406 protein-coding genes, 10 tRNA genes and 6 pseudogenes (1 of these 422 cut by a window edge) are annotated in these 456516 nt (G+C 72.5%); 223 read left to right on the top strand and 199 right to left on the bottom strand.

The annotated features are described in order from the left end of the window. On the bottom strand, positions 1-523 hold the 5' portion of the coding sequence (locus tag DVA86_RS07180) for a DUF7064 domain-containing protein (protein WP_208876706.1). It extends 473 nt beyond the left edge of the window; the window shows 523 of its 996 coding nt (coding positions 1-523); it begins with the start codon at positions 521-523; its stop codon lies off the left edge, out of view. 188 nt (positions 524-711) lie between these two features. On the opposite strand from DVA86_RS07180, the gene DVA86_RS07175 reads away from it, so the two are divergent. Genes DVA86_RS07175 through DVA86_RS07165 form a run of 3 tightly spaced genes read left to right on the top strand, consistent with a single transcriptional unit; the run spans position 712 to position 3049 of the window. Beyond that, the gene (locus tag DVA86_RS07175; RefSeq protein WP_208876705.1) at positions 712-1227 is read left to right on the top strand and encodes a hypothetical protein; all 516 of its coding nucleotides are present in this window, start codon (positions 712-714) and stop codon (positions 1225-1227) included. After that, positions 1224-2246, top strand: coding sequence for a phosphotransferase family protein (locus DVA86_RS07170; RefSeq protein WP_208876703.1), 1023 nt, complete (start codon positions 1224-1226; stop codon positions 2244-2246). The genes DVA86_RS07175 and DVA86_RS07170 overlap by 4 nt, the downstream gene beginning before the upstream one ends. Positions 2247-2269: 23 nt before the next feature. Then, positions 2270-3049, top strand: coding sequence for an enoyl-CoA hydratase/isomerase family protein (locus tag DVA86_RS07165; RefSeq protein ID WP_208876701.1), 780 nt, complete (start codon positions 2270-2272; stop codon positions 3047-3049). Between the two features lie 89 nt (positions 3050-3138). Here DVA86_RS07165 and DVA86_RS07160 read toward each other — a convergent pair whose 3' ends face one another. Beyond that, the gene (locus DVA86_RS07160) at positions 3139-4650 is read right to left on the bottom strand and encodes an AMP-binding protein (protein ID WP_208876699.1); all 1512 of its coding nucleotides are present in this window, start codon (positions 4648-4650) and stop codon (positions 3139-3141) included. A gap of 108 nt (positions 4651-4758) precedes the next feature. Here DVA86_RS07160 and DVA86_RS07155 point away from each other — a divergent pair, with 108 nt between their 5' ends. From DVA86_RS07155 to DVA86_RS07140, 4 genes are read left to right on the top strand one after another with little or no spacing between them, the layout of a single operon-like run. After that, the gene (locus DVA86_RS07155) at positions 4759-6336 is read left to right on the top strand and encodes an AMP-binding protein (RefSeq protein ID WP_208876697.1); all 1578 of its coding nucleotides are present in this window, start codon (positions 4759-4761) and stop codon (positions 6334-6336) included. 41 nt (positions 6337-6377) lie between these two features. After that, complete coding sequence (locus tag DVA86_RS07150) at positions 6378-7529, top strand: acyl-CoA dehydrogenase family protein (RefSeq protein WP_208876696.1); 1152 nt, start codon at positions 6378-6380, stop codon at positions 7527-7529. Continuing rightward, positions 7526-8053 (top strand): VOC family protein, encoded by a 528-nt coding sequence (locus DVA86_RS07145; RefSeq protein ID WP_208876694.1) that lies wholly within the window; start codon positions 7526-7528, stop codon positions 8051-8053. Before DVA86_RS07150 ends, DVA86_RS07145 begins: the two co-directional genes overlap by 4 nt. 59 nt (positions 8054-8112) lie before the next feature. Continuing rightward, positions 8113-8568 carry a nuclear transport factor 2 family protein gene (locus DVA86_RS07140; protein ID WP_208876692.1) on the top strand — a complete coding sequence of 152 codons (456 nt, stop codon included), beginning with the start codon at positions 8113-8115 and terminating at the stop codon, positions 8566-8568. Positions 8569-8662: 94 nt separating this feature from the next. On the opposite strand, the gene DVA86_RS07135 is transcribed toward DVA86_RS07140, so the two are convergent. From DVA86_RS07135 to meaB, 4 genes are read right to left on the bottom strand one after another with little or no spacing between them, the layout of a single operon-like run. Next, on the bottom strand, positions 8663-9475 hold the full coding sequence (locus DVA86_RS07135; protein WP_222623294.1) for an SDR family oxidoreductase: 813 nt from the start codon (positions 9473-9475) through the stop codon (positions 8663-8665). Positions 9476-9533: 58 nt separating this feature from the next. Then, a complete protein-coding gene (locus tag DVA86_RS07130; RefSeq protein ID WP_208876690.1) occupies positions 9534-9941 on the bottom strand; it encodes a cobalamin B12-binding domain-containing protein in 408 nt (135 codons plus the stop codon). Between the two features lie 46 nt (positions 9942-9987). Next, positions 9988-11655: an acyl-CoA mutase large subunit family protein gene (locus DVA86_RS07125; protein ID WP_208876689.1), complete on the bottom strand. Its 1668-nt coding sequence runs from the start codon at positions 11653-11655 to the stop codon at positions 9988-9990. Beyond that, positions 11652-12662: a methylmalonyl Co-A mutase-associated GTPase MeaB gene (gene meaB, locus DVA86_RS07120; protein ID WP_208876688.1), complete on the bottom strand. Its 1011-nt coding sequence runs from the start codon at positions 12660-12662 to the stop codon at positions 11652-11654. Before meaB ends, DVA86_RS07125 begins: the two co-directional genes overlap by 4 nt. A 184-nt stretch (positions 12663-12846) precedes the next feature. Here meaB and DVA86_RS07115 point away from each other — a divergent pair, with 184 nt between their 5' ends. The 8 genes from DVA86_RS07115 (at position 12847) to DVA86_RS07080 (ending at position 20228) form a co-directional block, all read left to right on the top strand. After that, positions 12847-13653: an enoyl-CoA hydratase/isomerase family protein gene (locus tag DVA86_RS07115; RefSeq protein WP_208876686.1), complete on the top strand. Its 807-nt coding sequence runs from the start codon at positions 12847-12849 to the stop codon at positions 13651-13653. A gap of 130 nt (positions 13654-13783) precedes the next feature. After that, on the top strand, positions 13784-14698 hold the full coding sequence (locus DVA86_RS07110) for a CoA transferase subunit A (protein WP_208876685.1): 915 nt from the start codon (positions 13784-13786) through the stop codon (positions 14696-14698). Further along, a complete protein-coding gene (locus DVA86_RS07105; RefSeq protein WP_208876683.1) occupies positions 14695-15546 on the top strand; it encodes a CoA-transferase in 852 nt (283 codons plus the stop codon). Before DVA86_RS07110 ends, DVA86_RS07105 begins: the two co-directional genes overlap by 4 nt. Further along, positions 15543-16319: an SDR family NAD(P)-dependent oxidoreductase gene (locus DVA86_RS07100; protein WP_208876682.1), complete on the top strand. Its 777-nt coding sequence runs from the start codon at positions 15543-15545 to the stop codon at positions 16317-16319. The genes DVA86_RS07105 and DVA86_RS07100 overlap by 4 nt, the downstream gene beginning before the upstream one ends. Next, positions 16319-17524 carry an acyl-CoA dehydrogenase family protein gene (locus tag DVA86_RS07095; protein WP_208876681.1) on the top strand — a complete coding sequence of 402 codons (1206 nt, stop codon included), beginning with the start codon at positions 16319-16321 and terminating at the stop codon, positions 17522-17524. Before DVA86_RS07100 ends, DVA86_RS07095 begins: the two co-directional genes overlap by 1 nt. A gap of 44 nt (positions 17525-17568) precedes the next feature. After that, positions 17569-18387 carry a 3-hydroxyacyl-CoA dehydrogenase family protein gene (locus tag DVA86_RS07090; RefSeq protein ID WP_208884462.1) on the top strand — a complete coding sequence of 273 codons (819 nt, stop codon included), beginning with the start codon at positions 17569-17571 and terminating at the stop codon, positions 18385-18387. Beyond that, on the top strand, positions 18380-19165 hold the full coding sequence (locus DVA86_RS07085) for an enoyl-CoA hydratase/isomerase family protein (RefSeq protein ID WP_208876679.1): 786 nt from the start codon (positions 18380-18382) through the stop codon (positions 19163-19165). The genes DVA86_RS07090 and DVA86_RS07085 overlap by 8 nt, the downstream gene beginning before the upstream one ends. After that, positions 19155-20228, top strand: coding sequence for a phosphotransferase family protein (locus DVA86_RS07080; protein WP_208876678.1), 1074 nt, complete (start codon positions 19155-19157; stop codon positions 20226-20228). The genes DVA86_RS07085 and DVA86_RS07080 overlap by 11 nt, the downstream gene beginning before the upstream one ends. Before the next feature lie 37 nt (positions 20229-20265). Here DVA86_RS07080 and DVA86_RS07075 read toward each other — a convergent pair whose 3' ends face one another. Continuing rightward, entirely contained in the window at positions 20266-21897 is a 1632-nt protein-coding gene (locus DVA86_RS07075; protein ID WP_208876676.1) for an FAD-dependent oxidoreductase, read from the bottom strand. 106 nt (positions 21898-22003) lie between these two features. Here DVA86_RS07075 and DVA86_RS07070 point away from each other — a divergent pair, with 106 nt between their 5' ends. The 3 genes from DVA86_RS07070 to DVA86_RS07060 all read left to right on the top strand — a co-directional run bounded on the left by DVA86_RS07070 (position 22004) and on the right by DVA86_RS07060 (position 27306). Continuing rightward, complete coding sequence (locus tag DVA86_RS07070) at positions 22004-23626, top strand: thiamine pyrophosphate-binding protein (RefSeq protein ID WP_208876675.1); 1623 nt, start codon at positions 22004-22006, stop codon at positions 23624-23626. A 76-nt stretch (positions 23627-23702) separates the two neighbouring features. Beyond that, positions 23703-25337, top strand: a complete 1635-nt coding sequence (locus DVA86_RS07065; RefSeq protein WP_208876674.1) for an FAD-dependent oxidoreductase — start codon at positions 23703-23705, stop codon at positions 25335-25337. Positions 25338-25347: 10 nt separating this feature from the next. Then, positions 25348-27306 carry an oxidoreductase gene (locus DVA86_RS07060; RefSeq protein WP_208876672.1) on the top strand — a complete coding sequence of 653 codons (1959 nt, stop codon included), beginning with the start codon at positions 25348-25350 and terminating at the stop codon, positions 27304-27306. A 46-nt stretch (positions 27307-27352) separates the two neighbouring features. Here the strand turns inward: DVA86_RS07060 and DVA86_RS07055 are convergent, their stop codons facing one another. From DVA86_RS07055 to DVA86_RS07045, 3 genes are all read right to left on the bottom strand, one after another. Continuing rightward, complete coding sequence (locus tag DVA86_RS07055; RefSeq protein ID WP_208876670.1) at positions 27353-28501, bottom strand: acyl-CoA dehydrogenase family protein; 1149 nt, start codon at positions 28499-28501, stop codon at positions 27353-27355. A 28-nt stretch (positions 28502-28529) separates the two neighbouring features. After that, the gene (locus tag DVA86_RS07050; protein ID WP_208876668.1) at positions 28530-29072 is read right to left on the bottom strand and encodes a MerR family DNA-binding transcriptional regulator; all 543 of its coding nucleotides are present in this window, start codon (positions 29070-29072) and stop codon (positions 28530-28532) included. A gap of 113 nt (positions 29073-29185) precedes the next feature. After that, positions 29186-29635, bottom strand: a complete 450-nt coding sequence (locus tag DVA86_RS07045) for a MaoC/PaaZ C-terminal domain-containing protein (protein ID WP_208876666.1) — start codon at positions 29633-29635, stop codon at positions 29186-29188. A gap of 158 nt (positions 29636-29793) precedes the next feature. Here DVA86_RS07045 and DVA86_RS07040 point away from each other — a divergent pair, with 158 nt between their 5' ends. Further along, positions 29794-31290, top strand: a complete 1497-nt coding sequence (locus DVA86_RS07040; RefSeq protein ID WP_208876664.1) for an aldehyde dehydrogenase family protein — start codon at positions 29794-29796, stop codon at positions 31288-31290. Between the two features lie 126 nt (positions 31291-31416). On the opposite strand, the gene DVA86_RS07035 is transcribed toward DVA86_RS07040, so the two are convergent. The 3 genes from DVA86_RS07035 to DVA86_RS07025 are packed head-to-tail and all read right to left on the bottom strand — an operon-like array spanning position 31417 to position 37225. Then, a complete protein-coding gene (locus DVA86_RS07035; RefSeq protein WP_208876663.1) occupies positions 31417-32874 on the bottom strand; it encodes a short-chain fatty acid transporter in 1458 nt (485 codons plus the stop codon). Next, positions 32874-33821 carry a bifunctional Delta(1)-pyrroline-2-carboxylate/Delta(1)-piperideine-2-carboxylate reductase gene (gene lhpI, locus DVA86_RS07030; RefSeq protein WP_208876661.1) on the bottom strand — a complete coding sequence of 316 codons (948 nt, stop codon included), beginning with the start codon at positions 33819-33821 and terminating at the stop codon, positions 32874-32876. The genes DVA86_RS07035 and lhpI overlap by 1 nt, the downstream gene beginning before the upstream one ends. 32 nt (positions 33822-33853) lie before the next feature. Beyond that, positions 33854-37225 carry a molybdopterin-dependent oxidoreductase gene (locus DVA86_RS07025; RefSeq protein WP_208876659.1) on the bottom strand — a complete coding sequence of 1124 codons (3372 nt, stop codon included), beginning with the start codon at positions 37223-37225 and terminating at the stop codon, positions 33854-33856. A 170-nt stretch (positions 37226-37395) separates the two neighbouring features. On the opposite strand from DVA86_RS07025, the gene DVA86_RS07020 reads away from it, so the two are divergent. Continuing rightward, on the top strand, positions 37396-38073 hold the full coding sequence (locus DVA86_RS07020; RefSeq protein ID WP_208884461.1) for a GntR family transcriptional regulator: 678 nt from the start codon (positions 37396-37398) through the stop codon (positions 38071-38073). Between the two features lie 149 nt (positions 38074-38222). Here the strand turns inward: DVA86_RS07020 and DVA86_RS07015 are convergent, their stop codons facing one another. Next, positions 38223-38459 carry a hypothetical protein gene (locus DVA86_RS07015; protein WP_208876658.1) on the bottom strand — a complete coding sequence of 79 codons (237 nt, stop codon included), beginning with the start codon at positions 38457-38459 and terminating at the stop codon, positions 38223-38225. 133 nt (positions 38460-38592) lie between these two features. Then, entirely contained in the window at positions 38593-39498 is a 906-nt protein-coding gene (locus DVA86_RS07010) for an NADP-dependent oxidoreductase (RefSeq protein WP_208876656.1), read from the bottom strand. 227 nt (positions 39499-39725) lie between these two features. Between DVA86_RS07010 and DVA86_RS07005 the strand changes: the two genes are divergently transcribed. Continuing rightward, positions 39726-40115 carry a VOC family protein gene (locus DVA86_RS07005; RefSeq protein WP_208876654.1) on the top strand — a complete coding sequence of 130 codons (390 nt, stop codon included), beginning with the start codon at positions 39726-39728 and terminating at the stop codon, positions 40113-40115. Positions 40116-40148: 33 nt separating this feature from the next. Here the strand turns inward: DVA86_RS07005 and DVA86_RS07000 are convergent, their stop codons facing one another. Then, entirely contained in the window at positions 40149-40460 is a 312-nt protein-coding gene (locus DVA86_RS07000; protein WP_208876652.1) for a hypothetical protein, read from the bottom strand. A 502-nt stretch (positions 40461-40962) separates the two neighbouring features. Here DVA86_RS07000 and DVA86_RS06995 point away from each other — a divergent pair. Further along, positions 40963-41604, top strand: coding sequence for a hypothetical protein (locus tag DVA86_RS06995; RefSeq protein WP_245996379.1), 642 nt, complete (start codon positions 40963-40965; stop codon positions 41602-41604). Positions 41605-41658: 54 nt separating this feature from the next. Here the strand turns inward: DVA86_RS06995 and DVA86_RS06990 are convergent, their stop codons facing one another. From DVA86_RS06990 to DVA86_RS06980, 3 genes are all read right to left on the bottom strand, one after another. Next, positions 41659-42333 (bottom strand): Rv1733c family protein, encoded by a 675-nt coding sequence (locus DVA86_RS06990; RefSeq protein WP_245996378.1) that lies wholly within the window; start codon positions 42331-42333, stop codon positions 41659-41661. Then, on the bottom strand, positions 42330-43112 hold the full coding sequence (locus tag DVA86_RS06985; protein WP_245997552.1) for a rod shape-determining protein: 783 nt from the start codon (positions 43110-43112) through the stop codon (positions 42330-42332). The genes DVA86_RS06990 and DVA86_RS06985 overlap by 4 nt, the downstream gene beginning before the upstream one ends. A gap of 198 nt (positions 43113-43310) precedes the next feature. Beyond that, a complete protein-coding gene (locus DVA86_RS06980) occupies positions 43311-43637 on the bottom strand; it encodes a TraR/DksA family transcriptional regulator (protein ID WP_208876649.1) in 327 nt (108 codons plus the stop codon). 217 nt (positions 43638-43854) lie between these two features. On the opposite strand from DVA86_RS06980, the gene DVA86_RS06975 reads away from it, so the two are divergent. Beyond that, positions 43855-44808 carry a HAMP domain-containing sensor histidine kinase gene (locus DVA86_RS06975; RefSeq protein ID WP_208876648.1) on the top strand — a complete coding sequence of 318 codons (954 nt, stop codon included), beginning with the start codon at positions 43855-43857 and terminating at the stop codon, positions 44806-44808. Continuing rightward, positions 44805-45479, top strand: a complete 675-nt coding sequence (locus tag DVA86_RS06970; RefSeq protein ID WP_208876646.1) for a response regulator — start codon at positions 44805-44807, stop codon at positions 45477-45479. Before DVA86_RS06975 ends, DVA86_RS06970 begins: the two co-directional genes overlap by 4 nt. A gap of 75 nt (positions 45480-45554) precedes the next feature. On the opposite strand, the gene aztD is transcribed toward DVA86_RS06970, so the two are convergent. The 4 genes from aztD to aztB are packed head-to-tail and all read right to left on the bottom strand — an operon-like array spanning position 45555 to position 49813. Then, entirely contained in the window at positions 45555-46736 is a 1182-nt protein-coding gene (gene aztD, locus DVA86_RS06965) for a zinc metallochaperone AztD (RefSeq protein ID WP_208876645.1), read from the bottom strand. 58 nt (positions 46737-46794) lie between these two features. Then, positions 46795-47721 (bottom strand): zinc ABC transporter substrate-binding protein AztC, encoded by a 927-nt coding sequence (aztC, locus tag DVA86_RS06960; RefSeq protein WP_208876643.1) that lies wholly within the window; start codon positions 47719-47721, stop codon positions 46795-46797. Continuing rightward, a complete protein-coding gene (locus DVA86_RS06955; protein ID WP_208876641.1) occupies positions 47718-48938 on the bottom strand; it encodes a hypothetical protein in 1221 nt (406 codons plus the stop codon). The genes aztC and DVA86_RS06955 overlap by 4 nt, the downstream gene beginning before the upstream one ends. After that, a complete protein-coding gene (gene aztB / locus DVA86_RS06950; protein ID WP_208876639.1) occupies positions 48935-49813 on the bottom strand; it encodes a zinc ABC transporter permease AztB in 879 nt (292 codons plus the stop codon). The genes DVA86_RS06955 and aztB overlap by 4 nt, the downstream gene beginning before the upstream one ends. A 49-nt stretch (positions 49814-49862) precedes the next feature. Between aztB and aztA the strand changes: the two genes are divergently transcribed. Beyond that, positions 49863-50582, top strand: coding sequence for a zinc ABC transporter ATP-binding protein AztA (gene aztA, locus DVA86_RS06945; RefSeq protein ID WP_208876638.1), 720 nt, complete (start codon positions 49863-49865; stop codon positions 50580-50582). Between the two features lie 29 nt (positions 50583-50611). Here aztA and DVA86_RS06940 read toward each other — a convergent pair whose 3' ends face one another. Next, the gene (locus DVA86_RS06940) at positions 50612-51103 is read right to left on the bottom strand and encodes a Fur family transcriptional regulator (RefSeq protein ID WP_208876636.1); all 492 of its coding nucleotides are present in this window, start codon (positions 51101-51103) and stop codon (positions 50612-50614) included. A gap of 44 nt (positions 51104-51147) precedes the next feature. Then, a complete protein-coding gene (gene rpmB, locus DVA86_RS06935; protein ID WP_208876634.1) occupies positions 51148-51384 on the bottom strand; it encodes a 50S ribosomal protein L28 in 237 nt (78 codons plus the stop codon). Between the two features lie 46 nt (positions 51385-51430). Between rpmB and rpmG (DVA86_RS06930) the strand changes: the two genes are divergently transcribed. Further along, positions 51431-51595 (top strand): 50S ribosomal protein L33, encoded by a 165-nt coding sequence (gene rpmG, locus DVA86_RS06930; protein ID WP_208876633.1) that lies wholly within the window; start codon positions 51431-51433, stop codon positions 51593-51595. Here rpmG (DVA86_RS06930) and DVA86_RS35190 read toward each other — a convergent pair. Next, positions 51592-51717: pseudogene (locus DVA86_RS35190) on the bottom strand (IS630 family transposase); the annotation flags it as partial. The gene rpmG (DVA86_RS06930) and the pseudogene DVA86_RS35190 sit on opposite strands and share 4 nt — an antisense overlap. Positions 51718-51765: 48 nt before the next feature. On the opposite strand from DVA86_RS35190, the pseudogene DVA86_RS36255 reads away from it, so the two are divergent. From DVA86_RS36255 to DVA86_RS06890, 8 genes and pseudogenes are all read left to right on the top strand, one after another. Beyond that, positions 51766-51921: pseudogene (locus DVA86_RS36255) on the top strand (hypothetical protein); the annotation flags it as partial. Between the two features lie 153 nt (positions 51922-52074). Then, on the top strand, positions 52075-54702 hold the full coding sequence (locus DVA86_RS36075; RefSeq protein WP_208876629.1) for an SDR family NAD(P)-dependent oxidoreductase: 2628 nt from the start codon (positions 52075-52077) through the stop codon (positions 54700-54702). Between the two features lie 6 nt (positions 54703-54708). After that, positions 54709-59631, top strand: coding sequence for a type I polyketide synthase (locus tag DVA86_RS35925; protein ID WP_208876622.1), 4923 nt, complete (start codon positions 54709-54711; stop codon positions 59629-59631). Between the two features lie 138 nt (positions 59632-59769). Beyond that, entirely contained in the window at positions 59770-61401 is a 1632-nt protein-coding gene (locus DVA86_RS06910) for an FAD-dependent monooxygenase (protein WP_342776410.1), read from the top strand. Positions 61402-61527: 126 nt separating this feature from the next. Beyond that, positions 61528-62559: a 3-oxoacyl-ACP synthase III family protein gene (locus tag DVA86_RS06905; protein WP_208876618.1), complete on the top strand. Its 1032-nt coding sequence runs from the start codon at positions 61528-61530 to the stop codon at positions 62557-62559. A 125-nt stretch (positions 62560-62684) separates the two neighbouring features. Beyond that, on the top strand, positions 62685-62912 hold the full coding sequence (locus tag DVA86_RS06900; RefSeq protein WP_208876616.1) for an acyl carrier protein: 228 nt from the start codon (positions 62685-62687) through the stop codon (positions 62910-62912). 192 nt (positions 62913-63104) lie between these two features. Beyond that, the gene (locus DVA86_RS06895; RefSeq protein WP_208876614.1) at positions 63105-63827 is read left to right on the top strand and encodes a 2-oxo acid dehydrogenase subunit E2; all 723 of its coding nucleotides are present in this window, start codon (positions 63105-63107) and stop codon (positions 63825-63827) included. Next, positions 63824-64924 (top strand): alpha/beta fold hydrolase, encoded by a 1101-nt coding sequence (locus DVA86_RS06890; protein WP_208876609.1) that lies wholly within the window; start codon positions 63824-63826, stop codon positions 64922-64924. The genes DVA86_RS06895 and DVA86_RS06890 overlap by 4 nt, the downstream gene beginning before the upstream one ends. 21 nt (positions 64925-64945) lie before the next feature. Here the strand turns inward: DVA86_RS06890 and DVA86_RS06885 are convergent, their stop codons facing one another. Next, the gene (locus DVA86_RS06885; RefSeq protein ID WP_222623293.1) at positions 64946-65941 is read right to left on the bottom strand and encodes an SGNH/GDSL hydrolase family protein; all 996 of its coding nucleotides are present in this window, start codon (positions 65939-65941) and stop codon (positions 64946-64948) included. 645 nt (positions 65942-66586) lie between these two features. On the opposite strand from DVA86_RS06885, the gene DVA86_RS06880 reads away from it, so the two are divergent. The 4 genes from DVA86_RS06880 to DVA86_RS06865 are packed head-to-tail and all read left to right on the top strand — an operon-like array spanning position 66587 to position 69672. Further along, positions 66587-67384 (top strand): thioesterase II family protein, encoded by a 798-nt coding sequence (locus tag DVA86_RS06880; protein ID WP_245996377.1) that lies wholly within the window; start codon positions 66587-66589, stop codon positions 67382-67384. Next, on the top strand, positions 67381-68151 hold the full coding sequence (locus DVA86_RS06875) for an AfsR/SARP family transcriptional regulator (RefSeq protein WP_208876606.1): 771 nt from the start codon (positions 67381-67383) through the stop codon (positions 68149-68151). Before DVA86_RS06880 ends, DVA86_RS06875 begins: the two co-directional genes overlap by 4 nt. Positions 68152-68164: 13 nt before the next feature. Continuing rightward, complete coding sequence (locus DVA86_RS06870) at positions 68165-69415, top strand: cytochrome P450 (RefSeq protein WP_208876605.1); 1251 nt, start codon at positions 68165-68167, stop codon at positions 69413-69415. Continuing rightward, a complete protein-coding gene (locus DVA86_RS06865; protein WP_245996376.1) occupies positions 69412-69672 on the top strand; it encodes a ferredoxin in 261 nt (86 codons plus the stop codon). Before DVA86_RS06870 ends, DVA86_RS06865 begins: the two co-directional genes overlap by 4 nt. Positions 69673-69880: 208 nt before the next feature. Here the strand turns inward: DVA86_RS06865 and DVA86_RS06860 are convergent, their stop codons facing one another. After that, complete coding sequence (locus DVA86_RS06860) at positions 69881-71842, bottom strand: HAD-IIIC family phosphatase (protein ID WP_208876604.1); 1962 nt, start codon at positions 71840-71842, stop codon at positions 69881-69883. Positions 71843-72316: 474 nt separating this feature from the next. On the opposite strand from DVA86_RS06860, the gene DVA86_RS06855 reads away from it, so the two are divergent. Next, positions 72317-72982 carry a response regulator gene (locus DVA86_RS06855; protein WP_222623292.1) on the top strand — a complete coding sequence of 222 codons (666 nt, stop codon included), beginning with the start codon at positions 72317-72319 and terminating at the stop codon, positions 72980-72982. Between the two features lie 181 nt (positions 72983-73163). On the opposite strand, the gene DVA86_RS06850 is transcribed toward DVA86_RS06855, so the two are convergent. After that, positions 73164-73976, bottom strand: a complete 813-nt coding sequence (locus tag DVA86_RS06850) for a 4'-phosphopantetheinyl transferase family protein (RefSeq protein WP_208876603.1) — start codon at positions 73974-73976, stop codon at positions 73164-73166. A 289-nt stretch (positions 73977-74265) separates the two neighbouring features. Between DVA86_RS06850 and DVA86_RS06845 the strand changes: the two genes are divergently transcribed. Beyond that, the gene (locus tag DVA86_RS06845; protein ID WP_208876598.1) at positions 74266-74481 is read left to right on the top strand and encodes a DUF5988 family protein; all 216 of its coding nucleotides are present in this window, start codon (positions 74266-74268) and stop codon (positions 74479-74481) included. A gap of 31 nt (positions 74482-74512) precedes the next feature. Here the strand turns inward: DVA86_RS06845 and DVA86_RS06840 are convergent, their stop codons facing one another. Next, positions 74513-76678 carry a primosomal protein N' gene (locus DVA86_RS06840; protein WP_208876597.1) on the bottom strand — a complete coding sequence of 722 codons (2166 nt, stop codon included), beginning with the start codon at positions 76676-76678 and terminating at the stop codon, positions 74513-74515. Positions 76679-76862: 184 nt separating this feature from the next. Next, entirely contained in the window at positions 76863-77315 is a 453-nt protein-coding gene (locus tag DVA86_RS06835) for an SPW repeat protein (protein WP_208876596.1), read from the bottom strand. A gap of 287 nt (positions 77316-77602) precedes the next feature. On the opposite strand from DVA86_RS06835, the gene DVA86_RS06830 reads away from it, so the two are divergent. Genes DVA86_RS06830 through DVA86_RS06815 form a run of 4 tightly spaced genes read left to right on the top strand, consistent with a single transcriptional unit; the run spans position 77603 to position 82910 of the window. After that, the gene (locus DVA86_RS06830; protein WP_208876595.1) at positions 77603-78922 is read left to right on the top strand and encodes a helix-turn-helix domain-containing protein; all 1320 of its coding nucleotides are present in this window, start codon (positions 77603-77605) and stop codon (positions 78920-78922) included. Positions 78923-78976: 54 nt separating this feature from the next. After that, positions 78977-79792, top strand: a complete 816-nt coding sequence (locus DVA86_RS06825) for a toll/interleukin-1 receptor domain-containing protein (protein WP_208876594.1) — start codon at positions 78977-78979, stop codon at positions 79790-79792. A 47-nt stretch (positions 79793-79839) separates the two neighbouring features. Beyond that, on the top strand, positions 79840-81786 hold the full coding sequence (locus DVA86_RS06820) for an nSTAND3 domain-containing NTPase (RefSeq protein ID WP_342776409.1): 1947 nt from the start codon (positions 79840-79842) through the stop codon (positions 81784-81786). Beyond that, on the top strand, positions 81783-82910 hold the full coding sequence (locus DVA86_RS06815; RefSeq protein ID WP_208876591.1) for a hypothetical protein: 1128 nt from the start codon (positions 81783-81785) through the stop codon (positions 82908-82910). The genes DVA86_RS06820 and DVA86_RS06815 overlap by 4 nt, the downstream gene beginning before the upstream one ends. 90 nt (positions 82911-83000) lie before the next feature. Here DVA86_RS06815 and metK read toward each other — a convergent pair whose 3' ends face one another. From metK to pyrR, 13 genes are all read right to left on the bottom strand, one after another. Continuing rightward, the gene (gene metK / locus DVA86_RS06810; RefSeq protein ID WP_208876590.1) at positions 83001-84209 is read right to left on the bottom strand and encodes a methionine adenosyltransferase; all 1209 of its coding nucleotides are present in this window, start codon (positions 84207-84209) and stop codon (positions 83001-83003) included. 274 nt (positions 84210-84483) lie between these two features. Then, on the bottom strand, positions 84484-85707 hold the full coding sequence (gene coaBC, locus DVA86_RS06805) for a bifunctional phosphopantothenoylcysteine decarboxylase/phosphopantothenate--cysteine ligase CoaBC (protein WP_208876588.1): 1224 nt from the start codon (positions 85705-85707) through the stop codon (positions 84484-84486). A 229-nt stretch (positions 85708-85936) separates the two neighbouring features. Beyond that, positions 85937-86209 (bottom strand): DNA-directed RNA polymerase subunit omega, encoded by a 273-nt coding sequence (gene rpoZ / locus DVA86_RS06800; RefSeq protein ID WP_027751092.1) that lies wholly within the window; start codon positions 86207-86209, stop codon positions 85937-85939. 28 nt (positions 86210-86237) lie between these two features. Beyond that, complete coding sequence (gmk, locus tag DVA86_RS06795) at positions 86238-86834, bottom strand: guanylate kinase (RefSeq protein ID WP_208876587.1); 597 nt, start codon at positions 86832-86834, stop codon at positions 86238-86240. Between the two features lie 50 nt (positions 86835-86884). Beyond that, the gene (mihF, locus tag DVA86_RS06790; protein ID WP_028431629.1) at positions 86885-87208 is read right to left on the bottom strand and encodes an integration host factor, actinobacterial type; all 324 of its coding nucleotides are present in this window, start codon (positions 87206-87208) and stop codon (positions 86885-86887) included. Positions 87209-87559: 351 nt separating this feature from the next. After that, on the bottom strand, positions 87560-88417 hold the full coding sequence (gene pyrF, locus DVA86_RS06785; RefSeq protein ID WP_208876586.1) for an orotidine-5'-phosphate decarboxylase: 858 nt from the start codon (positions 88415-88417) through the stop codon (positions 87560-87562). Further along, positions 88414-89535 (bottom strand): quinone-dependent dihydroorotate dehydrogenase, encoded by a 1122-nt coding sequence (locus DVA86_RS06780; protein WP_208876584.1) that lies wholly within the window; start codon positions 89533-89535, stop codon positions 88414-88416. The genes pyrF and DVA86_RS06780 overlap by 4 nt, the downstream gene beginning before the upstream one ends. A gap of 5 nt (positions 89536-89540) precedes the next feature. After that, positions 89541-92861, bottom strand: a complete 3321-nt coding sequence (carB, locus tag DVA86_RS06775) for a carbamoyl-phosphate synthase large subunit (RefSeq protein ID WP_208876582.1) — start codon at positions 92859-92861, stop codon at positions 89541-89543. After that, the gene (gene carA, locus DVA86_RS06770) at positions 92854-94053 is read right to left on the bottom strand and encodes a glutamine-hydrolyzing carbamoyl-phosphate synthase small subunit (protein WP_208876577.1); all 1200 of its coding nucleotides are present in this window, start codon (positions 94051-94053) and stop codon (positions 92854-92856) included. The genes carB and carA overlap by 8 nt, the downstream gene beginning before the upstream one ends. Further along, positions 94050-94709, bottom strand: a complete 660-nt coding sequence (locus DVA86_RS06765) for a PH-like domain-containing protein (RefSeq protein ID WP_245996375.1) — start codon at positions 94707-94709, stop codon at positions 94050-94052. Before DVA86_RS06765 ends, carA begins: the two co-directional genes overlap by 4 nt. Then, the gene (locus DVA86_RS06760; RefSeq protein ID WP_208876572.1) at positions 94706-95998 is read right to left on the bottom strand and encodes a dihydroorotase; all 1293 of its coding nucleotides are present in this window, start codon (positions 95996-95998) and stop codon (positions 94706-94708) included. Before DVA86_RS06760 ends, DVA86_RS06765 begins: the two co-directional genes overlap by 4 nt. Next, positions 95995-96981, bottom strand: coding sequence for an aspartate carbamoyltransferase catalytic subunit (locus tag DVA86_RS06755; RefSeq protein WP_208876570.1), 987 nt, complete (start codon positions 96979-96981; stop codon positions 95995-95997). The genes DVA86_RS06760 and DVA86_RS06755 overlap by 4 nt, the downstream gene beginning before the upstream one ends. A gap of 139 nt (positions 96982-97120) precedes the next feature. Then, positions 97121-97702, bottom strand: a complete 582-nt coding sequence (gene pyrR / locus DVA86_RS06750) for a bifunctional pyr operon transcriptional regulator/uracil phosphoribosyltransferase PyrR (RefSeq protein WP_208876569.1) — start codon at positions 97700-97702, stop codon at positions 97121-97123. Positions 97703-97909: 207 nt separating this feature from the next. On the opposite strand from pyrR, the gene bldD reads away from it, so the two are divergent. Beyond that, complete coding sequence (gene bldD / locus DVA86_RS06745) at positions 97910-98410, top strand: transcriptional regulator BldD (protein ID WP_070197848.1); 501 nt, start codon at positions 97910-97912, stop codon at positions 98408-98410. Positions 98411-98765: 355 nt separating this feature from the next. Here the strand turns inward: bldD and nusB are convergent, their stop codons facing one another. From nusB to DVA86_RS06675, 14 genes are all read right to left on the bottom strand, one after another. Beyond that, the gene (gene nusB, locus DVA86_RS06740) at positions 98766-99191 is read right to left on the bottom strand and encodes a transcription antitermination factor NusB (protein ID WP_208876568.1); all 426 of its coding nucleotides are present in this window, start codon (positions 99189-99191) and stop codon (positions 98766-98768) included. A 2-nt stretch (positions 99192-99193) separates the two neighbouring features. Further along, entirely contained in the window at positions 99194-99760 is a 567-nt protein-coding gene (gene efp, locus DVA86_RS06735; RefSeq protein WP_208876567.1) for an elongation factor P, read from the bottom strand. A gap of 56 nt (positions 99761-99816) precedes the next feature. Further along, positions 99817-100923 (bottom strand): M24 family metallopeptidase, encoded by a 1107-nt coding sequence (locus DVA86_RS06730; protein ID WP_208876566.1) that lies wholly within the window; start codon positions 100921-100923, stop codon positions 99817-99819. 64 nt (positions 100924-100987) lie between these two features. Then, positions 100988-101848: an AAA family ATPase gene (locus DVA86_RS06725; RefSeq protein WP_208884452.1), complete on the bottom strand. Its 861-nt coding sequence runs from the start codon at positions 101846-101848 to the stop codon at positions 100988-100990. A 266-nt stretch (positions 101849-102114) separates the two neighbouring features. Then, on the bottom strand, positions 102115-102558 hold the full coding sequence (gene aroQ / locus DVA86_RS06720) for a type II 3-dehydroquinate dehydratase (RefSeq protein ID WP_208876565.1): 444 nt from the start codon (positions 102556-102558) through the stop codon (positions 102115-102117). Next, on the bottom strand, positions 102555-103649 hold the full coding sequence (gene aroB, locus DVA86_RS06715; protein WP_208876563.1) for a 3-dehydroquinate synthase: 1095 nt from the start codon (positions 103647-103649) through the stop codon (positions 102555-102557). The genes aroQ and aroB overlap by 4 nt, the downstream gene beginning before the upstream one ends. Then, on the bottom strand, positions 103646-104167 hold the full coding sequence (locus tag DVA86_RS06710) for a shikimate kinase (protein ID WP_208876561.1): 522 nt from the start codon (positions 104165-104167) through the stop codon (positions 103646-103648). Before DVA86_RS06710 ends, aroB begins: the two co-directional genes overlap by 4 nt. Continuing rightward, positions 104164-105348 (bottom strand): chorismate synthase, encoded by a 1185-nt coding sequence (gene aroC, locus DVA86_RS06705; protein ID WP_208876559.1) that lies wholly within the window; start codon positions 105346-105348, stop codon positions 104164-104166. The genes DVA86_RS06710 and aroC overlap by 4 nt, the downstream gene beginning before the upstream one ends. Positions 105349-105429: 81 nt before the next feature. Then, the gene (locus DVA86_RS06700; protein WP_208876556.1) at positions 105430-106296 is read right to left on the bottom strand and encodes a shikimate dehydrogenase; all 867 of its coding nucleotides are present in this window, start codon (positions 106294-106296) and stop codon (positions 105430-105432) included. Further along, the gene (gene mltG / locus DVA86_RS06695; protein WP_208876555.1) at positions 106296-108035 is read right to left on the bottom strand and encodes an endolytic transglycosylase MltG; all 1740 of its coding nucleotides are present in this window, start codon (positions 108033-108035) and stop codon (positions 106296-106298) included. Before mltG ends, DVA86_RS06700 begins: the two co-directional genes overlap by 1 nt. 126 nt (positions 108036-108161) lie before the next feature. Then, on the bottom strand, positions 108162-108626 hold the full coding sequence (gene ruvX, locus DVA86_RS06690; protein ID WP_208876554.1) for a Holliday junction resolvase RuvX: 465 nt from the start codon (positions 108624-108626) through the stop codon (positions 108162-108164). Next, a complete protein-coding gene (alaS, locus tag DVA86_RS06685; RefSeq protein WP_208876552.1) occupies positions 108626-111289 on the bottom strand; it encodes an alanine--tRNA ligase in 2664 nt (887 codons plus the stop codon). The genes ruvX and alaS overlap by 1 nt, the downstream gene beginning before the upstream one ends. Then, the gene (locus DVA86_RS06680) at positions 111289-111660 is read right to left on the bottom strand and encodes a DUF6167 family protein (RefSeq protein WP_208876551.1); all 372 of its coding nucleotides are present in this window, start codon (positions 111658-111660) and stop codon (positions 111289-111291) included. Before DVA86_RS06680 ends, alaS begins: the two co-directional genes overlap by 1 nt. Positions 111661-111669: 9 nt before the next feature. Then, entirely contained in the window at positions 111670-112110 is a 441-nt protein-coding gene (locus tag DVA86_RS06675; protein WP_208876549.1) for a DUF948 domain-containing protein, read from the bottom strand. A gap of 212 nt (positions 112111-112322) precedes the next feature. Between DVA86_RS06675 and DVA86_RS06670 the strand changes: the two genes are divergently transcribed. Further along, on the top strand, positions 112323-114710 hold the full coding sequence (locus DVA86_RS06670) for an ATP-binding protein (RefSeq protein ID WP_208876548.1): 2388 nt from the start codon (positions 112323-112325) through the stop codon (positions 114708-114710). A gap of 139 nt (positions 114711-114849) precedes the next feature. Here DVA86_RS06670 and rpsD read toward each other — a convergent pair whose 3' ends face one another. Next, positions 114850-115461 carry a 30S ribosomal protein S4 gene (rpsD, locus tag DVA86_RS06665; protein WP_208876546.1) on the bottom strand — a complete coding sequence of 204 codons (612 nt, stop codon included), beginning with the start codon at positions 115459-115461 and terminating at the stop codon, positions 114850-114852. 55 nt (positions 115462-115516) lie between these two features. Here rpsD and DVA86_RS06660 point away from each other — a divergent pair, with 55 nt between their 5' ends. Next, the gene (locus tag DVA86_RS06660; protein WP_425470772.1) at positions 115517-116362 is read left to right on the top strand and encodes a DUF2470 domain-containing protein; all 846 of its coding nucleotides are present in this window, start codon (positions 115517-115519) and stop codon (positions 116360-116362) included. Between the two features lie 62 nt (positions 116363-116424). Here the strand turns inward: DVA86_RS06660 and DVA86_RS06655 are convergent, their stop codons facing one another. From DVA86_RS06655 to DVA86_RS06640, 4 genes are all read right to left on the bottom strand, one after another. Further along, on the bottom strand, positions 116425-117837 hold the full coding sequence (locus tag DVA86_RS06655) for a replication-associated recombination protein A (RefSeq protein ID WP_208876538.1): 1413 nt from the start codon (positions 117835-117837) through the stop codon (positions 116425-116427). Between the two features lie 96 nt (positions 117838-117933). Then, positions 117934-118581, bottom strand: coding sequence for a vitamin K epoxide reductase family protein (locus DVA86_RS06650; RefSeq protein WP_208876536.1), 648 nt, complete (start codon positions 118579-118581; stop codon positions 117934-117936). 65 nt (positions 118582-118646) lie between these two features. Then, positions 118647-119906 carry a histidine--tRNA ligase gene (gene hisS, locus DVA86_RS06645; protein WP_208876535.1) on the bottom strand — a complete coding sequence of 420 codons (1260 nt, stop codon included), beginning with the start codon at positions 119904-119906 and terminating at the stop codon, positions 118647-118649. Between the two features lie 11 nt (positions 119907-119917). Then, a complete protein-coding gene (locus DVA86_RS06640; protein WP_208876533.1) occupies positions 119918-120634 on the bottom strand; it encodes an MBL fold metallo-hydrolase in 717 nt (238 codons plus the stop codon). 159 nt (positions 120635-120793) lie between these two features. On the opposite strand from DVA86_RS06640, the gene DVA86_RS06635 reads away from it, so the two are divergent. After that, positions 120794-121606 carry a peptidylprolyl isomerase gene (locus DVA86_RS06635; RefSeq protein ID WP_208876532.1) on the top strand — a complete coding sequence of 271 codons (813 nt, stop codon included), beginning with the start codon at positions 120794-120796 and terminating at the stop codon, positions 121604-121606. Between the two features lie 169 nt (positions 121607-121775). After that, positions 121776-123005: a DUF349 domain-containing protein gene (locus DVA86_RS06630; RefSeq protein WP_208876530.1), complete on the top strand. Its 1230-nt coding sequence runs from the start codon at positions 121776-121778 to the stop codon at positions 123003-123005. 69 nt (positions 123006-123074) lie between these two features. Here the strand turns inward: DVA86_RS06630 and DVA86_RS06625 are convergent, their stop codons facing one another. The 15 genes from DVA86_RS06625 to pgsA form a co-directional block, all read right to left on the bottom strand. Continuing rightward, positions 123075-125642 carry a RelA/SpoT family protein gene (locus tag DVA86_RS06625; protein ID WP_208876528.1) on the bottom strand — a complete coding sequence of 856 codons (2568 nt, stop codon included), beginning with the start codon at positions 125640-125642 and terminating at the stop codon, positions 123075-123077. A gap of 185 nt (positions 125643-125827) precedes the next feature. Beyond that, entirely contained in the window at positions 125828-126370 is a 543-nt protein-coding gene (locus tag DVA86_RS06620; RefSeq protein ID WP_208884450.1) for an adenine phosphoribosyltransferase, read from the bottom strand. A gap of 22 nt (positions 126371-126392) precedes the next feature. After that, on the bottom strand, positions 126393-127562 hold the full coding sequence (gene secF / locus DVA86_RS06615; RefSeq protein WP_208876526.1) for a protein translocase subunit SecF: 1170 nt from the start codon (positions 127560-127562) through the stop codon (positions 126393-126395). A gap of 1 nt (position 127563) precedes the next feature. Further along, positions 127564-129333 (bottom strand): protein translocase subunit SecD, encoded by a 1770-nt coding sequence (gene secD, locus DVA86_RS06610; RefSeq protein ID WP_208876525.1) that lies wholly within the window; start codon positions 129331-129333, stop codon positions 127564-127566. Positions 129334-129463: 130 nt separating this feature from the next. Further along, positions 129464-130051, bottom strand: coding sequence for a preprotein translocase subunit YajC (gene yajC / locus DVA86_RS06605; RefSeq protein ID WP_208876524.1), 588 nt, complete (start codon positions 130049-130051; stop codon positions 129464-129466). A gap of 160 nt (positions 130052-130211) precedes the next feature. Beyond that, positions 130212-131297, bottom strand: coding sequence for a Holliday junction branch migration DNA helicase RuvB (gene ruvB, locus DVA86_RS06600; RefSeq protein ID WP_208876523.1), 1086 nt, complete (start codon positions 131295-131297; stop codon positions 130212-130214). Positions 131298-131391: 94 nt separating this feature from the next. Beyond that, positions 131392-132024 (bottom strand): Holliday junction branch migration protein RuvA, encoded by a 633-nt coding sequence (gene ruvA, locus DVA86_RS06595; protein ID WP_208876522.1) that lies wholly within the window; start codon positions 132022-132024, stop codon positions 131392-131394. Further along, positions 132021-132650 (bottom strand): crossover junction endodeoxyribonuclease RuvC, encoded by a 630-nt coding sequence (gene ruvC, locus DVA86_RS06590; protein ID WP_208876521.1) that lies wholly within the window; start codon positions 132648-132650, stop codon positions 132021-132023. Before ruvC ends, ruvA begins: the two co-directional genes overlap by 4 nt. 126 nt (positions 132651-132776) lie before the next feature. Beyond that, positions 132777-133529: a YebC/PmpR family DNA-binding transcriptional regulator gene (locus tag DVA86_RS06585; protein ID WP_208876520.1), complete on the bottom strand. Its 753-nt coding sequence runs from the start codon at positions 133527-133529 to the stop codon at positions 132777-132779. Positions 133530-133598: 69 nt separating this feature from the next. Beyond that, positions 133599-134189, bottom strand: a complete 591-nt coding sequence (pdxT, locus tag DVA86_RS06580; RefSeq protein ID WP_208876519.1) for a pyridoxal 5'-phosphate synthase glutaminase subunit PdxT — start codon at positions 134187-134189, stop codon at positions 133599-133601. A 64-nt stretch (positions 134190-134253) separates the two neighbouring features. Continuing rightward, on the bottom strand, positions 134254-135183 hold the full coding sequence (gene pdxS / locus DVA86_RS06575) for a pyridoxal 5'-phosphate synthase lyase subunit PdxS (RefSeq protein WP_208876518.1): 930 nt from the start codon (positions 135181-135183) through the stop codon (positions 134254-134256). A gap of 189 nt (positions 135184-135372) precedes the next feature. After that, positions 135373-135924, bottom strand: a complete 552-nt coding sequence (locus tag DVA86_RS06570; RefSeq protein ID WP_208876517.1) for a hypothetical protein — start codon at positions 135922-135924, stop codon at positions 135373-135375. 85 nt (positions 135925-136009) lie between these two features. Beyond that, positions 136010-137173 (bottom strand): glycosyltransferase family 4 protein, encoded by a 1164-nt coding sequence (locus DVA86_RS06565; protein ID WP_208876516.1) that lies wholly within the window; start codon positions 137171-137173, stop codon positions 136010-136012. After that, a complete protein-coding gene (locus tag DVA86_RS06560; protein ID WP_208876515.1) occupies positions 137170-138120 on the bottom strand; it encodes a phosphatidylinositol mannoside acyltransferase in 951 nt (316 codons plus the stop codon). The genes DVA86_RS06565 and DVA86_RS06560 overlap by 4 nt, the downstream gene beginning before the upstream one ends. Next, the gene (pgsA, locus tag DVA86_RS06555; protein WP_208876513.1) at positions 138120-138911 is read right to left on the bottom strand and encodes a phosphatidylinositol phosphate synthase; all 792 of its coding nucleotides are present in this window, start codon (positions 138909-138911) and stop codon (positions 138120-138122) included. Before pgsA ends, DVA86_RS06560 begins: the two co-directional genes overlap by 1 nt. A gap of 205 nt (positions 138912-139116) precedes the next feature. On the opposite strand from pgsA, the gene DVA86_RS06550 reads away from it, so the two are divergent. Together DVA86_RS06550 and DVA86_RS06545 are read left to right on the top strand one after the other, a co-directional pair. Then, positions 139117-141315: an elongation factor G-like protein EF-G2 gene (locus tag DVA86_RS06550; protein ID WP_208876512.1), complete on the top strand. Its 2199-nt coding sequence runs from the start codon at positions 139117-139119 to the stop codon at positions 141313-141315. A gap of 214 nt (positions 141316-141529) precedes the next feature. After that, positions 141530-143200, top strand: a complete 1671-nt coding sequence (locus DVA86_RS06545; RefSeq protein ID WP_208876511.1) for a hypothetical protein — start codon at positions 141530-141532, stop codon at positions 143198-143200. A gap of 92 nt (positions 143201-143292) precedes the next feature. Here the strand turns inward: DVA86_RS06545 and DVA86_RS06540 are convergent, their stop codons facing one another. Both DVA86_RS06540 and thrS read right to left on the bottom strand, forming a co-directional pair. Continuing rightward, positions 143293-143856 (bottom strand): HIT family protein, encoded by a 564-nt coding sequence (locus tag DVA86_RS06540; protein ID WP_208876509.1) that lies wholly within the window; start codon positions 143854-143856, stop codon positions 143293-143295. A gap of 65 nt (positions 143857-143921) precedes the next feature. After that, positions 143922-145901, bottom strand: a complete 1980-nt coding sequence (gene thrS / locus DVA86_RS06535) for a threonine--tRNA ligase (RefSeq protein WP_208876504.1) — start codon at positions 145899-145901, stop codon at positions 143922-143924. A 200-nt stretch (positions 145902-146101) separates the two neighbouring features. Here thrS and DVA86_RS06530 point away from each other — a divergent pair, with 200 nt between their 5' ends. Then, complete coding sequence (locus DVA86_RS06530) at positions 146102-146827, top strand: exonuclease domain-containing protein (RefSeq protein ID WP_208876502.1); 726 nt, start codon at positions 146102-146104, stop codon at positions 146825-146827. Positions 146828-146897: 70 nt separating this feature from the next. On the opposite strand, the gene DVA86_RS06525 is transcribed toward DVA86_RS06530, so the two are convergent. Then, the gene (locus tag DVA86_RS06525) at positions 146898-147074 is read right to left on the bottom strand and encodes a hypothetical protein (protein ID WP_208876500.1); all 177 of its coding nucleotides are present in this window, start codon (positions 147072-147074) and stop codon (positions 146898-146900) included. Positions 147075-147245: 171 nt separating this feature from the next. Between DVA86_RS06525 and DVA86_RS06520 the strand changes: the two genes are divergently transcribed. Together DVA86_RS06520 and DVA86_RS06515 are read left to right on the top strand one after the other, a co-directional pair. Further along, positions 147246-148406, top strand: coding sequence for a sensor histidine kinase (locus DVA86_RS06520; protein ID WP_208876499.1), 1161 nt, complete (start codon positions 147246-147248; stop codon positions 148404-148406). Then, complete coding sequence (locus DVA86_RS06515; RefSeq protein WP_208876497.1) at positions 148394-149056, top strand: LuxR C-terminal-related transcriptional regulator; 663 nt, start codon at positions 148394-148396, stop codon at positions 149054-149056. Before DVA86_RS06520 ends, DVA86_RS06515 begins: the two co-directional genes overlap by 13 nt. A 175-nt stretch (positions 149057-149231) precedes the next feature. Here the strand turns inward: DVA86_RS06515 and DVA86_RS06510 are convergent. The 4 genes from DVA86_RS06510 to DVA86_RS06495 form a co-directional block, all read right to left on the bottom strand. After that, a tRNA-Val gene (locus tag DVA86_RS06510) sits at positions 149232-149303 on the bottom strand. A 42-nt stretch (positions 149304-149345) separates the two neighbouring features. After that, positions 149346-149870, bottom strand: coding sequence for an SRPBCC family protein (locus DVA86_RS06505; RefSeq protein WP_208876496.1), 525 nt, complete (start codon positions 149868-149870; stop codon positions 149346-149348). 77 nt (positions 149871-149947) lie between these two features. Next, a tRNA-Val gene (locus DVA86_RS06500) sits at positions 149948-150019 on the bottom strand. A 37-nt stretch (positions 150020-150056) separates the two neighbouring features. Then, positions 150057-150377, bottom strand: coding sequence for a TIGR02611 family protein (locus DVA86_RS06495; RefSeq protein ID WP_208876495.1), 321 nt, complete (start codon positions 150375-150377; stop codon positions 150057-150059). A 191-nt stretch (positions 150378-150568) separates the two neighbouring features. Between DVA86_RS06495 and DVA86_RS06490 the strand changes: the two genes are divergently transcribed. Beyond that, positions 150569-150982, top strand: coding sequence for an SsgA family sporulation/cell division regulator (locus DVA86_RS06490; RefSeq protein WP_003959770.1), 414 nt, complete (start codon positions 150569-150571; stop codon positions 150980-150982). A gap of 169 nt (positions 150983-151151) precedes the next feature. Next, positions 151152-151718, top strand: a complete 567-nt coding sequence (locus DVA86_RS06485; RefSeq protein ID WP_208876494.1) for a CGNR zinc finger domain-containing protein — start codon at positions 151152-151154, stop codon at positions 151716-151718. Between the two features lie 6 nt (positions 151719-151724). Here the strand turns inward: DVA86_RS06485 and DVA86_RS06480 are convergent, their stop codons facing one another. Next, the gene (locus DVA86_RS06480) at positions 151725-151904 is read right to left on the bottom strand and encodes a hypothetical protein (RefSeq protein WP_208876493.1); all 180 of its coding nucleotides are present in this window, start codon (positions 151902-151904) and stop codon (positions 151725-151727) included. Positions 151905-152114: 210 nt separating this feature from the next. Here DVA86_RS06480 and DVA86_RS06475 point away from each other — a divergent pair, with 210 nt between their 5' ends. Together DVA86_RS06475 and DVA86_RS06470 are read left to right on the top strand one after the other, a co-directional pair. Then, complete coding sequence (locus DVA86_RS06475; protein ID WP_208876492.1) at positions 152115-155129, top strand: AfsR/SARP family transcriptional regulator; 3015 nt, start codon at positions 152115-152117, stop codon at positions 155127-155129. Positions 155130-155365: 236 nt separating this feature from the next. After that, complete coding sequence (locus tag DVA86_RS06470; protein ID WP_208884449.1) at positions 155366-155974, top strand: hypothetical protein; 609 nt, start codon at positions 155366-155368, stop codon at positions 155972-155974. Positions 155975-156088: 114 nt separating this feature from the next. On the opposite strand, the gene DVA86_RS06465 is transcribed toward DVA86_RS06470, so the two are convergent. Continuing rightward, positions 156089-156598: a hypothetical protein gene (locus DVA86_RS06465; protein WP_208876490.1), complete on the bottom strand. Its 510-nt coding sequence runs from the start codon at positions 156596-156598 to the stop codon at positions 156089-156091. Positions 156599-156695: 97 nt separating this feature from the next. On the opposite strand from DVA86_RS06465, the gene DVA86_RS06460 reads away from it, so the two are divergent. After that, entirely contained in the window at positions 156696-157202 is a 507-nt protein-coding gene (locus DVA86_RS06460; RefSeq protein WP_208876488.1) for a DsbA family protein, read from the top strand. Positions 157203-157305: 103 nt separating this feature from the next. Here DVA86_RS06460 and DVA86_RS06455 read toward each other — a convergent pair whose 3' ends face one another. The 3 genes from DVA86_RS06455 to DVA86_RS06445 are packed head-to-tail and all read right to left on the bottom strand — an operon-like array spanning position 157306 to position 160086. Continuing rightward, positions 157306-158142 (bottom strand): GNAT family N-acetyltransferase, encoded by an 837-nt coding sequence (locus DVA86_RS06455; protein WP_208876487.1) that lies wholly within the window; start codon positions 158140-158142, stop codon positions 157306-157308. A gap of 4 nt (positions 158143-158146) precedes the next feature. Further along, the gene (locus tag DVA86_RS06450) at positions 158147-158968 is read right to left on the bottom strand and encodes an aminotransferase class IV (protein WP_208876486.1); all 822 of its coding nucleotides are present in this window, start codon (positions 158966-158968) and stop codon (positions 158147-158149) included. Beyond that, positions 158965-160086: a chorismate-binding protein gene (locus DVA86_RS06445; protein ID WP_208876484.1), complete on the bottom strand. Its 1122-nt coding sequence runs from the start codon at positions 160084-160086 to the stop codon at positions 158965-158967. Before DVA86_RS06445 ends, DVA86_RS06450 begins: the two co-directional genes overlap by 4 nt. 118 nt (positions 160087-160204) lie before the next feature. On the opposite strand from DVA86_RS06445, the gene DVA86_RS06440 reads away from it, so the two are divergent. The 4 genes from DVA86_RS06440 (at position 160205) to DVA86_RS06425 (ending at position 160546) form a co-directional block, all read left to right on the top strand. Next, positions 160205-160277, top strand: a tRNA-Gly gene (locus DVA86_RS06440). 28 nt (positions 160278-160305) lie between these two features. Next, a tRNA-Cys gene (locus tag DVA86_RS06435) sits at positions 160306-160376 on the top strand. Position 160377: 1 nt separating this feature from the next. Beyond that, positions 160378-160449, top strand: a tRNA-Val gene (locus DVA86_RS06430). A 25-nt stretch (positions 160450-160474) separates the two neighbouring features. Further along, positions 160475-160546: transfer RNA gene (locus DVA86_RS06425), tRNA-Val, on the top strand. Between the two features lie 94 nt (positions 160547-160640). On the opposite strand, the gene DVA86_RS06420 is transcribed toward DVA86_RS06425, so the two are convergent. The 4 genes and pseudogenes from DVA86_RS06420 to DVA86_RS06405 form a co-directional block, all read right to left on the bottom strand. Beyond that, complete coding sequence (locus DVA86_RS06420; RefSeq protein ID WP_208876483.1) at positions 160641-160943, bottom strand: TFIIB-type zinc ribbon-containing protein; 303 nt, start codon at positions 160941-160943, stop codon at positions 160641-160643. Between the two features lie 8 nt (positions 160944-160951). Next, positions 160952-162037 (bottom strand): phosphotransferase family protein, encoded by a 1086-nt coding sequence (locus DVA86_RS06415; protein WP_208876482.1) that lies wholly within the window; start codon positions 162035-162037, stop codon positions 160952-160954. 333 nt (positions 162038-162370) lie between these two features. Beyond that, positions 162371-162580 (bottom strand): hypothetical protein, encoded by a 210-nt coding sequence (locus DVA86_RS06410; protein ID WP_208876481.1) that lies wholly within the window; start codon positions 162578-162580, stop codon positions 162371-162373. A gap of 249 nt (positions 162581-162829) precedes the next feature. Beyond that, positions 162830-163101, bottom strand: a pseudogene (locus tag DVA86_RS06405) (hypothetical protein). Between the two features lie 279 nt (positions 163102-163380). Between DVA86_RS06405 and DVA86_RS06400 the strand changes: the two are divergent. Next, the gene (locus DVA86_RS06400; RefSeq protein WP_208876480.1) at positions 163381-164835 is read left to right on the top strand and encodes a serine/threonine protein kinase; all 1455 of its coding nucleotides are present in this window, start codon (positions 163381-163383) and stop codon (positions 164833-164835) included. Positions 164836-164940: 105 nt separating this feature from the next. Here DVA86_RS06400 and DVA86_RS06395 read toward each other — a convergent pair whose 3' ends face one another. The 9 genes from DVA86_RS06395 to DVA86_RS06355 all read right to left on the bottom strand — a co-directional run bounded on the left by DVA86_RS06395 (position 164941) and on the right by DVA86_RS06355 (position 176937). Continuing rightward, positions 164941-165780, bottom strand: a complete 840-nt coding sequence (locus DVA86_RS06395) for a TrmH family RNA methyltransferase (RefSeq protein ID WP_208876479.1) — start codon at positions 165778-165780, stop codon at positions 164941-164943. A 115-nt stretch (positions 165781-165895) separates the two neighbouring features. Next, complete coding sequence (gene cobA / locus DVA86_RS06390; protein WP_208876478.1) at positions 165896-167116, bottom strand: uroporphyrinogen-III C-methyltransferase; 1221 nt, start codon at positions 167114-167116, stop codon at positions 165896-165898. A gap of 317 nt (positions 167117-167433) precedes the next feature. Continuing rightward, positions 167434-171150 carry a nicotinate-nucleotide--dimethylbenzimidazole phosphoribosyltransferase gene (gene cobT, locus DVA86_RS06385; protein WP_208876477.1) on the bottom strand — a complete coding sequence of 1239 codons (3717 nt, stop codon included), beginning with the start codon at positions 171148-171150 and terminating at the stop codon, positions 167434-167436. A gap of 265 nt (positions 171151-171415) precedes the next feature. Continuing rightward, complete coding sequence (gene cbiE, locus DVA86_RS06380) at positions 171416-172666, bottom strand: precorrin-6y C5,15-methyltransferase (decarboxylating) subunit CbiE (protein WP_208876476.1); 1251 nt, start codon at positions 172664-172666, stop codon at positions 171416-171418. 212 nt (positions 172667-172878) lie between these two features. Beyond that, positions 172879-173517 (bottom strand): GNAT family N-acetyltransferase, encoded by a 639-nt coding sequence (locus tag DVA86_RS06375; RefSeq protein WP_208876475.1) that lies wholly within the window; start codon positions 173515-173517, stop codon positions 172879-172881. A gap of 147 nt (positions 173518-173664) precedes the next feature. After that, the gene (locus DVA86_RS06370; RefSeq protein ID WP_208876474.1) at positions 173665-174522 is read right to left on the bottom strand and encodes a MetQ/NlpA family ABC transporter substrate-binding protein; all 858 of its coding nucleotides are present in this window, start codon (positions 174520-174522) and stop codon (positions 173665-173667) included. Between the two features lie 93 nt (positions 174523-174615). Beyond that, complete coding sequence (locus DVA86_RS06365; protein ID WP_208876472.1) at positions 174616-175287, bottom strand: methionine ABC transporter permease; 672 nt, start codon at positions 175285-175287, stop codon at positions 174616-174618. Beyond that, positions 175284-176360, bottom strand: a complete 1077-nt coding sequence (locus tag DVA86_RS06360) for a methionine ABC transporter ATP-binding protein (RefSeq protein ID WP_208876471.1) — start codon at positions 176358-176360, stop codon at positions 175284-175286. The genes DVA86_RS06365 and DVA86_RS06360 overlap by 4 nt, the downstream gene beginning before the upstream one ends. Positions 176361-176463: 103 nt before the next feature. Beyond that, on the bottom strand, positions 176464-176937 hold the full coding sequence (locus DVA86_RS06355; RefSeq protein ID WP_208876470.1) for a GtrA family protein: 474 nt from the start codon (positions 176935-176937) through the stop codon (positions 176464-176466). Positions 176938-177268: 331 nt separating this feature from the next. Here DVA86_RS06355 and DVA86_RS06350 point away from each other — a divergent pair, with 331 nt between their 5' ends. From DVA86_RS06350 to amaB, 3 genes are all read left to right on the top strand, one after another. Then, complete coding sequence (locus tag DVA86_RS06350; RefSeq protein ID WP_208876469.1) at positions 177269-178540, top strand: NAD(P)/FAD-dependent oxidoreductase; 1272 nt, start codon at positions 177269-177271, stop codon at positions 178538-178540. A 177-nt stretch (positions 178541-178717) separates the two neighbouring features. Then, positions 178718-180205: a 2-oxoadipate dioxygenase/decarboxylase gene (hglS, locus tag DVA86_RS06345; RefSeq protein WP_208876467.1), complete on the top strand. Its 1488-nt coding sequence runs from the start codon at positions 178718-178720 to the stop codon at positions 180203-180205. A 66-nt stretch (positions 180206-180271) separates the two neighbouring features. After that, complete coding sequence (gene amaB / locus DVA86_RS06340) at positions 180272-181825, top strand: L-piperidine-6-carboxylate dehydrogenase (protein WP_208876465.1); 1554 nt, start codon at positions 180272-180274, stop codon at positions 181823-181825. Between the two features lie 65 nt (positions 181826-181890). Here the strand turns inward: amaB and DVA86_RS06335 are convergent, their stop codons facing one another. Beyond that, positions 181891-182727: a DUF4097 family beta strand repeat-containing protein gene (locus DVA86_RS06335; protein ID WP_208876463.1), complete on the bottom strand. Its 837-nt coding sequence runs from the start codon at positions 182725-182727 to the stop codon at positions 181891-181893. 240 nt (positions 182728-182967) lie between these two features. Between DVA86_RS06335 and DVA86_RS06330 the strand changes: the two genes are divergently transcribed. Then, complete coding sequence (locus DVA86_RS06330; protein WP_245996374.1) at positions 182968-183759, top strand: hypothetical protein; 792 nt, start codon at positions 182968-182970, stop codon at positions 183757-183759. A gap of 105 nt (positions 183760-183864) precedes the next feature. Here DVA86_RS06330 and DVA86_RS06325 read toward each other — a convergent pair whose 3' ends face one another. Continuing rightward, positions 183865-186042 (bottom strand): HelD family protein, encoded by a 2178-nt coding sequence (locus tag DVA86_RS06325; protein ID WP_245996373.1) that lies wholly within the window; start codon positions 186040-186042, stop codon positions 183865-183867. Between the two features lie 726 nt (positions 186043-186768). Here DVA86_RS06325 and DVA86_RS06320 point away from each other — a divergent pair. Next, positions 186769-187008, top strand: coding sequence for a hypothetical protein (locus DVA86_RS06320; RefSeq protein ID WP_208876456.1), 240 nt, complete (start codon positions 186769-186771; stop codon positions 187006-187008). 243 nt (positions 187009-187251) lie between these two features. Beyond that, positions 187252-188418, top strand: a complete 1167-nt coding sequence (locus DVA86_RS06315; protein ID WP_208884445.1) for a glycosyltransferase 87 family protein — start codon at positions 187252-187254, stop codon at positions 188416-188418. 257 nt (positions 188419-188675) lie between these two features. On the opposite strand, the gene DVA86_RS06310 is transcribed toward DVA86_RS06315, so the two are convergent. The 3 genes from DVA86_RS06310 to DVA86_RS06300 form a co-directional block, all read right to left on the bottom strand. Then, complete coding sequence (locus DVA86_RS06310) at positions 188676-190322, bottom strand: DNA repair helicase XPB (RefSeq protein ID WP_208876454.1); 1647 nt, start codon at positions 190320-190322, stop codon at positions 188676-188678. A 359-nt stretch (positions 190323-190681) separates the two neighbouring features. After that, positions 190682-191476, bottom strand: a complete 795-nt coding sequence (locus DVA86_RS06305; protein WP_208876452.1) for a class I SAM-dependent methyltransferase — start codon at positions 191474-191476, stop codon at positions 190682-190684. A 122-nt stretch (positions 191477-191598) separates the two neighbouring features. Further along, positions 191599-194259, bottom strand: coding sequence for a helicase-associated domain-containing protein (locus DVA86_RS06300; RefSeq protein WP_208876451.1), 2661 nt, complete (start codon positions 194257-194259; stop codon positions 191599-191601). Between the two features lie 183 nt (positions 194260-194442). Between DVA86_RS06300 and DVA86_RS06295 the strand changes: the two are divergent. Continuing rightward, positions 194443-194724: pseudogene (locus DVA86_RS06295) on the top strand (hypothetical protein); the annotation flags it as partial. A gap of 80 nt (positions 194725-194804) precedes the next feature. Here the strand turns inward: DVA86_RS06295 and DVA86_RS06290 are convergent. Together DVA86_RS06290 and DVA86_RS06285 are read right to left on the bottom strand one after the other, a co-directional pair. Next, positions 194805-195023 (bottom strand): DUF397 domain-containing protein, encoded by a 219-nt coding sequence (locus DVA86_RS06290; RefSeq protein WP_208876450.1) that lies wholly within the window; start codon positions 195021-195023, stop codon positions 194805-194807. Then, a complete protein-coding gene (locus DVA86_RS06285; protein ID WP_208876445.1) occupies positions 195020-195862 on the bottom strand; it encodes a helix-turn-helix domain-containing protein in 843 nt (280 codons plus the stop codon). The genes DVA86_RS06290 and DVA86_RS06285 overlap by 4 nt, the downstream gene beginning before the upstream one ends. A gap of 134 nt (positions 195863-195996) precedes the next feature. On the opposite strand from DVA86_RS06285, the gene DVA86_RS06280 reads away from it, so the two are divergent. Both DVA86_RS06280 and DVA86_RS06275 read left to right on the top strand, forming a co-directional pair. Beyond that, entirely contained in the window at positions 195997-196233 is a 237-nt protein-coding gene (locus DVA86_RS06280; RefSeq protein ID WP_208876444.1) for a hypothetical protein, read from the top strand. Then, positions 196230-196397, top strand: a complete 168-nt coding sequence (locus DVA86_RS06275) for a hypothetical protein (RefSeq protein ID WP_208876443.1) — start codon at positions 196230-196232, stop codon at positions 196395-196397. Before DVA86_RS06280 ends, DVA86_RS06275 begins: the two co-directional genes overlap by 4 nt. A gap of 33 nt (positions 196398-196430) precedes the next feature. On the opposite strand, the gene DVA86_RS06270 is transcribed toward DVA86_RS06275, so the two are convergent. The 5 genes from DVA86_RS06270 to DVA86_RS06250 all read right to left on the bottom strand — a co-directional run bounded on the left by DVA86_RS06270 (position 196431) and on the right by DVA86_RS06250 (position 202903). After that, positions 196431-197075: a response regulator gene (locus tag DVA86_RS06270; RefSeq protein ID WP_208876441.1), complete on the bottom strand. Its 645-nt coding sequence runs from the start codon at positions 197073-197075 to the stop codon at positions 196431-196433. Positions 197076-197079: 4 nt separating this feature from the next. Then, positions 197080-198540 carry a sensor histidine kinase gene (locus DVA86_RS06265; RefSeq protein WP_208876440.1) on the bottom strand — a complete coding sequence of 487 codons (1461 nt, stop codon included), beginning with the start codon at positions 198538-198540 and terminating at the stop codon, positions 197080-197082. Positions 198541-198661: 121 nt separating this feature from the next. Next, a complete protein-coding gene (locus DVA86_RS06260; protein WP_208876438.1) occupies positions 198662-199891 on the bottom strand; it encodes a hypothetical protein in 1230 nt (409 codons plus the stop codon). A gap of 301 nt (positions 199892-200192) precedes the next feature. Next, positions 200193-202268 (bottom strand): serine/threonine-protein kinase, encoded by a 2076-nt coding sequence (locus tag DVA86_RS06255; RefSeq protein WP_208876437.1) that lies wholly within the window; start codon positions 202266-202268, stop codon positions 200193-200195. A gap of 92 nt (positions 202269-202360) precedes the next feature. Beyond that, positions 202361-202903 carry an anthrone oxygenase family protein gene (locus tag DVA86_RS06250; protein WP_208876435.1) on the bottom strand — a complete coding sequence of 181 codons (543 nt, stop codon included), beginning with the start codon at positions 202901-202903 and terminating at the stop codon, positions 202361-202363. Positions 202904-203117: 214 nt separating this feature from the next. On the opposite strand from DVA86_RS06250, the gene DVA86_RS06245 reads away from it, so the two are divergent. Beyond that, positions 203118-204356 (top strand): hypothetical protein, encoded by a 1239-nt coding sequence (locus DVA86_RS06245; protein WP_208876433.1) that lies wholly within the window; start codon positions 203118-203120, stop codon positions 204354-204356. 170 nt (positions 204357-204526) lie between these two features. Here the strand turns inward: DVA86_RS06245 and DVA86_RS06240 are convergent, their stop codons facing one another. The 4 genes from DVA86_RS06240 to DVA86_RS06225 are packed head-to-tail and all read right to left on the bottom strand — an operon-like array spanning position 204527 to position 208858. Continuing rightward, the gene (locus DVA86_RS06240) at positions 204527-205504 is read right to left on the bottom strand and encodes an ABC transporter substrate-binding protein (RefSeq protein WP_208876432.1); all 978 of its coding nucleotides are present in this window, start codon (positions 205502-205504) and stop codon (positions 204527-204529) included. Continuing rightward, positions 205501-206607, bottom strand: coding sequence for an ABC transporter ATP-binding protein (locus DVA86_RS06235; RefSeq protein WP_208876430.1), 1107 nt, complete (start codon positions 206605-206607; stop codon positions 205501-205503). The genes DVA86_RS06240 and DVA86_RS06235 overlap by 4 nt, the downstream gene beginning before the upstream one ends. Further along, positions 206604-207713, bottom strand: a complete 1110-nt coding sequence (locus DVA86_RS06230; protein WP_208876429.1) for a FecCD family ABC transporter permease — start codon at positions 207711-207713, stop codon at positions 206604-206606. Before DVA86_RS06230 ends, DVA86_RS06235 begins: the two co-directional genes overlap by 4 nt. Then, complete coding sequence (locus tag DVA86_RS06225) at positions 207710-208858, bottom strand: FecCD family ABC transporter permease (RefSeq protein ID WP_208876428.1); 1149 nt, start codon at positions 208856-208858, stop codon at positions 207710-207712. The genes DVA86_RS06230 and DVA86_RS06225 overlap by 4 nt, the downstream gene beginning before the upstream one ends. Positions 208859-208920: 62 nt before the next feature. On the opposite strand from DVA86_RS06225, the gene DVA86_RS06220 reads away from it, so the two are divergent. Further along, positions 208921-209571 carry an HAD family hydrolase gene (locus tag DVA86_RS06220; protein ID WP_425470770.1) on the top strand — a complete coding sequence of 217 codons (651 nt, stop codon included), beginning with the start codon at positions 208921-208923 and terminating at the stop codon, positions 209569-209571. 40 nt (positions 209572-209611) lie between these two features. Here DVA86_RS06220 and DVA86_RS06215 read toward each other — a convergent pair whose 3' ends face one another. Next, positions 209612-209866: a hypothetical protein gene (locus DVA86_RS06215; RefSeq protein WP_208876427.1), complete on the bottom strand. Its 255-nt coding sequence runs from the start codon at positions 209864-209866 to the stop codon at positions 209612-209614. A 212-nt stretch (positions 209867-210078) separates the two neighbouring features. Between DVA86_RS06215 and DVA86_RS35920 the strand changes: the two genes are divergently transcribed. Beyond that, positions 210079-210462, top strand: coding sequence for a cold-shock protein (locus tag DVA86_RS35920; RefSeq protein ID WP_208876426.1), 384 nt, complete (start codon positions 210079-210081; stop codon positions 210460-210462). An 88-nt stretch (positions 210463-210550) separates the two neighbouring features. Here DVA86_RS35920 and DVA86_RS06205 read toward each other — a convergent pair whose 3' ends face one another. The 4 genes from DVA86_RS06205 to DVA86_RS06190 form a co-directional block, all read right to left on the bottom strand. Continuing rightward, a complete protein-coding gene (locus DVA86_RS06205) occupies positions 210551-211453 on the bottom strand; it encodes a 1,4-dihydroxy-6-naphtoate synthase (RefSeq protein WP_208876424.1) in 903 nt (300 codons plus the stop codon). Further along, the gene (gene mqnB, locus DVA86_RS06200) at positions 211450-212373 is read right to left on the bottom strand and encodes a futalosine hydrolase (RefSeq protein WP_208876422.1); all 924 of its coding nucleotides are present in this window, start codon (positions 212371-212373) and stop codon (positions 211450-211452) included. Before mqnB ends, DVA86_RS06205 begins: the two co-directional genes overlap by 4 nt. Positions 212374-212389: 16 nt before the next feature. Beyond that, positions 212390-212890: a DUF2771 domain-containing protein gene (locus DVA86_RS06195; RefSeq protein WP_208876420.1), complete on the bottom strand. Its 501-nt coding sequence runs from the start codon at positions 212888-212890 to the stop codon at positions 212390-212392. Positions 212891-213168: 278 nt separating this feature from the next. After that, a complete protein-coding gene (locus DVA86_RS06190) occupies positions 213169-214566 on the bottom strand; it encodes an MFS transporter (protein ID WP_425470969.1) in 1398 nt (465 codons plus the stop codon). A 381-nt stretch (positions 214567-214947) separates the two neighbouring features. On the opposite strand from DVA86_RS06190, the gene DVA86_RS06185 reads away from it, so the two are divergent. Next, positions 214948-215952 (top strand): DUF3027 domain-containing protein, encoded by a 1005-nt coding sequence (locus DVA86_RS06185; protein ID WP_208876418.1) that lies wholly within the window; start codon positions 214948-214950, stop codon positions 215950-215952. Between the two features lie 54 nt (positions 215953-216006). On the opposite strand, the gene DVA86_RS06180 is transcribed toward DVA86_RS06185, so the two are convergent. Together DVA86_RS06180 and DVA86_RS06175 are read right to left on the bottom strand one after the other, a co-directional pair. Further along, positions 216007-216987, bottom strand: a complete 981-nt coding sequence (locus DVA86_RS06180) for an aldo/keto reductase (RefSeq protein WP_208876416.1) — start codon at positions 216985-216987, stop codon at positions 216007-216009. 127 nt (positions 216988-217114) lie between these two features. Beyond that, positions 217115-218029, bottom strand: coding sequence for an EamA family transporter (locus DVA86_RS06175; RefSeq protein ID WP_208876415.1), 915 nt, complete (start codon positions 218027-218029; stop codon positions 217115-217117). An 84-nt stretch (positions 218030-218113) separates the two neighbouring features. Between DVA86_RS06175 and DVA86_RS06170 the strand changes: the two genes are divergently transcribed. Beyond that, positions 218114-218644 (top strand): Lrp/AsnC family transcriptional regulator, encoded by a 531-nt coding sequence (locus tag DVA86_RS06170; RefSeq protein WP_208876413.1) that lies wholly within the window; start codon positions 218114-218116, stop codon positions 218642-218644. A 31-nt stretch (positions 218645-218675) separates the two neighbouring features. On the opposite strand, the gene DVA86_RS06165 is transcribed toward DVA86_RS06170, so the two are convergent. Beyond that, positions 218676-219524: a sulfite exporter TauE/SafE family protein gene (locus DVA86_RS06165; protein WP_208876409.1), complete on the bottom strand. Its 849-nt coding sequence runs from the start codon at positions 219522-219524 to the stop codon at positions 218676-218678. A gap of 162 nt (positions 219525-219686) precedes the next feature. Here DVA86_RS06165 and DVA86_RS06160 point away from each other — a divergent pair, with 162 nt between their 5' ends. After that, a complete protein-coding gene (locus tag DVA86_RS06160) occupies positions 219687-223163 on the top strand; it encodes a molecular chaperone Hsp90 (RefSeq protein WP_208884438.1) in 3477 nt (1158 codons plus the stop codon). A gap of 582 nt (positions 223164-223745) precedes the next feature. On the opposite strand, the gene DVA86_RS06155 is transcribed toward DVA86_RS06160, so the two are convergent. Next, a complete protein-coding gene (locus DVA86_RS06155) occupies positions 223746-224411 on the bottom strand; it encodes a peroxiredoxin-like family protein (RefSeq protein ID WP_245996369.1) in 666 nt (221 codons plus the stop codon). A gap of 141 nt (positions 224412-224552) precedes the next feature. On the opposite strand from DVA86_RS06155, the gene DVA86_RS06150 reads away from it, so the two are divergent. Then, positions 224553-225158, top strand: a complete 606-nt coding sequence (locus DVA86_RS06150) for a TetR/AcrR family transcriptional regulator (protein ID WP_208876408.1) — start codon at positions 224553-224555, stop codon at positions 225156-225158. Positions 225159-225192: 34 nt separating this feature from the next. On the opposite strand, the gene DVA86_RS06145 is transcribed toward DVA86_RS06150, so the two are convergent. After that, entirely contained in the window at positions 225193-225576 is a 384-nt protein-coding gene (locus DVA86_RS06145; protein WP_425470769.1) for a DUF2530 domain-containing protein, read from the bottom strand. A 343-nt stretch (positions 225577-225919) separates the two neighbouring features. Here DVA86_RS06145 and DVA86_RS06140 point away from each other — a divergent pair, with 343 nt between their 5' ends. After that, positions 225920-227407, top strand: a complete 1488-nt coding sequence (locus DVA86_RS06140) for an NCS2 family permease (protein WP_208876407.1) — start codon at positions 225920-225922, stop codon at positions 227405-227407. Positions 227408-227489: 82 nt separating this feature from the next. On the opposite strand, the gene DVA86_RS06135 is transcribed toward DVA86_RS06140, so the two are convergent. Beyond that, positions 227490-227672, bottom strand: a complete 183-nt coding sequence (locus DVA86_RS06135; RefSeq protein WP_208876405.1) for a ribbon-helix-helix protein, CopG family — start codon at positions 227670-227672, stop codon at positions 227490-227492. Between the two features lie 157 nt (positions 227673-227829). Here DVA86_RS06135 and DVA86_RS06130 point away from each other — a divergent pair, with 157 nt between their 5' ends. The 3 genes from DVA86_RS06130 to thpR all read left to right on the top strand — a co-directional run bounded on the left by DVA86_RS06130 (position 227830) and on the right by thpR (position 230612). Continuing rightward, complete coding sequence (locus tag DVA86_RS06130; RefSeq protein WP_208876403.1) at positions 227830-228267, top strand: MarR family winged helix-turn-helix transcriptional regulator; 438 nt, start codon at positions 227830-227832, stop codon at positions 228265-228267. Positions 228268-228349: 82 nt separating this feature from the next. Then, the gene (locus tag DVA86_RS06125) at positions 228350-229897 is read left to right on the top strand and encodes an MFS transporter (protein WP_245996368.1); all 1548 of its coding nucleotides are present in this window, start codon (positions 228350-228352) and stop codon (positions 229895-229897) included. Between the two features lie 43 nt (positions 229898-229940). Continuing rightward, complete coding sequence (gene thpR / locus DVA86_RS06120; RefSeq protein WP_208876402.1) at positions 229941-230612, top strand: RNA 2',3'-cyclic phosphodiesterase; 672 nt, start codon at positions 229941-229943, stop codon at positions 230610-230612. A 279-nt stretch (positions 230613-230891) separates the two neighbouring features. Here the strand turns inward: thpR and DVA86_RS06115 are convergent, their stop codons facing one another. The 3 genes and pseudogenes from DVA86_RS06115 to DVA86_RS06105 form a co-directional block, all read right to left on the bottom strand. After that, positions 230892-231890, bottom strand: a complete 999-nt coding sequence (locus DVA86_RS06115; protein WP_208876400.1) for an aldo/keto reductase — start codon at positions 231888-231890, stop codon at positions 230892-230894. 208 nt (positions 231891-232098) lie between these two features. Next, complete coding sequence (locus tag DVA86_RS06110) at positions 232099-232566, bottom strand: hypothetical protein (RefSeq protein WP_208876398.1); 468 nt, start codon at positions 232564-232566, stop codon at positions 232099-232101. Between the two features lie 447 nt (positions 232567-233013). Further along, positions 233014-233676, bottom strand: a pseudogene (locus DVA86_RS06105) (GDSL-type esterase/lipase family protein); the annotation flags it as partial. Positions 233677-234041: 365 nt separating this feature from the next. Here DVA86_RS06105 and DVA86_RS06100 point away from each other — a divergent pair. Next, positions 234042-235004: an SdiA-regulated/phytase-like domain-containing protein gene (locus DVA86_RS06100; RefSeq protein ID WP_208884434.1), complete on the top strand. Its 963-nt coding sequence runs from the start codon at positions 234042-234044 to the stop codon at positions 235002-235004. 55 nt (positions 235005-235059) lie between these two features. On the opposite strand, the gene DVA86_RS06095 is transcribed toward DVA86_RS06100, so the two are convergent. After that, the gene (locus tag DVA86_RS06095) at positions 235060-235878 is read right to left on the bottom strand and encodes a TetR/AcrR family transcriptional regulator (protein ID WP_208876394.1); all 819 of its coding nucleotides are present in this window, start codon (positions 235876-235878) and stop codon (positions 235060-235062) included. Between the two features lie 107 nt (positions 235879-235985). Here DVA86_RS06095 and DVA86_RS06090 point away from each other — a divergent pair, with 107 nt between their 5' ends. From DVA86_RS06090 to DVA86_RS06075, 4 genes are all read left to right on the top strand, one after another. Continuing rightward, positions 235986-236978 carry an ATP-binding cassette domain-containing protein gene (locus tag DVA86_RS06090; RefSeq protein WP_208876393.1) on the top strand — a complete coding sequence of 331 codons (993 nt, stop codon included), beginning with the start codon at positions 235986-235988 and terminating at the stop codon, positions 236976-236978. Continuing rightward, a complete protein-coding gene (locus tag DVA86_RS06085; protein WP_208876391.1) occupies positions 236975-237874 on the top strand; it encodes an ABC transporter permease in 900 nt (299 codons plus the stop codon). The genes DVA86_RS06090 and DVA86_RS06085 overlap by 4 nt, the downstream gene beginning before the upstream one ends. 77 nt (positions 237875-237951) lie before the next feature. Continuing rightward, a complete protein-coding gene (locus tag DVA86_RS06080) occupies positions 237952-238191 on the top strand; it encodes a ribbon-helix-helix protein, CopG family (RefSeq protein ID WP_208876389.1) in 240 nt (79 codons plus the stop codon). Next, positions 238181-238495, top strand: a complete 315-nt coding sequence (locus DVA86_RS06075; protein ID WP_208876388.1) for a type II toxin-antitoxin system PemK/MazF family toxin — start codon at positions 238181-238183, stop codon at positions 238493-238495. The genes DVA86_RS06080 and DVA86_RS06075 overlap by 11 nt, the downstream gene beginning before the upstream one ends. 14 nt (positions 238496-238509) lie before the next feature. On the opposite strand, the gene DVA86_RS06070 is transcribed toward DVA86_RS06075, so the two are convergent. The 3 genes from DVA86_RS06070 to DVA86_RS06060 form a co-directional block, all read right to left on the bottom strand. Continuing rightward, positions 238510-238902 (bottom strand): PPOX class F420-dependent oxidoreductase, encoded by a 393-nt coding sequence (locus DVA86_RS06070; RefSeq protein WP_208876387.1) that lies wholly within the window; start codon positions 238900-238902, stop codon positions 238510-238512. A gap of 159 nt (positions 238903-239061) precedes the next feature. Then, positions 239062-240180: a phosphoserine transaminase gene (gene serC / locus DVA86_RS06065; protein WP_208876386.1), complete on the bottom strand. Its 1119-nt coding sequence runs from the start codon at positions 240178-240180 to the stop codon at positions 239062-239064. 114 nt (positions 240181-240294) lie between these two features. Further along, positions 240295-240879, bottom strand: a complete 585-nt coding sequence (locus tag DVA86_RS06060) for a GNAT family N-acetyltransferase (RefSeq protein ID WP_208876385.1) — start codon at positions 240877-240879, stop codon at positions 240295-240297. Positions 240880-241065: 186 nt separating this feature from the next. Between DVA86_RS06060 and DVA86_RS06055 the strand changes: the two genes are divergently transcribed. The 5 genes from DVA86_RS06055 to DVA86_RS06035 all read left to right on the top strand — a co-directional run bounded on the left by DVA86_RS06055 (position 241066) and on the right by DVA86_RS06035 (position 244988). Continuing rightward, positions 241066-242001 (top strand): alpha/beta fold hydrolase, encoded by a 936-nt coding sequence (locus DVA86_RS06055; RefSeq protein WP_245996367.1) that lies wholly within the window; start codon positions 241066-241068, stop codon positions 241999-242001. Positions 242002-242188: 187 nt separating this feature from the next. Next, positions 242189-243103, top strand: coding sequence for a class I SAM-dependent methyltransferase (locus DVA86_RS06050; protein ID WP_245996366.1), 915 nt, complete (start codon positions 242189-242191; stop codon positions 243101-243103). Further along, the gene (locus tag DVA86_RS06045) at positions 243100-243939 is read left to right on the top strand and encodes a GNAT family N-acetyltransferase (protein ID WP_208876384.1); all 840 of its coding nucleotides are present in this window, start codon (positions 243100-243102) and stop codon (positions 243937-243939) included. The genes DVA86_RS06050 and DVA86_RS06045 overlap by 4 nt, the downstream gene beginning before the upstream one ends. 34 nt (positions 243940-243973) lie before the next feature. After that, a complete protein-coding gene (locus tag DVA86_RS06040) occupies positions 243974-244372 on the top strand; it encodes a MarR family winged helix-turn-helix transcriptional regulator (RefSeq protein ID WP_245996365.1) in 399 nt (132 codons plus the stop codon). Positions 244373-244625: 253 nt separating this feature from the next. Continuing rightward, a complete protein-coding gene (locus tag DVA86_RS06035) occupies positions 244626-244988 on the top strand; it encodes an SEL1-like repeat protein (RefSeq protein WP_208876383.1) in 363 nt (120 codons plus the stop codon). A 74-nt stretch (positions 244989-245062) separates the two neighbouring features. Here the strand turns inward: DVA86_RS06035 and DVA86_RS06030 are convergent, their stop codons facing one another. Both DVA86_RS06030 and DVA86_RS06025 read right to left on the bottom strand, forming a co-directional pair. Beyond that, positions 245063-245512, bottom strand: a complete 450-nt coding sequence (locus tag DVA86_RS06030) for a hypothetical protein (RefSeq protein ID WP_208876382.1) — start codon at positions 245510-245512, stop codon at positions 245063-245065. Between the two features lie 174 nt (positions 245513-245686). Then, positions 245687-246622, bottom strand: a complete 936-nt coding sequence (locus tag DVA86_RS06025) for an SMP-30/gluconolactonase/LRE family protein (RefSeq protein ID WP_208876381.1) — start codon at positions 246620-246622, stop codon at positions 245687-245689. A gap of 433 nt (positions 246623-247055) precedes the next feature. Between DVA86_RS06025 and DVA86_RS06020 the strand changes: the two genes are divergently transcribed. The 3 genes from DVA86_RS06020 to DVA86_RS06010 all read left to right on the top strand — a co-directional run bounded on the left by DVA86_RS06020 (position 247056) and on the right by DVA86_RS06010 (position 253799). Continuing rightward, the gene (locus DVA86_RS06020) at positions 247056-249887 is read left to right on the top strand and encodes an FAD-binding and (Fe-S)-binding domain-containing protein (RefSeq protein WP_208876379.1); all 2832 of its coding nucleotides are present in this window, start codon (positions 247056-247058) and stop codon (positions 249885-249887) included. 130 nt (positions 249888-250017) lie between these two features. Further along, positions 250018-250605, top strand: coding sequence for a hypothetical protein (locus DVA86_RS06015; protein ID WP_208876378.1), 588 nt, complete (start codon positions 250018-250020; stop codon positions 250603-250605). Next, the gene (locus tag DVA86_RS06010) at positions 250602-253799 is read left to right on the top strand and encodes a tetratricopeptide repeat protein (protein WP_208876377.1); all 3198 of its coding nucleotides are present in this window, start codon (positions 250602-250604) and stop codon (positions 253797-253799) included. The genes DVA86_RS06015 and DVA86_RS06010 overlap by 4 nt, the downstream gene beginning before the upstream one ends. A 96-nt stretch (positions 253800-253895) precedes the next feature. On the opposite strand, the gene DVA86_RS06005 is transcribed toward DVA86_RS06010, so the two are convergent. Then, complete coding sequence (locus DVA86_RS06005; protein ID WP_208876376.1) at positions 253896-254264, bottom strand: thiol-disulfide oxidoreductase DCC family protein; 369 nt, start codon at positions 254262-254264, stop codon at positions 253896-253898. Between the two features lie 114 nt (positions 254265-254378). Between DVA86_RS06005 and DVA86_RS06000 the strand changes: the two genes are divergently transcribed. The 9 genes from DVA86_RS06000 to DVA86_RS05960 all read left to right on the top strand — a co-directional run bounded on the left by DVA86_RS06000 (position 254379) and on the right by DVA86_RS05960 (position 267361). Next, positions 254379-255221, top strand: a complete 843-nt coding sequence (locus tag DVA86_RS06000) for a TIGR03084 family metal-binding protein (RefSeq protein WP_245996364.1) — start codon at positions 254379-254381, stop codon at positions 255219-255221. After that, entirely contained in the window at positions 255218-257029 is a 1812-nt protein-coding gene (locus DVA86_RS05995) for an acyclic terpene utilization AtuA family protein (RefSeq protein ID WP_208876374.1), read from the top strand. Before DVA86_RS06000 ends, DVA86_RS05995 begins: the two co-directional genes overlap by 4 nt. A gap of 53 nt (positions 257030-257082) precedes the next feature. Then, positions 257083-258675, top strand: a complete 1593-nt coding sequence (locus DVA86_RS05990; protein ID WP_208884427.1) for an acyl-CoA carboxylase subunit beta — start codon at positions 257083-257085, stop codon at positions 258673-258675. 88 nt (positions 258676-258763) lie between these two features. After that, positions 258764-260989, top strand: coding sequence for an acetyl/propionyl/methylcrotonyl-CoA carboxylase subunit alpha (locus DVA86_RS05985; protein WP_208876373.1), 2226 nt, complete (start codon positions 258764-258766; stop codon positions 260987-260989). A gap of 103 nt (positions 260990-261092) precedes the next feature. Then, positions 261093-262292, top strand: a complete 1200-nt coding sequence (locus tag DVA86_RS05980) for an acyl-CoA dehydrogenase family protein (protein ID WP_208876372.1) — start codon at positions 261093-261095, stop codon at positions 262290-262292. A gap of 230 nt (positions 262293-262522) precedes the next feature. After that, positions 262523-264145 (top strand): 4-coumarate--CoA ligase family protein, encoded by a 1623-nt coding sequence (locus DVA86_RS05975; protein WP_208876371.1) that lies wholly within the window; start codon positions 262523-262525, stop codon positions 264143-264145. 149 nt (positions 264146-264294) lie between these two features. Further along, on the top strand, positions 264295-265020 hold the full coding sequence (locus DVA86_RS05970) for an enoyl-CoA hydratase family protein (RefSeq protein WP_245997545.1): 726 nt from the start codon (positions 264295-264297) through the stop codon (positions 265018-265020). Continuing rightward, positions 265008-265604 (top strand): TetR/AcrR family transcriptional regulator, encoded by a 597-nt coding sequence (locus DVA86_RS05965; protein WP_208876368.1) that lies wholly within the window; start codon positions 265008-265010, stop codon positions 265602-265604. The genes DVA86_RS05970 and DVA86_RS05965 overlap by 13 nt, the downstream gene beginning before the upstream one ends. A 200-nt stretch (positions 265605-265804) precedes the next feature. Continuing rightward, positions 265805-267361: a sodium:solute symporter family protein gene (locus DVA86_RS05960; protein WP_208876366.1), complete on the top strand. Its 1557-nt coding sequence runs from the start codon at positions 265805-265807 to the stop codon at positions 267359-267361. Between the two features lie 103 nt (positions 267362-267464). On the opposite strand, the gene DVA86_RS05955 is transcribed toward DVA86_RS05960, so the two are convergent. Then, entirely contained in the window at positions 267465-268565 is a 1101-nt protein-coding gene (locus DVA86_RS05955; RefSeq protein WP_208876365.1) for a citrate synthase 2, read from the bottom strand. Positions 268566-269017: 452 nt separating this feature from the next. Here DVA86_RS05955 and pdxH point away from each other — a divergent pair, with 452 nt between their 5' ends. Together pdxH and DVA86_RS05945 are read left to right on the top strand one after the other, a co-directional pair. Next, on the top strand, positions 269018-269641 hold the full coding sequence (pdxH, locus tag DVA86_RS05950) for a pyridoxamine 5'-phosphate oxidase (RefSeq protein ID WP_208884425.1): 624 nt from the start codon (positions 269018-269020) through the stop codon (positions 269639-269641). Between the two features lie 469 nt (positions 269642-270110). After that, positions 270111-271853, top strand: coding sequence for a PAS domain-containing protein (locus tag DVA86_RS05945; protein ID WP_425470767.1), 1743 nt, complete (start codon positions 270111-270113; stop codon positions 271851-271853). Positions 271854-271904: 51 nt separating this feature from the next. Here DVA86_RS05945 and DVA86_RS05940 read toward each other — a convergent pair whose 3' ends face one another. Then, on the bottom strand, positions 271905-272582 hold the full coding sequence (locus DVA86_RS05940; protein WP_208876364.1) for a hypothetical protein: 678 nt from the start codon (positions 272580-272582) through the stop codon (positions 271905-271907). Positions 272583-272738: 156 nt separating this feature from the next. Next, on the bottom strand, positions 272739-273611 hold the full coding sequence (locus DVA86_RS05935; RefSeq protein ID WP_208876363.1) for an NmrA family NAD(P)-binding protein: 873 nt from the start codon (positions 273609-273611) through the stop codon (positions 272739-272741). Positions 273612-273738: 127 nt separating this feature from the next. Between DVA86_RS05935 and DVA86_RS05930 the strand changes: the two genes are divergently transcribed. After that, positions 273739-274767, top strand: coding sequence for a helix-turn-helix transcriptional regulator (locus tag DVA86_RS05930; protein ID WP_208876362.1), 1029 nt, complete (start codon positions 273739-273741; stop codon positions 274765-274767). A gap of 65 nt (positions 274768-274832) precedes the next feature. Here the strand turns inward: DVA86_RS05930 and DVA86_RS05925 are convergent, their stop codons facing one another. Then, positions 274833-275588 carry an SIS domain-containing protein gene (locus DVA86_RS05925; protein WP_208876361.1) on the bottom strand — a complete coding sequence of 252 codons (756 nt, stop codon included), beginning with the start codon at positions 275586-275588 and terminating at the stop codon, positions 274833-274835. A 186-nt stretch (positions 275589-275774) separates the two neighbouring features. On the opposite strand from DVA86_RS05925, the gene DVA86_RS05920 reads away from it, so the two are divergent. From DVA86_RS05920 to DVA86_RS05905, 4 genes are all read left to right on the top strand, one after another. After that, the gene (locus DVA86_RS05920; RefSeq protein WP_208876360.1) at positions 275775-276470 is read left to right on the top strand and encodes an iron-dependent transcriptional repressor DtxR; all 696 of its coding nucleotides are present in this window, start codon (positions 275775-275777) and stop codon (positions 276468-276470) included. Positions 276471-277065: 595 nt separating this feature from the next. Then, complete coding sequence (locus DVA86_RS05915) at positions 277066-277989, top strand: alpha/beta fold hydrolase (protein WP_208876359.1); 924 nt, start codon at positions 277066-277068, stop codon at positions 277987-277989. A 482-nt stretch (positions 277990-278471) separates the two neighbouring features. Continuing rightward, positions 278472-279251 carry an ABC transporter ATP-binding protein gene (locus DVA86_RS05910; RefSeq protein ID WP_208884423.1) on the top strand — a complete coding sequence of 260 codons (780 nt, stop codon included), beginning with the start codon at positions 278472-278474 and terminating at the stop codon, positions 279249-279251. A gap of 131 nt (positions 279252-279382) precedes the next feature. Beyond that, positions 279383-280999 (top strand): transporter, encoded by a 1617-nt coding sequence (locus tag DVA86_RS05905; RefSeq protein WP_208884421.1) that lies wholly within the window; start codon positions 279383-279385, stop codon positions 280997-280999. Between the two features lie 327 nt (positions 281000-281326). On the opposite strand, the gene DVA86_RS05900 is transcribed toward DVA86_RS05905, so the two are convergent. Next, positions 281327-282172 carry a bifunctional DNA primase/polymerase gene (locus tag DVA86_RS05900; protein ID WP_245996362.1) on the bottom strand — a complete coding sequence of 282 codons (846 nt, stop codon included), beginning with the start codon at positions 282170-282172 and terminating at the stop codon, positions 281327-281329. Positions 282173-282413: 241 nt separating this feature from the next. Here DVA86_RS05900 and DVA86_RS05895 point away from each other — a divergent pair, with 241 nt between their 5' ends. Both DVA86_RS05895 and DVA86_RS05890 read left to right on the top strand, forming a co-directional pair. Then, the gene (locus DVA86_RS05895; protein WP_208876358.1) at positions 282414-283805 is read left to right on the top strand and encodes an NsdA family TPR-like regulatory protein; all 1392 of its coding nucleotides are present in this window, start codon (positions 282414-282416) and stop codon (positions 283803-283805) included. Between the two features lie 209 nt (positions 283806-284014). Further along, positions 284015-286288 carry a hypothetical protein gene (locus DVA86_RS05890; RefSeq protein WP_208876357.1) on the top strand — a complete coding sequence of 758 codons (2274 nt, stop codon included), beginning with the start codon at positions 284015-284017 and terminating at the stop codon, positions 286286-286288. A gap of 181 nt (positions 286289-286469) precedes the next feature. On the opposite strand, the gene DVA86_RS05885 is transcribed toward DVA86_RS05890, so the two are convergent. Further along, a complete protein-coding gene (locus DVA86_RS05885) occupies positions 286470-287780 on the bottom strand; it encodes an ABC transporter substrate-binding protein (RefSeq protein WP_208876356.1) in 1311 nt (436 codons plus the stop codon). 123 nt (positions 287781-287903) lie between these two features. Between DVA86_RS05885 and DVA86_RS05880 the strand changes: the two genes are divergently transcribed. Together DVA86_RS05880 and purU are read left to right on the top strand one after the other, a co-directional pair. Then, positions 287904-288401, top strand: a complete 498-nt coding sequence (locus DVA86_RS05880) for an SCO4402 family protein (protein ID WP_208876354.1) — start codon at positions 287904-287906, stop codon at positions 288399-288401. A gap of 130 nt (positions 288402-288531) precedes the next feature. Then, positions 288532-289431 (top strand): formyltetrahydrofolate deformylase, encoded by a 900-nt coding sequence (gene purU, locus DVA86_RS05875; protein ID WP_208876353.1) that lies wholly within the window; start codon positions 288532-288534, stop codon positions 289429-289431. On the opposite strand, the gene DVA86_RS05870 is transcribed toward purU, so the two are convergent. Continuing rightward, the gene (locus DVA86_RS05870) at positions 289424-290353 is read right to left on the bottom strand and encodes a hypothetical protein (RefSeq protein WP_208876351.1); all 930 of its coding nucleotides are present in this window, start codon (positions 290351-290353) and stop codon (positions 289424-289426) included. The genes purU and DVA86_RS05870 overlap by 8 nt on opposite strands. A gap of 143 nt (positions 290354-290496) precedes the next feature. Here DVA86_RS05870 and DVA86_RS05865 point away from each other — a divergent pair, with 143 nt between their 5' ends. Further along, positions 290497-291762: a sensor histidine kinase gene (locus DVA86_RS05865; RefSeq protein WP_208876350.1), complete on the top strand. Its 1266-nt coding sequence runs from the start codon at positions 290497-290499 to the stop codon at positions 291760-291762. Then, positions 291759-292442 carry a response regulator gene (locus tag DVA86_RS05860; RefSeq protein WP_281279269.1) on the top strand — a complete coding sequence of 228 codons (684 nt, stop codon included), beginning with the start codon at positions 291759-291761 and terminating at the stop codon, positions 292440-292442. The genes DVA86_RS05865 and DVA86_RS05860 overlap by 4 nt, the downstream gene beginning before the upstream one ends. A gap of 36 nt (positions 292443-292478) precedes the next feature. Here the strand turns inward: DVA86_RS05860 and DVA86_RS05855 are convergent, their stop codons facing one another. Both DVA86_RS05855 and DVA86_RS05850 read right to left on the bottom strand, forming a co-directional pair. Next, a complete protein-coding gene (locus DVA86_RS05855) occupies positions 292479-294047 on the bottom strand; it encodes a hypothetical protein (RefSeq protein WP_245996361.1) in 1569 nt (522 codons plus the stop codon). Further along, positions 294044-294622 (bottom strand): sigma-70 family RNA polymerase sigma factor, encoded by a 579-nt coding sequence (locus DVA86_RS05850; RefSeq protein WP_208876349.1) that lies wholly within the window; start codon positions 294620-294622, stop codon positions 294044-294046. The genes DVA86_RS05855 and DVA86_RS05850 overlap by 4 nt, the downstream gene beginning before the upstream one ends. Positions 294623-294998: 376 nt before the next feature. Here DVA86_RS05850 and DVA86_RS05845 point away from each other — a divergent pair, with 376 nt between their 5' ends. Both DVA86_RS05845 and DVA86_RS05840 read left to right on the top strand, forming a co-directional pair. Next, positions 294999-295385, top strand: coding sequence for an STAS domain-containing protein (locus DVA86_RS05845; protein ID WP_208876347.1), 387 nt, complete (start codon positions 294999-295001; stop codon positions 295383-295385). 469 nt (positions 295386-295854) lie between these two features. After that, a complete protein-coding gene (locus DVA86_RS05840; RefSeq protein ID WP_208876345.1) occupies positions 295855-296265 on the top strand; it encodes an ATP-binding protein in 411 nt (136 codons plus the stop codon). A gap of 429 nt (positions 296266-296694) precedes the next feature. On the opposite strand, the gene DVA86_RS05835 is transcribed toward DVA86_RS05840, so the two are convergent. Further along, entirely contained in the window at positions 296695-297741 is a 1047-nt protein-coding gene (locus DVA86_RS05835) for a GlxA family transcriptional regulator (RefSeq protein ID WP_245996360.1), read from the bottom strand. Between the two features lie 19 nt (positions 297742-297760). Here DVA86_RS05835 and DVA86_RS05830 point away from each other — a divergent pair, with 19 nt between their 5' ends. Continuing rightward, complete coding sequence (locus tag DVA86_RS05830) at positions 297761-299128, top strand: MFS transporter (RefSeq protein ID WP_208884416.1); 1368 nt, start codon at positions 297761-297763, stop codon at positions 299126-299128. On the opposite strand, the gene DVA86_RS05825 is transcribed toward DVA86_RS05830, so the two are convergent. Continuing rightward, positions 299112-300167 (bottom strand): GlxA family transcriptional regulator, encoded by a 1056-nt coding sequence (locus tag DVA86_RS05825; RefSeq protein WP_425470765.1) that lies wholly within the window; start codon positions 300165-300167, stop codon positions 299112-299114. The genes DVA86_RS05830 and DVA86_RS05825 overlap by 17 nt on opposite strands. A 71-nt stretch (positions 300168-300238) precedes the next feature. Between DVA86_RS05825 and DVA86_RS05820 the strand changes: the two genes are divergently transcribed. Further along, positions 300239-301069 carry an NAD(P)H-dependent oxidoreductase gene (locus DVA86_RS05820; RefSeq protein ID WP_208876336.1) on the top strand — a complete coding sequence of 277 codons (831 nt, stop codon included), beginning with the start codon at positions 300239-300241 and terminating at the stop codon, positions 301067-301069. Positions 301070-301292: 223 nt separating this feature from the next. Here the strand turns inward: DVA86_RS05820 and DVA86_RS05815 are convergent, their stop codons facing one another. Then, positions 301293-302576 carry a flavin-containing monooxygenase gene (locus tag DVA86_RS05815; protein WP_208876334.1) on the bottom strand — a complete coding sequence of 428 codons (1284 nt, stop codon included), beginning with the start codon at positions 302574-302576 and terminating at the stop codon, positions 301293-301295. Between the two features lie 424 nt (positions 302577-303000). Here DVA86_RS05815 and DVA86_RS05810 point away from each other — a divergent pair, with 424 nt between their 5' ends. The 5 genes and pseudogenes from DVA86_RS05810 (at position 303001) to DVA86_RS05790 (ending at position 310681) form a co-directional block, all read left to right on the top strand. Beyond that, entirely contained in the window at positions 303001-304272 is a 1272-nt protein-coding gene (locus DVA86_RS05810; RefSeq protein ID WP_245996359.1) for a S8 family peptidase, read from the top strand. Positions 304273-304562: 290 nt separating this feature from the next. Further along, complete coding sequence (locus DVA86_RS05805) at positions 304563-305459, top strand: LamG domain-containing protein (RefSeq protein WP_208876331.1); 897 nt, start codon at positions 304563-304565, stop codon at positions 305457-305459. 415 nt (positions 305460-305874) lie between these two features. Then, positions 305875-309648: a glycoside hydrolase domain-containing protein gene (locus tag DVA86_RS05800; protein ID WP_208876330.1), complete on the top strand. Its 3774-nt coding sequence runs from the start codon at positions 305875-305877 to the stop codon at positions 309646-309648. 91 nt (positions 309649-309739) lie between these two features. Next, positions 309740-309844: pseudogene (locus DVA86_RS36250) on the top strand (TetR/AcrR family transcriptional regulator C-terminal domain-containing protein); the annotation flags it as partial. A gap of 288 nt (positions 309845-310132) precedes the next feature. Then, the gene (locus DVA86_RS05790; RefSeq protein ID WP_208876329.1) at positions 310133-310681 is read left to right on the top strand and encodes a hypothetical protein; all 549 of its coding nucleotides are present in this window, start codon (positions 310133-310135) and stop codon (positions 310679-310681) included. A 172-nt stretch (positions 310682-310853) separates the two neighbouring features. Here the strand turns inward: DVA86_RS05790 and DVA86_RS05785 are convergent, their stop codons facing one another. From DVA86_RS05785 to DVA86_RS05770, 4 genes are all read right to left on the bottom strand, one after another. Further along, positions 310854-311156 (bottom strand): hypothetical protein, encoded by a 303-nt coding sequence (locus DVA86_RS05785; protein ID WP_208876328.1) that lies wholly within the window; start codon positions 311154-311156, stop codon positions 310854-310856. A gap of 272 nt (positions 311157-311428) precedes the next feature. Continuing rightward, positions 311429-311590, bottom strand: a complete 162-nt coding sequence (locus DVA86_RS05780) for a trypsin-like serine protease (protein ID WP_208876327.1) — start codon at positions 311588-311590, stop codon at positions 311429-311431. Then, positions 311587-311865 carry a CU044_2847 family protein gene (locus tag DVA86_RS05775; RefSeq protein WP_208876326.1) on the bottom strand — a complete coding sequence of 93 codons (279 nt, stop codon included), beginning with the start codon at positions 311863-311865 and terminating at the stop codon, positions 311587-311589. Before DVA86_RS05775 ends, DVA86_RS05780 begins: the two co-directional genes overlap by 4 nt. A 452-nt stretch (positions 311866-312317) precedes the next feature. Continuing rightward, positions 312318-312402, bottom strand: a tRNA-Leu gene (locus DVA86_RS05770). 148 nt (positions 312403-312550) lie between these two features. Here DVA86_RS05770 and DVA86_RS05765 point away from each other — a divergent pair. The 3 genes from DVA86_RS05765 to DVA86_RS05755 all read left to right on the top strand — a co-directional run bounded on the left by DVA86_RS05765 (position 312551) and on the right by DVA86_RS05755 (position 314999). Further along, positions 312551-313882, top strand: coding sequence for a M20/M25/M40 family metallo-hydrolase (locus DVA86_RS05765; protein ID WP_208876325.1), 1332 nt, complete (start codon positions 312551-312553; stop codon positions 313880-313882). Positions 313883-314066: 184 nt separating this feature from the next. Next, a complete protein-coding gene (chpH, locus tag DVA86_RS05760) occupies positions 314067-314300 on the top strand; it encodes a chaplin ChpH (RefSeq protein WP_208876324.1) in 234 nt (77 codons plus the stop codon). A gap of 153 nt (positions 314301-314453) precedes the next feature. Next, positions 314454-314999, top strand: a complete 546-nt coding sequence (locus DVA86_RS05755; RefSeq protein ID WP_208876322.1) for a chaplin — start codon at positions 314454-314456, stop codon at positions 314997-314999. Positions 315000-315217: 218 nt separating this feature from the next. On the opposite strand, the gene DVA86_RS05750 is transcribed toward DVA86_RS05755, so the two are convergent. Then, positions 315218-315406 (bottom strand): DUF5703 family protein, encoded by a 189-nt coding sequence (locus DVA86_RS05750; protein ID WP_208876321.1) that lies wholly within the window; start codon positions 315404-315406, stop codon positions 315218-315220. A gap of 47 nt (positions 315407-315453) precedes the next feature. On the opposite strand from DVA86_RS05750, the gene DVA86_RS05745 reads away from it, so the two are divergent. Further along, positions 315454-316164, top strand: coding sequence for a hypothetical protein (locus DVA86_RS05745; protein ID WP_208876319.1), 711 nt, complete (start codon positions 315454-315456; stop codon positions 316162-316164). Between the two features lie 69 nt (positions 316165-316233). On the opposite strand, the gene DVA86_RS05740 is transcribed toward DVA86_RS05745, so the two are convergent. Beyond that, positions 316234-318366 carry a helix-hairpin-helix domain-containing protein gene (locus DVA86_RS05740; RefSeq protein ID WP_425470968.1) on the bottom strand — a complete coding sequence of 711 codons (2133 nt, stop codon included), beginning with the start codon at positions 318364-318366 and terminating at the stop codon, positions 316234-316236. Then, the gene (locus DVA86_RS05735; RefSeq protein WP_208876318.1) at positions 318351-319334 is read right to left on the bottom strand and encodes an aldo/keto reductase; all 984 of its coding nucleotides are present in this window, start codon (positions 319332-319334) and stop codon (positions 318351-318353) included. The genes DVA86_RS05740 and DVA86_RS05735 overlap by 16 nt, the downstream gene beginning before the upstream one ends. A 74-nt stretch (positions 319335-319408) precedes the next feature. On the opposite strand from DVA86_RS05735, the gene DVA86_RS05730 reads away from it, so the two are divergent. After that, positions 319409-320458 (top strand): LLM class F420-dependent oxidoreductase, encoded by a 1050-nt coding sequence (locus DVA86_RS05730; RefSeq protein WP_208876317.1) that lies wholly within the window; start codon positions 319409-319411, stop codon positions 320456-320458. 298 nt (positions 320459-320756) lie between these two features. Further along, positions 320757-321545 carry a ferritin-like domain-containing protein gene (locus DVA86_RS05725; protein WP_208876316.1) on the top strand — a complete coding sequence of 263 codons (789 nt, stop codon included), beginning with the start codon at positions 320757-320759 and terminating at the stop codon, positions 321543-321545. A gap of 127 nt (positions 321546-321672) precedes the next feature. On the opposite strand, the gene corA is transcribed toward DVA86_RS05725, so the two are convergent. After that, positions 321673-322671: a magnesium/cobalt transporter CorA gene (corA, locus tag DVA86_RS05720; RefSeq protein ID WP_208876314.1), complete on the bottom strand. Its 999-nt coding sequence runs from the start codon at positions 322669-322671 to the stop codon at positions 321673-321675. A gap of 107 nt (positions 322672-322778) precedes the next feature. Between corA and DVA86_RS05715 the strand changes: the two genes are divergently transcribed. The 4 genes from DVA86_RS05715 to mshC all read left to right on the top strand — a co-directional run bounded on the left by DVA86_RS05715 (position 322779) and on the right by mshC (position 326529). Continuing rightward, positions 322779-323540 carry a histidine phosphatase family protein gene (locus tag DVA86_RS05715; RefSeq protein ID WP_208876312.1) on the top strand — a complete coding sequence of 254 codons (762 nt, stop codon included), beginning with the start codon at positions 322779-322781 and terminating at the stop codon, positions 323538-323540. A gap of 64 nt (positions 323541-323604) precedes the next feature. Continuing rightward, positions 323605-324195, top strand: coding sequence for a DUF3090 domain-containing protein (locus DVA86_RS05710; protein ID WP_208876310.1), 591 nt, complete (start codon positions 323605-323607; stop codon positions 324193-324195). Continuing rightward, the gene (locus DVA86_RS05705) at positions 324159-325130 is read left to right on the top strand and encodes an SCO1664 family protein (protein ID WP_425470763.1); all 972 of its coding nucleotides are present in this window, start codon (positions 324159-324161) and stop codon (positions 325128-325130) included. The genes DVA86_RS05710 and DVA86_RS05705 overlap by 37 nt, the downstream gene beginning before the upstream one ends. Before the next feature lie 169 nt (positions 325131-325299). Continuing rightward, complete coding sequence (gene mshC / locus DVA86_RS05700; RefSeq protein WP_208876306.1) at positions 325300-326529, top strand: cysteine--1-D-myo-inosityl 2-amino-2-deoxy-alpha-D-glucopyranoside ligase; 1230 nt, start codon at positions 325300-325302, stop codon at positions 326527-326529. A gap of 74 nt (positions 326530-326603) precedes the next feature. On the opposite strand, the gene DVA86_RS05695 is transcribed toward mshC, so the two are convergent. The 5 genes from DVA86_RS05695 to DVA86_RS05675 all read right to left on the bottom strand — a co-directional run bounded on the left by DVA86_RS05695 (position 326604) and on the right by DVA86_RS05675 (position 333056). Beyond that, positions 326604-327779, bottom strand: a complete 1176-nt coding sequence (locus DVA86_RS05695) for a PAC2 family protein (RefSeq protein WP_208876304.1) — start codon at positions 327777-327779, stop codon at positions 326604-326606. Between the two features lie 292 nt (positions 327780-328071). Further along, entirely contained in the window at positions 328072-329691 is a 1620-nt protein-coding gene (locus tag DVA86_RS05690; protein WP_208876302.1) for a glycerol-3-phosphate dehydrogenase/oxidase, read from the bottom strand. 5 nt (positions 329692-329696) lie between these two features. Then, positions 329697-331220, bottom strand: coding sequence for a glycerol kinase GlpK (gene glpK / locus DVA86_RS05685; RefSeq protein WP_208876300.1), 1524 nt, complete (start codon positions 331218-331220; stop codon positions 329697-329699). 114 nt (positions 331221-331334) lie between these two features. Beyond that, complete coding sequence (locus tag DVA86_RS05680) at positions 331335-332129, bottom strand: MIP/aquaporin family protein (protein WP_208876298.1); 795 nt, start codon at positions 332127-332129, stop codon at positions 331335-331337. A 159-nt stretch (positions 332130-332288) separates the two neighbouring features. Further along, positions 332289-333056 carry an IclR family transcriptional regulator gene (locus DVA86_RS05675; RefSeq protein WP_208876297.1) on the bottom strand — a complete coding sequence of 256 codons (768 nt, stop codon included), beginning with the start codon at positions 333054-333056 and terminating at the stop codon, positions 332289-332291. Positions 333057-333272: 216 nt separating this feature from the next. On the opposite strand from DVA86_RS05675, the gene metH reads away from it, so the two are divergent. The 3 genes from metH to DVA86_RS05660 all read left to right on the top strand — a co-directional run bounded on the left by metH (position 333273) and on the right by DVA86_RS05660 (position 339710). Then, positions 333273-336785, top strand: coding sequence for a methionine synthase (metH, locus tag DVA86_RS05670; RefSeq protein ID WP_208876296.1), 3513 nt, complete (start codon positions 333273-333275; stop codon positions 336783-336785). Between the two features lie 180 nt (positions 336786-336965). Beyond that, the gene (locus DVA86_RS05665) at positions 336966-337667 is read left to right on the top strand and encodes an HAD family hydrolase (protein ID WP_208876294.1); all 702 of its coding nucleotides are present in this window, start codon (positions 336966-336968) and stop codon (positions 337665-337667) included. 444 nt (positions 337668-338111) lie between these two features. Next, entirely contained in the window at positions 338112-339710 is a 1599-nt protein-coding gene (locus DVA86_RS05660) for an ABC transporter substrate-binding protein (RefSeq protein WP_208876292.1), read from the top strand. 127 nt (positions 339711-339837) lie between these two features. Here DVA86_RS05660 and DVA86_RS05655 read toward each other — a convergent pair whose 3' ends face one another. Both DVA86_RS05655 and DVA86_RS05650 read right to left on the bottom strand, forming a co-directional pair. Beyond that, positions 339838-340509 carry a response regulator gene (locus DVA86_RS05655; protein WP_208876290.1) on the bottom strand — a complete coding sequence of 224 codons (672 nt, stop codon included), beginning with the start codon at positions 340507-340509 and terminating at the stop codon, positions 339838-339840. 47 nt (positions 340510-340556) lie between these two features. Further along, positions 340557-341513 (bottom strand): RecB family exonuclease, encoded by a 957-nt coding sequence (locus DVA86_RS05650; protein ID WP_208876289.1) that lies wholly within the window; start codon positions 341511-341513, stop codon positions 340557-340559. A 123-nt stretch (positions 341514-341636) separates the two neighbouring features. Here DVA86_RS05650 and DVA86_RS05645 point away from each other — a divergent pair, with 123 nt between their 5' ends. The 3 genes from DVA86_RS05645 to DVA86_RS05635 all read left to right on the top strand — a co-directional run bounded on the left by DVA86_RS05645 (position 341637) and on the right by DVA86_RS05635 (position 344621). Continuing rightward, positions 341637-342884, top strand: a complete 1248-nt coding sequence (locus DVA86_RS05645) for a site-2 protease family protein (RefSeq protein ID WP_425470967.1) — start codon at positions 341637-341639, stop codon at positions 342882-342884. Positions 342885-343010: 126 nt separating this feature from the next. Further along, positions 343011-343904, top strand: coding sequence for a tRNA (adenine-N1)-methyltransferase (locus tag DVA86_RS05640; RefSeq protein WP_208876285.1), 894 nt, complete (start codon positions 343011-343013; stop codon positions 343902-343904). Positions 343905-344096: 192 nt separating this feature from the next. Beyond that, on the top strand, positions 344097-344621 hold the full coding sequence (locus DVA86_RS05635) for a hypothetical protein (protein WP_245996356.1): 525 nt from the start codon (positions 344097-344099) through the stop codon (positions 344619-344621). A 25-nt stretch (positions 344622-344646) separates the two neighbouring features. Here the strand turns inward: DVA86_RS05635 and DVA86_RS05630 are convergent, their stop codons facing one another. Beyond that, complete coding sequence (locus DVA86_RS05630) at positions 344647-344934, bottom strand: ferredoxin (protein ID WP_208876282.1); 288 nt, start codon at positions 344932-344934, stop codon at positions 344647-344649. 244 nt (positions 344935-345178) lie between these two features. On the opposite strand from DVA86_RS05630, the gene arc reads away from it, so the two are divergent. The 5 genes from arc (at position 345179) to prcA (ending at position 350941) form a co-directional block, all read left to right on the top strand. Then, complete coding sequence (arc, locus tag DVA86_RS05625; RefSeq protein WP_208876278.1) at positions 345179-346945, top strand: proteasome ATPase; 1767 nt, start codon at positions 345179-345181, stop codon at positions 346943-346945. Positions 346946-347176: 231 nt separating this feature from the next. Then, positions 347177-348688 carry a depupylase/deamidase Dop gene (dop, locus tag DVA86_RS05620; RefSeq protein WP_342776322.1) on the top strand — a complete coding sequence of 504 codons (1512 nt, stop codon included), beginning with the start codon at positions 347177-347179 and terminating at the stop codon, positions 348686-348688. Positions 348689-348830: 142 nt separating this feature from the next. Beyond that, positions 348831-349049, top strand: a complete 219-nt coding sequence (locus tag DVA86_RS05615) for a ubiquitin-like protein Pup (protein ID WP_208876277.1) — start codon at positions 348831-348833, stop codon at positions 349047-349049. 124 nt (positions 349050-349173) lie between these two features. Beyond that, positions 349174-350019: a proteasome subunit beta gene (gene prcB / locus DVA86_RS05610; RefSeq protein WP_208876275.1), complete on the top strand. Its 846-nt coding sequence runs from the start codon at positions 349174-349176 to the stop codon at positions 350017-350019. A 34-nt stretch (positions 350020-350053) separates the two neighbouring features. After that, on the top strand, positions 350054-350941 hold the full coding sequence (gene prcA, locus DVA86_RS05605) for a proteasome subunit alpha (RefSeq protein ID WP_208876273.1): 888 nt from the start codon (positions 350054-350056) through the stop codon (positions 350939-350941). Positions 350942-351104: 163 nt separating this feature from the next. On the opposite strand, the gene DVA86_RS05600 is transcribed toward prcA, so the two are convergent. Continuing rightward, complete coding sequence (locus tag DVA86_RS05600) at positions 351105-352139, bottom strand: LacI family DNA-binding transcriptional regulator (protein ID WP_425470966.1); 1035 nt, start codon at positions 352137-352139, stop codon at positions 351105-351107. A 112-nt stretch (positions 352140-352251) separates the two neighbouring features. On the opposite strand from DVA86_RS05600, the gene DVA86_RS05595 reads away from it, so the two are divergent. The 12 genes from DVA86_RS05595 to DVA86_RS05540 all read left to right on the top strand — a co-directional run bounded on the left by DVA86_RS05595 (position 352252) and on the right by DVA86_RS05540 (position 365434). Next, entirely contained in the window at positions 352252-353523 is a 1272-nt protein-coding gene (locus DVA86_RS05595; RefSeq protein ID WP_208876270.1) for an MFS transporter, read from the top strand. 9 nt (positions 353524-353532) lie between these two features. Next, on the top strand, positions 353533-354894 hold the full coding sequence (pafA, locus tag DVA86_RS05590) for a Pup--protein ligase (protein WP_208876269.1): 1362 nt from the start codon (positions 353533-353535) through the stop codon (positions 354892-354894). 131 nt (positions 354895-355025) lie between these two features. After that, positions 355026-355949: an FKBP-type peptidyl-prolyl cis-trans isomerase gene (locus tag DVA86_RS05585; RefSeq protein WP_208876268.1), complete on the top strand. Its 924-nt coding sequence runs from the start codon at positions 355026-355028 to the stop codon at positions 355947-355949. A gap of 97 nt (positions 355950-356046) precedes the next feature. Continuing rightward, a complete protein-coding gene (locus DVA86_RS05580) occupies positions 356047-356421 on the top strand; it encodes an FKBP-type peptidyl-prolyl cis-trans isomerase (protein ID WP_208876267.1) in 375 nt (124 codons plus the stop codon). A 152-nt stretch (positions 356422-356573) separates the two neighbouring features. After that, positions 356574-357545: a helix-turn-helix transcriptional regulator gene (locus DVA86_RS05575; RefSeq protein WP_208876266.1), complete on the top strand. Its 972-nt coding sequence runs from the start codon at positions 356574-356576 to the stop codon at positions 357543-357545. Between the two features lie 11 nt (positions 357546-357556). Further along, entirely contained in the window at positions 357557-358507 is a 951-nt protein-coding gene (locus DVA86_RS05570; protein ID WP_208876265.1) for a helix-turn-helix transcriptional regulator, read from the top strand. 117 nt (positions 358508-358624) lie between these two features. Then, on the top strand, positions 358625-358816 hold the full coding sequence (locus DVA86_RS05565) for a hypothetical protein (RefSeq protein ID WP_208876264.1): 192 nt from the start codon (positions 358625-358627) through the stop codon (positions 358814-358816). A 167-nt stretch (positions 358817-358983) separates the two neighbouring features. Continuing rightward, positions 358984-359277 carry a Sec-independent protein translocase subunit TatA gene (gene tatA / locus DVA86_RS05560; RefSeq protein WP_208876262.1) on the top strand — a complete coding sequence of 98 codons (294 nt, stop codon included), beginning with the start codon at positions 358984-358986 and terminating at the stop codon, positions 359275-359277. A gap of 98 nt (positions 359278-359375) precedes the next feature. Then, positions 359376-360269: a twin-arginine translocase subunit TatC gene (tatC, locus tag DVA86_RS05555; protein ID WP_245996354.1), complete on the top strand. Its 894-nt coding sequence runs from the start codon at positions 359376-359378 to the stop codon at positions 360267-360269. 17 nt (positions 360270-360286) lie between these two features. Continuing rightward, positions 360287-361228: a diacylglycerol kinase gene (locus DVA86_RS05550; protein ID WP_208876259.1), complete on the top strand. Its 942-nt coding sequence runs from the start codon at positions 360287-360289 to the stop codon at positions 361226-361228. Positions 361229-361271: 43 nt separating this feature from the next. Then, positions 361272-364079, top strand: coding sequence for a DEAD/DEAH box helicase (locus DVA86_RS05545; protein WP_208876258.1), 2808 nt, complete (start codon positions 361272-361274; stop codon positions 364077-364079). A 176-nt stretch (positions 364080-364255) separates the two neighbouring features. Further along, positions 364256-365434, top strand: a complete 1179-nt coding sequence (locus tag DVA86_RS05540) for a phosphatidylinositol-specific phospholipase C1-like protein (RefSeq protein ID WP_208876257.1) — start codon at positions 364256-364258, stop codon at positions 365432-365434. A gap of 21 nt (positions 365435-365455) precedes the next feature. Here DVA86_RS05540 and DVA86_RS05535 read toward each other — a convergent pair whose 3' ends face one another. Beyond that, positions 365456-366322, bottom strand: a complete 867-nt coding sequence (locus DVA86_RS05535) for a siderophore-interacting protein (RefSeq protein WP_208876255.1) — start codon at positions 366320-366322, stop codon at positions 365456-365458. A gap of 60 nt (positions 366323-366382) precedes the next feature. Continuing rightward, positions 366383-367288: a 5'-3' exonuclease gene (locus DVA86_RS05530; protein ID WP_208884412.1), complete on the bottom strand. Its 906-nt coding sequence runs from the start codon at positions 367286-367288 to the stop codon at positions 366383-366385. Positions 367289-367436: 148 nt separating this feature from the next. On the opposite strand from DVA86_RS05530, the gene DVA86_RS05525 reads away from it, so the two are divergent. Continuing rightward, entirely contained in the window at positions 367437-367937 is a 501-nt protein-coding gene (locus DVA86_RS05525; protein ID WP_208876253.1) for an OsmC family protein, read from the top strand. A 161-nt stretch (positions 367938-368098) separates the two neighbouring features. Further along, positions 368099-368866: a helical backbone metal receptor gene (locus tag DVA86_RS05520; protein WP_208876252.1), complete on the top strand. Its 768-nt coding sequence runs from the start codon at positions 368099-368101 to the stop codon at positions 368864-368866. Here DVA86_RS05520 and DVA86_RS05515 read toward each other — a convergent pair. Next, a complete protein-coding gene (locus DVA86_RS05515) occupies positions 368835-369938 on the bottom strand; it encodes an SLAC1 family transporter (protein ID WP_208876250.1) in 1104 nt (367 codons plus the stop codon). The two genes, DVA86_RS05520 and DVA86_RS05515, sit on opposite strands and share 32 nt — an antisense overlap. A 72-nt stretch (positions 369939-370010) precedes the next feature. On the opposite strand from DVA86_RS05515, the gene DVA86_RS05510 reads away from it, so the two are divergent. Further along, positions 370011-371021 (top strand): LysR family transcriptional regulator, encoded by a 1011-nt coding sequence (locus DVA86_RS05510; protein WP_208876249.1) that lies wholly within the window; start codon positions 370011-370013, stop codon positions 371019-371021. A 155-nt stretch (positions 371022-371176) separates the two neighbouring features. Here the strand turns inward: DVA86_RS05510 and DVA86_RS05505 are convergent, their stop codons facing one another. The 3 genes from DVA86_RS05505 to DVA86_RS05495 form a co-directional block, all read right to left on the bottom strand. Continuing rightward, complete coding sequence (locus tag DVA86_RS05505) at positions 371177-371887, bottom strand: gamma-glutamyl-gamma-aminobutyrate hydrolase family protein (RefSeq protein ID WP_208876247.1); 711 nt, start codon at positions 371885-371887, stop codon at positions 371177-371179. A 35-nt stretch (positions 371888-371922) separates the two neighbouring features. Then, a complete protein-coding gene (eat, locus tag DVA86_RS05500) occupies positions 371923-373416 on the bottom strand; it encodes an ethanolamine permease (RefSeq protein ID WP_208876246.1) in 1494 nt (497 codons plus the stop codon). Between the two features lie 221 nt (positions 373417-373637). Further along, complete coding sequence (locus DVA86_RS05495; RefSeq protein ID WP_208876245.1) at positions 373638-374387, bottom strand: FadR/GntR family transcriptional regulator; 750 nt, start codon at positions 374385-374387, stop codon at positions 373638-373640. 74 nt (positions 374388-374461) lie between these two features. On the opposite strand from DVA86_RS05495, the gene DVA86_RS05490 reads away from it, so the two are divergent. From DVA86_RS05490 to DVA86_RS05475, 4 genes are all read left to right on the top strand, one after another. Further along, a complete protein-coding gene (locus DVA86_RS05490; protein ID WP_208876244.1) occupies positions 374462-375829 on the top strand; it encodes a glutamine synthetase family protein in 1368 nt (455 codons plus the stop codon). Positions 375830-375903: 74 nt separating this feature from the next. After that, on the top strand, positions 375904-377289 hold the full coding sequence (locus DVA86_RS05485; protein WP_208876242.1) for an aldehyde dehydrogenase family protein: 1386 nt from the start codon (positions 375904-375906) through the stop codon (positions 377287-377289). Then, positions 377286-378110, top strand: a complete 825-nt coding sequence (locus tag DVA86_RS05480) for a 3-oxoacyl-ACP reductase (protein ID WP_208876241.1) — start codon at positions 377286-377288, stop codon at positions 378108-378110. Before DVA86_RS05485 ends, DVA86_RS05480 begins: the two co-directional genes overlap by 4 nt. A 129-nt stretch (positions 378111-378239) precedes the next feature. Next, positions 378240-379151: a DUF2510 domain-containing protein gene (locus DVA86_RS05475; RefSeq protein ID WP_208884411.1), complete on the top strand. Its 912-nt coding sequence runs from the start codon at positions 378240-378242 to the stop codon at positions 379149-379151. A 33-nt stretch (positions 379152-379184) separates the two neighbouring features. Here the strand turns inward: DVA86_RS05475 and DVA86_RS05470 are convergent, their stop codons facing one another. Further along, positions 379185-380399, bottom strand: a complete 1215-nt coding sequence (locus DVA86_RS05470) for an amino acid deaminase/aldolase (RefSeq protein ID WP_208876239.1) — start codon at positions 380397-380399, stop codon at positions 379185-379187. 527 nt (positions 380400-380926) lie between these two features. Between DVA86_RS05470 and DVA86_RS05465 the strand changes: the two genes are divergently transcribed. The 4 genes from DVA86_RS05465 (at position 380927) to DVA86_RS05450 (ending at position 385075) form a co-directional block, all read left to right on the top strand. Then, on the top strand, positions 380927-382099 hold the full coding sequence (locus DVA86_RS05465; RefSeq protein WP_245996353.1) for a hypothetical protein: 1173 nt from the start codon (positions 380927-380929) through the stop codon (positions 382097-382099). Continuing rightward, a complete protein-coding gene (gene mycP / locus DVA86_RS05460) occupies positions 382096-383343 on the top strand; it encodes a type VII secretion-associated serine protease mycosin (RefSeq protein WP_208876237.1) in 1248 nt (415 codons plus the stop codon). Before DVA86_RS05465 ends, mycP begins: the two co-directional genes overlap by 4 nt. Positions 383344-383393: 50 nt before the next feature. Further along, positions 383394-384161: an SseB family protein gene (locus tag DVA86_RS05455; protein WP_208876235.1), complete on the top strand. Its 768-nt coding sequence runs from the start codon at positions 383394-383396 to the stop codon at positions 384159-384161. Positions 384162-384283: 122 nt separating this feature from the next. After that, a complete protein-coding gene (locus DVA86_RS05450; RefSeq protein ID WP_208876233.1) occupies positions 384284-385075 on the top strand; it encodes an MIP family channel protein in 792 nt (263 codons plus the stop codon). Positions 385076-385143: 68 nt separating this feature from the next. Here the strand turns inward: DVA86_RS05450 and DVA86_RS05445 are convergent, their stop codons facing one another. Then, positions 385144-385530, bottom strand: a complete 387-nt coding sequence (locus DVA86_RS05445; RefSeq protein ID WP_208876231.1) for a DUF1844 domain-containing protein — start codon at positions 385528-385530, stop codon at positions 385144-385146. Between the two features lie 400 nt (positions 385531-385930). Between DVA86_RS05445 and infC the strand changes: the two genes are divergently transcribed. The 8 genes from infC to DVA86_RS05405 all read left to right on the top strand — a co-directional run bounded on the left by infC (position 385931) and on the right by DVA86_RS05405 (position 394870). Continuing rightward, a complete protein-coding gene (gene infC / locus DVA86_RS05440; RefSeq protein ID WP_222623291.1) occupies positions 385931-386575 on the top strand; it encodes a translation initiation factor IF-3 in 645 nt (214 codons plus the stop codon). A 112-nt stretch (positions 386576-386687) separates the two neighbouring features. Next, positions 386688-386882: a 50S ribosomal protein L35 gene (gene rpmI, locus DVA86_RS05435; protein ID WP_121515912.1), complete on the top strand. Its 195-nt coding sequence runs from the start codon at positions 386688-386690 to the stop codon at positions 386880-386882. 72 nt (positions 386883-386954) lie between these two features. Continuing rightward, positions 386955-387338 carry a 50S ribosomal protein L20 gene (gene rplT, locus DVA86_RS05430; protein ID WP_208876227.1) on the top strand — a complete coding sequence of 128 codons (384 nt, stop codon included), beginning with the start codon at positions 386955-386957 and terminating at the stop codon, positions 387336-387338. A 110-nt stretch (positions 387339-387448) separates the two neighbouring features. Beyond that, complete coding sequence (locus DVA86_RS05425; RefSeq protein WP_208876226.1) at positions 387449-388288, top strand: TrmH family RNA methyltransferase; 840 nt, start codon at positions 387449-387451, stop codon at positions 388286-388288. Between the two features lie 101 nt (positions 388289-388389). Then, the gene (locus tag DVA86_RS05420; RefSeq protein WP_245997543.1) at positions 388390-389445 is read left to right on the top strand and encodes a sensor histidine kinase; all 1056 of its coding nucleotides are present in this window, start codon (positions 388390-388392) and stop codon (positions 389443-389445) included. Between the two features lie 170 nt (positions 389446-389615). Next, positions 389616-390764 carry a phenylalanine--tRNA ligase subunit alpha gene (pheS, locus tag DVA86_RS05415; RefSeq protein ID WP_208876223.1) on the top strand — a complete coding sequence of 383 codons (1149 nt, stop codon included), beginning with the start codon at positions 389616-389618 and terminating at the stop codon, positions 390762-390764. Next, positions 390764-393289, top strand: coding sequence for a phenylalanine--tRNA ligase subunit beta (pheT, locus tag DVA86_RS05410; protein WP_208876222.1), 2526 nt, complete (start codon positions 390764-390766; stop codon positions 393287-393289). The genes pheS and pheT overlap by 1 nt, the downstream gene beginning before the upstream one ends. A 261-nt stretch (positions 393290-393550) precedes the next feature. Further along, a complete protein-coding gene (locus DVA86_RS05405; protein ID WP_245996352.1) occupies positions 393551-394870 on the top strand; it encodes a PP2C family protein-serine/threonine phosphatase in 1320 nt (439 codons plus the stop codon). A gap of 83 nt (positions 394871-394953) precedes the next feature. Here DVA86_RS05405 and DVA86_RS05400 read toward each other — a convergent pair whose 3' ends face one another. After that, positions 394954-396678 carry a helix-turn-helix domain-containing protein gene (locus DVA86_RS05400; RefSeq protein WP_208876218.1) on the bottom strand — a complete coding sequence of 575 codons (1725 nt, stop codon included), beginning with the start codon at positions 396676-396678 and terminating at the stop codon, positions 394954-394956. Between the two features lie 204 nt (positions 396679-396882). Here DVA86_RS05400 and DVA86_RS05395 point away from each other — a divergent pair, with 204 nt between their 5' ends. Next, complete coding sequence (locus DVA86_RS05395; protein WP_208876216.1) at positions 396883-397893, top strand: ArsR/SmtB family transcription factor; 1011 nt, start codon at positions 396883-396885, stop codon at positions 397891-397893. 24 nt (positions 397894-397917) lie between these two features. Here the strand turns inward: DVA86_RS05395 and DVA86_RS05390 are convergent, their stop codons facing one another. Continuing rightward, positions 397918-398778, bottom strand: coding sequence for a 3-hydroxybutyryl-CoA dehydrogenase (locus tag DVA86_RS05390; RefSeq protein ID WP_208876215.1), 861 nt, complete (start codon positions 398776-398778; stop codon positions 397918-397920). A 173-nt stretch (positions 398779-398951) separates the two neighbouring features. Here DVA86_RS05390 and DVA86_RS05385 point away from each other — a divergent pair, with 173 nt between their 5' ends. Next, complete coding sequence (locus tag DVA86_RS05385) at positions 398952-400325, top strand: glycoside hydrolase family 10-like protein (RefSeq protein ID WP_208876214.1); 1374 nt, start codon at positions 398952-398954, stop codon at positions 400323-400325. Here DVA86_RS05385 and DVA86_RS05380 read toward each other — a convergent pair. Both DVA86_RS05380 and DVA86_RS05375 read right to left on the bottom strand, forming a co-directional pair. Further along, complete coding sequence (locus tag DVA86_RS05380) at positions 400298-400501, bottom strand: DUF1918 domain-containing protein (RefSeq protein WP_208876212.1); 204 nt, start codon at positions 400499-400501, stop codon at positions 400298-400300. The two genes, DVA86_RS05385 and DVA86_RS05380, sit on opposite strands and share 28 nt — an antisense overlap. Before the next feature lie 157 nt (positions 400502-400658). Continuing rightward, positions 400659-401684 (bottom strand): DMT family transporter, encoded by a 1026-nt coding sequence (locus DVA86_RS05375; RefSeq protein WP_208876211.1) that lies wholly within the window; start codon positions 401682-401684, stop codon positions 400659-400661. Here DVA86_RS05375 and DVA86_RS05370 point away from each other — a divergent pair. The 3 genes from DVA86_RS05370 (at position 401683) to DVA86_RS05360 (ending at position 404616) form a co-directional block, all read left to right on the top strand. After that, a complete protein-coding gene (locus DVA86_RS05370) occupies positions 401683-403128 on the top strand; it encodes an aminotransferase-like domain-containing protein (protein ID WP_208876209.1) in 1446 nt (481 codons plus the stop codon). The two genes, DVA86_RS05375 and DVA86_RS05370, sit on opposite strands and share 2 nt — an antisense overlap. Before the next feature lie 184 nt (positions 403129-403312). After that, positions 403313-403882, top strand: a complete 570-nt coding sequence (locus DVA86_RS05365; protein WP_208876207.1) for a histidine phosphatase family protein — start codon at positions 403313-403315, stop codon at positions 403880-403882. 149 nt (positions 403883-404031) lie between these two features. Then, positions 404032-404616 (top strand): dihydrofolate reductase family protein, encoded by a 585-nt coding sequence (locus tag DVA86_RS05360; protein WP_208876206.1) that lies wholly within the window; start codon positions 404032-404034, stop codon positions 404614-404616. Here DVA86_RS05360 and DVA86_RS05355 read toward each other — a convergent pair. The 4 genes from DVA86_RS05355 to DVA86_RS05340 form a co-directional block, all read right to left on the bottom strand. Then, positions 404606-405328 carry a hypothetical protein gene (locus DVA86_RS05355; RefSeq protein ID WP_208876204.1) on the bottom strand — a complete coding sequence of 241 codons (723 nt, stop codon included), beginning with the start codon at positions 405326-405328 and terminating at the stop codon, positions 404606-404608. The two genes, DVA86_RS05360 and DVA86_RS05355, sit on opposite strands and share 11 nt — an antisense overlap. A gap of 43 nt (positions 405329-405371) precedes the next feature. Further along, positions 405372-406205 (bottom strand): MerR family transcriptional regulator, encoded by an 834-nt coding sequence (locus tag DVA86_RS05350; protein ID WP_245996351.1) that lies wholly within the window; start codon positions 406203-406205, stop codon positions 405372-405374. A 54-nt stretch (positions 406206-406259) separates the two neighbouring features. Next, complete coding sequence (locus tag DVA86_RS05345; RefSeq protein WP_208876202.1) at positions 406260-407534, bottom strand: RNA polymerase sigma factor; 1275 nt, start codon at positions 407532-407534, stop codon at positions 406260-406262. Positions 407535-407626: 92 nt separating this feature from the next. Further along, complete coding sequence (locus DVA86_RS05340) at positions 407627-407983, bottom strand: YciI family protein (RefSeq protein ID WP_208876200.1); 357 nt, start codon at positions 407981-407983, stop codon at positions 407627-407629. A gap of 142 nt (positions 407984-408125) precedes the next feature. Here DVA86_RS05340 and DVA86_RS05335 point away from each other — a divergent pair, with 142 nt between their 5' ends. Both DVA86_RS05335 and DVA86_RS05330 read left to right on the top strand, forming a co-directional pair. Continuing rightward, positions 408126-409766 (top strand): hypothetical protein, encoded by a 1641-nt coding sequence (locus DVA86_RS05335; RefSeq protein WP_245996350.1) that lies wholly within the window; start codon positions 408126-408128, stop codon positions 409764-409766. 41 nt (positions 409767-409807) lie between these two features. After that, complete coding sequence (locus DVA86_RS05330; protein ID WP_208876197.1) at positions 409808-410644, top strand: SDR family NAD(P)-dependent oxidoreductase; 837 nt, start codon at positions 409808-409810, stop codon at positions 410642-410644. A 50-nt stretch (positions 410645-410694) separates the two neighbouring features. On the opposite strand, the gene DVA86_RS05325 is transcribed toward DVA86_RS05330, so the two are convergent. Beyond that, a complete protein-coding gene (locus DVA86_RS05325; RefSeq protein WP_208876195.1) occupies positions 410695-411456 on the bottom strand; it encodes a hypothetical protein in 762 nt (253 codons plus the stop codon). A 90-nt stretch (positions 411457-411546) separates the two neighbouring features. After that, the gene (locus DVA86_RS05320) at positions 411547-412302 is read right to left on the bottom strand and encodes a 2-phosphosulfolactate phosphatase (protein ID WP_208876193.1); all 756 of its coding nucleotides are present in this window, start codon (positions 412300-412302) and stop codon (positions 411547-411549) included. Between the two features lie 150 nt (positions 412303-412452). Between DVA86_RS05320 and DVA86_RS05315 the strand changes: the two genes are divergently transcribed. Then, positions 412453-412830, top strand: a complete 378-nt coding sequence (locus DVA86_RS05315; protein ID WP_208876191.1) for a nuclear transport factor 2 family protein — start codon at positions 412453-412455, stop codon at positions 412828-412830. A 258-nt stretch (positions 412831-413088) separates the two neighbouring features. Here DVA86_RS05315 and DVA86_RS05310 read toward each other — a convergent pair whose 3' ends face one another. Further along, positions 413089-414153: an aldo/keto reductase gene (locus tag DVA86_RS05310; RefSeq protein WP_208884407.1), complete on the bottom strand. Its 1065-nt coding sequence runs from the start codon at positions 414151-414153 to the stop codon at positions 413089-413091. On the opposite strand from DVA86_RS05310, the gene DVA86_RS05305 reads away from it, so the two are divergent. The 6 genes from DVA86_RS05305 to DVA86_RS05280 all read left to right on the top strand — a co-directional run bounded on the left by DVA86_RS05305 (position 414134) and on the right by DVA86_RS05280 (position 419342). Beyond that, the gene (locus DVA86_RS05305; protein ID WP_245997836.1) at positions 414134-414292 is read left to right on the top strand and encodes a hypothetical protein; all 159 of its coding nucleotides are present in this window, start codon (positions 414134-414136) and stop codon (positions 414290-414292) included. The two genes, DVA86_RS05310 and DVA86_RS05305, sit on opposite strands and share 20 nt — an antisense overlap. A gap of 135 nt (positions 414293-414427) precedes the next feature. Beyond that, complete coding sequence (argC, locus tag DVA86_RS05300; RefSeq protein WP_208876190.1) at positions 414428-415456, top strand: N-acetyl-gamma-glutamyl-phosphate reductase; 1029 nt, start codon at positions 414428-414430, stop codon at positions 415454-415456. Then, positions 415453-416604, top strand: coding sequence for a bifunctional glutamate N-acetyltransferase/amino-acid acetyltransferase ArgJ (gene argJ / locus DVA86_RS05295; RefSeq protein WP_208876189.1), 1152 nt, complete (start codon positions 415453-415455; stop codon positions 416602-416604). The genes argC and argJ overlap by 4 nt, the downstream gene beginning before the upstream one ends. Next, positions 416601-417596, top strand: a complete 996-nt coding sequence (gene argB / locus DVA86_RS05290) for an acetylglutamate kinase (RefSeq protein ID WP_208876187.1) — start codon at positions 416601-416603, stop codon at positions 417594-417596. The genes argJ and argB overlap by 4 nt, the downstream gene beginning before the upstream one ends. Further along, positions 417593-418798 carry an acetylornithine transaminase gene (locus tag DVA86_RS05285; RefSeq protein ID WP_208876186.1) on the top strand — a complete coding sequence of 402 codons (1206 nt, stop codon included), beginning with the start codon at positions 417593-417595 and terminating at the stop codon, positions 418796-418798. The genes argB and DVA86_RS05285 overlap by 4 nt, the downstream gene beginning before the upstream one ends. Before the next feature lie 16 nt (positions 418799-418814). Further along, positions 418815-419342 (top strand): arginine repressor, encoded by a 528-nt coding sequence (locus DVA86_RS05280; RefSeq protein ID WP_208876185.1) that lies wholly within the window; start codon positions 418815-418817, stop codon positions 419340-419342. Positions 419343-419490: 148 nt separating this feature from the next. Here the strand turns inward: DVA86_RS05280 and DVA86_RS05275 are convergent, their stop codons facing one another. Beyond that, positions 419491-420378: an SCO6745 family protein gene (locus DVA86_RS05275; protein WP_208876183.1), complete on the bottom strand. Its 888-nt coding sequence runs from the start codon at positions 420376-420378 to the stop codon at positions 419491-419493. A gap of 92 nt (positions 420379-420470) precedes the next feature. Here DVA86_RS05275 and DVA86_RS05270 point away from each other — a divergent pair, with 92 nt between their 5' ends. From DVA86_RS05270 to DVA86_RS05230, 9 genes are all read left to right on the top strand, one after another. Further along, positions 420471-420893 (top strand): DUF488 domain-containing protein, encoded by a 423-nt coding sequence (locus DVA86_RS05270; protein ID WP_208876181.1) that lies wholly within the window; start codon positions 420471-420473, stop codon positions 420891-420893. 211 nt (positions 420894-421104) lie between these two features. Further along, positions 421105-422301, top strand: coding sequence for an argininosuccinate synthase (locus DVA86_RS05265; protein WP_208876179.1), 1197 nt, complete (start codon positions 421105-421107; stop codon positions 422299-422301). Between the two features lie 101 nt (positions 422302-422402). After that, positions 422403-423890, top strand: a complete 1488-nt coding sequence (gene argH, locus DVA86_RS05260; RefSeq protein WP_245996349.1) for an argininosuccinate lyase — start codon at positions 422403-422405, stop codon at positions 423888-423890. Positions 423891-423976: 86 nt separating this feature from the next. Beyond that, on the top strand, positions 423977-424525 hold the full coding sequence (locus DVA86_RS05255) for a TetR/AcrR family transcriptional regulator (RefSeq protein WP_208876177.1): 549 nt from the start codon (positions 423977-423979) through the stop codon (positions 424523-424525). Beyond that, positions 424522-426129, top strand: a complete 1608-nt coding sequence (locus tag DVA86_RS05250) for an MFS transporter (protein WP_208876176.1) — start codon at positions 424522-424524, stop codon at positions 426127-426129. Before DVA86_RS05255 ends, DVA86_RS05250 begins: the two co-directional genes overlap by 4 nt. A gap of 125 nt (positions 426130-426254) precedes the next feature. Next, positions 426255-426659: a phage holin family protein gene (locus DVA86_RS05245; RefSeq protein WP_208884405.1), complete on the top strand. Its 405-nt coding sequence runs from the start codon at positions 426255-426257 to the stop codon at positions 426657-426659. Further along, positions 426656-427432 (top strand): DUF3618 domain-containing protein, encoded by a 777-nt coding sequence (locus DVA86_RS35915; RefSeq protein ID WP_208876175.1) that lies wholly within the window; start codon positions 426656-426658, stop codon positions 427430-427432. The genes DVA86_RS05245 and DVA86_RS35915 overlap by 4 nt, the downstream gene beginning before the upstream one ends. Positions 427433-427437: 5 nt before the next feature. Continuing rightward, positions 427438-427701: a DUF4235 domain-containing protein gene (locus DVA86_RS05235; RefSeq protein ID WP_208876173.1), complete on the top strand. Its 264-nt coding sequence runs from the start codon at positions 427438-427440 to the stop codon at positions 427699-427701. Positions 427702-427793: 92 nt separating this feature from the next. Then, positions 427794-427988, top strand: coding sequence for a hypothetical protein (locus DVA86_RS05230; RefSeq protein ID WP_208876172.1), 195 nt, complete (start codon positions 427794-427796; stop codon positions 427986-427988). A gap of 26 nt (positions 427989-428014) precedes the next feature. Here the strand turns inward: DVA86_RS05230 and DVA86_RS05225 are convergent, their stop codons facing one another. Further along, a complete protein-coding gene (locus DVA86_RS05225; protein ID WP_208876171.1) occupies positions 428015-428695 on the bottom strand; it encodes a lysophospholipid acyltransferase family protein in 681 nt (226 codons plus the stop codon). A 271-nt stretch (positions 428696-428966) separates the two neighbouring features. Between DVA86_RS05225 and DVA86_RS05220 the strand changes: the two genes are divergently transcribed. Together DVA86_RS05220 and DVA86_RS05215 are read left to right on the top strand one after the other, a co-directional pair. Further along, positions 428967-430133: a glycerophosphodiester phosphodiesterase gene (locus DVA86_RS05220; protein ID WP_208876169.1), complete on the top strand. Its 1167-nt coding sequence runs from the start codon at positions 428967-428969 to the stop codon at positions 430131-430133. 393 nt (positions 430134-430526) lie between these two features. Continuing rightward, positions 430527-431033, top strand: coding sequence for a GNAT family N-acetyltransferase (locus DVA86_RS05215; protein WP_208876167.1), 507 nt, complete (start codon positions 430527-430529; stop codon positions 431031-431033). Between the two features lie 36 nt (positions 431034-431069). Here DVA86_RS05215 and DVA86_RS05210 read toward each other — a convergent pair whose 3' ends face one another. Further along, entirely contained in the window at positions 431070-431468 is a 399-nt protein-coding gene (locus tag DVA86_RS05210) for a hypothetical protein (protein WP_245997542.1), read from the bottom strand. A gap of 55 nt (positions 431469-431523) precedes the next feature. Continuing rightward, positions 431524-431895 (bottom strand): hypothetical protein, encoded by a 372-nt coding sequence (locus tag DVA86_RS05205; protein WP_208876164.1) that lies wholly within the window; start codon positions 431893-431895, stop codon positions 431524-431526. A 79-nt stretch (positions 431896-431974) separates the two neighbouring features. On the opposite strand from DVA86_RS05205, the gene DVA86_RS05200 reads away from it, so the two are divergent. Then, a complete protein-coding gene (locus DVA86_RS05200) occupies positions 431975-432628 on the top strand; it encodes an HAD-IA family hydrolase (protein ID WP_208876162.1) in 654 nt (217 codons plus the stop codon). A gap of 394 nt (positions 432629-433022) precedes the next feature. On the opposite strand, the gene DVA86_RS05195 is transcribed toward DVA86_RS05200, so the two are convergent. Then, on the bottom strand, positions 433023-433760 hold the full coding sequence (locus tag DVA86_RS05195) for an NAD(P)H-binding protein (RefSeq protein WP_208876161.1): 738 nt from the start codon (positions 433758-433760) through the stop codon (positions 433023-433025). A gap of 30 nt (positions 433761-433790) precedes the next feature. Next, complete coding sequence (locus DVA86_RS05190; RefSeq protein ID WP_208876159.1) at positions 433791-435068, bottom strand: amidohydrolase family protein; 1278 nt, start codon at positions 435066-435068, stop codon at positions 433791-433793. A gap of 203 nt (positions 435069-435271) precedes the next feature. On the opposite strand from DVA86_RS05190, the gene DVA86_RS05185 reads away from it, so the two are divergent. The 6 genes from DVA86_RS05185 (at position 435272) to DVA86_RS05160 (ending at position 437847) form a co-directional block, all read left to right on the top strand. Then, a tRNA-Thr gene (locus DVA86_RS05185) sits at positions 435272-435344 on the top strand. 46 nt (positions 435345-435390) lie between these two features. After that, positions 435391-435463: transfer RNA gene (locus tag DVA86_RS05180), tRNA-Met, on the top strand. Between the two features lie 92 nt (positions 435464-435555). Continuing rightward, positions 435556-435720, top strand: coding sequence for a 50S ribosomal protein L33 (gene rpmG / locus DVA86_RS05175; protein WP_003956487.1), 165 nt, complete (start codon positions 435556-435558; stop codon positions 435718-435720). Positions 435721-435809: 89 nt separating this feature from the next. Next, positions 435810-436262, top strand: a complete 453-nt coding sequence (locus tag DVA86_RS05170; RefSeq protein ID WP_208876157.1) for a MaoC family dehydratase N-terminal domain-containing protein — start codon at positions 435810-435812, stop codon at positions 436260-436262. Positions 436263-436266: 4 nt separating this feature from the next. Further along, positions 436267-436701: a MaoC family dehydratase gene (locus DVA86_RS05165; RefSeq protein ID WP_208876155.1), complete on the top strand. Its 435-nt coding sequence runs from the start codon at positions 436267-436269 to the stop codon at positions 436699-436701. Positions 436702-436791: 90 nt separating this feature from the next. Continuing rightward, positions 436792-437847, top strand: coding sequence for a UDP-N-acetylmuramate dehydrogenase (locus DVA86_RS05160; RefSeq protein ID WP_208876153.1), 1056 nt, complete (start codon positions 436792-436794; stop codon positions 437845-437847). On the opposite strand, the gene DVA86_RS05155 is transcribed toward DVA86_RS05160, so the two are convergent. The 5 genes from DVA86_RS05155 to DVA86_RS05135 form a co-directional block, all read right to left on the bottom strand. Beyond that, on the bottom strand, positions 437813-438088 hold the full coding sequence (locus tag DVA86_RS05155; protein ID WP_208876152.1) for a hypothetical protein: 276 nt from the start codon (positions 438086-438088) through the stop codon (positions 437813-437815). The two genes, DVA86_RS05160 and DVA86_RS05155, sit on opposite strands and share 35 nt — an antisense overlap. Before the next feature lie 202 nt (positions 438089-438290). After that, positions 438291-439028, bottom strand: a complete 738-nt coding sequence (locus DVA86_RS05150) for a pyridoxal phosphate-dependent decarboxylase family protein (protein WP_208876150.1) — start codon at positions 439026-439028, stop codon at positions 438291-438293. Between the two features lie 33 nt (positions 439029-439061). Continuing rightward, the gene (locus DVA86_RS05145; protein ID WP_222623290.1) at positions 439062-439763 is read right to left on the bottom strand and encodes a class I SAM-dependent methyltransferase; all 702 of its coding nucleotides are present in this window, start codon (positions 439761-439763) and stop codon (positions 439062-439064) included. Positions 439764-439834: 71 nt separating this feature from the next. Continuing rightward, positions 439835-440860 carry an adenosine deaminase gene (locus tag DVA86_RS05140; protein ID WP_208876148.1) on the bottom strand — a complete coding sequence of 342 codons (1026 nt, stop codon included), beginning with the start codon at positions 440858-440860 and terminating at the stop codon, positions 439835-439837. Between the two features lie 52 nt (positions 440861-440912). Then, positions 440913-442151 carry a pyridoxal phosphate-dependent aminotransferase gene (locus DVA86_RS05135; protein WP_208876146.1) on the bottom strand — a complete coding sequence of 413 codons (1239 nt, stop codon included), beginning with the start codon at positions 442149-442151 and terminating at the stop codon, positions 440913-440915. Between the two features lie 178 nt (positions 442152-442329). Between DVA86_RS05135 and DVA86_RS05130 the strand changes: the two genes are divergently transcribed. The 11 genes from DVA86_RS05130 (at position 442330) to DVA86_RS05080 (ending at position 456441) form a co-directional block, all read left to right on the top strand. Beyond that, a tRNA-Trp gene (locus DVA86_RS05130) sits at positions 442330-442402 on the top strand. A 111-nt stretch (positions 442403-442513) separates the two neighbouring features. Next, positions 442514-442795 (top strand): preprotein translocase subunit SecE, encoded by a 282-nt coding sequence (secE, locus tag DVA86_RS05125; protein ID WP_208876144.1) that lies wholly within the window; start codon positions 442514-442516, stop codon positions 442793-442795. Positions 442796-442888: 93 nt separating this feature from the next. Continuing rightward, entirely contained in the window at positions 442889-443803 is a 915-nt protein-coding gene (nusG, locus tag DVA86_RS05120) for a transcription termination/antitermination protein NusG (RefSeq protein ID WP_208876142.1), read from the top strand. A 186-nt stretch (positions 443804-443989) separates the two neighbouring features. Continuing rightward, positions 443990-444424 carry a 50S ribosomal protein L11 gene (gene rplK, locus DVA86_RS05115; protein ID WP_208876141.1) on the top strand — a complete coding sequence of 145 codons (435 nt, stop codon included), beginning with the start codon at positions 443990-443992 and terminating at the stop codon, positions 444422-444424. A 250-nt stretch (positions 444425-444674) separates the two neighbouring features. After that, entirely contained in the window at positions 444675-445397 is a 723-nt protein-coding gene (gene rplA, locus DVA86_RS05110; RefSeq protein WP_208876140.1) for a 50S ribosomal protein L1, read from the top strand. Between the two features lie 156 nt (positions 445398-445553). Then, entirely contained in the window at positions 445554-446450 is an 897-nt protein-coding gene (locus DVA86_RS05105) for an SCO4651 family lipoprotein (RefSeq protein ID WP_484421912.1), read from the top strand. Between the two features lie 353 nt (positions 446451-446803). Then, positions 446804-447367: a 50S ribosomal protein L10 gene (gene rplJ / locus DVA86_RS05100; protein WP_208876138.1), complete on the top strand. Its 564-nt coding sequence runs from the start codon at positions 446804-446806 to the stop codon at positions 447365-447367. 105 nt (positions 447368-447472) lie between these two features. Further along, positions 447473-447862 (top strand): 50S ribosomal protein L7/L12, encoded by a 390-nt coding sequence (gene rplL / locus DVA86_RS05095; protein ID WP_208876136.1) that lies wholly within the window; start codon positions 447473-447475, stop codon positions 447860-447862. A 478-nt stretch (positions 447863-448340) separates the two neighbouring features. Beyond that, the gene (gene rpoB, locus DVA86_RS05090) at positions 448341-451826 is read left to right on the top strand and encodes a DNA-directed RNA polymerase subunit beta (RefSeq protein ID WP_208876134.1); all 3486 of its coding nucleotides are present in this window, start codon (positions 448341-448343) and stop codon (positions 451824-451826) included. A 120-nt stretch (positions 451827-451946) separates the two neighbouring features. After that, complete coding sequence (locus tag DVA86_RS05085) at positions 451947-455846, top strand: DNA-directed RNA polymerase subunit beta' (RefSeq protein ID WP_208884401.1); 3900 nt, start codon at positions 451947-451949, stop codon at positions 455844-455846. A 106-nt stretch (positions 455847-455952) separates the two neighbouring features. Next, complete coding sequence (locus tag DVA86_RS05080; protein WP_208876133.1) at positions 455953-456441, top strand: DUF1707 and DUF4190 domain-containing protein; 489 nt, start codon at positions 455953-455955, stop codon at positions 456439-456441. Positions 456442-456516: the final 75 nt, after the last annotated feature.

Below are 456516 nucleotides of genomic sequence, written 5' to 3'. Positions count from 1 at the left end.
CTCCCACCTCGACCCAGCCCTTGACGCTGCACGGGCCCTGGTAGTGGCCCACCGCGATGCTGTCCTCGGCGCCCTCGATGCCCGAGCCGCCGCCCAGCCCGTAGACGGGAACGACGTTGTCGTAGTGCAGTTCGAGTCTGACCGGGACGACGGGGCTGTCGGCAAAGGCCCTCTTGGGGTCCTCCAGGGCGGTGCCCCGCTCCAGCAGATAGCCCGTGCCGTCGAAGGTGACCTTGATCTTCCGCAGCGGCTCGACGACCTCGAACCGCAGCCCGGCCGCCTCGAACGCGTCGTTGCTGTCGATCTGCGCGCGATCGAAGCGGATGGCCGCCCTCCCGCCCGGCAGATAGAGCAGGACGGTGACCTCGGCGTGCCCTTCGTTGACACGGTTGCCCATCCGGATGAGCACGGCGAAGCCGGAGTCGCCGTCCACGAAGTTGTAGTAGGCCGACTCGTTGAACTGAGGGTGGCCGGTCGGCTCGTGCATGTACTCGTCGTCGGCGAGGATCGGTGTGATGCCCATGACGTCATTTGACCCTTCACGTTAGATGTCATGCAATAGCCTGGGCGAGATTTTCTTACGCGGCACGTCACATTTACTCGACACGGCAGACCGGCGACCCGATCACCCACCGGGTCAGCGCTTGTTTGATTTAACGCTTCACGTTAGATTCACAACCGTCGGACTTTCCCGAGGCCGAAGGGGTCCCCATGCGACCGTCCCCGTCCGAACTGCTGGCCAGCATCCGCCTGTCCCTCAACGGCACCCTCCTCCCCCACGTCGAGGACCGCTGGGCCCGCTACACCGGCAACGCGATGGACCTCGTCCTGCGGCACCTGGAACTCCGGCTCGCCGGAGAACCGGACGCGCTGGCCGAGGACAGCGCGGACATGGCCGTGGTGCTCGCCTCCATCGGCAGCCGCGCCGCCGCGCTGGGTGCGGAGTCGGCCGCCGACGACGGCCCCGACTGGGCCGCCCTGGCCGGTCTGCTGCCCGACGCCGGCGGCGGGGCCGACGGCACCGGCGGCGCCACCGCCCGCAACGAGGAGCTGCGCGCCGGCGTCGTCGCCGTACTGCGCACGCTCGACGAGCTGGACCCGGAGGACGCGATCCCCGCCGTGCGGGAGATGAAGGACGAGGTGCACCGGCTGATACGCCGCCAGGTCGACCGTATGCGGCCCATGGTCGAGCCGTTGTTCATGTCCTTCGGACCGGTGCGGTCATGAGCGCCGGCCAGCACGCGGCACCGGATCTCGACAGCCGTGAGGTCGGCGCCTACCTGCGCGACCGGCTCGGGGCGGACTCGCTCGAGGTCACCTCGCTCAAGCGCAACGTCGGCGGGATGTCGCGTCAGACCTGGTTCGCCGACGTCACCGGAGTACGCGGCGGCGAACCGTTCACCGACGCGCTCACGCTCCGGGTGGACCACCCGGAGGGCTCCGTCGTCCCGGTCACCCTCGAGCGCGAGTACCGCACCTTCGCCGCCCTGACCCCGACACACGTCCCGGTCGCCGAGACCCTCTGGTACGAGACGGACCCCTCGCTGATCGGCCGCGCACCCTTCTACATCCGCCGCACCGTGCCGGGCTCCGCGTCCGCGGGGAAGCTGTTCGCGCCGGGCAACGAGGAGATGCGCCGGCGGATCGGCGCCCATCTCGCCGAACGGCTCGCCGGCGTGCACACCCTCGACTGGGAGGGTGCGGGCTTCGGGGACTTCATGTCCGTACCCCGGCGGCCGGAGGACTGCGCCCTGCTCGAACTGGCCCACTACGAGGCGGCCTACCGCGTGGCGGACCCCGAACCCATGCCCGTGGTGGAGGCGCTGTTCTCCTGGCTGAAGCGGAACGCCCCGGCCGAGGTCCAGCGCACCTCCCTGGTGTGGGGTGATGTCGGCGTCGGCAACTTCATCTACAGCGGGGACCGGGTGGTGGCCCTCACGGACTGGGAGCAGGCTCACCTCGGCGACCCCATGAAGGACTGGGCGTCGGCCCTGTGGCGGGGCGCGGACGCGCTGCTGCCGCGTGACGAGATGTTCGAGATCTACGAGCGGGCCAGTGGCCTGCGCGTCGACGAGGAACGGATCAGGTACTACTCGGTCTTCATCGACGCCGAGTACGTCTGCACCTCGTTCCCGCTGCTGAGCGAGTTCGGCCCGGACGGCGTGCGAGACGCCACGTTCGTCCGCCTCGGCATGGGCGTCCCCTACATGTGCATGGACCACGGCCTGCGCACCATCGGTTACTGAGCCCTTCGCGGGAGGAGACACGCATGTCCCTGGACACCTCACTCGCAGACCGCGTCGGCACCATCGCGCTGAACCGGCCCGAGCAGCTCAACGCCCTGACCGTCGAGCTCGTACGGTCGCTCGGAGAAGCGGCCGCGTCCCTGGTCGGGGAGGGCGCCCGGGCCCTGGTGCTGACCGGCCGTGGCACGGCCTTCTGCGCGGGGGCCGACCTGTCCCTGGTCGACCGCGCCCTGGCCGGCGACCCGCACACCGCCCTCACCCCGCTGGTGGAAGGGCTGCACGGCACCGTCAAGCGGCTGCGGCAGCTGCCGGTTCCGCTGGTGGCGGCGGTCGAGGGGCCCGCGGTCGGCGCCGGCCTCGGGCTGGCGCTCGCGGCCGATCTGCGGGTGCTCGGCCGGAGCGCCCGGCTGGTCCCCGGCTACACGGCCATCGGGGCGTCCCCGGACGGCGGTGTGTCGTACTTCCTGACCCGGATGCTCGGCACGGCACGGGCGGCCTCGCTGCTACTGCGCAACCGGCCCGTCGGGGCCGAGGCCGCGGTGGCCCTGGGGCTCGCCGAGGAGGCGGTGGCCGACGGCGCGGCGACGGCGGCCGCACAGGAGCTGGCCGCGACGCTGACGGGCACGGCCCCGCTGGCGCTCGTACGGATCCGGGAGCTGCTCGACCGGGCGACGACGCTGGGCCTCGCGGAACAGCTGGACCTGGAGCAGCGGCGGGTCACCGAGCTGTGGGACACCCACGACTTCACCGAAGGCGTCCGTTCCTTCCTCGAACGGCGTCCGGCCGACTTCCTCGGTGAGTGACCCGCCGGCTCGCCGGCCCGTCGGTCCGCCGGTCCGCCTGCCCGCTGAGCCTCTGCATCGCTGACCCCCGCGACCCTCGCCCGTACGCGTCAGTCCTCGGTTCGGGACAGGTCGCTGCGCAGCCGGTGCTTGAGCACCTTGCCGGTGACGTTGCGGGGCAGCGTGTCCACGCGCACCCAGCGGCGCGGCACCTTGAAGCCCGCCAGCCGTTCCCGGGCCCAGTCGCTCAGTTCCCCGTCCGGGGGCGCCGGACCGACGAGGACGGCGGTGACCACCTGGCCCCACCTGGGGTCGGGCGTCCCGACGACCGCCAGCTCGGAGATGCCGGGGTGGTCGGCGAGCGCGGCCTCCACCTCGCGCGGGTACACGTTCTCGCCACCCGTGATGATCATGTCGTTGCGCCGGTCGGTGATGTGGAGGCAGCCGCGGTCGTCGCGGTAGCCGAGGTCGCCGGTGTGCATCCAGCCGCCGCGCAGGGCCTCCGCCGTCGCCTCGGGACGGTTCCAGTAGCCCACCATGACCGACGGCCCGCGGCAGACGATCTCACCGACCTCGCCCCGCGGGACCGGCACGTCGTCCCCGTCCACGATGCCGACCTCCAGGCCGACCGCCTCGGTTCCGGCGGAGGCGAGCCTTTCGGCGTCCCCGGGGTCGTGATCTGCCGGACGGAGGATGGTCTGGCCGCCGGTCTCGGTCATGCCGTACTGCTGGTGGAAATCGCAGCCCAGCCGCTCCATGGCGCGCCGCAGCGGGCCCGGTTCGATGGCTGAGCCGCCGTAGATCATCAGGCGCAGCGCGGAGAGGTCGGCGCCGGCGGCGGCCGGGCTGTCCAGCAGCATCGCGATGGTCGTCGGCACCAGGACCGTCGAGGTGACGCGCTCCCGCTCCATCGTGCGCAGCGCGAGGGCGGGCTTGAACTCCGGCAGCATCACCACCGTCCCGCCGACCGCGGTGTACGCGTACGAGAGGAACGCCGCGATGTGGAACATCGGCAGGCTGGCCTGGTGCACATCGTCCGGACGCGCGCCGAGCTCCACCGCGTTGACGAGCACGCGGGCGGTGAACCCCAGGCGGTCGATGACCGCTCCCTTCGGCGAGCCCGTCGTACCGGAGGTGTACAGGATGGTCGCGGGCAGGCCGGGGTCGCCGGGTCCGCCGCCCTCGTCGGGGGCCGCGGCCGCCAGGGCGGTGTCGTAGGAGGGGATGGCGCCGGGATCGCCCAGTCCCAGCATCCGTGGGATCCCCGTCTCGGCGGCGAGCGGAGCCGCGCGTTCCTCTTCGTCGCGTCCCACCACTAGCAAAGTCGGCGTGCAGTCGGAAAGGATGAAGCGCAGCTCGTGCTCGGTGAGGCGTACGTTCACCGGCACGAGAGCGAATCCGAAGCGCAGGCAGGCGGCCTGGATCTCCAGGTATTCCAGCTCGTTCGCGGCGAGCAGCGCCACCCGGTCACCGGGCTTCACCCCCAGTCCGCGCAGGACCGTGCCGAGCCGGCCCACCCGGTCGTGCAGCTCGGCGAAGGAGAGCCGCCGGCCGTTCCCCACCACCGCGGACTTGTCGCGGAACCTGGCCGCCGGGCCCCGGACAAGATCGAGATACCTCATGTCACCGCCCCCTGAGAAAGCTGCGATCTACATCTTACGTACAGCGTTAAGTCAAGTTACATTGGCGTCACCGGGAGCGCCAGGGCTCGACAGGCAAGGAGCGCGTAGATGCTGGTCAGCGACATCGTCCGCCACAACGCACGGTTCTTCGGCGAGCAGGACGCGGTAGTGGTCCCCGGCGGGACCACCCACTCGTGGTCCGAACTGGACGTCCGCACGAACAGGTTCGCCCACGCGCTGCTGGGGCTGGGACTGGTGAAGGGGGACCGGATCGCGGTCTTCGCTCCGAACTGCGGGGAGTACGTCGAGTTCTTCTTCGCGACAGCCAAGTCCGGCATCATCGGCGCCGCGACGAACATCCGCCTCGCGCCGTACGAGATCTCCTCGTATCTCGCCTACGTCGAGCCGCAGGCCGTCCTCGTACACGCCGAGCTGGCGCGGGCCGCCCGCGCCTGGCTGCCGGACGTCCCGACGGTCCGGCACGTGATCGGGTTCGGCGGCGACCACGGCTTCGACCTGGACCTGGAGGACCTGCTGGGCCGGGCGCGCGCGGACGATCCGGCGGTGCCCGTGCACGAGGAGGACACCTACCAGCTCGGCGCCACCAGCGGCACCACGGGCATACCCAAGGCCGCCGTCCTCACCCACCGCAACGCGCTCGCGGCGATGCTCAACTGGCTCGCCGAGCTGCCCATCCCCGAACGGGGCACGGGGCTCCAGTGCATCCCGTACTTCTTCAACCCGGGAGGCCCGGCGGGGCTGCACCCGGTGCTGATGAAGGGCGGCCGCACGGTGGTGCCCCCGGCCTTCGACCCGGCGGAGTTCCCGCGGCTGGTCCAGGAGTACGGCGTCACCAACACCATCATCGTGCCCACGATGGTGCAGATGGTCGTCGGGCAGCCCGGTATCGAGCGGTACGACATGTCCAGCCTGCGCGGGATCATCTCCGGCGGCTCCCCGTACGTACTCGATGTGCTGAGACGCGCCCGCGAGATGATCGGCGACGTGTTCTTCCCGCTCTACGGCATGGCCGAGAGCTACTCGTGCGGCGCCGTGCTGCGCCCCGAGAACCAGTTCACCGAGGGCACCGAGGAACAGGTGCGGCGGCTCTCCACGGTCGGCAAGCCCAACGTGCTGATCAGGCTGCGCGTGGTCGGCCCCGCCGGTGACGACGTGCCGCACGACGGCAGGACCTCCGGCGAGATCTGGCTGAGCGGTGACTCCATCTCCCCCGGCTACTTCCGGATGGACGAGGAGACCCGCAGTAGCCGCGAAGGCGAGTGGTTCAAGACCGGTGATGTCGCGGTCGTCGACACCGAGGGCTTCATCACCATCGTGGACCGGCTCAAGGACATGATCATCACCGGTGGCATCAACGTGTTCAGCGTGGAGGTCGAACGCGTCCTCCAGGGGCACCCGGACGTGGAACAGGCAGCCGTGATCGGTGTCCCGCACGAGACCTGGGGCGAGGCCATACACGCGGTGGTGCGCCGCAGACCCGGGTCCGCCGTGACCGAGGACGAGCTGATGGCCTTCGCGGCCGAGCGGCTGTCCGGCTACAAGAAGCCCCGCTCCGTGGAGTTCCTCGAGCAGCTGCCGATGAGCGCCACCGGAAAGATCCTCAAGAAGGACCTCCGCGGGCGGCATGACGGCCTGCCCGGACAGACCGAGCATGCCGGAGCCTGACCGGCGCCGGCAGACGACCCAGGAGCCGGACGGGAGACGGAATGGACTTCACGATCAGTACGGAGCATCAGCAGCTGCGGGAGACCCTGCGGGCCTTCTTCGAGGCGGAGGCACCGGTCGAGGAGGTGGCGCGGTACGACCGGGAGGAGGAGTTCAACACCGAGCTGTACCGGAAGGCCGCCGGACTCGGCCTGTGCGGCATGGCGTTCGGCGAGGAGTACGGCGGCTCCGCGGCCGATCAGATCTCCCTGTGCATCGCCGTCGAGGAGGTCGCCCGCGCGAGCGCAGCACTCGCGTACGCCTGGCTGCCCACGGCCACGTTCTGCGCCAAGGGCATCGCCCGGTTCGGGACGGAGGAGCAGCGGAAGGAGCTGCTGCCGCAGATCGCCGCCGGGACCATGCGGATGGCCATGGGCCTGAGCGAGCCGGAGGCCGGCTCGGATCTCACGCACCTGTCCACGAGGGCGACACGCGACGGCGACGACTTCGTCGTGAACGGCCAGAAGGTGTTCACCACCGGCGCGGACACGGCCGACTACCTCTTCGCATTCGTCCGTACCGAGCCCGGCGCCTCGGCCTCCAAGGGCCTGTCCGTCCTGCTGATTCCCAGGGAGGCACCCGGGGTCTCGATCGGAACGCTGCGCAAACTCGCCGGCCAGTCCACCCACACCTGCGAGGTCTTCCTCAGCGACGTCCGGGTGCCGAAGGAGAACCTCGTCGGCGAACTCGGCGACGGCGTGGCGATCATCTTCGGCCTGCTCGACGCCGAACGGATCTACGTCGGTGCCGAGGGCACCGGCCTGGGGCAGGGCGCGCTCGACATGGCGCTGAAGTACGCCAAGGAGCGCGTCCAGTTCGGCAAGCCGATCATCGAGCACCAGGCGGTCGGGCACATGCTCGCCGACATGGCGATGGACGTGCAGACCGCACGCCTGCTCACCTGGCAGGCCGCGTGGCGGCTCGACCGGGGTCTGGACTGCACGATGGAGGCGTCGATGGCGAAGGTGCACGGCTCCGAGGCCGGCACCCGGTGCGCCAACCGCGGCATGCAGATCCTCGGCGGCTACAGCTACATGATCGAGTACGGCATGGAACGGTACTGGCGCGAGACCAAGTTGTACGAGATCGCCGGCGGGACGAACCAGATCATGCGCAACACGATCGCCAAGCAGCTCGGCCGGCGCGGCCTGTGACCGCGCCCCACGCCCCGCTCCCGGCCGGGCTTCCGCTGGACGCCGAGTTCGACCACGCCGCGGTGGCCGCCCGCCGTATCCGGGACCTGCTGCCGCTCTACCGGGACACGCTCGGCGGCGAGTTCCACCTCGGCGGCGACAACGTACGGGTCGGCTACCGCGGTCTCCAGCTGAGCTTCCGCGGCGGCGGCAGGATCGAACTCCTCGAGCCGCTGCCGGGTTCGGCGTTCCTGGACAGCTTCTTCCGGCGCAGCCCGCTGGGCGGCCTGCACCATGTCACCTTCCTCGTACGGCAGGACATGGACCGGACCATCACGTCGCTGGAAGGGCTCGGCTACCGCGTGCACGGAGCCTCCGAAGCCGACCCCGAGTGGCACGAGGTCTTCCTCCACCCCCGCGAAGCCCACGGCACGCTGCTCCAGATCGCGCGCCCGGGGCCGGACCACGGTCCGGCCGCGGGCTACACGCTCGACGACGTACTCGCGGGCACGGCGCCCAACGGCTGCGGCATCCCGAGCCGCTGAGCCGCGCCGGTCCCCGCGTTGTCCCTCCGCCTGTCCGTGCTCACCCGAGGAGTGTTCCCTTGATTTCCGACGACCCCGCCGGCCGGCTCGAGATCCGCGAACTGACCGCGCGCTTCACCGACGCCGTCAACCGGCGCGCGCCGGAGGACCTGGCCGGCCTGTTCGCCGAGGACGGCGAGTGGCACGTGCCCGGCGTGCCGGTGGCGGCCGGCCGGGAAGCGATCGCCGCCCTCCTGCGCAAGCTGCTGGGGAACTTCGCGCACCTCGTCCAGCTCACCCACAGCGGCCATGCCGACGTCAGCGGCGACACGGCGACCGCCACCTGGTACCTCACCGAGAACGCGGTGGACGCCGACGGCAACGCCTTCGCGTTCACCGGCGTCTACACCGACGAGCTGGTACGGACCCCGGAGGGCTGGAGGTTCGCCCGGCGGACCTTCGCTTTCCTCCAGCGCGGCACCCCTGGCGGCACCAGCCGCCACTACGCCCATCCGAGGTCGGCGGCGGACGGCTGAGCGCACCGCCGCCACAACACGACGCGGCCACGACGAGCGGCGGGAGCCCCCGGGCCTCGGGGTTCCCGCCGCTCCTCGCTGCCGGGCCACGGCGCTACGAGCGCCCGGGAAGCTCGTCCGTGAACTCGTAGAGACCCTTGGACAGATGGTGCCCGCCGTCGATGGTCAGCACCTCGCCGACCACGTAGGACGCGTCGTCGGACAGGAGGTACGCCACGGCGCGCGCCGTCTCCTCGGGCTTCAGCAGGCGCCCGGCCGGGATCGCGTCGATCAGCCGCTGACGTACGGCGGGGTCGCCCGCCAGGAAGTCCGTGCCGCCGACCGGCATCCAGCCGGGGGCGACGGCGTTGACGCGCACCCCGTGCCCGGACCACTCGGCGCCCAGCGTGCGGGTCATGGCCAGGACGCCGCCCTTCGCGGAGGCGTTGTGCACGATGCCGGGCGCGCCCGTCCACGCGTACGGGGTGAGGAGGTTGACCACCGCTCCCCCGCGGCCGGCCGCCAGCCAGCGGCGCGCGACCTCGGAGGTGCAGTGCCAGGTCCCGTTGAGGACGATTCTGACGACGGCGTCGAAGCCGTTGGGGGTCAGCTCCTCGGCCTTGACCGGGAAGAGTCCGGAGGCGTTGTTGACCAGGCCGTCGACCGCGCCGAGCAGCTCCGTCGCCCGGCCGGCCATGGCCTCGACCGACGCCGGGTCGCGGACGTCCGCGGTGACCGCGAACGCCCGGCCCGGGCCCAGCTCGGCGTCGACGGCCTCGACGGTCGCGTCCAGCGTGTCCTTCGTACGTCCGCTGACCACCACCCGCGCCCCCAGCCGGCACAGCTCGGCGGCCATGGCCGAGCCGAGCCCGCCGCCGCCTCCGGTGACGATGATTCCCTTGCCGTCCACTCCCGACAGCGCTGCCACGATGACCCCTTTCAGGGGAAGTACCACTGACGTTCTCGTCCTGGGCCTGGGCCTGGAGCTAGACGAGGGTGACCGTACCTGCGTTCTCCCGGATGTAGTCGGCGACCACACCGCCCGGCAGGCCGGGCGGGAAGCTCCGGTGGACGCCGAGCTCCCGCAGCGGCTCGAAGTCGACCTCGGGAATGATGCCGCCCATGATCACCAGGACCTGGTCCATCCCACGCTTCTTGAGTGCCGGGACGAGTTCACGGGCGATCTGCATCTGACCGCTCGTCATGATGCTGACCGCCACCACGTCGACGTCCTCCTGGAGGGCCGCCTCGGCGATCTCCTCCGCCACTCCGAACCGGAAGTAGACGACCTCCATACCGGCGTCACGGAGCTCCCGGGCGATCAGCTTGGAGCCGCGCCCGTGGACGTCGATCTTCTTCTTGGCCAGCAGGACCTTGATGTGCTCCTCGGACACGGTGCACTCCTTGTGTCTTGTGTGATGTACGAGGCCCGGCGCGGGCTCACTCGCTGACGTACCAGCCGAACGCTTCGCGCATCGGCACCATCATCTCCCCGTTGGTGGCACCCCTCCGGGCGGCCTCCACCAGGGCGGGCATCAGCGGGCCGGTACCGTCCTTCAGCGCCTGGCAGGCCCGCCGGACGTCCACGAGGGCCGCGTCCACCGCGGCCTGGTCGCGCTTGGCGCGGTAGTTCTCCAGCCGCGTCCTGGCCTTGTCCTCGATGGACTCGTCGATACGGAACGGCTCGTAGTTCTCCTGCTCGTCCGAGACGTAGCGGTTGACGCCGACTATCGGTGTCTCGCCACTGTTGATCTTCTTCTTCATCTCGTACGAGGCGTTGTCGATGCTCCGCTTGACCTCACCGGTCTCGATGCCCCTGCGGTAGCCGCCGGCCGCCTCGAGATCGTCGAAGATCTTCCAGGCCTCGGCCTCCATGTCGTCGGTCAGCTTCTCGAGGAAGTACGAACCGCCCAGCGGGTCGGCCACGTCGCGCAGCCCGCTCTCCCACATCAGGATCTGCTGGGTGCGCAGCGCCGTACGGTGCGACTCCTCGGTGGGCACTCCCACGGCCTCGTCGTACGAACAGGTGTGGATCGACTGGACGCCGCCCAGCACGGCGGCCAGGGTCTGGAGGGTGATGCGGGCGTTGTTGTTCATCAGCTGCTGCTGGGTGAGCACGTAACCACTGGTGTGTACGTGCACCCGGGCGTGCATGTGGGACGGCTTGGTGACACCCGCGTCCTTGCACAGCTTGGCCCACATCCGGCGGTGCGCCCGGAACTTGGCGGCCTCCTCGAAGACGTTGACCGTGCAGCCGATCTGGAAGGACAGCCGGCCGATGAAGTCGTCCGGTGCCAGGCCCGCCTCCAGGCCGGCGTCGATGACCGACTTGCCCCAGGACAGGCCGTACGCGAGCTCCTGCACCGGGGTGGCGCCGGCCTCGGACAGGCCGTACATGAAGATGTTGACCGGGTTCCAGTCGGGCGCGTTCTCCTTGGCCCACTTGATCAGGTCGATCATCAGGGCGTAGCCCCACTGGGGCTCCCAGGACGGCACGTCCTGCACGGCGATGCGCGGGTACCAGTTCATGGAATTGCCGTGCATCTTCGCCGTCGGCTCGCCGCGGCGCTCGACGGCGGCCGCGAGCAGCGCCAGCGCGGGCAGGCAGTTGTCTCCGGTGATCATGGAGAAGTTGGTCGAGTCCAGTTCCCAGTCGCGCACCAGCTCGTCGTAGTCGTCACCGGTGCTCATGTGCACCCCGCACTGGCCGATGTTGCCCACGGCCTCGGGGTGGTCGGCGTCGATGCCGTACATGCACGGGACGTCGTAGACGGTGTTGAAGACCTTGTGGCCGAAGTAGCCCTCCATGCCCTCCGCGACCATCTTCTCCATCTTCTGCCGGGTCTCCTCGATGGTCCCGTAGCCGAAGACCATCTGCTGCATCCACGGCGTCAGGGCGTACCCGTCCGGATGCAGGCCGCGGGTGAACGGGTAGACGCCGGGCATCACGTCCAGGTCGGAGCCGGTCACGTCCTCTCGGGTGTAGACCGTCTTCAGCGGCAGGCCGGAGACGGTTGAGGCGGGGCGCAGTCTGCTCGCGTAGCGGGCCCGGCGTGCGGCCCACGCTTCCTTGGCCGCCTCGAACTTGCTGCTCAGGAGGGATGTCACGGCTTCTCCGTTTCTGGCTTGGCCTCGGGGCGAGGGCGGTCGACGAGCCGCCCGTGCACGTGGAGCAGTTCCTGTACGTACCTCTCGGCGGTCCCGTACGGGTCGGTCAGCCGCTCCGCGCCGAACACGGCTCCGGCGTCGGCGAGCAGCTCCGTGCGCAGCCGGTCGCCGACGAAGGCGGCGAACTGGGCGTGGCGGCGGGCGCGTTCCGCCTCCGCCCGCCACCGGGTGGCGCCGGTGAACGCGTGGTGCCCGTCCACCGCGGCGACCACTTCGGCGACGCCCTCGTGCCGCAGGGCGGACACCTTGCGGACCGGGACCGGCCAGGGCTCGCCGCCGGCGGGGCTCCGTCGTTCGAACCCCTGGGCCGCCAGGTCCTTGTGGGTCTGCTCGGCGCCGGGCGTATCGCCCTTGTTGACGGCGAGCACGTCCGCGATCTCGGTGATGCCGGCCTTCATCGCCTGGAGGGCGTCGCCGTAGCCGGGGACCAGTACGAGGACGACGGTGTGCGCGATCCTGGCGATGTCGAACTCGCCCTGCCCGACACCGACGGTCTCCACGATGACGACGTCCTTGCCCATGGCGTCCAGCACGTCGACCGCGTCGTTGACCGCGGCGGCGAGACCGCCCGACGCACCCCGCGAGGCGAGTGACCGGATGAAGACCTCCGGGTCGCCGCCGGCGGCCTCCAGCATCCGGTCGCGGTCGCCGAGCAGAGCGCCGCCGCTGAACGGGCTGGAGGGATCGACGGCGATCACGCCGACGGTCCGCCGCTGGTTCCGCAGCTCGCGGATGAGCGCCGCCACGAGCGTGCTCTTGCCCGCCCCCGGCGGTCCGGTCACGCCGATCAGCTGCGCGTTCCCGCAGTGTGGCACCAGGTGGCGCAGCGTCGTACGGGCCTCGGCGCGCCCGTTCTCGATCCCGGTGATCAACCGTCCCACGTGCCGCACGCTTCCGGCGGCCACTTCGGCAGCGGCTTCCGCGGACGGGTCGGTCACAGCTTTCACGGGTCATCCCTGCCAGGGGTTAATTGTTTACGTTGAACGTCAGTCTTACATAACGGCCGCCGCCACGCCAGGGCCCGCCGGATGGGACGAGTCCGCGCGGAAATATTTTACGTTGCACGTTACATAACGTATCCTGGCGCCGCCCGTCCCCGGGCCGCGGCACGACCGGCTTTGAGGAGACACCATGACGGACCCGACATTCACGACCCTGGCGGTCACCGACTCCGGAAGCCGCCTGTCCATCACCCTCGACAGGCCGGAGGAGCGGAACGCGCTGACGTTCGCCGCCTGGGACGAGCTCGATCAGGTCATGGCCCCCGCGGAGGTCCGCGACGACCTGCGCGTGGTGACCCTCACGGGGAACGGCCCGGCGTTCTGCGCCGGCGTCGACTTCGGGGCCATCGGCGCCTCACTGGAGGCGGAGAGGGGCAGCTACCCCTCGTTCATCCGGCGCTGGGCGAACATCGTCGAACGCTTCGAGCGCGTCCCCCAGCCCACTGTCGTCGCCGTCAACGGCCCCGTGGTGGGCGCCGGACTGGAGCTGGCGCTGGCGTGCGACCTCCGGATCGCCAGCGACCGGGCGGTGTTCGCCATGCCGCAGATGCGCATGGGCATCGTCCCCGACGTCGGCGGCACCAGCCGACTGGCGCGGGCGACCGGCGAGGCCTTCGCCAAGGACATGATCCTCACGTCCCGGCTCGTCGGCGCCGAGGAGGCGCTCCGCGCCGGAATCGTCAGCCGGGTGGTGCCGCACGGCGAACTCGCCGCGGAACTGGAGGAGATCGCCACCGTCGTCGAGAACCTCCCCTGGCCGTCGGCGTACTTCGCCTCCGTCGCCGTTGACTGCGGCCCCCGCCTGGACTCCCGGCGCGCCGCCGACCTCGAGGCCATCGCGGACCAGGTGATGCTCCGCCAGGACGAAGTGTGGACCCGGATCTCGGAGTTCATGGCGGCGAAGGGCCTGCGCGGCGTCACCCGCGACAGCGGATGACCGTACGGGCACCCACGGCGGAGCGACCCGCGCCGAGCACCATTTACACCTTTGACGTTCAACGGTAGATTATTGCTCCGCGGCCCCGCGGAGGGGGAATCGCGTCCGACCAGAGAGCTGTGGTGGAGCCATGAGCGAAAGCAAGATGCCCGACAAGGTCGCCCCCCTGGAGATCCTGGGAGAACTCGTCCACGACGGCGACTCCGTGGCCTTCGGCGGCGGCTGGTTCGCGAACCATCCCATGGCGGCGGTCCGCGAGCTGATCCGCGCCGGGCGCAGGGACATCCATGCGATCACCGTCGTCGGCTCGGTCGACATGGATCTGCTGGCGGCCGCCGGCGCCCTGGGCCATCTCTCCTTCTCCATGGTCACCATGGAGGCCTTCGGCCTGGCCCCGAACGTACGCAAGGCGGTCGAGTCGGGCACGCTGCCGTTCACCGAGTACACCGGGCTGGGCCTGCTGATCGGCCTGGAGGCGCAGGGCCGCGGCGTCCCGTACCTGCCCTACCGCGGCCCGTTCGGCTCCGACATCCCGGCCCGCTATCCCGGGATCTACGCCACCAGCACCTGCCCGTTCACCGGTGAGGAGCTGACCGCGGTCCGCGCTCTCCAGCCCGACGTGGCGATCGTGCACGCCCTGCGCGCCGACGCGGAGGGGAACGCGCAGTGGGACGGCACCTCCGGTCCGGACGTCGAGATGGCCAAGGCCGCCCGCAAGGTCATCGTCACCTGCGAGGAGGTGGTCGACCGCGATGTGATCGTGCGGAACGCGCACATGACCAAGCTCCCCGGCTACTACGTGGAGGCGGTCATCGAGGCGCCGTTCGGCGCCCACCCCACCTCGCACATACCGCGCTACGCGATGGACGCCTGGGAACTCATGGACTACGCCGGCGCCGCGGCCGGCCCCTCGTTCGCCGAGTACGTGGAGCAGGTACGCGGCGAGAGCGAAGAGGGTTACCGGGCCCGGGTGCTCAAGGGACGCGACTCCGTGCTCACCAGCCTGGTGGACGCCGCCGAAGTGATCGAAGGAGCAGAGGCATGACCGACTACGAGATCCACGAGCTGATGACCTGCCGTGTGGCGGCGGAGGTCGACGAGCAGGGCGTGACCGTGATGGGTTCGTTCACCCCGCTCGCGTACGCGGCGTACATGCTGGCCAAGCTGACCCACGCCAAGGGCGCCTACCTCGCCGGATTCGACGCGGTGGGCATGGCCCCGGTCCAGCTGTCCTTCACCGGCGCCGAGGCCGCCGCTTACAAGGGCGCCGCCTGCCGCTGGGGCATGCTGACCGAGGTCAACTCCATCCACCTGGCCAACCACGGCGGTGTCGAGGCCGTGTCGTCCGCCCAGTTCGACGGCAGCGGCGCCATCAACCTCTCGGCGATCGGCCCCTTCGACAAGCCGAAGGTCCGGCTGCCCGGCGGCGCCGGTGCCGCCGAAGTGATCAAGATGTACCGCAAGATGGTCGCCTACTTCGGCAACCACAACTCGCGGACGCTGGTCGAGAAGGTCCAGTTCACCACCGGCACCCGGTGGAAGGTCGGCGCCGCCGCCCGTACGGAGGCGGGCCTCCAGCCCGGTCCCGTCGTGGTCGTCACCAACCTGGCCGTGCTGGTGAAGGACGAAGACGACGAGCCGTTCCGGATCGAGTCCGTACACCCCGGGGTCGACCCGCAGACCGTCGTGGAGAACACCGGCTTCGAGGTACGGGTGCCGGACGACGTGCCGACCACGGCCGAGCCGACCGCCCGCCAGCTCGACCTGCTGCGCAACAGGATCGACCCCTTCGGCACGGTCAAGTTCGACTTCGTGTCCGGCAAGGACCGCCTCGCTTATCTGAAGGGCGTCCTCGACGCCGAGTGGGAGCGGGCGACGGCGGTGGCGTCGTGAGCGTATTCGACCGCTTCAGACTGGACGGCAAGGTCGCCATCGTGACGGGCGCCTCGTCCGGACTGGGAATCACCTTCGCGCTGGCCCTGGCCGAGGCGGGTGCGGACATCGCGCTCGGCGCCCGCCGTACGGAGCTGCTCGAGGAGACGCGGCGGAAGGTCGAGGCGCTGGGCCGCCGCTGCGTCGCGGTGGCCACCGACGTGGCCGAACCCGCCGACTGCGCCGCGCTCGTGGCCGCGGCACGGGACGGACTCGGCGACGTGGACATCCTGGTGAACAACGCCGGGATGGCCCGGGTGGTGCCGACGCACAGAGACGACCCCGCCGAGTTCGCCCGGGTCCTCCAGGTCAACCTCACCGGCGCGTACCAGATGGCGCAGGCGTTCGGGCGGGCGTGCATCGACGCCGGCCACGGCGGCTCGGTCATCAACATGTCGTCCGTCCTCGGGATGGTGTCCACCGACGCTCCCCAGCCGGCGTACAGCGCCTCCAAGGCGGGGCTGCTGGGCATGACCCGCGACCTGGCGATGCAGTGGACCCGGCGGCGCGGCATCCGGGTCAACGCCCTCGTACCCGGACTGGTCGTCTCCGGCATGACCGAGGCGATCCAGGCGGACGAGCAGGCGTCGGCGAGCGCGCTCGCCAGCATCCCCATGCGCCGCCTGGGCGACCCCGACGAGCTGGTCGGAGCTCTGCTGCTGCTCGCGTCCGACGCCGGCAGCTACATCACCGGCTCGTCCCTGGTCGTCGACGGCGGCTGGACGGCCCAGTGATGGCGGTCGATTTCACGCCCGACCCGGCGACGCTGGAGCTGCGGGAGCGGGTACGCGTCTTCGTACGCGACGAGGTCGTCCCGGCCGAACAGGAAATGCTGCCGGACACCGGGACCGGCCCCACCGACGCGCTGCGCCAACGCCTCCAGCGGGCCGCCAAGGAGCACGGGCTGCTCGCCCCCACCGCACCGGTGCGCTTCGGCGGTCTCGGTCTCACACTCACCGCGCAGGCGGAGATCCTGCGGGAGGCGGGCCACAGCCTGCTCGGCCCGCTGGCGCTCAACTGCGCGGCGCCCGACGAGGGCAACATGCACCTGATGCACCGGGTGGCAACGCCCGAGCAGCAGGAGAAGTACCTCGTGCCCCTGGTGAGCGGGGCGGTACGGTCCTGCTTCGCGATGACCGAGCCCAGCCCCGGCGCCGGCTCCGATCCGTCCATGCTGCGCACCACGGCCCGCTGGGACGGCGACGCCTGGGCCATCGACGGGCGGAAGTGGTACATCACCGGAGCCGACGGCGCGGCCTGGACGATCTGCATGGCGTCCACCCCGGAGCACGGGGGCGCTCCGGCCGGGGCGACGATGTTCCTGGTCGACGCCGGCAACACCGGGATGCGGATCACCCGGCACATCGGCAGCCTCGACACCGGCTTCACGGGCGGACACTGCGAGGTGGTCTTCGACGACTGCCGGGTCTCCCCCGACGCCGTACTCGGCGAAGTCGGCCGTGGGTTCGCGTACGCGCAGGTGCGGCTGGCGCCCGCCCGCCTCACCCACTGCATGCGCTGGCTCGGCATCGCCCAGCGGGCCCAGGACATGGCCCTCGACAGGGCCGGCGAGCGCGAGGCGTTCGGGCAGCCGCTCGCCGGTCTCGGCATGGTCCAGCAGATGCTCGCCGACAGCGAGATCGATCTCGCGGCCTGCCGGCACCTGATCGCCCACGCCGCGTGGCTGCTCGACCAGGGCGGCCGCGCCCGCTCCGAGACGGCCGTCGCCAAGACGTTCGTCGCCGAGGCGGTCGGCCGGGTCGTCGACCGGGCCGTGCAGGTCCACGGCGCCCTCGGCATCTCGTACGACGTGCCGCTGTCGCTGTTCCTCCGCGAGGTCCGCCCGTTCCGCATCTACGACGGCGCCTCCGAGGTCCACCGGATGTCCATCGCCAAGCGGGCCGTACGCCGCCGCGCCGCCGCCCGCTCCCCCCAGTGAAGGGAACTCCCGTGCCCACTCTCGCAGTTGTCGGAGCAGGTCTGATGGGCTCCGGCATCGCCCAGTGCGCCGCGCTCGCCGAGTACGACGTCGCCCTCCACGACGTACGCGGTGAACAGCTCGGCCAGGCGCTCCACTCGGTCGAGGAGTCGCTGGAGCGGCTCACCAGGAAAGAGAAGATCAGCGCCGGACAGGCGGCGGCGGCTCTCGCGCGCATCACCACGACGACCACGCTGGAGAAAGCGGCCGCGGACGCCGACTTCGTCGTCGAGGCCGTCGTCGAGGACCTCGGCATCAAGCAGGTGCTCTTCCGGCAGCTGGACGGAATGTGCCGGCCCGACACCGTACTCGCCAGCAACACCAGCGCCCTGCCGATCACCGGGATCGCCTCGGCGACGACACGGCCCGACCGGGTCGTCGGCACCCACTTCTTCTCGCCCGTCCCCATGATGCGGCTGTGCGAGGTCGTGCGCGGCGTCAAGACCACCGACGGAACCCTCAAGAAGGCCCAGGCGTTCGCCGCGGACCTGGGCAAGACCTGTGTGGTCGTCAACCGCGACCTCGCGGGCTTCGTCACCACCCGGCTGATCGTCGCGCTCAGTGTCGAGGCCGTGAAGCTGGTGGAGAACGGTGTGGCCACCGCCGAGGACGTCGACACCGCGTGCCGGCTCGGCTTCGGCCATGCCATGGGCCCGCTGGAGACGATGGATCTCACCGGTGTCGACGTGTTCGTCAACGCGGCGCGCAACATCTACACCGATACGGCCGACCCGAAGTTCTACCCCCCGGAGCTCTCCGTACGGATGGCCGGCGCCGGCGACCACGGCAGGAAGACGGGCAAGGGCTGGTACGACCATGGGTGACCGGACCCGGGTCACGCTGAGCATCACCGGCGGGCTGGCCGCCGTCACCCTCGCCCAGCCGCCCGTCAACGCCCTGGACGGGCCGCTCGTCCGCGAACTCACCGATGTGGTCGCGGACATACGGCGGTCCGAGGAGGCCCGGGCGGTCATCGTCACGGGCGGACCGAAGGTGTTCGCGGCCGGCGGCGACGTCAAGGAGATGCTGGACTGGGACTACCCGAAGGCGGTCCGGGACTCCAGTGCCCTCGGCGACGTGTGCACCGCCCTGGCACGGCTGCCGATGCCGGTCGTCGCCGCAATCAGCGGCTACGCCCTCGGCGGCGGCCTGGAGCTCGCGCTCGCCGCCGACCTGCGGGTCTGCGCCACGGATGCCACGCTGGGCTTCCCGGAGATACACCTCGGAGTGATCCCCGGCGCCGGCGGAACGCAGCGCCTCCCGCGGCTCGTGGGCGCGGCCAGGGCCAAGGACCTGATCTTCTCCGGCCGTACGGTCGACGGCCGCGAGGCCGCCGCCCTCGGACTCGCCGATTACGCGGTGGAGCCGGCGGACGTGCCGGACAGGGCACGGCAGCTGGTGGAGCCGTACCTCAACGGCCCCGCCCTGGCGCTGCGTGCCGCCAAGGAGGCGGTCGACCGGGGTCTGGAGTCCTCGCTGGAGACCGGACTGGACCTCGAACGCTCCCTGTTCACGGGGCTGTTCGCGACCGAGGACCGGGCGGCGGGGATGGCGAGCTTCGTGGCGGACGGCGCCGGGAAGGCGGTGTTCCATGGCCGCTGACCCGGACTCCGCCGAGACCGCCGAACAGGACCCGGTCGGCGTCGACCTGGACCGGCTCACGCCGTACCTCGACGGGGCCGTCGGCCTCGCCGGGCCGCTCCGGGCGTCGCTCATCACCGGCGGCCGCTCCAACCTCACCTACCGGCTCACCGACGGCCGTTCGGACTGGGTGCTCCGGCGGCCGCCGGTCGGGGACGTACTGCCCACCGCGCACGACATGGCCCGCGAGTACCGCGTCATCGAGGCGCTTCACGGCAGCGCCGTCCCGGTCCCCGAACCGGTGGTGCTGTGCCGGGACCAGGACGTCCTGGGCGCCGGCTTCTACGTGATGGAGCGGGTCGACGGCCCGGTGCTGCGCGATGCCGCGGACGCCGAGGGCCTTCCGCCGGACACGGCCGCCCGGTACGCGCGGAGCCTGGTGGAGGTGCTGGCCACGCTGCACTCCACCGACCCGGGACTCCTGGCGGGCTTCGGCCGCCCGGAGGGGTTCGTGGCGCGCCAGGTGTCCCGTTGGGCCCGCCAGTGGTCGCTGTCGGCGACCCGCGAACTGCCGGGGTTCGACGAACTGGTACGCCGCCTGAAGCGGGCGGTGCCCCCGCCGCAGCGGGCGAGCATCGTCCATGGCGACTACCGCCTCGACAACGTCATCTTCGCCCCCGCCCGTACGGACGGGGCTCCCGGGCCGGGCGGCATCGCCGCGGTGATCGACTGGGAGATGTCGACGCTCGGCGACCCGCTGACCGACCTCGGCCTCATGCTCGTGTACTGGGACGCCCTCACCGCGGAGGTGACCGGCACCCGGCACGCGGTGACCGCCAACCCCGGGTTCCCGGGCAGAGCGGCGCTCGCACGGGCGTACGCCGACGCCTCGGGTCTCGACCTGGACCGGCTCGACTTCTACGTCGCCTTCGGCTACTTCAAGCTGGCGGTGATCGCCGAGGGCATCCACGCCCGCTACCTGGCCGGCCAGACCGTTGGGGAGGGCTTCGAGAAGGCGGGCCCCGCCGTCCCGGCCCTCGTGGAGTCGGGACTCGCCGTCCTGATCTCCGGCGACCCGGACTGACCGGCTCCGGTGCCCTGTTCCGCGGTGCCCCGGCCCTTCAGGAGCCGGACTGGCCGGTGACGTGCAGCGCCGCGAGGTAGCCGAAGACCATTGCCGGGCCGAGCGTGCCGCCCGCGCCGCCGTACGTCATGCCGAAGGGCGACGCCATCACGTTGCCCGCCGCGTACAGCCCCTCGACCGGTTCGCCGTCCACGTCGAGCACCCGGGCGTCGGGGTCGGTCCGGGGGCCGCCCTTGGTGCCGAGCGCGCCGCTCTTGACGGGGATCGCGTAGTACGGCGGTTCGTCGAGCGGTCCGAGTGTGCCGCGCACGTCGCCCTTGTAGGCCGGATCGCCCCACCAGCGGTCGTGGGCGCTCTCGCCGCGGTGGAAGTCGGGGTCCGCGCCCTTCTCCGAGTGCGCGTTCCAGCGCCGCACGGTGGCGTTCAACTCCTCGGCGGGGACGACCAGATGCGCCGCGAGCGCGTCCAGCGTCGCGAAGCCCGGCAGCCAGGCCGGGGGCTCCTCGCCCGCCGGGTGGGGGCCGATGGTGCCGTACGCCCGCAGGTAGCCCTGGTCGAAGACGAGCCAGCAGGGCAGGTTGGCGTAGTCGAAGGAGGCGACGTCCTCGACATGGAAGGCGCCGCCGAACGCGTTGTAGTTCGCGGCCTCGTTGGTGAAGCGGCGGCCCTGCCGGTTGATCATGATCGAACGGGGCCGGGTGCGGTCGGCGCTGATCATCGCGCGGTTCATGGCGTTGATGCCCTCGGGCAGTTCGGCGGCCGGAACCCACCACGCCTCCCGCATGTTTCCGAGCATCGCGCCGGTCTTCATGGCCATGCGGAGGCCGTCACCCGTGTTGGTCCTCATCGAGACCGGGTGGGTCAGCGGCCCGCGCAGGAACGCCCGCTTGAACTCGTCGTTCCACTCGAAGCCCCCGGTCGCCAGCACGACGCCGCGGGACGCGCGCACCTCGCGCTGCCCGGCGGGCGTGTCGAACCGTACTCCGGCGACGCGCCCGTCCTCCACGACCAGTTCGCGGGCCCGGTGCCCGGCCCGCGGCTCCACACCGGCATCGAGGCAGGCCTTGAGCAGCCTTCCCACGAGGGCCTGGCCCCGGCCGCGCTCGTCGCGGACGGCGCGGCGGGCGAACTCCTCCTCGGACGGGAGCTCCGGCACGACGGCGCCCAGGGACGTCTCGCTCATCGTCAGGTGCTGGTTGGAGTAGTACGGGCTCTTCGTGACCTTGTGCTGCCAGGTCCCCAGCGTGTCGAACGGGAACAGCGGGCACTCGACCGTACGGCCGCCCCGCGGCTTGCCGCCCGGCCGTTCGGGGTGGTAGTCGGGGAAGTCGGCGACGGCGTGGAACTCGGTGCCCGCCGACTCGTCGAGGAAGCGGACCATGCGGGGCCCGGCCCGCAGATAGGAGCGGATCAGGCGTCCCTCGATCATGTCGCGGGAGAGGGACATGATGTAGGTGAACGCCTCCTCCTCACTGTCCTCCACGCCGATGTCCGCCTGGTGCGGATTCCCGGGGATCCAGACGTGGCCGCCGGACCACGCGGTGGTTCCGCCCACCTCGTCGGCCTTCTCGAACAGGCCCACCCGCGCTCCGCCCGCCGCGGCGGTCACGGCAGCGGTGAGGCCGGCGGCTCCCGTACCCAGCACGATGACATCGAACGGCTCCGACATGTCCCGCCCCTTCTCTCCCTGCGCCCGGTCGGCCACACAACATGACTATTGACGTACAAGGAGAGATTTGCAAGGGTTCCGGCAACCTTGGAGAGGCGGAGCTTCCATGCTGTTCCACGAAGCAGTTGCGCGCGCACTGGCCGACCACGGAGTGGACACCGTCTTCGGAGTCCTGGGAGACGCGAACCTGTTCATGATGGACAGCTTCCAGCGGGTGGCGGGCGGCACGTACCTCTCCTGCTCCCACGAGGCGGGCGCCGTGCTCGCCGCGAACGGGTACGCCCGTACCTCGGGCGGCCTGGGAGTCGCCACCGTGACCCACGGCCCCGCGCTGACCAACACCCTCACCGCACTGGTGGAAAGCGTGAAGGACCGCACCCCGCTCCTCGTCGTCGCCGGCGACACGGCCGTGGCGGACCGGGAGAACCTCCAGAACGTCCCGCAGCGCGACGTCGTCCTGCCGACCGGCGCGGGCTTCGAACAGGTCCGCACACCCGGGACCGTCGCGGAGGACGTGGCCGTGGCGATCGGCAGGGCCCACGTGGAGCAGCGGCCGGTCGTGCTCAACGTCCCCGTCGAGTTCCAGTGGGAGGAGGCCGGTTACGAGAAGACGGCGCCGCGGTTCAGCGCACCCCAGGCCGTCGCCCCCGACCCGGCCGCGCTCGACGCGGCGGTCGGCATCATCGCCAGCGCCCGCCGGCCCGTCGTGCTCGCGGGCCGCGGCGCGGCCACGCCCACGGCAAGGGCGGCCCTGCTGCGGCTGGCCGGGCGCATCGGCGCCCCGGTGGCGACCACGCTGCGCGGCAAGGACCTCTTCCGCGGCGAGCGGTTCGACCTCGGCATCTGCGGCACGCTGTCCCACGAGGTCGCGCTCGACACACTCCTGCGCAGCGACTGCGTCATCGCCTTCGGCGCCGGACTCAACAAGTGGACCACCGCCGAGGGTGCCGTACTGGAGAGGAAGCAGGTCGTCCACGTCGACACCGACCGCGGCGCCCTCAACCGGTTCGCGCCGGCCGACGCCGGTGTCGTGGGTGACGCCGCGACGGTGGCGGACACGTTCGTCGAGTGGCTGGAAGAGGCCGGGACCAGGCCCACCGGCTTCGCCTCCGACGCCCTCGCCGAGCGCCTGGCCGCGTACGCCGGAACGGAGTTCACGGATCTCGGCACGGACGGGACTGTCGACATCCGCACCGCGCTGAACAGGATCGAGGAGGCGTTCCCGGACGACCGCAATCTCGTCTTGGACGGCGGGCGGTTCCTCTTCGAGGCGTTCACGAGGCTGCACTGCCCGGAGCCCGGCGCGTACGTGCACACCGTCAACTTCGGCTCGATCGGCCTGGGCATGGGCAACGCGGTCGGCGCCTCGTTCGGCGCGCCCGGCCGTCCGACCCTGCTGGTCACCGGCGACGGCGGGTTCATGCTCGGCGGCCTCGCCGAGTTCAGCACGGCGGTACGGCACCGGGTCGACCTGGTCGTCGTCGTCCTCAACGACGCGGCCTACGGAGCCGAGCACGTCCAGTTCCGCGACAGGAACATGGACCCGGCGCTCTCCACCTTCGACTGGCCCGACTTCGGCCCCGTCGCCACCGCGCTCGGCGGCCGGGGCCACACCGTCCGGAACCTGGCCGAACTCGACGCGGCGCTCGGTGCGCTCGGGTCCCGGGACCGACCGGTGCTGATCGACATCAGGATCGACCCGGAGAAGGTGTCCGCGCCGGGGCACTGACCGCCAAGAAATCTAACCTTACACGTAAAACGTATAGTGATGCAGGTTCTCGACGGGACCCTGCCGAGGAGGAGCTGTGGCGGACGCGTACGACGTGGTGGTGCTCGGCACGGGGGCGTCCGGCCTGACCGCCGCCCTGGCGGCGGCGAGCGCCGGAGCCTCCGTGGGACTGTTCGAGAAGGCCGATCGGATCGGCGGAACGACGGCACTGTCCGGGGGCGTCGTGTGGCTCCCCGACAACGGGCGCGCCGGTGAGGACGTCACCGACAGCCGCGACCTGGCCCTCGCGTACCTGGACTCCCTCTCCAACGGGAGCATGCGGCCGGAGATGACGGCGGCCTTCGTGGACGGCGTACGCCCCACCCTCCGCTGGCTGGACGACGAGACCCCGCTCCGGCTCAGGCCCGTCCCCGGATACCCCGACTACCACCCCGAGCACCCCGGCGGCCTGCCTGGCGGGGGCCGTTCGATGGAGCCGGAGCTCTTCGGCACGGACGTACTGGGCGCGTGGCGGGACCGGATCGAGGGCGCCCCCCGGCGGCTGTACATCGGCGAGATACCCAGCGGGGGCGGTACGGGCGTCATCGCCCCCGAACTCATGCGGCGCCGCACGGCGGCCGCCCAGGAGGGACTGGGCCGCGGCCTGGTGGCCGCCCTGCTGAAGGGCTGTCTGGAGCGCGGCATCGAGCCGGTCACGGGAGCGCGCGCCACCGGGCTGCTGACCGGTGGCGGTGCCTCCGGGGGCATGTCGGAGGCCGGGCCCGTGCGCGTGTCGGGGGTCCGCTTCGAGACCGCCGCGGGGCACCGCGAGGTGCGCGCCGGCGCGGCGGTCTTCATCGCCACGGGCGGCTTCGAGCACGACCCGGAGCTCGTACGGGACTTCATCCGCGGCCCCGTCGCCCACCCGCCGGGCGCCGCCGCCAACACCGGTGACGGGCTGCGTCTGGCCATGAGTGCGGGCGCGCGGCTCGGCGCCATGGGCGAGGCATGGTGGGTGCCCGTCGTGCTGGTGCCGGGAACGGACGGCACGGCGGCCCCGGTCCTCCTGCTGCGCGAACGGACCCTGCCGGGGACGCTCATGGTCAACGGGCGCGGCGACCGGTTCACCAACGAGGCCGCGAACTACAACGCGCTCGGCGCGGCCTTCCACGCCTTCGACGTGACCGAGTTCCGCTACGCCAACCTCCCTGCCTGGCTCGTCCTCGACGACGCCTGCGTACGCAAGTACGGCGTCTTCGGCACCACTCCGGGCTCCGCCGCCCCGGAGTGGCTGACCAGCGACGCGACCCTCGACGGCCTCGCCGGGCGGATCGGGGTCCCGGCCGGGCGGCTGTCGGCGACGGTGGCCCGCTTCAACGCCGGCGCCGCCGCCGGGCACGACCCCGACTGCCGCCGCGGCGAGAGCGTGTACGACGGCTGGTGCGGGGACCGCGCCCACTACGGCACGCCGCAGGCGACGCTGGGTCCGCTGACCACGGGCCCGTTCCACGCCGTCCCCGTCCACCCCAGCACGCTCGGCACCAAGGGCGGCCCGCGGACGACGCCCGACGGGCAGGTCGTACGGGCCGACGGCATGCTGGTGGACGGCCTGTACGCGGCCGGGAACGCCATGGCCGCGGCGACCGGCATGGCATACGGCGGGGCCGGGGGAACCCTCGGCCCCGCCATGGTCTTCGCACGCCGCGCCGGCCTGCACGCGGCGCAGTCCTAGGAGGAGCGAGATGCCGGAATCCGTACGGGACAGCCTGCTGTTCCAGCCGATCCGTGTCGGCGCGATGGAGCTGCGCAACCGGATCATGCTGCCGCCCCACGGAAGGCTGACGGGCGACCCGTTCGGCAGCGAACGGCAGGCGCGGGCCAGCACGGCGTACTGGCGCCGCCGGGCCGAGAGCGGCGCGGCCTGGATCTGCGGCATGAACGCGTTCGTCGGCAACACGCTCATCCCCGGTTTCGAGCCAACCGGCCTCGGCGCGACCACCCGTGGCGTCTTCCGGCTGCCGCAGTTCCGCGAGCGTGCCGCGCAGTACGCCGAGGCGATCCACTCCGCGGGGGCGTACGCCTCGGCCCAGCTGATCGTGCAGGGCGGCATGCCGCACTCGCCGTCGGGCGTGCTGGCCAACCACACCAACAACCAGGTCCCCCATGTGCTGACCCGCGACGAGATCGCCTGGTTCACCGGGGAGTACGCGTACTCCGCCGCGGAGGCGCAGGCCGCGGGCCTCGACGGCGTCGAACTGCACGCCAATCACGAGGACCTGCTCCAGTTGTTCCTCTCCCCCGCCACCAACCTGCGCGCCGACGAGTACGGAGGAGACGAGGCACGGCGGCTGCGGCTGCTCCTCGATGTCCTGCGCGCCATCCGCCGGGAGGTCGGTCCCGGCTTCACCGTCGGCGTACGGCTCAACATGGACGAGCTGTTCGAGGGGGGCTACGGTCTCGACGGAGGGCTGGCCCTCGCCGCGGCCCTGGAGGCCGCCGGCACCGTTGACTACCTGCACTGCGTGATGGGCAACAACTGGGGCGCGCCCAGCTACATCCAGCCGCATCACTACGGCGTGGCGCAGTGGTCCGGCCTCGCCCGCCGGTTCAAGGACGCGCTGGACCTGCCGGTGATCTACACCGGGCGGGTCGCGACGGCCGACGCCGCCGCCCGCGTGGTGGACGAGGGCGACGCCGATGTCGTCGGGCTGGCGCGGGCGATGTTCGCCGACGGCGACTTCGTCGCCAAGGCCCGCACCGGCCGCGCGCGGGACATCAGGCCGTGCATCGGCACCAACGACTGCCTGCACCGCGTGACCGTGGAGGGGCTGCGCTTCGGCTGCTCGGTGAACCCGGAGACCGGCCGCGAAAGCGAGCCCGGCCCTGTCCGCGCGGCGCCCGCCAGGCACGTACTCGTGGCGGGCGCCGGCCCGGCCGGCCTCGAACTGGCCGCGCTGCTGGCGGAACGGGGCCATCACGTCGCCCTGTGGGAACGGGAGCACGAGATCGGCGGCCAGCTGCGGATCGCGGCGAGGGCGGCCGAGAACGCCGCGTACGCCGACTTCCTGGCGTTCCAGGAACGACGGCTCACCGGCCTCGGGGTCCGTGCCGAGACCGGCCGGGAGGCGAGCGCCGACGCCGTCGCGGACGCCGGTTTCGACGTCGTCGCCGTGGCCACCGGGGCACGCGCGCGCCGCCCCGCGATCCCCGGCGCGGACCTCCCGTTCGTGGTCGACGGGCGCGAGGTGCTGCTCGGCAGCGCCGAGGCCGGCCGGAGGGTGCTCGTGGTCGCGATGGAGGACCACATGCAGCCGCTCACGATCGCGGGCCATCTCACCGATCTCGGCAGCGAGGTGACCGTGCTCTACCCGACGCCCGCCATCGCCCCCCTCGTGGGGAAGTATTCGATCGGCGCGCCGCTCGCCAAGCTCTCGGCGGCGGGCGCCCGGGTCGAGGTGATGGAGCGGGTGGCGGCCATCGAGCCGGACCGCGTCGTGTCCCGCAACGTCTACTCCGGCGCGGCCCGTGAGCACAGCGGCTACGACTCGGTGGTGCTGGCGTGCGGAGGAGAGCCGGAGTCCGCGCTGTACGAGGCGCTGCACGGCCGGGTGCCCGAGCTGCACATCCTGGGTGACGCGTACGCGCCGCGCCGGATGTCGTTCGCGACGCGGCAGTCGTACGAACTCGCGCTGCGCCTCTGAGCGGCGTACGGGGAGTGCGGGGGCCGACGGCCCGGCGGAAGACCCGTCAGAAGCCGAGGTCCCGGCCGATGATCTCTTTCATGATCTCCGTGGTGCCCCCGAAGATGGTGTGAATCCTCGCGTCCCGCCAGGCCCGCGAGATCGGGTACTCGTCCATGTAGCCGTAACCGCCGTGCAGTTGCAGGCAGGTGTCCGCGGTGCGCTTCATCAGCTCGGTCGTCCACCACTTGGTCTTCGCCGCGTCGACGGCGCTGAGCGTACCGGCGTTGAGCTCCAGGATCGCCCGGTCCAGATAGACCTGCGCCATCTCGATCTCGGTCGCCATCTCCGCCAGCTTGAACCGGCTGTTCTGGAACGTGCCGATCTCCTGCCCGAACGCCTTGCGGTCGTGGCAGTACCGCACGGTCCAGTCGAACGCGGCCTGTGCCACCGCGACGGCGACCGCGGAGATCGACAGCCGCTCCTGCGGCAGATTGGCCATCAGATAGGAGAAGCCCCGGCCCTCCTCGCCCAGCAGGTTCGCGGCGGGCACCCGTACGTCGTTGAACACGAGTTCGGCGGTGTCCTGCGCGTGCATGCCCGCCTTGGCCAGCTTGCGGCCGCGCTCGAAGCCGGGCATGCCGCGTTCGACGACGAGCAGGCTGACGCCGCGCGCACCGGCCGAGGGATCGGTCTTCGCCACGACGATCACCAGGTCCGCGTGGATGCCGTTGGTGATGAACGTCTTGGTGCCGTTGAGGAGGTACGCGTCGCCCTCGCGGACTGCGGTGGTACGCACCGCCTTGAGGTCGCTGCCGGTGCCGGGTTCCGTCATGGCGATCGCCGTGACGGAGCCGCCGGAGCAGAAGCCGGGCAGCCAGCGGGACTTCTGCTCCTCGGTGCCGAGTTCCAGGAGGTACGGCGCCACGACGTCGTTGTGCAGCCCGAACCCGGAGCTGAGGGACGCGGCGCCGCTGCGCGCGAACTCCTCGACGAGCACCGCGTTGTAGCGGAAGTCCGGTTCGTCACCGCCGCCGTACCGCGCGGGAACCGCGGTACCGAGGAAGCCCGCCTCCCCCGCGAGGTGCCACAGCTTCCTGTCCACCAGCCCCTCGGCCTCCCAGCGGTCGTACTCGGGAGTGACGTGACGCTTGATGAACTGGCCTACGGCGTCCCGGAAGGCGTGGTGATCGGCCTCGAACAGTGTGCGTTCCATCAACGGCTCCGTCGGGTGAGTGTGTCGGTCAGCTCCCCGTCCGCTCCATTTCCTCGCCCTCGCTCACCCAGCGCAGCAGCCCGTGCACCGGAGACCCCTTGGACTTGGGCGCCGCGGCTGCTTCGTTGACGAGCTCGTACAGGCGGTTGAGCACCCGGATGCGGTGCTCGAGCTCCGAGAGCCTCTCCTGGAGGATCGCCTTCGTACGGGCGGAAGCGGACGTCCCGGTCAGCGCGAACTGGCCGAGTTCGGCGATCTCTTCGAGACCGAAGCCGAGCTGCTTGAGGATGCGTGCACCTTCCACGTAGAAGATGTAGTCACGCGGGTAACGGCGCGTCCCTCCCGCGGTCCGCTCGGGCGGCGGGAGGATGCCGAGCTCTTCGTAGTAACGGATGGTGCGGGTGGAGACGTTGGCCTGCTTGGCGAGCTCTCCGATGCTGAGCAGATCGCCCCTCGCGCCGCCCTTGGCGGCGCCGCCGGAGTTCGCGCGCCCGGCAGCCGGGCGAGCGGGTTGCTTCGGGCCTGTGGCCGCGCCTCGCGTGCGCGCCGCCGACCCCCGACGTTCTGCCATGGCATTCCCCTTCGAACCTGTGGCCCGCACATTTACCTCTTGACGGAACCCGTTAAGGGTATCAATCCTAGTCGCGCCCGTACGCCGGATTCCGAGAGGGCCGCGCCAGGTGGTCAGCCGGGGCCACCGGCGGCCGGCCGTGCGCCGACCCAGATGTTGATCCGCGCCGAGACGACGAGTTCGTCGCGCTGGTTGAGTATCTCCTCGTTGAGCGTCACGACACCCCCCGGCTCCTTGTCCTTCTTCTCCAGGACCTCCATGACGGGACGGATGGTGTCGCCGAAGAAGCAGGGGGCCCGGAACGCCACATCCGCCATGCCCATGAAGGCCAGGACGCGGCCGGGCAGCAGGGGGATGAGGCCGGCGCCGCAGGAGAGGACGAGCAGCCCGTGGGCGACGCGCTGCTTGAACGGCGTGGTCTTCGCGTACTCGGCGTCCATGTGCAGTCCGAAGTGGTCGCCGGTCACTCCGGCGAAGTTGACCACATGGGTCTCGGTGATGGTCACCCCCGTGAACTCGCGGCTGTCGCCGACGGCGAGTTCGTCGTAGTACCGGTCGAACATGCGGACTCCTCACTGGCGCCTTCCCGGCTCCCGAGCCGCGGCACGAAAGCAAGACTTGACGTTCAACGTTATATCTCATCATGATGCTCTCGTCCACCACCGGCGCTCCCCCGCCGTCCGGTGCGCAGCGGACCCGCCCACGCCACGGAGAGGCCGAAATGACGAAGACAGGCGAGACACGCACCGCCACGGCGAGCAGATACCGGGTCGCCGGCCGGTGGCAGGAAGTCGACGACGCCAGGACCCTGCCGGTGGTCTCACCGGTCGACGGGTCGGTCACGGGCAGCGTCCGCGAGTTCACGCACGCCGAGATCGACGAGGTCTTCGCTTCCGCAGGCGCGGCCCAACGGGCCTGGGCCGCGCGGCCGCTGACCGAGCGGGCGGACCTGCTCCACCGCTTCGCCGACCGCCTCGCGGAGAGCGCCGGCGAGATCGGCGACGTACTCATGATGGAGATCGCCAAGCCGGCCAAGGACGCGCGGGACGAGGTCGTACGGTCCGCGGACTACCTGCGGCACACCGCCGAGGACGCCAAGCGGATCATCGGCGAGTCGCAGTTCTCCGACTCGTTCCCCGGGCAGGCACGCAACAAGCTGGCCGTCGCCCACCGCGTTCCGCTGGGCACGGTGCTGGCGATCCCGCCGTTCAACTACCCCGTGAACCTGGCCGTCTCCAAGATCGCACCGGCCCTGGCGACCGGCAACGCCGTCGTGCTCAAGCCGCCGTCGCAGGGCGCCCTGAGCGCGCTGATGATGTGCGAACTGGCCTACGACGCCGGCGTCCCCCCGGAGGTCCTCCAGGTGGTCACCGGCCGCGGGTCCCGGATCGGGGACTATCTGGTCCGGCACAGCGGTGTCGGCCTGATCTCCTTCACCGGATCTTCGGAGACCGGCGCCGACCTGGCCCGCAAGGCGGGGATGGTCCCGCTCCTGCTCGAGCTGGGCGGCAAGGACCCGGCGATCGTGCTCGACGACGCCGACCTCGACGACGCCGCCGCGGACATCGTGGCCGGCGCCTTCTCGTACAGCGGGCAGCGGTGCACGGCCGTCAAGCGAGTGCTGGTGATCGACAGCGTCGCGGACGAACTGGTCGCGAAGATCACGGAACGGACCGCGAAGCTCACCGTCGGCGACCCGCGGGACAACGCCCAGATCACCCCGCTCGTCGACGCGGACGCCGCGGCCGGTGCGGAGCGGCTGGTCCACGACGCGGTCGCCGGCGGTGCCGTGCTGGCCCTCGGCGGGACGCGTACGGGCAGGCTCGTGCGGCCCACCGTGGTGGACCACGTCACCGAGGACATGGAGCTCGCCTGGGTGGAACCGTTCGCCCCGGTGCTGCCGGTCCTGCGCGTGGGCAGCGCGGCGGAGGCCGTCCGGCTCGGCAACAGGTCGGAGTACGGGCTCCAGGCGGCCGTCTTCACCCGTGACATCGACGCCGCCATCCAGATCGCCGCCCGGCTCGACGTGGGCACCGTGCAGGTGAACGGCCGCACGGCCCGCGGCCCGGACCACTTCCCCTTCGTCGGGACCAAGGCGTCGGGCATGGGCACGCAGGGTGTGAAGCCGTCGATCGAAGCGATGACGCGGGTGAAGTCCCTGGTGGTGAACCTCAGCGGGAAGGACCTCGACGGTACGGCCGCGTCCTCGCGGCCCTGACCCCGTGCGCCGTACGGGCGGGGGGCCGCGCACGGCGAAGGGGCCTGCCCGGCCGGGGTGTCGGTGGATCCTCCGGCGGGGCAGGCCCCCGTTCGCGTACGCCGTGAGCGCTTGGGCGGTGGGCGGTCAGGGCATGACGGGCGGGGTGTAGCCGAGGGTGTAGGAGAACGCCGTCAGGAACCCCAGCGCGACCGGTGCGACGAACAGCAGCTGCAGGAACGTGAAGCCCACGAGGTGGCGTGCGCGCAGCGACAGGATGCCGAGCAGCGGGAGCATCCAGAACGGGTTGATGAGGTTCGGCAGCGACTCGGCGACGTTGTAGACCTGCACGGTCCAGCCGAGGTTGGCCTCCACCTCGTTCGCGGAGTCCATCACGTAAGGCGCTTCGATGAGCCATTTCCCGCCTCCGGAGGGGATGAACAGGCCGAGCACCGCCGAGTAGACGGAGACGACCAGGGCGAAGGGCACGACGGAGGAGAGCGAGGTGAAGCCGTCGGTGATGTAGTCGGCGACGGAGTGGCCCGACGCGTTGGTGGCGCGGGTCATGACGGCCGCGATCGCCGCGTAGATGGGGAACTGGATGAGCACACCGCTGGTGGCGGGCACGGCCTTGCCGACGGCGGTGAGGAAGCTGCGGGGCCGCCAGTGCAGCAGCATGCCGAGCATGATGAACAGCAGGTTGTAGGTGTTCAGGCCGGAGATGGTCACGATCGGGTCGGACCCGGCGAACGTCTGCACCGCCCATCCCCCGCCCATCGCCACGACCAGCACGGTCAGCAGCGGGCTGTACTCGAGCCACTCGCCGGGCCGCGTACGGGGCGGCAGCTTCTCCTCCGGGGTGTCGAGGTCGACGCCGAGGTCGGCGGCCTTGCGTACGTGCCGCCCCCGGGGTGCGGAGAAGTAGGCGACCGCGACGACCACGGCGATGAGGACCACGGCGAGCAGCATGGACTGCCAGAGGAAGATGGTGTCGCGGAACGGGATGACGCCGGTGATGGGCATCAGGCCCTTGGGAATGCTGTCGGGGTTGGCCTGCAGCTGCGCGGCGGAGGAGCTGAGCCCCAGCGCCCACACGCTGCCCATGCCCATGAAGGCGGCGGCGCCGGCCGCGCGGTAGTCGAGGTTCAGTTCGTCCCGGCGTGCCGCCTGGCGGGCGAGGAGGCCGGAGAAGATGAGGCTGAAGCCCCAGTTGAACAGCGAGCTGACGGTGCTCACGGTGGCGACGAGCGCGACGGCTCCCGGGCCGGTCGCGGGCAGCGACGCGATCCGTACGATCAGCGCGCGGGCCACGGGCGCGGTGGCCACCACGTAGCCGCCGATCGCGACGAACGCCATCTGCATGGCGAAGGGGATCAGGTCCCAGAACCCGTCGCCGAACTCCTGCGTGACGGTGGCCGGGGAAGCACCGATCGACAGCGCGCCGGCCGTGACGACGACGAGGGCGATCAGCGCGAAGATGAACGCCTCGGGGAACCACCGTTCGGAGAAGTTCGACATCCGGACCGCGAGGCGGGACAGCGCGCCCGCGTCGTCCCCTCCGGAGTGGTCCGTACCCGGGTCGGGTTGAGCTTTCGTGGCCGGCATCAGCACTCCAGGAGAGGGTCGGTACTCGTGTACACGGTGACGGCGGCGACGAGATCGGCCAGGCCGGTGCCCACCGTCTTGAAGACGGTGATCTCGTCGTCCGCGCGGGGGCGCGGCGTGGTGCGAGGGCACAGTTCGGACAGGGTCGCGGCGATGTCCTCCCCGGTCAGCACCCCTTCCGCGAATCCGGTGACGATCTCGCCCGCTTCGGTGCGTGCGGCGTCGTGGTCGATGAAGACGGTGGCGCGGCCCAGCAGCGAGGAGTCGACCTCGTGCATCTCCGGGCGGAAGCTGCCGATCAGGTCCAGGTGCGTGCCCGGCGCTATCCACTCGTCGCGGAGGACCGGTTCGCGGGCGAGTGTGCACGTGGTGATGATGTCCGCGCGGGCCGCCGCCGCCGGGAGGTCGCCGACCGCGGCGGCGTCCACGCCCCGTTCGGCGAGCGCTCCGGCGAGCGCCTCGGCGCCCGCCGGGTTGTACGGGTCGGCGACGAGCGTCGTCTTGATCCCGGGGCGTACGGCGGCGTACGCGTCGTACACCGCACTGCCGATGTGCCCCGTGCCGACGATGAGATGGACGCGCGAGTCCTCCCGCGACAGCAGGGACGCGCCCAGGGCCGCCGTTCCGACCGTACGCCTGCGGGTCAGCTCGCCGCCGTCGACCAGTGCGAGGTGCTGCCCCGTGCCGCCGTCGGCCAGCACGTAGACCGAGGACAGCGCGGGCAGCCCCTGTTCGGCGTTGCGCGGGAAGACGTCCACGAGTTTCACCCCGAGGAACTCGCGGTTCCAGGCGGGCATCACCAGCAGCGTGGCCTCGTGTCCTGCGCCGAGCGAGTAGTGCTTGCGGGGCGGCACTTCGGCGTCCTGGGTCATCCCGGACCGCAGGGCGGGGATGAGGACGTCGTAGTCCAGCCGTGCCGCCGTACGGGCGGCATCGAAGTAGTGCACGTGGGTCTCTCCTCGGGTTTCGTGAGGTCCGGTCAGGCGTCGAGGACGACGTCGGTCGCCGGAACGGCCTGGCAGGTCAGGCAGGCGTCGCCGGTGTCGGGCGGGTCGGTGAGATGGGCGACGGAGCCGGAGAGCACCCGTACGGCGCAGCTCTCGCACTGGCCGACCCGGCAGCCGCTGGGCAGGCGCAGGCCGTTGCGCTGGGCCAGGTCGAGCAGCGGGCCGTCCTGCGGGCGCCACGTCAGGCTCGTGCCCGAGGCGCGGAAGGTGACCGTGTGCCGCGCGTCGCCCGTGGGCACGGGCCGGGGCGGCGGCGCGAAGCGCTCGGAGAAGATCTCGAAGCGCGGTACGCCGCGGGCCACGAGCCCCTCCGTCACGTCGCGGATCATCGTGTCCGGGCCGCAGAGGTAGAAGCGGGCCCGCTCGTCGATGTCCGCCTGCGCGACGGCCCCGGCCGACACGCGTCCGGCGTGTTCGTAGTCGCGTCCCGGCCGGTCCTCGGGCCCGGGGCTGCTGAGGTGCCGTACGAGGCGCAGCCGCGGGATCTCGTCGGCGTAGCGCCGCAGCCGCGGCCCGAAGCACGTGTCGGCGCCGCTGCGGTCGCCCTTGTGCACGGTGATCCGTGCGCCGTCGCCGCCCCTGCGGGCGATCTCGGCGAGCTGGCTGAGGAACGGGGTGATGCCGACTCCGGCCGCCATGATCACGACGGGGAACGGCGGGTCGACGGGCAGGGTGAAGCCGCCCGCGGGCGGGCTCACGGCCACGGTGTCGCCGACGCGCAGCGCCGTGTGGACGTACGTGGAGGCGGCGCCGTCGGGCAACAGGCGTACGGCGACGGAGTGTTCACCGCCCGGCGCTCCGGTGAGGGAGTACGACCGGGTGACCTCGGCCGCGTCCTGTACGCCGCTGAGCGCCAGCCCGACGTACTGGCCGGGCCGGTGCGGCGCGGCGGAGCCGCCGTCGGCGGGGCGCAGCCGCACCTCGAGCACGTCCCTGCCGCGCTCGTTCAGCTCCACGACGGTGAACGGGCGGGTGGCGCCCGGCTCCTGGGCGGGCGCGCCTTCGTCCGGCGCCCGTACGTCGCAGGGCACGCCGCGCATCCGGAGCGATCCGCTCACGGGGTCGGCGGGCGTGCCGGAGACGGCCGCGTTGAAGTTGACGTCCCCCAGGACCGGGTCGGAACCGGGCAGTCCGAGGTCCGGCGCCGCCTCCCACCAGCCGTACTCGGCCACCACCACCCGCGGGTCGAGATCCGGATCGAGCACCGCGCGCATCCGGAGCCCGCCGTGGGCGGTCGCCACCCGCACCGTGTCGCCCTCGCCGAAACCGCGCTGCCGGGCGAGTTCGGGCGCGACCTCGACGGTGGGCTCCGGGTGCTTGCGCCGGAGCGAGGACAGGGCGCGGTGCTGGCTGTGGCAGAAGTACCCGCTCTTCGCGCTGGTCAGCAGGAACGGCAGCGACTCCGCCTCCACCGGGCCCGCGTCGGGTACGCCGGGGTGACCGGCCCGTACGAGGCGCGCGGAGTAGAACTCGACGCGGCGGGTGGGGGTGTTGAACCCCGTGACGGTGCCGTCGGCGGCCCGCTCCCGGTACTTGCGGTACACGGTCCGCAGCGGGATCCGGATGCCGCCCGGCTCGCGGCGCAGCTCCTGGGTGGTCAGCCCGGTGGGCTCCAGGACGTGGTTCCAGGCGGCCTCGATGTCGCCGTCGAAGAAGTCCGCGCCCATGCCGAGCCGGCAGGCCAGCTCGAAGACGATCTCCGTGTCCGAACGCGACGCGCCGACCGGCTCGACCATCCGCTGCCGCAGCTGCACCAGCTCCTGGGCACGCTCGTTGATCTCGAATCCGGCCTTCAGGGCTTCCCGTTCCCACGGGCTGTTCACCGGCAGGACGATGTCCGCCAGCTCGGCCGTGGGGTTCATGAACAGGTCGCAGTGCACGTGGAAGTCGAGGGCGCGCAGGGCTTCGCGGCCGCGTTCCGGGTCGGGCTGGGAGACCAGCAGGTTGGCGCCGAACCCCAGCAGCGCCCGTACGCGGTACGGGTCGTGGTCCAGCATCGCCGTGTACAGGTCGTGCGCGGTGACCCAGCCGGTGGCCGGCGGGCCGAGCGGGCGTTCGCGCAGCCCCAGGGTCTTGGCCCGCTGGCCGGGCTCCAGCTGGTCGGGCGCGGTGACGGCGTTGACGGGGACCCGGGGCAGGACGACGTTGCCGCCGGGGGCGTCGTAGCAGCCCTTGAGCGCGTAGAGCGTGGCGATGGCCCGTTCCGTCTGGGTGGCGTTGCCGTGCTGGCCCACGCCCGTCCACGAGTGGTACGCCACGCTGCGGGCTGCGGCGAACTCCTCGGCGAAGGCGCGGAGTTCCGCCTCCGGGATCCAGGTGTGGCGGGCGGTCCGCTCCAGGGTCCACGGCTCGCAGGCCCGGGCGTACAGCGCGAACGCGGGCCGTACGCGTACGGTCTGCCCGCCGCGGACCGTCACCGTGAACTCCCCGTGCAGCGCGAAGTCGCCGGGGCGCTCGGCGTGCGCGCGGGTGTCGTAGGGGCGGGGGCCGTCCGTGGCGAGGTCCCAGACGACGAAGCAGCCGTCGGGGGCGCCGGGGTCCAGCTCGCGCGCGGTCAGCTGCTCGCCGGTGTCGTCCCGTACGAGCAGCGGGCCGTTGGTCCACGACCGTACGAAGGCCGCGTCGTAGCGCTCGCCGTGCAGCAGGTACCGGGCCACGCCCAGCGCGAGCGCGGCGTCCGCGCCGGGGCGGATGCGCAGCCAGTGGTCGGCGTCCCGGGCGCTGGTCGACCGCCGCGGGTCGACGACCGCGAGGCGGGCGCCCCGCTCCTGCCCGTCGCGCAGCGCGACGGCCTGGGCGAGCCAGGTCTTCGCGGGGTTGTGCCCCCACAGCACGGCGAGGTCGGTGGCGGCGTAGTCGGCGGTGGGGAGCGCGCTGCCGAAGGTGAAGGCGTGGGCGAAGTCCTTGTGCCAGTTGCAGATCTCTGTGGCGTAGCAGATGTTCGAGGCGCCGAGGCGGCGGATGAAGCGCTCGACCCACTCGATGGAGTCCGACATCGGCGTCGCGCTGGGCGAGGTGACGGCGAACCCGATGGCCTCCGCCCCGTCCTCCGCGCGGATCGCGGAGAACCGCTCGGCGATCTCGGCCATGGCCTCGTCCCAGCTGATCTCCTCCCAGCCGGGGTCGTCGGCGTGCTTGGGGCGCGTACGGCGCAGCGGGCTCGTCAGCCTGCGGGTGCTGTGCGCGATCTCCGGGGCGGCACGGCCCTTGGGGCACAGCGCGGTGCCCGTCGGATGGCCGGGGTCCGGCGCGACCTGGGTGATCCGCCCGGACTCGACGGTGTAGACCGCACCGCAACGTGATCGGCACAGCGTGCAGTATCCGCGCTTTGTCTCAGCTGGCACGACCGGGTCCTTTGCGTGCGGAGGAGAAGGGGAGGAAGCTCGAGGTGAGACGATTGGTGGTGGGTAATCGATTACCGCTCAGCGGTGCCCGGTAGTATGCGAACCGCCGGATCAGGGTGTCAAGAGGGCAGAGGACTAGGGAGGCAGCCGCAGTGGAGCGACTACAGCGGGTGAGTCTTGGCGAGCAGGCGCTGGTGATCGTGCGGCAGGCCATCGTCTCCGGGGAGATCGGGCCGAACGAGATCTACTCCGCCTCTGCGCTGGCGACCCGCCTGGGCGTGTCCAACAGCCCCGTACGGGAAGCCATGCTCACCCTCGTCAACCAGGGCATCCTGGAGCCCGTACGCAACCGCGGCTTCCGCATCGTGCCCATCAGCGAGCACGACCTGGACGAGATCGGCGAGATGCGCCGCATGCTGGAGGTCCCGGGCGTCGTCGCGCTGATCGACCGGGCGAGCGACGAGGACATCGAGGCGCTCCGGCCGATCGCCGAGGAGATCGAATGCGCCGCGCGCTCCGGTGACGTCGCCGTCTTCCTCGATGCCGACCGCCGGTTCCATCTGAGCCTGCTGGAGCTGGGCGGCAACAGCCGGCTGGTCAAGACCGTCGCCCAACTCCGCGACCAGACCCGCCTCTACGGCGTCAGCGCCCTCGCCGAACAGGGAACCCTGCAGCAGACCGCGCCCGAGCACTTCGAGATCCTCGACGCCCTGCTCGCGCGTGACGCGGCGGCGGTCGAGCAGGTGATGGCCCGTCACCTCGACCACATCAGGGGCGAATGGGCGGGAGAGGCTCCCGGCCCGGCCCCCGGCGCAACCGCGGACCGCTCGGCGGTCGGCACGCGCTGACCCGTACTCCTTGGCCGGCCCCGGCCCCGGCCCCGGCCGCCGTCCCGCGCCCCGGTGCACCGCCGTGGCGCGGCCGGGTGCACCGCCGTGGCGCGGCCGGGGCCGTCCTCAAGCGCCGGACCGGCCGGGGTGGCGGGCGGCTCCGCGCGTCAGGTGAGGCGCTGCACCAGGTCCATGGCGACCGTGACCGCCCCGCCGGTGAAGAGCACGAGAAGGCAGCCGCCTCCCCCGCCCCCCTTCCCGGAGCGCTTCTGCTCGGCCACCCTCTCGACCTCGGGAATTCCTCCCCGGTGGTAGGCACTGCCCAGCTCCTGCCCCGCGCAGTACCCGCAGTCCCACCCGCCGAACTCGGCTTTCTCCCGACCGCACTTCGAACACGTGGCCATGAACTCCCCCTGTCGGCCCACCACTTGTCCGCCGAGGTTAGCCAGACCGGCACCTCTCCAAGGAGTCGTGAACAAGACGTAGCAGGGTAAACACCAGGCCATCGCCGGGCTCATCACTGGCGGTGGGCGGGGTTCAGACGCGGATCGCGAGCTTTCCCCGCGTGTGGCCGCGTTCGGCGTACGCGTGTGCTTCCGCGGTGCGTTCGAGCGGGTAGGTCCGCTCGATGCGCGGTGTGTAGCGGCCTTGCCGGCCGAGGTCGGCCGCTTCGGCGAGGAGTGCGGAGCCGTTCTCCGCGTTGGCCACGTGCACACCCAGGCGGTGCGCGTTGGCGTGGTCGGCGACCGTCGCCACGCGGGCGGGGTCGCCCGCGATCGCGACGAGATCGGCCAGGGACCCGGAGGCGGCAGTGTCGAGCACGAGGTCCACGCCGCCCGGAGCCAGGGCGGCGAGGCGCTCCGCGAGGCCGCTGCCGTAGGTGGTGGGAACGGCTCCGAGAGAGGTGAGAAACCCGTGGTTGCGCTCACTGGCCGTCCCGATCACGGTGGCGCCCTGAGCCGCCGCGATCTCGACGGCGGCGCTGCCCACGCCTCCGGAGGCGCCCTCGACGAGCAGGGTGCGTCCCCGCAGCGGGCCGAGCGCCTTGAGCCCGCCCATCGCGGTCACGGATGCCAGACCGGCGCCGGCGGCCTCCTCGTCGGTCCACGTGGCGGGCGTGTGGGCCCAGGCCGAGAGCACGGCCAACTCCGCTGTCGCGCCGGTGACTCCGCCCAGCCCGAAGACACGGTCGCCGGCGTTCACCCCCTGCACGCCGTCGCCGGTCTCGTCGACCACGCCGGCGGCGTCACGCCCGGGAATCGCGGGCAGGTCCACGGGGAGCACCTCGCGCACCGCACCGGAACGCACCTTCCAGTCGACGGGGTTGACGCCGGCCGCCGCGACGCGGACGCGGATTTCTCCGGGCCCGGGAGGCGGGTCCGGTGCCTGCTCGACCACGAGGGTCTCCACACCGCCGTACTGGTGGTATCGGACTGCGCGCATGACGTTCTGCCTTTCCATCCGGCCGGAACCGGCCGTTCGCCGATGTCCGCCACGCTAGAAGCTGACACTGGTGTCAGGTGCAAGTCGGGCGGGCCGCCCGGACCCGCGAGCCCGGGTGGGTGGCCTGGCAGCGAGCCTCACATCCACGTCACAATGCGGAAGTTGCCGACGCACGACGCATGACGACGCATGACGAAGCACGACAACGCACAACAAGGAGGCCCCCGGTGTCCGGAGAAGGCTCGCTTCCCTGTGAGTTCGAGGGCCTGCATCACATTCAGCTCGCCATTCCGCCGGGCGCCGAGGAGGAGTGCCGCCGCTTCTGGGGTGGGATCCTCGGCATGACGGAGCTGGACAAGCCGCCGGTCCTCGCCGCCCGTGGCGGCTGCTGGTTCCGCGGCGGCGGCCTGGAGGTCCATCTGGGCGTGGAGAAGGACTTCGCCCCGGCCCGCAAGGCCCATCCGGGAATCCTCGTGAGGGACCTCCGCGCTCTCGCCGCCCGCCTCGAGGAGGCGGAGGTGGAGGTGGTCTGGGACGGTGAGTTCCCCGGCTACGAGAGGTTCCACACGCACGATCTCCTGGGCAATCGCCTCGAGTTCATGGAGCCGCTCCGGTAGTCGCGCCGATTGCCGCAGCGCGTACGGGCCGGCTCAGCGCGGGTCCGACGTGTCGCGCCAGACCGACAGGGTGAACGTGGCGTGGTCCACCGGGGCGGGCTTGCGGAGCGTGACCAGGGCCGTGTGGCCGTCGCGCGTGAACACGCAGATCTGGCGTTCCGGACCGGCCTGGTCCACGTCGACGTTCTGGGTGAAGGCCACCTGCTTGCGGCAGATCTCCAGCGAGCCCTCGCGGTGCGCCGCGAGCAGGGCGAGGCGGTTGCCGTCGCGGGTACGGAACCGGCCGGTGTGGTAGCGGAAGTCGATCTCGTCCTTGTTCCGGGTGCCGGAGCGGGCCGGTTTCAACGGGTCGGCGTCGAGGTTGACGTGCCAGCCCTCGGGGAGCCGTACGGTGCCGTGGTCGGTGGGTTCGCGGTCCGGCTCCCGGTCGGGGGCCCGCGCAGCTCGGTGCCGTCCGACGCCTCGCGGCAGGCCGCCAGGACCTCGGTGAGCGTGGGGCGTTCGGCCCGGTCCTTTGGGCGGGATCGTCCTCCGTGAGCGGCTGGAGACTCGCCGGCCCCGCGCCGGACTCGTTCATGGACTTGCCGTACCTCGCCCCCGTGCACCACCGATGAACTGACTGCACGTTAGCGAACGCCCCACCCGTACGCGAACGCCGCCGGTCAGCCCGGCTGACACCGCCCCGGGGGGAGCAAGTCGGGACACATGGACGCTCTTGCGGAGAACTTTTTCGCCGCCGGCCCCGTCTCCGTGGTCGAATGCAGCACTCCGACGGGAGATGCCCGGGGCTGCCCCGGGGCATTCGGACGTCCACTGGAAGGGTTTTGCCGGGATGGTGTCAGAGAGCTTGGGGAAGAGGACCGTCGGCTGGGTCGCGGGGGTCGCGCTGACGGCCGTGGTCGCGGGGGTGACGGGGTGCTCGAACGACTCGGGCTCGGACTCGGACTCCGACGCGGACTCCGCCGCGAACGAGAAGCCGGAGACGAAGAGTTCGGCCCCCGCCGACCCGGAGCAGCCGCCGGGCGAGGACGGTGCGACGGCGGATCCCTCGGCTCCGCGCCAGTCCTCCGGCCAGGAGGCGATCGCCTCGTGGGTCACCGCGATCATCAAGAACCAGCCGCGGAAGGCGTGTCTGGTGATGGCGGAACCGGCCAAGGGCTCGACCCCCGCGCAGGTCGGCTCCCCGGAGATGTGCAACGGCAAGGGGACCGAGGGGAAGCAGATGAAGGAGGGGCTGGGGAGGTTCCGCGAGTCGTTCACGCCGAAGCCGCCCACCGACAACCCGAAGGTGGAGGTCGCCCAGGTCCCGGCCACGGGCGGGAAGATGGACGTCCCGGCCGACAAGGTCACCGTCGACGGCCAGACCCTCCACGAGATCATCCTGTCCCACTCCACCGGGATGAAGCCCGGGCAGCTGGACGTCAGGTTCGAGGCCTCCGAGATCAAGGGCGCCTGGTACGTGACCAACCTCGATTTCAACATCGGCTAGACGCGCGCCCGCCCGGCCCCCCGGCGTGGCGGGCCCGTACGCCCCGGTCCACCGTCAGGACGAGGCCGTCCAGCGCGTGGCGGTCTCCGACCAGTCGTGCTCCCACGCGGCCATGCGGTGGCGGTCCAGTACGCGGCCGGCGATCCCGTACGCGGCCGCGCCCGCCACGGCCACCACCGCGCTCGCCGCGAGCGACCAGCCGAGTGCGCGGTTGCGGATCTCCTCGGCGGAGGGCGGGGCGCCGGTGAGGTCGCCGCGGTCGTCGGTCCACACCCGTACGGTGCTCCCCGCGGGGAGGCCCGGCCGTACGTCGGCGGAACCGGTCCGGGTGGAGGCGTCGGGGGCGGTGAAGCGCACCCGGGCCGGGTAGCGGGTGTGCGCCGCCTCTTGCGAGTCGGGCTCGGGATGCTGCGGGACGTCGTCCAGCACCTCCGCCGTGGTGCGGTGCTTGGCGCGCGCCTCCTGCGTCGCGTCGTCATGCAGGACGCGGTGTACGGCGCCGTACGTCAGCACGGCGGTCAGCGGTACGGCCGCCAGCACCGCCGCCGTCAGCGCCAGGCCGAGCCAGGCCTGCAGCAGGTCGGAGGGGCGGCGCAGGGGGTTCCGGCGCCACCGCCACAGCCGTACGGGTCCCGGCGGGACCGCTGCCGAAGGCGCGGGCGCGGACTCCGGCGGGGGCTCCGGCACGGACTCCGGCGGCGGCTGGGATCGCGGGTCCGGGTCCGTCACATCGGCACCGCAAGGCCGGTGCCGTGCCCGCGGGCCGACCGCAGGAGGGCCGCCGCCCCGCGCAGGGCCGCGGTATGCGGCGCGGGCGCCGGAGTGACCGGGGTGCGGAGCTGCCGGGAGAGGCAGTGGACGACGTCCGGCCGCAGGGCGCCGCCGCCGACCAGCAGCACTCCGTGCTGCAGGGCGTCCAGGCTCTGTCCCGTACGGTCCGCGCGGACCATGTCCGTCACCATCCGCGTCACGGCACGGGACAGCTCGTACGGGGTGGCCGCGTCGCCGAGGTCGCCGGTGCCGAGCGCCGTGGCGTACGCGTCGCTGACCGCGCCGTCCGTCAGCAGGCAGATCTCGGTGAGGTGCGCGCCGATGTCCGCGACGAGCAGCGGCCGGGACAGGTCCGCGTGGGCGCCCAGCGCCGCGGCCTTCATCGCTGGCACGGTCAGCACGCCACGCGGCCGCAGCACTTCGAGGGCGGCGAGCGCGGCCGTACGGTACGCCGGGCCGCCCAGCACGGGCGTGGTCAGCACGATCAGCGGGCGGCCGCGGCGCGGAAGGCGGTGGCCGAGCAGCCGGTCGAGCATCCGCGCGGTGCCGTCGGTGTCGACGATGGCGCCGCGCTGCACCGGGTACGAGGCCCCGGTGCCGGGGAACGTGACCGTGGGCACGTCGAGGACGGCCCCGCGTACGGTCGACCAGGCCCGGGTACGGGCGCTCCCCAGATCGAGGGCGAGCCCGGGGCGGCGCGCGCCTGCGGCCCGGCCGGCGCCCCGGCGGCCGGGCAGCGGGACGACGGCGGTCACCGTTCCGCCTCGCGGGCACGGTGGCGGTGTCCGCTGCGGCGGGTGCGCGGTACGGCCCGGAGGCGGGCCGGGCTGCCGGGAGCGGCGGTCTGGTGGTTCACGACGTCACCTCGTGGCCTGGCGGGAGGAGTGCGGGCGGGCACGCGGACCGGACGGGGAGGGGGCCCGTACGGCCGCCGCTCAGGTCGTCTGCCGCTGGCAGGGGACGCAGTGGCGCGCGTAAGGGAGGATCTCCAGCCGTTCGGCGGGGATGGGCTTGCGGCAGTCCTGGCACGTGCCGTACGAGCCGTCCGCCAGCCGCGCGAACGCGGCCTCGATCTCCTTCAGCACCCGCTGCGTGGACGCCTTCTGCGCGGCCAGGAGCTCGTCGGTGCCGTCCTGCCCGGCTTCTTCGATCACGCGGAGCTGCGTGAGCCGGGCGTTGCGCTCGTGCTCCAGGTGCTGTCCGGCCTCGTGAGCGGTCAGGCGTCCAGCGGCGGGACGGGACGGGCTCGTGTCGGGGGTCATGGGAGGGTGCGGTCCTTCCTGGGAAAGCGCGGTTGATCTCCAGCCTGGCCGGTCCCAAGGCGCCGGGCCATGGGGCGCGGCACCCATTTCCGCAGGTGCGGAGGGTGCAGATGCGCCGGTACGCGGCCGCGGGCGGACAACCCGTTGGCCTCGTCGTCCAGGAGTGGCGGATAGTGGGGGCCACCGTGACGAACCCGTGAGGAGGTTCCCGCTCGCCGTGTCCCTGTTCTGGCGGATCTTCGGACTCAACGCTCTCGTGCTCGGTGTCGCCACGGGGCTGCTGCTGTGGGCACCGGTCACGGTGTCGGTCCCGGTGCTGCTGACCGAGGCCGTCATTCTGGTCGGCGGGCTCGCCGTCATGCTGGTCGCCAACGCCGCGCTGCTGCGCGTCGGGCTGGCCCCGCTGGACCGGCTCACGCGGGAGATGCCCGAGGTGGACCTGCTGCGTCCCGGGCAGCGGCTGCCGGTGCCCGGACGCGGCGAGGTCGCCGAACTGATCCGTACGTTCAACGGCATGCTCGACCGGCTGGAGGCCGAACGCGTCACCAGCAGCGCCCGTACGCTGTCCGGACAGGAGAGCGAGCAGCGCCGTATCGCGCAGGAACTGCACGACGAGGTCGGGCAGAGCATGACGGCGGTGCTGCTGGGGCTGAAGCGTACGGCGGACCGCGCGCCCGAGTCCCTGCGGGCCGAGCTGCTGCACATGCAGGACACCACCCGCGAAAGCCTCGACGAGGTACGGCGCCTCGCCCGCCGGCTGCGTCCCGGCGTACTGGAGGACCTCGGCCTGACCAGCGCGCTGGCCTCCCTCGCCGACGACTTCGCGACCCACACCGGGCTGCGCATCACGCGCCGCTTCACGGCCGGCCTGGCACCGCTGGACTGGGAGACCGAACTGGCCCTCTACCGCGTCGCCCAGGAAGGGCTGACCAACGCCGCGCGGCACGCCGAGGCCACACACGTGGAGCTGGCCCTGTCCGGCACCGCCGACGGCGTACTGCTCTCCGTCACCGACGACGGCCGGGGCATCGGCGTCGCCCGCGAGGGCGCCGGCATCCGCGGCATGCGCGAGCGCGCCCTGCTCGCGGGCGCCACCCTCAACCTCGGCCCGGGCCCGCACGGCGGCACCAGGCTGGCCCTGTCCGCACCCGTCCCGGGGAAGTACGCATGAACGCGCCCGCACCGGCCGCACCGCCCGCCATCCGCATCCTGCTCGCCGACGACCACACGCTCGTACGCCGCGGGGTACGGCTCATCCTGGACGGCGAGCCCGGCATGCGGGTCGTCGCCGAGGCAGGCGACGGCGCCGAGGCCATCGCGATGACGCGCAGCCACACCGTCGACCTGGCGGTGCTGGACGTTGCAATGCCGCGCATGACCGGCCTCCAGGCCGCGCGGGAACTGGCCGCGCTCCACCCGGGGATGCGCATCCTGATGCTGACCATGTACGACAACGAGCAGTACTTCTTCCAGGCCCTCCGGGCGGGAGCCTGCGGATACGTGCTCAAGTCCGTGGCCGACCGGGATCTCGTGGCGGCGTGCCGGGCCGCGATGCGCGGCGAGTCGTTCCTCTACCCGGGCGCCGTCACGGCGCTGATCCGCAACTACCTCGACCGCGCCCGCCAGGGCGAGGAGACCCCGGACCACATCCTCACCGCGCGGGAAGAGGAAGTCCTGAAGCTCATCGCGGAGGGCCATTCGTCCAAGGACATCGCCGACCTGCTCGTCATCAGCGTCAAGACGGTGCAGCGGCACCGCGCGAACCTGCTGCACAAACTCGGCCTGCACGACCGGCTGGAGCTGACCCGCTACGCGATCCGGGCCGGCCTGATCGAACCCTGACCGTGCCCTGGACGGCAGCGGCCGATGGCGCGCGTACGGCTGCCCGCCGGGGCCGGCGGCGGGCAGCCGTGCGCGTTATGACGCGTCCACGCCGCTGAGTTCGTTGGGCTTGCGCGGCAGCGTGCCCGTGGCCTTCTTCTTCCCGGTCGCCGCGTCCAGCGCGTAGACCCGCTTCTTCTCGGGGTCGGTGACGTACGCCGTGTCGCCCCGTACGAAGAGTTCGGGCCGCGGCTGCTGCCAATCCATCGGCTCGGTCCACTTGCCGAGAACCGGGAAGGTGTCGACAACCTTTCCGGAATTCGGGTCGATGACGTGGATGTTGCCGTCCGTGCCGAGGACGAGCGCTTCACCCTCGGGGCCGCGTGCCAGGGACTTGAAGGTGTAACTGGTGCCGAGGTCGACCAGCTTCAGCTTCTTCGTCTCGGTGTCGATCAGCGAGATCTGCTGCGGGCGTTCGAGCTCGGCGTCGGCGTCCTTCTTGTAGTCGCCGAGCACGACCGGTGACTTCTCGGAGCCCCGCTGGTTGCCGATGCGCCCGTACTCGGTCGGGCTGTCGACCTTGGTGATCTTCCCGTCCTTGTAGACGAGCACGCCGTCCTCGCAGCCGATGACGACCGCCTCGTCCTTGGCCGTTGCCTCCCCGTGCACCTCGGGGCACTTCTCGCTGCGGGTGATCTCCTTGTGCTTGCCGTCGAGGACCATGATCCCGGTGCGCTTCTCGGCGGTGCCGAGCGTGGTGACCAGCTCGCCGTTCTTCAGCTTGATGGCGACACCGTGATGGGGCTCCGCGGACTTGTACGTCTCGGCCTCGGGCTGTCCGCCGCCGAGGTCCGCGGGGTCGAATACGGTGACCTCGCCGGTGCCGTCGGTGAACAGAACGGTCTTGCCGTGGTGCCGTACGACATGTCCGGGCTCGGCGCCCTTGAACTCGATTCCGGTCATCTTCTGGCCCGCCGCGTCCAGTACGCGGAAGCCTTCCGCCGTGGACACCATGACGTGGCTGTCGTCGCCGGCCGGATTGAGCCTGTTGTAACCGCCGAGTTTGACGTCCTTCGCCACCTTGAGGGTTTCCCCGTCCAGGACGTAGATGCCGCCGTCGTAGGTGAGGGCGAGCGGGTTCGCCACCTCGGGCGCGGAATTCTTCGCCTGCTGCTCGTCCGATTCGCCGTCCTCGCCGCCGCATGCGGCGAGTGCCAGGGAGGACGCCAGGAGCATGGCGGCCCATGCCGTTTTTCTCGACCGTGAGACCGTGTTCATGTACACCGTGATTCCTTTCCGTACGCGTTGACTTGCCCGGATGATTCGCGTGCCGGGCTCACTTCTTGAGCAGTCCCCGGGAGATGGCCGCCGTGTTGGCCCGCATCATCTCCAGGTAGGTCGCCGCTCCCTTGCCCTTCGGCGTCAGCGACTCGGAGAACAGCGGTATGACGGCGACGTCCAGGCTGCTCTCCTTCTTCAGCACCCGTGCCAGCCGCTCCGGTTGGGAGGAGTCGGCGAAGATGGCCCGCACGTCCGCCTTTTCGATGGCTTTCCGCAACGAGTCCAGGTCCGCGGCGCTGGGAGAGGCGAGCGTGGTGCCGCTGGGAATGACGGCTCCGATGACCTTGAAGTGGAATCGCTGCGCCAGGTAGCCGAACACGTGATGGTTCGTCACGAGATTCCGCCGCTGTTCGGGAATTCCGGTGAAGCGCTCCGTCATCCAGGCGCCGAGCCCGTCGATCTTCCGCCCGTACGCGGCCGCGTTCGCCTTCACCGCGTCCGCGTCGGCGCCGTCGACTTCCTCGCCGACCTTCTTGCCGATCAGGTCCACGGCCTGGCGGACCCGGTGCGGGTCCGTCCAGAAGTGCGGATCCTGCTGGCCTTTCATGGCGTCCGACGCGTAGCTGATCGGATCGACGCTCTCGCCGACCCCGAGCGTCGGCACCCCGGATCCCCGGGCGGCCTCCACATGGCGCAGGACGTTCTCCTCCAGGCCGAGTCCGTTGTAGACCACCAGGTCCGCGCCTTCGATCTCGGCCGCCTCCCGGGCCGAGACGCCGAAGGAGTGGGGGTCGGCATTGGGCTTCATCAGGACCCGTACGTCGGCCTCTTCGCCGACGACGTTCCGGGTGATGTCGCCGAGGATGTTCGTGGTGACGACGACCGTCGGCCTGTCGTCTCCCGCCGACGAGCATCCGGTGAGCCCGGCGAGAACGGCGAGGACCGCGCAGACGACGACGGCGAGCGGGATTCTCCTGTTCACCGTCCGGTCTCCACCATGTGCGCCGGGGTGAAGTCCAGGGAGAACGAACGGGCTGTCCGCAGGCCGTCGTTGTAGTCGATCTCGTAGACCTTCTTGGCCGCCGGGTCGTTGACGTAGGCGCGGCTGCCGTCCACCTCGATGACCGGCGCCGGTGCGTGCTCGCCGTCGGGCGGGCTCGCGATGAGCTTCCTGCTCGCGGTCTCCTTTCCGGTCTCCGCGTCGTACGCCTTGAGGAATCCCGCCGTGGTGAGGGCGAGTACGGGGGCGCCTTCGCCCGCGGTGTTCACCGCGGTCACCTTTCCGGAGTCGATCCACTGCCACTTCCGTTCGCTCACGTCGAGCACCCGGATTCCCTTCTCCCCCGCTTTGGCGGTGAGCGTGGCGCTCTGCGAACGGTGCCGGAAGGAATCGGGCCGGTCGGACGCGGCGACAGGCTCCGCGTACTCGATCTTCTCGGCGGAGAGTTTCCCGCTCTTCTCGGTGACGAGCAGCGCGCCGTCGGCGCACCCGTACACGACACCGGACCGGGTGACGGCCGCGCCGCGCAGTTCAGCGCATTTCTCCGGCAGGGTGTGCACGCGGCCGCCCTTGCGGTCGCGCACTTCCACGGTCGTTTTCCCCGCCGTCGGCACGAGGACGTACGTCTCGTACGGCACGACCGGCCCCCGTACGCCGTCGATTTCGGCGGCGCGGCGGAGCTTTCCGTCTTCGAGTTCGCCCCGGTCCAGCAGAACGGCCTTCCCGTCGGCGGACGTGACGGCCGTCAGGGCCTTTCCGCTGTGTACGTGTTCCGGTTCGGCTCCCGGCAGCGTTCCGGTGTCACGGGGCTTGGCGCGGTAGTAGTGGATGTGGTCGCCGTGATCGACCATCCAGGAACCGCTGTCGAATATCCGGGTGCCGGTGGCGGAACGGGCGTAGCCGAAACGGCCGTCCGTGATGAGTTCTTCGGTGTCCTTCGCGGCGCCGAGCTTGGTCGTCTTCCCGCTGATGAGGTCGAGCATTCTCACGGCGCCGGTCGTGTCGTCCGCCATGACGAGACGTGACTGCTGTTCCGCCGCCTCTTCGGCGCCTTCGACATATCCGTGGGGAGGGGAGGAGGAAGCTCCGGTGGCTCCTTTCTTCTCGGCGTCGTCGCCGTCGCCGCATGCGGCGAGGAGCGCGCCCAGCGCCAGAAGGACAGTTGCCGCAGCCGCCGGCTGCCTGGTGTTCCGCGTCATGAGGTGTGCCCGTATCCCATTCGTGCCTCGGCCGGAGGCGAGGACGGTGAATTCTTCGCGCTGCCGTCCCGCAGGGCGGAGGCGAGTACCGAGAGGAAGAAGAGAAGGACCGCGACGGCGGCGATGGTCGCGCCGGCGGCGGTTTCCAGATGCCAGGAGAGAAGGAGTCCGGCGAAGGTCGCGAGGACGCCGCAGACGGCGGCCCCGGCCATGATCGCCGGGACGCGGTGGACCCAGGGCAGCACGGTGGCCGGCGGTGCGATCAGCAGGCCGAACACCAGCAGGGTGCCCACCACGTGGAACGACGTGACGATGGCGAGCGTGACGAGACCGAGCAGCACCGCGTGCGCCAGCCGCGGCCGCAGCCCGAGGGTCTGCGCCTTGCGCTCGTCGAAGACCAGCGCGAGGAACGACCGGTAGCCGAGGAAGGAGACGGCGGCGGCCACCACGAGGGCGACGGAGAGATGCGCGATGTCCCGCTCCCGTACCGCCAGCACGTCGCCGAACAGGAAGCCCGTCAGGTCCACCGCGAAGGACTCGGACCGGGAGACGATGATCACCCCGAGCGACAGCATCCCGACGAACAGCAGGCCGATCCCCGTGTCCTGGGAGAGCCGGCGCGCACGCCCGAGGAGCGTCACTCCGCACGCCATCACCGCCGCGCTCACTGCGGCGCCCACCAGCAGGCTGCCGCCCAGCATGGAGGCGACCGCCACGCCGGGCAGCATGCCGTGCGACATCGCGTCGCCGAGGAACGCCATCCCGCGCAGCACCACCCAGGTCCCGACGGTCGCGCAGATCAACGACACGAGCACCCCGCTCAGCAGCGCCCGCTGCACAAAGGCCACTTCAAACGGGCCGGTCAGCCACTCCATGACCGTCACCCTATAATGAAAACGATTATCAGTACACCTTGGAGGTGTCATGCCACAGCACATCCGGGCGGACGAGGTCGCGCTCCGCGACGTCTCCGCGGGCTATCCGCGCCGCCCCGTCCTGCACCAACTCACCGCGCACATACCGCAGTCGGCGACCACGGCCGTCGTCGGCCCCAACGGCTCCGGCAAGTCCACGCTGCTGAGCGTGCTGGCCGAAGTGCTGCCCCTCACATCCGGCACAGTCGAACGCGCCGGCACCGGCCGCCCCGGGCTCGTCGTCCAGCGCAGCGCGGTCGCCGACACGCTGCCGCTCACCGTCCGGGACACGGTGGCCATGGGCCGGTGGGCACTTCGTGGCAGCTGGAGGCGGCTCACCGCGCACGACTGGTCGGTGGTCGGCGACAGCATGGAGCGGCTGGGCGTACGGAGCCTCGCCGGACGGCAGCTCGGCGAGCTCTCCGGGGGCCAGCGCCAACGCGTCCTCGTCGCCCAGGGCCTGGCCCAGGAGGCCGGGCTGCTGCTCCTCGACGAGCCCACGACGGGTCTGGACGCGGCGGCGCGGCAGGGCATCGCGGCCGTACTCCACGAGATTTCGGCCGACGGCGTCACCGTGGTCCAGGCGACCCACGACGTGGCCGCCGCCTTGGACTCCGACCACTGCCTGCTGCTCCGGGACGGCAGGCTCGTCGCCGAGGGCACCCCGGCGGACGTCCTGACGGACGAGGAACTCAAGCGGGCGTGGCACTTCCCCCAGCCCGCGGGCTGACACCCCGGGGCACGGTCCTCGGCCGGATCTCAGCCCGTCCTCGGCCGACCCTCGGCCGGTCCTCCGGCGGCGGCCGTGCCCCGGGGGTGTCCGCTCTCGCGGCGGGCGGCGGCGCAGTCGCGGCACTCGCCGCTGAGCTCCAGCGTGTGCCGGACGTCCTCGAACCCGGTGACCTCGTCGAGCCGTTCGGCCCACCGCTCGACCACGTCGGCGTCGACGGGCTCGCTGCACCCGCACCCGCGGCACACCACGTAGTGCCGGTGACCGGCGTCGGCCCGCTTGCGGTAGAGGCGTTCGCCGGTCGTCTCGTCCCGTACGACGTCGACGAGCCCGGCGTCCTCGAGGTCCCGCAGGCCCCGGTAGACGGTGCTGAGCCCCGCGAGGCGCCCCGCGTCCGCCAGCCGCGCGTGCAGGCGCTGGGCCGAGATGAAGTCGGGGCAGCCGGCGAGGCTTCGCAGGAGGGTCAGGCGCCGGCGGGCACGGCGCTGCCCGTGGCCGCCGGCTGTGTGCGTCTCAACCACGGCGGATCGGCGTCAGACGCGGACGCTCTTGCCCCGCCGGGCCATCAGACGCGCTCCCCCCGGGCCCGGATGCGGGCGACCGCCGCCTCGATGCCGAGCGTGTCCACGGACTTCAGGCCCTTGGTGCTCAACGTGAGGCGTACGTAGCGGCGTTCGCTCGGCAGCCAGAACCGCCTGGTCTGGATGTTCGGGTCGAACCGCCGCTTCGTGCGGCAGTGGGAGTGCGAGATGCGGTTGCCGAACGCGGGCCGGCGCCCTGTCAGCTGGCAGTGGGCGGACACGCTACCTCCTGATGAAAATGGAAACCGTTTCTGTATGGTAGCACCCATGCCCCGTAACGACCTGCGTCCCGTGATCAAGCTCCGCTCCACAGCCGGCACCGGCTACACGTACGTGACCCGCAAGAACCGGCGGAACAACCCCGACCGGCTGCGGCTGCGCAAGTTCGACCCCGTCGCCAACCGCCATGTGACCTTCCGAGAAGAGCGCTAGTCTTCTGAGTCGGGAATTCTGTTCAGATAGCTGGCGAGGCGTTCGAGGATCTCGTCTGCGGTCTTGGTCCACACGTAGGGCTTGGGGTCGGTGTTCCATGCGGTGATCCAGGCACGGATGTCTTCTTCACCGGACGGCTCGCCCTCGACACCCACCCCTGGCTCGCCGACCACGCCGTACTCGACACCGTCATCCTCCCCGGCACCGCCTACGTCGAACTCGCCCTCCACGCCGCCCACCACACCGGCTGTACTCATCTGGAGGAGCTCACGCTGCACGCGCCGCTCGTCCTCCCAGCCCGGGGCGGGGTGCAGATCCACGTACGTGTCGACGCGCCCGAGGACGGCGACGGCACCGGCCGGCGTTCGCTCACCGTCCACTCCCGGCCCGCCGACGGCGAGCGCGAGGAACGGCACGCAGGCGCTCACCCCTGGACGCGGCATGCCGAAGGTTTCCTGCGGGAATTTGCTCCGGCGGATGTGCCCGCTCCATCGCGGGTGCCGGACGGTGCCTGGCCGCCCGCACAGGCGGAAGGGGTCCCGACCGGGGACCTGTACACGAGGCTGGCCACCGGCGGTCTCGACTACGGCCCGGTGTTCCAGGGCCTGCACACCGCCTGGCAGCAGCAGGGCGTGACGTACGCCGAGGTGTCGCTGCCGGAGGAACACCACGGCCACGCCGACCGGTTCGGCATCCACCCCGCGCTGCTGGACGCCGCGCTCCATGCCATGACGCTCGGCGACGCGCGACGCCCCGGCAACGAGCCCGAACCGGCCGGAGCCGATCCCGCAGCCGATCCCGCACCCGGTCCTTCAGTCGATCCCGCGGCCGGGCCCGGCGTGTGGCTGCCGTTCTCGTGGAGCGGCGTGACGCTGCACGCGCGGGGTGCGACGGGGCTGCGCGTACGGATGGACCGTACGGAGTCCGGGAGCGTGTCCCTCTCCCTCACCGACGGTTCCGGCGCGCCCGTGGCCTCCGTGGAGTCGCTGGCCGTACGGCGGATCGACCCCGGCCGGCTGGGCGGGGCGGCGGACGCGCTCGGCGACGCGCTGTTCGAGGTGGACTGGACCGCGCTGCCCCGTGCGGCGGGCGGCACGGCGGAGGGGCCGCTCGCCGTACTCGCGCCCCTGCGCACCGGATCCGCCGACGGCCTGCACGCCCGGCTGGTGGATGCGCTGGAACGTACGGGCGTCCCCGTGGCCTCGCACCCCGGCCTGCCCGATCTGGTCAAGGCCGCCGAAGCGGAGGCGGATACGGAGGCCGAAGCGGAAGCGGCCTCCGTGCCGGGGTTCGTCCTCCTGCCCTGTTCCGCGGCGGACGGCACGGCCCCCGTCGCGGCAGCGCACGCGGCGACGGCCGAAGTGCTGGGCCTCGTACAGGATTTCCTGGCCGAGGACCGGCTGTCCGCCTCCCGCCTGGTCGTGCTCACGCGCGGCGCGGTCGCCGCGTCCGCGGAGGGGGACGTACGGGATCTGGCGGCCGCCGCCGTGTGGGGTCTGATCCGCAGCGCCCAGAACGAGAACCCCGACCGGCTGCTCCTGGTCGACGTGGACGAGGCCGACGCGTCGTGGGACGCGCTGCCCGCCGCCCTGGCAACGGCAGTTGCCCACGGCGAACCGCAGCTCGCCCTCCGCGAGGGCGCGGCTCACGCGCCCCGTCTCGTACGCGCGAGCCCAGAGCAGCAGTCAGGGCACCAGACGGAGCAGCGGACGGAGCGGCAAGCGGAGCCGGTGCGGCTCGACCCGGACGGCACCGTGCTGATCACCGGCGGCACGGGCACCCTGGGCACGCTCCTCGCCCGTCACCTCGTACGGCGGTACGGCGCCCGGCACCTGCTCCTCACCAGCCGCAGCGGCCCGGACGCGCCCGGGGCCGCCGAACTCCGCGCCGAACTCGAAGAGTCGGGCGCCCGCGCCACCATCACCGCCTGCGACACGGCCGACCGCGACGCCCTCGCCCGCGTACTGGACGCGATACCCGGCGGCCGCCCCCTCACCGCCGTCTTCCACACCGCCGGAGTCCTCGACGACGCCACCCTCACCTCCCTCACCCCCGAACGCCTGCACCCCGTCCTGCGTCCGAAGGTCGACGCGGCCTGGCACCTCCACGACCTCACCCGGGACAAGGACCTCAGCGCGTTCGTGCTGTTCTCCTCCGTCACCGCCACGGTCGGCAGCGCCGGCCAGGCCAACTACGCCGCCGCCAACACCTTCCTCGACGCCCTCGCCCACCACCGCCACGCACAGGGCCGGGCCGCCACGTCGCTCGCCTGGGGCCTCTGGGCCGACACCAGCGCGCTCACCGCCACCCTCGACGAGGGCAACCGCAGCCGGATGTCCCGCAACGGCGTCGTCCCGATGACGGCCGACGAGGGCCTGGCCCTGCTCGACGCGTCCCTCGCCAGGACCGGCGGCCCGCTGCTCGTGCCGGCGCGGATGGACCAGGTGGCGCTGCGGGCCATGGCGGGCAAGGGGCTGCTGCCGGTGCTGTTCCGGGGGCTGGTACGGATGCCCGCGCGGCGCGCGGCCGCCGGGGTGCCCCTGGGGCAGCGGCTGGCAGGGCTGGACGAGGCGGCGCAGACGGAGCTGCTGCTGCAGACCGTACGTACGCAGATCGCCGCCGTCCTCGGGCACGCCTCGCCCGAGGCGGTCGATCCGGACCGGGCGTTCCAGGACCTGGGGTTCGACTCGCTCACGGCCGTCGAGCTGCGCAATCTGCTCAACTCCACGACCGGGCTCCGGCTGCCCGCGACGCTCGTCTTCGACCATCCGACGCCGGCCGCGCTGGCCGCGTATCTGCGCGGCCGTGTGGCTCCGGACGGCGGGCCGCGTACGGCGTCGGACACGCTGCTCGCCGAGCTGGACCGGCTGGAGGAGCGGCTGCTCGGCCTCGTACCGGACGACGCGGACCACGCGCGGGCGGCGGCGCGGCTGCAGAGCCTCGCGGCGAAGCTGAACGGTTCGCCGGACGCGGCGGCGGGCGAGCCGTCGTCCGTGACGGACCGGATCGAGTCGGCGACGGCCGACGAGATCTTCGAATTCATCGACAAGGGACTGGGGCGGGCCTGTGACATGGCCGCCGACTCCCCACTCGCAGAACGGGGTTGATGCTGGATGCCGAGCGCAGACGCAGCGGGCACGGACGCACCGGACACACCGGACGCACCGCGTACGACGGGCGGGCCGAAGCCGAACGAGGAGAAGCTGCTCGACTATCTGAAGTGGGTCACCGCGGACCTTCACCGCACCCGGCAGCGGGTGCTGGAGCTGGAGTCGGGCCGCCCGGAGCCCGTCGCGATCGTCTCGATGGCCTGCCGCTATCCGGGCGGTGTCGGCTCCCCGGAGGAGCTGTGGCAGCTGGTCGTGGACGGCGTTGACGCCGTGTCGGACTTCCCGGCGGGCCGCGGCTGGGACGTGGACGCGCTGTACGACCCGGATCCGGAGCGTACGGGCACGACGTACGCGCGTGAGGGCGGCTTCCTCTACGACGCCGACCGGTTCGACGCGGCGTTCTTCGGCATCAGCCCGCGCGAGGCGCTGGCGATCGATCCGCAGCAGCGGCTGCTGCTGGAGACCTCGTGGGAGGCGATCGAGCGGGCGGGCATCGACCCGGGTTCGCTGCGCGGCAGCCGTACGGGTGTCTTCGCGGGTGTCATGTACGGGGACTACGGCGCGCGGCTGTTCCACGACGTGCCGGACGGCTTCGAGGGGCTGCTGGGGAACGGCAGCGCGGGCAGTGTGGCGTCCGGCCGGGTGGCGTACACGTTCGGGCTCGAAGGGCCCGCGGTCACGCTGGACACGGCCTGCTCGTCGTCGCTGGCGGCGCTGCACCAGGCGGCGCACGCGCTGCGGGCCGGTGACTGCGACCTGGCGCTCGCGGGCGGGGTGACGGTCATGGCGACGCCCGGCGTGTTCCTGGAGTTCAGCCGCCAGCGGGGGCTGTCGCCGGAGGGCCGCTGCAAGTCGTTCGCGGCGGCCGCGGACGGGGCCGGGTGGGCCGAGGGCGCCGGCGTGGTCCTGCTCGAACGGCTGTCGGCGGCGCGGGAGAAGGGCCATCCCGTACTGGCCGTCATCCGCGGCAGCGCCGTCAACCAGGACGGCGCCAGCAACGGCCTCACCGCGCCGAACGGGCCTTCCCAGGAGCGGCTGATCCGGCAGGCGCTGTCCGGTGCGCAGTTGACCGCGGCGGACGTGGACGTGGTGGAGGCGCACGGGACCGGTACGACACTGGGTGACCCGATCGAGGCACAGGCGCTGCTGGCGACGTACGGACAGGACCGGCCCGCGGACCGGCCGCTCTGGCTCGGGTCGGTCAAGTCCAACATCGGGCACAGCCAGGCCGCCGCGGGCGTCGCGGGCGTCATCAAGATGGTCGAGGCCCTGCGGCACGGCGAACTGCCCAGGACCCTGCACGTGGACGAGCCGACACCGCACGTCGACTGGGACGCGGGCGCCGTACGACTGCTGACCGACCCGCAGCCGTGGCCCGAGACGGACCGGCCGCGGCGCGCCGCCGTGTCCTCGTTCGGGATCAGCGGCACGAACGCGCATCTCATCCTGGAGGCGCCGCCCGCCGAAGCCGAAGGCGAGCCGGGGAACGAGACCGACCCGGAAGAGACGGCGGAGCCCGGCGGCCCCCTCCCCTGGCTGCTCTCCGCGAAGACCCCGCAGGCACTCCGCGACCAGGCCGTACGCCTCCGGGCCCGGGTCGAGGCCGAACCCGGCCTGCGGCCCGCCGACGTCGGCTGGACGCTGGCCACCGGCCGCGCCCAGCACACCCACCGTGCCGCCGTCCTGGCCGACGACCGCGGCGGGTTCCTCGCCGGGCTCGGCGCGCTCGCCACGGGCGAGCCGCATCCGGCGGTGCTGCGGGGCGAGGCGGCGCGGGGCGGGAAGCTGGCGTTCCTCTTCACCGGCCAGGGCAGCCAACGGCTGGGGACGGGCGAGCAGCTGTACGCGGCGTTCCCCGCGTTCGCGGGCGCCTTCGACGAGGTGTGCCGCGCCCTGGACCCGGAGCTGGAACGGCCGCTGCGCGAGGTGGTGTTCGCGCCCGAGGGCAGCCCGGAGGCCGGGCTGCTGGACCGGACCACGTACGCGCAGGCCGCGCTGTTCGCGGTCGGGACCGCGCTGTTCCGGCTGGCCGAGTCGTGGGGCCTGCGCCCGGACTTCCTGGCCGGGCACTCCATCGGCGAGGTCACGGCGGCGCACGTCGCGGGCGTGCTGTCGCTGGAGGATGCGTGCGCGCTCGTCGGCGCCCGGGGGCGGCTGATGGAGAGCGCCGACGACAGCGGCGCGATGGTGTCGGTACGCGCGCCCGAGGCGGACGTACGGGACTCGCTGGCCGGGCGGAAGGACGCGGTGGCTGTCGCCGCTGTCAACGGCCCGGCCGCCACCGTCCTTTCGGGCGACCGGGACGCGGTGCTCGCCGTGGCCGCCGAGTGGCGGGAGCGCGGGCACCGTACGCGGCAGCTCAAGGTCAGCCACGCGTTCCACTCACCGCACATGGACGGAATCCTGGACGAGTTCCGCGCGGTCGTCGGGAAACTGACGCTCCACCCGCCGCGCATCCCCGTCGTGTCGAACGTGACCGGGCGGCTCGCCACGCCCGAGGAGCTGTGCTCGCCCGCGTACTGGGCGGAGCACGTCCGCGGCACCGTCCGCTTCGCCGACGGCGTACGGGCGCTGCACGAGCAGCGCGTCACCCGTTACGTGGAACTCGGCCCCGACGCCGTGCTCACCGCCATGGCGCAGGAGTGCCTCAACGCGGAGCCCGGCGGGGCGCGTTCGGCCCTCGTACCGCTGCTGCGCGCGCGCCGCCCCGAGCTCCGTACGGTGCTCGCCGGGCTCGCACAGCTGCATCTGTCGGGGCACGCCCCGGACTGGCAGGCGTGGTTCGCGGACCGGCGGCCACGGCGCGTCGACCTGCCCACCTACCCGTTCCAGCGGGCCCGTTACTGGCTCGACACGCCCGCCACGGGCCGTACGGACGAGGGCGCGGGCGGCACCGGCGAGTCGCGCTTCTGGGGCGCGGTCGAACGCGCCGACCTGGACGGGCTCGCGGACGCGCTCGGAGTAGGCGGCGCGGGCGGCGCGGGCGGCGAGCTGCGTACGGCCCTGGCGGCGGTGCTGCCTTCGCTCTCCGCCTGGCGGCGGCAGCGCCGCTGGGGACACCGCACCGAATGGCGGCCGGTCACGGACATCCAGCCCGCGGGGCCGCTGTCCGGCACCTGGCTGGCGCTGCTGCCGGCGGAAGACGCGGACGGCGGCGCGGTGACGGACGTACTGGACGCGCTGGCCGAACGCGGCGCCCGCATCGAGCCGGTACCGCTGGGCGCCGACGACGCGGCCGACCCGGCGCGGCTCGCCGAACGGCTGCGGAAGGCCGCCGCCTCGGGCCCGGTGGCGGGCGTGCTGTCTATGCCGGTCCTCAGCGGGGCCGGGGAACGTACCGGCGCACTCCCGGACGGGGACGACAGCGCCCCGCCCCCGCTCGCGCTCACCGCCGCGCTGCCCGAGGCGCTCGACGCGGCGGAACTCCGCTTTCCCGTCTGGACCGTGACGCGCGGCGCGGCCCGCGTGCACCGCGCCGACCCGGCGCCGTCGGCACCCGACGCCGTACGGGCCGCGCTGTGGGGCCTGGTGCCGGTACTGGCCGCCGAACGGCCCCAGCGCTGGGCCGGGCTGGTCGACCTGCCGGAGGTGCTGGAGCCGCGTACGGCCGACCGGCTGGCCGCGGTCCTCTCCGGCGGCGGCACGGGAGCGGGCGGCGAGGACCAGCTGGCGGTGCGCGCGTCGGGCACGTACGCGCGCCGGCTGGTCTCCGCGCCGCTCACCCCCGACGACGGTGACGACGCATACGCCGGCTGGCAGCCGTACGGGACGGTGCTGGTGACCGGCGGCACCTCGGGCCTCGGCGCGCACGCCGCCCGCTGGCTCGCCGCCCACGGCGCCGCACACCTGCTGCTGACGACGGCCTCGGGCGACATGTCCGGGCCGCACATCGACGCGCTGACACGGGAGTTGGCGGAGCGCGGCGCCCAGGTCACCGTCGCCGCCTGCGACCCCGCCGGTCCGGACGGGCGCGCCGCACTGGCCGCGCTGCTCGCCGCCGTCCCCGGCGACCGCCCGCTGACCGGCGTCGTCCACGCCGCCGTACCGGACGGCCCCGCCGGGCCCGCCGAGACCGCGGCGCTGGGCCGCCGGCTGGCGGACACCGTACGGGCCGTACGGCACCTGGAGGAGGTCACCGCGGACCGCGACCTGGCCGCGTTCGTACTGTTCTCCTCCGCCGACAGCGTGTTCGGCCTGCCCGGCTGCGGGAACAGCGCGCCCGCACGAGCGTATCTGGACGCGGTCGCCGAACGGCGCCGCGCCGGCGGCCTCCCCGCGCTCTCGGTCGCCTGGGGGCCGCTGGAGGACGAAGTCCCGGAGCGGGCCGCACCGGACGGCACGCCGGGCGCCGGACCGGACGACGCGCCCGACGCCGCACCGTTCGCCGGACCGGGCCCCGCGCCCGACGAGGACTCGGCGGCCGGACTGATGCACCTGCTGGGCCTGGGCACCGTACGGGCCGGGCAGGCCATGGCCGTCCTGCGCCACGCGACCGGCTCCGGCGGCACGGGGGCGCTGGCCGTCACCGACCCCGACTGGCCGCGGCTCATCCCCCTCGCGGCCGCGGAGCGCGCCGCCGCGCTGTTCCGGGACGTACCGGAGGCCCGCGACGTCCTCGGCGCGGCGGGCGGCGGCGCGCCGGACACGTCCGTACTGGCGGGCCTGGCGGAGGCGTCCGAGGCCGAACAGCTGGAGATCCTCCTGGAGTTGGTCAGCGGGCACACCGCCGCCGTACTCGGCCTCGCCGCGCCCGCAGAGCTGTCGCCCGACAGCGACCTGCTGGAGCTGGGCCTGTCCTCGTTCACCGCGCTGGAACTCAGCAGCCGGCTGGGCACGGCCGGCATCGAGATGACGCCCGCCGCGGTCTACGACCACCCGACCCCGGCGGCCCTCGCGCACCACCTGCGTACGGCGATCCGCCGATGACACCCAGGCCGGACGGCCCGGCTGACGGCCGCCTGACCGCGTGGCCGCCTGACCGCCTGACCGCGTGGCCGCCTGACCGCCTGACCGCCTGACCGCGTGGCCGCGTGACCGCGTGGCCGCGTGGCCGCCTGACGACCGATAAGAAGCCACACCCGAACCACAACACCACCGAAGGAGCCCACCATGAGTGCTGAGGTCGCCGTCGTCGGCCGCGGCCCGGTCGGTCTGATGCTCGCGTGCGAGCTGCGCCTGGCCGGAGTCGAGGTCGTCGTACTGGAACGCCTTCCCGAGCCCCGTACGGAATCGCTCGGCATGGCCATCAACCCGACCGTCGTCGAACTCCTCACCGCCCGCGGCATCATGGAGTCGCTGCGCGGCGACGGCCTGGAGTGGCCGCAGGCGCAGTTCGCGCACCTGCCGCTGGACCCGACGCGGCTGTCCGAGCGCCGCGAATACAACTTCGCCGTCCCGCAGTCGATGCTCGAACAGCGGCTGGAGGAGCACGCGGTCAAGCTCGGCGCCCGCGTACTCCGCGGCCGCGAGGTCACCGGGCTCACGCAGGACGGCGACGGCGTGGACGTACGCGTCCGTACGAGCGGAGCAGCCGGCGCGGGCGAGGAGTCGCTGCGCTTCCCCTACGTCGTGGGCTGCGACGGCACCGACAGCACGGTGCGCCGCCTCGCGGGCATCGCCTTCCCCGGGACGGACGCGCCGTTCTACGGGCTCACCGGCGACCTGGTGGCCACCGACGCGCTGTTCCAGCACCTCGGCACGAACCAGTACCCGGGCGGGCTGTTCACGGTCGCGCCGTCCGGTCCCGGCACCGTACGGGTGTCCACGGGCGCGTTCGGCGTGGAGGCGCCGGACCGCGAGGCGCCGGTCACCGTGGAGGAGCTGGCCGCGAACATCAAGCAGCTGAGCGGCCTGGAGTTCGCGCAGCTGGAGCCGCACTGGCTGGCGCGCTGGTTCAACGTGACGCGGCAGGCGGAGCGTTACCGCAAGGGCCGGGTGTTCCTGGCGGGCGACGCTGCGCACGTGCAGTTCCCGCTCGGCGGCCAGGCCCTCAGCACAGGCCTGGAGGACGCCGTCAACCTCGGCTGGAAACTGGCCGCCGCCGTACGCGGCCGGGCACCGGACGGCCTGCTCGACAGCTACCACACCGAGCGGCACCCGGTGGGCGAGCGCGCCTGCCGTTCGACGCGGGCGCAGACGGCGCTCATGCACCCGATGGAGGACGTCGCCCCGCTGCGCGAGTTGATGACGGAGCTGATCGGCATCCCGGAGGTCAACGAGCGGCTGGTGAAGCTGGTCGGCGCGCTCGACGTGCGCTACCCGCTGGAGGCCCTCGGGAGGGAGGCCGCCGCGGACGCGTCCGCCGACGCCGCCGACGCGCCGCCCCACCCGCTGACCGGCCACCGGATCGGCGGCGTGCCGCTGGAGACGGCGGACGGCAGCGGGAGCGGCAGCGGCAGCGGCAGCACGACGGAGGCACTCCGCACGGGCCGCGGCGTGCTGATCGACCTGTCAGGCCGCGGCCTCCGTACGGCGGCCTGCGCGGGGTGGGCGGACCGCGTCGACGTGATCACCGCCGGACCCACATCCCGTATCGGCGCGTCGGCGCTCCTGCTGCGCCCCGACGGGCGAGTGGCGTGGGCCACGGACGGCAGCGGCGACGCGGGCCTGCGGGCGGCCCTGACCAGGTGGTTCGGGCCGGAGCAGACGGACGGGGCCGCCGCGGGGGACGCGCACGCGCAGGTGGGACGGGGATGAGCTAGGGGTGGGCTAGGGCCACTTTAGAGGCGCGGCTGACGATGAAGGCGAGGCACCGGCGCGGACGTCCGTGCCGGTCCTCGACCTGTCCTGGGCCCGCACGGGCCCGTACCGGGAGGGATCAGCATGAACGGCCCCGAGGTCCATATCCGCTCTGTCGGCACGGCCCTTCCGGGCCCGCCGGTGGACAACGCCGCTCTGACCCACCGGTTCCACATGTCCCCCGTCTGGGAGCAGTGGATCGACACCTTCATCGGCACCCGCACCCGGCACTTCTCCCTCGACCTGGAGACCGGCGAACTCCGCTACACCCTCACCGACCTGGGCGAGGCCGCGAGCAGGCGCGCCCTGACGAACGCGGGGCTCGCGGCCGGGGAGGTGGACCTGATGGTCATGGGCACCTCGACGCCGGACCGGCTGATGCCCGCCACCATCAACATGATCGCGGAACGGCTCGGCATCGACGGAGTGCCCACGTACCAGCTCCAGTCGGGCTGCAGCGGCGCCGTGCAGGCGCTCGACGTGGCGCACCAGATGCTGCGGTCCGGCCGGTACCGTACGGCGCTCGTGCTGGGCGCGGACAGCTGCGCCAAGCACACGGACCTCAACGTCAACCCGAACGACCTGCCCACCGCCGAGCAGGTCAACGGCGTGCTGTTCGGTGACGGGGCGGGCGCGCTGGTGCTGAGCACGGAGCCGGCGCCGGGCTCGGTCGTCGTACGGCACGTGTTCCACCGGCTGGTGGGGCTGAACCGGGCGCCCGGGCAGATCGTGGAGTGGTTCGGGCGCGGCGACCGCGACAGCGGACGGCAGCCGCTCAGCGAGGACTACAAGGCGATCGAGGAGTCCGTGCCGAAGATGGCCGTGCACATCCTCAACGAGCTGCTCGACGAACTGGACTGGAGCGAGGGCGACATCGACTACCTGCTGCCGCCGCAGCTGTCCGGCCGGATGACCGCGCACATCGCGGAGATCCTGGACCTGCCCGGCGCGCGGGAGATCACGTGCGTCGTGGAGACCGGCAACACGGGCAACGCCCTGCCGTTCTTCCAGCTCGAGGCCGCCCTGCCGCAACTGACCGAGGGCGACCGGGCGCTGGGCATCGCCGTCGAGTCCAGCAAGTGGATCAAGGCCGGATTCGCGCTGGAGAAGTCCTGACACGGCGTCCCCCGCCTTCGCTCCGCGCCCGGAATCGGTGCGCCCGCAATCGGTGCGCCCGCAATGGTTCCGGCCGAAGACGTTCCGACCGCCCGACCGACCACCGCCCGCGGAGGTACCGCTTCGTGAACACGCTCGACGACTTCATCACGCTGCTGCAGGACGAGTTCGGCCTGCCGGTGACGATCGAGGACGCCTCCCGGCACCTGGACGAGGTGTCCGCCTGGGACTCGATGCACATGCTGGCGCTGCTGTCCGCGCTCGAACAGCGCACCGGGCAGCGCATCTCCCTGCCGGACGCCCTGGAGGCGTCCAGCCTCGAGGACATCTACGCGCTGGCGGCCTCCGCGTGAGCGCCGGCACCGGCCCCCGCGCGGCCACCGGCACCGGCCCCCGCGCGGCCACCGGCACCGGCCCCCGCGCGGCCACCGGCACCGGCCCTCGCGTGGCCGCCCCGCCCGCTCGCCCGGCAGCGCCGCCACACGCTCCACTTCCTCGCGGAGATACGGCCGTTCGCGCCCGTCTTCCTCGACACCGACGTCGACATGACGCGCGTACAGCGGCACCGGGACGCGATGCGCCCGCACGGCCGCCCGTACTCCCTGGTCGCCTACGTGCTGCACGCCGCCGCCCGTACCCTCGCCGAGCACCCGGAGGCCAACGCGGCGGTCCGCGGCCGGCTGCGGCCCCGCGTGGCCCGCTACCCCGGCGTCAGCGGCAAGCTCGCCCTCGACAAGACACTCGACGGGCAACGGGTGGTGCTGGCGGCCGTACTCCCCGGCCTGGAGCGGTCCACGCTGGCCGGAATCCAGCGTCGTATCGACCACTTCCGGGACGGCGACCCGGCCGTCATGCCGGAGTTCGCGGGCGCCCGCGCGCTGCACCGGTTGCCGGCGCCGCTGGGCGCGCTCTTGTACCGGCTGGGCGTACGGCCGCTGCGGCGGCGGGCCGAGGTGTTCGGCACGTTCGCGGTGAGCTCGCTGGGGCACCGGCCGGTCGACGGGTTCCACTCGGTAGGCGGTACGACCGTCACGCTCGGCCTCGGACAGGTCGCGGAGCGGCCCGCCGTACGGGACGGGCGGCTGACCACGGCGCCGCTGATGCGGCTCAGCCTGACCTTCGACCACCGGGTGATCGACGGAGCGGAGGCCGCCGACGTACTCACCGGGGTCAAGGAACGTCTGGAGGAGTTCACGCCGGAGCCGGACGACGGTCCGGACGACGATCCTTCCGGCCTGTCCGCTGCCCGGGAAGCGGTGACACCGTGAACGACCTGGCCGAACTCAAGCAGTTCGTGATCGTCCACGCCCGCAGCCAGAAGATCAAGGGCTACCGGGAGCTGCTCGCCCGTATCCGCACCGACGCCGGCGACGGCACCGGCTCCTGGGCCGGCGAGTGGACGCGCGCGGGCGACGCGCTGCGCGACGGCGGCCGCCACCTGGAGGCGTGCCGGCACTACGCCATGGCCCGCTTTCCGTACGTCGACGGACCCGGGCGGCAGCGCGCGCAGGACAGCTGCGCCGAGGCGTTCGACGTGTGGCGGGCCGCGCACCCCGGTGTCGAACGGCTGGATCTGGACCTGCCGGACGGCCGCGTCCGCTGCTGGACGAGCGGGCTGTCCGCGGCCGAACCGCGGCCGCTGCTCGTCGTCATGGGCGGCATCGTGTCCGTGAAGGAGCAGTGGGGTCCGGTGCTGGCGCGGATCGGGCGGCTCGGCATGGCGGGCGTCGTCACCGAGCTGCCCGGCGTCGGCGAGAACACCCTGCGCTACGGCGGCAAGAGCTGGCAGATGCTGTCCTCGGTGCTGGACGCGGTCGGCGAACGGGCCGACGTGTCACAGACGTACGCGATGACGCTCAGCTTCAGCGGGCACATGGCGCTGCGCTGTGCCGTGGACGACAGCAGGATACGGGGCGTCGTCACCACGGGGGCACCGGTCTCGGAGTTCTTCACGGACGCGGCCTGGCAGGACCGGATTCCGCGCGTCACCGTCGACACGCTGGCGCACATGAGCGGCCGGGAGCCGGCGGACGTACGCGGCGGGCTGGCCGAACTCGCGCTCACCGACGGCCAGCTGGCGGCGCTGGACATCCCGCTGCGGTACGTGGCCAGCTCGCGGGACGAGATCATTCCGGCGGCGGAGGCCGCGACCCTGCCGCGCCGGGTGAAGGACGTACGGCTGCTGGTGCACGACGACGTGCACGGCTCGCCGCGGCACGTCGCGGAGACGCAGCTGTGGTGCCTGCGCTCGCTGTTCGAGATACGGGGCGTGCGCGGGCCGCAGAGCGCCGCGCTGGGCCTGCTGCTGGGGGCCAGACGGCTCCAGCGGCGGCTGGCCGCTCCGGGGGCGCGGGCACGGGGCTGAAGGGCCCGACGGGCCGCGGGCTCACGACTTCACGACGAACGGCCTGCCCGGCCCTTCCTTGATCTGCTTGGTGACCAGCCTGGCCAGCGCCCGGTGGCCTTTCTCGGTGGGGTGGAAACTCCGCGATTCGGCGGACAGGGCGCGCAGATTGAACTTCAACCCGTTGACATACGGTTGTGAAGTCCCGGTTTCGTGTCCGTCAAATGCGTTGTAGGCGTCAATGAACTCGACGCTCCCCCGCTTTCCCGCCTTGACGAGCTTCCGGTCGGCATTGCGGGCGCTTTGCTTGATGACGTTATCGACTTCGCGAGTGCGTTCGTTGAGCCATCGCTGATCGTCCTCGCTGATGGTCGCCACGCCGTCTTTGGGATCGTCCGAGAACATGCGCGGATAACCCACCACGAGCACGCGGGCGTTCGGCGCGCGGGCGGTGATACGTCCGATCACCTCGGGCAGCGACTTCGCCAGCTCGTCCAGCCGTTCGGCAATCTCGTCGCCTTGGCCGCGGCAGCTGCCCATCAGCACCTCCGCCAGGCAGCGGGTGAGCACCTTGGTGAATCCGGCGTCGTTTCCGCCGATGCTCAGCGTCACCAGACTGGTCTTGGCGCTGACCCGGTCCGTCTGCGGGAGCCGCCCGTCCTTCCCCTTCAGCACTTCGGTGGTCGTGGCGCCGCTGCAGGCCCAGAACGAGGAGCCGCCGGGGAACCTGAACGCCCTTGTGACGTCGTGGTAGAACGCCGCGGCGTGCCGCAGGCACTCCTCGTCCGCGCCCTTCCCGTCGTCGTCTCCGTCGCCGTCGGTCTGCACGCCCACGCCGGCGGAGTACGAATCGCCCAGGGCGACGTAACCGCCCCTGGTGGCGGCGGCCTGGGGGCTGATGGTCCGGGTGGCGGGCCCGCTCGGGCGCTCCTTGGAACGGCTGGGCTTCTCACAGCCCGTCAGCTCGCAGCGCCAGGAAGGCACCGCGAAGACGCCCGCGACCAGCAGGCCCAGGGCGGCCAACAGCACGACGCCCACGGTGACCTGACGCCTCGCCACCCGTCCGCTTGCCCCGCCTCCGCCGTCGCTCAACGACGCTCCCCTCCCCGTAACGCACGTGTGCCGCAGACCAGTTGATCACAACCGGCACGGGCGCCGGTAGCACCCAAAGCGGTCACCCCGGCCCGACGAAGGTCGGTGTCGCGCGATCGGATGACCAACTTTCGTCGTATGGTCTTCCGGCCGGGAATGGTTCAGAACCGCGCGGGGCAGTGTCACAGCGCGGAGAATTAACGCGGCTGACATATCCGCCGCACACCCGAAAGCGCCGGGGAACTTATCCCGAACTCACGAGTACGGGCTCTGACGAGCGACGACGCGGCGCACGGGCGGCAATGCGGACCCATCGGGAATGAAACTGGAATTCCCGATTCCCCTCCGCGTACGGACATCCCGCGAAGGAAAGACGGGTTACTTTCGCGTAACCCCTGCGGGGAACCGGATTCGACGCCGACCCCAGCACAAGATCGCGGACACTAGGGGTTGTCCGGTCCCGGTTAGGGGTGTTGCGCGGCCCTAGCGGCTCTCTAGTCTCGCACCATCCGATTGGCATCCGAAAAATGCCGAGAGCATTCATGATGACGCTTTGCGAATGCAGAGCATTCCGATCGAAGGAACGGGACAGTGACATCATCATCGGGGGCAGAAGAAATATGGATCAGGCGATTCCACCATGGCTTACCGGGTGGCAATCGCCTGGTCTGCTTTCCGCATGCGGGGGGTTCCGCGAGTTACTACTACCCCTTCTCGCAGGCGCTGGCACCACGGACGGAAGTGCTGGCAGTGCAGTACCCGGGCCGGCAGGACCGGCGGCGGGAACCGCTCGTCGACAGCATCCCGCGGCTGGCCGACCACATCGCCGACGCCCTTGAACGCCAGGGCGCGGACAGCGCGGCGTACTTCGGCCACAGCATGGGCGCCGTCCTCGCGTACGAGGTGGCGCAGCGACTCAGGGAACGGGCGGCACAGGGACCGGCCAGGCTGTTCGTGTCGGGTCGGCGCGCCCCCTCGCGCCGGCGGCCCGGCGGCCCCGGCAGGGTCCATCTTCGCGACGACGACGGGCTCGTGGCCGAGCTCCGCAAGGTAGGGGGCACCGACCCCAGCTTCCTGAACGACCGGGAGCTGCTGGCCGAGATCCTCCCCGTCACCCGTAACGACTACAAGGCCATCGAGACGTACGTCTGGGCAGACCGGCCGCCACTGGACTGCCCGATCACCGCACTCGTCGGCGACCACGACCCGCAGACCACCAGCGACGAGGCGGCCGCTTGGGCCGAGCACACCACCGGGGCGTTCGATCTGCGGGTCTTCCCGGGCGGCCACTTCTATCTGGACGCCCGGCGCGACGACGTGACCGACGTCGTCACCGCCGCCCTGGACCCGACGCCGGCGGTCAACACACTCGAGGGGAACACAGCATGAAGTACGAGGTTCTCGGGCCGCTGAGGGTGACCGAGCGCGACAGCCACTCCTCCATCAGCGCACGCAAGATCGAGACGGTGCTCGCCGTCCTGCTCATCCGTTCGGACCAGGTGGTGGGGCGCGACCAGCTCACGGCCGAGATCTGGGGAGACCAGCCGCCGCGGCGGGCGACCGCCGGGCTGCACGTCTACATATCGCAGCTCCGGAAATTCCTGCAACGCAGATGCCAGCTCGACAACCCCATCGTCACCCAGCCGCCGGGCTACCAACTGCGCAAGGGCGCCGACGAGATCGACTTCCACATCTTCCTGCAGCTCATGAACCAGGGCCGCGCGGACATGCGGGAGCGCCGCTTCGAACAGGCCGCGGAGCGCTTCGAGAGCGCCCTGAGCCTGTGGCGCGGGCCGGTCCTGGGCGACCTGCGGGCCGGCGCGATCGTCGAGGGCTTCGTGACCTGGCTGACCGAAGCCCGCCTCGAGTGCCTGGAGATGCTCGCCGACGCGCAGCTCGAGATCGGCCGGCACCGCGAGTTCGTCGGCCGGCTGTACTCGCTGACCGCCGAGAACCCGCTGCGCGAGACGTTCTACCGCCAGCTGATGCTCGCGCTCTACCGCTCCGAGCGGCAGGCCGACGCCCTGAAGGTCTACCAGGCCGCGCGCCGCACCCTGCACGAGGAGCTCGGCCTCGAGCCGTGCCGCGCCCTCCAGGAGCTCCAGCACGCCATTCTCACCGCCGATGACCAGCTCGACTTCGCAGCCGCCGTCTAACGACAGGATCATCATGGATGACACCGTCGCGACCAGCACCGCGACCACCACTCCCCCGGACTTCCCGATGCAGCGCAGCTGCCCGATGCACCCCGCACCGGGCCAGGTCGCGCTCGCCGAGGAGAAGCCCGTCTCCAGGGTCACGCTGCCGACAGGCAAGACCGCGTGGCTCATCCAGGGCCACGACCATGTGCGGACGATCCTCAACGACCCCAGAGTGAGCGTGGACCGGATGCAGCCGGGCTACCCCATGCTCGCCGAGATGGATCCCAAGACACTCGCCCTCCTGGGGAAGATCAACAACTCGCTGATCGGCCTCGACCCGCCGCAGCACACCGTGCACCGGCGCATGCTGATCAACGAGTTCACGGTGAAGCGTTTCCGCTCCATGCGTCCCCTGCTCCAGCAGATCGTCGACGACTGCATCGACGACATGCTCGCCGTCGGATCACCCGTGGACCTCGTGCAGCTGCTCTCGCTGCCCGTGCCGTCCCGGATGATCTGCGGCCTGCTCGGAGTCCCGTACGAGGACCACGACTTCTTCGAGAAGCGCACACACGTGATCCTCGACCGGAAGTACGACATGCCGGAACGGGTCACCGCCTTCCTGGACCTGATGGGCTACATCGACAAGCTGGTCACCCGCAAGGAAGAGAACCCGCCGGACGACGACATGATCGGCCGGCTGGTCGTGAAGTACCGCGAGGCGGGCATCTACGACCACGAGCACATGCTCGGACTGTCCATGCTGATGCTCATGGCCGGGCACGAGACCAGCGCCAGCATGATCTCGCTCGGCACCCTCGGCCTGCTCCAGCACCCCGAGCAGCTCGAACTCCTCAAGAGCGACCCCTCCATGGCCCCGCGCGCCATCGAGGAACTGCTGCGCTACTGGAGCATCGCCGACATCGTCAGCGGCTCCCGGGTCGCCACCGAGGACATCGAGATCGGCGGCGAGACCATCAGGAAGGGCGAGGGCGTCATCGCGCTCCTCAGCGGCGGCAACCGCGACGGGGCGATGTTCCCCGACCCCGAAAGCCTCGACCTCGCACGCGGCGGCCGGCACCACGTCGCTTTCGGCTTCGGCATCCACCAGTGCCTCGGCCAGAACCTCGTACGGCTGGAGCTCGAGATCGTGTTCAACACGCTCTTCCGCCGCCTCCCGGACCTGCGGCTCGCGGTCACGCTGGAGGAGCTGGAGTTCAAGAACACGGCCAGCATCTACGGCGTCCACGAACTGCCCGTCGCCTGGGGCGACGCGTGACGGCCGGGGAGCGCACGAGCCGTACGGGCGACACGGGCCGTACGGGCCGCACCGCCGGCCTCCGGATCACCGCGGACCGGGAACGGTGCGTCGGCTCGGGCATGTGCGTCCTCAACGAGGACAGCGTGTTCGACCAGAGCGAGGAGGACGGCCGCGTAGTGCTCCTGACGGACACTCCCGGCCCGGAGGTCGAGGCCACGGTCCGCTACGCCATCCAGTGGTGCCCGGCCCGCGCCCTGTCCCTGACCGAGGACTGACACCGACCGGCACCAGGCAAACGCTACGCGCGTCGCGAAGGGGCCCTTCGGAGGAGACCGCCAGATCTCCCCGAAGGGCCCTGCCCGCGAGCCCGTCCGGCGCGCTTGAGGACGGCCGTGCACCACAACGGCCCCCGCAGCCCGGTGAACTCCGGCCCTCAAGTGCCGGACGGGCCGGGGCGGTTGGGGCCGATCGCCAAGGCGGCCACTAGAGCAGGCCGCCGTTCAGGGCGAGGGTCAGGGAGACGTGGTCCGGGGGTGCCGGGACGTCCGCCAGGTCGTGGCGGAAGGCCAGTTCCGCGCCGCCACCCGCGTCGGCGCCACCCCCGTCCGCCCGCCCAAACCCGCACTCCGGATAGAACTCCCGCACCCCGCCGTTCTTCGCCGTCTCCCGGTACCGCCCCTCCACGGCCCGGAACCCGGCCTTGCGGGCTCGGCGAAGCACCGTCGCCATGCACGTCTGCTCGATGCCGCGGGCGAACACGCGGCAGCTCAGCAGCATGTTCTCCACCCGGCAGACGTCCCCGTCGCGGCGCAGCAGCAGCGCGCCCACGAGCCCGTTGTCGCCGAAGCGGTCGCCGCTGCGCACCGTGAGCACCAGGGCGTCCGGGTCGTCGGCCAGTGCCTCCACCTCGGCCGGCTGCAGCCGTACGGTGGTGAGGTTGAACTGGTTGGTGCGCAGTGTCAGTTGTGCGACCCGGCCCACGTCCGCGCGCTCCATACGGGCCAGCCGCACGTGTACGCCGAGCTCCCGCAGGTAGTCGTCGAGGGAGTCGAAGGAGCGCAGGAAGTCGCCGCGGGCACTCTCGTCGCGGTAGCGGCTCGGCCGCGAGCGGTCCTCCGCCGTCACCTCGCGGACGCCGAACCAGCTGTCCCGCAGCAGCCGTTCCAGATGCTCGGCGGGCTCCTCGTCGAGCCGTACGGTGGCCACTTCGGGCAGCTCGCGGCGTACGAGCCCGCACTCGTAGGGGCTGTCGTCCAGGAAGACGAAGCTGTCCGTGCCGAGATTGAGCACTTCGGCGGTCTCCCGTATGTTGTCGGGCTTCGGCCGCCAGTTCGCCGTGACCCGTACGAAGTCCTCCTCGCGCAGGACCATTCCGGGGTGGTCGGCGAGCACCTTGCGTACGGGCTCGAGGTCGTTCTTGCTGACCGCGGTCAGCAGGACGCCCTGTGAGCCGAGTTGCCGTACGGTGCGCTGGAATTCCTGGAACGCCTCGCCGCGGTAGCCGTCCCCCACCTCGATGCCCTCCGGCCCGTCCTCGCCGAGCACGCCGCCCCACAGGGTGCCGTCCAGGTCCAGGGCGAGCGCCTTCTTCGTACGTCCGGCCAGGTGGCGGGCCAGATGGCCGATCTCGCGGGCGTACGCGGCCAGCAGGCCGGCCGACAGGTGGCTCTTCGCGTACAGGCTGAGCCGCGTCTCGGACGCCGGGCCGCCGTCCGCGATCAGCGGGTCGAGGTCCAGTACGACGAGGGAGGGGTGCGCCTCGGCGAGCCGCAGCAGCCGGGCGTTGGCCTCGCGCCACGCGGCGCCGAGGACCGCGCGGGAGCGGTGGTCGACGAGCTGCGCGGTGAAACGGCGGGGCAGCGGCAGCGTGTTGAGCACGAGCGTCGCCGGGCTCTCCGCGCGGAACCGGCCGACCAGCCCGTCCCAGAGTCGTACCTTCTCCTCCAGCGTCCGTTCCACGTCCGCCACCTGCCACGGTGTCGGCAGCTCGTCGAGGACCGCCATCGGGTCGAGCACGCACAGGACGAGGTCCGCGCCGGCGGCGTGCAGGGGACGGGAGGGGTCCGAGAGGTCGAAGACGTAGCCGCCGAAGTCGGCCACGTACGGGCGCAGCAGCATGCCGTGCCGCGCCGTCTCGGCCGTCAGCGCGGGCACGAGCGGGGCGAGGGTGCCGTGCCCGGTGACGGCCACGCCGACCACGGGCGTACGCGGATGGTGGCGCAGCACCTCGTCCGCGTCCACGCGCGACAGCAACTGGCCGGCCTGCGGCAGCCGTTCGGCGGGCAGGTCGGCCAGCAGGGCCTCGACCTCGGGGTAACGCTCGGCGAGCTGCCCGGCGCGGTGCAGCGCGCGCAGCCGGTCCTGCGCCCGCGCGTCCGCCGAAGCGGTCACCGGAGGGGCGGCGGGGGCGGCCGGGGCGGCGGAGGGCGTGTCGGACGTTGTCATCAGCAGACCTTCCCCAGGGCGGAATCGAGGCTCTTGCACCTGCTCGATACGGATTCGGGACAATGATCCGCGCCGTCCCTAAGCCTCAACTTGCCTCGCTCTTTCGCCGCGCGACGGCGCGACGCGGCCACGCGGAGAGGCCCGCACAACCCGGCCCGTCCGGCGATTGAGGACGGTCCCCGGCCACGATGGCGGTGTGCTGGGCCACAGGTAGCCGGACCACTGACAGGCCGGGCCGCCCCCGGCCGCCCTCAAACGCCGGACTGGCTTGGGTGGGTGGCTGTCCAGGGGCCAAAGTCACGGATCGTGGGACTACCAGCGGTCACGGTCACGCGCGGGGCCGTAGGACAGTGCGCCGCGGCTGCCGGGAGCGCGGGGCGGTGTCTGTCGTACGGCGGGGGTAGTCTGCTGCGAGAACTACTCTCTGCTGCTTGTCGATCGCGCTGAATGCTGGTGAAGGGCGGACCTGGCACGATGGGTTCAGAGTTGATCCGGGTGCTCGTGGTTGACGATGAGCCGATGGTGTGCGCGCATCTGCGTACGATCCTCGGCGCGGCCGAACGGCTGGAAGTGGTCGGTGAGGCACACGACGGCGCGGAGGCCGTCGAGTCGGTGCTGCGGCTGAACCCGCACGTGGTGCTGATGGACCTGCGGATGCCGGGCGTGGACGGGCTGACCGCCATCGAGCACATCGCGGCCCTGCCCAAACCGCCGGTGGTGGTGGCCCTCACGACGTTCGACGCGGACAGCTACGTGCTGCGGGCCATGCGCGCCGGGGCGTCCGGTTTCCTGGTGAAGTCGACGCCGCCGGAGGACCTGGTCGGGCTCGTGCAGGTCGCCGCCGACGGGCACACGGTCATGTCCCCGGCCGCCACGCAGCGGCTGCTGGTCGCCGCTGGCGAGCGGCAGCGCGCCGAGAAGCGCCGGGACGGGCTGGTCGAGGATCTGACGGACCGGGAGACCGAGGTCCTCAAGTGCCTGGGCGAGGGGCTGTCGAACGCCCGTATCGCCCAGCGCCTGCACCTGACGGAGGCCACCGTGAAGGGGTACGTGTCCCGGCTGCTGGTCAAGCTGGACTGCGCGAACCGCACGCAGGCGGGACTGCTCGCCTTCGAGGCGGGCCTGTGCGACGACACGTGAACCGGGGGCAGGTGGCGGGCGGCGTACGGCCACCACGTGACGCGGCACGCCCGCACGTACGCGGATGTGAGCGTACGGCGCGCCCGTACGCCGTGGCGTGCGGCGGCCGCGCCCGTACGCCGGGTCGTGAGGAGGCCCCGCCCGTACGCGTGGCACGGCGCCGGCCCAGCGCCCCGGGCCCTCAGCGGTCGATGACTCCGGCCCGCGCCCGTACGGCGCTCCCCCTCACCGCGTCCCCGCCCGCGACCGGACCGCGGCCCGGCACGGCCACCGCCCCCGTCGCCGCGGTGCTCGCCGCCGTGCTCGCCGCGGTGTTCGCCCCCTCGGCCGCCCCCACCGCCGCCGGCGCGATCGCCGTCAGCAGCAGGCCGCCGCGTACCAGCCAGCGCCCGTGGAAGGCCGCGACCCGGCGGCCGTTCACCACCACGGCGGCGGCCGCCAGCCGCGCCGTGAACGTGCCCGCCCACGGGTCGAACGTGATCTCGGCGTCGGCGAAGTCCAGTGGCCGCCCGGTCAGCGGATACCACGCCTTGTAGACGCTCTCCTTCGCGCTGAACACCAGCCGGTCCCAGCACACTCCGGGCCTGCACGCACGCAACTCCGTAAGCCAGACCCGTTCCTGAGGGAGCGTCACCAGCTCGCGCGCCTGGCGTCCGGGCAGCGGCAGGTTCGGTTCGGCGTCCACGCCGACCGCCATGACCTCGTCCGCACGGGCCACCACGGCCGCCCGGTAGCCCGCGCAGTGCGTCATGCTGCCGACCACGCCCGCGGGCCAGACCGGCGCCCCGCGCCGCCCCGGCAGGATGGGCGCGGGTGCGACGCCCAGCCCGGCCAGCGCCGTACGGGCGCACGCCCGCGTCGTGCCGAACTCCCGGCGCCGCTCGGGCACCGCCCGCGCCACCACGGCCTCCTCCGCGGCGAACAGAGGTGCCGGTGCCGCGTCGTCGTACCTCTCCGCCACCTCCGCCGCGGCGGGCAGCAACTCCTCGATCACGTCGTACGGCCCCCTCCCCGTACGGCCGCCGCGTTCCGCACGGCCATCCGCACGGCATCGTCGCGGCAGCGGCTGAAGCGCGGCTAAACGCCGTCCGCCGCGAGCGACGGCCCGGTGCGCGCCCCGGCCCCGCCCGGCCTCGTAACCGACCCGCGTACCCGACCCCTCCGTACCGGGCTAGAAACGCCCAAGGTCCGCGTAAGGCCCCGGCGGCAGAATCCCCGTAACTAACCAGCGGGTCTCCGCGGGGATCCGGTGCTCCCACCCACCCGGTCGAGGAGAGGTCAAGATGGACACACGTCATCCCAACGCACTGCTCACAGGCGGACCGAGCGCACTGGAGCGGGCACAGCGGCTGCTGCACGTCGCCGACCTGAACGACCGCGTCAAGATCCTCATGGGCAACCGCTACGAGCACTTCGCCCCCACCGGCAAGACCGTCGACACGGAGCAGGGGAAGGTGCACGTCTTCGAGTGGTCGTACCGGACGCGCATCGCCGAGTAGCCCAACGCGGGCCCCGTACCCACACGGACCCTCAGCCGATGTCCGGCGGGTCGACGCGGAGCTGCACCGCGGGCCCCTCCCGGCGGGCCAGCCGCCGGGACTGCGCCTCCTTCAGCGCGGTGGCCAACGCCGCGCCCCGGCCGGGCGGCACCCGTACGAGCGCGCGGTCGCGCCGCTCCTCCGGCACGTCGCGCGCCTCCCGTATCCGCGCGGTGCCGGGCGCCCCCGACGGACGGCTCCGCGGAGGCGCGGGCAGCGGCACGGGGCCCAGGACCTCGGCCTCCGGCGGCAGTTCGGCGGCGGCCAGGAAGCCCGCGACGGCCTCCGGCGCGCCGCTGACCGCCGCCATCCGGGACACCGGCGGGAAGCCCAGCTCGGACCGGTCGGCCAGCTCCCGTACGGCGTGCCCGGCGGGGTCCCAGCGCAGCAGCGCCTGAACGGGCCGCAGCGACGGCTCCGCCATGATGACCACGCTGCCGCCCTCGCGCTGCCCCCGCACCAGCGCGGCCGCCGCCATCCAGCGGCGCAGCGCCTCCTCGTCGGCCCGCAGGTCCGGGCGCCCGAGCAGCGCCCAGCCGTCCAGCAGCAGCGCTGCGGCGTAACCCGGCCCGGCGGCGGGCGGTTCGGCGCCCGGCGTGGACACCACCAGGGCGGGGCCGTCCGGCACGGCGTCCAGGATGTGGTCGCGCCCGGAGGTGCGGACGGGCACCGCCGGGAAGGCGCGGCCCAGCTCCTCGGCCGTACGCCGCGTGCCGAACGCCCGTGCCCGCAGCCGCGAGCCGCCGCAGTCCAGGCACCGCCAGCCCGGCTCCGTACTCGCGCACCACGTGCAGCGCAGCGGCTCGTCCGCGCCCGTCGCCTCCAGCGGGCCGTGGCAGTGCACGCAGCGGGCGGGGGCGCGGCAGCGCTCGCACGCCAGCCGCGGTACGTAGCCCCGGCGCGGCACTTGGACCAGCACCGGGCCCCGCTCCAGCGCGTCCCGTACGGTCTGCCAGGCGACGCTGGGCAGCCGCGCCGAACGCGCCCCGGGGTCGCGCGACTCGTCCCCGTCCCCGACCGTACGTATGAGGGGCGCGGTGGCCCGTACGGTCTCCCGGTCCGCCGCCAGCGGCCGCGCCCAGCCCGACTCGACGAGCTGAGCCGCCTCGACCGTGCAGGCGTGCGCGCCCAGCAGGAACGCCGTCTTCCCGTGCGCGGCGCGCAGCAGCAGCACCTCGCGAGCGTGCGGCTGGGGGGCGTGGTCGTCGCTGTGCGCGGTCTCGCCGTCGTCCCAGATGGCGACCAGGCCCAGGTCCCGTACGGGCGCGAACATCGCGGCACGGGTGCCGATCACGGCCCGCACGGAGCCGCGGTTGACCGCGAGCCAGCGGCGGTAACGCGCCTCCGGGCCCGCGTCGGCCGTCAGCAGCACGTGCCGGCCGGTGCCGAGCAGCGCGGTGAGCGCGGCGTCGGCGCGGGCGGCGGCGCGGCCGTCGGGCAGCACGGCGAGGGCGCCGCGGCCGGAGGCGAGCGCGGCGGCCATGGCGCGGGCCAGCTCGTCCGGCCAGCCGGGGCCGGGCAGCGCGGTCCACACGGCACGCGGCGACTCCCCCTGGGCGAGGGCGCGGAGGAACCCCGGACCCTGCGGATACCGCGCCCAGCCGCCGGGCGCGGGCACGGCGGGCGGCGCGGGCGGCGGCACCGGCTCGGCCTTCTCCGCGCGGGCCATGCGGGGCGGCACGGCGAGCTGCACGACGTCGGCGAGGGAGCCGGCGTACCGGTCGGCGACCGCCCGGCACAGCTGCAACAGCCCCGGCGTGAGCACCCGTTCCGGAGAGAGCACCTGGGCGATCGGGGCCAGCGCACCGGGGAAGTCGCTCTCCTCGACGCGCTCCACGACGAAGCCGTTGATCAGCCTGCCGCCCTCGCGCCGACCCTCCCGCTCCCCCGCCCCGAACCGCACCCGGACCCGAACTCCTGGCTGCGCCTCGGCGTCCATCGCGGCGGGCACGGCGTAGTCGAAATACCGGTCGAGATGGACCAGGCCCTTGTCCACGAGCACCCGCGCGACGGGCCGCTCCGCGGCCGTCTCCGCCCCCCGCCACGTGCGCGGCTTCGCCTTCGGCGGCTTCCGCTTCCGCACGGTCTCCCGGAGCAGCGCGAGCTGCTCCGGCGGCTCGGCCGCGGAGCGCTCATTCCGCTCGTTCTCGCTGCTCACAGGTCCAGTCTTAGCAGACGGCACTGACAGCGAAGCGGCCCGTACGAGACGTACGGGCCGCGGCACTGGTGCGCCCGGCGACCGCTGTCCGGGCAGCGGGGTCGCCGGGCGCGGCTTGCCTCAGCATTCAGACTGTCAGGCCGCGGGCCTCAGACCGTAGGCCGCGGGCCTCAGACCATGGGCCTCAGGCCGCGGGCCGGCTTTCACGTCCGGTCCTCGCCGCTGTCACGGCGCAGATGGCGCCCAGCAGGAAGGTGACGCCGCCGACGATGATGTTGTTCCAGATGACGCCCGTGTCAGGGCTGTCACCGACGATCCAGGACGACACCACCAGCCAAGCGCCCATCGCGCACATGGCCCAGCTCAGCCCGTACATCCTGGCCGGCGCCATGGTGAAGCCGAGCGCCAGCAGGCCGATCGCGATGCCCACGATGAGGTGGTGCGTCGCGAGCGCGGGCTGCGAGCCGGAGAAGTGGACCGTCCAGGGGGAGATGGCACAGTACAGACCGACCAGGAACACCGGCCCGTCCACGAGGGCCACGTCGCGCCCGTGGAGCATGCGGGCGTACCGGGCTTGCATTTCAGACGCATCGGGGTGACCAGTTAGATCATCTCGGGTGCGAGAGACGTCAGCCACGGGACTCGCCTCCTTCTTTCCGCACGTTTCCGATCACGCCGTACGGCGTCAACCGCTTGTGGTCCCATTGTGCGCGCGCCGGGTCATTATCGGTAGATACCGCCCTATCTCTTCCGCAATCGCCCATTCCGTCCAAGGCCGGGCCATCTCGACGCCCCCGCCGCTCTCCGGTTGCCTTTCGAGAGGAAACGGGAAACGGTCCCGTTCGCCTTGTTCCTCCGAACCGCCTGCCGCACGCTGACATCCGGTGACCGGCGGCTGCTCGGACGGAGTTGACGGAGGTCGATGTGCCTGATCAGCCGCCCCGATTCGGACCGGAACTCCGCAGACTGCGCCTCGCGGCGGGGCTGTCCCTCACCCGCCTCGGCCAGCTCGTGCACTACAGCAAGGGCCAGCTCAGCAAGGTGGAGCGCGGCCTCAAACCGCCCGGCCTTCAGCTGGCGCGACTCTGCGACGCGGCGCTGAGCGCGGACGGCCGGCTGGCCGGTCTGGTGCCCGAGCAGTCACCGGAAGCAGAGCTTCCCGAGACGAGCGACGACGGTGAGGTGTGGCTCATGCAGCTGTCCACGGACGGCTCCAGCTGGTTCCAGCCGGTCAGCCGGCGACAGGTGGTGGCGGTGGGCGCGGCGTCAGCCGTCGCGCTGGGCATCGGGGCGGCGGCCGCGTCTGCCTCTGCCTCCGCCGACTCCGTATCCGCTTCCGCCGCCGCGGACGGGACGACGCTACTGGACGGCGCACGCTCCTTATTCGACCAGTACCGGCGGCTCGGCCAGACCGCCAGCCCCGAGATCGTCCTCCCCGCCCTCATCGCGCAGACGCACACCCTCCGGGAACTGTCCGCCCGTACGGGAGCCCGCACTCGTCGTGGCCTGCTCACCCTGGCGTCGCGGTACGCGGAGTACGTCGGCTGGCTGACCCAGGAGACGGGCAACGACCAAGCGGCGCTCTGGTGGACCGACCGTGCCGTGGAGCTGGCAGCCGCGGGCGGCGACCACGACCTCGCCGCGTACGCACTGGTGCGCCGCGCCCTCGTCACCTTCTACCGCGGCGACGCCACCCAGACCGTCGAGCTGGCCGAACGGGCCCAGGCAGCCGAGCCCCCTCCCAGGATCTGGGGACTGGCCGCACAGCAAGAGGCCCAGGGCCACGCGCTCGCGGGCCGATACGACGCTTGCATGCGCGGCCTTGATCGAGCGCGCGTATCCCTGGCAGCGAGTGGGCCCGACCCTGACTCACCCGTCATTGGCACCACTCATCTCTCCGACCCTGTCTCCATGATCACCGGCTGGTGCCTGCACGATCTTGGCCGACCAAGGGAGGCGGCCGAGGTACTGGACCGTGAAATCGCCCAAATTCCCGGCCACGCGCTCCGAACCCACGTCCGCTACGGCGTGCGCCGCGCACTCGCTCATGCGACGGCCGGCGAGATCGACCATGCCTGCGAGCTGGTACGTCCCCTATTTGCCGCCTCGGAAGCCGTGACCTCCGCGACCACCAACGTGGACACACGGCGGCTAGCACGCACTCTGAACCGATTTCCCGATCATCCGGCCGTACGGGAGCTGAGTCCGTACCTCACCGCAGCCCTGCATGGGGCAGCTACCTAAGCCGCACAGAGGCCGGTGCGCCGAACATCCAAGTCCCAGCAGAAGGGAACCGCCATGTCCCCCTCGGAAATCTTCGTCAACTACCGCACAACTGACGAGGCAAGCAGTGCCGTGCTAATCGAGGACAAACTGTCCCAACGGTTCGGCTCAGACAGTGTCTTCCGGGACCACAAGTCCATCAAAGCCGGAGAGAAGTATCCCGAGAAGCTCCTCAGCGGTGTCCGCCGGTGCAGCGTTCTGATTGCAGTGATCGGCCCGGAGTGGACCTCTGCCCGCAATGAGCGAGGACAACGGTCCCTGGACAACGTTGATGACTGGACTCGCCGGGAAATCGTGGAAGCACTGCACTGCGGCGTACATGTCATCCCCGTGCTCGTCACCCCACGTACTGCACCACTCACCGAAGCTGAGCTTCCTGCAGCGCTCGCCGACCTGGCTCACCGCCAGTACCGGCAGTTCAATGCCCGCACCTTCAACACCGACATCACGCAACTGGGTGACGACATCGCCGAACTGGTCCCTCGGCTCGGTCGGCTGGACCGTGACTTCGCAACGAGGGCTCCCCAACACCCCTCCGGTTCGGTGCGCAACTCCGTCGCCGACGTACATGGCTCGGTGACACAAACCGGCGACTACACGAACCAGCAAACCGGGGGCATAGGAAGTCTCACAGGTGACGTGGGCACCTTCCTCGACCGTCCGCAAGGTCCAGTCAACACCGGTTCGGGCCCTCAGTACTACGGCTCCGTGCACCAAACCGGCGACGGCGCGAACCAGGTCTCAGGTAGCAACGACGGTGGCATTCGTCAGGAGTTCGGCAAGTCCCAGGCCCGCCGTGACAAAAACGCCCGGGAGGGCGGTGGCGAGTGAACAGGTGGCTCGATTCCCTGGTCCTAGGTAGCCAAGGGCCTGTCAACATGGGCCCGGGCCCTCAGCTCATCTTCAACACGCCCGTACCCTTTCCGCCGAGCGGTCAAAGAGACCGTCGCCGAGCGGTCGCCCGCGAACACGTCGGCCGGCTCAGGCAGCTCTTCATCGAACCGCACGGTTTCCGCCAGGCGCACTCCACTCTGAGCCGGATGGGCGCGGTCCTGCTCACCGGTCCGCCGGGAAGTGGCAGGCGTACGGCAGCCATGATGCTGCTCAGCAAGCTCTTCCATGATTCCGACGACTTCCACGAGATAACCCTGGACGAAGGAGACCCCTCGCTCGACCCCGACCTCATCGGGGACAACGACCGGCTGCTACTGGATCTTTCGCTCTGTGAAGAGTCGCGGTACCCCAAGGCGCAGGCCAAAGTAGCCGCCTTCCTTCCGCTTCTCCGTGCCCGGGGGTCGGTCCTGGTCGTCGTGCTGCCGCACCATCTCGAGCAGCGGCCACATGACGATTTCTCCCTGTACACGGTGGAGATCGAACGCCCTCGGGGGGCCGCACTGCTATGGCGCTGCTTGCGACTGGCGGAGATTTACCCGGCTCCCGAGGAGCTGAGGGAACCGAAACTGGCGGAGTTCCTTGACTCCTCACCTGGCATGGAAACCATCACCTCTTTCGCCGATCTCGTGGTACGCGCACGGAGGAGAAGCAGGCAACACGAGGGCTTCCCGGCGTGGCGGGACGAGGCGATCCGTGCACTCCTCAACCGTAGTCGGAATGCGGCAGCGGACATCGTCCTCCACGACGGCCAGCGGCGTGCCCTGTGCCTCTCTACGGCAATGCTGCATGAAGCCCCGCCGGATGAGATCTTCAGCGCGAACGAAGAACTGCTCTGTGTGCTCCGCCAACCCGTGGATGAACGACCGCGACTGGACCACACGGATCTCACGCGACGGTTCTCAGACATCAAAGCACAGCCGGATGGGTACGGTCGGGTCCAGTTTGACTTACTCGCTTATGATGCGGCGGTACGTACACACTTCTGGACTTACTACCCTGATCTGCGGCCTCAGTTCCGGACGTGGGTGGGACGCTGCGTGCAGCGGCCCACGCTGGGGCGTCAGGCACGGAGCAGTCTCATTTACCGCTTCGCCGAGCAGTGTCTTCGCGTAGACCGTCCCGACGACCTGACCGGGCTCGTCTGTCAGTGGACAGCTGCGGGCAAGTCGGATCATCTCCTTGAAGCCGGATACCTCGCCCTGATGCACGGCCTCGAGCATGAACGGTACGGGGCGCGGTTCCGTCATGAGCTCTGGGAGTGGTCTCGTGAGCCGAACCTATCCGAGAGCCTCGCCCGAGTGCTGACCAGCGTGTGCTCCGAGGTGGTGGCGACTCGGCACCCGGACCAGGCCCTTGTGCGTCTCCACCATCTGTCCCGGCATCGGTGCAATTCCGCCGCCGACAACGCGCGGAACGCCCTCCTGCAACTCGTCCGCCCAGACAACCGCCTGTGGCGGCGACTCCTGCACCGCCTCTGTCGTGATCTGCCCCGCATCGCCCAAGAGCGTGACGCCGCGGTGTTCTTGGAGCTCGCGACCCCATCACGGCTCACCGACTCGGGGTCCCGCACACGGCCGCTCATCACGAACGCGGAGATCCGCACGCAACTCCTCACCTGCTGGACAGCCGTGGTCCACCAGCAACCACGCACGTTCTGGGAGCCGTACGCACAACGCTGGCTGACAGCGGCCAGCGAGGACATCCTCAACCGTGAACGGTTGCTGGACATCCTTGTAGATGCCTGCGCACACGAAAGCCGGGCTCTGAGTCAGCTCTACGTCGTCGCCCGTGATTGGGCCGCCCGCTCCCAATCGGACAGCCGGGCAAGTCACACAGAGGTCTCCAGCAGGCTCAGCACGAAGCTCCGGGCAGTGCTCGGCGTCAAGCTCCCCTCCCCCCATCCACGTGACCCCCAGGAGACAGCGCCATGAGTTCTGGCCACAAGACGCTGACGGTCTTCCTCACCGTGATCGTCGGGCTGCTGCTCACCATCCTCAACCTCTGCCTCCACTGGCCTCTGTGGACGTGGCCGGTCATGGCGACCCTGCTGCCTGTCACTGCGCTGACGGCTGCGAAGGTCTCCGCACCGAGCGAGGAATTCATACCCCGCGAATGCCGCCTGGCGCCGGACATACCTGTTGCGGAGCCAGAACGGCGTGAACAACGAGTGACGGCCGTCAGCCTGCCGAGTTCCGAGGCCGACTACGACTTCCTGTTGTCCGCCACAGTCCTCTGGCGTCCCTTGGAAGCTGCTCCGGACGCACCGCCGGTCAGCCACAGCGGCTTGGCCGTCAGCGCGATCCTCCATCGTGCCGGGCAGATCACGGCCAATCAGCCGCCGCGTAGAAGCGCACTCGCACAACACCAGTTAAACGGCGTGCTGGGCGTGATGAAGGCAGACGCGACTGGGCGTGTTCTCGCCATGGCGGAAGATGTGACGCTCACCCTCTCCGACGCCGACGCCGCGCGGCTCAAGAAGCTCTCGACTGTCCGCAAAGACACTGTGCTCTGGGAGCACGAGCGGAAGTACGAGTGCGACAGGCGCACATACCTCGGTCAGGACGTGCTCAAGGACACAGGCAGCGCCGTCGTCTGGTGGCTCACCAAGAACGAAGATGAGGTCAAGAAGACCGTCGATGACATCGGCCTTCTCGCGCAACTGTCCTCTGCTGCCAACAACAGGGAGATCCCAGACCTGTTCGAGCACATGGTGCCCTACCCGGTTCCGACTTCGGTACGCGAACAGGGCCCGCCGTACGACTCTCCGCCGGATCAGTACGGGAACGGCCATGAACCGATGGAATCGCCGGAGGCCATGGGAGCAGAACGCTTCGGCGCCATGCTCGCTTCCCTGGGAATTGCCCCAGACGACGCCGAGTCAGCCTTTCTCGCCCAGCAGTGGGCGCAACTGTTGGGCGCACTTGGCCACGGCACAGCGGCCGACGCCATCCGGACCAGATTCGACATACCCGCCCCGTCCGGGATGAGCCCTGACGCAACCGATGACGCTGAGGATGCCGGTGACGCGGGCAAAGACGCCGCCGGGTGCGGCTGAGGCCCGGCCGGCCTCCGCGGTGCGGAGGGCGGCCGGGCCCCGGTGTCGTGCTTCAGCGCTTCGGTGCCTCCGTGGAGGGACCGGTGCGGGTCAGAGGCCCGCGGCCTTGCGGAGCGCGTCGACGCGGTCCGTGCGCTCCCAGGTGAAGTCCGGGAGGTTGCGGCCGAAGTGGCCGTACGCCGCGGTCTGGGCGTAGATCGGGCGCAGCAGGTCGAGGTCGCGGATGATCGCGGCCGGGCGGAGGTCGAAGACCTCCGAGATGGCCTGCTCGATCTTCTCGACGTCGATGGCCGCGGTGCCGAAGGTCTCCACGAAGAGGCCCACCGGCTCGGCCTTGCCGATCGCGTACGCGACCTGCACCTCGCAGCGGCTGGCGAGGCCCGCGGCGACGACGTTCTTCGCGACCCAGCGCATCGCGTACGCCGCTGAACGGTCCACCTTGGACGGGTCCTTGCCGGAGAAGGCGCCGCCGCCGTGGCGGGCCATGCCGCCGTAGGTGTCGATGATGATCTTGCGGCCGGTCAGGCCCGCGTCGCCCATCGGGCCGCCGATCTCGAACCGGCCCGTCGGGTTGACCAGCAGCCGGTACCCCTCGGTGTCCAGCTTGATGCCGTCGTCCACCAGGGCCTGCAGCTCCGGCTCGACGACGAACTCGCGGATGTCCGGGGCGAGCAGCGAGTCCAGGTCGATGTCGGCCGCGTGCTGCGACGAGACGACGACGGTGTCGAGGCGTACGGCCTTGTCGCCGTTGTACTCGATGGTGACCTGGGTCTTGCCGTCAGGGCGCAGGTACGGGATGGTCCCGTTCTTGCGTACGGCGGAGAGCCGCTCGGAGAGCCGGTGCGCCAGCGTGATGGGCAGCGGCATGAGCTCGGCGGTCTCGTCACAGGCGTAGCCGAACATCAGGCCCTGGTCGCCGGCGCCCTGCTTGTCGAGCTCGTCCTCATCGCCTTCGACGCGCTTCTCGTACGCAGTGTCGACGCCCTGCGCGATGTCGGGGGACTGTGCCCCGATCGACTCCGAGACACCGCAGGAGGCGCCGTCGAAGCCCTTCTTGGACGAGTCGTAACCGATGTCCAGGATCTTGTTGCGCACGAGCGAGGAGATCGGCGCGTAGGCCTTGGTGGTCACCTCGCCGGCGACGTGCACCAGACCGGTGGTGATCAGTGTCTCGACGGCGACCCGCGAGTGCGGGTCCTCCTTCAGGAGTGCGTCGAGGATGGTGTCGCTGACCTGGTCAGCGATCTTGTCAGGGTGACCCTCGGTCACAGATTCCGAGGTGAACAGGCGGCGGGACACATCGCTCCCTGGGGTTGCAGCGGCTGCTGGCTGAACATGGCGGACCGGTCGGAGGCTGCGCCCGACGTACGGTCGCCGCCAGTTTATCCATCTCCACCCGCATCCAATCATGTGCGTCTCGAACTGCGACACGACGTTGACCTGCGTGACCGGTTCGGGCCGAGTTTTCCACAGCCGGACAAGAGGGGAGATGTCGCATTCTGTCCTGCTGTTCCTTCGGGCTCTCGCGGGACCTCCGCGCGGCCGCGCCGCGGGGCCCGCGCGGCGCCCCGCCTCAGCCCTTCGGAATTCGGCGTACGACCAGGTCCCACAGCGTGTCGGCGAGCGCTTCCTTGGGTCCGTACGGCACCGGGGTCTCGCCGCCGTCGGCGGCGAGGATGACCGCTTCGTTCTCCGCCGAGCCGAATGTCTTCCGCTCCCCCACCTCGTTCACCACAAGAAGGTCGCAACCCTTGCGCGCGAGCTTCGCACGACCGTTGGCCAAGACGTTGTGGGTCTCGGCGGCGAAGCCGACGACGAGCTGTCCGGGGCGGGCGCGGGTGCCGGCGAGCTCCGCCAGAATGTCTGGGTTACGGGTGAGTGCGACCGGTTCCGGTTCCCTGTCCCCCTCTTTTTTGATCTTGCCTTCGGCGTAGACGGCAGGGCGGAAATCAGCCACCGCCGCCGCCATCACCACCGCGTCGGCGTCGGCCGCCGCCTTCAGGACGGCCTCCCGCAGCTGCACCGCCGTACCGGCGTGGACCACGTCCACGCCCGCCGGGTCCGGCAGGACGCTGTTCGCGGCGACCAGGGTGACGCGGGCACCGCGGGCGGCGGCGGTACGGGCGAGGGCGTAGCCCTGCTTGCCGGACGAGCGGTTGCCCAGGTAGCGCACCGGGTCCAAGGGCTCGCGGGTGCCGCCGGCGCTGACCACGACGTGGCGGCCGGCGAGGTCGGGCTCGGCCGCCTCGGGGCCGCGGGCCAGGACGCGGCGGCAGAGCTCGTAGATCTCGCCCGGTTCGGGCAGGCGGCCCTTGCCGGTGTCCACGCCGGTGAGCCGGCCGACGGCCGGTTCGATGACGACGGCGCCGCGGCGCCGCAGCGTGGCGACGTTCTCCCTGGTCGCGGGGTGCTCCCACATCTCGGTGTGCATGGCGGGCGCGAACACGACCGGGCAGCGCGCGGTGAGCAGCGTGTTCGTCAGCAGGTCGTCCGCGAGCCCGTGGGCCGCCTTCGCGAGCAGGTCGGCGGTCGCCGGGGCGACGACGACCAGATCGGCGGTCTGCCCGATGCGTACGTGCGGCACGTCCTCGACGTGCTCCCAGACTTCCGTCGTCGCGGGCCGGCCCGAGAGCGCCGACCACGTGGCCTCGCCGACGAAGTGCAGCGCGGAATCGGTCGGCACGGCCCGCACCTCGTGTCCGGACTCCACGAAACGGCGCAGCAGCTCACACGCCTTGTACGCGGCGATGCCGCCGCCCACCCCCAGGACGACCCTGGGCCTGGCCCGCTCTTCCATCGGCTGTCTCTCCCCACGCACGGTGACGGCCACGGTGACACCCGTGTCCGGCGGTTACGGCGGTCTGTCCGGCGGTTACGGCGGTCGCGCACGCCACAGCGGTCGAAGACCGCCCGTTACGACGGCCCGCCCGGCCCTCGTACTCCCCCATGACACACCACGGGCCCGGCGCTCGCGCTGCCGGGCCCGTGGGACGTGAAGCTCGTACGGGACGCTCTCGTACGGGACGTTACTGCGGCGGGGCCTCGATGGCCTCGGACGTCAGCAGGCCCGCGTTGATCTCGCGGAGCGAGATGGAGAGCGGCTTCTCGTGGACGTGGGTGTCCACCAGCGGGCCGACGTACTCGAGCAGGCCCTCACCGAGCTGCGAGTAGTACGCGTTGATCTGACGCGCACGCTTCGCGGCGTAGATCACCAGGCTGTACTTCGAGTCGGTGGCCTCGAGCAGCTCATCAATCGGAGGGTTGATGATGCCCTCGGGCGTGGTGATGGAAGAGGACACGCGCTGCCTTCCAGAAGGTGGATCGGAGTCATTCGACGTTCATCAAGGCTAGCAGCTCCGCGCTGACCTCCTCGACGGAGGTGTTGACCAGCGTCGCGTCGAACTCCGGCTCGGCCGCCAGCTCCTCGCGGGCGGCCGCCAGCCGGCGTTCGATGACCTCCGGTGACTCGGTACCGCGGCCGGTCAGGCGGCGTACGAGCTCGTCCCAGCTGGGCGGCGCGAGAAAGACGAGCTGCGCCTCCGGCATGGACTCGCGGACCAGCCGGGCACCCTGGAGATCGATCTCGAGGAGCACCGGCGACCCGGCCTCCAGCCGGTCCAGCACGGCCCTGCGCGGCGTGCCGTAGCGGTTGCCCGCGAACTCGGCCCACTCCAGCAGCTCGCCGTTGGCGATCAGCTTGTCGAACTCCTCGCCGTCCATGAAGAAGTACTCGACGCCGTGCCGCTCGCCGGGGCGCGGTCTGCGGGTGGTGGCCGAGACCGACAGCCACACCTCGGGGTGTTCCTTGCGCAGATGAGCGACGACCGTGCTCTTGCCGACCCCTGAGGGGCCGGAGAGCACGGTCAGCCGCGTGCGTGCTTCCGGGGGTGCGGGGGTCGCCCCCCGGGAGACAGCAGTAGTCATGGAGCGATTATCCAGGTTTCCAGAGGTCGCTGGAAACGTCAGGTCAAGGCTCAGGCCGACGCCCCGCCGAACTCGCGCTCCAGTGCGGCGATCTGGTTGGAGCCGAGCCCGCGCACCCGGCGGCTCTCGGAGATCCCGAGACGCTCCATGATCTGCTTGGCGCGGACCTTGCCCACGCCGGGCAGCGACTCGAGGAGGGCGGAGACCTTCATCTTGCCGATGACGTCGTTCTCCTGGCCCTGCTTGATCACGTCGTGCAGGGTCGCGCCGGAATGCTTGAGCCGATTCTTGACCTCGGCGCGCTCCCGGCGAGCCGCGGCGGCCTTCTCGAGCGCGGCTGCGCGCTGTTCAGGGGTAAGGGGCGGAAGAGCCACGCCTACGTCACCTCGGATGTCGAACTGTCGGATATGGATGATCGGTGAGGAACCTAGTGGCCCCGCACCTGCGGAGCAACGAGCAACACGTCCCCTCGGTCCTTCGGACCTGGGGAGACCCCATGCCTCGGTCCTTCGGGCCCAGGGAGGCCCCCTGGACCCTTCGGGCCTGGGGAGACCCCACGCCGCAGTCTCCGGACCTGGGATGTCCCCCCGGGTTCGCGGTGCTCTCGTCGGAGACTAGCGGTCGAAGGCCGCTGAGTCAGCGAGAACAGCGGAAAAGTCCTGGTCAGCCTCAACTGACCAGGACATTCCAGGGCAAATTACCGCGACTTTATGGGCGGTCCAAGCTCAGCCGATGGCTTCTGCGAGCTGTTCCGCCTCGATCCGGGCGGCTTTCCGCAGTGCTTCCGGGTCCGGACCGTGCCGCAGTACGCCCCTGCTGACGCTCGGCAGCACGTTCCCCGCGGCGCTTCCGAAGACCCGCCGCAGATCCCCGGCGGTCGCCCCCTGGGCCCCGATTCCGGGTGCGAGGAGCGGGCCGTTGATGCCGAGATCGGCGTCCGCCTCGGCCAGCGTCGCGCCGACCACCGCGCCGAACGAGCCGAGCGGCTCCGCGCCCTCGTTCTCGGCCGCCAGCCGGTCCAGTACGGCCTGGGCGACCGTACGGCCGTCCGCGCCGCGGGCGCGCTGCACGTCGGCGCCCTCGGGATTGGAGGTGAGGGCCAGTACGAAGACGCCGGAGCCGGACTCGCGTGCCGCGTCCAGCGCGGGCCGCAGCGAGCCGAAGCCGAGGAACGGGCTGAGGGTGACGGCGTCCGCGTGCAGCGGGGCGTCCGCGCGGAGGTACGCGTCGGCGTACGCGGCCATGGTCGAGCCGATGTCGCCGCGCTTGGCGTCCATCAGCACCAGGGCGCCGGCCTCGCGGGCCCGTGCCACGGCCGCTTCCAGCACGGCGACGCCCGCGGAGCCGAAGCGCTCGAAGAACGCGGACTGCGGCTTCAGCACCGCGACCCGGTCGGCGAGCGCGTCCACCACGGTGTGCGTGAAGTTGCGCAGCCCCTCCACGTCGTCGTCCAGCCCCCAGTCCGCGAGCAGCGACGGGTGCGGGTCGATGCCCACGCACAGCGGCCCGCGGGTGTCCATGGCGTGCCGCAGCCGGGCGCCGAAGGGGGCGCGGGGGTCCGTTCCGGGCGAGTGCGTGCTCATGCGTCCGCCTTACGGGTCCGTGCGTCGGCGCCGACCGCCTCCGCGAGCGTGGCGTACGGGCTAACCCGCAGGCGCGCGGCCAGGCCCTTGTGCAGGGTGCGGGACCACAGCGGGCCCTCGTAGACGAAAGCGGTGTAGCCCTGTACGAGGCCGGCGCCGGCCAGGATGCGCTGCCAGGCGTCCTCCGCGTCGGTGATGCCGCCGGCGCCCACCAGCGTGAGCCGGTCGCCGACCCGCGCGTACAGGCGGCGCAGGACCTCCAGGGAGCGCTCCCTGAGGGGTGCGCCGGAGAGGCCGCCGGTCTCGGCCGTGAGCGCCGGGTCCGAGGTCAGGCCCAGTCCGTCGCGGGCGATGGTGGTGTTGGTGGCGATGATCCCGTCAAGGCCGAGGTCGGCGGCGAGGTCGGCGACGGCGTCGACGTCCTCGTCGGCGAGGTCAGGCGCGATCTTCACCAGCAGCGGCACGCGGCGCCCGGTGACGGCGCGGTCGGCGGCCTCGCGTACGGCCGTGAGCAGGGGCCGCAGCCGGTCTGCCGCCTGGAGGTCGCGCAGGCCGGGGGTGTTGGGCGACGACACGTTGACGACCAGGTAGTCGGCGTACGGGGCGAGCCGTTCCGCCGAGGTGACGTAGTCCGCGACGGCACCCGATTCGGGGACGGCCTTGGTCTTGCCGATGTTGACGCCGACCACCGTACGGAACGCGGGCCTGCGGGCCGCGAGCCGGGCGGCGACGGCGGCGGAGCCGTCGTTGTTGAAGCCCATGCGGTTGATCAGGGCGCGGTCCGCGGTCAGCCGGAATAGCCGCGTCCGCTCGTTGCCGGGCTGTGGCTGCCCGGTCACGGTGCCGATCTCCACGTGGTCGAAGCCGAGCATGCTCAGGCCGTCGATGCCGGTGGCGTTCTTGTCGAAGCCGGCCGCCAGCCCGAACGGCCCGTGCATCCGCAGCCCCAGCGCCTCCGTACGCAGCTCGCGGTGCCGCGGCGCGAGATACGCCGCGGCGAAGGTGCGCAGCACCGGCACCCGGGCGACCGCCCGGATCAGCGCGAACGCCGCCCGGTGCGCGTCCTCCGGGTCCAGCCGCCGCAGTACGAGCCGGAACAGCAGTCCGTACGCGCTCACCGGCCTCACGCCTCCCGCGCCGCGGTCAGGTGCTCGGCGTGCTCCTGCAGGGAGCGCACGCCCACCTCGCCGCGCCCCAGCGCCTCGATGCCCTGCACGGCCGCGGCCAGCGCCTGGACGGTGGTCAGGCAGGGCACGGAGCGGGCGACGGCGGCCGTACGGATGTCGTAGCCGTCGAGGCGCCCGCCGGTGCCGTAGGGGGTGTTGATGATGAGGTCGACCATGCCGTCGTGGATGAGCTGCACGATGGTCTTTTCGCCGTGCGCGCCCTCGCCCTCGCTCTGCTTGCGTACGACCTTGGCCTCTATGCCGTTCCGCCTGAGCACCTCGGCGGTGCCGGAGGTGGCGAGCAGCTCGAAGCCCAGCCCCACGAGTTCGCGGGCCGGGAAGATCATGGAGCGCTTGTCGCGGTTGGCGACGGAGACGAAGGCGCGGCCCTTGGTCGGCAGCGCGCCGTACGCGGCGGCCTGCGACTTCGCGTACGCCGTGCCGAAGACCGAGTCGATGCCCATGACCTCGCCGGTGGAACGCATCTCCGGGCCCAGGATCGTGTCCACGCCGCGGCCCTGGACGTCGCGGAAGCGGGTCCACGGCAGGACGGCCTCCTTGACCGAGATCGGCGCGTCCATCGGCAGCGTGCCGCCGTCGCCCGCGGCCGGGAGCATGCCCTCGGCGCGCAGTTCGGCGACGGTCGCGCCGAGGGAGATCCGGGCGGCGGCCTTGGCCAACGGTACGGCGGTGGCCTTGGAGGTGAAGGGGACGGTGCGGGAGGCGCGCGGGTTGGCCTCCAGGACGTAGAGGATGTCCCCGGACAGCGCGAACTGGATGTTGATCAGCCCGCGTACGCCGACGCCCTTGGCGATGGCCTCCGTCGACTTCCGCAGCCGCTTGACGTCGAAGCCGCCGAGGGTGATCGGGGGCAGCGCGCAGGCGGAGTCGCCGGAGTGGATGCCGGCCTCCTCGATGTGTTCCATGACGCCGCCGAGGTAGAGCTCGTGGCCGTCGTAGAGGGCGTCGACGTCGATCTCGATGGCGTCGTCGAGGAAGCGGTCGATCAGCACCGGGTGCTCGGACATGAGTCCGGCGTGCCGGGTGAGGTACTCCCCCAGCGACGGCTCGTCGTACACGATCTCCATGCCGCGCCCGCCGAGCACGTACGAGGGCCGGACCATGACCGGGAAGCCGATCTCGGCGGCGATGTGCCGGGCCTGCTCGAAGGAGTACGCGGTGCCGTACTTGGGCGCGGGCAGCCCGGCGTCGGTCAGCACGCGGCCGAAGGCGCCGCGCTCCTCGGCGAGGTTGATGGCCTCGGGCGAGGTGCCGACGACGGGTACGCCGTTGTCCTTGAGGCCCTGCGCCAGGCCGAGCGGTGTCTGCCCGCCGAGCTGGACGATGACGCCCGCGACGGGGCCGGCCTGCCGTTCGGCGTGCACGATCTCCAGTACGTCCTCGAGGGTGAGCGGCTCGAAGTAGAGCCGGTCGGAGGTGTCGTAGTCGGTGGAGACGGTCTCCGGGTTGCAGTTGACCATGACGGTCTCGTAGCCGGCGGCGCTCAGCGCGAACGAGGCGTGGACGCAGGAGTAGTCGAACTCGATGCCCTGGCCGATGCGGTTGGGCCCGGAGCCGAGGATGATCACGGCGGGCTTCTCGCGGGGCGCCACCTCGGTCTCCTCGTCGTAGGAGGAGTAGAAGTACGGCGTGCGGGCGGCGAATTCGGCGGCGCAGGTGTCGACCGTCTTGTAGACCGGCCGTACGCCCAGGGCGTGGCGCACCTCGCGTACGACGTCCTCGCGCAGCTCGCGTACGGCGGCGATCTGCGCGTCGGAGAAGCCGTGCCGCTTGGCCTCGGCGAGGAGTTCGGTGTCGAGGCGCTCGGCGGCGGCGAGTTCGTCCGCGATCTCCTTGATCAGGAACAGCTGGTCGGTGAACCACGGGTCGATCTTCGTGGCGTCGAACACCTCCTCCTGGGTCGCACCGGCGCGGATGGCGGCCATCACGGTGTTGATGCGGCCGTCGGTGGGGCGGGCGGCGTCGGCCAGCAGGGCGTCCTTGCCGGGGAGTTCGGCGAGCGGGGTCGCGAAGTCGAACTGCGAGCCCTTCTTCTCCAGCGAACGGAGCGCCTTGTTCAGCGCCTCGGGGAAGTTGCGGCCGATGGCCATGGCCTCGCCGACCGACTTCATGGTGGTCGTGAGGGTGGCGTCCGCCGCCGGGAACTTCTCGAACGCGAACCGCGGCGCCTTCACCACCACGTAGTCCAGGGTGGGTTCGAACGAGGCGGGGGTCTGCTCGGTGATGTCGTTCGGGATCTCGTCCAGCGTGTAGCCGACGGCCAGCCGCGCGGCGATCTTCGCGATCGGGAAGCCGGTCGCCTTGGACGCGAGCGCGGAGGAACGGGACACGCGCGGGTTCATCTCGATGACGACGATCCGGCCGTCCTCCGGGTTGACCGCGAACTGGATGTTGCAGCCGCCGGTGTCCACGCCGACCTCGCGGATGACCGCGATGCCGATGTCCCGGAGGGTCTGGTACTCGCGGTCGGTCAGCGTCATCGCCGGGGCGACGGTGATCGAGTCGCCGGTGTGGACGCCCATCGGGTCGAAGTTCTCGATGGAGCAGACGACGACCACGTTGTCGTTGCGGTCGCGCATCAGCTCCAGCTCGTACTCCTTCCAGCCGAGGATCGACTCCTCCAGCAGCACCTCGGTGGTCGGCGACAGCGTCAGCCCCTGCCCGGCGATGCGGCGCAGCTCGTCCTCGTCGTGCGCGAAGCCGGAGCCCGCGCCGCCCATGGTGAAGGAGGGGCGTACGACGACGGGGAAGCCGCCCAGGCCCTCGACACCCGCCAGCACCTCCTCCATGGAGTGGCAGACGACCGAACGCGCGGAGTCGCCGTGGCCCGTACGGGCCTTCACGGCGGCCACGACGTCCTTGAACTGGTCGCGGTCCTCGCCCTTGTTGATCGCCTCGACGCTGGCGCCGATCAGCTCGACGTCGTACGCCCGCAGCGCGCCGGACTCGTGCAGGGAGATCGCGGCGTTCAGCGCGGTCTGGCCGCCCAGGGTGGGCAGGAGCGCGTCGGGGCGCTCGCGTTCGATGATGCGCTCCACGAACTCCGGGGTGATCGGCTCGACGTACGTGGCGTCGGCGATCTCCGGGTCGGTCATGATCGTGGCGGGGTTGGAGTTGACCAGGATCACGCGCAGGCCCTCGGACTTGAGCACACGGCACGCCTGGGTGCCGGAGTAGTCGAACTCGGCTGCCTGGCCGATGACGATCGGACCCGAGCCGATGACGAGCACGGACTGGATATCGGTGCGCTTAGGCACGCTGGCCCTCCATCGGGGATGTGCTGTCCGGCGCGCCGTCCCGCATGAGGTCGGCGAACCGGTCGAACAGGTAGGCGGCGTCGTGCGGTCCGGCCGCCGCCTCGGGGTGGTACTGGACGCTGAACGCGGGCCGGTCGAGCAGCCGCAGGCCCTCGACCACTCCGTCGTTCAGGCAGACGTGCGAGACCTCGGCCCGGCCGTACGGGGTGTCGCTGACCGTGTCGAGCGGCGCGTCGACGGCGAAGCCGTGGTTGTGCGCGGTGACCTCGACCTTGCCGGTGCCCCGGTCCTGTACGGGCTGGTTGATGCCGCGGTGCCCGTACTTCAGCTTGAAGGTGCCGAAGCCGAGCGCGCGGCCCAGGATCTGGTTGCCGAAGCAGATGCCGAACAGCGGGGTGCCGCGCTCCAGTACGCCCCGCATGAGGGCAACGGGGTGCTCGGCGGTGGCGGGGTCGCCGGGGCCGTTGGAGAAGAACACCCCGTCGGGGTTGACCGCGTACACGTCGTCGAGCGACGCGGACGCGGACAGCACGTGCACCTCGATGCCGCGCTCGGCCATCCGCCGCGGCGTCATGCCCTTGATGCCGAGGTCGACGGCGGCGACGGTGAAACGCTTCTCCCCGACCGCGGGCACGACGTACGGCTCCGTGGTGGCGACCTCGCCGCACAGGTCCGCGCCGGCCATCTGCGGCGCCGAGCGCACCCGTGCGAGCAGTTCGCCCTCGTCCGCGGGCTCGCCCTGCGGTCCCCGCGGGCGCAGCGCGTCGCCGGAGAAGATGCCGACGCGCATGGCGCCGCGCTCGCGCAGATGGCGGGTGAGGGCGCGGGTGTCGATGCCGCTGATGCCGACGACGCCCTGCGCCTCCAGCTCCTCGCCGAGGCCGCGTACGGAGCGCCAGTTGGACGGGACGCGTGCGGGGTCGCGTACGACATAGCCGGCCACCCAGATCCGCCGGGACTCCGGGTCCTCGTCGTTGACGCCGGTGTTGCCGATGTGCGGCGCGGTCATCACGACCACCTGGCGGTGGTACGAGGGGTCGGTCAGGGTCTCCTGGTAGCCGGTCATGCCGGTGCTGAAGACGGCCTCGCCGACGGTCTCGCCGACGGCGCCGTAGGCCCGCCCGCGGAAGGTGCGCCCGTCCTCCAGTACGAGGACGGCGGGGGTCTTCGGGGCTCTCGTGGACGTCGTCATGGTGCGTCTCCCTGGGTGCGCCGGGCCGGTTGCCGCCCGGCGGCCTGGTCGTGAAGTTCGGGGGCCCCGGCGTCCTCGGCGGGGCCGTCGCCGGCGGGGCCGCTCTCCCCCGCGAGGGCGCGTACGGCCTCGGCCCACTCCGGGTGCGCGGCCGCATGGTCGGAGCGGAAACCGGAGTCGAGCTCGCGGCCGCCGTGCTCCCAGGTGACGACCAGCAGGCCGCCCTCGGTGAGCACCTTGCCCGCGATGCCCTTGTCGAGCCGGGCGCCGCGCAGCTGCCGGGCGGGGACGAAGAAGTCCTGCGCACCGGGCCGTACGACGTCCAGCCCCGCGTCCGTCAGCGTGAGCTCCACCCTGCTGCGGGTGCCCAGGCCGCGGGCGACGACCCGGTCGAGCCACTGCCCGGCCGTCGTCGAGCCGTGGTACCGCCCGGACATGCGGAGCCGTACGGACTCGGAGTCGGCGGGCGCGGCGGGCGCGGCGGGCAGCTCGGGCAGGTCGCTCTGCAGCGTGCCGCGCCACTTCCAGCCCTGCCGCATCAGCCAGTACATCAGCACCACGAACAGCAGCAGCCCGACGGTCCAGCCGATGCGTTCCGCCCAGTCGGTGACCTCCTGGGACTTCTGCTCGGCGGCCAGTTCGATGAGGTGGTTCACGCCAGTTTCCCGTCCAAGACCGTGGCCGACCCCCGCAGGAACGTGTGCGTGACGCGCCCCGGCAGCTCGCGGCCCGCGTACGGGGTGTTGCGGCTGCGGGAGGCGAAGCCCGCGGGGTTCACCGGGCCACGGTATGCGGGATCGACGAGCGTCAGGTTGGCGGGCTCACCAGGCGAGACGGGCCGGCCGTGGCCCTCGAGGCGGCCGATGGCCGCGGGCCGTACGGACATCCGGTCGGCGACCCGCTCCCAGTCGAGCAGCCCGGTGTCGACCATCGTCTGCTGTACGACGGACAGCGCCGTCTCCAGGCCCACCATGCCCATGGCCGCGGCGCCCCACTCGCAGTCCTTGTCCTCGTGCGGGTGCGGCGCGTGGTCGGTGGCGACGCAGTCGATGGTGCCGTCGGCCAGCGCCTCGCGCAGGGCCAGCACGTCGGCCTCGGTGCGCAGTGGCGGGTTCACCTTGAAGACCGGGTCGTACGAGCGCACCAGCTCGTCGGTGAGCAGCAGGTGGTGCGGGGTGACCTCGGCGGTGACCGCCCAGCCCTTCGACTTGGCCCAGCGGATGATCTCCACCGAACCGGCCGTCGAGACATGGCAGATGTGCACCCGGGAGCCGACGTGTGCGGCGAGCAGCACGTCGCGGGCGATGATCGACTCCTCGGCGACAGCGGGCCAGCCGCCGAGGCCGAGCTCGGCGGAGACGATGCCCTCGTTCATCTGCGCGCCCTCGGTGAGCCGCGGCTCCTGGGCGTGCTGGGCGACGACGCCGTCGAAGGCCTTCACGTACTCCAGCGCGCGCCGCATGATCACCGCGTCGTCCACGCACTTGCCGTCGTCGGAGAACACCCGGACGCCGGCCGCCGAGTCGTACATCGCGCCCAGCTCCGCGAGCTGCTTGCCCTCCAGCCCGACGGTGACGGCGCCGACCGGCTGCACATCGCAGTAGCCGGACTCCCGGCCGAGCCGCCAGACCTGTTCGACGACGCCCGCGGTGTCGGCGACGGGGAAGGTGTTGGCCATCGCGTGCACGGCGGTGAACCCGCCCTGCGCGGCGGCCCTGGTGCCGGTGAGCACCGTCTCGGAGTCCTCGCGGCCGGGCTCGCGCAGATGCGTGTGCAGGTCGACGAGGCCGGGCAGCAGCACGTTCCCGGCGGCCTCGATGATCCGCGCGTCCGCGGCCTCCAGCGAGGCGCCGACCTCCGCGATGACGCCGCCGTCGAGCAGCACGTCCCGCGGTTCGCCGCCGAGGATCTTCGCGCCGCGGATCAGGGTCCTGGTTTCGCTCATGACGGGTTGCTCTCCTCGGTACGGGCGGCGGGGACGGTCGTGACGGCGGGCTCGCTGCCGCCGAGCAGCAGGTACAACACGGCCATCCGGATGCTGACGCCGTTGGTGACCTGCTCGACGGCGGTGCAGCGGGGCGAGTCGGCGACCTCGGCGGTGATCTCCATGCCGCGGTTCATCGGGCCGGGGTGCATGACCAGCGCGTGCTCGGGCATCCGGGCCATGCGTTCGCCGTCGAGGCCGTAGCGACGGGCGTACTCGCGCTCGGTCGGGAAGAAGGCGTCCTTCATCCGCTCGCGCTGCACGCGGAGCATCATCACGGCGTCGGACTTGGTGAGCACCGGGTCCAGGGCGTAGCTCACCTCGCAGGGCCAGCTGCCGATGCCGACCGGTACGAGTGTGGGCGGGGCGACCAGCGTGACGCGGGCGCCGAGGGTGCTCAGCAGGTGCACGTTGGACCGGGCGACGCGGCTGTGCAGGACGTCCCCGACGATCGTGATGTGCCGCCCGGACAGGTCGTGGCCCTCGCCGCCGGTCAGCCGGCGGCGCATGGTGAACGCGTCGAGCAGCGCCTGCGTCGGGTGCTCGTGGGTGCCGTCGCCGGCGTTGACGACCGAGCCGCCGATCCAGCCGGAGGTGGCCAGCCGGTGCGGGGCGCCGGAGTCGTGGTGCCGGATGACGACGGCGTCGGCGCCCATCGCCTCCAGGGTGAGCGCGGTGTCCTTGAGCGACTCGCCCTTTGAGACGGACGAGCCCTTGGCGGAGAAGTTGATGACGTCGGCGGACAGCCGCTTGGCCGCGGCCTCGAAGGAGATCCGGGTGCGCGTGGAGTCCTCGAAGAACAGGTTGACGACGGTGCGTCCGCGCAGGGTCGGCAGTTTCTTGATCGGCCGGTCCGCCACGCGTGCCATCTCCTCGGCGGTGTCGAGGATGAGGACGGCGTCGTCGCGGGTGAGGTCTGCGGCCGAGATGAGGTGACGCTTCATCTGATGCCTTACGTGGGTGAGGAGGTGTGCTGGCGTGCGTATGCCCGGGCGCCGGGTCCGCCGGCCCGTCGTACGGCCGGAGTTCGCCTGTCCCTGGGCGGTCGCTGTCGCGGGCGCGAGTGCGCGCGCGGGGCTCGCGCTAGCGCTCGCCCGCCGGGGCGGTCCCGCGGGCGCCCAGAAGCACGCCGTCACGGCCGTCCTCCTCGGTGAGCTGGACCTTGACCGTCTCCCGCAGCGAGGTGGGGAGGTTCTTGCCGACGTAGTCGGCGCGGATCGGCAGCTCGCGGTGGCCGCGGTCGACGAGGACCGCGAGCTGTACGGCGCGGGGCCGCCCGATGTCGCCCAGCGCGTCGAGGGCGGCGCGGATGGTGCGTCCGGAGAAGAGCACGTCGTCGACGAGGACGACCAGCCGGCCATCGACGCCGTCCGCCGGGATGTCCGTGCGCGCCAGCGCGCGGGCGGGCTTCATGCGCAGGTCGTCGCGGTACATGGTGATGTCGAGGGAGCCGACCGGGACCGGGCGCGAGGTGATCTCGTCGAGCTTGGCCGCCAGCCGCCGGGCGAGGAACACGCCGCGGGTGGGAATGCCCAGGAGCACCACGTCGTCGGCGCCCTTGGCGCGTTCGACGATCTCGTGGGCTATGCGGGTCAGCACCCGCGCGATGTCGGGTGCCTCCAGCACGGGACGCCCCGTGCCTGAACGTGCGCTGCCGTTGTCCATGGGAGAACGGACCTCCTTCTCCGCCTCACGGGACGGTATTAAAGGACGTCGGATAGGTGCGCCGACAACGGTAGCAGGGCGCCCCCGGCGCTCCGCATTCGCCCGTATTCGACCTGATCGGGCGCAGGAGAACTCGTTCGGCTTGACGGCACACATTACGCTGCGTAATCTCACAGTGAGTTACCACGACGTCTTCCGGGGAGCCTTATGTCCAGCGAATACGCCAAGCAGCTCGGAGCGAAGCTCCGGGCCATCCGCACCCAGCAGGGACTCTCGCTCCATGGTGTCGAGGAGAAGTCCCAGGGCCGTTGGAAGGCCGTGGTGGTCGGCTCGTACGAGCGCGGCGACCGAGCGGTGACCGTGCAGCGCCTCGCCGAGCTGGCGGATTTCTACGGCGTTCCGGTGCAGGAGCTGCTGCCGGGCACCACGCCCGGCGGCGCGGCGGAGCCGCCGCCGAAGCTCGTGCTCGACCTGGAGCGGCTGGCACACGTGCCGCCGGAGAAGGCCGGGCCGCTCCAGCGGTATGCGGCGACCATCCAGAGCCAGCGCGGTGACTACAACGGCAAGGTGCTCTCGATCCGCCAGGACGACCTGCGCACCCTCGCCGTGATCTACGACCAGTCGCCGTCGGTGCTGACCGAGCAGCTGATCAGCTGGGGCGTGCTGGACGCGGACGCGCGCCGCGCGGTGGCGCACGAGGACGCCTGAGACCCGCACGCGGCGCCGCCTGCGCCCCTGCGCGCGGCACCCGCTGTGTGCCGCGGCGCTGGTGAGCGCGTAAGCGCGTGAGCGCTCCCGAGGCGGCACGCCTCACGCGTACGGCGTGTGCGTACGCGGCGGGGCTCGTGCGGCAGGTCTCGTGCCGCAGGACCCTTGCCACAGGGCCCGCGCAGCAGAGCCCGTGCAGCAGGGCCGGCCAGCGCAGCAGGTCTGACACCGGTGCCTGACACGCCGGACCGCCGCCGCCGACACGTGCGGCCCCGGAATCGCTCAGAATCCCGGCGGCGGACGACGAGGGCCCGGGACGCCATGTGCGTCCCGGGCCCCGCGCGTCTCCGGCTTGTCAGCGCCGCAGGCTCGGCTTCAGGTCCTTCAGGCGGCCGAGCAGCCCGTTGACGAAGGCGGGCGAGTCGTCGGTGGAGAACCGTCTCGCCAGCTGCACCGCCTCGTCTATCACCACGGCGTCGGGTGTCTCGTCGGCCCAGATCAGTTCGTACGCCCCGAGCCGCAGCACGCTGCGGTCCACGACCGGCATCCGGTCGAGCGTCCAGCCCACCGCGTAGGTGGCGAGCAGCTCGTCGATGCGGTCCGCGTGCTCGGCGTACCCCTCGACCAGCTCCATGGTGTATTCCCCGACGGGCGGCTGGCGGTCGTCTGTCCGCGCGAGACGTATCCAGTCCGCGAGGACCGCCGTCACGGCGCTGCCGCGCTGGTCGGCCTCGAAGAGGATCTGGAAGGCGCGCATGCGCGCCTTGTTGCGGGCAGCCACGGTTAGCTGTTCACCCGGCCGAGGTACTCGCCGGAGCGGGTGTCGACCTTGATCTTCTCACCGGTCGTGATGAAGAGGGGGACGCCGATCTCGTAACCGGTCTCCAGGCGCGCGGGCTTGGAGCCGCCGGTGGAGCGGTCGCCCTGGACGCCGGGCTCGGTGTGCTCGATGGTCAGCTCGACGGCGGCGGGCAGCTCGACGGAGAGCGGGTTGCCCTGGTACATCGCCACTGTGGCCTCGAAGCCCTCGACGAGGTAGTTGGCGGTGTCGCCGACGACCTCGCGCGGGATGTGGATCTGGTCGTAGGTGTCCATGTCCATGAAGACGAAATGGTCGCCGTCCATGTACGAGAACTGCATGCCGCGTCGGTCCACTGTGGCCGTCTCGACCTTGGTGCCGGCGTTGAACGTCTTGTCCACGGTCTTGCCGGAGAGCACGTTCTTCAGCTTGGTGCGGACGAATGCGGGGCCCTTGCCGGGCTTGACGTGCTGGAACTCGACGACGGACCAGAGCTGGTCGCCGTCGAGCTTGAGCACCATGCCGTTCTTGAGGTCGTTCGTGGAAGCCACGGTTGCGGAATCTCCTGAGACTGCTGCTGCGGGGACCAGGATCCGCAGCCCCTTGGTCAGAGCGCGAGCAGCTCCTTGGTCGTGATGGTGAGTAGCTCGGGTCCGCCGTCCGCCTGCGGGCGGACGACGAGCGTGTCGTCGATCCGGACGCCGCCCCGGCCCGGGAGGTGGACCCCCGGCTCGACGGTGACCGGCACACAAGCGTCCAGTTTACCCATGGCATCGGGGCACAGCCGAGGGTCCTCACGGAATTCCAGTCCGACTCCGTGCCCGGTGCTGGGGTCGAGCGCGTCCGAGTACCCCGCCGCGTCCAGCACGTGCCGGGTCGCGCGGTCCACCGCACGGTACTCGGTGCCGGGCGTCAGCGCCTCCCGGCCGGCCCGCTGAGCGGCGAAGACGAGGTCGTACAGCTCGATCTGCCAGGTCGCGGGTGCGGTGCCGATCACGAATGTTCGGCCGATCTGGCAGCGGTAGCCGCGGTAGCGGGCGCCGAGGCACACCGACAGGAAGTCCCCCTCCTCCACCCGGCGGTCCGTCGGCCGGTGGCCCGGGATGCCGGCGTGGCTGCCCGTGGCGACGGATGTGGGGAACGCCGGGCCCTCCGCGCCGTGGTCGATCAGGCGGCGCTCCAGCTCGAGGGCGAGATGCCGTTCGGTGCGGCCGACGAGGATCGACTCGAGGAGTTCGCCGAGTGCGTGGTCGGTCATCTCGGCGGAGACGCGCAGCGCGGAGATCTCCTCCTCGTCCTTGACCAGCCGCTGCTGCTCGACGGCGCACGCGAGGCCGGTCAGCCGGAGCCGGGGCGCGGCGTCGGCCAGCGCGCGGTGCCGGGCGACGGTCAGATGGTGCTCCTCGACGGCGAGGGTGTCCACGCCGGCCCCCGCCGCCAGCTCCCCCGCGGCGGCCGCCGGGTCGCCGCGGGTGACGGGGAGGACGCTGCCGCGCAGGCTCTCGTCGGTCACGGCCGCCGTGGTGTCGGGCGAGCCGAGCAGCACGTCGCGGGGCTCGGGGGTGAGCAGCAGCGCGGCGGGCCCGGCCGGGGCGCAGCCCGTCAGATAACGGATGTTGGCGGGGAGTGTGATCAGCGCCGCGCCCGCCGGGCCGCCCTGTGCCTCGCAGCGCTCGCGCAACCGCGCGCGGCGTGTGACGTGCACCTCGGACATACGGCGAGCGTACGGTCGACCGCCGCGGTCGGCCTCTCGAGAACGGCCGTGCGGGCGACCGTGGCTACCAGTTCGGAGGGCTCGTCAGGCTGCGGGCCACTACCTCGTCGAGCATGCGGGCCGTGGTGGCGACGTCCTGGCGGGAGTTGTCGATGATCGGCAGCCCGGAGCCGTACCAGCCCGCCATCCTGCCGTGGATGCGCGCCACCTCCTCGTCGGAGAGGCGGCGGTTGCCGGAGCGTGCGGCGTTCCGCTCCAGGACGACCTCCAGGCCCGGCAGCAGCACCACGGGGATCAGGCCGGGGCCGACGTGCCGCTTCCAGCCGCCGAGGCCGATCACGGGGCGGTCGGGGAAGACGGCGTCGTCGAGGATGCAGGAGATGCCGTTCGCGAGGAAGTTGCGGGCGGCGAAGCCGCAGGTGCGGCGGGCCAGCCGGTACTGCGCCTCGGAGTGGTCGTTCCAGCCCGCCTGCGGGTCGGCGAAACCGGAGCGCACCCACTCGCGTACGTCGTCCAGGCTGATGTGCGCGGTGGGCACGGGCCGCCGGGCGGCCCAGTACTGGGCGACGGTCGTCTTGCCCGCGCCCGCCGCGCCGATCAGCAGGACGGCGACGGCGGCGTGGGTGGCGTCCGGCTGGGCGGGGTCGGCGCCGGGCGCGGGTATCTCGACGGGGGCGCCGGTCGGCAGCTGGATGTGCCCGGTGGTGTCGACGGGCGCGTGCCGCGGCGCCGAACCGGCGGGCGGCCGGGGCGCGGGCCCCGGCGGCTGCTGCGGTGCGGGCGAGTGCGGTACGGGCGGCTGCTGTGCTGGTGCCTGCGGGGGATGCTGGGCCGGCGGCTGCGGCACGGGCGCCTGCGGGGGATGCGGCGCGGGCCCCGCCGGCGGCTGCTGCGGTGCGGGACCTGTCGGTGGTGCGGGCGGCATGTGGCCGCCCTGGCCGCCGTGCGTCCAGCCCGCGGCCGGTGGCGGCGGCCACGGGCTGGACGCACGGCCGCCCGGAAGCGGAACCTGGTGCCCCTGGGCGGCGCGCCCGGGGGCGGGGCCTGGCGGCGGGACGGGCGGCTGCGCCCCGAACTGCTGCATCCGCTCCCCACTCCGTGTGATGTCTTGTGGTCGGTACCGAACCGTACCTTCCCCGGCTACCGCAATGTGAACGGCCGGAGAAGGCACCGAGTGCCCCGGAAAAGCGCTCAGTCCGGGAGTTCCTCCGCGAGCGCCCGCAGCGCGAGCGCGTACGAGCCGATGCCGAAGCCCGCGATCGTACCGCTGGCGACGGCGGCGACGACCGACGTGTGCCGGAACTGCTCGCGTGTGTACGGGTTCGAGATGTGCACCTCGATCAACGGTGCCGTGCGCTGCGACGCGGCGTCCCGCATCGCGTACGAATAGTGCGTGAACGCACCGGGGTTGAGCACGACCGGGATCGATCCGTCGGCGGCCTCGTGCAGCCAGCGGACCATCTCGCCCTCGTCGTTGGTCTCGCGCACCTCGACGTCGAAGCCCAGCTCCTTGCCGAGCTCCGTGCACCGCTGGACGAGCCCGGTGTACGACGTGGAGCCGTAGACATCGGGCTCGCGGGAGCCGAGCCGGCCGAGGTTGGGCCCGTTCAGCACGTGGACGCGGCGGGCGCTCATGCGGCGATCTCCGCGTGCGCGGCGAGCAGCATGGCCGGGTCGGGGCCCTCCAGGACCGCGGGCTTGGCGAGGCCGTCGAGGACGATGAAGCGGAGCAGGTCGCCGCGGGACTTCTTGTCGACCTTCATCGTCTCCAGCAGCTTGGGCCACTGGTCGCCGCGGTACGTGACGGGGAGCCCGACGGACTCCAGCACCGCGCGGTGCCGGTCGGCGGTGGCGTCGTCCAACCGTCCCGCGATCCGGCCCAGTTCGGCGGCGAAGACCATGCCGACGGAGACGGCGGCGCCGTGCCGCCAGTTGTAGCGCTCGTTCTTCTCGATGGCGTGCGCGAGGGTGTGGCCGTAGTTGAGGATCTCGCGCAGGCCCGACTCCTTCAGGTCGGAGGCGACGACCTGCGCCTTGACCCGGATGGAGCGCTCGAGCAGCTCGGCCGTGTGCGGGCCCTCGGGCGTACGGGCGGCCTGCGGGTCCTTCTCGACCAGGTCCAGGATCACCGGGTCGGAGATGAACCCCGCCTTGATGATCTCCGCGAGGCCGCTGACGTAGTCGTGCACCGGGAGCGAGTCGAGGGCGGCGACGTCGCACAGCACGCCGGCGGGCGGGTGGAAGGCGCCCACCAGGTTCTTGCCCTCGGCGGTGTTGATGCCGGTCTTGCCGCCGACGGCCGCGTCCACCATGCCCAGCACGGTGGTCGGCACGGCGATCCAGCGCACGCCGCGCAGCCACGTCGCGGCCACGAAGCCCGCGACATCGGTGGTGGCGCCGCCGCCGACGCCGACGATCACGTCGGTACGGGTGAAGCCGCTCTGGCCGAGCGCCTTCCAGCAGTACGCGGCGACCTCCGCGGTCTTGGCCTCCTCGGCGTTGGGCAGCTGCACGGCGATCGCCTCGTAGCCCTGTGCGGCGAGGTCCTCGCGCAGCACCCCGCCGGTCTCGGCGAGCGCCTCGGGGTGGAGCACGGCGACGCGCCGCGCCGACTGGCCGATCAGGCCCGGGAGTTCACCGAGCAGCTGCCGTCCGATGAGCACGTCGTACGGGTCGCTGCCGGCGCTGCCGCCGACGGTGATCCGCGTGTGGGCGTGGCTGGTCATACCTGCTTGAGCTCCAATGCGTCGAGGACCGCCTGCGCGACCTCTTCCGGACTGCGTTCCTCCGTGCTGACGACGGCACGGGCGACCTCGGTGTACAGCGGGCGGCGCTTCTCCATCAGCTCCCGCCACTGCTTGCGCGGGTTGACGGTGAGCAGCGGGCGGGGTGCGTCCAGGCCGACCCGCTTGACGGCCTCGGCCACGCCCATGTCGAGGAAGGCGACCGGGAGTCCGGCCAGCAGCTCCCGGGTCTCGGCGGACAGGATCGCGCCGCCGCCGAGCGACAGCACGCCGTCGTGCCCGGTGACGGCGGCCCGTACGGCGGCCTGCTCCAGCTCGCGGAAGTGCGGCTCGCCGTCGTCGAGGAAGATGTCCGAGATTGTCTTGCCCGCGGTCGCCACGATGTCGCTGTCGGTGTCGCGGTACGTGGTGCCGAGCCGCTCCGCGAGAAGGTGTCCCACCGTGGACTTGCCCGCTCCGGGCGGGCCGACGAGGACGGCCACCGGTCCGGGCGTGCTCATGTGATCTCCAGGTGCTCGAGGTATCCGGTGAGGTTCCGGCGGGTCTCGGCCACGCTGTCGCCGCCGAACTTCTCGGCCACCGCGTCCGCGAGCACCAGCGCGACCATCGCCTCGGCCACGATCCCGGCGGCCGGCACGGCGCACACGTCGGAGCGCTGGTGGTGCGCCTGCGCGGGCTCGCCGGTGGCCACGTCGACGGTGGCGAGTGCGCGCGGCACGGTGGCGATGGGCTTCATCGCGGCCCGTACGCGCAGGAGTTCACCGGTCGACAGGCCGCCCTCGGTGCCGCCGGAGCGGCCGGAGGCGCGGCGTACGCCCTGGTCCGTCACGAGGATCTCGTCGTGCGCGCGGGAGCCCGGCACCCGGGCCAGTTCGAAGCCGTCGCCGAGCTCGACGCCCTTGATCGCCTGAATGCTCATCAGCGCGGAGGCCAGCCGCCCGTCCAGCTTGCGGTCCCAGTGCACGTGCGAGCCGAGGCCGACGGGCACGCCGTACGCCAGCACCTCCACCACACCGCCGAGGGTGTCGCCGTCCTTGTGCGCCTGGTCGACCTCGGCCACCATCGCGCCGCTCGCCTCCGCGTCCAGGCAGCGCACGGGGTCCGCGTCGAGCGCGGCGACGTCGCCGGGGACGGGGTGCAGACCGTGCGGTGCCTTGGCGCCGCCCAGCTCCACCACGTGCGAGACGATCTCGATTCCGGCGGTCTCGTTGAGATACGAGCGGGCCACCGTGCCGAGCGCCACCCGAGCCGCCGTCTCGCGGGCGCTGGCGCGCTCCAGGACGGGCCGTGCCTCGTCGAAGGAGTACTTCTGCATGCCGGCCAGGTCGGCGTGGCCGGGCCGGGGCCGGGTCAGCGGCGCGTTGCGGGCGAGCTTGGCCAGCTCCTCCGGGTCCACCGGGTCGGCCGCCATCACCTGCTCCCACTTCGGCCACTCGGTGTTCCCGACCATCACCGCGACCGGCGAGCCCATCGTCAGCCCGTGCCGTACGCCGCCGAGGAACGTCACCTCGTCGCGCTCGAACTTCATACGCGCGCCGCGGCCGTAGCCCAGCCGGCGCCGTGCCAGCCCGTCCGCCACCATGTCGGTGGTCACGGGCACGCCGGAGGGCAGCCCCTCCAGCGTCGCCACGAGTGCGGGGCCGTGCGACTCCCCCGCGGTCAGCCAGCGCAACCTGCTCAACGGTGCTCCTCGATCTCGCGCCTCAGCGCAACGTCTGCCTGCTCCGATCCTCCCACGCGCGGCCCGGGCCCCGGGCGGCGGTCAGCCGCCGGGCGGGGGCGCCCCCGAGCGCGCGGCGAGCGCGTCCTCGCCCGCGCGGCGCATGGCGGCCAGGGGCGCGGGCGTGCGGCCCGTCATCTGCTCGACCTGCAGGACGGCCTGGTGTACGAGGAGGTCGAGCCCGCTGACGACGGTCCCGCCCCGGCGTTCCCAGGCTGCGGCGAGCGGCGTCGGCCACGGCTCGTAGAGGACGTCGAACAGCGTCCCGGGACGTTCGGGCAGCCCGCCCGCCGTCTCGGCCAGCACGTCCGTCGCCCCGGCCGGGGTGGTGGCGACGACCAGAGGCGCGCGCAGCGCCTCGGCGGCGTCGGCCCAGGGCGCCGTACGGACGTCCACGCCCAGCCGCTCGCCCCAGCCGCGCATCTCCGCGGCGCGTGCCTCGCCGCGTACGTACGCGGTCACCTCGCCCGTGCAGACGCGGGCGAGCGCGGCGAGGGCGGACGAGGCGGTGGCGCCGGCGCCGAGGACGGCGGCGTGCGGGACCTGGTCGACACCGCGCTCGTGCAGGGCGGCGACCATGCCGGGGATGTCCGTGTTGGTGCCGACGCGGCGGCCGTCCGCCGTACGGATCACCGTGTTCACGGCCTCGACGGCCGCGGCGTGCGGCGTGATCTCGTCGAGGTGCGGGATGACGGCGCGCTTGAGCGGCATCGTCAGGGACAGCCCGGCCCACTCCGGGCCGAAGCCGCGCAGGAAGTCCTCGATGCCCGACTCGTTCACTTCGTAGCGCTCGTACGTCCAGCCCTTCAGGCCGAGTTCGTCGTACGCGGCACGGTGCAGGACCGGCGAGAGTGAGTGGGCGATGGGCGAGCCGAGTACGGCCGCCCGCCTGTGCTCCGGCTCCGCCATCAGCCGCCGTTCCTCTTCTCGCGCTGGTAGTCGTTGAAGTCCTGGACGTTCCGCTCGTGTTCGGCGTGGTCGTCCGTGAAGCGGGTGTCGCCGGGCTTGACGCTGACGAAGAAGAGCCAGTCGCCCTCGGCCGGGTTCAGCGCCGCCTCGATCGCCTGGTTGCCGGGGTTGTCGATGGGGCCGGGCGGCAGTCCGTCGTGCAGGTACGTGTTGTACGGCGAGTCGAACTTCGTGTCCTCGACCGTGGTGTTGAGCTTCGACTCGCCCTTGGCGTAGTTGATCGTCGAGTCGAACTGGAGGGCCATGGGTTTCTCGAGGCGGTTGTAGATGACGCGGGAGACCTTGCCGAAGTCGGCGTCCTCCTGCGCCTCGGCCTGGATCAGCGAGGCGATCGCGATGATGTCCCGCGGGTCCTTGCCGAGCTTGCGCGCCTCGGTCTCCAGGTCCGCCTTCCGGTACTCGGCCTCGGCGCGCTTGACCATGCCCTTGAGGACGCTCTGCGGCGAACTGTCCTGCCCGACCGTGTACTTCGCGGGGAACAGCAGCCCTTCCGGGTTGCCGTCGGCCCACTCGGGGAGGCCCAGCCCGCCGGCGGCCGCGGCCTTCTTGGTCGTCCCCTTCTTCTTCTCGAGCTTCTTGTCGATGAGTTCGTAGATCTGCGTCGCCCGCAGGCCCTCGGGGATGATGAGGGCGCTCTGGCTGGCCGGGTCGAGCATCATCTCGAGGGCCGCGCTCGCGGACATCTCCTTCTTCATCGTGAAGACGCCCGCGTGGATGCCCGCGGACTTGCCGTTGTCCTCGGCCGCGGCCACGAACGCGTCGTGGCTCTTCACGATGCCGGCCTTCTTCAGGATGTTGCCCATGTCGGACAGCGAGGAGCCCTCCGGGATCTCCACCTGGACGGTGCCGTGGCCGCTGCCGGAGTAGTCCGGGGCATCGCCGAAGCGCGACTCGTAGAACTGGTAGCCGAAGTAGCCGATCGTGCCCAGTCCGCCGGCCAGGCCCAGCGCGACGACCAGGCAGGCGCAGCCGCCCTTCCGCTTGGTGCCGCCGCGGCGGGTGCGTCCGCGGCGCCCGTCGGGGGCGTCCGGGTCGTCGTAGTCGTCCTGGCCGTCATCCTCGTCGCGGTCCGCGAAGAACGCGTGCTCGCCCTGGTCCGGGCCCGCGTCCCAGCCGGTGTCCTGGTCGGGCCCGGGCCGCCGCGGCGGCTGCTCGCGCTGGGGCGGTGCGGGCTGGGCGTAGGCGTGTTCGGCGGGGTGGTGGCCCTGCTGCCGGCCGGCGTACGGGTCGTGCTGGGGGTGGCCGCCGGTCGCGTACGGATCGTGCTGCGGATGCCCACCCGTGGCGTACGGATCGTGCTGCTGCCCGTACGGGTCCTGGTGCCCCGGGTACGGCTGCTGCCGACCGCCGCCCTGCGTGTCCCAGCCGCCGTCGCCGTACGGGGGCTGCTGGTGCTGCGGCTGGTAGTACGGCTGGCCCTGCTGCCCGTGCTGGCCCTGCTGCTGCCCGTACGGGTCCTGGTGTCCCGGATACGGCTGCTGCCGGCCCTGGTACTGCTGCCCTTGGTACTGCTGCTGGTGCTGCTGGGGGTACGGCTGCTGCTGGTACTGCTCCCCGGCGTACGGATCCCACTCGCCCTGCTGGGCGGCGGGCCGGCCACCGTCCCACCCCTGGTCCCCGTACAACGGGTCCTCGGGGTGCCACGGTTGGGAGCCGGAACCCCGGCCATACTCAGTCATCGATCCCCTTGCGCCGCAAGGCGGCAGCGTGGTGTGCGCGCTGGTGGCGCGACGGTCCGGACTCCCCGCGTCATGCGGTGGCGTTCGAACGGTTGCCGTGTCGCGCGGAACGTTACCGTATCGCGATCAGACAACCACTTCGACGCACTGCCCCGGCGGACGCCCGGACGCGCGTTCGGTGTCCAGCGCGCTCTGCAGGATGACGACCGCCGCCGCCTGGTCGATGCGCGCACGCCCCTTCTTGGCGTTGACGCCGGAGGCGCGCATCCCCTGGGCCGCGGTGACCGTGCTCAGCCGCTCGTCCACGAGCCGTACGGGCACGGGCATGACGGCCCGTGCCAGCCGTTCGGCGAACGCGCGGGTCTTGGCGGCGGCCGGGCCCTCGCGGCCGTTCATCGACCGGGGCAGCCCGACGACGACCTCCAGCGGCTCGTATTCCGCGACGAGTTCACCCAGCCGACGCTGCGCTGACGCAGCGTCACGGCCCGGAACCGTCTCGACCGGCGTCGCGAGGAGCCCGTCGGGGTCGCTGCTCGCGACCCCGATACGGGCCTCCCCGACATCGACGGCGAGCCGTCTGCCGCGTCGCATCAGGCGCTCTCCGCCACCAGGCGCTCCACCGCCGCCATGGCCTCCTCGACGGCCGACGGGTCCTGGCCGCCGCCCTGCGCGAGGTCCGGCTTGCCGCCGCCACCGCCGCCGAGCGCCTTGGCCGCGGCGCGCACCAGGTCGCCGGCCTTCAGCCCGCGGTCGCGGGCGGCGTCGCTGGTGGCGATGACGGTGAGCGGACGGCCGTTGGTGACCGTGAACAGCGCGACGACCGCGGGCCGCGCCTGGAGCCGGCCGCGTACGTCGAGCACGAGCGTGCGCAGGTCGTCCGCCGTCGTACCGTCCGGCACCCGGCCGAGCGCGAGGGCCACGCCCCGTACGTCCTTGGCGCCGTCCGCGAGCCCGCCGGCGGCCTGGAGGACCTTCTCGGCGCGGAACCGCTCGATCTCCTTCTCGGCGTCCTTGAGCCTGCCGAGCACCCCGGAGATCTTCTCGGGCAGCTCCTCGGGCCGGCCCTTGAGCAGGTCGGTGAGCTGCGAGACGACGGTGTGCTCGCGGGCCAGGAAGTGGTACGCGTCCACGCCCACCAGGGCCTCGACGCGGCGCACGCCGGAGCCGATGGACGACTCCCCGAGCAGCTTGACCAGGCCGAGCTGGGCGGTGTTGTGCACGTGGGTGCCGCCGCACAGCTCCTTGGAGAAGTCGCCGATGGACACGACGCGCACCTGCTCGCCGTACTTCTCGCCGAACTCCGCGAGCGCGCCCTGCTTCTTGGCCTCGTTGATGGACATCACCTCGGCGGAGACGTCCAGTTCGCGGGCCAGCACCTCGTTGATCTTCTGCTCGACGTCGGTGAGCACGCCGCCGGGCACGGCCGCCGGCGAGCCGAAGTCGAAGCGGAAGCGGCCCGGCGCGTTCTCCGAGCCGGCCTGCGCGGCCGTCGGGCCGAGCGCGTCGCGCAGCGCCTGGTGCGTCAGGTGGGTGGCGCTGTGGGCGCGGGCGATGGAACGGCGCCGGGTCAGGTCGATCTGGCTGTACGCGGCGGCGCCGACGGTGACCTCGCCGACCTGCACGACGCCCTTGTGCACGCTCACGCCCGGGACGGGCTGCTGCACGTCGCGTACCTCGACGACCGCGCCGTTGTCCAGCCGGATGCGGCCGGTGTCGGCGAGCTGGCCGCCGCCCTCGGCGTAGAACGGAGTGCGGTCCAGGACGACTTCGACCTCGTCGCCCTCGTGCGCGGCGGGCGCGGGCACCCCGTCGACGAGCAGCCCGACGACGGCGGCCTCGCCCTCCGTGTGGGTGTAGCCGGTGAAGACGGTGGAGCCGGAGGAGTCGGCGACCTGGCGGTACGCGGACAGGTCGGCGTGGCCCTGCTTCTTGGACCTGGCGTCGGCCTTGGCCCGGTCGCGCTGCTCCGCCATCAGCCGCCGGAAGCCCTCCTCGTCGACCGAGAGGCCCTGTTCGGCGGCCATCTCCAGGGTGAGGTCGATGGGGAAGCCCCAGGTGTCGTGGAGCAGGAACGCCTTGTCGCCGGGCAGCACCTTGCCGCCGCCGGCGCGGGTCTCGGTGACGGCGGTGTCGAGGATGTTGGTGCCCGACTTCAGCGTCTTGAGGAAGGCGGCCTCCTCGGCCAGCGCGACGGTCTCGATCCGCTTGCGGTCCTGGACGAGCTCCGGGTACTGCGGGCCCATGGCCTTGATGACCGTGTCCGTCAACTCCGCGACGGTGGGCCCGGAAGCGCCGAGGATGCGCATGTTCCGGATGGCCCGGCGCATGATGCGGCGCAGGACGTAGCCCCGGCCCTCGTTGCCGGGCGCGACGCCGTCGCCGATGAGCATGATGGCGGTGCGGATGTGGTCGGCGACGACGCGCAGCGACACGTCCGAGTGCTCGGCCGCGCCGTACCGTACGCCCGTCAGCTCGGTGGCGCGGTCGATGAGCATGCGCGAGGTGTCGATCTCGAACATGTTGTGCACGCCCTGGAGGATCATCGCCAGGCGTTCGAGGCCGAGTCCGGTGTCGATGTTCTGGCTGGGCAGGTCGCCGAGGATCGGGAAGTCCTTGCCCTGGCCCGGACCGCGCTCGTACTGCATGAAGACCAGGTTCCAGATCTCCACGTAGCGCTCGTCGCTGGCCTGCGGGCCGCCCTCCGGGCCGAACTCGGGGCCGCGGTCGTAGTGCACCTCGGAGCAGGGGCCGCAGGGGCCGGGGACGCCCATGTCCCAGTAGTTCTCCTCCTTGCCGAAGCGCTGGATGCGCTCGGCCGGGACGCCCACGGTGTCGTGCCAGATGTGCCAGGCGTCGTCGTCCTCTTCGTAGACCGTGATCCACAGCTTCTCGGGGTCCAGCCCGTAACCCCCGCCGTCCTGCGGGGTGGTGAGCAGCTCCCAGGCGAGCTTGGCGGCGCCCTCCTTGAAGTAGTCCCCGAAGGAGAAGTTGCCGCACATCTGGAAGAAGGTGCCGTGCCTGGTCGTCTTCCCGACCTCTTCGATGTCCGGCGTGCGCACGCACTTCTGGACGCTGGTGGCGCGGGCGTACGGCGGCTTGACCTCGCCCAGGAAGTACGGCTTGAAGGGGACCATGCCCGCGTTCACGAGGAGCAGCGTCGGGTCGTCCGCGATCAGCGACGCCGACGGCACGACGGTGTGCCCGCGCTCCTCGAAGAAGCGCAGCCAGCGGCGGCGGATTTCAGCCGACTCCATCAGTGGTCCTCTTTCCGGTCGTACGGGTGTGTCGTGTGCGTGTTCTTGATCTGCGGCGCCCGCCGCGGCTTCGCGGTGCCCGTCGAGGTCAGCGGCGCGCGCGCCGCGGGCTGCGCCGGGAGCGCGGGGTGGTCCGCGTCGACGGGCGCGTCCAGGCCGAGCGCGTCGTGGAGTTCGTCCTCGCGCTGCGCCATGTTGTCGCGCACGTCGAGCGCGAAGTCGCGCAGCCGGTGCCCCGTCTCGACCGCCTTGTCGGCGGCGCGGCCGGCGAGCGATTCGGGCGTCAGGCTGCGGAGCTTGCGGTTGACCTTGGTGGTGGCCCAGACACCCGCGGCGGCGCCGGTGGTGAACCAGAAGGCTCGGCGGAACATGGTGGCGGATCAGCCCTTTCCACGGTTGCGGCCGCCGCGGCGGGCGGCGGGCAGCGTACGCCCGGGCACGACCTTGCTCCGGCGCGCGGGCGCGGGTTCCGGGTCGCGCTTGCGCCCGAGTGCGCGGCGCACGCCGTATCCGAAGGACGCCACCTTCACCAGCGGTCCGCCGAAGACGGACGAGACGGTGCTGGAGAGCGCGGAGGCGTTGGCGGTGACCTCCTGGACGTCGGTGGCGATCGAGTCCACCCGTTCCAGCTGGGTCTGCGCGGACCGTACGGTCGCGGAGGCCTCGCCGAGCAGCGGGACCGCACGCTCCGTCACGCCCGTCACCAGCTTGGTCGCCGCCTTGAGCGTCTGCGCGAGCCTCACCAGCACCACGGCGAGGAACGACACGAGGATCGCCCAGAAGACGGCCACGAGGAGGCCGGCCACTTCTCCACCGGACACGCTGCACCGCTTCCTTCGGTTCGTATGGGGGTCGGCCGCCGCCTCAGGGACGCGGACCGCTCCGGGTGCGGCGGCGGATTACCGACCTTATCGCGCCGGGCATGGGCTTCCGTACCGCATTAGGGGCGCGGCCGACCTGGGGTCGTACGCATCAACGCGCCCGTTTCAGGCGATTGTACGGTCCGCACGCTTGCAAGTACGCTCCGTGTTTCATGCGACGCTTCCCGCGCTCCGACCCGAACTCCCGGGATTCTTCCGACGGTCCGGGTGACGACCCCGACCCGGCGGCGGCGCCCGACCCGGCCGACGACCCCGACCCGGCGGCCGGACCCGGCGGTCCGCCGCCTCCGGGCAACCTGCCCGCTCCGCTCGACCGGCTCGTCGGCCGCCGCTCCGAAGCGGCCCAGCTCTGCCTGCGGATGGCCGCCGCCCGGCTGGTCACCGTGACGGGGATGGGCGGCATGGGCAAGTCGCGGCTCGCGGTGCACTGCGCGCAGCGCGTGCAAAATCGCTTCTGCAGCGGGGTGTGGCTGGTCGAACTGTCCGCGCTGCGGGACGGCGCGCTGCTCGACCACACCGTCGTCGACGCGCTGGGGCTCGCCGACAGCCGCGGCCGTTCGCCCCGTTCCGTGCTGCACCGCCACTTCGCGCGGCGTTCGGCGCTGCTGGTGCTGGACGGCGTCGAGCATCTGGCGCCGGAGTGCGCGGAGCTGGCCGAGGACCTGCTGCGCCGCGCGCCGGGGCTGCGGGTGCTGGCGACGGGGCGGCGCCCGCTGGAGCTCACCGGTGAACAGACGTTCCTGCTGGGCCGGATGAGCACCGAGGACGCCGTCGAGCTGTTCCGCGAGCGCGCCTCCGCCGTCCTTCCGGGCTTCGGTACGTCCAGCGCCGCTGGCGCCCGTACGGGGGCCGTCCGCGAGCTGTGCGAGCGGCTCGACCGCATCCCGCTCGCCGTCGAACTCGCCGCCGGACGGCTGCGCGCGCTGTCGCTGCAGCAGCTCGCGCACCGCCTCGACGACCGGTTCGCGCTGCTGACCGGCGCCGACCACGCCTCCGTGCCCCGGCACCGGGCGCTGCGTACGGCGGTCGGCTGGAGCCACGAGCTGTGCACCCCGCAGGAGCGGCTGCTGTGGGCGCGCCTGTCCGTGTTCGGCGGCGACTTCGGGCTGGAGGCCGCCGAGTACCTGTGCGCGGGTGGCGACCTCCCGGCGGACCAGGTGCTTCCGGCGCTGTCCGGGCTCGTCGCGCAGTCCGTGGTCGTACGGGAGGAACAGGACGGCACCGACGGGCAGGCGCGCTACCGGCTGCTCGACACCGTGCGCGAGTACGGCGCCGGCTGGCTGGCCGAGTTGGGCGACCGGGACCGGCTGCGGCAGCGGCACCGCGACTGGTACCTGGGGCTGGCGACCTGGTGTGAGCTGGACTGGTTCAGCCCGCGGCAGACGGAGGTCTCGGCCCGGGTGGAGCAGGAGCTGCCGAACCTGCGGCTGGCCCTCGAGTACAGCCTGGAGAGCCCGGAGGACCCGCACCTGGGCCAGTACCTCGCCGGGACGCTGTGGTTCCACTGGATCGTGTGCGGCCGGCTCGACGAGGGCAGCCGCTGGCTGGACCGGGCGCTGGCCGTCGAGGGCCACCAGCCCGAGGTGCGGGCGAAGGCGCTGTGGGCCGCGGGGCTGCTGCACGTGCTGCGTGCGGACACCGTCGGTGCGCTGGGCGCGCTGCACGAGTGCCTGGACCTGGCGGAGGCCCACGACGACGCGGCGGCCGCGGCGTACGCGACGCAGATACTCGGCTGCCTGGCCCTCACCGACGGCGACCTGCCGCGTGCCAGGGCCCTGCTGGGCGAGGCGCTGGAACGCTTCCGCAGCCTCGGCGAGCTGAACACCCTCGTCGTCCTCGCCCAGGTGATGCTGGCGCTGGCGCACGCCCGCGACGGCAAGACCGCGGAGGCCGTGGCGCTCGGCGAGGAGGCGCGGGAGATCCTGGCCGACAGCGGCGAGCAGTGGGCGCTGTCGTACGCGCTGTACGCCCTCGCGCACGCCCATCTGGCACGCGGGGAGCGGGACCGGGCGACGGCGCTGAGCGTGGCGTCGCTGACCCTCAAGCACGAGCTGGACGACGTGCTCGGCATGGCGATGGCGCTGGAGACGCTGGCGCTGCTCACCGCCCCCCACGCGCCGGAGCGCGCCGCCGAGCTGCTCGGCGCCGCCGCCTGCGGCTGGCGTACGGCCGGTCTGCGGCGCCGCGGCGCCGCGCACGCCGGCGACCACGGCGCGGACGCCCGCACGGACGCGCGCGCCGCGCTGGGCACGGAGGCGTACGAGGCGGCGCGGCTGCGCGGGCGGCGGCTCGGGCTGCGTACGGTCGTCGCCCGCGAGGTGCGGGCACGGCGGGAGCGTACGGCGGCGGCGCTGCGGCCGGCGCTCGGCGCCGGTCCTGGTGGCGGTCCCGGTGGCGGTCCCGGTGGCGAGACGGACGGCACCGGCAGCGACGGCACGGACAGCGACTCCGGGAGCGGCAGCGCGCGGGCGCCCGGCTGCGGAGGCGGCACGGGCGACCGGCTGCGCGAGTACGGCACGCCGGGCGCCTGGCAGCTGTGACAGGCGGGGCCGGAACGGCCGCCGGTCAACCCCGCGTACGGGAACCGGCGCAGGCCGTTCCGGCCCCGCCCGGCGGACGCCTGTCGCACGCGGCGCGTACGGAACCCGTACGGGCTCGGCGTACGGACTCCGCGCGGACTCAGCGTGCGTAGTACTCCACGACCATCTGCTCGTCGCAGATCACCGGGACCTCCTTGCGGTTCGGGTCCCGGTCCAGCCGGAAGGCGAGCGCTTCGAGGTTCACCTCGAGATAGCGCGGCGTCTCGCCGTCGGGCGCGTAGCCGCCCTCGCGGGCGACCAGGAACGGGTGCTTGGTCTTGCTGCGCTCGCGCACCTGCACGACGTCGTCGGGGCTGACCCGGAACGACGGCTTGTCGACCTTGCGGCCGTTGACCGCGATGTGGCCGTGCACCACCATCTGGCGGGCCTGGTAGATCGTGCGGGCCAGGCCGGACCGCAGGACGAGCGCGTCCAGACGGCGCTCCAGCTCGATGATCAGGGCCTCGCCCGTCTTGCCTTCGACCTTCCGAGCGCGGTCGTAGGCACGCGCCATCTGGCGCTCGCTGATGTCGTACTGCGCGCGCAGCCGCTGCTTCTCCAGCAGCCGGACCTTGTAGTCGCTGTTCTGCTTGCGGCCGCGGCCGTGCTCACCCGGCGGGTAGGGGCGCTGCTCGAAGTACTTGACGGCCTTCGGGGTCAGGGCGATGCCGAGCGCCCGCGACTTCTTGACCTTGGGACGCGACTGGTTCACGTTGAACGGACCTCCGTGTAAGTTAGGTGAGCCTTACCTTAGCGGAGGAGAACGCATGTTTCGACCTGGGATCCCCCTGTCCGGCACCGATGACGATGCGGGACCGGGTCAGCCGCGTCCCGTGGAAGACGCCCGGCAGCCCACGGCGGCCGAGTGCATACGAACCCTCGTGGAATCCAGCGTAACCGCGACCCTCGCCATTCCCGGCACGGAGGCCGCCGCACCGGACCCGCTCGGCTCCTGGTCCCCCGACGCCCGCGCCGTCACCGCCGACGGCGACGTGATCCTGCTGCTCCCCGCCGACGCCCCGGCGGCCCGGGCCGCCGCATACGCCCAGGACGACGACATCACCACCGTGATGGAGATCACGGATGTCGCCCCGGTGTCCGTCCCGCACCGCGTGCGCGGCCGCGCCTGGGTCGCCGGATGGCTCACTGCCGTACGGAACGAGCAGCGGGCCGCGTACGCCCGCCTCCTCGCCGAGCGCCGGCCCGGAGCGCCCGCCGCCGACGTGGCGTGGATGCTGCTGCGGCTCGAGGTGGGCGAGGCGTACGTGGACGACCTCTGGGGCGAGGAGCAGGTCGAGCCCGAGGACTTCGCCGCCGCCCGCCCCGACCCGCTGGCGCCGCACGAGGCGGAGCTGCTGCAGCACCTGGCGGCCGCGCACGAGGGGCGGCTGCGGGGGCTGTGCACGCTGCTGGGCGGCGAGTTCCGGCAGAGCTGCGGGACCTGGGACCAGGTGACGCCGCTGGCGCTGGACCGGTACGGGATGCGGGTGCGGTTCGCCGTGGCGGAGCGGTGCTTCGACGCGCGCTTCGAGTTCCCGGACGCGGTGCGGGACGTGGCCGGACTGCGGCTGGCCATGCACCAGTTGTTCGAGGCCGCCGCCGCGGAGCGGTGAGCGCGGCGGGGCGGCGTACGGACGCGGGGCACGGGCGGCGGCGCGCCCGTGCCCCGGCCCGTTCACTCCTCCCGCTGCTCGCCCCGCGGCCCCTCGCGCGGTGCCGATGGCGGAGCCGCGGGCGGCGCCTCGCCGCGCAGCCGGGCGCGCACGCGCTCGGCCACGTCCGCATAACGGGCCTCCGCGCCGTACCTCGTCGGCTCGTAATACCGCTTCCCGTGGACTCCGTCCGGCGCGTACTGCTGCGCGGCGATGCCGCCGGGCAGATCGTGCGGGTACTGATAGCCCTTGCCGTGGCCGAGCTTCGTCGAGCCCTTGTAGTGGCTGTCCCGCAGGTGCGCGGGCACCGGTCCGGCCACGCCCGCCCGTACGTCGGCGAGCGCCGCGTCGATCGCGACGCACGCGGCGTTGGACTTGGGCGCCAGGGCCAGCGCGACCGTGGCGTGCCCGAGGGTGATACGGGCCTCGGGGAAGCCGATCATGGCGACGGCCTGGGCCGCCGCGACGGCGGTCTGGAGGGCGCTCGGGTCGGCCAGCCCGATGTCCTCGCTGGCCGAGATCATCAGCCGCCGCGCGATGAACCTCGGGTCCTCGCCCGCCTCGATCATCCGCGCGAGATAGTGCAGCGCCGCGTCCACGTCTGAGCCGCGGATGGACTTGATCAGGGCGCTGGCCACGTCGTAGTGCTGGTCGCCGTCCCGGTCGTACGTGATCGCCGCCCGGTCGACCGCCTCCTCCAGCGACTGGACCGTGACCTCCGCCTCGCCCTTGGTCAGCGCCGCACCCGCGCCCGCCTCGAGCGCGGTCAGCGCGCGGCGGGCGTCGCCGCCCGCGATCCGGAGCAGATACGCCACCGCGTCCTCCGGCAGCTCCACCGCGCCGCCGAGCCCGCGCTCCTCGCTCACCGCGCGCTGCAGCAGGCCCCGCAGGTCGTCGTCGGTCAGCGGCTCCAGGGTGAGCAGCAGCGAACGGGACAGCAGCGGGGAGATCACCGAGAAGTACGGATTCTCGGTGGTCGCCGCGATGAGCGTCACCCAGCGGTTCTCGACGGCGGGCAGCAGGGAGTCCTGCTGGGCCTTGCTGAAGCGGTGGATCTCGTCGAGGAAGAGGACCGTGTCCTTGCCGTACGCCCCCGCGGAGCGCTTGGCCCCCTCGATGACGGCCCGGACCTCCTTGACCCCGGCGGTGATCGCCGACAGCTCGACGAAGCGCTTGTCGGTGGCCTGGCTGACGACGTACGCCAGCGTCGTCTTGCCGGTGCCGGGCGGGCCCCACAGCATCACGGACGAGGGCCCGGCGGGCCCGCCGCCGGCCTCGCCGACGAGGCGGCGCAGCGGTGATCCGGGGCGCAGCAGATGCTCCTGGCCGACCACCTCGTCGACGACGCGCGGACGCATCCGCACGGCCAGGGGGCTGGCGGAGGGGTCGGTGGCCTGGCGCTCTTCGGCGGCGGCGGTGAACAGGTCGGGTTCCACGTCCGAAACCCTAAGTCACGCCACTGACAACGCGGGCGGCCGAGCGGCGGATCCCCCGCTCGGCCGCCCGCTTCAGCCCCTCAGCCCTTCAGCCCTTCAGCCCGTCCAGAAGTCCCACCAGCGCGTCAGCACCATCATCCCGATGACGCCGACGTGCAGCACCGGCACGACCCAGTGGAACTCCTCCACGAAGCTCTTGAGCCCCGCGGGCGCGGGCAGGAAGCCGTGCTTCACGTTGTGCCCGGTCACGTACCAGAACATGAAGATCGTCGCGACCCACGCCAGGCTGCACCACAGGCAGAGGGAGTTGATGGTGTAGAGCGACTCGTACTGCAGCCACGTCACGAACCCGACGCCGAACAGCGTGCCCGCGTTGAACGTCAGCCAGTACCACCGCGGGAAGCGCGCCCCGGTGAGCAGAGTGACCCCGACGCAGATCACGATGCCGTACGCGACGAGGCCGATGATCGGGTTCGAGAAGCCGAAGGCGGAGGCCTGGTCGCTCTCCATGATGTTGCCGCAGGAGACGATCGGGTTGAGGCTGCAGCCCGGCGTGAAGGTCTTGCCCTCCGCCTTCGCCTCGAGGATCTTGGTCTTGTCGATCGTGATGACCCACGAGGCCAGCAGGCCCGCCGCCCCCGTGATGATCAGCAGCCATCCGAAGGCGCGGCCGGCACCGACGGCACCCCGCCTGGTCCCGTCCCGCTGGGCCGGGGCGTTGTCGAGGGGTGCCGTCGTGGTCATAGCGCTGTCGTCCCGTCATCCGTCGAAGTCGAGCGTGTGCTCATTATGGACCAACGCCCGTACCCTCAGCCGACCTTCGCCCGAACCGCGGTGACCACTCGATCGAGTGGCACCGGGCTCTGCTCGCCGGACTCCAGATCCTTGACCTGGACCAGCCCTTCGGCAAGGTCCCGCTCCCCCAGCACCAGCGCGCAGCGGGCACCGGAGCGGTTGGCTGATTTCATCGCGTTCTTCAGGCCCTTGCCGCCGAACGCGAAGTCCGCCGCGATGCCCTCCCGGCGCAGCTCCGTCACGACGCCGAAGAGCACGCGCCGCGCCTCCTCCCCCAGGGGCACCGCGTACACCCGCGGGCCCGGGGCCAGGTCCAGCCGTACGCCCTCGGCGCGGAGCGCCAGCACCGTACGGTCGACGCCGAGCGCCCAGCCCACGGAGGGGAGTTCGGGGCCGCCGAGCATCTCGGAGAGCCCGTCGTACCGCCCGCCGCCGCCGACCGCCGACTGCGAGCCGAGGCCATCGTGGACGAACTCGAAGGTCGTACGGGTGTAGTAGTCGAGGCCGCGCACCAGCCGCGGGTCGTCCTCGAACGCGACGCCCGCCGCGCCGAGCAGCTCGCGCACCTGCTCGTGGTACGCCTTGCAGGCCTCGCACAGGTGGTCCCGCATCAGCGGCGCGTCTGCCAGCTGCCGCTGCACGCTGTCCCGCTTGTCGTCCAGCACGCGCAGGGGGTTGATCTCGATGCGCCGGCGCGTGTCCTCGTCCAGGTCGAGCCGCCGCAGGTACTCCTGGAGCGCGGCGCGGTAGACGGGCCGGCACTCCTTGTCACCCAGCGAGTTCAGCAGGATACGGAACTCGCGCAGGCCCAGCGAGCGGTACGCGTCGTCGGCCAGGATGATCAACTCGGCGTCCAGCACCGGGTCCTCGGCGCCCAGTGCCTCGGCGCCGACCTGCGAGAAGTGCCGGTAGCGGCCGGCCTGCGGGCGTTCGTAGCGGTAGTACGAGCCCGAGTACCAGAGCTTCACGGGCAGCGCACTGCGGTGCAGGTTCCGCTGGAGCGCCGCGCGCAGGACGGACGCGGTGCCCTCCGGGCGGAGCGCGAGCTGGTCGCCGCCCTTGGTGGTCAGCGTGTACATCTCCTTGGTCACGATGTCGGTGGACTCGCCGACCCCGCGGGAGAAGAGTTCGGCCTGCTCGAAACCGGGGGTCTCGACATAGCCGTAGCCGGCCCGCAGCAGCGGCGCGGCGAGCGCCTCGCGCACCGCCAGGAACTCCGCGGAGTCCGGCGGGATCAGATCGTAGGTGCCCTTGGGGGCGGAAAACGTGCTCACGGAAGTCGTCGTCACATTCCTCGTCGCGGAGCGGCGCTCACGCCGTCTCCGGGACCGCTCGCCGCCACCTCTCGCAGGAAGGGGTTGGTGGCGCGTTCGCGGCCGATGGTGGTCTGGGGGCCGTGGCCGGAAAGCACCACCGTCGAGTCCTCCAGCGGCAGGCACACCCGTGCCAGCGAACCGAGGAGCTCGGCGTGGTCGCCGCCCGGCAGATCGGTGCGTCCTACGGAGCCGGCGAACAGCAGGTCGCCCGAGAAGAAGACGGGAGGCACGTCGTCCTGCTCGGGCATCCTGAAGGTCACCGACCCCTTGGTATGCCCGGGCGCGTGCGCCACGGTCAGCTCCAGCCCGGCCAGTGCCAGCCGCGCGCCGTCGGTGAGCTCCTTCAGATCGTCCGGCTCCCCCACGGACAGCTCGCCCATCAGCGGCTGCCCGATGCTGCGGCCCAGCGCCTTCTCGGGGTCGCTCAGCATGTACCGGTCGTCGGGGTGGATCCACGCGGGCACGTCGTGCGCGCCGCACACGGGCAGCACGGACGCCACGTGGTCGATGTGTCCGTGCGTGAGGATCACCGCGACCGGCTTGAGCCGGTGCTTGGCGACGGCCTCCCGGACGCCCTCGGCGGCCTGGTGGCCCGGGTCGATGATCACGCACTCCTCACCGGCGGCGGGGGCGACCAGATAACAATTGGTCCCCCAGGCCCCGGCGGGGAACCCGGCTACGAGCACGATCGTCCTTCAGTCGTCCGACAGGTGGCAGCGGCTGATGAAGAGCCTACCGGCGGCGGTGCGGACGCGGCGAACCCGTATACGGTACGGGCCAAGTTCGAGACCGTGCGTACGGGCCGCGGTCCCGCCACGCACCCGGGGTACCGAAGGAGACGAGCGGTGGTCAGCAGTGAGCAGCGGCGGAAGCAGCTCGCACGTGAGAAGTTCCAGCGCCAGCTGGAGCGCCGTGCCAGGGCCCGGCGCAGGGCCCGGATCCGGAACGCGGCGATCGCGGCCGGGGTGGTGCTGGCGGTCGGCGCTGTGTCCGCGTATGCCGCGACCGGCGGGCTGAACGGCGACGAGGAGAAGGAGAACGCCGCGGACAAGCCGAGCAACGAGCCCAGCAAGGCGCCGGACCCCTGCGACAAGCCCGCGGAGGGCAAGCCGAACGGCAAGCAGTGGAAGAAGGAACCGAAGCTGACGATCGACAAGTCGGCGGCGTACGCGATGACGCTGAAGACGACCTGCGGCGACATCGGCATCCAGCTGGACGCGGAGAACGCCCCGCACACCGTGAACTCGTTCAAGTTCCTCGCGGATGAAGGGTTCTTCGACCACACCTCCTGTCACCGGCTGACCACGGGCGGTGTCGCCGTGCTGCAGTGCGGCGACCCCACCGGAAAGGGCACCGGCGACCCGGGGTACACCCTGCCGGACGAGAACCTGAAGGACCCGAAGGTCAAGGGCGGCGTCTATCCGGCGGGCACGGTGGCGATGGCCAACACCGGCCAGAAGGACAGCGGCGGCAGCCAGTTCTTCCTCGTGCACAAGGACAGCAAGCTGCCGGCCACGTACACGCCGTTCGGCACCGTCTCCGACTCCGGGATGAAGGTGCTGAAGAAGATCGTCGGCGCGGGCGTCGGCGGCGGCACCCCCGACGGGCCGCCGAACGCGACCGTGGTGATCGACAAGGCCACCGTCAAGGCGGGCTGACCGGATTCCACCGGATCTGATCAGGAGCGGAGTAGCCCGAAGGGGAAAATTTCGACCGCGCTGGATGCGGACAGCGTGGCCGCCGTTCGCCTATCTTGGCCATGACGAAACCTGTGGACGATGCCAGGAGGCCGCAACTCCTCGCTGGACATCATGTGGAGGAGGCGCTGTGAGCAGCGACCGGTGGGGCCGCGTCGACGAGGCGGGGACCGTGTACGTACGCACGGCGGACGGCGAGAAGGTCGTCGGCTCCTGGCAGGCGGGCTCGCCCGATGAGGCTCTGGCCTACTTCGAGCGCAAATACGACGGCCTGGTCGTCGAGATCAGCCTCCTCGAGAAGAGGGTGAAGACCACCGACCTGTCCACGAAGGACGCCAACACCGCCATCGCACACCTGCGTGAGCAGGTCGACGCGCATCACGCCGTCGGCGACCTGGACGCGCTGCGGGAGCGGCTGGACAAGCTGGCCCGCACCATCGAGGAACGCCGCGAGGAGCGCAAGGCGCACAAGGCGAAGCAGACCGAGGAGGCGCACAAGGCCAAGGAGGATCTGGTCGCCGAGGCCGAGCAGCTGGCGCAGAGCGAGCAGTGGCGGGTGGCCGGCGAACGGCTGCGGGCGCTGGTGGACATCTGGAAAGGGCTGCCGCGGCTCGACCGCAAGACGGACGACGAGCTGTGGCACCGCTTCTCGCACGCCCGATCCGCGTTCTCCAAGCGCCGCAAGGCGCACTTCGCGCAGCTGGACGCGCAGCGCGAGGAGGCGCGGCAGCGCAAGGAGAAGCTGGTCGCCGAGGCGGAGTCGCTCTCCGGCTCCCGCGACTGGGGTCCGACCGCCGCCAAGTACCGCGATCTGATGCAGGAGTGGAAGGCGGCCGGGCGGGCGCAGCGGGAGCACGAGGAGGACCTGTGGAGCCGGTTCCGCGGCGCGCAGGACGTCTTCTTCCAGGCGCGCAGCGAGGTGTTCGCGGAGCGGGACAGCGAGCAGCGGGAGAATCTGACTCGTAAGGAGGAGCTCGCCGCCGAGGCGGAGAAGCTGCTCCCGATCACCGATCTGAAGGCGGCGCGGGCCGCGTTCCGGGCGATCAACGAGCGCTGGGACGCGATCGGGCACGTGCCGCGCGACTCGAAGGCGAAGATCGAGGGCCGCGTGCACGCGGTGGAGCGTGCGCTGCAGGAGGCCGAGGAGGCCGAGTGGCGGCGCAGCAACCCGGAGGCGCGGGCCCGCGCGGCCGGTCTGACGGGTCAGCTGCAGGACGCGGTGGACAAGCTGCGGGAGCAGGCCGAGAAGGCGCGCGCCGCCGGGAACACCGCGAAGGCGGCGAAGCTCGAGCAGGAACTGGCGGGCCGTCAGGCGCTGTTGGACCAGGCGCTCAAGGGCCTGGAGGAGTTCGGCGGCTGAGCAGCACCGCCGCGTACGGCCGGCACCCCCGGCGCGTACGGTTCGTACGACCTGTGCCGCGTCACCGCGTTACGGCCTGCGGGCCGAGGTGACGCGGTACACGTCGTATACGCCCTCCACTCCGCGCACCGCCTTCAGCACGTGGCCCAGGTGCTTGGGATCGCCCATCTCGAACGTGAAGCGCGAGGTGGCCACCCGGTCCCGGGAGGTCTGCACGGCCGCCGAGAGGATGTTGACGTGCTGGTCCGACAGCACGCGCGTGACGTCCGAGAGCAGCCGCGACCGGTCCAGCGCCTCGACCTGGATCGCCACCAGGAACACGGACGACTGGGTGGGCGCCCACTCGACCTCGAGGATGCGCTCGGGTTCGCGGGACAGCGAGTCGACGTTGAGGCAGTCGGCCCGGTGCACCGAGACGCCGCTGCCCCGGGTGACGAAGCCGATGATGGGGTCGCCCGGCACCGGCGTACAGCAGCGGGCGAGCTTGACCCACACGTCGTCGACGCCCTTGACGACGACGCCCGGGTCGGCGTTCTGGCGGCGCTTGCCCTTGCTGAGCGGCGGGGTGGTCTCGGCGATGTCCTCGTTGGCCGCGTCCTCGCCGCCGAGGGCGTGGACCAGCTTCTGCACGATGTTCTGCGCCGTGACATGGCCCTCGCCGATGGCGGCGTAGAGCGCGGAGATGTCCGGGTAGCGCATCTCGTGGGCAAGGGTGACGAGGGAGTCGCCGGTGAGGATGCGCTGGATCGGCAGGTTCTGCTTGCGCATCGCACGGGCGATCGCGTCCTTGCCGTGCTCGATGGCCTCGTCGCGGCGCTCGCGGGTGAACCAGGCGCGGATCTTGTTGCGGGCGCGCGGTGACTTGACGAAGCTCAGCCAGTCCCGGGAGGGGCCCGCGCCGGACGCCTTGGAGGTGAAGACCTCGACCAGGTCGCCGTTGTCGAGGGTCGATTCGAGCGGTACGAGCCGCCCGTTGACGCGGGCGCCGATCGTACGGTGGCCGACCTCCGTGTGCACCGCGTACGCGAAGTCCACCGGGGTCGCGCCGGCCGGCAGCGCTATGACGTCGCCCTTCGGCGTGAAGACGAAGACCTCGTTGCGGGAGAGGTCGAAGCGGAGCGACTCCAGGAACTCGCCCGGGTCCTCGGTCTCCTTCTGCCAGTCCAGCAGCTGGCGCAGCCACGCCATGTCGTTGAACGTGTCCTGGTCGGCGCCCTTGCCCGCCTTCTTCGGCACGTCGGAACGCACCTTGGACGCCCCGGCCACCGCCTCCTGCTTGTACTTCCAGTGCGCGGCGATGCCGTACTCCGCGCGGCGGTGCATGTCGAAGGTGCGGATCTGCAGCTCGACGGGCTTGCCGCTGGGCCCGATGACCGTCGTGTGCAGCGACTGGTACATGTTGAACTTGGGCATCGCGATGTAGTCCTTGAACCGCCCCGGCACCGGGTTCCAGCGGGCGTGTACGGTGCCCAGCGCCGCGTAGCAGTCACGGACGGTGTCGACGAGGACGCGGATGCCCACCAGGTCGTAGATCTCGGCGAAGTCGCGGCCGCGCACGATCATCTTCTGGTAGACGCTGTAGTAGTGCTTCGGGCGGCCGGTGACGGTGGCCTTGATACGGGCGCCGCGCAGGTCCGACTGCACCTCGTCGGTGACGACGGCCAGATACTCGTCCCGCTTCGGGGCGCGCTCCGCGACGAGCCGCACGATCTCGTCGTACATCTTGGGGTAGAGGATCGCGAACGCGAGGTCCTCCAGCTCCCACTTGATGGTGTTCATGCCCAGTCGGTGCGCGAGCGGGGCGTAGATCTCCAGCGTCTCGCGGGCCTTCTGCTCCTGCTTCTCCCGCTTGAGGTAGCGCATCGTGCGCATGTTGTGCAGCCGGTCCGCGAGCTTGATCACCAGCACCCGCGGGTCCTTGGCCATCGCCACGACCATCTTGCGTACGGTCTCGGCCTGCGCGGCCTCGCCGAACTTCACCTTGTCCAGCTTGGTCACGCCGTCGACCAGCAGCGCCACCGCGTCGCCGAAGTCGCGGCGCAGGGTGTCCAGGCCGTACTCGGTGTCCTCCACCGTGTCGTGCAGCAGGCCCGCCATGAGCGTGGCCGGATCCATGCCGAGCTCGGCGAGGATGGTGGTGACGGCGAGCGGGTGCGTGATGTACGGGTCGCCGCTCTTCCGCTTCTGGCCGCGGTGCCAGCGCTCTGCGACCTGGTACGCGCGCTCGATCTGGCGCAGCGTGGACGACTCGATCTTGGGGTCGTTGCCGCGCACTATCCGCAGCAGCGGCTCCAGGACCGGGTTGAACGGGCTGGAGCGCTGCACGCCGAGACGGGCCAGCCGGGCCCGTACGCGGTTGGAGGACCCGGAGCGGCCCGAGACACCGGAGATGGGGCGGGCCGAGGAGCCGTCCTGGTCCGCGCCGTTCTCGGCGGCGGGCGGCGCGGGCGGCGCCGAGGGGGCAGGCGGGGTCTCCGGGGCGGGCCGGTGCGTGACGGGCCCCGCCGCGCCGCCGCCCTCCGGCGGCTTCGGCTCGCGGGTGCTGCCGCTCCTGTCGGGCGCCGCGCCGGACCCGGCGGCGCCGGGCTCGGTCTGCCGGCGCTGTGCGGCGGCGAGCGGCTGGGCCTCGTCTGGCAAGTGCACTCCTCGTTGGACCCCAGGTCGGACTGCCATGGTAGCGACCTCGCCGCGGCGAGCCCCGGCCACGGCAGAACGGCCGGGAAAACGGCGACGGCCGGTCCCCCGGAAAATACCGGGTGACCGGCCGTCGTACGGGCCCTGTCTTCAGACTGTGACGTGCGGTACAGCCGCGGCGTACAGCGTCAGACCGTGACCAGTGCTTCCAGCGGTGCGTCCTTCAGCGCGGGCTCCAGCCGGGCGCGGCCGCCCAGGAAACCGAGCTCCAGCAGCACCGCGACGCCCGCGACCTGCGCCCCCGCGCGCCGGACGAGCTGCAGGGACGCCTCGGCGGTGCCGCCGGTGGCGAGCACGTCGTCGATGACCAGGACCCGGTCGGCGTCGCTGACGTCCTCGGCGTGCACCTCCATCTCGGCGGTGCCGTACTCGAGCTCGTACGACTGCGAGAGCGTCGCGCCCGGCAGCTTGCCCGCCTTGCGTACGGGGATGAAGCCGAGGCCCGCGCGGACGGCGGCCGGCGCGGCCAGGATGAAGCCGCGCGCCTCCAGGCCGACGACCTTGGTCGCGCCGTGCCGTACGCAGAGCGCCGCCAGGGTGTCCGTGAGCGCGGAGAACGCCTCCGGGTCGGCGAGCAGCGGCGTGATGTCCTTGAACATCACGCCCGGCTTCGGGTAGTCCGCCACGTCACGGATACGGCTGAGCAGCAGCTCGCGTACGCCGTCGGACACGGTGTGGGTGTCGGTCACGGGGCTACCTCCGCTTGCCGGACGGGCGGCCTCGGCCGCGGTTACGGGTGGCGGGCTGCTGACGCTGCTGCCGCTGGGAACGTTCCGACCGCTGGGAACCGACGGCGGCGGCCGCCGGCACGCCTGCGTCCTCAGGTTCGTCCGGGTCGTCGTCAGCGGCCTCTCCGGCCGCCGTGTCGTCCTCCGGCTCCGGCTCGCCGCGGGCCGCGGCCTTGGCGCGGCGGGCCCGCACCCGGCGGTCGTGGTCCCTGATCTTGGGCTCGCGCAGCTTCAGGTCGGTGGTGACCGGAGTGGCGATCATGATCGAGGAGAACGTCCCCGCGGTGAGACCGATGAACAGCGACAGCGCGATGTCCTTGAGCATGCCTCCGGCGAGCAGGCCGCTGCCGATGAACAGCAGCGCGGCCACCGGCAGCAGGGCCACCACCGAGGTGTTGACGGAACGGACGACCGTGGCGTTGATGCCGAGGTTGGCCAGCTCTCCGTAGGTGTGGCGGTCCTGCTTGGTGACGTTCTTGGTCTTCTCCTTGACCTTGTCGAAGACGACCACGGTGTCGTACAGCGAGTACCCGAGGATGGTCAGCATGCCCACCACGGTGCCGGGGGTCACTTCGAAGCCGACCAGCGCGTAGACGCCGACGGTGACCGCCAGGTCGTGGAGGAGCGCGACCAGGGCCGCCACCGCCATCCGCCACTCGAAGGCGAGGGCGAGATAGACACTCACCAGGACCAGGAAGACGATCAGTCCCTGGATGGCCTTGTCCGTCATCTGGTCGCCCCAACTGGGCCCGACCAGTTCCGCGTTGACCTTCTGGGAGCTCACGCCGAGCTCTTTCGCCAGCGCGTCGCGGGTCTCTCCGGACTCCTCCGTCTCCAGGTCGGTGACCTGGATGCGGAGGGCCCCGCTGCCCAGCTCCTGGACGCGGGCGTCGCGCCCGGAGGTGTCCTCGGCGACCTGCCGCGCGTCCTCCTGCGACACCTTGGTCGGCGGCGTGGTGAACACGGCTCCGCCCTGGAACTCGATGCCCATGTAGAGCCCGCGGAAGCCGAGCCCGAGCAGGGAGACGATCACGAAACAGAGCGTGATGCCGTACCAGAGCTTCCGCTTGCCTACGAAGTCGTAGCTCGTCTCTCCGCGGTACAGCTTCGCGCCGAGTGTGCCGAGTCGGGACATCTCAGGCCTCCTTCGTCTCGGAGGAGCCGGCTGCCGGACGGCGGCGGCCGCGCAGCGGAGGCCGGGATCCGAGCCGCTTGGGGTCGAGTCCGGACCATGGATGACCGTTGGCGAACATCTTCTTGCGCCCCAGGATCATCATCATCGGTTTCGTCAGCAGGAAGACGATCGCCAGGTCCACCACCGTCGTCAGGCCCAGCACGAAGGCGAAGCCCTGCACCGATCCGATGGACACGATGAACAGCACCACGGCGGCGATGACGGAGACCACGTCGGAGACCACGATGGTCCGGCGGGCGTGCGGCCAGGCCCGCGCGATGGCGGGCCGCACCGTGCGCCCTTCGCGGATCTCGTCTCTCACTCTCTCGAAGTAGACGATGAACGAGTCCGCAGTGATTCCGATGGCCACGATGGCCCCGCAGATGGCCGGGAGACTCAGCGCGAAGCCGATGGCGGTGCCCAGCAGGGTCATGATCGTATACGTCAGGATGGCGGCGACCACCAGGCTGGAGACGGCGACCAGACCGAGCAGCCGGTAGTAGAAGACCAGATACACGACCACGAGCGCCAGCCCGATGCCGCCCGCGATGAGCCCGGCCTTCAGCTGCTCGGCACCCAGCGTGGGCGAGATGGTGGTGACGTTGCCCTCTTCGAAGGTGAGCGGCAGCGCGCCGTACGACAGGATGTTGGCCAGGTCCTCGGCGGACTGCTGGTTGAAGTTCCCGGAGATCTCGGCGTCGCCGACGAGCCGCTCGCTGACACTGGGGGCGGAGACGACCTCGCCGTCCAGGACGATCGCGAACTGGTTCTGCGGCTGCTGCTTCTGGGCGAGCTCGCTGGTGATGTTGCCGAACGCCTTGCTGCCCTTGTCGTCGAACGACATCTGGACGATCCAGCCCTGGCCGCGGGTCTGGTCGAGGGCGGCGTTGGCGTCGCTGACGTTCTTGCCCTCCACGGCGACCGGCCCGAGCACGTACTTGATCGGCTGCTCGCCGTCACAAGTGACCACGGGCTGGCCGTCCTTGCGCTGCGCCGCCTCACGACTGGCCTTGGCCCGGGCCTCCTTGGTGGAGCAGTCGAGACTCTCGAACTGCTTCTGCAGGCTGGCCGGCACGCCCTCGGGCGCGGGAGCGGTCGGAGTGGGAGCCGGGGCGGGCGGTTCGGACGCGTTGCCGGAGCCCGTGGGGGTCGGCTTCGGCGCCTTCTTGCCGTCCGTGGCTGCCTTCAGGCCGTCCGTGACAGCGCGGCCCTGGGGGGTGCCGCCGTCCGGCGAGGGGGTGGAAGTGGCCTTCTCGTCACCCGCGCCCTTCTTCCCGCCGTCCTGCTTCTTCCCGGAGTCGCTGGGCTTGGGCTTGGGCTGGTCCTGCGCGTAGGTCAGTACGGGCCGGAAGTTCAGCTGGGCCGTCGTGCCGACCTGCTCCCGCGCCTGCTTCTCGTTGGTGCCCTTGGGGATGTTGACGACGATGTTCTCGTCGCCCTGGGTCCGGACCTCCGCCTCCGAGACACCGAGACCGTTCACACGCCGCTCGATGATGCCGACGGCCGTGTTCATGTTCGTCTGGTTGATCGCGTCGGCCTCGCCCGGCTGGTTCCGGGCCGTGAGTGTGATGCTCGTGCCGCCCGCAAGGTCGATGCCAAGGCGGGGCGTGTTGTTCCCGGAGAGGAGCATTCCCCCGCCGAGCGCAACAATGACGAGCAACAGAACCAGCAGGGAGCGCCCCGGCTTCCCCTGGGCACCTGTGGGCCTGCGGCCCTTCTTCGGTGCTGCCACCTTCTCGTATCTCCTGTCCAACCGCCCGCGCCGGACCCGTCGTACCGGATCATCGCCGCGCGGCACGCGAAGTGGGTGTACGGGTGCCTCTCGCCGCCGGGCCGCGTGTCACGGTCCGGCGGCGCGGACGCTACTTGGAGCCGGAGCCACCTCGGCGCTTGGCGTTCTTGGGCTCCGCAGCCTCGTCGTCCTTGGCCCCGTCGGTCTCGTCCTCGGCGTCCGCGTCGGTCTTCGCGTCCGCCCGGACGTCGGTCTCGTCCTCGTCGTGCTCGTCGTCCTCGTCCTCGTGGTCCTCGGCCTCCGCGCGATCCGCGTCGGCCGCCGGGGACTTGCCGAGGTCGATCTTCCCATCCCCGGCCGCCTCTTCGTCGGCGGCGGTCAGCTCGGACACGTCATCGGGCACGATCGGGGCATCGTCGGACTTGAGGTCGACGGGCTCGCCGTTGATGATGCGGTCGAACTCGTCCTCCTCGAGGACGGCGCCGATGGCGTTCTTGGCGTAGAGGGCGTGCATGCCCGGAGCGACCTCGAGAAGCACCGCGTCATCGCGGATCTCCTTGACGGTGGCGTACATGCCCCCGATCGTCCTGACACCGGTGCCGGGCTGCATCTGGTCGCGCATCTGGGCGGCCTTCTGCTGCTTCTTCTTGGCGGACCGGGTCATCAGGAACATGGCCCCGATGAGCACGATGAAGGGGAGGAGAGTCACGATATTCACGGCGGAAGAATTTCCTTCGCACGACCGCGTCTCAGCGGCCTGGATTCGGGGTGGGCTGCCGTCCGGGGCGGACGACGTCGGCGGAGTCTAAGCGAGCTGTCGCCGATGGAACAACGTCAAGCATGGCACTGAGGTTCCTGCCCCCGCGAGTCCCGCACCGTCACGCTCCGAACAAACCCTGCTGCCCCGCGCCCCCGGGCGCCCCCGGCGGCGGCTGCGGCGGCGTGAGCCCCAGGTGGGCCCAGGCGGCGGGAGTGGCGACGCGGCCACGCGGAGTGCGCGCCAGCAGACCCTCCCGTACGAGGAAGGGCTCGGCGACCTCCTCCACGGTCTCCCGCTCCTCCCCCACCGCGACGGCCAGCGTGGACAGCCCGACGGGGCCGCCGCCGAACAGCTTGAGCAGCGCGGTCAGCACCCCGCGGTCGAGCCGGTCGAGGCCGCGCTCGTCCACCTCGTACACCGCCAGCGCCCGGGACGCGATCTCGCGGGTGATCACGCCGTCCGCCTTGACCTGCGCGTAGTCGCGGACGCGGCGCAGCAGGCGGTTGGCGATACGGGGGGTGCCGCGCGAGCGGCCGGCGATCTCGGTGGCGCCCTCGGCGTCCGTCTCGACGTCCAGCAGGCGGGCGGAGCGGTGGATGACCTGCTCGAGCTCGGCCGGTTCGTAGAACTCCATGTGCGCGGTGAAGCCGAAGCGGTCGCGCAGCGGCGGCGGCAGCAGCCCGGCCCGGGTGGTCGCGCCGACCAGGGTGAACGGCGGCAGCTCCAGCGGGATGGCGGTGGCGCCGGGGCCCTTGCCGACGATCACGTCGACGCGGAAGTCCTCCATCGCCATGTACAGCATCTCCTCGGCAGGCCGGGACATCCGGTGGATCTCGTCGAGGAAGAGGACCTCGCCGTCCTGCAGCGAGGAGAGGATCGCCGCGAGGTCGCCGGCGTGCTGGATGGCTGGGCCGGAGGTGATGCGGATGGGCGCCGCCATCTCGGCCGCGATGATCATGGACAGGGTGGTCTTTCCCAGCCCGGGCGCCCCGGACAGCAGCACGTGGTCGGCGGCGGCGCCGCGCGTACGGGCCGCCCGCAGCACCAGGTCCAGCTGCTCTCTGACCTTGGCCTGTCCGACGAACTCCCGCAGGTCCTTCGGGCGCAGCGCCGCCTCGACGGCCTGGTCCTCGCCGTCGGCGGCGGAGCCGACGAGGCGCTCCTCGCCGTCGGCGGCGGTCTCGGTGGTGTCGTCCCAGTTCATGAGGTCAGCCTCGGGTCGTGGTGCGTTGGGCGTTGCGTGCGGCGGGGTCGTACGGCGCGTGCGTACGGCGGCTGTGTACGGCCGGCGGCGCCGCTCAGCGCGCGCGGTTCAGCGACTGGAGCGCGGCGCGCAGGAGTTGGGCGACCGGAGGCGTGCCCCCGTCGGCGGCGGCCGCCTCCGCCTGCGGCGCGACGGCGGCCACGGCCTCCTCGGCCTCGCGCGCCGCGTACCCCAGCCCGAGCAGGGCGGACAGCAGCTGCTCCTGCCACGAGGCGGGGCCGGTGGCGGCGGGGCGGCGCGCGCCCTGCGGGATGCCGGTGCCCAGCGGCTCGCCGAGCCGGTCCTTGAGCTCCAGCAGCAGCTTCTGCGCGCCCTTCTTGCCGATGCCCGGCACGGCGGTCAGCGCCTTCTCGTCGCCCAGGGAGACCGCGCGCCGCAGCGCGTCCGGGCTGTGCACGGCCAGCATGGCCTGGGCGAGCCGGGGCCCCACGCCGCTGGCGGTCTGGAGGAGTTCGAACGTCTGCCGCTCGTCGTCGTCCGCGAAGCCGTAGAGCGTGAGCGAGTCCTCCCGTACGACCAGCGAGGTGGCGAGCTTGGCGTGCTGGCCGACGCGCAGCCCGGAGAGGGTGTCCGGGGTGCACTGGACGGCCATGCCGACGCCGCCGACCTCGACCACGGCGGTGTCCGGGGCGAGGGCGGCGACCGGCCCGGAGACGAAGGCGATCATGGGGTACGGCCTTTCGGTGAGCCTGGAGTCCCGCTCGGGGTGCCTGGGTTCGCGCTCGGGGTGCCCCCGGGTTTCCGGCCCGCTGTGGCCGGTCTCCCGCCGGGGCGGGGCCCGTTGGCGACGGCGGCGTGCGCCTGCTGGAGCCGGTTGAGCGCGGGGGCGCGCCAGATGTGGCAGATGGCCAGGGCCAGCGCGTCGGCCGCGTCGGCGGGCCGGGGCGGCGCGTCGAGCCGCAGCAGCCGCGTCACCATGGCGCCGACCTGGGCCTTGCCGGCCCGGCCCGTGCCCGTCACGGCGGCCTTGACCTCGCTGGGCGTGTGCAGCGCGACGGGCAGCCCGCGGCGCGCCGCGCACAGCATGGCGACGGCGCTGGCCTGCGCCGTGCCCATCACGGTGCTGACGTTGTGCTGGCTGAACACCCGCTCCACGGCGACGACTTCGGGCCGGTACGTGTCCAGCCACTCGTCCATGCCGCGCTCGATGAGGACGAGGCGCTCGGCGATGTCGGCGTCCGCGGTCGTCCGCACGACGCCGACCGCCGTCATCCGCAGCGGACGCCCGGCGGCGCCCTCGACGACGCCGATGCCGCAGCGGGTCAGCCCGGGGTCAACACCCAGCACGCGCACGGCGCCTCCCCTCGTCCCGTACGGCCGGACCTCCGCGTGGCCGGCCGCTGCCCGTTGTTCCCGCAGGCTAGCCGCCGGCACTGACAACGCCGACGGGCCGCGCGGAAGAAGGCGTACGGGCGTGCCTCAGGCGTCGACCTTCGCCATGACCTCGTCGGAGACGTCGAAGTTGGCGAAGACGTTCTGCACGTCGTCGCTGTCCTCCAGCGCGTCGATCAGCTTGAAGATCTTGCGCGCGCCTTCCTCGTCCAGCTCGACCTGCACGCTGGGCACGAAGTTGTTGTCGGCCGACTCGTAGTCGATGCCCGCGTCGACGAGGGCGGTGCGGACCGCGACCAGGTCGGTGGCCTCGCTGATCACCTCGAAGTTCTCACCGAGGTCGTTGACGTCCTCGACGCCCGCGTCGAGGACGGCGCCCAGCACGTCGTCCTCGCTCAGCTCGCCCTTGGGCACGATGACGACGCCCTTGCGGTTGAAGAGGTACGAGACGGAGCCGGGGTCGGCCATCGAGCCGCCGTTACGGGTCATGGCGACCCGTACGTCGGAGGCGGCGCGGTTCCGGTTGTCGGTGAGGCACTCGATCAGGACGGCGACACCGTTGGGGCCGTAGCCCTCGTACATGATGGTCTCGTAGTCGGCGCCGCCCGCCTCGAGTCCGGCGCCGCGCTTGACCGCGCTGTCGATGTTCTTGTTCGGGACCGAGTTCTTCTTCGCCTTCTGGATCGCGTCGTAGAGCGTGGGGTTGCCGTCGGGGTCGGCACCTCCCGTACGCGCCGCGACCTCCACGTTCTTGATCAGCTTCGCGAAGAGCTTGCCGCGCTTGGCATCGATCACGGCCTTCTTGTGCTTGGTGGTTGCCCACTTAGAGTGGCCGGACACAGCCTCGCTCCTTCGATGTCACCGACAGATCCACGGATTGTGCTCGGGTCAGATCCTACCGTCCGCAGGTCAGCCCTCCGCGCGCACCATCTGGACAAACGCCCCGTGCACCCGGTGGTCACCGGTCAGTTCGGGGTGGAAGGACGTGGCGAGCAGCCGGCCCTGGCGTACGGCGACCGGATGGCCGTCGTACCGCGCGAGGATACGCACCCCCGCGCCCGTCGACTCCACCCACGGTGCGCGGATGAACACGCCCTCGACCGGGCCGCCCTCGACGTCCGCCATGTCGAGGGACGCCTCGAACGACTCGTTCTGCCGCCCGAACGCGTTCCGGCGCACGATCATGTCGATGCCGCCGACCGTCTCCTGGCCGGAGCGGGGGTCGAGGATCTTGTCCGCGAGCATGATCATGCCCGCGCAGGAGCCGTACGCGGGCATGCCCGCCCGTACCCGCTCGCGCAGCGGCTCCAGCAGCCCGAAGGCCGTGGCCAGCTTGGAGATGGTGGTGGACTCGCCGCCGGGTATGACCAGCCCGTCGACCGCCGCCAGCTCCTCGGGGCGGCGCACCGTACGCGCTTCCGCGCCGGCGCCCGCGAGCGCGGCGAAGTGCTCACGGACGTCGCCCTGAAGCGCCAGGACGCCGATTACGGGGTTGCTCACGTTCACCTCTCGTCACGTGCGGAGGCGGCCCGCCGGACCGGCGGGCCGCCTGCGGAGGACTCGTTCACCAGCCGCGCGAGGCGTACCGCTCGGACTCCGGCAGGGTGTCGCAGTTGATGCCGACCATGGCCTCGCCGAGGCCGCGCGACGCGTCCGCGATGACCTTGGGGTCGTCGTAGAAGGTGGTGGCCTTCACGATGGCGGCGGCACGCTTCGCCGGGTCACCGGACTTGAAGATGCCCGAGCCGACGAACACGCCCTCCGCGCCCAGCTGCCGCATCAGCGCGGCGTCGGCGGGGGTGGCGACGCCGCCCGCGGAGAACAGCACGACGGGCAGCTTGCCCAGCTCGGCGACCTCGCGGACCAGCTCGTACGGGGCGCGCAGCTCCTTGGCGGCGGCGTACAGCTCGTGGTTGTCCAGCGTCTTGAGCCGGCCGATCTCGGCCTTGATCTGCCGCATGTGGCGGACGGCCTCGACAACGTTCCCCGTACCGGCCTCGCCCTTGGAACGGATCATGGCCGCGCCCTCGGAGATCCGCCGCAGGGCCTCGCCGAGGTTGGTGGCGCCGCAGACGAACGGGGTGGTGAAGGACCACTTGTCGCTGTGGTTGACCTCGTCGGCCGGGGTCAGCACCTCGGACTCGTCGATGTAGTCGACGCCCAGCGCCTGGAGCAGCTGCGCCTCGACGAAGTGGCCGATCCGGGACTTGGCCATCACCGGGATCGAGACGGCCCCGATGATCCCGTCGATCATGTCGGGGTCGGACATGCGCGCGACGCCGCCGTCCTTGCGGATGTCGGCCGGGACCCGCTCCAGCGCCATGACCGCGACGGCGCCGGCGTCCTCGGCGATCTTCGCCTCCTCCGGCGTGACGACGTCCATGATCACGCCGCCCTTGAGCTGCTCGGCCATGCCGCGCTTGACGCGCGCGGTGCCCGTCTCGGGGGTGCTGCCGGGAGCGGCCTGGGACGAGGCAGGGGAAGTGCTGGACACGGTTTGACCTCACTCGACGGAAAAAGTGTGACAGGACCAATGGTAGGCCCGTGTCTTCACACTCCCCGATGCGGGCGGTCCGCGGAAAGGGCCAATCCGCGTGCGGTGGCCTGGTACGTGGCCCTTCCCGCCGCGGCTTCGGCGGCGCCGTGCCCGTACGTCGGGCCCCGGCGGGGCGCCGCACCCGCCTTACGGCGCCGCGCTGTTGGTCCGGTCGGCCAGTACGCCGGGCGGCTCGTCGTCCATCTCGAACGCCAGCGGCGAAGGCGCGTGCCCCGCCAGCCGGAACCAGCGCACCGTACGGTGCCGCCGCAGCGCGCGGGCCGCCCGTACGGAGTCGTTGTGGAAGCGCCGCGCCATCGGCACCCGCCGTACGGCCGCGCCGAGTTCGGCCGCCGTGTCCGCGCCGCCCGGCGCCGCCCGTACGGCCTCCAGCTGGCCCGGCTCGGCGAACACCGCGCGCAGCGACTGGCTCAGCTCGCTCTCCGCGACCTCCCGCTGCTCCTCCGCGGCCTGCCGGGCGTGGTGCGCGGCCTGGTAGAGCACCATCGAGGCGGCCGGGTCGAGGACGCCGGCGGTGGCCAGCTCCTGTGCGATGGAGGCGCGGCGCAGCAGTTGGGCGTCCAGCGCGGCCCTGGCCGCGTCGATACGGGAGTGCAGCCGGTCCAGCCGGCCGGCCGTCCAGCTGAGGTAGACGGCGACCAGCAGGAGTGCGACGGCGATCCAGATGAGGGTGGTCATGGTGATCAGCTGTCCTTTGCCGGAACGTCCGGTGGGCGCCGGGCCGGAACGCGCGGTTCCTCCGCGCGCATTCTCGCCCGGCCGGTCACTCCCGTGCCGCCAGGCCGAACCGGGCGCGCAGGCCGGTGCGTTCGTCGGGGGCGACGGAGGTGGCGCCGTCGGTCACGGTCTCGTAGACGGAGAGGATGTCCGCGCCGACCGTGGACCAGTCGAAGCGCCGCACGTGCCGCCGGCCGCGCTCGCGCAGCTCCGCGCGCCGCGCGGGGTCGCCGAGCAGTCCGACGGCGGCGTCGGCCAGGGCGTCGGGGTCGCCGCCCGCGAACAGCTGGCCGGCCTCGCCGCCGTCCAGCACCTGCGCGAACGCGTCCAGGTCGCTGGCGAGCACCGGGGCGCCGGAGGACATCGCCTCCACCAGGATTATGCCGAAGGACTCGCCGCCGGTGTTGGGCGCGACGTACAGGTCCACGCTGCGCAGCAGCCGCGCCTTGTCCTCGTCGCTGACCATGCCGAGGAACTCCACCCTGCCGCGCAGCTCGGCCGGCAGCCCGGCGACGGCCTCCTCCTCGTCGCCGCGCCCCGCCACCAGCAGCCGCGTGCCGGGCAGCGCCTCCAGAATCCGCGGGAGTGCCTTGATCAGTACCGGAAGTCCCTTGCGGGGCTCGTCGATACGGCCGATGAAGCCGATCGTCCCGTCCTGCCACTCGCGCTTGGGCGCGGCCTCCGCGAAGAAGCCGACGTCGACGCCGTTCGGGATCACCACGGCGTCGCCGCCCAGATGCTCGACGAACGTGCGGCGGGCGTACTCGCTCACCGCGATGCGCGCGCTGATCTTCTCCAGGGCGGGCTGCAGGATCGGGTACGCCGCGATCATCGCCCGCGACCGCGGGTTGGAGGTGTGGAAGGTGGCGACGATCGGGCCCTGCGCCGCCCAGCAGGCCAGCAGCGCCAGGGACGGCGTGGCGGGCTCGTGGATGTGCAGCACGTCGAAGTCCCCGTCGTGCACCCAGCGGCGTACGCGGGCGGCGGACAGGAAGCCGAAGTTGAGCCGCGCGACCGAGCCGTTGTACGGCACGGGCACGGCGCGGCCGGCGGACACCACGTACCACGGGAGCGGCGTCTCGTCGTCGGACGGCGCCAGCACGGAGACGTCGTGCCCCTCCCGTACGAGGTGCTCCGACAGGTCGCGGATGTGCAGCTGGACGCCCCCGGGAACGTCCCAGGAGTACGGGCAGACGATCCCGATCCTCAACGGAGCTCCTCACCTGGGCCGAGGTCGGAGACCCAGAACCGCTGCAGCATGTGCCAGTCCTCCGGGTGCTCGGCGATCCCGGAGGCGAAGACGTCCGCCATGGCCTGCGTCATGACCTGTGCCTTCTCCCGGCGGGTGCCCAGTTCGGGCACCTCCACCGGCGGGTACACCCGGCCCTTCAGCACCGGCGTGTCGTCGAACCACAGCGTCACCGGGAGCAGCATCGCCCCGGTCTGCTGGGCCAGCATGGCGGGTCCGCCGGGCATACGGGCCGTGTCTCCGAAGAATTTCACCTCGAGCCCCGAGGTGGACAGGTCGCGGTCGGCCACCAGGCAGACGAGTCCGCCCGCCCGCAGCCGCCGGGCGAGGGTGCCGAAGGCGGCGCCGCCCTCGTGCGGCAGCACCTCCATGCCGAGGCTCTCGCGGTACGCGACGAAGCGGTCGTACAGCGACTCCGGCTTCAGCCGCTCCGCGACCGTGGTGAACGGCGTCCGCAGTCGGGTGGTCAGCCAGGCGGCGGCGAGGTCCCAGTTGCCGAGGTGCGGGAGGGCGAGGATGACGCCCCGGTCGGAGGCGATGCCGTCGGTCAGCCGGTGGACGTCGTGGATGACGACGCGTTCGGCGATCAGTTCGTCGCTCCACACGGGCAGCCGGAAGGACTCCATCCAGTACCGCAGGTACGAGCGCATGCCCGCCCGTGAGAGCTCCGCGAGCCGCTCCGGTGAGGCGTCCGGCACGACGCGGGCGAGGTTCCGCTCCAGCTGTACGACGCCCTTGCCGCGGCGCTTCCAGGCGGTGTCGGCGATGCGCCGCCCGAGGCGTACGGCGGTGGGCTCGGGCAGCCGTTTCACGCCGCCCCAGCCGAGGGCGTACAGCGAGTCGGTCAGCCGGTCCCGCACCGTGGGACCGGCCGACTCACCGGCACCGCTCGTCCGCGCCCGGGCCATCACGCCTCGCTTCCCTGCCCCTGCCCGGTGCTGCTGCCCTGCTCCTGCCCGGTCGCCGCGTCCGCATCCCCGGCGCCGGCCGGATCCGCGTCCTTACGGGCCGCCGCGTCCGTGCCCGTACGGGCCGCCCCGTCCGCTTCCGTACGGGCCGCCGCGTCCGCCGCGTCCGCCTCCGCCGACTCGCGCCGTACGGTCACCACGCGCTGCCCGAGGGTGACCAGCGAGCCGACGGCGACGGCCCACAGGGCGATCGGCAGCAGCCACTCGATGTACGGGACGCCGAACTTGTGCAGCCCGGCGAAGCCGGCCGCGACGAGCGTGTAGACGAGGCGTTCGGCGCGTTCCACCAGCCCGTTCACCCGCACAGGCAGCCCGATGCTCTCGCCGCGCGCCTTCGTGTACGACACCACCTGGCCGCTGGCCAGGCAGAACAGCGTGACCGCGCAGAGGACGAGATCGTCGCCGCCGCCCGCGTACCAGAGCGCCAGCCCGGAGAAGATCGCCGCGTCCGCGACCCGGTCCAGCGTGGAGTCCAGGAAGGCGCCCCAGCGGCTGGAGCGGCCCAGTTGGCGCGCCATGTTCCCGTCCACCAGGTCCGAGAACACGAAGAGGGTGATCACGACGGTGCCCCAGAAGAACTCGCCCCTGGGGTAGAAGGCCAGCGCGCCCGCCATCACTCCGCCCGTGCCGGCGAGTGTGACCGCGTCCGGGCTCACGCCGAGACGCAGCAGCAGGGTGGCGAACGGTGTGAGAACACGCGTGAAGAAAGCACGCGCGTACTTGTTCAGCATGGCCTTCCCGGAGGGTCGAAAACGTAACCGGGCGGCCGAGATGCCGCCGGGGGGTGACCATCGTAGTCAGGCGCCGCCGGTCGGTCCGCGCGGGCAGGGCACCCTGCGCGACGTATGGACGATCGGTGACACCGGTGGAAAGCTCGAACGTACCGCGGTTTTCGCGACCCCAGTCCAGCAGGTGTCGACCGGAAGGCGGGACACGATGGGCGACAAGGCGAGCACACACCCCGGAGCCGCCGGCAGGGCACAAACGGCCGACCGGCCCGCATCCATTCGGAACGTGGTACTGGTCGGCCACAGCGGATCCGGAAAGACCACCCTGGTCGAGGCGCTGGCACAGGCCTCGGGAGCGGTGAGCCGGGCGGGCCGGGTGGAGGACGGGGGGTGCCTGTCCGACTACGACGAGATCGAACACCGGCAGCAACGCTCGGTGCAGCTGTCACTGGTGCCGGTGGAGTACAACGGCATCAAGATCAATCTACTGGACACCCCCGGATACGCCGATTTCGTCGGGGAGTTGAGGGCCGGTCTGCGGGCAGCGGACGCGGCCCTCTTCGTCGTCTCGGCGGCGGACGGCGTGGACGGCGCGACCAAACTGGTGTGGGAGGAGTGCGCGTCCGTGGGGATGCCGCGCGCGCTGGTCGTCACCCATTTGGAGGCGGCGCGAGCGGACTTCGACGAGATGACGGCGGTCTGCCAGCGGGTCTTCGGCGGCGACGACCCCGACGCCGTGGTCCCGCTGTACCTGCCGCTGTACGGCGACGAGGGCCCCGACGGGCACGCGCCCGTGGCCGGCCTGATCGGACTGCTGTCACAGCGGGTGTTCGACTACTCGCAGGGCGCGCGGAAGGACCGCGACCCCGACCCGGAGCATCTGCCGCTGATCGAGGAGGCCCGTAACCGGCTCATCGAGGGGATCATCGCCGAGAGCGAGGACGAGTCCCTGATGGACCGCTATCTGGGCGGCGAGGAGTGCGACGTCAAGACGCTCGTCACGGACCTGGAGAAGGCCGTCGCGCGCGGCGTCTTCCATCCCGTGCTCGCCGCCGCGCCGGCCGGCGAGGGAGCGAAGCAGGGGCTCGGCACCGTGGAGCTGCTGGAGCTGATCACCGGCGGCTTCCCGACGCCCGAGGAGCGCGAGATCCCCGCCGTCACCACCCCGCAGGGCGCCCCGCGCCCGCCGCTGGCCTGCGATCCGGAGGGACCACTCGCCGCCGAGGTCGTGAAGACGTCCTCCGACCCGTACGTCGGCCGGATCTCGCTCGTACGGGTCTTCTCCGGCACGCTGCGGCCCGACGAGACGGTCCATGTCTCCGGGCACGGGCTGGAGGACCGCGGGCACGAGGACCACGACGTGGACGAGCGCGTCGGCGCCCTCTCCGCCCCGTTCGGCAAGCAGCAGCGCGCGCTGGCCCGTGCCATCGCGGGCGACATGGCCTGCGTGGCGAAGCTGAGCCGCGCGGAGACCGGGGACACGCTTTCGGCCAAGGCCGGTCCGCTGCTGATGGAGCCGTGGGACATGCCGGACCCGCTGCTGCCGATCGCCATCCAGGCGCACAGCAAGGCGGACGAGGACAAGCTGTCGCAGGGCCTCTCCCGGCTCGTGGCCGAGGACCCGACGATGCGGCTCGAGCAGAACCCGGACACCCGCCAGGTGGTCCTGTGGTGCCTGGGCGAGGCGCACGTGGACGTGGCTCTGGAGCGGCTGCGCACCCGTTACGGCGTACAGGTGGACGCGGTGCCGCACCGCGTACCGCTGCGCGAGACCTTCGCCGCACGGGCCGCGGGGCGCGGCCGGCACGTCAAGCAGTCCGGCGGGCACGGCCAGTTCGCCATCTGCGAGATCACGGTGGAGCCGCTGCCGGGCGGTTCCGGAATCGAGTTCGTCGACAAGGTCGTGGGCGGCGCGGTGCCGCGGCAGTTCATCCCGTCCGTGGAGAAGGGGGTGCGCGCGCAGGCGGCGAAGGGCGTCGCCGCCGGGTACCCGCTGGAGGACGTACGGGTCACCCTGCTCGACGGCAAGGCGCACTCCGTGGACTCCTCCGACGCCGCGTTCCAGACGGCGGGGGCGCTCGCGCTCCGCGAGTGCGCCGCCCAGACGCAGATCCAACTCCTGGAACCGGTCGCCGAGATCGGGGTGACCGTCGCCGAGGAGTACGTCGGGCAGGTGATGAGCGACCTGTCCGGGCGGCGCGGCCGCGTCGTCGGCACGGAGCAGACGGACGACGGCAACACCCGCGTACGGGCGGAGATCCCGGAGATCGAGATCAGCCGGTACGCGGTGGACCTGCGCTCGCTGTCGCACGGTACCGGCCGGTTCTCCCGCGCGTACGCGCGCCACGAGCCGATGCCGCAGCACCTCGCCGACAAGATCCGCGAGGAGGCCGGAAACGGAGGTTGAGCCGGGCCGTACGGGACTAGGCTGGTAGGTCACGGACAACGGGTGTGCCGACCACGGCTGTTGGGAACAACTCCGGGGTCGGCACACTGCCTGCCGGACGCGGTACGACGGCGTCGTGCGGCGCCGGCGGCGTGGTTTCGGCAGCGATCCGGCCGGCCGGATCGCATGGTTCAGTCCCGGCAGCCGCCGGGATGCGACAGCAGGTGGGGGCAGCGTGGCGGGGTTCGACGGCGGCAGCGCGGAGGGGACGGAGTTCGACTTCAGTCCGGGCGCCGAGATCCCCCTCTCCGGCTCGGCGGGCCAGACCGCGGCGAGCAACGCCCTGGCCTCGGCGGCGTACCGCGACGGTCCGGTCGAGGACCTCATCAAGGCGAACGAGGAAGCGAAGCAGAAGCCGCCCAAGCTGTCCCTCTTCGAGCCGAATCTCGGCGAGGCCTTCTCGCGCGCCGTGCAGACGCGCCTGCTCGGCGGCGCGCGCAAGCCGCTGATCCAGTCGTTCGGCACCGAGCCGCAGGCGGTCGTGGAGCACTGCCTCGCCGCGAACCGCATCCGCAAGGCCCGCGACACCCGGCTCACCGTCGTGATGGTGATCTTCGGGCTGCTTTTCCTGCCCGGCGTCCTGCTGTGGCTGCTCACGTTCCAGCTGCGCCGCAGCATCGCGGGCGCGCAGGACAAGCGGGTCGGCGCGTTCGGGATGGCCGCGCTGGTGGCGGTCGGCGTGCTCGCGGTCCTCTTCCTGATCAAGCTGCCGTACGGCGGCCTCCTCGGCCTCTATCTGCGCAGCATGGTGGTCGTGCCGATCGTCGGCTGGCTGTGGGCGAAGCGGATCTGCGAGCAGTACGCGAAGGACCTGCGGGCCCGCTGGGAGTCGCTGCTGGCGGGCGGCGGCATCGGAGCGAAGATCCCCGAGGCCGTGCCGCGCGACCCGGGCGACGCGGGCGCCGAGCGCATCCGCCTCGGCCTTGCCAAGCTGGGCGCCGAGCAGGCGAGCAACCTCGTCTACTACGCGGGCCCGAAGGGCATACTCGGCATGGGCACCCGCTGGGGCAGCTGGCAGCTGGCCGAGGAGCTGGTGCCGGCGGACCCGGGCGGCGACATCAACCCGTTCCGCAGCTGGGACGTCGTAAAGGCGATCCACGACCAGCTGCGGATGCTGGAGCGCGGGCCGCTGCACACCGGCGGCTTCCCGGTGCCGGGGATACAGCACTGGATCGTCTCCCCCGTCGGCGAGGGCGCGAAGGAGGTCTCCCGGCCGGAGGGCCAGGAGGTCGAGGGGTACCGCATCCGGGACTTCGAGGTGCAGCGGATCTGCAACGAGCAGCAGTTCGGCAGCGGCAACCGGCACTATCTGGGCGTGCAGTTCGTGCTCTGGGACGGCCAGTTGGTGATCACACTGCTGATCAGCGTGACGGTGCTGCACCACACGCTGCGGGTGGAGGTCACCGGGCACGCGCTGGGGCCCGTGCACCCGCTGTTCACGTCGAAGCCGAAGGCGAAGACCAAGGAGGTCTCCAAGAGCGTCAAGTTCTGGGAGACCAAGGAGATCACGCTGCCGCTCGTGGAGGCACGTGAGGTCGTACGCCTCGCCGCGCGCGCCCCCTTCACCTGGTTCCCGCCGGTGCTGGACTTCCTGGGCGGCAAGCTGTCGCTGCCGGAGCCGTTCGGGCTGCGGCACGCGTGGGCGGACAAGCCGTGGCGGCACCGCTTCATGGCGGACGACGCGCTGCGCGCGGCGACGCCGGTGCTGCGGGTCGTGCACTCGGCGGCGATCCGGGTGCTGGAGGAGAACGGCTGCGTCACCGACCAGTTCGGCGCCCGTTCGCAGGTGCTCAGCGGGATGGTGCAGGGCGCCGAGCCGGGCAAGTCGGACGCGTACGACGCCTGACGCGGACGCCCGTACGGACAGCGGGGGCGGCGGGCCCGTACGGAGGCCCGGCGGCCCGTCGTACGGGCGCCTGGCGGCGCTGTGCCCCGCCGTCAGCCCTTCGGCCAGACCTCGGCCAGCATGGCCCGGGTGTCCGCCAGCAGCTGCGGCAGGATCTTGGTGTGGCCCACCACCGGCATGAAGTTGGTGTCGCCGCCCCACCGCGGCACCACGTGCTGGTGCAGGTGCGCGGCGATGCCGGCGCCCGCGTCGGCGCCCTGGTTCATGCCGATGTTGAACCCGTGCGCCCCGGAAGCGGTGCGCAGCGCCGTCATCGCCCGCTTGGTGAACTCCGCGAGCTCGGCGGTCTCCTCGGCGTCCAGCTCGGTGTAGTCCGCGACGTGCCGGAAGGGCACGACCATCAGATGCCCGCCGTTGTACGGATAGAGGTTGAGAACCGCGTACACGCGTGTGCCGCGGGCCAGGATCAGCCCGTCCTCGTCGCTCTTGGTGGGGATGGTGCAGAACGGGCAGCCGTCGCCCGAGCCGGGTCCGCTCGGCTTGTTCTCCCCCTGGATGTACGCCATCCGGTGGGGCGTCCACAGACGCTGGAACGCGTCCGGCGCCCCCACCCCGATCTGCTGCTCCGGCTGCTCGCTCGTCATACGGGCCAGCATATGGCGCGGGCCCCGGGTACCGCCCCGGGGCCCCGCCCGCTACCGGCCCGGAGCCGGCGGCCGCCTCAGACCTGGACCCGCCGCTGCACCGCGTCCAGCACCTCGGCGATCGCCTCGGCGCGCGGGATGCCGTTCTTCTGCGTGCCGTCGCGGTAGCGGAAGCTCACCGCGTCGTTCGCGATGTCTTCGTCACCCGCGATGACCATGAACGGGACCTTGGTCTTCTGCGCGTTCCTGATCTTCTTCTGCATCCGGTCCGAGGACGAGTCGACCTCCATCCGCAGCCCCTGCCGCTTCGCCTCCGCCGCGAAGTCCTGCAGATACGGCACGTGGTCGTCGCCGATCGGGATGCCGACCGCCTGCACCGGGGCCAGCCAGGCGGGGAACGCCCCCGCGTAGTGCTCCAGCAGCACCGCGAAGAACCGCTCGATCGAGCCGAACAGCGCGCGGTGGATCACCACGGGCCGCTGCCGCGAGCCGTCGGCCGCGGTGTACTGCAGGTCGAAGCGCTCCGGCATGTTGAAGTCCACCTGGATCGTGGACATCTGCCAGGTCCGCCCGATGGCGTCCTTCGCCTGTACGGAGATCTTCGGCCCGTAGAACGCGGCGCCGCCCGGGTCCATCACCAGCTCCAGGCCCTGCTTGCCGGCCGCCTGGCGCAGCGCCTCGGTGGACTCCTCCCACACCTCGTCCGTGCCGACGAACTTCTCCGGGTCCTTGGTGGACAGCTCCAGATAGAAGTCGTCGAGGCCGTAGTCGCGCAGCAGGTTCAGCACGAAGGTGAGCAGCGAGTCGAGCTCGCCGGCCATCTGCTCCCGGCTGCAGTAGATGTGCGAGTCGTCCTGGGTGAAGCCCCGGGCCCGGGTGAGGCCGTGCACGACGCCGGACTTCTCGTAGCGGTAGACCGTCCCGAACTCGAAGAGGCGCAGCGGGAGTTCGCGGTACGAGCGGCCGCGCGCGTCGAAGATCAGGTGGTGCATCGGGCAGTTCATGGGCTTCAGGTAGTAGTCCTGGCCCTCGTCGAGCTGCATGGGCGGATACATGCCGTCGGCGTACCAGTCCAGGTGCCCGGACTTCTCGAACAGCGCGCTCTTGGTGGCGTGCGGGGTGTAGACGAACTCGTAGTCCGCCTCCTCGTGCCGCCGCCGCGAGTAGTCCTCCATGACCCGCCGGATGACGCCGCCCTTGGGGTGGAACACCGCGAGTCCGGAGCCGATCTCCTCGGGGATGGAGAACAGGTCCAGCTCGTTGCCGAGCCTCCGGTGGTCGCGCTTCTCCGCCTCCGCCAGGAACTCCAGATGCGCCTTCAGCTCGTCCTTGGTCGGCCAGGCGGTGCCGTAGATCCGCTGCAGTTGCTTGTTCTTCTCGCTCCCCCGCCAGTACGCGGCGGCGCTGCGCATCAGCTTGAACGCGGGGATGGCGCGGGTGGTCGGCAGGTGCGGACCACGGCACAGGTCCTTCCAGCACAGCTCGCCGGTCTTCGCGTCGAGGTTGTCGTAGATGGTCAGCTCGCCGGCGCCGACCTCGGCGGAGGCGCCCTCGGCGGCTTCCGCGGCCACGCCCTTGAGGCCGATGAGCTCCAGCTTGTACGGCTCGTCCGCCAGCTCCTCGCGAGCGTCGTCGTCGCCGGTGACCCGGCGGGAGAAACGCTGGCCGCGCTTCTGGATCTCCTGCATCTTCTTCTCGACGCGCTTCAGGTCGTCCGGGGTGAACGGCTCGGCGACGTCGAAGTCGTAGTAGAAACCGTCCCTGATGGGCGGCCCGATGCCCAGCTTGGCCTCCGGGAACAGCTCCTGCACGGCCTGCGCCATCACGTGCGCGGTGGAGTGCCGGAGGATGTCCAGCCCGTCCTGGCTGCCGATCCCGACCGGTTCGACCTCGTCGCCGTCCGCGAGCTCGTACGCGAGGTCCCGCAGCTGCCCGGCGACCCGCGCGGCGACGACCGAGCGGTCGCCCTCGAACAGGGCCGCCGCCGTGGTGCCCGTGGTCACCACGCGTTCTTCCCGCTCGGAATCGCGTTGGATGATCACACGGACGTCTGCCACCGGTTTCTCCTGACACTCTGACGGGGACGCGCGGCCGAAACCGCCGCGCAGCTGGAATCGTACCGAGAGCGGTCCCCTCTCCGCGAAACGGTTTGCCGGCGGTTGGCCGCGCACGCGGTGCGGTATCACCTGGCGAGGGGCGTCAGCAGCCGTACGGGGCGGTCCTGGCGGCGCGGAGCGGACATCCGGGGAAGTGGGCCATGGGGTGCTGGTACGAGGGGCCGCTCGCCGCGTTCGACACGGAGACCACCGGTGTCGACACCGAACGGGACCGGATCGTCGCCGCCGCCCTCGTCGTACAGGCCGGCGCCGGGCAGCCCCCACAGATCCGCCGCTGGCTGGTGGACCCGGGGATTCCGGTGCCGGGCCCGGCGGCGCGGGTGCACGGGCTGAGCGCGGAGCATCTGCGGGCGCACGGGCGGCCTCCCGGCCCCGTGGTGGAGGAGCTGGCGCGGGCCCTGGCCGGGCAGGCTGCCGCGGGGGTACCGCTGGTGGTGATGAACGCACCGTTCGATCTGACGCTGCTGGACCGCGAGTTGAAGCGGCACCGCGCCGCGTCCCTCACCGGCCACCTGGGCCGCTTCTCCCTCTGCGTGCTCGACCCGCTCGTCCTGGACAAGCAGCTGGACCGGCACCGCGAGGGCCGCCGTACGCTCGCCCGCCTGTGCGCGGCCTACGACGTGCCGCTGGCGGCACCGCACGACGCGGCGAGCGACGCGGCGGCGGCGCTGGGCGTCGTACGGGCCCTGGGCCGCCGGTACGCTCCGCGGCTCTCCCGGCTCAGCCCGGCGCAGCTGCACACGCTGCAGGCGGTCTGGTACGCGGCGGCGGCGCGCGGCCTGACGGCGTGGTTCGCGCCCGCGGTCCCGGGGCATCCGGTCGACCCGGCGTGGCCGCTGCGCCCCGGACTCCCCGCCGCGGCGTGACGAGGCTGCCGGACGCCGCCCGCGGTCATCGCGGCCGGACCGGAGCGGTGCGCCTCCGCGGCGCCTTCGGTCAGCGCGCGACGCGCCGCAGCAGCACCAGCCCGGTGATCGCGCCGAGCACGCCGAGGCCGGTGAGCACGCTCATCAGCACTTCCATCGGGCCGTTCTCCATCTTCAGGCTCACCGCTATGTTGGCGCCGAGGCAGAGCGCGAGCAGTGCCCACAGCATGGCCTTGACCGGGTTCATCGGTCCCTCCGTAAGTCCGTTGTGACGCCGCGTAGGACGCGTATGACGCTACGGCCGGGCGCCCCGGCGCACGATGGTGCCCGCTCCCGCACGGTGGTGTAGTGCACTCCACCGAGGGGCGTGTGGCGACCGCGCCTGCGCCGCGCGTGAGCACTCGCATACGGTGAACAGATGAAAGAGCCCCTGCTCGAGGCGTGGCGGGCGTTCCGTCATCTGCTCGTGGGCTTCGCGATCTCGCTCGTGTGCTACGTGACGATCCCCCTGTTCATCCTCTGTACGGTCATGGCCCTGACCCTGATCGGCGCCGGTTCGTGGCCGGAGGCGGTCCTCGCGCTGCGCCGCCTCGCGGGCTTCGCGCGCGTACGCGCCGGCGAACGGCTCGGTGCGGAGGTCGTGCCCAAGCACTACCTGCCGCTGAGCGGTTCGCTCACCGAGCGCGTACGCACCGCCAGCTCCGACCCGGGCACCTGGCGCGACATGCTCTGGGTCGTCACACAGGTGCTGTACGGCATCGTGCTGCTGTGCGTCGCGCTGCTGCTGTGGCCGATCGGCCTGCTGGTGGACGGGGTGTGGTGCGGTCTGCTGCGGCAACGCCCGCTGCTGCTGCCGCTGTTCGGCTCGCTGGCCGACCTGGAGGCGTACTGGACGGCGGCCCTGCTCCGCCCCTCCCCCAGCGCCCGGCTCGCCGAGCGCGTCGAGCAGCTCTCCATGACGCGCGCCGGCGCGGTCGCGGCGCACAGTGCCGAACTCCGCCGCATCGAACGGGACCTGCACGACGGCGCCCAGGCCCGCCTCGTCGCGCTGACCATGCGGTTGGGCCTGGCGCGGCGCGCGTACGTGAACGACCCGGAAGCGGGCCGCGCGCTGCTCGACGACGCCCAGCAGCAGGCGGAGGAGGCCCTCGCCGAGCTGCGGCACGTGGTGCGCGGCATCCACCCGCCCGTACTGACCGACCGGGGACTCACCGGGGCCGTACGGGCGTTGGCCGCCTCGCACCCGCTGCGCGTGACGGTGGAGGACCCGGGTGTCGGGGCGGCGCCGCGGGCGACGGCCGCGGTGGAGGCGGCGGCGTACTTCGTGGTCGCCGAGGCACTGACGAACGCGGCGAAGCACAGCGGCGGCACCAGCGTCGCCGTCGTCCTGGACCGTACGGTCCCCTCGGTGCTGCGGATACGCGCGGAGGACGACGGCAAGGGCGGCGCGGAGGAGAACCGCGGCAGCGGGCTGCTGGGCATGCGCCGCAGGGTGGCGGCGCTGGACGGGACCGTAGCCTTGTCGAGTCCCGTCGGGGGACCGACCGTCATAGAGGTGGAGCTGCCGTGCGAGTGGTGATCGCGGAGGACAACGCTTTGCTGCGGGAGGGCCTCGTACTGCTGCTGACCAGCGCGGGCCACGAGGTCGCCGCCGTCGCCGCGACGGGCCCGGAGGTGCTCCCCGCCCTGCTCGGCGAACGCCCCGACGCGGCGGTCCTGGACGTACGGCTGCCGCCCGGCTTCCGCGACGAGGGCCTGCGCGCCGCCCTGGCCGCCCGCCGCCAACTCCCCGGCCTGCCGGTGCTGGTGCTGTCGCAGTACGTCGAAGAGGCGTACGCGGCCGAGCTGTTGTCGGACGGCGCCCGCGGCCTGGGCTACCTGCTCAAGGACCGGGTGGGCCGCGTCGAGGAGTTCCTGGAGGCGCTGGAACGCGTGGCGGCGGGCGGTACGGCGCTGGACCCCGAAGTGGTCACGGAACTGATAGCGCGGCACGGCCGCGAGGACCCGCTGGAGACGCTCACGCCGCGCGAGACGGAGGTGCTGCGGCTGATGGCGCAGGGCCACGGCAACACGGAGATCAGCGCCCGCCTCGTGATCAGCGAACGGGCGGTGAGCAAGCACATCGGGAACGTCTTCTCGAAGCTCGGCCTCCCGCCGAGCGACAGCGGCCACCGCCGCGTCCTGGCGGTCCTCGCCTACCTCAACGCGGGTGGCCGCGCGGCGACGTAGAGGGGCGCTGACAAGGCGAAGGCGACGCGGTCCACGCTTTCCGCGGACACGCGTCGCCTGTCGCCCCTGGGAGTGCGGGTGGCGGAGCCCCCGCCCCGCGCGGCGCAGCCGCGCAAGAACGACGAAGGCGACATGGTCCGCGCTTTCCGCGGACGCATGTCGCCTGTCGACTGCGTGGGCGATACTGGGATCGAACCAGTGACCCCTTCGGTGTGAACGAAGTGCTCTCCCGCTGAGCTAATCGCCCGGGTGGTGTGCGCTGGGCACGGGCAGAACCATACCGTGCGGCTCACGCTTCATCCAAACCCCTTCTCAGGCGCTTGCGGAGCCCCCGGCATCCGGCGCGCATCATCAGGGCGTGGTTGGCGGTGAAGAGCGGCCGGCAGGGCAGCGCGAACAGCCGGAGCAGCGGCTTGCGCGCCTCGACCCACTGGTCGAACTCGGCCCGCGTACCGCCGCCTTCCGCGCCGTACGGCCCGCCGCGCATGCCGCGCACACGGCGCCCACCGCCCATACCGCTCACGCTCGTGATCGTCCAGCGGGCCCAGCCCACCAGGTCCCCGCTCATCGCGATCTCCAGCACGCCCGCCTCCGGGTCCTGCCGTACGGCACGCGCGGTGACCTCCAGGTCGTACGGCAGGTACGAGCGGAACCGCGCCGTCCCGGAGCCCTCGTCCACGGCCCTGACCTCGCGCACCTGCGGCCACCAGGCCGGGTAGTCGGCGGCGCGCGCCAGCTCCGCGTAGACGGCCGAGGGCGGCGCCGGGAGCAGCCAGACGTTGTGGAAGCGGTACTGGTGCCATGCCTTGGTCACGAGTGCTCCCGGATGCCGCCGGATACGCGGAGGACCGGGCCGGAAGCCTCTTGGGCATTCCGGCGCCGGTCCGTCGGTGGGCGATACTGGGTTCGAACCAGTGACCTCTTCGGTGTGAACGAAGCGCTCTTCCACTGAGCTAATCGCCCGCGCGTGGCGATCACATTACCCCATGTCAGCGGGTGCTCATGTCCGCTTCCGCCCGGCCCGTTCCGCTCGGCGCCGCTTCCACCAGGCGGTGCCCACGGCGAGCTTCTTCTTGGTCCAGCGCATCACGAGCTGGGCCCAGACGAACTCGGTGGCCCAGACAGCCATGCCCGCGAAGATGATCAGCCACCCCGGTCCCGGCAGCGGGAGCAGGATGACGCCGGTGACCACGATCGCGAGACCGACCAGGAAGACCCCCACCTGCCAGCTCATGTGCAAGGGCCGGTAGGCCCGCACGAACTGCGGCGCCCGCGAACCGAGCGGGCGCTCTTCGTCCTTCGCGTCAGTCTGCGCATCCATGGCGGCAAACTTACCGGACCGTGTTTGCGTCACTCGCCTGGCCGTACGACAAAAAATACACCTAGGCCATACGAACGACCCGAACCTTCACAAATCGGTCAGAGGGGTTTACAACCGGCCGGTAGGTGGCATGTCGATTTCGCCGACGTGCGAATCCCCGAGCGCACACTGAGCGAAAGGCCCTGGCGCTTATGAACACCACGGTCAGCTGCGAGCTGCACCTGCGCCTCGTTGTTTCGAGCGAGTCCTCACTGCCTGTACCCGCGGGCCTGCGGTATGACACGGCCGACCCCTATGCCGTGCATGCCACCTTCCACACCGGTGCCGAGGAGACCGTCGAGTGGGTCTTCGCCCGCGATCTCCTGGCGGAGGGTCTGCACCGGCCCACCGGCACGGGCGACGTCCGGGTCTGGCCGTCCCGCAGCCACGGTCAGGGAGTCGTCTGTATCGCCCTCAGCTCCCCGGAGGGCGAGGCCCTGCTCGAAGCCCCCGCGCGGGCACTCGAATCCTTCCTGAAACGGACCGACGCCGCCGTACCGCCCGGCACCGAGCACCGCCACTTCGACCTGGACACCGAGCTCTCGCACATCCTCGCGGAGAGCTGAGATCCCCCGGTCCGCGACAGCCGTCCGACTCGGGGCGACGGCTGGGACCGGTGGCCGTATACGGCCCATGACGGCGCCGCCACCGCACGTTACTTGCGGTGGCGGCGCCGCCGCGTGCGGGAGCGGCTAGGCTCGTTGGCCATCGGACCCGCAACGGCCAGGAGCGACGGTGCAGATCAATCACGACACCCAGTGCGCACTCGACGATGTGGTCGATCTGCTGAACACCGCGCCCGACGGTGACACACCGGACGGCCTCGCCACCGTCGCCGACCTCCGCGACTACGTGCAGCGCAACAATCTGAGCGGGGTCGGGGAACTCACCGAGAGCGACGTGGCGGCCGTTCGGTCCGTACGGGAGCGGTTCGCGCAGATCTTCGCTGCGCCGGACGCGCGTACCGCCTCGGAGCTCGTGAACGGGCTCGTGGCGGAGGCGGGCACCACGCCCCAGCTCACCAACCACGACGGCTACGACTGGCACGTCCACTACTTCGCGCCCGGCGCGTCCGTCGCGCGCCATCTCGCCGCGGACGGCGGGATGGCGCTGGCGTTCATCATCGTCGCGGGCGAGCAGGACCGGCTGCGGCGCTGCGAGGCGCCGGACTGCCCGCGGGCGTTCATCGACCTCTCCCGGAACCGTTCGCGCCGCTACTGCGACAGCCGCACCTGCGGGAACCGGCTGCACGTGGCGGCGTACCGGGCGCGCCAGCGGGAGTCCGCGGACACCCCCGGCTGAGCCGCGTCAGAGCAGGAACAGATCGTAGAAGCCGGTGATCGCCAGCAGGGCGCCGATGAAGGCGAGGAAGAACATCAGCGGCGGCTGGGAGAGTGCGTAGAGACACCCCCGGTTCTCGGTGCTGAGGGGCGTGTCGGGGGGCGCTTCTTGGAACCCGGCGGTGCGGTCCTGCGTGGTGTGCGGCATCTCGCGGTGATGATCGCGCACTCCCCCGCCGGGCGGTGCTCAACACGCCCGTTTTCCCAGCGCAGTTCGTCAGATCCCGTGCTTCACGAGGCCCGCGCCGACGGCCGCTGCCGTCGAGTTGATCATGGTGCCGGGGCCGTCTCCGGCGGGCCGGCGACGGGCCGGCGACGGGCCGGCGGCCGTTACAGTTGCCGTCGAAAGGGTGGGTGGGTGGTTGTGGACTTCGGCGTACTGGGCCCACTGACCGTGTGGCGGGCCGGCGTACCGCTGGAGCTGGGCACACCGAAAGGACGCGTGCTGCTGGCGGTCCTGCTGTGCCGGCAGGGCCGGCCGGTCACCGATGACGCGCTGGCCGAGGCGATCTGGGGCGAGGCGCAGCCCAAGAGCGCCGCCAAGAACGTGCAGACCTACGTCCACCGGCTGCGGCAGCACCTCGGGGACGCGGAGCGCATCACCAGGCAGGGCCAGGGGTATCTGCTGCGCGCCGGCCGGGACGAGCTGGACGCGGCGCGTTTCGAGGATCTGGCGGGCTCGGCCCGGGCGGCGCTGGCGGCCGGTGATCCCGAACGGTCGCGGCGGCTCTTCGACGAGGCGCTGGGCCTCTGGCGGGGACCCGCGTTCGCCGGGATCGCCGACGTCCCGGCCCTGACCTCGGAGGCCGCCCGCCTCGACGAGCTGCGGCTCGGCGCACTCGAGGAGCGGATCGACGTCGACCTCCGGCTCGGCCGGCACGGCGAGCTTCTCGGCGAGCTGACCGCGTTGACGATGGAGCACCCGTTCCGCGAGCGGATGTGGGCGCAGCTCATGCTCGCGCTGTACCGCTGCGGCCGTCGGGCGGACGCGCTGCAGTCCTACCGCCAGGTCCGCGACATCCTGGCCGAGGAGACCGGTCTGGAGCCCGGACAGAAGCTGCGGGACCTGCACCAGACCATCCTCACCGAGGGCCCCGAGAGTCCCGAGAACCCCGACGGCCCCGTGCCGGGTGCGGCGGTCGCGGACGCGGAGCGCGAGCACCAGAGCGTCAACAGCGCCCGGATGCTGCCTCCGACGCTCGGCGACTTCAGCGGCCAGCGTGCGGAGCTCGAGGAGGTCGACGCGGTGCTGCGCAAGGACCGCGCCGCCGACGAGCCGGCCGCGGTGATGACGATCTCCGGCCCCGGAGGGACCGGCAAGACCGCGCTCGCGGTGCAGGCCGCGCACCGTCTCAGAGCCGCGTATCCCGACGGACAGCTGTTCGCGGTGCTGGACGGCGCGCGTACCCAGCCGGTGGACCCGGTCGCCGTGCTCGGCCGCTTCCTGCGTGCGCTGGGGGTGCCCGCCACCGCTGTGCCGGACGATCCGGAGGAGCGTACGGATCTCTACCGCGGCATGCTCGCGGAGCGCCGGATCCTGGTGGTGCTCGACGACGCGTACGACGAGGAGCAGCTCGCTCCCCTGATGCCCGCCAGCGGCACGTGCGGAGTGATCGTCACCGGCCGCGTACGGCTGGGCGGTCTCGGCGGCGCGCACCGGGTCGAGCTACGCGAGATGTCCGAGGCCGACGGTCGGGCCATGCTGCGCAACTGCACAGGCGACCGGCTGGCCTCGGCCGCCCCGGCGGAGCTGGCCGATCTGGTACGGCTCTGTGCGCGGCTGCCGCTCGCGCTGCGCATCGTCGGGTCGCTTCTGGTGTCACGGCCGCACTGGCGCGTGGGGGACCTCGTGGCGCGGCTGGCGGACGAACAGCACCGGCTGGACGCGCTCCGCTACCGCGATCTCGAGGTACGGGCCAGTTTCGGGCTGAGCTACGAAGGGCTGCGGCCCGAGGCACAGCGGCTGTTCCGGCTCCTCGGGCTGCTGGAGGCGCCCGACTTCCCGCTCTGGGCGGCGGCGGCCGCGGTCGACACGGATCTGCGCGAGGCCCAGGAACTCCTCGACGATCTGGTCGACGTCCATCTGCTCGACGTCACCGGAACCACGAACGGGCAGGCACGCTACGGCTTCCACGACCTGATCCGCGCCTACGCGAGGGAGCGCGCGGAGCTGGACGAGCCGGTGCGGGACCGGAACGAGGCCGTCGAACGCGTTCTCAGCGCCCTCCTGGCCCTCACGGACATCGCCGACCGCGACCACATGGGGCAGAACATGTTCCAGCGGGACGCCGCCCGGTGGCGGCCGGAGCGGGTGGAGGCGAGCGTGCCGCCTTCCGCACCGCTGATGGCGCTGCTGGACGCGGAGCGCGTCCCGCTGGTGACAGGTGTGCGGCAGGCCGCGGAGCTGGGCAGGGACGAGCTCTGCTGGGAGCTGGCCGTGGGCGGGCACACGCTGTTCGAGACGGAGCGGTACTTCGACGACTGGCAGGAGTGCTACGAGACGGCGATGCGCCTGGCCAAGGACGCGGGCAACATGCGGGGCCGGGCCAGACTGCTCATCTCGATGGCCGGACTGCGCTACACCCGGCGCCAGTACGGCCCGGCCGAAGAGTGCAACACCGAGGCCATGGGCCTGTTCGAGCGGATCGGGGACCGGCGGGGCTATCTGGAGGCGCTGAGCAACGCGCCCTTCTTCCTCGTGCCCAACGGACATCTGACCGAGGCGATCACGGCGGGCAGCGAGGCGTACGAGCGGCTCAACGCGAGCGGGCAGGCCGCCGCGGCGCTCCACGCGTACTCCCAGGTCGGCCTCGCTCACCTGCAGGCGGGGCGGCCGGAAGCGGCGGTGGAGGTCCTCGCGGAGATCGTCGCCGGGGCGCGGAAGCAGGGGATCCGGACCCTGATCGCGCGGGACACCTACTGGCTCGGGCAGGCACAGCTGGCGCTCGGCCGGCACGCGGAGGCGGAGGAGTCGTTCACGGAACTGAGCGCGTACGCCAGGGACATCGGGCCCTCGGGCGCGTTCTACCTCGCCCACGCCTGGGGCTGCCTCCATCTGGCCCGGGGCGAGTACGCCGACGCGCGCCGCCGGCTGCTCGAAGGCGCCGAGATCGCGCGCGCCATCCACGACCCCCTGTTCGAGACCCGCGTGCTCGTCGACCTGCTGGATCTCCGGCTGTACGAGCGCCCTGACCTGGAGGCCGCGATCCGGCAGGGGGAACAGGCGGTCGAGGTGGCCCGCCGTATCGACTACCCGTACCTGCTCGCGGGCGTGCTGCAGAAGCTCGCCCGGCTGCGGGCCTCGGCGGGAGACGACACGGCCGCGAGGAACCTGGCCGACGAGGCGGCTGCCGTGGGAGCCAGGATCCGCTGAGCCGTGCGCCGAGCCCCGGCGTATTCCCGGCGTGTGCCCGCCGTATTCCGGGGTGTGTCACTCTGAACCTCGGCGACGTAGCGCTGTTGACCAGCCGCTCTGGCGTGTCCGGCTGTGTCGCCCGTCATTTCCTGACGCATCGAACATTCGAGCTGCCGTATCGGCGCAGCTCACTTAGCAGTGAGGTAAAAGCAGTGCACAAGGGACGTATCGTGTTCACGGCCGCTCTGGTCACCATGGGGCTCGGGGTCTCTGCCTGCGGCAGCGACGACGAGAAGGAGGACACCGGAGCCAAGGATTCGCCGTCGGCGTCGTCCCCGGCCCCCGCCTCGTCCGAGCCCGGCAGCGAGAGCACGCCGACCGACGGCGGCGACGACGGTGCCCCGGCCGAAGGTGACGTCACCGCGCCGGGCACGAAGGTCAAGGTCGGCGACCGGGCCGTGCTGCCGTTCGAGTACACGAGCCAGAAGAAGGGCACCATCGCCGTGACCGTCACGGCGATCGAGAAGGGCACCGAGGCCGACATGTCCGGCTTCGGCGCGAAGGCAAAGGGCATGACGCCCTACTTCATCAAGACGAAGGTGGAGAACGTCGGCGGCACCGACCTGTCGTACGCGTCGCTGAAGCTCGACGGCGTGCTGGAAGGCGGCAGCGCCACGGGCGTCGTGCTCATCGGCGACATCCCGGGCAAGTGCGACAACGAGAGCGCGCCCCGGGACTTCAACACCAAGGGTGCGTCGTACGAGACCTGCGCGCTCAGCGCCACGAAGACCGCGCCCGTCACGGCAGCCTCGTTCAACGAGGGCGACGCTTACAGCAGCAGCCCGGTCGTCTGGGCCAACTGAGAGTCCGGGCCGGCTGAGAAGCCGCGCCTGTCTCCGTCCGCTGCGCCCCGGGGACGGACGGCGACGCGACGAGCCCCGATCCGGCATCGGATCGGGGCTTCCGAGCGCGGTGCGTCAGATCCCGTGCTTCTTCAGGATGGCTTCGATGTCGCTGAAGTCCTCCCCCGCGCCGGCGCCGCCTGAGCCGCCCGAGCCGCCCGCGGGCTTCCCGGCCTCCTTCTTGCCCGGGCCCAGCGAGGGCGCGGAAGCGCCCGGCGCGGACGCCTGCGCGCGCTCGGCGCGCGCCGCGGCGCGGCGCTCCTTGCGGGACGGCCCGGCGGCGCCCTGCTGGGCGCCCGCGCGGCCGGCCGCGAAGCGCGCGATGACGTACAGCACGACGGCCACGGCGAGCACGCCGAAGCCGGACCACACCGTGGGCTTGAAGACCAGGTCCGTGGCCCAGTCCCCCACCGCCTTGCCGACCTCGCCGCCGAGCTCCACCAGCCCGGCCATCGCCAGCCCTACGGGCAGCAGCGCGAACGCCGCGATACGGGTGGCCGCGACGAAGCGGCGCCGGTATGCCGTCAGGAAGGCGACGGCCAGTCCGGCTGCGGAGAGCGCGGCGCACACGGTCGTGATGAGCATGTATCCATCGTGCACCGTACGGGCGTCATGGGCCATGCCCGTCCGAATTTTCAGGGGGATCTGGGGGGTGCTCATCCCTGGGTGGGAGACTTGCGGCATGAGCGACTCCCCCGGCGAACGACCCGTGCTCGACTTCTGGTGCGAGCTCCAGTGCCCCGACTGCCACCAGGCGGTGGGCGACCTGCACGCGCTGCGTGAGCGGTACGGGGACGCGCTGGAGATCCGGCTGCGGCACTTCCCGCTGGAGAAGCACCGGCACGCGTACGCGGCGGCGCAGGCGGCCGAGGAGGCCTACGCGCAGGGGCGGGGCGAGGCGTTCACCGAGGCCGTCCTGGCCCGCAGCGGCGAACTCGGCGCGCGCGGCGAGCCGTTGCTGGCCGAGGTGGCCGCCGAGGTGGGCATGGACGCCGAGGAGCTGGACACCGCGCTGGTCGACGGGCGGCATCTGCTGATCGTCGACGCGGACCAGGCCGAGGGCAAGGCGATCGGCGTGACGGGCACCCCGACGTACGTGATCGACGGGGAAGTGCTGCACGGCGGCAAGAGCCAGGAAGGGCTGCGGGAGCGCATCACCGAGATCGCGGACCGGCTGCTCGGGCGCTGACAACCCTCCGCGCACGCCGGTCACGGCAAGCGGTCACACCGGCCGGTCCCGCGGCACGGCCGCCGCCCGCCCCGGCCGTACCACCGCCGGTCACGGCGGGCGGTCACAGCAGGGGCTTGGCCAGGTGGTGCTCGACGGTGCGGTAGCCGAGCGACTCGTACAGGCGCAGTGCCGGGGTGTTGTCCGTGTAGACGTTGAGCCCCAGGTCGCGCCCGCCCGCGGCGAGGCACGCCCGCTCGGCGGCCAGCATGAGCGTACGGCCGTGGCCGCGGCCGCGCCGGGACTCGTCGACCTCGACCGAGTACACCCAGGCGTCCGCGCCCGGGAACGGTACGCCGGACAGGCAGACCCACAGCGTGCCGACGTCCGCGCCGTCGTGCGCCAGGACCCTCAGCAGCATCCCGGCCGTCGCCGGGCCGTCCGGCAGCAGCGCGGCCAGGTCACGGGCGAACCGGGCGTCGATCTCGTCGGCCGGTACGCCGCGGGCGGCCAGCGCCTCGGCCTGCCGCCGGCTGTCGCGCTCGCGCCAGGCCGCGAAGTCGGCGTCGTTCATGGGGCGCAGCGCGCTGCCCGCGGGCAACGGCGGCTGGTCCGTCAGGGACTTGGCCATGCTGCGGTTGCGTTCGGTGTAGCCGAGCGCGGCGGCGAGCCCCAACGCGCCCTCGGCGGCGGCCGGCACGCTGGCCGCAACCTGGTCGCACCCCCAGCCCCGCAGCACCTCCTCGGCCGCCAGCAGGGCCACGGCGGCGCGGCCGCGGCGGCGTTCCGGCGGGTCGACGGCGAGCTCGGCCACACGGCCGGCGGTCGGCCCGTACCGTACGTCGACGGCCAGCCGGACCGTGCCGACGGTGCGCGCGTTGTCGCAGATGGCGTACGTACGTGAGCGCGCGCCGTCCGCCGTCCGCTCCTCGGGGCCGCGCGGGCGCAGCGTGGTGGTCACCGGCTCAGGCGTCGTGGTCGGCGGCGGAGCGCTCGTCGAAAACGCGCATGGCCTTGGCGGTGACGGGTCCGGGCGCGCCCGGCAGCTCGCGCCCGTCGATACGGTGGACGGCCTGGACGTCACGGAGCGTCGAGGTCAGGAACACCTCGTCGGCGCGGTCGAGCACGTCCATCGGCAGGTCCGTCTCGCGCGCCCCGCACCACTCCGCGACCAGGGCGCGGGTGATCCCGGCGAGGCAGCCGGAGCTGAGCGGCGGGGTGTGCAGCTCGCCGTCGAGCACGACGAAGACGTTGGTGCCGGTGCCCTCGCAGAGCCGCCCGAGGGTGTTGCCGAACAGCGCCTCGGTGGCGGCCTGTTGGCGGGCGCGGGCCAGTGCCACCACGTTCTCCGCGTACGAGGTGGTCTTGAGGCCGGCCAGCGCGCCGCGCTCGTTGCGCGTCCAGGGCACGGTGATGACGGCGGTGGTGTCCGGGCGGCGGGCGGCCTCGGTGAGGGCGACGACCAGCGTGGGCCCTTCCGTACCGCGGTCGGAGCCGAGCGGCGACGTGCCGCCGGTGTACGTGACGCGCAGCCGCCCCAGCGGCGCCGGGTTCGCCTCGGCCACGGCGACGCAGGCGCGGCGCACCTCGTCCAGGTCCGGCTCGGGCAGGCCGAGGCCGCGCGCGGAAGCGGCCAGCCGGTCAAGGTGGCGGGTGAGGGCGAAGGGGGTGCCGTCCGTGGTCCTGATGGTCTCGAAGACACCGTCTCCGACGGTCAGGCCGTGGTCGAACACGGAGACCCGCGCGCTGTCCGCGTCCCGCAGGGCGCCGTCGAGCCAGATCCTCACGTCGTCGTCCTCTCGTTCCGGCTCTCGTTCCGGTATGCCCCCGACGCTACCGCGAGCAGCCGCGACGCCTTGAGCTCGGTCTCCTCCCACTCCCGTTCCGGATCGGAGCCCCAGGTGATCCCCGCGCCCGTACCGAAGCGCAGCACCGGGCCGCCGGGCACGCCGCGGTCGATCCAGAACGTACGGATGCCCACGGCCAGTTCGCCGGTGCGGCGGTCCGCGTCGACCCAGCCGACAGCGCCGCAGTACGGGCCGCGCGGCACCGTCTCCAGCGACCGTACGACCTGGAGCGCGCGGTGCTTGGGCGCACCGCTGACCGAACCGGGCGGGAAGGTGTCCGCCAGCAGCCGCGCCCAGGCGTACGGCCGGTGCTCCCGCGCGATCTCGCCGCGCACGGTCGACACCAGGTGCACCAGCCCGGGGTGCGGCTCGACGGCGCAGAGCGCCGGGACGGTGACGGTGCCGGTGGCGCAGACGCGGCCGAGGTCGTTCCGTACGAGATCGACGATCATCACGTTCTCCGCGCGGTCCTTCTCGCTCAGATCGGCGGCCGTGCGTCCGGTGCCCTTGATGGGCCCGGAGCTGACGGTGGCGCCGTCGCGGCGGAGAAAGAGCTCCGGCGAGGCGGTCGCGACCTCGACGCCATGCGCGGGGAGCCGGACGGTGCCCGCGTACGGGGCGGGGTTGCCGCGCGCCAGCAGGGCGGTGAGCCGGTCGACGTCGGAGGCGGCGGGTCGGGGGTCGGGCAGCGGCGCGGTGAGGACGCGGCAGAGGTTCACCTGGTAGACGTCGCCGGCGGAGATGTGCTCCCGTACGCGGCGCACACCGGCGGTGTACGCGGCGCGGTCGAGCGAGCTGATCCACCCGCCGGGGGCGGGGCCGCGCCAGGGGTGCGGTGGTCCGCCGGGGGTCCGTACGCGGGCGGGAGTCCGTACGTCCGCGGGCCGTCCTTGCGCGGGCCGCACGTCACCGAAGCGCGCGCACGTCACCTCGCCCTCGAACGTGACGACCACCGCCCACCAGCCCGTGGAGTCCAGGGCGGTGGGGTCGTTGGTGACGTCGCGCAGATCGGTGGCGACAAGGCCGCCGAACCGGGCGAGAGGGGCGAGGTCGGACACGGCACCGAGTCTAGGAGGGGATGCCGTCGGGCTATGCCGCGGAAAGCGAATTTGAGCTGGTCGCCGAATCCGCTAAAGTTCAACACGTCGCCGGGTGCACGCACCGGGAGGCACATCTGCGGACGTAGCTCAGCTGGTAGAGCACCACCTTGCCAAGGTGGGGGTCGCGAGTTCGAATCTCGTCGTCCGCTCGGATGGGGGTACTGTGAACCCCGCCATGGTGGAGTGGCCGAGAGGCGAGGCAACGGCCTGCAAAGCCGTCTACACGGGTTCGAATCCCGTCTCCACCTCGGACGATTAGCTCAGCGGGAGAGCGCTTCCCTGACACGGAAGAGGTCACTGGTTCAATCCCAGTATCGTCCACTGGTCCGCTAAGGTGGACCGACCCGCGCGATTAGCTCAGCGGGAGAGCGCTTCCCTGACACGGAAGAGGTCACTGGTTCAATCCCAGTATCGCGCACAGGAGAGAGTCCCCGGTCGCATGCGGCCGGGGACTCTTCTTTCGGATCCGGGCTGTTCCGGGGGGAGTTCAGGCCCGGGCCGAGAGGGCGGGCTCAGGACGAGAACAGCATCCGGCCGAAGCCGCGTTGGCGGCCGTGGTGCCCGTGCTGCCCGTGGTGTCCGTGATGCCCCTGGTGCGGCGCGCCCCAGGCGGGAGCCGCCGGGTACGGCTGCGCGCCGGGGCCGGGCGGAGCGGGCGGCGGCGGGGCCTGTTGCGACCACTGCGCCTCGAAGCGGCTGATCGCTTCGAGCTCGCCGTAGTCGAGGAAGATCCCCCGGCAGCCGCTGCACTGTTCGATCTGGACACCGTTGCGCGTGAACGACTGCATCGGTGCACGACACTTGGGACACTGCATCGTCGGCTTCATCTCCTCGGCGTTCGGTTGGCGGGCGGATCCACACTACGGCGCCCGGCCTGCCCGTAGTTCGGCATTGCGGCAATGCGCTCGCAGGCTGACACCAGCGCCTCCTCGTCCTCGTCGAGCGGGCGCCGCTCCGTGACCGACTTGGCCACCGCGACCGCGGCGGTCTGGGCGGTCAACGCGCGGGCGGGCGCGTCCAGTTGCCGCCACGGGTCGCCGTACGGCCACGCGTCGCGGGAGGCGCCGCCGGACGCGGCGGATGCGTGCTCGTAGGCGTGCAGCAGGCGCTGCCAGGCGGCCGGCGGCAGCAGCCCGGCGGCGTACCAGGCGGCGGGCCGGGCCAGGTCCCAGACGGGGTCGCCGGCGCCGAGGTCGTCGACGTCGATCAGCTGCCAGGGGCCGCCCGGTGCGGGGTGGCGCACCAACTGCCCCAGATGGAAGTCCCCGTGGCAGAGCGCGTCCGTACGGGGCGGGACGGCGCCCTCGTCGGCGCGGCACCAGGCGGGGAGCCCGGCCCAGACGCGCTCTATGACGGTCGCGGCGGCGTGGGCGGGTGCGGCGTGCGCGCCGGTGGTGGCGTCGGCGAGCGGTGCCGCCAGTGCCGTCCGCATCCGGTCCAGGGCGCGTGCCGCCTTCGCCGGTCCCCGCATCGCGGGCAGCGGGCCGCACCCCAGGCGCCGGCGCAGCCCGTCCGGTCGGACGGCGTGCAGCCGCGCGAGCAGCGTTCCCGCCTCCTCCCACGGGGCGGCGTCGGGGGCCTCCGGGTCGACGGGGGTGCCGTACGGCCACAGCGTCGCCGGACGCCCGTCGGCCAGCCGGGACACCGTGCCGGGCGGCAGCGGCGGCAGCAGGATCCCGGCCAGCCCGGGGTCGGCGGCGATACGCAGCCGCAGCTCCAGCCCGGCCGCGTCGGCGTCGGCCGCGTGTGCCTTGGCGACGGCGCTGCCGAGCCGTACGACGGTCCCGTCCGCCCGGTCCGCCAGCACGACCGGTTCGTCGGGCGCGCGGCCCTGACCGGCGCCGGCGCGCACGAGGCCGCGGAGGCTCTCGGCGAGAGCGGACGTGTCCGTGGCTGCTTCCTGCTGCATGCGGCCGGATCGTACGCGTGGCCCGCGGGCGGCGGGACTCCCGTACGCCCGGGCATCTCACGGCCGCCGCCCCGTACGCGTGAACGTGGCGTGCGCGCGGCCGTCTCCTCCGTACGGACGAACTGCTCCGTGCCGGCCGAGCACCACGTGCCCGGCCGACCGCGACGGACGGATGAACCGCCCAGCGGGCCAACGGCAGCCCCCGGACAGGGCGAAGCCCGGGCAGCTCCCCAGCTGCCCGGGCTCTCTAGCCGCCCGCCGCACCCCCGTCCCCACGGGGCTGATGGCCGAATGTCCCCGACTCGGGCCGCTCTCCCGAGCCCGGGGCGCCGCTCAGCGCCCCAGCATTCCGGCCACGGACGACGCTTGGGTGACCACCGCTTCCACACCGCCGAAGACGACGGCGAGAACGACGGCCAGCGGGAGCACCATCGCGGCTGCCACCAGCGGGTGCCGACGGTCGCGGGGACGGGTGCCGACGGCGGTGAACGCCGCCAGACGCCCGTGCGCCCGGGACGTCGGACGCCCTGCTGTGTGCGCCATGATCTGCTCCTCGGTCCGGGGCGGCGGGCGTCTGACCTCGGGGGACGAGTGCTGCGCCCGCCGCTTGAAAACAACATTAGGCCGGTCGTGAACGCGGAGCGTCATGCCGTCGTACTGACTCAGGGGCCTCCCGCAGGATGACTCCTGACGGCCCGGGATACTCCCTAGGGTGGAGAACCCGTCCCTCGCACCGGGGACTTCCCGGAGGGGCCCGCGCCGTGCACCCGGGCGCCGCACCGCTCCCGCAGGTCAGCGCTGTGCGTCGGGCTCGGCGTCCGCGCGCGGCACGGGGTGCTCCACGAGGGCCAGCACCCGGTTCGCCATGAAGCGCGCGGTGCGCACCACCGTGCCGCGGGGGGCACCTCCCATGCGAAGCCATGGGGAAGGGTGACTTCGCTCACTTCGACCACTCCCCTCCGGACCTGCGTCTCGATGCGCCGACCGGCGCGGCCGGCGCTCATTTCGGACGTGCGCGTCGTGTCTCCGGCGTCCACGACGACCTCGATCCAGTCACCCTTCACTCCGTCAATCCCCCTTCTCCGACGCGCCTTTGACGCGTCCGGGGCCGGGGCCCGCCGTCCGCCGCGGCGGGCACCTCATCCGTACTCCAAGAATCCCACCCGGCACTGACAATCCGTCTGACACCGGGTGCGCCGCCTATCGTGGCTACGGGTCCGCAGTCCGTAAGCTGTCACTCGGCAAACGGACGGGCAGCAGTGGGGCCTCCCGCCGCCTGCAGGGGACGGGGCCTCCCGCCAGACGCAGGTACGGGGCCGCCTCACCGGACGTAGGGGAACGGCATGGCGATGACGCGGCTCCGGCGCGAGGATCCGCGAGTCGTCGGTTCGTTCCGGCTGCACAGGCGGCTTGGGGCGGGCGGGATGGGCGTCGTCTATCTCGGCTCCGACCGGCGCGGCCAGCGGGTGGCGCTCAAGGTGATCCGGCCGGATCTCGCGGAGGACCAGGAGTTCCGTTCGCGGTTCGCGCGCGAGGTGTCCGCGGCCCGGCGCATCCGCGGCGGGTGTACGGCGCGGCTGGTGGCGGCGGATCTGGAGGCGGACCGGCCGTGGTTCGCCACGCAGTACGTGCCCGGGCCCTCGCTGCACGACAAGGTGAACGACGGCGGGCCGCTGCCGCCGTCCCAGGTGGCCTCGATCGGGGCGGCGCTGGCCGAGGGCCTGGTCGCCGTACACGAGGCCGGGGTCGTGCACCGCGATCTGAAGCCGTCCAACATCCTGCTGTCCCCCAAGGGCCCCCGCATCATCGACTTCGGGATCGCCTGGGCGACCGGCGCCAGCACCCTCACGCACGTCGGGACCGCCGTCGGCTCGCCCGGCTTCCTCGCGCCCGAGCAGGTGCGGGGCGCGGCGGTGACACCGGCGACGGACGTGTTCGCGCTGGGCGCCACCCTCGCGTACGCGACCACCGCGGACTCCCCCTTCGGGCAGGGCAGTTCGGAGGTGATGCTGTACCGGGTGGTGCACGAGGAGCCGCAGCTGCAGCGCGTGCACGCGGCGCTGGCGCCGCTGATCGAGGCGTGCCTGGTGAAGGCCCCCGAGGACCGGCCGAGCACGCTGCAACTCTCCCTGCGGCTCAAGGAGATCGCCGCGCGCGAGGCGCGCGGGCTGCCGGACGGCGGCCCCTCGCCCGTACCGCCGCAGTCGAAGTCACCGTCCAAGGCGCAGGGGCAGCGGCCGCTCGGGCCGCGCGCGGACGAGTACGCGCGCCAGCGTACGGAGCGCGAGTCCGGCGGCACCGGGCAGCGCGGCGGCGAACCGGCCGGGGCGCAGCGCGCGCCGGCGCCCCGCTCGGGGCCGCGCTCCACGGGCGGCTCCGGCGCGCGGCGCCCGTCGGGGGCGCAGCGGCCGCAGCCGCGCACCAACTCGCGCTCGGGCAGCGGTTCGCGCGCGGGCACGAGCTCCCGGACGGGCGGCGGTCCCCGTTCCGGTACGGGCCGCCGTCCCGGGCCCGGCCCGAACCGGCGGCTGCTGCGGCAGCGACTCGTGGTGTTCGTGACGGTGACGCTGCTGGTCGCGCTGGGCATCGCGGCGGCGCAGGGCTGCGAGGGCTCCGTACGGGGCGCGGGCGACCCGGCGCGTGGCGGCCAGGCGGCGCGGGTGCTGCCGGACGCACAGGACGGTGCGGGCCACGGCGGGCACGGCCGCCACGGTGGGCACGCCGGGCACGGCGACGACGGGCAGCGCGGCGACACGACGGGGCACGGGGCCAACACAGGGGCGCGCGGGGGGCGTTGACCGGCGCTTCGGGCCCCCGCACGCGGGCGTACGGGCGGGCGCCCACGTACGGCGCAGGCGCGCCCGTACGGGCCTGGACCGTACGCGCGCCGCAGCAGCGCCCGGTCACCCCTCCCCGTCGCGCCCCCGCGCCACCGCGTAGAAGGCCACGGCCGCGGCGGCGCCCACGTTCAGCGAGTCCACACCGTGCGCCATCGGAATACGTACCCACTCGTCGGCCGCCGCCAGCGCGCGGGCCGACAGGCCGCGCCCCTCGGCGCCGAGCATCAGCGCGACACGTGCGCCCGTACCGGCGCCGGTGCCGTCCCGCGGCACGGCGGTGTCGATGGGCACGGCCCGCTCGTCGGGCGTGAGGGCCAGCAGCCGGAAGCCGGCGGCCCGTACCTCCTCCAGGTCGCGCGGCCACGTTTCCACGCGGGCGTACGGCACGGCGAAGACCGCGCCCATGGAGACCTTCACCGAGCGGCGGTAGAGCGGGTCGGCGCAGTCCGGCGAGAGCAGTACGGCGTCCATGCCGAGGGCGGCGGCGCTGCGGAAGACCGCGCCGATGTTGGTGTGGTCGTTGACGGACTCCATGACGGCGACGCGCCGCGCGGAACCGAGCGCTCCGGCCGCGGACGGCAGCGGCTTGCGCTGCATGGACGCGAGCGCGCCGCGGTGCACGTGGTAGCCGGTGACGCGCTCGGCCAGTTCGGGGGTGACGGCGTAGACGGGGGCGTCGGACGCGTCGATCACGTCGCGCATCACCTCCAGCCACTTCGCGGAGAGCAGCATCGACCGCATGCGGTAGCCGGCGCGCAGGGCGCGGCGGATGACCTTCTCGCCCTCGGCGATGAAGAGGCCCTCGGCGGGTTCGCGGGTCCGCCGCAGGTCGACGTCGGTCAGCCCGGTGTAGTCGCTCAGGCGGGGGTCGTCGGGGCGGTCGACGGTGAGGGGTTCTGCCACGGGGCGCTGCCGCCTTCCCGGTGTCGTGCTGGTGCTGCGGTACGGATACGGATGCGCGTACGCGGTGCGCGTACGCCTCCGCGCTGTCTGCCCGGCGGCGTACGGCGCGCTCCGGTCAGCGGGGCGTACGTGAGCCGAGTGCCACGACGTCGCCGATGACGATCACCGCGGGCGGCCGTACGCCCTGCTCCGCGACCGTCTCGCCGACCGTCTCCAGCGTCGCGTCCACGCGCCGCTCCGCCGCCGTGGTGCCCTCCTGCACCACCGCGACCGGCGTGTCCGGCGCGCGTCCGTGGCGTACGAGGGTCGCGGCGATGGCACCGATGCGTTCGACGGCCATCAGCAGCACCAGGGTGCCGCGGAGGCGTCCGAGCGCCTCCCAGTCGACGAGCGAGCTGGGGTCGTCGGGCGCGACGTGGCCGCTGGCCACCGTGAACTCGTGCGCCACCCCGCGGTGCGTGACGGGGATGCCGACGGCGGCGGGCACGCTGACCGCGCTGGAGATCCCGGGCACGACCGTGACCGGCACCCCGGCCGCCGCCAGCTGCTCGGCCTCCTCCATGCCGCGGCCGAAGACGAACGGGTCGCCGCCCTTGAGGCGTACGACGGACCGGCCCGCCCTGGCGTGCTCGATCAGCGCGGCGTTGATCGCCTCCTGCGCCATCGCGCGTCCGTACGGGATCTTGGCCGCGTCGATCACCTCGACGTGCGGGGGGAGTTCGTCCAGCAGGTCGCGCGGGCCGAGCCGGTCGGCGACGACGACGTCGGCGTCCGCGAGCAGGCGGCGGCCGCGCACGGTGATCAGGTCCGGGTCGCCGGGCCCGCCGCCGACGAGCGCCACGCCGCCGGTACGGGCGCGCCGGTGCGGCGCGGAGAGACTGCCGTCGCGCAGGCCCTCGACGATGGCGTCCCGTACGGCCGCGGAACGGCGCGGGTCCTGGCCGGTGAGCACCGCCACGGTGACGCCTTCGCTGCGGCCGGTGGCGGGGGTCCAGGCGGTGGCGGCGTCGGCGTCGTCGCTGCGTACGGCCCAGACGCGGTGGGCTTCCGCCTCGGCGGAGGCGGCGGCGTTGGCGGCCGGGTCGTCGGTGGCGATCAGCGCGTACCAGGCGTCGGCGAGGTCGCCATCCCGGAACCGGCGGCGTTCCCAGGTGAGTTCGCCGCTGGTGGCCATGGCCTCGACGGAGGGCGTGACGGAGGGCGAGATGAGCGTGATGTCCGCACCCGCGGCGAGCAGCGCGGGCAGCCGGCGCTGGGTGACGGTGCCGCCGCCGAGCACCACGACACGCCGTCCGGCGAGACGCAGCCCTACGGGATATGCGGGTGTTTCGGACATCGGCTGCGGCTCCTCGGCGGTGGCGCTGTGCCGCTGCGGCGTTGGAGCGGCGGGGAAGAAGTGTGCAGGGCACACGGTGGACACGCGGACGTGGACACGGGTACGGGGACACCTTATGGCGCCGCGCCCGTGTCCGCTGTTCCAGGGATCACGCGACCGCCGTGACGCCCGCCCCGTACGCGGCGGGCGCACTCCAGGGCACGGACGCGCCACGGACCTGCGGCACGGACCTGCGGCGCGTACGGCGTGCCGCAACGGGCCGCGGGTGCGGGTACGACACGCCCGGCGGCCGGTTCACGCCCGTTGGTTCTCGCCGGTCAGTTCTTCTCGGTGACGCCCGCCGAGTCGAAGGTCGCAACCTCGTGCATCGCGCGGGCGGCGCTCTGCACCATCGGCAGCGCGAGCAGGGCGCCGGTGCCCTCGCCGAGCCGCAGGTCGAGGTCGATCAAGGGGCGCAGGCCCAGCTTGGTCAGGGCCGCGACATGACCGGGCTCCGCGCTGCGGTGCCCGGCGACGCACGCCGCCAGCGCCTCCGGCGCGATCTGCCGCGCGACCAGGGCGGCGGCGCCCGCGCTGACCCCGTCCAGGATCACGGGCGTACGGAGCGACGCGCCGCCGAGGATCAGCCCGGTGAGCGCCGCGTGCTCCAGACCGCCGACCGCCGCGAGCAGCCCCACCGGGTCGGCCGGGTCGGGCCGGTGCAGCTGGAGGGCGCGCCGGACCACGTCGACCTTGCGGGCGTGGGTCTCGTCGCTGATGCCCGTGCCGCGGCCGGTGACCTCGGTGGGGTCGGCGCCGGTGCAGGCGGCGATCAGGGCGGCGGAGACGGTGGTGTTGGCGATGCCCATCTCGCCGGTGAGCAGCGCCTTGTTGCCCGCGGCGACCAGGTCGCGCGCGGTCTCGATGCCGACCTCGACGGCGCGCAGCACCTCGTCGCGGGTGAGCGCGGGGCCCTGGGTCATGTCCGCGGTGCCGGGCCGTACCTTGCGGGGCAGCAGCCCGGGCGTGGCGGGGAGTTCGCCCGCCACGCCGACGTCGACGACGCACACCTCGGCGCCGACCTGGGTGGCGAAGGCGTTGCAGACGGCGCCGCCGCCGAGGAAGTTCGCGACCATCTGCGCGGTCACCTCCTGCGGCCAGGGGGTGACGCCCTGGGCGTGTACGCCGTGGTCACCGGCGAACACCGCGACCGCGGCCGGCTCCGGGATGGGCGGCGGGCACTGCCGGGACAGGCCGCACAGCTGCGCGGAGATGATCTCCAGCATGCCCAGCGCGCCGGCCGGCTTGGTCATCCGCTTCTGCCGCTCCCACGCCTCGCCGAGCGCCTTCGCGTCCAGCGGGCGGATCCGTTCGAGCGTCTCGGCCAGCAGGTCGTGCGGCTCGGCGCCGGGCAGGGCGCGGCGCCCGTACGACTCCTCGTGCACGACCCAGGACAGCGGCCGCCGCTTGGACCAGCCCGCCTGCATCAGCTCGGGCTCGTCCGGGAACTCGTCCACGTACCCGATGCAGAGGTACGCGACGACCTCCAGGTGCTCGGGCAGGTCGAGCGTGCGGACCAGTTCGCGCTCGTCGAAGAAGCTGACCCAGCCGACGCCGAGGCCCTCGGCGCGCGCGGCGAGCCAGAGGTTCTCGACGGCGAGCGCCGAGGAGTACGGGGCCATCTGGGGCTGGCTGTGCCGCCCCAGGGTGTGGCGGCCGCCGCGGGTCGGGTCGGCGGTGACGACGATGTTCACGGGCGTGTCGAGGATGGCCTCGATCTTCAGTTCCTTGAACTGCTTCGCCCGCGCCTTCGGGAGCGACTTGGCGTACGCCTCGCGCTGGCGCTGGGCCAGCTCGTGCATGGTGCGGCGGGTGTCCTCGGACCGGATGACAACGAAGTCCCACGGCTGCGAGTGCCCGACGCTCGGCGCGGTGTGTGCCGCTTCGAGGACGCGGAGCAGCACCTCGTGCGGGATGGGGTCGGGCCGGAAACCGTTCCGGATGTCGCGCCGTTCGCGCATCAGCCGGTGGACGGCCTCGCGCTCGGCCTCGTCGTAGCCGGGGGCCGGGGGTGTGCTGGGACCCGCGGGCGCGGGGGTGTCCGACGGTACGCCGTCGGTGGACGGCGCGGCTTCGGCCGCCGGGCCGTCCCCGCTTATCGACGGGGCGGTACTGTGCCCGTCCGTCGCGGGCTCGGGCGCGGGCTCCGAAGCGGGTGCGGGCTCCGGAGCGGGTGCGGGCTCCGGAGCGGGCGCCGGCTCGGGCTGGAGCGCGGCGGGCGCTTCGGCCGCCACGGCAGCGGGAGCCGGCTCCGGTACGGGCTCCGCTTCCGCCGCGGTCGCAGCTTCCGGTACGGGGACCGGTGCGGCTTCGTCGGCGGTTCCGGTGGCGTCGGGTGTGTCCTGTACGGCTGCCTCCTCGGCGGCGGGCGCGGGCGCCGGTACGGGCTCTGCTTCGGGCAGGGGGGCGGCCGCCGGGGCGGTCACGTGGGTGGCGGCGGAGCCGTCCGCCGTCTGTTCCGTCCGCTCGGGCTCAACGACCGGCGCCGTGGCGGCGGTTGCCGCGGCCGGCTCGGGGGCCGGGGCGGCCTCCTCCGGTGCGTGCTCCTCGGCCGTGGCCTCCGGTTCCGCCTTCGCCTCCGGTACGGGTGCCGCCTCCGCCGTGGGCTGTGGCGCGGGCTCGGTCTCCGCAGGCGCGGACTCCGTGGGGGCGGGCTCCGCGGGCACGGGCTCCGCCGCCACCGCTGCGGGCTGGGCCGCCGGTTCGGGCGTTTCGGTGCGCGGGGCGGGCACGTTCGCTCCGGTGGCGGCGTTCTCCTCCGCGGGCGGTGCCGCCTGATCTGCGGGCGGTGCCGCCGCCGCAGGAGCGTCGTCGGAGACGGGTGCGACCGGCTGGCCGGTGTCCGGCTGCGCGGCGGCATCGGCCGGTGCGGACGGCTCCGGGACGGCGGCCAGATCGGGGCCGGGAAGCGGCTCCTCGGCCACCGGCTCGACCGTTTCTGCGGGCGCCGCCGTCTGCGGCACCTGAGACGTCCAGGCGTCCTGCTGGGACGGGATCGCGCCGGTCTGCGGACCGGCGAGGGAGTCCGGGCCCTGGTGTGCGACGTCGAGGTACTCCGGGCCGCTGACCGGCTGTTCGGGCTGCGACGCGGGCCCGGACGCGGGTGCCGCACCGGGCTCCGCGGGCTCGGGCTGCGGATGCGCCGCGGGGGCAGCGGCGTGCTTGCCCTGCGACCGAGTCTGCGGCTGGACCTGGGCCTCCTGCGGCTGCTGCGCGGCGTCCGCCTGTACGGGTGCGGGTGCGGGCGCGCTGGGCCCGCGGTCGGCGAGCGAACGCACCGCGCCTGACTGCTCGGGCACCGGCGGGCCGAGGTGCGCCGGCCGACGCGGCGTCTGGGTCTGGGTCTGCGGCCGGGCAGCCGGGGCCGGTGCCTGGCCCTGCGCGGCCTGCGGCTGCGCCTGCCCCGTGCCGTCCGCGGACTCGCCGCCCGCCGGTCCGGGTTCGGCGCCCTGCGCCGCCGCCTCCTGCGGCGCCGCGCCGTGCGCCGCGCTCCCGTGCGGTGGCAGGCCCGCCTCGGCCGCTTGGGGCTGCGGGACGCGCACCGCGCCGTAGTCGATCGAGCCCGAGTCGCGGCCGTCCGTCTCGTGCGTGCCGGGCGTACGCCGCCCGCCGCCCGTCTGACCATCCGTACCGCTCTGGCCGTTCGCATGCGCCCCGCGCGGCTGGGCGCCGGGCCCGCCGCGACCGCCGTGCGTCCCGTGCGTGCCCTGCTGCGCCACCGCCATCTGGGCGTCGCTCCAGGCGCCTTGGGCGCCCGGCATCAGCAGGTCTTCCTCTTCGCCGGGGACGCCGGCCGTGCTCTCGCCCATGTCCGCCGCCGTGTTCGCTGTGTTCGCCGTGTTGATCGGGTCCGGTGTGTTCGCCGTGTGTGCCGGTTGAGCCGTGTCCGCGAAGGTGTACGCGCCGGACGCGGCCGGGACTCCCGGCTGCTGCTCCGGCTGTGCGCCTGCGTGAGCCGGCTGTCCCTCGTCTGGGATCTGGCCGGTGTCAGTCATGCGTACCCCTCGCCCATCGGTAGTTCTCCTGCCATCCCGGCGGATGCCCGCCGTGCCCCCCGGATGAAGAACGAGCGCGCGCACGTTGCGGCACGTACCTCAGCCGACGCCATCCGGACATTGACGGACGAAGCGCCAACGCCCGGAGACGGCACAACGATCCATCAGCCTACCGGCCGCAGAGCACCCCACCAGCCATGGGTGGGTGAGAAGAGGCACTTCGCCGGGGTTCGCGGAGAGCGGATACGAGGGGTTTTCCGAGGAGTCAGTCACGAATACCCGAAAGGAGGAACACGACAGCGCGTTCGGTCTCCGCCCAGCGTTCCGTGTCCAGTTCGACGGACTGGAGGAGGGCGCACTCGACGGTGTATCCGCCCTCCGCGAGCACCCGTCCGACCGCTTCCGCCTCGTCGCGGGTCGCCGCGTGCGTGACGATGCGTTCGGGGCGCCGGTCGGCCACGGCGGCGACCGTACGGATGCCGCCGCCCCCGACCCGTACGACGTCCGGCTCGGGCAGGTCCTCGAGGATGTGCGGGGCCGTGCCGGTGACCACCTGGAGCTGAACTCCCAGGCGGCGGGCCGCGGCTGCCGTACGGGCGCACGCGTCCACGTCGCGGTCCACCGCGATGACGGCGGCGCCGAATCCGGCCGCCTCGGCGGCCACCGCGCCGTTGCCGGAGCCGATGTCCCAGACCAGGTCGCCGACGCGCGGGCCGAGCCGGGCGAGTTGGGCGGCGCGCAGCTGTACGGACTCGCGTGCGCGCGGGCGCGCGTCCGGGCCCGCGTACTCGGTCAGCGGCTGCGCCCAGCCGCGCGGTACGTGCGGGCGGCCGGTGTCGTGTCCGGCGATCCAGGCGGGCGCGTGCCGTTCGGCGGCGCCGGCGGCGGCGCCCGGCGCGGCGGCGGTGCTCAGCTGGCCGCCGACGACGAGCACGATGTTGGGGTCGCGCCAGGTGTGGTCGGCGACCTTGTCGGAGGTGAGGACGCTGACCTCTTCGCGCACGGTGCCGAGCGCCTCGCAGATGACGAAGGTGCGGTGCACTCCGGCGAGCAGCAGGGCGAGTTCGGGCGGTCCGGCGCCGGGCGAGGTGAGGACGGCGACCTTGGTGTGCGCGCGGCAGACGTTGACGACGCGGCGCAGCGTACGGCTGTGGGCCACGACGACCTGCGCGTCGTCCCACGGCATGCCGGCGCGCGCGAAGGCGGCGGCGACGGCGGACACGGCCGGTACGACCTCGACCTCGAGCCCGTACTCCGGTGCGCGCAGGGTGCGTACGACGCCGAAGAAGCCGGGGTCGCCGTCGGCCAGCACCACCGCGGTGCCCCGGTGTCCGGCGATCCGCCGGGCCGCGAGGGCGACGCTGCCCAGGCGTATGCGCTCCGCGCCCGCCGGGACCTCGGGCAGTGCGAGATGGTGGGCGGCACCGGCCACGAGGGTGGCCGCGCCGAGTGCGGCGCGGGCGGCGTCGGTCAGCGGCGTGCCGTCCCACCCGATCACGGTGACGCGGTCGGCCATCGGGGGAACTCTCCTGGTGGGGTCGTCGCAGGTCGGGGGGTGACCGAGGGTACCCCGGCGGCCGGGCAACCGGACGGGCGCGGTCCGTACCAATCGGAGAACGGCGCCGGCCCCGTATCGGTTCCCGGCATGCGGCACCGGTCCGGTGTCCGTGCCGGCGGCCCGTCGACGTCAGCGCCGGCCGGCGGGCGTCAGCGCCGGCCGCTCCGGCGTCAGTGCCAGTCGGGGTGCGGGGCGTAGCCGCCCGCGTCGGCCATGCGTTCGTGGAGGCCGTCCAGGTCCTCGGGCAGCAGGCTCCACACGATCAGGTCGGTACGGATTTCCGCCCAGCCGCCGCCCTCGACGCGCGACCGCGTGATCCAGGCGTTGCGCAGCACGCCCTCGCTGATGCAGCCGAGCTTCTGCGCGACCTGCTGCGCGGCGGTGTTGTCGGCGGCGGTGCGCAGTTCGAGGCGTTCGAACTTCTGGTCCTGGAACAGCCATTGGACGGCGGCGAGCACCGACTCGGAGGCGTAGCCCTCGCCGCGGGCCCAGGGCGCGGTGACGTAGGAGAGCTCGGTGGTGAGGAGGCGCCAGTCGGTGTTCTTGAGATGGACGGAGCCGACGAGCCGCTGCGTGAGGAACTCGGTGACGGCGAAGACGATGCCGCGCCCTCCCGTACGTTCGGACGGCGCGCGCCGTCTGATCCAGTCACGTGCGTCGGCCTCGGTGTACGGGGCGGGCACGGAGGTCCAGACGGCCACCAGCTCGTCGTTCATCATCTCCACGAAGGCGGGCAGGTCCGCTTCCTCGAACGGGCGCAGCACGAGCCGGTCCGTACTGATCGAAATGTCCGGAAAGGTCGAGGTCATGCGCCGCTCCATGCAGATGGCTTGGGGGTCCGGGGCCGCGCCTCGGAAGGTTGCAGCAGTGCACAGCATGCAGCATGGACCTGCGGATGTGCAGCGCCGGGCCCCTATCGTGACCGGGGCCCGGCGCGCTGAATCGACTTGTCGATGTCAGGACTTGGCCTCGTCGGGCACCGGCACGATGGCGCCCTCGTAGGTGTCCTCGATGTACTTCTTCACCTTGTCCGAGTGCAGCAACCTGGCAAGTTTCGCCACACGCGGGTCGTCCTCGTCGCCCTTCTTCACCGCGAGCAGGTTGGCGTACGGGTTGCCTTCCGGCTCCTCCAGCGCGAGGGAGTCCTCGGCGGGCTTCAGGTCGGCCTCGAGCGCGTAGTTGCCGTTGATGACGGCGGCGTCGACGTCGCCGAGCGCCCGCGGCACGGAGGCGGCCTCCAGCTCCTTGAACTTCAGGCCCTTGCGGTCCTTGATGTCGGCGAGCGTGGCGTCCTGGCCCGCGCCGGCCTTGAGCTCGATCAGCCCGTTGTCGGCGAGGAGTTGGAGGGCGCGGCCCTCGTTGGTGGTGTCGTTGGGCAGCGCGACGGTCTGGCCGCTCCGTACGTCGGCGGCCTTCTTCGCGCCCTTGGCGTAGAGGCCCAGCGGCTCCAGGTGCACGCCGGCGACCGGCACGAGGTGGGTGCCCTGCTTCTCGTTGAAGTCGTCGAGGTACGGCTTGTGCTGGAAGAAGTTGGCGTCCACCTCGCCGCTCTCGGTGGCGGTGTTGGGGAGGACGTAGTCCGTGAACTCCCGTACCTCCAGCTTCAGTCCCTCCCCGGGCGCCAGCTCCTTGCTGACGTACTCCAGGATCTCGCCGTGCGGGGTCGGGCTGGCGGCCACGACCAGCGGCTTGTCCTGGTCGGTCGGGCTGTCACCGGAGGTGTCGGGGTCGGACGCGGTGCCGCAGGCCGACAGGCCCAGGGCGAGCGTTGCGGCAACGGCCGCGGTGGCGGTGATCTTGGTGTTCCTGCGCACGAAAAGTGCCTCTTTCTTGTGTTTCTGCTCCTGTGTTGCAGGAGTCCTGTGTGCCAGGGGTCCTGGCGGCCTGGGCCCTCCGGGGTCCGGGGCTCAAGCGGAGGCGCGCTCGCGGCGCGCGAGCAGCCGTACGGCGCCGTCGCCGAGCAGCTGCACGACTGTCACGATCACGATCAGGACGGCGACCGTGATGAGCATGAAGTCGGTCTCGAAGCGCTGGTATCCGTAGGTGACGGCGATGGAGCCCAGTCCCCCGCCGCCGACCGCGCCCGCCATCGCGGAGTACCCGATGAGGGCGATGACGGTGGTGGTCAGCCCGGAGACCAGGGACGGCAGCGACTGCGGGAGCAGCGCCTTGAGTACGACCGTCGGCACCCCGCCGCCCATCGCCTGCACGGCCTCGACCAGGCCGTGGTCCACCTCCCGTACGGCGGTCTCGACCAGCCGCGCGAAGAACGGGACGGCGCCGATCACCAGCGGCACGATCATCGCCGTGGGCCCAATGGACGTGCCCACCAGCAGCCGGGTGAACGGGATCAGGGCGACGAGCAGGATGATGAACGGGAGCGAGCGGCCGATGTTCACGACCACTCCGGTCACCTTGTTGACCGCGGCGTTCTGGAGGAGCCCGCCCTTGTCGGTGAGCACCAGCAGGACGCCCAGCGGCAGTCCGCCCACGACGGCGAGGAGCGCCGACCACAGCACCATGTAGAGGGTGTCGATACATCCCTGGGAGAGCAGCGGCTGCATCTCGTTCCAGCTCATCGGGCACCTTCCGGGGCGAGTAGGGCGGTTTCGGTTTCCTGGGCGGCGCCTTCGCCGGGCGGCACGACGTCGACCTGGAGGCCCTGTTCGCGCAGGTAGCCGATCGGGATGACGTTCTCTTCGAAAGGGCCCGGCAGCGCGATCCGCATCCGCCCCACCTGCCTGCCGCCCACGGTGTCCATGGCGGCGCCGAGGATCGAGATGTCAATCTCGTACCTGCGCGCCAGCTGCGAGATCAACGGCTCGGTCGCCGTCTCGCCGTGGAAGGTGACGTCCACGGTCGTACGCCGGTCGCCGGACGCCGCGCCGCTGACCGGGAACAGCTCGCGGGCCAGTTCGGAGCCGGGCGTGGCCAGCAGTTCGGGCAGCGTGCCGGACTCGGTGATCCGGCCGCCGCGCATCAGCGCCGCCGAGTCGCAGACCGCCTTGACGACGTCCATCTCGTGCGTGATGAGCAGCACGGTGAGGCCGAGTTGCTCGTTCAGGTCGCGCAGCAGTCGGAGGACGGAACGGGTGGTCTCGGGGTCGAGCGCGGAGGTGGCCTCGTCGGACAGCAACACCTTGGGGTCGCCCGCGAGCGCGCGGGCGATGCCGACCCGCTGCTTCTGGCCGCCGGAGAGCTGCGCGGGGTGTGCGCGCGCCTTGTCGGCGAGGCCGACGAGATCGAGCAGTTCGAGTGCCTTGCGGGACCGTTCGCGACCGGACAGGCCGAGGATCTCCAGCGGGAGTTCGACGTTGCCCTGGACGGTGCGCGAGGACAGCAGGTTGAAGTGCTGGAAGACCATGCCGATACGGCTGCGGGCGGCGCGTAGTTCGGGCGTCGGACGCCGGGAGGGGGCGCGCCGGCCGCGCCGCGCCAGCGCGGTGAGGTCCTGCCCGGCCACGGTGACGGTGCCGGAGGTGGGGCGTTCGAGGAGGTTCACGCAGCGGATGAGCGAGGACTTGCCGGCGCCGCTCTGCCCGACGACGCCGTACACCTCGCCCTCGCGTACGTGCAGGTTCACACCGTCGAGCGCGGTGATCTCGCGGTCCTTGGTGCGGTAGACCTTGGTCAGGTCCGTGGTGGTGATCACTGGGATTTCCGTCGCTGTCGTGTGCGCGGCGCACGCGGTGGCGGCGCACGGCACGGGCGGGCCCGGCGGGGTGGTCCCGGCCGGGCCCGCCCTGGACTGTCTCCTAGACAACTCGGCGGGTGCGGGCCGTACGGGCGGTGGCCGGGGGCTGCGGGTGCCGTCGCGCGAAGACGACGAGGCGCAGCACCAGGAAGCGCGCGACACCGGCGAGTGCGGAGGCCGAGAGGTAGACGACCTGCTCGAGCACCGCGCCGGGCGCCGCCACCAGCTGGTGCAGGAGGCCCATCGCCGCGCAGGTCACCGCGTACGCGGCCGTCGCCGACCCGGCCGACTGCGTGTGCTGGCGCCACGTGGCGCGGCGGCCCGCGCCGAAGGTGAAGCGGGCGTGCAGCTCGGTGGCGAGGAGCGTGGAGACCACGGTGACCAGGGCGTTGGCCAGCGCCCAGGGGGTCCAGAGGGCGAGGGCCGCCACGGCGAAGCCGGAGGCGAGCCCGATCCCGCCACCGCAGAGCACGAAGCGGGCGAAGGCGGTGAACGCGCCCGGTGCCGCCCGCCGTTGGCTCTGTGCTGTCTCCATGACCCGACCCCTTTGAGGCTCACTTCCCCGAAAGACGCGCCCCTCGGCCACCGAGTTGCGTGCCTAGCCATGCCGTCATCATGGCACATATATGGCGCCATTACGAGCCAGATGTGGCGCCATGAGAGGGTGGGGAGCGTGGAGGCGCAGGTCAGCAGCCTCGGCGTGGCCGCGAAATTCGGTGCGCGCCGGGCGCAGGCGGCATGGACGTGGGCCGGTGGGTGGTGGAGCATGGCGGCTGGCAGCTGATCAGCGTTCCTCGTCCGTCGTGTGCAGACCGTCCGGGATCACGCCCCTTCCGCCGGCTGTGGCCCCGCGAAGGGAGCGGCCCATGTCCGCGTCGCCCGCAGCCTCCCCCGACGACCGTGCCGCCGACGACCGTGCCGCCGACGACCGTGCCGCCGACGACCGTGCCGCCGACGACCGTGTCTCCGACGACCGCGCCGCCCTCCCCTCCGACGCCGAAGTGGTGATCGTCGGCGGTGGCGTGATGGGGACCAGCGCCGCGTTCCATCTGGCCGAGGCCGGGGTGGCGGACGTCGTGGTGGTGGAGAAGGGGGAGCTGGGGTGCGGCAGTTCGGGGAAGCCGATCGGCGGGGTGCGGGCGCAGTTCTCCGATCCGCTCAACATCGAGCTGGGCAGCAGGAGTCTGCGTGCCTGGCGGGACTTCCCGCGCAGGCCCGGCGCCGACATCCGGCTCGACTCCGTCGGGTACCTCTTCCTCCTCGACACCGACCGGCAGGCCGCCGACTTCGAGAACGCCGTACGCGTGCAGCGCGCCCACGGCCTCCCCAGCCGCATGATCGGCCCGCACGAGGCGCGCCGGCTGTGCCCGTACGTCGCCACCGACGGCCTGACCGCCGCCGCCTACTCGCCCGAGGACGGCCACGCCCGCCCCGCCCTGGCCGTACGGGGTTACGCGCGTGCCGCCGCCGAGGCCGGCGTCGTGTTCGCCACGCGTACGGCCGTCACCGGGATCGAGGTGGCCGGCGGCCGGGTCGCCGCCGTACGCACCGACCGCGCGCGCGTGGCATGCCGTACGGTCGTCTGCGCCGCCGGGGCGTGGTCCGCGCAGGTCGGGGACATGGCCGGGGTGGTCCTGCCAGTACGCCCCGTGCGCCGCCAACTCGCCTTCACCGCACCGCTGGTGCCGCCCGTGCCGCGTATCCCGTTCACCATCGACTTCGCCTCCTCGGCGTACTTCCACAACAGCGACGACGGCCTGCTCGTCGGGCTCGCCGACCCCGACGAGGCGGAGGGCTTCGACACCACGTGGACGCCCGGGTGGCTGGAGCTGTTCCGCGCCGCCGTACGGCGCAGGGCGCCCGCGGTGGCCGGGATGGCGATGACGGGCGGCGGCTGGGCGGGGCTGTACGAAGTGACCCCGGACCACAACGCGCTGATCGGGCGCGCCGGTTCGCCGGACGGCTTCGTCTACGCGACTGGCTTCTCCGGGCACGGCTTTCTGCAGGCCCCGGCGGTCGGGGAGCTGGTCCGCGACCTGTGTCTGGGGCGTACGCCGTTCCTCGACGTCACGCCGCTCAGCGCCGACCGGTTCGCGGCCGGGGCGGGCGGGACACGGCGGGAGGCGCACGTGGTGTGAGCGGGCGGAGTGGGCGGCCGTCCTGAAAGGGATCGGAAGAAGCGAGAACGGACCGCGGCAGACTGCACAGGACAGACACACGACGCACGGCAGGCGACAGACGCACGACAGGTGACAGACGCACGACACACGACAGACGCACGACACCGAGAGGCAGGCCCGCCGTTGAGCAGCCGGATGATCAGCCAGTGGCAGCTGCGCGCCGCCTTCGCCGCGCGGCTGTCGGAGATGTACGGGCGTGAGGTCCCCGCGTACACCACGCTCGTCGACGTCTCGCGCGAGGTGAACGAGGACGTCCTGCGCGCCCGCGGCGCCGACGCCGAACGCCTCGGCTCCATCGGCCGCGTAACCGCCGAGCGGCACGGCGCGATCCGCGTCGGCACCCCCTCCGAAGTCCGCCAGGTCGCCCGCGTCTTCGGCGCCCTCGGCATGCACCCCGTCGGCTTCTACGACCTGCGCGACGCCGCGTCCAGCGCGGTCCCCGTCGTCTCGACGGCGTTCCGTCCGGTCGACGGCGAGGAGCTGGCCCGCAACCCGTTCCGCGTCTTCACCTCCGTGCTGACGCCCGCCGACCCCCGGTTCTTCGACGCGGGGCTGCGTGCCCGCCTGGAGGCGTTCCTCGCGGGCCGCGAGCTGTTCCCGCCCGAGCTGCTCGCGCTGTCCGACCGCGCGGGCGCCGAACGGGAGCTGCCCGAGGCCGACGCGGAACGGTTCGTGCAACTGGCCGTGCACGCCTTCGAGTTGTCCGCCGAGCCCGTGGACCAGGCGTGGTACGAGACCCTGGAACGGGTCTCCGCCGTCGCCGCCGACATCGGCGGGGTGCGCAGCACGCACGTCAACCACCTCACGCCCCGCGTCCTCGACATCGACGCGCTCTACCGCCGCATGACCGAGCGCGGCATCGAGATGATCGACACCATTCAGGGGCCGCCTGGCTGGCACGGCCCCGACGTACTCCTGCGCCAGACCTCCTTCCGCGCCCTCGCCGAGCCCCGCGCCATGCGTACGCCCGACGGCAGCGTGGTCAGCGGCACCCTGCGGGTGCGCTTCGGGGAGGTGGAGGCGCGCGGGATCGCGCTCACACGGGAGGGCCGCGCCCGTTACGACGCCCTGCTCGCACGTGTCGACGAGCAGATCGCACACCGTACGGAGGCCGATCGTACGGAGCTCGCCCGCGCCCTGTGGGCGGAGCTTCTTCCCGACAGCGAACGCGAACTCGCCGCCCAGAGCCTGGCCTTCTTCACGTACCGCCCTGTGCCCGGGCGGCCCCGCGACGGTACGGCGCCGCCCGGCACCGTAGGGGGACTGCTGGAGCAGGGCTGGGTGCGTGCCGAGCCCATCGTGTACGAGGACTTCCTGCCGCGCTCCGCCGCCGGGATCTTCCAGTCGAACCTGAGCGGCGACGGCGCCCGCAGGGAAGGCGACGGTGACGGCCGTACGGGCGAAGGCACCTCCGCGCGCGCGGCGCACGAAGAGTACGACGCCGCCTGGCTCGCCGGCGCCCTCGACCGCGAGGTGCTCGACCCGTACGCGCTCTACGAACAGCAGCAGAGCCGCTCCCTCGCCCGGACCGCACGCGAGCTGGGGCTCGCCCGCACACCGTCCCGCACGCCGTCCCGTACACCGCGTACGCCGCGCACACCGCCCCGAGCACCGTCCGCGTGACGGGCGCCCACCGGACGACACAAGAGAACCGACCGGACAGCACACCGCCACCCCGAGGAGTGCGCCATGACCAGCAGCACGCTGCCCACCACCGACGAGCTGCGCGCCCGCGCCCGCGCCGCCCTGGAACGGGTCGGCGCCGGCTCCGCCGTCCCGGACGGCGCCCGTACAGGTACCGCCCACGTCCTCCACGCCCGCACGCCCGTCACCGGCGAGGACCTGTTCCCCGTGCCGGCCGCCACCGAGTCGGACGCCGCCGAGGCCGTCGCCGCCGCCCGTACGGCGTTCCTCACCTGGCGTTCGACGCCGCCGCCGCGCCGCGGCGAACTCGTACGCCGTCTGGGCGAGTTGCTGCGCGAGCACCAGGAGGACGTGGCGGACCTCGTGACGATCGAGGCGGGCAAGATCCGTACGGAGGCGCTCGGCGAGGTCCAGGAGATGATCGACATCTGCGACTTCGCGGTGGGCCTGTCGCGGCAGCTCTACGGCCGTACGATCGCCTCCGAGCGCCCCGGCCACCGGCTGGCCGAGACCTGGCATCCGCTGGGCGTGGTCGGCGTCGTGTCCGCGTTCAACTTCCCGGTGGCCGTGTGGTCGTGGAACACCGCCGTCGCGCTGGCCTGCGGCGACACCGTCGTCTGGAAGCCGTCCGAGCTGACCCCGCTGGTGTCGCTGGCCTGCGACCGGCTGCTGGCGCGCGCCGCCGAGGACGTGGGCGCGCCACGCGACGTACACCGGCTGCTGCTCGGTGACCGTACGGTCGGCGCGGCGCTCGTGGACGATCCGCGGGTGGCGCTGGTCAGCGCCACCGGATCGACCCGCATGGGCCGCGAGGTGGGGCAGCGCGTCGCCGCGCGGCTCGGCCGCAGCCTGCTGGAGCTGGGCGGCAACAACGCCGCCGTCGTCGCGCCGTCCGCGGACCTCGATCTCGCCGTCCAGGGCATCGTGTTCGCGGCGGCGGGCACGGCGGGGCAACGGTGCACCACCCTGCGGCGCCTCATCGTGCACCGGGACATCGCCGAAACGCTCACCGGACGGCTGACAGCCGCGTACCGGAAGCTGCCCGTCGGCGACCCCTTCGACGCGGCGACCCTCGTCGGGCCGCTCATCTCCACCGCCGCCCTCGACCGGATGCGGGACGCGCTCGAACGGGTGCGGGCCGAGGGCGGCGAACTCCTCGTGGGCGGCGGCCGCCGGCTGGCCGAGGCGGCGCCGGGAGCGGCGTACGTGGAGCCCGCCATCGTTCGCGTCGGCGAACAGGCCGGTGTCGTACGGGAGGAGACGTTCGCGCCGCTCCTCTACGTGCTCACGTACGACTCGCTGGAGGAGGCCGTCGCGCTCCACAACGACGTCCCGCAGGGCCTGTCGTCCAGCATCTTCACGCGGGACCAGCGGGAGGCGGAAGTGTTCCTGTCCGCGGAGGGCTCGGACTGCGGCATCGCCAACGTCAACATCGGCACGTCGGGCGCCGAGATCGGCGGCGCCTTCGGCGGCGAGAAGGAGACCGGAGGCGGCCGCGAGTCCGGGTCCGACGCGTGGCGCGCGTACATGCGGCGGGCGACCAACACCGTCAACTACTCCAGCGAGCTGTCCCTGGCCCAGAACGTCAGCTTCCTGTAGGCGGCGGGCCGGGGCGACGGCGTTGCGGACCGGGGCGACGGCGCGGCGGCGCGACGGAGCGCGCGTCAAGCTCCGCTGCCCGACGACGACCGTACGGTGACGTCGCCGCCCTCCGTATGCGCCTTGACGACCTGTCCGGCGTCGCCGTCGGACGGCACGGAGACCTTCCGTTCGCCGCCCTTCGTGGTGGCGTCGACCGCGTACGGGCCGCCCGGCAGGCGTACGTCGATGCTGCCGCCCGCACTGGTCACGTCCACGCTGTCGGGCGCGCCCGTGAACCGGGTGGAGATCTCGCCGCCCTCCGTGTGCGCCGAGACGCGGCGGGCGGCGGACTCCTCGATACGGATGTCGCCGCCCTCCGAGAGGGCGTCGACCCGGCCCGAGGTGCCCCGTACGGTGACGGTTCCGCCTCCGGTGTCCACCTTGACGGCGGTCTTCGGCGGCACCCGTATCTCGTAGCTGACGTCGCACGTGCCGCCGTTCTTGCCGCCGCAGTCATCCGCGCTGAGCAGCAGCCGGCCGTCCCGTACGGAGTGCTGCGTCTCGGGCTTGCTGTGGCTGTACTCGTAGCGCTCCTGCACGCGGACGGTGTCGCTTTCCGGGTCGCCGGCCACGATGTCGATGTCGCCGCCGTCCGTGTCGACGGACACCGCCGAGGTCCGCTGCGACACGGAGTACGCGCGCTCGCCGGTCTTGGTGTCCTCCATGAGGCCGCAGCCCGCCGCCGTCGTCACGACGGCCAACGCGACGCAGGGGAGGGCGAGTCGGGCGGCGCGGCGGGTACGGCGGCGCGCGGGCGCGGTGCCGTACGAGGTGCCGTACGCCGTGCCGTACGAGGCGCCGTATGCGGTCGGGCACGAGGTGCCGTTCGCCGCGTCAGTCGTCGCGTCGTTCGTGGTCATGATGTGGCGTTCCCCCTGGAGAGCCGGACGGTGTTCCACCATCCTGTGCGGCCCTCCACCGCCCCCGGATCACCGTCGGGGAGGAGCCGCGGCGGCCGGTCCCTTAGGTGGGCCCCGGAGGCGCGCGGCGGTTCGGGTGACCGTCGCGAGAGTGAGATATGACACCGCATGGGGCTCTTGCGGGAGCGCGTAAAGGCACTCTTACCCGGTGCTTAGGTATGCCCCTTAGGGTGGCGCCCTATGGCTACCGACCCCAGCAACAACAACGACCCCACCGACGCCATCCCCGAGGGCGTACGGGAAGACCCCGACGAAGCGGCGGAAGCCCCCCGTTCGCAGACTTCGGCGAAGGCCGAGAAGGAAGCGGACAAGGCCGCCGGCAAGTCCGCCGAGAAGTCAGAGAAGCCTGCCGCGAGCACCGCGGAGAAGGATCCGGAGCGGCCCTCGTCCGCCCCGATGGAGACGACGCTGAGCAAGAGCGGCGGCACCGACTCGGGCGGCGCCGACGTCGTCTCCTCGCACGACGATGACGACGAACTGGACGACGACGAGCTCGGCGCGGGCGGCGACAGTACGCACGTCCTGCGCGGTGCCGTGCCCGGCGGCAGCTTCGCGGCCGGTGCGGCGGCCGTTGTCAGCGCCGGGCTGGGCCTGTGCTCGCTCACCGGCACGTCGCTCGGCGAGATGCTCCGCTCCCGCAAGGAGCTGATCGGGCAGATCGAGTCCAGCACGGGCGGAGGCGGTGGCGGCGGCGAAGAGCAGATCGACGCTTTCTACAGCACGCCCTGGCACACCGCGGCCGTCCTGAACGGGATCTTCGCGCTCGCCGCCGTCATCATCGGCGGTGTGCTGCTCGGGCTGCTCGTGCAGCGGGCCGAGACCAAGTCGTGGGTCAAGGCGGTCGCGCTCGGCGGCCTCATCCTCGGCGCGCTCGGCCTGCTCGTGTCGCTCGGCATGTACTTCGACCTGTTCGCCAGCACACCCGAACTGCCCGACACCCCGCAGCAGCCGCAGGCTCCGCCGCAGGGCTGACGCGGCAGGGCCTTCGTCGCTGGGCTGATGTGGCGGGGCTGACGCGGCAAGGCTGATGCGGCGGGGCTGATGCGGCGGGGCTGACGCCCGCGCGGGGGCGCGCCCTCAGCTCCCCAATGAGGGCGAACGGTCCGCCAGTTCCGGGGGCAGCGGTGCCGCGTGCAGCACCGTCAGCCCGGATACGGCGCGGGTCAGCGAGACGTAGAGGCGGCGCAGCCCGGTACGTTCGTCGGGCTCGCCGCCCACGATCGCGGCGGGCTCGTCGAGCACGACGTGGTCGTACTCCAGACCCTTGGCCAGGGTGGCGGGGACGAGGGTGAGCCGGGAGTCCTCCGTCGTCTCCTCGCCCGGGCCGAGGGTCGCGAGCCCCGCCGCGCGCAGCGCCGCGGACAGGTCCGCCATCCGCGAGTCCGCCGCGATCAGGCCGATGGAGCCCTCCCGTTCGAGCGCCTCCCGGCAGGCCGCGACCACCGCGTCGGTCAGGGACTCGGGCGCGAAGCGGAGCACCGAGAAGTCACCGGGCGACTCGCGGACCGAGGTCGCCTCGGTCAGCTCCGGTGCGATGGCGGGCAGCAGCCGGGAGGCGAACGCGATCACGTCGCGCGGCACCCGGAAGCCCTGCGTCAGCTCCTCCACCACCGAGTCCGGCTTGCCGAGGTGCCCCAGTGCCTCCGCCCAACCGGCCGTCGCCCAGGGCGTGGTGCCCTGCGCGATGTCGCCCAGCACGGTCGCCGAGCCCGTCGTACAGCGCCGCCCCACCGCGCGGTACTGCATAGGCGACAGGTCCTGCGCCTCGTCCAGGACGACATGACCGAGCGAGGGCGTACGGCTGATCAGATCCGACGCCTCGTCGACCAGCACGGCGTCCGCCGCCGACCACGGCGCCGTCTTCACGCCCCGCGCGGGCTTCGCCCACAGCACGGCCCGCTGCTCCTCAGGCGTCAGGATGCCGTCGGCCTGCTCCGCGAGGAAGTCCGCGTCCGACAGCAGCCGCAGCACCAGCTTCGCCGGGTCGACCAGCGGCCACACGGTCTTCACCACCGCCTTCACGGCGGGGTTCCGCGCGACGGCGTCCTGCACCCGGTCGTCGGGCGCCTCGCCGGCCTGCTCCATGCGTACGAGGACGTGGTGCGCGATGCGCTGCGGCAGCGCATCGCGGGCGGCGCCGTACCGCATGTCGCGGTCCAGCAGCTCCCGTACGATCTCCTCCAGCTCGTACGCCGGGACGCGCCAGCGCCGCGAACCCCGTACGACGACACACGGCTCCGCCGGCACCGTGACCCCCGAACGCACCGCCCGGCGCAGCACCCGCGCCATCCGGGCGTCGCCCTTGATGCCCGCCGCCTCGGCGGAGTCGTGGGCACGGACGGTGAGTTGGGGGTGCGCCACCAGGTCCTCGACCGTCGACTGCTTCACGTCCAGCTCACCGAGCGCGGGCAGCACCTGCTCGATGTAGTGCAGGAAGGACCGGTTCGGGCCGACGACGAGGGTGCCGGTGCGGGCGAGCCGGTCGCGGTGCGTGTAGAGGAGGTACGCGACGCGGTGCAGACCGACGGCGGTCTTGCCGGTACCGGGCGCGCCCTGCACGCAGACCGTGCCGTCGATGCTCGCGCGGACGATCGTGTCCTGCTCGGGCTGGATCGTGGCGACGATGTCCCGCATGGGGCCGACGCGGGGGCGCTCGATCTCGCGCTGGAGGAGCGTGCTCGACTTCTCCGCCTCGGCGGGGTCGGTGAGGTGCTCGTCCTCGTACGCGGTCAGCTCGCCGCCCGTATACCCGAAGCGCCGCCGCAGCGCGACACCCTGCGGATCCTTCTTGGAGGCGCGGTAGAAGGGCTGGGAGACGGGTGCGCGCCAGTCGATGACCATGGGGTCGCCGTCGGGGTCGTGGACGTGGCGGCGGCCGATGTAGAAGGTGTGCCCCTCGGTGCCGTGCCCGTCCCCGTCTTTGTGTGCGTGCCCGTGCCCGTGCCGGTTCCCGTCCCCGTTTTTCGGACCGTCCGCTGAGGGGGGCGGGGCGGCTCCGTACGGATCGAGGAAGTCGAGACGGCCGAAGAACAGCGGGGCGTGGGCGAGGTCGGCGAGCGACTTGATGCGCAAGTCGATCTCGGACTGCAGGACTTCGGCGTTCACCCAGTTCGCGGTGACATCCCCGATGTCGAGCGCCTCGGCATCGGCGCGCATCGCGCGGAGCGCGGCGCGGGAGGCGGTGAGGTGAGCGCGCTCGTCGTCGAGGGGGTTGTGCGGGGTGTGCGGATTCTGCAGGGGGGCGTGCGCGGGCACGGGTCGCCTCCGGCGGGGTCTGTACAGGGCTGTACGCGGCTGTACGGGTACGAGTGAGGGTCGCCGACCGGTTTCCGAGCGGTCGGCGTCCATCCCGGCACGGGAGGAGGCAGACCGGCGATTGTAGGCGGCACCGGATGCCCGAGCGAACGGTTTTCCCACCGCCGGGCCCGTGTCCGCCCCGGCGCGGCCTCGGGCCCGCGCGGGGCCACTGCCTGTGCGGGGCGGACCCCTACGGGTCGCCCGCGACCCGTACGCATTCCAGCCCGCCCGGCGCTAGACGACGGCCCGGCGCGGTGCCACTTCCCAGCCTGTCCGGCGTTTGAGGACGAACCTGGGCGGCCGTGGCGTGCGCTGTGCTTCCCGAGGCGTAGTGCCACCCCCCAGCCTGTCCGGCGTTTGAGGACGGCCGTGCACCACGGTGTGCGTGAGGTTTGCCCGGGGGCGCGGTGCCACTTCCCAGCCTGTCCGGCGTTTGAGGACGGCCGGGGGCGGCCACGGCCGGTGCCGGACCGAGCCGCGTGGCCCAGCGGACGTGCTCCGTGGCCGAGGGCCGTCCTCAATCGCCGGACGGGCTGGAATTGGTTGCGGTCCGTCCCCGAGTGCGAGGCCGGGGCGGGGGCGCCGCCCCCTAGGGACGGGTCGGCCCGAAGGCTTACGCGCCCGGCCAGCGGGTTCGGTCTTTGGACCGATGTCCTGCGAACGGGTGAAACACATGCTGGGTGTATGAGTACCGCATCGATCCACCAGGCCGCCGCACCCGGCCCAGGGCGTGGCGCGACCGCGCTCGGCGGCGACGCCGAAGGGCGGTCCCGCCGTCACCCGCGGCACGTGTTCGGCAATGCCGTACGTGCGGTGCGGGTGTTCGCCGAGACCGCGTTCAGCGTTGCCGTCCTGGGGCAGTACGACGGGCGGCCGACCGTCAACCCGCGCGTGCACCCGTACGCCTCCACCGGCCGCTCCTGACCGTCACCTTCCGTTGGTCTCCGCCTGACTCACTGATCTAGGGTCCGCGGCGGACCGGCCGTCGACGGGAGGGGAGAGTCGGGCATGCGGGGCGGCCGTACAAGGCTGTGCCAGCAGGTGCGCTTGCCGCACCAGGCGCACCAGGCGCACGACGCGCACGACGCGCACCAAGAGAACTACGCGCACCACACACAACACCGGCACCAGCAGCCGCACCCGCACCGACTGCTCGCCGCAGCCGCCATGGCGACGGTGTCGCTGACCGCGTTCGGCACGCTGTGCCTCGTCGGCGGGCCCCTCCCGATGGACGACATCCTCGTCTACCGCGCGGAGGGCGAGGCCGTCCTGAACGGCACCGACCTGTACGGCTTCACCGTCACCGGCTGGGACCTGCCCGCCACGTATCCGCCGTTCGCGGCGCTCCTCTTCGTACCGGCCGCGGTGCTGCCGCTGGGCGCCGTCAAGATCCTCTCCGTACTCGCGAACCTCGCGCTGCTCGCGCTGCTCGTCCGGCAGTCCGCCCGTCTCGCGGGCCGCAGCCGCCCGTACGGCGTGCCCGTACTGCTCGCCGCGACCGGCGCCGCGCTCTGGCTGGAACCCGTCTTCCAGACCGTCGTTTTCGGGCAGGTCAACCTCGCGCTGGCCTGCCTCGTCCTCTGGGACCTGAACCGTCCGGACGGCGCCCGCGGCAAGGGTTTCGCGATCGGCCTCGCCGCCGGGATCAAGCTCACGCCTGCGATCTTCGCCGTCTACCTGCTGCTCACCGGTCGCGCGCGGGCTGCCCTCACGGCACTCGGCGGCTTCGCCGCCACGGTGGTGGTCGGCGCGTGCGCCCTGCCCGGGCTCCGGGAGAACAGCGTCGAGTTCTGGACGCGGCGCCTCTTCGAGACGACGCGTGTCGGCAAGCCGTGGATCGTCGACAACCAGTCCCTCCAGGGACTCGCCGCGCGCCTCCTCCACACCCCCGACCCGGGCCTGCTCTGGCTGCTGCCCGCCGCCGTGGCCGCGGGGGCGGGGCTGTGGCTGGCCCGGCGCGCGTACGTACGGCACGGGCTGGAGTCGTGGGGCGTGCTGGCGACGGCGTTCACGGCGCTGCTGGTCTCGCCGGTGAGCTGGTCGCACCACTGGGTGTGGTGCGTACCGCTGCTGGCCGTCCTGCTGACGGGGCGCGCGCCGTACTGGGTGACGGGGGCGGTCGCCTTGGTCTTCACCGCCCGTACGCTGTGGCTCCTGCCGAAGGCGGGCGACCTCGACCTGCGGTTCGCGTGGTGGCAACAGCCGTTGGCTTCGCCGTACGGGGTGCTGGGGCTGGTGCTCGCGGCGGCGCTGGCGTGGCAGCTTCGGCCGCGGCCACCGTCCTCGACTGCGGTGCGGCGAGCCGATTCCAGCCCGCCCGGCGCCACTTCCTAGCCCGTCCGGCGTTTGAGGACGGCCGGGGGCGGCCACGGCCGGTGCCGGACCGAGCCGCGTGGTCCAGTGGACGTGCTTCGTGGCCGAGGGCCGTCCTCAATCGCCGGACGGGCTGGTTTGGGTTGCTGTCCGTCCCTCCGGCGAGGCTTCGCCGGGGTGATGGGGTGCGGCGGCACCCCACAGCACCCGTACGCGCGGGCCGAGGGCCGTCCGCAAGCGCGCCGGACCGGCGGCTTGGCAGGGACGGACCCCCGCCGTCACACGTCGTCGCCCGCCAGCAGCTCCGTCGCGTCGACGATCCGGTACGCGTACCCCTGCTCCGCCAGGAACCGCTGGCGGTGTGCCGCGAAGTCCTGGTCGACCGTGTCGCGGGCGACCACCGAGTAGAAGCGCGCCTCGTGCCCGTCGGCCTTCGGCCGCAGCACGCGGCCGAGGCGCTGTGCCTCCTCCTGCCGGGAGCCGAAGGTGCCGGATACCTGGATGGCGACGGTCGCCTCGGGGAGGTCGACGGAGAAGTTCGCGACCTTTGACACGACCAGCACGCTCAACTCCCCCTGCCGGAACGCCTCGAAGAGCTTCTCGCGCTGCGCGTTGCTGGTGTCGCCCTTGATGACGGGCGCGCCGATGTGTTCGCCGAGCTCGTCGAGCTGGTCGATGTACTGCCCGATGACCAGCGTCTGGTCGCCCTCGTGCCGCCGTACGAGCGCTTCGGTGACGCGCCGCTTGGAGTCGGTCGTGGCGCAGTAGCGGTACTTCTCCTCGGTCTCGGCCGTGGCGTAGGCGAGCCGTTCGGAGTCCGTCAGGTTCACCCGTACCTCTACGCAGTCGGCCGGCGCGATGTAGCCCTGCGCCTCGATCTCCTTCCACGGCGCGTCGAAGCGCTTGGGGCCGATCAGGGAGAAGACGTCCGACTCGCGGCCGTCCTCCCGTACGAGCGTCGCCGTGAGCCCGAGCCGCCGCCGGGCCTGCAGATCGGCCGTGAACTTGAAGACGGGTGCCGGCAGCAGGTGCACCTCGTCGTAGACGATGAGGCCCCAGTCGCGGGAGTCGAACAGTTCCAGGTGCGGGTAGACGCCCTTCCGCCTGGTCGTGAGCACCTGGTACGTGGCGATGGTGACGGGGCGGATCTCCTTGCGCGTACCGCTGTACTCGCCGATCTCGTCCTCCGTCAGCGAGGTGCGCCGTACGAGTTCGTGTTTCCACTGCCGGGCCGCGACGGTGTTCGTCACCAGGATCAGCGTGGTGGCCTGCGCGCGGGCCATCGCGCCCGCGCCGACGAGCGTCTTGCCCGCGCCGCAGGGCAGTACGACGACGCCGGAGCCGCCGTGCCAGAAGCCCTCGACGGCCTGTGTCTGGTACGGGCGCAGCGCCCAGCCGTCCTCGTCGAGGGCGATGCGGTGCGCCTCGCCGTCGACGTATCCCGCCAGGTCCTCGGCGGGCCAGCCCAGCTTGAGCAGTGCCTGCTTGATCTGGCCGCGTTCGGAGGGGTGCACGGCGACCGAGTCGGGGTCGATACGGGGGCCGACCAGCGGCTGGATCTTCTTCGACCGCAGCACTTCCTCCAGTACCGGACGGTCGCTGGACTCCAGCACGAGCCCGTGGACGGGGTGCTTGGACAGCGTCAGCCGACCGTACCGGGCCATGGTCTCGGCGACGTCGACGAGCAGCGCGTGCGGCACGGGGTAGCGGGAGAACTCCACGAGCGCGTCCACGACCTGCTCGGCGTCGTGCCCGGCGGCGCGGGCGTTCCACAGGCCGAGCGGGGTCACGCGGTACGTGTGGATGTGCTCGGGCGCCCGCTCCAGTTCGGCGAACGGCGCGATGGCGCGGCGGCACGCGTCGGCCTGCTCGTGGTCGACCTCGAGCAGCAGGGTCTTGTCGCTCTGCACGATCAAGCAGGACACGCGTACCTCCGCGGATGGCTTCTTCTGCTGGCACCGGTGGCGCCAGTGGCTTTCGTGGCGCCGGCGGCACTTCTGACAAGTGAAACACCTGCCGCACCGCTGCCGGCCGGGCCGCGGACGTGGCTTTGCGCACGACCGCACCGGACCGGCGATCGCGCCCGTACGGCGGGACGCCTCCGTACGGGCGCGGGACGCCTCCCTACGGGCGGGCGGGACGCCTCCGTACGGTCGCCCGGGGCTCTCCGTACGGGTGCCTGCCGCGGCGCCTTCGTACGGTGGGCTCCGCCCCGCCGTCACGGGCGGGGTCACCGGACGGAGGCCTGTACGGGAGCCTGTACGGGGGTCTGCACAGGGGCCTGTCACTGCCGGCTGCGCACCACCAGGAGGTCCACCACGTACGTCTCCTCCACCGTCCCGTCCGGGAAGGCGGCGGCCAGCCGGGCGCGCTCGTCGGCCAGGAACTCCGCGGCCCGTTCCGCGCCCTGGATGAGGAACGCCGAGTGGCTGCCGATGTTGGCCAGGTGCGTGTCCAGCGGAACGACCCGGCTCCAGCGCAGCTGCCGCCGCGTCCAGTCGAGCCCGGTGACGCCGGTGAGGCGCGCGGCCTCGGCGTCGTCGTCCGGACGCCCGATGCCCATGGAGTTCTTGTCGCCCACGATCTCGGCCCCGCAGTGCCGCTCGACGCGCTTCGCCTGGGCGGCGATCCACGGCACGTCGTAGGCGTCGGTGTTCCACCAGAGCGCGAGCGCGCCCCCGGGGCGCAGCACCCGCATCGCCTCCGGCACGGAGCGCTCCGGGTCGGTCCAGTGCCAGGACTGGGCGAACGTGAGCAGGTCGCAGGAGGCGTCCGCGAACGGCAGCGCGTTGCCGTCGCCGCGCACCAGCGGCACGCCGGGCAGCGTGCGGCGCAGCTGCACGGCCATGCCGTCGCCGGGCTCGACGGCGATCACGTCGGCACGGCGTTCGAGCAGCAGGGCCGTGGCTATCCCGGTACCGGCCCCGACATCGGCGACCCGGGCGCCCGCCAGGGGGCGCCCCGCGATCTCCTCCACCGAGTCGAGTACGGACGGCGGGTAGGACGGCCGGTTCGCGGCGTACTGGCCTGCGGCCGCATTGAACGAGAGCGCACGCGGAACACGTGAAGCGGTGGACATCGCTCCATCCTCCCCCCGTCCCATGCTGTGTCCAGTGCGCGCGTGCGTCCGTACGGAGGCGAGCGCGCGTGCTCCCGTACGGAGGGCGATTCCGTACCGACGCGCCTCCGCGCACGCCGCCGTCAGTCCTCCGCGAGTTCCGCGACCCCCGTGATGCGGTGCAGCGGGTATGTGCGGACCTCGTCTGCCGTGTGGTCGTAGGCCGTGACGAAGCCGCCCTCCACCCGTACCGGGGCGATCACGCGCTGGCTCGCGGCGCCGTCGGCGTTGACGTAGCCGATCCACAGGGCGGAGCCCGTCAGGGCGGCGGACTGCATGGTGGCGAGGGTGTCCGGGGAGGCGGTGCGGGGGAGTTCGCCGTTGGGGGTGCGGGCGTTGGACGGCACCTTCGCCTTGTGCGGGTTCGGTTTGTGTGCCGCCGTCGCCGCGTGGTCTCCGGCGCGGATGGCCCGTACGGCCGCGCCGAGCAGCGTACGGTCCGGCACCGGCGGGCCGTCCGGTGTCGGTTCCGGGGGCGTACGGCGCGGGGTGCGGTGGGCGTCGGCGCGTGCGATGAGGACGTCGCCGTCGGCGGACTCGGCGGCCGGTGCGTAGCCCATCTCGCGCAGCCGCGTGAGGAGTTGGTCCGGCGGCGCGGGCGAGGCCAGCACCGTGGGGGCGAGCAGCCGCAGGCGCAGCGGCGCGGAGCGCTTGTCCGCGAGGATCTCCGCGAGCAGCGCGTCGTCGTCGCACCGCACGTACGAGGACGCCGCGCCCACGCGCAGCCTGCCGTGCCGCCGTGCCACGTCGTCGATGAGGTACGTCAGCGGCTGCGGCACCGGCGTACGGGAGTGCGCCGCCAGGAAGGCGTGCACATCCGCCGCCGTACGGCCCGCGTCGAGCGCCCGCCGTACGGAGCCGGGGGTGAAGCGGTAGACGGTGGCGCCGCCCTTGGACTCGACGTCCGCGAGCACGCGCAGCGCGGCCCCGAGCCGCCGTTCCAGGGGGCCGGGCGCGACGGCCGTCAAGTCGGCCTGCAGCAGCACGTGGTCGACGGGTTCGGGGAGCAGCGGGGCCAGCCCGTGCGCGGCCTGTCCGGCGGCGACGGCCAGTTCCTGGGCAGTGAGGGCGCGGCCCCAGGCGCCGGGGTCGGACGACGGGGCGGCGCTCTCCGCGGCTTCGTCCGCCGCGCCGTCGGTCGCCGCGGCTTCGTCCGCTGCGCCGTCATCCGCGCCGTCTGCGGTCCCCTCCCCGGCCCCGTTCGGCTGCGCCTGCGGCGGGATCAGCTCCCGCGCGTACGCCGCCAGCGCGCCCCGCCCCGTCAGCCCGAGCAGTTCGGCCTCGGCCAGCGTCCAGCGGGTGAGCCGCGTACGCAGCGCCTCGCTCGCGTCCCCCTCCCCCTCGGCGCCGTCCTCGACCGGATTCGCGCCGCGCAGCGGCCGCTCCCAGCCGATACGCGCCACCACGTCGTCGGCGTCCGGCGCGCCGCCCGGCGGGAGGCCGGCGAGCAGCGCGAGCGTACGGTGCCGTACGTCCGGCGCCAGCCCGCGGTCCAGGCCCGGCCCGAGCGCCGCCAGCGCACGCCCCTTGGCGTCGCGCGCGCCAACCAGCCCCGGTACGCGGGTGGCCGACAGCCAGGCTGTCACCAGCCGCGCCCAGCGCGTGCCGGGCGGATCGGCCAGCCAGTCGTCGTACGCCGGAGTGGGCGCGTAGCTCTCGTCCGTGGCGCCGTCGGAGGCCAGCAGCCCGGCGGCGTAGGCGAGTTCGACCCAGAACGCAGCGACCGGCTCGGGGAGATCCAGCATGACGGCGGTCCGCTTCAGGTCCCGTACGCCGAGGCCGCCCGACCGCAGCACCGGCAGCGGCTCGGCCTCCCAGCCGCCCAGCAGCTCCTCCAGGACGCCCAGCGCCGTGTACGCCTGCGCCGCCGCCGTCGCGTCCACCGTCTTCGGCGTGTGCTCGCGGCGTGCCCGTACGGCGGGCGGCACCGGCTCCAGCATCCGGTGCGCGCGGCCACCCCGCAGCTGGAGCGCGATCTCGCGCGGCAGCACGACCGTACGGTCGCCCGCCGGGATCAGCAGCCCTCGGTCCAGCAGCCACCCCAGGGGCGCGCTCGGCGTACGGTGCTCGGCCGTTCCGTACGGCGGCCCCCACAACAGCTTCTCCAGCACGGCGCCGCTCTGCTCCGGCGCGGCGGCGAGAAGCGCGTTCGTACGGTCCCTGTCCGCGAACAGCTCGCCGAGCGCGGCCAGCGCGCTCACCGAGTCGTGCGTCGGGGTGAGCCCGACGGCGCACAGGATCTCCTGCAGCCGGCCCGGCGACATGCCCGAGGTGGCCTCGGCGAGGGTCGGCCCCAGCCCGGTCGGCGACGGGCTGGACGTACTGGGCGCCAGCACCTCACGCGCGGTCCGTACGAGCCGCAGCCGCTCGTCGCCGCCCCACAGCAGCGCGCGGTCCCGGAGGGTGCGCAGCGCGTACGGAAGCCGCGCGGCGCAGTCGCCCGCCGGATGCCCATCGTCACTGCCGGTGAGCAGCGACCGCAGGTCGTCGTACGAGCACGGGTCCGCCGCCACGGCCAGCGCCTCCGCCGCCTGCAAAGCGAACCGGTCGAGCCGCTCCACCGCCCGCACGACCGACGCACGGGTGCCCGCGCGGGTGGCCAGCTGCGTGAGGTCGTTCGGCACGGGCGAGAGCAGGTCGGGGCGGCTGCGCAGGAGTGCGGCGAGCGCGTCGTCGTCGCGCGCGCGGAGGTCGTCGGCGAGCGTACGGGGCGCGGCGCAGCCGTTCCGCTGGTCTGTGCTCATCCGTACAACGTTAGCGCTGCCGACCGTCGATCATCCCCCGCCTGCCGATCCGGGCGCAGTACGGCACCACCGACCGGGGGCGGCACACGGTCCGGCCCTGCCTCTTCTCGCCCGCCTGGGGAAGACGCTGGACGCCCATCCAGCCCGTCCGGCGTTTGAGGACGGACGGGGGCGGCCACGGCCAACACCGCCGTGGTCCAGCTGATCGACTACCTTCGGGAAACGCAGCTGAGCGACGACGGGGCCGGGGGCAACGAGCTGGCGGACCGCATGCAGGAAGCCCGGTCAGCGCTCTATCTGCTCTGTGCCGAGGACACCGTAGAGCTCGCGGACGCTCCCGCGCGTCGGGTCTGGATGTCGAGGCCGAGCGAGGGCAGAGACGATCGCAGGGCCGAGCACCAGGAGACGCTGGACCTGCTGCGCCGCTTCACGCATCAGCTCCGGCGGGAGATCGTCAGGACGTAGTCGTGCCGGTGCGGGTTGGCCCCCGCCGCAGGGCGAGGGCCGGTTGCTCGGATTCGTGGTGCGTTGGTGCGTTGGTGCGTTCAGGCCGCGAACTCGCCGCCCTTTACGCCCGCCACGAACGACGCCCACGCGGACGGCTCGAACACGAGCGCCGGGCCGCCGGGGTCCTTGCTGTCGCGTACGGGGACGGCGCCCGAGCTGACGTACGCGGGCGCCCACTCGACGCAGCCGCCGCCATTGCCGTTGCTGTAGCTCGACTTGACCCATTCCGCGCGGGAAGGGCCGGGGTGGGTGCTCATGTCGGAAGATCCTCCATCGCGGAGCGGATGAACGCCGCCGAGTCCTCCGGCGACAGGGCGCGCGCCCTCAGCAGATCGTATGCCCGCTGGAGATACACGACGCTCCCCATTTCCTCGACCAATGTGCCGGTGGTGATGCTCTCTTCGTAGGCCACCCTCGTCCCCTTGTCCACGGTCAGCAGCGTGAGCATGCCGCTGAGCAGCGGATGTCCCCCGCTTTCGAGGGGGAGGACCTGCACCATCGTCTTCTTGGTGAGCGTCAGCTGCGCGAGGTGGGCGAGCTGGGCCCGCATGACGGCTGCTCCGCCGAAGCCGCGCCGCAGCGCCCCTTCGTCCAGCACGGCCGTGTACTCCAGCGGCGAGTCACCGGCCAGCCGCGCCTGGCGGCTCATCCGGGCCGTGACCAACTCCTCGATCTCCTCGAAGTCTTGCTGTGTGGCCTCCCAGGGGCGGACCTCGGTGAACAGGGCGCGGGCGTAGTCCTCGGTCTGGAGCAGACCCGGCACGATCTGGGCGGTGTACTCCCCGATCACCTGTGCGCGGGCCTCCAGTTCCATTCGGCGCTGGTACTGGTCCGGGTGGATCTCCCGGCTCGCCAGCCGGTACAGCTCCTCGAAGATGCCGTCCGTACCGAACGCCGCGTCGAGCCTCGGCGGCAGGTCGGGCGGCGGCATCCTCTCGGCCGTCTCGATGCGGGACAGGTGGCTGCGGCTGATGTTCACCACGTCGGACAGGCCCTCCAGGGCCATGCCCGCGCGCTCGCGTTGGGCGCGCATCTTGGCCCCGAACAGGTGCCGGGCGCTTCGGTCGGGGGTCAGCTGGCGAGGTTGTGCGGGCACTGTGGCCTCCATTCCTCCCCAGGGCGCGCTGGGGACAGGAACCGCTACCCAACGCGACCGGGCGCGGTGACGATTGGGATACACACAGTAATTGGCCCCTGGTCGGGGCGTCAGGCGAACCGAGGAGTAGCGGCATGACGGCAACAGACAGGCACCACCGGACGACGGCGGAGAAGCTGGAGGAAGCGGAGGACGCGTGCGCCGAGTTGGCCGACGCGCTCAGCGCGGCGGGTGTGAAGCTGCCGTCCTTGGGCCTGGACGTTCCGTCGTACGCGGGTTCGCCGCCGCTGATCGAGCTGGGACGCGTCAACTCCGGGACCGCGCGGGCGCTGGCGACCGTACTGCGCCGCCGTACGGGAGCGGCGCGGTGACCGTACCGCCGGAACCCCCCGAGTCGCGCGAGCGGCGCGAACGGCCCGTGCGGGCCGAGCCGCCCGCGGACGGCAGGGCGGACGACGGCGGGCTGAACCGGCGCGTGGACGAGTGGGCCGACGAAGTGCGGCGGCACTTCGCGCGGTTGGGGCATACGCGTTGAAGGGCCGCTCGTACCCCGGCCGCCCGCCGGGCGTCAGTCGAGCAGCCCCGCCTCGTGCGCCAGCACCGCCGCCTGGACCCGGTTGGTGCAGTCGGTGCGGGTGAGGATGCTGCTGATGTGGGCCTTGACCGTGCCGGGGCTCAGGTGGAGCTGGGTGGCGATCTCGGCGTTGGAGAGGCCGGTGCCGAGCAGCCGGAGGACGTCCCGTTCGGCCGGTGTCAGGTCCGCGATCCGGCCTGACGCGACGTCGCTGCCCTGGCCCATCCGGGTGCGGAAGTCGACGAGTTGGCGGGTGACCTGCGGGGCGAGGACGAGTTCTCCGGCGGCGGCGCGGCGTACGGCGTCGATGAGGTCGCGGGGGCCAGTGTCCTTGAGTAGGTAGCCGTGGGCTCCGGCGCGCAGGGCGCGGGTGACGCTGGTTTCCTCGCCGAAGGCCGTCACCATCACCACTCGGGTGCGGGGCGAGTGCCGGGTGATCTCGGCGACGGCGGTGATGCCGTCCCCGGGCATGCGGATGTCGAGAAGGGCGACGTCGACGGGGTGGGCGCGGCAGGCTTCGACGGCCTCATGGGCGTCCTGGGCCTCGGCCACGATGTTGATCTCGTCGTCGTTCTCCAGGATCAGCCGGACCCCGGTGCGCATCAGCGCCTCGTCGTCGGCGATCAGCACTCGGATCATCGGCTCAGTGTAGAACCGCCATGACCAGCAGGATGATTGTGCCGCCGACCATCGGCAGCAGCACCAGCAGCGCCGCGCAGCCCCCGCCCAGGAGACGGGGCCACGTGAGGACTTCTGTGGACAGCGGGGGCCGGGAGCCCGGGGGCCGGGAGCCCGCCCCGCCGGGCACCGGCCTGGGCGAAGTGGCGTACACCGGCGTGGGCAACGTGGCGGGCACCGACGCGGGCGAAGTCGCGTACGCGGGCGGCGCGTCGGGCCGTACGGGTATTCGCGCGGAGAGGGCGAAGCCGCCCTCCGGACGCGGTCCGGCGTGGAGGGCGCCGCCGAGCAGGCCGATCCTCTCCTGGAGGCCGACGAGCCCGCTGCGGTTCCCGTCCCCGGGTGAACGGGGCGCGGGCGGCGCGTCGTTGACGACGGCGACCGTCACCGTGTCCCCCTCTTCGTCGAACGTCACACGGACGGGCGCGCCCGGAGCGTGCTTCAGCGCGTTGGTGAGCCCTTCTCGGGTGACACGGTGGACGGCCTGCCGCGTACGGGGGTCCGCGTCCGTCGTCCCGGTCGCGTTCCAGCGCAGCTCCGCGTCGGCCCCGGCGCCGCGGGCATCCGCGACCAGGGCCGAGAGAGCCTCGCGTGTCCCCCGCTCGCCGATGTCCTCACCGGACTGGTGACGGAGGACGCCGAGTATGCCGCGCAGCTCGTCCATGGCCGTTGCGGCGGTGGTGTGCAGAAGTTCGGCCCGGGGCGCCAGCGGGGGCGCCTGCCGTTCGGCGGCGAGCTGGAGGGCTCCGGCGTGCATCGAGATGAGGCCGATGCGGTGGCCGAGCAGATCGTGCATCTCGGCGGCGATGCGGGCCCGTTCCTCCATACGGGCCGCCTCGTCCGTGAGGAAGCGGGCCTGTTCGAGGTATGCGTTGCGTTCCCGCAGCAGCCCGGTCAGCGGGCGGCGGCGGCCCAGCGCGATGCCGGACAGGGCGGGCAACAGGATGATCATCGAGCCCACGCCCGCACCGGCGGCGAGATAGCGCATCTCCTGGGGTTCGGTGAGGGCTTGGCCGACCACCAGCACGAGCGCGACGCCGGCGCTGCTCGCCCCGACCACTCCCCAGGCCCGTCGTGCGGGGGTTATGCGGCGCACGGCGGACCACACGACGAACGGCACCACCACCACCGCCCACACGTTGTCCCCGGCGGTCACCGGCACACAGCACACCACCGTGAGGGCCGGGTACATCCGCCGCGCGGGCACCAGCAGCGTCGCCCACACCCCCTGGAGGGCCGCCGCCACCGGGTCGGCGGGCGGAACCAGCGGAAACAGCGTCAGCGAGCACAGCAGGACCAGGCCCGCGAAGACGGACTCGGTCACGACCGTCCGCCGGGGCGCGGCGCGCACCGCCTCCCGTACCGCGGTGGCCTCGTGGCGCACCCGTCCCGTCACCCGTCCCCACAGTCGTACTGCCGGGCTCATGGCTTCCTCCGTGTGGGGGCTGTGCTCGACGGCCGTCTTCGGCTTTTCAACGGCTGTTCTCGACAACGGCTGTTCTTGGCAAGGCGGTTCTTGTCGTACGCGTTGGCGGACCGCCGCGGGCTCAGGCGGCCGGTGCCGCGCCGCCCGGGACCCGGAGCTCCGGCTCCGCCCGCAGCCCGGCGACATCCACCCCGCTCTCGGTCAGCACGCGCTCGACCTCCGCCGCGGACTCCGCGTCCGTCCCGGCCGGGTCCAGCAGCGCGGCCAGCAGATGGGTCGTGCCGACGGTGGGCGAGCCCTCGGCGGAGGCGGTGAACTGTGTGACGTGCAGGAGCCGTCGTTCGAAGTCGGCGTGGCCGGGCACCTCCGGGGGCAGCGCCCCCTCCGCGACACCGGTGGAGGGCAGCAGCAGGCGGGCGAGGACCTCCTGCCGTGCTCCGTACCGGTGCAGGAGCTCCGCCCCCCGGTTCGCTCCCGCCAGCTTCTCGGGCAGCTCGCGCTCCGCGACGGTCAACGACCGGTCCAGCGCCAGGATGGCCAGCAGCGTGTCCACGGGTTCTATCTCCGACGCCCCGCGCCGCACCGCCCCCCGCGACGACTCCGTACGCACCGCACCCACCACCGCGGAGCCGAAACCGGCGCCGCCCCCGAATATCCAGGCGGTGAACTTCCGGGTCAGTGGATTGCCGCTCTTTCCGAACGTGCCTGCCTTGCGCAGCACCAGCACCGAGCCGGGCTCGGGTGCTTCGTCGCCTCCCGGCTCCAGCGCGTCGAGCGCGGCCGAGGCGGCCGAGACGTCCAGCTTCTCCAGCACCATGGCCTCGCGGGCACGCGTATCGGGCAGCTCGAGCAGCGCGCGCGCCACATGGCGGACGTGCACGGAAACGGTGCCCTCCTCCCGTGCCGACTTCAGCGCCTTGCGCAGACAGTCCCGCAACGCACCGGTCATCGGCGGAAGTTCAAGGCTCTCCAGCTCCTCCTCCTGCTTCTTGCGGTTCTTCCAGCGCAGCCGCTTGGCCTCCTCGTGCCGGACCTCCCGCCACAAGGCGTCGATCTCCCGCTCGTCGTCCGGGGATCCCTCTGCGCCGTCACCCGCGTCCTCGCTGACCCACACGGATGTCCCCCGGCACGCGATCGAGCCGCCGAGCGAGCCGGAAGCCTTCATTCCGGGGGCGATCGCGGAACCCGCGGACGACTCACCGGACACGAGCGCCGCCAGCAGGCTCTCCGTGCCGACGTCCTCGCGTTCCTGCCTCTCCGCCCCGCGCACGGCCTCCTGCAGGAGTTTGAGGACGTCCCTCTCGAACTCGGTGGTCACGCCGGCGTTGCGGTCGGACGCTCGCTGATCCATCGGGCCTTCCCCTCCGTGGTGTTGCCTGCTGAGAGGGACGCTAGCCTGCCTTCGCCCGGCTCCGCGTCGGCCGACCGGCCACGCTTCCCGTCCGATCGGCCGGGCCCTCCGTCCGGGCGGCGGGGTCCTCCCGTCCGGGTGGCCGGGTTCTCCGTCCGGGCGGCGTGAGCACGGCGATGGCGGCGGCGTGGCCGGGGGCGGCCCGTTGGTGGGCTGAGAACCGCGGGGACACGTACGAGCGCGGCGATCAGACTCGCCGTCCGGATCGGGATGCCGACGGCGGTGATCCGCGGGGACGCCGCTAGTCGCTGAAGACCCGGGTGCAGAGCAGTGTCCGGCCGTTGTTGACGGTGTACGAGCGGTAGCGGTTCTGGCCCGGGGCCGGGGTGCCGCAGTTGCTGCTGCCGGAGCCCGCCGTGGCCCGGTATACGCCCGTGACGTGCATGATGCGGTCGAACCCCGCGGGCACCGTACTGCTCCGGCAGTCGATCAGCGTCATGCCGCTCAGCCGGATACGGTCACCGGACGTCGTACCGAGCAGGCAGTAGCCGCGGTGGTAGATGCGCTGCAGACAGAGGCTGGTGCGTTCGCCGCCCGAACTGTAGCTCCAGCGCGCCTTGTCCACGTCGTTCGGGCAGCTGCCGCTGGTGACGCTGGTGACCTGTACGTGCGCCCGGTTGCTGCCGCAGGACACGGGGTCGGGCGGCACGTCGGCGCTCCAGTCGATGCTGCCGCCGCCGCGGCCCGTGTCGTAGACGGTGAGGCAGTCGCCCGAGGAGACGTCTTTGAACGCCTCCGCGGTCGGATCCGGGGCGGGCTCCCTGTCGTCGTCGCCGTCCTCGTCACCGCTCGTGCCGCTGCTGCTTGTGCCGCCGCTGCTGCTCGTGCCGCCGACGGAGGAGTCCGTACCGCTGTCGCCCGAACCGCCCGAGGAGGTGAGGGAGTCCGTTCCGGACGTCGTGTCCGAGTCGCCGCTCGTGCCGCCGGAGGTGCTGCTGGACGCGCCCACGGAGGTGCTGCCTGACGAGCCGCCGGTCTCGTCGCCCTCCCAGGGCTGCCAGGCGAAGAGCGCGAGGGCGAGCAGTACGGCGATGGCCGCCCAGCCGCCTCCACTGCTGCTGCCGCCGCCGGAGGGCCTGGACGGCGTGGACGGGGTGGACGGGGTGGAGGGCGTGGTGGTTCGGGGAGGCGTGGCGGAGGACGACGATCCCGTACGCGTCTGCCCGTTCCGCGTCCGTTGGTTACGTGCCTGCTGGTTGCCTGCCCGCTGGTTCCGCGTCCGCTGGTTCCGTGCCCGCGCCGCGGCCTCCGCCATACGGCGCAACTCCTCGTCTCTGCGCCGCCGTTCCTCCCGCGCCTCCGCCTCCCGCTCCCGCCGTGCGGTGCGCTCGCCGGGCTGTACGAGCGTGGGTGCGGGCGGCGGCATGGGACGCGTACGGCCGTCGGAGGCGGCGTTCCGGTCGGCATTCAGCGCGCGCCCGTGCGCCTCGTACGCCTCAATCACCGCCGTCCACTCCACCGGCAGCCAGCGCCGCCCCGGCACGGCGCCGCGGTCGCGTGCCTCCTGGGCGCGTTCCAGCAGCTCGTCGGGCTTGGGCCGGTCGCCGGGGTCGGCGGCGAGGCAGGGGCGGATCAGCGGGGCCAGCTCCCGCGGCAGGCCCGCCAGATCGACATTGCCGGCCTGTACGAGGGCCAGCAGCGGCATCGGGCCGCCGACCTCCGGGTACGGCACGCGGCCGACGGCGAGGTAGAACAGCGTCGCGCCCAGCGAGAACACGTCGGAGGCCGCCGTCGACTGCTCGCCGCGCGCCTGCTCCGGCGAGGTGAACGCGATCGTGCCCAGCGTGAGCGACGTACGCGTGAGGTCGACGGCGTGCGATATGCCGAAGTCGATGAGGAGCGGGCCGGTCAGCGGCAGCAGGATGTTCTGCGGCTTCACGTCCCGGTGGATGACGCCCTTGTCGTGGAGCGCCAGCAGCGCCTGTACGGTGCCCGCCGCGATCGTGGGCACCGCCCACTCCGCCAGCGCGCCGGCGTCACGTACGAGGTCGGCGAGCGCGGGCGCCGCCACGTACTCGATGGCCATCCAGGGGAGCGCGGCCTGCGCGTCCGCGTCGAGTACGCGGGCGGTGTACGCGCTGTCGATCCGCCGGGCCAGCTCCACCTCGCGGGCGAACCGCTCCCGGTCGGTGCGGCTGACGACGCCCTCCGCGAGGAGCGTTTTGACGGCGACGAGCGGGGAACTGCCGCCGCCCGAGACGGGGCGCGCGAGGTAGATCCGGCCCATGCCGCCGGAGGTGAGCCGCCACACCAGGCGGTAGTCGCCCAGCCGCTGCGGATCCTCGTCACTGAGCCGCCGTATCCCGATGCCCGCCATCCCCCGCCCCCTCCGCGTGCCTTCCGCCGGCCGTGGCACGCCGCCGAACATGCTTACAGGGAGGGCAGTTGGGCGCCACCGTACGGGTGCACTCAGCTCGCCGTACGGGGCGCAAACCGGCAGTGGAGCACGAGTGCCCACGCGAGGCAGCCGAACGCGAAGGTCGTCGCCACAGCCCGTACGGCGTTCCAGGCGGCCCACCGCGATTCGTCGAGCTGTGCGCGCATCGCGGCGAACTCGGCGCCGGTGTCGAACTCCCCGGCCGTCCTGACCTTCTCGTTCAGCGGCTCGTGCACGGCGAACGTGGTCACGACCGCCACCAGGTAACACACCAGCGCCACCACGACCCACCGCAGTACGGGGCGGTGCTCCGGACGGAGGTGGAGGACGGTGGCCAGGCCCGTGAGCAGCAGCGCGCCCGTGAACTCCACCCCGAGGAACAGGGGGTTGCGGATCGCGTCGTCGAGCGCCCGGGAGGCCGTGACGAAGGTGCGGTCGTCGACGGTGCCCAGTCCCGGCATGATCGTGTTCGACCAGTCCACGAAAACGCCCGCCGTCAGCCCGGTCGTCAGGGTGGCGAGGAACAGGGCCCCGGTTCTCAGGGAGGGGCGGGAAATGCGCGGTGTAGTGGTCATGCGTACAGAAAAGCCGGATACGGCGCGCCCCTCCATGCCCGAGGCCCGCGTGTCCATGCGCGGGCGTCTACGGGGGAGGCACCCGTCCGCGGGCGGGTGCGGCGTACGGGGCGGGTGCGGGTGACGCGCGTGTGACCGGACGGGCCCCGACGGCGGCGCGCGCGGTACGGTCGTGGTGGTCGGGCGTCATGCGTGAGTAGCCGTTGGGGAATTGGTGGGGATCGAGAGCGACAAGCTCGTATTCGACTATCTGAGCCGGGTCGGCGACCTGGCTCACGGTACGCCGATGACCGCGGCCGAACGGGCGCGGCTGGTGAGCGGGCTCCGTACGGACATCGACCGGATGCGGTCCGAGCAGGGCGGCGCCGAGTCCAAGGCGGCCGTACGGAAGATCCTCGACCGGCTGGGCAGACCGGAGGACCTGGTGGCCGCCGCCAACGGCGGCGAGGCCGTCCCCGGCGTACCCGCCCCGCGCGCGGTCGACGAGGACCCGTCGCGGCCCGGCGGCGGCACGGGGAGTGGCGCGGGGAGCGGCGCGGGAGGAAGCTCCGGCGGGACGGCGGGCGGCCTGGGCGGCGCCTTGGGCGGCGGCCTGAGCGGTGTCACGCAGCGGCTGCCCAGACTGCCGCGCCTGCCCCAGCAGTTGCGGAAGGAACCGCAGGACCCGCCGCCCGCCGAGCCGCCCGTGACGGCGGCACGCGGCGCCTCGCCGCCGCACCTGGCCGGTATGGACGAGCTGGGGCCCGAGGAGAGCGACCCGGACTGGTGGCGGACCGATCCGCACGCGCGAGGCCCGTACGAGCGCGGGGGCCCGTACGAGCGCGGCGGTCAGCACGGCAGCCGCCGTCCGGGCAGCGACCTCGTCCCCGGATTCGTCGGCGGCATCGAACTGCCGGAACTGCTCAAGCCCCCGGAGGACGACGACGCCGACGAGGACACGCGCCGGGGCGCGGGGCCGGGCAGGCCGGCGCGGGGTACGCGCGGCGGCGAGCGGAGCGCGCCGGAGCCGCCCGCCGTCGAGCAGGACGACGACGGACCGGCACGTACGGAACGCCCTGCGCGCTTCCGGCCGTTCGGCGGCGACGGGGGCGGCGGTGGCCCCCGGGTGGGGGGCCTGGTCGAACTGGTCGCGGTCGCGCTGCTCGCCGCGGGCACCGTCATGGCACACCTGGTGCCGCTCGCGGCCGGCTGGCTGGCGGCGTACTGGTCGCCCAGGCTCAGCCGTACGGAGGCGAAATGGGCCGCCCTGGGCATGCCCGGGCTGGTCGCGGCCGGTACGGCGGTGTGGTTCTGGGGGCGCGCCAACGAGCACTGGGGCGCGCCCATTCCGGAGACCGAGGGCGCGATGAGCGACGCGATGGGTGACGCGTGGCCGGTGGTGCTGCGGGTGGCGGCCGCCGCGAGCGCGCTGTTCCTGCTGTGGCGCGCGCGACGGCCGCTGCCGGACGGGTAACGGGACTCGGCGTAACGGCGAGCCCCGCAAGGGCCACTGTCGCAACGGCGCGTGCCGCAACGTTGCTTGGTGCAGGGGCGATGGCGCTCGCGCAACGGTCGCGCTTCAGCGGCTCGCTGCAACGTTGCGTACCGCAACAGCGCGGGCCCGCAACGTCCGCCCCACCGCGGCTACTTCGCCAGCAGCTTCGCCATCTCGTCCAGGATCTTGTTCGCCGCCGTGTAGCCGATGCCCTGGATCCAGAGCTCGTCGTTCACGCGGTGCGCCGTGCCGTTCTTGACCGCCTTCATGTTCTTCCACAGCCCGTTGTCCGTGGCCTTGGACTCGCCGGACTTCGACTGGTCGCCGTACGAGGTGTAGAAGAGGACGTCCGTGTCGACCTTGTCGACCTGTTCGGGGCTGACCTCGAGCATCAGGCCGTCGAGTTCGGTGGCCTTGTCCACGATCGGCGGGCGGCCGAGACCGGCGTCCTCGAGCACCGTGCCGATGTAGCTGCCGTCGCCGTAGATGCGCAGGTCGGCGCCCTCGACGAAGCGGATCACGTTCGTCTTCAGGGACTTGGCCCGCTCCGCGCCGCCCAGGGCCTCGGTGACCTCGCCGGCGTGCTTGTCGTAGGCAGCGACGACCTTCCGCGCCTCCTCCTTCTTGCCGAGCGCGTCGGCGTGCACCTTGAAGTTCTCCTTCCAGGGCAGGCCGGTGGTCTCGGTCATGACGGTGGGGGCGATCTCCTTGAGCTTGTCGTAGTTCTTCTCGTCCCGCGAACCGTTGGTGAGGATCAGATCCGGATCGAGCGCCGCGATCTTCTCCAGGTTGGGCTGTGCGATGTTGCCGACGTTCTCGATGCCCTTGACCTTCGAGTCCGGCAGATAGCCGAGGAAGTCGGTGCCGACGTCGGCCTTGGTGGCGCCGACGGGCTTGACGCCGAGGGTGATCGCCGAGTCCAGCTCGGCGGTGTCGAGCACGACCACGCGCTCGGGGTTGTCCGGCACCTTCACGTCGCCCTTGTACGTCTTGACGACGTGGGTGCCGCCCTCGGCCTTCCCCGAGTCGGAGTCGGAACCGCACGCGGTCAGTCCGAGCGCGGCGGTGAGGGTGGCGGTCGTGGCCGCGGTGACGGCGAGCGCGGAGCGGCGGCGCGGATACGTCATGAGGGTCCCTTTCGGGTGCTGGCGGGAGCGGGGGGCGGCGTGGGGGCCTGGGGGACGGAACCGTCGCCTGATGCGGTGCCGGACGCGTCGTCGTCGCCGTCGGGCACGGGGGAATCGCCGGGCGCGGGGGAGTCGTCGGAGGGAGCGTCGGCAGCGGGAGCCGCCGCAGAGGAAGCGTCGGCAGTACGGTCCTGGGCGTCAGCCGTACCGTCCCGCCTGGCAGGCGCCGCCCGCCACGGCGCGCCCGGCACCACGAGCGGGCTGCCCGTCACCGGGTCGGGCACGACCACCGACTCCAGCCCGAACACCTCGCTCACCAGCTCCGCCGTCACGATGTCGCCCGGGCTGCCCTGCGCGGCGATCCGCCCCTGCTGCATGGCCACGAGGTGATCGGCGTAACGGGCGGCCTGGTTGAGGTCGTGGAGGACCATCACGACCGTACGGCCGCGCTCGCCCGCGGCGTTCGGTGCCGCCAACTGCCGTACGAGATCCAGCACTTCCACCTGGTGCGCGATGTCCAGGTACGTCGTCGGCTCGTCCAGCAGCAGCAGGTCGGTCTCCTGCGCGAGCGCCATCGCCAGCCATACGCGCTGCCGTTGGCCGCCGGACAGCTCGTCCACGGGGCGTTCGGCGAGCGCGGTGACGTCTGTACGGTCCATCGCATCCACGACGGCACGCTCGTCCGCCTCCGACCACTGCTGCCACCAGTGCTGGTGCGGCTGGCGGCCGCGCGAGACGAGGTCCGCCACGGTGATCGCCTCGGGTGCGACGGGCGTCTGCGGCAGCAGCCCGACGGCCTGCGCGATCTTGCGGGTGGGGATGCGGGCCAGCTCCTGGCCGTCGAGCAGCACCGAGCCGCGCCGCGGCTTGAGCAGCCGCCCGAGGGCGCGCAGGGTGGTCGACTTGCCGCAGGCATTGGGGCCGACGACGACGGTGACCTGACCGTCCGGCACCTCGAGGTCCAGCCCTTCGACCACGGCGCGGTCGTCGTAGGCCAGCGTCAGATCGCGCGCCGCCAGCCGTACGGACGAGGAAGGAGCGGGCGAGGAAGGAGCGGGCGCGGCGGAGGCGGGCGCGGCGGCGGTCGGGTCGGTTCGGGTCATGCCTTCGCTCCGGTACGGCTGCGGATGATGAGGAAGATCAGGTACGGGGCGCCGATCGCCGCCGTCAGCACCCCTACGGGCAGCTCGGTGGGCGAGAACAGCTTCCGTGCGAGCAGATCGCCGAGCGTCACGATGAACGCGCCGAGCAGCGCGGACGACAGCAGCGGGATCTGCGCGGTACGCGTGAGCCGCCGCGCCACCTGCGGCGCCAGCAGCGCCACGAAGTCGACGGGCCCGGCCGCGCCGGTGGCCAGCGCCGCGAGCATCACGCCGGTGCCGACGAGGACGAGACGGCTGCGGCCGAGCCGTACGCCGAGTGCGGTCGCCGTGTCGTCGTCCAGTCCGACCTCGCGCTGCGCGCGCGCCGCCCACAGCACGAACGGGAGCAGCGCCAGCAGCGCCCAGCCCAGGGGCGCGGCCTGGTCCCAGCCGCGACCGTTCAGCGAACCGGTCATCCACACCTTGGCCTGCTGCGCCACCAGGTAGTCGCCCTTGGTGAGGAACAGCTGCGTGACCGAGCGGAGCGCGACGGCCACACCGATGCCGATCAGGACGAAGCGCGTCGCGTGCAGTCCGCCGCGCCACGCGAACACGTAGACCAGCGCCGCCGCCGCCAGTCCGCCCGCGACGGAGACGTACGGCAGGACCGCGTACGAGGTCAGCCCGAACGTCATCGCGCCGACCGTCGCCGCCGCCGCGCCGTGCGTGACGCCGATGATGTCGGGGCTGGCGAGCGGGTTGCGGGCGACGGTCTGGATCAGCGCGCCCGCGACGCCGAGCGCGGCGCCGACCATCAGCCCGACGACCATCCGCGGCATCCGCAGCGTCCCGACGACGAGTTCGTCCGGCGACGGCTGCCCGAGCATCACCTTGACGACCTCGACGGGCGGGACGGTGCTCTCGCCGAGGGTGAGGTTCGCCACGACGGCGGCGAAGAGGAGCACGGCCAGCACCCCGGCGACGGCGGCGGCCCGCCGGTGCACGAGGAACGAGGCGCGGGGGCGCCGTACGACGGCGTACCCGGTGGGACGCGTCCGTACGGTGGCGGGACGCGTCCGTACGGTGGCCGACGCGGCGGGGCGCTTGCTCGTATGGACGCTCGTCATGCGGCCACCGACTTCCGCCGTACGAGGGCGATCAGGAACGGGACGCCGATCAGCGAGGTCATCACCCCGGCCGGCACCTCGCCCGGCGGGAAGATCAACCGCCCGACGACATCGGACACCAGCAGCACAACAGGCCCCAGCAGCGCCGCCATCGGCAGCAGCCAGCGGTGGTCGTTGCCGACGAGGGCCCGCGCGAGGTGCGGCACGGCCAGCCCGACGAACGCGATCGGTCCGGCGGCGGCGACCCCGACGCCGGTCAGCACGGTCGCGCCCAGCCCGCCGACGATCCGTACGACGGCGATGTTCTGGCCCAGCCCCTTCGCCACGTCCTCGCCCAGCGCCAGCGCGTCCAGGCCGCGCGACACGGCGAGCACCAGCAGCACGCCCGCCAGCAGGAACGGCCATATCTGCCCTGCCACTTCGGTGTCACGCCCCGACAGCGAACCGACCTGCCAGAACCGGAACTCGTCCAGCGCCGCCGCCCGCGTCGTCAGGACCGCGGCGATGACGGACGCCAGCAGCGCGTTGATCGCGGCGCCCGACAGCGCGAGCTTCACCGGGGTGGCGCCGCCCCGGCCGCGCGCGGCGATGGCGTACGCGGCGACCGCCGCCACACCCGCGCCCAGGAACGCGAACCACACGTAGCCCGACAGCGTGTGCACCCCCGCGAACGCGATCGCCAGCACGACGCCGACCGACGCCCCCTGGCTGATCCCGAGGATGCCCGGCTCCGCGATCGGGTTCCGAGTGAGGCCCTGCATCACCGCGCCCGCGAGCCCGAGCGCGGCCCCGACCATGACGCCGATCAGCGTGCGCGGCGCCCGCATGGTGCGGATGACCTCGGCGTCGTTGCTGTGGCCGCCGTGCAGCAGCGCGTCCCAGACCTGGGCGGGGGCGACGGGGCGGCTGCCCAGCGCCAGGCTGAGCAGGGCGGCCAGCACGAGCACGGCCAGCGCGGCGACCGTCCAGCCGATACGGCGGCTGACGGCCGCGCGGCGCGGACTCGTACGCCCGCCGCGGCTGCCGTCCTTGCCGGGGCCGCTGCCGCCGGGGGAGGCGCCCTTGCCGAGGGAGGTGCCGCCAAGGGAGCCGTCGCGGCCGTCGCGGTGGGCGTCGGACGGCGTCGTCGGAGAGGCGGCTGGCATCGTGTCCTCGGGCGCTGGGCTAGGTAAGGCAGACCTAAGTGTACGGGGTGCGGCAAGGCAGAATGCAGGGCATGCCTTCGTACGAGATGACGGTCGGCTTCGACCTCGACATGACCCTGATCGACACCCGCCCCGGCATCAAGGCCTGCTACGAGGCGCTGTCCGCGGAGACCGGCACCTACATCGACGCCGAACTGGCTGTCACCCGCCTCGGCCCGCCGCTGGAGCAGGAGCTCGCGGAATGGTTCCCGGCGGACCGTATCGGTGAACTCAGCGACCGCTACCGCGAGATGTACCCCTCGATAGCCATCGCGCCCTGCACCGCGCTGCCGGGCGCGCGCGAGGCCGTACAGGCCGTACGGGACGCGGGCGGCCGCGCCATCGTCGTCACCGCGAAGCACGAGCCGAACGCCAAGCTGCACCTCGAGCACCTCGGCATCGCACCGGACGCGGTGATCGGCTGGCTGTGGGCGGAGGCCAAGGCGGAGGCGCTGCGCGAGTACGGCGCCGCCGTGTACGTCGGGGACCACACCGGCGACGTGCGCGGCGCGCGTACGGCGGGCGCCGTGTCGGTCGCCGTACCGACCGGGCCGTGCGACGCGGCGGAACTGCGCGCGGCGGGCGCGGACGTCGTACTGGAGGGCGGGCTGCCGGACCTCCCCGCCTGGCTGGACACGTACGGGGCGGAGCGGGGTGGTGTCCGGCGGGAGTGAGGCTGCGCGGGCCCGGACCGGTCGCTGGCCCGGCCCGGCCTCAGGCCGTCGGCCCGGACACCGCCTCGCGCGCCGCGCGCCGCTCCGCGGCGGCCGACCGCAGCAGGCCGGCGGCCGCCAGCCCGAAGCCGACACCCATCAGCATGCACACGAAGTACGCCGGGGCGGGGAACGGATCCGCGTCCAGAAACAGCGGCGCCACGGTGATGAGCGTCGCGAGCGCGCCGACCGCGAAGACGACACCGCCCGCCCGTACCAGCAGATCCCCGGGTGCCCGGGGCGTTTCAGTGTTCACCCGGTCAGGGTAGATCGGTGAGCAGGCTACGAAGGAACCGCTCGGAAAAGGCGTCTTGTCACCGGGCTGCGGACCATTAGCCTTGGTGGTGGCGGGTCTCACGGCCCGCTCGACTGCTCTCCGGAGCCGTTTCACCACCAGCTCTGACGCGAGTTTTTCCGTTTCCACGCGAGCAGCCCGCTGCCCTGACGAGTACGAGGACGAGGACGGACGTGCCTACCGGCAAGGTCAAATGGTTCAACACCGAGAAGGGCTTCGGCTTTCTCTCCCGCGACGACGGCGGAGACGTCTTCGTGCACTCGTCGGTGCTCCCGGACGGCGTCGATGCGCTGAAGCCGGGCCAGCGCGTGGAGTTCGGAGTCGTCGCGGGACAGCGCGGTGACCAGGCGCTCTCGGTCAGCCTGCTGGACCCCGCGCCGTCCGTAGCCGCAGCACAGCGCCGCAAGCCGGACGAGCTGGCGTCGATCGTCCAGGACCTGACGACGCTGCTTGACGGTGTGTCCCAGTCGCTGGAGCGCGGCCGGTACCCGGACAAGGCACACGGCCGCAAGATCGCGGGCATGCTGCGGGCGGTGGCGGACCAACTGGACGTCTGACGCGAGCCGATTCCCGGCCCGTCCGGCGTTTGAGGACGGGCCTCGGCCCGGTGCGGGCCGCACGGCCTGACGGCCGGGGATGCGGGCGTCAGGGGAAAGCGAGCGCGTCCGGGCCGAGCGGCGGCACAAGCCCCTCCGCCGCGGCCCGCGTCAGCAACCCCCGCACGGCCGCGTACCCGTCGTCCCCCAGGCCCGCGGTGAACTCGTTGACGTACAGGCCGATGTGCTGGTCCGCCACGCGCGGGTCCATCTCCTGCGCGTGCTCCAGTACGTACGGCCGCGACGCCTCCGGGTCGTCCCACGCCATGCGTACGGACTTCCGCGCGGCGTCCGCCAGCGCGTGCAGCGTCCGTTCGCCGAGCGCGCGCTTGGCGATGATCGCGCCGAGCGGGATGGGCAGCCCCGTCGTGGACTCCCAGTGCTCGCCCATGTCGGCGAGGCAGTGCAGACCGAAGTCCTGGTACGTGAAGCGGGCCTCGTGGATCACCAGTCCGGCGTCGACCCTGCCGTCCCGTACGGCGGGCATGATCTCGTGGAACGGCAGTACCACGATCTTGCCGACCCCGCCCGGCACCTCCGCGGCGGCCCAGAGCCGGAACAGCAGGTAGGCGGTGGACCGTTCGCTCGGTACCGCGACCGTCTTGCCGCGCAGCCCCGCGCCCTGCGCCTCCCCCGCGCCCGGCGCGCCGGGCGCGGGGGACTCGGCGCCGGCGTGCGGCGGACGCGTCAGCACCAGCGGCCCGCAGCCGCGCCCGAGCGCGCCTCCGCACGGCAGCAGCGCGTACTCCTCCAGCACCCAGGGCAGCACCGCGTACGACACCTTCAGAACGTCGAACTCGCCCCGCTCCGCCATCCCGTTCGTGACGTCGATGTCCGCGAACGTGACGTCCAGCGGCGGCGCCCCCGGCACGCGGCCGTGCGCCCAGGCGTCGAAGGTGAACGTGTCGTTGGGGCACGGGGAGTACGCGATCCGCAGGGGCCGCTCGATCATGCTCGTTCCGCCTGTCCTTGCTCGTTGTCACCGTCCGGGCCGTCCGCGCCGTATGCGCCGGCACGGCCGTCTTGCTCCTCGTACCAGCGCGTGAGCACCGGGACCGTCTTCCCGACCGCCGTGGTGAGCGCCCGCAGCGCGTCCGGAATGCGCCAGGCGGCGCGGTCGCGGGGGCCGACGGCGTTGGAGACCGTACGGAGCTCGAGCACCGGCACCCCGTGCGCGTACGCCGCCTCCGCCACCCCGAAGCCCTCCATCGCCTCGGCGACGGCGCCCGGGTGCCGTGCCGCCAGTTCGGCGGCGCGCTCCGCCGTGCCCGTCACCGTGGACACGGTGAGCACGGGTCCGGTCGTACCGCCGGTGGCCCCGGCCACGGCCCGTACGAGTGCCGCGGGCGGCCGGTGCTCGACGGTGCCGAAACCCAGCTCCGTCACCGGTACGAAGCCTCCGGGCCCCGGCTCCGTCGTCTGCGCGCCCAGGTCGGCGGCGACGACGGCCGACGCGACCGCCGTACCGCCCAGCCGGGGCGCCGGGTCGCCGGACGCGGGGGTGTCACGTACGGCGCGTGCGTCCCGTACGTCGTATTCGCCGTGTGCGTCCCGTACGTCGCGTACGAAGCCGCCGCCGATGCCCGCCGAGACGGCGAGGTCGTACGGGGTGCCCGCCAAGTCGGCGGCCGTCAGCGCGGTGGCCGCCCCGGCGGCGGCAGCGCCGACGCCCACGCCGGCCGCGACCGCGTCCAGCACCAGCTCCCGTTCCCCGCCCGGGGTGGCCACCGCGCACCGTACGCGGTGCGCGGTCAGCCCGCCGGGCAGCCGTACGGGCTTCGCCTCGCCCGCCCCGCGGCCCGCGATGTCGGTGACGGCGCGCGTCACCGCGTCCCGTTCCGCGGCGACGGCGGTGACGGTCAGGACGCGCATCGGCCCGGGACCGCCGTCACTTCTCCTGCTTCGCCTCGATGTGCCAGGCGCCCTTGAAGTTGCCGTCCTTCGTCATGACGATGCTGATCTCCGCGTCCTTGGTCGGCTCCGCCTGCCCGGTGGGGCCCTGCTTCTGGAAGAACGCGTCGCCGGGGAACGAGTAGTACGTCTTGTCGGTCGGCTCCGGCAGTACGGACTGGTCGTTCACGAAGAGCATCCAGCCCTCCTCCGCCATCTCCGGCTCGACGCCGATACGGATCTTGTCGCCGTGCCCGACGGTGATCTTCTTCTCGGCCTTCGCGTCGGCGCACTTCTTCGCCTCGGCCTCGCCGATCGTCTTGCCGTCCTCGTAGCAGGCGGCCTCGGCGGTCACCGTTTCGCCGCCGACGGTCACCGTGGCCAGCGGTGTCGGCTTCTCGCAGGCGGAGAGGGCGAGGAGGCCGAGGGTGACGGTGCCGAGGGCGGTGGCGGTACGGAGCACCCGCCCTCGCCGCGAGCCCGGGATCGCATTGGTCATGCGGGCAGGTTACCGGGCGGTCCGCCCCTGCTTCCGGGCGGCTCCGCCCAGCCAAGCCAACTCCAGCCCGTCCGGCGTTTGAGGACGGGCGGGGCGCGCCAACTCCAGCCCGTCCGGCGTTTGAGGACGGACCGGGGCGGCCAGGGCCGGCGGTAGGCCGGGGTGCCCAGGCCAAGCGCGCGTGCTTCGTGGCCGAGGGCCGTCCTCAATCGCCGGACGGGCTTGATTGTGCGGGCGTTCGTGCCAAGCCGCGCCGGACGGGCTTGAATCTGGGCGCCCTAGGACACCCGCGTGCGCGTCGCGCCCCTTCGGCGCGCGCCCGCCAGCAGCCCCCGTACCGTCGTGACCGCGCCCAGCGCCACGATGCCCGCGCCCACCGCCATGCCCACCTCCGGCACGGTCAGCGGCAGCGAGATGCCGATCGCGCCGCCCACGACCCACGACATCTGCATCAGCGTCTCAGACCGCGCGAAGGCCGACGTACGGACCGCCTCCGGCATGTCGCGCTGGATCAGCGCGTCCAGCGACAGTTTGCCCAGGGCCTGAACGATCCCGGCGGTGGCGGCGACCGCCGCGACCGTGACGGTGCCGTACAGCGCCGTCGCCGTGACCGTCGCGGCGAGCGCGCAGGCCAGGACGGCGGTGATGATCACTTCCGGGCCGCGGTCCCGCAGCCACGCGCCGAGGGCGGTGCCCAGCGCGTTCCCCGTACCGGCGGCGACCGCCACCATCCCCAGCGAGAACGCGGCGGTCATCCCGGACAGCGGATGCTCGCGCAGCAGGAACGCGAGGAAGAAGGTGAGGAAGCCGGAGAGGGCGCGTACGGAGGAGTTCGCGATCAGACCCGTCCGCACCGACGAGCCAGCCGTACGCAGCCCGAGCCGGCGCCGCTTCCCCGTACGCCCGTACCCGGCTCCCGTACCGGACGCCGTACTGTCGGCCGCCTCCGCCACGAGGTGCGCCTTCAGTTCGCCCTTGGCGGAGTCCACCTTGTGGTCCAGCGAGAACGACAGGAAGGTGCCGACGACGAAGACCGCGCACGCCCCGTACAGCGGCCACGACGGCCCCAGCTTGTGCAGCCCCGCGCCGATCGGTGCGGCCAGACCGGTGGCCAGCAGTCCGGACAGGGTGACCCGCGAGTTGGCCTTCACCAGGGAGATACGGGGTGGCAGCAGCCGGGGGACGACGGCGGACCGGACCACTCCGTATGCCTTGGAGGAGACCAGTACGCCGAGCGCCGCCGGGTACAGCTCCAGGCCGCCCGTCGCCACCGCGCCCGCCATCGTCAGCGCGAGCAGCGCGCGGGCCAGCATCGCCCCGGCCATGGCGGCGCGCCGGCCGTGCGGGATGCGGTCCAGGAGCGGGCCGACGACGGGGGCCAGCAGCGCGAACGGCGCCATGGTCACCAGCAGGTAGAGCGCGACACGGCCGCGTGCCTCGCCGGTCGGCACGGAGAAGAAGACGGTGGAGGCGAGGGCGACGGTGACAAGCATGTCGCCGGCGGAGTTGACGGCGTGCAGTTCGATCAGCTTGCCGAGGCCGGACTCGCCCGCGCCGTGCGCGTGCGTCGTCTTGCGGATACGGCGGGCGAGCGCGGCGGGCGGCCGGCGCGTGGCCCGTACGGTGCGCCGGAGCCGTCCGGGCGCCCTGCCCGGTCGGCTGGTTCCGGCGGGCAGCGCGGTCCGGTCCGTGACGTCCTGATACGGCTTGTCTACGGCCACGACGTTCAGTGTGCCCCAGATGCGGCCTGTCACTGCCCGTTGTCCGGGAACGGCCGGTCGGCCCGGAATCGGTACGGGCGTTCACCCGCCGTCCGCCGCCCCCGCCACCTGCCCGCCGGCCGCCAACGGCCACCGCGCTGAGGCGGCCGGATGCGGTTGGGGTAGCGTTGGTTGACAGTGCGCTCCGCACGGCCCTCGAGCGCGGGCGCGGACGTCGCAGCGGCCCACGGTTCCGCTCCGTCCGTTCCCCCCGCCCCGCCCGGTCGTACGTCGGCGCACGCCGATTCGGCTATGACGGCGCTACGGCGTAGGAGAGACGATTCTTGTGAGTGCTGCATGAGTGCCACGACGCGGAGCCGCCGTACACCCGACAGGCTGTGCGCCGATGCCGTCGAACTCGCGCGTGAGGCGGCCCAGGAGGTCGCCGCACCGGGCAAGGTCGGCGACTGGATCGAGGCCGTCGCGGACGGCGACCGGGTGGTCACCCACCTTTTCGAGTGCCAGGAGCCCGGCTACCGGGGCTGGCGCTGGGCGTCCACGGTCGCCCGCGCGTCCCGCGCCAAGGTCGTCACCCTGGACGAGACGGTGCTGCTGCCCGGTCCGGACGCGCTGCTCGCGCCCGAGTGGGTGCCGTGGAGCGAACGGCTCCGGCCCGGCGACCTCGGCCCCGGCGACCTGCTCCCCACCGAGGCGCAGGACCTCCGCCTCGAACCGGGCTTCTGGGGCGAGGAGGAGCTGCCCCCGAACTCGCCGGTGTCCGAGGAGGCCGAACACCTCGCGGAGGTCAGCGGCCTGCACGACGTGGAGGACGCCGAGGTCACGCACGAGCCGCCCGGCGCGGTGGCGGAGCCGCCGGAGCGCGGCAGCATCCGGGCGGTGGCCGAGGAGCTGGGCATGGGCCGCTCACGCGTGCTGTCCCGGTACGGCCTGCACACGGCAGCCGACCGCTGGGAGGACGCGCACGGGCCGGAGAGCCCGATGGCGCAGGCCGCCCCGGCGTCGTGCATCAGCTGCGGATTCCTGGTGCCGCTGGCGGGCTCGCTGCGGCAGGCGTTCGGGGTGTGCGCGAACGAGTTCAGCCCCGCGGACGGCCAGGTCGTCGCGCTGACGTACGGCTGCGGCGCCCACTCCGAGGCCGCCGTCATGCCGCAGCCGCCGCAGCCGCCCCCGCCGGTGATCGACGAGACGCGGGCGGACGCGTTCCCGCTGGGCGACGAGGCGGGGAGCGCGGGCGGCGGTGCCGGTTCCGGTGCTGGTTCCGGCTCCGATGCCGGTGCTGATGCCGACGCCGGCACGTCGGGCGAGGGCGCGGGCACGGGCGGCGCGGGCACGGGCTCGTAACCCCGGACGCGTGACCCCGGCTCGTACGGCCTCCCGCACAGCCGGCGGCGCGGCTCAGACGTGCCCGAGCACGCGGTGCGGGCGGTACGGTGCCTCCAGCCGTGTGCGTTCCTCGTCGCTCAGCCGCAGCCCGACCGCCGACACCGCGTCGTCGAGATGGGCGGGGCGGGTCGCCCCCACCACCGGGGCGCTCACCGAGGGGTGGCCCAGCAGCCAGGCCAGCGCGAGCTGCGCGGCGGGCACGCCGCGTTCGGCCGCGAGCGCGCGTACGGCGTCGACCACGTCGAAGTCGGCGTCCTCGTACATCTCCTCCGCCAGCGGATCGGCGCCCGCCCGTACGGTGCGCCGCCCGCCGCCGCGTTCCCGGTTGCCCGCGAGCAGCCCGCGGGCGAGCGGGCTGTACGGGAGCACGCCCACGCCCTGGTCGGCGCAGAGGGGGAGCATCTCCCGCTCCTCCTCCCGGTAGACCAGGTTGTAGTGGTTCTGCATCGACACGAACCGGGTCCACCCCGCCTCGCGCGCCGTCTGCTGCGCCTTCGCGAACTGCCAGGCGTACATGCTCGACGCCCCGATGTAGCGCGCCTTGCCCGCCCGCACCACCTCGTGCAGCGCCTCCATCGTCTCCTCGACGGGGGTGGCGTGGTCCCAGCGGTGGATCTGGTACAGGTCGACGTAGTCGGTGCCGAGTCTGCGCAGGGAGGCGTCGATCGCGGCGAGCACGTGCTTGCGGGAGAGGCCGCGGTCGTTGGGGGACCCGCCCATCGGGAAGTAGACCTTCGTCGCCAGCACGTACGCCTCGCGGGAGGGGAACAGGCGGCGCAGCAGCCGGCCGGTGACCTGCTCGCTGACCCCGTCGTCGTAGACATCGGCGGTGTCGAAGAAGGTGACTCCGGCCTCGGCCGCCTGCCGTACGAGGGGTTCCGCCGCGGCCTCGTCCAGGTGCCAGGCGCGCTCGGAGGTGTCGCCGTAGCTCATCATGCCGAGGCAGATACGGGAAACGGTGAGGCCGGTGGTGCCGAGCCGGGTGTAGTCCATGGGGTCCTCGCTTGGTGGGTGGCTGGTGGGTGGTTCCGGGTGGCTGGTGGGTGGCCGGTGGCGGGCGGGTCGCGGTTTCGCGGACCTTGTCGCGGACCTGTCGCGGACCTGCTGCCGGGTGCTCCGGTCAGGGCGGCGCGGATTCCTCCCGTACGTCCGGTGCCGCCTCGCGGTGTACGGCGACGCCCAGCACCACCAGCACCACACCGGCGATCTCCGGCGGTACGGGGATCTGCACCAGCACCAGCACCCCGATGACGGTCGCGGTCGCGGGCAGCAGCGAGACCAGCAGGGCGTACGTGCCGCGGTTCAGCCGCGCCATCGCCAACTGGTCGCAGACGTACGGGATCACCGACGAGCAGACGCCCACACCGACGCCCGCCGCCAGCAGCCGCGGGTCGGTCAGCGCGGGCACGGCCTGCGCGACGCCGATGGGGAGGGCGGCCGCGGAGGCGATGAGCATGGCCAGGGCGAGGCCGTCGATGCCCCTGACCGCCGGGTTGCGGGAGGCGCGGTGGGCGAGCACGACGTAGAGGGCGAAGAGGGCGGCGTTGAGCGCCGCGAAGAGCAGGCCGAGCGGCTCGGCGGCCAGATGGACGTCGGTGAGGAGGTACACCCCGGTGACCGCCGCGGTGAGCGCCAGCAGATTGCGCCGGGTCCGTACGGCGACGGCCGCCAGCACGATCACCGGCAGGAACTCGATCGCCGCGACGGTGCCCAACGGGAGCCGGTCGATGGCGAGATAGAAGCCCGAGTTCATCACCGCCAGCACGGCGCCCCAGGCCAGCAGCGACCGGCGGGTGGCGCGGTCGGCGGACCGCCAGCTCCGCCAGGGGCGCCGCCACACCGCGAACACGGCGGCCGCGGACACGATCCGCAGCCAGGCGACACCCAGCGGCTCCACATGTGCGAACAGCAAAACAGCGAACGCCGGGCCGAGGTAGTGGAAGACGGCGCTGCACACGAAGTACGCGTGCGGCGGCACACGCCGTACGGCCGCCGCCCCGGGCGCGTGCGCCGTGCTGAGGTTCGGATTCGGCATGCCCTCTAACCTAGAAACCACCAGGGCGCGGAGCCATGGACGATTGAAGGCAGACCGCGTCCGTCAGTTGCGACAGGGGCAGCGATGTCGAACGAACGCTTTCAGAACGGAAAAAGCGCCCCGGCGGGCGCGGTGGTGGGCTCGGCGGGCGGTTCCGGGGCCGCGACCGGTTCCGGTTCCGGTGTCGACGAGCTGGGCGCGCGCCTCCTGCGGCTGCTCGCCGACGACCCGCGCCGCGGCGCCTCCGACCTGGCCCGCGAACTCGGCGTCTCCGCCCCCACCGTGCGGGACCGCGTACGGCGGCTGGAGGAGGCCGGGGTCATCCGCGGCTACCGCCTCGACGTGGACCCCGCCGCCCTCGGCCTGCCCGTCGCGGCGTGGGTCCGGCTGCGGCCCGGCCCGGGGCAGATGTCCCGCGTCACCGAACTCGTACGGCAGACGCCCGAGGTCAGCGAGTGCCACCGGATCTCCGGCGAGGACTGCTTCCTGATCAAGGTGCACGTCTCCGAGCTGGGCGACCTGGAGACCGTTCTGGACCGCTTCCTCGTGCACGGGCAGACGACCAGTTCGCTGGTCGTGTCCACGCCCGTGCCGCCGCGCCCGGTGCTGCCGTAGGCGGCGATGCGCCCGGCGGACCGCTGCTGCTTCACAGCAGCGAACGGATGAGCAGCGTCGCCCCCGACAGCGACACCACGGTCAGCATCGCCGTACGCAGCCTCGCCTCCCCGAGCCGCCGGCACAGCGGCCGGCCCGCCGCGAAACCGGCCACCACGAACGGCACCAGCAGCAGGCCGGTGCTGACCTGGTGCGCGGTCAGCTCACCGGCGGCGGCCAGGGTCAGTACGGAGATGAGCGTGCCGCCGAGGAAGAAGCCGCCCAGCGTGGCGCGTACGCGCGCGGCGGGCTGGCGCTGGTAGAGGAGGGCCAGCGGCGGGCCGCCGATCGACGTCGCGGTGCCGGTGAGCCCGGCCGCGGCGCCCGCCGTGAGCAGGGCGGCGGGGCTGAAGCGGTGGGCACGGGGCGGGCCGTCGGAGCCCCGGCTCTCCACGGGGTCCGCGCCGTCCGCGGGGTCCACGCGGTCCACGCCGTCCGGGCCGCCCTGGGTGCCCGGCCTGCCCGGGGCGCCCGGCCTGTCCGCGCCGCCCCGGCTGAACGCGGACGCCGCCACCGCCGCCAGCACCATCAGCCCGACCAGGGCTCCCAGCAGCCGCGGATCCGCCACCGTGATCAGCCACGCACCGGCCACGGCGCCCGGCATCCGGGCGGGCAGCCCCCAGCTCAGCCCGTGCCAGTCGATGTGCCGCCGTTCCGCGCACACTGTCAGCAGAGGCATCGTCACAGTGGTGACGAGCAGCGTGCCGGGCATGAGCGAGGGCTCCAGTACGACCAGCACCGGAGCCGCCACTAGGCCCAGGCCGAGACCGACGCCGGTCTGTACGGCCGAGCCCAGCAGTACGGCGGCACCGGCTATGAGGAAGAACGGGAGTTCGGGCACGGACAGCGAGCGTATCTCGCCGCCCGTGGGCCTCCGTCCGGCGGGCGGTGCGCTCCGTACCGCACCGCTGCGGCGATGCCGTACGGTCACGGAACAGGCGGACGTCGGGCCCGCCCCGTACAAACGGCGAGGAGGCGCAGCGTGAGCGGCGGCGGCACGGTGATGGTGCGGCGGGGGTCCGGGGAGGACCCGTTCGGGACCGCGCGACTGCGGCGGGGCGTGCTGGACGCGTGGACCGCTTCGCCGGCCCGCTTCCGCGAGGACGCCAACGCCGAGCAGGACCTGGCGTTCGGCGGCTACCGCGACCGGCTGGTCGTCGAGTTGGCCCAGAACGCCGCCGACGCCGCCGCCCGCGCCGGGCGGCCCGGACGTATCCGCTACGTGCTGCGGAGCGGCGTCCTCGTCGCCGCCAACACGGGCGCGGCGCTGGACGCGGCGGGCGTCGAGTCGCTGGCGACGCTGCGCGCGTCCGCGAAGCGCGACGAGGGCGGGGGCGCCGACGGCGGCAGGTCCGCCGACGGCGGCGCGGGCGCGGACCGGGGCGCGGGGGCGCCCGCGCAGGTGGGGCGGTACGGCGTCGGGTTCGCCGCCGTACTCGCGGTGAGCGACGAACCCGCGGTGCTGGGGCGCGGCGGGGGCGTGCGCTGGTCGCTCGCGGAGGCGCGCGAACTCACGGTGGAGGCGGCGCGCGGCACTAGTGCGGGCGCGGTCACCGGCGCGGGCAGCAGCGACCTCGCCGACGAGCTGCGCCGCCGCGAAGGCCATGTCCCGCTGCTGCGGCTGCCGTTCCCGGCCGAGGGCATGGCGCCCGAGGGCTACGACACCGCCGTCGTCCTGCCGTTGCGCGACACCGCGGCCGAGGAACTGGCCGCAGGCCTGCTCGCCGCCGTGGACGACGCACTGCTGCTCACTCTCCCCGGCCTGCACGAAGTCGTCATCGACACCCCGGAGTCCGTACGCACCCTGACGCGGCGCACGGACAGCGCGGAGAGCGCGTACGTGCTCGTCGAGGACACCACCGCCGCTCCCGCCGGGCAGGCCGCGACCGCGGGGCAGGCCGCGACCGCTCCGGCGCCGGGCGGCACCAACGTACGGCGCACCCGCTGGCGCGTCGCCCACGCGAGCGGCCGCGCCGACGACGCGCTCTTCGCCGACCGCCCGCTGGAGGAACGCGAACGCCCCTGGTGGTCGGTCACCTGGGCGGTGCCCGTCGACGCGGACGGCGCGCCCGTACGGCCATCCACCACGGCCGTCGTCCACGCGCCGACCCCGACGGAGGAACCGCTGGGGCTGCCCGCGCTGCTCATCGCGTCGTTCCCGATGGAGCCGACGCGGCGGCACGTCGCGCCAGGCCCGCTGACCGACTTCCTGACCGTACGGGCCGCCGAGGCGTACGCGGGCCTGATCGCCGACTGGCGGCCCGTGAGCACCGGCACCCTCGACCTCGTACGCGGGCCGCTCGGCGAGGGTGAACTCGACGGCGCCCTGCGGCGGCTGGTGCTCGAACGCCTCCCCCGGGTGGCCTTCCTGCCGCGCGCGGCGGACACGGAAACGGAAACGGGCCCGGAGACGGGCACGGGAACGGGCACGAGCGCAGTCGCGGACACCGCTCCCGCGGGCGGGTCGGCGGAGGCCGAAGAAGGGCTGAGCGGCGGCGAGTTCGGCGGCGCGCTGCGGCCCCGCGACGCCGAGATCATCGAGGGCGCGGGGGCGGACACCGTCGTCGTCCTCTCCGAACTGTTCCCGAGCCTGCTGCCCGCCGGCCTCGAACGGCGGCCGGAACTCCGCCTGCTGGAGGTGCCGCGCGTACCGCTCGGCGAGGTGATCGACCGGCTGGGCGGCGTCCAACGGCAACCCGGCTGGTGGCGGCGCCTCTACGACTCACTCGCCGGCGTGGACCCGGACCGGCTCACCGGACTGCCGGTGCCGCTGGCGGACGGGCGTACGGCGATCGGACCGCGCCAAGTGCTGCTCCCCGCGCCTGCGGACGACTACGCCGGTGTCGCCGCCCCGGAGGCCGGGGAGGTGCCGCAGGACGGCACCTCCGAGGACGGTGCCTTGCCTGACGGCACCTCCCAGCGGCACAGCGCACTCGCCCGCCTCGGGCTCAAGGTGGCGCACCCCGATGGCGCCCACCCGCTGCTGGACAAGCTGGGCGCCACCCCCGCGTCACCGCGCGCCGTCCTCACCACCCCGCAGGTGCGGGCCGCCGTCGCCAACTCGCTGGACGCCGGCGACATCTGGGACGAGGACGCCGGCACCCTCGACGCGGACGAACTCGTCGAAACGGTGCTCGCACTCGTACGCGACGCCGGTCTGGAGCCCGGCGACGAACCCTGGCTCGGCGCCCTGGCACTGCCCGACGAGGACGGCGAACTCGCCCCCGCCGGCGAACTGGTCTTCCCCGGCAGCCCGTTCGAACAGGTCATCCGCGAAGGCGAACTCGCCGCGTGCGACGCCGCCCTGGCCGGCCGCTGGGGCGAACAGCCGCTGACCGCCGTCGGCGTACTGGCGGACTTCGCCCTCGTACGGGCCACGGACGTCGTCCTCGACCCGGACGAGATCGCCGAACCGCAGGACAGCGACTACGCCCAGCCCGACGACGTCGGCCTCCTCGACGCCGTCGACGTCTGGTGCGAAGACGTCCTGGACGGCCTCTCGTCCCAGCCGGCCGTGCCGCCCGTCGTGGCCGAACTGGTCGCCGTACGCGACCTGGACCTGGTCGACGACGACCGCTGGCCGCAGGCCCTCGCCATGCTCGCGCAGCCGCCGCTGCGCGATGCCCTGACCGCCCCCGTCCGGGTGCTGCTGCCGGACGGCGTGACCGAGACCGTGCGCCCGTACACCGCGTGGTGGCTGCGCGGCCACCCCGTGCTGGACGGCCGCCGCCCCGCCGGGCTGCGTGCGGCAGGCGGCGACGCCCTGCTGGCCGGGCTGTACGAGGAGGCCGACGCCTCCGCCCTCACCATCGACGGCGGCGCCGACACCCAGGTGCTGCGCGCCCTCGGCGTACGCACCTCGGCCGCCGCCCTGCTGGACGAGCCCGGCGGCGCGGCGGAGCTCCTGTCCCGGCTTGCCGACCCCGAACTGCCCGTCACCGCAGACCAACTCCACGGCCTCTACGGCCTGCTGGCCAGCCTCGACCCCGACGAGGTGACCCTGCCCGACGAACTGCGCGCGGTCGTCGGCCACGAGGTGCGGGTCGAGGACGCGTCCGAGGCGGTCGTCGCGGACGTGCCCGACCTCATGCCGCTGGCCGCCCGGCGCCCGCTGGTGCCCGTACGGCCCGCGCTGGCCGCCGACCTGGCCACGGTGCTGGACGTACGGCGGCTGAGCGAGGTCGCGGGCCGCTCGCTCACCGGCGACCCGGGGACGGAACGGGCCGTGCCCGACGCCGTACGTGCCCTGCTCCCCGGCGCGCCCGCGTCGTACCTGGAGCACGAGGAACTGCTCGTCGACGACACCGAACTGGACTGGCACCTCACCCGGGACGGCGTCCTGCACGCCGCCACCCTGGAGGGCGTGGCGGCGGGCCTCGCCTGGGCGGCGGGCCAGTGGGCACGCCGCTTCGAGACGGCGGCCCTGCTGGAGGATCCGACCCGCGCGGCGGAACTGTCTCGCGCCCGCTGGCACGACTGACTCTCGCGGCCCCGGCCCGCGAGCGCCCGCGCCTGCCCTGCGGGGCGCGCGCCCCGTCTGTGCCCCTGCGTGTGCCGTGGCCCGGGCGGGGGTGCCGTCCCGTCGGGCACGCCCGTCTCTTCGTCTGCTGTGGCAACTCCTTCCGTTGTACGACTCGTTGACCGCCCGGCCTGCGGGCCCTGGGTGGTGTCCTCAAGCGCCGGACGGGCTGGATTCTGGCGGGCGTACTGCCCGAGCCCGCGGGCCCGGGGCGGGTTGTCCTCAATCGCCGGACGGGCTGGGTTTGGCCGGGGCAGTGGCCTCAAGTGGTGGGTGACGGGCACTTGTTGGTGGGCGGCGGGCCCAAGGGCCTCGAGCCCGTCCGGCGTTTGAGGACGGACCGTGCCACCCCGTGGGGTTGCGTGGTCATTCGCGGGCTCCGTGCTCGGGCGCGTACTGGGCCCGCGGCCGCTGCCAAGTCTGCGCCTGCGCGCGGGTCGGGCAGCGGGAGCCACCCGCGTCCGCCCGCAGGTCGGCCAAGGCGAGCCGACCGCGCTCGCGCGCGATCGGGCCCGACCGCAGCCGGGGGCGAACCCGCGGCGTTCAGGCCCGCGCGTCGGGCCCCGTGAGCGCGTCGAGCGCCGCGAGTATCTCCGTCGGCTCCGCTCGCACCGTGTAGTCCGTGTTGACGAACGCCCACCGTATGACCCAGCCGCGGTCGATGACATACGTGGCGGGCAGCGGCAGCGTACGGGCGTGGCCGCCGTTGACCCGCTGGAGGTCGAAGCCCAAGCGGTCGTACACCGCGCCCAGTTCGGCGGAGAGGTCGAACGCGATGCCGTACTGCTTCGCGACATCCGAGCCGATGTCGCTCAGCACGTCGAAGGCCAGCTCCTGCTTCTCCGTCAAGGAAAGGCTCTCGTCAGCGATCTGCGGTGAGATCGCCACCAGGCGTGCGCCGCGGGCCGTGATGGCGTCGTGGTGCTGCTGGAGGGCGCGCAGCGCGACGTTGCAGTACGGGCACCAGGCGCCGCGGTAGAACGTCAGCACCACGGGGCCCTCGGCGAGCAGGCCGTCCAGCGTGACCTCCTTCCCCGTGGCGGTGGGGAGGGTGAAGCCCGGGGCGCGGGCGCCCGCGTGGAGTGCCCCGTCGGCGAGGCCGGATTCGGCGAGCTCGAGCGCGCCGCGGTCCATGACTTCGAGGATGTCCGGCGGGATCCTCCGGTGCTTGTTCTCGTACAGGGCGCGCAGCTCGGCTTGGAGGCTCACTGTCCGGCCGTCCTCTCTCCAACAGCCCGCCGGCAGGCGGAGCTTGGAACAACTTGGAACGTCCGTTCCAGGATGAGCCTTCCCCCGCCCCGCGTCAAGGGTTATCTTGGAACTGTCATTTCAAGAACGCGGGAGCAGGCCATGCCCGACATCAAGCACTTCGATCCGGAAGCCGCGCTGGAGCGCGTGGAGCGGCTGTTCTGGCAGCAGGGCGAGGCCGCGACGTCGATCCAGGACGTGGCCACCGCCACGGGGCTCAACCGCTCCAGCCTCTACGGCACCTTCGGCGCCAAGCACGAGCTCTACATCGCCAGCCTGCGCCGCTACCTGCAGCGCCGCGCGGAGCCCGCGATACGGGCGCTGGCCGAGGACCCCCGTGGGCTGCCCGCCGTGCGGGACTTCTTCACCGGGCTGATCGAGGTGCGCTGCACGGGCGAGTTCGCGGGCTGGGGCTGCATGGTCGTCAACGCGCACGCCGGTGAGGAGCGCGGTGACCCCACTGTCCGCGGCCTGCTCGACGAGCACCACGGGAAGCTGCGTGACGGGCTGCGCGCCGCGCTCGAAACGGCCCGCGAGCAGGGTCAGTTGTCCGCGGGTACCTCGGTCGAGGGCGTCGCCGACGTGCTGGCGCTGCTCGCGTACGGCGTGAACCTTCGGTCCCGCGCCGGAGCGGATGCCGAGGCACTCCAGCGCACGGTCACCGCCGCGCTCGCCCCGTTCGACCCGGAGGCCCGCGCCGCGAAGTAGTGGCCGGGGGAGCGGTTGTCGGCCAGGGCCCGGACTACTCCGCGTCGGTCCCGTCGCCGGACCCCGGCCCGTTGCCCGACCCCGGCCTGTTGCCGGATTCAGGCCCGCTGCCGGGGCCCGTTCCGGAGCCGTCCGGCTCGGTCTCGGTCGAGGACATCGCCGCCGCCTTCGACGCCGCGATCGCGATCTCGCGCCGGCGCACGTACCAGAGGCCGAACAGGCCGAGCCCTACGCCCGCCGCGCAGGTCCAGATCCACCACTCGTGGCCACCGTCCGCGAACCATCCGTAGAAGGGAAGTTGGACGACGAAGAGTACGAACCACGCCGCCGTGCCGATCACGACCGTCCGGACGACGTTGCCCTCCAGCGGCTCCGGCGCCTCGCGTTCGCCGTCGGTCCACTTGTTCATCAGGCCCATCGGTCCGGCTCCTTCGTAAGGGCTGCTGGGCGGGTGGCGGCTGTCACCGTCACCCAGCCTATCCAGCGCCCGCACGCGCCTCGGCGTATGCCTCCGCGTCCGGGCTGTGCAGGGCCCACGCAGGCCCCGCACAGGGCCCGCGCGGGGCCCCTGCGCGGGCGTCGTACGGCTCCGGGCAGGCCCCTGTCTACGCGCGGAGATAGCGATCACCCTCGCGGTACGTTCATACTGAATCTATCTGGGCCTGACGGAAAATCGCCGTCAGATCGTCCAAGCTGATCCCAGCCGGCCCCTGGACCGGCGGGCTCGTCCCCGTACGACGACTGAGTTTCCGAGGTCACGCATGTCCGATTCGGCCAGCCACGGCCACGCGGTCGATTCCGGCCAGCAGCCACGCGGCCCCCGCGATCCCGGCGGCTCCCGTGGCGGCTTCGACCGCTTCTTCCGGATCTCCGAGCGCGGTTCCTCCGTGACCCAGGAGCTGCGCGGCGGTCTGGCGACCTTCTTCGCGATGGCCTACATCGTCGTGCTGAACCCGATCATTCTCGGTGCGGGCGAGGACAAGTTCGGCCGTCATCTGGACAACGCCCAGCTGGTCACGGCCACGGCCCTGGTCGCCGGGCTGACGACGGTGCTCATGGGTGTGATCGGGAACGTGCCGATCGCCCTAGCCGCCGGACTCGGCATCAACGCCGTCGTCTCGCTCCAGCTCGCGCCCAAGATGAGCTGGCCGGACGCCATGGGCATGGTCGTGCTGGCCGGGCTGGTGCTGATGCTGCTGGTCGCCTCCGGCCTGCGGCAGCGCGTCATGGACGCCATTCCGAACGGGCTGCGGCGCTCCATCGCCATCGGGATCGGCCTGTTCATCTCGCTGATCGGACTCGTCGACTCCGGCTTCGTCACCCGCAATCCGGACGCCGCGCACACCACCGTCCCGCTCGGCCTCGGCCAGGGGGGTCAACTGCAGGGCTGGCCGGTGCTGGTGTTCGTGCTCGGGCTGGCGCTCATGTTCGTGCTGATCGTGCGGCGGACGAAGGGCGCGATCCTGCTGGGCATCGTGGTGATGACCGTGGTGGCGATCGTGATCAACGCGGTGGCCGGGATCCCGGACGAGGCCTGGGGCCTGGCCGTCCCGAACGTGCCGGACGACGTCGTGAGCAGCCCGGACTTCGGACTGGTCGGCGAGGTCAGCCTGTTCGGCGGCTTCCACGAGGTCGGGCTGCTGACGGGCGCGCTGTTCGTCTTCACCGTGCTGCTGTCGGGGTTCTTCGACGCGATGGGCACCATCATCGGGGTGGGCGAGGAGTCGGGGCTGACGGACGAGAACGGTCAGCTCCCCGGCATGGGGCGCATCCTCATGGTCGACGGCGTCGGGGTCGCGGGCGGCGGCTTCGGCTCGTGTTCGGCCAACACCTGCTTCGTCGAGTCGACGGCGGGCGTGGGCGAGGGGGCGCGTACGGGACTGGCCAACCTGGTCACCGGCGGCCTGTTCCTGCTGACGCTGGTGATGACCCCGCTGGCCACGGTCGTGCCGTCGCAGGCGGCGACGCCCGCGCTGGTCGTGGTCGGCTTCCTGATCATGGCGGCGAACGTGCGGGAGATCGACTGGGGCGACCCCACGGTGGGCGTCCCGGCGTTCCTCACGATCATGTCGATGCCGTTCACGTACAGCATCACCAACGGCATCGGGCTCGGCGTGCTGGCCTTCGTCCTGCTGCGGACGGCCGTCGGACGCTTCCGCGAGATCCCGTGGCTGCTGAACGTGGTGGCTCTCTGCTTCCTCGTCTACTTCCTGCTGGATCCGATCGAGCAGCTGCTGGGCGTGAAGTAGCCCCTGCCCGACAGCGGCGACAGCGGCGACAGCGACGGCACCAGCCACCGGACCGGCCACCCGCCGCCTGAGGTCACCGGCCTCACATCCGTCCGTAGAACCGTTCCGTCTCGTCGACGGCGGACTGGAACCGCTCGTCGAAGTCGTCCCTGACGAGCGTCCGGACCACGTAGTCCTGGACGCTCATGCCGCGTTTGGCGGCATGGCCGTGGAGCCGTTCGAGCAGCTCGCTGTCCACGCGCAGGCTGAGCACCTCAGATGTCATGCACCCACCGTCTCCGGCGGGGCGGGAGCGTTGGCGGACTTTTCTGCACGAGCTCACTCGAATGTGTGATGAAAGGTTTGCGGGGCGGCGCCGGCTGTGGCGAAGGACTCCGTTAACGGGGTAGTCGTTAGCACGGGTAATGAGTTACGCTAATGACATGCCGGAACTGTCCCCTGGCGACGATGCCGCCGCCGTGAACTCGCTCCGCACCGCCGTGATGCGTCTCTCCCGGCGGCTGCGGCATCAGCGGGTCGACGAGTCGCTGAGCCCGACCGAGATGTCGGTGCTCGGCACCCTCGCCCGCTGCGGCTCCGCCACCCCGAGCGAGCTGGCGCGTAAGGAGCACGTGCAGCCGCCGTCGATGACGCGCATCGTGGCGATGCTCGAGGCCAAGGGGCTCGTACGGCTCGAACCGCACCCCGACGACCGCCGCCAGAAGGTGGTCACGCAGACCGAGCGCGCGGAGTCCATGCTCGCCGCCAGCCGCAGCAAGCGGAACGCCTGGCTGGCCGAGCTGGCCGGGCAGCTCGACGACGACGAATGGGCGAAGCTGCGCGAGGCGGCGCCCGTACTGGAGAAGCTCGCGCATCTGTAAGCACACACGCAGGCACAGCACGCATGGCAGGCACACACGCAAGCACGTAGGAGAACGCGCACGCGAAGGAGGCGAAGACCCATTGCGTCCGGGCCACGGAGAAGATTCCGCACCCGCACCCGATGACCGTACGGGCACCCCCGAGACCCCGGAGCCCCGCAAGACCGCCGGTGCCACCGAGAGCAGCAAGAGCCCCAAGGCCAGCAAGGCCAGCAAGACGCCCGAGGCCCCCGAGACCCCCGGCTCCGGGACCGCCGAAGACACCGGCCGTACCTCGATGTTCAGTTCCCTCCGGATCCGGAACTACCGGATCTTCGCCATGGGCCAGGCCGTCTCCAACACCGGCACCTGGATGCAGCGCATCGCCCAGGACTGGCTGGTCCTCAGCCTCACCGGCTCGGCGACCGCCGTCGGCATCACCACTGCGCTGCAGTTCCTGCCGATGCTGCTCTTCGGCCTCTGGGGCGGCGTCATCGCGGACCGCTGCGCGAAGCGGAAGGTGCTGTTCGTCACCCAGTCCGTCATGGGCCTCACCGGTCTCGCGCTCGCGGCGCTGACCCTGAGCGGCCATGTGCACGTGGTCCACGTGTACGTGCTCGCGTTCGCGCTCGGCCTCGCCACCGTCGTGGACAACCCGACGCGGCAGACGTTCGTCGCCGAGATGGTCGGCCCGGACCAGCTGCGCAACGCCGTGTCGCTGAACTCCGCGAACTTCCAGAGCGCCCGTCTCGTCGGACCCGCCGTCGCGGGTGTGCTGATCACCGCGGTGGGCAGCGGCTGGGCGTTCCTGCTGAACGGGCTCTCGTTCCTGGCGCCGCTCGCCGGGCTGCTGCTGATGCGTACGAGCGAGCTGTACCCGAGCGAGCGGGCACCCCGTACGAAGGGGCAGCTGCGCGAGGGCCTGAGCTACGTCCGTGCGCGCCCCGAGCTGCTGTGGCCGATCGTCCTGGTCGGCTTCATAGGCACCTTCGGCTACAACTTCCCGATCTGGCTCACCGCGTTCACCGACCGCGTCTTCGAGTCGGGCGCCGGGACGTACGGCCTGCTCAACTCGTTGATGGCGGTCGGCTCCGTGACCGGGGCGCTGCTCGCCGCGCGGCGGGCGTCGTCCCGTATGCGGCTGATGGTAGGTGCCGCGCTGCTCTTCGGGCTGCTGATGGCGGTGGCGGCGGTGACGCCGTCGTTTTGGCTGTTCGCGGCGCTGATGCTGCCGATCGGCGCGATGGGGCTCACGTTCAACGTCACAGCGAACGCGAGCGTCCAGCTCGCCTCCGACCCGCTGATGCGGGGGCGGGTGATGAGCCTGTACATGATGGTGTTCGTCGGCGGTACGCCGATCGGCGGCCCGATCATGGGGTGGATCACCGACAGCCACGGCGCCCGCGCCGGGCTGCTGGCGGGCGCGCTGATCTCGGCGCTGGTCGCGGTGGCCGTCGGCTTCGCGCTGGCGCGGGCCAGCGGCCTGCGGCTGCGCGTGTACGTGGGGCGCGGGCGCCGGGGCCTCGTGTTCGAGCCGCGTGAGCCGGGCGAGCCGCGTGAACCCGGTGAGCCGGGTGAGCCGCACGACGCTGCCGCGGACGCGTCCGGCAAGGGCGGCGGCGAACGGGCGCGGGTGGCCCCGGTGGCCTGACCGCGTGCGGCGGTGACGCCGTACGGGTGGGGAGACTGGCCGTATGAGACTCTTCGCCGCCGTCCTGCCACCGCCCGCCGCCACCGCCGAACTCGCCGTCGCCGTCGACGCGCTGCGTGAACTGCCCGGCCTGCCGGGCGCGGACCGGATGCGCTGGACGCAGCGCGAGGGCTGGCACTTCACGCTGGCCTTCTACGGCGAGGTGGCCGAGCCCGTACGGCCCGAACTGGAACGGCGCCTCGCCCGCGCCGCCGCGCGCGGCCGCCCGCTCACGCTGCGGCTCGCCGGCGCCGGGCGGTTCGGGGAACGCACCCTGTGGATGGGCGCCGACGGCGACCGCGAGCGGCTGGGACGGCTCGCGGCGGCGGCGTCGGCGGCCGGGCGCAGGAGCGGCATCGCGATGGAGGAGCAGGCGTTCCACGCACACCTCACGCTCGCGCGGACCCGACGCGCCGCCCCGGCCACCGTCGCGGGCGGGACACATGAGGGGGACGGTGCGGACGGCGTGGGCGGTGCGGACGGCACCGGCGGTACGGGTGCGACGCGCGGTACGCGGCTGGACCTGCGGCCGTACGTCGCCGCGCTGGCGGGCTTCGAGGGCGCGCCGTGGACGGCCGGTGAGCTCGCCCTCGTCCGCAGTACGCCGCCGACCAGTGGCGTGCCCGGTGAGCAGCCGCGCTACACGACGGTGGCGGCCTGGCGGCTGGGCCGCTGAGCGTTCCCGCTACGGTGGAGGCGTGAATACGAAGACCCGAGTCCGGATCGTCAGCGGCGTACTCGTCATGCTGTTCCTCGTGGTGGCCGTCGCCGCCGCCTTCGGCGGCTGACCCGCGCGCACGCGACCCGCGCGCACGCGCCTCCGCCGCCCCCCCCACGAACGCGAACGTGGCACGGCCGTACGGGCGCCTGTCCCGGCGCCAGTACGGCCGGCCCGTCTGTCGGCAGGTCACGGGGTCGGCAGCCCCGCGAGGTCAGCGGGGCACGAGACCCGTCGTCACCAGGCGAACGCCTCCGGCGTCGGACCCGGCCCCGGGAAGATCTCGTCCAGGCCCTTGAGCACCTCGTCGCTCAGCTTCAGATCCACCGCGCCCACCGCCGACGCCAGCTGCTCCTGCGTACGCGGCCCCACGATGGGACCGGTCACGCCGGGCCGGGTCAGCAGCCACGCCAGGGCGGCCTCGCCCGGGTCCAGGCCGTGCTTGGCCAGCAGGTCCTCGTACGCCTGGATCTGCTCGCGCACCTGCGAGTTGGCGAGCGCCTCCGCCGAACGGCCGCCGGAGGTGCGCTTGCCCGCGCCGCCCTCGTTCTGCTTGCGGATCGCGCCGCCGAGCAGGCCGCCGTGCAGCGGGGACCACGGGATCACGCCGAGGCCGTAGCTCTCGGCGGCCGGGATGACCTCCATCTCGGCGCGCCGCTCGGCGAGGTTGTACAGGCACTGCTCGCTGACCAGGCCGTACGAACCACGGCGCGCGGCCGTCTCGTTGGCCTGGGCGATGTGCCAGCCGGCGTGGTTGGACGAGCCGGCGTAGAGGATCTTGCCCTGCTGGACGAGGACGTCCATCGCCTGCCAGATCTCGTCCCAGGGGGTCAGGCGGTCGACGTGGTGGAACTGGTACAGGTCGATGTAGTCCGTCTGGAGGCGGGTGAGGCTGGCATCGACGGCGCGGCGGATGCTGAGGGCGGAGAGGCGCGAGGTGTTGGGCCAGCCGTCGCCTTCGGCGGCCATCGAACCGAAGACCTTGGTGGCCAGTACGGTCTTCTCCCGCCGGTCGCCGCCCTTGGCGAACCAGCTGCCGACGATCTCCTCCGTACGGCCCTTGTTCTCGCCCCAGCCGTAGACGTTGGCGGTGTCGAAGAAGTTGACGCCCGAGCCGAGCGCGGCGTCCATGATGGCGTGGCTGTCGGTCTCGTCCGTGAGCGGACCGAAGTTCATGGTCCCGAGGACGAGTCGGCTGACCTTGAGCCCGGTGCGGCCTAGCTGCGTGTACTCCATGGACAGCAGCCAACGCCTTCGAGGGCGCTCTAGGCAAGTGCTTCCGCCGCGCGTACGGCCCATACGCGCGTACGGTGCCTCCGCGCGCGGAGACGCCGGTTCCTCCGCGTGCGCGGAGGAACCGGCGCCACCCCGGGGTGGCGCCGGACCGTTCCGTTGTGTCCGTGCTCGGCCGGCTCGCTGCTGCCGGCCGTACGGCGTCAGGCCGTCAGAAGGTGAACGGGCCCGGGTTCTGGGCCGACGTGGCCGTGCAGTTCACCGTGATACCCAGGACCTTGATCGTGGCGGACTTGGCCTCCAGTACGTCGCCCGCGGTGACCGTGGCGTCCAGCGGGCCGGAGTTCACGTCGTCCCCGGCGCTCATCGCCGGGTTGGAGTTCCCGCTGAAGGTCACGTCGTCGCCGCCGTTCGCGTTGGCCAGCGTCAGGGACGTCTCCACCGAGTTCTCCGCGACGGCGATGGGCGCCTTGACCGCGGACGAGGAGAGGGTGATGGTCGCCGCCGTGCCGTCCTGTGTGGCGTCGAGCTTGACCTCGCCGGAGCCGAAGCTGCCGCAGTCCGCGGTGAGGGTGGCGGTGGTGGGGTCGACGGCGGTCGCCGTCGGGGCCATGATCAGCGCGCCCGCGGCGAGAGCGGCCGCGCCTGCCGTGCCGATTCCGATGATGCTGAGCTTCATGCCAACTGCCTTCCGGTCGTGGGGGACTTTCCGGACAGCCGCGTCCGAGGACGTGGCGATGGGGGGTGCTGTGGTGAGTGCAGCGGTGCGCCGGTATCCGTACGGGGGCCGCGGCTCGGTGCCCCGTACGGGCCGTCACACGGACGAACAGTCATCGGGCCGATGCTGAACATTGAGACCTGTACTACAGCGGAAAACAAGAGAGCATTCGGCGTTTTTCTCCGCCAACGGGGCGGCCCCGCGCCGGAGTTGTCAGCTGCGAGAGTCAAACTCCGCCGCGAGGGCCCGCCGGGCGCGCCGGTCTGTGCGTTTCCGGGCGGTGAATGTGGCGCGGCCGTACGCGCCATCCGCCGCGCCGCCGTACGAGTCGCTGTACGGATCGCCGTAAGCGTCACCGTACGGATCGCTGTACGTGTCACCGGACGCACCGCCGCAGGCGTCACCGTACGGAGCGCCGTACGGCCCGCCCACCGACCACCCCTGGTGCAGGGTGTCCGCGAAAGCCGCCGCCATACGGTGCTCGCCGCTGGCCGACGGGTGCGTGCCGTCGTAAGTGTCGCGGTCCAGCACCCAGTCCGCGGGCTGCGACGCGAGCAGCAGGGGAGCGGACGGGGTGGACAGGTCGGCGACGGTCTTCGCGAGCTGCTCGTTGAACGCGTCGCACTGCGCCGCGAACGAAGGGTCCGTCAGCGCGCGCACGTTGGGTATCACCGGCAGCAGGACGGCGCGCAGCCGCGGGTTGGCGGCGCGCGCCTCGGCGAGGAAGCGGCGCACGTTCTCCGTGGTCTGCGGCACGTCCGTATAGAAGCCGAGGTCGATCAGGCCGAGGGAGACCAGCAGCGTGTCCGCCTTGCCGCGGCGGACGGCGGACGCGACGAGCGGCGCGAGATGCAGCCAGCCTTCACCCCAGCCCGCGAGGTGGCGCCGGGCGTGCTCGGGGAAGTCGTGCGCGCCGTACGCGACGGAGCCTTCGTGCAGCTCCGTACGGGGGCCGACGATGCGGTACGGGCCGCCGTACGTCGCGTTCAGGTGCCGCCACATCCGGTAGCGCCAGGTGATGTCGCCCGCGCTTCCCACGGTCATGGAATCGCCGACGAACATGATGCGCATCGGGCCATCCTCCCGGACCGGCTGATGACCTGCGATGTGATGCCGGTCACCCGGTGCGGGATGGCAGGCTAGGCGCCATGCGCGCATCCTGCTTCCGGCCCTGTGTGCCGGGCGGTCCGTACGGCGATCGGTACGCCGGCTCGTACGACGCCCCGTACGGCGATCAGTTCGCCGACCCGTACGGCTCTCCGTACGGCGACCTGCCCAACGCCCCGTACGACGGCACCGCGAACTCCCGTACCCGCTACGGCCGTTCCACGCCGGGCCGCGGGGGAGGCGGGCGAGGCGGCGGGCGCGTGCGCGTGGGGCGTGCGGTCGCCGTGGCCGGGGCGGTCGCGGTGCTGGGGCTGCTGGCGGCCGGCGCCATGGCGCCGCCGGCGGCGGCGGACGACGGGCCCGAGGAGTTCACCATCGAGGACCCGCGGATCACGGAGTCCAGCGGCCTCGCCGCCAGCCGGGCCCACCCGGGCGTGTACTGGACGCACAACGACAGCGAGGACGGCCCGTACATCTACGCCGTCGACAGCGACTCCGGCAAGACCGTCGCGACCGTCACACTGCGCGGCATCATGCCGCGCGACGTGGAGGGCATCTCCATCGGCCCGGACGGCGACGTCTACGTCGGCGACATCGGGGACAACCTCGGCGGACGCTGGAGCGAGGTCTGGATCTACCGCTTCCCCGAACCGAAGAAGCTCCGCAACGTCACGCTCACGCCCACTCGTTACACCGTCCGGTACGCCGACGGGCCGCGCGACGCCGAGTCGCTGATGGTGCACCCGAAGACCGGCCGCGCGTACATCGCCAGCAAGAACAAGGAGGAGAAGGGCGGCGTCTACGCCGGACCCGAGAAGCTCAGCACCTCCGGCGTGAACACCTTCCGCCGCATCGGCGACACCGAGATGTGGGCCACCGACGGCGCCTTCTCGCCGGACGGCACGCGGCTGATGCTGCGCAGCTACCTGGGGTCCGAGATGTACAGCTGGAGCGCCAAGGGCCGCATGAAGCCGATCGACACGGTGAGCATCCCGATGCAACGGCAGGGCGAGTCCGTCACGTTCACACTCGACGGCCGGTATCTGATGCTGGGCACGGAGGGCGAGTCCAGCTCGGTCGAGCCCGCCGAACTGGAGGACAAGGTCCTCTCGGAGAAGGCCGCCGCCGAGAAGGCCGCCGAGGAGAAGCGGAACGGCGGCGACGGCGGCTCGAGCGCGGACGGCAACAGCCCCGAGGAGAACCGGGACCTGGTCGTGGGCGGCGCGACCTTCGCGGCGGCGTTCATGGTCTGGATGCTGCTCCGCCGCCTCTTCCGGCGCGGCCGCGACTGACGTACGGGCGGGGCGTACGGGCGCACGTCGCGTACGCGCGGGGCGCGGGGGCGGCTTACCGGCAGTCGCCTGCGCCGTCGCCCCCGCCCGTGTCCGTCTCCACGTCCGTGTCCGCCCGCTCCGCCGCCGCGTCGATGAGCACCGCGAAGCCGTCCAGAATCCGCTGCAGCCCGAACTCGAAGAGTTCCACGCCGGTCGCGTCGAAGGTTTCCGGGCTCAGCCTCGCGAGCGACGGGAAGTTGCCGCTCCGCATCGCCTTGTCGAGGTACGGCCCCTGCGCCTGCCAGAACTCCTCGTCGCTGATGCCGGTGCGCTTGGCCGCCTCCAGCCCTTGGAGGTACGTGCGCGCGCTGCCGCTGACGAACCCGTCCAGGGCGACGACCACGCCCATCCGTTCGCGGTCCGTCAGGCGGAGGCCCTCCAGGCCGCTGAGGGCGACGTCGAGTCCGGCCACGCCGTTCGGGCCGAGCAGCGGGCGTGCCTGGCTGACCTGGAGCAGCCAGGGGTGCGCCAGATACATCTCCCAGACGCCCCGGCCCGTGGTCTCCATGACCGTGCGCCAGCCGCGCCGGCGGAACTCGTCCGCGTCGACGTCCGGCGGGAACGCCTGCACGTGGTCGAGCATCAGCTCCAGCAGTTCGGTCTTGCCGGGCACGTAGCGGTAGAGCGACATCGTGCCGACGCCCAGCTCCGTCGCGACGCGGCGCATCGACACGGCGTCCAGGCCTTCATCGTCGGCGACGTCGACGGCGGTGGCCACGACACGCTCCAGCGTCAGGCCCGGTTTGGGCCCGCGCTTCGGCGCTTCCTTCATGCCCCAGAGCAGGTCGAGGGCGCGCTGGAGGTCTCCGCTGCCGCTGTGTGCCGTCGTCATGGTGACCGCCATCCTAAAACGCTTGCGGAGAGCTGCGTAGGGTGTACGCTTTTCTTGCTGGGTACAGCGTACCCAGTTTCGCGATCACCCATACGAAGGGGGGAACCGTGGGCTCGGAAACGACCGGCCGCTCCGGCCACTCCGTCCTCGCCGAGGGCCTCACCAAGTCCTACGGCGACAAGCGCGCGCTCGACGGCTTCGACCTCGCCGTGCCCCGCGGGACGGTCTACGGCCTGCTCGGCCCGAACGGCGCGGGCAAGACCACCGCCGTGCGCATCCTCAGCACGCTGATCCGCGCGGACGGCGGCCGGGCCCTCGTCGGCGGCCACGACGTGGCGCGCGAACCCCGCAAGGTGCGCCGCCGTATCGGACTGACCGGACAGAACGCTGCTGTCGACGAGATCATCACCGCCCGCCAGAACCTCGAGATGTTCGGCCGCCTCTTCCACCTCGGCAGCGCGCGGGCGCGGCAGCGGGCGGCCGAACTGCTGGAGCAGTTCAGCCTCGCCGACGCCGCCGAGAAGCAGCCCAAGGACTTCAGCGGCGGCATGCGGCGCCGGCTCGACCTCGCGTCCAGCATGATCCTCGCGCCCGAGGTGCTGTTCCTGGACGAGCCGACGACCGGGCTCGACCCGCGCGGCCGCAGCGAGGTGTGGGACGCCATCCGCGCGCTCGCCGCGGGCGGCACCACCGTCCTGCTCACGACGCACTACCTGGACGAGGCCGACAAGCTCTCCGACCGCATCGCCCTCATCGACCGCGGCCGCAACATCACCGAGGACACACCGGCCGGTCTGAAGCGGGCGGTCGGCGGCGACCGTATCGAGGTGGTCGTCGCGACCGCGGCCGACATCCCCGCCGTCGTGAAGACCGTGGCCCGGGTCGCGGCCGGCGGCGCCGAGCCGGAGACCGACGCCGAGGAGCTGCGGGTGCACGCCCCGGTCACCGACCGGGTGGCCGCGCTGACCGAGGTGGCGCGGACGCTCCAGGACGCGGGGATCGCGGTGGAGGACATCGGGCTGCGGCGGCCGACGCTCGACGAGGTGTTCCTGACGCTGACCGGCCGGCCGGCGGCCGAGAAGGAGGAGGTGTCCGCATGAGCGGCGACGAGACGGCACGGGACGGCGGCAGCACGGCGAAGACCGCGCCCGCGACCGGCGCGACCCCCTTGACCCCGCTGACCCCGCTCGACCTCGACGGCCCCGAGCGTCGCCTCTACTGGGCGTTCGCCGACTGCGGGACGATCGTACGCCGCGACCTGACGCACCTGGTCAAGCAACCGTCGCTGATCGCCTGGCAGTTGGGCTTCCCGATCGTCTCCGTGCTGCTGTTCGTGTACGTCTTCGGCAGCGCGATGGACGTAGGCGAGGGCGTCGACTACAAGGCGTACGCGATGCCCGGCATGTTCGCGATGACCATGGCGTTCGGCTTCATGAACACGGCGATGGCCGTCGTCATCGACAAGGAGCGCGGCGTCACCGACCGCTTCCGCTCGATGCCGATGTCCCCGTCCGCCGTCGTCACCGGCCGCGGCGTCTCGGACGTTCTGCACGCCGGGCTGGACCTGCTCGTGCTCGCGGTGATCGCGCTGGTGGTCGGCTGGCGCTCGGACGGCGGCCTGCCGGCCACGCTGTACGCGTTCGCGCTGCTGCTCCTGCTCCGCTTCTCGCTCATCTGGATCGGCGTCCTGCTGGGCCTGATCACCCCGAACCAGGAGGCCGCGGGCAACCTCTTCGCCGTCGCCTTCCCCTTCGGCATGATCTCCAGCGTCTTCACGCCGCCGTCCGCGATGCCCGACTGGCTGGGCACCATCGCGATGTGGAACCCCGTGTCCTCGACGGCGAACGCGGTCCGCGACCTGTACGGCAATCCCGCGCCGAGCGGCGGCAGCTGGATCGAGGAGCACGCGGCGCTGATGGCGGTGGTCTGGCCGCTGATCATCACGGCGATCTTCCTGCCGCTGGCCGTCCGCCGCTTCCAGCGCCTGAGCCGCTAGCGGCCGACCGGCGGGCCGGTCCGGGAGCGGAAGCTGCACCGCTGCGGGTGTACGACATCGCGTATTACGATGGCTGTATGACGCCGAAGACGATCAGCTTCCGCCCGGACCCGGCCACGCGGCGCGAGCTTGACGCGCTCGCAGAAATGCGCGACATCACGGCGTCGGACGCCATAAGGCAGGCGATTCACGAGGTGTACGTCGCGGAGCAGTACCGGCGGGCCGCCGCCGAGGTCGCCGAGTGGCGCGAGGACCCGGAGTACCAGGCCGAGGTGGCCGCCGTGGCGGAGGAGATGAGCGAGCTCCGTGCGTGGTGACCTCTACCGGCTGCGTGCGAGCAGGAACGCCGTCGGGCACGAACAGCGCGGTCTGCGCTACGCGGTCGTCCTGCAGAGCGAGTCCCTGAACACCTCCACCCTGGTCGTCGCCCCGACCTCGACCAGCGCGCGTCCCGGACTGCTGCACCCGAAGCTCGACATGAACGGGACCGTCGCCGTCGTCCTCGTCGAGCAGATGGCGGCCGTCGACCCGGAGCGGCTGGGCGACTTCGCGGGGCGGGTCGAAGGCGCGGAATGGGCCGAAATCGAGCACGCGGTGAAGCTGGTGCTCGGGCTGCTCTGAGCCTTTCGCCGGCGCTATTCGCCGACCAGGCGGAGTTCGTAGTGCACCGGGCGGTCCAGGCGCAGGGCGTAGCCGAGGGGGACGGCGACGCCCTGGAGCAGTGGGTGTTTGCGGGCCAGGCGGGCTGCCGCGTGGCGGGACTCTTCGCCCTCCAGGCGGCGGACCCGGGCCTTCACCGGGGCGCCGGTCGGGGTGCCGCCGAGGTCGGCGGGGGCGATCTCCGCCTCCGGGTACCGGCGCAGCCGCGCGACCTGCCGCGCCTTGCCGTACGTGCGCACGTACGCGCGGTCGCCCTCCACCGCGATGTTCGTGGCGCCGCCCACCGGCGTGCCGTCCCGTTCGTACGTCGTCAGCCGGACCCGCCGCTCGCGGGCGAACATCTGGAGACCTGTGGTCGGCGTCGCCATGGCCGGTCGGGTACCCGTTCCGGCGCGCACGCAAAACGGACCCGGGTGTGTGTCACCCGGGTCCGCCGCGATACGTACGTGTGCGCGTCCGTACGGAGGCCGAACGGGTTCCCTACGGAGACCGGAACGGGCTCCGTACGGAGGCGCGCGAGCGGTTCGCTACAGCCGCTCGATGACGTGGTCGACGCACACCGTCAGCGCCTCTACGTCGGCCGGCTCGACGGCCGGGAACATCGCCACGCGCAGCTGGTTGCGCCCCAGCTTGCGGTACGGCTCGGTGTCCACGACGCCGTTCGCGCGGAGCACCTTCGCGACCGCCGCCGCGTCGATGTTGTCGTCGAAGTCGATCGTCCCGACGACCTGCGAACGCTGCGCCGGGTCGGTGACGAAGGGCGTCGCGTGCTTCGAGTCCTCGGCCCAGCCGTACAGCCGCCGCGCCGAGTCGGCGGTGCGCCGGACGGCCCAGTCGAGGCCGCCCTGCCCGTTGATCCAGTCCAGCTGCTCGGCGAGCAGGAAGAGGGTGGCGAGGGCGGGGGTGTTGTACGTCTGGTTCTTGCGGGAGTTGTCGATGGCCGTCCCGAGGTTGAAGAACTCGGGGATGTGCCGGCCGGAGGCGGCGACGCGCTCGGCGCGCTCGATCGCGGCCGGGGAGAAGACGCCGATCCACAGCCCGCCGTCGGCGGCGAAGGACTTCTGCGGGGCGAAGTAGTAGACGTCGGTCTGCGCGACGTCCACGGGCAGGCCGCCCGCGCCGGACGTGGCGTCCACGAGGACCAGTGAGCCCTCGTCGGCGCCCTGCACGCGCTGGATCGGCATGGCGACGCCGGTGGACGTCTCGTTGTGGGTGAGCGCGTACACGTCCACGCCCGCCTCCGCGCGCGGTACGGGGTGCGTGCCCGGCTCGGACTGGACGACCACAGGGTCGTCGAGCCACGGGGCGAGCTTGGCCGCCTTGGCGAACTTCGACGAGAACTCGCCGAACGTGAAGTGCTGCGACCTGCTGTCGATCAGGCCGTGAGTCGCGATGTCCCAGAAGGCGGTGGAGCCGCCGTTGCCGAGGACGACCTCGTAGCCCTCGGGCAGCTGGAAGAGCGACGTGATGCCGTCGCGCACCCGGCCGACCAGGTTCTTCACCGGGGCCTGCCGGTGTGAGGTGCCGAGAAGTGACGTACCGGTGCCGGCGAGGGCGTTCAACGCCTCCGTGCGCACCTTGGACGGACCCGAGCCGAACCGACCGTCGGCGGGCTTGATGTCAGCGGGAATCTCGATATCAGCCACGAGGCGAAGCCTAGTGCGTCGCGGCCCGCCGGCCCGATCCGGTCCGCACCGCGAGACGGATCGCCGCAGCGCAGGGGTGGTTCAGCGGCGCGTGCGGGTGCGCGGCGGGGGCGCTCAGATGTCGCTGAACGGCTCCGCGTACGTGAACGTGCCGCGCAGCGCGGGCTCGTACGTGCTCAGGGTGCGCACCTGGAAGTACGCGCCCCAGGCCGGGTCCGGCGGGTCGATCCCGTACGCGGTGCTCGCGCGGAAGCCGTAACGGGCGTAGTACGCGGGGCTGCCGAGCAGCGCGACGAACGGCTCGCCCAGCGCGTCGGCGGCGCCGAGCGCGGTGTGCATGAGCGCGTGGCCGACGCCGCGGTTCTGCCGGTCGGGGCGGACGCTGATCGGTCCGAGGCCGACGGCGGGGACGCCGTCGAGATGGCCGCGGGTGCAGACGACGTGGCCGATGACCTCGGCCGTGGCGTCGGCGTCGGCCGCGGCGTCGGAGTCGGCGTCGGTGTCGGCCGTCAAGCCGTCGCCGTCCGGGACGGCGCGCGTCGCGACCAGGGACAGCGCCGGGATCCAGCCGGGGCAGCCGCGCAGCGCGTCCAGCAACGTGACCTCGACGGGCACCGGCGTGTCCGGTTTGGCGAAGGCGGCGGCCGTCACGGCGGTCACGGCCGGGATGTCGGCGGGGGTCTCGCGTCGGATCAGCACCGGCACAGTCTCCGTACGGGCCTTGGGGCGCGCAACGCGATTTCCCGCGCCCCGCCCCGGCTGTCCCGGCCCCTCGGTGTCCTGGCTGCACCTGCCGCACCGATGAGTTCCGCGCGCCCGTCCGGTCGTAACAGGCGACAACCGGACCGGAACCGGAACAGAGCGGTACCAGGCAGGAGAGCGCCCGTGACCACCCGAGACCACGCCACGGCGGCGGACACCGCCGCCCCGGAACGCCTCATGCACGTGAACGGAGTCGACCTGTGCGTCCAGACCTTCGGTGACCCCGCCGCACCGCCCGTGCTCCTCGTCAACAACTCGCTGCTCGGCTGGCCCGCCGAGTTCTGCGCGCGGCTCGCCGCCGGGCCCCGGTTCGTCATGCGCTACGACCTCCGCGACACCGGCCGTTCCACCGCCACCGACCCGGACGCGCCGCCGTACGTGCTCCGCGACCTGGTCGCGGACGCCGCCGGGCTGATCGGCGCGCTCGGGCTGCGGCGCGCGCACGTCGCCGGCTTCGGAGTGGGCGGCTGGATCGGCCAGTTGCTGGCGCTCGACCACCCCGAGCGGGTCGCCTCGCTCGCGCTGCTCTGCACACGGCCGACCGCGCCCGGTCCCAGCGACCCGGATCTGCCGGAGCACTCGCCGGAGATCATGGAGTTCTTCATGACCGAACCGGAACCGGACTGGTCGGACCGCGCGGCCGTCCTCGCGTACCAGGCGGCGGCCCGCCGCCGGCTCGCCGGCTCGCACCCCTTCGACGAGGCGGCGGCGCGCGAGGACGCCGGCCGTATCTACGACCGTACGGTCGCCGCCGCGCCGCCCGGCGCGGTCCCGCGCAAGATCCACCCCGCGAACCAGATCGCGAGCACCTTCGCCGCGCTCGACAGCGGCGACCGCTGGCGCGAACGGCTCGGCGAGCTCACCGTCCCGACGCTTGTCGTGCACGGCGAGGAGGACCCGTTCTTCCCGCTCGGCAACGGCGAGGCGCTCGCCCGCGAGATCCCCGGCGCCCAACTGCTGGTCCTGCCCCGTACGGGGCACGAACTCCCGCGCCCCGTCTGGGACACGGTCGTCCCCGCCCTCCTCCGGCACACGGAAGTGGCGGCGGCCGAGGACTGAGCACCGGTCGCCTGAACGAGCTGCCTGAACGGGGCCGCCTGAACTGGCCGCGCAGGGGCGGCGCGCGCCCCGCCCCGTACGCCCCACGGCCCGTACCGGAACGACAACTGGACCGGATGAGTGGCGTTCGTCCCCGGTGGAGTGACGTGCGTTGTGCCGGGATCGGCGGGGTTGTCACGCTCGCCCGATGGATTCGATGGACGTGGACGTACGGGAGCGGGACGGCGACGGCATCGCGCTCGCGGGCGTGGCGGAGACGACGCTGTGGACGCTTTACCACCGCGTACTCGACGCCCGCGACCCGGACTCCGCGCTGCACGACCCGAAGGCCGTAGAGCTGCTGGACGCGCTCAGCTACCCGTTCGAGGACCGTTTCGGCACGGGCAGTTGGGGCCAGGCGCAGGGCGCGGGGCTGCGGGCCCGTACGTACGACGACGAGGTGCGGCGCTTCCTCGCGCGGCACCCGGACGGGACCGTGGTGGCGCTCGGGGAGGGCCTGGAGACGCAGTTCTGGCGGGTCGACAACGGGCGCGTCCGCTGGCTCAGCGTCGATCTGCCCGAAGTCGTCGCGCTGCGGCAGCGGTTGCTGCCGGACACGGAACGGCGGCGCACCCTCGCCTGCTCGGCCGCCGACCCGCGCTGGATGGACGGGGTGGACGCGGCGCGGGGCGTACTCGTCACGGCGCAGGGGGTGTTGATGTACCTGCGCCCGGCCGAGGCGTACGGCCTGGTCGGGGAGTGCGCGGCACGTTTCCCCGGCGCCGCGCTGGTCTTCGACGCGCCGCCCAGCTGGGTCACCGCCCGCACCATGCGCGGCCGTTGGCGCTACCCGGCGGGCTACCGGCCGCCGCCCATGCCCTGGGGCATGGACGCGGTGGAGGAGCGGAAGCTCCGCGCGGTGCACCCGAACGTCGCCCGCGTACGGAGCGTCGACGCGGCGCGCGGCCGCGGCCTGGTGTGCGGCGTGCTGCTGCCGCTGGTGTCCCGGATGCCGGGGCTGCGGGGGCGCAGGCCGCTGTGGATCACACGGGTCGAGTTCGGCCCCGGGGCGGCCCGGGGGAGTGGGGGGACACAGGAACAGCGCGAAGGAGAGCACGGATGAGCGTGTCGCAGCAGGTACGGACGGCGGTCGAGACGGCCGGACCGGAGGCCGGACCGGAGGCCGGACCGGAGGCCGGACCGGAAGGATCGGGCGCGCCCGCGGCGTTGCAGGCGGGGGAGGTTCCGGACGCCCCGGGGGCCCCCGAGGCGCGGGAAGCGCTGCCCGGGGCGCCCGGCGAGGCGGACGTGCCCAAGCCCGTCTTCGTTGACGGTGCCGAGCTGCGGTTGCGCGAGTTCGCGCCGCGCGACGTCGACGGCGTGCTGCGTATTTTCGGCGACCCGCGCACCACGCGCGAGTTCGGGCTCAAGCCCTTCGAGCGCCAGGACGCCGTCGCCCTCGTGGAGCAGGCGATGGCCGCCGCACGGCAGCGCCCGCGCACGCTCTACCGGCTGGCGGTCAGCAGCATCCGTACGGGCGAACTCGTCGGCTCCGTCAAGCTGGTCGCCGAGGGACGGCCCGAGGGGGAGATCGTACGGACCGGCTACCGCAGCGCCGAGGTCGGCTGCGCGCTCCGCGCGGACCTGACGAGCAGGGGCCTCAGCATCGAGGTCGGCCACCTGCTCGGCGTGCTCGGCTTCGAGCGGCTCGGCCTGCACCGCATCTGGACCGGCTTCCTGCCGTCGAATGTCGCCGCGCAGCGCGCCGCGGACAAGTCGGGGATGACGCGCGAGGGCACGTTGCGCGACTACTGCTACGCCGACGGCCGCTGGCACGACCTGGTGCTCTACTCGATCATCGAGGACGACTGGCGGCCCGCGCCCACACCGCCCCCGGCGGTGGTCCCGCTGGCACGCTCGGTCGCACCGTCACCGTCACCGTCACCGTCCGCGTCCTGAGCCCTCCGCGCCCCCGGGCCCGGGGGGCGGGCCTGTGGCTCCCGGGTCCGGAGCCTTCGCCGCCGCCGGCCTCGGCAACGGCGAATTCGACATGCTCGCCGCGCTCCGCCGCGCGGGCACGCCGTACGCCCTCACTCCCGGGCAGCTCAGCCGCGCGATGCTCGTGACGACCGGCGCCGTGACCAAGCGCGTCGACCGGCTCGAAGGGCGCGGGCTGGTCCACCGCGCCGTCGCCGACGGGGACGCGCGCGGGCGGCTCATCACGCTCACGCCGGACGGCGTACGGCTCGTCGACCGGCTGATCGAGCAGCACTTCGCCAACGAGCGCGCGCTGCTCGCCGGCCTCAGCGAGCGGGAACGCGCACAGCTTGGCGGGCTGCTGGCCCGCCTCACCGTCTCCGTGGGGGAGGGGACGGGCGCCGCCGGAGGCTGAACGCGCCCGCACGCGCCGGGCGTACGGACCGTGCGTCGGGCGTACGGGCGTGCGTACGAGGAGGGCGTACGGGCGCACGCGCGGTGTGTACGTACGCACGCACGGCGCCCGAACCGGCCAAGTGTCGGCCAAACGCGCCAAGTTGGCTCAGAGCAGACTGCTCGCGACCTCGACGCCAGCCGCACAATGGTGCTCCGGGACAGAGGGGGGCAACATGGGATTTTGGTCGCAACAAGGCAGACGTCCGCGTGCCGTGAGCGTGCCCGCCACACCGGACGCCGCGTTGTGGCGGCTGGTGCGGGCGGCGTACGACGACGGGCACCCGATCTCCATGCAGGACGCGGCCCGCGCCGCGGAGCTGGGCTACGTACAGGGGATGGTCGTGTACGGCATCGGCCTGGGCAACGTCGGGCGCGACGCCGAGGCCGAGGGCTGGCTGCGGAGGTCGATCACCCACGGGGACCCCATGGGGTCCGTGGCGCTCGGCACGCTCTACCTGGACCGCGGCGACCTCGACGAGGCCGAGCGCGTGATCCGGCCCGTCGCGGAGAGCGGCAACGCGGGCGCGAAGGAGGCGCTCGCCGAGATCCGGCAGCGCCGCGCCGCCCGGCGCTGACTCCTGCGCCCGCGCTCCCGGGGTCCGTTTCCGAGCCTGTCTCCGCGCTCTGTCTCCGGGGTCTGTCTCCGCGGTTACTCCTGCTCGGGGAGCCCCTCCGCCGGAAGGGCCAGCAACTCCTTCTGCCGGGCGGCGAGTTCGCGGGCGGGCTCGCCCAGGACGGCCGTGCTGAGGACGAGTTCGAGCGTGACGCGTTCGAACTCGCCGCCCCGGCTGCGGTACCGCTGCGGGTCCGTCTCCACGACGGCCGACGCGATGCGCCACCCGCCCTCGCCACCCTCGGCGGGGGCGAAGCGCACCTCGTAGATGCCGTTCCCGGTCCAGCTGCGGTGCACGTGGACGACCTCGCCCTCGGCGAAGACGTGCCACCGATCGTCCATGCCCCGCGCCCGCACCCCGTGCCGGATGCGGTCCCACTCGTCGTCCGTCCAGCGCCGCTCCGGCAGCTCGGGCAGCGGCCGGGGCGCGAGGATCGGGCTGAGCTTCCGGAACGAGGTGCGGGTCAGGGGTGTGTCGTCAGGCATGCCCCGATCGTACGGAGCCGCGCCTGCCGGGTCGTACGGAGCCATGCGTCGCGCACCGTACGGAGTCGCGCGTCGCACCGTACGGAGCTACGCGTTGCGCACCGTACGGGGCCGCCTGCGTCGCATGAGTGACCTTCCTGGCGGTGATGTCGGTGCGCGGGGGTCACAGGAGCCTCACGCGAATCGCGGGCCGGGCCCGGTGACCGCTGTGACCAGGGAGTAGAGGGAGGTGTTGGCGGCGAGGAACATCCGGTTGCGGCGCAGGCCGCCGAAGGCCACGTTGGCGACGGGTTCCGGCGTGCGGATGCGCCCGATGTACGCGCCGTCGTCCGCGAAGCACTGCAGGCCGCCGTCCATCGCGGCGACCCAGAGGCGCCCCTCGTCGTCGAAGCGGATGTTGTCGAACCGGCCCTGCACGCACGTGGCGAACACGTCGCCGTCCCCGCGCAGCGCGCTGCCGTCCTCCGCCACGTCGAAGACGCGGACGTGGCCGGCGCGCGTGTCGGAGACGTACAGGCGCCGCTCGTCCAGCGAGAACACCAGCCCGTTGGGGCCCGCGAAGCCGTCCGCGACGAGGCGTACGCCGCCCGTGCCGGGGTCGATCCGGTAGACGTTGAGACCGCCGATCTCGCTCTCCGCACGGTGCCCCTCGTAGTCGCTGCGGATGCCGAAGTCGGGGTCGGAGAACCAGACGGAGCCGTCCGACCGCACGGTGGCGTCGTTGGGGCTGTTGAAACGCTTCCCTTCGAAGCGGTCGGCGAGAACGGTGACGCTGCCGTCGTGTTCCGTACGGGTGACGCGGCGGTTGCCCTGCTCGCAGGTGACCAACCGGCCCTGCCGGTCGAGGGTGTTGCCGTTCGTGAAGCCCGCCGGGCTGCGGAACACCCCCACCGTGCCCGTCGTCTCGTCCCAGCGCAGCATGCGGTCGTTCGGGATGTCGCTCCAGAGGAGATAGCGCCCGGCCGGCACGTACACCGGGCCCTCGGTCCAGCGGCAGTCGCCGTGGATCGTCTCCAGCCGGTCGTCGCCGAACGTGCAGGAGCGGAAACGCGGGTCGAGGATCTCGTACAGCCCGGTGTCGTCGGCCGTGTCGTCGGACGCGTCGGACATGGTGCTTCCCTTCGTGGAACGCGGAAACGCTGGGTACGGAAACGCTGGGCGCTGTCGGGGGCTTGGGGCCTGCGGGGGGCTTTTCAGTTTCGTACGGGCGCCAAGCAAACTACCGCCACGCAGGCTTACGCCGCGCTCGCCACCGCTGCCGAGATCCAGGAGGCGCACATCGTGGTCCTGGAGACGCTCTTCGAGCGCCCGGTAAGCCCCGGCGGTGACCCGGGCGGCGGCCTCGGCCCGGCAGCTCCCGGTGAGGCGGTGCGGTGCCGGGCGCTCCAGCGGGCACGCTGGGGGCATGGCAGCAGCAGACGCGGCAGGCACACCGGACGCGGCAGGCACGGCAAGCACAGGCACAGGCACAGGCACAGGTACAGCACGCACAGCGGACGCGGCACGCGCCGCGGGCGGCGGCGCGGGAAACCCAGGGAGCGCGATGGAAGCGGCGGACATCCAGCAGGCACTACGCGGCTCCGTACGAGGCGAGGTGGAGTTCGACACGGCCAGCAGAGCGCTGATGACGATGGACGCGTCCAACTACCGCCGCGTCCCCCTCGGAATCGTCGCCCCCAGGGACGCCGACGACGTGGCGGCCGTCCTCTCCGTCTGCCGCGCGCGCGGTGTGCCCGTTCTGGCGCGCGGCGCCGGCACGTCCATCGCCGGGCAGGCGACCGGCATCGGCGTCGTCCTGGACTTCACGCGCCACATGACCCGTATCGAGGCCATCGACCCGCACGCGCGCACAGCGCTCGTCCAGCCCGGCGTCATCCTGGACGACCTGCGGGCGGCGGCCGCCGCGTACGGGCTGACATTCGGCCCCGACCCGTCCACGCACAGCCGGTGCACCCTCGGAGGGATGATCGGCAACAACTCCTGCGGGTCCCACTCCGTCGCCTGGGGCACCACCGCGGACAACGTACGTGAGCTGGACGTGCTCACGTACGGCGGCGAACGCGCCGTCCTCGGCCGCGGCGGCGGAGGCGTGCCCGGCCGGCTGCGCGAGGGCGCGCGGGGGCTCGTACAGGGCGAACTCGCCCGGCTGCGCACCGGTTTCCCGGAGCTGCCCCGCCGCATCTCCGGCTACGCCCTGGACGAGCTGCTGCCCGAGAACGGCGAGGACTGGGCCCGCGCCTTCACCGGCAGCGAGGGCACGCTCGGCGTGCTGACGCAGGCCACCGTACGGCTGGTGGAGGCGCCGGGCGCCCGCGCGCTGGCCGTCCTCGGATACGCCGACGAGAGCACCGCCGCCGAGGCCGCCGCCGCGCTCCTGCCGCACCGGCCGCTGACCGTCGAGGGCATGGCCGACGACCTGGTGAGCGACGCGGCACGGGCGGCCCTGCCGAAGGGCGCCGCCTGGCTGTTCGCCGAGGTCGGCGGAGACGGCCCGGCGGAGGCGCGGGCCCGCGCCGAGGAGCTGTGCCGCGCCGCGCGCGAGGGCACCACCGGCCACGCGGTGGTCACCGACCCGGCCGGGCAACGGGCCCTGTGGCGCGTACGGGAGGACGCCTCCGGCACCGCCACCCGGCTGCCCGACGGCAGCGAGGCGTGGCCGGGCTGGGAGGACTGCGCCGTACCGCCCGCGCGGCTCGGCGCGTACCTCCGTGACTTCCGCGCCCTGCTGCGCGAACACGGCCTGCGCGGGCTGCCGTACGGGCACTTCGGCGACGGGTGCATCCACGTACGGATCGACTTCGACCTGCTCACCGGCGATGGCATCCAGCGCTTCCGCGACTTCTCGCACGACCTGGCCGACGTCGTCGTCGCCCACGGCGGCTCGCTCTCCGGCGAACACGGCGACGGGCAGGCGCGGGCGGAGCTGCTGCCGAAGATGTACGGGCCCGAACTCGTCGGCCTCTTCGGCCGCTTCAAGGACCTGTGGGACCCGGCCGCCGGGCTCAACCCCGGCATGCTGGTGCGCCCGGACCGCATGGACGACAACCTGCGCTTCGCGCCGCTGCCGCGGCAGCCCGTCGACGTCGAGTTCGGCTACCCGCACGACGGTGGCGACTTCTCCGCCGCCGTACGGCGCTGCGTGGGCGTCGCCAAGTGCCGCGACACGGCTGCCGGCGCGCACGTCATGTGCCCCTCCTTCCGCGCCACCGGCGAGGAGCAGCACTCCACCCGCGGCCGCGCTCGGCTGCTGCACGAGATGCTTGCGGGCGAAGTCGTCACGGACGGCTGGCAGTCGGAGGAGGTACGGGAGGCACTGGACCTGTGCCTCTCGTGCAAGGGCTGCCGGAGCGACTGCCCCGTGGGCGTCGACATGGCCACGTACAAGGCCGAGTTCCTGCACCACCACTACGAGGGGAGGCGCCGCCCGGCCGCCCACTACTCCATGGGCCGGCTCCCCCTGTGGCTGCGGCTCGCGGACGCGACCCGTACGGCGCCGCTCGTCAACGCGGGCGCGCGGATCGGCCCGCTCGCCTCCCTCGGGAAGCGCCTCGGCGGCCTCGCACCGGAACGCGACCTGCCGGCGCTGCCGCACGCCTCGTTCACCCGGTGGTGGCGGCAGCAGCGCGGCACACCCGTACGGGAGCCGCACCCGGACGACCACCGTACGGTGGTGCTCTGGCCGGACACCTTCACCAACTACCTCTCCCCGGAGGCCGGAACCGCCGCCGTACGGGTCCTCCGTGACGCGCGGCTGGGAATCGCCGTACCGCCGAAGCAGGTGTGCTGCGGCCTCACGTACGTCTCCACCGGCCAGCTCGACCAAGCCCGCACGGTCATGCGCCGGACGCTAGACCGCATCGAACCCGCACTGGACGCCGGCCTCCCGGTCACCGTTCTGGAACCACCGTGCGCGGCCGCCCTCCGTACGGATCTGCCGGAGCTGCTGGGCGACGATCCGCGCGCGCGGCGCCTCGCGGACGCCGTACGGACCTTCGCGCAGACCCTGGAGGAGTACGCGCCGGACTGGGCGCCGCCCCGCGTCGACCGCCCGGTCGCCGGGCAGACCCACTGCCACCAGCACGCGGTCCTCGGCGACGCCGCCGAGCGCAGGCTGCGCGAACGGGCCGGACTGACCGGCGAACTGAGCTCCGGCTGCTGCGGCCTGGCGGGCAACTTCGGCTTCGAGAAGGGCCACTACGACGTCTCGGCGTCCTGTGCCGACGACCAGCTGCTCCCCGCCGTCCGCACCGCCCTGGACGCCGACCCGGCCACGGAACTCCTCGCCGACGGCTACTCGTGCCGCACCCAGCTGGAACAGCTGGGCGGCCAGCGCAGCCGCCACCTGGCGGAGGTCCTGGCGGAAGGGCTGGGGTGACGGCGGAGGCGTGACGGGCCGCCGGTGTGATGTGGCGCCCGCCGGGGAAGACTTGGGAGCTCGAGTCGCGCGACCCGGCGGGCTCGAAGGGGGACCGCAGGCGCGTGTGTGCCGACAGGAGGGGGAGAGGATGTCGGAAGCCCTGGTGGCGCTGGCCGCCGCCGGAGGCACCGCGGTGGTGCAGGCGGCCGGTACGGACGCGTGGACGCAGCTGCGGTCCAGGCTGGCGGGCCTTGTCGGGCGCGGCGGCACGGAGGAGGAGCAGCGCGCGCTGGCCGGGCTGGACCGTACGGCTGCCGCACTGGCCGCCGCGGAAGCCGAGGAGGCCGCCGCCCTCCGGGCGCGGCACGAGGGCGCCTGGCAGGAGCGCCTGGAGAGGCTGCTCGATTCGCTCCCCGACGGCGAGCGGGAGGCCGCCGCCGTGGAACTCCAGGCGCTTGTCGACGAGTTGCCGCGGCCGCACCAGGGGGAGCGCAACCGCTTCGAGATCAGCGGCGGCACCTTCCACGCCCCGGTCCAGATGGCCGAGAACATCCACGGCACGACCTTCCACACCGGTCCGGCGCACCCGGCCGCCGACGGCCGCACTGACGTCCGTACGGACAGCCGTACGGAAGGCCGTACGGACGGCCCTGACCGTACGGAGCACCCGGACCGTACGGACGGCCGGGACGGGAACGCGGGCCGCAGCCTGCCGCCGGCCGGGCCCGGGAGATGACGCCACGGTCGGTCGACGACGGCGCTGCTGTCCGACACCGGGGCCAGCCCCGCCACGAGATCAGCGGCGGCACCTTCTTCGGCCCTGTCGCCCTCGGCGAGAACGTCACCCTGCACCTGCCGCGCGACATCCCCCCGGCGATGAGCGGACTGCCGCCCCGCTCCGGGGCCTTCGCCGGGCGCGCGGACCTGCTCGAGCGGCTTGCCGCCGCACTGGCCCCGCAGCCGGAGCAGGCCGGCGCCCCGGTGGCGGCCGTCGCCGGACTGCCGGGTGTAGGCAAGACCGAGGCCGTCCTCCAGGCCGCCGACCGTGCCTGCCGCGAGGAGGGCTGGTTCCCGGGCGGTGTCCTCTTCGTCGACCTGCACGGCTACCGGCACGACGAGGCAGGCGGCCCGATGCCGCCCCAGAGGGCCCTGCGTTCCTTCCTCGCGATGCTCGGCGTGTCCGCCGAACACCTCCCCGACGACGCGCAGGACCTGGCCCGCCTCTACCGTTCGGCGCTGACCGCGTACGCCGACCGGGACCGCCGCGTTCTCGTCGTCATCGACAACGCCGCCTCCACCGAACAGGTCCTGCCTCTCCTGCCCGGCGACCCGCGCGTACCGGCCCTCGTGACGTCACGCCACACGCTCGCCGACCTGACCAACGTCACCCTGCACGATCTCGGCCCGCTCACCCCCGACGCGTCCCTGGACCTCCTCCGCGCGGAACTGCGCCGGAAGCGGGGACCGGAGTACGCGCGGGTGGACGAGGAGGCCGGGGAGGCCGCCCGCGTGGCCGCGCTCTGTGGCCATCTGCCGCTGGCCCTGCACATCGTCGCCGCCCTCCTGGCCGACACCCCGGGGCGCCCGCTCTCCCATCTCGCCGATGAACTGGCGGACGCCACACGGACGCTGGACGGACTGGAGCGCGGGGACAGGTGCGTACGGGCCGCGTTCGGCCTGTCCTACGCCGCGCTGCCGGCCGACCAGGCGCGGCTGTTCCGGCTGCTCCCGCTGTCGGTCTACGACAGCATCTCCGCGCCGGCCGCCGCCCGCCTGCTGGACGCCACTGAAGCCGGGACGCGGCCGCTCCTCCGCGCCCTGGCGCGGGCCAACCTGCTTGACACCGACCCGGGCGGCGACCGCTGGCGTATGCACGACCTCGTCGGCGAATACGCCGACGAACGCCGTCTGGAGGAGCCGGAAGGGGAGGACGGCGGCGAGGCGCTGGTGCTGCTGGCCAACCACTACCACCAGACCACGGGCGCGGCCGCGTCCCATCTGCAGCCCGACGCCGCACCCAGTCCGCGTTTCGACCACCGGGCGTCGGCGCTGGCCTGGCTCGACGAGGAACGCGACAACCTCGTCACCACGGTCTTCCTGTTCGAGTACCTGGGAGCCGCCGGCCCGTGCGTCACACTGGCCGCGAAGCTGTCCCGGTACCTCGAGATGCGACACCACCGGGAGGACTGGCTGCGGGTCGCCACCGCTGCCGTCGACGCCGCGGAAGCGGACGGCGACCTCCTGTTGCAGGCATGGGCCTCCGACATTCTGGGCACCGCCCTGCACACGGCGAATCTGCCGGAGGCAGCCACGGACGCGCTGCGCCATGCCGCGCGGCTCTACGGTGAACTGGAGGACTCCGCCAGTGAGGCGCAGGCCCTGAGCGCCGCCGGCAGCGCGCTGCAGGTGCTGCACCGTTTCGACGAGGCGCTGGAGGCACACGCCGCGGCCCGCGAGGCGCACCGGCGTTCGGGCGCCTCCGGCGAGGACGCCCGGCTGCTACGCCGCTACGGTTCGACCCTCCGGGCGGCAGGGAGCTTTGACGAGGCGATAGCCGTCCACACCGCGGCCCTGGCCGCCAGCCGTTCCGCCGGCGACCGCGAGGCTGAGTGCGTCGATCTGAACAACCTCGCCAACGCACTGGCCGACGCGGGCCGCCACGGCGAGGCCGAGACGGCGTACGCGAAATCCGTCTCCTTCTGCCGGGACATGGGCGACAGTGCCGGAGAGGCCCATTCCTTGACCGCCCTGGCCGGTCTGCTGCACCGCCGGCAGCGGAACACGGAGGCGCTCGACGTCCTGAGGCAGGCCATGGACGCGACCCGTACGGCCGGCGACGCGCACCTGGAGACCCGCGTTCTGCACAGCATGGGCGTCGTCCTGAGGACCGCAGGCCGGCTGGACGAGGCACTCGACGCACAGCGTGCGGCGCGTGACGTCGCACGCGAGAACGCCGACCCCCGGAACGAGGCGGAGGCGCTGGTGCAGATCGGCCACCTGCTCAGCGTGGCCGGAAGGCCGGGGGAGGCCGTCGCCGAGGCAGAGCTCGCGCTGGAACTCTTCCGTGAGTTCGGAGGGCGACTCGGCGAAGGCGAGGCCTTGAACGTGCTGGCCGGCGCGCTGGACGACCTGGGCGAGACCGAGCGGTGCCTGGAGGAACGCAGGCTGGCCGCCGCCGCGTTCGAGGACGCCGGCGAGCCCCGGGCCGCCTCCACCCTGAGTCTCCTCGGACTGAAGCTGGTCGAGGAGCAGCGCTGGGCAGAGGCCGTCGCACCACTGGAACGGGCCGTCGAGTCGTACCGCGCGCGGGACGACGAGGGGGGCGTGCGTTCCCTGCTGTGGGCCCTGGGCGTCGCGCTGGTCAAGGAGCGGCGTCATGCGGACGCGGTCACGCTGCTCACCGAAGCCGCGAGCCTGCACGGTGAGCGTGCCGCGGCCGGGGACGCGGAAGCCGCCGAGGGCGAGGGAGAAGACCTGCTCTGGCTCGGGCACGCGTACGAGGGCCTCGGCCGGCCGCACGAACGGGAAACGGCCTACGCGCGCGCCGTCGTCCGCTTCCGTTCCCTGGGGGACCGCGACCGCACGAAAACGGCGTTGGCCTGCCTGCGGCTGGCCCGTAACGCGGCCGGGACGGACGGGTGGCGAGGCTGGCTCGGGTGGCTCCGGCTGCGACTCTTTCCCGGCACGGCACGCAAGGACCCGGCCCGTGCGGAGAGCCTGCGGTACCGCACGGTATTCGACCGGCGGGACGTCGTACGGGCACTGCTTGCGGCGGCTGCCGTACTGACGGCACACGTGCTGACGGTGCCGGACACGCCATTCGCGGCCCGTGTGGTGGTTGTGCTGCTGGTGCTGGCGGTACCGAGCGGAATCAACGCCGTCGGCCGCCGACGTTGGCTCCGCCGGCAGGCCGCCGAAGCGGAACGGTGACGCACCCCCGGCCGCTTCCCTCCCCAGCCGCTCAGCTCCCGGCCGGGAAGGTGCGTACGACGTCCCGCAGGCGGACGGCCGTTGGGGCGGCGGCCGTCAGCGGACGGCGCAGGCCGCCGTGCCGCCCGGCATGCGGTGGCGGTTCCTGGCGATCAGGCGGTAGAGCCCGTGGGCCGGCCACCGTACGGGAGGCAGCATGAGCGCACCGCCCAGCAGCGGCCACGCGCGGGGCGCGCTCAGCAGCACCTTCGCGACCGCCTGTGCGCCGCCGTACACGGTGCCGGGCGGCGTCACCCACAGCACTTCGTGCTCGGCGCGCTCCCGGGTGACGCCGAGCGCTTCCAGGTCCGCGAACTGCCAGGGGGTCGCCGCGCAGCGCGGGCGCAGACGGCGTTCGGCGAACCGCACCGAGGTGGTGCAGAAGCCGCAGTCGCCGTCGTAGACGAGGACGGGTTCCGTACGCATGCCTCCATCATGTGCCTCTACTCGCCGGTCATAAAATCATGCAGGCATGCTTGATTGTTTTTCGGAGGGCTGCCACTCTCGGACCCGACAGCAGCGCGTTGACGGGAGTGCGGCGTGGCCGGTGCGGGTGCCGATACGGGTGCGGGTGCGGTGGTCGGGGATCTGCGGGCCGAGGGGGACGGGCTGGAACGCCTCGTCGCCGAACTGCCCGCGACGGCGTGGCAGACGGCGACGCCCGCCCCCGGTTGGACGGTCGCGCACCAGATCGCCCACCTGGCGTGGACGGACATGTGCGCGCTGCTCGCCGTACGGGATGAGAACGGCTTCCGTAGGGAGGGCGAAAAGGCGCTCGCGGCGCCGGGCACGTTCGTGGACGACGGCGCCGCGGAGGGCGCCGCGCTGCCGCCCGCCGAGCTGCTGGAGCGCTGGCGGCGCGGACGCTCCGAGCTGGCACGGGAGTTGGACGGCCTGCCGAAGGGGCGGCGCGTGCCGTGGTTCGGGCCGCCGATGAGCGCCCCGGCGATGGCGACGGCGCGGCTGATGGAGACGTGGGCGCACGGCGAGGACGTCGCCGACGCCCTGGGCGTACGCCGCGAACCGACGGCGCGGCTGCGGCACGTGGCGTGGATCGGCGTACGGACGCGGGACTTCGCGTACGCCGTGCGCGGCCTGGAGCCGCCCGCCGAGCCGTTCCGCGTCGAGCTCCGTCCGCCGGACGGGACGGGCGCGCCGGACGAGGTGTGGGCGTACGGCCCCGAGGACGCCGGACAGCGCGTGACGGGGCCCGCGTGGGACTTCTGCCGCCTCGTCACCCAGCGGACCCACCGGGACGACACCGCGCTCACCGCGGAGGGCGCCGACGCCGACCGCTGGCTGGAGATCGCCCAGGCGTTCGCGGGCCCGCCGGGACCGGGCCGCCCCGCGCAACGCGACGCGGACGAAGGGCCGCACCGGTGAGCGGCCCCCTGCGCGTCGGGAACGCCTCCGGCTTCTACGGCGACCGCTTCGACGCCCTCCGCGAGATGCTCGCCGGCGGCCCGCTGGACGTGCTGACCGGCGACTACCTCGCCGAGCTGACGATGCTGATCCTCGCCCGCGACCGGATGAAGGACCCGCGGGCGGGATACGCCAAGACCTTCCTGCGCCAGCTCGAAACGTGCCTCGGCCTGGCCCACGAGCGGGGCGTGCGGCTCGTCGTCAACGCGGGCGGTCTGAACCCGGCGGGACTCGCCGCCGCCGTACGGGAGTTGACCGAGCGCGTGGGGGTGCCCGTGCGCGTGGCCCACGTGGAGGGCGACGACCTGCTGGCCCGGCGCGACCTCCTGCCGGGCGGGGACGGCGGCGGCGCGGACAGCGACCGTACGGACAGCGGCCTCACGGGCAGCGACCGTACGGGCAGCGGTCGCACGGCCGACGCGTACCTCACCGCCAACGCGTACCTCGGCGGCGCCGGAATCGCCGCCTGTCTGCGCGCGGGTGCCGACGTCGTCGTCACCGGCCGCGTCACCGACGCCGCCCTCGTGAGCGGCGCCGCCGCCGCGCACTTCGGCTGGGGCGAGGGCGACCTGGACGCGCTCGCCGGCGCGGTCGTCGCCGGGCACGTGCTGGAGTGCGGTACGCAGGCGACCGGCGGCAACTACGCCTTCTTCGCGCGCGAACGCGTCGACGCGCGACACCCCGGCTTCCCCCTCGCCGAGATCCAGGCCGACGGCACCGCCGTGGTCACCAAGCACCCCGGTACGGGGGGCGCGGTGACCGTGGGGACGGTGACGGCGCAGCTGCTGTACGAGACCGCCGGGGCCCGTTACGCCGGCCCGGACGTGACGGCGCGGCTGGACACCGTACGGCTGACGCAGGACGGCACGGACCGGGTGCGGATCGAGGGCGTGCGCGGGGAGGCGCCGCCTCCCACGCTGAAGGCCGGGCTCACCCGGTTCGGCGGCTTCCGCAACGAGGTCGTGTTCGTCCTGACCGGACTCGACGTCGAGGAGAAAGCCGCACTCGTACGGGAGCAGATGACGGCGCACTTCAGCAGCGGGACGGGTGCCGCGAAACCGCCCGCCGACGTGCGCTGGACGCTCGCCCGTACGGATCACGCGGACGCCTCCGTACAGGAGGAGGCGAGCGCGCTGCTGCGGCTGGTCGTACGGGACCCGGACGAGGCCGTCGTCGGGCGCGCTGTCAGCGGCGCCGCCGTCGAGCTGGCGCTCGCCAGCTACCCGGGTTTCCACGTCACCGCGCCGCCCGGAAAGGGCGCACCGTACGGAGTGTTCGAGGCTGCGTACGTGCCCGCGGCGGAAGTGCCGCACACGGCCGTGCTGCCGGACGGTGAACGGCGCGCGATCCCGCACCCGGCACGTACGAGGGAGCTCACGCCCGTCGGCGACCCCGCGCTGCCGCCGCCGCTGCCGTCCGGCCCTGTACGGCGCGCTCCCCTCGGGGCGCTGGCGGGCGCACGCAGCGGGGACAAGGGGGGCAGCGCGAACGTCGGCGTGTGGGTGCCCGAGACGCCGCGCGGCGACGAAGCCTGGCGCTGGCTGGCGCACGAGCTGACCGTGGAGCGGCTGCGCGAGCTGCTCCCGGAGGTACGCGAACTGCCCGTCACCCGGCACCTGTTGCCCAATCTCCGCGCCGTCAACTTCGTCATCGACGGCCTCCTCGGCGAGGGCGTCGCCGCGCAGGCCCGTTTCGACCCGCAGGCGAAGGCGCTCGGCGAGTGGCTGCGGGCGCGGCACGTCGACATACCGGAGGATTTGCTGCCGTGACCACTACGAACGTATCCGCCGCTCCCGGGAGCGCGCAGGCCGACGCCGCCCCCGTGCTGCGTACGGCGCTGGACACCGCGTCCCCCGCGTACGCCGAGAACCGCGCCGCCATGCTCGGCAAGCTCGCCGAGCTGGAGGCGGAGCACGCCAAGGCCACGGCGGGCGGCGGCGAGAAGTACGTCGCCCGGCACCGGAAGCGGGGGAAGCTGCTGGCCAGGGAGCGGATCGAGCTGCTGGTCGACCCGGACACGCCGTTCCTCGAACTGTCGCCGCTGGCCGCCTGGGGCAGCGACTACACGGTGGGCGCCTCCCTCGTCACCGGCATCGGCACGGTGTCCGGCGTCGAGTGCCTGATCACCGCGAACGACCCGACCGTACGCGGCGGCGCCAGCAACCCCTGGACGCTGAAGAAGGCACTGCGCGCGAACGAGATCGCCTATGCGAACAGACTGCCGTGTATCAGCCTCGTCGAGTCCGGCGGCGCCGATCTGCCCAGCCAGAAGGAGATCTTCATCCCCGGCGGCGCCCTCTTCCGCGACCTCACGCGGCTCTCCGAGGCCGGAATCCCCACCGTGGCGGTCGTGTTCGGGAACTCCACGGCGGGCGGCGCGTACGTGCCCGGCATGTCCGACCACGTGATCATGGTCAAGGAGCGGTCGAAGGTGTTCCTCGGTGGGCCGCCGCTGGTGAAGATGGCGACCGGCGAGGAGTCCGGCGACGAGGAGCTGGGCGGCGCCGAGATGCACGCCCGTACGTCGGGGCTCGCGGACTACTTCGCGGTGGACGAGCCGGACGCGCTGCACCGCGCCCGCCGCGTCGTCGCCCGCCTGAACTGGCGCAAGGCGCACGCCGATCCGCCGCCCGCCGCACCGCCCCGGTACGACGAGGACGAGCTGCTGGGCATCGTGCCGGGCGAGCTGAAGGTGCCGTTCGACCCGCGTGAGGTGATCGCGCGCGTGGTGGACGGCTCGGAGTTCGACGAGTTCAAGCCGCTCTACGGCGCCAGCCTGGCGACCGGCTGGGCACGGCTGCACGGCTATCCGGTGGGGATCCTCGCGAACGCGCGCGGGGTGCTGTTCAGCGAGGAGTCGCAGAAGGCCACGCAGTTCATCCAGCTGGCGAACCAGCGCGACATCCCGCTGGTCTTCCTGCACAACACGACCGGCTACATGGTCGGCAGGGAGTACGAGCAGGGCGGCATCATCAAGCACGGCGCGATGATGATCAACGCGGTGTCCAACTCGAAGGTCCCGCACCTGTCCGTGCTGATGGGCGCGAGCTACGGCGCCGGGCACTACGGCATGTGCGGCCGCGCCTACGACCCGCGCTTCCTCTTCGCCTGGCCCAGCGCCAAGTCGGCCGTCATGGGCCCGCAGCAGCTGGCGGGCGTGCTGTCCATCGTGATGCGCGAGTCGGCGGCGGCGAAGGGGCAGCCGTACGACGAGGAGAACGACGCTGCGCTGCGCACGATGGTCGAGGAGCAGATCGAGTCGGAGTCGCTGCCGATGTTCCTGTCCGGCCGGCTGTACGACGACGGGGTGATCGATCCGCGCGACACGCGCACGGTGCTCGGGCTGTGCCTGTCGGCGATCCACACGGCGCCCGTCGAAGGAGCGCGGGGCGGCTTCGGCGTCTTCCGGATGTGAACGGGCGCGCACGTTGGACATCCGGCATGCGAACGGTCAGACGATCAAACGGTCAAGACAGTGAACGGCTGAGCAGGTGGGTGGCGTAGTGATCGAATCCGTACTGGTCGCGAACCGCGGCGAGATCGCCCGGCGCATCTTCCGCAGCTGCCGCGAACTGGGCCTCGGCACGGTGGCGGTGTACGCGGACGACGACGCGGACGCGCCGCACGTACGGGAGGCGGACGCGGCCGTACGGCTGCCGGGCAGCGCACCGGCCGACACGTACCTGCGCGGCGACCTGATCGTCCGGGCGGCGCTGGCGGCGGGCGCGGACGCCGTGCACCCCGGCTACGGCTTCCTGTCCGAGCATGCCGCGTTCGCGCGCGCCGTACGGGACGCGGGCCTGGTGTGGATCGGCCCCCCGCCGGACGCGATGGACGCGATGGCGTCCAAGACCCGCGCCAAGGAGTTGATGGCGGCGGCCGGCGTGCCGCTGCTGGCACCCGTACGGGCGGAGGACGCGCGTGCGGAGCAGCTGCCGCTGCTGGTGAAGGCGGTGGCGGGCGGCGGCGGGCGCGGAATGCGCGTCGTACGGGAACTCGCCGCCCTGCCGGGCGAGATCACCGCCGCGCGCGCGGAGGCGGCCGCCGCGTTCGGGGACGGCGAGGTCTTCGTCGAGCCGTACGTCGAGCGCGGGCGGCACGTCGAGGTGCAGGTGCTCGCCGACGGGCACGGCACGGTGTGGGCGCTCGGGACGCGGGACTGCTCGCTGCAGCGCCGCCACCAGAAGGTCGTCGAGGAGGCGCCCGCGCCCGGGCTGACCGACGGGCAGCGGACGGCGCTGCACAAGGCGGCGGTACGCGCCGCGCGCGCGGTGGGCTACGAGGGCGCGGGCACCGTCGAGTTCCTGCTCCCCACAGGCGAGGGCGCGGCGGACGGGGGCGCGTACTTCCTGGAGATGAACACCCGGCTGCAGGTGGAACACCCGGTCACGGAGTGCGTGTACGGGCTGGACCTGGTGGCCCTGCAGATCCGCGTCGCCGAGGGCGAACGGCTGCCCGCGGAGCCGCCGTCGCCGCGCGGCCACGCCGTCGAGGCGCGGCTGTACGCGGAGGACCCGGCGCGCGGCTGGCAGCCGCAGACGGGCGTGCTGCACCGGCTCGACGTGCCGGGCGCGACCACCGCTCCGGGCGGCGACCGTACGGTGGCGCACGGGCTGCGGCTGGACTCCGGGATCGCGGACGGCGGCACGGTGTCCGTGCACTACGACCCGATGCTCGCCAAGGTGATCGCCTGGGCGCCCGCGCGCGCGGAGGCCGTCCGGGCGCTGGCCCGCGCGCTGGAACGGGCCCGTGTCCACGGCCCGGTGACCAACCGCGAGCTGCTCGTACGCTCCCTGCGGCACCCGGACTTCGCCGCCGCCCGGCTGGACACCGGCTTCTACGACCGCCACCTGGACGCACTGACCGCACCACCCGCGCGCGCGGACGACGACGCGGACGGCACCACGGGCGCCGCCGACGCCGCCGACGGCGCGGACGCCGCCGGCCGCTGCGGCCCGCGGCGGCTCGCCGCCCTCGCGGCGGCGCTCGCCGACGCGGCGGCGCGGCGGTCCTCGGCCGCCGCCCCGGCCGTCCCGGCACGCCTCGGCGGCTGGCGGAACGTGCCGTCGCAGCCGCAGTGCAAGAGCTACCGCTCCGAGCCGGACGGCGCCGAGCACACCGTCTCGTACGCACTGACCCGCGACGGACTCGCCGCCGACGGCTTCCCCGGCGTACGGCTGGTGGAGGCGGCACCGGACCGCGTAGTCCTGGACGTGGCCGGCGTGCACCGTACGTTCGAGGTCAGCGTGTACGCGGAGGCCACCGGCGCAACGGGCGCCCCCGGCACGGCCGTTCGCGTCTTCGTGGACTCGCCGCTCGGTGCCTGCGCCTTCACCGCGCTGTCCCGCTTCCCCGACACGGCCGCCCGTACGGAGCCCGGTTCGCTGCTCGCCCAGCTGCCCGGCACCGTCGTACGGATCGCGGACGGACTGACCGTGGGCTCGCCGGTGGCGGCGGGGCAGCCGCTGCTGTGGCTGGAGGCGATGAAGATGGAGCACCAGTTCACGGCCCCCGCCGCGGGCGTACTGCGGGCGCTGCACGCCGAGGTCGGCCAGCAGGTCGAGGTGGGCGTGGTGCTGGCGGTCGTCGGGGAGCCCGACGGGGCCGACGGGGCCGCCGCGCACTCCACGGCCGCCGACGGCGCACCCGCCCAGGCAACCGAGGCCACTGAAGCCGCCGGGGCCGCCGGAGCCACCGAGGGGACGGCCGCACCGGCCGCCGCACCCTGACCGTACGCACGCACCGTACGCACGCACCGTACGGACGCATTTCGCGCACCGTACGGACCACACGCACCGCCCATCCGCCCGCACCCGACCCAAGGGGACCCGTATGACCGCCAGTCACGCCGCCGCCGACAGCACCGCCGCGCTCGGGACCATGCTGGAAACCGACGAGCAGCGCGCCCTGCGCGCCGCCGTCGCCGCCGTCGGCAAGCGCTACGGCCGCGCCTACTTCGAGGACGTCGTCCGCGACGGCCGGCACCCCGACGAGCTGTGGGCCGACGCCGCCAAGGCGGGCTACCTCGGCGTCAACCTGCCCGAGGAGTACGGCGGCGGCGGTGCGGGCATCACGGAACTGGCCATCGTCCTCGAGGAACTGGGAGTCGCCGGCTGCCCGCTGCTGATGCTCATCGTCTCGCCCGCCATCTGCGGCACCGTCATCGCCCGCTTCGGCACCGAGGAGCAGCGCCGCGAGTGGCTGCCCGGACTGGCCGACGGCAGCCGCACGATGGCGTTCGGGATCACCGAGCCGGAGGCCGGTTCCAACTCGCACCGGATCACCACCACCGCACGCCGGGACGGCGACGACTGGGTGCTCACCGGCCGCAAGGTGTTCGTCTCCGGCGTGGACATCGCGGACGCGACGCTCATCGTGGGCCGTACGGAGGACGCGAAGACGGGCAGGCTCAAGCCGTGCCTCTTCATCGTCCCGCGGGACGCGCCCGGCTTCACGCGCAGCGCCATCGACATGGAACTGTTCGCTCCGGAGAAACAGTTCGAGCTGGTGCTGGAGGACGTACGGCTGCCGCCGTCCGCGCTGGTCGGCGACGAGGACGCGGGGCTGCTCCAGCTGTTCGCCGGGCTCAACCCGGAGCGCGTCATGACGGCCGCGTTCGCGCTCGGGATGGCCCGGTACGCGATCGCGCAGGCGGTCGACTACGCGAACACGCGCCAGGTGTGGAAGGACCCGATCGGTGCGCACCAGGCGATTGCGCATCCGCTCGCGCAGGCACACATTGATATCGAAATGGCCCGGCTGATGACCCGGAAGGCGGCCCAGCTGTACGACGCGGGCGACGACACGGGCGCGGGAGAGGCGGCGAACATGGCGAAGTACGCGGCGGGCGAGGCAGCCGTACGGGCCGTGGACCAGGCGGTGCACACCCTGGGCGGCAACGGCCTCACCCGCGAGTACGGCCTGGCCTCCATGATCACGGGGGCGCGCGTCGCCCGTATCGCACCGGTCAGCCGGGAGATGATCCTGAACTACGTATCGCACCAGAGCCTCGGCCTGCCCAAGTCGTACTGAGCCGCTGACCGTTCGGAAGCCGGAAGCCGGAAGCCGGAAGCCGGAAGCCGGAAGCCGGAAGCCGGAAGCCGGAAGCCGGAAGGCGGAAGGCGAAGGCGACGGCGCACCGCCCGCAGGGCGGGCAGGCCGGACAGCACGCACGCGACCGCACGAGCACGAGCACGGCCCGTACCCAGCCCGCACCGGCCGATCGGCCGGCGCCGGCCAGGCCCGACCCCGGAGGGACCGCCATGGTGTTCCACAGCGAGTACGCAGACGTCCCGCTCGTCGACCAGCCCATCCACGAAGCGGTGCTCGCCCGTTCCACCGCCGAGCACGGGGACCGTACGGCCCTGATCGACGCGGTGGACGGCACCTCGCTCAGCTACGCGCAGCTCGACGCGTTCACCCGGCGGCTCGCCGCGGGGCTCGCGGACGCGGGTGTGCGGAAGGGCGACGTGCTGGCGCTGCACAGCCCGAACAGCCTCGCGTACCCGGCGGTGTTCTACGCCGCCAGCATGGCGGGCGCCGCCGTCACACCCGTACACCCGCTGTGCACGGCCGACGAGTTCGCGCGCCAGCTGCAGGACTCGGGCGCCCGCTGGATCGTCACCGTCGCCGGGCTGCTGGACACCGCCCGTACGGCTGCGGAACGGACCGGCGGCGTCAGCGAGATCTTCGTCTGCGACGAGGCGGAGGGCCACCGGTCCGTACGGGACCTGCGGCAGTCCACCGCGCCCGAGCCGCACGTCGTCGTCGACCCCGCCGAGGACGTGGCCGCGCTGCCCTACTCCTCGGGCACCACGGCGTTGCCCAAGGGCGTGATGCTCACTCACCGCAACATCGCCACCAACCTCGCCCAGCTGCAGCCGCTCGTCCCCAGCGGGCCGGGCGACCGGGTGCTGGCGGTGCTGCCGTTCTTCCACATCTACGGCCTCACCGCGCTGATGAACGCGCCGCTACGGGCCGGGGCGACCGTGATCGTGCTGCCGCGCTTCGAACTGGAGCAGTTCCTCGCGGCGGTCGAGAAGCACCACGTGAACGCGTTGTACGTGGCGCCGCCCATCGTGCTCGCGCTCGCCAAGCACCCGGCGGTCGACGCGTACGACCTGTCGTCCGTGGAGTACCTGGTGAGCGCCGCCGCACCGCTCGACGCCGAGCTGAGCGGGCTGTGCGCGCGCAGGCTCGGGCTGCCGACGGTGATGCAGGCGTACGGCATGACCGAGCTGTCACCCGGCACCCACGTGGTGCCGCGCGCCGCACACGACGCGCCCCTGGGGACGGTCGGCAAGCTGCTGCCGGGCACGGAGATGCGCATCGTGGCGCTGGACGGCACCGACGGAGGCATGGGCACGGGCGCGGGCACGGGTGTGCGTGCGGACCTGGGCGCGGGGGAGGAGGGCGAGATCTGGATCCGCGGGCCGCAGGTGATGAAGGGCTACCTGGGGCTCACGGGCGAGACCGACGCGCTGATCGACGCCGACGGCTGGCTGCACACAGGGGACATCGGGTGGGTGGACGCGGACGGCTGGCTGTACGTGGTCGACCGGGTCAAGGAGCTGATCAAGTACAAGGGTTACCAGGTCGCCCCCGCCGACCTGGAGGCCGTCCTGCTGTCCCACCCGGGCATCGCGGACGCGGCGGTCATCGGAGTGGCGGACGGCGACGGCAACGAGGTGCCGAAGGCGTTCGTCGTGCCGCGCCGCGACGTGGCCGTCACGGCGGACGAGGTGCTGGCGTACGTGGCCGGGCGGGTGGCGGCGTACAAGAAGGTGCGGCAGGTGGAGTTCGTCGGCGTGGTGCCGCGTGCCGCCAGCGGCAAGATCCTGCGGCGGCAACTGCGTGAGAAGGACGAGAAGGGGAGGCGTACGTGACGACGGAACCCGAGAAGGTCAGCACGACAGGCCCCGGAAAGCCCGGCACGGCGGACGCGTACGGAGGGACATCGGCCGGACGGTCATCGGACGGAGGGACATCAGCCGGAGGCCAGGCGCCCCTCGTACGCACCGCCTCCGCGCACGGCATCACCACCCTCACCCTGGACTCCCCGCACAACCGCAACGCGCTCTCCGCACGCCTCGTCGCCGAGCTGTACGCCGCGCTGGAGGCGGCCGAACGGGACGACTCCGCGCGCGCGGTGCTGCTTACGCACACCGGGGGCACGTTCTGCGCGGGCGCCGACCTGAGCGAGGCCACCGCGGCGCCCGCCGACGGGCCGGGCGCCGCGCTGGACCTGGCGCGGCTGCTCCGTACGGTGGTCGCTTTCCCCAAGCCGGTCGTCGGCCTCGCGGACGGGCATGTACGCGCGGGCGGCACGGGCCTGCTCGGGGCGTGCGACATCGCGGTGGCGGGGCCGCGTGCGACGTTCGCGTTCACGGAGGCGCGTATCGGGCTGGCGCCTGCCGTCATCTCGATGCCGCTGCTGCCGCGCCTCGACCCGCGCGCGGCGGGACGGTACTTCCTGACAGGGGAGCGTTTCGACGGCGCGGAGGCCGCCCGTATCGGACTGGTGACGCTCGCGGCCGACGACCCGGACGCGGCCCTGGCACCCGTACTGGACGGGCTGCGGCGCGGCTCGCCGCAGGGCCTCGCGGAGTCGAAGCGGCTGGCGACGGCGGAGGTGCTGCGGGTGTTCGAACGCGAGGCCGATAGCCTCGCAGAGCGCTCGGCGCGCCTCTTCGCCTCCGAGGAGGCGCGCGAGGGCATGACCGCCTTCCTCGAACGACGGGAACCCCGATGGGTGAGCTGACCGTGCGCGGCGCGCCTCCCAAGCAGGACCGCAGCCGCATCACCCGGCAGCGGCTGCTGGAGTCCGCCGTGACCTGCCTCGCCGAGCGCGGCTGGTCGGGCAGCACGGTCATGGTCGTCGCCGAGCACGCGGGGGTCTCGCGGGGCGCGGCGCAGCACCATTTCCCCACCCGCGAGGACCTGTTCACGGCTGCGGTCGAGTACGTCGCGGAGGAGCGCTCGGCCGTCCTGCGCCGCCTGCCCGCGCCGACGAGCACGCGCGCGGCGGTCGAGGAGGTCGTCGGGCTCTACACCGGCCCGCTGTTCCGCGCCGCACTGCAGCTGTGGGTGGCCGCGTCGTACGAGCCCCAACTCGGGCCGCGGGTCAGCGCCCTGGAGCTGCGGATCGGGCGCGAGACGCACCGTATGGCGCTGGAACTGCTGGGCGCGGACGAGCGCGCCCCGGGCGTACGGGAGACCGTGCAGGGCCTGCTGGACATGGCGCGCGGCCTGGGCCTGGCCAACCTGCTCAGCGACGACAGCGCGCGCCGCGGCCGCGTCGTCGCGCAGTGGGCGCGGATCCTGGACGACGTACTGAAGCGCTGAATCCCCGCCGCCGCGGCGGCAGTTGCGCACGGCACCCCCGGCGCGTACCCAGACGCGTACAGCGGACGGGCATCCGTTCAGACGCGTGAATGAAGGCCGTGTCCGGAGTATTGACGACCCCATAGGCCACTTCTACTGTGACCTGAGCTGTTCAGCCCTCTGGTGCTTGTTCATGTTGGTGAACAACAGGAAGGTCGCTGATGTCCGTCGTCGACTGGATCGTGATCGGTGCCTACTTCTTCGTGATGGTCGCGATCGGCTGGTGGTCGAAGAAACGGGTCAAGACCATCGCCGACTTCTTCACCGGCGACGGCCGCATCCCCTGGTGGCTGTCCGGCATCTCGCACCACGTGTCGGGCTACAGCGCCGTCATGTTCGTCGCCTTCGCGGCCATCGCGTACGACCACGGGCTCACCGTCTACATCTGGTGGGCGCTGACCATCGGGCTCGGAATCGGCGTCGGCGCCTTCCTGTTCGCGCCGCGCTGGAACCGGCTGCGGGCCAAGCACGACGTGAAGTCCCCGCTGGAGTACCTCGCGCGGCGCTACGACCTGCCCACCCAGCAGGTCCTCGCATACAGCGGCGCCGCGCTCAAGGTCGTGGACATCGCGGCCAAGTGGGTCGCGATCTCCGTACTGCTCCAGGGCTTCGCGGACATCCCGATGGCCTGGGGCATCGGGCTCACCGGCGTCGCGACGATGGCGTACATGGCCGTCGGCGGGCTGTGGGCCGACGTCCTCACGGACTTCGGGCAGTTCGTGATCCAGCTGCTCGCCGGGTTCACCATGCTGTTCGCCGTCATGAGCGAGCTCGGCGGCTTCTCCTCGCTGTGGACGATGTGGGACGACCTCCCGGAGGGCCATTCCGACCCGGTCGCCGGACCGGTGTCCACGACGCTGATCATGGCGTTCCTGCTGGTGAAGACCTTCGAGTACAACGGCGGCATGTGGAACCTGGCGCAGCGCTACATGTCCGCGCCCAGCGGCTCCCAGGCCAGGCGCTCCGCGCTGCTGTCCAGCGGGCTGTGGCTGGTGTGGCCGTTCATCGTCTTCCTCCCGATGTTCGCCGCGCCGCTGATCGTGCCCGGCCTGGAGAACTCCGAGCAGTCGTACATCGAGATGGCCCAGGAGCTCCTCCCCGCCGGGCTGATCGGACTGCTGCTGGCCGGGTTCTTCTCCAACACCATGTCCATGGTGGCCTCCGACACCAACGTCATCACCGCCGTCATCACCCGCGACATCGCGCCCGTGCTCGTACCCAAGGTCAAATCGCTGACGGAGCGCGCCCAGCTGACGTTCGCGCGCGTGACGACGGTCCTCTTCGTCACCTTCAGCATGACGATCGCCATCGCTACGGGCGGCGAGGGCTTCGTACTCGACGTCGTCGTCTCCATGGTCGCCGCGACCATGGGCCCGATCTCCATCCCGCTGATGCTGGGCATGCTGCCCTGGTTCCGGCAGGCAGGGCCGCTCGCCGCCCTCGTCTCCTGGGCCGGCGGGATGGGCGTGTGGACGGTCGTGAAGTGGGGCATGGACGGCCAGTCCGAGGCCGCCATCGTCGGCCTGCCGCTCGTCACGTCCCTGCTGCTGTACATCGGCATCGCGCTCGTACGCCCCGACGGGAACAGCGACCGCGACGCGCTCATCGACTCGCTCAACACCGACCCGCCGGCGGCGGGCGACGGCGCGGCAGCCGTACGGGAGCGGCCGGAGGCCGAGACGGAGGCCGGTACGCCAGTGCCGGACGCGCCCGCCTAGCCGCGGACGGCCGGGGCCCGGGCGGGCGCGGGCCGGGCGGGGCGGCGTCCGCTCCGCGTACGCCGTGTGGGGGCGTACGACGCCGGGCCGCCCGCCGCCCCGTTCAGCGCGCCGTGTCGCTGAACCCGTCGACCTGGCGCGGGTCGCGCGGCCCCGGCCCGACGTAGCGCGCGGAGGGCCGTACGAGCCGCCCCGTCCGCTTCTGCTCCAGGATGTGCGCCGACCAGCCCGCCGTACGGGCGCAGGTGAACATCGAGGTGAACATGTGCGCCGGGACCTCCGCGAAGTCCAGCACGATCGCCGCCCAGAACTCCACATTGGTGGCGAGGATGCGGTCCGGACGCCGGTTGTGCAGCTCGTCCAGGGCGGCCTTCTCCAGCGCCTCGGCCACCTCGAACCGCGGCGCGTCCAGTTCCTTGGCCGTACGCCGCAGCACCCGGGCACGCGGGTCCTCCGCGCGGTACACGCGGTGCCCGAAGCCCATCAGCCGCTCGCCGCGGTCCAGCTGCTGCTTCACGAAGCCGGTCGCGTCGCCCGTACGCTCGATCTCCTCGATCATGCCGAGCACCCGCGAAGGCGCGCCGCCGTGCAGCGGGCCCGACATGGCGCCGACGGCGCCGGACAGCGAGGCGGCGACGTCCGCGCCGGTCGAGGCGATGACACGGGCGGTGAACGTGGAGGCGTTCATCCCGTGCTCGGCGGCCGAGGTCCAGTACGCGTCGACGGCGGCGACGTGCTTCGGGTCGGGCTCGCCGCGCCAGCGCTTCATGAAGCGCTCCACGATCGTGTCCGCCTTGTCGATCTCCTTCTGCGGCACCATCGGCAGGCCCTGCCCGCGCGCGGACTGCGCGACGTACGACAGCGCCATCACGGCCGCACGCGCCAGGTCGTCCCGCGCCTGCGCCTCGTCGATGTCCAGCAGCGGTTTCAGGCCCCAGACGGGGGCGAGCATCGCGAGCGCGGACTGCACGTCGACCCGGATGTCACCGGAGTGGACGGGGATGGGGAACGGCTCGGCGGGCGGCAGCCCCGGGTTGAAGCCGCCGTCGACCAGCAGGCCCCAGACGTTCCCGAACGAGACGTGGCCGACGAGATCCTCGATGTCCACACCGCGGTAGCGGAGTGCGCCGCCCTCCTTGTCGGGTTCCGCGATCTCGGTCTCGAACGCGACGACTCCCTCTAGTCCGGGTACGAAATCGGACATCAGGCGGCTCCTCGTGGTGGTGCCGGCAGGTGCTGCCGACAGGTCGACGACGACTGGTGACCAGGGGTCGGTCGGTCAGCCTCAGCTCTGGTTTCTGGGAGGTACGGACGCTTCCGCCGCCGTGTGGGATGGCTCGCGGACCGGGCCCGTCACCCCGGTCTTGCCCCGTGCGGCTGGTGGTCACCCAGCTCGGCCGGACGGACACGATAACGCGCGGTGTCCGGAGGCCACAGCGGTCGGGAAGCGATTTTGGCGGGTTCGCCACATGCGGGGGGCGGTGACATGAGGCACACTCCGCGATCCCTCTCCATCAGGTGTACGCAGGGAGAAGAGCGGGAACACTCGAGCGTCGCCCGTCGCCGATACGACAAGATATGCGCGTGCCACACGCCGATGACGCCCAAGCCCGCGCCCGCGCCCTCGCGGGCGAGCCCACCCTCGACCCCGCCGTCATGCGCGCCCGGTACCGCGCGCAGGGGCTCAGCGAGAAGGAGCTCGCGCCCGAACCGTTCGCACAGTTCACCCGGTGGTTCGAGGAGGCTGCCGCGAGCGGCCTGCACGAGCCGAACGCGATGGTCCTCTCGACAGCGGACGCCGACGGCCGCCCCAGCTCCCGTACGGTCCTGCTGAAGCAGTACGACGAGCGCGGCTTCGTCTTCTTCACCAACTACGGCTCCCGCAAGGGCCGCGAGATCGAGCAGAACCCGCTCGTCTCGCTCCTCTTCCCGTGGCACGGGGTGGCCCGGCAGGTGATCGTCTCCGGCCGCGCGGAGCGCATCGGACGCGACGAGACCGCCGCGTACTTCCGTACCCGCCCGCACGGCTCCCAGCTGGGCGCCTGGGCGAGCGAACAGTCCTCACGCGTGGCCGCGCGGGAGGAGCTGGACCGGATGTACGCGGAGCTTGCCGCGCGCTACCCGGAGGGCGAGGACGTGCCGGCACCGCCGCAGTGGGGCGGCTACCGGGTGGCGGTCGACTGGGCCGAGTTCTGGCAGGGCCGCGAGAACCGGCTGCACGACCGGCTGCGCTACGTCCGTACGGACGCGGGCTGGGACGTCGAGCGGCTCTGCCCCTGAGGGGCGAACGGCTCCGCCCCCGAGAGGGCCGGGGCGCTGCCTTCGAGCGGGCGCCGTCCGTACGGTGCGGGCGGAGCGCCCGGCGTGCGGACAGCAGACAGCCCGCGGGCTGCTCCCTCCCTGCCGGCGAGGCCGGAGCCTCGGCAGCTGCGGAAGGGCGCCGGTCGGACGAGTCCGACGGGCCCGCGGGCCGGGTGACTGCAATGGGATTGGCCGGCAGAGCCGGCGTCACGCTGTGACGACGGCCCCTAGGCCGCAGTCACCTCACGCGTCCGGTTGTCATACATCTGTCCGAACCACCTCCCTTCTCGTGTACTCCGCACGCTAGGCAGTGGGTGCGAACTCCCGCAAGCGAATTTCGGGGCGACAACAATTTGCGCGAACCTGGTGTGCCCTGAGTCACGTTCGAGTTGAATGATCCGTGCGTGCCGCAGAGTCGCAGCAGGCGTCGTCCAGCTGGGGGTGCCAGGTGACTGCTCAGTCCGAGACCCACTCCGAACACTCCGCCTCAGGCGGCGGAGGGGGTGCCGCGCCGGGAGCCGGTGCGTCAGGCGCGGGCGGCCGGGCGGGCGGCGACAAGGCCGGAGGCGGTGGCGCCGACGACGAACTTCTGCTGGCAGCACTGCTGGACGGCATGGACGCCGCCCTCTGCGCCTTCGACGCCGACGGCGTCGTCACCCACTGGAACCGCGAGGCGGAACGCATCCTCGGCTGGACCCAGGAGGAGGCCGTCGGCCGCCGCGGACTCGCGGGCTGGGCGGTGCTCAAGGCCGACGCCCCCGATGTCGAGGCCCGGCTGTTCAGCGCGATGGACGCGCCCGGTCGCCAGGTGCACGAGTTCGCTCTGCTCACCAAGGACGGCCGCCGTGTGCTCGTGCGCACGCAGTCCTCGGGCGTGAGCGGGACCGACGGGCAGGCCTCGGGCGTGTACTGCGCGTTCAGCGAGGTGCACGCCCAGATCGACCTGGAGCGGTCGATCGCGCTGAGCGAGGCGCTGTTCGAGGACGCCACCTGGGGCGTGGTCCTGGTCGACGCGGACCTGCGCCCGGTCGTCGTCAACGTGCACGCCGCCCGCTCGCTGCGGGTCTCGCGGGCCGCGATGCTCGGACGGCCGCTGGGCGAGCTGCTCGACCAAGGGCTGGAGGAGCTGGAGAACGCCCTCCAGCACGTCCTCGCGCAGGGCGCGCCGCCCGCCCCCACCGAGATCTGGGTGACGCTGCGGACGGACCGCGACGGCGAGGGCGGCGGTCCCGACACGGCGCCGACCGCGCCGGACGACGCGAACGGCGCCGGACGGCGCTGCTGGCGCAGCGGCTTCCTGCGGCTGGCCTCACCGCTGGCGGAGGAGCCGGTGCCGCTCGGCGTCGCCTGGCTGTTCCAGGACGTCACCCAGTCCAAGCGGAACGAACAGGACGTCGCGCGGCTTCGCTTCCGCGACAACCAGCTGCACCGCGCCGCGCGGGCCGCGTCCGAGTGCGAGGACCCGATGGAGGCCGCCACCATCCATCTGGACTTCGCCCTCGCGGGCTTCGCCGACCACGCACTGCTCGACCTCGTGGCCGACCCGCCGCCCGGCGCGGGCGACCTGGGCCCGGAGCAGGACCGTACGGAGGCAGGCGGCGCGTCCGGAGCGCGCGACTCGACCGAGGGGGCGGCCCGCGCGGGCCGTACGGACGCCGTCGGCACCGGCAGGGGCGTCGGCGGTGCGAGCGGCGCGGGCGCCACCGGCGGAGCGAGCGGCCCCGCACAGGGCGGCAACGGCGCGGACGCCGCGCCCGCCCGCCTCGTACGGGCCGCCGCGACGCCCGCCACCGTCCCCGGCCCGTGCCCGCCCGTGGAACCGGGCGTGTGGCACGGCATCCCGATCGGCTACGGCGCCAGCCACCCCGCCGTCCAGGCGCTCGAACGCGGCGGCTCCGTCCGTACGAGCATCGGCGGGGTCTCCGCGTCCGCGCTGCCGCAGGGCCAGCAGGGCGGGCCGGGCGAGGGGAACGCGATCGCGGGCTGGGCCACCGCGCGGAAGTGGCCGGAGGGCACTGTGCACGGGCTGTGCGTCGTGCTGCGCAGCCGCGGCCGTACGCTCGGCGTCGCCACGTTCCTGCGCGGCGCGAGCCGCCGTGGGTTCGATCGCGCGGACGCGACGTACGCGGAGGACATCGCCGTACGGATCGCCTCGGCGGTCGACCTGGCCCGGTCGCTGGGCCGGAACTGACCGGACCGGACTGGAACTGACCGGACCGGCCGGCATCGGAACGGACCCCGGTCAGAACTGACCGGGGGAGCCCACCGACTGCCACGGCACGCTGCTGTGGATGTCCACCAGCAGATCGAGCATCGCCTGGAGGTTGTGCGGCGTCAGTTCGCCGTGCTGCAGCGCGAAGAGGTGCTGCTGCTCGAACGCGACGACGCTCTGCTGCGCCCGCGCGTCCTGCGTCAGCGCCCCCGTCAGCCCGGCGTGCAGCACGGTGCGCGCGAAGTTGGCGTCCTCCGCGCTGACATGGAAGGCCGCGTCGAACGCCGGGTCGCCGATCTGCGTGTCCCGCTGCAGGAACGTCGCCGTCGACAGCTTCTGCTCGGCCAGTTGCAGCCGCGGCCCCGGCACCGGCCGCGGCACGTAGACCACGGAGATCCACTGCGCCGTCGGACGTTGGGGGGACGGCGGCCGCGCGACCTGCGCGGCCTGGAAGGCCAGCCCGCGGTGCTGGCCCGCGAACTGGATCTGGATGTTGAGCACCGCGCTGCCCGTGGCCTGGTACAGCAGCAGGCTGCGCTGTGTGATCTGCCGGTCCGGCTCCGTCCGCTGCCAGCCGCGCTGCTTGGCGTACGCGGCGGTCTGGCTGAGGCCCGCCACGACCTTCTTGCGTCGCCGCGCGCCGATGACGATGCCGGCGACGGGGATCAGGATGATCAGTACGAGAGCGATGGGGACGACGGCGCTCACGAGGTACTCCCTGTGTTCCTGTTGCCTTTGAAATCGATTGCGGCGGGCCACTCTACGCACTGTGCGCCGCGTCCGTCTCACCCGGTTCGCAGTCCGGTACGCGGTTCCGTACGGCGCCCGATTCGGTTCCGTACGGAACTCGACTCGGCTTACGGCTCAGGCGAGCAGCGGCCGGAGGTGCGCGTACGCCCAACCCGCCAGTGTGGTGGGCGTCGTGGTGACCAGCTCGCGCGGCTGCTCCGGTACGAGCCCGCGGGTGCCGGCCGTCATCCCGACGATCCCCTCCACCGCGCCCGGCGGCAGACCGGCCGCCCGCAGCGTCTCGCGTACGTCGTCGTCCGTGACCGTACGCACCCGGACAGGGCGGCCGAGCGCACCGGACAGGATCTCCGCGATGGCCGTGAAGCTCAGGTCCTCCGGCCCGTGCACGCCCTGCACCACCCGCCCCTGCCACGCGTCGCTGAGGAGGCGGGCGGCGGCGACGTCGCCGATGTCGCGGGGCGCGACCCACGGCATCGGCTGGTGCGGATCGGCCGACGTCGTCAGCACGCCGTCGGCCAGCCCGTCAAGGTCGAACATGAGGTTGGTGAAGAAGTAGCCGCAGCGCAGGTGCAGCACATCCGCCCCGCTCGCGTCCAGTTGCTCCTCGATCCGGGCCAGGCCGTCGATGTGCCCCACCCCGTGCCGCTTCTCGGCGCCGCCGCTGCTGAGCAGCACCACCCGTCCGACGTCCCCGGCGCGTGCGGCGTCCGCCACGGCGGCACCCGTACGCCGCGAGGTCTCCACGGGATCCGCGCACGTGTGCGGCGTCGGGTCCACCCAGAAGACCGAACGCGCCCCCGCCGTCGCCTCCCGTACGAACGCCGCGTCCGTCAGGTCCCCGCGCCGTACGTCCACGCGCGCGCGGGTCGCGTCGTCCAGCCGCGCCGGGTCCCGTACGAGGACCCGCGGCCGTACGCCCGCCTGCAGCAGGAGCCGTACGACCCGGGAGCCGACGCGGCCGGTGGGTGTGGTGACGACGATGGTCATGTCGATGTTCCTTCCGTGCTGTCGGTGCTGTCCGTGCTGCCGTGCCGCCGCCCCTGTGGCGGGGTGCCACTGCGGACCGTACGGACCCTTGTGGCCGGAATCCGGCCGCAAGTGCGAGGCTGAACGGATGGGAAGCCCGAGCACGCGCATGCTGGAGCTGCTGTCGCTCCTCCAGTCCCGGCGCTCCTGGAACGGGCCCGAACTCGCCGCCGCGCTCGGCGTCGCGCAGCGCACGCTCCGCCGCGACATCGACCGGCTCCGCGGGCTCGGCTACCTCGTCGAGTCCTCGCGCGGCACCGGCGGCAGCTACCGCCTGCGGCCCGGACAGGGCATGCCGCCGCTGATGCTGTCGTACGAGGAGGCCGTCGCGACGGCGGTCGGCCTGCGGCACGTCGCGGCGCGGGAGGACGACGGGGCCGGAGAGGAGAGCGAGTCGGGGCCCGCGGCCGTGGCGCTGCGCAAGATCGAACAGATCCTGCCCGCCCGGCTGCGCCCGCGGATCGCGGCGGTGCGCGCCGCGACCGAGCGGGTGGCGGACGGCCCCGCGGCGGCGGACGGCCCCGCGGCGTCACCGCGGCCCGGTGCGGACGGTGCGTTCGCCGCGTTCGGGCAGCTCGCCTCGGCCGCGCACGCCCACTCGCACGTGCGCTTCCTGCACACCGGACGCGACGGCACCGAACGGGAGCGCCGCGTCGAGCCGTACCGGCAGGTGCTGTTCGCAGGCCGCTGGTACCTGCTCGGCTGGGACCTCGACCGCGCCGGCTGGCGCAGCTTCCGGCTCGACCGCATACGCGCGGTCGCCGTCCCCGGCACGACCTTTGTGCCGCGCCCGCTCCCGGATACGGGCGGCACAGGGGCGTTCGCTGCCGTACGGGAGGGCGCGGAGGCCGGATCGGTGCTGTTCCTGGCCCCCGTCGAGACGGTCGCGCGGACCCTGACGGCACGTACGGGGACGCTCCGCACCGCGGGCCCGGACCGCTGCCGCTACGTCACGGGGCCGGACGACTGGGACTGGCTCGCGGGCACCGTCGCGACGGCGGGCGTGCCGTACGTCATAGAGGCACCCGGCGAACTGGCCGCCGCCACCCGCCGCCTGGCCGCGCGCGCGACGAACGCCGTACGGGAGGACGCGTCCGTACGGGATGTGCCTCCGTAGGGAACGCGGCCTCCGTACGGGATGTGCCTCCGTAGGGAACGCGATCTCCGTACGGAGCGCGACCGCTAGTGGCGGTAGAAGATCCGGTCCGCGTACTCCGTCATGATCCGGTCGTTCCAGTCGTGTCCGCCGTCCACGTTGCCGGAGCGCAGCAGAGGGGGCGTGATGCCGCGTGCGGACAGCTCGCCCGCCGCGGTGGCCACCACCGCCTGCATCAGCGCGCTGGTGACCACTGTCGACGCGGGCGCGAACGGCGCCGGAATGCCCGGCGCGGTCAACTCCGCGTCACCGACCGGAATGTGGCTGTCCAGCACCACGTCGCAGTGGTCCTTGAGGAACGTGCCCGTGGAGTGCCGCGACGTGGTGCTGTGCGCGTACGCCACCGAGGTCACGCCGATCACCTTCAGGCCGAGCGACTGGGCGTTGAGGCCCATCTCCACAGGGAGCGCGTTCCGGCCGGACAGGGAGATGACGATCAGCACGTCGCCGGAGCGGGCCGGGCTGGAGTCGAGCACCGTGCCCGCCAGCCCGTTGACGCGCTCCAGCGCGCTGCCGAGCGTGGCGGGCCGTACGTCCACGCCGACCAGTCCGGGCACCGGCAGGAGATTCATCACGGCGAGTCCGCCCGCGCGGTAGACGACGTCCTGCGCGGGGAGCGCGGAGTGCCCGGCGCCGAAGGCGAAGAGGCGCCCGCCCCGTTCGACGGTGTCGGCGACCAGCTCGCCCGCGGCGCGGATGTTCGCCGCCTCCGCGTCTCTTACCTGCTGCAACAGACCGATCGCGGCGTCGAAGAAGTCCGCCGCAAGCTCGTTGTCGCCCATGAAGCGCGGCCTCTCTGGTCGGGGTGTGGCGGCCTCATGCCAAGGTGCGGCGGCCTCTGCCGCGATCACGGTGAGGTCTGGACCAGTGCAATGTCAATACGGCAACCCGCCCGGAACGGCACGGTTGTCGGTGCGATGCGTCAGAATTGAAGCCAGGGCCATCGCACGAACTGACGAGGGGCACGCATGTCCGGACTGATCGACACCACGGAGATGTATCTCCGCACCATCCTGGAGCTGGAGGAGGAGGGTGTGGTGCCCATGCGTGCCCGTATCGCCGAGCGTCTCGACCAGAGTGGTCCGACGGTGAGCCAGACGGTCGCGCGCATGGAGCGGGACGGCCTGGTCACCGTCGCGGGAGACCGGCACCTGGAGCTCACCGACGAGGGCCGCCGGCTGGCGACGCGCGTGATGCGCAAGCACCGGCTGGCCGAGTGCCTGCTGGTCGACGTGATCGGGCTGGAGTGGGAGCAGGTGCACGCGGAGGCGTGCCGCTGGGAGCACGTGATGAGCGAGGCGGTCGAGCGCCGCGTCCTCGAGCTGCTGCGGCACCCGAGCGAGTCGCCGTACGGCAACCCGATCCCCGGGCTGGAGGAGCTGGGGGAGAAGGCGGAGGCGGACCCGTTCCTGGACGACGGCATGGTCAGCCTGTCCGAGCTGCGCCCTGGCGCGGACGGCAAGACCGTCGTGGTGCGCCGCATCGGGGAGCCGATCCAGGCGGACGCCCAGCTGATGTACACGCTGCGCAGGGCCGGCGTGCAGCCCGGCGCGGTGGTCAGCGTGACACCGGGTGCGGCCGGGGGCGTGCACGTGGGCAGCAGCGGAGAGGCCGCGGAGCTGGAATCGGGCATCGCGGCGCACGTCTTCGTGGCCAAGCGCTGACGCGCGGCCGGCCGCGGGTGCGGCCGGCCGGGGGCGTACGGCGCTCGGCACGCGCACGGGGGTGTACGGGCGGGGGCGCGTAGGGGCCGGCCGGAGTCCGGCGGGCGGCCCATCGGCGTACGGGAGGGATACGGGGGGCAGGGGCGAGCGACACGTCCCACCGGGGACGGAGGCGGCACCCCTTTCGGTGCAGCTCCTTCCCAACTGACCCGACCAGTACCTATGTTGCCGGAATGCGAGCGGCTGTGACTGCATCGTGTCACTCTGTCGCTACGCACGGAGGAGCGGGCGGAAGGGGAGCCGTCGATGACGCGGTCCGTGAGGCGGTCGGCGGACAGCCGGAGGAAGACCGGCAGGTGGGGCTCCGGCGCCATCGGCTGCCGGAGCCCCGCCTCCCCATGTCCCCCCGCACCGGCCCGGAGCCCCGAGCTCTCAGGGCCGGTCCCCCTCTCCGGTAGCTGTCTCCCCTCGGGGGTGTCGACCAACCCCGGAGTGCGGTCACTCGAACGAGGGGTGTTGGTCGGAATCCCGACTTGTTCGAATAGAAGTTCGATAATCTGCGCAGCGGTCAGACGGAATGGGGGTGCCAGGACGCATGGTGCGACGTATCGACGTGACGGGGCCGGAAGGAATCCGGCTCGCCGCGTGGCAGTTCGCCGACCCGCCCAAGGGTGATCACGGGCCGGTCCACGTGGATCGCCCGAATCACCGCTCCGCCGGCGCGACGACGGGACAGCCGCGCAAGCCCCACGGAGTGCTGTTACTGCACGGACTGATGGGCCGTGCCGCGCACTGGGCCGACACCGCCCGCTGGCTCTCTGCCCGCTACCACGCCGTCGGTCTCGACCAGCGCGGCCACGGCCGCAGCGACAAGCCGGCGGACGCCAGCTACGACCGGGAGGCGTACGTCGCGGACGCCGAGGCCGCTGTCGAACAGCTCGACCTCGCCCCGCTCGCCCTGATCGGCCACTCCATGGGCGCCCTGACCGCCTGGCAACTCGCCGCCAAACGCCCGGACCTGGTGCAGGCCCTGGTCATCTGCGACATGCGGGCGTCCGCGCTCGGCGAGCAGTCGCAGCGGGAGTGGGCGGCCTGGTACGAGTCCTGGCCGGTGCCGTTCGCGACGCTCGCGGACGTACGCAAGTGGTTCGGCGAGGACGACCCGATGCTGGAGCGGCCACGGCCGTCGCGCGGCGAGTTCTTCGCGGAGGTGATGTCGGAGGAGCCGGACGGCTGGCGGCCGGTGTTCTCGCCGGAGCAGATGCTGAAGGCACGGGAGACCTGGGTGCACGACGCGCACTGGGACGAGCTGGCCCAGGTGCAGTGTCCGACGCTTGTCGTGCGCGGTATCGACGGGGAGCTGGGGAGGGCGGAGGCACAGGAGATGGTGCGGGTGCTGCCCCGAGGTATCTACGCCGAGGTCCCGGACGCCGGCCACCTGATCCACTACGACCAGCCGGAGGGCTGGCGCCGCGTCATCGAACCCTTCCTCCAGGCCACGCTCCCTCCGGCGGCCTGACCCTCCGGCCCGTCCGGCGTTGGGGACGGCCCTCAGCCGGGGGAATGCGGCAGAGGACCAGGCACGGCAGTGCAACGGCGGTCCCGGGGGCGGCCCCCAGGCCGTGGCCGACGGGGCGGCGGCCCCCCGCGTGGGCCCTCGCGCGGTGTCGCCTGACGTGCCCCTGGCTATGGTGGACGCGGCGAGGGGCGCGGCCTGCCCCTGCGCGGCAAGCGGGGACGGCGGAAGGCGCAAGCGGCATGGCACGCGACCAGGACGACGACGCGGATACGGCACGTACGGCACGTACGGCGACGGGCGACGCGGGCGCCACCAGCACCACCGCACCGCCCCGCGGCGCCGCGACCCCCCGCGGGGTCATCGGCAAGGACGGCGCGGTGCCCAGCTTCGGCCGCCCGGACGGTACGCCCCGGCGGCCCGCACCGAGCCCGGACGGGCCGGAGACGGACGCACCGGAGGCGGACGGGCCGGACCCGGAAGGGCTGGAGCCCGCCGTCCGTATCCAGGGCCTGTGGAAGCAGTTCGGCGAGCAGATCGCCGTCGGCGGGATCGATCTCGACATCCCCGCGGGCCAGTTCGTCGGCCTCGTCGGCCCGAACGGCGCCGGCAAGACCACGACCCTGTCCATGGTCACCGGCCTGCTGCGGCCCGACTCCGGCACCGTACGGATCGCCGGGCACGACGTGTGGCGGGACCCGGTGGCCGTCAAGTCCCGGATAGGCGTGCTGCCTGAGGGCCTGCGCCTGTTCGAACGGCTCTCCGGCCGCGAGCTGCTCACGTACATGGGCGCCCTGCGCGGCCTCCCCGACACCGAGGTGGAGCGCCGTACGACGCAGCTCCTGAACGTGCTCGACCTGTCCGCCGCGCAGCACAAGCTCGTGATCGACTACTCCACGGGCATGCGCAAGAAGATAGGCCTGGCCACCGCGCTGCTGCACAACCCCGAAGTGCTGTTCCTGGACGAGCCGTTCGAGGGCGTCGACCCGGTGTCCGCGCAGACCATCCGCGGGGTGCTGGAGCGCTACACCGGTTCGGGCGCCACCGTCGTCTTCTCCAGCCACGTCATGGAGCTGGTCGAGTCGCTGTGCGACTGGGTCGCGGTGCTCGCCACCGGCAGGATCCGCGCGCACGGCACGCTGGCGGACGTACGGGGCGGTGCGGACTCCCTGCAGGAGGCGTTCCTGGAACTGGTCGGCGCCGGCGGGCGGGCGGCGGCCACGGCCGGGGACAGCCTCGACTGGCTGGGCGGGGAGCCCCGGTGAGCGCCGTACCCGCGCGCACCACGGCCCGTGACGGCGGCGCGCGCGACACCGCGCCGCCCGGCGGCGCCTCGGGCGACGACCCGAGCGGCGGCCGCCAGTCCGCGTACGAACCCGCCTCCGCCGTTCCCTCCGTGTCGTCCTCCACGCTGCTCTCCGTCTTCGTACGGCTGAAGCTGTCGCTGCTGCGCAACGGGCTGCGCCAGTCCACCGGCCGTACCGCCGCGTTCGTCACCTCCATCGTGCTGGCCGTCCTCGTCGCCGCCTTCCAGCTGTTGGGGCTGGTCCTGCTGCGCGGCAACGAGTACGCCGAGGCCGTCGTCGTCCCGCTCACCGCGCTGCTGGCGCTGGGCTGGGCGGTGATGCCGCTGTTCTTCTCGGGCGGCGACGAGACGCTCGACCCCACGCGGCTGGCGATGCTCCCGCTGCGCCCGCGCCGGCTGGTCGTCGCGCTGCTCAGCGCGTCGCTGGTGGGCATCGCGCCCGTGTTCACGCTGACGCTGCTGCTGGGCGCGGTGATCGCCGTCGCGCACGGCGCGGCAGCGGCGGCCGTCGCGGTGCTCGCGCTCCCGCTCGCGCTGCTCACGTGCGTCGCGCTGGCGCGCGCCGTCGCGACCGCCAACGTACGGCTGCTGACCAGCCGCCGCGGCCGCGATCTGGCGCTGCTCAGCGGCCTGTTGATCGCGATCGGCGCGCAAGTGGTCAACCTGGGCGTCCAGAAGCTCTCCGAGCCCGACGGCCTGTCCGTGCTCGAACCGGCCGCCGAGGTACTGCGCTGGCTCCCGCCCGCGGCCGCCGTGGGCGCCGTACGAGCCGTGAGCGACGGCGCGTACGCCCTGGCGCTGGCGCAGTTCGCGCTCTCCTGCGCCGCGCTGGCGGGCACGCTGTGGTGGTGGCAGCGGAGCCTGCACCGGCTGATGATCTCGCCGGACGCGTCCACGTTGCAGTCGGCCGCCGGGCCGGACGCGGCGGCGCGCGGCGGCTCGGGCTCCGGCTCCGGGCGGCGCGGTCTCGCGGCGCTGCTTCCCGGGGGCCGTACGGGCGCGGTGATCGTACGCACCCTGCGCTACGCCTGGCGCGACCCCAAGACGAAGGTCGGCTGGGCCTCGTCGCTGGGCATCGGCGTCCTCCTGCCGGTCGTCTTCGCGGTGCAGGGCAACGGCAGCGCGTACAACGCCTGCTGGGCGGCGGGCATGCTCGGCATCCTGATGTACAACCAGTTCGGGCAGGACCACTCCGGCTTCTGGCTGGTGGCCTCGACGGTCGCCTCACCGCGCGACGCGTACGTCGAACTGCGCGGGCGGATGCTCGCGATAGCGCTGGTCGCCGTCCCGTACGTGACCACGGTCTCGGTGGTCTCCGTACTGCTGCTGGGCAGCTGGTCCGTACTGCCGGAGGTGCTCGGGCTGTCCCTCGGACTGCTCGGCGTGCTGCTGGCCACCGGGGTGTACTCGTCGACGTACTTCGCGTACTCGATACCGCAGGACAGCGGCAAGAACGTCGCGCCGGGGCAGGGCTCGCTGGCGTACCTCAGCATCTTCGGCGGAATGCTGGCGGGCGCCGTCGCCTGCGCGCCGCTGCTGGCCGTCACGGTCTGGCTGCACATGTCGGGCGCACACGGCGCGCTGTGGGTCGTACTGCCGCTGGGGGCGGCGTACGGGGCGGGCGTGTGCGCCCTGGTCCTGAGACTCGTGGCACCGCGGACGGCGGACCGGCTGCCGGAGATTCTGGCGGCGGTCAGCCGCGGCTGAGTCTTCGAACCTGTCCGGCTCGGACGGGTGCTGGATGTGGTGCGCTGGCCGCACTTGGCCTGCGACGTGGACGGTGTGCGGGGTCGGCACCCCCACTGCCGTGGTTGGGGGGCGTCCTCGAGCGCGCCGCACGCAATTCAGCCCGTCCGGCGTTTGAGGACGAAGCCCGGCCTGGGCATCGGCCGCACTTCGCCCGTGACGTGGATCGCGTGCTGGGTCGGCGTCCCCGCCGCCGTGGCCGAGGGCCGTCCTCAAACGCCGGACGGGCTGGATTGGTTGAGGCTCACTCCAGCGCGACGCCAATCCGTGGCTGAGGGGCGCCGCCCCTCAGGCTTGGCCGCGTCGGTGCGTCGCCGCGTGGCCGCACGCGTACGAGAGCGCCGGCGCGAGCGCCTCCGCGTCCGGGAGCCAGCGGTTCACCGAGCTGGGCCCGCAAGCCCACTGCACCGCGCCGCGCGTGCCCAGCCGGGTCGGCGGCGCCGCCACCCACTCGCCCTCGCCGCGTACGAGCAGGTTCAGCGTGCCGGGCGACCAGCCCAGCCGCCGTACCAGCTCGGGCACCTTCGCCGCGGCGCCCGGCTGTACGAGGAACAGCATCCGCCCGTCCGGGCTGCCGATGACCGGTCCGGGCGGGGTGACCAGGCGTTCCATACGGGCCAGCGCGAGGCAGCCCGCGGTCTCCGGCACATCGATCGCGTCGAACGTACGCCCAGTCGGCAGCAGTACGGCCGCCCGCGGCTCCTTCGACCAGAGACGCCGTACCGCCGTCACACTGCCCGTCGCCTCGCCCGCCCAGCCGGGGCCCGCCGGGTGTGCGCCGGGGGACGCGCAGCCCGTGTCGCCGCAGCTGCACCGCGGCACGCCGCCCGTGGTGTCCAGCCAGGTGCCGGGGAACACGTCCCAGCGCCGTTCCTCCGCGTAGCGCACCGCGTGGTCGAGGGGCGCTTCGGTGTGCCGGCGGGGGCGCGGGGAGCGCGGGGCCGGTACGCCCCCTCGGGACGAGCCGGTACGGGACGCTTCGGCACGGGCCGTACCGGCGCGGGACCCGCCGGAGGACCGGGGCGCGCCGGTCCCGGAAGAGGTGCCGGAAGAGGTCGAGGCTGAGGTCGCAGACGAGATCGCGGGCGAGGCGGGGGCGGAGGAGGTGACTCCGATGGCGTTTTCCACGTTCATCACAACTCCTGCTTTTCAGTCGGGGTTACGGCGTGGAAGGGCCCCGATCAGCAGCAACGTTCCCGCATTTGGGGCGCACGGGTGCATGCGCGGGGGCGCGCGCAGGGAGGGGTGGTCGTGAGCGGGTAGTCCCCCTCCGGTGTATTGCGCCGCGTACTGCCGGAATTCTTGACATATGCGGTGGGCAGTGATCGGCCAGGGCAGTGATCATTCAAGTGCCTTCAGCAGAAGGGGAAATCGCATGGCCGCGAGGCCGCTGGTCGCAAGGCAGCCGAACGAACGGCTGCAAGCACTCATCCAGGAAGCCGGCTGTTCCAACGCCGGGCTCGCCCGCAGGGTCAACCTGTGCGGTGCCGAACACGGGCTGGACTTCCGCTACGACAAGACATCGGTGGCCCGCTGGCTGCGCGGACAGCAGCCGCGCGGCCGGGCCCCCGCCATCATCGCCGAGGCGCTGGGCCGGAAGCTCGACCGTACGGTCACCCTCGACGAGATCGGCATGGCGAACGGCAAGAACCTCGCCTCCGGTGTCGGCCTCCAGTTCGCGCCCACGGTGGCGGGTGCCGTCGAGCAGGTCTGCGAGCTGTGGCGGAGCGACATAGGGCGACGCGACTTCCTCACCGGCTCCACGGTCGCCGCGACCGCGCTCGTGGAACCGAGCCGCGACTGGCTGATCACCAGCCAGGACGAACAGGTCGCCCGTACGAACGGCCCGCGCGTGGGGGCGGCGGACGTCGCCGCCGTACGGTCCATGACCCGCGCGCTCGCGGAGCTGGACCACCGGCACGGCAGCGGGCACGTACGGCCGGTCGTCGTGCACTACCTGAACAGTGTGGTGTCCGGCCTGCTGGCCGGGTCGTACCGGGAGTCGGTCGGCCGCGACCTGTTCTCGGCGGTCGCCCAACTCACCGAACTGGCCGGTTACATGGCCGTCGACACCGGGCAGCCGGGCCTCGCACAGCGTTACTACATCCAGGCGCTGCGGCTGGCACACGCCGCCGGGGACCGCGCGTACGGGGGCTACGTGCTCGCCGCGAGCATGAGCCACCTCGCCGCCGCGCTCGGCAACCCGCGCGAGATCACCCAGCTCGCACGCGCCGCCCAGGAGGGCGCGCGCGGGCAGGTGACCCCCCGCGCGCAGGCGATGTTCCACGCCGCCGAGGCGCGCGGGCACGCCCTGATGAGCGATGCGCGGGCCTGCCGAGGGGCCTCCGAACAAGCACTGTCGGCACTGGAACGTGCGGAGGGAGAAGGGGAATCCGGTGACGATCCTGTGTGGATCTCACACTTCGACCGCGCCTATCTTGCGGACGAACTGGCCCACTGCCACCGCGACCTGAACCAGTCGGAGGGCACGGTCGAGCGCGCGGAGGAGGCGCTGGCAGGCCACCCGGAGGGGCGCGCGCGGCGCCGGGCCATCGGGCTCTTCCTGCTCGCGGAGGGGCAGTTGGAGCAGGGTGAGGTCGAGCACGCCTGCCATACAGGGACAAAGGCGGCGGAAATTCTCACCGAACTGCGTTCGGACCGTGGCGCGGAGTATCTGGACGACTTCCAGCAGCGGCTGGAGCCGTACGCGAAGGTGCCGGTCGTCCGCGAGTTCGCCGCCCGGCTGGAACTGGACGCGGTGGCGTAGCGAAGGAGGGGAGTGACATAACGGGGGGTTTACGGGATTAGGTACCGGAATGACGTGAAGGTCTGCGGTCCCCCGATCAGGGGCGTGGTCGACAGTCCGAGCGACCCGGTAGCGTGAGCCGTCGATTTCGGCAGTCCGCCGATATGGCAGTCGGCCGGTCGGCAGTCCGCCGAATCGGCAGTCAGGCGACACGCGATCGAGGAGTCCCGGTGACAACGCACAGCGGACACGGACAGGGCGACGAGCCCCCGTACGAGGGTGTCGTGCTGCCTGCGAACGGTGAGCCGTGGACTCCCGAACAGCAGCGGCAGCAGCAGGCGTCCGCGCCGCAGCCGGCGCAGGGCCAGCCGTGGGGACAGCCGTGGGGTCCGGACACGGAGTCCGGGGGCTCCGGGGGCTCCGGGGCGTCCGAGCGGGAGCCGGAGGGCGGACCGGGCCCCGGGCCCGGGGCTCTGCCCGGCGCCTTGCCGGAGGCCGGTACGGGTGGCGGTACGGCAGCCGGTTCCGGGGCGGGCGCGCTGCCGCCGCCTCCGGCGGGGCCGCCGCCGATGCCGCCGGGCATACCGGGCGGGTCCGCCGGGCCCGCCGGGCCGCCGCCTGGTGCCATGCCCCCGGCGAACGGTCAGCCACCGGCCGGGCACCCGCCCGCGCCCGCGCCTGAACACCCGCCCGCGCCCGCGTACGCGCCGGCTCCGCAGGGCGGCGGTCAGGGCGGCCAGGGCGCTCAGAACGACGGGTGGCCGGCGCCGACACAGCAGTTCGGCCAGCTGGGGCCCGCCGGCCCGCAGGGGCAGTTGGAGAGGTCGGGGCAGGCCGGACAACTGCCGCCCGTCGCCGGTGACTCCGAGTCCACCCAGATGCTCCCACCGCAGTCCGCCGGGGCGTTGCCGCCCGTGAACGGTGCGGCTGCCGGTAACGGCCACGGCTTCGGCCACGGCGCCGGCGCGCAGGAAGGCTGGCCGCAGCCCACCATGCCGGGCGGCGGCGGGGACGGGCTGCCCATGCCGCACATACCCGGGGGGCAGCCGATGCCGCCCGCCGTCGGCGGGAGCGATCCCGCCGAGCCGACGCAGATGCTGCCCCCGGTCCAGCCCTCTGCCCAGCCGCCCGCCCAGCCCTCCGGCCAGCCGAACGCGACCGGCCGTTCCGGCGGCGGCCGCCACGCGGGTCCGCGCCACGGGAGGCCCGAAGGCGGTGGGGCCGAGGCAGGTGCCGGTGCCGGTGCCGGAGCTTTGGGCGGCCCCGGCGCGATGGGTGCGCCGCACGGCGCGGGTGGCAATCCGGATGCCGAATCCACCCAGCTCATACCGCCGTTCGCCGACCCCGGCCCGCCGCCCGGTTCTCCGCCGCCCGGCTTCCCGCCGGGCGGTGCCCCGCACGGCTACTCCGACGCGACGCAGACGCTCCACGCCCAGGGCGGCGCCCCGTCCGGCCCCGGCGGCGTCACGGACGATCCGAACGCCACCGCGATGCTCAGTACGCCGCTGCCGCCCGAGTCCGGACCGTCCGCCGGCCAGCCCGGCCAGCCCGGCCAGCCCGGCCAGCCCGGCCACGTGGCCGCGGCCGGGCCGCCGCCCCCGTCCGCCCCGTACGGCATACGGCCGGGGACTCCCGGCGAACGTCAGCCGCTCGCCGAGTTCGACAGCCTGTTCCGCGCCGAACCCGCGGGCGGCCAGGGGGCGCCCGGTCCCAACGACCCCGGCTCCACGCAGAGCCTGCCGCTCTTCGAACAGGCCGCACACCAGCAGGGCGGCGCCGGTGGTGGCGGCTACGAACCGGGCCCGTACGACCAGCCGTACGACCAGCCGCCCCAGGGGCGTGCCGCGCGGCGGACCGCCGAACGGGACCGCGGCCGTGGCCGTATCTCGCCCGCCGTGCTCATCGGCGTCGCGGTCGTCGCCGTCATCGGCCTGACCGTCGGAGCCGTGCTCAGCGTGGGCGGCGGCGACTCGGACGACAAGAAGGACTCGACCACGCCCGCCGCCGGTGAGGGCAAGGCGGACGACAAGACGTCCGCGCCGCCCGACCCGGCCGAGAAGCAGGCCAAGGCGCTCGACAAGCTGCTGGAGAGCAGCAACAACAGCCGTACGTCGGTGATCAACGCGGTACAGAGCATCAAGTCCTGCAAGAAGCTCGGCAAGGCCGCCACGGATCTGCGTGCCGCCGCCAAGCAGCGCAACGGGCTCGTCACCAGCCTCGGCAAGCTGGAAACCGGTGAGATCCCGAACAGCCAGGCGCTCAACTCCGCCCTCACCCGCGCCTGGAAGGCCTCCGCCAAGGCCGACTCGGCGTACGCGGCGTGGGCCGGCCAGGTCGCAGGCAAGAAGGGCTGCCCGAAGGGCAAGGCCCGCTCGACGAGCCAGCACGGGGCGGGCAACCGGGCGAGTGGCGAGGCGACGGCGGCGAAGAAGGAGGCGGCCGGGCTGTGGAATCCGACCGCCGCGAAGTACGGCTTGAGCAAGCGGGAGATCACGCAGCTCTGAACTCGGCCGCCACCCAAGCCGTCCGTCACTTGAGAACGGGCCGGGGCGGTCACCACAGCTGGTGGGCCACCGGGCCGTGGTTCAGCGTGCCGCCGTCGTGGCCGAGGGCCGTCCTCAAACGCCGGACGGGCTTGATTTGGCTGGCCTTGCCTGCCCAACGGGGCGGTCGCTACGGGGCCCGTTACGCCTCCGAAGGGGTGGAGGCGCCGCCCTCCAGGGTCTTCTCGACGTCCACGAAACCGTCCCGTACCGGCACCACGCGCCCCTCCCGCACCCGCTGGTACGTCACGCTCGTGTTCACGATCCGCGGGAAGTCGTGTGCCGCCAGCAGGTCTTCGTAGTGCCAGCGCAGGCGCGGCGTCAGGCCGCCCGTCTCGATCGCGTCGCCCTCGTCGAGCGCGTCGCGGACGGACTCCGTGGTGACCGCGGAGTCGTCGTCCATCGACCGGAGCGCCGCGCGCAGGGCCGTGTACGCGATCCAGGTCGTCTGCACGCCGGGGTCGTCCGTGTCGATGCGGTTGTCGCCGAACGCGTGCTCGCGCACGACGTTCTTCATCGGGTCCCACCGCTTGTCGCTCGCCGCCGGGTACCAGCCCGTGGCGTACGCGCCCTCCAGCGGGCTGTCCGTGCCGCCCGTGCGGTCGATGAGCGACTGGCGGACGCTGCCGAGCACGGACGCGGTGCGTATCGACGGGTCCTCGTCCGGGAGCCGGCGGAACGAGTCGAAGAAGGTGTCCGTACGCCCGCCGAGGACCGCCGTGACGCAGGCCCGGCTGCCGCCCGTCGTGCCGTCGTACTCCGCGGCGCTCTCCAAGGCCTGCTGGGCCGAGCGCCGGTAGGACGTGGCGTCCTCCGGCGCCCGTACGTCGACGGCGGGTGCCGCTCCGGCCGCGCCGCCGTCCCGCAGGCCCGCGTTGAGGAGGTTGGGCAGCTGGTCGCCCGCGGCGGTGTCGGGCCGTACGAGGGAGACGCGGCCGCACTCGCCGGCCGCGAGCTGGCGGCCGTTGCCCGCGACGAGGGCGGGTAGGCCGCCGTTGACCGGGTACGACAGCGGGCTGGTGAACTCCTCGTCGGTGAGGCCGTATCCGCCGATGTAGGGGATTCCCGCGCCTTCCAGCGGGGACATGAAGGACCGCCCGTACTGGCTGTACGATCCGACGACCGCGACGACGTTCTCCTTGACGGCGCGCGCGGCGCAGCGGGCGGCGCTGACGGACTCGTTGTGGTCGTTGCAGGTGATGACCTCGAGGCGGCGGCCGTTGATGCCGCCGTCGGCGTTGACCCAGCGGGCGTACGCTTGGGCCATCGCGGGCATTCCGGGCATATTGGTCGCTTTGGTGCCCTCGGGGGCCCATGTCATCACGGTGATGGGGTCGTTGCCGGCCTTCGCCTCGCCGGGCAGGATGCCGCAGCCGCCGAGGAGGGAGACGCACACGACCGAAGCGGCGGCGGCGAGGACGGTGGCCTTGGGAGAGCGGCGCCGAGCAGTCATGTGCATGTACGATGCCCCGCCGGCCGTAACTGCGAAGTGATGTCCAGCCAACGTTCGATGACACACAGGTGAATTGCGGGGGGCCGGTCGGTGGGCGAGCCGGGGAACGTATGGTCGAGCACCATGCAGCGAGCTTCGGAGAACCCTTCCCGCCGTGGGCGTCGGTCCACCACCATGGACGGCATGCCCGTCAATGACATGCCTTGGTGGCGCTGGCGCAGCAATGTGCGCTCGGCGCTGCACATGCTCTCCGATCCCGTCTTCCAGCAGGAGTGCTGGGCGGCGGGCGTGCCCGGCTACGGGGATGTGACCGACGCCGTCTACCGGCTGGTCGAGGACACCTGGCTGGACAGCTGGTCGGCCGAGAAGTACGTCGGGACGATCTTCCGGGACTCCCAGGAGGCGGCCCTGGTGGACACCGCGGTGCTGCGCGTGCTGCGCATCATGCACCAGGTGGGCGCGGACGCGCCGGTCGCCACGTACATGGAGCACCACGGCTGGCCGGAGGCCGTACGGGCGGCGCGCGACGCGCACGTACGGCTCGCGGTGAACGACGCGGAGGACCCGGACCAGCCGCCGCGTTCGCTCGACGCGCTGGCCCTCTCGCTGCGGGCGATCTGACCGTAGTGCGCTCCGACGGCCGTTGGCGCGGCGGGTGGCGCCTCGGATGGCGCCGCGGGTGGAGTCGCCAGTGGTGCGACCGGTGGCGGGCGGAACAGGAGCATGGCATTCCGTATGCCAGGCTGGGAGCATGAGCGACCCGGAAGAGTACGTCCTTACCCTCTCGTGTCCGGACAAGCAGGGCATTGTGCACGCGGTGTCCAGCTACCTGTTCATGACCGGGTGCAACATCGAGGACAGCCAGCAGTTCGGGGACCGTGACACCGGTCTGTTCTTCATGCGCGTGCACTTCAGCGCGGGCGGCGCGACGGCGCCGGCCCCCGGGCAGGCGGAGGGGACGCCGGAGCACCTCACGCTCGACAGGCTGCGGGCCAGCTTCGCCGCCGTCGGTGACTCGTTCCGGATGGACTGGCAGCTGCACCGCGCGGGCGACCGGATGCGGGTGGTGCTGATGGTCAGCAAGTTCGGGCACTGCCTCAACGACCTGCTGTTCCGGTCCCGGATCGGCGCGCTCCCGGTCGAGATCGCGGCCGTCGTGTCGAACCACACCGACTTCGCGGAGCTGGCCGCGTCGTACGGCGTCCCGTTCCGGCACATTCCCGTCACTCCGGACACCAAGCCGGAGGCGGAGGCGCGGCTGCTGCGGCTGGTCGAGGACGAGGACGTCGAGCTGGTCGTCCTGGCGCGCTACATGCAGGTGCTCTCGGACGACCTGTGCAAGGCCCTGTCGGGCCGAATCATCAACATCCACCACTCGTTCCTGCCGAGCTTCAAGGGCGCGAAGCCGTACCACCAGGCGCACGCGCGCGGCGTCAAGCTGATCGGCGCGACGGCGCACTACGTGACGGCCGACCTCGACGAGGGCCCGATCATCGAGCAGGAGGTCGAACGGGTCTCGCACGACGTCACGCCCGAGCAGCTCGTCGCGGTCGGCCGCGACGTCGAGTGCCGGGCCCTGGCCCGCGCGGTGAAGTGGCACAGCGAGCACCGCGTGCTGCTGAACGGGCACCGCACCGTCGTCTTCACCTGACGCGCACCGGGGCCGCAGCCGGTTCGCCGTCACCGACACCGCCACCGCCACCGCCACCGCCCCCGTCACCTCCGGCGCGTGCGCCCGCGCGCCGCCGTGCCGCGAGCTCCCGGCGCCCCCAGCGGGTCCGGCCCAGCGGCTTGAGCACGGACAGGATGACGGCGGTCCAGAGCAGCGCGGCGTAGCAGCACATGCAGAGCACCAGCGTGAGCCCGACGCCGCCCGGTTCGGCGGCCGGGTCCCTGGTGCGCTCGATGAGCTGCTCGATCCAGCTGCTCTGCACGGTCGCGATCACGGGAATCGTCAGCGAGATGACGAACTTGAGCAGCACCCACCAGTGCTTGACCAGCCCCCACTGCGTTCCGAGGGACACCACCAGGCCGGAGATGACGGCGAGCGCCATGCTCGGGATGACGACCGTCAGATCGAAGATGTGCATGATCTCGTACGCGCCGTGCCGCACGGCGTGGCCGTCCGACAGGGCGCCGGTCGCGGCCAGCGTCGCCATGGCCGTCGACAGCCCCAGCCAGCCGACGCTGACGCCGACGTGCAGGGTGAGCCAGGCCCGCCGGGCACGCCGTGACAGCTGCGGGAAGCGCGGCCTGAGCCGCGTGACGAGCACGGCGGAGAACGCCATCCCGGCGAGGAGCTGCGGGCCGCCGCCGAAGGAGAACAGGAACTGCGCCGGGATGAAGGCCAGATGGAAGAGGATCAGCGTCCGCCGCGTTCTCTCCGCCGTACGAGGGCGGCCGAGCGCCCACGCGCAGTACGTCACCACGAGGACGCCCAGCGCGGAACCGGCCACTCCGGTGAGCTGGAAGACCGGGTACGGGTGGTCCTTCCTGAGCAGGATCAGCAGCCCCGACAGGGCGGTGAACACGGCGAATGCGAACTGCGGGAGTTGCTGCGCACGGTGAGTCATGCGCTCAGCGTCCGTTCCGGCGCACCCCCGCGGCATCGGCCGCACGGGCCGTGCGGGTCGGTGGAAAGGCGGGGGTTCTCGGGGTCCGTCTGGCACTTTCCGCCGATGTCCCGTGCCGCGCGCCCTGGCTAGCGTGGCGTGCCATGAGGGTCACCGCACGCACAGAGAGCACCGGCGCGGGCCCCGGCACCGGCGCGGATCCTGGCACCGGCGCGGGCCCCAGCGGCGTACGGGGCCTGCGGGGCGTACGGCGCGTACGGGCGCACCGCGCGCCGCTCACCGACGCCGCGGTGGCACTCGTCGTCACCGGGTTCACGGTCTGGAGCGACCGGTCCGCCGGCGCGGTCTCGTTCGCGTACACCGCCGAGCCGCTGCCGCTGTGGCTGACCGTCCCGCTCGGGCTGCTGCTGGGCGCCGTGGCGTGGTGGCGGCGGCGCGCGCCCGCGCTGTTCCTCGCGGCCGCGCTGGTCGCGTACGTGCTCGTGCCGGCGTACGTGGTGGTGATGTGCGCCCAGTACACGCTCGCCGAACGCACCACGTCCTGGCGCACCGCGGCGCTCGGCACCGCCGGCAGCGTGCTGGTGGTGGGCTACCCGATCTGGCGGTACGGCGGCGCCGACGCCGTCGGTCCGCTGACGCTGGCGATCTGCGTGGCGCCCGCGCTGTTCGGCCTGTACATCGGCACCCGCCGCGAGCTGGTCGGCCGAATGCGCGAGCGGGCCGAACGCGCCGAACGCGAGCAGCGGCAGCGCATCCAGCAGGCGCGCAGCGACGAACGCGCCCAGATCGCCCGGGACATGCACGACGTCGTCACCCACCGCGTGTCGCTGATGGTGCTGCACGCGACCGCGCTCGAGGCGGCGCACGGGCAGGACGCCACCACCATCAGCCGGCGGATCGGCACGATCGGGCGGGAGGCGCTGGGGGAACTCCGTTCCCTGGTGGAGGTGTTGCGCGCCGACGGGGACACGGAGGCACCGCTCGTACCGCAGCCCGGCCTCGCCGACCTGGACGAGCTGGTGGCGTCGTCCCGGCGGCTGGGCGTCCCCGTCACGCTGGAGCGGACCGGCGGCCCCGGTGCGGTGCCGTCGGCTCTCGTGGAGCACGCCGTCTACCGCGTCGTTCAGGAAGCGCTCACGAACGTGCACAAACACGCGGACGGCGCTCAGACCCGGGTGGAGGTGCGGCACACTCCGCGCATGCTCTGTCTCACGGTTGCCAACGGGCCCGGTCGGCACGGCCTCGGCCCGGGACTGCCCAGCGGGCGGTACGGGCTGCTCGGCGTCGTCGAACGGATACGGCTCGTCGGCGGCGAGCTGACGGCCGAGCCGACCGCCGACGGCGGCTTCGAGGTACGCGCCGAAGTGCCGCTCCCGGCCCGCGATCCCGTCCCGGAGGAGGTGCGGTGAGCGGTGCCGGGCACCGTCCCGACGACCCGGTGCGCGTACTGATCGTCGATGACGAGTGGATGGTCCGCACCATGCTGCGCACCATCATGGAGTCGGCCGGCGACATCTCCGTCGCGGGCGAGGCGTCCGACGGCGACGAGGCCGTACGGCTGGCCCGCGACCTGCGCCCGGACGTCGTCCTGATGGACATCCGCATGCCGCGCGCCGACGGGCTGACCGCGACCCAGCGGCTCGGCGCCCTCGACCGGCCGCCGAAGGTCGTCGTGCTCACCACGTTCGACCTGGACGAGTACGTACGCACCGCCCTGCTGCACGGCGCCGTCGGCTTCCTGCTGAAGGACGCGCCCGCGGCGGACATGCTCACCGCCGTACGCAGTGCCGCGTCCGGCGACGCGATGCTGTCCCCGAAGGTGACCCGGCGGCTGCTGCACCACTTCACGGACACGGACGTACGGCGCCGCCGTACGGAGGCCGAGAACCGCCTCCGCGTGCTCACCGGGAAGGAGCGCGAAGTGCTGGTCGCGGTGGGCGGCGGGCTCTCCAACACCGATATCGCCGCAAGCCTGTACATGAGCGAGTCCACGGTGAAGACGCACGTCAGCCGCATCCTCACGAAGCTCGCCCTCACCAACCGCGTGCAGGCGGCCATCCTCGCGCACCGCGCGGGGCTGCTCGACTGAGTGGCCCCGCACGGTGGTTCGGCCGGGCGGTGCCGCTCACAGCCGGGACAGCGAGGCCGCCGCGTAGAGCACGTCGCGGATGGCCTCACGGTCGCCGTCCTGCCCGGCGGCCGCCTCCTGCGGCGGTACGTGTCCCGCCGCCAGCTGGCAGAACTCCGCGCCGTCCAGCGCCACATGCGCCACCGCGGCCTCCGGTGTCGCGGCGGTGCCCGGCGAGTCCAGCGGGATGTACCAGTGGCCGCCGCCCGCACCCTCGACCTCCAGGTGCAGGGTGCGGCCCGGCGCACCGACCGCCGACAGCCGCCGGGCCGGCGCCGCGAGCCCCGCGCGGCGGCGGTGCGCGATGGTGCCGGGCAGCTGGCGTGCGGCGAGGTCGACCATGAGGTTGAGATGCGGCGCCGCGGGCGGCTCGTACGGATAGTCCACCGCCTCCGCGATGTCCCCGGCGTGCACCCAGCACTCGAAGGCGCGCTCCAGGAAGGCGTCCTTCACCGGGAGGGTGAAGTCCTGGTACGACACGTCGAGTTCGGCCACTCCGCGGCCCGCGAAGGAGACCGTACGGAGCAGGGAGTGGCCCTGGCCGCGCCATTGGTCGCGGACCGCGCCCGCCGCCGGTGCCGTGCCGGGGCCCGCGGCGAGGCCCGTACCGGGTCCGGCGCGCGGACCCGCGCGGGTGTCCGCGCCCGGCTCGGCGCCGGAACCCGGGAGCGGGTCGGGCAGCCGGCCCGCGCGCCACAGCGCCTCCGTACGCGCCGCCGGGCCCGCCGCCTCCGGCAGCGGGAGCGCGGCCAGCGGGTCCGGCAGCCCCAGCGCGACGGCCACCATCCCGTCCACGGCGAGCAGATGGCCGATCACCCCGGCCACCGTCGTCTCCCGTACGGCGCTCGCCCTGCCGTCGAACCACCGCAGCCGCACCGGCGCACGCCACTCCGCCTCGGCCATGTCGTGCAGCAGCGCTTCGAGCCGGGCGGTCTCGGCGTCGTACGGTGCCGCCCACTCCGGGATCGGCACCCGGGCCGGACGGCGGCCCAGGCAGCCGTTCAGCACCCGGGAACGCAGCATCGGGTCCAGGTCGAGGCTGTCCTCGGGGTGCAGCAGCCCGACCGCGTCGCGCAGCCGCAGCGCCTCGTCCGCGCAGGCGGCGCAGTCGGTGAGGTGCGACTCGAGAACGGAGGTCTCCTCGGCGGAGCAGGCGGCAAGCGCCCAGGCGCCGAGCAGTGACTTGAGCAGGCCGTGGTCGTAGACGGGCTGCTCCGTACGCGGTTCCGTACGCGGGTCCGTACGGGATTCCGCAGGCGGGTCCGCAGGCGCGTCCGTACGGGACTCCGTACGCGGCTCGGCGTCCGGCTCCTCGGGGCGTCCGGGGTGCTCGGACGGCTCGGGCCGTGGGTGCGGGGACGGTTGGGCCTCCTGTGCGTCCGGCTCCACCGGCCACTCGCCGTCCTCGGCGGCCCTGCGCGGCGGGGGTATACGCGGCGCGCGTGCGGTGCCGTCCTGCCCGTTGCGGCCGCAACCGCCGTTGTCCGGTCCGTTGGCGGACCCGTGCGGGCCCTGGCCGCCGTCCGGGTCGCCGTCGCTCCCGGGCGGCTCGTCGCGGCCGCTCACTGCGCCCGCCCGACGCCCGGCGGTACGCGGGGCGCTCCCGGTGGCGCGGCGGGCAGCGCGCGCGTGGTGGCGGAGGAGAGCAGCTGCAGCCCGAGCCGCAGCCGCCGGCGGGCCTCGTCCTCGGTGACGCCGAGCCGTTCGGCCGTCTGACGGTAGTCACGGCGCTGGAAGTAGGCCAACTCCAGGGCGGCGCGCAGCGAGGCGGGCATGGACGTCACGATGTAGTCGGCGCGGGCCGCGGCGGACGCCGTCCGCACCTTCTCCTCGATCTGCTCGGGCGACCCGTCGCGCTGCTGCTTCCGCAGCCTGCCGGCGGCGCGCTCCTGGGTGAGCGCGGCGATCCACGAACGCAGCGGCCCGCGGCGGGGATCGTACGCGTCCGGGTGCTCCCAGACGTGCGCGAACACGTCGCGCGTGGTGCTGTCGGCCGCCTCGTCGTCGTCGAGCACGCGGTGCGCGAGACTGTGCACGAGAGGGGCGAACCGGTCGTAGAGCTCGCTCAGCGCCGCGGCCTCGCCGCGTGCCAGCCGCTGCTGCATCTTCCGGTCCCAGCGTGGTGGTGTGTCCTGTGCCATACGGCTCCGCTCCCCATAGCGACCACGTCACGTCACCCCGTCTCCACCCCCGAATGTAGTGCGAGGGGCTGACAACGTACGCCCCTTTGCGGCAATGTGCGCCGTACGAAGATTGCTGATGGTGCTGATCCCGTCACTTTATGCTGGTTTCCGCGGATCTTTGGTATCGGTGCGTACGGGGAATATGCCTTCCAGTTATGCGGTTCTGATCGGAACCAAAAGGAAGAAGGGGTCGAGCGCGGCATAGGGTCGGGGGCACGCGAACAGTTTTGACCGTGGCCGGGAGGGCAGCCGAGCCAAGGAAGGATCACTTCCGGCAGGGTGGTCGGGGACCCGCCCGGTGGCGAACTCGGTGAGCGAAAGGGAATGGGGACACGTGTCGTTGAAAGTGTGCGAGGAGGAGCGGGGGGAGTGGGCGGTCCTGCGCGTGTCGGGCGAAATGGACCTGGTCACTTCGCCCGCCGTACGGCAGCACGTCCATGACGCGGTGGCGGACGGACGGCGCAGCCTGGTGCTGGACCTGTCCGAAGTGCTCTTCTGCGACTCGAGCGGTGTGGGTGTCCTGATCGCGTCGCGCCGGCTGATGCGGTCGTGCGCGGGGCAGTTGCGGCTGATCCTCCCGGCCCGCGGGGCGGAGGACGGTTCGCACGTCAACCGCGTGCTCGCGGCGCTCGGTGTGCGCCGGCTCTTCGACTGCTACCCGGACCTCAACGCCGCGACCGGCACCGGCCGCAGCGCCGCCGCGGGCCCGCTCTCCGCCTGAGGCGCGGCGCTTGACGCCGCCCGCCCGCCCGCCGCGGACGCGCCGTCCGCCGCGTGATCCTCGACGCCTGAGCCCCGACCCCGATCCCCGATGCCCACCGCGCGATGTCCTGAATCGCCCCGTAATGACGGCTTCTTGTGGCTGTCCGTAGTCGCCTTCCGGCCTTACGTGTGCGGCGAATCCCCTCCCAATCTCCCCATGCGGCACTTTCCGGGATATCGGGTACGCTCCGAGGCGTGCGAGATGTTCAGTCGCGCGCTGAGCGGGAAGCGAGTGTCCGCGGTGCCGTATGACCCCCGGTGACGGCGGCAGTGCAGTATGCGGCAAGCCCCCTCCTGTGCGCTGGAATATGCCCGAAGCTCTTGTTGGCGGGATGCTGCGGCGATCACACTGTTCTCGGCCGGGTTCGCGTTCCGTGATTGTGCGGATACGCAAGGTGATACTTCCATGTGTCCAGGTGGTGTAAGGGGTGCAGGTGCTGCAGGTCTTGGAGATCCGTGCCGATCCGATGGAGGTCGGCCGTGCCCGCCGCTGGGCGCGGTCCAGGCTGGCCGGATGCGGGATCGGGCAGGACGAGCCGCTGGCCGAGACGGTGGTGCTGCTGATCTCCGAACTCGTCACGAACGCGGTGGTGCACACCGGGTGCCCGGCCGTCCTGCGCATGCTCCTGCCGCACCAGCACGCCGAGGGCGCCGGTGCCGTACGGGTGGAGGTCGCCGACTCCAGCAGCCGTACGCCCCGGCCGCGGCAGGCCGAGGGCGACGACACCAACGGGCGGGGCCTGGAGCTCGTCTCCGGGCTCGCGGACCGCTGGGGCTGGCACCGGGAGAGCGGCGGCAAGCGCATCTGGTGCGAACTGGGGCCCGCGACCGAAGGATGACGGCGGCAGGTGCTGCTTGAGGGCCGTGCACGCCGTACGCGCCGTATGCGCCCGTATGACTCCGGTGAGCTCCCGGTGAGCCCCGGGTGACCTCCCGGTGACCCCGCGCTGACGCGGAGAGATCCACCAAGTCCAGACCAGGTGTTGACGTGCTGTGTCCGATTCATCACCCTTGGGTGCAGCGATTCGTTGCGAGGGGACGTCGAGGGTCGTGTGACGCCTTGGCGAGTACGGGTCGCCGGCCGGCGCCAGCCTCTCCCGAGGCAGGGTCTGACGCCGGGGCCGGGTGGCGGTCCGCCGTGCCGTGCTCGGGGTGCGTACGAGCGCGCCGCCACCCGACCCGACCCGTACACGCGGCACGTGCGCCAGGTCCGTGCGCGCGACGCGCCCGGTGGGTACGCGCGCGACCGTATGCCGGCCCCGTACGCCTCAGGCAGCCCTCTCCGCCGCGCCGTTCGCGTCACCGTCCGCCGTGGGGTCCGCCGCCGTGGCGCCCGCCGTACGGAACGTCCGCCGGTACGCGCTCGGTGAGACCCCCAGCGCCGTCTGCAGATGCATCCGCAGCGCCGACGCCGACCCGAAGCCCGCCTCCGCCGCCACCCGGTCCACCGGCAGGTCGCTGCTCTCCAGCAAGTGCCGCGCCCGCTCCACGCGCTGCTGCGTGAGCCACTGCTGCGGGCTCACGCCGACCTCCTCACGGAAGCGCCGAGTGAACGTCCGTACACTCATCGACTCCCTCTGCGCCAACTCCCGCAGCGTCAGCGGCCGGTCCAGATGCCGCAGTGCCCAGGCGCGCGCCGCGCCCGTACCGGAGATGCCCGGCTCGGGCACCGGGCGTTCGATGAACTGCGCCTGCCCGCCGTCCCGGTGGGGCGGCACGACCGTACGGCGCGCCACCGAGTTGGCGACGGCCGCGCCGAAGTCCTCGCGCACGATGTGCAGACAGAGGTCGATTCCGGAGGCGACGCCGGCGGACGTGAGGATCGGCCCGTCCGCGACGTAGAGGACGTCCGGGTCGACCCGTACCTCCGGGAACAGCTTCTGCAGCCGCTCGCAGGACGACCAGTGCGTCGTCGCGCGCCGCCCGTCCAGCAGTCCGGCCGCGGCCAGTACGAAGGCTCCGGTGCAGATCGAGGCGATACGCGCGCCGGGCCGTACGAGCGCGAGCGCGGCGGCCAGTTGTGGGCCGAGGCCGCCCTTCGTGAACGGTTCGTCGGGCTCGTGCGACGCCGGGACGATCACCGTGTCAGCCTCGGCCAGCGCCTCCGGACCGTGCTCCACGTTGACGGTGAAATCGGCGTCCGTACGGATCGCGCCGGGCGTCGGGGAGCAGGTGACGACGGAGTACAGCAGCTCGCCCGCCGCGTCGCGGGCACCGCCCAGCAGCCGGTGCGGGATGCCGAGCTCGATCGGCAGCAGGCCGTGCCGGACGAGGACGGCGACGCGGTGGCGTTCCGGATGCGGGAAAACGCTCATGGCCCGATCCTCGCACATGATGGCCTCCGGGCCACTCGTACGGTGCGGACACCCCGGCGAGGGTGAACGCGTGACGCAGACGCTCCCTCCCCAGCCGCCCTCCGCAACCGCCGTCCCCGCCAAGGGCGGCCGCCGCCCGCCGCGCATCCACCGCGCCTGGTGGGTCGCGGTCGTGTCGTTCGTCGCGCTCGTCGGCGCCGCGGGCTTCCGCGCGACGCCGAGCGTCTTCATCGACCCGCTGAAGGACGAGTTCGGCTGGTCCAGCGGCACCGTCTCGGGCGCCGTCTCCGTCAACGTCCTGCTGTACGGGCTCACCGCCCCCTTCGCGTCCGCCCTGATGGAGCGCTACGGCATCCGCAGGGTCGTCGCCTGCGCCCTCCTGCTGATCGCCGGAGGCAGCGGGCTCACCGTGTTCATGTCCTCGCCCTGGCAGCTGTTCCTGTGCTGGGGCGTCCTGGTCGGGCTCGGCAGCGGCTCGATGGCGCTCGCGTTCGCAGCGACCGTCACCAACCGCTGGTTCGTGCAGCGCCGCGGCCTGGTCACCGGCGTGCTCACGGCGGGCGGCGCCGCGGGCCAGCTGGTGTTCCTGCCGCTGGTCGCGCTCCTCGTGGAGGGCCCCGGCTGGCGTACGGCCTCCCTGGTCGTGTGCGGCGCGGCACTCGCCGTCGTACCGCTCGTGGTGTGGCTGCTGCGGGACCGCCCGGAGGACGTCGGGCTGCGCCCGTACGGCGCCGGAGACGACTATGTCACCCCCGCCGAGCACCCCGCGGGCGCCGGGCGGCGCGCGCTCGGGGCGCTGTTCTCGGCGGCCCGCACCAAGGTCTTCTGGCTGCTCGCGGGCACCTTCGCGATATGCGGCGCCAGCACGAACGGCCTGGTCGGCGTCCACTTCGTACCCGCCGCGCACGACCACGGGATGGCCGTGCCGACCGCTGCGTCGCTGCTCGCCGTCATCGGCGTCTTCGACCTGGTCGGAACGGTCGCCTCCGGCTGGTTCACGGACCGCTTCGACGCCCGCCGGCTGCTCGCCGTCTACTACGCGCTGCGCGGCGTCTCGCTGCTCTTCCTGCCGCTGCTGTTCGCGAACGACGTGCACCCGTCGATGCTCTTCTTCATCGTCTTCTACGGCCTCGACTGGGTCGCCACCGTGCCCCCGACCATCGCCCTGTGCCGCGAGCACTTCGGCGCCGACGGCGCGATCGTCTTCGGCTGGGTCCTCGCCTCGCACCAGGCGGGCGCCTCGCTCGTCGCGTTCCTGGCCGGTGTCACACGGGACGCGACCGGCTCGTACGACGTGGTGTGGGTCGCCTCGGGCGCCCTGTGCGCGACGGCGGCGCTGATGGCGCTCGTCATCCGGCGCCGTCCGGCCGTCACGAAGGCGGCGTGACCTCGCCCGTACCGGTCAGGGCCGCAGGGAGCGCGGCCGGGCCGCGGAACGTCGTACGGTAGGCGCTCGGCGAGACGCCGAGCGCCGCCTGCATGTGCTGCCGCAGCGACGCGCCCGTACCGAAACCCGCGTCCGCCGCCACCCGGTCCACCGGGAGATCCGTCTCCTCCAGCAGCTGCCGGGCGCGCTCGATGCGCTGCTGGTTCAGCCACCGCAGGGGAGTGAGACCGACCTCCTCACGGAAGCGCCGAGTGAACGTCCGTACACTCATCGACTCCCTCTGCGCCAGCTCCCGGAGTGTCACCGGCCGGTCCAGATGCTCCAGCGCCCACGCCCGCGCCGCCCCCGTGGACGCCCGCCGCGCGGGCTCCGGCACGGGCCGCGGGATGAACTGCGCCTGCCCGCCGTCCCGGTGCGGCGGTACGACCGTCGAGCGGGCCACGTCGTTCGCGACGGCGGCGCCGTGGTCGCACCGGATCATGTGCAGGCACAGGTCGATGCCCGCGACCTCTCCGGCGGAGGTGAGGACGTCGCCCTCGTCGGTGTACAGCACGTCCGGGTCGAGCCGCACCGCCGGATACAGCTCCCGGAACCGGGCCGCCGACTTCCAGTGCGTCGTCGCGCGCCGCCCGTCCAGCAGCCCCGCGGCGGCCAGCACGAACGCGCCCGTACAGATCGACGCGATACGGGTCCCGGGGCGTACGCGGGCGAACGCGTCCGCCAGCCTTGCCCCGAGGCGCCCCTCGCTCTCCGTCTCGTCCGCCTCGTGCGAGGCCGGCACGATCACGGTGCCCGCCTGCGCGAGCGCCTCCGGGCCGCGGTCCACACGGATCGGGAAATCGGCGTCCGTACGGATCTCACCCGGCTCGAGCGTGCAGGTCACCACCTCGTACAGCGGCTCGCCCGCGCCCGGCGCCCCCGCGGGCACGGCGGCCCCGCCGAACATCTGGTGCACCAGCCCCAGCTCCAGCGGCAGCACCCCGTCCCGTACGAGGACGGCGACGCGGTGGGGCTTCCCGTGCGGAGGGCCATCGTTCATGGCCATATTCTTTCACACCTGGTCCATCTGGCCACTGTTCGCGGACGGGGCCGTCCAGCAGGCTCGGGTGCATGAAGGTTCTCTGGATATTCGCCCACCCCGAACAGCGCTCCCTGAACGCCTCCCTGATGGCCGAGGGCCTCCGCACCCTCCGCACGCACGGGCACGAGCACCGCGTCTCGGACCTGTACGCGATGGGCTGGAAGCCGGTGATCGACGCGGACGACGTGCGCGCTCCGGAGCCCTCGCCGGACGTGTCCACGGACCGGCTGGTGGTCGGCGCGGAGCAGGAACGCGCGTACGTGGGCGGCACGCTCAGCGACGACATCCGCGCCGAGCAGGAGAAGATCGCGTGGGCGGACACGCTCGTCTTCCACTTCCCGCTGTGGTGGTTCGGACCGCCCGCGATCCTGAAGGGCTGGTTCGACCGCGTGCTGGTCCAGGGCTTCGCGTTCGGCATACGCGACGCCCACGGCCGCACCCGCCGCTACGGCGACGGCGGCCTCGCCGGCAAACGCGCGCTGATCGTCACCTCCGTCGGCGCCCGCGAGTCCGGCTTCGGTCCGCGTGGCATCCACGGGCAGATCGACGAAGTGCTGTTCCCGATGCTGCACGGGACGTTCTGGTACACGGGCATGGAGGCGCTCCCGCCACTGGTCGTGTACGGCGCGGACCGCGCCATGGAGGCCGACGCGGAGGGGTGGGCGGCGGCACTGCGGGAGCGGCTGCGGACGCTGCCGGACGCCGAGCCGATTCCGTACCGGCGGGAGGCTGGCGGCGACTACGACGCGGACCTGGTCCTCCACGCGACGGCGGCCCCGGGCCACGCGGGCCTCTCGGCCCACGTGACCCCATGCCGCCGGGGGCAGCCCGGTGCCTCGGCCCTCCTCGACGCGGTGTGAGCGCCCCGGGTCGGTGCCACCGCCGCGGTGGCGGACGTCCGTCCTCAATTGCCGGACGGGCTTGAGGTGGCTGACCTCGCCGCCAACCTGACGGATGCTGCCAGCTCGGCCAAATCCAGCCCGTCCGGCGTTTGAGGACGGCCCTCAGCCACTGGGTACCGTCAGTCGGCGGAATCGGTTCACGTGTCACGACGTGACGTAAGCGCCCCACCCACCGGGGGAGTCAGACCGCGTTGCGGCTGATCGCACGGGCGATGCGGCCCGCGTCCAGGGAGAGTTCGCGGAGCATCCCGCTGATCGGGTTCGTGAAGCCCGTGAAGTGGAGGCCCGGGGCCTCCGGGTGGGTGCGGGGGCCGTGGGCCAGGGGGCGGCCTTCCGCGTCGAGTACGCCGAGGTGGCCGACCAGCGGTTCCAGACCGCGGCTGAAGCCCGTCGCGGCGATGACGACGTCGGGCGTGACCGTCGTACCGTCGGCGAGTTCGACGTCCGCGCCGTCGAACGCCCGTACCGCGGCCACCGGTTGTACGTGCCCCTTCCGCACGGCCTCCGTGATCCCGACGTCCACCACGGGGATCGCACCCTGCAACGCCCGGCTGTAGAGCCCCGCTTCACCGGCGTCAGGCACCGAGGCAGGCGCGGCGTCAGGCACGGAGGCAGGCGCGCCGGAAGCGCCAGCCGCGCCGGAAGCGCCAGCCGCCCCCGACGCCGCCACCGGCACCGCCGCCACCACCCCCGGCGGCCGCGGCAACCCGTACTCCGTCAGGTCCCGGCCGCCGCCCAGCCGGGACGCGCGGGCCGCGAGGCGGTCGACCAGGCGTGGCGGCAGGCGGCGGCAGAGGATGCCGCCCGCCTGCGCGGGCCAGCCCGCGGTGGAGCGGCGGATGATGTGCGGCGGCGTGCGGACCGCGAGCCGTACGCGCGCCGCGCCCCGCTCCGCGAGGTCGGCGGCGATCTCCGCGCCCGTGTTGCCGGCGCCGACGACGAGGACGTCCTTGCCGTGGTACGGCTCCGCGCCGCGGTAGCGGGACGCGTGCAGGAAGTCGCCGGTGAAGGCGGCGCGGCCGGGCCAGTCCGGGATGTACGCGGTGTGGTTGTGGCCGGTGGCCACGACGACGGCCGGGGCGTACAGCCGTCGCCCGCCGTTGGCGTGCAGGGTCCATTCCTCGCCGGTGCGGTCGATGCGGTCGACCTCGACGCCGGTGGCGACCTCGATGCGGTGGTACGAGGCGTAGCTCTCGAGGTAGCGCACGTAGTCGTCGCGGGCGACCCAGCGCCCGTACGCGCGCGGTATGGACAGTCCGGGGAGCGTGGACCAGCGCCGGGTGGTGTGCAGTCGGAGCCGGTCGTAGTGGGCGCGCCAGGAGGCGCCCACGGCGGGGGACTTCTCCAGGACGACCGCCTTGATGCCGCGTTCGCGCAGGGCGGCGGCGGTGGCGAGGCCGCCGGGACCGGCGCCGATGATGTGGACGGGCGTCCCATGCTCGGACGACTGCATGGACATGTGCATGTCCAAGAGCTTAGTGGTGAGGGTCCGGTGCCGGGCCACGCGGGGGCTCGCGCCGGTCCGCCGGATGTGATAGCAGGGCCCGCCGCCCCGCCAGGGCGGCGCGGCTCGGCCGTACGTACGGCCGCCGGTCGGCGGCAAACCACCGGCACACCGCCGGCTCCCGCGCGGCACCTGCGCGGCTCCCGCCCGGCACGCGGACCGTGCACGAAGCGCGGGCGAACCGCGGGCGAACGGGAACGGCCCCCGCGGTGGCCCAACTCCCCCCGCACGCCGCCGTTTCACGGCCCTCCGCACGCGCATGATAACGATTCGACAACGACCGTGAGTTGGGAAGTCGACTATGCCGTACATGTGCCCTTAGTGCCACATGTGTACGGCTAGAACGGAGCAGCCATCGCACGCCCGACCGAAAGGGCTCGCTCCGTTGCAGCACGCGAAGAGAACGAAGAAGAAATCCCGAATAGCCGTCGCCTCGGCGGCGGCGTTCGTCCTGATCGGCGGCACCGCCGTCGGCGCAGGCGCGTTGGAGTCCGCGGACACTCCGGGTCCCGGGGGCTCGGGAGTCGGAGAGATACGCGGCGCCGACGCACCCGGCACGATAGACGGTGAGTACATCGTCGTGATGAAGAAGACAGGGGAGGAGGCCGCGGACTCGGCGCGGCTCAAGTCCCGTACGTCCGTACGCGAGCTGGCCGGCAGCCTGCTCGACGACGCGGACGCGCGCGGCGCCGCCGTGCAGCGCACGTACGCCACCGCGCTCAAGGGCTTCACCGTCACCGCGGACCGGGACGAGGCGCGAAGGCTCGCCGCCGACCCCGCCGTGGCGTACGTGGAGCAGAACCGCGTCGAGCGCGGCAACGGCACCCAGAACGACCCGACCTGGGGCCTGGACCGGGTCGACCAGCGCGACCTCCCGCTGAGCGACAGCTACAGCTACGACTCCGAGGCCGCCAACGTCAACGCGTACATCGTCGACTCCGGAATCCGCATCACCCACGAGGAGTTCGGCAGTCGCGCCAAGTACGGCGTGGACTTCGTCGACGACGACGCGAAGGCCGACGACTGCCACGGCCACGGCACGCATGTCGCGGGCACCGTGGGCGGCGCCACATACGGGGTCGCCAAGTCCGCCAAGCTGGTCGCGGTCCGCGTGCTGGACTGCGAGAACCGCGGCACGACCGCGGACGTGATCGCGGGCTACGACTGGGTCGCGAAGAACGCCGTGAAGCCCGCCGTCGCCAACGTCAGCATCGGCGGCGCCGCCACCGACGCCAAGGACGCGGCCGTCACGGGCATGGTCGAGGCCGGAGTCACCGTGGCCGTCTCGGCGGGCAACTCCAACACGGACTCCTGCCAGCAGTCCCCGGCCCGCGCCCCCGCCGTACTGACCGTGGCTGCGACGTCCGACACGGACGCGCGCTGGGCGTCGTCCAACTACGGCAAGTGCGTGGACCTGTTCGCGCCCGGCCACCAGGTCGTCTCGGCCGGACGTGCGTCGGACACGGCGTCCGCCACCATGACCGGTACGTCCATGGCGGCTCCGCACGTCACCGGCGCGGCGGCGCTCTACCTCGGCGCGCACCCCACGGCGTCGCCCTCGACCGTGACGAAGGCGATGCTGGACGCGAGCAGCAAGAGCAAGGTCACCTCGCCCGGCGCCGACTCACCCAACAGGCTGCTCTACAGCCGCTTCTGAGGCCGCGCCCGTCGGCCACACCGGTGACCAGCCCCTGTCCCTTATACACATCCCCGAGCTGCGGGTGCCCGCCCACATCTACCCCTCAGCCCTCGTCGGCGGCGTCTGATGTGTATACGAGACAGTCCAAAGCCCTGGCGACGAAGCTCTGGAGCACCGGAACCCCGGGCACCGGAAACCCCGCGACCCGCGCGAACCGCCCCGCCGTCTCCGGCCCGCCGGGCACCGGCACACGCACGACTGGCACCCGTAGGAAAGGCCGTCGGGGCACCGACCTCCTCGTCCGGGGTGTGGCGGTCGCCGCGCTCGGCGGAGTCGCCGCCGTATTCGTCTTCAGCTTCACCGGAGACGACTCCCCGGAGGGGCCACCGCAGAGCAAGAAGTCGCCGGCACCGCCTGCCCAGCCCTCACCGTCACCGTCGTCCAAGGCCCCCGCCTCTTCGGGCACGCCCACCGCGCCGCCCACCGCGAAAGCCAAGGCGAAGCCCTCCAAGGAGGCCGGGCCGCCCTCGAAGCCCGGCGGGGAACGGCGCCCCCGGCCGCCCGCTGACGGCTCGGCGGTCGAGTGGCTCTTCAACGATGTCGAGGGCGGGGTCATCCCCGACACCTCGGGCAACGGCAACCACGGCACGCTCGTCGGCCCGTCCTCCGCGAGCACCGTGACGGGAGGGGCGCTGAAGTTCGACGGGAACCAGTTCCTGGCGTCGGACGGCCCTCTGGTCGACACGAGAGGCAGCTTCTCCGTGTCGGCGCGGGTGAAGCTGAACAGCACGGACCGATCGCAGACGGTGGTGAGCCAGGACGGTGCGGAGTCCAGCGGCTTCCTGCTCCAGTACGACGCGGAGGAGTCGCAGTGGGAGATGCGGATTCCGGAAGGGCCCTCGGACGACGTCGACGCTGACGCGGACGAGGCCGTCTCGGACGTGGAGGTCGATGCGGGGCAGTGGACGCATCTGACGGGTGTGTACGACGAGGCCGCGGGCAAGGTCCGCCTGTACGTCGACGGCCGCCCCGGTGAATCGGTCGATCACGAAGAGGACTTCGCGACAGGGGGAGACTTCGTCGTGGGCCGCGGCCTGGGGGAGAACGAGTTCTTCCGGGGAGTCGACGGGACCGTCGACGATGTGCGGGCCTTCGGCAAGGCCGTCTCCCCGGCCGAGGCCGCCTCCCTGGCGCAGGGGTCCTGACCGGCTGAACGGCCGCCCGTCCGGCGGGCGCGGCGGCAGTCGGACCGTTATCGATAACACGTACGGGCCAGGGTGCCGCACCAGCACGTACGGCTTGCCTGCAGGTCTGGCGAAGCCCACAAGTCGTAGCCACCGCGTGTGCGATGCACCCTGCGGCGAGTGTTGACAACACCAGGGAGCGCGGCCACTCTCCACTGTTATCGATACCAAGCCGAGGAAGCTCCTCCATGCGGCATGACGCCAGCGCAGTCCAACAGCCGGGCCGCCACCGGCACTTCCCGGACCGCTGCGGAGCGCCGGCGGAGCCGGCTTCGCCGAGCCGGGCCGAGGGTCCCGGCCGCCGTTCGCGAACGGTTCGTACGCCCGTGCGCCCGCGGTCACGTCGCGGCATTCCCGGCGAACGAAGGTCACGGGTATGAGATTTCGCCGTCTGCTCACCGGACTGGTGACCGCCGCCCTCGCGGCCGGCCTGCTTACGGGCGCTGATCACCCACCGCGGGCTTCGGCGAGCACCGCTGCCGCGGCCCCGCAGAAGCGCGACTACGTGGGGCTGGTGAATCCGTGGGTCGAGGCGGACATCGGGCGGTTCTTCTTCTTCCAGTCGGCCGGCAACCCGTTCGGCATGGTCAAGCTCCGTCCCGACACCAGCACGCACCACGCGCGGAACACGGGCTACCGGAAGAACGAGAACGACGTGAAGGGGTTCAGCCATCTTCACGACTGGCAGCTGTCCGGCGTACAGGTCATGCCCACGTCCGGTAAGAGCGTGCCCAAGCTGGACGGCGACACCGGCTGGCAGTCCCACGTCGAGCACGACGACAGCGAGATCGCCGAGCCGGGCTACCACAAGCTGCATCTCGACCGTTACGACGTCGACGCCGAGCTCACGGCGACGGATCGGGTCGGCATGCACCGCTACACCTACGGCCGTTCCGGACCGGCCGAGATCATCGTCAACCTCGGTGGCGTCCTCGGCGAGGCCGTGATGGAGAACGCCCGCGTCACCAAGGTCAGCGACCGCGAGCTGGAGGGCTACGTGGTCCAGCACGGCGAGCGCTACCCCGGCAGACACCAGACGAAGCTGTTCTTCAACATCCGGTTCGACAAGGCCTTCGACTCCCTGCACGGCTGGGCGGACGGCGAACTGGTCGACGGCGGTGCCGCTGTCGACCGGGTCGACGGCGACAACGCGGGCGTATACGTCGGCTACGACCACCTCGACGCGGACGACCAGGTCCAGATGAAGGTCGCGCTCTCGTTGACCGGAGCCGACGGCGCCCGGCGCAATCTCGCGGCAGAGCTGCCCGGTTGGGACTTCGACGCGGCCAAGACCGAGTCGCAGGACGGCTGGAACGAGATGCTCGGCCGTATCGACGTGCGGGGCGGGACCGAGCGGCAGCAGGTGAAGTTCTATACCGACCTGTTCCATGTGCTCTGCGGCCGCAGCGTGATCAGCGACGCCGACGGCAGGTACATCGACGACACCTGGAACCGCGACCGGGTCAAGCGGATCCCGAGGGACGGCAAGGGCAGACCTGAGTACGCCATGTACAACTACGACGCCCTGTGGCTGACCCAGTGGAACGTGAACTCCGTGCTCGGACTCGCCTATCCCGAGGTCTACTCCAGCTTCGTCAAGTCGCAGCTGCGGATGTACGAAGACGGCGAGCTGCTTCCCCGTGCACCGGTCTCCGGCAACTACTCGATGGTGATGACCGGTTCGCCGGTCACCTCGTTCATCACCGGCGCGTGGAACAAGGGCATCCGCGACTTCGACATCGAGAAGGCGTACGAAGCCATGCTCGACGCCCAGTCGCTGGGCGGTCTCTACGACAAGGCGTCCTCGGACTATCTCAACTGGGGGACCGGCGGCAACCGCTCCTACCTCGACCTCGGCTACGTGTCGGCCGAGGAGACCGGCGAGAGCGCAGGTCAGACCCTCGAGTACGCGCATCAGGACTGGGCGCTCGCCCAGCTCGCCAACTCCCTCGACAAGCGCGGAATCAACGCCTCCCAGTACGCCACGGCCTCCGCCTCTTCCCAGCTCGACGGCGCACACGGCGCGGTGCGTGCCGTCGACGGACGGCCGTCGCGCGCCCCGACGGACGTCGAGTGGCGATCGGCCGGCGAGGGGAACCCGTGGATCGAACTGGCATGGGACGAACCGCGCGAGCTCCGGCAGATCGTGCTCAGCGACCGCGCCGACGCGGACAGCAACGTCAAGGCCGGCGTGCTCGAGTTCAGCGACGGCAGCCGGCGTGTCGTACGCGACATCCCCACGGACGGGGCCGACAAGGTGGTCCGGTTCCCGTCCCGGAAGGTCGACTCCGTACGCTTCACCGTCACCGGCGGTGAAGGCGAGAACGTCGGTCTCGACGAGATCGAGGCCTGGGACCGGACCGACGTCGGCGACCACCTCGTGGAGCGCTCCCGCAACTGGCGCAACGTCTACGACAAGGAGACCGGCTTCAGCCGCCCGCGCCACGCGGACGGCAGCTGGCTCAAGGACTTCGATCCCCTCTCATCACGCGGATTCGTCCAGGCCAACTCGTGGCAGACGACCTGGTTCACCTCGCATGACGTGATGGGGCTGGCCAATGTGATGGGTGGCGAGGCGGCGTACGCCGACAAGCTGAACTACGCGTTCCGGCGGGCGGAGCCGGCACGGTTCTTCGGGAGCCACGGCCAGGGCCACGTCAGTTACGGCAACCAGCCCGGCCTGCAGGCCGCGCATCTCTTCAACTACGTCGGCTACCCCTGGCTGTCGCAGTACTGGGTGCGTCAGGTCAAGGAGAAGACGTTCGGTTCCATCGCCACCGACGACGGGTACGGGCACCACGACGAGGACCAGGGCCAGATGGGCGCCATCAGCGCGCTGATGGCCATCGGCCTGTTCGAGGTGACCGGTGCCGGCCGGGAACGCCCCGTCTACGACATCACGTCGCCCGTCTTCGACGAGATCACCATCGAGCTGAACCAGGAGTACTACGACGGCGACCGATTCCGTATCGTCACGCACGGCAACTCGGCCGACAACCAGTACATCCAGCGGGCGAAGCTGAACGGCGCCCGGTTCGACAACGCCTGGTTCCGGCACGACCAGGTCGCCGCCGGCGGCACGCTGGAGCTGTGGATGGGCCCCGAACCGAACAAGGAGTGGGGCGTCGACGAACTCCCGCCGTCGGAATCGGCATCCGAGGGCAACGAGCCGGTCCTCGCCGACGACATCAGGATCTCCGGACCGGAACGGATCACCGAGCCGTACGGATCTGTGAGCTACGACGGGAAGGTGACACCCGACGACACCACCTTCAAAAAGGTCTTCTGGTCCGTGACCGAACCGGACGGCTCGCCGACGAAGAAGGCGGCCATCGACCCGGACGGGCGCTTGACCGTCAACCACCGCGACGGCGAGGTCCTCGTCACCGCGACCGCGGCCGACAGCGGCCGCGCCACCTCGGCACAACGGGTCGACCTCGCACTCGACCCCGAACTGCTGCGCGGCAACGCCGCCCGGTGGCCGGGTGTCACGGCCACCGCCTCGTCGGAGTACGACTCCGGACACGCCGCCCGGAAAGCCGTCGACGGCGTGATCGGAAGCCCCGACGCCGGGGACTGGGCGTCGGCCGGCGAACAGAACCCCTGGCTCCGGCTGGACTGGGAGAAGCCGGTCCGGGCGGACCGGATCGTGCTCCACGACAGAGCGGGAGTCGACGACGTCAACGGCGGGACGCTCACGTTCAGCGACGGCAGTTCCGTGGAGGTCACGGACATCCCCTCGGACGGTTCCGCCAAGACGGTCACCTTCGGCATGAAGTCGTTCGACTCGGTCCGCTTCCAGGCCAAGGGGGGCACCGGCCCCAACAACGGACTCTCGGAGTTCGAGGTCCACGCCCTGCCCGGGACGGCCGGACCACCGCGGGACGTGTCCGCCGAGGCTGGTACGGGGTCGGCCACCGTGTCCTGGAAACCACCGGAGTTCGACGGCGGAGTCCCCGTCACCGGGTATGCCGTCACGCCGTACCACGCAGGCGAGGCGCTGGAACCGGTCACCGCCGGCGAGGACGCCACCGCCGTCACCGTGCCCGGCCTCATGGCGGGCGAGGGGTACACGTTCACCGTGACGGCGCGCACCATGAGCGGCTCCGGCCAGGAGAGCCGGCCGAGCAACGAGGTGCGCCCCGAATAGCGCGCCGCGGAGTGGACCACGCCGGTGAGGCCGTGCCACTCGACCGGCCCGAACACCCTGGGCTTCGCCGAAAGCCTCGTAGCTCACCGGCACGGACTTCACGGCCCACTTCGAGTTCGGCCTGCGGCTGCTCCTGGACGGCTTGCGCGCCGTCGGGCGGAGCCCGGCGCAGCCCGGCGCAAACCTGAGCGCCTGACAGCGCCTGAGCGTTGACCGGTTCGTATGCGGGGTGCGCCCCCATGGAACGCATCCTGGCCGAAGTGGGCGTGGCCAATCGCCGGTTCACCGCGGCCAGGCTCGCCTCGCCTGCTCTGTCTCCGGGGCGACCGGTTCGCTTTCCGAGGGGCTCCGGCTGTCGTTGTTCGGCGTCAGCCGAAACACGTTATGGAGGCTGCGAGTCACCGGCACACTCCTGTCGTGTTGCCGCAGAAAGCGGGAACGGGATACCGCACCTCCCGCATCGGTGCGGAAACAGGGGGAATTCATGCGCATCGGTCATCGGATCGTCGCCAGGTCGGCCGCCATCGCCCTTGCGGCGGGCGCAGCATTCGCCGTGGCTCCGTCAGCTCAGGCAGCCGGTTCGGCCCCTGCGGCCGGTCCGGCCCAGGCAGCCGAGCGGGACGGGAAGGGCGGGGGCGACGTCTCGGTCCTCGGGGGCTGCTCGTGGCTCTGCGGCGGTGTCGGCAACCAGAGTGGCGACACGATGTACTTCACGCTGAACCTGCAGAAGGGCGCGGGGGAAGACACCATCGAATGCTCCGTGTGGAATTGGCAGGGCGGGATGATCCCCGACCACGAGGACGCCCACTGCTCCGACAACCACACCCTCAAGTCGGGTTCGTACGGCGGCTGGGGAAGCGGCAAGGACGTCGACGCCTTCACCTTCAAGGAGCCCTACTTGGTGAAGCACCTTGCGGGCGGACTGCCGAAGGTCGTCGGCGAGGGAGAATGGACGAAGATCTCCAATCTGTCGCATGCCGTGTGCGGTGACGGGCCCTCGAGCCCGCCGCTGTGTGTGGTCAACGCCTGGTAAGGCAGACCTCCTGAACCGCACCCCCGTGCCGGAGCACCCGGGGGTGCGGTTCGGGTTGGCCGCCGGTGTGCAGGAAGCGGCCTCCTCCGAGGGCGCCGTCGGGGGCATCGGCGGCTGCCGTACCCGGATTCTTGTGCCTGGCGCGACGTGCGATGACCTCGTGGCCGCTTCGTCAGCCTGCCGCGAGGTGCTGCCGTCCGGCGCTCGCGAAGGCGCGGAGCTCCCGGGGCACGTCCGGCCCGGTCGGTGTGTAGACGACCTCCTGGAAGCCGGACGAGGCGAGCCGCGTCAGCTGGCCGCTCACACGGCCCGCGTCGCCCACCATCCGTCTGACGTCGATGTGTTCGAGGAGCCGGCGGTCGCGGCGCGGCAGGTGAGTGACGTGGCCCTCGAACGTCAGCAGATGGCGCTCGTCCTCCGGTGCGAGCGCCTCCAGCTCCTCGCGCCACGCCCGGCCGCCGGGCAGCGCGTCCACGCCGTCCGGTCCGCGTGTGGCGTACGCGTGGTGCCAGTCGACGGTCCGCCACGGCCCGACAGCCCTCCTTCGCAGAGGTACTCCGCCGTACCGCTGTCCACCTGCCCCCTGAGGTGCACTTCGGACGCCGCGGGCGGGTACGGCCCGTGCCAGTCGTCCCCGCCGTGGGCGACGCCGGCCCGCGGTATCGGCAGCAGCACTTCGTAGGCGGCCGAGATCGTGATCAGGGCGAGGTCGGCCTCCTTGTCCCGGCGGCAGACCTGCCCCGCGAGTCAGCTGCCGTCCGTCAGGACGACGTCCACGTGCTCGTCCGGCGAGGTGAGCCCCCGCAGGCAGTGAAGCGCCGTCAGCACATAGCGGCGAGTCAGCAGGAATCCGCCGCCGAGGCGCTGCTGAGACTGGAAGAGCTCGACCCAGTAACTCGCGTGGGTCACGGCGACTCCGGGACCCGCTCCACGGTGAGGGTGACCCCGAACGATGCCTCGGCCGACGCCTTGGACAGGATTACGCCGGCCTCCGCGGCCAGGGTCAGCCCGAACTTGACCTCCTTGCTCGCCACCTGCCAGCCGTCTCGGCGCTGAACTTGCGAGAGGGACTGCTGGGCGATGCCCGACGCCTGGACGATGGCCTCCTCCAACTCCCCGGCCCGGTCGCCGAGGGCGGAACTGGACCTCGTACCGGCTGGAGATCTGCCGGCTCCCCGTCGCATCCACGGCCACGGTCTCGACCCGAACGTCTGCCATATGTCCCCTTGTCGGCGCGGTGGGGCTCCCACCGACTCTCGGTCCCGCCGGAAGCGTAGCCAGCGGAGCGCAGTGTCGGCGAGCGATTCGACGGCAAGATCCCGCCCCGCTCGACGGTGGCTCGCCACGGCATTCGCTCCGTACCGGCTGGAGGAGACGATCACGCGCATGCGGGGGTCGCAACCTGACTCCGCTCTGACGCTCGGCGGCAGGACGCGATCCAGATGATCGCGGAATGCGACACCAAGCCAGGCTCGGCAGCTCGCCAGGGGACGCGGGATGACCAGGGAGGAGATCCACGCCAGACTCAAGCCGCCGGGTCCCGTCCGTGACGCTCTCAGGCTGACGTACGAGCCTGCAAAGCAGCTTGTGCGGGCCGAGACGATGCCCGGCCCGCACAAGCCGGCGATGTGGTCCGTGTCGGGAGGGGGACTTGAACCCCCACGCCCTGTAAAGGGCACTAGCACCTCAAGCTAGCGCGTCTGCCATTCCGCCACCCCGACAGGTGTTCCGTCACAGCGTGCGGACGGTACCCGCGCCCGCCGTGACGGGTCCAACTTTAGCATCGCCGGGGGTGTGGTCGATCACCTGCCACTTGGGGTGACGGCGGGTGGCGCGGGAGGATGGAGGCTCGCCACACGAGGAGGAAGCGTGAGCCAGTCCAGCCCGCCCGCGGCCACCGACCCCACCGGACAGGACGAGGTCGTCGACCTCTGCCGGGACCTGATCAGGATCGACACCAGCAACTACGGCGGGAACGAGGCCACCGGCGAGCGTGCCGCCGCCGAGTACATCGCGGAGAAGCTCGCGGAGGTGGGGCTGGAGCCGCAGATCTTCGAGTCGGACAAGGGGCGGGCCTCGACCGTCGCACGGATCGAGGGCGAGGACCGGTCGCGGCCCGGGCTGCTGATCCACGGCCATACGGACGTCGTGCCCGCCAACGCCGACGACTGGACCGTGCACCCCTTCTCGGGCGAGATCGCGGACGGCTGCCTCTGGGGCCGGGGTGCGGTCGACATGAAGGACATGGACGCGATGACCCTCGCAGTCGTACGGGACCGGCTGCGCAGCGGCCGGAAGCCGCCGCGTGACGTGGTGCTCGCGTTCCTCGCGGACGAGGAGGCCGGCGGGCTGTACGGCGCGCGGCACCTGGTCGACCACCACCCCGGGCTGTTCGAGGGCGTGACGGAGGCGATCGGCGAGGTCGGCGGCTTCTCCTTCACGGTGAACGAGAATCTGCGGCTCTATCTCGTGGAGACCGCGCAGAAGGGCATGCACTGGATGCGGCTGACCGTGGACGGCACTGCCGGGCACGGTTCGATGACCAACAACGACAACGCGATCACCGAGCTGTGCGAGGCGGTCGGCCGGCTGGGGCGGCACAAGTTCCCCGTACGGATGACAAAGACCGTACGGTCCTTCCTTGACGAGCTGTCCGACGCCCTGGGCACCGAGCTGGACCCCGAGGACATGGAGGAGACGCTCTCGAAGCTTGGCGGCATCGCGAAGATCATCGGGGCGACGCTGCAGAACACCGCGGCGCCGACCCAGCTCGGGGCCGGTTACAAGGTCAATGTCATCCCCGGCCAGGCAACCGCACACGTGGACGGACGGTTCCTGCCCGGCCACGAGGAGGAGTTCCTCGCCGACCTCGACCGGGTGCTGGGGCCGCGCGTACAGCGTGAGGACGTGCACGCGGACAAGGCGCTCGAGACCAGCTTCGACGGCGCGCTGGTGGCGGCGATGCAGAGCTCGCTGAAGGCCGAGGACCCGATCGCGCACGCGGTGCCGTACATGCTGTCGGGTGGTACGGACGCCAAGTCGTTCGACGATCTGGGCATCCGCTGCTTCGGGTTCGCGCCGCTGCAGCTGCCGCCGGAGCTGGATTTCGCAGGGATGTTCCACGGCGTGGACGAGCGAGTCCCGGTGGACGGACTGAAGTTCGGCGTACGGGTGCTGGACCGGTTCCTGGACCAGTGCTGAATGCCGCAGGTCAGTGGCGGAGTTACGGGGCGTCTCGGAGGGGCGCGCCAGTGGTAATCGGGCGCCTGTCCGCCCGTAGCCAGGAAGAGTGAATACGTCCGTACGCTCGTAGCCCGATTACCCCCTCCTCGTTACATCTGATGCGGTCCGCGGTCTGGGATCGCATTGCCAACGAGGAGGATTAATGATCAAGAAGGTCGTCGCTGCCGCGGCTGCCGCGAGTGGTCTGGTGCTCGCGGGTGCGGGCTTGGCCGTCGCGGACTCCGGTGCCCAGGGTGCCGCGGTCGGTTCCCCCGGTGTGCTGTCCGGCAATGTCGTTCAGGTGCCCATCCACGTGCCGGTGAACGTCTGCGGCAACACCGTCAACATCATCGGGCTGCTGAACCCCGCGTTCGGCAACACCTGCGTCAACAAGTGACGTTGTGTCTCGCCCCGTGAGGGGATAGCACCGGACGGCCCCGGAGTGCACGCCATGCGCTCCGGGGCCTCCGGGCCACTGGGCGGGCGGTGCCGGGGGGTGATTCCACCGGGCCCCGCTCGTAACTCACAAGGAACGAAGGCAGGAAGAACCATGAGACAGGTCACCAAGAAGGGCCTGATCACCGTGGCGGCCGCAGGCGGCGTGCTCGCGCTGTCCGGTGGCACCGCGTTCGCCGACTCGGGCGCCCAAGGCGGCTCCGCGAACTCGCCGGGTGTGCTGTCGGGAAACACTGTCCAGCTGCCGGTGCATCTCCCCGTCAACGCGTGCGGCAACACCGTCGACATCGTCGGGCTGCTGAACCCCGCGTTCGGCAACACCTGCGTCAACGACGACTCCGGGAGCAAGCCGGAACCGCCCAAGACCCCGGACACCCCGGAGCCCCCGGCGGCCGAACAGCCCCCGGAGAAGCCGGATGCCCCCCAACCGGAGGCGCCGGAGGCTCCCGAGAAGGAAGCGCCCCAGGAAGAGGCCCAGACACTGCCCCACCCGGAGACCCAGCTCGCCGCGGAGCCTGAGACGCAGCTCGCCGCGACCGGCAACGGATACGACGTCGCGCTCGGCCTGTCGGTCGGCGCCGGTCTGCTTCTCACCGGTGGCGTTCTCTACCGCCGTACGCGGGCCGCGCGGCAGCGCTGACCTCCGCGGCGCCGGGTTCGCCGGCGCCGACCACACGGAGCTGAGCAGCCCGGCCCCCAGAGCGGCTGCGGCAGCGCCGCAGACACAACACACCACCGGAGCGGGTCCCGGCACGGGGCCCGCTCTGCCACGGCAGGGGCGCCGCACCGCGGACGCGGCGCCGCCGCCGGCCGCCGTGGCGATCCGGCCGTTTCCGGCCGTCCCGGCGGCTCCGTGGATCACCAGGTCGCGCGCAGCTGTCGGATGATCCGGCGGCGCAGCCGCACCCTGCGGCTCCCGTCCGGATACAGCCGCGTGCGGTCCAACTCCCAGCGTCCGTACTCTGCATGGTCGGTCAGCAGCTGTGTGGCGGCCTTGCGCGACACACTGCGCGGGACGTACACATCGCGAAATTCGTATTCCGGCATCTCATCTATTGTGCGTGCAGGGCCCGACTGCGGATAGCGTCTGCACTATGTCTGATGCTGAGCAGCCGACCGCTGCCGACGTACGCGCCGCCGCCGACGCGGTGAAGGCCGCCCTGGACCGGCACCTCGAGGCCGTTGAGCGGCGCGCTGAAGCGGAGGCGGACGGCGGCGCCGACCACGACACCGCCGTGTTCGCCGCGTTCGACGCGCTCGCGGCGGCGGGGGAGGCGTACGACGAGCTGCTCTACGAGGCGTACGACGAGGTCACGCCGTTCGAGATCCCCGGCGGCGACACCATGCCCGACTACACGGGGCCCGAGGAGCCGCGGGCGCTGACCGTCTTCGTCCGCAGGGACTACGTGGTCAACGAACCGCAGCGGCTGCTCGCGCAGGCACAGCGGGTGACCGACCTCGACCCTGAGTCGGCGGTGGACACCGACGGGTTCGACGGGTCGTCGGCCGGGCACAGCGTGCACGCGGCGCTCGGGGTGCTCTTCGGCGAGTTCGAACCCGACGAGATCGCCACCCGGCACAAGGAGTTCGGGCTGGAGGAGGGCGACGCCACGCTGTGGGTCGCGGCGGCGGACGATCCCGGCGAACCGGGGGAGTGGCTCGCGGCACCCTTCGACCAGGCCGACCCGGAACGGGTGATCTGCCGGTTCGACGTCAGCACCGTCTTCGACGACGAGGACGTCGAACTCGACCTGGACCGGGGCGTGGAGGACGGCTCGGACAACACCAGCGGCACCTCGTACTGACCGCGGGCCCACCGGCCCCCGTGCCGGGCGGCGACGCCGGCCGACCGGCCGCGGGGTCGGCGGGCGGCGTCAACTGCCCGTCTCCCCGCCGAGGGCGGGGGCCGGCGCCGTCGCGGCCTGTGCCGCCTGGACCAGGAGCGTACGCAGCCGGGTGGTGCGCTCCGGCGCGGTGACACCGGCGACCGCCTTGGGCAGTGCGTCGCCCGCGCCGTGCACCACCGACAGGTGCCGCTCGGCGCGGCTGAACGCGGTGTAGACCCACTCGCGGGTCAGCGCTCCCGCCGCGTCCCCGGGCAGCACCGCCACGGCGGCGGGCCAGCGGAGCCCGGCGGCCTGGTGCGCGGTGACCGCCCAGCCGTGCCGGACGGCCGTCGGGACCGCGCCGGGCGGGACGACGACGCTGCCGCCGCCCGCCAGATCGATCCGCAGCCCTTCCTGGTCGGCGGAGACGACGCTGCCGACCGCCGTACGCCCCGGGGCCGCGGAGTGGACCACGCGGTCGCCCGGGTCGAAGCCGCCGAACCGGCCGGGGCCGGGATTGAGCCGCTCCTTCAGCGCCGCGTTCAGCGCCCGGGTGCCCGCGGCGCCACCGTGGCCGGGCGTGATCACCTGGGTGTGCTCGGTGGGGACGCCGATGGCGCGCGGCACGGAGTCGGCGACGAGCTGGACCGTACGGTGCACGGCGTCGCCCGCGTCCCGCACCGGCACGATCACGACCTCCTTGCCCGGGGCATCCACCTGGAGCAGCTCGCCGATCCCGATGCCCGAGACCAGCTCGCCCACGGGCCCCGGGTCCGGAGTGCGGGAGACGACGCGGGGGCAGACGCGGGCCGCCAGCACGTCCTTGAACACCTGGCCCGGCCCCGCCGAGCCGAGCAGCTGCGGGTCGCCGGTGAGCACGAGCCGGGCGCCGTCCGGCACGGACTCGACGAGCGCAGCGGCCGTCTCGGCGTCGAGCTGCGGGGCGTCGAGCAGGACGAGGAGGTCGAGCGCGTACGCCCCCTCGTCGTCGCGGCCGGGGCCCGTACGGGCGTCGAGGAGGCCGGACACGGTGACGGCGGGCGCGGGCTGTTCACCGTCGCCGCTCACGCCGCCGTACGAGCCGTCAGGGCCGGCGTTCGGGCCGTCGTCCGGGCCGTGTGCCGCGCGGGAGGGGAACGCCTCCGCCGCCGCCTCGATCAGGGCCGCGGCCCGCTGCCGCCCGTCCTCGCTGTGCGCAGCCGCGTACGCCCGCAGCCCCAGCGCCCGCGCCGCGGCGACCAGCGCCGCGGGCTCGGCCCGCGCGGCCTCGCCGCCCGTGTGAGTGACCAGGCCGTGCCCGGCCGCAGCCCGTACGAGCTCCGCCGCCGACGGCGACGGGGCCGCGGCCGCCAGCGCCTCCCAGCCGTCGCCGTCCGTGCCGCCCGCGGTGAAGGTGCCGATCAGCCGCGCCAGCCCGTCGGCCAGGCTCTCCTCCGCCAGCGCGCAGCGGTCCAGCCCGGCCAGCAGCCGTACCGGCCGCTCCGCACCGCCAGTGCCGTCGCCGTCCGCGCCGCCCTCGCCGTCCGTACGGTCCGCGCCGTCCGCGCCGCCCGCGGCCGCCTGCTGCCGGGGCACGCCCGGCGCCTCCAAGGCGTCGAGGGCGTCCTCGAAGACGAGGACCGCGCCCGCGTCGACGGCCCCGCGCAGTGCCTCCTCGGGGTCCGGCACGGAGTGCCGGGCCAGCCCGGCGCGGAGCGCGTCGGGCTCCTGCGCCGTATGGCCCTGGAGCGCCGCGCGCTCGAGCAGCCAGACGGTCAGGGCCTGCGCGCGCCGCTCGTCGGCCGGTCCGCACTCCGCGCCCAGCAGGGCGCGCGCGAAGCCGTCCGCCTGCTCGGGCCGGACACCCGGCACGGCCAGCAGCTGCCACGGGTCGTCCCGCAGCACCTCGTCCGCGCGCGGGCCCAGCGCCGTCACCACGGCGCCGCCCAGCTCCTCCGGGGCGCCGCCCTCCGCGAGCAGCGCGCGCACCGGTTCGGGCACGGTGACCGGCCCCGCGGGCGCCGCGCCTCCCGCCTGGCCCGCCGGTACGGGCACGGGCGCGGGCGCCGGCCGGGCGGCGGGTGGGGCCGTACGGGCGGGCTCGGCGAAGAACGAGGCCGCGGAGCGCTCCCCCTTCTCCACCGCCCGTACCGCCGCGAGGAGTTCGGCTGCCTTGTCCTGGCTGGTCACAGCTCGCTCCAGTCCTGGTCGGGATAGCGGTGCACCGGGGCCGACACATCGTCGAGCGCCCGGCAGATCTCGTCAGGAAGACTAAGGCCCTCCACTGACAAAGCCTCCGCGAGCTGCTGCGATGTCCGCGCGCCGACGACCGGCGCGACCACGCCGGGCCGGTCCCGTACCCACGCGAGGGCCACCTGGAGCGGCGTGACCGCCAGTCCGTCGGCCGCCGTGGCCACCGCGTCCACGATGCGGCTCGCCGTGTCGTCGAGATACGGGGCGACGAACGGGGCGAGCATCTCCGAGGCGCCGCGCGAGCCCGCCGGAGTGCCGTGCCGGTACTTGCCGGTGAGGACGCCGCGTCCCAGGGGCGAGGACGGCAGCAGCCCGACGCCCAGGTCCTCGGCGGCGGGCAGCACTTCCCGTTCGACGCCGCGCTGGAGCAGCGAATACTCCATCTGCGTGCTGGCCAGCCGGGTACGGGTGCCGGGTGCGGCGAGCTGCCAGGTGGCGGCCTTGGCGAGCTGCCAGCCGCAGAAGTTGGAGACGCCGACGTAGCGGGTGCGCCCGGTGCTCACCGCGATGTCGAGCGCCTGCAGCGTCTCGTCCAGCGGTGTCGTCAGGTCGAAGGCGTGGACGTGCCAGAGGTCGACGTGGTCGGTGCCGAGACGTTCCAGCGAGGCGTCCAGGGCGGAGAGCAGATGGCCGCGCGAGGCGTCGAACCGGCGGTCGGGGTCCGGGACGCTGCCCGCCTTGGTCGCGATGACCAGGTCGCGGCGCGGCACCAGGCCGTCCAGCAGCCGGCCGAGCTGGTACTCGGCGCCGCCGTCCGCGTACACGTCGGCGGTGTCGACCAGCGTGCCGCCCGCCTCCCAGAACGCCTTCAGCTGATCCGCGGCGTCCTGCTCGCCGGTGTCCCGCGCCCAGCTGAGCGTGCCGAGTCCGAGCCGGGATACCCGCAGACCTGTGCGGCCCAGGTGCCTCTGTTCCATGGGCGTTGAGCGTACTTGCGGGGGCGCGCTAGAGTCCCAGGGACAATCACGTTACTGATCAGTAAGGGGGCCGTATGCGGCTCGGGATCAACCTCGGCTACTGGGGCGCCGGGATGGACGCGGACAATCTCGCCGTCGCCCGCGAAGCCGACCGGCTCGGCTACGCGGTCTGCTGGGCCGCCGAGGCGTACGGCTCGGACGCCCCCACCGTGCTGTCCTGGGTGGCGGCCCACACGGAACGGATCGACGTCGGATCGGGCATCTTCCAGATCCCGGCGCGCGCGCCCGCGATGACCGCCATGACGGCCGCGACCCTCGACTCGCTCTCCGGCGGCCGGTTCCGGCTGGGCCTCGGGGTGTCGGGGCCGCAGGTCTCCGAGGGCTGGTACGGCGTGAAGTTCGACAAGCCGCTCGCGCGCACCCGCGAGTACGTCGAGATCGTCCGCAGGGCGATGACGCGGGAGCGCCTCGCGTACGAGGGTGAGCACTGGACGCTGCCGCTGCCCGACGGGCCCGGCAAGCCGATCAAGCTCACGGTGCACCCCGTACGCGAGCACATCCCGCTCTACATCGCCGCGATCGGCCCGAAGAACCTGGAGCAGACGGGCGAGATCGCCGAGGGCGCCCTGCTGGTCTTCTTCTCGCCCGAGCACGCCGAGGAGACCACGCTCGGGCCGGTGCGCGCGGGGCGCGCCAAGGCGGGGGAGAAGCTGGACGGCTTCGACATCTGCCCGACCGTCCCGATGGCCGTCGGCGACGACGTGGACGCGCTGGCCGACCTGTTCCGCCCGTACACCGCGCTGTACGTCGGCGGCATGGGCAGCCGGAAGCAGAACTTCTACAACAAGCTGGCGCAGCGCATGGGTTACGAGCGCGAGGCGGCGGAGATCCAGGACAAGTACCTGGCCGGAGAGAAGGACGCCGCCGCGGCCGCCGTACCCAAGGAGCTCATCGACTCCACCACCCTGATCGGCTCCGTCGACCGGATCGCGGACCGGATGCAGGCGTACGCGGAGGCCGGTGTGACGACGCTGTCCCTCGCGCCCGCCGGCTTCGCCCTGGAGGAGCGGCTCGCGTCGCTCAGGGCGGGCGTGGAGGCGCTGGAGCGGGCCGGGCTCGGCTGACCTCGGCTGACACGGACAGCCGCCGTCCGGGCGGCCCAGGGGCCCGTACGGCGGCGTGTCCGCGGGCAGTCCTACGGCCGTGGTGGGGGCTCGGGGGTCTTCCCCGCCACGGCCGTCACGCTGCACAACGGCGCGCGGCCCCCCGGGGTTACGCCCCGCCCGCGCCCCATGCCCTTACGCCTCCTTGCGCACCCGCGTGCTCCTTCGTTCGGCGGATATCGGCGACGAAGCTGTTGCCGGTGGCGGCGCGCGCCATTTGACTCGTCGGTGGCGAATCGTGCGCACGGAGGAGACGGTCATGCTCTCGGCCCGAAGCCTGTTCCAGGAAATCATCGACAACGATGAGTCGTACCGGCTCTTCTGCTCCATCGCCGCCAGCGGGGAAGCCCAGGGCGGCTGGGAGAACGGCCGGATCGCCGCCCTCGTCCCCGACAGCCGGCGCGATCTCGCGCCGAAGATCACGCGGCACGGCGCGGACGAGGACAAGCACGGCCGGATCTTCCTGGGGCTGCTGCGCAAGCGCGGTCTCGAAGCGTGCGAAGTGCCCGACGAAGCCGACTACACCGCGCTGCTGGAACGGCGCGGCATCGGCCTCGCGCACCACAAGCTCCGCCGCGACGAGCCGCTCACCGACGACGACATCATCATGTACCTCGCGCACAGCCGGGTCACCGAGGAGCGCGCGGCGGACCAGATGGCCATGCTGAGCAAGTTCTTCGGGGACCACCCCGATATCGGCAAGGCGATGAAGATGATCTCGAACGACGAGGACAACCACCTGGCGTACTGCCACGAGGAACTCCTCCGGCTCGCCGCCGACGGGCACGGCCGCACCATCCAGCGGGTGCTGCGCGAGTGCGCGCTCGCGGAGGTGGCGGTCTACCGCGACGTGAGCCTCGCGGTGATGGCCCACATGGGACGCGTCCTGCAGTGGCCGCGCGCGAAGTCCGCCGTGCCGGCGGCGGGCATCCGGGCGGTGTACGCGTACGAACGGGCGGGCGGCTGGCGGCGGATGACCAAGCTGGAGATGCCGGGGCGGCGCGACGCGCTGGGCGGGCCCGCCACGTCGGCGCCGGGCTTCGCCTGAGGCATACGGCGGGGGTACGGCGGGGTGCGGCGGGGGCGGTCGTACGGGCGCCGCCTCAACGCCCGTGCCGGGGCGTGCCGTTCGGCGAGCCGCTCCGTTCGGCAAGCCGCTCCGTGCGGCGTGCCGTTCAGAGCCAGCCGCGCCGCTTGAAGAAGCGGAACAGCACCAGGCACGCCCCCGCCATCAGGCCGACCACGGCCGGGTACGCCCACGACCAGTGCAGCTCCGGCATGTGGTCGAAGTTCATGCCGTACACGCCCGCGATCATGGTGGGCACGGCGAACATCGCGGCCCACGCCGAGATCTTGCGCATGTCGTCGTTCTGCCGGACGCCCATCTGTGCCAGATACGCGGACAGGATGTCCGACAGCAGCCGGTCGAGGCCCTCCACTTGCTCGTTCGCGCGGGTCAGGTGGTCGCTCACGTCGCGGAAGAACGGCAGCGACGGGCTGTGCACGAACGGCACTCCGCCCCCGGCCAGCCGGGTCATCGGCTCCGCCAGCGGACTCGCCGACCGGCGGAACTCCAGCACCTGGCGCTTGAAGGCGTAGATGCGCTCCGCGATCCGCTTGCGGTCCGCGCCCTCCGGTGTGAAGACCTCCTCCTCGAGCTCGTCGAGGTCCACGTGGAGCTCGGCCGCGACGTCCATGTAGTCGTCGACGACGGCGTCGCTGACCGCGTACATGACGGCGGTCGGGCCGTGCTGGAGCACTTCGGGGTCCCGCTCGAGGCGTTCGCGTACGGTGCTCAGCGGGTTGGTGGTGCCGTGCCGGACGGTGACCACGAACGAGTCGCCCACGAACAGCATCAGCTCGCCGGTGGACACCGTGCTCGTCGCGTCGTCGTACAGGACCGGCTTGAGCACGAGGAACAGCGAGTCGTCGTACGTCTCCAGCTTCGGCCGCTGGTGCGCGGACAGGGCGTCCTCGACCGCCAGCGGATGCAGCCCGAACTCGCTGGTGACGAGCGCGAACTCGTCCTCCGTCGGCTCGTACAGGCCGATCCACAGGAACGCGTTCCCCGCCGCGCGCGCCTCGTCGAGCGCGCCGGCGAAGTCCGCGGGCTGGTGCCGCTCGCTGCGGTGCCCGTCCCGGTAGATGGCACAGTCGACGATCACGGTTGGCATTCTGCCCTGCCCCGCCGGACGCACAACCCGGCAGCCGCCGCCCCGGGCCGGCGGGGACCGCGGCGGCCGCCCGCCGTACGCCCGGGGGACGCCGTAGGCTGGCGGGCATGCCCACGCTGATCCTCGTACGCCACGGCCGGTCCACCGCGAACACCGCGGGCCTGCTGGCCGGGTGGACACCCGGAGTGGCCCTGGACGAACTCGGCCTGGAGCAGGCCGCGGCGTTGCCCGGGCGGCTGGCCGGGGTGCCGCTCGCCGCCCTCGTGAGCAGCCCGCTGCAGCGCTGCCGGGAGACCCTGGCGCCGCTGGCCGAGGCGCGCCCGGAGCTGCCGGTGCAGACCGACGAGCGGATCGGCGAGTGCGACTACGGCGACTGGAGCGGCCGCAAGCTCGCCGACCTCAACGACGAGCCGCTGATGGCCACCGTGCAGCAGCACCCCTCCGCGGCGGTGTTCCCGGGCGGCGAGTCGATGCGCGCCATGCAGGCGCGCGCGGTGGACGCCGTACGGGACTGGAACGCCCGCGTCGAGGCGGAGCACGGCGCCGACGCCGTCTACCTCATGTGCTCGCACGGGGACATCGTCAAGGCGGTCGTCGCGGACGCGCTGGGCATGCATCTGGACCTCTTCCAGCGGATCGCGGTCGGCCCCTGTTCGGTCACCGCCATCCGCTACACCCCGCTGCGGCCGTTCCTGGTCCGGCTCGGCGAGACCGGCGAGCTCGGCTCGCTGGCGCCGCCGGACGAGCCGTCCGAGGCGGAGCGCGACGGAGCCGCGGAGACGGGCACGGAGACCGGCGCCGGGACGGGTGCCGGAGCGGCCGCCGGGACCGCCGCTGAGAGCGTTGCGGCGGTCGGTGGCGGCACGTGACGCGGTGATCGGCACGCGCAGTAGGGTGCCTGTGAGCCCAGCAGTCGACGCAACGGAGAAGGACGTGTCACGTCAGGTGTTCCTCTACGACCCCCCGGACCGATTCGTGGCCGGTACGGTCGGGCTGCCTGGGCGCCGCACCTTCTTCCTGCAGGCTTCGGCGACCGGCCGGACCACCAGCGTCGCGCTGGAGAAGGCCCAGGTGGAGGCGCTGGCGGAACGTATCGACGAGCTCCTCGACGAGGTCGTACGCCGCTCCGGGGGCAACGCCCCCGTGCCCGCCGTGGCGCCCGCCGAGATCGAGGACACCGCGCCGCTGGAGTCGCCGGTGGAGGAGGAGTTCCGGGTCGGCACCATGGCCCTTGCCTGGGACGGCGAGGGCGAGCGCATGGTGGTCGAGGCCCAGGCGCTGGTCGAGCTCGAGGCCGACTCCGACGAGGACCTCGCGGACGCCGAGGAACGGCTGCTGCAGGACGACGAGAACGGCCCCCCGATGCTGCGCGTACGGATCAGCGGCGCCATGGCCCGTTCGTTCGCGAAGCGCGCCATGGAAGTCGTGAACGCCGGACGCCCGCCGTGCCCCCTGTGCAGCCTGCCGCTGGACCCGGAGGGTCACGTGTGCCCGCGCCAGAACGGGTACCGGCGCAGCGAATGACGGGTGTGACGAGCGACGCCGTGGACCGGGACCGAACGCCGGAGCTGCTCGCGCACGGCACGCTGACGGTCCGCGGCCGGATCCGCGGGGCCTCCAACGCGGTGCTCCACTGCGTGATCGAGCACCGCTCGGGGGCGTCCGTCCCGTGCGTCTACAAGCCGGTGGCCGGCGAACGCCCCCTGTGGGACTTCCCGGACGGGACGCTGGCCCAGCGCGAGGTGGCGGCGTACGAGGTCTCGCAGGCCACCGGCTGGGGGCTGATTCCGGCCACAGTGCTGCGGGACGGGCCGTACGGCGAGGGCATGTGCCAGCAGTGGATCGGACCGGTGCCGGAGACGGAGGACGACGCGGAAGACGGCGCGGATGACGGTATGGACGCGGAAGACGGTGCCGCTGTGGGGGAGGAGCCGGAGGGCGACGGTGGCCCCGAGGAGGACGCCCCGGACGAGTCCGGCGGGCAGCTGCTCGCGCTTGTCGACGGCGAGGAGCCCGGTCCCGGCTGGAAGGCGATCGGCTTCGCGGAAGTCGGCGGCGGCCGTACGGCGCTGCTCGTGCACGCCGACGACGACCGCCTGCGGCGGCTCGCCGTCCTCGACGCGGTGCTCAACAACGGCGACCGCAAGGGCGGCCATCTGCTGACGGCCGGCGAGCGCCTGTACGCGATCGACCACGGCGTCACCTTCCACGCCGAGGAGCGGCTCCGCACCCTCCTGTGGGGCTGGGCGGGGGAGCCGCTGCCGGCCGAGGCGGTGGAGGTGTTGCGCGGCCTCTCCGCGTCGCTCGCCGAGGGCGCCGCACTCGCCACCCGGCTGGCCGAACTGATCACGGGTGCCGAGCTGGACGCCGTACGGAAGCGCACCGATGCGCTGCTGGCCTCCGGGCGGCACCCGATACCCAGCGGCGAGTGGCCGGCGATTCCCTGGCCGCCGGTGTAGCCCGTACGTCCGTACGCCTCTGCGCGCCGTACGGGCGTGCCCGCCGCCGTACGGGCGGGTGCCGCCGCACGCGCGCGCGAATCCGTCAAGACCGGGCAATCGGCCAATCCCCGCAGGCGGGGCGGCTCCCCGCTCGTACGTACGAGGGGACGCCGGTTACGCTCAAGGCATGTATGCCTGGCCCGCTTCCGAGGTCCCCGCTCTGCCTGGTCAAGGCCGCGACCTCAGGATTCACGACACCGCGACCGGAGGGCGGGTGACCCTCACACCGGGTCCCGTCGCCCGTATCTACGTCTGTGGCATCACGCCGTACGACGCCACCCACCTGGGGCACGCGGCGACGTACAACGCGTTCGACCTCGTACAGCGCGTGTGGCTGGACACCAAGCGGCAGGTTCTCTATATCCAGAACGTCACCGATGTCGATGATCCACTCCTCGAGCGGGCCGTCGAGACCGGTGAGGACTGGCAGGCCCTGGCGGAGCGCGAAACCGCCCTGTTCCGCGAGGACATGACGGCCCTTCGGATGCTCCCCCCGGAGCGGTACATCGGCGCGGTGGAGTCCATACCGGGCATCGTGCCGCTCGTCGAGCGGCTCCGGGACATGGGCGCCGCGTACGAGCTCGAGGGCGACACGTACTTCTCCGTCGAGTCCGACCCGCACTTCGGTTCCGTTTCCGGCCTGGACGCCGAGGCGATGCGGCTGCTGTCCGCCGAGCGCGGCGGCGACCCCGAGCGCCCCGGCAAGAAGAGCCCGCTCGACCCGCTGCTGTGGTCGGCGGCCCGCGAGGGCGAGCCCAGCTGGGACGGCGGCACGCTCGGCCGGGGCCGGCCCGGCTGGCACATCGAGTGCGTCGCCATCGCGCTGGAGCACCTCGGGATGGGCTTCGACGTCCAGGGCGGCGGCTCCGACCTGGCGTTCCCGCACCACGAGATGGGCGCCTCGCACGCGCAGGCGCTCACCGGCGAGTACCCGTTCGCGCGTACGTACGTGCACGCCGGGATGGTCGGGCTGGACGGCGAGAAGATGTCGAAGTCGAAGGGCAACCTGCTCTTCGTCTCCAAGCTGCGCGGCGACGGCACCGACCCGGCCGTCATCCGGCTCATGCTGCTCGCGCACCACTACCGCGCCGACTGGGAGTACACGGACGCGGTGCTGGACGCCGCCACCGCCCGGCTCGCCCGCTGGCGCTCCGCCGTGTCGCGGCCCGACGGGCCGCCCGCCGACGCGCTCGTGGAGGAGATCCGCGCCGCGCTCGCCGACGACCTGGACGCGCCGGCGGCGCTCGCGGCGGTGGACCGCTGGGCCGCCGTCCAGGAGGAGCACGGCGGTACGGACGAGGGCGCGCCCGGGCTGGTGTCGCGGGCGGTGGACGCGCTGCTGGGCGTGGCGCTCTGAACCGGCCGCCGAACCGCTGAAACGGGCGGGCCCGTGGCTGCGGTCAGCCACGGCCCGCCCGTCACGCGTGGGGCTCAGCCGTTGTCGCCGGTGTCCTCCTGGCCGTCGGCTGACTCGGACGGTCCGGAAGCCTCCGGCCGTTCGGCGGACTCGGCGGACCCGGACTCGGCGGCCCCGGATTCGGCGGACGCGGACTCGGCGGACCCGGACGACTCCGGCGCCCCGGCGTCCCCGCCGTCGCTTCCGCTTCCGCTCTCACTTCCGCCGCCGTCCGCCGTCCCGGCGTCCTCCCCGGCCTGCGGCCGTGCGGGCCGCGACCTGCCGGAGCCGGGGCCCGGATCGCGCAGATACGGCGAGCCGCTCTCCCCGCTCTCCGTCGCGTGCCCGGTGCCGGTCCCGCCGTCGCGGCGGCGCAAATACCGCTCGAACTCCTTGGCGATCGCCTCGCCCGACGCCTCCGGCAGCTCCGCCGTGTCCCGCGCCTCCTCCAGCGACTGGACGTACTCCGCGACCTCGCTGTCCTCGGCCGCCAGCTGGTCCACGCCCAGCTGCCAGGCACGCGCGTCCTCCGGCAGCTCGCCGAGCGGGATCCGCAGCTCGATCAGGTCCTCCAGCCGGTTCAGCAGCGCGAGCGTGGCCTTCGGGTTCGGCGGCTGCGAGACGTAGTGCGGTACGGAGGCCCACAGGCTCACCGCCGGTACGCCCGCGTGCGTGCACGCCTCCTGCAGGATCCCGACGATGCCGGTGGGCCCCTCGTAGCGGGACTCCTCCAGGCTCATCGAGCGCGCCAGGTCCGGGTCGGAGGTCATGCCGGTGACCGGTACCGGGCGGGTGTGCGGCGTGTCGCCGAGCAGCGCTCCCATCACGACGACCAGTTCGACGCCCAACTCATGGGCGAAGCCCAGCACTTCGTTGCAGAACGAGCGCCACCGCATGCTCGGCTCGATGCCGCGTACGAGCACCAGGTCGCGCGGTCTGCCCTTGCCGTCGGAGTCGTCGATCCGGACCACCGAGAGCCGCGTCGTCGGCCACGTGATCTTCCGCACGCCGCCGTCCAGCCACATGTGGGGACGGTTGACCTGGAAGTCGTAGTAGTCCTCGGCGTCGAGCGCCGCGAACACCTCGCCTTTCCATTCCCGCTCCAGATGCCCGACCGCGGTGGAGGCGGCGTCGCCGGCGTCGTTCCAGCCTTCGAACGCGGCCACCATGACCGGGTCGACCAGCTCGGGAACCCCCTCGAGCTCGATCACCCAGCGCCTCCTTCCGGCCGGAGCGGAGCGCCTCGCTCCGTACCGGCTGCCGTTCCATTTCCGTGCGAGCCCAGCCTAAGGCGTGACGGGGCCCGCGCCGCAGCCCTCGCACGGCCGGTCCAGCAGGTAGAGATGGTTCCGGCGGCCGGAGCGGAGCGTTCCGCCGGCCACCGCCGGTGCCCGGGGCCGCACACGCGGCCGTTCCCCGCGCGGCGGGCCGGTCCGCCACACGGGGAACGGACCGTCACACGGGGAACGGCGTAAGACAACGGATTCAGCCGTCACACGGGAATCAGCCGTCCCGCTCCGCGAGCATCCCGGCCACCCGGGCGCGTACGTCCTCCGTGTCCAGCCCGCGCACGGTCAGGGTCGTACGGCGGCGCAGCACGTCCTCGGGCGTCTCGGCCCACTCGTGGTCGCGGGCGTAGGCGACCTGGGCCCAGATCTCCGGCCCGTCCGGGTGGATGCGCTCGCCGAGCGCCGGGTCCTCGTTCGCCAGCCGGGCGATCTCGAAGGCCAGCGAGCCGTAGTGGGTGGCCAGTTGGCGTGCCGTCGCCGGGTCCATCCGTACGCCCGGCTCGCGGTCCACGAGCAGCCGGTGCGCCACCGCGTTCGGGTTGGAGATCCCGGGCAGTGGCGTACGGCGTACCAGCGCCTTGACCGGCACGGGCCCGCCGTCGTCGCCGGACGTGCCGACGCCGGGCAGGGCGGCGAGCTTGTTCATGACCGTACGGCCGATGTGGCGGTACGTCGTCCACTTGCCGCCGGCGACCGACAGCATGCCGCCGCGGCCCTCGGAGACGACCGTCTCGCGCTTGGCCGACTCGGTGTCGCCGGGGCCGCCGGGCAGGACGCGCAGGCCCGCGAAGGCGTACGTCATCAGGTCCCGGGACAGCTGCTCGTCGCGTACGGAGACGGACGCCTCGGCCAGGATCTGCTCGATGTCCGCCTCGGTCGCGCGTACGTCCGCGGGGTCGCCCTCGTACGCCTCGTCCGTGGTGCCCAGCAGCAGCTGGTCCTCCCAGGGCAGGGCGAAGGTGATGCGGTACTTGTCCACGGGGGTCGCCATCGCGGCACCCCACGGGGCGTTCCGCTTGAGCACCAGGTGCGCGCCCTTGGACAGCCGGATGCTGGGTGCCGCGGAGGCGTGCTCCATCGTGCGCAGCCGGTCCACCCAGGGGCCGGTCGCGTTCAGCACGAGCCGCGCGTCCACGCCGAACTCGCTGCCGTCCAGCCGGTCCCGCAGTTCCGCTCCGGTGACCCGGGTGCCGGTGAAGCGCAGCCCGGTGACCTCGGCGTGGTTGAGCACCACGGCGCCCGAGTCGACGGCGGCGCGCACCGTCATGACGGCCATCCGGGAGTCGTTCATCTGGTGGTCGCCGAAGACGGCGACGGCTTTGAGGTTCTCCGTACGCAGCCCGGGGTTCTCGGCCGCGGCCTTCGACCGGGAGATGATCCGGCCGACGCCGTCGCCGAAGCCGGACAGCGCGGAGTAGGCGAACACGCCCGCGCCCAGCTTGGCGGCGCCGTGCGGGGCGCCCTTGTAGACGGGCACGTAGAACGGCAGCGGGTTCACCAGGTGCGGTGCCACGTCCTTGGCGAGAATCCGCCGCTCGTGGTGGTTCTCCGCCACCAGCTTGACCGCGCCGGTCTGCAGGTAACGCAGGCCGCCGTGCACGAGTTTGGACGAGGCGGACGAGGTGGCGCCGGCGAAGTCGCCGGCGTCCACCATCGCCACCCGCAGACCCGACTGCGCCGCATGCCAGGCGACCGAGGTGCCCAGGATGCCGCCACCGATCACCAGCAGGTCGTACGTCGCGTGTGCGAGCCGTTCCCTGGTCTCGGCGCGGTCCGGACGGGCTCCGGCAGTCGGGTGCGTCCCGAGGGCCGGGACGCTCTGCAGGGTGCTCATGCTGATCAGTTCTCCTCTTCGATCCAGCCCATGGTCCGCTCGACGGCCTTGAGCCAGCTCTTGTATTCGCGGTCGCGCTTGGCCGCGTCCATACGGGGGGTCCATTCGGCGGCCCGCTTCCAGTTGACGCGGAGCGCCTCGGTGTCGGGCCAGAAGCCGACGGCGAGACCGGCGGCGTACGCGGCGCCCAGACAGGTCGTCTCGGCGACCAGGGGGCGTACGACGGGGGCCGCCAGGAAGTCCGACATCGTCTGCATCAGCAGGTTGTTGGACGTCATGCCGCCGTCGACCTTGAGCGAGGTCAGCTCGACGCCGGAGTCCTTCTGCATGGCGTCGACGATCTCCCGGGTCTGCCAGGCCGTCGCCTCCAGCACGGCGCGGGCGAGGTGCGCCTTGGTGACGTAACGCGTCAGGCCGGCGATCACACCGCGCGCGTCGGAGCGCCAGTACGGGGCGAACAGGCCGGAGAAGGCGGGCACGAAGTAGGCGCCGCCGTTGTCCTCGACGGAGCTGGCGAGGGTCTCGATCTCGGCGGCGCTGTTGATGAGGCCCATCTGGTCGCGCATCCACTGCACGAGGGCGCCGGTGACGGCGATCGAGCCCTCGAGCGCGTAGACCGGCTTCTGCTCGCCGATGCGGTAACCGACCGTCGTGAGCAGTCCGTTGTACGAGTTGACGGCCTCCTCGCCGGTGTTCAGCAGCAGGAACGTGCCGGTGCCGTATGTCGACTTGGCCTCGCCCGGCGCGAAGCAGGTCTGGCCGAACAGCGCCGCCTGCTGGTCGCCGAGCGCCGACGCGACCGGCACGCCGGCGAGGGCGCCCTTGGCCTCCCCGTACACCTCGGAGGAGGAGCGGATCTCGGGGAGCACGGACATGGGCACGCCCATGGACTCGCAGATCTTCGCGTCCCACTCCATGGTGTGCAGGTTCATCAGCATGGTGCGGGACGCGTTGGTGACGTCGGTGACGTGCACGCCGCCGTCGGTGCCGCCGGTCAGGTTCCAGATGACCCAGGAGTCCATGGTGCCGAAGAGGAGTTCGCCGCGCTCGGCGCGCTCACGCAGGCCGTCGACGTTGTCGAGCAGCCAGCGGATCTTGGGGCCGGCGAAGTAGGACGCGAGGGGGAGGCCCGTCTCGCGGCGGAACCGGTCCTGGCCGACATTGCGGCCCAGCTCCCGGCAGAGGCTGTCGGTACGGGTGTCCTGCCAGACGATGGCGTTGTGCACCGGCTGGCCGGTGTTCCGGTCCCACAGGAGCGTGGTCTCGCGCTGGTTGGTGATGCCCAGGGCCTTGACGTCGGACCGGGCGATCCCCGCCTTGTCGAGGGCGCCGGAGACGACCTGCTCGACGTTCGTCCAGATCTCCGCGGCGTCGTGCTCGACCCAGCCCGGCTTCGGGAAGATCTGCTCGTGCTCCTTCTGGTCGACCGAGACGATCCGGCCGTCCTTGTCGAAGACGATGCAGCGGCTGGATGTCGTGCCCTGGTCGATGGCCGCGATGAACGGGCCGGTGGAGTGTGTGTCGCTCATGTGGGTTGCTCCGATGCGTCGTTGGGTCGGCGTGGGGGTCGCGGTCGGGGACTGCGAGGCGGCGCGAGGGGGGTCGCGCGGGTCCGCGTACGGGGCTGCCGTACGCGGGACGGCTCAGGCGAACGCGATGTTGTAGATGCCTCCGGCCAGCGCACCCCCGATCAGCGGTCCGGCGACCGGGACCCACGCGTAGGCCCAGTCGGAGCTGCCCTTGTTCGGCAGCGGCAGCAGCGCGTGCACGGTGCGGGGGCCGAGGTCGCGGGCGGGGTTGATGGCGTAGCCGGTGGGGCCGCCGAGCGACAGGCCGATGGAGACCACGACGAACGCGGTGATCAGGACGCCGAGCGGGCCGAGGCCCTTGCCGTCGTTGTTGAGGCCCTGGGTGAGGATGGCGAGCACCAGCACCGCGGTGGCGACGATCTCGGTGGTGATGTTCTGCGCCGAGTTACGGATCTCTGGCGCCGTCGAGAAGATGCCGAGGACCGGGCCGGGGCCGGCGGCTTCCTTGCGGTCGGCCACGGCCGTGTCCTGCGCGCCGGGACCGCCGACGATCTCGCGGTCGTTGAGGTGGGCGTGGAACTGCCCGTAGTAGACGGCCCAGACCAGGGTCGCGCCGAGCATCGCGCCGGCCATCTGCGACACGATGTAGAGCGGTACGTCGCCCCACTCCGCGCCGCCCTCGACCGCGAGGCCGATGGTGACCGCGGGGTTGAGGTGCGCCCCGGAGACACCGGCGGATATGTACGCCCCGGTGAGCACGGCCATGCCCCAGCCGAAGGCGATGGCGACCCAGCCGGCCTGGTACGCCTTGGATCGCTTGAAAGTGACGGCGGCGCATACGCCGCCGCCGAGGAGGATCAGCACTGCCGTGCCGATGAACTCGCCGATGAAGATGTCGGAGCTGGACACCCGCGACTCCTTTGTCCTTCGTCCAGAGGGAAGGCGGATCGGTTCCCGTCCGGTGTTCGACAATGTCGACCGCCGGACGGCAGTTTTCTCCGTGGGGTCCGCCCCGTCAAGAGGATGTGACGCTGCACTTCTGAGACTTGTGCATATTGCCCGATTCGACTAAAAACGTCCAGATCCAAGATCCCGGGAGACGGCCCGCGCGCAGTCCCGTACGGCGGCCACTATCTGCGCCCTGATCCCGTCCTCGCCCGCGCAGACGCGCTCCACCGCGCCCGTGATCCCGACCGCGCCCACCGGCATCCGGCGCCGGTCGTGGATCGGTGCCGCGACCGAGGCGAGACCCTCCCAGGTCTCCTCGATGTCGGACGCCCAGCCGCGCGCCCGGGCCAGGTCCAGCAGCTCCTCGAACTCCTCTAGGCCCGTCCTGGTGTGCTCCGTGAACGCCTTGCGCGCGCCGTCCGCCGCCTCGCTGTGCGCCACCGGGTCGTACGCCGACAGCACCTTGCCCAGCGCCGTGCTGTGCAGCGGCTGCATCGCGCCGACCTCGAGCACCTGGCGGCTGTCGTCCGGCCGGAAGACGTGGTGCACGATCAGCACGCCCTGCTGGTGCAGCACGCCCAGATACACGCTCTCGCCGCTGGACCGCGCCAGGTCGTCCGTCCACACCAGGGCGCGGGCGCGCAGCTCGTGCACGTCCAGATAGCTGTTGCCGAGCCGGAGCAGCTCGGCGCCCAGCGTGTACTTGCCCGTGGTCCCGTCCTGCTCGACGAAACCCTCCTGCTGGAGCGTGCGGATCAGCCCGTGCGTGGTGCCCTTCGCGAGGCCGAGTGCCGAGGCCACCTCGGACAGGCCCAGCCGTCTCTCCCCACCCGCCAAGAGCCGCAGCACCGCCGCCGCACGCTCCAGCGACTGGATGGTCCGGGCCATCAGAAACCTCCGCGCCCTGCTAAGTGTTCAGCATTCGACAATGTCGAACGGTATCGCTTCATGCCGACCCGGTGAAAGTGGGGATCGAGCCCCTCGCCGGTCCATACCGTGGAACTTCTCCGGCCGCTCTTGCCCCGGGCCGATACGCTGGGCTGATGCGCCGTCCCCGCTGGATCGCGCACAGCCGACAGCCGTCGCACCCCAGGGAGCATTTCCATGGCCTCGAGCAGCACCCCGTCCTCCGCCCGGAACCCGCGTGCAGACGCACTGCGTGAGGCCTTGGCCTCGCGCGTCGTCGTCGCGGACGGAGCGATGGGCACGATGCTTCAGGAGCAGGACCCGACGATGGAGGACTTCCAGCAGCTCGAGGGCTGCAACGAGATCCTCAACGTGACCCGTCCCGACATCGTCGCCTCGGTCCACCGCCGGTACTTCGAGGTCGGCGTCGACTGCGTGGAGACCAACACCTTCGGCGCCAACTTCGCCGCGCTGGCCGAATACGACATCCCCGAGCGAGTCTTCGAACTGTCCGAGGCGGGTGTACGCGTCGCCCGCGAGGTCGCCGACGAGTTCGCCGCGGGCGACGGCCGCATGCGCTGGGTGCTGGGCTCCATGGGCCCCGGCACGAAGCTGCCCACACTGGGGCACGCGCCGTACGTCACGCTGCGGGACGCGTACCAGCAGAACGCCGAGGGCATGATCGCCGGCGGCGCCGACGCCCTCCTGGTGGAGACCACCCAGGACCTGCTGCAGACCAAGGCCGCGGTGCTGGGCGCCCGGCGCGCGCTGGAGGCCACCGGCTCCAACCTGCCCGTGCTGTGTTCGGTGACGGTGGAGACCACCGGCACGATGCTGCTGGGCTCGGAGATCGGTGCCGCGCTGACGGCGCTGGAGCCGCTGGGCATCGACATGATCGGGCTGAACTGCGCGACCGGCCCGGCCGAGATGAGCGAGCACCTGCGCCACCTCGCGCAGCACGCCACCGTGCCGATCTCCTGCATGCCGAACGCGGGCCTGCCCGTCCTGGGCAAGGACGGCGCCCACTACCCGCTGACCGCCGAAGAGTTGGCGGATGCCCAGGACGGCTTCGTCAACGACTACGGCCTGTCCCTGGTGGGCGGCTGCTGCGGCACCACCCCGGAGCATCTGCGGCAGCTGGTGGAGCGGATGAACGGCCGTGTCCCGGCGGAGCGTTCGCCGCAGCCGGAGCCGGGGGCGGCGTCGCTGTACCAGGCGGTGCCCTTCCGGCAGGACGCCTCGTACCTCGCGATCGGCGAGCGTACGAACGCCAACGGCTCGAAGAAGTTCCGCACCGCCATGCTCGAGGGCCGCTGGGACGACTGCGTGGAGATGGCGCGGGACCAGATCCGCGAGGGCGCGCACCTGCTGGACCTGTGTGTGGACTACGTGGGCCGGGACGGCGCCGCGGACATGGCCGAGCTGGCCGGGCGGTTCGCGACCGCCTCGACGCTGCCGCTGGTGCTGGACTCCACCGAACTGCCCGTCCTGCAGGCCGGTCTGGAGCGCCTGGGCGGCCGCGCCGTCATCAACTCCGTCAACTACGAGGACGGCGACGGCCCGGAGTCCCGCTTCGCGAAGGTCACCGCGCTGGCCGCCGAGCACGGCGCCGCGCTGATGGCGCTGACGATCGACGAGGAGGGGCAGGCGCGTACGGTCGAGCACAAGGTCGCCATCGCCGAACGCCTCATCGAGGACCTGACCGGGAACTGGGGCATCCGCGAGTCGGACATCCTCATCGACTGCCTGACCTTCACCATCTGCACCGGCCAGGAGGAGTCCCGCAAGGACGGCGTGGCCACCATCGAGGCCATCCGCGAACTCAAGCGCCGCCACCCCGACGTACAGACCACCCTGGGCCTGTCCAACATCTCCTTCGGCCTCAACCCGGCCGCCCGTGTCGTGCTCAACTCCGTGTTCCTGGACGAGTGCGTGAAGGCCGGTCTGGACTCCGCGATCGTGCACGCCTCGAAGATCGTGCCGATCGCCCGGCTGGAGGAGGAGCAGGTTCAGACCGCCATGGACCTGATCTACGACCGGCGCGCGGAGGGATACGACCCGCTGCAGCGGCTCCTGGAGCTGTTCGAGGGCGTGGACTCCAAGTCCATGAACGCCTCCCGCGCCGAGGAGCTGGCCGCGCTCCCGCTGGACGAGCGCCTCCAGCGGCGCATCATCGACGGCGAGCGCAACGGCCTGGAGGCGGACCTGGAGGAGGCTCTGACCACCCGGCCCGCGCTGGACATCGTCAACGACACGCTGCTGGCCGGCATGAAGGTCGTCGGCGAGCTGTTCGGCTCCGGGCAGATGCAGCTGCCGTTCGTGCTCCAGTCCGCCGAGGTGATGAAGACCGCGGTGGCCCATCTGGAGCCGCACATGGAGAAGACCGACGACGAGGGCAAGGGCACCATCGTGCTCGCCACCGTCCGCGGCGACGTCCACGACATCGGCAAGAACCTCGTCGACATCATCCTCTCCAACAACGGCTACACGGTGGTCAACCTCGGTATCAAGCAGCCGGTGACCGCGATCCTGGAGGCGGCCGAGGAGCACAAGGCGGACGTGATCGGCATGTCCGGGCTGCTGGTGAAGTCCACGGTGATCATGAAGGAGAACCTGGAGGAGCTCAACGCCCGCAAGATGGCCTCCGACTTCCCCGTCATCCTCGGCGGCGCTGCCCTGACCCGGGCGTATGTAGAGCAGGACCTGCACGAGATCTACGAGGGCGAAGTCCGGTACGCGCGGGACGCGTTCGAGGGTCTGCGGCTGATGGACGCGCTCATCGGCGTCAAGCGCGGCGTCCCCGGTGCCAAGCTGCCGGAGCTGAAGCAGCGCCGGGTGCCCAAGCGCGAGACCCCGGTGGAGGAGCCGGAGGTCAACGACGGCTCCGTACGCTCGGACGTGGCCACCGACAACCCGGTGCCCGCGCCCCCGTTCTGGGGGACCCGCGTGGTCAAGGGCATCCAGCTGGCGGACTACGCCTCCTGGCTGGACGAGGGCGCGCTGTTCAAGGGCCAGTGGGGCCTGAAGGAGGCCCGTACGGGCGGCGGGCCCAGCTACGAGGAGCTGGTGGAGACCGAGGGCCGGCCGCGGCTGCGCGGCTGGCTGGACCGGCTGCAGCGGGAGAACCTGCTGGAAGCGGCCGTCGTACACGGCTACTTCCCCTGCCACTCCAAGGGCGACGACCTGATCCTGCTGAACGAGGACGGCTCGGAGCGCACCCGCTTCACCTTCCCCCGCCAGCGCCGCGGCCGCCGCCTGTGCCTTGCGGACTTCTTCCGCCCGGAGGAGAGCGGCGAGACGGACGTGGTGGGGCTCCAGGTCGTCACCGTCGGCAGCAAGATCGGCGAGACCACCGCGGAGCTGTTCGCCGGCGACGCCTACCGCGACTACCTCGAACTGCACGGCCTGTCCGTCCAGCTCGCCGAGGCGCTCGCCGAGTACTGGCACGCCCGGGTCCGTGACGAGCTCGGCTTCTCCGGCCAGGACCCGGCGGAGATCACCGACATGTTCGACCTGAAGTACCGGGGTGCGCGCTTCTCCCTGGGCTACGGTGCCTGCCCGAACCTCGAGGACCGCGCGAAGATCGCCGAGCTGCTGCAGCCGGAGCGTATCGGCGTCGAGCTGTCCGAGGAGTTCCAGCTCCACCCGGAGCAGTCCACGGACGCCATCATCATCCACCACCCGGAAGCCAAGTACTTCAACGCACGGTAGTTTCCCGAGGTCGGCGGCAGGCCCCGGGAACCACCCGGGGGCCCGTCGCGGCCGCCACAGGAGAGCTCAACGCGAGACTTCGCCGCGACCGACGTACACTTGTCGGTCCGGTACAGGCCGGTTGCCCGTCAGCGTCAGACGGCGGGTGACCGGCCTTCGCGTCCCTCGGGAGGTTTGCGGATGACGAGCACCATCCCCACCACGGTCACCCGTGTGGCAGAGGAGTCCGGGCTGCAGGCGGTGCTGCTGGACATGGACGGCACGCTGGTCGACACCGAGGGCTTCTGGTGGGACGCCGAGGTGGAGGTGTTCGCCGGTCTCGGGCACGAGCTCGACGAGGCGTGGCGGCACGTCGTGGTGGGCGGGCCCATGACCCGCAGCGCGGGCTTCCTGATCAGCGCCACGACCGCCGACATCACCCTGGACGAGCTCACCGTGCTCCTCAACGCCGCCTTCGTCGAACGGCTCGAGCGCGGCGTCCCGTTGATGCCCGGCGCCCGCCGCCTGCTTACCGAACTCGCCGCGCACGACATGCCCGTGGCGCTCGTCTCCGCCTCCCACCGCACCGTCATCGACCGGATGCTGCTCTCGCTCGGGCCGGAGCACTTCGACTTCACGCTCGCCGGCGACGAGCTGACGCGTACGAAGCCGCACCCGGATCCGTATCTGACCGCCGCGGCGCGGCTGGGCGCCGACCCGGCGCGCTGCGCGGTGCTGGAGGACACGGTGACCGGTGTCGCCTCCGCCGAGGCGGCGGGCTGCCGGGTGGTGGCCGTGCCGTCCGTCGCGCCGATCGAGCCGTGTGCGGGGCGTACGATCGTCGGCTCGCTGGAAGAAGTCGATCTCGAATTCCTGCGCTCTCTGGTGATGATCGCGCACTGACCGTGTTCCCTTGGTGCGCGTGTGACGATTGAGACAGGCGGGATATCGCAGGGCGTTCTCCGGGGAATGCGGCAAGAACGCAGGGCACCGTTCCGCTCATTTTCCGTCACCGTTCCGCCACTGCCGGAATGGCCGAATTCCCTTGCTGTGCCGGGAAGTTGGCGGAGTGACTTTTGTCACTCGGCGGGGCGTCGACAGTGTTCCTCTGCTGTGCTTGTGAGGGTCGTGCCGCTGGTGCCGCGCCGTCCTTTGTGTCCGTATTGGTTGACGGATACGGGGAACGTTCCCCCTGTTCGTATAACGGAACCCCACCAGGAGTTATCGGTGAACGCCCGTACGGTTACGGGGGGCTGGTCAGGTATCGCGGCACACAGCTACTAATGTCTGCTTCTCGGCCAATACACACCTGCTGCGACCCGGGCCGGACGAGGGAGACCGTCGACGATGAAGCGAAAGACCCTGGTGCTGCCTGCCCTGGCAGGCGTACTCGCCCTCCTTGCCGCCGCCTGCGGTGACTCCGGCGGCGGTGACTCCGGCGGCGGCACCATCGCGGTGGGTACGACGGACCAGTTCGAGGTGAGCGAGGACTCCCCGGCGCCGTTCGACCCCACCGCGACGTACGACGTGGGCACCTGGAGCGTCATGCGCAACACCTTCCAGACGCTGATGCGCCCGCCCCGGTCCGGCACCGAGCCGGAGCTGGACGCCGCCGAGAAGTGCGAGTTCTCCGACCAGCAGGGTGAGCAGTACCGCTGCACGCTCCGGAGCGGCCTCAAGTTCTCCAACGGTCACGAACTCACCACCGAGGACGTCAAGTTCTCGGTGCTGCGGATGGTCGACATAGGCGCCGAGCTCGGCCCCGCGGGCCTGTTGAGCAACCTCGACAAGGTGGAGACGCCCAGCGACACCGAGATCGTCTTCCATCTCAAGGCGCCGGACGCCACGTTCCCGTACAAGCTGGCCACCCCGGCCGGGGCGATAGTGGACAGCGAGAGCTACCCGAAGAAGGGCTACAAGAAGGGCCACGAGGTCGTGGGCTCGGGGCCGTACAAGATCGATTCCTTCGACGCCGAGGGCGACAAGGCGGTCCTGGCCAGGAACCCGAATTACGAGGGCACGCTCGACGTCAAGAACGACAAAATCGAACTGCGCTCGTACGACTCCTCCGAGGCGATGGAGAAGGCGCTCAAGAACGGCACGATCGACGTGATGAACCGGACGATCTCGCCGGAGCAGGTGGAGCGCCTGGAGAAGAACGACAACGACGAGATCGACCTCGTCGAGTCACCCGGCCAGGAGATCCGCTACCTCGTCTTCAACACCGAGACGCCCAACGGCGGCGAGCAGGCCGTCCGCCGCGCCATGGCCCGGCTGGTCGACCGCAAGAGCCTGGCCCGCGACGTGTACCGGCGCACCACGGAACCGCTCTACTCCATGGTCCCCACCGGGCTCCCCGGCCACCGGAACTCCTTCTTCAACGAGTACGGCGAACCGAACACCGCCGCCGCACGCCGCACCCTGAGCAGCGCGGGCATCGACACCCCCGTGAAGCTCACCCTCCACTACACCACCGACCACTACGGCGCCGTCACCGCCGAGGAGTTCAAGCTGCTGCAGAAGCAGCTGAACGCCAGCGGTCTCTTCGACGTGGCCATCAAGGGCGAGGCCTGGGACGCGTACCGGACGAAGGCGAAGGAAGGTAAGTACGAGGTGTACGGGTACGGCTGGTTCCCGGACTTCCCCGACCCGGACAACTTCATCGGGCCGTTCCTGGAAGAGGACAACTTCCTCAACAACCCGTACGCCAACAAGGAGATACGGAACACGCTGCTCCCCAAGACCCGCAAGGAGACCAACCGCGCGAGCACGGCGGCGGATCTCGGCCGGATGCAGGACATCATCTCCGACGAGGTCCCGCTGCTCCCGCTGTGGCAGGGCAAGCAGTACATCGCGGCGCGCGACGACATCACGGGAGTGGAGTGGGCACTCAACTCCTCGTCCTCACTTCAGCTGTGGGAGCTGGAGCGGGGCGTCTCCGGCTGAGCCGCGAGGCAGCGCAGGAACAGCGCGGGAACAGCCGTGGGGCCCGGGACCGACGTCCCGGGCCCCTCGCGTCGCGGCACGGCCTCCGGCTCACGGGCCCTTGTCCCGGCCGCCGGCGGCCACCGGCTCACTGCGCGCCGGGACGCACCAGCCCGCTCTCGTACGCGTACACCGCGGCCTGCACCCGGTCGCGCAGGCCGAGTTTGGTCAGCACGTGCCCGACGTGCGTCTTCACCGTCGTCTCGCTGACGAAGAGGTCCGCGGCGATCTCCGCGTTCGACAGCCCACGCGCCACCAGCTTCAGCACCTCCACCTCACGCTCCGTCAGCGTGTGCAGGGTGTCCGGCACCGGGTCCTCGCCGGACGGCAGCTTGCCCGCGTACTTGTCGAGCAGCCGGCGCGTGATCGACGGCGCCAGCATCGCCTCGCCCGCCGCCACCACCCGGATCGCCTGCACCAACTCGCCCGCGGGCGCGTCCTTGAGCAGGAAGCCGCTGGCGCCCGCGCGCAGTGCCTCGACCACGTACTCGTCCAGGTCGAACGTGGTCAGCACCAGCACCTTCGCCGGGCCGTCCTTCGCGGGGCCGGTGATCTGCCGCGTCGCCTCGACGCCGTCCATCCGGGGCATGCGGATGTCCATCAGGACCACGTCGGGCTGGAGCGCACGCACCTGGTCGAGCGCCTGCATGCCGTCCCCGGCCTCCCCGACGACGGCCACGTCGTTCTCCGCCTCCAGAATCATCCGAAAGCCGGTGCGCAGCAGCGGCTGGTCGTCGACCAGCAGAACGCGGATTGCCACGGAGTCTCCTTCTCTGGAGGGCAGGCGCAGTGTGTCCCCATTCTTGCCTAAGCACCCGCGGGCGACTCGTCTGACCCTTCGCGTGGCTCCGGCAGCCGCGGCTGGATGGTCAGCGGATACGGCGGGGGAGTGCCGCCGAACTCCGGGCAGTGCTCCTGGTGGTCGCACCAGCCGCAGAGCTTGCTGCGCCGCGGCCGCCAGTCGCCCGTTTCCGTGGCCCGTTCGATGGCGTCCCACAGGGCCAGCAGCTTCCGCTCCACGCCCTCCAGGTCCGCCTCCTCCGGGTCGTACGTGAGGACGTCGCCGCTGCCCAGATAGACCAGCTGGAGCCGGCGCGGCACGGTGCCGCGCAGCCGCCACAGCACCAGGGCGTAGAACTTCATCTGGAAGAGGGCGCCGCCCGCGTACTCCGGCGGGGGCGCCTTCCCCGTCTTGTAGTCGACGATGCGGACCTCGCCGCTCGGGGCGACGTCCACCCGGTCGATGATGCCGCGCACCCGGAGCCCGGACTCCAGCCGCGCCTCCACGAACAGCTCCCGCTCGGCGGGCTCCAGCCGGGACGGGTCCTCCAGCGTGAACCACCGCTCGACGAGCGCCTCGGCCTCCGCCAGCCAGCTCGCCAGCTCGGCTGCGCTGTCGCCGTCACCGTCGGCGCCCGCGCCCGTCTCCTCCGCGAACAGCTCCGCCAGCTCCGGCCGCTTCGCCAGCAGCCGCTCCCACTCGCGGGCCACCAGCGACCGCGCCCGGGGCACGCTTCTGTCCGCCGCGGGCGCGTCGAACAGCCGCTCCAGCACGGCATGCACCACCGTCCCGCGTACGGCGGCGGCGGACGGCTTCTCCGGGAGCCGGTCGATCACCCGGAAGCGGTACAGCAGGGGGCACTGCATGAAGTCGCTGGCTCTCGACGGGGACAACGAGGTGGGTGGGGCGGGAGCACGCCGGCTCCCCGAACTCGGCGTGGCTGCTGGCCGTTCACTCCCCGCGGCGGGGGGAAAGGTCGTCATGAGCCACGACCCTACGGCCCGCCACTGACAACAGGCGCATACCATCGACGGCAGACGTCCTTGCACTGCATGATCGTGGTGATCGCAGCGGCGGGGTGCGAGGACAGCGGCAGAGAGGAACCCGTGGCGGACACGGACAACGGCGGCGGACCGTACGGCAGCGGTCCGGGCACACCGGGCGACAAGGGCAGCGGCGAGGGCCGCCGCCCGGACCGCCGCCGGTACACCAGTGGCGGCATCCTGATGGGCCGCCCGTTCGGCGTGCCCGTCTACGTGGCGCCCAGCTGGTTCCTCGTGGCCGCGCTGATCACCTGGGTCTTCGGCGGCCAGCTGGACCGGGTGCTGCCCGAGCTCGGCGGGGCGCGCTATCTCATCGCGCTGTTCTTCGCCGTCGCCTTCTACGCCTCCGTGCTGGTCCACGAGCTGGCCCACACGGTCGCCGCGCTCCGCTTCAAGCTCCCGGTGCGCCGTATCCAGCTGCAGTTCTTCGGCGGCGTCTCGGAGATCGAGAAGGAGTCCGAGACGCCCGGCCGCGAGTTCGTCCTCGCCTTCGTCGGGCCGCTGCTGTCGCTCGTGCTGGCCGGGGTGTTCTACGCCGGCATGCAGGTCGTCGAGCCCGACACGGTCCCCGGCGTGCTCCTCGCCGGGCTGATGGTCTCCAACCTCATCGTCGCCGTCTTCAACCTGCTGCCCGGGCTACCGCTGGACGGCGGCCGGATGCTGCGCGCCGTCGTGTGGAAGATCAGCGGCAAGCCGATGACCGGGACGGTCGCCGCCGCCTGGACCGGCCGCGCGCTCGCCATCGCCGTCCTCATCGGCTTCCCGCTGGCCACGCACGCGGGCGGGTTCACCGACGAGGGCGTCGGCGGCATGGACACGCTCACCGACGCGCTGCTCGCCGCCATCCTCGCCGCGATCATCTGGACCGGCGCCGGGAACAGCCTCCGGATGGCCCGCCTCCGCGAACGCCTCCCGGACCTGCGCGCCCGTACGCTCACCCGCCGCGCCGTCCCCGTCGAGTCCGCGACACCGCTGTCCGAGGCGCTGCGCCGCGCGAACGAGGCGGGCGCCCGCGCCCTGGTCGTGGTGGACGGGCAGGGCGACCCCGTGGCGGTCGTACGGGAGGCCGCCATCGTCGGCATCCCCGAGCACCGCCGCCCGTGGGTCGCGGTGAGCACCCTCGCGCAGGACCTCAAGGAGGGCATGCGGGTCCCGGCGGAGCTGGCGGGGGAGGACCTGCTCGACCACCTGCGGGCGGCGCCGGCCACCGAGTACCTGGTCGTCGAGGAGACCGGCGAGATCTACGGCGTGCTGTCGACGGGCGACGTGGAGAAGGCGTTCGTCGAGGCGATGGCGAAGCCTGCGTCGTAGGCAGGTCCCGCGCGCCGGTGGCGTACGCCCGGCGCCTTCCCCGGCACGTACGCTCCGGCGCCCGTGCCCGGCTGCCCCGCCGCCCCCGTGTCATGAACCGCTCCGTACGACCGTTAGGCTGGGGACATGTCCGAACCGACCGGTGCAGCCCGCCGTCGCGGGCCCTTCAAGGTCGGGGACCAGGTCCAGCTCACCGATCCCAAGGGACGCCATTACACGTTCACGCTCGAAGCCGGGAAGAGCTTCCACACCCACAAGGGTGCCTTCCCGCACGACGAGCTGATCGGCGCTCCAGAGGGCAGTGTCGTCCGTACCACGGGCAACGTCGCCTACCTCGCGCTGCGCCCGCTGCTCCCCGACTACGTCCTGTCCATGCCGCGCGGCGCCGCCGTCGTCTACCCCAAGGACGCCGGGCAGGTGCTGGCCATGGCCGACATCTTCCCGGGCGCGCGGATCGTCGAGGCGGGCGTGGGCTCCGGCTCCCTCAGCACCTTCCTGCTGCGGGCCATCGGCGACCAGGGCATGCTGCACTCGTACGAGCGCCGGGCCGACTTCGCGGAGATCGCCCAGCAGAACGTCGAGCGGTACTTCGGCAGCCCGCACCCCGCCTGGACGCTCACCGTCGGGGACCTCCAGGACAACCTCGCCGAGTCGGACATCGACCGCGTCATCCTGGACATGCTCGCGCCCTGGGAGTGCCTGGAGGCCGTCTCCAAGGCGCTCGTGCCGGGCGGCATCCTGTGCGCGTACGTCGCCACCACCACGCAGCTCGCGCGCACCGTCGAGGCCATCAGGGAGCACGGCACCTTCAACGAGCCGCAGGCATGGGAAACCATGGTGCGCAACTGGCACGTCGAGGGCCTGGCCGTACGCCCCGACCACCGCATGATCGGACACACCGGGTTCCTGCTCACCGCACGCCGCCTCGCCGACGGCGTGGAGCCGCCGCTGCGCCGCCGCCGGCCCGCGAAGGGCGCGTACGGGGACGACTACACGGGGCCGGGCAGCGGCTCCAAGTAGCGGGTGACCCCGGAGAGTTGACGGGGGGTCCGGCGGACGGTGCACCGGAGGGAGTCCGGACCCGGTCGTTCCGCAACGGTGTGACGTATGGCACGATGCTGGGCACCTCCGCCACCCCAGCTCTCACAGGAGACACAGCGCGTGCAGCCTTCGGCAGGCCCCGGTCCCCTTCCGCACACCCGCGTTCGTATCGTGCACTGGATCGCCACCGCCGTGGCGCTGGCCGCCGTCGTGGGGCTGTCCACGGTGGTGCAGCCGTCCGACGCCACCGCGGGCACCGGCACGGCCACCAAGGGCCCTGATCCGGCCGACGCCCGCTACCCGCTCGGCTGCCCCGGCGGCAGCGAGGGCGCCGTGGACGTGCTCAAGCACGGCTCCGCCGACTTCGACGACGACGGGCAGCGGGAGACCGTCGCGCTCGTCCGCTGCGACACCGCCACCGGCACGCCGCCCAACGGCATCTTCGTCCTGGCGCACCCCGCCGAACCGGGCGAACGCCCGCGGGTGGCCGAGACGCTGCTGCCGTCGGGCGAGGGCATGACCGCCGAGGATTTCACGGTGGGCGAACGCGGCCCGAAGACCGTGTCCGCCACGCTCCGGGGCTACTCGTCACCCGACGTGCCGCGCTGCTGCCCGGACCGCGAGCGGAAGGTGAAGTGGGAGTGGAAGGAAGGGAAGTTCGTGCTGATCCCCGCCCCGGTCGCGGGCAGTGCCTGATCCGTTACGCACCGTCGCCGATGCGCTACTCCGCTTCGGGACCGTAGACTTCCACACTGTCCGAAACTCGACGTACATGGATGCAGTCGCCGGGACACTCCTTCGCGGAGTCCGCCACATCCCGCAGCAGCGGCAGCGGTACGGGCGTCGTGGCGCCCTTCTCCTGAAGCAGTTCGTCGTCGGCGCTCTTCACGTACGCGAGCCCGTCGATGTCCAGCTCGAACACCTCAGGCGCGTACTGCGCGCAGATCCCGTCGCCTGTGCACAGATCCTGGTCGATCCAGACTTCGAGAGCTTCGTTTCCGGTGCTCATCCTGCTGCCCGCCGTTCGTGCGCTCGTGACGAAATAGTGCCACCCCGGAAGGGTGTTGACCTGATCGACGATACAACCGGGCCGCTTTCCGATGACGATGGGTGGGTATTCCCCAGTGGTGAGGGAGTGCGCAAGGGTGAAGATCAGACACACCCCGACCGTCTTTGTGATCTAGGGGTTTCAACCCGCACCGGCCCAGGTAGGGTCAGGAAGCGTCCAGCTCCCCCTGGAGGAGGTGAGGACCGTGGCAGCCCACGACGATGACATGAACCGCGGCATCCGGCCGGGTCGGGGTTCCGATGACCCGTCCGGTCAGGTGGCCTATCTCGAGCAGGAAATCGCCGTCCTGCGCCGCAAGCTCGCCGACTCTCCGCGTCACACTCGTATTCTCGAGGAGCGGATCGTCGAGCTTCAGACGAATCTGGCCGGCGTGTCCGCACAGAACGAACGGCTCGCGAACACGCTCCGCGAGGCCCGCGATCAGATCGTGGCCCTCAAGGAGGAAGTCGACCGCCTCGCGCAGCCACCGGCCGGCTTCGGGGCCTTCCTGCAGGCCAACGAGGACGGCACGGCCGACATCTTCACCGGTGGCCGCAAGCTCCGGGTGAACGTCAGCCCCAGCGTGGAGCTCGACCAGCTCCGGCGTGGCCAGGAGGTCATGCTCAACGAGGCGCTCAACGTGGTCGAGGCCATGGAGTACGAGCGTGCCGGCGACATCGTCACCCTCAAGGAGGTCCTGGAGGACGGCGAGCGGGCGCTGGTCGTCGGGCACACCGACGAGGAACGCGTCGTACGGCTCGCGGAACCGCTGCTGGACACCACCCTGCGGGCCGGTGACGCGCTGCTGCTCGAACCGCGCTCCGGCTATGTCTACGAGGTCGTGCCCAAGAGCGAGGTCGAGGAACTGGTCCTCGAAGAGGTCCCGGACATCGACTACACCAAGATCGGTGGCCTGGGCGGGCAGATCGAGCTCATCCGCGACGCGGTGGAACTCCCGTATCTGTACCCGGACGTCTTCAAGGAGCACGAACTCCGGCCGCCCAAGGGGGTACTGCTGTACGGACCGCCCGGCTGCGGCAAGACGCTCATCGCCAAGGCCGTGGCCAACTCCCTTGCCAAGAAGGTCGCCGAGGTCACGGGCAAGCCCCAGGGCAAGAGCTACTTCCTGAATATCAAGGGCCCGGAGCTGCTCAACAAGTACGTCGGCGAGACCGAGCGGCACATCAGGCTGGTGTTCCAGCGCGCCAGGGAGAAGGCGAGCGAGGGCACGCCCGTCATCGTCTTCTTCGACGAGATGGACTCGCTGTTCCGCACCCGCGGCTCCGGCGTCAGCTCGGACGTGGAGAACACCATCGTCCCGCAGCTGCTCTCCGAGATCGACGGTGTGGAGGGCCTGGAGAACGTCATCGTCATCGGCGCCTCCAACCGCGAGGACATGATCGACCCGGCGATCCTCCGCCCCGGCCGTCTCGACGTGAAGATCAAGATCGAGCGCCCGGACGCAGAGGCCGCGCGCGACATCTTCTCGAAGTACCTCACGCCGACCCTGCCGCTGCACCCGGACGACCTGCGGGAGCACAACGAGGACTCCGAGGCCACCGTGGCCGGGATGATCCAGTCGGTCGTCGAGCAGATGTACGCTGAATCGGAGGAGAACCGCTTCCTCGAGGTCACCTACGCCAACGGTGACAAGGAAGTCCTCTACTTCAAGGACTTCAACTCCGGCGCGATGATCCAGAACATCGTGGACCGCGCGAAGAAGATGGCCATCAAGGCGCTGCTCGACCAGAACCAGAAGGGCCTGAGGGTCTCCCACCTGCTCGCCGCGTGCGTGGACGAGTTCAAGGAGAACGAGGACCTGCCGAACACCACCAACCCCGACGACTGGGCCCGTATTTCCGGCAAGAAGGGCGAGCGGATCGTCTTCATCCGCACGCTCGTCACCGGCAAGCAGGGCGCGGACACCGGGCGCTCCATCGACACGGTGGCCAACACCGGTCAGTACCTGTAGCGAAGACGGACCGGCTGCGGGCGCCCGTGAGCGGGGGTCCGCAGCCGGATCATTTCCCAGCCAGTCCGGAAGGAAGCCCACAGTGATCTCCCCACCCGGGTCTGCGCGTTCTAGGCTCTTGCGTACCGCCGCCTCGCGCAGTGCGGATGCGGGGACCGTGTACGGGCCGGACGCGCAGCGGGATGTGAGCAGTGGTCCAATGGCGGGCCGCTGCCGGGCAAGGAGGGCCGCATGACCGTACGGCGAGTAATGGGCATCGAGACGGAGTACGGGATCTCCGTCCCCGGCCACCCCAACGCCAATGCCATGCTCACCTCGTCCCAGGTGGTCAACGCCTACGCGGCGGCGATGCACCGGGCGCGCCGGGCCCGCTGGGACTTCGAGGAGGAGAATCCGCTGCGGGACGCCCGCGGTTTCGACCTCGCGCGCGAGGCCGCGGACGCGAGCCAGCTGACGGACGAGGACATCGGGCTGGCCAACGTCATTCTCACCAACGGCGCGCGGCTCTACGTCGACCACGCCCACCCCGAGTACAGCTCACCCGAGGTCACCAACCCGCTCGACGCCGTGCTGTGGGACAAGGCCGGCGAGCGCGTCATGGCCGAGGCCGCGCAGCGCGCCGCCGAGGTGCCCGGCTCGCAGCCGATCCTGCTGTACAAGAACAACACCGACAACAAGGGCGCCTCGTACGGCACCCACGAGAACTACCTGATGAAGCGGGAGACGCCGTTCTCGGACATCGTGCGGCACCTCACCCCGTTCTTCGTCTCGCGCCAGGTCGTGTGCGGCGCGGGGCGCGTCGGGCTGGGCCAGGACGGCAGCGAGCACGGCTTCCAGATCAGCCAGCGCGCCGACTACTTCGAGGTCGAGGTCGGCCTGGAGACGACACTCAAGCGGCCGATCATCAACACCCGCGACGAGCCGCACGCGGACGCCGAGAAGTACCGCCGGCTGCACGTGATCATCGGGGACGCGAACCTCTCCGAGATCTCGACGTACCTCAAGCTGGGCACCACCGCGCTGGTCCTCTCCATGATCGAGGACAACTTCATCGCCGTCGACCTGGCCGTCGACCAGCCCGTACGCACCCTGCACCAGGTGTCGCACGACCCCTCGCTCCGCAAGCTGATCACGCTCCGCAGCGGCCGGACACTGACCGGTGTCCAACTGCAGATGGAGTACTTCGAGCTGGCCCGCAAGTACGTCGAGGACCGCTGGGGCGCCGACGCCGACGAGCAGACGAAGGACGTCCTGACCCGTTGGGAGGACGTTCTGGTGCGGCTCGAGCACGATCCGATGAGCCTGGCCGGCGAGCTGGACTGGGTCGCCAAGCGGGAGCTGATGGAGGGCTACCGGCGCCGTGACCGGCTCGACTGGGACGCGCCGCGGCTGCACCTCGTCGACCTGCAGTACGCCGACGTACGGCCCGACAAGGGGCTCTACAACCGGCTCAAGGCCCGGGGCAGGATGCAGGGCCTGCTGGACGAGCAGGACGTCCTGCGGGCCGTGACAAAGCCCCCGGAGGACACCAGGGCGTACTTCCGCGGCCGCTGCCTGGAGCAGTACGCGGACGACGTCGCGGCCGCCTCCTGGGACTCCGTGATCTTCGACCTTCCCGGTCGTGACTCCCTGCAACGGGTCCCCACCCTGGAGCCGCTGCGGGGCACCCGGAACCACGTGAAGGAGCTGCTGGACCGCTGCCGCACCGCGGATGACCTGGTACGGCTCCTCTCCGGCGGCTGAGCCGCGGCTAATCGCACCCCGATCCGGGAATCATCGGGGTGGCCTCCGGACGTTGTGGGAAGTGAAGGGCCGATGTCAGTCCCTGCTTGTAGGGTCTGATCTTGTACGTCTCGCGTACACCGAACCGAGCGGGGTGAGGGAAATGGCGACCAAGGACACCGGCGGCGGGCAGCAGAAGGCAACGCGCCACACCGACGAGACCGAGGAGCAGACGGAGGAGACACAGGCATCGGAGGACCTCAAGGAACGCCAGGAGGCCCTGTCAGAAGATGTCGACTCCGTCCTCGACGAGATCGACGACGTCCTCGAGGAGAACGCCGAGGACTTCGTCCGGAGCTTCGTTCAGAAGGGCGGACAGTAACGCGGTCGGTCGCCGTCCCGCATCCCTGTCGACAGGGGTGCGGGACGGATGACTTGGACGGCCATGGGTAATGTCCGTGCAGTATCCGATGATCTCGTATTCACGATCTGGTGGAAGGAAACGTGTGGAAGCCAACACTCGTGACACAGGGCGTCTGCCGGCAGCCTTCCTGACGCCCGGCTCCTCTTCGTTCATGGACTTCCTGTCGTCGCACGCGCCGGAGCAGATGCCGGGCAGCCGTCCGCTGCCGCCCGTGCAGGGTGCCATCGAGGCGCCGCACGGCACGACGATCCTCGCGGCGGCGTTCCCCGGCGGTGTGGTGATCGCCGGCGACCGGCGGGCCACGATGGGCAATGTCATCGCGCAGCGCGACATCGAAAAGGTCTTCCCCGCCGACGAGTTCTCGGCGGTCGGCATCGCGGGGACGGCCGGCCTCGCCGTGGAGATGACGAAGCTCTTCCAGCTGGAGCTGGAGCACTTCGAGAAGGTCGAGGGCTCGCAGCTGTCGCTGGAGGGCAAGGCGAACCGGCTGTCGACGATGATCCGCGGCAATCTCGGCATGGCGCTCCAGGGCCTCGCCGTGGTCCCGCTCTTCGCGGGTTACGACGTGGACCGCGCGAAGGGGCGCATCTTCTCGTACGACGTGACGGGCGGCCGTTCCGAGGAGGTCGGCTTCACGGCGGTCGGTTCCGGTTCGGTGTTCGCCCGCGGCGCGCTCAAGAAGATGTACCGCGACGACCTGACGGAGCAGCAGGCGTGCACGGTCGCCGTGCAGGCGCTGTACGACGCGGCGGACGACGACTCGGCGACCGGCGGTCCCGACATGACCCGGCGCATCTATCCCACTGTGACGGTGATCAACGATGAGGGCTTCAAGAAGCTCACCGACGCCGAGGTGTCGGAGATCGCCAGGGCGGTGCACGAGGGCCGCCTCCAGCTCCCCAACGGGCCGCAGGCCCCGGCTCTCTAGCAGTCGTCGAGAACAAGGAAGGGACGGATAGCCGGTGTCGACGCCGTTCTATGTCTCACCCCAGCAGGCCATGGCGGACCGCGCCGAGTACGCCCGCAAGGGCATCGCGCGCGGGCGCAGCGTGGTCGTGTTGCAGTACGCCGACGGCATCGTGTTCGTCGCCGAGAACCCCTCCCGGGCGCTGCACAAGGTCAGCGAGATCTACGACCGGATCGCCTTCGCGGCGGTCGGCAAGTACAACGAGTTCGAGAACCTGCGGATCGGCGGCGTGCGCTACGCCGACCTGCGCGGGTACACGTACGACCGCGAGGACGTCACCGCGCGCGGCCTCGCGAACGTCTACGCCCAGACGCTCGGCACCATCTTCTCCAGCGCGGCCGAGAAGCCGTACGAGGTGGAGCTGATCGTCGCCGAGGTCGGGCCCGGCCCCGAGGACGACCAGATCTACCGTCTGCCGCACGACGGTTCGATCGTGGACGAGCACGGCTCGGTCGCGGTCGGCGGGAACTCCGACCAGATCGGCACCTATCTCGATCAGCGGCACCGCGACGGCATGTCGCTCGGCGAAGCGCTCAAGCTCGCCGTCGAGTCGCTGTCCCGCGACAACAACGGCGGCGAGCGCAGCCTGACGGCCGAGCAGCTGGAGGTGGCGGTCCTGGACCGCAGCCGCCCGCAGCAGCGGAAGTTCAAGCGGGTGCTGGGCAGCCAGCTGACGCGGCTGCTGGGCGAGGACGACGCGTCGTCCGGCGCCAAGTCGCCGGACGGGCCGGAGGGTTCGGGCGGTTCGGACGCCGCCGCTGCTGACGACACCGAGGGCGCGGACGGCACGACGTCGTCCGGCAAGCCGTCCGGCACCGGGAAGGCACCCGCCAAGGACAAGGACAAGGACAAGGAGAAGCCGGAGACCGGCGACGAGAAGTGACGGCTCCCGCCGCCCACCCCGCGCCCGTCACCGGCTGACCGCAGCCATCGCCGCGCCCCGCCGCCCCGTGCGGCGGGGCGCGACGGCGTGTGCGGGGCGGTGCGGCGACGGCGTGCGGGCGAGGCGTACGAGCGGGATGGCGTACGAGCGGGACGGCCGCCGCTCACCCCGTGAAGGCCGCAGGCGGCCCCGTGGAGTCCCGCCGGACCAGCGAGACCGGCAGCACTCCGGTGTCCGGAGGACGGCCCTCCAGAACGGCCAGCAGGGCCCGCATGCCGGTCGCGCCGATCTCCTCGGCCGGCAGCCGTACGGTCGTCAGCTCCGGTTCGACCGCCGTGGCCAGCGACAGGTCGTCGAAGCCGGTCACGGAGACGTCTCCGGGCACCCGCAGCCCCAGCCGCCGTACGGCCTTGCACGCGCCCGCGGCCAGCACGTCGTCGTCGCAGACGAGCGCCGTGGCCCGGGGCGTCACGGACAGCGCGCGGGACGCGGCGTGCAGTCCGCCGGTGACGGTCAGGTCCGCCCGTTCGGTGTGGACGAGGGCGGCGGGTGTGCCGGACAGCGCGTCGGAGAGCGCGCGGGCACGGGCGTGGAACGTCCAGGAGTCCACCGCCGCGGTCACATGCGCGATCCGCCGGTGCCCCAGCCCGACCAGGTGCTCGACGATACGGCGCATGCCGTCGGCGATGTCGAGGTTGACGGTCGCCTCGCTGCCCTCCGGATCGCTGTCCAGCATCACCAGCGGCAGCCCGCCCGAGCGCAGCGCCGCCAGCGCCTCCACCGCCATCGAGGAGGCGATCACGCCGTCCAGCGCGGCCCGCGCCGAGTCGAACGGGTCGGGCGCGGGCGCCGCGAGCTCCGGCGACGGGTAGAGGACCATCCCGAAGTCGTGCTCGGCGGCGACGCGGGCGGCGCCGGTGTGGACACGTGCGAAGTACTCGTTGGTCAGCGCGGGGACGACCAGCAGGGCCGTACGCGTACGGCCCAGGCGCAGGCTGCGGGCGGCGAGATTCGGCCGGTATCCGAGGTCGCGGGCCGCCGCGCGGACCGCGTCCGCCGTCCCCGGCGAGACGCGGCCGTGCCACTTGTCCCGCAGCACCAGCGAGACGGTCGCCTGCGAGACGCCGGCGCGGCGTGCGACATCGCGGCTGGTCGGCCGGGCGGGACCGGCGGATTCGGCGGGCCCTTCGTGTCTCACGCTGGCCACACACGCTCCTTCGCTGGACCTCCGGTCGGCGCCATGGTACGTATAGCTCAGATCCGTTATACGTAAAACCCTCGGCGCTGCCGGGCGGAGAGGAGCCATACGGATGGCAACCGGCTACGCCGACCTCCTGCGTGCGAAACACGCCATGCGGCTGCTCGCCGGAACCCTCGTCGGCAGGCTGCCGAACGCGACCGCGGCGCTGGGCATCGTGCTCTTCGTCCGTGCGGAGGGCGGCAGTTACACGCTCGCGGGCGTGCTCTCCGCCGTGTACGGCGTGGCCACGGCCGTCGGCCAGCCGTCCCTGGGCCGGGCCGTGGACCTGCTGGGGCAGCCGCGGGTGATGCTGCCGTCCGCGGTGCTCTCGGCGCTCGGCATGGGCGTCTTCGCGGTCGCGGGGCTCGGCGTACTCCCGCTGGCGTTCGCCGCCGTGCTGGTCGCCGGGCTGTTCACGCCGCCGCTGGAGGGCGGGCTGCGCGCGCTGTGGCCCAACGTGCTCAAGCGCGAGGACCGCGTGCACGCCGCGTACGCGCTGGACGCCGTGGCCCAGGAGCTGATGTTCGCCGTCGGGCCGCTGCTGGTCACGCTGCTCGTCGCGTTCTGGAACGAGGCGGCGGCGCTGCTCGTCATCAACGCCCTCGGGGTGCTCGGCGCCCTCTGGGTGGTCGTCTCGCCGCCCTCGCGGGAGTGGCGTTCGGCGCCGCGCGAGGCGCACTGGCTGGGCGCGCTGCGCTCGCGCGGACTCGTCGCGCTGCTCGGGGCGTTCTTCTTCGTCGGGCTCGCGCTGGGCACCATCGCGGTCGCGGCCGTGGCGTACGCGGACGACCACGGCGACAGCCTCATCTCCAGCTACCTGCTCTCCGCGCTCGGCGCCGGCGCCCTCGTCGGCGGCATCCTGTACGGCGCCCGGCTCTGGGCGGGCGCCCCCGAGCCCCGGCTGCGGATCCTGGTGGCGGCGCTCGCGGCGGGGTACCTCCCGCTGGCGCTGACGCCCGGGGTGGCGGCGATGACCGTACTCGCCGGAGTGTCCGGCCTGTTCCTCGCACCCGCGCTCGCCTGCGCGTTCGTGGTCGTCGACCGGCACGCGCCGCGGGGCACCGTCACGGAGGCGTTCTCGTGGTTGGTGACCACGTTCGGGGTGGGCGCCGCGGCCGGCACGGGCCTGGTGGGCCCGGTCATCGAGTGGGGCGGGCCCGGGGCGGGCTTCGCCGTCGCGGGGCTCGGCGGCGTTGCGGCCCTGGCCGTGCTGCTGGCCACGCGGCGCGTGCTGGACACTCCCGCCGCAGGTCCCGGCGGTGCGTCGGTGCCGGTCGCGGGGTCGGAAAATGATCGCAACGGGGCTGCCGATGCCGGTTTCAGAACCGGGCATCAGGCGTAATGTTCAGTCATGGACCGCCGAATCTTCGGGCTGGAGAACGAGTACGGCGTCACGTGTACGTTCCGGGGGCAGCGGCGGCTGTCCCCTGACGAGGTGGCGCGGTACCTCTTCCGCCGTGTCGTGTCATGGGGCCGCAGTAGCAACGTCTTCCTGCGGAACGGGGCCCGTCTGTACCTGGACGTCGGCTCACACCCCGAGTACGCGACCCCCGAGTGCGACAGCGTGACCGAGCTGGTCACCCACGACAAGGCAGGCGAGCGGATCCTGGAGGGGCTGCTCGTCGACGCAGAACGCCGCCTGCACGAGGAGGGAATCGCGGGCGACGTCTACCTCTTCAAGAACAACACCGACTCGGCGGGCAACTCGTACGGCTGTCACGAGAACTACCTGGTGGCCCGGCACGGCGAGTTTTCCCGCCTCGCCGACGTACTCATCCCGTTCCTGGTCACGCGGCAGCTGGTGTGCGGCGCGGGCAAGGTGCTGCAGACTCCGCGCGGCGCCGTGTACTGCGTGAGCCAGCGCGCTGAGCACATCTGGGAGGGCGTCAGCTCCGCCACCACCCGTTCCCGGCCGATCATCAACACCCGCGACGAGCCGCACGCCGACGCGGAGCGCTACCGCCGCCTGCACGTGATCGTCGGCGACTCGAACATGTCCGAGACCACGATGCTGCTCAAGGTCGGCGCCACCGACCTGGTGCTGCGCATGATCGAGGCCGGCACCGTGATGCGCGACCTCACCCTCGAGAACCCGATCCGCGCCATCCGCGAGGTCAGCCACGACATCACGGGCCAGCGGAAGGTACGGCTCGCCAGCGGGCGCGAGGCGTCGGCGCTGGAGGTGCAGCAGGAGTACTACGAGAAGGCCGTGGACTTCTGCGAGCGCCGCGGCATCCGCACCGGCATGGTCGAGCAGGTCCTGGAGCTGTGGGGCCGCACGCTGGAGGCGATCCGCACCCAGGAGCTGGAGAAGGTCGGCACCGAGATCGACTGGGTCATGAAGCACCAGCTCATCGAGCGATACCGGAGCAAGAACAACATCACGATGTCGCACCCGCGCATCGCCCAGATAGACCTCGCCTACCACGACATCCACCGCCGCCGCGGGCTCTACTACCTGCTGGAGCGCAAGGGCCAGGCCGCGCGGATCTGCAACGATCTGAAGATCTTCGAGGGCAAGTCGGTGCCCCCGCAGACCACCCGTGCCCGGCTGCGCGGCGACTTCATCCGGCGGGCGCAGGAGCAGCGCCGGGACTTCACCGTGGACTGGGTGCATCTGAAGCTCAACGACCAGGCGCAGCGCACCGTCCTGTGCAAGGACCCGTTCCGCTCTGTGGACGAGCGGGTGGAGAAACTCATCGCCGGTATGTGAACCGCGTAAAGCCCTGTAGCACGACTCACGACACGGGAACGTGATTCCCGTGTCGTGAGTGGCGGGGGTGCCGGGGCGGGGCCGTAGGGTGGCGGCAGGCCGGACACCCCCTACCTCCGCGAGTTGACCTCATGACTGTCTCCACGACGACCCGCCGTTTCGCCGCGGCGCTCACCGTCCCCCTTCTCATCGCCTCCGCCGCCGCCTGTGGCAGCGACGACGAGGACAAGGCCAAGCCCGGCACGGTGCCAGCCGTGTCCAGTGAGGACGGCAAGAAGCCCAAGATCGAGAAGGGCGAGGGCGATCCTCCCAAGGGCCTCAAGGTCAAGGTGCTCAAGGAGGGCAAGGGCGAGAAGGTCGCCAAGGGCGACGTGCTGAACGCCTCGTACCACGGCCAGCTGTGGAACGGGAAGGTGTTCGACAGCACCTGGCAGAAGGGCCGTACGCCCGCCAGCTTCCAGATCGGCACCGGCAACGTCATCAAGGGCTGGGACGAGGCCCTCGTCGGCAAGAAGCTCGGCAGCCGCGTGCAGCTCGTGATCCCGCCGGAGAAGGGCTACGGCGCCCAGGGCCAGCCGCCGCAGATCCCCAAGAACTCCACCCTCGTCTTCGTCGTCGATCTGAAGAAGACGATGCCGAGCAAGATCGACGGCAAGGCCGTGGACACGCAGAACCCGGACCTGCCGAAGGTCAGCAGCAAGATCAGCGACAAGGCGCCGGAGATCGACATCGAGAAGGGCGCGAAGGCACCGGACAAGCTGACCAGCGCCTCCGTCGTCGAGGGCGACGGCAAGGAGGTCACCGACAAGAGCACGGTGCTCGCCAACTTCTCGGCCAAGCTGTGGAGCGGCAAGCCGTTTGCCAACACCTGGGAGCAGGGCGGCCCGCAGGAGTTCCCGGTCCAGCAGATCCCGGGCTGGAAGGACGGCCTGAAGGGGAAGAAGGCCGGCAGCCGCGTCGTCATCTCGGTGCCGGAGAAGGACTTCCCCAAGGAGCAGCGGGCGCAGTTCAAGTCGGGCGTCGTCTTCAGCGTGGACGTGCTGGACGTCAAGTGACCTGCCGGACGCCCGAGTGACCTCGCCGTACGCGCCGGTGGCCCTGGCGTGAAAGACTCGCCAGTCGTCTGGAAGATTCGTTCGTAGGAGCAATTTCGTGAGCATCGACAAGCCCGAGGTCGACTTTCCCGAGGGGCCGGCCCCCGCCGACCTCGAGGTGCAGGACATCTGGGAGGGCCAGGGGCCCGAGGCCAAGGCCGGGGACAATGTCTCCGTGCACTACGTCGGCGTCTCCTTCTCCACCGGCGAAGAGTTCGACGCCAGCTGGAACCGCGGCAAGCCGCTGCAGTTCCAGCTCGGTGCGGGTCAGGTCATCCCCGGCTGGGACAGGGGCGTCCAGGGCATGAAGGTCGGCGGCCGACGCCGGCTGACCATCCCCGCCCACCTCGCGTACGGCGAGCAGGGCGCGGGCGGCGGCCGGATCGCGCCGAACGAGACGCTGATCTTCGTCTGCGATCTCGTCTCCGTCTGACTCCGCCCGAGGCGACTGACTGATCCGTCTGAGCTTCCCGGATTCCGAGAGGGTCCCCGCCGGTCGTACGGCGGGGGCCCTCCGCTTTTGCCCCGAACGCGCCGAGCGGTACGGTCAACAGCCGAGAGCAGAATGAGAGAGGGCAAGGTTCCATGGCGATTGCCAAGGCCGAGCGGCTGATGAATCTGGCGCTGTGCCTGCTCGGAGCCCGGCGTCCACTCACCAAACGCGAACTGCGCGCCTCCATCGAGGCGTACATCGAGGCGGGCAACGACGAGTCGTTCAACCGGATGTTCGAGCGGGACAAGGAAGACCTGCGCGAACTCGGCCTGGTCATCGACGCCGTGGAGAATCTGGACGGCGAAGCCGGTTATCTCGCGCGCCGCGACAGCAACCGGCTTCCGCCCATCACCCTGGACGCCGCCGAGGCCACCGCGCTCGGCCTGGCCGCGCGCGTCTGGCAGCAGGCGCGGCTCGCCGGTGCCGCCTCGGGCGCGCTGCAGAAGCTGCACGCCGCCGGGGGCATGCCGCAGGCGGCGGAGGCCGAGTCGTACGGGCAACTGCACCCGCACAGCAGCCTCGAGCCGCACATCCCCGCCCGCGAGGCCGCCTTCGAACCGCTGATGCTCGCCTGCCGCGACCGCCGCCTCGTCGTCTTCGACTACCGCAAGTCCAACGCCGTACACCCGGAGCGGCGGCAGGTCGAGCCGTGGACGCTGGAGTGCTGGCGCGGGCAGTGGTATCTCGCCGGATTCGACCGCGACCGGCAGGCCGAACGCGTCTTCCGGCTCTCCCGTATCACCGGAACGGTGCGTTCCCGTGCCGCCGCGTTTACCGCACCCGTCCCCGATCAGGTGACGGTACGGGAGACGGTGGAGCGCTGGGCGGGGGAGCGTACGTCCGAGACCGCGCGCATCCGGCTGCGCTCCGGCGCTGGCTACCCGCTGCGCGCGCGGGCCACGGAGGTACGGGAACTGGGGGACGGCTGGGCGGAGTTGGAGATCCCGTACGGGCACGGGCTGGACGCCTGGCTGGTCGAGTTCGGCCCGGACGTGGTGGTGCTGGAGCCCGCGGAACTGCGGGCCGACGTCGTGGACCGGCTGCGTGCCGTGGCCAAGGGCTGAGGGGAACGACCGTGGCGTCCAACGCGATCGACCAGACCCGCAGGATGCTGTCGCTGGTCACGTATCTGCGGGACCGGCCGGGCGCGCGCATCGAGGAGGTGGCGCGTGCCTTCGGCATCTCCGCGGACGAGCTGATCTCCGACCTCGACGTGCTCCCGATGTGCGGTACGAGCTTCCGCGGCGGCGACCTGCTCGAGATCGACACCGACGGTGAACGGATCTGGTGGCGCAACGCCGACGACCTCGCCGCCCCGCTCCGCATCTCCGCCGACGAGGCCATCGCGCTGCTCGTCGCCGCCCGCGCCGTGGCCACCCTGCCGGGGCTGCGCGAGGGCGACCGCGAGGCGCTGCTGCGCGCCACGGCCAAGCTGGAGACGGCGGCGGGGGAGGCCGCGGGGGCGAGCTCGCGCCTCTCGGTCACCTTCGAGTCGGAGGGCGGGGTGTTCGCCGACGTCGACCGCGCCATCGCCGAACGCCGCAGGCTGTGGCTGCGCTACTACTCCCCGGCACGGGACGAGCTCACCGAGCGCGAGATCGACCCGATCCGGCTGTTCGCGGTAGGGCACACGTACGTCGAGGCCTGGTGCCGGCTCTCGGAGGCCCGCCGCACGTTCCGGCTGGACCGGGTGGCCGAGATGAAGCTCCTCGACGAGCCCTCCGACCCGCCGCCCGTGGAGCTCCGCGACCTGTCGGAGGGGCTCGTACAGCCCGCCGCGGAGGACCCGGAGGTCGTCGTCGAGGTCGGGCCGGGCGGCCGCTGGGTCGCCGAGTACTACCCGCACGACAGCGCCGAGGAGCTGCCGGACGGCGGCCTCCGGATCACGCTGCGCACCCCGGACCCGGCCTCGCTGCGCAGGCTGGCCCTGCGGCTGGGCGCGGACGGGCGGATCACCGCGCCGCGGGAGCTGGCGGAGAGCGCGCGGGACGCGGCGAAGCGGGCGCTTGCCGCCTACGGCGAGTAGCCCCACGTGGGGGTTTGGGCCGTCACGGATTCCGCCGGGCCCGCGCCGCGGTGGCTGATCGCCGCGGTGGCGGGTCCTCAATCGCCGGACGGGCTGGACGGCGCGTAGGCTCGCCGCATGGTCTGGCCCATGTTCTTTCTCGTTCTTGCCTTCGCCGGAATCGCCGTCCTCGGGGTGCTCGCCGTACGGGTCGGGCTGGAGGTGCAGCGGTTCACGCACGCGGTCGGCGACGGCTCGGAGCGGATCGCCAGAGCCGCCGAAGATCTCGAGCGGGCGACGGCCTCCTGCGCACACGGGTTCGAGCGGTAGGCTGAGTGGGCTGCGTCGTTGCGGGCGGCGGCCGTGAACCTGGAGTACGCACGGGGATTGCCACACGTTCACTCCACAGGGTTACGATCGCTGGCAGCATGACGAAGCCCGACCGATTCATACGGCAGGCACGTACACACGCCGCCCCGGCGAGAAGGTAGTGGCACATGATCGGCAACCTGAGGCCCATGGAGATCGTTCTGATCCTCCTTGTCATCCTGCTGCTGTTCGGCGCCAAGAAGCTCCCGGACATGGCCCGTTCGCTCGGCAAGTCGGCCCGCATCCTCAAGAGCGAGGCCAAGCAGATGAAGAAGGACGGCGCCGAGGGCGAGGCCGACAAGGACACGACCGGCTCCACGGACGCCCAGCAGGCCGCCCCGCGGACCATTCAGGCAGCCCCCGGCGATGTGAGCAGCGCGCGCCCGGCCAGTGAGCCGAGCAAGCAGCCGAACCAGAACTGACTCCGTATCCGTCCGGCACCACTCACTGACAACGAGGACCTGGGTTGCTCAAGTCCGCCCGCAAAGAGGGTAAACAGCAGAGGGATCCCGAGGGCAGGATGCCGCTCGCGGAGCATCTGCGGGAGCTGCGCAACCGCTTGATGAAGGCGGTGCTGGCGATTCTCGCCGTCACCATCGTCGCGATGTTCTACTACAAGCAGATCGCCGACTTCCTCACCGAGCCCGTGCGCGACGCCGTCGGCTGCACCAAGGGCTTCGGCGAGGCCGAGGACGGCGAGACCTGCGCCGAGATCACCATCTCCGGCCTGGTGGCCCCCTTCACGATCATGCTCAAGGTGGCGCTCACCGTCGGTGTGGTGCTCGCCTCGCCGGTGTGGCTGTACCAGCTCTGGGCCTTCCTGGCGCCCGGTCTGCACCGGCACGAGAAGAAGTACGCCCGCGGGTTCGTCGCCGCCGGGGCCCCGCTGTTCATCGGCGGCGCCTACCTCGCGTACATCATCCTGCCGACCGCCGCGAAGGCCCTGCTCGACTTCAGCCCGGACGGCACCGGCAACCTCATCCCGCTGGACGACTTCCTCGACATCGTCACGCGGCTGGTCATCGTCTTCGGTCTCGCCTTCGAACTGCCGCTGCTGCTCGTCATGCTGAACTTCGGCGGCATCGTCAAGGGCAGGCAACTCCTCGGCTGGTGGCGCGTGATGGTCGTGGCCATCGCGCTGTTCTCCGCGATCGCCACCCCGACCGGCGACCCGCTCACCATGGGCGCGCTGGCCGTGCCGATCGTGATGCTGTACTTCGCGGCCGTCGGCGTGTGCTTCTTCAACGACCGCCGCCGCGCCCGCGCCAACCCGTACAAGGACCTGGACGACGACGAAGCGTCCGATCTCGACCACGCTCCGGAGCCGGTCGGTCCGCCCACCAGCGCTCCCGAGCCCAGCGCGGTGTCCGACGAGGACGGCGGGCCGCGCGGAGGTTACGACGACGCGACCTGACCGGGTAAGGTCCGCGCGTGACCAGCGAGATCACCCTGTTTGTCAATCCGGCCGCCGGCCGGGGCCGGGGCGCCCGCGCCGCCCAGCCCGCCGCGGCCGCCCTGCGGGACGCGGGCTACGCCGTACGCACCGTCGTGGGCAACGACGCCGATGACGCGCTCGTACGCGCCCGTACGGCCGTCGAGGGCGGCACCGGGGCGCTGATCGCCGTCGGCGGCGACGGCATGGCCTCCCTGGCGCTGCAGGCGGTCGCCGGTACGGACGTGCCGCTCGGCGTCGTCGCCGTCGGCACCGGGAACGACTTCGCGCGCGCCACTGGGCTGCCCGTACGGGACCCGGCCGAGGCGGGCCGCGTGATCGCCGAGGCGCTCAAGGCCGGCCACGGCACCTCCGTCGACCTGGGCCGGGTCGGCCCTGCCGGGGGATCGGAGGACTCCGGGGGTTCCGGGGGAGACGGCCGGTGGTTCGGCTCCGTCCTCGCCTCCGGCTTCGACTCCCGCGTCAACGACCGCGGCAACCGGCTGAAGTGGCCTACCGGCAGGTTCCGTTACGACCTGGCGATCCTCGTCGAGCTGGCGGCGCTCCGCCCCATCCCGTACCGCATCACCCTGGACGACGGCGAGCCGCAAGAGATCGAGGCGACGCTCGTCGCCGTCGGCAACGGCCCCTCGTACGGCGGCGGCATGCGGATCTGCACGGACGCCAGGATGGACGACGGGCTGTTCGACATCACGGTGGTGGGGGAGTGCAGCCGTACGACGCTGCTGCGCGTCTTCCCGCGCGTCTACAAGGGCACCCACCTCAGCCACCCCGCGGTCACCGTGCACCGGGCCCGCAAGGTGACGCTGGAGGCCGACGGACTCACGGGCTACGCGGACGGCGAACCGGTCGGCCCGCTGCCGCTGACGGCCGAGAGCGTGCCCGGGGTGGCGCGCGTGCTCACCCCGGGTCCGCGATAAAGATCGGGCACTGTCGTATCCGGCCGGTACGCTCGTAGACACGATGACCGAGGACCTGTCCCCCGCAGAGCGGTATGCCGCGGCTCGGAAACGCGCCGCTGCCGAGGCCACCGCTCTCGCCCCCTTCCGTGACCTGTACGACTTCGAGCTGGACGGCTTCCAGATCGAGGCGTGCGAAGCCCTCGAAGCCGGAAAGGGAGTGCTGGTCGCCGCGCCGACCGGCTCCGGCAAGACGATCGTCGGCGAGTTCGCCGTCCATCTCGCCCTCACGCAGGGCCGCAAGTGCTTCTACACCACGCCCATCAAGGCGCTGTCGAACCAGAAGTACAACGATCTGGTCGCCCGCTACGGCGCCGCCAAGGTCGGCCTGCTGACCGGTGACAACAGCGTGAACGCGGGCGCACCGGTGATCGTGATGACCACCGAGGTCCTGCGCAACATGCTGTACGCGGGCTCGCGCGCCCTTCTCGGACTGGGTTACGTGGTGATGGACGAGGTGCACTACCTCTCCGACCGCTTCCGCGGCGCCGTATGGGAAGAGGTGATCATCCACCTGCCCGAGTCGGTGACCCTGGTGTCACTCTCGGCGACGGTGTCGAACGCCGAGGAGTTCGGTGACTGGCTGGACACCGTGCGCGGCGACACCGAGGTGATCGTCTCCGAGCACCGCCCCGTGCCGCTGTGGCAGCACGTGCTGGTGGGGCGGCGGATGTACGACCTCTTCGAGGAGAAGGGCGACAAGAAGGAGGTCAACCCCGACCTCGTCCGCATGCTCCGTACGGAGAACAGCCGCCCCAACTCTTTCGGCGACCGGCGCCGCGCCGGCCGCCCCAAGCGGGAGGCCGACCGGGAGCGCGAGCGGCGGCAGCGCAGCCGGATCTGGACGCCGAGCCGGGCCGAGGTGATCGACCGGCTGGACTCCGAAGGGCTGCTGCCCGCCATCACGTTCATCTTCAGCCGCGCGGGCTGCGAGACGGCCGTACAGCAGTGCCTGCACGCCGGGCTGCGGCTGAACACCACCGCCGACCGGGCCCGCGTACGGGAGATCGTCGAGGAGCGCACGGCCGACATCCCGAACGAAGACCTGCACGTGCTGGGGTACTTCGAGTGGCTGGAGGCCCTCGAACGGGGCGTCGCCGCGCACCACGCGGGGATGCTGCCGACGTTCAAGGAGGTCGTCGAGGAGCTGTTCGTACGCGGCCTGGTGAAGGCCGTGTTCGCCACCGAGACGCTGGCGCTGGGCATCAACATGCCCGCGCGTTCCGTGGTGCTGGAGAAGCTGGTCAAGTGGAACGGCGAGCAGCACGCCGACATAACGCCCGGCGAGTTCACGCAGCTGACCGGCCGGGCCGGGCGGCGCGGCATCGACATCGAGGGCCACGCGGTGGTGCTGTGGCAGCGCGGCATGGACCCGGGCGCGGTGGCGGGGCTGGCGGGCGCGCGTACGTATCCGCTGCGGTCGTCGTTCAAGCCGTCGTACAACATGGCGGTCAATCTCGTGTCGCAGTTCGGGCGGCACCGCTCGCGCGAGCTGCTGGAGACGTCGTTCGCGCAGTTCCAGGCGGACCGCGCGGTCGTCGGGATCTCGCGGCAGGTGCAGAAGAACGAGGAGGGGCTGCGGGGTTACCGCGCCTCGATGACCTGCCACCTGGGCGACTTCGAGGAGTACGCGCAGCTGCGGCGCGACCTCAAGGACCGCGAGACCGAGCTGGCCAAGCAGGGCGCGGCGCAGCGCCGTGCCGCGGCCTCGGTGGCGCTGGAGAAGCTGAAGTCCGGCGACATCATCCACGTGCCCACCGGCAAGTTCGCCGGTCTGGCCCTGGTGCTGGACCCGGGCACGGCGGCGGGCCGCAGCCCCGGACGGCGCGGCTTCGAGCACCACGACGGGCCGCGCCCGCTGGTACTGACGGCGCAGCGGCAGGTCAAGCGGCTCGCGTCGATCGACTTCCCGGTGCCGGTCGAGCCGCTGGAACGGATGCGGATCCCCAAGTCGTTCAACCCGCGCAGTCCCCAGTCGCGCCGCGACCTGGCGTCCACGCTGCGCACCAAGGCGGGGCACTACGACCCGCAGCGGCACCGCAAGCAGCGTTCGGAGGCGGCGGACGACGCGGAGATCGCGCGGCTGCGCGCGGCGATCCGGCAGCACCCGTGCCACGGCTGCGCGGACCGCGAGGACCACGCGCGCTGGGCCGAGCGCTATCTCCGGCTGACGCGGGACACGCGGCAGTTGGAGCGCCGTATCGAGGGCCGTACGAACACCATCGCCCGTACCTTCGACCGGGTCTACGCGCTGCTGTCCGAGCTGGACTACCTCCACGGCGACACCGTCACCGACGACGGGCGGCGGCTGGCCCGGCTCTACGGCGAGCTGGACCTGCTCGCCTCCGAGTGCCTGCGGGACGGCGTCTGGGAGGGCCTGCCGCCCGCCGAGCTGGCGGGCTGCGTGTCCGCGCTCGTCTACGAGGCGCGCGCGGCCGACGACGCCCTGCCGCCCCGGCTGCCCGGCGGGCGTGCCAAGCACGCGCTGGGCGAGATGGTGCGGATCTGGGGCCGGCTGGACGCGCTGGAGGAGCAGCACCGCATTACGGCCGCCGAAGGCGTCGGCCAGCGCGAGCCGGACCTCGGCTTCGCCTGGGCGGCGTACCGCTGGGCGGAGGGGCACGGGCTGGACGACGTGCTGCGCGACACGGACATGACCGCGGGCGACTTCGTCCGGTGGTGCAAGCAGGTCATCGACGTGCTGGGGCAGTTGGCGGCGGCGGCCCCGGAGAGCGGGACGGTCGCGGCGAACGCCCGCAAGGCGATCGACGGGATGCGGCGGGGCGTGGTGGCGTACACCTCGGTGGGCTGACGCCCGGCCCGGTCCTTTCGCAGCCGCAGCCGCAGCCGCAGCCGCGGTCGTAGTCGCAGGCCGCTTCGGCGGTCGATCTCCCAGAGTTCAACCGGTGGTCCGTTGCACGGTGTTGACCATGCAACGGGCCACCGGCATGTTGAGGCGCGACGTCAGCGCCCCAACGGGAGGTCGATGTGCGCAGGCACACCAGCAGAGGACGGCTCCGCAGACAGCTCGCCGCCGCGACCGCGCTCGCCGCGCTCGCGGCGCTTTCACCGGCCGCGCAGGCACAGGGGCAGGGGCACCGTGATCCCGCCGGCAGGCTGCGGCTCAACCAGGTCCAGGCGATGGCCACGCACAACAGCTACCACCGCGAAGTCTCGTTCGCCGAGCAGAAGCTGATGGAGGCGCACGACCCGAACTTCCGCACCCTCCTCTACAGCCACGCCTCGCTGCCCCGGCAGGTTGAACGGCAGCGCGTGCGCGGCATCGAGCTGGACGTGTTCCCGGACCCGCAGGGCGGCCTGTACGCCGACCCGCTGATCCGCAAGTCCGCGCAGCTGCCGCCGTTGACCGACCCGGACTGGCGGAAGCCCGGCTTCAAGGTGCTGCACTGGGCCGACTTCGACTACCAGACCAGCTGCGTCACCCTCAAGGGCTGCCTCACTCAGGTCAAGGAGTGGTCCGATCGGCAGCCGGGGCACGTCACGGTGCCGATCCTGCTCGAACTCAAGCAGACCGACCCGCGGTTGGAGGAGCGGGGCGGCGCCAAGAGCCCGCCGTGGGACACCGCGATGCTGGACGCGCTGGACGCCGAGATCCGTACGGTCTTCCCGGACGAGGACACCGTCACCGCCGACGACATCCGCCGCGAGGGGCAGACGCTGGAGCAGTCCGTACTGGAGCACGGCTGGCCGAAGGTCTCCGAGAGCCGCGGCAAGGCCATGTTCCTGATGGACAACGACGACCAGAAGCTGCAGGACGCGTACCGCGCGGGCGGCCGGGAGAGCCTGCAGGGCCGCGTTCTGTTCACGGACTCCGAACCGGGGCGCCCCGACGCCGCGTTCACGAAGGTCAACGACCCGACCGGGGCCAACAAGGCCGTCATCCAGGACCTGGTGAAGCGCGGCTACTACGTGCGCACCCGCTCCGACGTGCCGCTGGACCAGGCGAGCAGCGGGGACACGCGGATGCTCACCGACGCGCTGGAGTCCGGCGCCCAGATGGTGAGCACCGACTTCCCGGTGCCCGGACTCGCCGCCCGCTACGGCTCGGACTACGTGGCCGAACTGCCGGGCGGCGAGGACGTGGTGCGCTGCAACCCCGTCACCGTACGGAAGGCGCAGTGCCCCTGGCGGCCGCTGGAGCAGTGACCCGCGGCCGCTGACGGAAGGTCAGGACGCGGCGGCACGCTCCTCTTCCCGTGCGCGCTCCTGCTCCGCCTCCACCTGCGCGTTCCACTCCTTCTTCGAGGACTGCCAGCCGTCCTCGTCGTGGCCCAGCCGCCAGTAACCGGAGATGGACAGCTGGTCGCGCGGCACCTCGCGGTCCAGCCGCAGGTGGCGGCGGAGCTCCTTCACCATGCCCGCCTCGCCGTGCACGAACGCGTGCACGGGCCCGGCCGGGAACTCCAGCGCGCGGACGGCCGGGACGAGCAGCGTGCCCGGCCGTTCGGCGCCGCGGTGCAGCCAGACGACCTCGGCTTCCAGTGGCGCGCCCAGCGGCACCTCCTCGCCGGGGCCGGTGACCTCGATCAGGACGCGTACAGGCGCCCCGCCGGGGATCTGCTCCAGGGAGGCGGCGATGGCGGGCAGCGCGCTCTCGTCGCCCGCGAGCAGGTGCCAGCCGGCGTCGGGGCTGGGGGCGTAACCCCCGCCGGGGCCGAGGAAGCGGATCTCGTCGCCCGGCCGGGCCGCGGCGGCCCACGGGCCGGCCAGGCCCTCGTCGCCGTGCACCACGAAGTCCAGCGTGAGCTCGCGCAGCTTCGGGTCCCAGCTCCGCACCGTGTACGTCCGCGTCACCGGCCATTCCGTACGCGGGAAGTCGGCGCGGATCTGCGCGATGTCGAACGGCTCCGGATACGCGACGCCCGGTACCGGGAACAGCAGCTTCACGTAACGGTCGGTCTGCTCGCCCTCCGGGAACGCCGCCAGCCCTTCGCCGCCGAGGACGACGCGCACCATGTGCGGGGTGAGCCACTCTGTGCGCACCACGCGCCCGCGGTGGAGTTCCGGCTTCTTGCGGGTCGTACGGTCTGCCACGGTGGCCTCCCAGGAACACTGCGCAACACAAGATAACTTAGGCATGCCTAAGTTATCAGGCTACCGCTGCAGTGCCCTGAGCACCCTGTCGAGCGATCCGCCCAGCCCCCAGCGGGCGTCCAGCGCCTCCAGCGCGCGCGGGTCGCGGGGCTCGGCCGGCAGCTCGGCGTCGAAGTCCGGCAGCGGTACGTCGTCCGCGACGCGCACCACCTTCGGCGCCACCGCGAGATACGGACGCGCCTCGTCCAGCCGTCTGCGCTGCGCCGGGGTGAGCTTCGAGTGCGGGTCGTCCACGGCGGCCAGGATGCCCGCCAGGTCGCCGTAGCCGGCGAGGAGCTTGCTCGCGGTCTTCTCGCCGACCCCGGGCACGCCCGGCAGCCCGTCGCTCGGGTCGCCGCGGAGGAGCGCGAGCGCCGCGTATCCCGGGCCGTCCACGCCGTACTTCTCGTGCAGCGCCGCCCCGTCGAAGACGCCGAGCGACCCGACGCCCTTCAGCGGATACAGCACCCGCACCCGGCGGTCGTCGTCGATCAGCTGGAACAGGTCGCGGTCGCCCGTGACGATGTCCACGGGGCCGGTGGCACGGCCCGCGAGGGTGCCGATCACGTCATCCGCCTCGTACCCCACCGCGCCGACCCGGGCGATGCCGAGCGCGTCGAGCACGTCGTCGATCACCGGCACCTGCGGCGACAGCGTGTCGGGCACGACCTCGGCGTCCGGCCCGGTCTCCGCCTCCTCGGCGACCCGGTGCGCCTTGTACGACGGGATCAGGTCGACCCGCCACTGCGGCCGCCAGTCGAAGTCCATGCAGGCCACGAGGTCGTCCGGGGTGTGGTCCTGGACCAGCCGGGCGATGAAGTCCAGCAGGCCCCGCACCGCGTTCACCGGCGTGCCGTCGGGGGCGCGCACTGTGTCGGGCACGCCGAAATAGGCACGGAAGTAGAGGGAGGCGGTGTCGAGGAGCATCAGGCTGCGTGCGGTGGTGGAAGTCACGCACCCGATGATGCCGCACGGCACTGACACCGGCCGCCGCAGCAGCACCGGCCCGCTGTCGCGGCAGAGGCCCGCCCCCGTACGCCGCCCGCTGTCCGTGCCGCGGCCTACGCTGGCCCGTATGGCTGCCACGCACACGTACGAGCTGACCGTCCGCTGGACCGGCAACACCGGCACCGGCACCGACTCCTACCGCTCCTTCGCCCGTACGCACGAGGTGCGGGCCGAGGGCAAGCCGTCCATTCCCGCCTCCGCCGACCCGTACTTCCGCGGCGACTCCGACCGCTGGAACCCGGAGGAGCTGCTCGTCTCCGCGCTCTCCGAGTGCCACATGCTGTGGTTCCTGCACCTGTGCGCGGCGAACGGCGTGGTGGTGACGGACTACGTCGACCGGCCGGCCGGCTCCATGGTGATGGACGAAGGCGGCCGCGGCGGCGGGCAGTTCAGCGAGGTGCTGCTGCGCCCGCAGGTGACCGTCGCCGACGCGTCGATGGAGGAGAAGGCGGCGGCGCTGCACGCGGACGTGCCGGCGCTGTGCTTCATCGCGCGGTCGGTCAACTTCCCCGTACGGCACGAGCCCACGGTCCGCACCGAGCGCCGCGGGAGCCCGCCGCCGGCCTGAGCTCCGCCACCGTTACGCAGAGGAGGTGAACGGTTACGCACCGCCGTGCCGCCGTCCGGAATGAGGTACACCCCTCGCTTACCGGGGCAAGAGACACAATAATGCCCATTCGACCCCCGATACTCAGCCGCTCAGCCACCGGCTGAGCCTCCAGGAGAGCGATGCAGGACCACCTCGCCACGCCGTCGAACGGGACCGCCGCCGTACGCCGGATCGTGTCGCTCGTGCCCTCGCTGACCGAGGCGATAGCGGCGACCGAGCCCCGGATGCTGGCCGGCGCGACCGACTGGTGCAGCCACCCGGCCGGGCTCGACGTCGAACGCGTCCGCGGCACCAAGGACCCCGACGTGCCGCGCATCATCGAGCTGGCCCCCGACGTGGTGGTCGCCAACGAGGAGGAGAACCGCCCGTCCGACCTCGACGCACTCCGCGCCGCCGGCCTGGACGTGCTGGTGACGGAAGTGCGCACGCTGCCGCAGGCGTTCGCCGAGCTGTCCCGCGTCCTGGTGGACGGCTGCGGCCTGACCCGCGCACCGCGCTGGGTGGACGAGGCGGAGGCGGCGTGGCGCGCGGTGCGCGCGGAGTTCGACGCGACGGCCGTCGTGCCGGTGTGGCGGCGGCCGTGGATGGTGCTCGGCCGGGACACGTTCGCGGGCGCGCTGCTCGCCTGCCTCGGCGTGCGGAACGCGTACGAGGCACACGCCGAGCGCTATCCGCGCGTGCCGCTGGGGGAGTTGAACGAGCCGGGCCGCGCCGGTGTCGTCGTCCTGCCCGATGAGCCGTACCGCTTCACCGGTTGCGACGGCCCCGAGGCGTTCCCCGGGCTGCCCGCCGCGCTCGTCAGCGGGCGCCATCTCACCTGGTACGGGCCGTCGTTGCGGGAGGCGCCCGGCGTGCTCAGCGAGGCGCTGCGAGCAGCTCTCCGCTGAACAGCCCGCGCAGCGTGCCCGCGAGGGCGGTGCCCCAGGCCGCGACCAGCAGCACGTACAGCCCGGCTGCCAGCCAGTCCAGCGCGTACACCCCGCTGTGCCGCGCCAGTGACGCCGCGCCCGTGACGCACGTGCCGACGGGGAACGTGAACGCCCACCAGGTCATCGAGAACCGCATCCCGCGCCGCGCCGCCCGTACGACCAGGGCCGCGGCCAGCGCCAGCCACAGCAGGGCGAAGCCCGTCACGGGCACGCCGTAGAGCAGCGCGGCCGCGCTGAGGGCGCCGGGCGCGGCGAGGGCGCCGGGCGCGGCGGCGGGGAGGCTGCCGGGGACGGCGTCGGCGAGGTTCCCGACGGCCGTCGTGGACTGGCCGAGCGGCCCGAGCACCAGGAACAGCGTGGGCGTCAGCGCCGTCGGCAGCGCGCCGTGCCGCAGCAGCCGGGCGAAGACGACGGGCAGCACCAGCAGCGTCGCGAACAGGCTCAGCCCGAACAGCGCGGCGCACCCCAGCAGCAGCGTCGCACGCGCCTGCCCGGCGGGCAGATACGGCGCCAGCCCCGGCCCCAGCGCCGCCGACACCATCGGCGCCACAACGGGCAGCAGCCATACGGGCGTCGCGTCCGCCTCGCCGATACGGTGCCGCGCGATCATCAGATACGGCACCCCGACCGCCGCCACCAGCCCGGTCAGCGTGCCCGCCGTCCACAGCGCCGCGTCGATGGCGGGTGCGCCGGGCACGCCGGTGGCGAGCGCGCCGCCGCCGACGGCGAGCAGCGCCATCGACAGGCAGCCGTAGAACGGCGCGACCTTGGGGTCCAGCAGATGCGCCCGCGCCTGGTCCGGATGCCTGGCCCAGTGCGCCGCCCGCGCGGCCAGCAAGACCGCGAGCAGCAGCGCGGAGAGCGCCCAAAGCGCCGTCAGCCCCGGGAGCCGTACGGGCAGCGCGGCGCCGGCGCCCGGCACGATGGCGGTGCCCATCACGGCGGCGTACCAGTTGGGGCCGAGGTGGCGCACGGACCGCCCCGCGGCGGACGCGCGGCGCGGAACGGACAGCAGGGAGGCGGCAGTCATGTCTCACCACGGTGGCCGTCCGCCGCCGGGCGCACCAGCATGCCCGGAGCTATCGGGGCATAGACTGGGCTTATGGGTGACGACGGAGCGGCGGAGGCGACGGAGGACGGCGGGCCTGCCGCTCCGGACACCGCCGCGCCCGGCCCCCGTAACGGCTACGCCCCGCACACCGACGCCCCCGCCCTCCCGCACCGCGTGCCCGAACTGGGCGCGCTCCAGCTGCTGCTCGCGGTGGCGCGGCTCGGCAGCCTCGGTCGCGCGGCGCGCGAGACGGGCGTCAGCCAGCCCGCGGCGAGCAGCCGTATCCGCGCGATGGAACGCCAGCTCGGCATCGTGCTGCTGGAGCGCTCACCGCGCGGGTCGCGGCTCACCGGCGACGGGGCGCTGGTCACGGACTGGGCGCGGCGCATCGTCGAGTCCGCGGAGGTCTTCGACGCGGGCGTGCAGGCCCTGCGCGGCCGCAGCGGCTCACGGCTGCGGGTGGCCGCGAGCATGACGATCGGCGAGTACCTGCTGCCGGGCTGGCTCATCGCGCTGCGCGCACGGCACCCCGACACCGAGGTCGCGCTCGCCGCCGGGAACTCCACGCTGGTCGCCGAACGGCTCCGGGCGGGCGAGGCGGACCTCGGCTTCGTCGAGGGGGTCGCCGTGCCGCACGGGCTCGACGGCGCCGTGATCGCCCACGACCGGCTGGTCGTCGTCGCGGCACCGTCCCACCCGTGGGCGCGCAGACGGCGGCCCTTGACCGCCGCCGAACTGGCCGCGACCCCGCTCATCCTGCGCGAGGAGGGATCCGGCTCCCGCGAAGTGCTGGACGCGGCGCTCGGCCGGCCGGCCGAGCCGCTGCTGGAGTTCCCGTCCACGACCGCCGTCAAGGCCGCCGTCGTCGGGGGAGCGGGCCCCGCCGTGCTCAGCGAGCTGGCCGTCGGCGAGGAACTGGTCGCCCGCCGCCTGGTTGCCGTCCCTGTCGCGGGCGTCGAACTGCGGCGCGCGCTCCGTGCCGTATGGCCGCGCGGGCAGCGGCCGCGCGCCGGGCCCGTACGCGACCTGCTCGCCCTCACCCGCGCGGGCCCCCGCACGTAGGCCTGGCGGGCGCCAAATCCAGCGCGTCCTGTCTGTGCGGACGGCCTCGGCCGAATCCAGCCCGTCCGGCGTTCGAGGACGGCCCCCGGCCACGAATCACGTGTGCTCGGCCGCGCGCCGGGCCCGGAACCAACCGTGGCCGCCCCGGCCCGTCCTCAGTCGCCGGACAGGCTGGAAACGCGCGCCGCGCGCTCCGTGAGCGCGCGCATCACGCGTACGTCCGTTCCCGCCTCCGGGTGCCACTGCACCGCCAGCGTCCAGCCCGCCGCGTCCGGCGCCTCGACTGCCTCCACGGTGCCGTCCGCCGCATGCGCGCAGGCCACCAGCCCGTCGCCGAGCCGGTCGACGGCCTGGTGGTGGTACGTGGGCACGGTGAGCTCGCCGGGCAGCACGCGGGCGAGTTCGGTGCCGGGCACGGCCCGTACGGGGTGTTCGCTGAACACGCCGGGCGGCCCGACGTGCCCGTCGAGGTGCTGCCGCAGGGTGCCGCCGCGGACGACGTTCAGAAGTTGCATGCCCCGGCAGATGCCGAGCAGCGGCAGCCCGCGCTCCTGTGCCGCCTCGATCAGCGCCGACTCCCAGGCGTCCCGCTCCCGGTTCGGCGGGCCCGTACGCGGCTCGGGCTCGGCCCCGTACCGTACGGGCTCCACGTCAGGGCCGCCCGCGATCACCAGCCCGTCCAGCCGGGCCACCACCGAGGCGGCCGCGTCCGGCGCGCCGTCCGGCGGCAGCAGCGCGGCCAGGCCGCCCGCGCGCTGGACCAGCTGGTGGTAGCCGGTGGGCAGCAGCGCCGCGGGCAGCTGCCACACGCCCCAGCGGGCGTCGGACTCGAGGTAGGTGCTGACGCCGATGAGAGGCGCGGACAAGGAGACCTCCGGGTGGTGGGATACGAGAGGGCCGGTCACCGTTCCAACTCTGCCTCGGCCGCCGCCAGCGCCGCGAACTCCTCCTCCGGCGCCGCGGCCACCAGCCGGTGCCGGCTGTAGAACGTGAAGTAGCCGACGGCCACCACGTACAGCACCAGCGCGATCCCGGCCGCCTTCGGGTCGACGAGGAACGTGGCGACGACGGCCGCGCAGGCGAGCACGAAGGCCACCGACGAGGTGACGACGCCGCCCGGGGTGCGGTACGGCCGGTGCAGCTCCGGCTCGCGGCGGCGCAGCACGATGTGCGACAGGGACATCAGGACGTAGCTGATGGCGGCGCCGAAGACGGCGATGTTCAGCATCCGCGCCCCGTCCCCGGTGGCCGCCGCCAGCCCGAAGCCGATGGCGCCCGGCACCAGCAGCCCGAGGTACGGCGCCTTGCGACTGCTGGTCAGGGAGAGAAACCGAGGCAGGTAGCCGGCCCGCGAGAGCGCGAACAGCTGCCGCGATCCCGCGTAGATCAGCGAGAAGAACGAGGCGACGAGCCCGGCCAGGCCCGCGTAGTTGACGATGCGGCTGAGCGTCGTCGGGTCGCCGCCGGTGGCCGTCTCCAACGCGGCGACCAGCGGGTTGTCGGCGTCCTTCACCGCGTCCGAGCCGGCGGCGCCTGCGGCGGGCAGCAGCGTGAGCAGCGCGAGCAGGACGAGGATGCCGATCGCGATGGCCATCGCCTTCGGCAGCGTACGGACCGGGTCCTTGGCCTCCTCGGCGGCCAGCGGCACCCCCTCGATGCCCAGGAAGAACCACATGCCGAACGGGAACGCCGCCCAGATGCCGAGCAGCCCGAACGGCAGCCACGACCCGGAGCCGAACGCGTCGCCGTCCACCGCCACGTCGTTCAGCGAGCCAGCGTCGAAGTGGCTGAGCGCGCCCACGCTGAAGACGATCAGCGCGGCCACCGCTATGCCGGTCACCACGAAGCTGAAGCGCAGTGCCTCGCCGACGCCCCACAGGTGGATGCCGATGAAGAGGGCGAAGCAGGCGAGGTAGACGGGCCACCCGGACTCCAGCCCGAAGAGGCCGAGCGACTCGACGTAGCCGCCGATGAACACGGAGATGGCGGCGGGCGCGAGGATGTACTCGATGAGGATGGCCGTGCCGGTCAGGAAGCCGCCCCAGGTGCCGAGCGCGCGGCGCGCGAACCCGTAGCCGCCGCCGGCGGTGGGCAGGATCGAGGAGAGCTCGGCGAGCGAGAAGACCATGCAGGTGTACATCAGGCCCATCAGCACGGTGGCGATGGCGAGGCCGCCGAAGCCGCCCTCGGCGAGGCCGAAGTTCCAGCCCGCGTAGTCGCCGGAGACGACGTACGCGACGCCGAGCCCCGTCAGCAGCAGCCAGCCCGCGCTGCCCCGGCGCAGGGTGCGGCGCTGGAGGTACGCGTCCTCCTCGGGGGCGTGCGGGCCGCCGGCGCTTCCGGCACCCGCAGCACCAGCGGTACCCGTGGTACGCAGCTCGGTTTCCTCGGACATGGGCGGCTCCTGCCCTGAGAGGGTCATTGGTGTGAGCCCATACCTTTGTGCGGGGGAGTGGTGCTGCGCAACCCCTGTGCCGTTACGAGTCGGGGTCGGCCGGCCGCCCCGGCGCGCCCGGTGCGACGGCTGCGTGTCCGTGATGTTGCGCCGCGTCGCCGCCCCGCGCTCGCGCCCCCGCCGTGAGCGCCCCGCGGTGAGCGCGGCGCACCCGCCCCGGCTCAGAGCAGGAAGCCCCGCAGCAGCGCCGCCGTCCCCGCGCAGTGCTCCCGCGCCACCTCGCGCGCACCGTCCGCGTCGCCGTCCAGTACGGCGTCGACGAGCGCGGTGTGCTGGTGCTGCGCGTGCTCCAGGTTCCGTACGAGCAGCGGGATGCGGTTCAGCAGGTCGTTGACGGTGGCGCGGACCCCCGCGTACTGCGCCGTCAGCGACGGTGAGCCCGCGAGCTCGACCAGCGTGAGGTGGAAGAGCGTGTCCTGCCGCCGGTAGTCGGACAGTGGCGCGTCCCGCGTGCGGTCCAGCGCCGCGCGCACCTTGTCCGCGCCGCCCGGCGGCAGCCCCTCGCCCGCGCACAGCCCGGCCGCGCCGACCTCCAGGACCTCGCGGAAGCGCAGCGTGTCCTCCACGTCCACGTCGGCCAGCCGCCGCCGCAGCCCGTCCGCCGTGCTCTCCGCGTCCGCCTCCGGGTCCCAGGCGTGCCGTACGAACGTGCCGCCGTACCGGCCGCGCCTGCTCTCCACCAGGCCCTGCTCCTGCAGTACGCGGAGCACCTCGCGCAGGGTCACGCGGCTGACGCCGAGCCGGTCCGCCAACTCCCGTTCCGACGGCAGCCGTTCGCCGCCCGGCACCAGTCCGAGGCGGATGACCTGGAGTATCTGCTCCAGCGCCTCCTCGAAGCCGTTGCCCGCCCGCACCGTGCGCAGCACCGGCGCCAGCGGATCGGGGGCGGCACCCTGCTGGGCGTCGTTCACCGCACGCACCTACTTCCCAATCAAAGGTTTCTGGACATACCTTATGACCCCCAGCCATCCCGCAGGAGGCCCCCGTGGCAGACCGAACACCTCCGCTCTCCCTCGACACGCTCCGCAGGCTCGTCGACACGGGTGAGATCGACACCGTCGTGCTGACGTTCACGGACATGCAGGGCCGCCTGCAGGGGAAGCGCTTCGCCGCCCGGTTCTTCCTCGACGACGTGCTCGACCACGGCACCGAGGGCTGCAACTACCTGCTCGCCGTCGACGCCGACATGAACACCGTCGGCGGCTACGACATGGCCTCCTGGGAGCGCGGCTACGGCGACTTCGCCATGCACGGCGACACCGCCACCCTCCGCCGTACGCCCTGGAACGAGGGCACCGCCCTGCTCACCGCCGACCTCGCCTGGCACGACGGCTCCCCGGTCGCCGCCTCGCCGCGGCAGATACTGCGCCGCCAGCTGGACCGGCTCGCGGAGCGCGGCTGGACGGCGTACGCGGGCACGGAGCTGGAGTTCATGGTGTTCGAGGACACCTTCGAGGCGGCCTGGAGCAGCGGCTACCGCGGCATGACGCCCGCCAACCAGTACAACGTCGACTACTCCGTGCTCGGCACCGGCCGCGTCGAGCCGCTCCTGCGCCGCATCCGGAACGAGATGGCCGTCGCGGGCATGACGGTGGAGTCCGCCAAGGGCGAGTGCAACCTCGGCCAGCACGAGATCGCGTTCCGCTACGACGACGCCCTGACCACCTGCGACCAGCACGCCGTCTACAAGACCGGCGCCAAGGAGATCGCGGCGCAGCAGGGCCGTTCGCTGACCTTCATGGCGAAGTACGACGAGCGCGAGGGCAATTCGTGCCACATCCACCTCTCCCTGCGCGACGCGGACGGCGCCCCGGTCCTCGCCGACGAGGACGGCCCGTACGGCATGTCGCAGACCATGCGGCACTTCCTCGCCGGGCAGATCGCCGCGCTCCGTGAGCTGACGCTGCTCTACGCGCCGAACATCAACTCGTACAAGCGCTTCCAGCCCGGCTCGTTCGCCCCCACCGCCGCCGCCTGGGGCCCGGACAACCGCACCTGCGCGCTGCGCGTCATCGGGCACGGCCACAGCCACCGCTTCGAGAACCGCGTGCCGGGCGGCGACGTCAACCCGTATCTCGCCGTCGCCGGGATGATCGCCGCCGGGCTGCACGGCGTCGACGAGAAGCTGGAGCTGCCCGAGGCCTGCACCGGCAACGCGTACACCGGCGACGCCGAGCACGTGCCCGGCACCCTGCGCGAGGCCGCCGAGCTGTGGCGGTCCAGCGCGCTCGCCCGCGACGCGTTCGGCGAGGAGGTCGTGGCGCACTACGCCAACATGGCCCGGATCGAGCAGGAGGCGTACGACGCGGCCGTGACGGACTGGGAACGCTTCCGCTCCTTCGAACGCATGTAGACCGCTCCCCGGAGCGCACGCAGGCCGGGCATCCCCGGACGGTCAGCACACCCGAGCACAGCCAAAGGACCACCGTGCACGTACAGGACCAGCAAGAGAAACTCCAGGTCGTCAACCCGGCCACCGAAGAGGTCATCGCCACCGTCCCCGCCGTCTCCCCGCGGGAGGTCGACGCCGCGGTCGTACGGGCCGCCGCCGCCCAGGCCGGCTGGGCCGCCCTCGCGCCCGCCGACCGGGCCCGGCTGCTGCGCCGGTTCGCCGCCGCGGTGGACGGACACCTCGAGGAACTGGCGCAGTTGGAGGTACGGGAGGCGGGCCACCCGGTCGGCAACGCGCGCTGGGAGGCGGGCAACGTACGGGACCTGCTCGACTACGCCGCGGGCGGCGTCGAACGGCTCACCGGCAGCCAGATCCCCGTCGCGGGCGGCGTGAACATCACCTTCGCCGAACCGCTCGGCGTCGTCGCCGTCATCGCCCCCTGGAACTTCCCGATGCCCGTCGCCGCCTGGGGCACCGCCCCCGCGCTCGCCGCCGGCAACGCCGTTCTGCTCAAGCCCGCCGAGACCACCCCGCTCACCGCGCTACGGCTGGCGGAGCTGGCGCTGGAGGCGGGGCTGCCCGAGGGCCTGTTCCAGGTGCTGCCGGGGGAGGGGCCGGTGACGGGCACCGCACTGGTCGAGCACCCGCGCGTGGCCAAGGTCGTGTTCACCGGGTCGACCGCCGTCGGCCAGGAGATCATGGCCAAGTGCGCGGCGGGTGTGAAGCGCGTGACGCTCGAACTCGGCGGCAAGAGCCCGAACATCGTCTTCGCCGACGCCGACCTGTCGCTGGCCGCGACCGCGGCCCCCGGCTCGTTCCTCGACAACACCGGCCAGGACTGCTGCGCCCGCAGCCGCATCCTCGTCCAGCGCGGCGTCTACGACCGCTTCCTGGAGCAGCTGGAGTCCGCCGTGAAGACCTTCCGGGCCGGCGACCCCGCCGACCCGGAGACGCAGATGGGCCCGCTCATCTCGGCCGCCCAGCGCGAACGGGTGCGCGGCTACGTCCCGGAGGACGCGCCCGCGCTGATCCGCGGCCACGTGCCCGAGGGGCCCGGTTACTGGTACCCGGCGACCGTGCTCGAGGCGGCCCCCGGCGACCGTACGGCCGTCGAGGAGATCTTCGGACCGGTGGCCGTGGTGCTCCCGTTCGAGGACGAGGCCGACGCCGTACGCCTCGCCAACGACTCCGACTACGGCCTCTCCGGCTCCATCTGGACCCGCGACGTGGGCCGCGCGCTGCGCGTCTCGCGCGCGGTCGCCGCCGGCAACCTGTCCGTGAACTCGCACAGCAGCGTGCGCTACTCGACCCCGTTCGGCGGCTACCGCCGGTCCGGGCTCGGCCGCGAGCTGGGCCCGGACGCCCTGGCTTCCTTCACCGAGACCAAGAACGTCTTCCTGAGCACCGAGGAGCAGCAGTGACAGCAGCAGCCGACAACCCCGCAGCAGCAGCCACGGCCGCCGGCGAACAGCCCGTCTGCAGGCGGCTGGTGGGCCGTACGGCCGTGGTGACCGGCGCGGGCAGCGGCATCGGCCTGGCCTCCGCGCTGCGGCTCGCCTCCGAGGGGGCGCGGGTCGTGTGCGCCGACGTCGACACGGACCGCGGGAAGGCCGCCGCGGAGCAGACCGGCGGGCTGTTCGTCGAGACGGACGTGACGGACGAGGGGCAGGTCGAGGCGCTGTACAAGGCGGCGTACGACACGTACGGCTCCGTCGACATCGCCTTCAACAACGCAGGCATCTCGCCGCCCGACGACGACTCGATCCTCACCACGGAACTCGACGCCTGGCAGCGCGTGCAGCACGTCAACCTCACCTCCGTCTACCTCTGCTGCCGCCAGGCCATCCCCTACATGCGGCGCCAGGGCCGCGGTTCGATCATCAACACCGCCTCCTTCGTGGCCGTGCTCGGCGCCGCCACCTCGCAGATCAGCTACACCGCGTCCAAGGGCGGCGTGCTGGCGATGTCGCGCGAACTCGGCGTGCAGTTCGCCCGTGAGGGCATCCGCGTCAACGCCCTGTGCCCCGGGCCGGTCAACACCCCGCTGCTGCAGGAGCTGTTCGCCAAGGACCCGGAGCGCGCTGAGCGGCGGCTCGTGCACGTGCCGGTCGGCCGGTTCGCGGAGGCCGAGGAGATCGCCGCGGCGGTGGCGTTCCTGGCGAGCGACGACGCGTCGTTCGTGAACGCGACCGACTTCCTGGTGGACGGCGGCATCGCGGGGGCGTACGTGACGCCGCAGTAGGGGCACGGGGCAGCGGCCGTACGGGGGCCTGCGGGGCGCGTACGGGGCGTACGGCGCCGGGCGGTGGCGCACTTACGGCGTCTGGCGCGCCACTCGTACGTGTGTTGCCCTAGGGTTCTTTCTGTGACCATGACGACACCGCCCGGCTGGTACCCAGACCCAGGGCACACAGGCAACGGCCCCGCCCTGGAACGCTGGTGGGACGGTGCGACGTGGACGGAGCACACCCGCGCGCCCGGGTACCCGCTGATGCCCGGGATGCCCGGTACGCCCCCACCTCCGGGCAACCGCCCGCGCGGCCCGCTCATAGCCGGGATCAGCGCCGCCGTCGTCGTGGCCGCGGCGCTGGTCATCGGCAGCGTGCTGGTGTTCGGCGGCTCCGACGGCTCGGACGGCGAGGACGGCACTGCCAAGAGCAAGCCGTCGCCCACCGCGCCCGAGTCGCCCGGCCAGGAAGGCGCCCCCGAGGACGGCGGCCCGGACGGCGCGCCGGAGGACGGCGGGCCGGAGGAGGGCGGGCCCGATGCCGGACCGCCGCAGGGCGTCAAACTCCCGCTGCTCGGCGGCTGGGAGCGGTCACCCGGCGCGGCCGGCGCCGCGGTCACCACGGGCCGCTACGACTGCCCGGGCGAGAAGGGGCCGGAGTGCGTGCGCGGCGGCGCGACCGTCATGAACGCGCCGGGCGGCGGCTCACCCGAAACCGTCGCCAAGGCCGACATCAGCACCAACGCCGAGACCTCCTACAGCAAGGAGGTCTACGGCGGCATCGACTCGCACAAGCAGCTCGAGGCCGGGAAGGTGCAGGTCGCGGGCCAGGACGGGTACCGCGTCCGGTGGAAGATCGAGAACAGGGTCGAGCCGGACGCGTACGTGGAGTCCGTCGCCTTCGAGCACCCGGACGGTTCCGGCCAGATGCTCGTCCTGCGCACCGGCTTCGACATCCACGACGAGGCGCCGCCGCTCAGTGCCATGGACAAGATCGTGGAGGGCGTCACGGAGGGCACGGTCGAGGAGGACGACGGCAGCAGCGAAGACGTGTAGGCGCGCACCTGGCGGGTGCGCCCGGCCGTACCGTCACAGGAACGTCTGGCCCTCGCCCCGGTACGTCGGCACCGTCGCCGTCACCTCGCGCCCCTCGACCAGGTGCAGCTCCGCGAAACGCTCGCACAGCTCCCCGGACTTGGCGTGCCGGAACCACACCTTGTCGCCGATCAGCAGGTCGTCCGCCGCCGCGCCCAGCAGCGGCGTCTGCACCTCGCCCGGCCCCTCCATGGGGTCGTAGCGCAGACCCGCCGGCAGATACGGCTGCGGCAGCCGGTCCTTGCCCGGCGCGCCCGACGCCGGATAGCCGCCGCCCAGCACCGTGACGACGCCCACGCCGGGACGGCGTACGACGGGCTGCGCGAACAGCGCCGCCGCGCGGCCCGTGAAGGACGTGTACGTGTCGAACAGCCGCGGCACGAACAGCCCCGAGCCCGCCGCGATTTCGGTCACCGCGTCCTCCGCGGCCGTGTGCTGCACGCTGCCGGTGCCGCCGCCGTTGACGAACTCCAGGTCCGGCGCCACGGCGCGCACCGCCCGTACGGCCGCGGCCCGGCGCGCCGCCAGTTCGCGGCGCGCGGCGGCCTGCATCAGCCGTACGCCGCGGGAGCGCAGCGGACGGCCGGGCACGGCGTCGCCCACACCGGCCACGTGCCCCTCGTACGCCATCACGCCGACCAGCCGGAAGCCGGGCCGCCGGGCCACGGAGCGGGCGAGGTCGGCCAGTTCGGCGGGGGAGTGGAGGGGCGAACGGCGTGCGCCGATCCGTACTCTGCCGCCCAACAGCCGCAGTGAGGTGTCGAGTTCCAGACAGATCCGGATCTCCTCGCGGCCGCCGTCGCGCGCGGCGTCGATGAGTTCCAGCTGCCCGGGCTCGTCGACCATGACGGTCACGGCGCGGGCCAGCTTGGGGTCGGCGGCCAGTTCGGCGTACGACCGCCGGTCGGCCGACGGGTACGCGAGCAGCACGTCCGGCACGCCGGAGCGGGCCAGCCAGAGGGACTCGGGCAGCGTGTAGCTCAGCACGCCCTCGAAGCCGTCGCGGGCCAGCACCCGTTCCAGCAGCGCGCGGCAGCGCACCGACTTGCTCGCGACCCGGATCGGTTTGCCGCCCGCACGTCGCACCAGGTCGTCCGCGTTGGCGTCGAACGCCGCCACGTCGACGATCGCCAGCGGCGCGTCGAGATGCGCGGTGGCGCGGTCGTAACGGGACCTGTCGGCACTGAGATCCGCACTTGTATCGAACACCTGGGCAGCTTGCCAGAGCCGCACCCCGGCCGACAGCCCCCGCTCGGGTTGCCGGAAGCACCGGTCCGCCCCGTAGAGTGACGGCGCACGCCACGCCGCACGCGCACGCCACGCCGCAGCGGGTCGCGGCGTGTTGTCGGCAGTTCGAACCGGCGGTGCCCCGCGTGACGGGCGTTCGTGTGGGCGGCGCGAGGCGGGAGCGGGAGGGGGTACGGGTGAGCACGGACGCCGAACCCTCCGCAGCATCCCGGGCATCCAGGCCCACCACGTCCGCGCACATACCGGACGCTTCGGACGCACCCGAGAAACCCGCGGCGCCGCCGCGCCCGAAGGAACCTCCGCGCCCGGCCGGTCCGCCGCGCACGGAGCGAACGCGGGACCGCGAGGACCGGGGCGCGGACCCCATCCCGGAGGACGAACCCACCGCCCGCGTCGCACAGCGGCGCAAGGACGCACCCCGCACCGGAACACCGCGTACGCGCACGGACGAACCCCGCACGGGGTCATCGCCTACGGAGGCACCCCGCATGGACTCGTCGCGTACGGAGTCGCCCACGGAGGCGCCGCGTACGGAGTCGCGAGACGGATCGCGCACCGACGCACCCGGCACCCGTGCCGCGTTCCGCGACAAGCCTCCGTTCCGCGACGACCTCTTCCGCGACGGGCCCCCGCTCCGCGACGAGTCCGCCGAGCCGCCGCCCCCGCCGCCGCGCGCCGCCGACCGGCTGCCCGACGGGCCCGCCGTCCCGCCGCGCCGTACCACCCGGCGCCCGCCCCAGCCGGCGATGCCGCCGCAGCCACCGCCGCCCACCGGCGAGCCCATCACCGGGCCGCGCCGCACAGGCTCCGTGCCGTCCACCGGTACGGGCGGCGGTGCGGACGACGACGGCGGCCCGCCCACGTTCCGGCTGCGGCCCGTCCCGGCGGACGGTCACGCGCGCCCGCCGCTGCGTACGATCGCCGCCGTCGCATGTCTCGTGCTGGGTACGGGACTTCTCGGCGGTGTCGGCACCGGCATCTGGTTCACGGACGACGCGGACGCCAAGCCGGCCGCGGAGGCGGAGTTCGACACCTCCCGGCAGCTGTGGCACAACGTGCCCGTCGACAGCCTCTTCCCGCGCACCCTCAAGGGCGACGGCGCGGGCCCCGGCGGAGCCGACCGTACGTGGACGCGGGTCGCCGTCGCGCCGGACACCGACTGCCGCAACGCCTTCGACGCGCTGCTCGGCAAGGCGCTCGCGCCCGCGGGCTGCCACCGCCTGGTGCGGGCCACGTACGCCGACGAGACGAGCAGCAGCGTCACCACCGTCGGGATCGTGTTCACGAAGGCGGACGAGGACGGAATGCGGAAGCTGCGCGACCGGTTCGCCGCCGACAAGCTCGGCGAGCGGACCGACCTGATGCCCCGCGCGTACCCGGCACGCGGCACCGTCGCCGCCGACTTCGCCGACCCGCAGCGCGCGAGCTGGACCGTCAGCGTCCTGACCGACGCGCCCGCCGTCGTCTACGCGGTCTCCGGCTTCGCCGACGGCCGTACGGTCAGCGAACCGCAGCCCGCCGCCGACGCCACCGCCAGGGGCCAGACCTCGGCCGCCGCACAGGCCGGGCTCGGGCACGACGCCCAGAGCATCGCGGCCCGCGTCGAACGCGGCCTCCGCGCGGAGCTGCCCGGCAGCAAGGACCCGGAGAAGGCGTCATGACCACGAGCCGTCCCGCCCGCCCGTATGGGCCAGTCCGCCCGTACGGCGCCGTCCGCCGGAGGCTGCTGCGCCCGGCCGTCGTCGCGCTGCTGTGCGCGGCCGGCCCCGCGCTCGTGGCCGCGCCCGGCACCGCGTACGCCGCCGGCGAGGACATCCAGCAGCGCCAGTGGGGCCTCAAGTCGATCAACGCGCCCGACGCCTGGAAGACCACCAAGGGCGAGGGCGTCACCGTCGCCGTCCTCGACACCGGCGTGGACGCCGGCCACCCCGACCTCAGCGGCTCCGTCCTCGAGGGCAAGGACGTCGTCGGCTTCGGCGCCGGCCGCGGCGACTCGTCGTGGGCCCGGCACGGCACCGCGATGGCCGGGCTGATCGCCGGGCACGGGCACGGCGAGGACCGCAAGAAGGGCGTCATCGGGGTCGCGCCCGAGGCGAAGATCCTGCCTGTACGGGTGCTGCTGGAGGACGGTGACCCGCAGCGCGCGAAGGCACGCAAGTCGCGCGGCGGCGCGCTCGCCGAGGGCATCCGCTGGGCCGCCGACAACGGCGCCGACGTCATCAACCTCTCCCTCGGCGACGACAGCGGCTCCGCACACCCCGAGGCGCGCGAGGACGAGGCCGTCCGCTACGCCCTGCGCAAGGGCGCCGTCGTCGTCGCCTCCGCCGGGAACGGCGGCGAGGACGGCGACCACGTCTCGTACCCGGCCGCGTACCCCGGCGTCATCGCGGCGACGGCCGTCGACCGGCACGACGCCCGCGCGTCGTTCTCCACCCGCCGCTGGTACGCGACCGTGGGCGCGCCCGGCAAGGACGTGATCATTTCGGAGCCGGACCGGCGCTACTACGAGGGCTGGGGCACCAGCGCCGCCGCGGCCTTCGTCTCCGGTGCGGTGGCGCTCGTACGGGCGGCGCACCCCGATCTCAAGCCCGCCCAGATCAAGGAACTGATCTCGGACACGGCGCGGAACACCCCCGAGGGCGGCCGCAGCGACGCGCTCGGCACCGGCATCGTCGACCCCGCCGCGGCCATAGAGATGGGCGCGAGCGTCACGTCGAGCAAGCACGAGAGCGGCCCGCAGCCGTACCGGAAGCGGTACTTCGGCAGCGGACCCGACTCGGACGACGGCGGCACCGGCTGGCTCGCCCCCGTCGCGGGCGTCTGCGGCGTGCTCCTCATCGGCGCCGCGCTGGCCCTGCTGCGCGGGCTGCGGCTGCGCGTACGGGACCGGCTCCGGTTCCGGTAGGCACCACACCAGCCGACTCGTCGCGCGAGGCGCCCGATACCCTCGACCGCGTGGCGCTCAAGAACATCCCCGACCCCGGCTTCTCCGGCGACGACGGCTCAGCGGACCCCGCGCTGACCGGCGCCCTCGCCGCCTGGCACGCCGACCCCGCGGACCCCGCCGCGGAGCCGCGGCTGCTCGCCGCGCTCGCCGGGGCCCGGCTGCTCGTCCCGGTGGTCGCGGTGCTCGGCGAGGCCGAGACCGGCCCGGACGGCCTGCGCCGCGACAAGACCAGCGACATGGCGGTGCCCACGCTGACCGCACCCGACGGCCGCCGCGCGCTGCCCGCGTTCAGCTCGACCCGTACGCTCGCCCGCTGGCAGGACGACGCCCGCCCGGTCGCCGTACGGCTGCCGCAGGCGCTGCGGGCGGCGGCGCAGGAGGGCGCGGACACGCTGGTCGTCGACCTCGCGGGACCGGTGGCGTACGAGCTGACCGGCGCCGCGCTGCGCGCGCTCGCGCAGGGCCGTACGGCGGACCCGTCCGGCGGTGCGGGCGCCGGACCGCTCGACGACCCCGCCGTCGCGGAGGCGCTGCGCGCGCTGCTCACGGCCGAGCCGGACGTCGTGGCCGCGCACCTCGCCGCGGGCGGCGCGGACACGGACGGCACCCTGGCCCTCGCCTTCGCCCCGGACGCGCCGGTTCCGGCGGTCGCGCGGCGGCTGGCCGGGGCGCTGGCCGCGGACGAGGCGCTGCGCTCCCGGCTCGTACGGGGGCTGGACCTGGCCGTGCTGCCGCCCGGCAGCGCCCTGCCCGGCACGGCGCTCTACCGCCGCTGACCACCCGCGCTCAGCCGCCGTACACCCGTATGCCGCACTGCGCGTGCGTGCCCTCCGCCCCGCACCCAGACTCGGGGAGACGTCAGTCGCCAGCGCTGACCCACCCCTGACAGGAGGGCGCCATGCCGGAGGGCAAGGAGACCGGTACTCACTCCGGAGCCGGGACAAAGCGCCTGCGGGACCCGCGGACGCTGGAGGGCAGCGAAGCCCTGGCGGCGGAGTGCCTGGGCACCCTGCTGCTGGTCTTCTTCGGCGTCGGCGCCGCGGTGCTGGCCTCCGAGTACATCGGCACCCTGGGCATCGCGCTCACCTTCGGCCTGGTGCTGCTCGCGCTCGCGTACTCGCTGGGCGCCGTCTCGGGCTGCCACGTGAACCCGGCCGTCACCCTCGGCATGCTGGTCGCCAAGCGGATCGACCTCACGCTGGCCGTACGGTACTGGGCCGCGCAGGTCGTCGGCGCGATCCTGGGCGCGCTGCTGCTGTTCCTGGTGGCCAAGCAGGTGCCGGGGATCGAGACGGACGACAGCTTCGGCAGCAACGGCTTCGGCGACCGCTCCGCCGTGCAGATCAACACGTTCGGGGCGTTCACCGCCGAGATCGTGCTGACGTTCCTGCTGGTGTTCGTGGTGCTCTCGGTGACCCACCGGGTGGCCGTCACGGGCTTCGACGGGCTGCCGATCGGCATGGCGCTGGCCGTGGTCCACCTCGTGGGCATCCCGCTGACGGGCACGTCGGTGAACCCGGCGCGGAGCATCGGCCCCGCGCTGTTCGCGGGCGGCGCCGCGCTCACCCAGCTGTGGCTGTTCCTCATCGCGCCACTGGTCGGCGGCGCGCTGGCGGCGGTCGTACACGGGCTCACGCATCCGGCGACGCTCGGCACGGGGCACGGCGAGAAGCCGGACGAGGCGTACTGACCGGCTGACCGGCTGACCGGCTGACCGGCGCGGGCCGGGGCAGCCGTTCCGCCGCGTGCCGGGACCGCTCAGCCGATGACCGGCCCCGTGAACTTCTCGCCCGGCCCCTGCCCCGGCTCGTCCTTCACCGGGGACGCCTCGCGGAAGGCCAGCTGGAGCGACTTCAGCCCGTCCCGCAGGGGCGCCGCGTGATACGTGCCGATCTCCGTCGCGCTCGCGGTGATCAGCCCGGCCAGCGCGTGGATCAGCTTCCGCGCCTCGTCCAGGTCCTTGTGGCGGTCGCCCTCCTCGGCCAGTCCGCACTTGACGGCGGCGGAGCTCATCAGGTGCACCGCGACCGTGGTGATCACCTCGACGGCGGGCACGTCCGCGATGTCGCGCGTCATGCTGTCGAAGTCGGCGGTCTGGTGCCCTGCGGCGTCGTTCCCTGCGCCCGGGTCGGGGGAGTCGCTCATGCCACCCAGCCTAAGTGGCGCCCGTACGGGCCGGCTGCCGGGGCGGGAGCCGTCCCGGTACGCGCGGGCCGTGCGCGTCGCGCCGGCCCTGACGCACCGGGTCCGGCGGCACGTCGGGCGAACCCTGGTATGCTTGAACATCGACCGGCCGGATACGAGAGCATTCCACATCCAGTGGACCCCACAGCTCACGGTTCCGGCCCACAAGTGGAGGCTCCGACTTCCCACCCGGTGGTTCTCACGGACCGCGGGTCAACGGTCAGGCTGCGCCCCGCGGTGTCCGCGGCGGTGCTCCCGGTCTGTGAGGAGCCCCGCCTGTGACCCGTCCGGGGCGTTTTGTATGCCACGGGTGGGAGTCACCAGACATTCAGACTCTTGCGCGGCCGTCCGCCAGACCGCCGTGTGGTGTACCCGAGGAGGCCCCATCAGCGCCGAGCCCCGCATCAACGACCGGATTCGCGTCCCCGAGGTGCGACTCGTCGGTCCCAGCGGCGAGCAGGTCGGCATTGTGCCGCTTGCCAAGGCCCTGGAGCTGGCACAGGAATACGACCTCGACCTGGTCGAGGTGGCGGCGAACGCACGTCCGCCGGTGTGCAAGCTCATGGACTACGGAAAGTTCAAATACGAGTCGGCCATGAAGGCCCGTGAGGCGCGCAAGAACCAGGCGCACACGGTCATCAAGGAGATGAAGCTCCGGCCGAAGATCGATCCGCACGACTACGACACCAAGAAGGGTCATGTCGTCCGGTTCCTCAAGCAGGGTGACAAGGTCAAGATCACGATCATGTTCCGCGGCCGTGAGCAGTCCCGCCCCGAGCTGGGCTTCCGGCTGTTGCAGCGGCTGGCCGACGACGTCCAGGACCTGGGCTTCGTGGAGTCCAACCCGAAGCAGGACGGACGGAACATGATCATGGTCCTCGGTCCGCACAAGAAGAAGACCGAGGCGATGGCTGAAGCCCGCGAGGCGCAGGCTGCCCGCAAGGCCGGCCGCCAGCAGGACAGCAGCCCTGTCGAGGAGCCCGCCGAGGAGCCCGCTGAGGCGTAAGCCCCTCCCGGGTCGCTCGACCGGGAAGTACCGACCGAACCAAATGACGCTTCCGCATGCCGGTTTACGCACGTGGGCCGGGGGAGCGCCACCGACGAGGAGAGACGGCGACATGCCGAAGAACAAGACGCACAGTGGTGCCCGCAAGCGCTTCAAGATCACCGGCTCCGGCAAGGTGATGCGCCAGCGTGCAGGCCGCCGCCACTATCTCGAGCACAAGCCGTCGACCCTGACGCGGCGCCTCGCGAACGATGTCGAGACGGCTCCGGCCGACGCCAAGAAGATCAAGAAGCTTCTCGGCAAGTAAGCCCGCTCGACCGGGACCCCATCGATCCGGACCGTGTGATTCAGCCACGGTTCCGCTACAAGGAGTTATCAAGTGGCACGCGTCAAGCGGGCAGTCAACGCCCAGAAGAAGCGCCGGGCGATCCTCGAGCAGGCGAGTGGTTACCGCGGTCAGCGCTCCCGCCTGTACCGCAAGGCGAAGGAGCAGGTCACCCACTCCCTCGTCTACAACTACAACGACCGGAAGAAGCGCAAGGGCGACTTCCGCCAGCTGTGGATCCAGCGGATCAATGCCGCGGCCCGCGCCAACGGCATGACCTACAACCGCTTCATCCAGGGTCTGAAGGCCGCCAACATCGAGGTGGACCGCAAGATCCTGGCGGACCTCGCGGTCAACGACGCCAACGCGTTCTCCGCGCTCGTCGAGGTGGCCCAGAAGGCCCTGCCGAGCGACGTCAACGCGCCGAAGGCCGCCTGAACCGCCGGCCCGTCCTTCACCGCGTCCGGACCCGCAGGCCCCGAGCCTGCGGGTCCGAACTGTACGTACGGGGCCCGGTCGCGCCCGGGGCCCGCCGAGAGGAAGCCCGAGTGATCCCCCCGTCCTCCGCCCGTATCGCGGCCGCACGGCGGCTCGGCCGCCGCACCTTCCGCGGCCGTGAGCGCCGCTTCCTCGCCGAGGGGCCGCAGGCCGTACGGGAGGCCGCCGCGCACCGGGCCGGCGGCGAGCCCGCGCTGGCGGAGCTGTTCAGCACCGCCGAGGCCGCCGAGCGGCACCCGGAGGTCGTCGACCTGGCGCGCGCGGCCGGCGCGCGCGTCCACCTGGCCTCCGACGACACCGTCGCGGACCTCTCGCAGACCGTCACGCCGCAGGGCCTCGTCGGGGTGTGCCGGTTCCTCGACCGCCCCTTCGACGACATCCTCGCCGCCCGCCCCAGGCTGGTCGCCGTCCTCGCGCACGTACGCGACCCCGGCAACGCCGGCACCGTCCTCCGCTGCGCGGACGCCGCCGGTGCGGAGGCCGTGGTGTTCACCGACGCGTCGGTGGACGTCTACAACCCCAAGTGCGTACGCGCGTCGGTGGGTTCGCTGTTCCATCTGCCCGTCGCCGTCGGCGTGCCCGTGGAGCGCGTGGTCGCCGGGCTGCGCGGCGCCGGGGCGCGGGTGCTCGCCGCGGACGGCGCCGGCGAGCGGGACCTCGACGCCGAACTCGACGCCGACGGCCTCGGCGGCCCCACCGCCTGGGTGTTCGGCAACGAGGCGTGGGGCCTGCCCGCGGAGACCCGCGCGCTCACGGACGCCGCCGTACGCGTGCCCATCCACGGACTGGCCGAGAGCCTCAACCTCGCCACCGCCGCCGCCGTCTGCCTCTACGCGTCCGCCCGTGCGCAGCGCGCTCCCGGAGGGTGCCGTTCCGTCACACCGAGCTAGTAAGGTGGCCGATCGAGGACCCGAGGAGCCCAAGAGGGGGGTGCGCCGGGGTGGACCTCACCAGAACGCGGGAGGAGCCGGTCCGGCAGACCTTCCCGCCGATCGCCGAGTTCGGACTGGACGCCGACGATCTCCCGGACGGCCTGGTCGTTGCGGACAGCACGGGCCGCGTCATCTGCTTCAACGCCGCCGCCGCCCGTATCTGCGGCACGGAACCGTCCGATGTGCTGGGCCGCCCCATCCAGAGCGCGCTGCCGCTCCAGGACCTGGACGGCCACCGCTGGTGGCAGCTCACCGATCCGTACGGCGGCCTCGCCACCCGCAGCGGCCAGCCCGAGCGCGGTCTGCTGCTGGAGGGCCGTGAGGTGCTGGTCAGCGCGCGGTACGTACGCACGCATCCGACCGGCCCCGTGCACCGGCTCGTGGTGGGGCTGCGCGGTACGGAGGCGCGGCGGCGTTCGGAGCGTTCGGACGCGGAGCTGATCGCCACCGTCGCGCACGAGCTGCGCTCGCCGCTCACGTCCGTGAAGGGGTTCACGGCGACGCTGCTCGCCAAGTGGGAGCGGTTCACCGACGACCAGAAGCGGCTGATGCTGGAGACCGTCGACGCCGACGCGAACCGCGTGACCCGGCTCATCACCGAGCTGCTCGACATCTCCCGCATCGACTCCGGGCGGCTCGAAGTGCGCCGCCAGCCCGTCGACATGGCCGCCGCCGTCCGCCGGCACGTGCAGGCCCACACGGCGGCGGGGGAGCCGCCGGACCGGTTCGTGACCCGTATCGTGGAGCCGCTGCCGGAGCTGTGGGCCGACCCGGACAAGATCGACCAGGTGCTCGGCAACCTGCTGGAAAACGCCGTGCGGCACGGCGACGGCACCGTCACCATAGAGGTGGCACCCGCGCCGCACCGCCACCACGACGAGGGAACGGCAGTCACCGTGAGCGACGAAGGCCCCGGCATCCCCGAGGAGTCGATGAGCCGTGTCTTCACGCGCTTCTGGCGGGGCAGCAAACGCGGCGGCACCGGGCTGGGGCTCTACATCGTGAAGGGCATCGTCGAGGCGCACGGCGGCGACATCACCGTCTCGCGCGCGCCCGGCGGTGGCGCCCAGTTCCGATTTACGTTGCCCGTGGGCGCCCCGGCCTTCATGGCCTGAGCCGGCCCCGCGGGCTCCTCCGCGTACGTCAGTGCGCCGCGTGCCCGGTCAGCGGCGTGATCCACGGAAGGCACCGTGCGTACGGCCGCGCGGCGGCACTCCCGTGTCACGCCTTAGACTCGACCCTTGGCACGCACGCGCAGCCACGCCAAACGGAAGCACGGGAAGAGATGTCCGCACCCAATAAGTCGTACGACCCAGTCGAGGTCGAGGCACTGAAACCGGAAACGATCGACCAGGCCCGGGAGGAGGCCCTCGCGGCCATCGCCGCCGCCCCGGACCTGGAGGCGCTGCGCGAGGTCAAGGCCGCACACGCCGGCGACCGGTCGCCGCTCGCCCTCGCCAACCGGGAGATCGGCGCGCTGCCCCCGCACGCCAAGGCGGACGCGGGCAAGCGGGTCGGCCAGGCGCGCGGCGCCGTGAACAAGGCGCTCGCCGGCCGCCGGCAGGAGCTGGAAGCGGAGCGGGACGAACGGGTCCTGGTCGAGGAGGCGGTGGACGTCACGCTGCCGCACGACCGGGTGCCCGCCGGCGCGCGCCACCCGCTGACCACGCTGTCCGAGCGCATCGAGGACATCTTCGTCGCGATGGGCTACGAGGTCGCCGAAGGGCCCGAGGTCGAGGCGGAGTGGTTCAACTTCGACGCCCTGAACTTCCTCCCGGACCACCCCGCCCGCACCACGACCGACACCTTCTTCGTACGCGGCACCGGAGCCGGCGACGAGGGTGCGGCGGACGAGCCCGAGGACGCGAGTGGCGTCGTGCTGCGTACGCACACCTCGCCGGTGCAGGTGCGCTCCCTGCTGGAGCGCGAGCTGCCGGTCTACGTGATCTGCCCCGGCCGGGTGTTCCGCACCGACGAGCTGGACGCGACGCACACCCCCGTCTTCACCCAGGTCGAGCTGCTCGCCATCGACGAGGGCCTGACCATGGCCGACCTCAAGGGCACCCTGGACCACATGGTCCAGTCGCTGTTCGGGCCGGACATGACGACGCGGCTGCGCCCGTACCACTTCCCCTTCACCGAGCCGTCCGCCGAGATGGACATGGTCTGCTACGTCTGCCACGGCGCGTCCGTCGGCGACCCGGCACGGCCGTGCCGCGCCTGCTCCAGCGAGGGCTGGATCGAGCTGGGCGGCTGCGGAGTGGTCAACCCGCGGGTGCTGACCGCCTGCGGCGTCGACCCGGAGCGGTACAGCGGGTTCGCCTTCGGGTTCGGGATCGAGCGGATGCTGATGTTCCGCCACAACGTCGAGGACATGCGAGACATGGTCGAGGGTGACGTACGGTTCACCAGGCCGTTCGGGATGGAGATCTGATGCGCGCCCCGCTTTCCTGGCTGCGGGAGTACGTCGACCTGCCGGCCGGCGAGACCGGCCGCGACGTCGCGGCCAAGCTGATCAACGCCGGGCTGGAGGTCGAGACCGTCGAACGGCTCGGCGACGGGCTGAAGGGCCCGCTGGTCGTCGGCAAGGTCCTGGCGATCGAGGAGCTCGCCGAGTTCAAGAAGCCCATCCGCTACTGCCAGGTGGACGTGGGGCAGGCGAACGAGACGGGCGAGCCGCAGAACATCATCTGCGGCGCCGCCAACTTCGCCGTCGGCGACAAGGTCGTCGTGGTCCTCCCCGGCGCCGTGCTGCCCGGTGACTTCCAGATCACCGCCCGCAAGACGTACGGCCGCGTGTCCGAGGGCATGATCTGCTCGGCCGCCGAGCTGGGCATGGGCGACGACCACGACGGCATCATCGTGCTGCCGCCCGAGTACGAGCCCGGCACCGACGCCGTCGAGCTGCTCGAGCTGGTGGACGAGGTGCTCGACATCGCCGTCACCCCGGACCGCGGCTACGCCCTGTCGATGCGCGGCGTCGCCCGCGAGACGGCCATCGCGTACGGGCTGACGCTGCGCGACCCGGCGCTGATCGACGTCCCCGCACCGAACGAGCACGGCTACCCGGTCAAGGTGCTAGACCCGCACGCGTGCGACCGCTTCACCGCCCGCACCGTCACGGGCGTACGCCCCGAGGCGAAGTCGCCGGTGTGGATGCAGCGCCGGCTGCAGAAGGCGGGCATGCGCCCCGTCTCGCTGCCGGTCGACATCACGAACTACGTGATGCTCGAACTGGGCACCCCGCTGCACGCGTACGACCGCGAGCGGCTGGACGGCGCCATCACCGTCCGCCGGGCCGAAGCGGGCGAGCGCATGACCACGCTGGAGGGCGTGGAGCGCGCGCTGCGCGCCGAGGACCTGGTCATCGCGGACGACTCGGGCCCCATCGGCCTGGCCGGCGTGATGGGCGGCGCGCACAGCGAGGTTGCCGACCCCGAGCGGGACCCGGAGACCGGCGAGTGGCGCGGCACCACGGACATCGTGGTGGAGGCCGCGCACTTCGAGCCGATCACCATCGCCCGCACCGCGCGGCACCACAAGATGTCCACCGAGGGCTCGCGGCGCTGGGAGCGCGGCGTCGACCCGGAGGCCGCCTCCGCCGCCGCGCAACGCACCGTGGACCTGCTGGTGCTGCTCGCCGGCGCCTCCGCCGAGGCGGGCGTCACCGAGGTCGCGACGCCCAGCGGCCCCCGTACGGTCCGGATGGCCGCCGGCCACCCCGGCCGCGTCGCCGGGGTGCTCTACGGCCGCGAGACCGTCGTCCGCCGCCTCCAGCAGATCGGCTGCGACGTCTACGGGCAGGACGAGCTGACCGTGACCGTGCCGTCCTGGCGGCCCGACCTGGTCGACCCGAACGACCTCGCCGAGGAGGTCATCCGGCTCGAGGGGTACGAGAACCTGCCGTCCACGCTGCCCCGGCTGCCCTCCGGGCGCGGCCTCACCGAGCGGCAGCGGCTGCACCGCCGCGTCGGCCGGGCGCTGGCCGCCGCGGGCTACGTCGAGGCGCTGAACTACCCGTTCCTCAGCGACGCCGTCTTCGACCAGCTGCGGCTGCCCGCCGACGACCCCTGCCGCCGTACGGTCAAGCTGGCCAACCCCCTCTCCGACGAGGAGCCCGCGCTCCGCACCACGCTGCTGCCCGGACTGCTGGCCGCGCTGCGCCGCAACGAAGGGCGCGGCAGCCAGGACACGCACGGCGGGCTGGCGCTGTTCGAGACAGGGCTGGTGTTCCTGCCCACCGGCGACGAGCCGCGGCCCGTACGGCTGCCGGTCGACGCCCGGCCCTCCGACGAGGACATCGCCGCGCTGGACGCCGCGCTGCCGCGCCAGCCCCGGCACGCCGCCGTGGTGCTGACCGGCGCGCGCGAGCAGGCCGGCTGGTGGGGCCCGGGCCGTCAGGCGGACTGGGCGGACGCGATCGAGGCGGCCCGTACGGTCGCCGCCGCGGCGGGCGCCGAACTGACCGTGGCACGCGGCGAGTACGGCCCGTGGCACCCCGGCCGCTGCGCACGGCTGTCGGTGGGGGAGCGGCACGTCGGCCACGCCGGTGAGCTGCACCCCGGTGTGCTCAAGTCGCTGGGCCTGCCCGGCCGTACGTGCGCCATGGAGCTCGACCTGGACGCGGTGGAGGAGGCCGCGGGCGGCGCGGTGGAGGCGCCGTACGTGTCGACGTACCCGGTCGCGACCCGCGACGTGGCGCTGATCGTCGACGACGGCGTCCCGGCGGCGGACGTCGAGACGGCGCTGCGGGACGGCGCGGGCGAACTGCTGGAGTCGGTCCGGCTGTTCGACGTGTTCACCGGCGAACAGGTCGGCGGCGGGCGGAAGTCGCTGGCGTACGCGCTGCGGTTCCGCGCGCCCGACCGTACGCTCACCGCCGACGAGGCGTCGGCGGCGCGGGACACGGCGGTCGCCGCGGCCGTGGAGCGCACGGGGGCGGCGCTGCGGGGCGCGTAGGCGCCGGGCCGCGCGGGCGCGCGGTCGCCGCATGGCCGGATCAGCGGGCGGAGGGTGTCCACCGGGCGGTGGGGACCCTCCGCGTCGTATTGCGGCATGGCACACTTCGGCGCTTGTGGCGCGAGTACGGGCTATATTCACCCGATCGTGTGGTCAAAGTGCGGAACGTGGCGGGCCGGACGCAGGCAGTGGCGACAATCGCGTGATCGAAGGGCCCCAGGTGAGAGCAACCGCAGCGTGGCCCGCGAGGGGGCCATCGCTGTGAACGGGATCTGTACGGACAAGGCGGGCAGCACGCCCGCCCCGAGCCATGCCGCGGCACGGGCCGTCGGCATACCGGCCGCGTCCCGCGCCCGCTCTCGGCGGCGTGCGCGCCGCGTCCTCGCGTACGCGCTGCCCGGCCTGTGGGCGCTGGCCGTCCTCGGCTGGCAGTGCACCACCCTGGGCGGCCTGTGCTTCGCGCCGCTGCTCGCGGCCACCCCCGTCATCGCCTGCGCCTGCACGGGGCGCCGCCCCGGCGTGCTGCTCGGCGGGTCGTACGCGCTGCTCGCCCTCGTGGCGCTGGCCGGCGCCGGGCTGTACGAGACGCCGCGGCGCTGGGTGGGCATCGAGGCCGCCATCCTCATCGGCGTCGCCGCCAGCTACTTCGCCGCCGGGCGGCGAGCACGGCTGAAACGGGAGCTGCTGCGCGCCCGCCGGGCCGCCGCCGCGGCGCAGGAGGCGCTGCTGCGGCCGCTGCCACCGTCCGTCGGCGAGCTCGAGGTGGCTGCCAGCCACCTGTCCGCGACGCGCGGCGCGGCGCTGGGCGGCGACCTGTACGACGTGGCGGCGACACCGTACGGCGTGCGGGCGGTGATCGGCGACGTCCGCGGCCACGGCCTGGCGGCGGTGAGCACCGTCGCTACGCTCCTCGGCGTCTTCCGTGAGGCCGCGCACGACGAGGCCGAGCTGGCGGGCGTGCTGCACCGCCTGGACCGGGGCCTCTCCCGGCACCTGCGCGAACGGCACCCGGTCGGGGACGAACTGCCCGACGCCGCCGAGGAGTTCGCCACCGTCCTGCTGCTCGAGGTGCGCGACGACGGCACTGCCCTGGCCCTCAACTGCGGCCACCCCTGGCCGTACCGGCTGCGGCCCGGACCGGCCGGCAGCGGCATGCTCCGCGCCCAGCCGGCGGCCGAGGCCGAGCCGATGCCGCCGCTCGGCCTGTTCCCGCTGCCCGCGCCGCTGCCCCGCCCCACCCGGCTGGAACTCCCGCCGGGCGACGCCCTGTTCCTCTACACGGACGGGGCGGAGGACGCGCGGGACGCCGCCGGGCGGTACTTCCCGCTGGCACGGACACTGACGCGCGCGGGCACCGGCCCCGGAGGCGTACGGGCGGGAGCGGGTGCGGACCGGGCGGCGTGCGGCGGGCCGGCCGCGCTGGCCGACTCCGTACGCGCCGGGCTGCTGCGCCACACGCGCGGCCGCCTCAGCGACGACGCGGCGGTGCTGGTCCTGCGCAACGCGCGTGCGCCCGCGTCGACGGCCGTCGCGGCACCACGGCAGCCCGTCGCGGGCCAGGCCGCGGGGCGGCGCGGCTGACGTAGGGAAGTGCTGACGTACGGGAAGTGCGGCGTACGGACGTGCGGCGCCCGGCGAGCCGTCCCGTATGCCGCTCGTGCCGGTCAGTCCCGGAGCTCGACCATCGCCGGCCGCTCCCCGAAACGCACCCGCTCACCCGGCCGCACCGCGTGCGCGTCCCCGCCCATCTCCCGTACCCGGTACGCGCCTTCGCCCAGCCGCGTGTCCGCGTGCCCGCCCGACGTCCAGAGGATCAGGAACCGCTCCCGCTCTCCCGCTTCCGTCCCTGACCGCTCGAAGCGGCACCGGTACGCGTTCTCCGGCAGGTCCGCGAGGCGGCCCTGGCCGCAGGACGCGAGCCGCGCGCCGTCCAGCCACTCCTGCAGCCGTTCGACGTGCCGCGCGGCCTCGGTCGGGGCCTCGCCGACCAGTTGCAGCACGACCGGCACGTTCGGTCCGCCCCAGGAGTAGAAGTACGTGTGCGACACGTTGAAGAAGCGGCTGTACAGGCCCGCCAGATAGAAGCGCACGGCGTGGTCCGCGGCCCGCCGGGCGTCCAGGTGCGGTGTCGTGGCGATGTCCTTGCCCGGCCCGGTGTTCCACAGCGGGACGGCTATGTCCGCCTGGTACAGGGTGCGTTGGACGCGCCGGGCGAGCTCGATCATCTCCTCCGGCGGGCCGTCGGCACGGCGCGGGTGGAGCTTGACGGCGGCGGCGTCGCAGTAGTCGTACACCCCGGTGGCCACCAGGGCGCGGAGGAAGTCCCGGCCCTCCTCCTCCCACAGTCTGCTCACGGACGGGCACGCCACGGCCGCGTCCGGGTCGGCCCGGCGGATGATGCGGGCCGCCCGCCGGGTCATCTCCGCGAGGGTCCGCACGCTGCCCGCGTAGTGCGACCGGGAACCGACGTTGTCCCACAGCTCGTAGGCGTCGATACGGCCGCGGAAGCGCGTGGCGACCCGGTGCACGAAGCGGTCCCAGTCGCGCAGGTCGTCGGGGGGCGCGGCGCGGGCGTCGGTGTAGACCGACCGGACGCCGCCGGGGGCGGCCCAGTGCGGCGTGCCGCCGAAGGTGTAGAGCACGGGGAGCCGGGCGCGCCGGGCGGCCGACACCATGCGTTCCAGCACGGTCCAGTCGCGGTGGCCGCGCCGGGTTTCGATGTTGCTCCACCTCGTCTCGCTCTCCCACAGCCGCACCGCTCCGACCCGGAAACCGGGCATGGCGCCGGTGTCGGTGTTCATGGTCACGCCGAAGAACTCGGGTGGCACGCCCCGCGGTTCCATCGACCAGGGCGGTACGGGGAGGCGCCGGCCGCCGTCGCCACGCTCGCCGGCGCGGGGCCCGTCGTCGTAGGGGAGGGCGGTGCTGGCCACCGCCGTCACGGCGAGCAGTGCGACTGCGGCGAGGGCGCGCAGCCACGCAAGGCGCCGGCGCGCCATGCGCGGGGCGGTGGGGGATGCCGTACCTGCCGTGCGTGACGTGCCTGCCGTACGAGCGGCCGGTGCGGTCCGCGGCGGGCTGTCCTCCGGCTCCGCACCCTCCGGCTCCGCACCCTCCGGCTCCGCGTTCTCCTGCTCCGCCTGTTCCTCCCGGCCGGTGTCCGCGCGTGCCCAGAGCCGGTACAGCCCGTCCAGCTCGTCGGGTTCCGCCGCGCAGGCCCGCGCGATGCGCTCCACCGTGCCGAAGCTGCCCGGCACCGTCGTACCCGTGCAGTAGCGGTGCAACGACGACCGGCTGAGGCCGGTCTGCCGTGCCAGCGCCGCGAAACTCCGCCCGCTGCGGTCCTTCAACTCCTGTAACAGCCGTGCGAGTTCCTGTGCGTCCGACATCGTCCCCCTGCCCGAATCCCGCGTTCCGGTACGGGACGGTGGGTCGCGCCGTCCCACGCAGACGTTACCGAGCAGGTGGCAGCCCCGGAACCGTCCCACCATCCCTGCGGGACACGGGCAGCTTGCGCTTTGTTCAGACAAGCCGTCAGCATCGGAGGCGGCGCCGTTCGGGGGAGCGGCGCGTGTGACACAAGGGGGAACGCGGTGCTGCGTGTGCATTTCCACGCCGAGGACCTGGCCCGCACGAAGATCGCCGAACGGCCCGACCCGCTCTGGGAGATCGTGCTGAGCCTGCACCAACTACGCGCCAATCGGCGGGATCCCGCCCTCGCACCCTGGCGCCGGCACGCCGCCCGGCACGGCCCGGGTCCGCTGGGCATGCTGCTGCCGCTGGTACCGGAGCGCGGCTACTTCCCGGACTTCCTCACCCCGTCCGCGAGCACCGCCGGGCTCGGCCACGGGCTGGAGGCGGTGCTGAGCACGCCCCGCCGTCGCATCCGTACGGAACTCACCAAGCTGGCCGCCGGGAACGCCGTCCCGACCTGGACCCGTACGCTCGCCGAAGGCGAACCCGCCGCGCTGCGCCGCCTCGCGGGCGCGCTGCGCGCCTACCACGACGCCGCGCTGGCACCCGCCTGGCCGTGGATCAGCGCACGGGTGGAGGCCGACCGCTCCCTGCGTACGCACACGCAGTGGCGCGCCGGAGCGGACGCGATGCTGCGTACGCTCGGGCCGCCGTTCCGCTGGCAGCCGCCGGTCCTGGAGGCCGCCTACCCGGTCGACCGCGATCTCCGCCTGGACGGGCGCGGGCTGCTGCTCGTGCCGTCGTACTTCTGCCGCCGTACGCCCGTGGTGCTCGAGGACACCACCCTGGCGCCCGTCCTGGTGTACCCGGTCGAGACGGTCCGGTCCGTCCCGAACGAGGACCGCTGCGGCACGGCGGTGCTCGTGCCGCAGCGCCGCGAGCATCTCGACCAGCTGCTGGGACGGACCCGGGCCGGCGTCCTCGACGCGCTCTTCGAGGACTGCACCACCACCGAACTGGCGCGCCGGGCGGGCCTCGCGGTCTCCTCCGCGAGCGAGCACGCGACGGTGCTCCGGCAGGCAGGGCTGGTCTCGACCGTCCGGATCCGCAACTCCGTACGCCACACCCTCACGCCGCTGGGGCTCGCCCTGCTCGGCGGTGCGCAGGGAAGCGTGCGGGACGCGGCGTAGCGGGGTGCGGCGGGTGTCCGGCGGCTACTCGTACGCGTAGAAGCCGGCGCCCGCCTTGCGGCCCAGCCGCCCCGCGTCCACCATCCGCTGGAGCAGCGGGGGAGCGGCGTACAGCGGTTCTTTGAACTCGGCGTACATCGAGTCGGCGACCGAGGCCACCGTGTCCAGCCCGATCAGGTCGGTGAGCTTGAGCGGCCCCATCGGGTGGGCGCAGCCCAGCTCCATGCCGTTGTCGATGTCCTCGCGGCTCGCGATGCCCGACTCGAACATGCGGATGGCGGACAGGAGATACGGGATCAGCAGCGCGTTGACGACGAAGCCGGAGCGGTCCTGCGCGCGGATGGCGTGCTTGCCGAGGATGCCGCCCACGACCGCCTCGGCGCGCTTGACTGTCTCGTCGCCGGTGGTCAGCGCGGGGATCAGCTCGACGAGCTGCTGCACCGGTGCCGGGTTGAAGAAGTGGATGCCGATGACCTGGTCGGGCCGGGAGGTGGCCACCGCCAGCTTGACCAGCGGGATGGAGGAGGTGTTCGAGGCGAGGATGGCGTCCGCGCGGGTCACCACCTGGTCGAGTACCTGGAAGATCTCCGTCTTGACCTGCTCGTTCTCCACGACCGCCTCTATCACGAGGTCGCGGTCGGCGAACTCCCCGAGATCGGTGGTGAAGGTGAGCCGGTCGAGCGCGCCGTCGCGCTCCTCCTCGGTGAGCTTGCCCCGCGCGGCGGCCTTGTCCAGGGAGTTGACCAGTCGCGTACGGCCCAGCTCGAGCGCCTCGCCCGTGGTCTCGGCGACCTTGACGTCGAGTCCGGCCCGCGCGCACACCTCGGCGATGCCGGCCCCCATCTGGCCGCAGCCGACCACTCCGACGCGTTGGATGTCGGTCACATCGTGCCTTTCGCAGATCTTCGGGTCCCGGGCAGCCGGCCGCGGGATCCCCGGGGCAGCGCCGCCTCGCCGCCCGACGTTACCCTCGCCGGGTCGCTGCCGGGTCGAGGGGGTGCGCACGGGGCATGCTGGCCCGGACAAAACAGCGGCGTACGCCAGAAGGGCGGGCGGGGATGAGGCGCAGGGCAGGGGCAGCGGGGCCGGCCGGAGCCGGTACGGCGGGGTCGGCCGGGGAGCGGGTGGGCGCGCGGCTCTCCCGCCGGGGCTTCACGGTCGCGGCCGCCGGGGCGCTGAGCGGCGCCGTCACCTCCGCGGACACGGCCGCGGCGGCGACCGCGGACGCCAGGGCCGCGGCGTCGGCCGCCGGCGCGCACCGTCCCCGGCCGGGCGCCCCGCCCGTACGGGGCCCGGGCCACGGCCCGCGCCGGGCCGTACGCGGCATGTGGATCGCCACGGTCGACAACCGGGACTGGCCCAGCGCCCCCGGCCTGAGCCCCGCGCGGCAGCGCGCCGAACTCCGCGCGCACCTGGACACGGCGGTACGCCGCGGGCTCAACACCGTGTACTTCCAGGCCCGTCCGACCGCCGACGCCCTGTGGCCGTCGCCGTACGAGCCCTGGTCCCAGTGGCTGACCGGCCGTCAGGGCGCGCACCCCGGCTGGGACCCGCTGGGCTTCGCCGTACGGGAGGCGCACGCGCGCGGCCTCGAACTGGAGGCGTGGTTCAACCCGTACCGCGTCGCCCTGCACGACGACCCTTCGCGGCTGGCGCACGGCCATCCGGCGCGGCGGCACCCGGAGTGGGTCGTGCCGTACGGCGGCAAGCTCTACTACAACCCCGGTCTGCCGGAGGTCCGCCGCTTCGTGCAGGACGCGATGCTGGACGCCGTACGCCGCTACCCCCTCGACGGCGTCCACTGGGACGACTACTTCTACCCGTATCCCGTACCCGGCGAGACCTTCCACGACGAGGCGGCGTACCGGCGGCACGGCGCCGGGCACGCGGACCAGGCCGCCTGGCGGCGGCACAACATCGACCTGCTGGTGACCGAGACCGCCGCCCGTATCCGCCGGACCGCGCGGCGCCCGCGCTTCGGCATCAGCCCGTTCGGCGTGTGGCGCAACAAGGCGAGCGACCCGGCCGGCTCCGACACCGCGGCCGGCGTGCAGACGTACGACGACCTGCACGCCGACACCCTCGGCTGGGTCCGGCGCGGCTGGATCGACTACGTCGTCCCGCAGCTGTACTGGAACATGGGGTTCGCCGACGCCGACTACGCCGGCCTCGTGCCGTGGTGGGCGGCGGCCGTCCGCGGCACGGGAGTCGGCCTGCACATCGGCGAGGCGCTGTACAAGGCGGGCGACCCGGCCCAGGGCGCGCCCTGGCAGGACCCGGCCGAGCTGTCCCGGCACCTGGCTTACTGCAAGGACTTCCCCGAGGCGTCAGGGCACGTCTTCTTCTCCGCGAAGGAGGTGTCCGAGGACGCCGTCGGCGCCATGGACCGGGTGGTCGCCGACCACTACCGCGGGGTGCCGGGCTCCTCGTGACCCCGCACCACCGAGTCGGGGCCGGGGGACATCACGGCCTCGTGCCCGTCCTCGAACCGCACCCGGTAGGGCGGCTCGCCGTCGGCACCCATGACCTCGACGATTTCCGCGACTCTGTCGTGCTGGCCCACGGTCCTGCCGTGCACCAGCAGCCGGTCGCCCGTGTTGGCGTGCATCCGGGGAGCCCTCCTGTTCACGGGGGTGTACTTCGGAACGGCTGTGCCGTGCGTCACAATTCTAAGGCCGTACGGCCCACTCCGCGCCGTCCGTACGGTGCGGGACGGACCTTCCGTACGGTGAGCGCCGGCCGGGTGCGCCCGGGGCCGGGTGGCGTCAGGAGCGGCTGCGCTGGGTGACCGCGATGCACACCAGCACGCCCACGGCGGCCGCCGGCGCGGCGGGCGTGAGGTGCTCGCCGAGCAGCAGCACCGACCAGACGAGTGTGAGCAGCGGCTGCGCGAGCTGTATCTGGCTGGCCCTGGCGACGCCCGTACGGGCCAGGCCCCGGTACCACAGCAGCAGCCCCAGGAACTGCGAGCCGGCCGCCACCCACACGATGCCCGCGACCGCGTGCGCGTTGAGCGTCACCGGCTCGGCGGCGAGCGCGAACGCGGCGCCCACCGCGGCCGCCGGCAGACAGCCCACCAGCGCCCAGCCGATGACCTGCCAGCCGGGCATCTCGCGGGCCAGCCGGCCGCCCTCGCCGTACGCGGCCGCGCAGATCAGCAGCGCACCGGCGAGGTAGAGGTCGCCGAGCGAGGCGCCGCCGCCGCTGTCGTGCAGGGCGAAGGCCAGCACGACGGCTGCGCCCGCGAGCGCGGCGGCCCAGAACGTACGGGACGGGCGGTGGCCCGTGCGCAGCGCGGAGTACGCGGCGGTGGCGAGCGGTAGCAGGCCGACGACGACGGCGGCGTGCGACGTGGACGAGGTCTCCAGCGCGAGCGTGGTGAGCAGCGGGAAGCCCACGACCGTACCGGCGGCGACGACGGCCAGCCCCGGCCAGGTGTGGCGTGGCGGCGCCGGCACCCGGAGCGCGGCGAGCGCGCCGCCCGCGATGAGCCCGGCGAGCACCATGCGGACCGTGGTGACGGACCAGGGGCCGAAGCCCTCCAGGGCCCAGACGGTGCCGGGGAAGGTGAGCGAGAAGGCGACGACGCCGAGCGCCGCGAAGACGAGCCCGCCACGGGCGGCCGGGGAAGGCGCGGCTGCGGTAGCGGTCGCTGTCGTGGTCGCCGGTGCGGGTGCGGGTGCGGTGGACGTGCGGGCCGGGCTCGTAGGGGCCGGGCCCGGGGCGCTGGACGGGTTCGCGGCGGGGACCGCTATCCCCGAGCGTGTGGTAGCGCTACTCTCTTCTCTCATGCAACAGCGTAGCAGTGTGGCCGATCTTGCCGCAGCCCTCCGCGGCGAGCTGGAGCGCTACTCACCGGGTGAGAAGCTCCCGTCCAGCCGTACGCTCGTCGACCGCTACCACGTCAGCCCCGTCACCGTCTCCGGCGCGCTCGCCGCCCTCGCCCGCGAGGGCCTCGTCGAGACCCGGCCCGGCGCCGGGGCGTACCGGGCGCAGTCGCGCCGGGCGGCGCACGCCGGGGGCGACACCTCCTGGCAGGAGGTCGCGCTGAGCGCCGAGGCATCGCCCGATCTGGTGCCGCGGAGCGTCGACGCGGGCGGCGTCCTCGCCACCCTGCCCGAGCCGCCGCCCGGCGTGATCGAGCTGAACGGCGGCTATCTGCCGGCCGGTCTGCGGCCCGAACGTGCCCTCGCCGCCGCCCTGGCCCGCGCCGGCCGGCGGCCCGGTGCCTGGGGCCGGCCGCCGCTGGAGGGCATGGCCGAGCTGCGGGCCTGGTTCGCGCACGAGATCAGCGGCGGTACGGGCGCGGTCAGCGCGTCCGAGGTGCTGATCACGGCCGGCGGCCAGAGCGCCCTCACCACCGCCCTGCGCGGGCTCGCGCCGCCCGGCGCCGCCGTCCTCGTCGAGTCCCCCACGTACCCCGGCATGCTCGGCGCCGCCCGCGCCTCCGGGCTGCGCCCCGTGCCGGTTCCGGTGGACCGCGACGGCGTACGCCCCGAACTGCTCGCGCGGGCCTTCCGGGCCAGCGGGGCGCGGGTGTTCGTGTGCCAGCCCCTGTTCCAGAACCCCACCGGCACGGTCCTCGCCGCGGACCGGCGCGCCGCGGTGCTGGAAGCCGCGCGCGCGGCGGGCGCGTTCGTCGTCGAGGACGACTTCGCGCGGCGCCTCGCGCACTCCGACGCGGGTCCGCTGAGCGGCACCCTCCGCGCCGACGACCCGGACGGCGTGGTCGTGCACATCAACTCGCTGACCAAGTCGACGTCGCCCAGCCTGCGCGTCGCCGCCCTGGCGGCGCGCGGACCGGCGCTGGAACGGCTACGCGCCATCCAGATCGTCGACAGCTTCTTCGTCCCGCGCCCGCTCCAGGAGGCCGCGCTCGAGCTCGTCGGCGCGCCCGCCTGGGCCCGCCATCTGCGCACGGTCGCGGGCGAGTTGAAGGTGCGCAGGGACGCCATGCTCACCGCCCTGGCCCGCGAGCTGCCCGCGCTGTCCGCGCCGTACGTGTCCCGCGGCGGCTACCAGGTGTGGCTGCGGCTCCCCGACGGCACGGACGAGGCCGCGCTGGTCGCCGCGGCCCTGCGGGCGGGCGTCGCCGTCGCGGCGGGACGGCCGTACTTCGCCGCCGAGGCCACCGCCCCGTACGTACGGCTGAGCTTCGCGCCCGCAGCGGGTGTCGCGGAGATCGCCGAGGGCGTACGGCGGCTGCGCACGGCCTGGGACGAGACGGCGGCGTGAACGGGGGAGTGTGGACGCGGGCCCCGGACGGGGAGCGGCCCTGAACGGGGAGCGGGCGTGAACGGGGAGCGGGCGTGAACGGGAAGCCCGCGCCTCCCCGAACACCGGGCGGCGCCGCGGTGGCGCTCACATACGCCTACGCGGGGGTATCGAACAAAAGCAGCCCGCGCCCTACGATCACCGGATGCACCTTCGTGTGACGCTGCTCACCGCCGGCCGCAGCTCCTCGTTGCTCGACGTGCGGTTCGAGGACGCCCGGCCGCTGGACTCCGCCGGCTGGCACGAGGTGCAGCACGCGGTCCCCGGGCTGGCCCGGCTGGCCGCCGCGCAGCTGCGGTACTGCTCGCCGTCCCGGCGCTGCCGCGAGACCGGCGACCTGCTCGGGCTGTCCCCGATCGCCCAACCCGCCCTGCGCGACTGCGACATGGGCCGCTGGCGCGGCCGTACGCTCCAGGAGATCGCCGCCCGCGAGCCGCGCGCGGTCGACACCTGGCTCGCGGACCCGCGGTCCGCGCCGCACGGCGGCGAGTCGCTGCTGGCATTCATATCCCGCGTCGGCGGCTGGCTGGACACCCGGCCGATGGACGGCGACGACGAGTGGGTCGTCGCGGTCGCGGAGCCCTCGGTCGTACGGGCGGCGGTGTGCTACGTGCTCAAGTCGCCGCCGCACTCGTACTGGCGGATCGAGGCCCATCCGCTCACCCCGCTGGTGATCACGGGCCGCGCAGGCCAGTGGTGTCTCAGCGTGGAGTGAGCCGGGCACCCGTGGAACGGCAGAATGCGGTGATCACCACCCCCTCCGGTGCGCCTGGCCACGGACACCGGACATCCGGCACCGGACACCAGACACCTGAGACCGACCTGCACACGTACCCGCACACGCACCTCTGACGGGAGACCGGGATGCGCAAGCTGAGCTACTACATCGCGCTGACCATCGACGGGTTCATCGCCGCCCCGGACGGCACGGCCGACTTCTATCCCATCGGCGAGGACATGACGCAGTACCTCGCCACGGAGTACCCGGAGACGCTGCCCACGCACATCCGCCGCATGCTCGGCTTCGACGACGCCGAGAACCGGCACTTCGACACCGTCCTGATGGGCAGCGACACCTACGAACTCGCCGTCCAGGAGGGCAACACCAGCCCGTACGGGCATCTGCGCCAGTACGCCTTCTCCCACAGCCGCACCGAGGCCCCCGACCCGGCGGTGGAGATCGTCGCGTCCGACGCGCTGGACAGGGTGCGGGAGCTGAAGGCCGAGGAGGGCGGCCTGGACATCTACCTCTGCGGCGGCGGGGCGCTGGCGGGCACGCTGCTGCCCGAGATCGACGAAATGGTGACGAAGGTCTACCCGATCGTGGCGGGTTCGGGCATCCCCATGTTCGTCGCGGACTGGGACGGGCCGCTCCGCTTCGAGCTGGCGGACAGCCGTACGTTCAGCAACGGCGCGGCGGTCCTCACGTACGAGCGCGTCAGGGACTGAACGGGCGGCCCGTGCCGCGCCGCAGGGGCAGCCGGAACGGCGGCCCCGCCCGGCGGCGGCGCAGCACCCACCCGCCGATGCCCGGCGGCGGCGGAGTCCGCTCGTCGCGGAAGACCAGCTCCGGGCAGCGGAGCCGGGTCTCAGCCACGATCTCCTCCACCGTCGCCGTCAGCCACAGCAAGTGGACGGTGGCGCCGCACACCGGTTCGCCGAACGCCACGTAGTCCCACGGCACCAGCGTCGGGCCGAACGTCTGATCACCGCCCCCCGGGGTGTACTCCAGCGTGAACGCGCGAACCGGTGCGGCCTGGTGCCACCGCACCACGTACGGGTTCCGCCACCAGCGCGCCGACGGGTACACCCACACCCCCGTGACGTCCATGGCCAGCACGCGGCGGCGCAGGGCGGCGTTCCCCGTACGGAGCCCGGCGAGCGTCGCCACCATGGCGGGCAGGCCCAGCACGATGAGCGCCGCGAACAGCCCGATCAGGACATCGCCCACGTGCTCCGCCTCCCGGAACGGCGCGGTGATCCACCAGGGGAGGGTCAGCACGACCGCCGCCAGCGCGGCCAGCCCGCCGACCAGCAGGACACCGCTCACCAGGCCGCCGAGGCGCAACCGTTGCCGCACCACGTACGTCCCGCGCCGCGCGGGTTTCCGCGGCTCCGCGCCGTCCGCCGCCCGCCGTCTCCGGTCCCCGCGCCATGTCATGCGGCCATTCTCGGAGCGTCCGTCGGGAGCGGTCCCGGCGCCGTTACGCGTCTCCCCGCGTGCCGCCGCCCTCCGGACCGCCGAAGAGGCCGTCCAGCAGCCCGGCCGCCTCGGCCGGCGCCCGTACCTCCAAGTGCAGCGCGGCGCCGTCGAGATGGAGCCGGAAGTCGAAGAACGGGCAGCACCGCTGCTCCGCCGCCGCCAGCGCGGCGACCGTACCGGCGCGCTCGGCGGGCAGCGTCAGCCGTACGCCGTCCGGCACCGCACGCCGTACGGCACCCGCCACGGCCTCCCGCCACTCGGCGGCGCGCGCGTCCAGCCCGCCGGAGGTGAGGGAGCAGGCCACGGGGGCGGTGCGCCAACGCTCCTCGGCCGGAGCCGGAGCCGGAACCGGAGCCGGGTCTGCCGCCTCCGCCGGGTCCGCGGCCTCCGCCGCGCCCGCCCCGCCGAAGCCGCACTCCGGGCCGCACGGCTCCGCCGCACGGTCGGGCAGCGCGTCGAGCCGGTCCCGTACGCCGTGCAACGCCCCCGTGAGCGCGGCGAGTTCGGCGGCGCGCGCTCCCGTGACCGCGATACGGGCGGCGACGCGCGGCCGCAGCGCGGCCTTCACCTCCGCGCACGCGCCCGACTCCCACACGGCCAGCACCTCGGATATGTCGTTCAGCGGCAGCCCGAGCCGCTTGGCCAGCCCGATGAACGACAGGCGCGCGAGCGCGTCCTCGCCGTACACCCGGTACCCGGTGGGGGTGCGCCCGGCGGGCAGCAGACCGGCGCTCCCGTAGAACCGGAGGGTGCTGGCGGGGACGCCGGAGCGCGCGGCCAGCTGCGAGATCCGCATGGTGCCGCCGCCCGCGGTGTGCGTGCCTGAAGTGCCCATGTACGCGAAGGTAGACCTTCGACCCGGCTCGAAGGTCAAGTTTCGGCTCGGAGGTCAGGCCCCGGTACGGGACGGGCCGCCGGCCCCGGCGCGGGCCGCCCGCTCCCGCAGCAGATCCCGTTCGCGGGCGTTGCGGGTCAGGGACGCCGCCCGCTCGAACTCCGTACGGGCCTCCGCGCCGCGCCCCAGCCGTTCGAGCAGGTCGCCGCGTACGCTCGGCAGCAAGTGGTAGTCGCGCAGGGCCCGTTCGCCGGCCAGCGCGTCCACCAGTTCCAGGCCCGCGGCCGGGCCCTCCGCCATGGAGACGGCCACCGCGCGGTTCAGCTCCACGACCGGCGACGGGGTCAGCGCCGCCAGCCGCCCGTACAGCGCGGCGATCGACTGCCAGTCCGTGTCCTCGTAGCGCACCGCCCGCGCGTGGCACGCCGCGATGGCGGCCTGCACGGAGTACGGCCCGGTGCCCGCGCGGCGCAGGGCCTCGGCGCCGCGGAGGATGAGCATGCGGTTCCACCTGGCCCGGTTCTGGTCGGCGAGCAGCACCGGCCGGCCGTCGGGCCCGGTACGGGCCGCCGTACGGGAACTCTGGAACTCCAGCAGCGCCGCCAGCCCGTGCACCTCCGGCTCGCCGGGCATCAGCCCCGCCAGCACCCGTACGAGCCGCAGCGCGTCCTCGCACAGGGCGGGGCGTACGAGATCGTCGCCGGCGGTGGCGGAGTAACCCTCGTTGAAGATCAGGTAGATGACCTCCAGGACCGACGCCAGCCGCTCGTCCCGCCCGGTGCCGTACGGGACCTCGAACGGGACGCCCGCCTGCGCCAGCGTCCGCTTCGCGCGGACGATGCGCTGCGCGACCGTCGGCTCGGACGTCAGGAACGCGCGGGCGATCTCGTCCGTCGTCAGCCCGCCCAGCAGGCGCAGCGTCAGCGCCGTGCGGGCCTGCGTCGACAGCACCGGGTGGCAGGCGGTGAAGATCAGCCGCAGCAGGTCGTCGTCGATGCGGTCCGGGTCGTCGAAGTCCGCCGTCTCCTCGGGCGGCGGCACGTCCTCCAGCGCCCGCCCGACCTCCGCGAGCTTGCGGGCGTACGTCTCCCTGCGGCGTACGAGGTCGACCGCGCGGTGCTTGGCGGTGGCCATGAGCCAGGCGCCCGGCCGGTCCGGGACACCCGACTCCGGCCACCGCTCCAGCGCGGCGACCAGCGCGTCCTGCGCGAGCTCCTCGGCGATGCTCACGTCCCGCACGATGCGGGCGACACCGGCGATGATCCGCGCGGACTCGATCCTGAACACCGTCTCGACCGTCTCGGCCGTGCTTCCTGCCGTCACGGCCACATCAGAACAGCCGTACGAGGGGTGGGCAAGCGCGGCGGCGAGGGTCTCAGGCCGGGCCGGTGCGGGCCGGTGCGGTGCCGGTACAGGGCCGGTCAGTCCTCGGAGATCTGCCGCACCTCGGCGGTCAGATCCTCGTGCAGGCCCTGGATGTCGCCGAACCGCCTGGCCCACTCCAGAGCCTCGGCCTTGTCCTTGGCCTGGATGATCGTGTAGCCGCCGACGACCTCCTTGCTCTCGGTGAACGGCCCGTCGGTCTGGCTGAGCTCGCCGCCCGTCCAGGTCAGCCGGGTGGCGTCCGGCGTACGGGTCAGCTCGCCCATGTCGAGCATCACCCCGGCCTTGCTGATCTCCTCGAACAGCTCGCCCATCCGCCGCTGCAGCTCGGGGCTCGGGTCCTCGGTGGGCTGGGTGCGCTCGTTGTGCATGACGATCGTCAGGAAACGCGGCATGGTGGCTCCTCGGTCGGAAGGGCGCGGGCTCTCCTCGCCTCTCACCCCTGCGTCGAACGGGAGACCGCCGGATCGACAGCTCCCTCCGGATTTCTTCCGGTGAATTCTCACGCGCCGGGTGCGCGGGTACAGGATGCCCCTCGTGAACGCTGTCGCTGTGCTCTGCGGACTCGCGGCCAATACGGCGCTGCCGCCCGGACTGGTCGACCGGCTGATCGCGTTCGCGGTGGCGCGGGCCGGTGGGCCTGCCGCCGACGCAACCGGCGCAACCGACGCCGCTGCCGATGCCGCCGCCGCGGACGCCCGCGCCGTCGCCGCCGAGCTGGCCGACCGCGCCGACCTCGGCCACGCGCAGGCCGTCGCCCTCGCGGCGGCCGGTGACGACACCGCCGTACGCCTCGCCCGCGCCGGCCGGCTGACCACCGCCGACCTCGACCCCGCGACGCGCCCGCAGGCGGCGCTCGCCCTGCTCGACACGGGGCGCGGACACCCGGACCGGGCCCGCCTGTTCGCCGCCGACCCGGACGCCGGGCGGCGCGCGAAGCTGGCCGCCTGCGGCGGGCTGCCGCCCGACGTCGTCGACACGCTCGCCGCCGACCCGGACGTGGAGGTCGTCGCCGAACTCGCGCTCTGGACGGCCTCGCCCGACACGGCAGCCCGCCTCGCGGCGCACCCGCACGCCGAGGTACGGCGTGCGGTGGCGGCCAACGAGTCCGCGCCGCCCGCCGTACTGGCCGCCCTCCTCACCGGCGACGGCCTTCCCCCGGCCCGCCGGTGCCTGGTCTGCGACCGCCACCCGGCGCCGTACACGCACCCGCCGTCCTGCCCCCGCCCCGACTGCACTCTGCGCCCGGGCGCCACCTGCGACGGCACCCACCAGTCCACCGCGCACGAGACGCTGGGGCACGCGCTCGCCAACCCGGCCACGCCCGCCGTCACCGCCGCCGGCTTCGCCGGCCACCCCTCGACGCTGCTGCGCTGGGCGCTCGCCTCCCGTACCGACCTGCCCCCGTACGCGGCCCGGCGGCTGGCGGCCGACCCCGTACCCGGCGTACGGGCCGACCTCGCCGCGAACCCCGCGGCGGACACCGCCCTCCTGCACCGGCTGGCCGCCGACCCGCACGACGACGTGCGGCGCGCGCTCGCGTCCAACCCGCGCGTGCCGCTCGACGTGCTCGCCCGCGTGGCCGCTTCGACGAAGACCGGTACGACGCTGCTACCCCGTATCGCCGCCGCCTCGCCCCGCGAGGTCGAGGAGCTGGCCGCGTCGCCGCAGCCCGCCGTACGGATGCTGGCGGCCGTACGGCGTGACCTGCCCGCCGCCGTACGGGACGCCCTCGCCGCAGACCCCGACGCGAAGGTGCTCGCCGCCGTCGCGCCGCACCCCGGCCTCTCGGCGGCGCGGCTGCGCGCGCTGGCCGTACGGCACGGGGCGCGGGTCGCCGCCGGGGTGGCAGCCAACCCCGACGCGCCGCCGGAGCTGCTGGCGGAACTGGCGCGGCACGAGCCGCCCGCACGGAAGGCGCTCCGTTCGATAGCCCGGCACCCCGACGCGACGGCGGCGGCGCTGCTCCCGTGCCTGGCGGACCGCCGCGCGCGGCCGCTCGCCGCCGCCCACCCGGCCCTCCCGCCGCCGGTCATCGCGGAGTTGCTCGGGGACACCGACCCGCAGGTGGCCGAGGCGGCGGCCGCCAACCCGTCGCTGGCGCGCGACACGATGGCGGAACGGGTGCCGCGCGCGGGCGATGCCGGCACCGGCACCGATGCCGGCGCCGGGCGATAATCCGTTTCGTACGCGCCTCCCGTCCGCTAGAACTTCTCCCCATGTGGGATACAAGCGGTACGCACCACGTCGCCGTCGTCACCGGAGCGAACCAGGGCATCGGCGCGGCCACGGCCAGGGCCCTCGCCGCCCGCGGTGTCGCGGTCCTCTGCACCTACCTCAGACTCCGCGAACCGGAAGGCACGGACGGTACGGGTGAGCCCGCCGGGCCGGACGGCCGCTACGAGCGCGACCGCTCCGCCACCGGCGAGGCCGTCGCGGAGGAGATCCGCCGGGCGGGCGGGCGCGCGGAGGCGTTCGAGGCGGACCTCGGCGACAGCGCGGCACCCGGGATCATCTTCGACGTCGCCGAGGAACGCCTCGGCCCCGTCGACATCCTGGTCAACAACGCGTCGGGCTGGCTCCAGGACTCGTTCACACCGGACCCCGCCGACCAATTCGGGCGGCCGCTGCAGGAGGTGACCGCCGATACGTGGACCCGGCAGTTCGCGGTGGACGCGATGGCCCCGGCGCTGCTCATCGGCGAACTGGCCCGGCGGCACCGGGAGCGCGGAGCGGACTGGGGCCGCATCGTGGGCCTGACGTCGGGCGGCGAACTCGGCTTCCCCGGCGAGGTCTCGTACGGCGCGGCCAAGGCAGCCCAGACCAACTACACGATGTCCGCCGCCGTGGAACTCGCCGACCTCGGGATCACCGCGAACGTCGTACACCCGCCGGTGACCGACACCGGATGGGTCACGGACGATGTCCGCCGATACGTCGCCGCGAGCGGCACGCACTTCCACGTCGCGGAGCCGGACGAGGTCGCGGAGACCATCGCGTTCCTCACCTCGGACGCGGCGGCCCTCGTCACGGGCAACGTCCTCACCCTCCGCTGACCCCGGCCACCCGTCCGCCACCCGCCCGCGCCAACGGCCGCCCGTCTCCGTCAACGGCCGCCCGCCGCCCGTTCGTTCGCCTCCTCCAGCTCCGCGAGGAGCGGGCTGAGACGGGCGGCGAGCGCGGGATCGGACCGCCGCAGCTCGCCCGCGGCGACAGTGACGGCGGCCGTCAGGGCACGGCGCAGGTCCGGCCCGTCGAGCGAGCGGACGAGCGTCGTCTCCAGCTCCGCCGCCAGCTCGTCCGGCAGCAGGTGCGCGCCCTTCGCATGCGCGGCGGGAAGGCCCAGCCGCAGGCAGGCCAGCGTGACGACGTGGTCCCGTACGGCCCCGATCCAGTACGCCGCCTGCCAGCGGTGCCCGCGCTCGAGGCAGACGAAGGCGTGGAGTACGTGGTGCCAGAGGAGCCCGGCCAGGGCGTTCCCGTCGGGTTCCGGGAACGGCTCGGGCGTACGGGTCCGGCCGAAGACCGTGTGCCACTGCGGGCCCCGCGGCCCGAACTCGGCCTCCGGCGTGAACGTCAGGTCCACTTCGAGCCAGCCGGGCAGCAGGAACACGCGGACCGTACTCGTATCGGACCGCAGATCCCAGTGATGCCGCGCCCCCAACGCCGAGCGGAGCCACCGGGTCCACCGGTCCACGGTCGCCGCCAGACCGCCACGGACAGCGAGCACCAGGTCGGTGTCCGACCAGCGGTCACCGGCCGCGACGGCGTGCGAGCCGGTCCAGGCGGCGCCCACGACGGCTTCGTCGGCCTCCGCGCGCGCGAGCAGCCGCGCCCGTACCCGGTCCCGTTCCTCAACGCTGAACACCACGGATCTCCTTCCCCAGGCCGGGCTGCCCCGGCGGCACGCGGGTGTCGCCCGGCAGCCGGATCAGTCCGGTCAGTCCGGTCAGTCCGGTCAGTCCGCCGCCGAGAAGGCGCCGTCGGCGAGGAGCGGCACCGTGGTGCTCGTGTCCGCCTCCGTCGCGATCGACACATCCGAGGGGAAGCCCGCGTCGGTCAGTTCCCGTCCGGAGGCGCTGCCCGCCACGTCCGCGGCGATGTCCGTGGAGCCGGTGAAGGCCGTGGCCGCCTGCCCGGCCTCGGGCGACAGCGACGTGCGGCCGTTCCGCCGGAGCGCGGCGATCACCGCTCCCGCCCCCAGCAGGTCCTCCAGCGCGGGGCGCAGGCTGCCGTCGGGCCAGCGCTCGCCCGCGGCGATCACCCCGACCGGACGCTCAGCCGTGCCGTAGCGGTGCGCCGCGAGCCACGCGCCGACTGCGGCGCCGTTGCGCAGGCACGCGGCGACCACCGGCAGACCCTCCGCGGCGGCGGAGATGGCCGACCCGTTGGGCGACGGGAGGACCAGCCGGGGCGTGAACGGCGCACGCCGTACGGCCTCGGGGGAGAGCGTCCACGGCGTGTCCTCGCACGCGGCGCTGCGCCCGACGGCCAGCGGGGCGCCGACCTCCCGGGCGAACTCGGCGGCGGTCGCGTCGCGCCACGCGTACGGGAACACGCGTGCCCCGGACTCGACGGCGACCGACACGGTGGTGGTGAACGACAGCACGTCGACGACCACCAGGCAGGCGGCCTCGCGGGCGAGGTGCGCGGCCCCGGCCGGGCCCCACTCGAACCGCACCCCGAACCCCGTCTGCAGGAAGTCGCCGCCCATGGCCGCCATCCTGCCACCGGCGCCGCCCCCGGAGCCGCCCCGGAGCCCGGGGCTTTCCGCCCAGTGGTGTGACCGGGATGGTTCACAGTGGTCGGGAGAGACGGTTCATGGGACGAGCGCGGTCCCCAAGGCGGCTGGTATTACTGGTGCATGCAGGAAGAGACCGCGCGGTCCGCGATCGACACGTTCATCTCCGCGTTCAATGCCTCGGACGACAGCTATGTGATTGCGCTGCTCTCCCAGGCCCTGACCTCGGACGTGGTCTTCTGGGGACCGTTGGGCCGCAGTGAGGGGATCGAGGCGGTCGAGCGGTTCGTGCTGGACATCCGGCGCCACCCCGCGGGGACCGGCACGATGGTGCGCTGTTCGGCGGTGGACATGCCGGGCGAGTGGGCCCGGTACCAGTGGGTCTTCACGACGCCGGACGGGGGCCCCCGCCTGGCCGGAACGGACGTCGTCCATCTGCGGCGGAGCCTCATCGACCAGGTCATCGTCTTCGCGGGGGAGATCGAGCCGTCCGCCTCCTGAGTCATTCTCCTCTGGCGCCGTCCTTCGCCTGAACCGGCCCCGTTCGGGGCTCCGGGTCTGCCCAGCCGAGATCGTCTTCACAACGCTCCGGTCGTCCGCGCTTGGCCACGAGCGGACCGGTATGCGCTGTGGCTGAGTGAGTTCGCGGTTGGTCAGGCTGCGGTGTTGAGGGGGCGTCCGCCCCAACGGATGCCCTTCTCGCTTCGGATGCGGGCGCGTTTCTTGCGTTCGGCGGTCAGGACGTCGCGGTGGCGGGCGTTAGCGCCGGGCTTCGATCCTCAGGTCGCCGCGGGTCGGTTGGCGGGTCGTCTCGCGGGTGAGCAGGTCTTGCGGGAAGCCGAGTTCGACCGCGGAGGCCCCGTCGAGGCGGGCCAGCTGGGAGGCGGTGAAATCGACCTCCAGTGCGCCCAGGTTGTCCTCCAACTGCGCGGGGGTGCGGGCGCCGATGACCGGTGCCGTCACGCCCGGGTTCTGCAGGGTCCAGGCCAGCCCGACCTGGGCTGGCGTACGGCCCAGCTCGGCGGCGACCTCCCGTACAACGTCCACGATGGCGAAGTTGCGTTCGGTGAGCGCGCCCTGGGCGAGGTTCAGACTCCTGCGGGTGCCGTCGCCGAACGCGCCGTCCGGCGCGGTCAGGTCGTCGCGGCTGTACTTGCCGGTGAGCGCTCCGCCGGCCAGCGGTGACCACGGGACGACGCCCAGGCCCATCTCGCGTGCCATGGGGATGAGTTCACGTTCCCCGGTGCGTTCGATCAGGTTGTACTCGATCTGGAGCGCGACCAGCGGCGACCAGCCGCGCAGGTCGGCGGTCGCCTGCATACGCGCCACCTGCCAGGCCGGCCCGTTGGAGATCGCCACGTACAGGACCTTGCCCTGCCGGACCAGATCGTCCATGCCGCGCAGGATCTCCTCGACCGGCGTCGTGGAGTCCCACACGTGCAGGTAGAGCAGGTCGATGTAGTCCGTGTTCAGCTGCCGCAGGCTGGCTTCCACGGAAGCGAAAAGGCTCTTGCGGTGCGGGCCGCCGGAATTCGGATCGCCGGGGCGGCGCAGCGTCGTGTACTTCGTCGCCAGCACCAGGCTTTCGCGGTTGTCGCGGGCGAATTCGCCCAGCAGGCGCTCGGAGCTGCCGTTGGTGTAGGTGACGGCGGTGTCGATGAAATTGCCGCCGCGCTCGACGTAAAGGTCGAACAGCTTGCGCGCTTCGTCCCGTTCGGCGCCCCAGCCCCACTCGGTGCCGAACGTCGCCGTGCCCAGCGCCAGCGGTGAGACCCGCAGCCCGGAACGGCCCAGCAGTCGGTAGGTGTCGAGACGCAAGGGGATGCGGCATCCCGACGCCGGTCTGATCGCGGTGCATTTCGAAACGCTCACGCCGCTCCAGGACCCGGACCAGCTGCTGGTGATCCACCGCGCCGCGGACGTGGAGAGCCAGTCCGCGCTGGACGGCCTGTTCGCAGGGTGACGCCGGGCACCGACGACGGCTGAGCGACGTACGCGTAGCGGCGCGGGCACCCGCCGTGAGCGGCCCTGACCGGGAACTCTTTGCATAGAACTGCATTACTGCGTATAGTCATGCTATCGCCTAGGAGAGGACGCGATGGCAGTGCGCGCAGCGGTGGCGGGGGCCAGTGGTTATGCGGGAGGCGAGATCCTGCGGCTGCTGGCCGGGCACCCGGAGATCGAGATCGGCACCCTGACCGGCAACACCAACGCGGGACGACGCCTGGGCACCCTCCAGCCGCACCTCGCGCCGCTGGCCGGGCGCGTGCTCGAGGAGACGACGGCCGCGGCCCTGCGCGGGCACGACGTGGTCTTCCTCGCGCTCCCGCACGGCCAGTCCGCCGCCGTCGCCGAGGAGCTCGGCGACGACGTGCTCGTCGTCGACTGTGGCGCCGACTTCCGCCTCACGGACGCCGCCGCCTGGGAACGGTTCTACGACACCCCGTACGCCGGCAGCTGGCCGTACGGGCTGCCCGAACTCCCCGGCGCCCGCAGCGCGTTGCAGGGTGCCCGGCGCATCGCCGTGCCCGGCTGCTACCCGACGGCCGTCTCGCTCGCGCTGTTCCCCGCGTACGCCGCGGCGCTCGCCGAGCCCGAAGCCGTGATCGTCGCCGCGTCCGGCACGTCCGGGGCGGGCAAGTCGCTCAAGCCGCATCTGCTCGGCAGCGAGGTGATGGGCTCCATGAGCCCGTACGGCGTCGGCGGCACCCACCGGCACACCCCCGAGATCGTCCAGAACCTGTCGGGAGTGGCGGGCGAGCCGGTGACGGTCTCGTTCACGCCGACGCTCGCCCCGATGCCCCGCGGCATCCTCGCCACGTGCACGGCACGCGCGCGTACGGGCGTGACGGGGGAGGCCGTACGGGCGGCGTACGAGAAGGCGTTCCAGGACGAGCCGTTCGTCAGCCTGCTGCCCGAGGGGCAGTGGCCGGCCACGGCCGCCGTGTACGGCTCGAACCAGGTGCTGCTCCAGGTCGCGTACGACGAGGCTGCCGCCCGCATCGTCGTCGTCGCGGCCGTCGACAACCTCACCAAGGGCACCGCCGGCGGCGCGGTGCAGAGCATGAACATCGCCCTCGGACTCCCCGAGGAGCTGGGACTTTCCACGATCGGAGTCGCACCGTGAGCGTGACAGCGGCAAAGGGGTTCACGGCCGCGGGCATCGCCGCCGGGATCAAGGAGAGCGGCGGGCCGGACCTCGCCCTGGTCGTCAACCAGGGCCCGGGTCGCGCCGCCGCCGGAGTGTTCACCTCGAACCGGGTGAAGGCCGCCCCCGTGGTCTGGTCGGAGCAGGTGGTCAAGGGCGGCCAGGTGTCCTGCGTCGTCCTCAACTCGGGCGGCGCCAACGCGTGCACCGGCCCCGCCGGGTTCCAGGACACCCACGCCACCGCCGAGCGCGCCGCCGAGGTGCTGGGCCACAGCGCGGCCGAGGTCGCGGTCGCGTCCACCGGGCTGATCGGGCTCCGGCTGCCCATGGACGCGCTGCTGGCGGGCATCGGCACGGCGGCGGGCGAGCTGTCCCCGTACGGCGGTGAGAAGGCCGCCATCGCCATCAAGACCACCGACAGCGTGCACAAGACCGCCGTCGCCGAGCGGGACGGCTGGACCGTCGGCGGGATGGCCAAGGGCGCGGGCATGCTCGCGCCGGGGCTGGCGACCATGCTGGCCGTGCTCACCACGGACGCCGACATCGGCGCCCCGGAGCTGGACGAGGCGCTGCGCGCGGCGACCCGTACGACCTTCGACCGCGCCGACTCCGACGGCTGCATGTCCACCAACGACACGGTGCTGCTGCTCTCCTCCGCCGCCTCCGGTGCGACGCCCGGCTACGAGGAGTTCGCGGAGGCCGTACGGGAGGTCTGCGCCGATCTGGCGCGGCAGCTGATCGGGGACGCGGAGGGCGCGAGCAAGGACATCAGGATCGAGGTGACGGGCGCGGCGAGCGAGGACGACGCGGTGGAGGTCGGCCGTTCCATCGCCCGCAACAACCTCCTCAAGTGCGCCATCCACGGCGAGGACCCGAACTGGGGCCGCGTGCTCTCCGCCATCGGCACCACCTCCGCCGTCTTCGAACCCGACCGGCTGAACGTCGCGATCAACGGCGTGTGGGTGTGCCGGAACGGCTCCGTCGGCGACGACCGCGACCTGGTCGACATGCGCTTCCGCGAGGTCACCGTCACCGCCGACCTGGCGGCGGGCAGCGAGTCGGCGGTCATCTGGACCAACGACCTCACCGCCGACTACGTCCACGAGAACAGCGCGTACTCGTCATGAGCACCCGCAAGCACACCGCGCTGCCCAAGGCGCAGACGCTCATCGAGGCGCTGCCCTGGCTGACCCGGCACCACGGGAAGACGGTCGTCATCAAGTTCGGCGGCAACGCCATGGTGGACGAGGAGCTGAAGGCGGCGTTCGCGCAGGACGTCGTGTTCCTCCGGCACGCCGGGCTGCGCCCCGTCGTCGTACACGGCGGCGGCCCGCAGATCAGCGCCCAACTGGACCGGCTCGGGCTGGAGTCGGAGTTCAAGGCCGGGCTGCGGGTCACCTCGCTGGAGACGATGTCGGTCGTACGGATGGTGCTGGCCGGCCAGGTGCAGCGCGAGCTGGTCGGGCTGCTGAACCAGCACGGTCCGTTCGCCGTCGGCATGACCGGCGAGGACGCGCACACCATGACGGCCACGAAGCGGTACGCCGACATCGACGGCGAACGGGTCGACCTCGGCCGCGTCGGCGACATCACCGGCATCGACGCGGGCGCCATCGAGGCGCTGCTCGACAACGGCCGTATCCCGGTCGTCTCCTCCATCGCCCGCAGCACGGACGACGACCACGTCTACAACATCAACGCCGACACCGCCGCCGCCGCGCTGGCCGCCGCGCTCGGCGCCGAGACGCTGATGGTCCTGACCGACGTCGAGGGCCTGTACGCGGACTGGCCGAACAGCGACGACGTCATCAGCGAACTCACCGCGAGCGAGCTGGAGAAGCTGCTGCCCGACCTGGCCAGCGGGATGGTCCCGAAGATGGAGGGCTGCCTGCACGCGGTACGGGGCGGCGTACGCACGGCACGGGTGCTGGACGGCCGCGTGCCGCACTCGATCCTGCTGGAGATCTTCACCGACGAGGGCATCGGCACGATGGTCGTGCCGGACACCGCGGGGCACGACGCCGCCACCGCACCGCAAGAGACCGCACCGCAAGAGACCGCACCGCAAGAGACCGCACCGCAAGAGACCGCACCGCAAGAGGGGGCGCGCACCGCATGAGCAGGGGCGACGGCAACCAGGAGCTCACCCGGCGCTGGCAGGGCGCCCTGATGGACAACTACGGCACCCCGCGCGTCCCCCTCACCCACGGCGAGGGCGCCAGGGTGTGGGACGCGGACGGCAGGGAGTACCTCGACTTCGTCGGCGGCATCGCCGTCAACTCGCTGGGCACCGCGCACCCCGCGGTCGTACGGGCGGTCTCCGACCAGGTCGCCATGCTCGGCCACGTCTCGAACCTCTTCATCGCCGAGCCGCCCGTCGCGCTCGCCGAGAAGCTCCTCGAGGTGACCGGCACGGGCCGGCCCGGACGCGTCTACTTCTCCAACTCGGGCGCCGAGGCGGTCGAGGCCGCGTTCAAGATCGGGCGGCGCACCGGCCGTACGCACATGGTCGCCACCCAGGGCGGCTTCCACGGCCGCACCATGGGCGCGCTCGCGCTCACCGGGCAGCCGGCGAAGCAGGAGCCGTTCCTGCCGCTGCCCGGCGACGTCAGCCACGTCCCGTACGGAGACGTGGCAGCCCTGCGCGCGGCCGTCACGGAGGAGACGGCGCTGCTGATCGTCGAGCCCGTGCAGGGCGAGGCGGGCGTAGTCGTACCGCCGGAGGGTTATCTCGCCGCGGCACGCGAGATCACCCGCGCCACCGGGACGCTGCTCGTGGTGGACGAGGTGCAGACGGGCATCGGCCGGACCGGGCACTGGTCCGAGTGCCAGGCGCAGGGCGTCGAACCCGACGTGCTCACCCTCGCCAAGGGCCTCGGCGGTGGCCTGCCCATCGGCGCGACCCTCGCCTTCGGACCCGCGGCCGACCTGCTGACGCCCGGCCAGCACGGCTCCACGTTCGGCGGCAACCCCGTCGCGTGCGCCGCCGCGCTCGCGGTGCTGGACACCATCGAGGCCGAGGGCATCCTGGCCAACGTCAAACGGATCGGCGCCCGGCTCCGCGACTCCATCGCGGCGCTGGAACACCCAATGATCGAACACGTCCGCGGTTCGGGCCTGCTGCTCGGTATCGTTCTCACCGAGTCCGTCGCACCCAGCGTGCAACAGGCTGCTCAGGACGCGGGTTTCCTGGTGAACGCGGTCGCCCCGGACGTCATCCGGCTCGCCCCACCGCTCATCCTCGGCGAGGCCGAGGCGGACGCGCTCACCGCGGCGCTCCCCGCCGTACTGGACGCGGCCGGCGGAGCCCGACGAACCTAATAAGAGGAAACGGACGATGAGCGAGGAGCAGCACAGCGGACAGGCCGTGCCCCAGACGCGTACGGCACGGCACCGGCGGATCGTCGACATCCTGAACCGGCAGCCGGTCCGTTCCCAGAGCCAACTGGCCAAGCTGCTCGCCGACGACGAGCTGACCGTCACGCAAGCCACCCTCTCCCGGGACCTGGACGAACTCGGCGCGGTCAAGATCCGCAACGCGGTCGGTGAACTGATCTACGCCGTCCCGGGCGAGGGCGGCGACCGCACGCCGCGGGCGCCGCTCGGCGAGTCGGCGAGCGAGGCCCGTATGGCACGGCTGTCCGGCGAACTCCTGATCTCGGCGGAGGCCTCGGCCAACCTGGTCGTGCTCCGTACGCCGCCGGGCGCCGCGCAGTTCCTGGCGTCGGCGATCGACCAGGCGGGCGTCGAGGAGATCATCGGCACGATCGCGGGCGACGACACGCTGCTGCTGATCAGCCGCGATCCGACGGGGGGCCAGGCGCTGGCGGAACACCTGCTGCAACTGGCCCAGAAGGCCCGGTAGTTACGCGCTGACCTCGGCGGCCACCGGCCTTGTGCCGCGTACGCTCCGGCTCGGACCGCCTACGAGTGCGGCCCGGTGGCCGTCACCCCGTGACCGCCGCGCCCGGCGGACGGGACCGGTAGGTACCGACAGGCGCCGCCCGCCAGGGCTACCGCGTCGGCGCCCGCACGGTGAGGATCCCCAGGGTCGACTGCGTGGGCAGCATCCCCGCTCCGATGACGGCCGCGAACACCGGCCCGTTGAGTTCCGCCAGCCGCGCGCAGCCGTCCGCGCCCAGTGCGCGGTACGGCTCCGCCGCGAGCTCGTCCGTCATCCGTTCGATGTCGTCGCGGCGCTGCCGCCCGAGCGCCGTCGCGCGGCCCTCCGCGTCCAGCCAGCCGCGTGCGGTGAGCCGCTCACGCGCCGCGCCCCATTCCTCGTCGGTCCAGCCGCGCGTGGCGAAGTTCGGCTCGGGTGCCGCGCCGATCGCGGCGAAGGAGACGAGCGATTCGCAGCCGTCCAGCCCGGCGGCGCGCAGCGCGACGAGGTGCCCGTCGCCGCGGTGCTCGCGCAGCACGGTGGCGGCGTGCCAGAGCTGGAGGTGCGGGGTCTCGGGGCCGGGCCAGGGCAGGTCGCGGTTGGCGGCGGCGAGGGTACGGCCCGGCAGGTCGGCGGCCTCCGCGGCCGTACGTGCCAGCCGCGCCGCCTCGGCGATCCCGGGGTCGTCGACGCCGGGGCCGAGCAGCGCGCGCAGCGTACGGTCCACCGCGCGCAGCCTGGCGTCCAGCACGGCGTCGGGGGAGGCGGTGTCCCACACGCCGGGCACGTACGCGCGGACGGCGCGCGGGCTGAAGCTGTAGTACGCCGCGGTCACCAGTTCCGGGCCTGCCGCGCCGAGGGGCGCGGAGCGCAGGGCGAAGTAGCGCGGCCAGCGGGAGTCGGCGGGGTAGCCGAGAGCGGCGGCCTCCTCCGTCGCTTCGGGGGAGAAGTAGACGGAGGCGTGTACGGGCTCCAGCTGGTGCCATGTGCTGCGGGCGAGGCTCGGGAAATCCGTCATGAACGGGACGCTACCCGTCCAATGTTTACGCCGTCAACATTAAAGTGTCGCGACGACTGGCGACGGCCCGCCGCACGGTCCACGCTGGAGCCATGGCCAAGCGGAACAGCAAGCGGGGTGGCGGCGGGGGCGGCGGGGCCGGTGGACGGCAGTCGACGCTCGACGTCCGCGTGCGCCGGATCTACGACGAGCCCGAGGGTGCCGACGGCTCCCGCGTCCTCGTGGACCGGGTCTGGCCGCGGGGGATGGCGAAGGACCGGGCCCGGCTGGACGAGTGGCTCAAGGGTGCGGCGCCCTCGACGGAGCTGCGCCGCTGGTACGGGCACGATCCGGAACGCTTCGAGGAGTTCTCCGAGCGGTACCGCGCCGAACTCGACGGGGAGGAGCCGCGGGAGACCCTCGACCGGCTCCGTGAGCTGGCCGAGGACGGCCCGCTCACGCTGCTGACCGCCACGAAGGACATCGGTCTCAGCCATGCGGCGATCCTCGCGGACGTCCTCGCGCACGAAGGCTGACGCTCCGGTCTGCCCGCTCGCGCGCCCGCGCTCCACCCCGTAGGCCCGCGCCCGTACGGTCTCGCGCGCCCGCGCCCCGTACGTCCCCTGCGCGCCGCTCCGCGCGCCCCTGCGTCCGCCGCCCCGCACGCTTCCATGCTGCGCGGTTGACGAAGCATACAGTCGAGTGCATACTTATACCTATCAGCGCATGCTTCAGAAGGAGAACCCCGTGACCGAGCGCGTCGTACTCGCCTACTCCGGCGGTCTGGACACATCCGTCTGCATCGGCTGGATCGCCGAGGAGACCGGGGCCGAGGTCGTCGCCGTCGCCGTGGATGTCGGCCAGGGCGGCGAGGACCTGGATGTCATCCGCAAGCGTGCGCTGGCCTGCGGCGCGGTCGAGGCGGAGGTCGCGGACGCGAAGGAGGAGTTCGCCGACGAGTACTGCCTCCCGGCGATCAAGGCCAACGGCCTCTACATGGACCGGTACCCGCTGGTCTCCGCACTCTCCCGGCCGACGATCGTCAAGCACCTCGTCGCCGCCGCCCGCAAGCACGGCGCCGGCACCGTCGCGCACGGCTGCACCGGCAAGGGCAACGACCAGGTGCGGTTCGAGGCCGGCATCGCGTCCCTCGCGCCCGACCTGACGTGCATCGCCCCGGTCCGTGACTACGCCATGACCCGGGACAAGGCCATCGCCTTCTGCGAGGAGAAGGGCCTGCCGATCGCGACGTCCAAGAAGTCGCCGTACTCCATCGACCAGAACGTCTTCGGCCGCGCCGTCGAAACCGGCTTCCTCGAGGACATCTGGAACGCGCCCATCGAGGACGTCTACGAGTACACCGAGAACCCGGCCACCCCGCGCGACGCCGACGAGGTCGTCATCACCTTCGAGCACGGCGCGCCCGTCGCGATCGACGGCAAGCCCGTCACCGTGCTGCAGGCCATCCAGCAGCTCAACGAGCGGGCCGGGGCGCAGGGCGTCGGCCGGATCGACATGGTCGAGGACCGGCTGGTCGGCATCAAGTCCCGGGAGATCTACGAGTCGCCCGGCGGCATCGCGCTGATCGCCGCGCACCAGGAGCTGGAGAACGTCACCGTCGAGCGCGAACTCGCCCGCTACAAGCGGCAGGTCGAGCAGCGGTGGACCGAACTCGTCTACGACGGCCTGTGGTTCTCGCCGCTCAAGCGCGCCCTGGACGGCTTCATCAACGAGGCGAACGAGCAGGTCAGCGGCGACATCCGGATGACCCTGCACGGCGGCCGGGCAGTCGTCACCGGCCGGAAGTCCGACCGTTCGCTGTACGACTTCAACCTGGCGACGTACGACAGCGGCGACACCTTCGACCAGTCGATGTCGAAGGGCTTCATCGAGCTCTTCGGCATGTCGTCCAAGATCGCCGCGAAGCGGGACCTGGCGCAGTAGTCTGCGCCCGCCCCGTACGCCTCCCCGTGCCGCGTGGCCGGGGAGGCGACCTGTATGACGACCCGTACGACGACATGCCACCACCGAGGAGCAGCGCAGCGATGAGCAACGGACCACAGGAGCACGGCACGCCCGCCGGCCCCGCGGGCGACACCGCACCCGGCGAGGGGGGCGGCGACGTACGCCTCTGGGGCGGCCGGTTCGCCGACGGGCCCTCCGAGGCGCTGGAACGGCTGTCCGCCTCCGTGCACTTCGACTGGCGGCTGGCCCCGTACGACATCGCCGGCTCCCGTGCCCACGCCCGCGTGCTGCACACCGCCGGGCTGCTGACGGCGGACGAGCTGGAGCGGATGCTCGCCGGGCTGGACCGGCTGGAGGCGGACGTCGCCGACGGCTCGTTCACCGGCACCGTCGCCGACGAGGACGTGCACACCGCGCTGGAGCGCGGCCTGCTGGAACGCCTCGGCCCCGACCTGGGCGGGAAGCTGCGCGCCGGCCGGTCGCGCAACGACCAGGTGGCGACGTTGTTCCGGATGTACCTGCGGGACCACGCCCGTATCCTCGGCGGGCTCCTCGCCGACCTCCAGGAGGCGCTCGCCGGGCTCGCCCGCGCGCACCCGGACGTGGCCATGCCGGGCCGTACACACCTCCAGCACGCCCAGCCCGTACTGTTCGCGCACCACGTCCTCGCGCACGCGCAGGCCCTGTCGCGGGACGCGGAACGGCTGCGGCAGTGGGACGCGCGTACGGCCGTCTCGCCGTACGGGTCGGGGGCGCTGGCGGGTTCCTCGCTGGGGCTGGACCCGGAGGCGGTCGCGCGCGAGCTGGGCTTCGAGCGGGGCTCCGCCGCCAACTCCATCGACGGGACGGCGTCGCGCGACTTCGTCGCGGAGTTCGCGTTCATCACCGCGATGATCGGCGTGGACGTGTCTAAGCTCGCCGAGGAGGTCATCCTCTGGAACACGAAGGAGTTCTCCTTCGTGACCCTCCACGACGCGTTCTCCACCGGCTCGTCGATCATGCCGCAGAAGAAGAACCCGGACATCGCCGAGCTGGCGCGCGGCAAGTCCGGGCGGCTCATCGGCAACCTCACCGGCCTGCTCGCGACCCTCAAGGCCCTCCCGCTCGCGTACAACCGCGACCTCCAGGAGGACAAGGAGCCGGTCTTCGACTCGTGCGACCAGCTCGAGATCCTGCTGCCCGCGTTCACCGGCATGATGGCCACGCTGACCGTCAACCGGGAGCGCATGGCGGAGCTGGCGCCGGCCGGTTTCTCGCTCGCCACGGACGTCGCCGAGTGGCTGGTGAAGCGGGGCGTGCCGTTCCGCGACGCGCACGAGGTCGCGGGGGAGTGCGTGAAGGTCTGCGAGGCGGCTGGCATCGAGCTGGACGAGCTCACGGACGAGCAGTTCGCGAAGATCTCGTCGCACCTCACGCCCGAGGTGCGCACCGTGCTGAACGTGCCCGGCGCCCTGGCCGCACGGGACGGCCGCGGCGGCACCGCGCCGTCCGCCGTCGCCGTACAGCTCGCCGAGGTCACGGCGGATCTGGCGCGGCAGCGGGAGTGGGCGGAGGCCGCGACGCGATGACCGTACGGGTGCGCCCCGAAGGCAAGCACTGAGACGTTGAGGCTCCATGTGAGACACTCGTGTCTCACATGTGGTGCTCTCGTCTCATGAGTGTCGAACCCGAGGCCGTCCTGCGTGCCGCCGCCGGCCAGCTGACCCGCAAGCCGACCTCCTCCATGGACGAGATCGCGCGGGCAGCGGGCATCAGCCGCGCCACGCTGCACCGGCAGTTCGCCGGCCGTGACGTGCTCGTACGGTCGCTGGAGGACCTCGGCCTGCGTCAGCTGTCCGAGGCGCTGGACGCGGCGCGGCTGGACGAGGGCGATCCGGTGGAGGCGCTGCGCCGCGTGCTCGCCGAGGCGGAGCCGCTCGCCGGGTTCCTCGCCTTTCTGATCACCGAGAACCAGTTGTTCGAGCCCGGCGGGATGAACGAGGGCTGGCAGCGCATCGACGCCCGTATCGACGCGCTGTTCCGGCGGGGCCAGGAGCAGGGCGTCTTCCGGCTCGACCTGACCTCGGCATGGCTGACCGACGCCCTCTACGCTCTGGTCACGGCGTCCGCCTGGGCCGTGCAGGAGGGCAGGATCGCGGCGCGCGACTCCCGCCGTATGACCGCCGAACTGCTGCTGGGCGGCGCCCTGCGGAGGACGGAATGACCCGGAAGACCGCGGGCGCGGGCCCGGCGCCCGCCCCCGCGCTGTCCGCACGGCAGCGCTGGCTCGCGCTGTCCGTGCTGGTGCTGGCGGTGCTGCTGGTCGGCGTCGACGCCACCGTCCTGGGCCTGGCGACGCCGTACCTCAGCGAGGACCTGCGGCCGTCCGGCACGGAGCTGCTGTGGATCGGCGACGTCTACTCGTTCGTCATCGCGGGACTGCTCGTCTCGATGGGCTCGCTCGGCGACCGGATCGGGCGCAAGAAGCTGCTGCTGACGGGCTCGGTCGCGTTCGGCGCGGTCTCGGCGCTGACCGCGTACGCGCACAGCGCCGAGACCATGATCGTGTGGCGTGCGCTGCTGGGCGTCGCGGGCGCGACCCTGATGCCGTCCACGCTCGCGCTCATCCGGAACCTGTTCCCGGACCCCCGCGAGCGCAGCGTCGCCGTCGGCATCTGGGGCGCCATGGCCTCGGCCGGCGCCGCCGTCGGGCCGGTGGTCGGAGGGCTGCTGCTGGAGCACTTCTGGTGGGGCTCCGTCTTCCTCATCAACCTGCCCGTCATGGCGGTCCTGGTCGTCGTCGGCGCCAAACTGCTGCCGGAGTCGAGGAATCCGCGGCCGGGCCCGTGGGACCTGCCGAGCGTCGTGCTGTCCATGGCCGGGATCGTCGCCGCCGTATACGCGATCAAGGAGGCGTCCGTACACGGGCTGAGCGCGGACGTGGCCGGGGCGGGCGTGCTCGGTACGGCGGCGCTCACCGTCTTCGTACGGCGGCAGCTGCGGCTGCCGTCGCCGCTGCTGGACATGCGGCTGTTCCGGCACCGCGGGTTCTCCGGCGCCGTACTCGCCGACCTGCTCACGATCCTCGGGCTGTCCGGGCTGATCTTCTTCCTCTCGCAGTTCCTGCAGATGGTGCAGCTGCGTACGCCGTTCCAGGCCGGGCTGGCCGAACTGCCCGCCGCGCTGGGCGCCGTCGTCGCGGGCCTGGCGGCGGGCACGGTGGCCCGCCGTACGTCGGTGCGCGGCGCCGTCTCGGGCGGTCTGGCGGCGGTCGGCCTGGCGCTCGCCGGGTGCGTGCTGCTGCACGTGTCGACGGGCTACTGGCTGCTCGGCACGCTGCTGCTGGTCCTGGGCATCGGCGCCGGGCTGTCGTTCACGGTGACGGCCGACGTGATCCTCTCCAGCGTGCCGAAGGAGCAGGCGGGCGCCGCCTCGGCGGTGTCCGAGACGGCGTACGAGCTGGGCGCGGCGCTCGGCATCGCGCTGCTCGGCTCCGTGGTCACCGGCTACTACCGGGACTTCGCCACCCCGGAGGGCGTCCCGGAGAGCGCGGCCGCCGCGGCCCGCGAGTCGCTGGGCGGCGCGGTGGAGGCGGCGCACGGCGTGCCGGGCGCGTCGGGGGAGGCGCTGATGACAGCGGCGCGGGAGACGTTCACCGAGGGGCTGCGGGCGGGGGCGGCCGTGGGTGCGGTGGTGCTGCTGACCGCGGCGGCGCTGTCCTGGCGGCTGCTGCGCGGGCAGCGGCTGGCGGACGGCCCCGGCGAGGAGGCGGTCGGCGGCGCGGGCGCCGAGGCCGCCGGTGCAGCCGCTTCCGGTACGGGCGAATAACCGGCCCGGACGGGGGAACCCGGCGGCACCGACGGGAAGAGAGGCGATCCCGAATGATCGGAACAGAGAGCCGCGCGGCGGCACAGACACAGGACCGCGGCACCCCGGACCGTACTCAGGACCGCATGCCGGACCGCGGGGACACCCGGGACCACTCGGTCGGAGAGCTGGTGACGCGGGCGTCCGAACAGCTCTCGGAGGTCGTACGCAGCGAGATGCGGCTCGCGCAGGCCGAGATGAAGGAGAAGGGCAAACGGGCCGGGCTGGGCGCCGGAATGTTCGGCGGCGCCGGGCTGGCCGGCTTCCTGGCGCTCCAGGCGCTGGTGGCAGCCGCGATCGCGGCCCTCGCCCTGGCGCTCCCGGTCTGGGCGTCCGCGCTGATCGTGTTCGGCGCGCTGCTGCTGATCGCGGGCGTACTGGCGCTGATCGGCAAGAAGGAGTTCAAGCAGGCCACTCCTCCCGCGCCGAAACAGACCATCGGCAGCGTGAAGGCGGACGTCCAGGCGATCAGGGAAGGGGCGCACCGATGACGCGCGAAGCCCGTGCGAGCGGCGGCCACGCCGGCAGCCCGCAGGAGCTGCGGGCCGAGGTGGAGCACGCACGCGAGGAACTGGCCGACACCGTGTCGGAGTTGGCGCGCAAGGCGGACGTGAAGGCCGCCGCGAAGCAGAAGGCGGCCCGTATGAAGGAGCGGGCACGCGGCGGCCGCAACGGCGGCCGGCACGGCACGCTGAAGGCCATGCCGGCGGGCCGTCACGCCGGCCACGGCGGGCCCAACGGGCACGGCCCGGACGGCGGCCCGAGCGGTACGGGCGGGCCCGGCGGCGCGGCCGGTGCCGGCACCGGGGCCGAACGCGCGGACCAGGCGGGCACGGACGAAGAGGGCGGCGCCGCGGCCCGTACGGGCGGCCGAGCCGGGAAGCTGGGCGGCATTGTGGCGGTGGGAGCCGCCGCCGTGGTGGCCGTCCTGCTGGCACGCCGGCGGCGGGGCACGGCCAAGTCCGCGGCCATGGACCCCCGTACGGTCGGCGACCGGGTCGCGCGGCCCGTGCGGCGCGCGGCGTCCCGGGCCCAGGCGCAGGCTGCCAGGGCGCAGGGGCGGGCCGCCAGGGCGCAGGCGAAGGCGCACGCGAAGGCCGCCAGGCCGCACGCAAGGTCCACCAGGTCGGCCCGGATGCAGGCCAAGACCCACGCGAAAGCCGCCAAGCCGCAGGTGAAGGCGCACATGAAGGCCGTGAAGGCGCAGGCGAAGGCGCGGACCGGGCCCGCTGCGCGGGCCGTACGGCCCGCCGGAAGGCGGTGACCGCCATGGGCGCACGCGTGTACAAGATCTTCAGCACCGTGGTCAGTCTGGTGAGCGGCATCCTCGCCGGCGCCCTGTTCCGGAAGGCGTGGAAGGCCGTCCCGGCCGGCCCCGACACTGCCCCCAGCGCCACCGACGAGGACCGCAGGATGCGCGAGATCCTGGCGGCCGCGGCGGCACAGGGCGCGGTGACGGCCGTCGTCAAGGCGGCGATGAGCCGCGGCGGCGCCGCGGGCATACGCCGCGTGACCGGCAACTGGCCGGCCTGACGGGCGCGTCGGGGACCGGCGTACGGCGGGGCCCGTAGCCGCGGGCCGTACGAGCGAGCCGTACGCCGGTCCCGCGCGTGTCGGCTCAACGCGTGCCGGGCCCGTACCCCTCGGTCAGCCCTGGGGCGCTCGGCCCTGCCTACCCGTTCCTCGCCAAGGTCGGCCGCTGCGAGGGCGGCGTCTCGTACGCGGATGGGTACCGCATGCTGGGCGCGGCGGAGACGTCAGAGATCAAGGGCACGGGCCTGCGGATGACCGAGCAGCGGGAGCAGCTGGGCCCCCGCTGACCCGGCTGCCCGTACGGCGTACGGCCTTACGCCGCCTTCGCCTTGGTGGCGTACATGTCGACGTACTCCTGCCCGGACAGCCGCATGACCTCGCTCATGACCTCGTCCGTCACCGCGCGCAGCACGTACCGGTCGCGGTCCATGCCGTCGTAGCGCGAGAAGTCCAGCGGCTCGCCGAAGCGGACCGCGATGCGGTGGCTGCGGCCGAAGCGCGGGAGGCCCTTGCCGCCGGGCTGCACCTCGTCGGTGCCGATCATCGCGAACGGCACCACGGGTGCGCCCGTCATCAGGGCGAGCCGCGCGATGCCCGTACGGCCGCGGTACAGCCGTCCGTCGGGGGAGCGGGTGCCCTCGGGGTAGATGCCGAAGACCTTGCCCTCCTCCAGCACGCGGCGGCCGGTCATCAGCGCGGCCACGCCGCCGCGACCGCCGTCCCGGTCCACCGGGATCATGCCGACGCCTGTGAAGAACCACGCCATCAGACGGCCCTTCAGGCCCTTGCCGGTGACGTACTCGTCCTTGCCGATGAAGAACACCTGACGCTTGCTGACCAGCGGGAGGATCATCGAGTCGATGAACGTGAGGTGGTTCCCCGCGAGGATCACCGGGCCGCTGCCCGGAATGCGTTCCGCGCCTTCGACCCGCGGGCGGAACAGCACGCGCAGCAGCGAGCCGAGCAGTGCCTTGATCAACAGGAAACGGGACAACTGGCCCTCCGTCGGTGGTGGTCGAGCGCACGCCTGCGCAGGTGAGGACGATACTCGCCATTGCACGGTTGCCCGGCACCGGGTGGTTCGCACGCCCTGGACAGAACGAGTGTCCCCGCCGCGTGTTTCTCCCATGTTCCGCCGTGTGTCTCCCGCGGGAAAGGTCCGCGCCCCTACGATCAGCGCGTCGTTTGTCAGGTGCGGGACACCGGGCCGGCCGGTACGCCGGGGTGGCCGCGGACAGCACCGCACCACGAGGTGAGGAGAGCGTATGGCACAGGAGCAGCGGCCGGGCCGCAGAACCCTGTTGGGCGCGGCGGCGGCGCTGGGCGCGGGCGCGGCTGCGCTGGGACCGGTCGGCGCGGCACGCGCGGAGGGGCGGACGGAGGCACGGGCGGCCGACTCGGGGGCGGCCTCCCGTACCCGGCTGCCGGTGCCCGCCGTCGTCGCGCACCGCGGCGCCAGCGGCTACCGTCCGGAGCACACGCTCGGCTCGTACGAACTCGCCCTCGCCATGGGCGCCGACATCATCGAGCAGGACCTCGTGCCCACCAAGGACGGGCACCTCGTCTGCCGGCACGAAAACGACATCACCGGCACGACGGACGTCGCCGACCACCCCGAGTTCGCGGGCCGCAAGACCACCAAGACGGTGGACGGCAAGGCGTTGACGGGCTGGTTCAGCGAGGACTTCACCCTCGCCGAGCTCAAGACGCTCCGCGCCGTCGAGCGGCTGCCCAAGGAGCGCCAGCGCAACACCGTCTACAACGGCCGCTGGGAGGTGCCCACCTTCGAGGAGGTGCTGCGCTGGGCCGACCGGCAGCAGCGCGACCGGGGCCGACCGGTCTGGCTGCACATCGAGACCAAGCACCCCACGTACTTCCGCGGCCTCGGGCTCGGCCTGGAGAAGCCGCTCGCCGCGCTGCTCCGCAAGTACGGGCGGCACCGCGCGCACTCTCCGAACTTCGTGCAGTCCTTCGAGCCCAGCAGCATCCAGAAGCTGCACGGACTCGTCGACTGTCCCGGCGTCGTCCTGCTGGACGCCGCCGACACCCGGCCCTGGGACTTCGTGGAGTCGGGCGACCCCCGTACGGTTGCCGATCTCGTGAAGCCCGAAGGGCTGGAGTGGATCGCGGGCTTCGCGAAGGGCATCGGGCCGACCCTGGACCTCGTCATCCCGAAGAACGACGACGGCAGCCTCGGCGAGCCCACCACCCTGGTGCGCGACGCGCACGCGCAGGACCTGGTGCTGCACCCGTACACGATGCGGAACGAGAACACCTTCCTGCCGCTGGACTTCCGCACGGGCACCGACCCGTACGCGTACGGGGACGTCTTCGGCGCGCTGCGGACGTACTTCGAGACCGGCATCGACGGGATCTTCTCCGACAACCCGGACACGGCGCTGCTCGCCGCGGCCGACTTCCGCGGGGACTGACGCGCGCCCCGGGCGCCGGTCCGCCGGCGCCCGGATCTCCCGCCTTATGTGCGGACGGTCCCCCGCCCCGGTGCGGCGGGGGACCGTCGCGGGACCCGTCACACCGTCACCGGACCCGTCACACCGTCACCGGACGCGGCACACCACGCCCGGACCTCACATTCCGGATATCGCCGACGAGTTGGGAATCTCACAGCGCACCCCGCGGCGCCCCGCTGCCCGTTGCCCCGGCTCTCACGCCCGCGCACAATGCTCTCGGCGGAGGTTGCAGCACCTGAACTCCGGGGAATGGTGCGGTAAGCAAACGGCGTCATCAGGGCAGACAGTTCGGACGCGCATCCCTCGAATTTCCCGCTCGTCCGGGCGCACACGGAACAGGGGAGGCATACGCGCATGGGCATGAGCGTGACCATCTCTACGGCGACCGAAGACGACGCCGAGCAGATCCTCAAACTGCAGTACCTCTGCTACCAGTCGGAGGCGGAGCTGTACGGCGACTACCGCATCGAACCCCTCACCCAGACCCTCGACCAGCTGCGTGCCGAGCTGGCCTCGGGGTACGTCCTCGTCGCGCGCCTCGGCGAGGAGGTCATCGGCTCCGTACGGGCCAGCGTGGACGCGGACTCCACGGCCCGTATCAGCAAGCTCTGCGTCCACCCGCGGATGCGCCGGCACGGGCTGGGCGGCAGGCTGCTCGCCCGGATCGAGGAGCACCTGCTCGCCGAGCGCGCCGCCACGCGGTACCGCCTCTTCACCGGCCACCGCAGCGAGGTCAGCCTCCGGCTGTACCGCAAGAACGGCTACGCCCCGGTCGGCACGGCCCTGGACGCCGGCGACCGGATCACCGTGGTGACGATGGAGAAGGAGGCCGGGGCGCAGGCGTTCACGACGAGCGCGTGACGCCCGTTCCGGAGGCCCTTCAGGCGTCCCGGCGCCTCAGGCGTTCCCGGACCGGCCGCCGCCCGGCGTACGGCGCAGCCACAGCAGCCCCGTGACGGGCAGGGCGAGCGGGATGAACAGGTAGCCCATCCCGTAGTCCGACCACACGGTCGCGTCCGGGAACGCGGACGGGTCCGCCAGCGTCCAGGTGCCGACCGTCAGCACGCCCAGCAACTCCGCGCAGCAGCACACCAGCGCGGCCTTGCGCGCGCCCTCCCCGCCGCGTACGAGCGCGACCGTGATGAACGCGTACACCACCGCCGCCACCGCCGAGAGCACGTACGCCAGCGGCGCCTCGTCGAAGCGCGTGGAGAGCTGGTAGAGGGAGCGGGACGCGGCGCCGACGGTGAAGATCCCGTACAGGGTGACGAGCAGCCGGCCCGGGCCGCTGACCAGCTGACGACCCGACGCGCCTCCGGCCCCGGACCCGTCTCCCGTACGGCCGTTCCGCTCAGGCACCGGCGCCGCCCTCCCAGATGTCGTAGAGCCGCACCTGCAGCACGGCCAGTACGACGGCGCCCGCGACCACCGTCAGCGAGCCCCATCGCGTGCGCTCCGACAGCGACAGCAGCCCGACCACCGGCACGCAGCACACGATGCCGACCAGATACGAGACGAAGATCACGGTTCCGTCGGCGGGCTCCTCGCCGCGCGCCAACTGCACGACGCCCACCACCAGCTGGGCCAGCGCGAGCACTGTCACCACGGCCATGCCCGCGAAGTGCCAGTCCTTGGTGGGCTGGTCGCGGTAGGCCGCGTGGCCGCACCATGCGGCCAGAGCGAGCGCGGCCACGGCGAGCGCGACCGTCAGCGGGGTGAGCATGCGCCGAGTCTAGAAGGGGCGAAACATCTCACAGTCTCCGGCCCCCGGCGGTGCCGCGGGCGCGCCGTAGGGTCGCCTCATGAAGCTCTCCGCCGATGCCCTGCTGTTCGACAACGACGGGACGCTCCTGTCGTCGATGGAGTCCGTGATCCGCTGCTGGACCCGCTGGGCCGGAGAGCACGGCGTGACCGAGGCCGAGTTCGCCCAGGTCGAGCTGCACGGGCGGACCGCCGCGGAGATCATCTCCGAGCTGCTGCCGGCGGCCGAGGTGCCCGGTGCGGTCCGCCGTATCGAACAGCTCGAAGTGGAGGACGTGGGCGGGGGAGTGGTGCTGCTGCCCGGCACGGCCGCGCTGGTCTCCGCGCTCTCCGCGGCGCCCGCCCCCTGGGCGGTGGTCACCTCCGCGATCCGGCCGCTGGCCGAGGCGCGGCTGCGCGAGGTGGGCGTCGAGCCGCCGCTGGTGATCGCGGCGGAGGACGTCGTACGCGGCAAGCCCGACCCCGAGCCGTTCCTGCTCGCCGCCCGGAAGCTGGGCGCCGACCCGGCCCGCTGCGTCGTCTTCGAGGACGCGCCCGCCGGTCTCGAGGCGGCCCGCGCGGCGGGCATGCGCACCGTGGCGTTGACCACAACACACGCCCGCGAGGAGCTGCGCGCCGACGCCGTCGTCACCGACCTGTCCGGTGTATCCGTGCAGGTCACAGCCAGTGGCGTGGAGATTCTGACCGAGGCCTGAACGGCCGTCGGCGGGCCGCCGACGCGGGCGGTACGGCACCGTACGTCTGTTTTACTGAACACATGAGCACGACGAGCCACCACAGCCACGCGACCGAGGCGACCACGACGCCCGGCGCCCGCTGTCTGTGTGCTCGCGGCGCCGGCCGCACGGTCGCGAGCCGAGTGCGCGACGCCCGAATGTGTGCCCGCTGAGGGCCCCGGACTGAGCCTGCTCGCGCCCCGAAGCGAGACCCCAGCGCGGACCTGAGCCGCGCGCTCTCCCCTGCAGTGCCCCCTCCCGTACGCGGGCGGCCGAGGCCTGCCGCTCCGTACCCCCTCCCGCCCGCGTACGGGAGGGGGCACTGCAGGGGAGAGCGCGCGGCTCAGGTCTTCTCCTCCTGCCGCTCCCTTTTCTAAATCACACCCCGTCCACCTAGACCTCCGCCCACCCCTTCGTCGGCCGCGTCAGATGTGTAAAAGAGCCAGCCCCACCCCCGAGCGCAGACCGCCACCGCGTCCGCGACCGCCGTGTCCCCGTTGACCAGCTCCAGCGTCAGCCCCGCCGTGCGCGGCTCGTCCAGCAGTGCCCGCAGGACCGCCGCGACATCGTCCCGCGTGATGTCACCGCGACCCGTCCGCTCCTCCAGCCGTACGCGGCCCGTGCCCGGCGCGTCCGTGAGCCGTCCGGGCCGCAGGATCGTCCAGTCCAGCCCGGCGCGGGCGCGTACGGCGTCGTCCGCGGCGCCCTTCGCCCGCAGGTACGCGGCGAACACAGGGTCCATCTCGGGCGGCGGCTCCTCGTCGGCGCGCATGGCGGAGACGACCAGGAAGCGCCGTACGCCCGCCCGTTCCGCCGCGTCGGCGAACAGCACGGCCGCGCCGCGGTCCACCGTCTCCTTGCGCGCGGCGCCGCTGCCCGGCCCGGCGCCCGCCGCGAACACGGCGGCGTCCGCGCCCTCCAGGTGCCGCGTGACCTCGTCCGCGGACGCGGACTCGAGGTCGCACACGACGGGTTCGGCGCCCGTGGCGCGAAGGTCGTCGGACTGCTGGGGGTCGCGGATGAGGCCCGCGACGGTGTCTCCGCGCTCGGCGAGAAGCTGTTCGAGGCGCAGGGCGATCTGGCCGTGTCCACCGGCGATGACTGTACGCATGCCTCCGACCGTACGCCCGCGTGCGCGCGCTCAGCCCTGTGACTGGCGGGGGAGGTCGAGTTCCACCGCGGCGGCGGAGTCGCAGTATTCGCGCACCGCGCTCGTACGCGCGACCACGCGCCCCCGGTGCACCACGATGCGGCTGTACGCGAGGGACAGCGCGCCCGCGATGCTCGTGCCGCGTACGGCGAGGAGTTCGGCCGGGAACCCGGCCTCGACGCGTACCTCGGGCAGGCCCATCGCGGCCCGCGCCCGGGTGCTGACCGCTTCGTAGGCGGCGACGGCGTGTGCCTCGCCGTGCGAGGCGAGCAGGTACGCGGCGCTGAGCGGGTCGCCGCGGCCCACCTGGTTCGAGGCGTCGCGCAGGGCCCCGCTGCCGGCGGCGACGGTGACGCCGGCGGCGCGCAGCAGCCGTACGGGCGCGACGCGGGAGGGGAAACGGCGTTCCAGCGCGACGCAGTTGCCCTGCGGCAGCGCGACGACGGTGATCCCGGCGGCGGCCAGCTGGTCGGCCGCCCGCATGGTGGCCTCGTGCGGCAGCCGGGACAGCCCGCCGCAGGGGCCGATCGTGACGCCGGGCCGCAGCCCGCCCGCGGCGGCCGCGAGCCGGGCGAGGCGGGCCGGGTCGTCGGCGTCGGTGTGCAGGTCGACGGCGCAGCCGTGCTCGGCGGCGACCTCGAGGACGGCCTCCACGTAGCCGCCCGGATCGGGGTCGAGGTCGGGGCAGCCGCCGACGACGGTCGCGCCCATCTTCACGGCGTCGCGCAGCATCGCCAGGTCCTCGGCGCCGGCCAGCCCGGTCAGCAGCCGGGGCACGGCGACGGTGGTCAGGTCGGCCAGTCCGCGCAGCGCCCTGCGGGCCTGCAGGACGGCCTCCAGCGAGCGCACTCCGACGACGTCGCCGATGCGCACGTGCGAGCGCAGCGCGGTCGCGCCGTGTCCGAGCTGGAGCAACGCGGCCTCGGTGGTGCGCCGTTGGACCTCGTACGGGTCGCTGGACGGCGGGGTGTCGGCGCCGGGCTCGGCGGCGCTGAGGGCGGTGAGCGCGGAGTCGTAGTGGGCGTGCGGCTCGGCGGGGGCGGGCAGCAGCAGGTAGCCGGTGAGGTCGACGCGGGCGCCCTCGGGCGGGAGCCGGCCGGGGGAGAGGCTGCCGGCGGTGCCGACGGCCTCGATACGCCCGCCGCTGAGGCGTACGTCGACGGTGCGCCCGTCGGCGAGCCGGGCAGCGCACAGGAGGAGTTCGCTGGAGTCGGCGGCCGAGATGCCGCGGTCGGTGTGCCTCGGCTCCTGCGGCTGTCTGTCGGCCATCGGACTCCCCAGGGTTCGGCGGAAGATCGAGATCACGCAGCGTGCGACGAGCGTAAGGGGAGCCGCGGGCGGCATCGGGGAGGAGGGAAATAGTCGTACCGGCGTGGTGTGAGCCGTGCTGCCAAGGGGTAGACAGGGCGGACGCGACGGCCCCGATACGGATTTCACCTTCGGCGGCCGAACGTGTAATGTCTTCATCGCTCGCCCCAATAGCTCAGTCGGCAGAGCGTCTCCATGGTAAGGAGAAGGTCAACGGTTCGATTCCGTTTTGGGGCTCTGGTGTGAGAGGTCTCCCGCCTGCCGCGGGAGACGTTCGCATCGTGGCGGCGTAGCTCAGTCGGTAGAGCAAACGGCTCATAATCGTTGTGTCACCGGTTCAAGTCCGGTCGCCGCTACTTCACTGACAGTAGCCGGTTGTGGGATCTGTCCTCCGATCGGCTACTCTTTCTGCGTTCAACTCGTCCTAGTCCGTCCAAGGAGCACTCACGTGGCTGCCACAGACGTCCGCCCGAAGATCACGCTGGCATGCGTGGAGTGCAAGGAGCGGAACTACATCACCAAGAAGAACCGGCGCAACAACCCGGACCGTCTTGAGATGAAGAAGCACTGCCCGCGCTGCAACTCGCACACAGCGCACCGCGAAACGCGATAACACGCTCCGTCCGTGAGGCCGTCCCCGTTTTCGGGGGCGGCCTCACGTGTTCCGCTGCCCACGCCCAACGCCCAGGAGGTGCCGGCCACATGGCGCTCGACCAGTCGTTCGTCGGACGGAGCTATCCGCCCACCCGCCCGTACGAGGTCGGCCGGGAGAAGATCCGCGAGTTCGCCGAGGCCATCGGCGACCCCCACCCGGCGTACACCGACCCGGCCGCCGCCGAGAAGCTCGGGCACCCGGACGTGATCGCGCCTCCGACGTTCGTCTTCTCGATCACGTACCGCGCGGCGGGCGTCGTGATCGAGGACCCGCAGCTCGGCCTGGACTTCAGCCGGGTGGTGCACGGCGCGCAGCAGTTCGCGTACGTGCGCCCGGTACGCGCCGGGGATCGGCTCGCGGTCACCTCCACCATCGAGTCGATCAACTCCCTCGCGGGGCACGACGTGTTGGAGATCCGGGGCGATGTGCACGACGAGACGGGTGAGCTCGTGGTGACCGCCCGCACGAAGCTGGTGGCCCGGGGCGCGGACGAGGAGTGACGAGATGACCGCCAAGATCGCATTCGCCGACGCCGAGGTCGGCACGGAACTGCCCGCCCAGACCTTCCAGGTCACCCGCGACACGCTCGTGCGCTACGCGGGCGCGTCCGGTGACTTCAACCCGATCCACTGGAACGACACGTTCGCCACCGAGGTCGGCCTCGACGGCGTCATCGCGCACGGCATGCTCACGATGGCCCAGGCCGTACGGGTGGTCACCGACTGGGTGGGCGACCCGGGCGCCGTCGTCGACTACGGCGTGCGGTTCATCCGCCAGGTGAAGGTGCCGAACGACGACAAGGGCGCGACGGTCGAGGTCTCGGCGAAGGTCGCGGCCGTCGTCGACGAGTCGGCCCGTACGGTCCGGGTGGACCTGCTCGCGAAGTGCGACGGGCAGAAGGTGCTGGGCATGGCCCGCGCGGTCGTCGCCCTGGCCTGAGCGGGCCGCCCGGCCCGCCCGGGGCCGCGTGTCCCGGGCTGGAGCCGGGCACGGCCGGCCCCGCCGCACCCCTCTCGTACTCTTGACCGCGTGCAGGAACTCCACGACGCCCCCCTCGCCCCCCTGACCACCTTCCGCCTGGGCGGCCCCGCCGACCGGCTCCGTACGGCCACCACCGATGACGAGGTGGTCGAAGCCGTACGGGAGGCCGACGACAGCGGTACGCCGCTGCTGGTCATCGGCGGCGGCAGCAACCTCGTCGTCGCCGACAAGGGCTTCCGCGGCACCGCCCTGCGCATCGCCACCACCGGCTGCCGGCTGGACGGTACGCGGCTGGAGCTGGCGGCGGGCGAGAACTGGTCCGACGTCGTCGAGCGCACGGTCGAGGCCGGCCTCGCCGGCATCGAGTGCCTGGCCGGCATCCCCGGCTCGGCGGGCGCGACGCCGATCCAGAACGTGGGCGCGTACGGCCAGGAGGTCTCCAGCACGATCACCGAGGTCGTCGCGTACGACCGCCGCGCCCGCGAGACCGTGACCCTCCCGAACGCGGACTGCGGCTTCGGCTACCGGCACAGCCGCTTCAAGGGCGACCCCACCCGGTTCGTCGTGCTCCGCGTCCGCTTCCGGCTGGAGGACGCGGGCGGCATGTCGGCGCCCCTGAGGTACGCGGAGACCGCCCGCGTCCTCGGCGTACAGCCCGGCGAGCGGGTCCCGGCGGCCACCGCGCGCGAGACCGTGCTGAAGCTGCGCGCGGGCAAGGGCATGGTGCTCGACCCGGAGGACCACGACACCTGGTCCGCGGGCTCCTTCTTCACGAACCCCGTGCTCAGCGAGGCCGAGCACGCCGCCTTCCGTGCCCGCGCCGCGGAACGGCTCGGTCCGGACACGGTCCCGCCCTCCTTCCCGGCGGGCGACGGCCGTATCAAGACCTCCGCGGCCTGGCTGATCGACAAGGCCGGGTTCGGCAAGGGCTACGGCGACGGCCCGGCCCGTATCTCCTCCAAGCACACCCTCGCGCTCACCAACCGCGGCGAGGCGACCACCGAGGACCTGCTCGCGCTGGCCCGTGAGGTACGCGAGGGCGTACGGACAGCCTTCGGGGTGACGCTCGTCAACGAGCCGGTGACAGTGGGCTGCGCGGTGTAGCGGCGGTACGGCCGTACGGCCCGCCGCGCGTGTCGTTCACCGCCCGTACGAGCTCGTCGATGTCCGTGCGGCCGGTGCGGAAGCTGATGACGCAGGCGCGCAGGGCCGCCCGTCCGTCCAGCCGTACGGTGCTGATCCAGGCGCGCCCGCTGCCCACGACGGTCCGTGCGAGCGCCTCGTGGTGCTCCCACGACGCTCCGTCGGAGAGGCCGTCGGCAGCGGGGTCGGCGAAGCAGACCACCGGCAGCGGTGTGTCGTTGACGACGGTCCACCCGGGAGGAAGAGCTTCAGCCCGGTGAACCGGCGCGACCACTGCTGGCCCGAGGTGTACGGGTCGACGGTGTCGGGCACGTCGGACGGCATGCAGGACGTGGTGACGCGGAACGTCTCCGCCAGCGCCCGGCTGTCGGTGCACAGCAGGGCCCCGGCCCCCATCGGCACGCTCAGCCACTTGTGCGCGCACCGCCGTACGCGGCGTCGGCATGCAGCCACAGGCCCTGTTCCGCGCAGAACGCGGCCAGTTCGGGCAGCGGGTCGATGACGCCCGCTCCCGTGGTGCCGGCCGTGCCGACCACCATGAACGGCAGGTCGCCGGCCTCGCGGTCCGACGCCACCAGGTCTGCCAGCCGTCCGAGGTCCATGCGCAGACTGGCGTCGACCGGTACGAGCCGCACCGCCTCCCGTCCGATACCGGTGCCGTGCGCGATCTTCAGCCATGCCAGATGGCTTTCCGCCGACGCGTACAGCACGGGCCGTCCGGGCAGCGCCCGCAGCCCCGCGGTGCCGTACTCCGGCCACGCCTTGGTCAGCGCCAGCAGTACGGCGGTCAGGTTCGCCTCCGCGCCGCCGCTGGTAAACGACCCGGCCACCGCTTCGGCCGGGTAGCCCAGGCGTCCGCCGAGGAAGCGCAGCAGGTGGGCCTCGATCTCCGCGGCCGCCGGCGCGTGCGACCAGGCCGCGAGCTGCGGGTTGAACGCCGCCGCAAGGGTCTCCCCGACCACGCCGAGGAGGGTCGGTGCCGGGTTGAACAAGCCGAAGTAGCGGGGGTGCGTCGTGTGCACGGTGCCGCCGCGCAGCAGCTCCGCGACGTCCTCCAGCACCGCGGCGGGATCGGCCGGTTCGCCGAAGTCGTACGCGCCGACGGCGGCGCGCAGCCGGCCGGGGTCCGCCGGGATGCTCACGCCCTGCCCAAGTGGCGCGAATGACAAGGAGCCTCAGGATCGGGCCACGCCGTACGGACCGGTCTGCCCCGGAGCGGCGGCCTGGCGCCGTCGCACGCTCACCAGCCACGCGTGGACGTCCCCGGTGGTCACGGCATACGTCGTCGGGCCGATCCGGATGTCCGTCCAGTCCTCGTCGTCGAAGGCGGCGACGATCTCCGTACGGGTGAGGGTCGGGTGCTCCTCGGAGCGCTCGCTGATCTCCAGCAGGTGCACCCACCCGTCGGACACCAGTACGTTCGCCAGCTCGCGGGTGTAATCGCGCCGCCGGCCGGCGGTGTTCCCCGGGATGTGCATGAACGCCGAGTCGAGCACGGTGTCGAACTTCTGTCCCAGGGAGGTGAGATCGAACGCGTCCGCGATGGCGAACTCCACCGGCAGGTCCCGCTGCCGCGCCTTCTCCCGGGCCCGTACGACGGCGTTCTCGGCCCCGTCCACCCCGAGCACGGTGTGCCCGCGGGACGCCAGGTGCAGGGTGTTCTCGCCGGTGCCGCAGCCGACGTCGAGGACCCGGCCGGTGAACAGGCCCCGGTCGGCCAGCGCGACGACCGCGGGCTGTGGCGCGGCGATCTCCCACGGGGGAGTGCCCTCGTAGAACTCGTTGAAGCTGTCGGACCTGCCGAAGCCGCTCATGCCGTTGTCCTCCCGCACCTCGGAACGCGGACGGAGACGCCGCTCGCCGGCGCCTCCCCTCATACCGGGAAGCGTGCTTCTTCAACCGCTGTTGAAGTCAAGCGGTCGCAAACCGCACTGCGCCCGGCCCGACCTCAGCCGTCCGCCGCCAGCCACGCGTCGATGTCCGCGAGCACCGCGTCCCGTACCTCCGGCGGCGCCGCCGAGCCGCGCACCGACTGGCGGGCCAGCTCGGCCAGTTCGGCGTCGGTGAAGCCGTGCGCGTCCCGCGCCAGCTCGTACTGCGCGGCCAGCCGCGAGCCGAACAGCAGCGGGTCGTCCGCTCCCAGCGCCATCGGCACCCCGGCGTCCCAGAGCACCCGCAGCGGTACGTCCTCCGGCTTCTCGTACACGCCCAGCGCCACGTTCGACGCGGGGCACACCTCGCACGTCACCCCGCGCTCGGCCAGCCGCCCCAGCAGCCGCGGGTCCTCCGCCGCGCGCACGCCGTGCCCCACCCGCGCCGCGCGCAGGTCGTCCAGGCAGTCGCGGACGCTCGATGGTCCGGACAGCTCGCCGCCGTGCGGCGCGGCCAGCAGCCCGCCGTCGCGCGCGATCGCGAACGCCCGGTCGAAGTCACGTGCGAAACCGCGGCGTTCGTCGTTGGAGAGCCCGAAGCCGACGATCCCGCGGTCCCGGTAGCGGACGGCGAGCCGGGCGAGCGTACGGGCGTCCAGCGGGTGCTTCATACGGTTCGCCGCGACCAGCACCCGCATGTCCAGACCCGTGTCCCGGCGGGCGCGGTCCACCGCGTCCAGGATGATCTCCAGCGCCGGGATCAGCCCGCCCAGCCGGGGCGCGTACGAGGTCGGGTCGACCTGGATCTCCAGCCACCGCGAGCCGTCCCGTACGTCCTCCTCAGCCGTCTCGCGCACCAGCCGCTGGATGTCCTCCGGCTCGCGCAGGCAGGACCGCGCCATGTCGTACAGCCGCTGGAAGCGGAACCACCCGCGCTCGTCCGTCGCGCGCAGCTTCGGCGGCTCGCCGCCGCTGAGCGCGTCGGGCAGGTGCACACCGTACTTGTCGGCGAGCTCCAGCAGCGTGCCGGGCCGCATCGATCCGGTGAAGTGCAGATGCAGGTGCGCTTTCGGCAGCCGCCGGACGTCGCGAACCGTCCCCATCAAACCTCCGCTTCCGGTACGGGCGCCGCCCGCGCCCGTACCGGGTGAGTTGTCAGTCCCGCGCCTCGGCCAGCAGCTTCTGGATCCGGGAGACGCCCTCCACCAGGTCCTCGTCGCCCAGTGCGTAGGACAGCCGCAGATAGCCCGGCGTGCCGAACGCCTCTCCGGGCACCACCGCGACCTCCACCTCCTCCAGGATCAGCTCGGCCAGCTCCACCGTGCTCGCCGGCCGCCTGCCGCGCAGCTCCTTGCCGAGGAGGCCCTTCACGGAGGGGTACGCGTAGAAGGCGCCCTCCGGCTCGGGGCAGACGACGCCGCTGATCTCGTTCAGCATCCGTACGATCGTCTGCCGCCGCCGGTCGAACGCGGCGCGCATCTCCGCGACCGCCTCGAGGTCACCGGAGACGGCGGCCAGCGCGGCGGCCTGCGCCACGTTGCTCACGTTCGAGGTGGCGTGCGACTGGAGGTTCGCGGCGGCCTTCACGACGTCCTGCGGGCCGATGGCCCAGCCGACGCGCCAGCCGGTCATGGCGTACGTCTTGGCCACGCCGTTCACGATGATGCAGCGGTCCCGCAGCTCGGGCACGACGACGGGCAGCGAGTGGAACTCGGCGTCGCCGTACACCAGATGCTCGTAGATCTCGTCCGTGAGCACCCACAGGCCGTGCTCCGCCGCCCAGCGCCCGATCTCCTCGATCTGGTCGCGGGTGTAGACCGCGCCGGTCGGGTTCGAGGGCGAGACGAACAGCAGCACCTTCGTGTGCTCCGTGCGGGCCGCCTCCAGCTGCTCGACGCTCACCCGGTACCCGGTGGTCTCGTCCGCCACGACGTCGACCGGGACGCCGCCCGCGAGCCGGATCGACTCGGGGTACGTGGTCCAGTACGGCGCGGGGACGAGCACCTCGTCGCCCGGGTCGAGGATGGTGGCGAAGGACTCGTAGATGGCCTGCTTGCCGCCGTTGGTGACCAGGACGTTCGCGGCCTCGACCGAGTAACCGGAGTCCCGCCGAGTCTTCTCGGCGATCGCGGAGCGCAGCTCGGGGAGGCCGCCGGCGGGCGTGTACCGGTGGTACTTCGGGTTGCGGCACGCCTCGACCGCCGCCTCGACGATGTACCCGGGCGTCGGGAAGTCCGGCTCGCCCGCGCCGAAGCCGATCACGGGGCGCCCGGCGGCCTTGAGGGCCTTGGCCTTGGCGTCCACGGCGAGGGTGGCGGACTCGGAGATCGACCCGATACGGGCCGAGAGGCGTCGTTCGGTCGGGGACTGTGCGGGTGGAGTAGCAGCCGTCATAGAGGCATGTTCCCAGACCCGCGAACGGGCCCGCACCGGGGTTTGGCGGCCGGGCCCGTGGTTAGGCGTTCGACGGCGGGGCACGGAACACGTACACTCCTACGTCGTTGGCCCTCATCGATCGTTCCGTGCTGCGCACTCGGTGCAGCCGCCCGGATGCGGTAGGTTGAAGGCACAAAGGGTCGTAGCTCAATTGGTAGAGCACTGGTCTCCAAAACCAGCGGTTGGGGGTTCAAGTCCCTCCGGCCCTGCTACACACATCGCATCGCCGATATGGTGTGTGCTTGCGTACGTACTGAAATGCACCGCCGTGCGGCCGGGCCGGACGCCGCAGGGCAACGACCCGGATCAGGTGAGGACGAGTGACGGAGATCACGGACTCCATCGAGGTCCCCGAGCCCGGACGGTCGTCAGACGACAAGAAGCCCCGGCGCGGAGGCAAGCGAGGCAAGAAGGGCCCACTGGCCCGTCTCGCGCTTTTCTACCGACAGATCGTCGCCGAGCTCCGCAAGGTCGTGTGGCCGACGCGGAACCAGCTCTCGACGTACACCACTGTGGTGATCATCTTCGTAGTCATCATGATCGGCATTGTGACCGTGATTGACTATGGGTTCACCGAAGTGATGAAGACCGTCTTCGGCTGACCCGTACCGCGGAGGCCGGCGAGCGAGCCCGAGTGCCCCCGCGGCACGGCCACCGCATGATCGACCCCATGAAGCCAGGAAGAAGCAGCCACCGTGTCTGACCCGAACCCGAACGACGCCGTCGAGCCCGCAGAGGGCGAAGACACCGCGCGCGCCATTTTCGAGGCGGCGGATGACAGCGTCGACCTGTCGGCGGCCGCCGACGACGCATCGGGCGATTCGGCTGAGGAGGCCGCCGTCCTCACGGAGACCGACGAGGACGCGGAGACCGACGAGGACGCCGGAGCCGCCGCTGCCGAGGCGGACGCCGAGGCCGACGAGGACGAGGGCACCGACGAGGCCGAGGCCGGCGAAGAGGCGGCGGAGGCCGAGGAGGAGCCGGTCGACCCCGTCGCCGCGCTCCGCGACGAGCTGCGCCACCTCCCGGGCGAGTGGTACGTGATCCACACCTACGCGGGCTACGAGAACCGCGTGAAGACCAACCTCGAGCAGCGCGCCGTCTCCCTCAACGTCGAGGACTTCATCTTCCAGGCCGAGGTGCCGCAGGAAGAGGTCGTCCAGATCAAGAACGGCGACCGGCGCACCGTCCGGCAGAACAAGCTCCCGGGATACGTCCTCGTCCGCATGGACCTGACGAACGAGTCCTGGGGCGTCGTCCGCAACACCCCGGGCGTCACCGGCTTCGTCGGCAACGCGTACGACCCGTATCCGCTGACCCTCGACGAGATCGTCAAGATGCTCGCCCCCGAGGCCGAGGAGAAGGCCGCCAAGGCCGCGGCCACGGACGAGGAGGGCAAGCCCGTCGGCGGCCCCGGCCGCAAGGTCGAGGTCCAGGTGCTGGACTTCGAGGTGGGCGACTCCGTCACGGTCACCGACGGCCCGTTCGCGACGCTGCAGGCCACGATCAACGAGATCAACGCGGACTCGAAGAAGGTCAAGGGCCTGGTCGAGATCTTCGGCCGGGAGACCCCGGTCGAGCTCAGCTTCGACCAGATCCAGAAGAACTGACCGTTCGTCCGCGGTCGTACGGCTTCGGGGCAGCCCGGAGCCGTACGTTTCCGGCCGGTGGGACCGGCCGATTTCAGAGCTCGCCACGGTACGGGCTATCGTGGTGCGGTATGCCTCCATCCGGCTGACGGACTCCGTCGCCGGGCATGGCGGCCGAATCACCTCTCACAAGGACCCGGAGAGAGCATGCCTCCCAAGAAGAAGAAGGTCGCGGGGCTGATCAAGCTCCAGATCCAGGCCGGTGCGGCCAACCCGGCTCCGCCGGTCGGCCCGGCACTGGGTCAGCACGGCGTCAACATCATGGAGTTCTGCAAGGCGTACAACGCCGCGACGGAGTCGCAGCGCGGCTGGGTGATCCCGGTGGAGATCACGGTCTACGAGGACCGGTCCTTCACCTTCATCACCAAGACGCCCCCGGCAGCCAAGATGATTCTCAAGGCCGCGGGCCTGGAGAAGGGCTCCGGCCAGCCGCACGTCAACAAGGTCGGGAAGCTCACGCGCGAGCAGGTGCGCGAGATCGCCACGACCAAGATGCCCGACCTGAACGCGAACAACATGGACGCCGCCGAGAAGATCATCGCCGGCACCGCGCGTTCCATGGGCGTCACGGTCGAGGGCTGACCACGGCTCACAACCACTGTGAGTGAGCCAAAGGGCGCGCCGGTGTCGAAAGCGACCGAGACCAAGCGACAGTGCCTTGAGCGGCTCCCGCCGCGGGCGAGCGCATGGGGCCTCCCCGCCGAAGGCAGGGGAAGTCGAGGAGCGTCGAGACCGGGTACAAGCGCCCGGAGGCGAACCGAACCCAGACAAAGGGTGGAAGGGCCGAGCGCTGGCCCGCACCACGACTCCGTTCCGAACAACAGGAGCAGCAGTGAAGCGCAGCAAGAACCTCCGCAGCGCGGACGCCAAGGTCGACCGGGAGAAGCTGTACGCCCCGCTCGAGGCCGTCCGGCTGGCCAAGGAGACCTCACCGGCCAAGTTCGACGCGACCGTCGAGGTCGCCCTGCGGCTGGGCGTCGACCCGCGCAAGGCCGACCAGATGGTCCGCGGCACCGTGAACCTCCCGCACGGCACCGGCAAGACCGCCCGGGTCCTGGTCTTCGCGACCGGTGACCGTGCAGCGGCCGCGGAAGCCGCGGGCGCCGACATCGTCGGCTCCGACGAACTGATCGACGAGGTCTCCAAGGGCCGTCTCGACTTCGACGCCGTCGTCGCCACCCCGGACCTGATGGGCAAGGTCGGCCGCCTCGGCCGCGTGCTCGGTCCGCGTGGTCTGATGCCGAACCCGAAGACCGGTACGGTCACGCCCGACGTGACCAAGGCCGTCACGGACATCAAGGGCGGCAAGATCGAGTTCCGTGTCGACAAGCACGCGAACCTGCACTTCATCATCGGCAAGACGTCGTTCGACGAGCGGCTGCTGGTCGAGAACTACGCCGCGGCGATCGAAGAGGTGCACCGCCTCAAGCCGTCGGCGGCCAAGGGCCGTTACGTCAAGAAGGCCACCATCAGCACCACGATGGGCCCCGGCATCCCGATGGACGGCAACCGCACCCGGAACCTCCTCGTCGAGGAGGACCCGGCCGCGGCCTGATCCACCGGCACGGCAAACGAGGCCGGGCCCGCGCTCTGACGAGTGCGGGCCCGGCCTCGTGCGTGACCGACCACGGAATCCGGGGGCGGGGGGAACCTCACCGCGGGCTACAGTCGTCCCGGCACATAAAGAGCAGTTAAAACCCAGGGGGGTCCCGTGCACAGGACGCGAACAGCCGCGGTGACGGCAGGCGTTGTGCTGATGGCCGGTCTCACGGCGTGCGGCAGCGACGACGGCGACGGTGGTGGCGGAGGCAAGAAGGACAAGCGCTCGTCCGAGAAGTCGTCGACCGGCTTCTCGCCGCTCGCGGCGCTGAAGAAGGCCTCGGACAGCACGGAGCGGCAGAAGTCGGCCCACGTCGAGGGCAACACGTCCCAGGGCAGCCCCCAGGGGACGATGACCACGGCGATGGAAGGCGAGATGGACTGGTCCGAGGGGGGCACCACGGGCAATCTCACCGTCACCCAGAGCGGTGGCGCGGTGGCGAACTCGCCGATCGCCAACAAGCCCACACCGGCCCGCTACACGGCCGACGCGATGTACGTGAACGTCGGCGACGAATTCGCCTCGACGGCAGGCAACGGCGCGCACTGGATCGCGTACGACTACGACAAGCTCGCCGAACGGGCGGGTCCGTCGGGCGCGTTCATCAAGGACCAGATGCAGAACAACAACCCGTCGCGCTCGGTGGAGCTCCTGCTCGCCACGGGCAAGGTGCGGAAGGTCGGCACGGAGACCGTCAAGGGCACCGAGACGACCCACTACAGCGGCACTGTGGACGTCTCCGAGCTGACCCGCATGCAGTCCAAGGAACTGAGCCAGACGGAGCTCCAACAGCTGCAGCGGCAGCTTCAGACGGCAGGCCTGGAGACGGAGAAAATCGACCTCTGGATCGACGGCGACGACCTGCTGGTGAAGAAGTCCGAGACGGCCGAGAACACCAAGGGCCAGGGCGACTACGAGTCGGTCGTCTACTACTCGGACTACGGCACGGACGTCACCATCGAGGCCCCGCCGGCCTCCGACACCGTGGGCTTCGAAGAGCTCAGCTGAGGCCCGTACGGCAGCTGAGGCCCGTACGGCGGCCCGTACGGTGGCCCGTACGGCACGACGCGCCCGCTCTGCCGGGTGCGGGCGGGCTGCGCCGGGAGAGGGCGGATTTGCCGCTCCCGGCGCGGCTCGCGTAAGCTCACGGAGAAGCCAAAGACCGCTGGTTACCGGTGTGCCCCGGCAGGGGGCGTGCCGGGCGAAGGACCCGCTAGCTGCGGGCGGCCCGCGTAGGTGACTGGATGAGCTCCCGGACGATTGTGTCCGGTCGAGTGTCGCCCCGTGCGCCTGCGCCGGGGCGTTACGTTTGTCCAGCCCCTTCCGAGCGGTCCTGAACACCCGGAAGGAGGCCGAGGCTCATGGCAAGGGACCAGGTCGCACCCGACAAGGTCGCAGCCGTCGAGGAGATGACGAACAAGTTCCGCGACTCCAGCGCTGCCGTCGTGACCGCGTACACCGGTCTCACCGTGGCGCAGCTCAAGGAGCTGCGCCGTTCGCTCGGTGAGAACGCTCAGTACCGAGTGGTGAAGAACACACTGACCAAGATCGCGGCCAAGGAGGCCGGGTTCAACGAGCTCGACGAGTTCTTCCAGGGCTCGTCGGCCGTCGCCTTCGTCACCGGTGACCCGGTGGAGGCGGCGAAGGGTCTCCGCGACTTCGCCAAAAACCACCCCGCCCTGGTCATCAAGGGCGGCATCGTCGACGGCAGCCCCATGTCCGCCGCCGACATCAACAAGCTCGCGGACCTCGAGTCCCGCGAGGTGCTGCTCGCCAAGCTGGCCGGTGGCATGAAGGCGTCCATGGCCAAGGCCGCGGCGACCTTCCAGGCCCCGCTCACGAAGATGGTCCGCACCGCGGACGCGCTTCGCGACAAGGTCGAGCAGGGCGGTGCCGGCACGCCGGCTCCCGCCGAGTCCGAGTAGTCGGCGCGCGCACTCGCGTCATCAGCACTCCTCGGTCGCAGCGGGCCACGCCCGCCGCCGTTATGTACATCCGGCACCAGCCGATTTAGTGGAAGGACCGCCACCATGGCGAAGCTCAGCCAGGACGACCTGCTCGCGCAGTTCGAAGAGATGACCCTCATCGAGCTCTCCGAGTTCGTGAAGAAGTTCGAGGAGAAGTTCGACGTCGAGGCCGCCGCTCCGGCCGCCGTCGCCGTCGCCGCTCCGGGCCAGGGCGGCGCCGCCGCCGAGGCCGAGCCCGAGCAGGACGAGTTCGACGTCATCCTCACCGGCGCCGGCGACAAGAAGATCCAGGTCATCAAGGTCGTGCGCGAGCTGACCTCGCTGGGTCTGAAGGAGGCCAAGGACCTCGTGGACGGCACCCCGAAGCCGGTCCTCGAGAAGGTCGCCAAGGACGCCGCCGACAAGGCGAAGGAGTCCCTCGAGGGCGCCGGCGCCTCCGTCGAGGTCAAGTGACGCACTGAGGTCAAGTGACGAGGGGCCCGTACGGCTTCCGCGGCACTGCCTCACCGGAGGGCGATCACCCGTGCGGGTGATCGCCCTTCGGCGTTGCCGACGCGACGTCCTTGCCCTGGGGATATGGGCGGGTATGGTGATCTTCGCAGTCCTGGGGGCCTTGACGAATGGCACGCAGCGCGCAATTCTCGGGACGCGTCGTCACACCGATCCAGATCCGAGGCATGGATCGGGGACGAAGCGGGAAGCATCGATATGCGCTCGCGGCACGTGCGATTCCCGGCACGTGTGGCCTGCGACAAGACAGCAGAACGAGAGGGGGAGAGTGGCACTGCGCCAGTCTCCGGAAAACCGCTCTGGACATCAGTGTGCCGTGTGGCTACACTGACCCTTTGCGCTGCCTGCTAGCTGCTCCCTGCCCGTCGCCAGGGGCACCGGTATGCGCGTAGTGAGTCCGAGCCCTCGGAAGGACCCCCTCTTGGCCGCCTCGCGCAACGCCTCGACCACTCATTCGAACAACGGCGCCAGCACCGCCCCGCTGCGTATCTCTTTTGCGAAGATCAGGGAACCCCTCGGGGTCCCGAACCTCCTTGCGCTGCAGACCGAGAGCTTTGACTGGCTGCTCGGCAACGACGCCTGGAAGGGTCGCGTCGAGGCAGCGCTGGACAGTGGTCAGGACGTCCCCACGAAATCCGGTCTGGAAGAGATCTTCGAGGAGATCTCTCCGATCGAGGACTTCTCCGGGTCGATGTCCCTGACCTTCCGTGATCACCGTTTCGAGCCGCCGAAGAACTCGATCGACGAGTGCAAGGAGCGCGACTTCACGTACGCGGCTCCGCTCTTCGTCACCGCCGAGTTCACGAACAACGAGACCGGTGAGATCAAGTCCCAGACGGTCTTCATGGGCGACTTCCCGCTCATGACCGACAAGGGCACCTTCGTGATCAACGGCACCGAGCGTGTCGTCGTCACGCAGCTCGTCCGCTCGCCGGGTGCCTACTTCGACAGCTCCATCGACAAGACCTCCGACAAGGACGTCTTCTCCGCCAAGATCATCCCGTCCCGGGGTGCCTGGCTCGAGATGGAGGTCGACAAGCGCGACATGGTCGGTGTCCGCATCGACCGCAAGCGCAAGCAGTCCGTGACCGTCCTGCTCAAGGCGCTCGGCTGGACGACCGAGCAGATCCTCGAGGAGTTCGGCCAGTACGAGTCGATGCGCGCCACCCTGGAGAAGGACCACACCCAGGGTCAGGACGACGCGCTGCTCGACATCTACCGCAAGCTGCGTCCGGGCGAGCCCCCGACCCGCGAGGCCGCGCAGACGCTGCTGGAGAACCTCTACTTCAACCCGAAGCGGTACGACCTGGCCAAGGTCGGCCGTTACAAGATCAACAAGAAGCTCGGCGGTGACGAGCCGCTGGACTCCGGCGTGCTCACCACGGCCGACGTCATCGCGACGATCAAGTACCTGGTCAAGCTGCACGCCGGCGAGACCGAGACGACCTCGGCCGAGGGCGTCTCGCTCGTCGTCGAGACCGACGACATCGACCACTTCGGCAACCGCCGCCTGCGGAACGTCGGCGAGCTCATCCAGAACCAGGTCCGTACGGGCCTGGCGCGGATGGAGCGCGTCGTCCGCGAGCGGATGACGACGCAGGACGTCGAGGCGATCACGCCGCAGACGCTGATCAACATCCGGCCGGTCGTCGCCTCCATCAAGGAATTCTTCGGCACCAGCCAGCTGTCGCAGTTCATGGACCAGACGAACCCGCTGTCGGGGCTCACCCACAAGCGCCGCCTCAACGCGCTGGGCCCGGGCGGTCTGAGCCGTGAGCGGGCGGGCTTCGAGGTCCGTGACGTGCACCCCTCGCACTACGGCCGCATGTGTCCGATCGAGACCCCCGAGGGCCCGAACATCGGTCTGATCGGCTCGCTGGCGTCGTACGGGCGCGTGAACGCGTTCGGCTTCGTCGAGTCGCCGTACCGCGTGGTCCGCGAGGGCGTCGTCACCGACGAGGTGCACTACCTCACGGCTGACGAGGAGGACCGCTTCGTCATCGCCCAGGCCAACGCGCCGCTGACCGAGGACATGCGGTTCGCCGAGGAGCGGGTGCTGATCCGCCGCCGCGGCGGCGAGGTCGACCTGATCCCGGGCGACGACGTGGACTACATGGACGTGTCGCCGCGCCAGATGGTGTCGGTCGCCACCGCCATGATCCCGTTCCTCGAGCACGACGACGCCAACCGCGCGCTCATGGGCTCCAACATGATGCGGCAGGCGGTGCCGCTGCTGAAGGCGGAGTCGCCGCTGGTCGGCACCGGTATGGAGTACCGCTGTGCGGTCGACGCCGGCGACGTCATCAAGGCCGAGAAGGACGGTGTCGTCCAGGAGGTCTCCGCCGACTACGTCACGGTGGCGAACGACGACGGCACGTACACCACGTACCGGGTCGCGAAGTTCTCCCGTTCCAACCAGGGCACCTCCTTCAACCAGAAGGTGCTCGTGGACGAGGGCTCCCGCGTCATCACCGACCAGGTGCTGGCCGACGGCCCGTCCACCGAGGACGGCGAGATGGCGCTCGGCAAGAACCTGCTCGTGGCGTTCATGCCGTGGGAAGGCCACAACTACGAGGACGCGATCATCCTGTCGCAGCGCCTCGTCCAGGACGACGTCCTCTCCTCGATCCACATCGAGGAGCACGAGGTCGACGCCCGTGACACCAAGCTCGGTCCGGAGGAGATCACCCGGGACATCCCGAACGTCTCCGAGGAGGTCCTCGCGGACCTCGACGAGCGCGGCATCATCCGTATCGGTGCCGAGGTCGAGGCCGGCGACATCCTGGTCGGCAAGGTCACCCCGAAGGGCGAGACCGAGCTGACCCCGGAGGAGCGGCTGCTGCGCGCGATCTTCGGCGAGAAGGCCCGTGAGGTCCGTGACACCTCGCTGAAGGTGCCGCACGGCGAGACCGGCAAGGTCATCGGCGTACGGGTCTTCGACCGCGAGGAGGGCGACGAGCTGCCGCCGGGCGTGAACCAGCTGGTCCGCGTCTACGTCGCGCAGAAGCGCAAGATCACCGACGGCGACAAGCTCGCCGGCCGGCACGGCAACAAGGGCGTCATCTCGAAGATCCTGCCGGTCGAGGACATGCCGTTCCTGGAGGACGGCACCCCGGTCGACATCATCCTCAACCCGCTGGGCGTCCCCTCCCGGATGAACCCGGGCCAGGTCCTGGAGATCCACCTGGGCTGGCTCGCCTCCCAGGGCTGGCAGGTCCAGGGCGTCGACGAGGAGTGGAAGAAGCGGCTGGCGGCGATCGGCGCGGACGACGTCGCGCCGGGTACGAACGTCGCGACCCCGGTCTTCGACGGTGCCCGCGAGGACGAGATCGCCGGCCTCTTCGAGTCGACCGTGCCGAACCGGGACGGCGACCGGCTGGTCCAGCCGTCCGGCAAGGCGCACCTCTTCGACGGGCGTTCCGGGGAGCCGTTCCCGGAGCCGGTCTCGGTCGGCTACATGTACATCCTCAAGCTGCACCACCTGGTGGACGACAAGCTGCACGCGCGCTCCACCGGCCCGTACAGCATGATCACCCAGCAGCCGCTGGGTGGTAAGGCCCAGTTCGGTGGCCAGCGCTTCGGTGAGATGGAGGTGTGGGCGCTCGAGGCGTACGGCGCCGCCTACGCCCTCCAGGAGCTGCTGACCATCAAGTCCGACGACGTCACAGGCCGCGTGAAGGTGTACGAGGCGATCGTCAAGGGCGAGAACATCCCCGAGCCGGGCATCCCCGAGTCCTTCAAGGTGCTCATCAAGGAGATGCAGTCGCTCTGCCTGAACGTGGAGGTGCTGTCCTCGGACGGCATGTCCATCGAGATGCGAGACACCGATGAGGATGTCTTCCGCGCTGCGGAGGAGCTCGGTATCGACCTGTCCCGGCGTGAGCCGAGCAGCGTCGAAGAGGTCTGACGGGTCTGACCGGGCCCTTCTCCCGAAGAGCCCGGTCGTCCCAGGACCCCCAGACCACGAACCTGCCTGAATATTCCGCTGACGCGGAGGGGCACGACCCTGAAAGAGGGATTGACGACAGTGCTCGACGTCAACTTCTTCGACGAACTGCGAATTGGCCTGGCCACCGCTGACGACATCCGTCAGTGGTCGCACGGCGAGGTCAAGAAGCCGGAGACCATCAACTACCGCACCCTCAAGCCGGAAAAGGACGGGCTCTTCTGCGAGAAGATCTTCGGTCCGACCCGGGACTGGGAGTGCTACTGCGGCAAGTACAAGCGCGTCCGCTTCAAGGGCATCATCTGTGAGCGCTGCGGCGTCGAGGTGACCCGCGCCAAGGTGCGCCGTGAGCGGATGGGCCACATCGAACTGGCCGCGCCCGTCACCCACATCTGGTACTTCAAGGGCGTCCCGTCCCGCCTCGGCTACCTGCTGGACCTGGCCCCGAAGGACCTGGAGAAGGTCATCTACTTCGCGGCGTACATGATCACGTACGTCGACGAGGAGCGCCGCACCCGCGACCTGCCCTCCCTGGAGGCGCACATCGGTGTGGAGCGCCAGCAGATCGAGCAGCGCCGCGACTCCGACCTGGAGGCCCGGGCCAAGAAGCAGGAGGCCGACCTGGCCGAGCTCGAGGCCGAGGGCGCGAAGGCGGACGTGCGCCGCAAGGTGCGCGAGGGCGCCGAGCGCGAGATGAAGCAGCTGCGCGACCGCGCCCAGCGCGAGATCGACCGTCTCGACGAGGTGTGGAGCCGCTTCAAGAACCTCAAGGTCCAGGACCTGGAGGGCGACGAGCTGCTCTACCGCGAGCTGCGCGACCGCTTCGGTACGTACTTCGACGGCTCGATGGGTGCCAACGCGCTGCAGAAGCGCCTGGAGACCTTCGACCTCGAGGAGGAGGCCGAGCGCCTCCGCGAGATCATCCGTACCGGCAAGGGCCAGAAGAAGACCCGTGCGCTGAAGCGGCTGAAGGTCGTCTCGGCGTTCCTGCAGACCAGCAACAGCCCCAAGGGCATGGTGCTGGACTGCGTGCCGGTGATCCCGCCGGACCTGCGTCCGATGGTGCAGCTGGACGGTGGCCGCTTCGCGACCTCCGACCTGAACGACCTGTACCGCCGCGTGATCAACAGGAACAACCGCCTCAAGCGGCTGCTCGACCTCGGTGCGCCCGAGATCATCGTGAACAACGAGAAGCGGATGCTGCAGGAGGCCGTCGACGCGCTGTTCGACAACGGCCGCCGCGGCCGTCCGGTCACCGGGCCGGGCAACCGTCCGCTGAAGTCGCTGTCCGACATGCTCAAGGGCAAGCAGGGCCGGTTCCGGCAGAACCTGCTCGGCAAGCGCGTGGACTACTCCGCGCGTTCCGTGATCGTCGTCGGCCCGCAGCTCAAGCTGCACCAGTGCGGTCTGCCGAAGGCGATGGCGCTGGAGCTCTTCAAGCCGTTCGTGATGAAGCGCCTGGTGGACCTGAACCACGCGCAGAACATCAAGTCTGCGAAGCGCATGGTCGAGCGCGGCCGTACGGTCGTGTACGACGTGCTGGAAGAGGTCATCGCCGAGCACCCGGTGCTGCTGAACCGCGCACCGACACTGCACCGCCTCGGCATCCAGGCGTTCGAGCCGCAGCTGGTCGAGGGCAAGGCCATTCAGATCCACCCGCTCGTGTGCACCGCGTTCAACGCGGACTTCGACGGTGACCAGATGGCCGTGCACCTGCCGCTGTCCGCGGAGGCGCAGGCCGAGGCCCGCATCCTGATGCTGTCCTCGAACAACATCCTCAAGCCGGCCGACGGCCGTCCCGTGACCATGCCCACCCAGGACATGGTGCTGGGGCTGTTCTTCCTCACCACCGACGAGGAGCAGCGCCAGACGATCGGCGACGGGCGGGCGTTCAACTCGGTCGCCGAGGCGATCATGGCGTTCGACGCCGGGGAGCTCTCGCTCCAGGCGAAGATCGACATCCGCTTCCCCGTCGGCACGGTTCCGCCGCGCGGCTGGACGCCGCCGGCGCGCGAGGAGGGCGAGCCCGAGTACCAGCCGGGGGACAGCTTCCGGCTGCGTACGACGCTGGGCCGCGCGCTCTTCAACGAACTGCTGCCCGAGGACTACCCGTTCGTCGACAACTCGGTGGGCAAGAAGCAGCTCTCCGGGATCGTCAACGACCTGGCCGAGCGCTACCCCAAGGTCGTCGTCGCGGCCGCGCTGGACAACCTGAAGGCCGCCGGTTTCCACTGGGCGACCCGCTCCGGCGTGACCGTCGCGATCTCCGACGTGGTGGTGCCCGAGGCCAAGCAGGCGATCATCGAGTCGTACGAGGCTCAGGACGAGAAGGTCCAGAAGCAGTACGAGCGCGGCCTGATCACCAAGGACGAGCGCACCCAGGAACTGATCGCGATCTGGACCAAGGCGACCAACGAGGTCTCCGAGGCCATGAACGAGAACTTCCCGAAGACGAACCCGATCTTCATGATGGTCGACTCGGGTGCGCGCGGAAACATGATGCAGATGCGGCAGATCGCGGGCATGCGCGGTCTGGTGTCCAACGCGAAGAACGAGACCATCCCGCGGCCGATCAAGGCGTCGTTCCGCGAGGGCCTCACCGTGCTGGAGTACTTCATCTCCACGCACGGCGCCCGTAAGGGCCTCGCGGACACCGCGCTGCGTACCGCCGACTCGGGTTACCTGACCCGTCGTCTGGTGGACGTCTCGCAGGACGTGATCATCCGCGAGGAGGACTGCGGCACCGACCGCGGCCTCAAGCTGGAGATCGCGGCCAAGGGCGCGGACGGCGTGCTGCGCAAGGCGGAGAACGTCGAGACCAGCGTGTACGCGCGGGCGCTCGCCGAGGACATCGTCGTGGACGGCAAGGTGCTGGCCCCGGCCAACACGGACCTGGGCGACGTGCTCATCGACGAGCTGGTGCGGCACGGTGTGGAGACGGTCAAGACCCGTTCGATCCTCACCTGCGAGTCCACCGTCGGCACCTGCGCGATGTGCTACGGGCGTTCGCTGGCCACCGGCAAGCTGGTGGACATCGGCGAGGCCGTCGGCATCATCGCGGCCCAGTCCATCGGTGAGCCCGGCACGCAGCTGACGATGCGTACCTTCCACACCGGTGGTGTGGCCGGTGACGACATCACCCAGGGTCTGCCGCGTGTGGTCGAGCTCTTCGAGGCCCGTACGCCCAAGGGCGTCGCGCCGATCTCCGAGTCGGCCGGCCGGGTGCGTATCGAGGAGACCGAGAAGACGAAGAAGATCGTCGTCACTCCCGACGACGGCTCCGAGGAGACCTCGTACGGCGTGTCCAAGCGTGCCCGTCTCAAGGTGTCCGAGGGCGACCACGTCAACGTCGGCGAGCCGCTGACCGTCGGTGCCACCAACCCGCACGACGTGCTGCGCATCCTCGGCCAGCGTGCGGTCCAGGTGCACCTGGTCAACGAGGTGCAGAAGGTCTACAACTCGCAGGGCGTGTCGATCCACGACAAGCACATCGAGATCATCATCCGGCAGATGCTGCGCCGTGTGACGATCATCGAGTCCGGCGACGCGGAGCTGCTGCCGGGCGAGCTGGTGGAGCGTACGAAGTTCGAGGGCGAGAACCGTCGCGTGGTGACGGAAGGCGGCCACCCGGCCTCCGGCCGTCCGCAGCTGATGGGTATCACCAAGGCTTCGCTGGCCACCGAGTCGTGGCTGTCGGCGGCGTCCTTCCAGGAGACGACCCGGGTGCTGACCGACGCGGCGATCAACGCCAAGTCGGACTCCCTGATCGGCCTCAAGGAGAACGTCATCATCGGCAAGCTCATCCCGGCCGGTACGGGTCTGTCCCGCTACCGCAACATCCGGGTCGAACCGACCGAGGAGGCGAAGGCGGCGATGTACTCGGCTGTCGGCTACGACGACATCGACTACTCGCCGTTCGGCACCGGCTCCGGTCAGGCGGTCCCGCTGGAGGACTACGACTACGGGCCGTACAACGCCTGATGAGGCTTTAGCCAGGTCTCAGTTCTGCCACAGAGGGCGGTCACTCCCCAGGGGAGTGACCGCCCTTCGTGGCTTGTGGGTGCATCATGGATGCGGGGGTGGTGCCATGCTCGCCAGTAACTCGGACCGTGAGCGCGCGGTCGACGTCCTGCGGGCCGCTTTCGCGGAAGGGCGGCTGACCAAGGAGGAGCACGACCAGCGCACCGGGCGCGCCGTCGCGGCACGCTCCATCGAGGAGTTGCAGCAGCTGACTGCCGACCTGCCGCACGGGCCGGGCGGAGCGGCACCCACGCCGGCGCTGCCGGCGGCGTTCCACGGCCGCGGGCAGTACGGGCCGCCGATGTACCCGGGACCGGTGTACCCGCCGCTCATGCCCGCCCGCCCCACGAACTCGGCCGCGATCGGCGCGCTCGTCTGCGGCCTCGTCACCCCGATCACCCTCGGCATCAGCGGCCTGCCGGCGATCATCCTCGGCCACAAGGCGCGTTCTGAGATCCGCCGCACAGGAGAGCGAGGCGACGGCTCCGCGGTGGCGGGCCTGGCGCTGGGCTGGCTGGCGCTCGGCATCCTGCTGCTGGTGCTGATCGCCAGCTGACCCGGTCCCGTACACCCCGCTGACCAGGTACGTCAGCGGGTGCGGGGCCGTACCGCGCGTGGTCTTTCGCGAGCC

It is taken from the genome of Streptomyces armeniacus, from assembly GCF_003355155.1.
Classification (GTDB): Bacteria; Actinomycetota; Actinomycetes; order Streptomycetales; family Streptomycetaceae; genus Streptomyces; species Streptomyces armeniacus.
Note: the sequence above shows the minus strand (reverse complement) of the source record. Positions and strands in the feature narration are given on the sequence as shown.

What these genes read in the sequence shown, in the direction of transcription:
- DVA86_RS05250 (WP_208876176.1), top strand. Translation starts at nt 424,522, where the DNA reads ATGACCCGGAAGACCGCGGGCGCGGGCCCGGCGCCCGCCCCCGCGCTG.
- DVA86_RS35915 (WP_208876175.1), top strand. Translation starts at nt 426,656, where the DNA reads ATGACGCGCGAAGCCCGTGCGAGCGGCGGCCACGCCGGCAGCCCGCAG.
- DVA86_RS06115 (WP_208876400.1), bottom strand. Translation starts at nt 231,890, where the DNA reads ATGGAGTACACGCAGCTAGGCCGCACCGGGCTCAAGGTCAGCCGACTC.
- DVA86_RS06375 (WP_208876475.1), bottom strand. Translation starts at nt 173,517, where the DNA reads ATGACCTCGACCTTTCCGGACATTTCGATCAGTACGGACCGGCTCGTG.
- DVA86_RS07055 (WP_208876670.1), bottom strand. Translation starts at nt 28,501, where the DNA reads ATGGAACGCACACTGTTCGAGGCCGATCACCACGCCTTCCGGGACGCC.
- DVA86_RS06070 (WP_208876387.1), bottom strand. Translation starts at nt 238,902, where the DNA reads ATGGCGACGCCGACCACAGGTCTCCAGATGTTCGCCCGCGAGCGGCGG.
- tatC (WP_245996354.1), top strand. Translation starts at nt 359,376, where the DNA reads ATGCCGCTCGCGGAGCATCTGCGGGAGCTGCGCAACCGCTTGATGAAG.
- DVA86_RS07170 (WP_208876703.1), top strand. Translation starts at nt 1,224, where the DNA reads ATGAGCGCCGGCCAGCACGCGGCACCGGATCTCGACAGCCGTGAGGTC.
- DVA86_RS06970 (WP_208876646.1), top strand. Translation starts at nt 44,805, where the DNA reads ATGAACGCGCCCGCACCGGCCGCACCGCCCGCCATCCGCATCCTGCTC.
- DVA86_RS05690 (WP_208876302.1), bottom strand. Translation starts at nt 329,691, where the DNA reads ATGAGCACCCTGCAGAGCGTCCCGGCCCTCGGGACGCACCCGACTGCC.
- DVA86_RS07015 (WP_208876658.1), bottom strand. Translation starts at nt 38,459, where the DNA reads ATGGCCACGTGTTCGAAGTGCGGTCGGGAGAAAGCCGAGTTCGGCGGG.
- DVA86_RS06175 (WP_208876415.1), bottom strand. Translation starts at nt 218,029, where the DNA reads ATGCCGAATCCGAACCTCAGCACGGCGCACGCGCCCGGGGCGGCGGCC.
- DVA86_RS05835 (WP_245996360.1), bottom strand. Translation starts at nt 297,741, where the DNA reads ATGAGCGTTTTCCCGCATCCGGAACGCCACCGCGTCGCCGTCCTCGTC.
- DVA86_RS05135 (WP_208876146.1), bottom strand. Translation starts at nt 442,151, where the DNA reads ATGACGGCTGCTACTCCACCCGCACAGTCCCCGACCGAACGACGCCTC.
- DVA86_RS07105 (WP_208876683.1), top strand. Translation starts at nt 14,695, where the DNA reads ATGACCGACTACGAGATCCACGAGCTGATGACCTGCCGTGTGGCGGCG.
- DVA86_RS06010 (WP_208876377.1), top strand. Translation starts at nt 250,602, where the DNA reads ATGACGCCACGGTCGGTCGACGACGGCGCTGCTGTCCGACACCGGGGC.
- DVA86_RS05220 (WP_208876169.1), top strand. Translation starts at nt 428,967, where the DNA reads ATGGCACAGGAGCAGCGGCCGGGCCGCAGAACCCTGTTGGGCGCGGCG.
- secF (WP_208876526.1), bottom strand. Translation starts at nt 127,562, where the DNA reads ATGTCCCGACTCGGCACACTCGGCGCGAAGCTGTACCGCGGAGAGACG.
- DVA86_RS07010 (WP_208876656.1), bottom strand. Translation starts at nt 39,498, where the DNA reads ATGCGCGCAGTCCGATACCACCAGTACGGCGGTGTGGAGACCCTCGTG.
- DVA86_RS05400 (WP_208876218.1), bottom strand. Translation starts at nt 396,678, where the DNA reads ATGTCGGACGCACAGGAACTCGCACGGCTGTTACAGGAGTTGAAGGAC.
- aztA (WP_208876638.1), top strand. Translation starts at nt 49,863, where the DNA reads ATGCCACAGCACATCCGGGCGGACGAGGTCGCGCTCCGCGACGTCTCC.
- DVA86_RS06365 (WP_208876472.1), bottom strand. Translation starts at nt 175,287, where the DNA reads ATGAGCTGGAACGAGATGCAGCCGCTGCTCTCCCAGGGATGTATCGAC.
- pyrR (WP_208876569.1), bottom strand. Translation starts at nt 97,702, where the DNA reads ATGGACAACGGCAGCGCACGTTCAGGCACGGGGCGTCCCGTGCTGGAG.
- DVA86_RS06270 (WP_208876441.1), bottom strand. Translation starts at nt 197,075, where the DNA reads ATGATCCGAGTGCTGATCGCCGACGACGAGGCGCTGATGCGCACCGGG.
- DVA86_RS05385 (WP_208876214.1), top strand. Translation starts at nt 398,952, where the DNA reads ATGAGGCGCAGGGCAGGGGCAGCGGGGCCGGCCGGAGCCGGTACGGCG.
- cobT (WP_208876477.1), bottom strand. Translation starts at nt 171,150, where the DNA reads ATGACTGACACCGGCCAGATCCCAGACGAGGGACAGCCGGCTCACGCA.
- DVA86_RS05200 (WP_208876162.1), top strand. Translation starts at nt 431,975, where the DNA reads ATGAAGCTCTCCGCCGATGCCCTGCTGTTCGACAACGACGGGACGCTC.
- aztB (WP_208876639.1), bottom strand. Translation starts at nt 49,813, where the DNA reads ATGGAGTGGCTGACCGGCCCGTTTGAAGTGGCCTTTGTGCAGCGGGCG.
- DVA86_RS05870 (WP_208876351.1), bottom strand. Translation starts at nt 290,353, where the DNA reads ATGACTCACCGTGCGCAGCAACTCCCGCAGTTCGCATTCGCCGTGTTC.
- DVA86_RS05355 (WP_208876204.1), bottom strand. Translation starts at nt 405,328, where the DNA reads ATGACATGGCGCGGGGACCGGAGACGGCGGGCGGCGGACGGCGCGGAG.
- DVA86_RS06560 (WP_208876515.1), bottom strand. Translation starts at nt 138,120, where the DNA reads ATGGCCCGGGCGCGGACGAGCGGTGCCGGTGAGTCGGCCGGTCCCACG.
- pheT (WP_208876222.1), top strand. Translation starts at nt 390,764, where the DNA reads ATGCGCGCCCCGCTTTCCTGGCTGCGGGAGTACGTCGACCTGCCGGCC.
- DVA86_RS06335 (WP_208876463.1), bottom strand. Translation starts at nt 182,727, where the DNA reads ATGACCACGAACGACGCGACGACTGACGCGGCGAACGGCACCTCGTGC.
- DVA86_RS07155 (WP_208876697.1), top strand. Translation starts at nt 4,759, where the DNA reads ATGCTGGTCAGCGACATCGTCCGCCACAACGCACGGTTCTTCGGCGAG.
- mqnB (WP_208876422.1), bottom strand. Translation starts at nt 212,373, where the DNA reads ATGCGCGTCCTGACCGTCACCGCCGTCGCCGCGGAACGGGACGCGGTG.
- DVA86_RS05745 (WP_208876319.1), top strand. Translation starts at nt 315,454, where the DNA reads ATGTCTGATGCTGAGCAGCCGACCGCTGCCGACGTACGCGCCGCCGCC.
- DVA86_RS06825 (WP_208876594.1), top strand. Translation starts at nt 78,977, where the DNA reads ATGTCCCCCTCGGAAATCTTCGTCAACTACCGCACAACTGACGAGGCA.
- DVA86_RS05360 (WP_208876206.1), top strand. Translation starts at nt 404,032, where the DNA reads ATGCGCAAGCTGAGCTACTACATCGCGCTGACCATCGACGGGTTCATC.
- DVA86_RS05640 (WP_208876285.1), top strand. Translation starts at nt 343,011, where the DNA reads ATGTCCGAACCGACCGGTGCAGCCCGCCGTCGCGGGCCCTTCAAGGTC.
- DVA86_RS05190 (WP_208876159.1), bottom strand. Translation starts at nt 435,068, where the DNA reads ATGGCCGACAGACAGCCGCAGGAGCCGAGGCACACCGACCGCGGCATC.
- DVA86_RS07110 (WP_208876685.1), top strand. Translation starts at nt 13,784, where the DNA reads ATGAGCGAAAGCAAGATGCCCGACAAGGTCGCCCCCCTGGAGATCCTG.
- DVA86_RS06085 (WP_208876391.1), top strand. Translation starts at nt 236,975, where the DNA reads ATGAGCGGCGACGAGACGGCACGGGACGGCGGCAGCACGGCGAAGACC.
- DVA86_RS05205 (WP_208876164.1), bottom strand. Translation starts at nt 431,895, where the DNA reads ATGCTCACCCCGCTGACGGTCGCGCTCGCCGTGGCCGCGCTCGCTCTG.
- DVA86_RS05575 (WP_208876266.1), top strand. Translation starts at nt 356,574, where the DNA reads ATGGCGATTGCCAAGGCCGAGCGGCTGATGAATCTGGCGCTGTGCCTG.
- DVA86_RS05525 (WP_208876253.1), top strand. Translation starts at nt 367,437, where the DNA reads ATGGCTGCCACGCACACGTACGAGCTGACCGTCCGCTGGACCGGCAAC.
- cbiE (WP_208876476.1), bottom strand. Translation starts at nt 172,666, where the DNA reads ATGGCCGACCGCGTCACCGTGATCGGGTGGGACGGCACGCCGCTGACC.
- DVA86_RS05165 (WP_208876155.1), top strand. Translation starts at nt 436,267, where the DNA reads ATGACCGCCAAGATCGCATTCGCCGACGCCGAGGTCGGCACGGAACTG.
- DVA86_RS06235 (WP_208876430.1), bottom strand. Translation starts at nt 206,607, where the DNA reads ATGACCCGAACCGACCCGACCGCCGCCGCGCCCGCCTCCGCCGCGCCC.
- DVA86_RS07075 (WP_208876676.1), bottom strand. Translation starts at nt 21,897, where the DNA reads ATGTCGGAGCCGTTCGATGTCATCGTGCTGGGTACGGGAGCCGCCGGC.
- DVA86_RS06030 (WP_208876382.1), bottom strand. Translation starts at nt 245,512, where the DNA reads ATGCCTGACGACACACCCCTGACCCGCACCTCGTTCCGGAAGCTCAGC.
- ruvB (WP_208876523.1), bottom strand. Translation starts at nt 131,297, where the DNA reads ATGAACTGGGACGACACCACCGAGACCGCCGCCGACGGCGAGGAGCGC.
- DVA86_RS05965 (WP_208876368.1), top strand. Translation starts at nt 265,008, where the DNA reads ATGGGTGAGCTGACCGTGCGCGGCGCGCCTCCCAAGCAGGACCGCAGC.
- DVA86_RS05920 (WP_208876360.1), top strand. Translation starts at nt 275,775, where the DNA reads ATGTCCGGACTGATCGACACCACGGAGATGTATCTCCGCACCATCCTG.
- DVA86_RS06255 (WP_208876437.1), bottom strand. Translation starts at nt 202,268, where the DNA reads ATGGCGGGCATCGGGATACGGCGGCTCAGTGACGAGGATCCGCAGCGG.
- rpmG (WP_208876633.1), top strand. Translation starts at nt 51,431, where the DNA reads ATGCCCCGTAACGACCTGCGTCCCGTGATCAAGCTCCGCTCCACAGCC.
- DVA86_RS05885 (WP_208876356.1), bottom strand. Translation starts at nt 287,780, where the DNA reads ATGACTGCTCGGCGCCGCTCTCCCAAGGCCACCGTCCTCGCCGCCGCC.
- DVA86_RS06650 (WP_208876536.1), bottom strand. Translation starts at nt 118,581, where the DNA reads ATGACCACGACGGCACCCCTCGACAACGCCCCGGCCCAGCGGGACGGG.
- rplL (WP_208876136.1), top strand. Translation starts at nt 447,473, where the DNA reads ATGGCGAAGCTCAGCCAGGACGACCTGCTCGCGCAGTTCGAAGAGATG.
- coaBC (WP_208876588.1), bottom strand. Translation starts at nt 85,707, where the DNA reads ATGGAAGAGCGGGCCAGGCCCAGGGTCGTCCTGGGGGTGGGCGGCGGC.
- DVA86_RS05365 (WP_208876207.1), top strand. Translation starts at nt 403,313, where the DNA reads ATGCACCTTCGTGTGACGCTGCTCACCGCCGGCCGCAGCTCCTCGTTG.
- DVA86_RS06205 (WP_208876424.1), bottom strand. Translation starts at nt 211,453, where the DNA reads ATGATCGAGCGGCCCCTGCGGATCGCGTACTCCCCGTGCCCCAACGAC.
- DVA86_RS06195 (WP_208876420.1), bottom strand. Translation starts at nt 212,890, where the DNA reads ATGACCAATGCGATCCCGGGCTCGCGGCGAGGGCGGGTGCTCCGTACC.
- DVA86_RS06130 (WP_208876403.1), top strand. Translation starts at nt 227,830, where the DNA reads ATGCCGGAACTGTCCCCTGGCGACGATGCCGCCGCCGTGAACTCGCTC.
- DVA86_RS05370 (WP_208876209.1), top strand. Translation starts at nt 401,683, where the DNA reads ATGCAACAGCGTAGCAGTGTGGCCGATCTTGCCGCAGCCCTCCGCGGC.
- alaS (WP_208876552.1), bottom strand. Translation starts at nt 111,289, where the DNA reads ATGGAGTCGGCTGAAATCCGCCGCCGCTGGCTGCGCTTCTTCGAGGAG.
- DVA86_RS06315 (WP_208884445.1), top strand. Translation starts at nt 187,252, where the DNA reads ATGGCGACGGTGTCGCTGACCGCGTTCGGCACGCTGTGCCTCGTCGGC.
- DVA86_RS06100 (WP_208884434.1), top strand. Translation starts at nt 234,042, where the DNA reads ATGGCGCCGCCGGCGGCGGCGGACGACGGGCCCGAGGAGTTCACCATC.
- DVA86_RS05255 (WP_208876177.1), top strand. Translation starts at nt 423,977, where the DNA reads ATGAGTGTCGAACCCGAGGCCGTCCTGCGTGCCGCCGCCGGCCAGCTG.
- DVA86_RS05445 (WP_208876231.1), bottom strand. Translation starts at nt 385,530, where the DNA reads ATGAGCGACTCCCCCGACCCGGGCGCAGGGAACGACGCCGCAGGGCAC.
- DVA86_RS06280 (WP_208876444.1), top strand. Translation starts at nt 195,997, where the DNA reads ATGACGGCAACAGACAGGCACCACCGGACGACGGCGGAGAAGCTGGAG.
- DVA86_RS05270 (WP_208876181.1), top strand. Translation starts at nt 420,471, where the DNA reads ATGGCCAAGCGGAACAGCAAGCGGGGTGGCGGCGGGGGCGGCGGGGCC.
- DVA86_RS06265 (WP_208876440.1), bottom strand. Translation starts at nt 198,540, where the DNA reads ATGAGCCCGGCAGTACGACTGTGGGGACGGGTGACGGGACGGGTGCGC.
- purU (WP_208876353.1), top strand. Translation starts at nt 288,532, where the DNA reads ATGAGCGACCCGGAAGAGTACGTCCTTACCCTCTCGTGTCCGGACAAG.
- DVA86_RS05375 (WP_208876211.1), bottom strand. Translation starts at nt 401,684, where the DNA reads ATGAGAGAAGAGAGTAGCGCTACCACACGCTCGGGGATAGCGGTCCCC.
- DVA86_RS05475 (WP_208884411.1), top strand. Translation starts at nt 378,240, where the DNA reads ATGACGACACCGCCCGGCTGGTACCCAGACCCAGGGCACACAGGCAAC.
- DVA86_RS05350 (WP_245996351.1), bottom strand. Translation starts at nt 406,205, where the DNA reads ATGGGCACTTCAGGCACGCACACCGCGGGCGGCGGCACCATGCGGATC.
- DVA86_RS05520 (WP_208876252.1), top strand. Translation starts at nt 368,099, where the DNA reads ATGCAGGACCACCTCGCCACGCCGTCGAACGGGACCGCCGCCGTACGC.
- DVA86_RS05465 (WP_245996353.1), top strand. Translation starts at nt 380,927, where the DNA reads ATGGACTCGTCGCGTACGGAGTCGCCCACGGAGGCGCCGCGTACGGAG.
- DVA86_RS06045 (WP_208876384.1), top strand. Translation starts at nt 243,100, where the DNA reads ATGAGCGTGTCGCAGCAGGTACGGACGGCGGTCGAGACGGCCGGACCG.
- DVA86_RS06180 (WP_208876416.1), bottom strand. Translation starts at nt 216,987, where the DNA reads ATGGACTACACCCGGCTCGGCACCACCGGCCTCACCGTTTCCCGTATC.
- carA (WP_208876577.1), bottom strand. Translation starts at nt 94,053, where the DNA reads ATGACGACGTCCACGAGAGCCCCGAAGACCCCCGCCGTCCTCGTACTG.
- DVA86_RS05725 (WP_208876316.1), top strand. Translation starts at nt 320,757, where the DNA reads ATGCTCTCGGCCCGAAGCCTGTTCCAGGAAATCATCGACAACGATGAG.
- DVA86_RS06250 (WP_208876435.1), bottom strand. Translation starts at nt 202,903, where the DNA reads ATGACCACTACACCGCGCATTTCCCGCCCCTCCCTGAGAACCGGGGCC.
- DVA86_RS35925 (WP_208876622.1), top strand. Translation starts at nt 54,709, where the DNA reads ATGCCGAGCGCAGACGCAGCGGGCACGGACGCACCGGACACACCGGAC.
- DVA86_RS05730 (WP_208876317.1), top strand. Translation starts at nt 319,409, where the DNA reads ATGCGGCTCGGGATCAACCTCGGCTACTGGGGCGCCGGGATGGACGCG.
- DVA86_RS06225 (WP_208876428.1), bottom strand. Translation starts at nt 208,858, where the DNA reads ATGCCAGCCGCCTCTCCGACGACGCCGTCCGACGCCCACCGCGACGGC.
- DVA86_RS05330 (WP_208876197.1), top strand. Translation starts at nt 409,808, where the DNA reads ATGTGGGATACAAGCGGTACGCACCACGTCGCCGTCGTCACCGGAGCG.
- cobA (WP_208876478.1), bottom strand. Translation starts at nt 167,116, where the DNA reads ATGTCCGAAACACCCGCATATCCCGTAGGGCTGCGTCTCGCCGGACGG.
- DVA86_RS05340 (WP_208876200.1), bottom strand. Translation starts at nt 407,983, where the DNA reads ATGCCGCGTTTCCTGACGATCGTCATGCACAACGAGCGCACCCAGCCC.
- dop (WP_342776322.1), top strand. Translation starts at nt 347,177, where the DNA reads ATGACCGTACGGCGAGTAATGGGCATCGAGACGGAGTACGGGATCTCC.
- thpR (WP_208876402.1), top strand. Translation starts at nt 229,941, where the DNA reads ATGAGACTCTTCGCCGCCGTCCTGCCACCGCCCGCCGCCACCGCCGAA.
- DVA86_RS06730 (WP_208876566.1), bottom strand. Translation starts at nt 100,923, where the DNA reads ATGTCCGAGGTGCACGTCACACGCCGCGCGCGGTTGCGCGAGCGCTGC.
- DVA86_RS05955 (WP_208876365.1), bottom strand. Translation starts at nt 268,565, where the DNA reads ATGTCCGATTTCGTACCCGGACTAGAGGGAGTCGTCGCGTTCGAGACC.
- DVA86_RS05195 (WP_208876161.1), bottom strand. Translation starts at nt 433,760, where the DNA reads ATGCGTACAGTCATCGCCGGTGGACACGGCCAGATCGCCCTGCGCCTC.
- DVA86_RS05545 (WP_208876258.1), top strand. Translation starts at nt 361,272, where the DNA reads ATGACCGAGGACCTGTCCCCCGCAGAGCGGTATGCCGCGGCTCGGAAA.
- mycP (WP_208876237.1), top strand. Translation starts at nt 382,096, where the DNA reads ATGACCACGAGCCGTCCCGCCCGCCCGTATGGGCCAGTCCGCCCGTAC.
- DVA86_RS05750 (WP_208876321.1), bottom strand. Translation starts at nt 315,406, where the DNA reads ATGCCGGAATACGAATTTCGCGATGTGTACGTCCCGCGCAGTGTGTCG.
- DVA86_RS05900 (WP_245996362.1), bottom strand. Translation starts at nt 282,172, where the DNA reads ATGAACGTGGAAAACGCCATCGGAGTCACCTCCTCCGCCCCCGCCTCG.
- DVA86_RS05315 (WP_208876191.1), top strand. Translation starts at nt 412,453, where the DNA reads ATGCAGGAAGAGACCGCGCGGTCCGCGATCGACACGTTCATCTCCGCG.
- DVA86_RS07115 (WP_208876686.1), top strand. Translation starts at nt 12,847, where the DNA reads ATGACGGACCCGACATTCACGACCCTGGCGGTCACCGACTCCGGAAGC.
- ruvA (WP_208876522.1), bottom strand. Translation starts at nt 132,024, where the DNA reads ATGATCGCCTTCGTCTCCGGGCCGGTCGCCGCCCTCGCCCCGGACACC.
- DVA86_RS05660 (WP_208876292.1), top strand. Translation starts at nt 338,112, where the DNA reads ATGAAGCGAAAGACCCTGGTGCTGCCTGCCCTGGCAGGCGTACTCGCC.
- DVA86_RS05880 (WP_208876354.1), top strand. Translation starts at nt 287,904, where the DNA reads ATGCAGCGAGCTTCGGAGAACCCTTCCCGCCGTGGGCGTCGGTCCACC.
- aroQ (WP_208876565.1), bottom strand. Translation starts at nt 102,558, where the DNA reads ATGAGCGCCCGCCGCGTCCACGTGCTGAACGGGCCCAACCTCGGCCGG.
- DVA86_RS05790 (WP_208876329.1), top strand. Translation starts at nt 310,133, where the DNA reads ATGCGCATCGGTCATCGGATCGTCGCCAGGTCGGCCGCCATCGCCCTT.
- DVA86_RS06470 (WP_208884449.1), top strand. Translation starts at nt 155,366, where the DNA reads ATGGGGCTCGGGGTCTCTGCCTGCGGCAGCGACGACGAGAAGGAGGAC.
- DVA86_RS06355 (WP_208876470.1), bottom strand. Translation starts at nt 176,937, where the DNA reads ATGGAGACAGCACAGAGCCAACGGCGGGCGGCACCGGGCGCGTTCACC.
- DVA86_RS05800 (WP_208876330.1), top strand. Translation starts at nt 305,875, where the DNA reads ATGAGATTTCGCCGTCTGCTCACCGGACTGGTGACCGCCGCCCTCGCG.
- DVA86_RS05140 (WP_208876148.1), bottom strand. Translation starts at nt 440,860, where the DNA reads ATGGGGACGGTTCGCGACGTCCGGCGGCTGCCGAAAGCGCACCTGCAT.
- DVA86_RS06495 (WP_208876495.1), bottom strand. Translation starts at nt 150,377, where the DNA reads ATGGATGCGCAGACTGACGCGAAGGACGAAGAGCGCCCGCTCGGTTCG.
- DVA86_RS07080 (WP_208876678.1), top strand. Translation starts at nt 19,155, where the DNA reads ATGGCCGCTGACCCGGACTCCGCCGAGACCGCCGAACAGGACCCGGTC.
- DVA86_RS06020 (WP_208876379.1), top strand. Translation starts at nt 247,056, where the DNA reads ATGGAAGCGGCGGACATCCAGCAGGCACTACGCGGCTCCGTACGAGGC.
- DVA86_RS06755 (WP_208876570.1), bottom strand. Translation starts at nt 96,981, where the DNA reads ATGAAGCGTCACCTCATCTCGGCCGCAGACCTCACCCGCGACGACGCC.
- DVA86_RS06350 (WP_208876469.1), top strand. Translation starts at nt 177,269, where the DNA reads ATGTCCGCGTCGCCCGCAGCCTCCCCCGACGACCGTGCCGCCGACGAC.
- DVA86_RS07040 (WP_208876664.1), top strand. Translation starts at nt 29,794, where the DNA reads ATGACGAAGACAGGCGAGACACGCACCGCCACGGCGAGCAGATACCGG.
- DVA86_RS05815 (WP_208876334.1), bottom strand. Translation starts at nt 302,576, where the DNA reads ATGCACATGTCCATGCAGTCGTCCGAGCATGGGACGCCCGTCCACATC.
- DVA86_RS07035 (WP_208876663.1), bottom strand. Translation starts at nt 32,874, where the DNA reads ATGCCGGCCACGAAAGCTCAACCCGACCCGGGTACGGACCACTCCGGA.
- DVA86_RS06980 (WP_208876649.1), bottom strand. Translation starts at nt 43,637, where the DNA reads ATGACCCCCGACACGAGCCCGTCCCGTCCCGCCGCTGGACGCCTGACC.
- metH (WP_208876296.1), top strand. Translation starts at nt 333,273, where the DNA reads ATGGCCTCGAGCAGCACCCCGTCCTCCGCCCGGAACCCGCGTGCAGAC.
- DVA86_RS07175 (WP_208876705.1), top strand. Translation starts at nt 712, where the DNA reads ATGCGACCGTCCCCGTCCGAACTGCTGGCCAGCATCCGCCTGTCCCTC.
- DVA86_RS05925 (WP_208876361.1), bottom strand. Translation starts at nt 275,588, where the DNA reads ATGGGCGACAACGAGCTTGCGGCGGACTTCTTCGACGCCGCGATCGGT.
- pyrF (WP_208876586.1), bottom strand. Translation starts at nt 88,417, where the DNA reads ATGAGCACGCACTCGCCCGGAACGGACCCCCGCGCCCCCTTCGGCGCC.
- DVA86_RS06520 (WP_208876499.1), top strand. Translation starts at nt 147,246, where the DNA reads ATGAAAGAGCCCCTGCTCGAGGCGTGGCGGGCGTTCCGTCATCTGCTC.
- argH (WP_245996349.1), top strand. Translation starts at nt 422,403, where the DNA reads ATGAGCAACGGACCACAGGAGCACGGCACGCCCGCCGGCCCCGCGGGC.
- DVA86_RS06400 (WP_208876480.1), top strand. Translation starts at nt 163,381, where the DNA reads ATGGCGATGACGCGGCTCCGGCGCGAGGATCCGCGAGTCGTCGGTTCG.
- DVA86_RS06050 (WP_245996366.1), top strand. Translation starts at nt 242,189, where the DNA reads ATGGATTCGATGGACGTGGACGTACGGGAGCGGGACGGCGACGGCATC.
- DVA86_RS05320 (WP_208876193.1), bottom strand. Translation starts at nt 412,302, where the DNA reads ATGGGCGGCGACTTCCTGCAGACGGGGTTCGGGGTGCGGTTCGAGTGG.
- aroB (WP_208876563.1), bottom strand. Translation starts at nt 103,649, where the DNA reads ATGACCAGCCACGCCCACACGCGGATCACCGTCGGCGGCAGCGCCGGC.
- DVA86_RS05825 (WP_425470765.1), bottom strand. Translation starts at nt 300,167, where the DNA reads ATGAACGATGGCCCTCCGCACGGGAAGCCCCACCGCGTCGCCGTCCTC.
- tatA (WP_208876262.1), top strand. Translation starts at nt 358,984, where the DNA reads ATGATCGGCAACCTGAGGCCCATGGAGATCGTTCTGATCCTCCTTGTC.
- DVA86_RS06320 (WP_208876456.1), top strand. Translation starts at nt 186,769, where the DNA reads ATGAGTACCGCATCGATCCACCAGGCCGCCGCACCCGGCCCAGGGCGT.
- DVA86_RS06895 (WP_208876614.1), top strand. Translation starts at nt 63,105, where the DNA reads ATGACGCGCGTACAGCGGCACCGGGACGCGATGCGCCCGCACGGCCGC.
- mshC (WP_208876306.1), top strand. Translation starts at nt 325,300, where the DNA reads ATGTATGCCTGGCCCGCTTCCGAGGTCCCCGCTCTGCCTGGTCAAGGC.
- DVA86_RS07165 (WP_208876701.1), top strand. Translation starts at nt 2,270, where the DNA reads ATGTCCCTGGACACCTCACTCGCAGACCGCGTCGGCACCATCGCGCTG.
- DVA86_RS05665 (WP_208876294.1), top strand. Translation starts at nt 336,966, where the DNA reads ATGACGAGCACCATCCCCACCACGGTCACCCGTGTGGCAGAGGAGTCC.
- DVA86_RS05930 (WP_208876362.1), top strand. Translation starts at nt 273,739, where the DNA reads ATGGGAAGCCCGAGCACGCGCATGCTGGAGCTGCTGTCGCTCCTCCAG.
- DVA86_RS07150 (WP_208876696.1), top strand. Translation starts at nt 6,378, where the DNA reads ATGGACTTCACGATCAGTACGGAGCATCAGCAGCTGCGGGAGACCCTG.
- DVA86_RS06015 (WP_208876378.1), top strand. Translation starts at nt 250,018, where the DNA reads ATGTCGGAAGCCCTGGTGGCGCTGGCCGCCGCCGGAGGCACCGCGGTG.
- DVA86_RS06460 (WP_208876488.1), top strand. Translation starts at nt 156,696, where the DNA reads ATGAGCGACTCCCCCGGCGAACGACCCGTGCTCGACTTCTGGTGCGAG.
- DVA86_RS06540 (WP_208876509.1), bottom strand. Translation starts at nt 143,856, where the DNA reads ATGCTGGCCCGTATGACGAGCGAGCAGCCGGAGCAGCAGATCGGGGTG.
- DVA86_RS06080 (WP_208876389.1), top strand. Translation starts at nt 237,952, where the DNA reads ATGACGCCGAAGACGATCAGCTTCCGCCCGGACCCGGCCACGCGGCGC.
- DVA86_RS05275 (WP_208876183.1), bottom strand. Translation starts at nt 420,378, where the DNA reads ATGACGGATTTCCCGAGCCTCGCCCGCAGCACATGGCACCAGCTGGAG.
- DVA86_RS06145 (WP_425470769.1), bottom strand. Translation starts at nt 225,576, where the DNA reads ATGGGCCTGATGAACAAGTGGACCGACGGCGAACGCGAGGCGCCGGAG.
- DVA86_RS05775 (WP_208876326.1), bottom strand. Translation starts at nt 311,865, where the DNA reads ATGCGACGGGGAGCCGGCAGATCTCCAGCCGGTACGAGGTCCAGTTCC.
- DVA86_RS05895 (WP_208876358.1), top strand. Translation starts at nt 282,414, where the DNA reads ATGGCCGCGAGGCCGCTGGTCGCAAGGCAGCCGAACGAACGGCTGCAA.
- gmk (WP_208876587.1), bottom strand. Translation starts at nt 86,834, where the DNA reads ATGACTACTGCTGTCTCCCGGGGGGCGACCCCCGCACCCCCGGAAGCA.
- DVA86_RS06185 (WP_208876418.1), top strand. Translation starts at nt 214,948, where the DNA reads ATGAGTGCCACGACGCGGAGCCGCCGTACACCCGACAGGCTGTGCGCC.
- DVA86_RS06680 (WP_208876551.1), bottom strand. Translation starts at nt 111,660, where the DNA reads ATGTTCCGCCGAGCCTTCTGGTTCACCACCGGCGCCGCCGCGGGTGTC.
- DVA86_RS06710 (WP_208876561.1), bottom strand. Translation starts at nt 104,167, where the DNA reads ATGAGCACGCCCGGACCGGTGGCCGTCCTCGTCGGCCCGCCCGGAGCG.
- DVA86_RS07090 (WP_208884462.1), top strand. Translation starts at nt 17,569, where the DNA reads ATGGGCTCCGGCATCGCCCAGTGCGCCGCGCTCGCCGAGTACGACGTC.
- DVA86_RS06725 (WP_208884452.1), bottom strand. Translation starts at nt 101,848, where the DNA reads ATGCCGCCCGCACCACCGACAGGTCCCGCACCGCAGCAGCCGCCGGCG.
- DVA86_RS05510 (WP_208876249.1), top strand. Translation starts at nt 370,011, where the DNA reads ATGGGTGACGACGGAGCGGCGGAGGCGACGGAGGACGGCGGGCCTGCC.
- DVA86_RS06150 (WP_208876408.1), top strand. Translation starts at nt 224,553, where the DNA reads ATGCCCGACATCAAGCACTTCGATCCGGAAGCCGCGCTGGAGCGCGTG.
- DVA86_RS06230 (WP_208876429.1), bottom strand. Translation starts at nt 207,713, where the DNA reads ATGACGAGCGTCCATACGAGCAAGCGCCCCGCCGCGTCGGCCACCGTA.
- DVA86_RS05980 (WP_208876372.1), top strand. Translation starts at nt 261,093, where the DNA reads ATGACCGCCAGTCACGCCGCCGCCGACAGCACCGCCGCGCTCGGGACC.
- DVA86_RS06465 (WP_208876490.1), bottom strand. Translation starts at nt 156,598, where the DNA reads ATGCTCATCACGACCGTGTGCGCCGCGCTCTCCGCAGCCGGACTGGCC.
- DVA86_RS06760 (WP_208876572.1), bottom strand. Translation starts at nt 95,998, where the DNA reads ATGAGCGAAACCAGGACCCTGATCCGCGGCGCGAAGATCCTCGGCGGC.
- DVA86_RS06170 (WP_208876413.1), top strand. Translation starts at nt 218,114, where the DNA reads ATGTCGAACGAACGCTTTCAGAACGGAAAAAGCGCCCCGGCGGGCGCG.
- DVA86_RS06490 (WP_003959770.1), top strand. Translation starts at nt 150,569, where the DNA reads ATGAACACCACGGTCAGCTGCGAGCTGCACCTGCGCCTCGTTGTTTCG.
- DVA86_RS05245 (WP_208884405.1), top strand. Translation starts at nt 426,255, where the DNA reads ATGCCGGACCGCGGGGACACCCGGGACCACTCGGTCGGAGAGCTGGTG.
- DVA86_RS05515 (WP_208876250.1), bottom strand. Translation starts at nt 369,938, where the DNA reads ATGACTGCCGCCTCCCTGCTGTCCGTTCCGCGCCGCGCGTCCGCCGCG.
- hglS (WP_208876467.1), top strand. Translation starts at nt 178,718, where the DNA reads ATGATCAGCCAGTGGCAGCTGCGCGCCGCCTTCGCCGCGCGGCTGTCG.
- pheS (WP_208876223.1), top strand. Translation starts at nt 389,616, where the DNA reads ATGTCCGCACCCAATAAGTCGTACGACCCAGTCGAGGTCGAGGCACTG.
- DVA86_RS05755 (WP_208876322.1), top strand. Translation starts at nt 314,454, where the DNA reads ATGAGACAGGTCACCAAGAAGGGCCTGATCACCGTGGCGGCCGCAGGC.
- aztD (WP_208876645.1), bottom strand. Translation starts at nt 46,736, where the DNA reads ATGAACACGGTCTCACGGTCGAGAAAAACGGCATGGGCCGCCATGCTC.
- DVA86_RS05650 (WP_208876289.1), bottom strand. Translation starts at nt 341,513, where the DNA reads ATGACGACCTTTCCCCCCGCCGCGGGGAGTGAACGGCCAGCAGCCACG.
- DVA86_RS06855 (WP_222623292.1), top strand. Translation starts at nt 72,317, where the DNA reads ATGGGTTCAGAGTTGATCCGGGTGCTCGTGGTTGACGATGAGCCGATG.
- DVA86_RS05935 (WP_208876363.1), bottom strand. Translation starts at nt 273,611, where the DNA reads ATGACCATCGTCGTCACCACACCCACCGGCCGCGTCGGCTCCCGGGTC.
- DVA86_RS06300 (WP_208876451.1), bottom strand. Translation starts at nt 194,259, where the DNA reads ATGAGCACAGACCAGCGGAACGGCTGCGCCGCGCCCCGTACGCTCGCC.
- DVA86_RS06815 (WP_208876591.1), top strand. Translation starts at nt 81,783, where the DNA reads ATGAGTTCTGGCCACAAGACGCTGACGGTCTTCCTCACCGTGATCGTC.
- DVA86_RS07160 (WP_208876699.1), bottom strand. Translation starts at nt 4,650, where the DNA reads ATGAGGTATCTCGATCTTGTCCGGGGCCCGGCGGCCAGGTTCCGCGAC.
- DVA86_RS07085 (WP_208876679.1), top strand. Translation starts at nt 18,380, where the DNA reads ATGGGTGACCGGACCCGGGTCACGCTGAGCATCACCGGCGGGCTGGCC.
- DVA86_RS05145 (WP_222623290.1), bottom strand. Translation starts at nt 439,763, where the DNA reads ATGAGGGGAGGCGCCGGCGAGCGGCGTCTCCGTCCGCGTTCCGAGGTG.
- DVA86_RS06955 (WP_208876641.1), bottom strand. Translation starts at nt 48,938, where the DNA reads ATGACGCGGAACACCAGGCAGCCGGCGGCTGCGGCAACTGTCCTTCTG.
- DVA86_RS06025 (WP_208876381.1), bottom strand. Translation starts at nt 246,622, where the DNA reads ATGTCCGACGCGTCCGACGACACGGCCGACGACACCGGGCTGTACGAG.
- DVA86_RS06670 (WP_208876548.1), top strand. Translation starts at nt 112,323, where the DNA reads ATGCGACGCTTCCCGCGCTCCGACCCGAACTCCCGGGATTCTTCCGAC.
- rplK (WP_208876141.1), top strand. Translation starts at nt 443,990, where the DNA reads ATGCCTCCCAAGAAGAAGAAGGTCGCGGGGCTGATCAAGCTCCAGATC.
- DVA86_RS06820 (WP_342776409.1), top strand. Translation starts at nt 79,840, where the DNA reads ATGGGCCCGGGCCCTCAGCTCATCTTCAACACGCCCGTACCCTTTCCG.
- DVA86_RS07050 (WP_208876668.1), bottom strand. Translation starts at nt 29,072, where the DNA reads ATGGCAGAACGTCGGGGGTCGGCGGCGCGCACGCGAGGCGCGGCCACA.
- DVA86_RS06875 (WP_208876606.1), top strand. Translation starts at nt 67,381, where the DNA reads ATGAAGTACGAGGTTCTCGGGCCGCTGAGGGTGACCGAGCGCGACAGC.
- DVA86_RS06410 (WP_208876481.1), bottom strand. Translation starts at nt 162,580, where the DNA reads ATGGCGCACACAGCAGGGCGTCCGACGTCCCGGGCGCACGGGCGTCTG.
- DVA86_RS06005 (WP_208876376.1), bottom strand. Translation starts at nt 254,264, where the DNA reads ATGCGTACGGAACCCGTCCTCGTCTACGACGGCGACTGCGGCTTCTGC.
- corA (WP_208876314.1), bottom strand. Translation starts at nt 322,671, where the DNA reads ATGCCAACCGTGATCGTCGACTGTGCCATCTACCGGGACGGGCACCGC.
- DVA86_RS06415 (WP_208876482.1), bottom strand. Translation starts at nt 162,037, where the DNA reads ATGCAGCAGGAAGCAGCCACGGACACGTCCGCTCTCGCCGAGAGCCTC.
- chpH (WP_208876324.1), top strand. Translation starts at nt 314,067, where the DNA reads ATGATCAAGAAGGTCGTCGCTGCCGCGGCTGCCGCGAGTGGTCTGGTG.
- DVA86_RS06530 (WP_208876502.1), top strand. Translation starts at nt 146,102, where the DNA reads ATGGGGTGCTGGTACGAGGGGCCGCTCGCCGCGTTCGACACGGAGACC.
- DVA86_RS05215 (WP_208876167.1), top strand. Translation starts at nt 430,527, where the DNA reads ATGGGCATGAGCGTGACCATCTCTACGGCGACCGAAGACGACGCCGAG.
- DVA86_RS05820 (WP_208876336.1), top strand. Translation starts at nt 300,239, where the DNA reads ATGAAGGTTCTCTGGATATTCGCCCACCCCGAACAGCGCTCCCTGAAC.
- DVA86_RS05235 (WP_208876173.1), top strand. Translation starts at nt 427,438, where the DNA reads ATGGGCGCACGCGTGTACAAGATCTTCAGCACCGTGGTCAGTCTGGTG.
- DVA86_RS06570 (WP_208876517.1), bottom strand. Translation starts at nt 135,924, where the DNA reads ATGACCACCCTCATCTGGATCGCCGTCGCACTCCTGCTGGTCGCCGTC.
- DVA86_RS05865 (WP_208876350.1), top strand. Translation starts at nt 290,497, where the DNA reads ATGAGGGTCACCGCACGCACAGAGAGCACCGGCGCGGGCCCCGGCACC.
- DVA86_RS05530 (WP_208884412.1), bottom strand. Translation starts at nt 367,288, where the DNA reads ATGCTCCTCGACACCGCCTCCCTCTACTTCCGTGCCTATTTCGGCGTG.
- amaB (WP_208876465.1), top strand. Translation starts at nt 180,272, where the DNA reads ATGACCAGCAGCACGCTGCCCACCACCGACGAGCTGCGCGCCCGCGCC.
- DVA86_RS05850 (WP_208876349.1), bottom strand. Translation starts at nt 294,622, where the DNA reads ATGGCACAGGACACACCACCACGCTGGGACCGGAAGATGCAGCAGCGG.
- DVA86_RS05595 (WP_208876270.1), top strand. Translation starts at nt 352,252, where the DNA reads ATGGCAACCGGCTACGCCGACCTCCTGCGTGCGAAACACGCCATGCGG.
- DVA86_RS05450 (WP_208876233.1), top strand. Translation starts at nt 384,284, where the DNA reads ATGCCGGAGGGCAAGGAGACCGGTACTCACTCCGGAGCCGGGACAAAG.
- DVA86_RS06260 (WP_208876438.1), bottom strand. Translation starts at nt 199,891, where the DNA reads ATGGATCAGCGAGCGTCCGACCGCAACGCCGGCGTGACCACCGAGTTC.
- DVA86_RS07060 (WP_208876672.1), top strand. Translation starts at nt 25,348, where the DNA reads ATGCCGGAATCCGTACGGGACAGCCTGCTGTTCCAGCCGATCCGTGTC.
- DVA86_RS06110 (WP_208876398.1), bottom strand. Translation starts at nt 232,566, where the DNA reads ATGAAGCTCAGCATCATCGGAATCGGCACGGCAGGCGCGGCCGCTCTC.
- pdxH (WP_208884425.1), top strand. Translation starts at nt 269,018, where the DNA reads ATGCGCGCCCGGTACCGCGCGCAGGGGCTCAGCGAGAAGGAGCTCGCG.
- DVA86_RS06220 (WP_425470770.1), top strand. Translation starts at nt 208,921, where the DNA reads ATGCAGGGCATGCCTTCGTACGAGATGACGGTCGGCTTCGACCTCGAC.
- DVA86_RS05585 (WP_208876268.1), top strand. Translation starts at nt 355,026, where the DNA reads ATGACTGTCTCCACGACGACCCGCCGTTTCGCCGCGGCGCTCACCGTC.
- DVA86_RS06550 (WP_208876512.1), top strand. Translation starts at nt 139,117, where the DNA reads ATGGGCGACAAGGCGAGCACACACCCCGGAGCCGCCGGCAGGGCACAA.
- pafA (WP_208876269.1), top strand. Translation starts at nt 353,533, where the DNA reads ATGGACCGCCGAATCTTCGGGCTGGAGAACGAGTACGGCGTCACGTGT.
- DVA86_RS06140 (WP_208876407.1), top strand. Translation starts at nt 225,920, where the DNA reads ATGTCCGATTCGGCCAGCCACGGCCACGCGGTCGATTCCGGCCAGCAG.
- DVA86_RS05170 (WP_208876157.1), top strand. Translation starts at nt 435,810, where the DNA reads ATGGCGCTCGACCAGTCGTTCGTCGGACGGAGCTATCCGCCCACCCGC.
- DVA86_RS07070 (WP_208876675.1), top strand. Translation starts at nt 22,004, where the DNA reads ATGCTGTTCCACGAAGCAGTTGCGCGCGCACTGGCCGACCACGGAGTG.
- bldD (WP_070197848.1), top strand. Translation starts at nt 97,910, where the DNA reads ATGTCCAGCGAATACGCCAAGCAGCTCGGAGCGAAGCTCCGGGCCATC.
- DVA86_RS06525 (WP_208876500.1), bottom strand. Translation starts at nt 147,074, where the DNA reads ATGAACCCGGTCAAGGCCATGCTGTGGGCACTGCTCGCGCTCTGCCTC.
- DVA86_RS05615 (WP_208876277.1), top strand. Translation starts at nt 348,831, where the DNA reads ATGGCGACCAAGGACACCGGCGGCGGGCAGCAGAAGGCAACGCGCCAC.
- DVA86_RS06870 (WP_208876605.1), top strand. Translation starts at nt 68,165, where the DNA reads ATGGATGACACCGTCGCGACCAGCACCGCGACCACCACTCCCCCGGAC.
- rplJ (WP_208876138.1), top strand. Translation starts at nt 446,804, where the DNA reads ATGGCAAGGGACCAGGTCGCACCCGACAAGGTCGCAGCCGTCGAGGAG.
- DVA86_RS06660 (WP_425470772.1), top strand. Translation starts at nt 115,517, where the DNA reads ATGTTTCGACCTGGGATCCCCCTGTCCGGCACCGATGACGATGCGGGA.
- DVA86_RS05960 (WP_208876366.1), top strand. Translation starts at nt 265,805, where the DNA reads ATGTCCGTCGTCGACTGGATCGTGATCGGTGCCTACTTCTTCGTGATG.
- DVA86_RS05675 (WP_208876297.1), bottom strand. Translation starts at nt 333,056, where the DNA reads ATGGCCCGGACCATCCAGTCGCTGGAGCGTGCGGCGGCGGTGCTGCGG.
- DVA86_RS05565 (WP_208876264.1), top strand. Translation starts at nt 358,625, where the DNA reads ATGGTCTGGCCCATGTTCTTTCTCGTTCTTGCCTTCGCCGGAATCGCC.
- DVA86_RS05915 (WP_208876359.1), top strand. Translation starts at nt 277,066, where the DNA reads ATGGTGCGACGTATCGACGTGACGGGGCCGGAAGGAATCCGGCTCGCC.
- DVA86_RS05830 (WP_208884416.1), top strand. Translation starts at nt 297,761, where the DNA reads ATGGCCTCCGGGCCACTCGTACGGTGCGGACACCCCGGCGAGGGTGAA.
- DVA86_RS05715 (WP_208876312.1), top strand. Translation starts at nt 322,779, where the DNA reads ATGCCCACGCTGATCCTCGTACGCCACGGCCGGTCCACCGCGAACACC.
- DVA86_RS06330 (WP_245996374.1), top strand. Translation starts at nt 182,968, where the DNA reads ATGGCTACCGACCCCAGCAACAACAACGACCCCACCGACGCCATCCCC.
- DVA86_RS07095 (WP_208876681.1), top strand. Translation starts at nt 16,319, where the DNA reads ATGGCGGTCGATTTCACGCCCGACCCGGCGACGCTGGAGCTGCGGGAG.
- DVA86_RS05975 (WP_208876371.1), top strand. Translation starts at nt 262,523, where the DNA reads ATGGTGTTCCACAGCGAGTACGCAGACGTCCCGCTCGTCGACCAGCCC.
- DVA86_RS05630 (WP_208876282.1), bottom strand. Translation starts at nt 344,934, where the DNA reads ATGAGCACCGGAAACGAAGCTCTCGAAGTCTGGATCGACCAGGATCTG.
- rpmI (WP_121515912.1), top strand. Translation starts at nt 386,688, where the DNA reads ATGCCGAAGAACAAGACGCACAGTGGTGCCCGCAAGCGCTTCAAGATC.
- mltG (WP_208876555.1), bottom strand. Translation starts at nt 108,035, where the DNA reads ATGACTGAGTATGGCCGGGGTTCCGGCTCCCAACCGTGGCACCCCGAG.
- ruvX (WP_208876554.1), bottom strand. Translation starts at nt 108,626, where the DNA reads ATGCGACGCGGCAGACGGCTCGCCGTCGATGTCGGGGAGGCCCGTATC.
- DVA86_RS06240 (WP_208876432.1), bottom strand. Translation starts at nt 205,504, where the DNA reads ATGACGTATCCGCGCCGCCGCTCCGCGCTCGCCGTCACCGCGGCCACG.
- argC (WP_208876190.1), top strand. Translation starts at nt 414,428, where the DNA reads ATGGCAGTGCGCGCAGCGGTGGCGGGGGCCAGTGGTTATGCGGGAGGC.
- DVA86_RS06095 (WP_208876394.1), bottom strand. Translation starts at nt 235,878, where the DNA reads ATGACGACGGCACACAGCGGCAGCGGAGACCTCCAGCGCGCCCTCGAC.
- DVA86_RS07045 (WP_208876666.1), bottom strand. Translation starts at nt 29,635, where the DNA reads ATGTTCGACCGGTACTACGACGAACTCGCCGTCGGCGACAGCCGCGAG.
- DVA86_RS05285 (WP_208876186.1), top strand. Translation starts at nt 417,593, where the DNA reads ATGAGCAGGGGCGACGGCAACCAGGAGCTCACCCGGCGCTGGCAGGGC.
- DVA86_RS06480 (WP_208876493.1), bottom strand. Translation starts at nt 151,904, where the DNA reads ATGCCGCACACCACGCAGGACCGCACCGCCGGGTTCCAAGAAGCGCCC.
- DVA86_RS06905 (WP_208876618.1), top strand. Translation starts at nt 61,528, where the DNA reads ATGAACGGCCCCGAGGTCCATATCCGCTCTGTCGGCACGGCCCTTCCG.
- DVA86_RS06700 (WP_208876556.1), bottom strand. Translation starts at nt 106,296, where the DNA reads ATGGCGGAGCCGGAGCACAGGCGGGCGGCCGTACTCGGCTCGCCCATC.
- DVA86_RS06160 (WP_208884438.1), top strand. Translation starts at nt 219,687, where the DNA reads ATGGTGCGGCGGGGGTCCGGGGAGGACCCGTTCGGGACCGCGCGACTG.
- DVA86_RS06135 (WP_208876405.1), bottom strand. Translation starts at nt 227,672, where the DNA reads ATGACATCTGAGGTGCTCAGCCTGCGCGTGGACAGCGAGCTGCTCGAA.
- DVA86_RS06290 (WP_208876450.1), bottom strand. Translation starts at nt 195,023, where the DNA reads ATGAGCACCCACCCCGGCCCTTCCCGCGCGGAATGGGTCAAGTCGAGC.
- DVA86_RS06860 (WP_208876604.1), bottom strand. Translation starts at nt 71,842, where the DNA reads ATGACAACGTCCGACACGCCCTCCGCCGCCCCGGCCGCCCCCGCCGCC.
- DVA86_RS06845 (WP_208876598.1), top strand. Translation starts at nt 74,266, where the DNA reads ATGGACACACGTCATCCCAACGCACTGCTCACAGGCGGACCGAGCGCA.
- argB (WP_208876187.1), top strand. Translation starts at nt 416,601, where the DNA reads ATGAGCACCCGCAAGCACACCGCGCTGCCCAAGGCGCAGACGCTCATC.
- DVA86_RS06420 (WP_208876483.1), bottom strand. Translation starts at nt 160,943, where the DNA reads ATGCAGTGTCCCAAGTGTCGTGCACCGATGCAGTCGTTCACGCGCAAC.
- pgsA (WP_208876513.1), bottom strand. Translation starts at nt 138,911, where the DNA reads ATGCTGAACAAGTACGCGCGTGCTTTCTTCACGCGTGTTCTCACACCG.
- glpK (WP_208876300.1), bottom strand. Translation starts at nt 331,220, where the DNA reads ATGAGCGACACACACTCCACCGGCCCGTTCATCGCGGCCATCGACCAG.
- DVA86_RS05380 (WP_208876212.1), bottom strand. Translation starts at nt 400,501, where the DNA reads ATGCACGCCAACACGGGCGACCGGCTGCTGGTGCACGGCAGGACCGTG.
- DVA86_RS05735 (WP_208876318.1), bottom strand. Translation starts at nt 319,334, where the DNA reads ATGGAACAGAGGCACCTGGGCCGCACAGGTCTGCGGGTATCCCGGCTC.
- DVA86_RS06305 (WP_208876452.1), bottom strand. Translation starts at nt 191,476, where the DNA reads ATGTCCACCGCTTCACGTGTTCCGCGTGCGCTCTCGTTCAATGCGGCC.
- DVA86_RS05080 (WP_208876133.1), top strand. Translation starts at nt 455,953, where the DNA reads ATGCTCGCCAGTAACTCGGACCGTGAGCGCGCGGTCGACGTCCTGCGG.
- eat (WP_208876246.1), bottom strand. Translation starts at nt 373,416, where the DNA reads ATGTCCGAGGAAACCGAGCTGCGTACCACGGGTACCGCTGGTGCTGCG.
- DVA86_RS05280 (WP_208876185.1), top strand. Translation starts at nt 418,815, where the DNA reads ATGAGCGAGGAGCAGCACAGCGGACAGGCCGTGCCCCAGACGCGTACG.